Here is a 461373-nt window from a genome sequence, read left to right on the forward strand (position 1 = left end):
GCAACCGCTTTGCTGTGCATACTGCTCGGCGTTCTCGATGCGACCCCCGGATCGGAGCCGCGGTCATGCATTCGGATACCGGATAACCGCGACGTGCTGATCCACGCGAGCCGCTACGCGATCGCCATCACGGCGGCCGGGACAGCCGGCCTGTTCCTGGGTGTCGACCACGCCAACTGGGCGATGGCCGCCGCTGCCGGTCCGCTTGCCGCCGCCGACACCAGCGGGCGCATCCGGCGCGGTATCCATCGCCTCGGCGGAACCTTTGTCGGCCTCGTTGTGGCCGCGGTCGTGCTCATCCCGCAACCCAGCGAGTACGTGCTGGCGATCTGCCTGATGGCGCTGCTGTTTCCCACCGAGCTGTTCATGGCGCACCACCACGCGGTTGCGCTGGGATTCTTTACCCCGCTGATCATGCTGATGACCGATCTCGCCCAACCCGCCGAACCACTCGCGCTGCTCACCGATCGTGGTATCGACACCATCATCGGCGTCGTGGCCGCGATTGTGGTCGCGCTGATCATCAAGGAGCCGACGCCGGAGCAGCCCATGGCGACATGACCGCTACCCGTCAGTTGTCGACAGCATCGGAGTCCGTCAGGCCAGGAGTCAATCTCAGCGCGTAAGCGGCGGTAGCCAGTTGGGCGACGCCTGGTGGATCCATCAGTGAACGACCGGTGAGTTCGTGTAACCGGCGTAGCCGGTACCGAACGGTATTCGGATGACAGTGCAGAAGTTTCGCGGCCGATTCGGCCGATCCGTCGTTCTCGATGTAGGTGATGAGCGTGTCGAGTAGCACGCCGCCATCGTCATGCGACAGCTCCAGCACCGGCCCGAGAACCAGGCGCACGAGGCGTCGCGCCTCGTCGGGTGTGCGCGCGAGGAGAGCCTCCAACGGATTCGCGGTGAAAACGCGTACATCGCGCGTGCCCGGTGCGAGCATGGCCAACGCCGACCTCGCCAACTGCAGTGAACGTGGCGTATCGGCCAACGACCGGTATTCGGGGCTCACGCCGGTTCGCGCAGTCGCGGACCGGCGCATCACGGTGATCGCCTCAGCGTGCTGGTCCGCCCGTAGGGCAACCACACCGAGTTGTAGCGCCGGGGTCAGACGCCAGGCCGAGGCGACACCGTGCTCGGCGAGACGACGTTCGATACCGGGAAGGCTCTCCTCGGCGAGGCCCTTGGTGTCCGCGGCGACGACGACAAACGTTGCGTCGGGCGGCAGGTCGAGGAGGGTGGCCGCCTCCGCCGGGCCGCCGTCCGGGCTCGGGTGGCCGGTGAACAACGCTTCGACCAGAGCCGACCGGCGCTGCTGGCGTCCCACCAGCAGCTCGGCTGTCGTGGCGCGGTAGGCCTCGGTAAGTGCTACCGCATGTTCGTCGGTCAGCTGCCAGATCGTGCTGGCCGCAGCCAACAGGGCATCGGTGTCTTGCTGGTGCGCAGCACACCGGGCCCGGGCAACCAGCGCTTCCCACAGCGTCGAAAAACTGACGCGGTACGCGCGTAGGACCTCCGGTAACGGAACACCTTGCTGCGCCCGGCGACGACCCGTTGCGGCCGGGACGGTGAGATCGACATCCGTGTCTGGGTGCGCCACCGCACTGAGGACGAAGTGCAGGTTTTGCGTGATGGACTCGCGAAGCTCCCTCGAAGAGACGAGATCTCCCGTGCGGTACAGCGGAATGCGTTCGATTGTGGCGACATAGGCCTGATCGACGAGATCGGCAAGACGGCTCTGGGCCCACGATGCCAGTTCCGCGATCCTCGCCTCGTTCACTTGACCTCACTCACAGGTCGGCCAGGACGCCGGCCTCGCTGATGGCGCTGCGCCGGCGCGGCCAGCAGGATCAACCGTACCGAGTCGCTGACCGATCGCCGATACAGCGGCAAATTCAATGGTGCGGGCCTCGGCGTGTCGTGACCCTTGAGGCTCAAGGCGCTGCGCGCCAATACCGGAACAGGACCCGGGCCGTCACGACAGCCTCGCCGTACTTACGGGAGTCGTCGGCGACTAGGGGGTTGTCACCCTCGATCCACCACCCGCCGCAGTACGGCCGGATGGCCCGTTTGACCACGAGCAGATCAGGCCGGCTGTTGAACCGCGCGATCACCACGTCACCAGGTCGTACCCGCCGCACCCGGTAGACCACGAGCGCGTCGCCGTCGCGCAACGTCGGCGCCATCGACGGACCGGAAACTCCGACGGTGAACACCCGCGACCGCACCCAGCCGATACCCGCTGTGGCGACGAGCGTCGCAATCACCTTCACGCTCCGCGGCCAGGTCACGACCGAACCGTACGCGACCAGGTCCGGATTGCCGCAAGGCACGTTTGCCACTTCGCCAGCCTGGTCAGCAGGTGCAGGAGTAATGTCGCAGCAAGGAGTCGACGCAGCGACGGTCGATCCGCTCTGTGCGTGGGCTACCTACCCGCACAGCAGTTTTCATGTTGGTACAGGAGAGAGTCATATGCGACTGCCGTTCTTCCTCGCCCCTCGCGTCATTGCCAGTGCACACTGCGATCTGCCTTGCGGTGTGTACGACCCGGCCCAGGCGCGGATCGAGGCCGAATCAATCAAGGCCATCGCGGAGAAGTACCAGGCCAATGAGGACCCCGAGTTCCGCACCCGCTCGCTGATCATCAAGGAACAGCGTTCGGAACTGGTCAAGCACCACCTCTGGGTGCTGTGGACCGACTATTTCAAGCCGCCCCACTTCGAGAAGTACCCCCAGCTGCATCAGCTGGTGAACGAGGCGACCAAGCTTGCCGGCGCGTCCGGTACCAAGGGCTCGGCCGACCCCGAGGTGGCACAACAGCTCCTCGACAAGATCGATGAGATCGCCAAGATCTTCTGGGAGACCAAGAAGTCCTGATCCGATCTGTCGTCACGCACAATCGGGTTTGAGTTCAAGCACAGACCTCGCCGGTTGATCCGTCTGCAGCCTCGCCTGCGCAATAGGCTGCAGACGGGTCAACCGGATCGGGGACACAGCATGGGTGACGTGACGATCAGCGCGAAGACGATCGGAAATCCTTCAGGGGGCATGGCCGACGATCCCTGGCTGGCCGGCCACCCGGCCGAAGGAGAACGTGTCGCCATCTTCGCGTACACCGTGACGAGCGTTGACGGGGTGTCCGAGGATATCCGCACCTATCACGTGGCACCGGTGGACACCGCGCGAGAGGGAGCGCTCACCCAGTCGTCACCGCAACCGCAAGGCGTCACAGTGCAATGGACGGGGTGCGGCACCGGCACAGTGGTCCGACCGGCAGCAGTCGTACTCGGCCACGAGCGGCTGACCGACGATCCCGACCGCGCCGACGCGATGGTGCAATGCGAAGTCCAGCCCGACGACCCGCGAATCGTCCAGGCTTAGAACCAGACCGGAGGCCATCTCGGCTGGATGAGCGCTCCTCCGCCACGCGAAGCACACTGGCCCGTCGGTGCGATCTTCACCGTCGGGCATTCGACATTACCGATCGAGGCCTTTGTCGACCTGCTGAAGAGCTACGGCATCGAGCGACTCGCGGACATCCGCACGATTCCGCGTTCGCGCCATAACCCGCAGTTCAACGACAGCGAGCTATCCGGCAGCTTGAGGGCCCACGGCATCGAATACATGCCGCTGCCGGCGTTGGGTGGCCTGCGGCACACCCGAAAGGATTCACCCAATACGGGGTGGAAGAACAAGAGCTTTCGCGGCTACGCCGATTACATGCAGACCGAGGCGTTCCAGCACGCGATCGAAGCGCTGATCGTGCTCGGCCACGAAAAGCCCACGTGCATCATGTGCGCCGAAGCAGTGCCGTGGCGCTGCCACCGCTCGTTGGTCGCCGATGCGCTCTACGCGCACGGTGTTCCCGTCGTGGAGATCTTGTCCGCCACCGACTATCGGATGCACAAGCTCACCCGTTTCGCGCAGGTCCACGGCACGTCGGTGTCCTATCCGCCTGAGCAACAGACGCTTCTCTGATGTGCCGCAAACGTTCCCGTCATTTGTCGGCGACGTCGCCCCGCAACCAACGCCACCCTGCAACGACGAGCGCTGGACCGACCGAAACGACTTCCTGCCACATCGACGGTAACTCCGGATGGGTACGCCAACGATCCGGCTCTGCGGGCTGCGTCGGCTCAACCATGAGTACCTCCTCGTCGAATACGATCCGCGCTGGTGGAGGTTCCAGTCTGTTGCGATGGACCCGACGGCGTCCAAGACGTGATTTCGAATGATCGATAGGCGATACCGATCAGTGCTCAAGCTTCGTCAGCGCCGAGCCCTTGTGCATCGCGATGTGGTCGGTCTTGTCGCTCTTGATTTCATACTGAGGCTCGTCCGGGCTCGCGTGGTGGGTGTAGCCCTTGTAGTCCACGTCCTGAGTGTGGACCTCGATGACCGTGCCGCTGACCCGCCCGGCTTCGGAATTCCAGGCGACATGATCACCGACACTGAAACGGTGGCTAACGGAGGCGACGCTCTTCCTCCTTCTCCAGACGTTCGCGTTCTGCCTCGCGACGCTCTTCCTCCTTTTCGATCGCTTCCTCACGTTCATTCTTATTGGTCATGAATCCGAGCGTACTTCGCTGCGCCGAGTATCCGGTCTCGGATTGTGATGGCTAACAACCACTTTTGTCTGCGCCGACAGCACATTGGACGGGCTGGGCACCATCGTCGGGCCGTGCGTATCGTCGGGTCAGGCCCTCGGCGCGCGAATGAGGAGACGACAGATGGCGACACCGGAGCGCAGCGGCGCGGTGCAACCGCAACCCGTACTGATGCCGGTGACCCCCGCCGCGGCCTTTCTGGTGGCGACCATCGACGTGGGCGGCGAGGCCGCCGTGCATGACGCGCTCGGCAATCTGTCCGGGTTGGTCCGGTCTGTGGGATTCCGCGACCCGGCCAAGCATCTGTCGATGGTCACCTCGATCGGCTCTGCCGCCTGGGATCGGCTGTTCGGCGGGCCGCGCCCTGCTGAGTTGCACCCTTTCATCGAACTCGACGGACCGCGGCACCGCGCCCCGGCCACGCCGGGTGACCTGCTCTTCCACATCCGTGGGGAAAGCATGGATGTCTGCTTCGCGCTGGCGGGCCATGTCCACAATGCGATGTCCGGCGCGATCACGGTGGTCGACGAGGTGCACGGCTTCCGGTTCTTCGACAACCGGGATCTGCTCGGATTCGTCGACGGCACCGAAAACCCCGGCGGTGCACTGGCAGTCAGTTCGACCGCCATCGGGGACGAGGACCCCGACTTTCGCGGCGGCAGCTACGTGCACGTGCAGAAGTACCTGCACGACATGACGGACTGGGATGCGCTGTCGGTGACAGAACAGGAACGTGCGTTCGGGCGCACCAAACTCGAGGACATCGAATTCCCCGACGCCGACAAGCCGCGCAATTCCCACCTGGCACTCAACGTCATCACCGACGACGACGGCACCGAACTCAAGATCGTCCGGCACAACATGCCATTTGGTGAGGTGGGGCGAAAGGAATCCGGTACCTATTACATTGCGTACGCTCGCACTCCGAAGGTCACCGAACGCATGCTGCGCAACATGTTTCTGGGCGATCCACCCGGCAACACGGACCGCATCCTGGATTTCTCCACCGCCGTCACCGGCGGTCTGTTCTTCACGCCCACAGTCGATTTCCTCGACGATCCACCGCCACTGCCACGGGGTGCCACACCGGACAGCGAATTGTCGATCGGAAGCTTGAAGGGAACCACGCAGTGAACAACCTGTGCCGAAAACCGCGTCGACACCGGTAGGTCAGCTGCGGAACCGGTCCGCGATGGCCGAGCGGGGCAGCTCACGCGGACTGGGATGCGTGACGATGATCCGCTCCGAGTCCGGGCCGCACGCGTCCACAAAGGTCAGCCCCGTCGCGGCGTCGGTATGGACGTAGGTCGCCGGGTCGTACGCCTGTAGGCGTTGCGTGATCTGTTGCAGGTCAGACTCACTGTCGGTGGACCACACCAGGTGGTGCACGCCGAGCACCCCGTTGCCGCGCACCACGAAGGGCTCCTTGGCGTGCAGATAGATCTGGAAACCCTTGGAGGTCAACAGCAATGCCATGTCTTCGGAGTGCACAGCAACCTGGCACGAGAAGATATCGCGGTAGAACGCCACTGACTGGTCCAGGTCGGTCACCCGCACGACGCAGGACGTGACCGTCACGTTGATCTCGTTGTCCATGCGTTCAGTCTGACCGCCGGGAAATGTAAATGTAAGTGTCCAAGGGAAGTTTCAGCACGGTGATAGGTGACGCTTATCAGGCGTGGTCAAATGGTTCATGCTCTTTCGCCAGCTCGAATACTTCGTGGCGCTCGCTCGGGAGAAGCACTTTGCCCGAGCGGCCGCGGCGTGTTATGTATCGCAGCCGGCACTGTCCGAGGCCATCCGCAAGCTCGAGAACGAGCTGAAGGTTCCGTTGGTGCGGCGCGGAAAGAGCTTTGACGGGCTCACCCCGGAAGGTGAGCGGCTCGTGCTGTGGGCGCGGCGGATCCTGGCCGACCACGATGCGCTCATCCAAGAAGTCGCCGCACTGCAGACGGGTCTGACCGGCGAACTGCGTCTCGGCGTCATCCCGGCCGCGTCCAGCACGGTGGCCTTGCTCACCGACCCGTTCTGCCTCGAACATCCTTTGGTACGAGTGCAATTGGAGAGCAGCCTGCGCTCGGCGGAGATCGTCGAGCGCATCTGCCGGTTCGAACTCGACGCGGGCATCATCTATCCGGACGGTCAGAACACCGCCGGCCTGCTCGTCACACCGCTGTACCAGGAGCGACAGGTGCTCATCGCCAGCAGCGAGTTGCTGACGAGCCAACCAAATCCGGCGACCTGGGCCGATGCCTCGGAACTGCCGCTGTGCCTGCTGAACACGGGCATGAGGGGACGTCAGCTCCTCGACGATGCCTTGACTGCCCACGGCCTCACGCTCACACCACGGCTCGAGGCGGATTCGGTCGTCTCACTGCTGGCGCACGTCAACACCGGCCGGTGGGCCAGCATCGTGCCACAAACCTGGCTGCGTACCTTGCGCCCGCCCGCCGAAGTGCGAGTGGTGCCGCTGGAAAACCCGGCGGTGACGGCCACGGTCGCGTTGGTCACCAGCGCCGCCGAACCAGGATCGGTACTGGCTCGCGCCGTCGTCAAGACCGCGCAGAACGCCCGGATCACCGTCGAACCCGGTTAACCGGTCAGATCGACCGACAGCAGCGCACGCACGGCCTGCGCCAGGTCCTCCTCCAGCCAGACCGGTAACTCGGCATCATCGGCGTGCCGGCGCACTACGGCATAGGGCAGGTCGACGACCGCCCGCGCAATGGCGTCCATGGTGCGGGTGTCGTCGCTGCCGAACACCCCGCGAGCCAGCTCTCGCAACCGTCCGATCAGCGGAGCGTTCATGGTGGCGAGCCGAGTCTCGAAGTTCACATCCGGCTCGCCGTCGAGCAGGTCACTGGGCCGAATGGTCAGCAGCAGCCGGGCGTCCTCGGGTGTGGCCCGGGCGAACCGGACCGCCGCGACCCCCATCGCCACCGCCGAATCCACGGACGTATCCCCCGCTGCCGCCATCGCCCGCGACTGGAACCGCTCCAGAGCCCGTAGCCACGCCGCGGTCAGGATGCCGTCGCGGTTGCCGAATCGGTGATACAGCGTGCCCGCAGGCGCGCCGCTGGCCCTGGCGATCGCGGCAACGCTGGCCGCCCGCGGCCCGTCGGTCAGGACGAGCGCGCGCGTCGCGTCCAGGATTGCATCGGTTTCATGCTTCCGCGGAGGTGCCACGATCTAGTATGGTCCTTCTATATGGAACGTTTACCTTACATCGATGAGCATGCCACAACCATCGACGCCGATGCGGCGACAACGTGGGCCGCGGTTCTACGCGTCCTGTGCGGCAGCCCGACCGACCCACGCGCACCGCTCGGATTCCGGATCGCCGAGCGCCGCCCGCCCGAGCGCCTCGTTCTCGCCGGGCGCCACCCGTTCTCGATCTACGAATGGGTCTTCGAACTGGATGTGCTGGCGCCGAACCGGACTCGGGTGCGATCGCAGACCTGGGCAGCGTTCCCCCGACTCCACGGGAAGATCTACCGCGCCCTCGTCATCGGGTCCGGCGGCCACCGGGTCATCGTGCGGTGGATGCTCAATCGCATTGCCGATCAGGCGCGCCCCCGAGGAGTGGACATCCGACGATCCTGAATTGGCAGATTCCCTCGGTTCAGCCGAGGGTGACCAGGCCCACCGCCCCGGCGGCCATCGCCAGCCCGAACGCCTGCCCCGGGTGGATGCGCTCGCGCAACACCACCACCGCCAGCAGGACGGTGAACGCGGGGTAGAACGAGGACAACACCGACGAGATCGCGAGCAGGCCGGACTGCGTGGCGAGCTGGAACAGCATGGTGGCGACCGCAGTGGCCACGCCGACCGCCAACGCTGTCACGGCGTACCGGTCCCGCGGCAGCCAGCTTTGACGCAATATGCTGGCCAGCACCGCGATGACCACCACCGATACCCCCAGGCTGAGTGCGGCCGGGAACAGCCCGGAGCCCTCGGGCACCTGCCCCAGCGCCACAAACAGGAACCCGAAGCTGATGCCGGCCACGATCCCGTCGAGCACGCCGGTTCCGCGCCGGGCGACGTGCCCGCCCCCGATATTTTCGTCGCCCTCGCCGGAGGCGATCAGCCAGATGGCCGGCAGGGCGCAGACGATGCCGACCCAAGCCAAAACGCTAGGTCGCTCCCCTGTGACGACACCCACCAGGACCGGCAGGGCGGCCGCGCCCACCGCCGACAACGGCGCCACCACGCTCATCCGCCCATTGGCAAGTCCGCGGTACAGGAACCCGGTGCCAACCCCGGAACCGACGCCGGACAGAGCACCCCACGCCAGTGCCGCGCCGCTGGGCGCACCACCGAAGACCAGTGCCACCAGCGTCAGGACGACCGTACTGCTGAGCTGGACCGCGAACGCCACCCGCCAGACCGAGGTCCGCCGGGACAGCACACCACCTAGGAAGTCGGAGAGCCCGTACATGCTCGCCGCGCCCAGCGCAAGAAGGATACCCACGGCAGGCGACGCTACCGGACCGACTCGACGCCAGTAGCTTCCGGCTGCATTCTGCACTCCGGTCGCGGATCTCAGTTCAAGTCAACGCGATTCAAGCACACACTCGCAGTTACGAGATGGTCGGATCAATGGGCCGCGTCGGAGCGGCCAGGATGGGAGTGCACAAGTTTGCCGCTAGTTGGCGGAGGCCAGCTCGCGCGGCGGGGTCGACCGGCGCGGCATCAAGCTCATGAAGGCCTTGCTGTACTAGCGAGTTGATGCGCTCTTCGACAGCGGCGCGTGCACCCAGGGTCTCGATTAATGCGGCGCAGTCAGCCACCTCCGCTTCGCTGAGATTGGAACCGAGGATGCCTCGCAAGTGATTGGCAGCTTTTGGGACTGAACTATCGGCACGCGCAATTGCTTCCGCTAGCAAGACCGTACGCTTGCCGCACCGCAGATCTTGACCGCGAGCCTTGCCCGTCAGCGCCGGATCACCGAAAAGATCGAGAATATCGTCGTGTAGCTGAAAGGCGATGCCGAAGGCCATGCCGATGGAGTGAAAGACTTTTTGACAGTCCGGTCTATCCGCCGCCGCGGCCGCACCAAGCTGTAGCGGACGCGCAACGGTATACGCTGCCGTTTTGTACATGTTTACCTTCATGGCTGCAACGATCGATTCGTTGTTGCTGCATTCAGCAACGATGTCGAGGAACTGGCCACCAAGGATCTCAGTTCTCAATTTCGACCACACGTTTTGAACCCTCTGATGGGCGTCGCGCGATATTGGCGCCGAAGCGACGATGTCGTCAGCCCATGTCAGCGACAGGTCTCCCATGAGGATCGCGGCGGAGAGACCGAACTGTTCTGCTGAACCACTCCACCCGTTAGCGCGGTGCAGGTTCGCAAATGCGATGTGCGCAGTGGCATTACCTCGACGTTGCTCGGATCGATCGATGACGTCGTCGTGCAGCAATGCACAACCCTGCAATAGCTCCAAAGCTGAGAACAACAGCAAAAGGTCCTCCACCTCGGTGGGCGATGGACGGGAGTTCTCCGGCAACACTGCTCGCCATCCCCAGTAGGCAAACATAGGGCGCAATCGCTTGCCGCCGACCAGGACAAATCGCACCAGTGCGACAATGAGCGCTTCGTAGTCGGAACCGAGGTAAACGGCGTCGCGGCGGCGGACATCTAGGTGAGCGCTTAACTGCGAGTCGATCGCCGCGACTAGGTCGCGCGTCGACGGCAATGGATAAGCGGACTGTCGGTGCAACTCCCCGCAGGCGGATGCAGGCATGCAGGTCAGCGCTTTCCCGCGCTCGGCCAATTATTGTGACGAGCTTTTGACTGGTCCGCGAGAACCTGCAACAACGATTCCGTACCAAGTGTGTCGATGGTTATCACTCCGTCGAAGGGGTATCTGCCGGACACTGCCCTGCAGGGTTTTGCAGCGGTAACACCGTCAGCGCCTTATTCGCGTTCGATGGCCCTACTAGATGGCGGATCCGGGGTGGCCGCGGTGGCGCGGCCCGCGGCCACCGGTGGTTAGTCGTGGTTAGTCGGCGAGGTTGGCGGACCAGCGGTGTTCGATGCGTCCAAATTTCCACACCGACACAGCGATCAGCCACGAGACGATGAACAGTCCGACTATCAAATAGCCGGCGTAGTCAAGGTTGATGGCGGCGACTGCGGCCAGTGGACCGGAGTCGATATGCAAGCGGTCGGCGAGCACCCCGATGAGTTCGATGGAGCCGATGATCAACGCCACCGCTACCGAAAGGGAGGTGATGGTGAGGTTGTAGAAGATCTTGCGCACTGGTTTGGCGAAAGCCCACCCGTAGGCGTAGTTCATGAAGGCGCCGTCGGTGGTGTCCATCAGGCACATGCCGGCGGCGAACAGGACCGGAAGGACGAGGATCGCATAGAACGGCAGACTGAATGCGGCGGCGCCACCAGCGATCACCAGCAGCCCGACTTCGGTGGCGGTATCGAACCCGAGACCGAAGAGAACCCCGATTGGGTAGATGTGCCACGGCTTGGTCACCGATTTGGTCAGGCCACCCAAGAATCGGTTCATCAAGCCTCGGGATTCGAGTTGGCGTTCCAGGGCGGTCTCGTCGTAGCGGCCTTGGCGCAGTTCCCGAAACACCTTGATGATGCCGATCAATGCGATCAGGTTGATGATTCCGATGATCCACAGGAACACTCCCGACACTGAAGGGCCGATTACGCCGGTGATGGTGTGCAGTGGCGAGTCTTCGTCCTCCACCGGGCCGACCAGCGCCCGCACCCCCAGCGCCAGCAGGAAGGTCAGGGTGAACACAATCGTGGAGTGGCCCAGGGAGAACCAGAACCCGACTGACAGGGGCTTGCGCTCAATGCCGTTGTCGATGTTCTCGGCGAGCAGTTTGCGGGTGGTGTTGTCGACGGCGGCGATGTGATCGGCGTCGAAGGCATGGCGAAGTCCCAAGGTGTAGGCCAAAATTCCCACCCCCAGGGTGAAAACAGGATGATCGCCACCCAGCTGGTAATGCCGCGGAAGGACGAAGGCGAACAGCACCCCGAACCCCACCAGGTGCAGCGCTACGATAAACCCGTACATCCCCACCAGTGAGCGACGGTCAGCACCCGAGAGGCTGCGTCGGAACTGTGCGAAGCTGTGGACTGACACTCCGTCGTGGACGGTCATGCTTTCTCCCCTTGTATTGCCGTCACCGAAGACAGCTTGGTCGCTGCACACTGTTGCGACAGTCTCGACTTTGGCCAGAAACTCAGTGCCGACCAGTCGGACTCCGTCGCCGGCAGTGGGCCTCCATATGATTCGACGCAGTGCTGGCGGTTGCTGCGATAGGTCATCTCACGCCTCCTTCACAACGAACCCGGTTTTGGCGCATGCTGGTCACACGAGTCCTCCGCTCGGTTCGATACTGGTCGGACTGTTGGTTACCTCGTTCTGTCGGGCGACTATCCGCTCACCCGCTCCCCGCATCCCAGGCTGGACTCCTTGACGCATTCCGAGCGCGGCGCTTCGATTGATGCGCCGCGCTCGGTTGGCTTCGAAGAAGTGGAAATGCGGACCCAATTCCGCGTGCCGCTGGCGGCTGGTTCGGTAGGTCATCTCACGCTTTCTTGTCAACGAAGCCGGTTTTGTGCCTACCGGTAACGCCCCCTCCGCCGGCCCGGGCTACTGGCCGGCCCCTTCGTTACCTCGTCCTGTCGGATGACAACCCTGTTCGCCCGCGTACTACGTCGACGAAATATCGTTCGCCTCGACGGATCGAACACATAGGCACTGATCAGACAATCTTCAGTGGGACGACCAGTGAACCCGGACGGCGCGAACTATTTGGAGGCTCGTGAGCCCAAATGGCCATTGGCGACAAGGGTTCCGAGCACATCCATGATGGCTCTACAGCCCAGCTGCGCGGTGGAGTCACTGGTGTCGTATGGCGGAGCAATTTCGACTACCTCCATACCGCAGATCCCTTCTTGCGCGACCCTGCTCAATGCCCTGAGCGCTTCGCGTGGAAGCAATCCACCCGGCTCTGGCGAGCCTGTGCCGGGCGCCATTCCGCCGTCGACCACATCGATATCAAACGAGAGATATACCTTCTCGACACCCTTCCAGGCGATCTCCAGGGCGGCATCGACAGCCTTATCGATACCTAGATTTTCAATGTCTCCCATTGTCATAACGGTGGTCTCGCGATCCTTTGCGACCTTGAGCCCCGGTCGAGAGCCGTACCATCCTCCGATTCCTATCTGCACCAGGTTCTTAGCCGGAACGTTAGGAAGATTTGTCGCATGGAAGAAGTGAGTCGTATGCATCCGCTCGTCCATGTCAGACTCTTGGATGTCAATATGCCGATCAAAGTGGATAATTCCGATATTGCCCTCCGTCTGCCGGGCGATGGCTCGTATGTTGGGGTAGGCGATCGAGTGATCGCCACCAACCATTACTGGGAAAACCCCTTCATTGATGATGTAAGAGACAGCACGGTCCATCTGGTCGAACGACTTTTCGATATTTGAGGGAATGACGAAGACATCCCCCGCGTCGCAGATGGATAATTCCTGCGCCAAATCGACTGCCATATCCAAGTTATAGGAGTCATACAGTGCGGAAATCCTCCTCACTGCCTGGGGCCCAAATCGACAGCCCGATCGATACGTTGTACCCATGTCGAACGGCTCGCCCAAGATGGCAACCTCATAATTTCCGACATCATGAATATCTTCGCAGTACGGAGCCTTAAGGAAAGTGTTAATTCCCGCAAACGCTGGTTGCGCACCCCTGCTGAACGTCGAGATTCTTCTGTCGCTTATCGACTCTGCCGCCTCCAAACCGAGCGCGATACCACGGGCCACCGCCTCTTCTTCAACGTTTGTGGGAATCGCCGCCAAGAGATCGAGATTCTTAACTCCCTGCAGTTGCGTACGATCAAAGCCTTCGATTGACGGGCGTTCTTCCTTACTCATTACCTGTTCTCCTATCGGTTCAGAAAGGGTTGGTGGTGCTTCGTCTAACTGATGTACGGCTGATCGGCGAGTCCATCACCGTTGGCCGCTGAAAGGCCGGGCCGACCCGGCCTTAAGAAGACCCCGTAGCCGGGCTCGCAATAACGGGTGTCATCGTCAAATCTGCAGCCCGGTTCTACCGGGGGACTAAGGGGTCACGCGCGAAATATGACGGCGAAATCCATTGGGCTGGCGATCACCGCAAATCCATGGCTTCCTTTAGTGCCCGGCCTCACCCGCCCGGGCCAGGTTTCGCTGTTTCTTATCCGCCTCGACTTCTAGGACTTCCAGCGGGACGCCGGCCATGGTGGCACTGTCCGTTGTGAACATACGATCGGGGCGCGCCTTTAAGAAGTAAATGAGTCCGATGAGACCAAATGCGACGAACCCTACCTCCACAGCCCAGTTCTGCCACCACGGGAGAGCGGAGTTCCGCGGCCAGGCTATATTGATCAGTTCGAATACAAGCCAGGCGGCGGCCAGGATATTTATTGCGACTCCCACTTTCCCAAAACTCCACCTTCCTTCCGAGCTCCACCGCCCTTTCATGCGTACGTAGAGAACGCCCGCGACTGGCGCCAAGAACGACACATAGTACGCGGCGGTAGCGAATGAAACGAGAACGGATAACGCATTCGCATAAATGAAGGCAAGCGAAGCCAGCGCTCCTATCAGCAAGGTTGCATAGACTGGCGAGTGGTTGCGCTTAGAGACTCGACTCCAAATGGTTGAGAAAGGCACCATGCGGTCTCGCGCGAATGAGAAGAGGACGCGAACTGTGCTCGCCTGAACCGCGATTCCACACGCTGTGAACGATACGATAACAACGGCAAGGAACGGCTTAGCGGCCCAAGCACCGAGCGAACTTTCCACCGCGGTCGAGACTGGATCGGGCACTTCTCCGCTAATTATGGCGCCAAGGTCGGGCGACGCAAGCATCAGCGCAGCGGCCCCGAGTAAATCCACCAAGCCAACTGTGAAGAGCGAAATCAAGATTGCCCGCGGCACATCTCTCTTGGGATCCTGAGTCTCCTCCGCTAGGCTGCCGCAGGCATCGAAGCCAAGAATAATCCACCCAGAAATCGCGATCGCCGCGATGAATGCAGGCCACCATGCCGTGCCGTCCGGTCGTAGACTAGTGTCCCACAGCACACTAAAGGGGTGCTCGCGAAAGAAAGTGATCAAGGCGAGGCTTATGCCCAGGGTGGCTATGACCTCAGCGGCGATTCCAATGTTCAGTGTCCACTTGAGGAGATCAAGTCCGATAGCATTAACAAAGGTGAAAATGGCCATCAAAATTAATGCGAAAACAACTCTCTCGGTCAGTGATGGGTTATCAATTCCGAAGAATCCGGCCAAGAATAGTCCACCGCTGTACGCGACAGTAGACAAAGTGATTGTCAACGCCCAAATGTAGACCCAACCGGCCCACCAACCGTATCGGGCTCCAATAAGTCTACGCGACCACTGGTAGATGCCGCCAGATATCGGCCAACGCTCGGCCAGTTGAGTGTAAACAAGTGCCACCAATAACTGACAACCAATGACAACGGGCATAGCCATGACCCACGCTGGCCCTGCGGTCTGCGTCCCAAGAACAACGACGGTATACAAACCCACAACGGGCGAAATAAAGGCGAACCCGATGGCGAAGTTTGTCCACAGTTTCAATACGCGCGGAAGTTCCTGCGCATACCCAAAAGCCTCTACGGAATCACCGTCACCACCCGAGTCATCCGGCATGGTCCGATCCAAATGCGTCATGCTATCGCTCCTCGCGACCTCAGCGCCCCTGTGGCGTGGTGATCCATGGGCCGTCCTTCCGGGGTTCATAATATTCGGATGTGAAACTTTGTTTCGCGATATTTATGAAACAACGTGGACGCGCCTGTGTCAAGGGTCACATGGCGAGACTCGGAGGCCGCTGAAAACCTGCCCTAGGGGAGGTGGTGTCCGACACTCGGTAAGACCGACCGGCACTGGCGACCACGCGCGCTCACGGGTCGCCTCGCGAGCGATCGCCCTCTTTGCCCCACCAGGAAGTACTCGGGATCCGTTATGCGGCTGGTTAATTCGACGGCGATGAGTGACGCAATGATCGATAGAGACATAGGGGCGCTCCCGGTCACGCCTAGCTGTGCCGCCACATCGACCGCTCGTACCCCCGAGCCCTTCCGCCGCCAGGACGCTGGTATCCGGACTGCCTGCTCGAAACTATTGAAACTAAACGGTTTCGCGCATGACCGCTGTGGACCATGCCCGCTAGTGGGTGGACAGACATTCACATAGACATGCCGTGGCCGTGGCCGCGCCGCCTGGAACATCCACTACGCCCGAAGTCAGACCGACAACCCCGATTTCGACGCCGAACAACTCGCGAGCGCGATTTTTGCCGCACTGCTGGCGGCGAACGAAACCGTATTGCCGCCTGTCCTGTTTGTCGACACTTTCACCTGCTGACGTTGAAATAGGCTGTACGGCAGTTTATCTCGTCCGGTCTGCTATGAGAGCGGTGGATCACTTGGCACGTCAAGTTGATTGATCGTCGGGTATCGGTTGGGCTGCTTTTCAGTCTTATGGTCATCTAATGTTCTTGCAGGGTAACGTCATTCAACTGGATCAGTGGATGAGTGATCCGCTGACACAGCGGGCCAGCAAAGGTCGGGGATCCGCTTCCATCAGAGCCCGATGCGAGCGCTCTGCGGCGACATCATCTCACGCCTCAGTAGGAGATCGGTGAATTGCACAGTGTACGTATACATTTCGTAGTCATCCGGTTTGGTCGGACTGTGAGTGGAGTAGAGTTGGACTGCCTCGCTGTGGCGTGTCGTTTGTCGAGGACATCGACCGCGCCATCCCGTTGCCGGAGATCAGGGACCCGCGCGGCGCACCGGCGTTTCAGAGTGTCGAGCAGTGCCGTGCCCGATACCAGCGTTGTCGAGCGCAGGTGTAATGCCCTGCGAATCAAGCCTATTCGTGCCGGCTCACGGCCCTGCAGATTGGCCCGGTGCGTTGCAGTGCGGGCAGTTTTGCCATGGCGCCCTTAGGCAGGCGGTGGATTGCCACCTGGCTCCTGGACCTGGTCGCGATGTCAGCCAGGCAGGTCCACACAGTGCTCGGGTATTTCCCAATCAGGGCGCACACGGCTCCATGACAAGCAGGTATCGAGTGCTCTCCTGTTTCAGAGCGCTCTGGTCTGGTGTGCTGCTTTTAGTAGCTGTCTGCGCGGTCGACCCTCAGGGGGCTGCGGGGCGACCGTTGTTGCCCAGGAGTACCTCGAACCGGGCATCGACGAGCAGTTCGGTTTCGCGGCCCCCATGGGCCATGGCCGCTTCTTGCGCGCGATACTCGTCGCCGGCTGCGATCGCTTCGACGATTTCGGCGTGGGCGTTGACCGCTTCGGAGGTGTCAACGAGGTCGTCGCATGGTGCCCACAGCAGTGGTGCCATCTCGCCCTGCACCTGTACGAGCGCGGTGGTCAGTCGGCGTGATTGGGCGGCAATGGCCAGTCCGATGTGAAAGCGGCTGTCGGCACGCCGAAGGTCTAGGACGTTGTCGGCTTCCTTGAATTGTCGCGCCAGCAACAGTAAGCGGTCATGTTCCGGCTCTTCGGCCCGTGCGGCGGCGAACCGCGCTGCCGAGCCAGCCAGCGATGCGGCCAAATCGCCCAGGTCGCGTAGTTCTTCGGTACTGCGTTCCCGCAGCCTACGATCGACTTCGCTGCGACTGACCGCCGAGGTATCACACACCACGCTTCCGCCGCCGCGGCCCCGCCGAGTCTCGATCAGCCCACGTTTTCGCAGCGTTGCCAGCGATTGGCGGATCTGCAGCATGGTCGCCCCCAACTGGGTGGCGAGTTGTCGCTCCGGCGGCAGTCGCTCACCAGCGCCTATTAGCCCGACGGCGATGGCGGTTTCGATCTGATGGGTGACCTGATCGGGTCGGCTGGCCCCCTCGAACTCACTCGTCCGCAGTAAGCCAACCAGTGCAAATGGAGCCCGATTATCGAGAAACTCGAGACCCGTCATCGATCCAGAATAGGATGAATAGAGCGTCAAACACGCCACCCCCTCCGGGCGGTGAGCTGTGCCGGGACGAGTGGGGCCACCTTGGCATCGGCAAGTATGTACTGGGTGGAGCCGATCATGGAGTCGCCAACGCAACGAGGCGCCACGTGAGCTGCTCATCGCGGGCAGAGTGCACCGCGGCGGTGTGGTGAATCGTGGTCTGCGGCTGTAGCCGCGACCCGCTGACATAGCGCCCGCTGTTGGACACGATCACCCGGCCGTTGCCGACCAGCGCAACGGGAGGCTGTCGGAAGCCCAGTTGGTCGAGCACGTAGCTCTCCAGACCCGCGATGCACAAGTCGCCGCCGGCCACAATCCTGCCGCCGGTGGCCAGCGGCGCCGGAATGGTCAAAGTCACGGTGTATTTGTCGACTCCACCGGAATCCACATAGGGGCCGATAGCGCGAGGATGGTCGTCGGCCAGCGGGTGCACGAACCACTCCCGCGACTGGTAGTCGTAGAACCCAACTGCTTGGGGGTCCAGGACGTGGGCCATGAAATGGCTCTCTTCGGCATTGTCTCGCCACCACCACTCCAGCCAGCGGGGTGCGTCCGACAGCGAGTTCTGGTCGACGGCGACGCCGATGCCTTCCAGGAGTGGCTCGTCACGGCGGAGGATATCTTGCAACAGAGGCCGAATGGTGGCCAATACGGTTCGGTCGAAGGGCTTGCGGCGCTCAGCCGCGCGGCCGGCTAGGTCGGTGACCCGGACGCGTACAAGGTCGACCAGATCGAACAACTCGTCGAGTCGCTGACCGAGGTGCAGTGCGGTGGTTTCAAGCAGGTTGTGCAGCTGGGCGTCATTCACGTGTTGCTCCTGATTGGCTGTCGGCGTGACTCCCTTGCGCGGTTCACCCTGCCGCGGGCATGGTCGTCGACACCGACGAGGCGACGGGGTGCGGCTACCCTAAGACTCGGTCTACTACCCGCAGCACCCGGGGCTTCTCCGCACGGCGGTGGACGCCATGGCGGTGGTTGATCCCTGAGCGGGGTGGGGATATTCCGGCTTAGTGCACGCGCGTGCGCGGGTGCACTAAGCCATGGAGCCATCGCGTCGATAGTCGGCACCGTCTGCCTGGCAGGAGTGTTGAATCCGTGGACCTGGTAGCGAAACCTGTCACGCTGGCGGGGATCCGTTGCTCCCCAGACCCCGCAGTCGTCGAGTGTCAACGGCGCACGCTCGGCGCGGGCGATCCCTATCGGACACTTCGTACAAACGCCCGTGGCGGTGTGCTCGATGCGACGTTGGTCCGCGTCGCGTCGGTCATCGTGGAAGAACAGGTCGATGGGATGGCCGCGCCGCAACGTCAGTTCATACCAAAGCCAGGATCGGCGCGTCGTGTTTGCGGTGGTCCTCGGATGCCGGGTTATCCTGCGGTGCAACAGAATTGTTGATGTCGCAGGAGCTGCGCCAGGGGTCGCAAGATCGGCGACTCCACAGGTAGGCGCAACCAATGCCGTCGCCGCCATTGGGGCCGTCATGACCCCTCGTTCGAGATCGCATCGCCGAACTGCGCTGACCGAGATGGACTGCGATAGCGCACGGGAACCAGTTGCAGGGACCCCGTGCCCGCGGTGGTGCCGGTGCGGCCGGCGATCGGTTCCTCCTGTTCCGGAGGCACGACACTGAGCGGCGGGTGGTCAGTGATGTGCAGGTAGTAGGCGTGGGCTTGTGCTCGCTGCAGCAGCGCCCGGTCATCACTGCCCATCACTTGCCTCAACAGAGTCTGCATGGCAATGATCTCGATGAAACGAGCCTTCAAATCTACTGTGCTCATACCGAATTCGGGAAACGTCTCGTCATCAGTTGGCCCGTCGTAGGGCGCCCAGGCCAGGATGAACTCGATGATCTTGCGGTCGAACCAGTCGAAGTGCATCGCACCGGGGTGCTGGCGGTTGCCGGACGATGAGTTGGATTCCCCACAGCGATCATCACTGGCCACGTTTGCCCCACTGGTCGTAGTTCACGGTTCCGCTGCCGATGGTGGTGCCACAAGGCAGGATGCCCTGCTTCCCGGAGATTAAATCCAGGAAGGCGAAGTCGGAGTAGGAGCCTCCGAAAATCCCAGGCCCGCACCGCGAGGTCGGCGGACGGAACCCAGCTCTGCTGCGGATGGTCACGGTTCCGGCCTTCGGGTCAGCGGGGCAAATCCATCGATTATGATGTTTCAGAATCGAATCTTTACATTGTGGTGTGGCTCACGTCAAGGCATGCAGCAGGCGGCAGGGACATCACCGACCACCTGAGCGACGGTGGCGGGGCTATACCCGAGGAGTTAGATCAGCGGCGCAAGCCGACGCGAACACTTCGTCACGGGCGGATCCCAACTTTCCGGCCCGCTTCCTCGCTCCCGAACGCCGCGCCACCTGCGACCATGCGTGCCCGAGCAACCACGGAATATAGCGCCGGCGACGTCGATCCCGCGATCCCCGTGGACGGTAACATTCCGCTCAACGCGTCGATGAATCGACTGGCGCGAGGTGCGTTGGGATTGCCGCTACCAAGGTGGTCGTGGGCCGCTCAGCGACGGAACATTGCATCTTGACACTGACAAGATAAACGTTCATCGTTGAACTAGTCACTGACAAGTTCAACGGAGGCGTCATGTCTGTCATGCAGCAACCCACCCGCGCCGGCGATCCTGAACGCGAGAAGACCGTGAACGACCTCGGACAGGCTCTCGCGCAGGGCTACCTGACCATGACCGAATACGAAGATCGATTACAGCGCGCTATCTGCGCCCACACCACCGGCGAGTTACATCAACTCGTCGCCGATCTGCCCGTCATCCAACTGCGGCACAACGATCCTCGGCATCGCGCCGCACAGGCCAGGGCAGCCCGGTTGAGCGTCGTCATCCACCTCGGTGCCTATCTGGCAGGCTCACTGTTGATGGTCGGCATCTGGCTGGCGGTAGGGCTGGGCGGCGGTGGATGGTACTTCTGGCCCGTCTGGCCGATCATGGGTTGGGGTATCGGCGTTGCGTCCCATGCCATCCCGATCTGGGCTCACGGCTCGATGAGGCCCGCCCGGATCGCATAGCGGGTGAGCGCCAACCTATCCCGCAGCCCGAGCTTGGCCAGGATGTTGGTGCGGTGCCGGTCAACGGTTTTGGCGCTGATGGTCAGCGTCGCCGCGATCTCGCGGGTCGAATAACCCTCGGCGATGAGCTTGAGCACCTCCTCTTCCCGCGGCGTGACGATGGCGTCCGGCAGTTCCCCGCCCTGCCGAGCCCGGTGCAGATAGTCGCGGATCAACGCGGTGACCGCGCCCGCATAGAGAAAGGGCTCACCACGCAGCGTCGCCCGGCACGCCTCCAGCAGATCACGGTCGGCCACAGACTTCAGCACATAACCCGATGCCCCGGCCTTGAGCGCCTCGAAGAAATACTGCTCGTTGTCATACATCGACAGGATCAGAATCCGGACGTGTGGATATGTGCGGTTGATTTCCCGTGCGGCCTGCAAGCCAGTCATCCTCGGCATCGCGATGTCGAGAATGGCCAAATCAGCCGGGGTCCCACCGAGAACAGTCAGCGCCTCATACCCGTCAGCTGCCTCGGCCACTACCTGCAGGTCCGGCTCGGCGTCGATGATCATGCGTAATCCACTGCGCACCAGCGCATGATCATCGGCCAATAGGATTCGTGCGGTCATCAGAGCGGGATCACCAGCCTCACCTCGGTACCGCCGTCCTGTGGCGAGGTGATGGTCAGGTCGGCGTTCACCAACAGTGCCCGCTCGCGCATGCCGTTGATGCCCGCCCCCTCGCAATCCACTCCACCACTCCCGTCGTCGGCAATTCGCAACGTTAAATCCGTTGCGCTGGTATGCATATCGAGCCACACCTTACGGGCACCGGAGTGCCGGGCCACATTCGTCAGACTCTCCTGCGCAATCCGGTAACACACCAGCTCGACATCCGGACGCAACCGATGCGATTGCGGTGCAATGTGTTTGACCACAGCGATACCCGAAGCCTGACCGAAGTCGGTGCACAACGCGTTGAGGGCGCTGTGCAGCCCGAGATCCTCCAGCACGTCGGGGCGCAGCCGTCGGGCGATTTCTCGAACCTCGTCAAGGCTGGACCGCACGATCTCCTGGGCATCGGCGAGTTCGTCGGCGATCGGCGCCGGAGCACGGTCGACGGCCCGTTTGAGCCTTAACAGTGCAACCGTCAGCGTCTGGCCGATCTCGTCGTGTAACTCCCGGGCGATGCGTTGACGCTCGTTCTCCTGCGCAGCCAGTGCCAATGCGCTCGTCGTTGTGCGCTCGGTCTCCAACCGGTCGAGCATGGCGTTGAACGACACGATGAGCTGCTGCAGATCGTGGTTGCTGCCATGATCCACCCGGTCGGTGCGCTTGGGCGGATCGACTCGTCGCATAGACGCGGCGAGCCGATCCAGCGGGGCAAGACTCGATCTCAGCAGCAGTGCGTTGGCGGTCAGGATCACCGCCAAACCGACCACCAACACTGGGATTTCGGTGACCTTGATGCGGGAAGACACCGATGCCGGCGACACCGCAAGGATCAACGTGCCCAGGGTGAAGATCAGGCCGTTGATCAGAAACACTCGTCGGAACAGCGCTGTCGCCGGAGTGCGCGCCGGTTTCACCCCTCCAGCGTGGCTTGAGACGTCGAGGTTTGTCCATACAGGCGACATCCCCCACAGAATGGGTATCAGACCCGATGGTCATTCACCGGATCGCCGCACAAACTGGGCCGATCGATGCCAGGCGACTCGGAGAACGAGGACCATGACCGTAGCGACCCACTGGAACGAAGACATGCAAGCACATGAAATCGCTGTCCACCCACCAACGGTCCGGATCGACGACCCGGTGTCCAAGGCGGTTCAGCTGATGGTAGTCAATCGACTGCCCGGGCTGGTGGTGGTCGACGATTCAGAACGGCCCGTTGCCGTGCTACCCGGAACCCAGGTGCTGCGGCTGGCCATACCCGAGTCCTACCAGGACGATCCGGCGCTGGTCCGCACGGTCGACGAGATTCACGCCGACCTGTTCTGGCACGGTCCCGGCAAGTTGACGGTCGGCGACTGCCTCCCGACGCCTGTGGCCAAACCGGCCACCGTGTCACCGGATGCGACGCTGCTGGAGATCGCGACGGTGATGGCGAACAAGCGCAGTCCGCTCATCGCAGTCGTCGACCACACCGGCCGGCTCACCGGCGCGGTGACCCTCGAACGGCTGCTGACCAGTCTGGCGGTAGCCGGACCAGGCGACTGATACCCCGGTGCTCGCCGCCGACCTATCCCCCGTCGCTTCGCTCGCCCCGATACTGGCGCTGGGGATCTTCGTCGTCGCATTCTGGTTCATCGCCACAGAGCGGGCCGACAAGGTCAAGACGGTCCTGGTCGCGGCCGGGCTGATGGCGTTGCTCGGGCTCATCCCCGGTGAGCGGGTCTTCTATTCCGAGCACGAAGGCATCGATTGGAACGTCATCTTCCTGCTACTCGGGATGATGGTCATAGTCGGGGTCGTCAAACAGACCGGGCTTTTCGACTTCCTCGCCATCTGGGCGGCGAAACGCTCCCGCGGCAAGCCATTCCGGCTCATGGTCATGCTGATGTTGATCACCGCGATCGCTTCGCCGGTGCTCGACAACGTCACGATCATCCTGCTGGTCGCGCCGGTCACGCTGGTGGTCTGCGATCGGCTACGGATCTCGCCACAGCCCTATCTCATCGCCGAGGTGCTCGCGTCCAACATCGGCGGCGCCGCGACCTTGATCGGCGACCCACCCAACATCATCATCGGCAGTCGGGCGGGCTTGACGTTCAACGACTTTCTGATCCACATGGCGCCCGCGGTGGCGATCATCTTCGCGCTGTTCGTGGTGTTCACCCGGGTGTTGTTCCGTAAAGACCTGCGCGCCGACAAGATCTACATCGCCGAGATCATGGCACTACAAGAGCACCGGGCCATCAAAGACAGCCGCCTGCTCGTCCGCTCCCTGGTGGTACTGAACCTCGTCATCCTCGGCTTCGCGCTGCATTCGGTGCTGCCGGTGGCCCCGTCGATCGTGGCCCTCCTCGGGGCCGGGCTGATGCTTCTGGTCACCGACATCGACGTGGCCGAGATCCTGCCCGAGGTGGAATGGCCGACGCTGGTGTTCTTCATGGGCTTGTTCGTCATGGTGGCCGGACTGGTGCACACCGGGGTGATCGGCGCGCTCGGTTCAGTGGCCGAATCCGCGTTCGCCGACAACTGGTTCGGCGCGGCGACCGCACTGTTGTTCGGTTCGGCGGTCGTCGGTGCATTCGTCGACAACATCCCGTACACCGCGACGATGACGCCCGTCGTCGAATCCATGGTGGCCCAGACCCCTGACGCCGGCACGGGCCAGGCACTGTGGTGGGCGTTCGCGCTGGGCGCATGTTTTTCGGGCAACGGCACCGCGATCGCGGCGAGCGCCAATGTGGTCGCGATCGGCATCGCCCAACGCGCCGGGCACGCGATCAGCTTCTGGCGGTTCACCCGCTACGGCATCGTCGTGACGTTGCTGAGCACGACACTCGCGTGGGTGTACGTGTGGTTGCGGTACTTCTGACGTGTGGTGCCGTGTCGGTGGCCGCTGACACCATGCCCGCATGAAAGGCGCATTCATCGGAAGCGAAGCGTTGGAACAGGGTCTGGTGACGCGCAACGACCTACGACACCACTACCGGCGTCTGTTCCCGGATGTGTACGCGGGTGCAGAGCCGACGCTGCGTGATCGCACCGCAGGTGCCTGGCTGTGGTCGGGCCGACGCGCGGTCATCGCAGGTGTCGCCGCGTCAGCACTACACGGTGCCGCGTGGGTCGATGCCGACATTCCGATCGAATTGATCTGGCGCAGTAGCCGACCCGCTGCGGGCCTCATCGTGCGCAATGAGATCTTGGCCGACGACGAAATCACCCGGGTCGCAGGCCTAACCGTGACCACACCGGCACGCACGGCATTCGACCTGGGCCGCCACCTTCCTCGCGACGAGGCGGTGGCACGACTCGACGCCCTGGCATGGACTCGGCGCGTCACCACCGGCGACGTGCTGCCACTGCTCGCCCGGTATCCGTCGGTCCGTGGTATTCGCCGCCTTAAAGATGCGCTGTCGCTGATGGACGCCGGTGCCGACTCACCACCCGAAACACGGCTGCGCCTCCAGCTGACCGATGCCGGCATGCCCCCGGACGAAACTCAGATCACCGTCGTCGCGGGACGCTCCCGGCGACTGGCGATCTTGGACATGGGTTGGCGACGGTTCAGGGTGGCCGTCAACTACGACGGCGCCTACCACCAGACCGACCGCAGACGCTATGTCCGCGACCACAAGATTCTGCGCAGGTTGCAAGAGCTGGGGTGGATCGTCATCTGCGTCATCGCCGAGGACGACATCGCCGATGTCCTGGTCCGCGTCGAGCGAGCGTTACTCAGCCGGGGCTGGCACCCACATCCACCTCAGGGACAAATCTCGGCCTGATTTTGTCCCTGAGGTGAATCTCGGTGAAAGCCGAGTGGTCGGCCCGGCGCCAACCACCGGAACCTCACGGGTTCGCACAGGAAATGATGCCAGCGACACCGGCCCACGTAGAATGGTCCAAACCCGACGCCACGTGTGCCCGTTGATTCCGCGTCAGCGCTCATCGGTGTCCGACACCCCGACCCCAACCAGATCGGAGTGCCATGCTCACCGTATTGGTCGCTCACGCGGTAGCCACCGCGCTTGCGCCTCCGCTGGTCGCCAGATGGGGCCGGGCAGCGTTCTATCCGTTGGCGCTGGTGCCACTCGGTTCGCTGGTGTGGGTGGCGTTGAACTGGCCAAGCCACGACCGGATACCCACCCTGAACATCCCGTGGGTCCCCGAACTGTCGATGGACATCTCGCTGCGCTTCGATTCGCTGGCCGCGATCATGAGCGTGCTGGTGCTGGCGATAGGTGCGCTCGTCCTTTTCTATTGCGGCGAGTACTTCCACCACCACGACGGGCACAAGGAGAACCGCCTCCCGAGCTTCGCCGCCGAGCTGGTCGCGTTCTCCGGAGCCATGTTCGGCCTGGTGGTCAGCGACAACATGCTGGTGCTCTACATCTTCTGGGAAACCACAACGGTGCTGTCATTCCTGCTGGTCGGCCACTACGCCGAGCGTGCGACCAGCCGCCGCGCGGCAACCCAAGCATTACTCGTGACGACATTCGGCGGACTGGCCATGCTGGTCGGCATCGTGGTGCTCGGCCACCTGGCCGGCACCTATCTGCTGTCGGAGCTGATCGCGTCCCCACCCGGCGGCACGGCAGCCGCGATCGGCGTGGCACTGATCCTCGTCGGCGCGCTGTCCAAGTCGGCCATCGTCCCGCTGCACTTCTGGCTCCCCGGTGCGATGGCCGCGCCGACACCGGTCAGTGCCTATCTGCATGCCGCGGCGATGGTGAAGGCCGGCGTGTACCTCGTAGCGCGGATGACGCCCGGCTTCGCGGACACCACGCTGTGGCGGCCTATGGTGATCGGCCTCGGGCTGCTCACCATGCTGTTGGCCGGCTGGCGGGCGGTACGCGAATACGACCTCAAGTTGATCCTGGCCTTCGGCACCGTCAGCCAGCTGGGCCTGATCAGTGTCATGGTCGGGGCCGGCGGCAGCGACATGATGCTGGCCGGACTCGCCATGCTGTGCGCGCACGCGATGTTCAAGGCGACGCTGTTCATGGTGGTCGGCATCATCGACCACGCCACCGGCACCCGGGACATCCGTCGGCTGGCCGGACTGGGACGGCACAGCCGCCCCCTGTTCGTCATCGCCGTCGGCGCGACCGCGAGCATGGCCGCGTTGCCGCCGTTCTTCGGGTTCGTCGCCAAGGAGGCCGACCTGGAGACCGTGCTGCACAGCCCGACGCTGGGCGCCGCGGCCCCGTGGGTACTCACCGGCATCGTGGTCGGCTCGGTGTTCACGACGATCTACAGCCTGAGGTTCCTCTGGGGTGCGTTCGCTGCCAAAGGTCTACCGCAGCCCAGCGCCCGGGTCGCCGAAATGCACCGGCCCTCGATCACGTTCCTGGCCGCGCCGGCCATCCTGGCCGCCGCGGGTCTGGCGTTCGGACTATGGCCCGCCGGCCTGGACGCGGTACTCGACGACTATGCCAACACCATGCCCGGCGGGTCGGGCTATCACCTGGCGCTGTGGCACGGGCTTGGCCTGCCGCTGCTGCTCTCCGTCATCGTGCTCGCCGTCGGTACCGCCGCGTTCTTCGTCCGGAACCGCTCGCCGCACACCGGCTCCGGATTCCTTCCGCTGGGCAACGCTGACCGCATGTACGACGCGGCGATCCGCGGACTCGACATCTTGTCGATCCGGATGACCGCCGCGACACAACGCGGCTCGCTGCCCGCCACCCAGTCGGTGATCCTGTCGACGCTCGTGCTGCTGCCGATCGTGATGCTGGCGCTGGGCGCCCGCGACCACCCGAATTTCGCACTGTGGGATTCCCCGCTGCAGGTGGTGATCGGCGTGCTGATGCTGGCCGCCGCGCTCGGTGCCGTGGTGATGCGCAACCGGCTGGCCGCGGTGCTGCTGATCGGCGTGACCGGCTACGGCTGCGGCGCGATCTTCGCGTTCCACGGAGCACCGGACCTGGCACTGACCCAATTCCTGGTCGAGACACTGGTTTTGGTGATCTTCCTGTTGGTGTTGCGCACCTTGCCCGCCGAGGCCGACCACGCCAACATCAAGCGCCACCGGCTCCCGCGCGCGTTGCTGGCGGTCGCTGTCGGCACCGCGGTGACCATCCTGGCGGTCTACGCGATGGCCGCGCGCACGGGTGTCGGCATCGCCGAGTTGCTGCCGGACGCGGCCTACTACCGCGGGCACGGGTCCAACACCGTCAACGTGCTGCTGGTCGACATCCGGGCCTGGGACACCATGGGCGAGATCATGGTGCTGCTGGTGGCGGCGACGGGCGTGGCGTCCCTGGTGTTCCGGCACCGTAGGTTCGGCGCCGCACCTCGCGTCAGCCAAGCCGTGGGTCAGCCCGAGATCGGGCCCATCGCCGCGTACAGCCCGGCCGCCGGTGACATCACCTGGCTGCGCGGCAGCGAATTGCGCGATCCCCGGCACCGATCGCTCGTGCTGGAGGTCGCGACCCGCGTCATCTTCCCGCTCATCATGGTGTTGTCGGCGTACTTCTTCTTCGCCGGGCACAACCACCCGGGCGGTGGTTTCGCCGGTGGGCTGACCGCTGGCCTGGCCCTGGTCCTGCGGTATCTGGCCGGCGGCCGCTACGAACTCGGCGAGACACTGCCGCTGGATGCCGGCAAGATCCTGGGCACCGGGCTGGCCCTGTCCGCGACCACGGCGATCACCTCAGTGGCTTTGGGCGCACCCGCCTTGTCGTCGGCCGTGATTCAGCTCGACCTCCCGGTGTTCGGCCACGTCAAGCTGGTCACCGCACTGTTCTTCGACCTCGGGGTATATCTCATCGTCGTCGGCCTGGTGCTCGATGTCCTGCGCAGCCTCGGCGCGCGGGTGGACAACGAGATGGCAGAGGCGGCTGGGCTGTCCAAGGCGGTGACGCGATGACGACGTTCCTGGTTCCTCTGCTGCTCATCGGCGGCCTCACCAGCGCCGGGGTCTATCTGCTGCTCGAGCGCAACCTGACCCGGATGCTCTTAGGCCTGTTGCTGATCGGCAACGCCGTCAATCTGCTGATTCTGACCGTCGGTGGGGCGTCGGGAAATCCGCCGATCCGCGGCAGCACCAGCGCCGGCGCCACCACGACTGCCGACCCGCTCGCGCAGGGCATGATCCTGACCGCCATCGTCATCAGCATGGGCATCGCGGCCTTCGTGCTGGCTCTGGCCTACCGGTCCTACCGGCTGACCACTGTCGAAGAGGTCAGCAACGATCCAGAGGACACCCGGGTGTCGCAGCAAGCAGGCACGGACGGCCGTTCGGAAGAGGAAAGAGCGGAAGACATCCCCCAGCCAACGGCCACCGGCGATACCGATGCTCCCCACGCGCTGGACGCACTGCCCGGTTTCGAGGGGTCCAAGTGAACGCCCAGGCGTTGATCCCCCTGCCGGTGCTGATCCCGGCTCTCGGTGCGGCCGCCACGCTGGTGGCCGGTCGTCGTCCGTGGTTGCAGCGGATCATCACCCAGGTGGCGTTGGCGACGGTGGTCGCGGTGTGCGCGGCACTGGTCTACCTTTCCGACCGCGACGGCACACTGGTGCTGCATGTCGGCGGCTGGGCTCAGAGCGTGCCGGGTATGGGTCCGCTGGGCATCACGCTGGTGGTCGACCGGCTCTCGGCGCTGATGCTGGTGGTGTCGTCGATCGTGCTGCTTGCCGTGGTGGTCTACGCCATCGGACAGGGTATTCGCGACGGCGATGAACGCCAGCCGGTCTCGATCTTCATGCCCACTTACCTGGTGCTGTCGGCCGGGGTGTGCACGGCGTTCCTGGCCGGTGACCTGTTCAACCTGTTCGTGGGGTTCGAGGTCCTGCTGGCTGCGAGCTTCGTGTTGCTGACCATCGGCGGCAGCCCCGATCGGGTTCGTGCCGGCATCTCGTACGTGATGGTTTCCATGGTGTCGTCGCTGATCTTCCTGATCGGCATCGCGCTGGTCTACGCCGCCACCGGCACCCTCAACCTGGCCGAGCTGGCGCTGCGCCTCGATGGAATATCGTCGGGCACGCGCGATGCTCTGTTCGCAGTCCTGCTCGTGGCGTTCGGCATCAAGGCTGCGGTGTTCCCGTTGTCGACATGGCTACCGGACTCCTACCCGACTGCACCCGCGCCCGTCACGGCCGTGTTCGCCGGGTTGCTGACGAAAGTCGGTGTGTACGCCATCATCCGGGCACACTCGCTGCTCTTCCCCGGTGGCGGACTGGATTCGGTGCTGTTGGTGGCCGGACTGTTGACGATGGTGATCGGCATTCTCGGCGCCATCGCGCAGAGCGACATCAAGCGGCTCCTGTCCTTCACCCTGGTCAGCCACATCGGCTACATGGTGTTCGGGGTGGCGCTGGGCAACGAGTTGGGCATGTCCGGGGCGATCTACTACGTCGCCCACCACATCGTCGTGCAGACAACCTTGTTCCTCGTGGTCGGTCTCATCGAGCGGCAGGCCGGCGCGTCGACGCTGCAACGGCTGGGTGGTTTGGCCGCGGCCAGCCCAGTGCTGGCCTTCGTATTCGTCGTACCAGCCCTCAATCTCGGTGGCATCCCGCCTTTCTCGGGCTTCATCGGCAAGGTCGCCCTGTTGGAGGCTGGTGCGCAGAACGGCTCGGCACTGGCCTGGACGCTGGTGGCCGGTGCTGTCATCACGAGCCTGTTGACGCTGTACGTCGTGGCCCGGGTGTGGACGAAAGCGTTCTGGCGCGCCCGGGCCGATGCGCCCGAGGGGCATCTGGCGGCTGCCGCCCCGGCGGTGCTGCTCGACGACATCGAGGACATCGAGTTCGCCGAGCGAGACAGTGTGGGGCGCATGCCGATCGGGATGCTGGCACCGACCGGCGCGCTGATCGCCGTGGGGCTGGTGCTGACGATTGCCGCCGGGCCGATCTTCTCCTACGCCGAGCGGTCGGCCGCCGAGGTGCTCGATCGGGGTCAGTACATCTCGGCGGTGCTGGCAGGAAGTAGTCGCCACCAATGAGCGCTTGCGCGAAGAGGAGACGGTGATGAGACATCCACTGCTGCGGCTCTGGATCCTGTGTTTCCTGATGCTGGTTTGGTGCCTGTTGTGGGGCCAGTTTTCGATCGCCAACATGGCGAGCGGGCTGGTGGTGGCATTGGTGATCACGCTGTTGCTGCCGCTGCCCGCCGTTCCTGTCGAGGGTCGACTGCATCCCCTGTCGCTACTGAAACTCAACGTGCTGGTGGGGTACTACTTGGTGCTGTCCTCGGTGCAGGTGGCGTGGCTGGCGATCCGCCCGGGCCCACCACCGTTGGCCGCCGTGCTTCGCGCGCATCTGACCCTCAAGTCGGATCTGGTCTTGGCGCTGGCCGTCAACATCTTCAACCTCATTCCGGGGTCGATCGTGCTGGAGATCGACCAGGCCCGCCGGATGCTCTATCTCCACGTCATCGACGTCGGTTCGGAACGGTCGGTGCAACGGTTCTATCGACAGGTCGACCAAGTCGAGCGCCTGCTGGTGGCAACCTTCGAGCGGGATGAGGATTGGCGGCCGGCGGCGGAGCAGAGGGCGGATCACGCATGAACGCCGTCTGGATCATTGCTGCGGTGATGCTGTCGGCTGCGGCCGCCACCACCATGTTCCGGTTGTTGGCCGGGCCGAGCACCCTGGACCGCCTGGTGGCGCTCGACACCCTGGTGGCGGTGACGATGTGCGCGATCGGCACGTGGGCCGCGTTCAGCCTCGACACCACGGTGACCTACAGCCTGACGGCGTTGGCGTTGATCAGCTTTGTCGGGTCGGTGAGCGTGGCGCGTTTCCGGGTGCCGGACACCGACAAGCCACGCGACCGGCGGGGGGCATCGTGAACATCTTCGACATCGTCACCGCGGTCCTGATCCTGGGCGGCTCGACACTGGCGCTGACCGCCGCGATCGGTGTGACCCGGTTTCCCGACACACTGTCGCGCATGCACGCCGCCAGCAAGCCGCAGGTGCTGGGACTGCTGTTGGTGCTGGCCGGTGCCGCGGTTCGGCTGCGCGGCCATGCCGACGTCGGCATGCTGATCCTCACCGGCTTGTTCACCTTGATCACGGCGCCGGTGGTGGCCAATCGGGTCGGCCAACTCGCCTACCGCGAGCAGAACATCCGCGACGACCTGCTGACCCGTGACGAGATGCGCGATTCGGCCGACGACTGATCCCGCGCAGCGAGCCGGCGTCGACGCGCGGGCCCAACGATTCCGCTGACGGCAGGGCGCCGTCGGCATTCGTCGAAGGCGTCCTGGCGGAGCGTCCCGAGGGCTGAGCGGCCGGCGTTACTTCGGCGAAGCCTTTACCTCCGGGGCTGCGAACGTGGTCTCCGGCGCGGTGGGCGGCGTGGTCATCGTGACGGTGGCGCCCAACGTCATCGCGACCGGATCGGTGGTTCCTCCCCCCACCGTGGCCGGGCTGCCGTCGATCGCGGTGACCACACCCATGACGGCCATGGCTCCCAAACCGGCAACCGCCGCCAACATCTTCCCGCGGTGGCGCGGCTTGTCTGGCTGGTTCATCGAACTTCTCCTCAGGTGATCTGACTGGCTTCCCGACCGGAGCCCAAATGTTGGCAGGAGTTCGATGAGAGAACGCTGATAAAAAGTCACGGTGAGCTTCTGCTCTCAGCGTCCTGTCAGGATCGGTGGAGATCGTGGACATGTGACAGCGACTCATCACTGGGCCCGGCCCTTCAGCGCAGCGATCGTTTTCCTCGCCGGGTTCCTCGGCTTGGCCCTGACGGCCCACTCAGCTCACTCCGGTACGACACTCGACCATCGGGTTCTCGATTGGTTCGTCGCATACCGGCAGCCATGGTTGACAACCATTGCCATGGTCGTCACCGATGTCGGCAGCCCGGCGGCCATCGTCGTCTTTGCATTCGTCGCCGCCGCGCTGATCTGGTGGCGCCTGCGCGAGACACTGACCGCAGCCGTAGTGCTCGGCACGGTCGGCCTGGCCTCCGTGGTGAGCACCGTCACCAAGATCGTGGTCGGATCGGAACGTCCACCTGCCGCCGGCCAGTTGCTCGCCGAGACCGACCACTCGTTTCCCTCAGGGCACGTCACCGGCACCGTGGCGCTGCTGGGCATCCTCGCGGTTGTGATCGGACAGCGCCGAGGGCGCACACCGCAGTTGCTGGGCCTGGCGGCCGTGGCCGGACTGGTGGTGGCAGCGACCCGGCTCTACCTCGGCGTGCATTGGCTCACCGATGTCGTCGGAGGTGCACTGCTCGGCTCGGCGGCGGTGCTGATCGGCTCGGCGTTCCTGGTCCGGCGGACATCACCCGCGACCCCGACGCACCCTACGACGGCGAGTGGGCTCAGACTGTCGAGATGACGTCACGCGCTGTTCTGCGCGGTCAACGGTTCAGGCCCCGCGGCTGGGGCATCGCGACGCGGTCGGCGATCGTCGCGGCCACCGTCGTGCTCGTGGTGCACGTCATTGCCGGAGCGGCGCTGATCGCGTTGCTGGGCCACTTTCTGATCTCGGAGATCGACGATGCAGCGACGACCCGCCTGCATGACATCGCGAGTGCGCTGCACTCCGAGCCTCCCAGCGAATTCGACAGTGCCCTCTTGGACACCGACCAGCGGGTCGTCGCGGTTCAGGTGGTCTCCGACCACGACACCGTTGTCTACCGTTCGACGGGTACCCCATCCACCCCGCTGGTTCCCATCGACGGCATCGGCAAGACCCCGACCCGAATGTCCGACGCGGCCTCCGACAACGACCTGCGCATCGTCGGGAAACGAGTGAACACACCCGGCGGTAACTACACGGTGCTGGTCGCCGGCAGCAGCGAGGCCGTCGAGAAAACTGTCCGAACTGTGGCGATATTGCTTTGCAGCGCAGCGCCTTTGGTGATCGTCGTGGTGGCCGTGGCCACCTACCTGCTGGTACGGCGGTCATTGTGGTCAGTCGACGCGATCCGCTCGCGGGTCGCCGAGATTAGCACGTCGGATCTGTCTGAGCGGGTTCCGATGCCCGAAAGCCACGACGCGATCGCCGCCCTTGCCGAAACCATGAATGCCATGCTGGCCCGGCTGGAGACGGGCCACAACGCGCAACGCCAGTTCGTCGGGGACGCCTCTCATGAGCTGCGAAGCCCGCTCGCCACGATCATCTCGGCGTTGGACGTCGCGCAGTCCCATCCGGAGCTGCTCGATCAGGACCTCATCGAGTCGACGTTGATTCCCGAAGCGCAACGCATGCAGGTGCTGATCGATGATCTCCTGCTCCTGGCCCGCGCGGACGAGCGGGGACTGAAGTTGGGCGAAGAGGATGTCGATCTCGAGTCGATCGCCCGAGCCGAGGCCGACCGACTGTGCCGCGAAACGAAGCTCTCGATACACCGCGACATCACCGCGGTGCACCTACAGGGTGACTCAAGGGCCCTGCAGCGGTTGTTGCGTAATCTGGCGGACAACGCTGCGCGACATGCCAATTCAAGCATCGACATCACCCTGAGCGAACACGACGGCACCGTGCTGCTCACAGTTGCCGACGACGGCCCGGGAATTCCCGCGAAGGACCGACGCCGGGTGTTCGACCGGTTCGTGCGCCTGGATTCCGACCGAGCCCGCAGCAGCGGCGGAACGGGCCTAGGGCTGTCGATCGTCGCGGAAATCGTTGCGGCACACGATGGCAGCATTGTCGTGGCCGAACGCCCCGGCGGCGGCACCACTGTCCGTGTTCAGCTGCCGTCCGGGGACTCTCCCGACTCAAGTCGGTAACCGACGCCACGGACGGTGCCGATGGTGTTGGTGCCGAAGGGTGCATCGATCTTCCGGCGGACGTACCGGACGTACACTTCGACGACGTTGTGCGGCCCCGCGTAGTGAGCGTCCCACACGTTGCTCAGGATCTCCGATTTGGTCACCACGGTGTCCTTGTTGCGCATAAGGTATTCGAGCAAGCCGAATTCCCTGCGTGTCAACTCAATTGGAACGCCATCACGGAAAACCATTTTCCGGGCCGGGTCAAGCGACAGCGTGCCCGCCGTCATGACGACCGGGCGCTCCGGGGCACACCTGCGCTGCAGGGCCCGCATCCGGGCGGCGAGCACGTTGAATTTGAACGGTTTGGTCAGATAGTCGTCCGCGCCGAGGTCCAGAGCATCCGTCTCGTCGAATTCACCGTCTTTGGCGGTCAGCATCAACACCGGGGTCCACACCCGTTCGGCCCGAATCCGACGCAACACCTCGTACCCGCTCATCCCGGGCAGCATGATGTCGAGCACGATCACGTCGAAATCGTCTTCGACCGCGTGATGCACCCCGTCCACACCGTTGTCGGCTGTGACGACTACCCAGCCTTCTGCCCGCAGCCCCAAGCTCAGTGTCTTGGTGAGCCGCGGCTCGTCGTCGACGATAAGAACCCGCATCTCGGCGTCAATCCTGCTACCCGGATAACTGAAACTCCACCATGGCCGTCACGGCGGCGACGGCTTCGCTCAATGCATCCAGCCTGGCCGCCTCGCTCGGCGCGGACAGCACCGCGTACCGGTCGGCCTGTCCCATCGGCACCCGCGTAGCCAGCGCGTAGAGGGGATTGACCGGGTCGGCCGCCGCGGCGGTGACGATGTCACGACTGTGCACCGGGACGCCCCGGGCCTCGCCGATCAGGTCGAACAGTGCCACCATGCGGTCCTTCACGTCGGCCAGCCGCGATGCATCGGCGACGCCCGGTTCATCGTTCCAGACTTCGATCTCCGCACGCGGATAAGGAGCGTCGTCCAACCAGTGCAGTACCCGAATACGTTCGGCCATAACACATCTGAGCCCGTAGCGGTCGGCGCCGAGATTCTGGCAGTCGACGATCCGGGCAAGCGCGCCCACGTCGCACCGCTGATCGCCACCGCCCACCTCACGCCCCGCCGAGATCAGCACCACACCGAACGCCGGCTCCGTCATGGCCATGCAGTCACTGACCAACGCGACGTAGCGGGGCTCGAAGATGCGCAGCGGCAGTTCCTCACCGGGCAGCAGCGCCGTCTCGAGAGGGAACATCGGAGTCGCAGTCACGGGTCAGCCGGCCTATAGCTCAAGCTCGCCGATCAGCGCGTCCACGACCTCACGCAAGTCGCCCTCACTCTCCTCGGCGACCCGGCGCTGACGCTGATACGACGCCCCGGAATGGTAAATGTCTGCGACCGCGGCCAATTCGCCGCTGCACCGCAAGGATTTAGCCACCGGCTCCAGTCGGTTGAGCAGCTCGTCGAGATCCTCGGTGACCAGCCGCTCATTGCTGTCAGCGTCGAGGATGATCACCGCATCGAGGCCGTACCGCGCTGCGCGCCACTTGTTTTCCTGCACGTGCCACGGCGGCATGGTGGGCAACAGCTCGCCCGCGTCGAGCCTGCGGTCCAGGTCGACGATCAGGCAATGCGTAAGCGCCACCAGGGCACCCAGTTCGCGGATGTTGGACACCCCGTCGAAGATGCGTACCTCCACGGTGCCCAAGTGTGGCGATGGCCTGATGTCCCAACGGATTTCGTTGAGGTGGTCGATGATGCCCGTCTTCTTCTGGTCGTGGACGAAGCCTTCGAACTCGGGCCACGACTGAAACTGGAACGGCAGACCGGCCGTCGGTAACTGCTGGAACATCATCGCCCGGTTGCTGGCGTAGCCGGTGTCCTCGCCCTCCCAGAAGGGCGACGACGCCGACAGCGCCAGCAGATGCGGGTACTGGTTGAGCAGTGACGAGATGATGGGCATCACCTTGTGCGCCGACGAGATACCGACGTGCACATGCACGCCCCAGATCAACATCTGACGTCCCCACCACTGGGTCCGTTTGATCAGCTCGGCGTAGCGCGGTGCGTCGGTGAGCTGCTGCGCCGACCACTTCGCGAACGGGTGCGTCCCCGCGCAGAACAGCTCCATGCCGCGGGATTCGACGATGCGGCGCACAGTGCCCAGCGTGCCGCGCAGATCGTCCATCGCCTCGGCAGTGTCGGTACACACTCCGGTGACGATCTCGACCGTGTTGCGCAGTAGCTCCTTGTGCACGTGTGGGTTCTCGCCGATCTCGGCGATCACCGCGGCAGCCTCGTTGCTCAGCTCCCTGGTGCCGGCGTCGACGAGAGCGAACTCCCACTCGACACCGACCGTCGGCCGGGGCGACCCGGCAAAATCGATGCGGCTGCTAGCCGGTGCCGATAACACCGCAAGCCACGCGCTTGCCGGCGTCGCCAGTTGCCAGGGTGGTCTCGTCTGGCGGCGGGGCGCCGTTGGTCTGCTGGTAGCGCTCCGGCGGGATGTTGGCGAAGTTGTCGGCCTTCTCGTGGATGATGATGGCCGTCTTGGTGCCGGCCAGCAGATCCGCGGCGGTGAAGGCGTCGGTGGTGGTCACGAGCTTGGCCGACCCGTCGTCACGCACCTGCAGTGAGGTCAGGTCACCACTGGCGGGATGCGCGGTGTGCCCGGGTACCTGGAAATGTCCGCCGGCGGAGTTGAAATCGCCCGGGGCACCGCCGGTCGGGGCGACCGAGTTGGCCTCGCACTTACCCACGGAGTGCAGGTGCAGGCCATGGAAGCCGGGCGCCAGGCGCCCGGGTGTGGTGGTCTCGACAGTGACGGTCGCGAAGCCGTCCGCGAACTGGAACTCCGCGGTCGCCACGGACGTACCGTCGGCGGTCTTGAGGTCAGCGGTCAGGGTCTCGCCCGCACTCTGGGCCCCGGTCGCCCCGGTTCCACCGTGCTCACCGGGAGCTGCCGACGGGGCCGGCGACCCGGTCCAGATCGAGGGTGTGGTGCCCGGCGTGTCGGACGGCACCTGGCCGGGTGGGCTGCAGGCGCTCAGCGCGACAACGGGGGCGGCGAAAAGGACGGCGACACTGACGGGCTTCAGCATGGGCCAAAGCCTAGCCGGTGACGAGCACGATCACGCCCGGTGGTTGCTCATTTAGTTCGGCGCGTCGAGGTTCGACGGGAGCCTCCAGCACCTTGCCTACCTCGTCGGCGGCTTCCTTCTCCCCGGGAGTGTCCCCGAAGTACACGGTGGTGCCGTTGACATCGCCGATCGTGAGGTTATCGGTCTGAACGTCGGCAAAGTGTGCGTCCCGTAATCGGTTGGCCGTGGTCTCGGCGGCACCGGCAATATCCGAGACGTTGAAGACCATGACCTTGATCGTCGCGGGATCTGGCGCAGCCATCGGAGTGGGTGTGGCCGTGGTCGTGGTGGTCGTCGTCGTTGAGGACACCGTGGACTCCGCACCCGAAGAGTCGTCGCCCGAGCCGAGCGCCTGGAATCCGACCAACAGGAAAACCACCCCGAGGAACAGCAGCACCATCACCATGGCACGCAGGGGCAGCCCGGAGGATTCTCGCTGATTCATCGGGTCCACTGTATCGAGCGAATCGCCTGACCCGTCACCGGCGGAGGCCTAAGTGAGGTCAAAGCCGAGCCGCCGCGCGGCCCGAGCCTTCTGCCTGCTGGCCCGCAACCGGCGCAGCCGCTTGACCAGCATGGGGTCGGCGGCCAACGCCTCCGGGCGGTCCACCAGCGCGTTGAGCACCTGGTAGTACCGGGTTGCCGACATGGAGAACAGCTCTTTGATCGCGTCTTCCTTGCTGCCCGCGTACTTCCACCATTGGCGTTCAAATGCCAAAACATCGTGCTCGCGGCGAGTGAGCCCGTCGGTCAGATCAGAGTCGTCTCCGGATCGCTCAGTCCGCGCCATGGCGCCGTCCATATCGCTCCCTTGGACCCTTCCGACACTCGAGAAATGACATCGCTGTGGTTCGGCGATCATTCAACCACGGCTTTCTGGCTTGGGGTGACACCTCAGCCCGCGAGTCGGGCGACGAGGATTACCGACTAAGTTTTCCCCGTGGCTGTCGTACCGATTCGCATTGTCGGAGATCCCGTATTGCATACCCCGACCGAGCCGGTACCCGTCGGCCCTGACGGTTCGCTGCCTGCCGATCTCGCCGAACTGATCCAGACGATGTACGACACCATGGATGCCGCGAACGGGGTTGGCTTGGCCGCCAACCAGATCGGCGTCGCCAGGCGGTTGTTCGTCTACGACTGCGCCGACACCCGCGGCCGCACGCAGCGCCGCAGGGGCGTGATCATCAATCCGGTGCTCGAAACCTCCGAGATCCCCGAGACCATGCCGGACCCCGACGATGACGACGAGGGCTGCCTGTCGGTGCCGGGTGAACAATTCCCCACCGGCCGGGCCGACTGGGCCCGCGTCACAGGACTGGATGCCGACGGCAACCCCATCACCGTTGAGGGCACCGATTTGTTTGCCCGCATGCTCCAGCACGAGACCGGCCATCTCGACGGATTCCTCTACATCGACAAGCTGGTGGGCCGGCACGCCCGCGCCGCCAAGCGCGCGGTGAAGCGCAACCACTGGGGAGTGCCGGGCCTGTCGTGGCTGCCCGGCGAGGATGCCGACCCGTTCGGTCACTGATGCCGGCACTGCCGACGCCAGGCACCCGGGTCAGCCTGCGCTATCGCCTACCAGCGGGTTCGGCCAAACCATTGACCGACGTCGTCGGACACGTGGAGCAGGTCGAACCCACGGTGCTGGTGCGCACCAAATCCGGTGAGCTCGTGGACATCTCCCCCGCCGATGTCGTGAGCGTGCGGGAACTGTCCCACACTCCGGTGCGCGCATCGGAGATCCGGGCGCTCGAACAAGCGGCCGCACTGGCGTGGCCGGGTACCGCACACCAGTGGTACCGCGGCTGGTTTCTGCGCGCCGGTGGTGGTGTGACCAGCCGGGCCAATTCGGCCGTGCCGCTGGGGATGTCGGCGCAGATCGCCGACTTGCCCGCGATCGTGGACTGGTACCGCGAACGCAGCCTGCCACCGTGGCTGGCGCTACCCGAGCGGCTGCTGCCGATCCGCACCCCGGGCATCAAGCTCACTCGCGTGATGGTGCGCCCGCTGGCATCGACGCCGTCTGTCACGCCGGAGCACCACGCGACACCGGGTGTCACACTGGCGTCGAAACCGGACGCGGACTGGCTGGCCGGCTACGAGCGTGAGGTACCCGTCGACGTCCTGACCGCTGTGGTCGACGGCGAACTGACATTCGCCTCCGTTCCGGGATGCGCGGTCGGCCGCGGTGCACTGACATCGGCGCCTGACGGCACCCGGTGGTTGGGTATCTCGTCGGTGCGCGTGGCGGAAGACAGCCGCAGCCGGGGTTACGCGCGGGCACTGTGTGACGCCCTGATGAGTTGGGGTGCGACCGCGGGTGCGACGCGTGCTTACGTGCAGGTGCTCGCCGACAACGACGCCGCCATCGGGCTCTATGCCTCCATGGGTTTCCGGTTGCACCACCATGGCCGGTATATCGACGCCAACCAGCTCCTCGGGCCGCACCGGCCGTAGAGGTTTTCGATTACTCCGCACTAACTGTCGATGTGCCAAGATCATTTGCCGAGGCTGTGATACGGTTCGCGCCGAACAGGCCAGAAAAGCAAGTAGTAATCAGTTGAGTTCGCCGTGGTCGGATGCCTTTGTCTCCCGAGTTAGGAATGCGCGTGAAGGTTGCTACTACAATTATCTCGACAATAGCACTGACGGTACTTGTGAGCGCTTGTTCTCAGGGGAATGACACTGGTGCAGCCGACCCGGACAAGCAATCCGTGAGTTCTTCGGAAGTACCAACCACGTCGGTCCAACCGCAACGAGCAACGACGGTCGAGGTGCCGTCTGTGAATGAATTCGTCGGTGTTCGGAATGTGAGCGATTGCACCGGTCAAATGGACCGCCAAAGGGTGTCCACCCACAAGCTCTTCGACCCCGCGACCGGAGCCTTCCTGGACCTGCCGAGCCCCGATGTCGCCTCACCGGATGAATTCATGTCCGGCGGATGTGCTGTAACCGAAAACAAGGCCGGTGAGGTCCGAGTTGTTCACGCTGTCACAGCTAAGACACCGTCGCACGGACTGACGCCGGAATCGATTCACACCGACTTGGCGATGTTCGACACCAAATCCGCTGAACCACTGATCGTCAAGCGGTTGCCCGAGGCGCTCGACCGCGGCGCCTGGGTGCTGAGCCCGTCGACAGCGGGGTTCAACATCATCAGCAGCAGTTCAGACGGCAAGTACATCGAATCCGTACGTTATTTCAGCGCGGATACCCTGGAGCCGACTGCAAGCGCTGCCGATAGCGACAACATCTCGATCAGCGGCGCACTCGCAGACGGATATGCGATCGCAAACTACTCCCGCGACAGCTCTAATGTCGAGTTCTTTTCAACCGACGGGTCCAAGATCGGTGAATTCCCCAGCTTTACCGGCGTGATGCCCACCGACAATGGCTTCCTGGTTGAGCGTAAAGCTGATATTGCGGGATCCCCCGCGGGTGTGTACTACTTCGATATGAAATCGAGGGATACTGCCGGGCCGATTGCGCCATACTTGCCGACGCAGGATATCGCGAATTTTGTCAGCAGACTGTGGGGCGATACGCACTTCTTCCATACCTACAACGGCAACGCCTACGGAAATGTCATCCTGTTGAAAGGAGACAAGTATGAGGCGGAGAAGTATCTGAAAGTGTACGACACCGTGGCGAAGAAAGAGTTGTACAACCTCACCGAAGAGCAACTCAAGAGTTTGGACGTCGACCTCGATTCGACATACGTTGGTGGCGACTATCTTTACGTGAAGAAAGATCCGGACAATCCGGTCATCAATTATCGCACCGGGGATGTCGCTTCGTCCGGCTGGAAGTTGTTGCCGGTTGTCGCACTTCCCGACGGTTGGGTTATGTTGCAGCGAACCGCACCCGGAGAAACCGCGACTGGCGCTTACCTGGCCCGAGGTGCGACGGGGCCGTACAGCGGGCCTTGGTTCTGACGCCTCGGCCCCAAGCTGTCCCGGGCCCGAGGAGGGCAATCACGTCATGCCGCCCCACGTAGGGTAGGTGCCCATGCGCCTGGCCACCTGGAACGTCAACTCCATCCGCACCCGTGTCGACCGCGTGACCGACTGGCTGTCCCGTGCCGACGTCGACGTACTGGCGATGCAGGAAACCAAGTGCACCGACGAGCAGTTCCCCACCATGCCGTTCGCCGCGCTCGGCTACGAGGTCGCCCACGTCGGGTTCAACCAGTGGAACGGGGTCGCCATCGCATCGCGAATCGGTCTGGACGATGTGCAGATCGGCTTCGACGGACAACCAGCCTGGGAGGCCGTCGCGGAGGCCAGGGCGCTCGCGGCGACCTGCGGCGGCGTGCGGGTATGGAGCCTGTATGTGCCCAACGGCCGCACCGTGGACTCCGACCACTACCGCTACAAACTGGAATGGCTTGCCGCACTTCGGGACAACGCACGGAAATGGCTGACCGAGGATCCGCATGCACCCATCGCCCTGGTGGGCGACTGGAACATCGCGCCCACCGACGACGACGTGTGGGACATCGAATTCTTCGCCGGCGCCACCCACGTCACCGCGCCCGAGCGGGCCGCGTTCACCGCGATCGTCGAAGCCCAATTCACCGATGTGGTACGGCCTTTCACTCCCGGCCCGGGTGTGTACACCTATTGGGACTACACCCAGCTGAGGTTCCCCAAGAAGCAGGGCATGCGGATCGACTTCATCCTCGGCTCCCCCGCCCTCGCACAGCGGGTCACCCACGCCGAGATCGTCCGTGAGGAACGCAAGGGCAAGCAGCCCAGCGACCATGCTCCGGTACTGATCGAACTCGGCTGAGCCGCCCACCCGGTTGAACCGGGTAGCGATTCCGCCGGAGTCGGGACCGCGCAGACCGCGACGCTCTTCCTCGGCTATCGCGCCGACGCGCCAATGAGCTCCACGGCTTCTGCCACGCTGTCGGTGCAGTGAATCAGGGCCAGGTCGGATTCAGAGATCTTTCCGCCCGCCAGAACCGTGGTACGAATCCACTCGATCAGGCCCGACCAGTAATCCACGCCGAGCAGGATGATCGGGAACTGCGTGACCTTGTGGGTCTGCACCAGCGTCAGCGCCTCGAACAGCTCATCGAGGGTGCCGAATCCGCCGGGCAAGCACACGAACGCCTGCGCGTACTTCACGAACATGGTCTTGCGGACGAAGAAGTAGCGGAAGTTGATACCGAGGTCCACCCAGTCATTGAGGTGCTGCTCGAAGGGCAGCTCGATGCCGAGACCGACGGAGTAGCCACCGGACTCGCTCGCGCCACGATTGACGGCCTCCATCGCACCGGGTCCACCGCCGGTGATCACCGCATAGCCCGCGTGCGCCAGCGCGGTTCCCAGTTCGCATCCCAACCGATACTCGGGTGAATCGGGTTCGGTCCGGGCCGAGCCGAAAACCGTCACCGCCTTGGGTATTTCGGCGAGCGCATCGAAGCCTTCGACAAACTCCCCCTGGATGCGCAGCACCCGCCACGGATCGGTGTGCATCCACCCGGTGCCGTCGCGCCGGCGCAGCAGGCGCTGGTCAGCGGTTGTCGACGCACACCGTTCGCGCCGCAGCTGCACCGAACCACGGATCTGGATCAGCTCGTCGTCGTTCTCGATCACGTTTGTCAGCGTAGGGGTAGCCCGAACCAATCAGGCCGCATTGTCGGCTCCCGCCTCCGTCCCATAGCGGCCGGCGCTGAACATCGACGCAATCGCACCGATCACCATCATCACCGCGGCGGCGATGAACACCACCACCAGCCCGGAATGGAACGGCTCCGTGATGAGCTGCGGGAAGAACTGCTGCCCGGTCAGCACATCGGCGTTGACTCCCGGCTGCTGCAGGGCATGTGACGGCGTCAGCAGTTCGGCGATCGGGTTGTAGCCGAGGAACGCCGCGAACAGGCTGCCGACCGGCGGCAGCTGAGCGACTTGCTGTGCGACCGAAGCGGAAACCCCCTGTTGCTCAAGGCCGCTCGACATCGCCGTGGGCAAGGTTCCGGCCAGCCCGACGATCATCAGCGAGAAGAAGATACCGATGGACAGTGACGAGCCGGCGTTGAAGAACGTCGCTCGCACGCCCGAGGCCGCGCCGCGCTCGGCGGCCGGCACCGCCGACATCACCGCGGCGGTGTTTGGGGCGGTGAAGATGCCGCCGCCGAGGCCGTTGAGGAAAACGAGTGCCGCGAACAGCCAGTAGTTGAAGTCCACCGGGATCATCACCAGCGCCACGAATGTCGCGGCCATGAGCAGCATGCCGCCGACGGTGAACGGCCGAGCGCCGTAGCGGTCCGACAGCGTCCCGGCGAGTGGACCGGACACCAGGAACCCGAACGTCATCGGCAGCATGTAGATGCCGGCCCACAGCGGGGTGGACTCGAAGCTGTATCCGTGCAGCGGCAGCCAGATGCCCTGCAGCCAGATGATGAGCATGAACTGCAGGCCGCCGCGGCCCACCGAGCTCATCAGGCCGGCAAGGTTGCCCATCCCGAATGCGGTGCTACGGAACAGCCGGATGTTCATCATCGGGTACTCGACCCGCAATTCGATGGCGCAAAACGCGATCAGCATCAGTACCCCGGCGATGATGGCGCCGAGCACCCACGGATTCAGCCATCCGGTGGTCGAATCGCCGTAGGGCTGGATGCCGTACGTGATTCCGGTGAGCAGCACCGTCAACCCGACACCGAAGGTCAGCGTGCCTGCCCAGTCCAGCCGGCCCGGGCTGCGCACACCGAGTTCGCGCAGGGACCGGTAACTCCAGATGGTGCCGAGAATGCCGACGGGCACCCCGACCCAGAAGATGGCCCGCCAGTCCCATTCGGAGAGCACCCCGCCGATCAGCAGGCCCAGGAAAGAGCCGGCGACAGCGGCCACCATGTTGACACCCAACGCCATGCCGCGCTGGTTGGCCGGGAACGCATCGGTGAGGATCGCCGACGACGACGCCATCAGCATCGCACCCCCGACGCCCTGCACGACGCGCCAGCCGATCAGCCACACCGCGCCGCCGCCGAGATGGAACGGGTCCACCGACAGCGCGATCGCCGCGACGGTGAACACCACGAAGCCCAGGTTGTAGATGCGCACCCGGCCGTACATGTCGCCGAGCCGCCCGAACAGCACCACTAGGACCGCCGTCACCACCAGATAGCCCATCAGCATCCACAGCAGGTAACTGACGTTCGCCGGGGCCAGCGGGTTGAGCCCGATCCCGCGGAAGATCGCGGGCAGGGAGATCAGCACGATCGACGCGTTGATGGTCGCCATCAACGTACCCAGCGTCGTGTTGGACAGCGCGATCCACTTGTAGAAGGGATGGTCGTGGTCCATCCGGACCCGCCGGCGGGCTGTCTCGGCTGCCGCCGAGTCAGTGCGGGCGCCGGTCAGCGGGGTAACGCTGCCGGATTCATTTGCAGTCGTCGTCTCAGTCGTCATCGTCTTCTTCGTCGTAGATCGTCGTCAGGTTCCGGACCACCCAGAACGTATATATTAGCTATGTAAATCAACGGACGGCAATCCAAATGCAGTCCCGCCCGTAGCTGGAAATTTCCTGAGAACCGCACCGCTGTTCCCACCCGGTGGTATCTGCGCTAGGTTGGGACCCGCACAATCAAATCCACACGGGAGCGCACGCCGAGTGCGCTGAGAGGACGGGTAGGCCCGTCGACCGTATGAACCTGACCGGGTAATGCCGGCGTAGGGAGATGAGCGTAAATGACGCTGTCCGACGTTTCCGTCGACCTTTCCTCTGTGACCACGGGTCCCATCACGGGAAGCACCAAGGTCTACCGCGAGATCGACGGTGTGCGGGTGCCGTTGCGACGGGTCAATCTCACCAACGGTGAGCATCTAGACCTGTACGACACCTCGGGCCCGTACACCGATAACGATGCGGTGATCGATCTGACCGCGGGTCTTCGGCCGCGACCCAACGTGATCCGCGACCGCGGCACCCAGTTGCAGCGGGCCCGCTCCGGGGAGATCACCGCTGAGATGGCCTATATCGCTGCCCGCGAAGGGGTTTCACCCGAGATGGTGCGGGACGAGGTGACCCGCGGCCGCGCGGTGATACCCGCCAACCACAATCACCCGGAGAGCGAGCCGATGATCATCGGCAAAGCGTTCGGCGTGAAAGTCAATGCCAACATCGGCAATTCGGCCGTGACCTCGTCGATCGGCGAGGAGGTCGACAAGATGGTGTGGGCCACCCGCTGGGGTGCGGACACCATCATGGACCTGTCCACCGGTCGCAACATCCACGAGACCCGCGAGTGGATCCTGCGCAACTCCCCGGTGCCGGTCGGCACCGTGCCGATCTACCAGGCGCTGGAGAAGACCAACGGTGATCCCACCGAGCTGACCTGGGAGTGCTACCGCGACACCGTGATCGAGCAGGCTGAGCAGGGCGTCGACTACATGACGGTGCACGCCGGGGTGCTGCTGCGCTACATCCCGCTGACGGTCAACCGGGTCACCGGCATCGTGTCCCGCGGCGGCTCGATCATGGCGGCGTGGTGTCTGGCGCACCACACAGAGTCGTTCCTGTACACCAACTTCGAGGAGCTCTGCGAGATCCTGGCCCACTACGACGTGACCTTCTCGCTGGGCGACGGGCTGCGGCCCGGCTCGATCGCCGACGCCAACGACGAGGCCCAGTTCGCCGAGCTGCGCACTCTGGGCGAGCTGACCAGAATCGCCAAATCTCATGGGGTGCAGGTGATGATCGAGGGCCCGGGACATGTGCCGATGCACAAGATCGTGGAGAACGTCAGGCTGGAAGAAGAGCTCTGCGAGGAGGCGCCGTTCTACACACTGGGCCCGCTGGCCACCGACATCGCGCCGGCCTATGACCACATCACCTCGGCGATCGGCGCGGCGATCATCGCGCAGGCCGGCACCGCGATGCTGTGCTACGTCACGCCCAAGGAGCATCTGGGTCTGCCGGACCGCAAGGACGTCAAGGACGGCGTGATCGCCTACAAGATCGCCGCCCACGCCGCCGACCTCGCCAAGGGCCATCCCCGCGCACAGGAACGCGACAACGCACTGTCCAAGGCCCGCTTCGAGTTCCGCTGGCACGACCAGTTCGCACTGTCACTGGATCCGGACACCGCACGCGAATTCCATGACGAGACGCTGCCCGCCGAACCGGCCAAGACCGCGCACTTCTGCTCGATGTGCGGTCCGAAGTTCTGTTCGATGCGGATCACCGCCGATTTGAGAGAAGCCATCCGTGACGATATGTCCAACGGCGTGCCCGACGAGATCGCACAAGGAATGGCGGAGAAATCGCAAGAGTTCGCCGACCACGGCAACCGCATCTATCTACCCTTAGCCCCGTGACCGAAGACGTGAATTTCCTGCCACTGACCCCACCGGGCCAGGCCCCGCACCGGGTGATGACGATCGCCGGGTCGGACTCCGGCGGCGGCGCCGGCATCCAGGCCGATCTGCGCACCTTCGCCATGCTGGGCCTACATGGGCTGGTCGCCGTCACCGCGGTGACCGTCCAGAACTCGGTGGGCGTCAAGGGGTTTCACGAGATCCCGCTGGACATCGTGGCAGGCCAGATCAACGCCGTGGCCTCGGACATCGGGCTGCAGGCCGCCAAGACCGGGATGCTGGCCTCGTCGGACATCATCGAGACCGTCGCCGAGACATGGGACCAGCTCAGCCTGGGTGTGCCGTTGGTGGTGGACCCGGTGTGCGCCTCCATGCACGGTGACCCGCTGCTGCACCCCAGTGCCCTGGACGCGCTGCGGACCCGACTGTTCCCGCTGGCCACGCTGGTCACCCCCAACCTCGACGAGGTTCGGCTGCTGACCGGCATCGACGTGGTGGACACGGCCACCCAGAAGGACGCGGCCCGGGCCCTGCACGCGTTGGGGCCACAGTGGGCGCTGGTCAAGGGCGGCCACCTACAGGCCAGCACGCACAGCCCGGACTTGTTGTTCGACGGCACCGAGTTCCACCAGTTCGATGCCGAACGTGTCGATACCGGGAACGACCACGGTGCCGGCGACACCCTGGCCGCGGCGACCGCCTGTGCACTCGCGCACGGCTATTCGGTGCCCGAGGCCGTGGGGTTCGCCAAGCGGTGGGTCACCGAATGCCTGCGGGCGGCTTATCCGCTGGGCCACGGCCACGGCCCGGTGTCGGCGCTCTTCAGATTGACGACTTGAACCTGGACGCGAGCCTCGCTCCGATCGATGGCGTCGCACACGAGCCCGACGGCACGCCGCACGGGGTCGTGGTGCTCACCCATGGGGCCGGTGGCAACCGGGATTCCCCGCTGTTGGTCAAGATCTGCGACGAATGGGCGTCCCGGGGCTGGCTGGCCGTCCGCTACAACCTGCCCTACCGGCGCCGCAGGCCCAAGGGGCCGCCGTCAGGATCTGCCGCAGGCGACCGCGCCGGTATCGCCGAGGCCGTGGAGTTGGCCCGCACGCTGTCCGCCGGCCCGGTGATCGCAGGTGGGCACTCCTACGGCGGCAGGCAGACGTCGATGGCGGTGGCCGGCGAAGATCCCGACGGCGCGGTCGCGGTGGACATGCTGACGTTGTTCTCCTACCCGCTGCACCCACCCGGAAAGCCGGAACGGGCCCGCACCGAACACCTTCCGCGCATCGCGGTGCCGACGGTGTTCGTCCACGGCAGCGCCGACCCGTTCGGCACTCTCGACGAGCTCACCGCCGCGGCGGCACTCGTCGGTGGCCCGACCGAGCTGGTCGCGATCACCGGGGCACGGCACGATCTGGGATCCAAGACGCTGGACGTGCCCGCTCTTGCCGTCGACGCCGCGTTACGGTTGCTGGCGTGACAACCCCGCCCGGGCATTATCCGCCCCCGCCGCCGCAGCCGTATTCGTCGGAGTCCGGCCGGTTTCCGGCCCAGCCGAAGAAGAAGGCCTCGACGCTCACCTGGGTGCTGATCCTGCTGGCGGTGATCGTGGCGGTCGCCGTGGCCGCGACGGCAGTGGTCTACTACATCGTCAACCGCAACTCGACACAGGCCACGCAGATCAAGGCCGGCGACTGCCTCGGCGACATTCCGGACAGCAGCAGGGTGCTCTATGTCCACACCGTGACGTGCGATCAGCCACACAAGGGCGAGGTGTTCTCGGTGCTGACCATGCCCGACGGCGATTTCCCCGGTGACGCCGCGGTGATGAAGTACACCGACCAGTGCAGGCCGGCGTTGACCGATTACGCACCGAATGCCGTCAACGAAGCAGCTATCAAACTGTTCGTTTTGTACCCGACCTCCGATTCCTGGCAACGGGGCGATCGGGCCGTGACATGCATCGCCACCAGCGATAATCCGCGCACGGGTAAATTGAGGTAACGCTTTACTCTAATCCCGCCACCCGTGCCGGGCTGATACTCGACCCATGGTCGAGATTCACGGTCACCAACGGCCACGCGATGCCGGGCCAGTTCTCCCCGGAACGCCCGTCGGGTCGAAACCGTTGGCAGTACCTGCCTTTCGGCGGTGGTCCACGCTCCCTGGTGGGGCATGAACGGACAACATCTGATCTGGCCGCTGCGCGGCGGGCAGCGAGGTCATTCCCCGAGCGCGTTGACCACCGCGGAGAAGACGACGGGTAGCGCCGCGGCCGCCGGCGTGATGCTCGCCCGCACAGGCCGAAAACCACTGCCGTACAACAGCGCTGCTGTCAGGAACCGGTAGCGCCTGGTCAGAGTTCGCCACTGCCGGTCGTAGTCGCCCGGCTGGTCGGCAAGCACACATCCGACCAACAGCTCGGCGGCACCGAACGCCAGGCCTATCCCCTCGCCCGTCAGCGCGTCGATGTAGCCCGCCGCATCCCCGACGAGCAGGATGCGGCCCGCGGTACGGTGACGGACCTTCTGCCGCAACGGCCCCGCGGCACGGTCCGCCCCGTGCGGCAGTCCGTGGATCCGCTCGGCCAATTGCGGAAGCTTCCCGATGTGTTCGTCGAACCGGCCACGGCCCGAGGTCAGGATCGCCACGCCGACGCAGTCGTCGGCGACAGGCGTCACGTAAGCCTCGGTGGCCTCCGCATCCCGGGCCCAGTGCACCTCGACACAGTCCGACCACGGTGCTATCCAGACGTGCCGCCGGATCCCCCACCGCCGCCGCGGCCCGTTGTCACACGACAGCCCGAGCGACCGGCGGATCGGCGAGTGCAAACCGTCGGCCGCGGCCAGGTACCGCGCCTGGAAACCCGCGGCGGTCACCGACGTCGAATCCTGGCTCACCTCACCCACTTCGCCCTGCACCACCTTCACGCCGGCCGCGGTCGCCGCGTCGGACAGCGCGGCATGCAGCACGGTGCGCCGCACGCCTCGTCCCGCACCTCCGGTGAACCGCGCCTCGGCCACCCGGCAGCCATCCAAATAGCGGATACCGCGAAAGGCCCGGCCGTCGGCGTGCGCGCCCAGAGCTTCGAGATGCCGGACCGAATGCGGCATCAACCCCTCACCGCAGGCTTTGTCGATCGGGCCGCACCGGCGCTCGACGACCACCGTCTCAAGCCCGGCTCGGGCCGCGCGAATGGCGGTGGCCAGGCCGGCGGGCCCGCCACCCGCAACGAGCAGATCAATCACGTCAGGCCTTGCAACGCATCGTTTTCCACCCGGATCCGGGTTCGCAGCAGCACCGCATTGGCGACGGTGAAGACCAGCGCCGTGAGCCAGGCGCCACCGACCAGCGGCAGTGCCACGCCCTCGGTCACCACCGCGACGTAGTTCGGGTGCGGCACCACCCGGTACGGACCGCCGGTCACCCGTGTCGCCCCGGGTATCACCACCACCCGAGTGTTCCATTGGCGGCCGAGCGTCGTGATGCACCACCAGCGCAGGCCCTGTGCCGCCAGCACCAGGGTCAGCATCGGCCAACCCAGCCACGGACGGAACGGGCGCCGACGTGCTTCCAGTAGCGCGCCTGCCAGCAGGCCGGTGTGCAGGGCCACCATCACCGGGTAGTGGCCGGCACCGAACTCCTTGCCGCCGTTGGCCTTACTCCACTCAAGGTTGCGCCGAGAGACCACGAGCTCGACCACTCGTTCGGCGGCGACCGCGGCGATCAGAGCGGCCATGCCCTTGCGACCCATCAGCGCCAACGCAGCAGGACGAGTTCGGAGCAGAAGCCCGGCCCCATGGCCATCAGGACACCCGGGCTGCCCGGCGCGGGGCGCTTACAGATGGTGTCCCGCAGCACGTGCAGCACCGACGAAGACGACAGATTGCCTACCTCGGACAGCGATTGCCAAGTCAAATCCAGGGCATCGGAAGGCAGTTCGAGAGTTTTGATGATCGCCTCGATCACCTTCGGGCCGCCCGGGTGACTCACCCAGGACCCTATGTCGTCGACTTTGAGGTCGTGTGCAGCAAGGAAACCGGTTACGTCGTCACCAAGATAGCGCCCTACGAAGCTCGGCACATCCGCGCTCAGCACGATCTCGAACCCGTCACTGCCGATGTCCCAACCCATGGCGTACAGCGAGTCGGGGTACAGATGGCTGCAGGAGTCCAATACGTCGGGCCCGCTCGGGTCGAGCCGTTGCGCGCGCTGCGCCCCGACCGCCACCACCGCCGCGGCGCCGTCGCCGAACAACGCACCCGCGACGAGCGTGGGCATCGACGGATGGTGTTTGTGGGTCAGCGAACACAGCTCCACCGACACCAGTACCGCGACCTTGTCGGGCGCGCCGCGCAGATAGTCGTTGAGTCGGGCAATACCGGCCGCCCCGGCCACACAGCCCAGCCCGAAGATCGGGATGCGCCGCACGTCGGGCCGCAGGCCCAACTTTCCGGCGATCCGCGCATCCAGCGAAGGCACCACTGCGCCGGTGACCGTCGTGGTGACGATCAGATCGACGTCGCGCGGGCGCAGCCCGGCCTCTTCGAGCGCACCCGACAACGCTTGGCAACCCAGCTCCGTCGCATGTTCGATGAACAGGTCGTTCGTATCACCGAAATCGCTGAGCTGCGCATACTCTTCCAGTGGCCTGACCAGGTATCGGCTGTTCACCTTGGCACTCTTGTGCAGAGCCCGCACCACATCGGCGACCTCGTCGTATCCCGGCAGGCCGAGCAGCGCCTCGGTGACCTCGTCCTGGGTATATCGATGCGGCGGGAGAACGCCGTGAACACCGGCGATTGTGCTGTGACTGACGATCTGGCCAAAGTCGATTCCCATACCCCGTACTACGGGACGGCGTGCCGTACGGTTCACAGGAATCTGGCTGTTTTTTGATTCAGCCTTGACGTCGGTTGCGTTTGTCGTGCGACGGCACCCCGTTGACGCCGTCGATCGACACCGCATAGCTGCCGACAGCAAAGGCCACCGCAGGACCCATGATCGACAGTGCGTGGGCATCGACATTGTCGATGGTGTCCCGCCGGGTGTGGTAGTTCGGGTCGAACGGCTGACCCGCCTTACCGCCCCAAAGCCGCGCCTGCACCTCCGTTTTGCGTTGGGATGCTCCCGTGGTGGTGCCGCCGATCGGCACACCCGCAGCGAGGAACGGGCTGTAGTCGGTGGTTGCGCTCAGCGGCATGTCGGCGGGACGTACCCCGGCGAGGTTGAGGTAGCCGGCCAGGGTGCGCTCGATACCCGCCGACCCCTCGGGAACCGGTTTGACGACAGTCGTCGCGGCAGATTGGTCGCCGTCATAGGTGAAGTATCCAGCGTTGGTCGAACCCAGCGTGTCGAAGTTGAGGTACAGCGCCACATCCGCGAGTTGCCCATCGTCGAGTCCGCGCACATACTGCGTCGACCCGTCAGCACCGGTCTCCTGCCCACCCCAGAACGCGAACCGCACCGCGTTGTGCACCTGCGGCGAACTACCGAGTTGCAGTGCGGTTTCCAGCAGTGTGGCCACGCCGGTGCCGTTGTCGTTGATGCCCGGGCCACCGCGGATGCTGTCCAGGTGCGCGCCGGCCATCACCACGTCCGAAGTCGATCCGGTCTTGGTCTGCGCCACCAGGTTCCGCGATTTGATCAGCTCTGATTTGCCGTCCAGGGTGAGCTTGACCGCCGCCGAAGTGCGCAGCAGAGCAGTATCGACGGTCTTCTCGATGATGCCGACGGGCATCGTGAGCTGCCGATAGTAGCCCTGGGTGAACAACCCCGCGGGACTGGGCTTGGCGGTACTGATCACCAGCAGCCCGACCGCACCCTGCGCCACTGCGGTGTTCTGTTTGACCACCACCGAACATCCGGTGTCGTCGACCACGGCGATGGCCCCGGTCATCTTCTTGGTTCCGTAGTCCGCTGCCGTGCAGCCCGGGAGCTTCGTCGGGTGCAGGGTGGGTGCGCTCAGGCCGCCGGGTGGTGTCGTGGTCAGCAGCGACGCTTGAACGACCGGGTACTGCGCACCTTCGACAACCAGAGCGGGATTGCCGCCCTGCATCGGACCGAGCCGCTCGAACTCCGGCGTCTGAACATCGAAGCCCTTGTTCCGCAAGAGATTCGATACGTAGTCGAGGCTGGCGTCGTACCCGGGGGTGTCCTGGGCACGGTTGCCGCCGTTGGCCTCGGCGATCTCGGCGAACTTGTGCAGGTGGGTGTACATCGCGTCCACGGTGATCCGGCCCGCCAGCTCATGCGGGTCGACCTGCGGTGGCGGTGCTGACGAACACCCTGCGACGGCGAAAGCCACCAGCGCCGCAGCACCCCATCCAGCCCTCACGACGGGTCGATCTCGTGTCGGGTGCGGTCGGACCGGATCGGAATCCCGTTGCGGCCACCGAGATCCTGTGCGTACAGCCCGACAGCGTAGGCGACACCCTCACCGTGAATCTGCAACGCAGTCTGATCCACATGGTCCAGCGTGTCGGTGGGCTGGTGGTAATTCGGATCGAAGGGCTGATCGGCATTGCCCTTCCACAGCTTTGCCTCCTCCTGCGTCATCTTGTCCTCGGCACCTGAGAACAGTCCACCTGCCGGGATGCCGGCCTGGGTGAATCCGTCGTAGTCGGAGCGCCCGTCAAAGCTGGTGTCGCGCGGCGTCTTTCCGGCGTTCTGTAGGTAGGTGGCAAGCGTGCGCTCGATACCCGCCGAGCCCTCCGGGACCCGCGGCGGACCGGTGGGGTCGGGCGGCGCGGACTGGTCGCCGTCGTAGGTGAAGTAGCCCGGGTTGGGCGAGCCGAGCATGTCGAAGTTGAGGTACATCGCGATGTCCTTGAGCGCCTCGAGATCCAGCGACTGTACGTAGTTGTGCGAGCCGCGCAGGCCCTCCTCCTCGGCACCCCAGAACCCGAACCGCACCGCATTCTTGACATCGGGTGAATTACCCAGTTGCAGAGCGGTTTCCAGTACGGCGGCAACCCCGGAGCCGTTGTCGTTGATGCCAGGCCCCTCCGGAACACTGTCGAGGTGCGCGCCAAGCATGACGACGTCGGATGTCGAACCGGTCTTCGTCTGGGCGATCACGTTCCGGGTGTGTTCGGTGCGGACACCGGCGTTGAGCCTTATCGTGGTGGCGCCAGGAGTGGCCCGAAGTCGTGCGCCGTCGGCCTTGCTCACGCTGACCACCGGAATCTTGACCTCGGTGCGCTCCCCGAGAGTGCCACCCATCTGGTCGCCGTCTTGATTGTTCGCCACGATCAGGGCGACGGCCCCGCGCTCAGCAGCAACGGCCTGTTTGGCACTGAACGCGCAGTGCCCGCGGTCGACCAACACCACGGCGCCGGACACCGGCAACCCGTCATAGTCCTTGGCCTCACACCCAGGGGAATCCCCGGCACGGGCCGCCACCAACGGTCCGGACACCCCCGCGGGCCCGGTGCCGATCGTGTACAGCAGCGGCTTGGCGGCCACCTGTTGTCCGCCGACGGTGACCGCAGGATCTTCGGAGAACGGCAGGCGGACCTCAAACTCAGGGGTTTGCACATCAAAACCCTTGTCGCGCAAAGTGTTCACCACATAGTCGACGCTGGCGTCATAGCCGGGCGTGCCGAGTGCGCGGGTGTTGCCGTTGGCGTCGGCGATCTCCTGCAGCTTCTTGAGGTGGTCCATCATGGCATCCACCGACACCTGGTGACGCAACTGTTCGGCGAATTCTCGGGCTGCGGGCGGGGCCGCCGGCGTATCGGCATCGAGTTCCGTCTTGCTGTCACAGCCGGCCAAAACCACGGTCAGCGCCACCGCACTAAGGACCGCCCCCGTCAAATTGCGTCGCATTGGACCCACCGTAGTGGGTGTCCGAGCCCTGGGCGGCGTTGACAACGACCAGTGGAGAGCAAAAGAAAATCGCCCAAGCCATCATTTGCGACTCTTCGAGCTGGGTCCTGATAGCCGGTGAGGCCGGTGTAGGCAAGACGAGGCTCGCTCGCGCGTGCGTGGTCGTCGTGCAACGCCGGAGCCGATCCAGGGCCCCGATCAGGCGTCGCGCTTGTTCAACACCACAACGGACGCGACGAACGCGACCGCAACCAGAGCCACGAAGTAGAGCAGCGAACCCGTTTCACCCCACGGGACGACATAGGTCGGGAACAGCCATTCCACGTCGAGGAAGCGGAACATGTTGGCGAACGGCAACCACGGGCCGAGCTGCACACCCGTGGATGGCAGGTTGCCCAGTAGCGGCTCGGCGACCAGCGGCCACAACAACAGCACCGCAACGGCACCGGCCGTGAAGCGCACCAGTGCGCCGACGGCGACCCCGAGCACCGCGGCGAGCGCGGCGTAGAGCGCAAAGCCTCCGGCCACCGACCAGGTCGCCGAATTGGCCGGCGACAGTTGTGAGCCCGCAACCGGTTCGGCGAACAATCGGGCCACCAGGATCGACGCCAGCACCATCACCAGCGCGCACACTGACGAAAATGACGCCGCGACAATCGCCTTCGCGATCAATATCCAGGTCCGGTTGGGTGTCGCCAGCAGCGTGGTGCGGATCAGCCCGGTGCGGTACTCACCCGTCACCGTCATCGACGCTAAGATCATCAGCACCGGCACACCGAACACCGCCACCCCCAGCGCGGCCTTACCCGGCGCCAACGGCGCGTAACCATACGAAGTCCAACCCTGCAGGGCGGCCACACCAAGACTCAGTGCGGCCACCCCCAGTATCGACCACAATGGCGAGCGCGTGGTGGACAGTTTGATGCGTTCGGCGTCGAGCACCGCCAACGCGCTCACGGATTGCCCGCCCGGTAGTCGACGGCATCATCGGTGAGTTTCAAATACGCCTCCTCCAGAGAAGCCGCCTGCGTGCTCAATTCGTGCAACACGATCGAATTGCGGGCCGCCAGTTCCCCGATCACCTCGATGGCCGCACCGCACACCGTGAGCGCGTCGGCGTCCACGTCCGTCTGCAACCCGGCGTCGACGAGTACCTCGGCCAGGGTGTCCAACTGCGGACTGCGGACCCGAACGGTGTTGCCCGACCCGCTGACAAATTCCGCGACCGTCGTCGACGCGATCAGCTTGCCCTGGCCGATCACCACCAACCGGTCTGCGGTGTGGGACATTTCGGCCAGCATATGGCTGGACACGAACACCGTGCGACCCTCGGCGGCCAGGCTACGCATCAGGCAGCGCACCCAGTGGATGCCTTCGGGATCCAGGCCGTTGACGGGCTCGTCGAACAACAGCACCGGCGGATCCCCAAGCAATGCCCCGGCAATGCCGAGCCGCTGACTCATGCCCATCGACAGCGTCCCCGCGGCCCGCTCGCCCACCGCTTCCAGCCCGACGGCTTCGAGCACCTCGTCGACGCGGGTCGCCGGGATCCGGTTGGCGGCGGCAATCCAGCGCAGGTGGTTGCGGGCGCTGCGGTTGGGGTGGACCTGACGCGCGTCGAGCAATGCACCGACAGTCCGCAGCGGATCGCGCAGCTCGCGGTATGGCTTGCCGCCGATGACGGCCGTGCCGGCGGTCGGACGGTCGAGGCCGAGGATCAGCCGCATGGTGGTGGTCTTGCCTGCGCCGTTGGGCCCGAGGAACCCCGTGACCACCCCCGCTTCGACGGTGAACGTCAGGTCGTCGACGGCACGTTGGGTTCCGTAGAGTTTGGTCAGCCCGGCGAGTTCGATCATCGCCGTCCAGTATCCCTACCGCCCTGTGCCGCGGTCATCAGCCACACCTTCGCGAATGTGAGGCGAACCGATTACAGCGAAGGACTCGACGCCTGCGCCCAGAAGCGTTTCGGGATGCGACCGGCCTGCCGAGCCAGGTAGCCGGCGGTGACGGCCGCCGACATGGCCGCGGCCATGGTCGGCGGATCGGATGCCCGGGTGACGGCGGTGGCCAGTAAGACTGCGTCGCAACCCAACTCCATGGCCAGGGCAGCATCGCTCGCGGTCCCGATGCCGGCATCCAAGACAACCGGTACCCCGGCCTGCGCGACGATCATCTCGATGTTGTGCGGGTTGGAGATTCCCAGCCCGGTGCCGATGGGTGCGCCCAGCGGCATCACCGCGGCGCAGCCGGTGTCCTCCAACCGGCGCGCCAGCACCGGGTCGTCGTTGGTGTAGGGCATCACGATGAACCCGTCGTCGACCAATTGCTCAGCGGCCTTGACCAATTCGATGGCATCGGGCAGCAGCGTGCGGTCGTCGGCGATGACCTCGAGCTTGACCAGGTCGGTGCCCAGTGCCTCGCGGGCCAGCTGCGCGGTCAGTACCGCTTCGGCCGCGCCGCGACAGCCGGCGGTGTTGGGCAGTGCCGCAATACCGAGCCGGTTGAGCAGATCCAGCACACCGGTTCCGCCCGAAGCGTCGATCCGACGCATCGCCACCGTGGTCAGCTCGGTGCCGGAGGCCACCAGGGCCTCTTCCAGCACGGCAAGGTTGGGTGCCCCGCCGGTGCCCATGATCAGCCGGGAGCCAAATTCCCGACCACCGATTTTGAGCGTCGAATCAGCCACCTTGCACCGCCGTGACCACCTCGACGCGGGCGCCGTCGGCCAGCGCGCGGTCCCACTCCGAGCGCGGTATCACCGACCAGTCGAGTGCCACCGCGATGCCTTTGTCCGGAAAGCCTCGGGTCTGAAGCAACCCTGCGACGGTGGTCTTTTCGGCCACCTCGATGGTTTCGTCGTTGACCGTTATGGTGATCATTTCGCTCCCACGCTCACCTCGAGCTCAGCCGCGATCCGCTCAGCGGTCCACGGTGCCAACAGAAATCCATTGCGGCCATGCCCCGCCGCCACCAGCGTGCGATCGTCGAGCCGTTCGACGACGGGCAATCCGTCGGGGGTCATCGGCCGCAGCCCGGCCGCGGTCTCGGCCAGCTCGTATTCACCGAGCGCCGGCAGCACCGCGCAGGCGTCGTCGAGCAGGTCGCGCACCCCGGTGACCACGGGTGCGGTGTCACGGCCGTGCTCGTACTGGGTGGCACCCACGACGACACCGTCGGCGCGTGGCACCAGATACACCGGACGGCCGTGCACACGGGCCCGGACCACCTGGCGCGGCACCGGCATGCAGCCGTTGCGCCACCTCAGCCGCAGCACCTCGCCCTTGACAGGCCGCACCGGCAGTCCCGGCCACAGCCGCGGCGCGTCGATGCCGTTGGCGATGACGCGCTGCTCGGCGGCGACCTCGTCGAGCGAGTCCACCGCAGGCGCCCACTGCACGCCCAGCCGCCGGCAGTGCGCGGTCAAGCCCTCGACCACCGCGCGGTTGTCCACCGCCAGCTCGGTCGTCGCCAGGAAACCGTGCCGGATGCCCTGGGCCAGCAACGGTTCCACGTCGCGGGCGGCCGTGGTCAGCTCTACCGGGTGCCCTTGGGCGGCCAACCATTCGGCGACGGTACGCAAATCGGCGACGTCGGCGCGGTCGACGGCGACCACCAGCGATTGCCGTGCCGTGACCACCTCGGGCGGCAAACCATCCAGGAAGCTCGAATGCCACAACCGCAGCGATTCCAGGCCGATCTGCAGCAGCCGCTCCTCGCCGGGCCAGCCCTCGCTGTGCGGTGCAATCATGCCGCCGGCCACCCAGGATGCGCCACGCTCGGTGCTGGCATGCAGCGTCACCGACCAGCCGTCGAGGGCCGCCCGGCGGGCGACGGACAGCCCGATGACGCCGCCGCCGACGACAGCTAGTGCTGGACCCATTTCTCCTCCCTACGCCGGCATGACCCGGATCAGGTGTGACGGTAAGGGCTGGTACGTATGCCCACTCTCAGCCCCGTTCCCGGGACTCCCGTGTTGCCAGTTCACCTTACTCGGCACGCAGGCACTACCGTCGCGGTGTGCAAGAACCTACGGACCGCCTCGCCAACGCCGCGCTGTACCTGTGCACCGACGCCCGCCGCGAGCGCGGTGATCTCGCCGAATTCGCCGACGCCGCGCTGGCCGGCGGAGTGGATCTGATCCAGCTGCGCGACAAGGGCTCCGCCGGGGAACGACAGTTCGGCCCGTTGGAGGCGCGCCAGGAGCTCGACGCATTGGAGGTGCTGGCCGACGCGGCCCGCCGGCACGGCGCGCTGCTCGCCGTCAATGATCGCGCCGACATCGCGCTCGCGGCCGGGGCCGATGTGCTGCACCTGGGCCAGGACGATCTACCGCTGCCGATCGCACGCGGCATCATCGGGTCGCGTCCGGTGATCGGCCGTTCCACGCACGACGCCGACCAGGTGGCCGCGGCCATCGACGAACCCGTCGACTACTTCTGTGTCGGACCGTGCTGGCCGACCCCCACCAAGCCCGGACGTCCGGCCCCCGGGCTCGAGTTGGTACGGAAAGCGGCAGCCCTGAACCCGGCCAAACCGTGGTTCGCGATCGGCGGCATCGACATCCAGCGGCTGCCCGAGGTGCTGGCGGCAGGCGCCCGCCGGGTCGTGGTGGTCCGGGCCATCACCGCGGCCGACGACCCACGGGCCGCCGCGGCGGAGCTGAAGTCCGCTCTTACTGAGAGTCGATGATCAGCAGCGGGATGGTCGCGGTGACCTCTCGCAGCCGCTGCCAACTGGCCGCGAAACCGGGGTGCAACGGCAGCTCTGCCACCTGAGCCTCGGCCACCCAGCGCAGCTCGGAACTCTCCCGGTTCGGGATGGTTTCCAACGGTTCGGACGCGTCGGCGATCACGGTGGTGTAGGTCCAGCTGGTGCCGCCGGTGCCGGCCACCTCGGCCGTCACGACGGTGGTGCGAACGATCAATTGGGCGCCGGACAGGCCGGTTTCCTCGTGCGCCTCGCGCACCGCAGCCTGCTCGGCGGTCTCATGACTGTCCCGGGCGCCGCCGGGCAGCGCCCACGTCCCACCCTGGTGACTCCACGGGGCGCGGTGCTGCAGCAACACCGCGGCGGAACCGTCCGGCCAGGGTGCGCGCAGCAGCAGGCCGGCCGCGCCGTGACGGCCCCAGAACCGGGTGCCGCCGTCGGACACCACCCAGCCGTCCCCGTCGCCTCGCACCCGTACAGGATAGGTAACGTGGCCGGCTTCGGCGGTTGTCGATTCCGGGCGAGCCATCCCCCGAACTCTTAGAATTCTTTTATAGAGTTGGCACAGCCGTACGACAGCCGGAAAGGTCCTCGCGCAGGTGACTGTGGAGTTGGCACATCCGTCGACCGAGCCGCTCGCGTCCCGGTCGCCGACGACGCCTGCCCATCCGCGCTGGTGGTTCCTGTGGACGACCCCGGGACGCATCCTGACCATCGGGCTGGTGTTGGCGGCTCTGGTCATCGCGAGCGCCTTCGCCACCTCGACGACCATCAACCATCGCCAGCAGGCGCTGACCATGGTGCTCGACCACACCGAACCACTGGCGTTCGCCGCCGGACAGCTTTACACGACGCTGTCGGTGGCCGACGCCGCCGCGGCCACCGCGTTCATCTCCGGCGCCGAGCCGCGTGACGTGCGGCAGCGCTACGAACAAGCGATCACCGACGCATCCGTCGCGGTCACCCGGGCCTCGAGCGGCCTCACCGATGAACCGCTGGTCCAGCTGCTGGGCCGCATCAACGCCCGGCTCGCCGTGTACACCGGACTGGTGGAAACCGCCCGTACGAACAACCGGGCGGGCAATCCGGTCGGGTCGTCGTACCTGTCCGAGGCCTCGTCGCTGATGCAGTCGCAGATCCTGCCCGACGCCCAGCGGCTCTACGAGCAGACCTCGGCCCGGGTCGACGCCGAGACCACGGCCTCGACCCGGATCCCGGCGCCGGTGGTGCTGGTGGTGCTGGCGACGTTGATGTTCGGGGCGTTCGCCAACCGCTGGCTGGCGCGACGTACGCGGCGCCGGGTAAATGTCGGGTTCGTCGCGGGCGGGATGGCCGTACTGATCATGCTGATCTGGGTGATGACGGCGCTGGTGATCTCCACGTCGGACAGCCGCAGCGCAAAGGACACCGCCGCCGATTCACTCAAGACCGTGACCAACCTCGCCATCACCGCTCAGCAGGCCCGCGCCGACGAAACCCTGGCGCTGATCCGCCGCGGCGACGAGAGCGTGCGTAAGCAGTCCTACTACCAGCGCATCGACACGATGCAACAGCAACTGGCGGCCTACCTGGGCCGCGATACCGGCATGGACAAAACCGATCTGGCCGACGCCGACCAGCTGCTGACCCGGTGGCGCGCCGCCGACGATCGGATCAACGCCTACATCGCCGTCGGCAATTACCAGGCCGCCACCCAGGTGGCGCTCGGCACCAGCGAGGACGATTCGACCCCGGCTTTCGACAAGCTCGACGAGGCGTTGTCGAAGGGCATCCAGCAGAGCCGCAACCAGTTGCGCAACGACATCGTCAACGCCCGCCGCGTGCTCTCCGGCGCGACCGTCGGCGCCGCCGTGTTGAGCGTGGCTGCCGCGGTGGCGGTGGCGTTGGGCCTGTGGCCACGACTCAGTGAGTATCGGTAAGCGCCAATGAGGAAAGTTCTGATCCTGCTCGCGACGGTGTTGATGGTGGCCGGCTGCAGCCAGACCGCGCCCGCTCTGACCGTCCCGGCGCTCACCTTGTCGCCGCCCACGCCGGCCGGCATGGAGGAACTCACGCCGCAGCCGGTGCAGGTACCTGCCCCTGACGCTGACGAGTGTGACCGCACCGCGAGCCTGCGCCCGTTCAACAACAAGGCCGACGCCGACGCCGCGGTTGCCGACATCCGTAACCGGGGCCGCCTCGTCGTCGGGCTCGACATCGGCAGCAACCTGTTCTCTTTCCGTGACCCGATCACCGGTGAGATCACCGGATTCGACGTCGACATCGCCGGCGAGGTGTCTCGCGACATCTTCGGCACCCCGGCACAGGTCGAGTATCGGATCCTGTCATCGGCCGACCGCATCGCCGCACTGCAGAACAAGAAGGTCGACATCGTCGTCAAGACCATGACCATCACCTGCGAGCGCCGCAAGCAGGTCAACTTCTCGACGGTGTATCTGATGGCCAATCAACGCATCCTGGCTCCGCGCGACTCGACCATCTCGCAAGCCTCGGACCTGTCCGGTAAGCGCGTGTGCGTGGTCGACGGCACGACGTCGCTCAAACGCATCCAGCAGATCAGCCCGGCGCCGATCATCGTCTCGGTGGTGACGTGGGCCGACTGCCTGGTGGCGTTGCAGCAGCGCCAGGCCGACGCGGTCAGTACCGACGACTCGATCCTGGCCGGCTTGGTGGCTCAGGACCCCTATCTGCACATCGTCGGCCCCAGCATGAACGAGGAGCCCTACGGAATCGGGGTAAACCTGGACAACACCGGCCTGGTGCGGTTCGTCAACGGCACGCTGGAACGTATCCGGCGCGACGGCACATGGAACACGTTGTACCGCAAGTGGTTGACGGTGCTGGGCCCGGCGCCCTCCCCTCCCGTCGCGAGGTACATCGACTGATGACACAGCCACCCGAAGTCCCAGAGGAGCCCGACGAGGAGCCCGGTACCCAGCCGGCCACTCTCGAAGACCTCGACATAGATTCGCGGTCAACGGTGCGGCCCATGGCCACCCAAGCGGTGTTCCGGCCGGACTTCGACGACGACGAGGAGCGCGGCAAGTCTTCCGTTTTCGGCGACACCGAGGCATACGACCACGGGACCATGACGACACGCATCGTTTCGCCGATCCGTCGGTTGGGTGGCGGTCTGGTGGAAATGCCGCGGGTGCCCGAGCGAGATCCGTTGAGCGCGTTGATGACCAACCCGGTGGTGGCGGAATCGAAGCGGTTCTGCTGGAACTGCGGTAAGCCTGTCGGCCGATCCTCGTCCGACGGCCGGGCCCTGTCGGAGGGGTGGTGCCCGAACTGCGGCAGCGCGTATTCCTTTCTGCCGCAACTGTCCCCCGACGACATAGTCGCCGACCAGTACGAGATCAAGGGGTGCATTGCCCACGGCGGCCTGGGCTGGGTGTATCTGGCGTTCGACCACAACGTCAACGAGCGGCCGGTCGTGTTGAAGGGCCTGGTGCATTCCGGCGACGCCGAGGCGCAGGCCATCGCGATGGCCGAGCGCCAGTTCCTGGCCGAGGTGACGCATCCGGGGATCGTCAAGATCTACAACTTCGTCGAACACGATGACAAGCACGGCAATCCCGTCGGCTACATCGTCATGGAATACGTGGGAGGGACATCGCTCAAGCAGGCCAAGGGCACCAGGCTGCCGGTCGCCGAGGCGATCGGCTACATGATGGAGATCCTGCCCGCACTGGGCTACCTGCACTCCATCGGATTGGCCTACAACGACCTCAAGCCCGAGAACATCATGATCACCGAGGAACAGCTCAAGCTGATCGACCTCGGTGCGGTGTCGCGGCTCAATTCCTACGGATACCTGTACGGCACACCGGGTTACCAGGCCCCCGAGATCGTGCGCACCGGGCCGACCGTGGCCACCGACATCTACACGGTGGGCCGGACCCTGGCCGCCCTGACCCTGAAGTTGCGCACCCGCAAGGGCCGCTATGTCGACGGGCTGCCGTCCGATGATCCGGTGCTCACCAAGTACGACTCGTTCGGGCGACTGCTGCGCCGGGCCATCGATCCCGATCCCAGGCGGCGCTTCGCCACGGCCGAGGAGATGTCGTCACAGCTGCTCGGTGTCCTGCGCGAAGTGGTGGCCACCGACAGCGGGATGCCGCGCCCGGGCCTGTCGACGGTGTTCAGCCCGTCACGATCGACCTTCGGGGTGGATCTGCTCGTCGCACACACCGACGTGTACGTCGACGGCCAGGTGCACTCGGAAAAGCTGACCGCACAAGAGATCGTCCGGGCGCTGCCGGTGCCGCTGGTCGACCGCACCGATGTGGGTGCGCCGGTGCTGGTGGCCAGTGTGCTGAGTCAGCCGGTGCACACCCTCGATCAGCTGCGCGCCGCACGTCACGGCGCGCTCGACGCCGAGGGCATCGACCTGTCCGAATCGGTCGAGTTGCCGTTGATGGAGGCTCGCGCGCTGCTCGATCTGGGGGACGTGGCCAAGGCCACCCGCAAACTCGACGATCTGGCTACCCGGGTCGGCTGGAACTGGCGTCTGATCTGGTTCCGCGCGGTCGCCGAGATGTTGTCTGCCGACTATGATTCGGCGACAAAGCATTTCACCGAGGTGCTGGACACCCTGCCCGGTGAGCTGGCACCCAAGCTAGCACTGGCCGCGACGGCCGAGCTGGCCGGTACGGCTGACGAGCTGACCTTCTACAAGACGGTGTGGGGCACCGACAACGGCGTCCTCTCCGCGGGCTTCGGGTTGGCCCGGGCCCAGTCGGTCAGCGGGGATCGCGATGGAGCGGTGCGGACACTCGACGAAGTCCCGCCCACCTCACGGCATTTCACCGCGGCCCGGCTCACGAGCGCGGTCACGCTGCTGTCCGGGCGATCAACCAGTGAGATCACCGAGCAGAACATCCGCGACGCGGCTCGACGGGTGGAGGCACTGCCCGACACCGAGCCTCGCGTGCTGCAGATCCGAGCGCTGGTGCTGGGTACCGCGATGGACTGGCTGGCCGACAACGCCGCCAGCAGCAACCACATCCTGGGCTTCCCGTTCACCGAGCACGGACTCAAGCTCGGCGTCGAGGCATCGCTTCGGGCGCTCGCACGGATAGCCCCGACTCAGTCCCATCGTTATGCCCTGGTGGATCTGGCCAACAGTGTCCGGCCGATGAGCACGTTCTGAACTGACGCGACGCCCGTGGTCGGAGCCGGCCGGCGCCCGCTGGGATTTTGTAACCACCTGCCACATCAGTCACTGTTCGCAAACCATGGACGTTGCGCCCGGCTGTTAGCGACAAAGTCGCGGAAATCGCCTCAGCTGCAACGCTGTTCACTGCGGCACCGCGGTGCGAATCTCACCGGAACCGGCAGTCACGGCAGCCACATCAACACCGAAATATGCTGTGCCCGACTGTTATCGACTTTGTCGCTCGCAGCGCGGGCACGTAACCAGTGAGGCTGAGTCGTTCTTATGGTGCCTGTGTGGAGCGCGAGATTGACTCACGCGATACGCACGATACCAGCGATATTGATGTGGCGATTTCCGCGACTTTGTCGCTAACAGGCGGGCAACTCGAGTCCCCTTTCCAGAGCCGGGACGGATGTGACTGATGTGACTCCGTCGAGAATCGTCCACCGCTAGGCGGATCGGACCACCTGCGCACAGGCGCGGGCGATGGCCAGTTCCTCGTCGGTCGGAATCACCAGCACGGTGACCGGTGACGATGGCGTCGAGATGCGCCGGGCATCCCGCGACGGGCTCTCGTTCAGTTCCGGATCGAGTTCGATACCCAGCGTTGCCAATCCGCTCAACGCGTCCCGCCGCACGGCCGCGTCGTTCTCCCCCACGCCTGCGGTGAAGCTGATGATGTCGGTGGTTCCCAGCACCGCCAGGTATGCCCCGACATACTTTCGCAACCGGTGGATGTACACGTCGTACGCCAATTGCGCTGCGTTGTCGCCGGTTTCGATCAGCTGGTGCAGCTTACGGAAGTCGTTCTGACCGCTGAGGCCCAGGAGCCCGGACCGGCGGTTGAGCATGGTGTCGATATCCTCGATGCTCATATCCGCCGTCCGGCACAGGTAACCGACGATACCCGGATCGATGTCGCCGCTGCGGGTGCCCATCACGAGCCCCTCCAGCGGCGTGAGCCCCATGGAGGTGTCGACGGCGCGGCCACCGCTGACCGCCGACGCCGACGCGCCGTTACCAAGGTGCAGCACAATCTGGTTCACCGAATCGTAGGGCCGTCCCATGAACTCGGCGGCCTGTCGGCTCACGTATTCATGCGAAGTGCCGTGGAACCCGTAGCGCCGGATGTGCCACCGCTCGGCAACCTCACGCTCGATAGCGTAGGTCGCCGCAGCGGCAGGAAGATCGTGGAAGAACGCGGTGTCGAACACCGCGATGTGCGGTACGTCGGGCAGGATGCGCCGGGCTACCTCGATACCGACCACTGCGGGCGGATTGTGCAGCGGGGCAAGGGGAGCCAGTTCCTCGAGCTTGGACATCATCGCGTCATCGATCACAGCGGGTCGGTAGAACGTCTTGCCGCCGTGCACCACCCGATGCCCGACCGCCACCAGCGCGAGATCGTCGAGGCGCAACCCCGCCTCGGCAGACAGCTCGAACGCCAGCCGCAACGCCGCCTCATGATCGGCGATCCGACCTTCACGACGCAATGTGCGGTCGCCGACCTTCAACGTGGCCGTCGACGAATCCTCACCGATACGCTCCACGATTCCGTCCGCAAGCTGCTGCCCTGAATCAGGTTGGATGAGTTGGTATTTCACTGACGACGAGCCGGAGTTGATCACCAATACGGTGTCCGTCATCATGACACCCCTTGCGCCTGGATCGCCGTGATCGCGACCGTGTTGACAATGTCCTCGACCAGCGCACCCCGCGAGAGGTCGTTGACGGGCTTGTTCAGGCCCTGCAGCACCGGGCCGATCGCGATGGCACCTGCCGATCTTTGCACCGCCTTGTAGGTGTTGTTGCCGGTATTGAGGTCCGGGAAGATCAGCACCGTGGCCCGTCCGGCCACCGGGGAGTCCGGCATCTTCGTGATCGCCACCGACGGCTCCACGGCCGCGTCGTACTGGATCGGCCCCTCGACCAGCAGATCCGGTTCGCGTTGGCGCACCAATTCCGTTGCCACCCTGACCTTATCGACATCAGCACCGGTACCCGAGGTCCCCGTCGAATACGACAGCATGGCCACGCGCGGCTCGATGCCGAACTGCGCGGCGGTGCGGGCCGACGATATCGCGATGTCGGCCAGCTGCTCGGAGGTGGGATCCGGCACGATCGCGCAGTCACCGTAGGCCAGCACCTTGTCGGCCAGGCACATGAGGAAGATGCTGGATACCGTCGAAATGCCGGGGGCCGTTCGGATGATCTCGAACGCCGGCCGCACGGTGTGCGCGGTGGTGTGCGCCGCTCCCGACACCATGCCGTCCACCATGTTGTTGTGCACCAGCATGGTGCCGAAATACGAGACGTCGTGGATGGTTTCGCGGGCCTGTTCGAAGGTGATGCCCTTCTTGCGGCGCAGTTCGGCGTACTGCTCGGCGAAGCGATCACACAGCTCGCTGGTGCGCGGATCGAGGACGACGGCCGCGTCGATGTCCACCCCGAGTTCGGCTGCCCGGGAACGGATCTGACTTTCCTCGCCGAGGATGGTCAGGTGGGCTACGCTGCGCCGCAGCAGCCGGCCCGCAGCCTTGAGGATGCGGTCGTCGGTGCCCTCGGGCAGCACGATGCGCTTGCGGTCGGAGCGAGCCCGGTCGAGGAGCTGGTAGGTGAACATCTGCGGCGTGGTCACCGCCGGAATCGGGATGGTCAGCTGCGCCAGCAGATCGCCGACGTCGACGTAGCGGTCCATCAGGGCCAGCGCGGTGTCGATCTTGCGCTGCGACTTCGCGGTCACGCGACCGCGCGCGCCGGCCACGCGGCTGGCGGTCTCGAACGTGCCGTACTTGGTGGTCACGATCGGCAGCCGCAGCCCCAGTCCCTCCACCAACGAGGCGATGGCCGGATGCAGATCGAGTCCGCCGTTGAGGATGATGCACGACAGCGACGGAAACCCTTCGGCGGCATGGGCACTCACCACGGCCAAGACCACGTCGGACCGATCGCCCGGTGTCACCACCGCGACACCCTCGGTCAGCCGCTCCAGCACGTGCTCGGCCGTCATACCCGCAACGAGCACGCCCATCACCTCACGGGACAGCAGCTGCGGGTCGCCGGCGATCACCGTACCGTCCACCGCTACCTGCAGTTCAGCCACCGACGGTGCGACGAGCAGAGGCTCCTCTGGCAATACATAGGCGGGAGTGCCGAGCGGTTTGAGGGCCTCGGCCACCGCGGTCATCTGCGCCGGGTCGCACCGGTTGGCGACCACCGCCGCGGCGTGAGCATGTTGATGGCTCAACTCGGCCAGGCACACCTCGACGACGTGCGCGACCTCCTCGGGTGTGCGGTCGGCGGCCTTGACGGCGAGCACCACCGGTGCACCCAGGTTCACCGCAATGCGCGCGTTCATGCTGAGCTCGCTGGGCGTGGCGATGTCGGTGTAGTCGCTGCCGACTATCAGGACCGCGTCGCACCGGTTGGCGACGCGGTGGAAACGGTCGACGATGTCGGTGATCGCTGCGTCGGGGTCCTCGTGCACATGCTGGTAGTCGACCCCGACACAGTCTTCGTACGGCAATCCGGCCGTGGTGCCGGCCAGCAGCAGTTCGAGGATGTAGTCACGGTCCTCGCCCAACCGAGCGATGGGCCGGAACACTCCGACCCGGGGCACGGTCGCGGCCAGCCGGTGCAGGATCCCCAGCGCAATGGTCGACTTACCGGTATCCCCTTCAGGCGATGCTACGTAGATCGCGGTCGCGATGTTCCCATCCGGCACCGCTCCAGCATTCCCTAGACCAAGACACTTCCGCCAGCGCAACGGTGACCGTCAGCCGAGCTTGCGCAGGCGCGGCTCCAGGTCGGTCTTGAACAGCTCGAGGAAGCGCCGCTGGTCATGCCCGGGGGCGTGGAACACCAGGTGATTGAGGCCGTAGCCCACATACTCAGCGACCTTGGCCACGGCCTCGTCAGGATCGGACGCCACGATCCAGCGCTTGGCGACCTGTTCGATGGGCAGCGCGTCGGCGGCCTTCTCCATCTCGATCGGATCGCCGATGGAATGCTTCTGCTCGGCCGTCAGCGACAGCGGGGCCCAGAACCGGGTGTTCTCCAACGCCAGCTTCGGGTCCGGATCGTAGGAGATCTTGATCTCGATCATCCGATCGATCGCCGCGACATCGCGGCCCGCGGCCGCTGCACCTTCTGCGACAGCGGGGATGAGCTTGTCCTTGTACAGCTCCTCCCCCTTGCCCGAAGTGCAGATGAAGCCGTCGCCCGCACGTCCGGCGTACTTGGCGACCACGGGACCACCGGCCGCGATGTACACCGGGACACCACCCTCTGGCACGTCGTAGATCGAGGCGCCTTTGAGCCGGTAGTACTCGCCGTCGAAATCGACGCGGTCGCCCTGCCACAACTTACGCATCAGCTTGACCGCCTCGCGCAGCCGCGCGAAACGTTCCTTGAACTCCGGCCATTCGCCGGCGTAGCCGGTCGCGATCTCGTTGAGCGCCTCACCCGTACCCACGCCGAGGAAGATCCGCTCCGGGTACAGACACGCCATCGTCGCGAAAGCCTGCGCGATCACCGCGGGGTTGTAGCGGAAGGTCGGGGTCAGCACCGACGTGCCCAGCACCAAACGCTGGGTACGTTCGCCCACGGCCGTCATCCAGGCCAGCGAGAACGGCGCATGCCCGCCCTCATGGCGCCACGGCTGAAAATGATCGCTAACCGTCGCGCTGTCCATCCCCGACGCTTCCGCGAGCACCCCCAGCTCGACCAGTTCCCGGGGCGCGAATTGCTCTGCAGAAGCCTTATAACCAAGTTTGAGTTCAGCCACGATTTGTTTCTACTCCAGTCCATAGACTCGCGGCATGGCAGCAGCTCTGAGCGCGATCACCGAGCATGTGCACGTCGCACAAACCGACCTGGTCAACTGGACTTTGGTGACCGACGGTGACGGTGTGCTGCTGATCGACGCCGGCTATCCGGGCCAGCGCGACGACGTGCTGGACTCGGTGCGGCAGCTCGGCTTCGGCACCGACGACATCACCGCGATCGTGCTGACCCACGCCCACATCGACCATTTCGGGTCGGCCATCTGGTTCGCGAAAACCCTTGGCACACCGGTGTTCTGCCACGCCGAAGAGGTAGGCCACACCAAACGTGACTATCTTGAGCAGGCCTCGCCGACCGACGTCGCCAAGCACATCTGGCAGCCGCGTTGGCTCAAATGGACGGCGGCACTGATCGCCAACGGCGGGTTGGATCATTCGGGCATACCCACCGCAGCGGCCCTCACGCCGGAGGTGGCATCCGGACTGCCCGGCACGCCGGTGGCCGTCCCGACGCCGGGACACACCGGTGGACACTGCTCGTTCATCGTCGACGGCGTCCTGGTCGGCGGGGACGCTCTGGTTACCGGGCACCCGCTGATAACGCGGCCCGGTCCGCAGCTGCTGCCCGCGCTGTTCAATCACGACGAGGCGGCCTGCCTGCGCAGCCTGAAGGTATTGGGCCGGCTCGACACCGACGTGCTGGTGCCGGGACACGGCCCGGTGTGGCGCGGACCGATCGCCGAGGCGGTGCGGGAAGCCATCACCCGACATGGTTGATCAGTGGATCACGGGCGTCGACATCGGCCGCCGAGGACAACCGCCGGCCCTTCCACTCAAAACTTGACACATGTAAAGTTCGCCGCCATGGACAACATCAGGGGCAAGACCATCGCGATCACAGGCGCTGCCCGCGGTATCGGTTATGCCACCGCCGCGGCACTGCTGGCCCGCGGTGCTCGCGTCGTGATCGGTGATCGGGACGTGGCGCTGCAGGAGTCGGCGGTCGTCGAGTTGACCAAGCTCGGCGAGGTCTCGGGCTATCCGCTCGACGTCACCGACCGGGAGTCCTTCGCCGCCTTCCTCGACAAGGCTCGCACCGACGGCGGCGGCCACATCGACGTCCTGATCAACAACGCCGGCGTCATGCCGATCGGCCCGTTCCTCGACCAGAGCGAGCAGTCGATCCGGTCGTCCATCGAGGTCAACGTGTACGGCGTGCTCACCGGATGCCGCCTCGCACTGCCGGACATGGTGAAGCGTCGCAGCGGCCACGTCATCAACATCGCCTCGCTGTCGGGCCTCATCCCGCTGCCGGGCCAGGTGGTCTACGTCGGCGCCAAATACGCGGTCGTCGGCCTGTCCACCGCGCTCGCCGACGAGATGGCCCCACACGGGGTCAACGTGTCGGTGGTCATGCCGCCGTTCACCAACACCGACCTGATCACCGGCACCAAATCCAGCGGGCCCATCAAGCCGGTCGAGCCCGAGGACATCGCCGCGGCGATCATCAAGACGCTCAACAAACCCAAAACCCACGTGTCTGTGCCGCCGCCGCTGCGTTTCATCGCCCAGGCCGCCCAGCTGCTGCCTCCCCGCGGGCGCCGCCGGCTCAACAAGGCGCTGGGCCTCGACACGGTGTTCCTGGATTACGACGCCGCCAAACGCAAGAGCTATGAGGACCGGGCCCAGGCCGCCCGGGGCATCATCGAGGGCTAAGTTCACTGGCGAGGTTCACTGGCGAGCAGGCACTGAGGTCCCCGAAACGCGGCGTGTCGGGGACCGCCGCGTCTGCTCGCGCTAGAAGGTGAACTCCGGGACCAGGTCACCGGCGCGATAGGTCTCGATGGCGTCGAGGTGCTCGACGAACTCGTCGTGACCGAACTCGTAGCTGTCGGTGCGGCCAACGAACACCACCCTGACGATCGCGCCGTCCTCGGCCGCGTCGAGCCACAACGACGTGACGGGCAGGCCGTCGTCCACCTCGGCACCGGACGGTTCGTAGAACCACGCCGCTACGTCGTCGTTGGAGGTTTCCTCGTCAAAAACCCAGCCGCGCTCAGTGATTCGCTCATCGAACTCGACCAGGTCCGCCACGATGGCTTCTTGGCCGACTTCCTGGATCGCCGACAACTGCTCGACGACCTCGTGCGGGACCCAGCGCGACTCCTGGGTGGTCTGCCGCTTCTTGCGGCGGGCCTTCTTGGCGTCGGATGCGCGGGACACGCTCAGCTCAGGGCCTGGTCGAGGTCGGCGATCAGATCTTCGGTGCCTTCCAGGCCGACAGAGATGCGCACCACGCCGTCGCCCAGGCCGATCGCCGCGCGTCCCTCGGGCCCCATGGCGCGGTGGGTCGTGGTGGCGGGGTGCGTGACGAGCGTCTTCGCGTCGCCCAGGTTGTTGGAGATGTCGATGATGCGCAGCTTGTCGAGCATCTCGAAGGCCCGTTCCTTGCCGCCCTCAAGCTCGAAAGTCAGAACGGTGCCACCGCCCCGCATCTGCCGCTTGGCCAGATCGTATTGCGGATGTGATTGCAGGAACGGGTATTTCACCCAGTTCACCCCGGCTTTGCCTTCCAGGAACTCTGCGACTGTCTGCGCCGAACGGTTGGAATAATCCACCCGGACCGCAAGAGTCTCAAGGCCTTTGAGCAGTATCCAGGCGTTGAACGCGCTGATCGCCGGGCCGGTGTGGCGCATCAGCTTCTGCACCGGGCCGTCGATGTAGTCCTTGTCGCCGAGGATCGCACCGCCCAGCACCCGGCCCTGACCGTCAATGTGCTTGGTGCCCGAATACACCACGACGTCGGCGCCCAACGGCATGCCCTGCTGCAGCAGAGGGGTGGCAAAAACGTTGTCCAGCACTACTTTTGCCCCGGCAGCGTGCGCGAGTTCACACACCGCGGCGATGTCGACCAGGGATTGCATCGGGTTGGACGGCGTCTCGAAGAACACCGCCTGGGTCGGCACCGAGAGCGCTTCCTCCCACTGGGAGAGGTCTTCGCCGTCGACGAACACTGTCTCCACACCCCACCGGGGCAGGATCTCGTTACAGACCACGAAGCAGGAACCGAACAGGCTGCGGGCCGCAACCAGGCGGTCACCTGCACCCAATAGCGCACCGAGCGAGGTGAACACCGCGGCCATGCCGGTGGCGGTGGCGAAGCACGCCGGAGCATCCTCGATGAGTCGCAACCGCTCCTCGAACATCGCGATGGTCGGGTTGCCGTACCGCGAGTAGACGAACCGGTCGATCTCGCCGGTGAACGCCTTCTCGGCTGCCTCCGCGCTCTCGTAGACGTATCCCGACGTGAGGAACAGCCCCTCCGCGGTCTCCTCGAACTCCGACCGCAGCACGCCGCCGCGCACGCCGATGGTGGCCTGACTCAGGCCATCCGGCAACTGTGCGGGAATCCGCACGGAATGCACCTCCGGTGAGCTCACGATTGCCTCCATGGCAGGCCGACGGCCTTCCAACCGGTGCCGCCACGGTGGCGGTTCTCGTCGAGGTTGCCCTCGAAGCCGTCGAGCATGTTGTAGGACGGGGCATAGCCCGCGGCGGTCGCAGCTTCGGCGGCACCGATCGAGCGATTGCCGGAGCGACACAGGAAAACCACAGGGCGCGCACCGGATTCGGCGCCGATTTTCTCCTGGAGATCCGCCATGAACGCATCGTTGTGGCTGCCGTCGGTCCGGTTCCACTCGATGTAGACCACATCACGGCCCAGCTGGGTCAGATCCGCCACGCCGACGAACCGCCACTCGGCGTCGGTGCGGCAGTCCACCAGCACGGCGCGGGGGTCCTCGCTCAGCAGTTTCCAAGCCTGCTGCGGCGTGATATCTCCGGCATAACTCACGGCCGTGAGTCTTTCACACCCGAGCAGACGCGCCATGCGCCGTCCTCGCGCACGAACGTGGTCTCGGCATCAACCTTCGTATCAGGCGCCTTGTCGAAGTGGTAGACGACGGTGCCCGTGGCCCGGTCACCGTCGATCCGCACGCCTTTCACGTCGTCGACAAACCGGGCGCCGTGCTTGGCCACCGAATCACGTTGCCGGGCAAGAAAATCAGCCTCGTTACCCCGCTGATCGCGACAGGTGTAGTCGGTGAACGAGCCCCAGTTCTCGCGTTGCATGGCATCGTTCTGCCCCACCGCGGCCCGGCCCACCCGCTGTTCCTCGGACAGTCCGTCACCACCGCCGGGCAGGTTGGCCACCACAATGCCAATCACGACGAGTGCAAAGATCGCCAACGCCCCCAGAAACGGCGCCATGGTCGGCCGGTCGACCGGCTCGTCGGCCGTCACGAGAAAAGCTTGCGCAGGGCAGTGCCCACCCGACGGGCCCGGTCGCGAGCAACGATCGCATCCGGCGCGGTGGCCAGGGCCACCCCGAGCCGATGCCGGCCGTCGGATTCGTCACCGGGGCCGAACAGCCGCACGTCGCTTTCCGAGGTCGCCAACGCGTCGGCGAGCACCGCGGTGACATTGTCCGCCGCGGCGTCGGAATCACCGACGCCATAGCTGACCTCGGCGGCTGCGGGCGAAATCATGATGGTGTCGACGGACAGGCCGAGGATCGCCCTGGCGTGCAGCTCGAACTGCGAGAGCCGCTGCGAACGCACGGTGACCAGCCCGCTGTCCTCGAGCCGGACCTGGACATCGGCGAAGTACACGTCGTCACCCTGCACCAGCAGCTCGACCGCGAACACGCCGCGCCCGCCCAGGGAGTTGACGATGCGCGCGGCGATGGACTTCGCGCCGTCCATGGCTGCCGGTGTGAGTCGCTGCGGCTGCCACGCTTCCAACACGTCATCGTCGCCCTCGCGATGACCGATCGGCTCACAGAAGTGCATGCCTGGGCCTGCGGGCCCGGTAGTGCGGATAACCAGCAGGGTGATCTGGTGCTCCACCTCGACCACAGACTCGGCCAGCACCCGTTGAACGCCGCCCGAGGAGGTAGCGCGCTCCCAGGCCGGCTCGATATCGTCGGGGCGCAGGAGCACCGATTGTCCGGTACGACACGGTCCTGCCACCGGCTTGACCAGCAACGGGTAACCGGCGTGCTCGGCGACGGCCTCGAGCTCATCGACCGACCCGGCGAACCAGAACGGCACCGTCGGCAAACCCAGTTCTTCGGAAGCCAGGCGCCGCAGGCCTTCCCGGTCCTGGCTGAGTCGGATACCGCGCGGCGTCGGCAGCACCTCGCTGTCACCCGTCTCGGCGACCGCGATCAACGCGTCCGCGGCGACTGCCCCCGATTCGGTCACCACATAGTGCGGACGTTCCCGCTTGATCAGCGCGGTGAGTTCTTCGGTGTCGTCCCCCCGGTCCACGGCAACGACGGCCACGCCCAGCCGCTCGAACGCAAGCGCGAGCTCGCGGCCGGACTCACCTGCGCCCAGCATGAGCACCGTAGGCCGACGCGCCACGGGTGGCGCGGGCTCTTGGGGCTCGGGCTCGGCTTCTGCCGTCGTCTCTGCCGCCGGCGGGGTGTCGGGATCCACCACCTCCGGCTCCGGCTGCTCTACCGCCTCCCGAACAGCGGAGGTTTCCTGCTCCGATTCGGCTTCTTCCAGGGCTGCGTCAATCGAGTCACTCATCGCGTCCCCCAGCCTGCCAGATCGTCATCCGACACGATGGTCGATATAGCACCAACGCCAGCTCTCGCCGGGTTCGGCCGAGCGCATGACGGCGTGACCGCTCTGCTTGAAGTGCGCGGTGGCGTGTTGGTGCGGGCTGGAATCGCAGCAGCCGACGTGCCCGCACGTGATGCACATCCGCAGGTGAGCCCAGTTGTTCTCACCGTCCTCCGCGCATTCCTGACACCGCCCAGGAGTTGTCGGTTCGGGTTCGTCCACGGCAGCGGCAAGGTGCTCACACGTCTCGGGCACCGCGTTCGGCTCCTGCCGGCGTGATCTCCTCAACATGTTGATCAAGGATAGGAGCCGGACGCGAAGGAGGATCGACGACGTGGGTGTCTCACTCTTGGCAGCCTTGGTGGTCTCTGTGCTGCTGGCCGCCCTGGCTCGCCGCTGCGACATTTCGGCGCCGCTGGCACTGGTGGTGGCAGGGCTGGCCGCGAGCGCGATCCCGGTTCTCCACGACGTCCACCTCGATCCCCAGCTGGTGCTGTACGTCATCCTGCCCCCGCTGCTGTGGTCGGCCGGGCTGGAGAGCAGCTACCTGGCAATGCGCAAGAACATCAGAACCATCGGCCTGCTGGCGATCGGACTGCCGCTGGCCACCACGCTGGTCGTCGGGGTCGTGGCGTTCCACACCGTGCCCGAGCTCACCATCCCCGCAGCACTCACGCTCGGTGCGATCGTGGCCCCTCCCGACGCCGTGTCGGCGACGGCGATCGGCCGCCGCCTGGGCCTGCCGCGCCGCATCATGACGCTGCTCGGCGGGGAGAGCCTGCTCAACGACGCCACCGCGCTGACCGCCTACAAGGTGGCGCTCGCCGTTGCGGTGGGCGGCGAGATCGGGTCGTCCTCGGTTTGGCAGCGCGGCCTGAGCACCTTCGCCCTGGCCGCGGTCGGCGGCATCGTGACCGGCATCACGCTGGGCATGGTCGTGCACTACATCCGTACCCGGCTCGACGATCCGCTCGCGGAAAGCGCCATCGGCCTGGTGGCACCGTTCACGATCTACCTCGTGGCCGAGGAAGTGCACGGCTCCGGGGTGATCGCGGTGGTCGTGGCGGCCCTGCTGCTCGGGCAGCGCGAGACCGAGGCCGGCTACGCGACCCGGCTGCAGGACAACGCGGTGTGGAAAGCGTTGCAGCTGGTGCTCGAGTCATTCGCGTTCTTCCTGATCGGGCTGCAGCTGCCCAAAGTGATCGGCGAACTCACCGGAATCTCGGCGGCCACGCTGGCGATCTCGTCGGCGGCGGTGCTCTTGGCGGTGATCATGGTGCGGATCGTCTGGGTGTACTGCTTCGCGTACCTTCCGCGGCTGCTGTCCGAGAAACTGCGGGCCCGCGAGCCCGCGCCTACTCCCGGCCAGGTGTTCATCCTCGCCTGGGCCGGCATGCGCGGCGTGGTGTCACTGGCCGCGGCGTTCGCGGTCCCGGCCACGACGCTGTCCGGCGCCCCGTTCCCCGGCCGCCCGCAGCTGGTGTTCCTCACCTTCGTCGTGGTGGTCGGAACCCTGCTCCTGCACGGCCTGACCCTGCCGTGGTTCATCAAAGTGCTCGGGGTGCAAGGCAATGAGGCCCACGCCGATGCGATCGCCACCGCGGCCGCCCAGGACCGGGCGGCCAGAGCCGCCGCCGACCGGCTCGACGAGCTGTTGGCCGAAACGCCTCCCGGCGCCGACGTGCCGGAACGGGCCGGTGAGATCCTGCGAGCCTGGAACACCAGGCGCCGCAACGCCGCCTGGGAACAACTGGGCCGCGACGACGCCGATATCGGAGAGAGCCCCACCTCGGCGTTCCGCCGGTTACGGTTGGAAATGCTTGCCGCCGAACGAAAGACATTCGTCGCCGAGCGCGACGCCGGTCACATCGACGACGAGGTGCTCCGCACCGTGCTGCGCGGGCTCGACCTGGAAGAGGCGACGCTGAACCGGGATTGAGGAGACTGTCCTGGTTCGCGGTGCTGAGCCGGCAGCAGCCATCGCGTCATTTTCGGAGAAGTTGTTCTTGGTCTCCACCGATCACCCCGGCCCGCACGAGCAATAACAAGCTGACCACCAGCACCCAGGCCGGGAACACCAGACCCAGCCACAGCGAAACGTCAGCGGCGATCAACAGTGCCGCCGCCATCGCATAGGTGCTCCAAACCAGCCAGCGCGGCATCAATCCCGTCTTGAGCCAGATAGTGGCTAGCGAGATCATGAAAACCGCACCCATCCGGACGGCATAGGTCTTGCTGAACGCAACCAGCAGCATGGTCGCGAAAGCCACCACCTCGGTGCGGGCCGACTGATCGGACACGTGTGTGCTGCTGTGCGCCAACGCCATTCCCACCGACATCGAGGCGAACACCATGGCCAGGAACAGCAGGCCGCTACCGAGGAACACCGACGCGAAGAATTTGTCCTCGTAGTGTCCGAAGCCGTCGCGCACCACACCGATGAACCACAGGAAAGCGATACCGGCGAACGGCATGAGTGCCGAGGCCAACCGGATGTGCACGCTGCCGGTGACGGTCCATTGGGTACCGGGCGCATCGCCCTCCGGCAGCGCCGACCAGATCATCACGACGGCGGTGCCGAACAGCAGCGCGAACAACACGCCGGCCAAGGCGGCCGCGCGCGGCGTCGACAATCGGTGCAGATGCTGCTGGATCACCGCGTCATACTGGCACGGCTCAGGGTTGGCCGGGCAGCAATCTGACCATCAGGCCGTTGGCCTCGGCGAGCAGATTGCCATCGGGGTCACGTAATTCGGCGTTGACGAATGCCTTGCGCCCCTCGGCCTCCCGGACCCAGCCGCGGGCGGTCAGGACCGTGTCGATCGGTGTCACCTTGCGGTAGTCGACATGCAGGAACGCGGTGCGGCTGATCGGTCGTCCGGCCGCGTGGATCACCATGCCGAACACCGAGTCGAACAACAGTGGCAGCACCCCGCCGTGCACGGCGTAGTTGCCGCCTACGTAGTAGCGGCCGAATTCGACCTGCAATTCGACGCCCTCGGGGTCGAACTTGCGGACCGTCCACGGCGGCATCAGCAGGCTGCCCGCACCTAGCAGCGACGGCACTCGATTGGCCGGGCCGACTCCCTCGGCCGCCTCATACGGCGCGAGCAACTTGACGAGTTCCTCGACCCGGTCGGCGGCCTCGTCCCAGACGTCACCGTCCGGGTTGGCCGACACCGCGAGATCCTGCGCGCGGCGCATCGCGGCTACGAACCGACCGAAGCCCGGTCCGGGGTCGGCGGGCGTGAATACCGGGAAACCGCCATGCTGTTCGACGTAGGGATTCGGCCCCGTCACTTCGCAGCCAGGATGTCGCGTCGCACGATCGTCTGGTCGCGGCCTGGGCCCACGCCGATGCACGAAACATGCGCGCCGGCAAGCTCTTCGAGCCGCAGCACGTAGTCCCGCGCCTTGGCGGGCAGGTCGGAGAACTCACGCGCGGTCGAGATGTCCTCCCACCAACCGGGCAACTCCTCGTAGATCGGCTCGGCGCGGTGAATGTCGCTCTGCGTCATCGGCATCTCGTCGGTGCGCTTGCCGTCGACCCTGTAGCCGACACACACCGGCACGGTCTCCAGGCTCGAGAGCACGTCGAGTTTGGTCAGGAAGTAGTCGGTGATGCCGTTGACCCGAGTGGCGTAGCGGGCGATGACGGCGTCGAACCAGCCGCAGCGCCGGGCCCGGCCGGTGGTGACCCCGACTTCACCGCCGGTCTTGGCGAGGTAGGCGCCGTGGTCGTCGAACAACTCGGTCGGGAACGGACCCGACCCGACGCGCGTCGTGTACGCCTTGAGGATTCCCAGCACGGTGGTGATGCGGGTGGGGCCGATGCCGGAGCCCACCGCGGCACCGCCGGAAGTCGGGTTCGACGACGTCACGAACGGATAGGTGCCGTGGTCCACGTCGAGCAAGGTGCCCTGCGAACCCTCCAGCAGCACGGTCTCACCACGCTCCAAGGCCTGGTTGAGCAGCAGGCGGGCATCGGCGACACGGTGCTTGAAACCTTCGGCCTGGGTAAGCAGGTTCTCGACCACCTCGGCCGGCTCGAGCGCCTTGCGATTGTAGATCTTGACCAGCACCTGGTTCTTGAATTCCAGTGCGGCCTCGATCTTTTCGGCCAGCAGTTTCTCGTCGAGCACGTCGGCGACCCGGATGCCGATGCGGGCGATCTTGTCCTGGTAGCAGGGACCGATCCCGCGGCCCGTGGTGCCGATCTTCTTGCTGCCCGCATACCGCTCGACGACCTTGTCGATCTCGACGTGATACGGCATCAGCAGGTGCGCGTCAGCCGAGATCAACAGCCCCGAAGTGTCCACCCCGCGGTCCTCAAGACCGGAGAGCTCGGCGAGCAGTACCCGTGGATCCACCACCACACCGTTGCCGATGACGTTGGTGACACCGGGTGTGAGGATGCCCGAGGGGATGAGGTGCAGGGCGAAGTTCTCCCCGGTGGGCAACACCACGGTGTGTCCCGCGTTGTTGCCGCCCTGGTATCGAACGACCCATTGCACGCGACCACCGAGTAGATCGGTGGCTTTACCTTTGCCCTCGTCGCCCCACTGGGCGCCGATAAGGACGATTGCCGGCATGGCGTAATCTCCCGCTATCTCCGCGTCTTAAGTGGCGCAGCCGGTAGGTCACCTTATCCCAGCACACGCGAGGAGCCCACATTTTGCCCAACCGGACGCGCGATATACCCGATGTCGCCGTCTTCGGCCGCACCGCGCTCCCTCCACTTCGCGGCCTGCCGACCATCGAACTCGACGCCGTGGCAGCCCAGCGCCGGATCATCGTCACAGGTACGAAAGCCGAGCTAGCGGCCGTGTTGACCGCGTTACTGCGGTCCGACCGGCTGGACGTCGAGGTCGCGTACACCACCGGTTACTGGTCGGCGCGACGCGCACTGCGCGCCCCGGCACGGCGGGTACCGCTGATCCGCGATGAGACCGGCTCGGTGATCGTGGCGGCGGCCCAATGGTGCGGCATCGACGGCCACGCGCTGCACGGCGAGGCCGTGGTGGACGATCATCTGCTGTTCGACGGCGAGGTCCCGGGGGTGCGCGTGGAACCTACCCTGACCATGCCGGGACTGCGCGCGGCCGTGCTCACCGAACGCGGGCGTCCGCAGACCTGGGTGACCGGGCGGGCCGCGCAGCTGGGCACCATGGGCGCGCAACTCACCCGCGACGGCGTGGTGGCGCCGCGCAAGGTCCGGCGTTCCACGTTCTACCGGCATACCGAGGGCTGGCTGAAGGTCGGCTGACCGGCACAGCAACCGGTAGCGTCGAATCGTGAACATCCGTCCGCTGCATCAGTCGGTGCGACCGAGCCCGGTTTTCCTGGCCGTCGTGGCCATCACCGTGGCAGGCGGGGTGATCGCCTGGCTCGCCGGCGACATCGTGCGGCCACTGTCTTACGCGGGCGTGTTCGTGCTGGTGGTGGCCGGCTGGCTGGTGTCGCTGTGCCTGCATGAATTCGGGCACGCCTTCACCGCGTGGCGGTTCGGCGACCACGACGTCGCGGTGCGCGGCTACCTGACCCTCAATCCGCTCAAGTATTCGCATCCCATGCTTTCGCTGGGGCTGCCGGTGCTGTTCATCGCGCTCGGCGGGATCGGGTTTCCCGGCGGGGCGGTCTACGTGCGGACGTCGTGGATGACGGCCCGCCAACGAACCTTGGTCAGCCTGGCCGGCCCGGCGGCCAACCTGGCGCTCGCGGTGCTGCTGCTCGGAGCCACCCGGTTGTTCTACGCCCCTGCCCACGGCGTGTTCTGGTCCGGGCTGGCGTTCCTGGGTTTTCTGCAGGTCACCGCACTCGTGCTGAATCTGCTGCCGATCCCGGGGCTCGACGGCTACAACGCCCTGGAACCCCACCTGAGCCCAGACACGCAACGCGCGCTGGAACCGGCCAAGCAGTGGAGTTTCTTCATCCTGCTGATCCTGCTCATCACACCGACGCTCAACCGGTGGTTCTTCGGCCTCGTCTTCTGGGCCTGCGAATTGTCCGGGGTGCCGAGATCCCTGATGCAGATCGGCGGGCAGCTAACCCGGTTCTGGTCGGCCTGGATGTAACGGACGACCGGCCTAGAGGTCTGCCAGGACACTGCGCAGCGCGATGGTGAGATCGTCGCGGTTCTCAGAATAAAACGGGCCGATACCGTCGCCCAGCAGCATGCGCAGCCGGGCAACACCGTGGGCGCGGACCGGCCGTGGCCCCTCCAAGCGCTGTCGCACTTCGTTGATCAGGTCGACGGCCGATATGACGCTGCTGCGGTGCATCGGTATCCGGGACGCGAAGAACACCGGCTCTGCGTGCACTTCCTTCAGCACACGGCGCAGCGTGGCCGCCAGCGCGCGACGGTGACCCTCGGAGGTCAGCCGCACGATGTGCATCGCCAGCGGACTGCCGGGTTCAACAGACACGCCGTCGATCAATTGCTGGTCGTAGCACCAGGCAAACAGGCGGGCGGTCAGGCGGACGATCACCGACCCGCCGAAGGCGTTGGCATAAGTCATAGCGACGAGGACAACGAGCCGCTGCCACCCACAATTCCGGAAACGCGGCAAAGGTGACTGACTCGCCACCCCTCGACGGACGTGACACTTGCGACATATGCGATTATGCGCATATATTGCTTTTATGGGAGCCGGTCACGATCACAGCCACTCACCGGACACCAAGATCAGCCGAATGGCCGCCGCCGCTGCTATCTTGTCGATCTTCTTCGTCGTCGAACTCGCCACCGCACTGACCATCAACTCCATTGCGCTGCTGGCAGACGCCGGACACATGCTGACCGACCTGGTCGCCATGTTCATGGGCCTGACGGCGGTATTGCTCGCCCGGAAGGGCAGCGCTTCGCCGGCCCGGACATACGGCTGGCACCGCGCCGAAGTGTTCACCGCCGTCGCCAACGCCGCACTACTGCTCGGCGTCGCGGGGTTCATTCTCTACGAAGCGTTCGAGCGGCTCGGTCACGCGCCCGAGGTTCCCGGCGTGCCGATGATCGTCGTCGCACTCGTCGGCCTGGTGGCCAACGCCGTCGTGGTGTTCATGCTCCGCTCGCACTCCAAGGACAGCCTCGCCGTCAAGGGCGCCTACATGGAGGTGGTGGCTGACACGGTTGGCAGCATCGGGGTACTGATCGCCGGGATTGTCACGGTCACCACCGGGTGGCCGTACGCCGACGTGGTGGTCGCAGTGCTGGTGGCGCTGTGGGTGCTGCCCCGGGCGATCTCGCTGGCCCGCGCGGCCTTGCGCATCCTGAGCGAGTCCTCTCCCCGCCACATCGACGTCGAAGAGCTGCGTCGCGCACTGGGCGGGGTCAACGGCGTCACCGGCGTGCACGACCTGCACGTGTGGACGCTGGTACCGGGCAAGGACATGGTCACCGCGCACCTGACCAGCACCGTCGATGCCGCAACGGTGCTCGACAAGGCGCGCGCAGTGTTGACCGCACGCGGTCTGGAACACGCCACGGTGCAGGTGGAAACACCGGACAGCGCCGGGGACTGCCCCTGCGAATCGACCTGGTGACGGCCTAGGCCAAACCGAGTTCGGCGCGGGCCGACGGATCGCAGTCGTCGAGCAAGTCCAGGCACCGCTGGAACTCGTCGGTCTCGCCGATATCGTCGGCAGCCCGCGCCAGCGCCGCGACACAGCGCAGAAACCCCTGGTTCTGCTCATGGCCGAACGGCACCGGGCCGAAACCCTTCCAGCCGTTGCGACGCAGCTGATCGAGCCCACGGTGATAACCGGTACGGGCATAGGCATAGGCGGTGACCGCCTTGTCGTCCTCGAGCGCGCCCTCGGCCAGTACGGCCCACGCGATGGACGCCGACGGATGCGCGGCTGCCACCACGGCGGGCTTCTCCCCCGCGGCGAGTTCGTCCTCGGCCTCCGGGTCGCCCGGGAGCAACACCGGTTCCGGTCCTAGCAGATCACCCATCCGCGTCATGGCCCTATTGTGCACCGCCGTTCCGCGCGCCGACCGATAAGCTCCACCGGTAGCGACGTACGGGAGGACCTCAGCAGGGATGTCGAATCCATCGGAGCCGGACGACGTCGGTACGCCGGGGCGCGCCGACGACCAGACCGAGCAGATGAGGGTGGACCCCGAATCCGAGCCGGCCACCGAGATCATCGGCTCGGCGACCGCCATGACAGAAGCAGTACAGCAACACGAAGAACGGCGGTTCACCGCACCGTCGGGCTTCGACGGCTCGACGCAGAAGATCGACACTCCGCCGGACCCCGAGACCGAGGTGTTCGCCCCGCCGACCGCAAAAGCCGCGGCGCCCCAGATGATTCCGCCACGCGAAGGAGCACCCCAGCCGACCTCAGCGCAGGCGCCGTCGCGGCGCAGCTGGGGCTGGGTGATCGCGGTGCTGCTGGTGATCGCCGCACTGGTGGCCATCGCGATCCTGGGCACCGTGCTGCTCACCCATAATTCCGCGTCGGCGCAAAACGACGAGGTACACACCTCCATCGAAAACGTCGACGCCGCCGGGTAGCCGGCTCCTGCCCAATTGCCGGCTCAGCCGGCGGTCACACTGCGGCCCGCGCTGTGCAGGTCGTTACAGGCGTCGATCACGCGGTCGGTCATGGAGGCCTCGGCCTTTTTGAGGTAGTTGCGCGGGTCGTAGGCCTTCTTGTTACCGACCTCACCATCGACTTTGAGAACACCGTCGTAATTGGTGAACATGTGCGCGGCGATCGGGCGGGTAAAGGCGTATTGCGTATCGGTGTCGACGTTCATCTTGACCACGCCGTACTTCAGCGAATCCTCGATCTCGGACTTGAGCGACCCCGAGCCACCGTGAAAGACGAAGTCGAAAGGCTTCGAGCCGATAGGCAACCCGAGCATTTCCGCGGCCACCCGCTGCCCCTCGGCCAGTACCTCCGGCTTGAGCACCACGTTGCCAGGCTTGTATACGCCGTGCACGTTGCCGAACGTCGCGGCCAGCAGGTACCTGCCCCGCTCACCAGCACCCAGCGCATCGATGGTCTTTTCGAAGTCCTCCGGGGTGGTGTACAGCTTGTCGTTGATCTCGGCTTCGACGCCGTCCTCCTCGCCGCCGACCACGCCGATCTCCACCTCGAGGATGATCTTGGCGGCCGCCGACAGTTTCAGCAGATCCTGCGCGATGGCCAGGTTCTCGTCGATCGGCACTGCCGAGCCGTCCCACATGTGCGACTGGAACAGCGGATTGAGCCCGGCGCCCACCCGCTCGGCCGAGATCGCCAGCAGCGGCCGCACATAGGTGTCCAGCTTGTCCTTCGGACAGTGATCGGTGTGCAACGCGACGGTGATCGGATACCTGTCGGCGATCACGTGGGCGAATTCGGCCAGCGCAACCGCGCCGGTGACCATGTCCTTGATGCCGAGGCCTGAGGCGAACTCGGCGCCACCGGTGGAGAACTGGATGATGCCGTCACTGCCCGCGTCCGCGAAACCCTTGATGGCCGCGTTGACGCTCTCCGACCCGACACAGTTGATCGCCGGGAACGCGAACGAGTGCTCCTTGGCCCGGCTCAGCATCTCTGCGTAGACCTCGGGAGTGGCGATGGGCATGGCGGTCCTTTCCAGTCCCATTGCTGTTGTTTACGGCGCGGGTTCTCGCAGGTGCGGGCCGGTAGCAGGACACAGGTACCCTTGGGACTCGTGATCGACACCGCCATCCCAGAGGTTACGACCAATCTGGCGCTGATGCCGAGCTTTATGGATCCGGTCAACCTCATCGGATTCTTCGGCACATGGGCGCTGGTGGGCATCCTGGTCGTGGTGTTCGTCGAGTCGGGCGTGCTGTTCCCGGTCCTGCCCGGCGACTCACTGTTGTTCGTCGCGGGCATGCTCGCGGCGGGTACGGCGGCCCGCGGAACCGACGTCGACGCCAACTTCCAGCTGTGGCAGCTGCTGGTGTTCATCCCGCTGGCGGCGATCCTCGGCGGCCAGGTCGGGTACTTCATCGGGCGCACCATCGGGACGTCGATGTTCAAGCCCAACGCCCGGGTACTCAAGCAGAAATACCTGGACGAGGCACACGCTTTCTTCGAGCAGCGTGGGCCATTCGCCATCGTGATCGCGCGTTTTGTGCCGATCGTGCGGACACTGGCCCCGATCACCGCCGGCGCGGCCAAGATGCGCTATTCGGTGTTCACGACGTTCAACGTTCTGGGTGCGGTGGTGTGGGGAATCGGCCTCGTCCTACTGGGCTACTGGTTGGGCCAGTTCCAGATCATCCAGAAGCTGCTGGAACCGATCTTCATCGTCATCGTGCTGGCCTCGGTCGCGCCGATGTTCTTCGAGTGGCTCAAGCGCCGCCGGGCGGCGCAGAACGCCACCGAGACCCCTTAAGTCCAACACGTGCGCGGACAGTGAGTCCCTACTCGTCCGCGTTGTCCGCGGCGTCCGCCAAGGTGTACGCGGCCTCCATCAGCATCCAGCCCGACACCTGCACCGACATGTCCCGCTCGGGAATCGCGGAGGCATTGACCGCACCTTCGACGAGCTCGGCTTCCTGACCCGCAGCCGTCGGGACTTCGGCGCTGCGGTCCCAGAACGGTCCGAACAACGGCAGACCGTCGACCGTCTGGCGGTAATCCCATGCCGATTCGGCAGATTTCAGAACCACTGACCGAGCGGTGTCGCGCGCAGCTGCATCATCGGCGGTCTCCCCCGGCAGCGTCGTCGCCACGAGCGCGAGATAACGCGCCAGGATGCCGTTGAACAGCCCACCGTCCCCGCCACCGGCGCCTTTGATGACACCGTCCTCGGTCATCTCTTTGGCGACCGCCGCGACCAGCCGGCGCACGCGCTCGGCGTGCCGGGTGTCTTGGGTGCGGGCCGCGAGCTCGACTTCAAGCCCGAGCACGACGCCCTGGCAGTAGGTGTACTGGGCCCGCACCAGCGAACCGGCCTTGATCCCGTCGAACACCAGATGGGTTTCCGGGTCGATCAGGGTGTCGTCAATCCAGTCCGCCATCTGTTGGGCCCGGCGCAACCGATCGTCGTAGCGGGCCAGGAAGATGCCGGCCGGGCCGTTGGCCGGGGCATTGAAGAACTGGTCCTGCTTGCGCCACGGGATCCCGCCGCCGTCCTCAGGCACCCACGCATTGACGAACTGCTCACATAGCTTCTTGAGCGCACCGGGTTGCTCGACCCCGGCCAGCCGTCCCGCTCGTTCCAAAGCCAGTGCCAGCCAAGCCATGTCGTCGTAGTAGTCGTTGGTCCACCCGGTGTTGCGCAGACGGTGCGACCGGATCTGCCGCTCGATCCTGACCTTGCGATCCGGCTGCGGATCGCGCACCTGAGCATCGACCAGGCAGTCCAGCAGATGGGCCTGCCACCAGTAATGCCAGATACCGAAATTCCGGTACTTCGGCGTCGACGGCCAGGCCACCACACCGAGTTGAGTCCCCGGCAGATACCACAGTTTGCTCAGATGCCGTTGGATGATCGCAGCTTCGGCGCTGCCCGCGCGGTTGGCCCATAGCTGATCCATGACCCAGATCCTGCCTTACCAGGCCGCCGACATGTCGGCGTGTCGAGTGATCCAGGCGTGCATGGCGATTCCGGCGGCGACCCCGGCATTGATGCTGCGGGTCGATCCGAACTGCGCGATGGACACCGTCAACGCCGCGCCGCCCTGCGCCTCCGGCGTGATGCCGGGGCCCTCCTGTCCGAACACAAGCAGGCAGTTGCGCGGTAGCTCGGTCTGTTCGAGCCGGGTCGCGCCCGGCACGTTGTCCACGGCAACGACGGTCAACCCCGCCTCGGCGGCGTAGGCGAGCAACTCCGCGGTGGTGTCGTGGTGACGCAACCGTTGATAGCGGTCGGTGACCATGGCGCCGCGCCGGTTCCACCGCCGCCGGCCGACGATGTGGACGGTGTCCACCGCGAACGCATTGGCGGTGCGCACCACCGCGCCGATGTTCGCGTCGTTGCCGAAGTTCTCGATCGCGATGTGCAGCGCATGCCTGCGGTTGTCGATGTCGGCGATGATGGCGTCGCGGGTCCAATACCGGTAGGCGTCAACAACATTGCGGGTGTCGCCGTCGCGCAGCAGTTCGGGGTCGTAGCGCGCGGCTTCATCTTCGGAGGGGGCCGGGCCCGGCCAGGGTCCGACCCCGGGTGTCTGCCCCCACTCGGTGGGGCCCAATGGCTCAGTCATGTTTCGTCCACAGCGCGGCGTGCGTACCGATGAGAACGACGGCCGGCACCGCCGCGATCAATGCCCGCACCGTGTCCCGGGTTGTGCCTCAGGTTCTGCCACGGCCGTTGCCTACCGCCTTTGTGATGACGCGCACCAGGTTTCGCGGAATCATTCGGCTGCCCGTGGTGAGCGCCTTGTAGAGCAGACCGGGCACGATGACGACCTTGCCCTTGGCGACGTCGGCCAGGCATTCGCGCACCACGTCCTCGACCTCCAGCCACATGAACGACGGCGTATTGGCCATGTCGATACCGGCTCTGGCATGGAACTCGGTACGGATGAAACCCGGGCACAGCGCGTGCACGCCCACCCCGGTTCCGGCAAGTCCGTTGGCCAGCCCTTCGCTGAAGGAGACCACCCACGCCTTGGACGCCGAATACGTCGACCCGCGGCCCGAGACTAGGCCGGCCACACTGGCCACGTTGATCACGGTCCCGCTGCCCGCCGCCACCATCGCCGGCAGGGCCGCATGCGTCAGCTGCATCACCGCGGTGACATTGACGTCCAATTGGGCCTGCAACCGGGAGAACTCGCTGGTCCAGAACTCACCGGAGGTGGCGAACCCGGCGTTGTTGACCAATACCTCTACGCCGGACCGGAGCCTGTCGGCGACCTTGGCACGGTCGGCAGCCACTGCCAGGTCGGCGGGCAGCACCTCGACTTCAGCACCCACGTCGTCGTGGAGTTCGGCGGCCAGCTGTTCGAGGCGTGCGGTGTCACGCGCGACGAGCACCAGGTCGTAGCCGTCACGCGCATACCTGCGGGCGAATCCCGATCCGAGCCCCGAAGTAGGTCCGGTGATCAAAGCAACGGGGCGGGCCATGTCCTAGAGAGTAGTCAACCGCCTGAGGTCAGTTACTCAGCGCTGGTAGTGCGGTGCGTATCGCCCGTTGCGCGCCGGAGGCGGTGTCCTGCGGATCGTATCCGAGCGGCTCGTCTCCGGACGCTGCTGCGTGTACTGGCTCACGTCGCCGTGTCCGGGCGGTGCGTCGGCCCGGCCCGGCGGCAGCTCACGCCGGCCTGCGGCGGTGGGCTGCAACGGGCGACTTGGCGCCCCGGCCCGGTGCACCAGTGCGGCCTGACTGGCCGGTGCGGCGGAGCCATTCTGTGGAACGGGTGGAAGCACCCGCAGCAGATCATTGAACTGCCGAACGGTGCGCAGCCCTTCGTCCCACTGGGCACGGGTGCTCGTGACCGGCATGCTCACCAGCGTCCAGTGCTGCTCGTTCCACATGATCTCGGCGCAGTCCGGGGCAGTGTGGGCGAACGTCACCATCCGGCGGTCACAGGCACGACGGGCGGCGTCGAGGTTGGTGGAATACACCATCCGCGGGCCGATCGCGCCGAGCAGCCAGATATCGCTCTCCCGGGGCTCCTTGATGCCTTTGAGTCGCAGGTCGACGACGACATTGGTGCCGACCTTGCGGTGCAGCGCGATCACCGTGGCGACTTCGTCGATGTCGAAGATGAATACCGCCTCGCCACGAATCTGGCCGAGCACGACATTCTTGGCCGTGACGTCGCCGACAGTCGACATCACCCCGCGCTTCCAGCGCTTGAGGATCTCGTCGGACTCGTGCTCGTAGTCGAAGCCATGCGACTTCGCCCACGACTTGCGGCGTCGCCCCAACCCACGTCGACGGTCGATGTCGACGTACAGCAGCACCGCCGCACCCACGAAACAAAGTGCAGACAGCGTGAACCAGAGCGGGACCATCGGGCATAGCCTACTTGTTGCGATGCCAGTTGCTCGAACGAAGTGAGGTCACAACCCGGTTACGTGCGGGTTTGTACACGCCGAGTGGCCACTTATCGCACATGCCTATCGATAAAGCGTGCGATAAGTGGCCACTCAAGCGCTCATCCCAGGACGAGGCTTTCGCCGTCCTCGCTGACGTTCACCGGCACCACGTCGCCGTCGTGCACCTCCCCGGCCAGCAGCTTCTTGGCGAGCTGATCGCCGATGGCCTGCTGCACCAGCCGGCGCAGCGGACGCGCGCCGTAGAGCGGGTCGAAACCACGGTCCCCCAGCCACTTCTTGGCATCCAACGACACATCGAGAGACAGCCGGCGCTGCGCCAGCCGCTTGTCGAGCTGCTGGAGCTGGATGTCGACGATCGAGACCAACTCTTCGGGCTTGAGCGGGTCGAAGATCAGCACGTCGTCGAGCCGGTTGATGAACTCCGGTTTGAACGCCGCCCGCACCGCCGCCATCACCTGCTCCGGGGTGCCACCGGCACCCAAGTTGGACGTCAGGATCAGGATCGTGTTGCGGAAGTCGACGGTGCGGCCCTGACCATCGGTCAACCGGCCCTCATCGAGCACCTGCAACAGCACGTCGAACACGTCCGGGTGGGCCTTCTCGATCTCGTCGAACAGCACCACCGTGTACGGACGTCTACGCACCGCCTCGGTCAGCTGACCGCCGGCGTCGTAGCCGACGTAGCCGGGAGGGGCGCCGACCAGCCGAGCCACCGAGTGCTTCTCGCCGTACTCGCTCATGTCGATACGGACCATGGCCCGCTCGTCGTCGAACAGGAACTCGGCCAGCGCCTTGGCCAGCTCGGTCTTACCCACACCGGTCGGGCCCAGGAACATGAACGAGCCCGTCGGCCGGTTGGGATCGGCCACTCCGGCGCGGCTGCGCCGCACCGCATCCGACACCGCGACCACCGCCTCGGCCTGTCCGATGACGCGTTTGCCCAGCTCCTGCTCCATGCGCAGCAGCTTGGCGGTCTCGCCCTCGAGCATCCGGCCGGCCGGAATACCGGTCCATGCCTCGACCACCTCGGCGATGTCGTCGGGGCCGACCTCTTCCTTGAGCATGACATTCTCGCGGGCTTCCGCGACCGGCAGCGCCGCGTCGAGCTTCTTCTCGACCTCGGGGATGCGGCCGTAGCGCAGCTCGGCAGCCTTGGCCAGGTCGCCGTCACGCTCGGCCCGGTCGGCCGCGCCACGCAGCGTGTCCAGCTGTTCCTTGAGTTCACGGACGACGTCGATGGCGCCCTTCTCGTTCTGCCAGCGGGTGGTCAGCTCGGACAACTTCTCCTTGTAGTCCGCCAGCTCGGAACGCAGCTTTTCCAGGCGCTCCTTGGAGGCGTCGTCCTCCTCCTTGGACAGCGCCATCTCCTCGATCTCGAGACGACGGACCAGTCGCTCGACCTCGTCGATCTCGACGGGCCGGGAGTCGATCTCCATACGCAACCGGGATGCGGCCTCGTCGACCAGGTCGATGGCCTTGTCAGGCAAGAACCGGCTGGTGATGTAGCGGTCGGACAGCGTCGCGGCCGCGACCAACGCGGAGTCGGTGATGCGCACACCGTGGTGCACCTCGTAGCGATCCTTGAGACCGCGCAGGATGCCGACGGTGTCCTCCACTGACGGCTCGCCGACCAGCACCTGCTGGAACCGGCGCTCCAGGGCCGCGTCCTTCTCGATGTACTTGCGGTACTCGTCGAGCGTGGTGGCTCCGACCAGCCGCAGCTCACCACGGGCCAGCATGGGCTTGATCATGTTGCCCGCGTCCATCGCGGATTCGCCGGTGGCACCGGCGCCGACGATGGTGTGCAGCTCGTCGATGAACGTGATGATCTGCCCGGCCGAGTTCTTGATGTCGTCGAGGACGGCCTTGAGGCGCTCCTCGAATTCACCGCGGTACTTGGCACCGGCCACCATGGACCCGAGATCCAGGCTGATGACGGTCTTGTCCCGCAGGCTCTCGGGCACGTCGCCTTCGACAATGCGCTGGGCCAGACCCTCGACGATCGCCGTCTTGCCTACGCCGGGTTCGCCGATGAGCACCGGGTTGTTCTTGGTACGCCGGCTCAACACCTGAACGACGCGGCGAATCTCGTTATCGCGCCCGATGACCGGGTCGAGCTTGCCTTCGCGGGCCCGCGCAGTCAGGTCGGTCGAGTACTTCTCCAGCGCCTGGTAACTGCCCTCGGGGTCGGGGCTGGTGACCCGCGCGCTGCCGCGGACCTTGGTGAACGCCTCCCGCAGGGCTTGCGGCGACGCGCCGTTGTTGGTGAGCAGCTTGGCGACCTCGGAATCACCCGTGGCCAGGCCGACCATCAGATGTTCGGTGGAGACGTATTCGTCGTCCATCTCGGTCGCGAGCTGCTGGGCCGTGGTGATCGCAGCGAGCGATTCACGGCTCAGCTGCGGTTGCGAGCTCGCGCCACTGGCGCTGGGCAGCTGATCGAGCAGCCGTTGCGCTCCGTCGCGAATCGTCGCGGGATCGACACCGACGGCCTCCAATAGAGGAGCGGCAATGCCATCGTTCTGGGTGAGCAGTGCCATCAATAAGTGGGCGGGCCGGATCTCCGGGTTGCCTGCGGAGCTGGCCGCCTGCAACGCTGAGGTCAGCGCCGCCTGAGTCTTGGTCGTCGGATTGAACGAGTCCACGACACCTCCCTTTTCTGTTAGAGAAAATGCTTGTCGTCTTGTCCAACGCAGTCAAGGTTGAGTCTGTTCCGCTCAAGTCTGAAAAATTTTTCGCGGGACCGCTTTCACGTGTTCACGGAAGGCCCACGACCCCGATTCTCGGTGACGGTCCTCACGACCCGAGGTAGAACGCGGCCGCGTTGTTCCAGAACACGTCGCCGACTCGCTCGGACGGCAGGACCTGCGCGATGTACTCGAAATCCTCGTCCTGGAACGGGCGGCGAGCGCGGGTGGAGGGCAGGTCTGTGCCCACCATGAGCGCAGTCGAATCGACGTCCATGATCGCCCGGATCACGGCTGCGGGATCGAGATCGACGCGTCCGAAGCCGGTGGCCTTGACCTTCACGCCCTGCTCGACGAGGCGCAGCAGATTCGGCAATCCGTCCTCGTGCATGCCGAGGTGATCGATGCTGACCGCTGGAAGCCCCGCGATCCGGCGCGAGAGCTCGTCGTCGATGGTCCGGGCGTCGATGTAGAGCTCGGCGTGCCACCCGGCGACGTCGTACACACGGCGAGCGAGTCGATCCATGTCCTCCAAATCGGCCGATCCGCCGCGGGCAACGTTGAACCGCACCGCACGCACGCCCGACTCGTGCAACTCGCGGATGCGGTCGTCACTGGTGTCGACGGGGATCTGTGTGACCCCGACGTAGCCCGGGCCGAGAGCCTTGAGCGCGTCGATCAGATAGCCCTGGTCGAAAGCCTGGAACGACCCGGAGACGACCGCGCCACCGGCGATTCCCAGCCCATCGATCCGTGCCCGGTAGTCGGCGACAGTGAACGGCTCGGGCATGTACCCGTTGTTCTCGACGAGCGGGTGGGCGGGGTCGACGATGTGCAGGTGTGTGTCGAAGATCGGCTGTATCACGGGCGGATTCCTTCTGTCTGACGGGCGAGTGGGGTTTCGAAATTCCGCAGTCCCGGTCTGAGGGTGTTCTTCACGAGTTCGCCTGGCGGGCCAGCGGCAGAGCCGATGCGGCGGCGATCATCGCCTCGACACTCCTGCGGACGTCCACGATCGCCGTCGTGTCGCCGGTGGTGATCACGCGCGCATTCGCGCCGTCGATCAGGAACATCAGCGTCGAGCCCCACCACTGGGGGTCGGGCAGACCGTCGGACGCGGCAAGATCCGCGAGCATCCCGCGCAGCCAGGTCTTGTAGGCGGCGATCACCACACGCGCCGGATGCTCCGGGTCCGGCAACTCCGCGGCCGCATTGGTGAACGGGCAGCCGCGGAAGCCGGGCTTCGCGTGCCCGACGGCGAACCAGTCGAACAGCGCCAGCACACGGCTCTCCGTCTCTGGCGGCAGTTGGTCGAGGTGGTTCGCGATCGTGCGTTCACGGTCCTCGCGACGACGGTCGAGCACCGCCGCGATCAGGCCTGCCTTCGACCCGAACTGCGCGTACAGCGTCGGCTTGGACACCCCGGACTCCTCGACCACGCGGTCGACCCCGATCGCTCCGATGCCTTCGGCGTAGAAGAGACGCGCCGCGACCGCGAGGATGCGCTCACCGCCAACTGTGTACTCCATTGCTACTTAACTTACAGGTCTGTTAAGTCCCCGGTAAACGACGCGATGATGAGCTTTCGAGCGGTCACCACATGGCGCGACCGGGCGGTGGCAAATCCGCGCTGTCCCCGCGCCGCCAAGCTAACGTCTACCCATGTCCGAATACGGTTTCGGCGACTTCGAATATGAGCGAAAGTTCTTCGTCCGCGAATTGCCGGCCGTTGCCGCGTCGGATCCCTCACCCGCCCTCATCGTGCAGGCATACGTGTTCGCCGCCGACGGCTACGCGGTCCGGATCCGGGTGCAGGGTCCCGCGCCGACCGAACTGGACACCACGCCCGGCGAGCTCGTACAGGCCTTGGGCGACGAGGCGATCGGAACCATGACGGCCAAAGGCCCCGCCGTGGGAGGCACCCGCTACGAGGCCGAGCGCGATCTCGATCCGCTGGTCGCAGGGCAGATCGTGCGGCGGGCCGAGCATGTGCTCGCGAAGGTGCGGTACTCGGTCTGGCTGGGTGAAGACGGCTGGATCATCGACCGGTTCCTCGGCGCGAACGCCCCCCTGATGCTCTCCGAGGTGGAACGTGGCGGGCCCGTGGTGGACCTCGCGATACCCGCGTTCTGCGTGACCGAAGTGTCCGAGGACGACCGGTTCCGCAACGAATACCTGGCGCACCAGCCGTTCGGCGGCTGGGCCGACACGTACCGACGCGAACTCGACGTCTCAGGCCCGAGATTCGTCGACACCCTGGGCCGCAACCAGTTCGAAGGCGCCTGAGGGTCACTCAAGCCATATCGTTGCCAACGTCTCCGACGAATCCTGCGAACGGGAGAGCACGCCATGTCCGAAAGCTGGGGATCGGTGCTCACCGAACTCATCCCGCTGGCACTCGTGGTGGCGCTGTCGCCACTGTCGATCATCCCGGCCGTGCTGGTACTGCACACGCCCCGCCCACGGCCCACCGGACTGGCGTTCCTAGGCGGCTGGCTCGTCGGACTCTTTGTGCTGACAGCAGTGTTCGTCGAAGTGTCCAGTCTGCTCGGCGGACTCGACAAGGCACCGAGATGGGCGTCGTGGCTGCGCATCGTGCTCGGCGTCGCCCTCATCGTGTTCGGCGTCTACCGCTGGCTCACCCGGGCCAAATCCGAACACACCCCGGGCTGGCTGAACAGCATGAGCAAGCTGAGCCCAGTGCGCGCGGCCGCCGCGGGTGCGGCGCTGACGGCGATCAACCCCAAGGTGCTGTTCATCTGTGCCGCAGCGGGTTTGACGATCGGCAGCGCCGGACTCGGCCAACACCGGGCGTGGCCCGCGGTCATCTACTATGCGATGATCGCCAGCTCGACAGTGGCACTGCCCATCCTGGCGTACGCGATATCGGGTGATCGCCTGGATCCGCTGCTGGCCCGTGTCAAGGAGTGGATGGAGCGCCAGCATGCGGTACTCATGGCGGGGATCCTCATTGTGATCGGACTTCTGGTGCTGTACAAGGGTATTCACGCGCTCTAGGGACAAGCGGGCCAGGCTGAGTTCGTTTCCAGTCGACCCTCAAGCCGTCGTGAATTTGGTGCGTCGAGGCCTACCGACGCGCTGTTAGCCTCATTTGCGACGAGAGGGGGCGTTGCCACATGGCACCGAGATTTCCACACAATCCGGGCGGGCACCAGCCGCGTCACCCCCGCCGGCACCACCCGGAATCTGGCGCCGCCGGCGGTCACCACGGCAGCGACATCTTCAGCAAGATCTCGGATGTCAAAGACATCACCGACACCGTGTCCGACATCGTCAGCGACGTAAAGGACATCCTCAGCGGAACATTCGGCGGCCTGGGCCACCTGATCGACATCGGCCGACAGTTCTTCTCCAACGCACCGGAGACGCCGATCATCGACGCGGGCCTCAAGGTCATCAACGGCATGACCGAGATGTGCGGCGACGGCAGCCCTGACACGGGTGAGGGCTTCACGCATGGCGCCGACGAGTTCTCCGATGTCGGCGAGTCGCTCCGCTCTGCAGCTCCCGACGACAGCTGGACGGGTGGCGGCGCGAGCGCCTACGCCAAGCAGAACGACAAGCAACAGAGTCGGATGCAAAGCGTCGCCGAGACCGACAGCAGCATTGCGCAGGTCCTGGCACAGGAAGCCGACCAGCTCGGTGTGACGGTGCAGCAACTCAACAGTGCCGCAACGACTCTCCAACTCGCCATCCTGCCCGCCTCGATCGCGATGGCCGACCCGCTCGGCGGCGAAGCAGCCTCGGTCGCCATCCAGATCGCCGCGGTGGCCAGCGGCATGGCGATCGCCACTCCGACGATGGCCGACATGGTCAGCAACTCCATGCAGAACGCCCAGGCGATCCAACAGGCCGCCAATTCCTACCGCAAGGTCGCGTCGGATGCGAAACTCGATGGCGCACCGTTCTTCTCGCCTTCCTGGGGCGGTAGTCAACCACGACCACAGGAGCAGGATTCGCCGGTCAACGGCAAGCCCGAGCCCGGTTCGCCACTCTGGACGCCCAACCACACTCCGTCGGGTGCCAACGCGACCCCAAGCACCGGCGGCGGTACGACCTCGGGTGGTAGCGGGGGCAACCCCGGCGCAGGCGCAGGAAGTTCCCGCACCGGCGGCGCCCCGGTCAACTCCGAATCCCGCACCGTGACCCCGGCCAGCATGCCGACGGGATCACCCGGCGGACTGCCGACCGGGCTGCCCGGCGGCGGCGCGTCGGGCGTTGGGCAGTCCAGCGGACTGCTCGGCGGCCTGGGCAGCGCGCTGGGTTCGCTGATCGGCCAGGCCGCCCAGCAGGGTGCGCAAGCCGCCCAGAACGCGCAGAACCAGAAGGCCCAGGATCCCGATGCCGTCGGCGAGGACGAATCTCACGACACACACGGTAGGGACCTGGAGAAAGAGGACGACGCCAACAAGGACGATCAGCCGGACCCCAAGCCCGAGGACGCTGAACTTGCAGGCGCACAGACCGGGCCGGGCGCTACGGGCGAACGCGCACCGATTCACTTCGAGTTCGACTTGGACCGCGAGCAGGTACCCGGGCCGGTCACCGTGACGTTGGATCCGGATCATCCGACGGCCGCACCCACCGTCTCCCATCACCCATCCAGCAGACCTGACCAGAAGGGATACCCATGGGAAATTTGAACGTCACCACCGCACACCTACGCGAGTTGGCGAGTCGACAGACAGAAGCAGCCGGCGCCATCACCGAAGCCGCCGCCGCGACAGAGGGCACCGCAACGAACATGTGGAGCTCGCACGGCATGGTCTGCTCCGCCACGAACATGGCGGTGATGGCTGCCGACGGCGCCCGCCGCTCCGCGTGCGCCGCTGTTGCGAAGGTCTCGTCGACATTGTCGGAGATGCTCGACACGGCCGCCTCTCAATACGATCAGACCGACTCCACACAGGCCTCCGCGCTCGGCACCACGATCTACACCTGATGGTGCGACAGCACTCACGCTGCGGCACTGTCCCTTCCGCGCCTCCAGGGGGTTGAGCAATGGCTGATCACGACCGGTTCGACGACGGGCTGAGCGCGTTCGACTTCTCCGGCCCGCAACCACCGGCCGACGACGAGTACGACTTGGACAGCGACCTTGCCGCCTTCCACGAACCAGCTCAGGCGGCAGGCGACGACGACGACGACGACGACGACGAACAAGAAACCATGTTCTCGCTGTTCGTCGTCACCAATCCGCCAGGCACGGTCAGTGTCAGCGCGGCGATCAGCGGTCAGCTGCAACAGATTCAGCTCTCGTCCCGGGCCAGCCGGATGACTGAGTCCGAGCTCGGTTACGAGATCCTGCGGACCGCGGCGATCGCCCTCAAGAAATCGCAGGCGGGCCTGAACTACTTCGTGTACAGCATGCTGGTCAAACAGGGCATGGACCACTCATCCGCCCGCAATTTCGTGGAATTCGGCATGTCCCTGCCGAGCATTCAACAGGCCAAGGAGGCCGAGGCCGATTTCGTCGCCCAATATCGGCGGCAGTGAGTTCAGCCCGCGCATCGGCACGTTTAGAATGCGACCGCGTGGGCCTCGATGACCGTGATGCGTTGCAGGTACTCCGCGATGCCGTCGACCCTGAACACGGTTCCGGCACCCTGATCCGTGATTTCTACACCCACTGGTTCGTCACCGACCTGACCACACGGGATCTTTTTCCGCCGGACATGGAGCGGCAACGCACAGTCTTCGCCCAGGCGATGACCTGGCTGTTCTCCGAACTCATCGCCCAACGCGCCGAAGAGCCGGTGGCATTCCTGGCCCAGTTGGGCCGAGACCACCGTAAATACGGTGTGACACAACAACATTACGATTCAATGCAGGACGCCCTACTCACCACGATGCGCACGCATCTAGGTGCCGGCTTCACCGACCGGATCGCCGAGGCCGCACACGACGCGGTCGGGCTGTTCATCGGGGTGATGCGCGGGGCAGCTGATGCCGAGCAGTCCCCGGCCTACTGCGACGGCACCGTCATCGAGCACCTTCGCGTCACGCGCGACGTCTCGGTGATCCGACTCCACCTCGACCAGCCGCTGTTCTACCACCCCGGCCAGTACGTGACAGTCCAGGTGCCGCAGTGGCCGCGGCGGTGGCGTTACCTCAGTCCCTCCATTCCCACAGACCGGTCAGGCGTCATCGAGTTCCACGTCCGCTCGGTCACCGGTGGCATGGTGAGCACCGCGATCGTCGCCGAAACCCACACCGGGGATCGGTGGCGGATATCCAGCCCACACGGCGCCATGCACGTCGACCGGGCCGGCGAGGATGTGCTCATGGTCGCGGGCAGCACCGGGCTAGCGCCGCTGCGGACTCTTCTCATGGACATGACCCAGCACGGGGTGAACCCGCGCGTGCACCTGTTCTTCGGAGGGCGCTACCCGTGCGACCTCTATGACCTGAACACGCTCTGGCAGATCGCATCGATGAACCCGTGGTTGTCGGTGACACCGGTCTCCGAATACAGCACCGATCCGCCTTGGGCCACAGACTATCCCGATGTTCAGCCGCCCCGCGGCCTGCATGTCCGCCAGACCGGACGCCTTCCCGACGTGGTGACGCGCTACGGCGGCTGGGGTGACCGGCAGATCCTGATCTGCGGCGGTCCCGGCATGGTGGAGGCGACGAAAGCCGCGTTGATCGCCCGCGGTGCGCCACCGGAACGCATCCAGCATGACCCGCTGACAGACTGACTGGTACCCGTGTGGCATCCCGGACCACGTGACAGACTGGCGCCATGGCCGACTTTCAGCCCGTTATCCTGCGCGACCCGTCGTCAGCTCTGACCGCCACCTATGTACCGGTCGCCGGCATGGTGTGCACATCGCTGGCCGATGACGGCGTCGAGTTTCTCGGCCAGCGACGCGGCTTGGAGGCCTACATCACCACCGGCAAGACGATGGGCATCCCGATCCTCTACCCGTGGGCAAATCGGTTGAGCGCCAGCAAATACGCCATCAACGGCGCGGTCGTGACGCTCACACCCGGCGTGGCCGGGGTCCGCAGCGACCAACATGGTGTGCCCATCCATGGTGTACTGGCCGCCGACCCCGGTTGGTTGGTGATCGAACAAACCGACAACAAGCTGGTCGCGATCCTCGACTGGGGTGGTAAGCCGCGGCTACTGACGACCTTCCCATTCCCGCACATCCTGACGATGACGGTGACGCTGGCCGACCGCACGCTCACCGTGGCCACCACGGTGATGCCGTCGACCGCGGCGTCGGTACCTCTGTGTTACGGCTATCACCCGTATCTCAAGCTCCCCGACGTGCCCCGTGAGGAGTGGCAACTGCAGACGCCGACCATGCGGCATCTGCCGGTGGACAACTGGGGCATCCCAACCGGCGACACCGAGGAATGGGCTGGCGGCACCGAGCCGCTCAAGGACACCGAACTCGACCATGGGTTCGACCAGGTTCACGATGGTTCGGTATTCGCGATCTCGGGCGGCGGACGGCGCGTCGAGGTGACGTTCGTGCGCGGCTATCCGGCCGCGCAGCTCTTCGCGCCAAGCAACGACGATGTCATCGGGATCGAGCCGATGGCCGCGCCCACCGACGCGCTGCGCCGCGGAGACTACGCGATGGCCGTTCCGGGACAGCCCGAAACCAGTACGTTTTCGATCAAGGTCAGCTAAATGTCGAATGGCCGGTTATGACACGGTTTTTCGAAATTCGCGTGCGATAACTGGCCGCTCGGCAGCTAGCGGACGCCCCGTCGGGGCTGCCAGACAACCACGGCCTTGGAGGTCATCCCGACATCGTGGCGGGAGCCTGCGCTGAGCTGCTCCACCTGCTGGGTCAGCTCGGAGACCCTGGCGCGCAGGGCATCGACCTGATTGGTGAGTTCGATGATGCGCTTGATGCCGGCGAGGTTGACGCCTTCGTCCTGGGACAGGCGCTGCACCTCGCGCAGCAGATCGACGTCACGCTCCGAATACCGCCGTCCCCCACCGGAACTGCGTTGCGGGGTGACCAGGCCGAGCCGGTCGTATGTGCGCAGGGTCTGCGCGTGCATACCGGCCAGCTCGGCTGCCACCGAGATCAGAAACGTGCGTGCTTCCTCTTTACGCTTACTCATAGCAGTCGATTCCTCACCGTCTGCTCTTCGCGCACGCGCTCATCGCCGCGCCAGCGAGTCGTCATACGTTCCCCGCCCATCCGGCCCGCGGATCAAATCCACTGGCCCGCTCGGCTTTCGCGTATGCCTCCAGCGCCTCTGCCGCTTCGCCCTCGAGCTTCGGCGGTACCGCCACCTTCACGGTGACCAGCAGGTCGCCGTGACCACCGGACCGCTTGGGCACTCCGCGTCCACGAACCCGCAGGATCCGGCCGTCGGAGGTGCCCTTGGGCACCCGGACGCCGACCTTGCCGTCCAGCGTCGGCACGGAAAGTGTTGTGCCGAGCGCCAATTCGTGGAAACTCACCGGGACTGCGACGGTCAGGTCATCGCCGTCACGGCCGAACACCTTGTCCGGGCGCACATGCACGGTGACATAGAGGTCACCGGATGGTGCACCGCGCAATCCGGCCTCACCCTGTCCGGCCAGCCGGATGCGCTGACCGTCCTCGACGCCCGGAGGGATCCGGACGTTGATGGTGCGGGTCCGGGTGGTGACCCCGGTGCCTTTGCACTCATCACACGGGTGCTCGATGATCGAGCCGCTGCCCCGGCATTCGGTGCACGGCTCGGAGAACCCGAACGCGCCCTGGTTGCGGTTGACCACGCCAGAACCGTTGCAGTTCGGGCACACCTTCGGGCTGGTCCCCGGACGCGCACCGCTGCCGTGGCAGTTGGTGCACGGCGCCGGGCTGGTCAGCCGCAGCGGCATGGCCACGCCTTTGGTGGCTTCCAGGAACGACAGCTCGGTCTCGGTTTCCAGGTCATTGCCCCGCCGCGGCCGGCTCGGGCGCGGCTGCGCACCGCGCCCGAACAGTCCGCCGAAGAGATCACCGATGTTCGCGCCGCCGCTCTCTCCGGCCGCATCGAACAGGTCGCCGAGATTGAATTCAGCTCCGTCGGAACCGTATCCACCACCGAAGCCGCCGCCCCCACCGCTGCCGGTGTTGAACCGGCGGCCGAAGCCGCCGTCGGCGAACAGCCGCCGGGTTTCGTCATACTCCTTGCGCTTCGCGGGGTCCGACAGAACGCTGTTGGCTTCGGATACCGCCTTGAACCGCTCCGCGGCTCCCGCGTCGGGGTTCCGGTCGGGATGCAGCTCGGAGGCCAGTTTCCGGTAGGCCTTCTTGATCTGGTCGGCGCTGGCGTCAGAGGAGACGCCAAGCTCCTTGTAGAAGTCCTTCTCGACCCATTCACGCTGGGCCATACTGCGCCACCTCCTTACCTCGTCTCTTTAGTCGGTTTGTCTAGTTGTTTGATTTTGGGGCCTGGACAGCCGCGGCGTCCGGATTATCGGCACCGCCGGCGTCGGGCACGGTGTCGACGACACCGACCATGGCATGCCGCACCACCTGGTCACCGACCTTGTAACCGCGACGCATCACCATTCCGATCACCGGATGGGTTCCGTCGCCCTCGTGCTGCACGGCCTCGTGCAGCGACGGGTCGAATTCGTCGCCCTCTTGACCGAATGCGGAAAGGCCAAGCCCCTCAAGCGCGCCGACCAGCTTGTCGGCAACGGACTTGAGCGGTCCGGATTCCAGGTCACCGTGGCTGCGGGCCCGCTCGAGATCATCGAGCACGCCCAACAACTGGGTGACGACGGCGCCCTTGCTCCGCTCGGCGATGAGCTGCTGATCCCGCAGGGCGCGCTTGCGGTAGTTGTCGTACTCCGCCTTGACCCGCTGCAGGGTGGCCTTCAATTCGGCGATCTCATCGTTGGATGCGCCTGCGTCGGCGGCCGAACCCGAGGCGTCGGGCGCGGCGGACGCCGGCCCGCTGGGGGCCGACGCCTGCTCACGTACCTCGCCGGTGCTGGGATCGATGCGCCGTTTGTCGGTGATGGTCACCGGCTCGTGCGAATCGTTCTCACTCACTTGGTCTCCCTGTCATCGTCGACGACCTCGGCGTCAACCACGTCGTCATCGGAACTGGTGGAGCCTGAAGCACCGGCGGCCTGCTCGGCCTGAGTGGCCTCGTAGATGGCCTGACCCAGACCCTGGCTCTCCTCGCCCAGCTTCTCCATCGCGGACTTGATCGCGGCGATGTCGGTGCCTTCCAGCGCCTTCTTCGCGTCGGAGATCGCGGCGTCGACCTTGCTCAAGGTCTCCTCGGGCACCTTCGATCCGCCCTCGGCCTCGCGCTGCTCCTTGACGAACTTCTCCGTCTGGTAGACGAGCGACTCGGCCTGGTTGCGGACGTCGGCCTCTTCGCGACGCTTGCGGTCCTCGTCGGCGTGCGCCTCGGCGTCCTTGATCATCCGGTCGATCTCTTCCTTGGACAGGCCGGAGCCTTCCTGGATCTTGATCGTGTTTTCCTTGCCGGTGCCCTTGTCCTTGGCGGTGACGTGCACGATGCCGTTGGCGTCGATGTCGAAGGTGACCTCGATCTGCGGCACGCCGCGGGGGGCCGGCGGGATACCAGTCAGCTCGAAGGACCCGAGCAGCTTGTTGTGCGAAGCGATTTCACGCTCACCCTGGAAGACCTGGATCTGCACCGACGGCTGGTTGTCGTCAGCGGTGGTGAAGGTCTCCGACCGCTTGGTCGGGATGGTGGTGTTGCGCTCGATGAGCTTCGTCATCACGCCACCCTTGGTTTCGATACCCAGGGACAGCGGGGTGACGTCAAGCAGCAGAACGTCTTTCACCTCACCCTTGAGCACACCGGCCTGCAACGCGGCGCCCACGGCGACAACCTCGTCGGGGTTCACGCCCTTGTTGGGCTCCTTGCCGCCGGTCATCTCCTTGACCAGTTCGGTGACCGCGGGCATACGGGTGGAACCACCCACCAGCACCACGTGGTCGATGTCGCCCACGGCGATGCCGGCATCCTTGATCACCTGCTGGAACGGCTTGCGAGTGCGGTCCAGCAGATCTTGCGTGATGCGCTGGAACTCGGCACGGGTCAGCTGCTCGTCGAGGAACAGCGGGTTCTTGTCGGCGTCGACGGTGATGTAGGGCAGGTTGATCGAGGTGCTCTGCGAGCTCGAGAGTTCGATCTTGGCCTTCTCGGCGGCCTCACGCAGCCGTTGCATGGCCATCTTGTCCTTGGTCAGGTCGATGCCCGACGTGCCTTTGAACTTGTCGACCAGCCATTCCACGATGCGGTCGTCCCAGTCGTCGCCACCGAGGTGGTTGTCACCGGAAGTCGCGCGGACCTCGACGACGCCGTCGCCGATTTCCAGCAGCGAGACGTCGAAGGTGCCGCCACCGAGGTCGAAGACCAGGATGGTCTGTTCCTTCTCGCCCTTGTCCAAGCCGTAGGCCAAGGCGGCCGCGGTCGGCTCGTTGACGATGCGCAGCACGTTGAGGCCGGCGATCTGGCCGGCTTCCTTGGTGGCCTGACGCTGGGCGTCGTTGAAGTACGCGGGCACGGTGATGACGGCGTCTGCGATGTCCTCACCGAGGTAGGCCTCGGCGTCCCGCTTGAGTTTCATGAGCACACGCGCGCTGATCTCCTGCGCGGTGTAGTGCTTGCCGTCGATCTCCACGGACCAATCGGTGCCCATGTGGCGCTTGACCGAACGAATGGTCCGGTCGACGTTGGTCACCGCCTGGTTCTTGGCGGGCTGACCGACCAACACCTCGCCGTTGCGCGCGAACGCGACGACCGACGGGGTGGTGCGGGAGCCCTCGGAGTTGGCGACGACGACGGGGTCGCCACCTTCCAGAACCGCGACGACGGAGTTGGTGGTCCCGAGGTCGATACCGACCGCACGAGCCATAGTGTTGCCTCCTGTTAGACATGTAGGGGTCTGAGCGGACTGCGCTCAAGTCTGCTCCAACCGACTATCGATTGTCAACCCAGACTTGAGTCTGTTTCACTCAACTTGTTGTCGAACTGGTCAACGTGGGCTTCCCTGGATTTGTTCCCAACCTCGTAACTGTCGGAATCCGTCTGCCTTGTCGGACCGTCATCAAAGCTGTCGGATGCGTGTCGGAACGTCGGTAGCGCCGGCACGGGTAGTGCGGAGGTTTCCCGTCCGTGTTCCGGTGTCGCGGGCAGGGTGCGCGGTTAGGACGGCCCGCAGATGACGAGCTGGTTCCGTTTGTTCTGGTGGTGATAGCTTCTCGTCCCATGGCCGCTGCCCCGATCTCCGCTGTCGACTATCACACCGGTGGTGAGCCTTTCCGCATCGTGGCGGACGTCCCGGAGTTGGCCGGCGGTACGGTCGCGGCCAAGCGCGTCACCGCCATCACCGACCCGGCGGTGGACGGTCTACGGCAGCTGCTGTGTTTTGAGCCGCGCGGTCACGCCGACATGTACGGCGGGTTCCTGGTCCCGCCCGACGACGACGGCGCCGACCTCGGCGTGCTCTTCTGGCACAAGGACGGCTTCTCCACGGCGTGCGGGCACGGCACCATCGCACTGGGCGCATGGGCGCTGCACACCGGGAAAGTGGCCGAGGATCCTTCCGGTGTCACCGACGTCGTGATCGACGTTCCGTCCGGCCGAGTCACCGCGCGGGTGCACTCGGAAGGTGGCCGAGTGACCGGCGTCGAGTTCGTGAATGTGCCGAGCTACGTGCTCCATCGCGACGTCTCGGTGGAAACCTCACGCGGCACGATCAAGGCCGACGTGACGTTCGGCGGCGCGATCTACGCGCAGGTCGACGTCGCTGACGTGGGACTGGACGTCGCGCCCGCGGACCTCCCCGAACTGATTGCCCTCGGGCGCGAGGTGAAGGCCGCATTGTCGGGCACCGAGTACGCACGGCATCCCGAAGATGATCGCCTCAGCGGGATCTACGGCACCATCTTCTTCGCCGACGACGGAACCGACCAGCAAGGCAACCCGCGCCAGCGCAACGTCACCATCTTCGCCGACGGTCAAGTGGATCGCTCACCCTGCGGTTCGGGTACCAGCGCTCGCGTTGCGACGCTGGCCGCGCGCGGGCTTCTCGACGCCGAGCACGAACTGATCCACGGTTCCATCGTCGGGTCCGAGTTCCGCGCCCGCATCCGCGACACCGCAATCACCCTCGGGTACCCGAGCGTCGTTCCCGTGGTCACCGGGACGGCGTTCCGCACCGGCGAGCACCTCTTCAGCGTCGACCCCGACGACACCCTCATTCCAGGATTCGTCCTGCGTTAGCCAGATGGCCTCCAGTGCCATTGCACCGCTGCTCGCTGCGGTGTCGCTACCTCCGAATAGCTCTACCGCGGACTTCTGACTCAGCAATTTGCTACCGGCTGGTAAGCCCATTCCCCGGCTATGTGCGGGCCCACACTGTGTCGCACCGGTTCGACCGCGAGCGAAAAGAGACCACATGACCGCTGCGTCCGAGAGTCCCGCCGCATCCGATGCCGGCCAGGTTTTTCACGATCCGCGCAAGAGTGCCTACCTGAACCCCGACGGCGCGGACAAGCCGCTGATCAGCACCATCGGCGACGACGTCCTCGACCGCGCCCGGCGCTATCGGCTGGGACGCATCCGCGATCAAATCACCCAGCACGGTTACGCCGGGATGCTGCTCTACGACCCGGTCAACATCCGCTACGCGCTGGATTCGTCGAACATGGCGATCTGGACTATGCACGATCCGGTTCGTTATGCACTCATCGTCGCCGACGGTCCGGTGATCATGTTCGAAAGCGACGGCGCGCTGCACGTCAGCGAAGGCCTACCGACGGTCGACGACGTGCGGCTTGCGACGACGTGGATGTTCTTGACCGCCGGAAACGCCGCCAAGCGCAACGTCGAGACCTGGGCCGTAGAGATCCGCGAAGCCCTCGGCACCGGGCGCTGCACGCTAGCCGTCGATCGGCTCGAGCATCCGGGCGTGCAAGCACTCGCAAACCTGGGCGTCGGCGTCGTGGACGCGGGACCGCTCACCGAGCGCGCCCGCGCGATCAAAAGTGCGGACGAGCTCGAGCTGATGCGCTGGACCATCCGGGTCTGCGAGGCCGGGATGGCACGGGTTTACGAGGTGTCTGAACCGGGCCGCACCGAGCAGGAGATCTGGGCCGAACTGCACTACGAGAACGCCCGCTCGGGCGGCGAGTACATCGAGACGAAGCTGCTCACGGCCGGTCCCAACACCAATCCCTGGTTCAAGGAGTGCTCGTCGCGCAAGGTGCAGCGCGGGGAGATCATCGCGTTCGACACCGACATGGTCGGTCCGTACGGCTATCTCGCCGACCTCTCACGATCCTGGACCTGCGGACACGTGCCCATGACGCCGAAGCAACGTGAGCTCTACGCCGACGCACGCGAGCAGATCGACCACAACATGGCGCTGCTGCGGCCGGGCCTGGAGTTCACCGAGTTCAACGCACGCTCGTGGCAGATCCCGGAGAAGTACATTCCCTATCGGTACACCTGCGCCGTTCACGGTTCCGGTATGGCCGACGAGTGGCCCTTCATCGGCCTGCACCCTGACTTCGATCCCTCCTACGGCGGATGCTTCGAGGAGAACATGGTGATCAACGTGGAAAGCCTGATCGCCGAAAAGGGCAGCGAATCGATCAAGCTCGAAACCCAAGTCCTGCTCACCGCAAACGGAGCCGAGCGCCTGGACACGTTCCCGTGGGAGGACTGACGCCGTGACCGAGGGCTCGACTGACGTCTTCCACGATCCGCGCAAGCTGGCCTATCTCAATCCGGACGGTGCCGACAAACCTCTGATCAGCACGATCAGCGACGACGTCCTGGACCGCGCCCGCAGGTACCGACTGAGCCGGCTCCGCGGACAGCTGGCCCTGCACGACTGCGCGGCCATCCTGCTGTACGACCCGGTCAATATCCGGTACACGCTCGACTCGTCGAACATGATGATCTGGACCATGCACGACCCGTGCCGTTACGCGCTGATCGTCGCCGACGGGCCGGCGATCATGTTCGAGTTCGAGGGTGCGCTGCACGTCAACGACGGGCTCCCCGGAATCGACGAGGTGCGGTTGGCGACGTCGTGGATGTACCTCACCAAAGGCGATGCCACGGACCGCAACGTTGCATCGTGGGCCGCGGAGATCCGGGGGGCGCTCGGCGGCGGGCACTGCCGAATCGCCGTCGACCGGATTGATCCGCTCGGCGTCGACGCCCTCGCCAAACTCGGGGTGGACGTGATCGACGGCGGTCGGCTCACCGAACAGGCCCGCGCCATCAAGAGCCCCGACGAACTGGAGTTGATGCGCTGGACCATTCGGGTCTGCGAGGCCGGGATGGCTCGGGTCTACGAAGCCTCCGAGCCCGGCCGCACCGAGAACGAGATGTGGGCCGAACTGCACCATGAGAACGCCCGCTCGGGCGGCCAATATATCGAGACCAAGCTCCTGCTGTCCGGCCCGCGCACCAACCCTTGGTACTCGGAGTGCTCGGACCGGCGGGTGCAGCGCGGCGAAATCATCGCCTTCGATACCGATATGGTCGGTCCGTACAGCTATCTCGCGGACCTCTCCCGCTCCTGGACCTGCGGACATGTGCCCATGACGCCAAAACAACGCGAGCTCTACGCCGCCGCCCGCGAGCAGATCGACCACAACATGGCGCTACTGCGCCCCGGACTGTCCTTCGCAGAGTTCAACGCGAAGTCATGGCGGATTCCGGAGAAATACCAGCCCTACCGCTATACCTGCGCCGTTCACGGCAGTGGCATGGCCGACGAGTGGCCCTTCCTCCCGCTACACCCGGACTTCGATCCGGACTACAGCGGCGGCGGCTTCGAAGAGAACATGGTGATCAACGTGGAAAGCCTCATCGCGGAGCAGGGCAGCGAGTCGATCAAGCTCGAAACCCAGGTACTGGTCACCGCGAACGGCCCCGAGCGCCTGGACACGTTCCCATGGGAGGACTAGGCGGTTCAGCGCGCACGGAATCCGCCGTCAACGACTAGTTCCGCACCGGTCATAAACCGCGAGTCCTCCGAGGCGAGAAAAGCAACCGCCGCGGCGAGTTCAACCGGGTCAGCCCGACGACCCAGTGGCGTTTCCGGGACCACGCCGGTGCCCGGTTCGTTCGCGTTGAGCGGCGTCGACACCCCGCCCGGGACCAACGCGTTGACGCGGATTCCCTCCGCCGCCCATTCCAACGCGGTGGTACGGGTCAAACCGAGCATCCCCGCCTTACTCGTCAGAGCACAGAAGGCGGTGAAGGCCGTCTCGTCGCCGACCGGGAGCGCACCGCCGAGGTCGTCGAACAGCGCGTCGACCCACGGATGCGACGGGAAAACGACTGTGACGCAGTCGCGTTCACGCACCTCCTGTAGCGGCATGGCCCGGATGATCGGCGCCTGGGTCCCCAGCATGTCGCGCAGCTGTTCCGCACCGATCGAGACCATCACATTCACGACGACCTTGTCGGGCGGAATGCTCACGTCTGCGAGGGCGTTAGCGCACTGTTCGGTGCGCAGCGCGATGAACACCAGCTCGGAGCCGTCGACAACGTCATGATTGCTCGCACAGACCGCCACCGTGCCGAATCGTTCGGCGAGTTCGGCGGAAACTGCCGCGCTGCGCGGGGACAGCAGCACCTCGGGAGGATCGTCAGAGGCGCAGAGCCCTTCGACGATTGCGCGAGTGATACTGCCGACGCCGATGAATCCAATTCGCATTCAGTCGATTTCGCTAGGGATGCTCAATCTGCAAGTCCGACTTCGGGGTCGAGCAGCAGATCAGGATCTTGCCCTCGCGGATCTCCCGCGGACGGATGCCGCCGTTGTGGTTCATGTCGACGTCGCCGCACAGCAGCGACGACTTGCAGGTGCCGCACATGCCTTCGCCACATGCCGAGGCCACCCGAACACCAGCCTTGAGCGCGGCGTCCAGGATGGTCTGGTCCGGCGCGCACACCACGGTCTGACCGGACTTGGTGAATTCGATCGTGAACCCGACAGCCGGCTCACCGTTCGCGCCGCCGGCAGCACCGTCATCGGCGGGTTCGGAAGCGGTCGGCGCGGCCGGGAAGACGAAGCTCTCCTCGTGGTAGTTGGCCATGTCGTAGCCGAGGCCGGTCAGGATCTCCCGGACCGCCGCCATGTACGGGCCCGGGCCGCAGGTGAAGACGGTGCGCTCGCGGAAGTCCGGAACCAGCGCCGCGAGCAGTTCCGGGGTGAGACGGCCGCGCGGGCCCGTCCACACTTCGGACACGTGGTCGTCCTCGCACACGTGGCTGACCGTCAGCCCGGGAAGCAGGGCGGCGTGCGCGGCGAGTTCGTGCCGGAAGACGATGTCGGCCGGAGTGCGCGCGCTGTGCACGAAGGCCACGTCGGCGTCGGCCCCGAGGTCGGCGAGCGTGCGCGTCATCGACATGAGCGGCGTGATCCCGCTGCCCGCGGAAAGGAAGAGGTATTTCCCTTCCGCGGGGGGCGTGAGGGTAAAGGCCCCGCCGGGCGCGGCCACGGTCAGTTCGGTGCCGGGAACCATATTGTCGTGGAGCCAGTTGGACACCGGTCCTCCCGGCACGCGCTTGACCGTGATGGACATCCGATGGGGCCGGGTGGGCGGCGACGAAATGGTGTAGCACCGACTGATCGGCATGCCGTCGATCTCGAGCAACAGGGTGATGAACTGGCCCGGCTCGAAGTGGAAGATCCCCGCCCGCTGCCCCGGGGCGACGACCGGCTCGAAAACGAACGACCTGATGTCATGCGTCACCCGCAGCGCCGCGACGCACCGCAGCGTCGCGCGGTCGGTGATCTCCCAGACTTCCGGCGCCCCCGGACCGGCGTGCAGAGCTGGGGCGTCGTCGATGTCCGCGGGTTCGAGCACCGAGGTCACTTCGCCAGCTCGGCGCCGAGGCGCTTGATGTACCAGGTGACAAAGGCGTCGACATCGTCCTCGACCACACCGTAGGGGCCGGGCAGGTAGCCGGGATCGGTGACACCGCGCTGGGTGCGCTCGACCAGGCTGCAGTCCTCGGCGTTGGTCCGTTCCCAGACGAAGGTCAGCTTGTCGGTGTCGTAGTCCGTGCCCTCGACCGCATCCGGGTGGACCAGCCAGGTGGTGCGCACCAGAGTCTTGTCCGGGGCGACCGGAAGCGCCGAGAACACGACGGCGCAGTCGCCGAGCATGTGAAACCAGCCGTTGGGCTGCGTGTGGATGTGGAAGTCGCCGAAGACCGGGTCGACGATGGCGCCCATCAGCTTGGTGGAGAGCTGTGCACCATCGTCGCCGTAGGACGCGCCATCACCCTGCAGCGGCATGTGGTCGACCATGAACGCGGTCACCCGGGTGTCCAGTTCACGGATGTGCTTGGACGGGAAGCCGATGGCATCACGAGCGGCGGCGAGCGCCGCGTTGGCCGCCTGGTAGCGCTCGAAGACCGGCTTCTGCCGCGCGGGGATTCTCGACTCGTCGAAGCGATGGAACGGGAAGTAGGCGCCGAGCAGCTCCGGGTGGTTGGCTTCGCAGTGGTGGCACTCGCGATTGTTCTCCATCGTGAGCTTCCAGTTGCCGTCCTCAATGATCGAGGTCTGGTGGGCGACCTTCGCGCCGCGCAGGTCGAACGGCGTCAGGTATGGCTCGACCGCGGCGGCAAAGTCTTCGATGTCGGCCGGAGCGTCTTCGGCCAGGCAGATGAAGACCAGGCCGGCGATCGCCCGCACGTGCACGGGGCGCAGCCCGAACTTCGCCTTGTCGAAGCATTCGCTCTGGTTCTCGGCGAATCGCAGCGCGCCGTCGGTGCCATAGGTCCACTGGTGGTAGGGGCAGACGATGTTGCCCACCGCGCCGCAGCGGCCGTCGAGCAGACGCGCGCCGCGGTGCCGGCAGACGTTGCGGAAGGCGTTCACATTCATGTCGTCGTCCCGCACGATGATGACCGACTCGTCGCCGATATCGACGGTCACGTAGTCACCCTCCTCCGGAATTTCGGCCTCGGCGGCGACGAAAATCCAGTGCCGCCCGAAGATCAGCTCGACGTCCAGGTCGAAGATCTCCTGACTGGCATAGAAGGGCGTTTCCAGGGTGTATCCCGCTACTCGCCTGGCGACGAGTTCGGCTGCGCGTTCACGGGCAGTCTGAGGTGCGACGGGGGCATCGAGGATATCGGTCATGGACGTCGGCTCCGCTTCGTGGGCTGTTTCGTAGTACGGAACTACACCGTTATACGAAACAGTGTCCGGCGACGACCAGACCGGTGTCAATCGTTACCGACGAGTAGCTTGTAGCAGGTCAGCCCGGAAGCGGATAACCGTTGCGCGCAGAGATCGCAGCCGCCGCCGCGAGTACACGATCGGCCAGTTCCGGCGCCGTGTCCCGATTGACCCGGAACGACGGCCCGGAGATGGCCACCACCGCTTCGACGTCGCCACGCAGCGACCGGATCGGCGCACCCAACGCGGCGAGGCCGATCTCGAGTTCGTCGCCGGTATAAGCCCAGCCCGCCTCGCGCACCCGCTCCACTTCCGCGCGCAGCAGCGCCGGGTCGACGATGGTGTGCTCGGTGAACGCGGGCAGCTTGCGGGTCAGGTAGCGGTCCAGTTCGGCTTCGCTCATCGCGGCGAGGAAGACCTTGCCACCCGCAGTCACGTGCAACGGCTGACGCTGCCCGGTCCAGTTGACTGTGGTGATCGCCGACGCGCCCACCACCTGGTCGAGGGTGAGCAGTTCGTCGCCTTCGAGAATCGAAATGTTGACCGTCTCCCCCGCCTCGGCCGCCAGCTGCTGGCAGACGGTGCGGCTGAGCACGGAGATGTCGTGTCGCTGGGTGACTCCGGCGGCGAGCTGCACCACGCCGTCGCCGAGCCGATACTCACCGCGGCTGGCGTTCTGCTCCACCATCCCGCGCGCCTCCAGGGTTGCGAGCAGCCGAAAGACCGTGGATTTGGAGATGCCCAGTTCCTCGGCGATACGGCTCACGCCGGTCGGACCGGTGCGCACGAGCACCTGGAGAATCGAGAGCGCCCGATGGACCGATCGGACGCCCGAATCCCCGTTGGTGCTCACCCAGCGAGGTTAGCCCGAGGCCGGTTCACCTCCGCGACTTCCCATACCCGGATACAGCGAACCGCCCCAGCGAACTGGTTTCGACTGCTGCCGAAAAGCGGCAACCGAACTCCTGCTCCGCATCGAAGCCGAACCTGGGCGGTGGCCGTAGCGTCGGCGCCGTGGACCCTGCCGACTTCCGCCCCGCCCCGGCGCGGGACTACACCCGCGGCACCGCCGCGCGCACCTTGCTCGACAACGAACTGACCGCCCTGCGCAGTGCCTCCTTCGACATCCCGGTGGTCGTCGGTGATCGGGAGATCCGGACCGGCCGGACCCGCGAAATCCGCCTCCCCCACGATCATTCGGTCAGCCTCGGCGTCTTCCACGAAGCCGGACCCGCCGAGGTTGCCGCCGCCATCGACGCCGCCGACGTGGCGGGGCGTTCGTGGGGCACCACTACGACGGCGGAGCGCATAGCGACCTTCCTGCGCGCAGCCGACCTGATCGACCACAGCCCGTGGCGCGAGCGCTTGGTCGCCGCAACCATTCTGGAACTGTCCAAGACCCCGAGCCAGGCCGACGGCGACGTCGCCGAAGCCGCCGACTTCCTGCGGGCGAATGCGGCCAACCTCGCGGCGATCGAAGCCAACCAGCCGTTCTCTCCGCTCGGGGTGGCCAATCATGTCGAGTACCGGCCGCTCGAGGGCTTCGTGTTCGCGGTCTCGCCGTTCAACTTCACATCGATGAACAATCTGGCGTTCGGCCCGGCGCTGCTGGGCAACACGGTTCTGTGGAAGCCCGCGGAGGCCGCGACGCTGGTGGCGCATCTGTCGCTGCAACTGCTGCGCGAAGCCGGGTTGCCCGATGGCGTGATCTCGTTCCTGCCGGGAGACGGCCGCGAGATCGGTGCCGTGGCGCTGACCGACCGCCGGCTGTCCGCGGTGCACTTCACCGGTTCGAGCGCCACACTGCGGCACATCTGGCGCACCGTCGGCGAGAACATCGAACGTTATCGGGACTATCCGCGGATCATCGGCGAGGCCGGCGGCAAGGACTACATCCTGGCGCACCCGTCCGCTGACCTCGACGCCCTCACCGTGGCCTGCGTGCGCGGTGCATTCGACTATCAGGGCCAGAAGTGCGCCGCCGCCTCCCGCCTGTATGTCCCGCGCGCCATGTGGCCCGAGCTTCGTTCCCGCATCGTGGCCGCCATGGAGCAGATCGTCGTCGGCGATCCGGCCCGGCCGGGTACCCACCTGGGCGCCGTCATCAACGGGACGCAGTTCGCCAAGCACGCCGCCACGCTGGTTCGTGCCCGCGACGCGGACCTGGTCATCGCCGGCGGTCAGGTCGACGACGCGGTCGGCTGGTTCGTTCAGCCCACTCTGCTGGAAGTCGCCGATCCGGACTCGGAATTTCTGGTCGACGAGTTCTTCGCACCGATCCTCGCGACTCACGTCTACGACGATTGGGCCACTGCCCTGCTCCTCGCCGAAGGATCCAGCGAGTACGGCCTGACCGGCGCGGTCTTTGCCGACGACGAGACGGTCCTGGCCGAGGCCTCACAGACGCTGCGCTACTCAGCCGGCAACTTCTACCTGAACGACCGGCCGACCGGCGCCATAGTGGGGCAGCAGCCGTTCGGCGGCGCACGAGCCTCCGGCACCAACGACAAAGCGGGCACCGAGTGGAACCTGATTCGTTTCCTGAGCCCGCGGTCGATCAAACGGACCTACGATCCCGAACGTGACCCGCGGTTCCCCACGCTCGACTAGCGCAGCGGTTCAGGCCATGGTCGACCGGCTGGCGCAGGAACTCGGCCAGTCGGTTCTGATCGAGAACGCGCAGCAGAAGCCGGTCTGGTGGAGCACCGTCGGACCGGTCGACCGCACTCGCCTGCGTACCGTCCTGCACCGCAGCGTCGACCCGGAAGCAGCCGAGGTCGTCGGAAGGTTCGATCTCGCCGCCGCGAGGGAGCCGCGGCACCTTCCGGCGATTCCGGAAGCCGGAATGTGGGCCCGGTGGTGTGTGCCGGTCCGGCAGGGCGAGAACCGACTCGGCCTGCTCTGGATTCTCGACCCTGACGGCGCCATCGACTCCGCCCGGCTGGGCCCGGCCGTGGCCTGCGCGCAAGAAGCCGCGTCGGCACTCCTCGATCTGCAGCAGACCGAAGCCGAGCAGACCCGCACGCGGGATGCGCTCCTCGCTCAGTTGCTCGAGCGAGGAGACCCGACGATCGCCGAGGACCTCATCCGGCACGAAGGGTTGCCCGCCGACGCCGTGGTGACTGTGCAGTGCCCCGGCGAAGGCGGCTGGCCGCTGCCGGGCGGATCCAGTGCGCACGTGAGCGCTCCCGAGTCGGCTCGGCCGGCCACCAGTGGCGACCCGCTGCCGCTGGCCGATCTCGCCGAAGCCGTTCGTCGCGCCGTCGCCACCCGTCGCGTCGTGGACGCCGGTGCCCGGCTGCCCGCCGATCGCTGGTCGGCGCTCGGCGCGTGGCTCCTGGTGGTGCATGCACCGGAGTGGATCAGCCCGGCCGATCTGCATCCCGGAGCCGCGGTGCTGCTCGACCCCGCTCACGAGCGACTCGCCGAGACGGCGCGCGCCGTCCTGGAACTCGGCGGCGATGTCGCGGCCGCGGCCGAGGCACAGGGCCTCCATCGCACCACGCTGTATTACCGGCTCGGCCGGATCACCGAGCTGACCGGTGTCGATCTACGCACCGATGCCGACCGCAGCGCCCTTCAGTTCGCACTGCGACTGGCGGCCTACCGGGCCACGCCTGACCCCGGTACCAGCTGATTTCGACAGCAGTCGGAAGCGACTGCCAGCACTTCTGTTTCGCGCGCAAGGGCCTCTCGTAAACCGGTCGTACCGTGCGGACCATGCGGACCAACATCGCCATCCTCGGCGGCGGCGCCATGGGCCTCGCGACTGCCTATTTCCTCAAACACACTGATCCAGGTCTCGACGTGACCGTCGTCGAGCGCGACCCCACCTATGAGCTGGCGTCTACACCGAGAGCCTCGGGCGGCATCCGCCGGCAGTTCTCGCTGCCGGAGAACATCGAACTGTCGAACTTCTCGATCCCGTTCTTCGACGACTTCGCCGAGACCATGTCGGTCGACGGTGAGCGAGCCGAGATGGGCCTCCGCAAGAACGGCTACATCTTCATCGTCCCGCCCGCAGACCGAGGGGTGCTCGCCGCGAACTATCGCGCCCAGATCGACCACGGCTGCCACGTGATCTGGCTGGAGCCGGACGAGATCAAGGCACGTTTCCCCTCGATGCGGGTCGACGATCTGGGCGCGGCGGTTCTCTCCCCCGATGACGGCTGGCTCGATCCGCACAGCATGCTGAGCGGGTTCCGGCGTAAGGCCGCATCACTCGACGTGCGGCTGATCACGGACGAGGTGACCGGGTTCGAGCGCACTTCCGCCGTTGTTCGGTCTGCCCAACTCGCTTCGGGGACCACGCTGCAGGCCGACCACTACGTCAACGCCGCGGGCGCCTGGGCCAAGGACCTCTGCGAGATGCTCGGATTCCGCGTTCCGATCGAGCCCCTGCGCCGCTACGAGCACTATTTCGAGTCTCAGGACCCGATCGAGCCGCTGCCCTACCTCAAGGATCCGCAGCGGCTGGCCTTCCGCCCGGAGGGCGCGGGTTACTCAGGCGGCGTGCCCACCCTCGAAGAGCCGCGCGGCTACAACTTCGCCGCCGACCTCAAGTACTTCGAGAAGTCGGTGTGGCCGTTGCTCGCGCACCGCTTCCCGCAGTTCGAACGGACCCGCTGCCTGTCCACCCTGCCCGGCCTGTACGACCAGAACGAACTCGACGGCAACGCCATCATCGGCCCCGGCGCGGACGGACTCGGCAACTTCCACATGCTCGCCGGCTTCTCCGGCCACGGTTTGATGCATGCTCCCGGCTGTGGGCGCGCGATCGCCGAACTGATCAGCACCGGCAGTTACCAGACCATCGACCTGACTCGGTTCGGGTGGCAGCGCGTCGTCGACGGTGCGCCGCTCCCGGAGCAGGGCATCATCTGAAAGGCCGGACGTGAATACGACCTACGACTACATCGTCGTCGGCGCTGGATCAGCCGGCTGCATCCTCGCCACTCGCCTCTCCGAAGACGCGCAAGTCAATGTCCTGCTGATCGAGGCGGGCGGTTCTGACCGAAATCTGTTCATCGCCATGCCGGGCGGCCTGCCGTTCGTCTACCAGGACAAGAAGATCGGCTGGGGCTACCAGTCCGGACCCGAACCGACGCTGGACGGCAAGACCATCGACGAGAAGGCCGGCAAGGTGGTCGGCGGCGGATCGTCGATCAACGCGATGATCTACAACCGCGGAAACCCGCTGGACTACGACGGCTGGGCCGACGACGGCCTGACGGACTGGAGCTACGCGCACTGCCTGCCGTACTTCCGCAAGATGGAGACCTTCGCCGACGGCGCCGACGACTGGCGTGGCGACAGCGGCCCGCTGCACATCACCCGCGCTGCCGCCAAACACCGCCTGTACGAGCGCTTTCTGACCAGCGGCACGGCGGCTGGATTCGAACTCACTCCCGATCACAACGGCTACCGGCAGGAAGGTCTGCACATCGCGCAGTCGTTCATCGACGACGGCGTTCGCTGGAGCGCACCCCGAGCGTACTTGCGCGGCGCGCTGCGGCGGCCGAACCTGCACCTGCTCACCAAGTCCGAGGTTGCGCGCATCGTCGTCGAAAACGACGCAGCAGTCGGCGTCGAGCTACGCGGGCCCGAGCGGACCGAGATCCACTGCCGGCGCGAAGTGATCCTTGCCGCCGGCGCGATGAACACGCCGCGCTTGCTGCTGCTCTCCGGAATCGGCCCGGCGGACGAGCTTCGCGACCTCGGGGTGCCGGTGCTCGCCGACGTCCCAGGGGTCGGCCGGAACCTTCAGAACCACCCAGGCGTAGACCTTCAGTTCGCTACCGACGACGCTGATTCGCTCACCTCGCAGCTCGGGTTGGTCGGCCGCGCCAAGCTCAGTGCCGAGTGGCTTCTGCGTCGAAAAGGGTTGGGCGCCAACAACTTCTTCGAAGCCGGGGCGTTCCTGGCGACTCGCGACGACGTGGCCTTTCCCAATATGCAGTGGGAGTTCTTGCCGCTCACCCGAAAACTGCAGGGCCACAAGCTGATTCCGATTCCCGGCTTCCAGTTCTGGATGGACCTGTCTCGGCCGGAAAGCCGCGGCAGTGTCACGTTGAAGTCCGCCGACCCGTCGGTGCCGCCGAGCATCGTGTTCAACCACTACTCGTCGCGGCAGGACCTCCGGGACATGGTCGACGGTATCCGGCTGACGAGGCGGATCGTGGCCCAGTCGGGTCTCGGCGACGTCGTGCGCGGCGAGCTCACTCCGGGACCGGACCTGACCTCCGATCGCGACCTCGAGGTATTCGTGCGAAAAGCCACCAACACCTCCTACCACCCGTCCGGCACCTGCCGGATGGGCTCGGACGCCGATGCCGTCGTCGACGGCGACGGGCGGGTCCAAGCGCTGGCCAGTCTGCGCGTCGTGGACGCGTCGATCATGCCGAAGGTGGTGACGGCCAACCTCAATGCGCCGGTGATGATGATGGCGGAGAAGATCGCTGACAAGGTTCGCGGCCGCACGCCGCTGCCACCGTCGACGGCGGACTACTACGTGTCGCGCTGACCGGCCGGCGCAGGCAAAGGATTCAGCGATGCGGAGTCGCCATTCCGCTGCGACAGACGCCTCTTTGAACGCATCGCCGCCGAAATGCACGCCTGAAAGACTGGCTCTTACCTGTCTCGCTCTTGCCGGCTCTGTTTTGTGGGCCTGGTTGCGGGCGACCCGGTCTTCCTCGAGTTCGCCCCCGGTTGGCCGCGTTTGACCAGTTCGGCACCGGAGTTCATGTGCGCGACGCGTCCCATGCGACGCTGCACGTCGGCGACCTCTTTGATCGTCTGTTCGATCGTGCTGCGGTCTATCCCCGAGAGTTCGTCGAGGTTGATGATGTCGTCGGGGTGCTGGCCCGCCTCGATCTGGCGCAACTGGTGTTCCAGCCGGAGTAGTTGGAGCGCGTCGAACGCTTCGATCAATCGGCTGGCGGAGCGGTCGGTGAGCACCTCCGACCCCGCCGCAACCCGCAGCCGCTCGGTGGTGTGCAGCTCCGGCGAACCGACGCTGAGCGAGGCCCACCGGGCGATGTTGACGATCGGCAGCAGTCCGCGGCCTTTGATGTCGAACCTGTCGTCGCGCCCGATGATCCGGTCGCGCACCGAGAGCAGCCGCGCGCGGCGCGAGAGCGAATCCTGCAGCAGCAGTTCGACCGTCGCCGGATGCCGGTTGAAATCGCGAAAGACGCGCGCGGGTTCCGGCAGCGCCGGGTCGCCGAAGATCGGCCGAGCGTCCACCAGGAGTGAGGCCATGATGGTGCCCTGGTTCTGCTGGGGCTTGGTCAGCCAGCCTTGTGCCGCCTCCCGCCACTGCGAGTCGGTTCGAGAGAACCCCGGGTGCGACGGGAATGCGTGGTGAGTGTCGACACCGATGCCGCAGAGCTGGAGCACGTCCCCCACGACGCTGAATGCTTCGCGGTAGTGCGGGATCTGGTCCTCGTACGAATCCGCGAAGGTCACCGCGGCATCGACGTCGGACGAGGGAACCGCTTCCCGACGACCGGTGCTGCCGAGCGAGAGCCAGGTGAAGGCATCGATTGATAGGTCGTCAAACTCCTCGTGATCAAAGACCAAGAAGATCGCGCGCCGGGTGATCGAGGCGATCAGCGCCGAATAGACCGCAATCACCCGATCCGCCGTCAGGCCGCGCGCCAGAATGTCGGCCAGCATCGCCGGAACCCGACCCGCGTAGGTGGCCAGATCATCGATACTGCGCGCCTGCCTGATCCGTACGTTCAAGCTGACACCGGCAGTGGTTGGCGCGAGCATGAAGTCACGCTCACCTACCGCGCCTTTGAGACGCCCGTCATCGCCGGTCACGAGTAAGAAAGAGACGCCGTAGTCGAGCAGCGTGATCAGGGCGTCAGCCGATGACGTGCTCGCCGAAGCGGTGATCGCGGGGTAGTCCATCACCGCACTCGCGGGGGATTCCCGGGGCAGGCCTTCCCCGATTACCTTCCGGCGCAAGGCTTCATCGGTCACCAGGCCGAACTGGCCGTCGCCGGTGTGGACGGCGGCGTACGGGAGGCCCAGCTCGGTCATGCGCTGCGCCAGCGCAGTCACCGATTCGTCGGCACGCACGACGAGCGGCTCTCGGTAGACCAAGTCGGACAGCAGCGTGTACCGGGGTGTCGACGCAGTCAGTCCGCGCACGTGCGAGATATGGTCGGCCAGATAACGCGCACCGCTGCGTGACGCGAACGCCGGGACGACGCTCTCGGCCGGCAAGCGAGCGATGGTCGCCTTCGTCTTCGCAACGATCCGCGGGCCCACCGGTCGCCCAGACAGCACCGCCGTGAACCCGAGCGGCGCTCCTCGGGTGAACTTGTCGGCCGGACCCTCATCGATCCGTTCCGGATCGAACCAGAGGTTGACCTCCCCCGATATCACCACACAGATTTCGGTCGGCGTCGTCGCGAAGGCGTCCAGAATCAGGTCGCCCGGCTCGTACTCCGCGATCTTGGCCGCGGCCACCGCGCCGGCGAGATCGGCTGGGCTCAGCGAATCGAACGGCTGGCATTGCGCCAGCAGTTCGGCAAGTTCGGCCGCACTCTCAGTGGGCATGCGCGGTCCTCTCAGGGGGTCGCTCATGCGAGCGTGGGTCGGGAGTCGGTCGTGACGACGAAGGCGCCCCACCTAGGGGTCGCTTCGGCGAGGTGTCCGGGGTCGATGCCGATCAGACGACCGCCGGCCAGGCGGGTTTCCTCGTGATGAAGCTCAGGATCGTAGGTTGTCGTTGGATGGTCGCACTCGCCGTGCGAGCCACTGTGCCCGTGCACCTGACTGAATGGGAGCGTCGTGCCTTCCCACCCAGGAACCAGCTCGTCATTACGGCTGGCCCAGATCGGGCCCACCATCGGATTCGGCGCGCCGAGCATGGCACCGCCGCCGTAGAGCGTCTCGCATCCGGTGCGGGCAAGGCTGTTGATTCGGCGCGCGGCCTCCGACGCGGTACGGGGAGCATGGAGGTGCTCGCGCCAAAACTTCTCGGTGACACCGGCGTGCGTCACCAAGAACTCCTCGTCGTCGGTCTCGACGGCAACCGCCGCATGAAGCTTCTCCTCACGCCACCACTTCTTCAGGATGCGCTGCTCCAGGTAGCCGATCCGGTCCCACCACACAAAGGTATTCGGCCGCAGGTAGTAGACCTCGTGGTTACCGAGGAGCTGGATCCACTGGTCCGGGTAGGTGTTCAGGTAATAGTCGACGAGGCGGATGACACCGTCGGAGTCGGGACCGCGGTGCACGAGGTCGCCCACCTGAATCACGACGAGGTCGTCGGGAAGCACGCCGGTAGCCGACGTGCCCAGCGAACGCAGCTCCCGACGCAACTCCTCAACGTGCCCACCGACGTCACCGATCACGGCCACCCGGATGGTCATGAACTTCAGTGTCTCCTTTGCCGTCTTCCAACCCAAACCGAAGACGGCGTTCGCTTCACTCGTTGTGCCGTACCGCCCGGCGCTCAGTGGCTGATATCACCAGCCAATTCACTCAGCGACTTACCGCTGGTCTCCGGGGCCAGGATCTGCGACACGATCGCACCGACGAAGGCGACAACGCCCGCGAAGACCATCGTCCACGTGAAACCAAAGTGCTCCATCGAGAGCGGGATCAGGAACAGACCAGCAGCCGCACCGAGGCGGCTGACCGCCGCCGCGAACCCGGTGCCGATCGCCCGGACCTCGGTCGGGAAGATCTCCGCCGGGTAGATCGTCGTCATCACGTTGTACATCGCGTTGACGAACGAGTACGCCAGGAAGAGGATCAGCATGATCATCGACAAGACGCCGACCTGGTCCACGGGAAGCACGAAGCTACCCATGATCGCGATGAGGACCAGTAGCGCACCAGCGAGCCATTGCGTCGGAACCGTCATGGTGCGCCGCTTCCACCGGTCGATCATCAACATCGTGAAGATGACGCCAAACCAGGCGAACACCGCCAGGATCACACCGCGCATCAGGCCCTCCATGCCGATATCGCCCAGCAGGCCGTCGGCGAAGGTCGCGATAGCGAAGTACGGGGTGACCGCACAGGCCCAGAAGATCGACATGAAGACCGTCGCCCGCCACACGGCCGGCGAGAACAGCATCTTGAAGCTGCCCTTCGGACCGCCGCTGGCGGCCTTCATCATGTCCGTCTGGTATTCGGTGTCGAGGTACTCGAAGACGAGCCCGTGTGCCTCCTCTGTTCTGCCCTGAGACCACAACCATCGGGGCGACTCGGGCAATCCGATGCGGCCGAGGAGCAGCCCGCCTGCGATGAACGTGCTGGTGCCCAGCGTGATCCGCCAGTCGATGCCGGCCTGGTCCATGAAGTAGCCGATGATGAACGCGATCATGAAGCCGCCGTACCAGGCGACCAGCGTCAGGCTCATCAGCTTGCCGCGCAGCCGGTTCGGCACGAACTCCGCGAGCATTGGCCAGCCGACCGCGTATTCGATACCGACGGCCAGACCCATCAACAGACGGACGATGAACAGTTGCGCCGGTCCGTCGACGAAGAACTGCATTGCCGAGAAGACGGTGAACATCGCGAGGTCCCAGAACAGAATCGGCTTGCGACCCACCTTGTCGGCCAGCCAGCCGCCGAGCGGGGAGCCGACGAGGATGCCGATCATCGCCGAGGCCGCCTCGAGGCCAATCCAGGCGGTGGTGAACCGGGCGTCTTGCTCAATGGTGTGAGCGACCGGGCCGATGATGCCGAGGATGTAGCCGTCGATGAACATACCGCCGACCAGCACGATGACCATCCGCTGCATGAACCGTCGCTTACGCGCCAGAACCGCCGGGTCGTCGGAGAATTCCGTAAGGGCGTCGTCGTTCACAGACATGGGACGTGCTCCTCGGGAATCGGTGTGTAGGACATCACTGCTCCTTTTGATTGATTGATTGACGGGTTCTGCTTCGGGGAAGTCGTCGGGCTAGATCGCGCTGCACAGCCTCAGTGAGTCGAAAATCGCGGCGGGAATGTTGCGGCTGGCTACGGCGTCGCCCACCCGGTACAGCGCGTACTTACCGTTGGGATTGGCGTCCGCAGGCTGCGAGTTGCGCGCGAGCAACTCCGGGATGGAGATCAGCCCGAGATTCACGGAGTTGTCTCGCAGCGCTGCGTACAACTCAGGGTCGGGCTCGGTTCCGTGCTCGATGATCACCGTGTCCACCACACGTTCGTGCAGCGTCTTGGCATCGTCGGTTTCGAGCCGAACCACCAGACGGCCGTCCCGACGCTCGATATCGACCAATCGCTGCAGCACCGTGGTCGACACATCGTGGTCGGCCATCATGGCGAAGTAGCCGACCGCGGGTGACGCGCCCACGTCCGGCGAGGCGCTGCGTTCCGGTGTCACGTACTGCACCGATCCCGCGGTGCGGGTGAGCGCGTCGATGGCGTCCAGCGCTTGGTGCCCGCCGTGGTCGTCGTACACCAGCACATCGCCGCCTACCTTGCGGCCGCCGGCGATCACGTCCCAGCTGTCGATCGCGTATTCGTCGCCCGGCACTCCGACGCGTCCGGAGGGAGTTCCACCGTTGGCGAGGATCACGACGTGGGCGCCGTCAAAGGTGGAACCGAGATCGTCGGCGTCGACGTAATGGTTGCGCACCAGCTTCACGCCGAGTCGTTTGCATTCGGCTACTCGCCAATCGATGATCCCGATCAGATCGCGGCGGCGTTCGCTGATCGCTGCGAGCGCCACCTGCCCGCCGAACCGGTCGCTCGCCTCGTAGAGGGTCACGTCGTGCCCGCGCTCGGCGAGGACGCGGGCGGCCTCGAGTCCGGCGGGCCCACCGCCGACGACGATGCACTTCTTGCGGTCGGCAGCCGGCGAGATCCGCTGCGGCAGTTGCTCTTCCCGCCCGGTGGCCGGGTTGTGGACGCAGTTCGCCTGTCCGGAGGTGTAGATCGAGTCGATGCACAGGCTTGCCCCGACGCACGGGCGGATCTCGTCCGCGCGGCCGGATTGCGCTTTGATCGGAAGGTCCGGGTCGGCCATCAGGGGGCGGACCATGCCGACCATGTCGAGCAGACCCTCGGCGATGGCGAAGCGCGCGGTCGCCACGTCGGTGATCCGGCCGGCGTGCATCACCGGTTTGGTGAGCTGCTTTTTCACCCAGCCGGCGAACTCCAGATGGGGCGCCGACGGCGTGTACATCGGGGGGATCATCTTGGTCAGTGCGGCATCGGTATCGACGTTGCCGCGAACGACCGAGAAGAAGTCGATGCCGGCGATCTCGAAGGCCTTGCACATCTCGATTCCCTCTTCGGGAACGATGCCCTGGCGTCCTTTGCGCAGTTCGTCCAGCGACATGCGAATGCCGACGATGAAGTCGTCCCCCACCGCCGCACGAATCGCGGCGAGTACCTCGAGCGGGAAGCGGAGGCGATTCTCCAGGCTCCCGCCGTACTCGTCGTCGCGGGTGTTGTGGAACGGCGAGAGAAACTCGTCGAGCAGGTGGCTGCTGTACGCGGCGATTTCGATCCCGTCCAGACCGGCCGCCTGGCAGCGCTGTGCGGTCTCGGCGAATTCGCGCGCGATGCGGCGCAGGTCGCCTTCCTCGGCGATGCGGGAGAACGCCCGGTGCATAGGTTCGCGGGTACCGGAGGAGGACACCGCGGGGATCCACTCGCCGGTGTAGTCCAGAATTCGGTGCCCCATGTGAGTCAACTGGGTCATCACCGCGGCGCCTTGCTCGTGGACGTCGTCGGCAAGTGCTTGCAGGAGCGGGACCGCCTCGTCGCGGTACAGCTCGAGGTTCCCGAAGGGGGGCGCACAGTCCGGGCTGACCAGCGCACTCCCGCCGATCATGGTCAGCGCGACCCCGCCGCGGGCTTTCTCCCGGTGGTACGCGCGGTAGCGATCCTTGGGGAGCCCGTCCTCGCTATATGCCGGTTCATGCGAGGTGCTCACAATGCGATTACGCAGGGTGAGGTTCTTCAGCGTGAACGGCGAAAACAGCGGGTCGCCCATCCTGTCCTCCTAACTCCTCCTCGAAGTGGTGTAGACAGGGTGACGCGTTGCGTGACACACATCACCCTTTTCTCGGACGCCGCTTACACTGAGTCAAAAGAAGGTGTGGGGTGACAGACGGGAAGTAAATGGTTGAGGGGCTTCGAACACTCACCCCCGCTGAGCGCGACGCCCTAACCCGCACCGCGACCTCGCGGAGCGAGGCGCACGGTCTGGTTACCCGCGCCCAGATCGTTCTCGACTGCGCATCGGGCGGCGTCGCCGAAGCCGCTCGTCGCAGTTCGGTCAGTCCGACGACCGCCACGAAATGGTGGCGCCGCTTCACCGAGCACGGGCTCGCGGGGTTGCACGACGCCCCGCGCACCGGTCGCCCATCGAGCGACGAAATCGACACGGTGCTGGAATATGCACTCTTTTCGCCACCGGAAGGCAGCAAACGGTGGTCCACGCGTGCCATCGCCCAGGACGCCGGATTGAGCCAGGCGACGGTCAGCCGCATCCGGCGCCGCGTATTCGAACATCCAGACGCCGGCCATCAACTCGTGGTCAGCAACGCGGCGGGAATCCTGAGCTATGTCGAGGTAGGCCCACGTGGATGTGTTCTCGGCTTCTCCCATGGAACCGGAACTCGGCCCACCTCCGCCCCCAGTGCGGCCTTGGTAGATGCCGTCGAAACCATTTTCTGCGCCGCGCTACTGACGCACCCGTTCGTCGGCCATCCGCCGCAACCGTCTGCGGCACAAGCTCCAGCGCGGCAAGGACTTTCGATGAGCCTCTCGGCCCTGCTGGAAAGGGCCGCGGGGGCACTGTTCACCGGGGTGTCGCCAACATTGTTGGTTGACACCGAGTTGGATTCGGGTGCGGGGCGCTGGCTGCGCCGCCATCCTGAGTTCACCGTGCGCGTCCTCACCGGGGACGCATGGTTCGCCGCGGTTCATCGGATTGCCGATGAACTCGATCCCCGGCAAACCGCCGAACTGCAGGTCGTCCAGCAGCGAATACGCGCGGCACGCGCGAAGGACGCCGACAGCTTCAGCTGGGTCCGATCCGCAGACCACGGACCCAGCACGAGTGCCGTACCCATCCCGACCGCGCCCGCGGACCCGGTATCCGGCGACCTGGGACTCGCCATGGTCGCACTGTGCACTGCGATAAGCGGGGGCGAGTTGCGTCCCGGGGACGAGATTCCTCCGCGCACCATCTCGCGTCGCACCGGGCTTACGCCGACCCGGGTCAGCGAGACGCTCAGCTGGTTCGCTTCCGAGGCGCAGCTCGACCGCCGCAACGGCCGGTACTGGATTCCCATGCCGAGCGCACGCGACATCATCGAGACCTATACCGCGCGCGGCCTTCTCGGCACCGCAATCGCACGGCGTCTCGCTGACCCCGCGACCGTCTTGCCCCCAGCGCTCGACGCCTACCTGGATCGTCTGCGGGTCTGCCACGAAATGCACCTGACGCACGACGCCTACATGATCGACTTGGATTTCCAGAACGAACTGGCACGCTGCGCGAATATGCCCCGGATCGGTTCGATGTTCGTCCAGCTCTCACTTCAGCTCCGACTGTTTGTCACCATCATCGGATTGGACTACCAGTACCCCACCGACGAGATCGTCACCGACGGTCGCCGCTTGGTACTCGCATGCCAGAAAAACGATGCCGAGGCGGCGGTCGCCGCGTGGCGGCAGAAGACCGACAACTGCGTGCGCCACATGCTCCGCTTCCTCGACGCGATGGCCAGCCGGACCAAATAGGCGGCCGCTACCCCATCACGGTGCCGGTCGAATCCGGGTTCAACGGGCGCTTCCTGGAGAATGCGCCGAGATCGATGTCAAGGCCGGTGTGCTCGCCGACATGATGGACCGGGTCGTTGTCGTGATCGGTGCCGTTCTCGACCGCGGCGATGAGTGTCGTCATCAAGCGCCCAACCAGCGGAGCGTTCTTGAACTGATTGCCGCTGGTGGCCATCGCGACGTAGAAGCCCGGCTGATCGGTCTTGTCGTAGATCGGCGCCCAGTCGGAGGAGACGTCGTAGACACCGGCGATCCCACGGGGCTGACTGGGAACAGTGAGTTCGGGCAGGCGACGCGCGGCCCGGGTGACATGGCGTTCGAACTGCGCTGCCGTCCGGTTGAGGTTTGCCGAATCGGGATCGTCGATCCATTCGAGCGGGTCACACTCGGGTTCGGTACCGCCCACGAGGAGACCACCACCAGGCTCGGGCCGCATATAGACCCCGAGATCGAGGTCGCCGATCGCCGATCCGAGACCGCCTTCCGGGTTGTATCCAGGAGGCGCACTGACGTGCGCTACCTCCTGGCGCAGCGGCTTCACCGTCACGGTGAAGTCACCGCCGATACCCGCCAGTTCATTGAACGCACCAGACCACGGGCCGGCCGCGTTCACGACGATCGGCGTCTCGATGGTCTCGCCGCGGTCGGTCTCGATCTTCCACACGTCACCGCCGCGCGTAGCTGCGACAACCTCTGTCCGGTACGAGAACCGCGCTCCGAACGCGACAGCAGCGTCGGCCATGTTTGCCGCCGCGAGGCGTGGGTCGTCGACAAAACCGCCGTCCGGGGTGAACAGCGCACCGACCGAACCCTGAGCGTCGTCGAAGAAATGCTCGTCTTCGATGGCCTTCGGCGGGTAATACTGGCCGACATCCATCGTGGGCATGCGAGCGGCGAGTGCCTCGGCGTCGAGGTACTCGTACGGCACTCCACACGCGTCGAAGAGCTTCATCGACCTTTCCGCTGGCGCCATCTCGGTGTCGAGGAAGGTCCACCCACACCGGTAGAAGCGGGCGAGCGGCTCGTCCACCTTTCCGCCCAGGTGATCGGACCATTCCCGCCAGCACTGCGCCGCCTCCCATGCGGTGGCCACGCCGGTCTCCGTCGAATAGTTGAATCGAACGATTGCACTCGAGGCGCTGGTCGAGCCGTGTCCCGCGCCCGGGCCTTTGTCGAGGACACGTACCGAGTACCCGGCGCGAGCCAGTTCCAGTGCGATCGAACTCCCGATCACACCTGCACCGACGATGAGGGCATCATTGCTGCTGGTCATGGGCAGTCCCTTCGTTGATGTGACGATCACCCATCAGGGACGTCATGCGTGTGCAATGTTGTCATTCTCCGAGGTGCTCCCGGATGCGCTGGATGTACCAGTTGACGAACGCGTCGACCTGATACTCAGACGGCGCATACGGGCCGGGCACGTACGCGGGACTCAGGATCCCCTGGTGTGCGCGCGTGACGAAGGTGCCGTCCTGCTGGTTGGTGGCGCTCCAGGCCCAGGTCAGTTCATCGAGGTGGTAATCGACACCCTCGACGGCATCCGGATGGACAAGCCAGGTGGTGCGCAGGAGGGTCTGGTCCGGCGCTATCGGGACCACCGAGAAGGTGATCGCGTGGTCGGCCATGAAGTGGCACCAAAAATTCGGCTGCACGTGCATCGAGTTCCGCCCCAGCCGCGCGACCGGGAAGTCGGCCATCAGCTTGCTGACTGCCGCAGTACCGTCCGGGGTGAAGGATTCGCCGGCCTTCTCCAGCGGCTCACGCATGATGCGGAATCCGGTGGGCCGGGTGTCGAGTTCCTCGATCTCCGCAAAGGGCAGCGACAACTCGTTACAGGTGTCCTCAAGATCCTTGATCGCGGCGAGATACCGGTCGCGCGCCGGGATGAGGCGAGCGGGGATGTCGTCGAGGTCGAATCCGTAGACGGGGAAGTACGACTCCAACAGTTCCGGGTGGCCGCCGGCGCAGTGGTAGCACTCCCGGTTGTTCTCCATGGTGAGCTTCCAGTTGCCGTGCTCGATCAGGTCCATCTGCTTGGCGACCTTGGCCTCACCGAGCCGATGAGGGGCAAGGTACGGCTCGACGATCCCGACGACCTCGTCGAAATCAGCGGGCGTCTCGTCGCTGACACAGATGAAGATCAACCCGGCGACAGAGCGAACGTTGACCGTCCGCAGCCCGAAGCAACTCGGATCGAAGTCGTCGGCCTGCGAGTCCGCGAAGACCAGAGAGCCATCCATGTCGTACGTCCACTGGTGGTAGCCGCACACGATCCGGCCGATCGAACCGCACGCGTCGTTGAGGATGCGGGCGCCCCGATGGCGGCAGACATTGTGGTAGGCCACCACGTTCTCATCGTCATCACGCGCGACGATGATGGAGTATCGGCCCATGTCGATGACCACGTAATCGCCCGCCTCTGGAATCTCGGCTTCGTTCGCCACGAAGATCCACGACTTGGCGAAGATCGCATCGATGTCAAGGTCGAACCATGTCTGCGAGATGTAGAACGGCGCCTCCAGGCTCATTCCCGGCACTCGTCGGGAAGCAAGCACACGCGGGTCGACTGCCGCTTCGGCATGGGCGGTGTCGGGGTTGAAAGCGGGCATCTGCGCGGGAGCATTCATGGTCGTCTTCTTGGTCTGGGGATGGCGCGTTGAACTGCTCGAGGCAGCGGTCGCTGTGGCTGGATATCTCGGATCAAGACCGGCAGAATTCTCCCTGAGATGTTCCGCATCGTGGTACTTAACCGCAATACGGATCAATGATTATCTGACGTCGGTGCGGTGTCAAGCACGTTCTCGAAACCATCCGCTCTACGTCGCACCGCACACGGTGGGTGTCGCCCTTCGTAGGATGCGATCCATGACTAGCCCCGATGGCGGCCGCAGCGGCGTCGTGCAGTCGGTTGATCGCGCAATCTCGATCCTCGAGGTCATTGCACGCACGCGATCGATCGGCGTGACGGCAATCGCGACCGAACTCGGACTGAGCAAGACCACCGTGTCCCGACTCCTCGCGACTCTCGAAGGCCGCGGCCTCGTCGAACAGAACGAAACACGCGGCGAGTACACGCTCGGCTACACCGCTTGGATGCTCTCGAGCAGCCCCAAACGCAGGCCTGACCTCGTCGCCACGTGCCGCCCGTTCGCTGTCGACCTCGCTCGCCGCATCGGCGAGACCGTCAATATCGCCGTGCTAGACAACGGCGAGGTGATGACCGTCGACCAGATCGCCGGCGATTCGGCTATCGGCAGCATCGACTGGGTGGGCCGCCGCACGCCGATCCACGCCACAGCCGCGGGCAAGATCCTCCTCGCCTGCCTGCCTGTAGACGAACGCGCCAACTTGGTGCCCGATCCCCTGCCTCGCTTCACTGAGCACACCATCACCGAACGCGCTCGCCTCGACCGCGAACTCGACGAGGCCACAGCGACCGGCGTCGCATACACCTACGAAGAGAACGAGATCGGCGAAGTCGCAGTCGGCGCGCCGATCCGAGACTTCGACGGTCGGGCCTTTGCTTCGGTGACCCTCGCCGGACCGGCGTTCCGTGTCACCGATAGGTTGCCGGCGATGAGTCGCGAGGTTGCGAAGACGGCCGCCGAGATCTCCTGGCGATTCGGCTGGCAGAAGTCGAGCTGAGATCAGTTTCAGCCGAGCAGTGCCCGTACGGACGGTGCAGACGCCGGTCCCGCATGGCACCTCGCCTTCGTCAGCGGGTCGCCCAGCGGCCGCGCGTCTGGCTGATGTGCTCCCGCATCAAACGGTCGACGAGAGCGGGGTCGCGGGCTTCGAGAGCGTTGACGATCACGTGGTGTTCACGCGCCGAGTCGGCCAGCAAACCGAGTTCCACGAGGGTGGCCAGGCCGTAGAGGCGAGTATTCGCGCGCAGGTCGGAGATGATCGTCGTCGCGCGGCTGTTGCCGCTGTAGCCGAGGATCTTCAGATGGAAGGCGCGGTCGGCCTCGGTGTAAGAGACCAGATCGCCCTCGGCGGCGCAGGAGACGATGTCATCGGCCAGTGACCGCAGTTCGGCGAAGTCCTCCGTCGGGATCAGCTCGGCCGCCTGGGCGGTGAGCGCCGGTTCGATCAGCATGCGCAGTTCGGTGATGTCATCGAGGTCGGCGTCGTCGAGCACCGTGACCCGGTAGCCTTTGTTCGGCACCGTCTCGACCAGGTTCTCCCGAATCAAGTCGAGCATGGCCTCCCGGACCGGGGTGGCCGAGACGCCGAAGCGCTCGCCGAGCGCCGGGGCCGAATACACCTCGTCCGCCACGAGTTCGCCGGAGATGATCGCGGCGCGCAGGGCCCGGGTCACCTGCTCGCGCAGGCTCATCTTGTCGAACTGCCGCAGGTTGGTGATGTTCACCCGAACCTCCTCCCGCATGCTCGTCACGGCTGCGCCCGATCGTATTCGTCGGCCAACTCACCCAGTGTGATCGGCGCGGCGATGGTGCGCTTGGCGCCTGCGACAAGGTCGGCGACGTTGGGCACTCCGGATGGGGCGGTCAGGCAGGCGGTGGCGAAACCGCACACCCTGCCCTGGCACCAGCCCATGCCTGGTCGGGCGACCAGTTTTGCGGTGCGCGCGTCTTCGGCACCCAGCTCGTCGCGCGCGCGGGACAGCTCCGCGTAGCTGACCTCTTCGCAACGGCAAACAGTGGTGTCGGGCTGCAGCCAGTCCGCCCAGCGCGCCGGCACCGGATGCGCCTGATGCATCGCGCTCGCAAAACGGCGTCCCCGGGTGATCACCCCGATGAGCTTGCTGCGCCGCCGCGTGAGCGACGCCATCGCTCCCAGGTCCTGGGCTGCCGTCAACCCGGCCAGTTCACCTTCGGCCAGCGCGAGAACCGCGCCACCAACACCGGTCGCTTCTCCCGCGATGTAGACGCCGGGCACGTCTGAGCGCTGCGCGTCGTCTACCACGGCAACCAATGAGCCGTCGACGTCGACCCGGGTCTGTGCGCCGGTCGCGGTGACCAACTCGAGCGACGGGGTGAAACCCCAACCGAAGGCGACCAGATCCGCCTCGTGGCGCTGCTGGGTTTCGGGCCGAATGCGTCCGTCACGATCGAGGCGCGCGGTGGTGACGCCGGTGACGCAATCGGCGCCCTCGATCGCGGTGACGACGGTGCGGGTGCGATAGCGAATCCGGTGTCGCGCCATCGCATACGCGTATTCGGCACCCTCGATTGCCTTGCTCGGGACCGATGCGGCGGCAATCGGATGACGACCCCAGCCGCGGACGAGTTGGCTTGCCTCGCACAAAGCCACCACGTGGGCACCCGCTTCCGCGAGGCCGGTCGCGACCGGAAGCAGGAACGGGCCGGTGCCTGCAACCACCGCCTTCTTCCCGGCCACGCTGCGGTTGGCCTTCAGAAGTGCCTGCACGCCACCGGCTGACATGACGCCGGGGAGATCCCAGCCGGGTACCGGTAGCTGACGGTCGTAGCCGCCCGGGCACAGGATGAGCGTGCGTGCATCGATCCGGTTGGTTTCCGGCGGCGGGCCGGCGAGTGCGGTGAGGTGCAGCGCATAGCGCGGTTCGCCGCCGGCGTCCTCGATGGGTTCGAGGAACCACACCTGTCGCGAGAAGTGGAGCACGATCCGGCCGGGCGCTGCGGCCGCCGAGGTGTGCTCGTGCAGCCGCGAGCGCAGATCGGTGAAACGCCGCCACAGGTGCTGCCCGCGGCCTTCGTCTGGAGCGTCGAATCGTTCGTCGGGGTGGCGCCAGAACTGTCCGCCGGGTTGCGCAGCCGAATCCACCAGCGCCACCGACAGATTCGACTCGGCCGCGGCCACCGCAGCCGCCAGCCCCGCCGGACCGGCGCCGACAACTGCGACGTCATACCGTGCCTGCACCTGCCCTTCTGAATCAGCCACGCGAGTCCACCCCCGTAACTCCGCCGCTCCCGCATGCCAGTCCGTCACGCACCGGGACCAGGCAGGCGCGTTGATTCGGGCGTCCGTCGATGGTCAAGAGGCAGTCGAAGCACACCCCGATCCCGCAGAACAGCCCGCGTAGGCGATGGTCGAAACGTGTGGTGCGCCAGCTCTTGATACCGGCGTCGGTGAGCGCCCCGCCGACCGTTTGTCCGGCGCGCGCGGGAATCGCCTCGCCGTCGAAGGTGAAAAGCACCTCGGTGCTCTCGGGCTGGTTCTCAGGCAACGGTGACCTCCTGCAGGCTGGGCCTATCCGGTGCGAACGGCGTCAGCTCCAAGTCAGTCGTCTGCCCGGTCATGGCCTGCACCAACAGTTTCGCGGTTCCCACCGACAAGCCGATGCCGGCGCCCTCGTGCCCGGCCGCGTGCCACAGGCCGGGCGCGCGCGGATCGGTGCCGATCACCGGCAGATGGTCGGTGCAGTACGGGCGGAAGCCCAGGTAGGACCGCATCACCGAAACGTCGCGCAGGCAAGGGTAGAGCCGCAGCGCTCTGGCGGCGATCTCCCGGATCGCGGCCAGCGACGGCGTTGCGTCGAAGCCGACCCGCTCGCGGGAGGAGCCGATCAGCACGGTGCCGCCGCGGGTTCCCTCGATCACCGTCGAGGTCTGCAGGCCGCTATCCGAGCTTTGTGTGCTCGCGACGTACTCCCCGGCGTACACCTTGTGGAAGACCGTCGGCGGCAGCGGCTCGGTGACCAGCACGAAACCACGGCGCGGCAGCACCGGCATGGAGATGCCCAGCAGCGCTGCCACGTCACCGGACCAGGCGCCCGCGGCGTTGACAACCATCGGCGCGGAGATGTTCCCGGCGCTGGTCCGCACCCCGGTCACCCGTCCCGCCTCGGTGAGAAACCCGGTGACGGTGGTGTCGGTGTACACCACCGCGCCGCCCTCACGCGCCATCCGCAGCAGATGCGCCGCCAGCAGCACGGGCTGCACCTGGCAGTCCTGCGGGTAGTACGCAGCTCCGGTGATGTCCGGGGTGAGGTGCGGCTCAAGCGCGGGCACCTCGTCGAGTGGTACGTCGTCGACGTGAACGCCGGCCGCACGCTGGCGTTCCATCAGTTCCACCAGGCCGGCGTATCCGGCGGCGGTGGAGGCCACCACCAACCCGCCCTTGAAGTCGAACTCCCAGAGGTCGGCGTATTGGACGAGTTCGCCTGCCCATACATCGTGCGAGTAGAGCGCGAGGTCGAGTTCGGGTCCGGCTTCCTTGTCGGAGACCAGCAGGTTGCCCTCGCACGCGCTGCTGCTGCCGGACACGATGCTCCCGCGCTCGACCACGGCGACCGTCAGGCCGGCACGCGTGGCGTACCAACTGATCGCCGAGCCGACGGCCCCAGCGCCGATGACGACGACGTCACAAGACTTGATCACAGCTCGAATCCGATGGGGAACGGATCATCGGGGTCGATCATGTACTGCGCGGTGCCGGTGATCCAGGCGCGTCCGGTGATGGTGGGAATCACCGCCTCGATCCCGCCGACGGTAGTGGTGTCGACCAGGCGCCCGGTGAACTGGCTGCCGATGAACGATTCGTTGAGGAAGTCGGTGTGCAGCGGAAGTTCGCCCCGGGCGTGCAGCTGCGCCATCCGCGCGCTGGTCCCGGTGCCGCACGGCGAACGGTCGAACCAGCCCGGGTGGATCGCCATCGCGTGCCGCGAATGCTGTGCGGTCGAGCCGGGCGCCTTGAGGTACACGTGGTGGCAGCCGGCGATGTCCGGGCGCTCCGGGTGCACCGGACGGTTCTGCTCGTTGATGGCGTCCATGATCACCAGGCCGGCGTCCAGCAGCTGCTGCTTGGCCTTGCGGTCGAACGGCAACCCCAGGTCCTCGAGTTCGACGATGGCGTAGAAATTGCCGCCGAAGGCGATGTCGTAGCGCACCCGACCGAATCCGGGCACTTCCACGGTTTGATCGAGCCCGTAGCTGAAGGACGGCACGTTACGAATGGTGACGGACTTGGCCTGACCGTCGGAGACGGCGACCTCGGCGATGACCAAGCCCGCCGGGGTGTCCAGCCGCAGGGTGGTGACCGGCTCGGTCACCGCAACCATGCCGGTTTCCACCAGCACCGTGGCGGTACCGATGGTGCCGTGACCGCACATCGGCAGCAGCCCCGAGACCTCGATGAACAGGACGCCGAAGTCGGCGTCGGGGCGCGTCGGCGGCTGCAGAATCGAGCCGCTCATCGACGCGTGCCCGCGCGGCTCGCGCATGAGCAGCTTGCGCAGATCGTCGTTGTTCTCCATGAACCATTGACGCCGCTCCGCCATGGTGTCGCCCGGGAAGACGGGCACTCCGCCCACGATCACGCGGGTGGGCATGCCTTCGGTGTGTGAGTCGACCGCGTGATAGACGTGGGTGGTCTTCACCGGTTGTCTCCGATCTCCAGAACGCCGTCGACGCGGCGGGGTGCGGGCACGGTTTGGTCGTCGCGGAGTTCACCGGGCAGCAACCCCTGCGGGAAACCCTGCCACGCGACCGGCCGGACGAAACGGTTCAGCGCCGCGGTGCCCACCGACGTGGTGCCGGAGGCGGTACTCGCCGGGTAGGGGCCGCCGTGCTGCTGCGCGTAGGTCACCGAGACTCCGGTCGGCCACTGATTCCACAGAATGCGGCCGGCCTTGCGGGTCAGGATGTTCGCGAGCGGCCCGACGATCGCGTCGTCCTCCTCGGCGGCCAGCGTGGCGGTCAGTTGACCGTCCAGCGCCCGCGCGACGTTGAGCAGGTCATCGTCGCTGGTGTAGGTCACCACCATGGCGGTGGGTCCGAAGCACTCGACGAAGATCTCGTCGAACTTCGCCAGCAGGGTGGCCGCGTCCGTGGCCAACAGCGTGGCCGCGGGCGGGTCGACCTCTCCCCCTCCGCCGGCAAGCAGCTCCACGTCGTCGCGGGCTTGCAGACCCTCGCGGGTTTCGTGGTGCCCGGCCGCGATGCCGGTGTTGAGCAGCTTGTGACCGTCGGGCAGCGGGGCCGCGCCGAGCAGTTCGGTCAGCCCCGAGTCGGCCGGGACCATCAGCAGGCCGGGTTTGGTGCAGAACTGGCCCTGGCCCATCGTGAACGAGCCGACGAAGCCGTCGACGATCTCTTGGCCGCGCTTGGCGGCGGCGGCCGCCGTGACGAAGACCGGGTTGACGCTGCCGAGTTCGCCGTAGAACGGGATCGGCTCGGGGCGCGACTGGGCCAGGTCGAACAGGGCACGACCGCCGGGGATACCGCCGGTGAAGGCGCCCGCCTTGACGTCCGGGTGGCTCAGTGCGGCGCGGCCCTCGTCCTGGGTGTGAATAACGCTGAACAGGCCGTCCGGTGCACCCGCTTCCCTGAGCGCGCTGATGACGATCGCGGCGGTCGCATCGGAAAGTTTCGGGTGGCCGCGGTGCGCCTTGTAGATCACCGGGCAACCGGCCGCGAGCGCTGCGGCGGTGTCGCCGCCCGCGACGCTGAACGCGAACGGGAAGTTCGAGGCGCCCCACACGACCACCGGGCCGAGCGGCACCGAGGTACGACGAAGGTCTGGACGCGGAGCACCCATCGGCCAGTCGGCGTCGGCGTGGTCGACGCGGACATCGAGGTGCTCTCCCGCGGCGGCGACGTCGGCCAGGATGCGCAGCTGAAAGGTGGTGCGCTTGAGCTCGCCGCGCAGCCGCGCCTCGGGCAGGTTGGTTTCGGCCTGGGCGATCGGGACAAGGCGGTCGGCGTCGGCGTCCAGCGCATCGGCCACGGCGTACAAGATCTTGGCGCGCTCCGCTGCATCCGTCGCGGCCCAGGTGTCACCGGCCGCGACGGCCGCGGCCACCAGTTCGTCGACGTGCGGGGAAGTTTCAGTCATGTCCGGCTCCTTGGCGTGGGCTTGGCGTTGGTCTATCAGGTTCGGGTGTGCGACTTGCGGTACTTCTCGTAGATGGCGGCGGCGACCACGAGGTCTTCCCATGCCATCCCCACCCCGGAGAAGACAGCAGGAACGCCCGCGCGGCGACTGAACCGTCCAGTCACGAGGTCGGCCAGGTTGGCAATCGGATGGTCGGCCCACTCTGCCACGGTGCGGGCGCCAAGCAGGTTTCCGGCTTCGCGCATTGCCGAAGCCCGGCCCTCCACCACGACGTCGGCGCGACGGATGAGTTCAGGGGGAAGCTCGGCGTTCTGCGGACCGTGTGCGCCCATCGCCGCGACCACAGTGTCGGGTGCGACAAGAGCGTCGTCCAACACCGGGGTCGAGGAGCTGGTGGCGGTCAGCACCACCGCCGCCGAAGGCACGTCGTCGGCGGTCCCCGGCCGCACCCGCAGCCCGGCCGAGCTACCTTGCTCCACCAGGCGTGCCACCGCTTCCGGGCGCCGCCCGATCACCGCGGCGTCGATCGGACCGACCACGTCGTCGAGCACTTCCATGTGACGTAAGGCCTGCGGGCCGGTGCCGTAGACGACGACTTTCAGTGGTCCTTCCGGGCGCCGTGACCCCAGCCGGAGCAACTCACGGATCGCGAGAATGCTCACCGCGGGGGTCCGGAGCAGGGTGAGCTCCGGACCGTCCATCAGTACGCGGGGAGTGAGGTCGTCGCTCCCCACCAAGACGTACACACCCTGGATCTTGGGCTTGCCGCGGCGCGGGTTCTCCGGCGCCACGGTGATCACTTTGACGCCCGAGTATTCGGTCCCGCAACCCGGCATGAGGAGGAACTCACCGCCGGGTGCGGGAGAGAACAGTCGTGGGGCGTCGGATTCGGGGTCGACGACGCCGGACTTCAAAGCGTCGTAGAGGAAGTCGACCGCTTCCGCCTCGTTTGCGAGAGCTTTCAGCTCGTCCGCAGGGAGAAAGTCCAGCGTGGCCATGACTCAGTTGTATCTAGTTGTATCCGCGGGAGATGGCGTACTCGGTCGCCTTGGTCACCCGCGCTGCCATCTCGGGCGAAAGCGGGGTGCGCGGCGGGCGGCAGATTCCGCCCTTACGGCCGACCATGTCCATCGACAGCTTGATGGCCTGGACGAACTCGGTCTTGGAGTCCCAGCGCAGCAGCGGGTGCAGATCGCGGTAGAGCTTCAGGCCCTCTGCCAGATCGGCAACATTGCCGGAGGTGGCGAGGTCGTAGAGCTTCTTGCAGGCGTTCGGGAAGGCGTTGGTGTAGCCGGAGACCCAGCCCACCGCGCCGGCCACACCGACCTCGAGCAGGACATCGTCGGTTCCAATCAGCACGTCGAGGTCGGGCGCGAGCTCCTCGATCTCGTAGATCCGGCGGACGTCACCGGTGAACTCCTTGACGCCCTTGATGTAGCCCAGGCCGTGCAGTTCGGCGAGCAGGTCGGGCTTCATGTCGACCTTGGTGTCCAGCGGGTTGTTGTAGGCGACGATCGGCAGGCCGACGGCGGCGACGCGGCGGTAGTGGTCGATGACGGCCTCACGCTCGGCGCGGTAGGTGTTGGGCGGCAGCAGCATGATGGACTGCGCGCCCGCCTCGGCGGCCTGCTCGGCGGCGCGGACGGACTCGAGCGCGCCGTAGGCGCCGCAGCCGGCCATCACGCGGAAGCCCTCGGGAGCGACCTCGGCGGCGATGGAGACGACCTTGTAGCGCTCCTCCGGGGTCAGCGTCTGGTACTCACCCAGCGAGCCGTTCGGGGTGACGCCGTCCATGCCGTTCGCGGCGAGCCAGGTCACCTCGTCGGCCCAGGCGTCCCAGTCGATGGAGAGGTCGTCGTTGAAGGGAAGGGCGGTTGCGACGTGGATTCCGCGCCAGGGCTTGTCGGTCATCGAGCTGGTCTCCTCAGGTATCTAGCGACTCTGCGTTGATCACCATGTGACATTTCACATGATTTGAGCTGGCTTTTCTTACTCAACACGAAGGACAGTATCAGTGCCATTGCACTGGTACAAGGGGGCCGGACTTTGTTCTTCGCGGTTGGTTATTCTGAGTCAGAATTCCATGGCGAGGAGCCTGTTGAGCGAGAAGCTCGCCGGCGCAACTTCGACGCCAGCTCGCCAACGTCCGCAGCCGCGGCTACGCCGTCTGTCGCCAAGAACGCGAGGTGGGACTGTGCTCACTGGCGGTGCCGCGGCGCACGAAATCGAACTCCGCATCGGCGGTACCCGGCCACGAGGGGACACAACATGACGCACCCGCCCGACATCGCTACCCGGGGCGCCGCGGGGGGCCGGATCAGACTCGTCGTGACTGACGTCGACGGCACCCTCCTCGACAACAACCACCGGGTCCCGGCCGAGAACGTCGCCGCCATCGCGCACGCACAGCAGGCGGGCCTGAAGGTCATGCTCGCCACCTCTCGGGGGCCGGGCGCCCTCACGTCGGTGCTCGCTGCGCTGCCAGCCCTCGCCGATGCGGTCTTCATCTGCTCCCAAGGCGCACTTACCGCGCGCGTCGGTGACGACGGCACGCTGGACGTCGTCACCGAATGGAACATGCGGGTGGACGCCGCGCACCGCACGGTCGCGGTGGCGCGCGAACGCGGCATCGCGGTGGGCTGGTACTACCGGGAGCACTGGTACGTATCCGATCTCGACCACACGATCACCGATGAAGCCGCCATCACGGAGACCGCCCCTACCGTCTGTGACCTGGACGAACTCACCGAGGGACCGGATAAACTCATGCTCATCGCACCGGATGGACGGCCGGAGACCCTGGACCCGGTGATTGCCGCGATGCCCGAGGGACTACGGGCGCAGATCTCCAACCCGACCTACCTGGAGATCACCCGGGCCGACGTCGACAAAGCCCACGCGCTCGCGGAGTACTGTCGGGCCGCGGGCATCGATCCGGGCGAAGTGCTCGCCGTAGGCGACGGTCCCAACGATCTCGGTATGCTCCGCTTCGCGGGGGTCGGTGTCGCACCGGCGAACGCGCGCCCGGCAGTTCTCGACGCCGCGGACTACTCCACCAGCGCTAACTGCGACGCCGGAGTCGGCCACGTGCTGCGCTCGATCCTTGAGGTTCTGGCCTGCTGAGTAGACGGTCTGGGTTGCTCACGGGCTCACGGCCCAACTGACGGCCTCGTGCTACCCGCGCACTTCCCGCTCGTTGGCGTCTGACATACGGGAATTGCGCGAGTTGGTCACGCTCTCCGCGAACTGGTCCATGGTCCGCATGTTGGCGATGTCCGAGAGTGTTTCCCTCTCGTGGTGGTGGCGCTTGTTCTTGTTCCGGTAGCGCGAGTACTGGTACATGAAGAACGCCGGACCGGTGAGGAGGAAGAGGAAGGGAATCCACTCGCCGCTACCCGACGAGGACGATGACGACGCGAGAAGGTGACTCGACGCAACAACGACGTCGACCGCCGCCGACAACATCGTGATGTCCACGTTCGCCCCCTACCGCCAGAACACCAGGGCAGACAGGATTGTCGCTGCGAGCCCGCACAATTCGGCCACACCCGATGCGACCCACAGGCGCGTCGTGTTGATTGGCACCGAGCCCATCGTCTCGCCTGTGCGGCCGTTCACCGCGATGTAGTGCAGCAGTTCTTTCCCGCCGCTCTTGCGCTCGTAGTAGCTGTACAACCACACGGGCAGATACGCAGACACCCACCGCTCTCCGTGGACGTCGATGCGCTGCTGGTCCCAACGCACGCCGCGATCGTAGAACTCCAAGGTCTCGGCGGCGCGATACCGGCCGATGTCCTGGGCTTGCAGGCGCGCGGGGTCGAACATGGCGTCGACGTCGAGATCGCGCCGCTGCGAGGTGAATCCCGAGAGATAGTTGGGGTCGTAGCGCACGACGTTCTTGGTGTCGAACGGCGTGATCGAGTTGATGATGTTGTTGGTGTTGCGATCGGTGTGGAAGTCGCGTTTGTCGGCAGCCGATTCGATCGTGAGGTCATCGATGTAGAGATCGAATTTACGAGCCACCCGATACGCATCGAAGTCATACCGAGTCTCGGAATTGTCGTCGTCGATGCGCACGGTGTAACTACGGGTGGTGTGCTCACCGATGCCCACGAACTCGACCGAGCTGTTGAAGTCGATGATCAAGTAGGGCAGGTAGACACCCATGACGTTCTCGGGCGCAAACTCCGCGGTGAACCGCCGGCTCGCGAAAAACTTACGCGCCAAGACGAATTCGGAGATGCGCGCGACGGCCTCGGCTTTGGGTAGCGAGAACGGCAGCACGACGTCGGGGACCGCACCGTTTTGGATTTGCTCGTTGACCGAGAGCTTGTTACGGCACCAGTGACAGCGCCTGTACGGCATGGGCAGTGTCGATCGACACCTCGGCACCACACGCGCTGCATTTGAAGCTCACGACCTGGTTGACCCCGGGCACGAGATTTCCTGAACCCGAACAGATCCGACGTCCGCGCAGTTGGCTGATCGGCGAGTTGAGGTCGAACACCTCGGCGGCGTTCTTCTCACTCCACGCGAATCGGCAATAGTGGCAGACCAATTGGCCGCCCTTGATATCGAAGCCGATGTCGGTGGCTCCGCAGCGCGGACACTTGTTGAGCCCGTCGGATCGGTCGGTTGACGTCTGGATGACCTGCGGCCCGTCGTGCTGGTCGTAAGTCACCACGGGTGCTTCGCCGGGGCCGTAGCCCGCGTTGCGTTCGGCCTCACGCGCACGGTTCACGTCGTCCCACGTGGCATTGCTGAACTGGCCGGGCGGCGTCACCTCGACGGCCTGGTCGCGCGGGATCGCACCGTCCGGCTGCGCGGATCCATATGGCTGCGGCGGGGGTTGGCCGCGGTCTGGCGGATATCCGCCAGACCGGTTACCCCGGCTGTAGGGGTCAGTCATGGCCTAGAGTCCGAGCGCCTTGGCCTTGGCAGCGTCGTAGTCGGCCTGGGTGATAAGGCCCTGGTCAAGCATGCTCTTGAACTGGGCGAGTTTTGCTACCGGGTCATCGCCGGCGGGTGCCTGCTGATACGCCGCCGGGCCCGGAGGTTGTTGCAGGCCACCCATCGCGCCGCCCGCGGCATTCATACCCATGCCCATCATCGCGATTCCGGCAGCTCCCCCACCATTCTCGCCCGCGGCCTGCATCCCGCGCGCGACCGACTGCTGGAGGAATGAGTTGCCACGCGAGCCGCTCAGGGCATCCGCCTTCTTGACGTCCGAGAGCAACCGTCGGGTGTCCTCGTCGTACTCGATCGATGCGATCGCGACGTTGACGATCGTGATGCCGCGCCCCGTGCTCCAGCGGTAGGCACTGTCGACCGCGGCCGAGAGCGACTGAGCGAAACCGATGGAGTCGCCTTGGATGCGCGCCATCCGATTGCCCTTGCTCGGGTCGTTCGTATAGTGCGAGAACGCCGGTGCGAGCGACGACACCACCTCGTTGAAGAGTTGAGTGGCCGCGTCATTGTCGAAGTCAGTGAAATCGAACACCTGGCCGCCGGCCTGCAAGTACGTCAACGGCACGAACTGGGTGGCGAACAGGACCGGGTCAATGATGCGTATGGTGTACGTACCGCGCGTGATCGCACCCACCTGAGCGCCGAGATACGCGTCATCCCAATAGATCTCCGACTGCGTACCGAACCGGTTATTGGGTAGCTCACGGAGGTTCACATAGAACACGAGCTGCTGGCTGCCGGGCTGACCGCCGAACTTGAAGCGCTCAAACGATTGTTTGACGACCGAGCTCACTCTGGAGTCGTCGGCGAAGATCGACTGCGAGTAAGAGTCATCGGAATGCCAGATGTAGCCGCCCGGCTGGGCAATGAAGCCCGTGATCTTGCCATCCTGAAACGTCATCAGGCCGGTGCCCTCGGGAACGAGGATCTTTGAGCCGTTGCTGATGATGTTCTGCGAGGCACGGGTGTTGGAACCGCGGCCCGCGTTCTGTCCGACCGGAACGCCCGGGAAGATCACTGCGGTCGGGGCGACCTGCGGCGGAACGACAAAGTCTTTCCACTGGTCAGCGAGGGTGCCGCCGAACGCGCCTGCGAAAGCCTGGTTGGCAGCCACAGCGTACCCGTGCGAACCCTTCGAGCACGGCGGCCTATGGGGCAAACCCTTTGCCCTACAGGGCATATTCTTCGGGGATTTCTTACCGCGTTGGCCATCCAGGAGGAGGCCAACCGGCTGGATTTCACGACACCTCCGCTACGGCCAGGGCCTGCTTCGCGATGGCAGACAATCCATGCAGCCGTTCGAATTCCATCGCCGATATTCGAATGTCTAACGTCGCCGCGACGCGTGAAGCGAGCTCGACCGACGACAACGAATCGAGACCGAACTCCGCCAGGGGGGTGTGATGATCGATGGTGTCGGTGGGAATGCCAAGGACGGCAGCGACCTGTTCTGCCAGCATCGCGGTGAGCACTTCGAGCCGTTGGTCAACAGGCAGAGCGAACAGTTCGGCACGGAAGTTAAGGGCGCCATCGCCCAGGGCCGCGGCAAAGTCGGCAAACCTCGTGGAGGACTTCAATGCCGGCTGGCCCGACAGCAGCGTCTGCCAATCTATGTTGGCGATTACGACATTGGACAATGTGTCGGAGAAAGCCAGCATCGTTGCCAACAGCGCGGGGAGGTGGCCCACCAGAATGTCCCGCTGCCCGAGCACCTCGAGATAGCGGCGCACCTCTGGAGAGGAGTCCGCCATACCGCCCCCGCGCAGCGCTCCCCAGTTCACCGATAGTCCTGCCTTACCGCGTGCCTGGCGGAGTTGAGCCAACGCATCTAGGCCGGCGTTTGCGGCGGCATAGGCAATCTGCAGCGGTATGCCAATCATCGCCGACGTCGACGAGAACAGCACAAAGGCCTCCAGGTCGATCCCGGCGGATTCCGTCGCATGGTGCAGGTTCCATGCACCGTCGAGCTTGGGCGCGATCACTCGGCGCAGGGATTCGGGTGTGGCCCTTCCGTATGCGCTGTCCTCTGCCACACCGGCGGCATGAAATACGCCGCGCAGCAGAGGCATCTGCTCGGCGACTCGGGCTATCAGGCGCGAGACGGCGAGTGCATCGCCGACGTCGACGGCTTCCTCCCGGATGTCCGCGCCGGTAGCGCGCCACGCCTGGAGTCGCCGTTTGGCTCGTCCGCCACGGGGGCCGCTCCTGCTGACGACGACTAGGTGCCGTGCTCCCTGAGAGACCAGCCAATCGACCATTGCCAGGCCGACGGCACCGAAGGCGCCGGTCACCAGGTAAGTCCCGTCGGCGCGGACGGGGAATGAAGGGATCGCGGGCCGAATCGGCGGGTTACCGCGCAGATTCACCACGACGCGGCCCTGCTGGGCGCCTCGCGCGACAACACTGAAGGCCTCCGTCAACGCATCGGCGTCATACGTCGTCGCGGGCAGCGGGGTGTAGGTTCCGTCGTTCAGCCGCCCGATGACCTCGGCGGCGAGCTGGTCTGTGAAAGCACGCCGGTGGTTGAACATCCGGTCGACATCGACGGCGAAATATTGCAGGTTGCGGTCGAACGGCCCGAGCTCGATGGCCCCGTTGCTGTAGATGTCGGCTTTGCCGATGTCGACGATGCGGCCGAATTCCGCTGCGGCCTTGAGATTTTGCCGAAGCGCCTCGCCGGGTAGCGAGGTATATATCACGTCCGCGCCGTGACCGTCGGTGAGCCGCATGACGTCGTCAACGAAGTTGGCCGTGCGGGAGTTCACGGTGTGATGCGCGCCGGCGGCGCGCGCAAAGGCTCGCCGTTCCTCGTTGCCGGCGCTGCCGATCACGCGGGCACCGAGATGACGTGCGACGTGAACCGCCGCTAACCCGGTGCCGCCAGCCGCCCCGTGCACGAGGATGGTCTCGTCCGCGCCTAGCCTCGCCGCATATACCAGGCCATAATGTGCGGTCAAATATGGAATGAAACTCGCTGCCAGGCCGGGTGTCACATCGCGAGTGAGACGTTTGACCACGGCATCGGCCGGATCAAGCGTGAGATACCGGCTGAACATATTCGGAACTGACACCAGAACGACGTCGCCGATTCCGAAGTGGCTCAGGGGACCTGTGCGAGTGACGACACCAATACCCTCCATACCCACCGCTGTCCCGAAGCACGTTCCGCGCAGATTCTGCGGTGTCAGCACGCCAAGAAGCTTCATTGCATCCTTGTAGTTCAGCCCGATCGCGTCGATACATACCTCAATTTGGCCGGCTACCGGCGTAATTCGTGGTACCGCGCGCAGAGCGAGATCCTCGAGCAGCCGTGTTTTCGGCGGCTCGAGGACGAACGATGCCTCCGGATCGACATGCGGAGTCACTTCCGAATACCCATCGAGTCGATCGGCAAGGCCGCGGCGATAGTAGGGCGCGAGCGGAAGTCCATCGCGTAGTGCCATCTCATCGACAAGCTGTTCGCCATTGTGGATCTCGGTCAACATCGCCGTGTCCAGACCGCGGTGATCATCACCGGGCTGCAGATCGATATGCCGCCAGCGCACTGACAGTTGTTCGTTCTGTAACACCCGACGTGCCCCTGCTAGCGCTGCGTGCAGCACATTCGGCTCATGGTGGTCCCCCGGCAAGCGGAAAGCCCCCATGGTCAACAGAACCGCGTCGATCCGAACGTCGGGGGCGGACTCAATCACCGAATCGAATTGCTGTGCCACTTCAACGAGTTCAGCAGTCAGGCTGATCTGGTCGTCGTCACCGGCGACGACCAGAACCGTCACGTTAGCTCCACCAAGCTGACGGATGGTCTGTGCCAGACACATCGGTCGGATCGGTACATCGGTGCCACAGTCCCGGTGATCTACCCATCGCCGCAATGGGTTACCCAGGCCGACCGTAATCACCGGCTGCTCGGCACGACCATCGATGGCAGCCGGATCTACCGGGCGCCAGTCGATCTCGTAAAGCAGTGGTCTCAATTCGGCGATCGGCGACGGTGCAGGGGCCAATTCGGCGAATCGCACCCCGAGAAGCTCGAAGAACGCGGTGCCATCGGGACCACACATCGCGATGTCGACGTATATATCGGGTCCGCTGGCGCGGCGTATCACCGCCGTCACGGGAGCCGTCGGCGTCGGCCCGTGCCTACGCACAGTTTCGACAGCAACCGGCACCATCGTTCCCAGCGCCAGATCGTCGAATGCGGCAACGCCCTGCAGCGCGGCATCGATCAGGGCCGGGTGCGCGAGATGCCTTGTGTCGGCCGATACCGGATCAATTGTCGTGACAATGACATCGGAGCCGACCCTTGCCTCGACGACCCGTCGGAACGCTGGACCGTATTGGAAACCACGGCTTTGCAGCAGCTCATAGAACTCTTCATGGCTCAAGGTGTCACCGTCGATGCACGGCACCTCCACCTGCGGTGCTTCTACTGCCGCGTCGACTATTCGTGCTGTGCTGTGGACAATCCGATTGTCGGTGTCGTCGTATGAGGAAAAGCTCAACCGCATCGTTGCGGGTTCCGCGGCGACGGTGACAGTCGGCACCGCGTGGTCTTCTATGACGAGTAGGCGGGAGAACCGCACGGATTCGACTGTGAGACTTACATGTTTTGTGCATTCGGCGGCTGCACACAAGAATGCGTCGAGGTACGCGGCACCCGGTAATACCACCATCCCGTCGACGACGTGGTCTGGCAGCCAAGGTACTCGGGTAACCGACAGCTCAGTCGACCATGCCATAGGGTGTCGGGTAGCTCGGGTGCCGAGCAGTGGACGGTCATCGTCACCACCGTTCCGCTCCAACTCCGCCTGACGGGATTCAGCGAACAGCACCTTGTGTTGCCAGGGATAACTGGGGAGATCCGCGTGTGGTGCGAGCGTGGACTGACCCGGCACAGTTCGGCCGAGGCAGCCCGCGCGGTAGAGCTCCGCGACGGCACCGAGCAGACGGTCGTGGTCACTCTCGTTGCGCTTGAGCGTGGCGATGGCAGCACCTGACGCCGCCTTGTCGGCCAATATCGCTCGAATGTTGCCCGACAGCACGGGATGCGGCCCCACCTCGAGGAACACCCGGTGGCCCGCATCGATCAGGGCTTCGATGCTGTCGCCGAATCGCACAGGCCGGCGGACGTTGGCACACCAGTACTCGGCACCCAATTCCGGCAGGGTGACCTGCTGGGCGGTGACCGTCGAATACAGATGCCGTTGTGGCCGGAGTGGCTGGATGTCGGCAAGCACCGTTGCTAGATCGTCGAGGATCGGATCCATCAGCGGGCTGTGGTAGGGCACCGTCACCTGTAGGCGGCGGACGAAGACGTCCGCGGACAGGTCACGGTACAGATGTTCGACCGCAGCGAGCGGACCGGCCAGCGTCACAGAATCGGGGCTATTGACCGCCGCGATGACCACGTCGACACCGCCTGCTTCGGAAAGTCGCTGCGTCACCTTGCTTTCCGACAAACCGACCGCCAGCATCCCCCCGGTGCCTTCTGTACTGGCCTGCAGACGAGCCCGGTGATAGCTCACCAAGAGCGCGTCGCGAAGGGTGAGTGCACCGCTGACAAACGCCGCGCTTACCTCGCCGACGCTGTGCCCGACAATCGCAGCGGGCTCGACACCCAGCGCCGCGAGTTCGGCGACGAGCCCAACCTGTACAAGAAAGTTGGCCGGCTGAGCGTATTCGGTGCGCTGAATGCGGCTTTCAGATTCCGGTTTGAGCAGTTCGTCAAGAATCGACCAGCCAGCGATCTCAACGAACAACGAATCGATCTCGGCCGCTGTGCGCGCGAAAGGCCCGTCCATGGCGAGAAGTTCGCGTCCCATGCCCCACCATTGAGGTCCTATGCCACTGAAGACGAACACCGGTTTGGTCCCAGTCGGCACGGTAGCGCGGCTGATCGTCCCTGTTCCAGCAGCGACAGCGTCGAGATGTCGCACCAGTTCGTCTTTGTCGGAACAGGGCAGTACGGTCCGGAACGAGTGATGCGCTCGGCGGCTCCATGCGGCTGAACAGAGATCGTCGATCGACGACGCGCAACCCACGGTGCTGCGGACGGCGGCGGCGACAGCACGGACAGAATCCTTGCTGGCGGCGGAGATTGGGAAGAGCGCGATCGAAGGCCGTTCTGTGGCGGGCGTGGGCATGCCCGGGGCCTGGGCCAGGATGACATGGCCATTGGTCCCGCCGTAGCCGAAGCCGTTGACGGCGGCAAAGGCTCGACCTGACGGAGTGGGGAACGCTTTCGCCTGGGTGACAACCTCGATGTTGAGATCGCTGAACGGAATCGCCGGGTTGAGGTTTTCCAACCATGCTTGCGGCGGAATAGTGCGGTGCCGTATCGCCAGCGCGGCCTTGATCACACCCGCAACCCCGGCTGCGGCCTCCAGATGCCCGATCGATGGCTTCACCGAGCCCACAAGCAACGGACCGGTCCGCAGCTCGGCCAGGCCATATGCCTCGCCTAACGCGGTGACCTCGATGGGGTCTCCGACCGGTGTGCCTGTTCCGTGGGCTTCGACATACCCGATCTCGTGCGGGGCGAGATTCGCCTTTTCGCAGACAGCTAGTGCGAGATCACGTTGCGCGGCCCCGTTGGGGACGGTGATCCCCATGGTGTGACCATCCTGGTTCGCCCCGCTACCGGCGATTACGGCGTAGATGCGGTCCCGGTCGCGCAATGCTGCGTCAATGCTCTTCAGTACAAGCATGCCCGCGCCCTCACCGCGGCCGTATCCGTCCGCGGCGGCGTCAAACGATTTGCTCCGCCCGTCGCGGGCAAGAAACTTGCCCTTGCACATCGATACGAACAACTCCGGATGGATCATGACGTTCACTCCGCCCGCGAGGGCGATTTCGCACTCGCCGCGGGAGATAGCCTGCGTCGCCTCGTGAATCGCGACCATAGACGACGAGCACGCCGTGTCGATGGTCATGCTCGGCCCACGCAGATCCAACGCATGAGAGAGGCGGTTGGACAGCATGGCCTGCGATGCGCCGGTGGCGGTGAAGTGGCTGATGGCGCGGCGCGCGGAGGACATGCACCGGCGAATCTGGTTGTCGCTCATGAACCCGCCGATATAGACACCGGCGTCGCTTCCGGGAGCCACGCCCGCCAATCCCGCGTCGTCCAGCGCCTCCCACGCAACCTCGAGCACCCAGCGCTGCTGAGGATCCATCACCTCGGCTTCTCGTGGGGAAATACCGAAGAACTCAGCGTCGAAATCCCACGGCGAGCGGGTCACGAATCCGCCGTGGCGTGTATAGGCTCGGCCGGGCGCAGCCGGGTCAGGGTCGTAGTAGAGGTCGGTGTTCCATCGCTCCCCGGGCACCTCGACAATGCCGTCCCCGCGCCGCATCATGAAGTCCCAATACTGGTCCGGCGTGAATACGCCGCCCGGGAACCAACACCCGATCCCCACGATCGCAACGCCTTGGCCAATGTCCATGCGCGTTATCACCTTTCGATCGACGATTACGCCCTGTTCACGGCCCTCACTTGAGCCACAGCCCGAGGAGCTGTGGCCACCGCATCGATCGAGATCCGCTATCGGAATCGTCGCTCGCCTTCGGCGGGACGATTTCAGTAGTGCGCCACTGCAAATCGTCCCGAGAGTCGGCGCGGCAGTACTTAGCCTCGATCCGCGGATAGCGACTAAGTAGTGCCGCCCCAAAACTGGGCGAGACTGCAGTGGTGCGCTACTGCGCTTGACCCGCTCACTGCGAGCGACGATTTCCCTCGTCTGGGTGAGGGGTTTGTCCAGTCGCATCGATCGTCAATCTCACACCGCGTCAACGAGGGACGCGGCGTAAGAAAGGTTCATGGTCATGAGCGCGTACATCACGGCCACGGGCAGCTTTTTGCCGGGCAACCCAGTGCCCAACGATGAAATCGAAGACTACCTGGGGACTGTGGGCCACGCGACAAGTGATGTGCGGGATCTGACCCTGGAGAACTGCGGTATCAAGACCCGCTATTACGCCATAGACAAGGATCAGCAAACCGTCATTTCAAATGCGGCGATGGCCGCAAATGCGGTGCGCAAGGCCGCCGCGCGCGCCGGCCTCGGCCCGAACGACGTCGAGCTGCTGACCGCGGCGACGACGGGGCCGGATATGTTGGCGCCCGGGCATGCAAGCATGGTGCACGGAGAATTGGGCTACGGGCCCATGGAGATTTCTACTGCCGTCGGAGTCTGCAGTTCCGGAATGATGGCACTGAAGAACGCCTACCTGCAAGTGGCGATCGGTGAGAAGCGCAACGCGATCAGCGTCGCCAGCGAGTTGGCCTCCCGCATTTTCAAAAGCACCAGGTACGACGAGATGGGTCTGCTCGCCCAAGACGGATCGCTGCCGCTAGAAGCCGCGTTCCTGCGTTACATGCTCTCTGACGGCGCTGGTGCGGCGGTCATCGAGAATGCACCCGCGGCATCGGGAATCAGCCTTCGCATCGACTGGATTTCGTTGACGTCCTTCGCCAATACCGAGAAGACATGCATGTACGGCGGCAGCAACTCCAACGCGGCCGCGAAGACCTGGATGGACTATCCGACCTCCGCAGCAGCTGAAGCCGACGGTGCACTCGTGCTGCGCCAGGACCTCTCGCTGCTGCCGCACCTGGTCAGCGTCGGAGCCGACGAGTGGGAACGACTGCGCAAATTGGGCAAGTTCGACCCGGACACGCTCACCTGGATCCCCGCGCACTACTCGAGCGAGCGGATGAAGCAGATCGTCTTCAAAGAGTTCGCCCGACGCGGGATTAACGCCGGCCGAACAGAGAAGTGGTACAGCAACCTGACATCCGTCGGCAACATAGGCTGCGCAGCCATTTTCGTCATCCTCGACGAGATGATGACCGAGGGCCTGATCAAACAGGGCGACACGTTACTGTGCATGGTCCCGGAGTCCGGCCGGTTCGTGATCTCTTTCATGCATCTGACAGCGGTGTCGGGAGCCGCGCCGGATCCTCGGCCATGAACCGCCGGGCGGTCGTGTACCTCTACACCCAGACCGGACAGCTGCGTGAAGTCGCCGAGGCGTTCGTCGCACCACTGGAAGCCGATGGGTGGCGCATTCGCTGGGTCGACGTCCAACCGCGCGTCGCGTTCCCGTTTCCGTGGTCGATCCGCCAGTTCTTCGGAGTTTTCCCTCGTGCGGTGGACCCCGACGCATTGGTGCAACTCGTCGAGCCGCCAGGCGGCTTCGGGACAGGCCAGGACGAGGAAGAAGTTGTCCTGCTGGCGTACCAGGTGTGGTATCTGTCGCCGTCGCTGCCCATCCGGTCACTGGTGGCCGGGCATCCCGAGGCCTTCCGGAACCGCAGGGTCATCTCGCTGATCGCCTGCCGCAACATGTGGTACTCCGCTGCGATCGAGGTTGCCGGTCTGCTGCGAAACGCAGGCGCGCGGCGCGTCGAGGTGGTCGCCGCGACCGACACCCGGCACCAGGCGACCTCCCTGGTGACCACGCTGCACTGGCTGCTGACCGGCAAGCGCGAACCGTTCCTGTGGTTCGGGCGGTCCGGAGTCGGCGACGCCGAACTGGCGCGAGTGACTACCGTCGGGCGCAGCGTTGCCGAGCAGGGGAACTGCCCGGCCGACGCGGCGCCTGTCGTGCCGACTCTGGCAGTGGCGGATCTCTTTGCCGGGCAACTGTTCCGGAAATGGGGCGTGACGGTGCGGTGGGCCGCACGATTCGGCGCAGCAGCGCATGCCGCGAGCCTGGTGATATTCGTGGTGGGCTTGGCGATCGGTATCGTGGCCGGTCTCCCGCTGATCGGAGGTGCGGCACTGGCCGGCGGCGCGCGGTTCGAGATATGGATCAGCGGTGTCGTACATCGCGGGATCTCGTTCGGCGAGTTGGCGATTCCCGAAGCCGCGAAGCGTGATCGAGCGCTCCGATGAGCGCTCTCGCGCCGGGACACGACGAACTTATCGATTGGCTGACCGTGAAGGTCGCCGGCTACCTCGGCCTACGGCCGGACGAGATCGACACAGACATCCCGTTGGCCGACTGTGGGATCGACTCCATCTCCGGCATGGCGTTGTGCGCAGACTTGAATTACGAGAAAGGATTCGACGTCGAGACCACCATAGTGTGGGACTGCGCGACCATCGATGAGATTGCCGCCTACCTCACCGGGCAGCGAGGGACATCGTGATACCGATCGCGGTGATCGGTATCGATTGCCGCTTCGCCGGGGCACCAGACAAAGACGCATTCTGGCGGCTGATGATGGACGCAGTAGTCACTGACACCGAAGTGCCCACTCAGCGTTGGGATGTCGACGACTTCTACCGGCCCGACGGCGCACCCGGGTCGATGAACACCCGGCGCGGCCACTTCATCGACAACGTGGATGCCTTCGACAACGACTTCTTCGGTATAGCGCCCGTCGAGGCGGCGGCACTCGACCCTCAGCAGCGGCTGCTGTTGCAGTCGTCGTGGCGCGCGCTCGAAGATGCCGGGATCGACCCGCGCTCGCTGGCGGGAACGCCGACCGGGGTTTTCGTCGGCGTGATGTCCAGCGAATGGAGTAGCCTTCAACTTCTCGATTTTGCCGGCGCCGGAGCCTTCCTCGGCACCGGCAGCGGCTACTTCATGACGGCAAATCGTGTCTCCTACCACCTCGGCCTCACGGGACCGAGTGTGGCGATCGATTCGGCCTGCTCGTCGTCACTGACCGCGATACATCAGGGGTGCGCCGCGCTGCGCTCCGGTGAAGCCGACACCGTAATCGCTGCGGGTGTGAATCTCATTCTGACTCCGGCACTTTCGATCTTCTACACGCAGGCTGGGCTATCCGCTCCCGACGGGCGCTGCAAACCGTTCCGGCGAGACGCCAACGGCATCGGCAGGGGTGAGGGCATCGCGGCAGTCGTGTTGCGCCGACTCGACGACGCGCTAGCCGATCGACAGCCGATCTATGCCGTCGTGAGAAGTTCCGTCACCAACCACGATGGGCGCAGCAACGGGATCACCGCTCCGAATCGACGCTCGCAGGTGGCGCTGATGCGTCGGGCGCTTGGCCTCGCCGAGGTTGACGCCCGCCAGATCGCTTTCGTCGAAGCCCACGGCACCGGCACGGTGCTGGGAGACATGATCGAGGCCAGCGCCCTCGGCGATGTGCATAAGACCCGAAGCTGCGCACCATGTTTACTCGGCTCGGTCAAGGGAAACATCGGGCACACCGAGGGCAGCGCGGGCATCGCGGCGTTCATCAAGACCTGCCTGGCCCTGCACCTGGGCGTCCTACCGCCGACGGTGATCGGCGACGGGCCCAACCCTGGCCTGCGGCTCGACGAGAACGGGCTGAAGCTGGCCGCTGCTGCGCAAGTGCTGCCGACGCACGGTGTGCTGGGCGCGGTGAGTTCGTTCGGGCTTGGCGGCGGTAACGCACACGCCATCTTGGAATCCGCGCCTGCCGCTGCGTCGCCCAGCCCGTGCCGACGGGGAGTCGTGATGATCTCGGCGCCATCCACGCATGCTTTGAGGAGCAACGCTGCGGCAATGGGCCGCGCGCTGCGAGCCGTCGACGTTGACCGGGTCGGCGCGTGGTGTCGGTCGACGAATATCGTCAAGCGATCCCATCGGCACCGCGTTGTGCTCGAAGGTGACCGCGACGCTCTGGCTGACGGCCTCGAGCAGGTCGCCGCCGGCGCACGCCCCGACCTCACCTCCGCCGGGCGCCCCCATCGGCTGCCGGCGACCGTCGGATTGCTGTTTTCGGGTCAGGGTACGCAGTATTCGGGCATGACGCGCCCGCTTTACCGCGCGAACCCCGTTTACCGAAAGGCCCTCGATACCGTCTGTGCCGCGTTGCGCCCTCACCTGGGCGCGGACCTGCTGACGACGATACTTGGTGACGATACCGGGCTCGATCACACCAGCTTGACGCAGCCGGCGTTGTTCGCCGTGTCGTATGCGTTGGGAAAGACATTGTTGCAGAGCGGTATCCGGGCGAGATTCGGCATCGGCCACAGCCTCGGGGAGATCAGCGCGGCCTGCCTCTCGAGCGTCCTCACGGTCGGGGACGCCGCCCGGCTCGTCGTGGCCAGAGGGCGGTTGATGGGTTCGTTGCCGCCCAATGGGGCAATGATCGCGATCGACCTGAGCGTGGAACAGGCAGAGGAGCTTGTCGCCGACGTGCCCGGCTGCGTTGTCGCGGCCGTCAACGGCCCACGTTCACTGACGATTTCCGGGACAACTGACGCGGTGGCACGGCTACAGACAGTCGTCCAGCAACATGGCGGCAGGGCGACGGGCCTGGCGGTGTCACATGCCTTTCACTCGCCGCTGATGGAGCCGATCGTGACGGACTTCCGCGACGAGTTGGACGGGCTCGAGCCGCATCCCGCCGAGTTCCCGTTGTTCTCAACGGTGCTCGGCAGACAAATCGACGGCAGCGAGATGACCGCCGCCTACTGGGCCCAGCAGATATGCGCGCCGGTGCAGTTCTATGGCGCCGTTCGAGCCGCCGTGAAGGCAGTTGGCGCTGACTATCTTGCCGAGGCCGGTCCGAGATCTGGGCTGCTCATGCTTGCCAGGCAGGCGGGACTGCCGGCGCGGACACCTTCGCTTGTCCTATGTAGCGGTCCGGATTCCGACGGAAGTGAACTGCTCAGTGTTGCAGCGACTTTGCTGCGTGACGGTTATTCACCGGACCTCACCCCGCTGTACGGCGAGCCAGCCGGCCCGTTGCAGCGACTTCCGGCCTACGTCTTCGACGACACCAGCCGGTTCTGGTTTGACGGTCCTATCGCCTACCCGCACCAACAGGTGCGACTCGACCAGACCGAGACGACAGCACCCGCCGTCGAGGACGCCGACACGGAGCAGGTGCACGACCGCACCGAGGATGAGGTTCTGGCACTGATCGCCGATGTGGGCAACTATTCGGTCACCGAACTGACGCGATCCAAGCGGTTGGCGGACGACTTGGGATATGACTCGCTGCTTCAGCTTCGGCTGCTGGATCGACTGCGCAAGGAATATCCGCAGCTGCAACACGTCAGCGTTGCCGATTTACTACCGCGAATCCACAACGTCGGCGACCTCGTCGACTTCGTGGTTTTTCAAGGGAGCGGAATCCGTTGAGCGTCTTCACCCGCGAGCTTCTCGCCACTGCGGCATCGTCACCACGGCACTTGACCGGAGGCACCTTCGCTGATCCGGTACGGCTCAGCTGGCAGGATGTCCACGAGCAGGCGAAGCAGATAGGTGGTGGCCTGGCCGCGAGGGGAGTCGGTCGTGGTGGCTCCGTCGCCGTGCTGGCCACCGATGCCGCCGATGTCGCGCCGCTGGCGCAGGCGGCGTGGCTGCGGGGTGCCGCACTGACAATGCTGCAGCAACCGACACCGCGCACTGATCCGGCTGTCTGGCTGGCTGACACAGTGCGAGCAATCGGGTTGATCAAAGCTGACGTGGTTGTCGTCGGCGGTCAGTTCCTGGCTGCACTGGATCATCTCTCCGCGCAGCAACTTTCCGTCTGCCCTGTCGAGTCGTTGCGTACCGCCGAACCAGCCGAGTTCGATGCCGAAACCGACGACACGGATATCGCGTTGCGGCAGTTGACATCGGGATCAACCGGCGCACCCAAGGCCGTCGAGATCAGCCACGGCAATCTCGCGGCGAGCGCCATCGCGCTGCGCGATGGACTGGACCTGGATATCAGCACTGACGTCTTCGCCAGCTGGCTGCCGCTCTCCCATGACATGGGCATGATCGCCTTTTTGTGCCTGCCAATGCAATTGGGTCTTGAAGTCGCCGTCATCCCTCCCGACGAGTTTCTCAGGCGTCCGATCATCTGGGCAGAGTTGATCAGCCGGCACCGCGGAACCGTCACGGCAGGACCCAACTTCGCTTACTCGGTGCTTGCCCGGATGTTGCACTGTCGCACCGATCCCGGCAATATCGACCTGTCGTCGCTTCGGGTGGCGGTCAACGGAGCCGAACCGATCGATCACCGCGATATCGCCGAATTTACCACCGTCGGCACGCGTTTTGGTATGAAGGCAACCGCCGCGATGCCCGGCTATGGGCTCGCCGAAGCCACCTTGGTCGTGTCGTTGGGCGCGCCACACCACGCTGCGGTGATCGACACGGTCTCGCGCCAGGCCGTCGTGGAGGCGCACCGCGCGCTGCCCATCTGTGACGCCTCTGAGCACCCGCAGCACGTCGTGTGCGTCGGGGTGCCCGTGACGGGCATGGAGGTGCGCATCGGTCGGGGTGGACAAGTATTGGCGCACAGAGAAATTGGCGCGATCGAATTGCGCGGTCCTACTGTCGCCGAGAACTATCTCACGTCGGCCGGTGTCGTGCCGTTGGCCCGGGATGACGGTTGGTTCGACACCGGGGATCTGGGATATCTCGACGAGCACGGGCGACTTTACGTCTGTGGCCGCCGCAAGGATCTCATCGTGGTCGCTGGCATGAACCTGTACCCACACGATATCGAGCGAGCCGCCGAGACTGTGGACGGTGTGCGAAAAGGCTGTGTGATCGCCGTGCGCGTTGACGGCGATCCGGAGGGCTTCGCAGTGCTCGCCGAAGTGCACAACGCAGACGACGAGGACGTGCGGCGGCGGATCAGCCGGGCCATCACCACTCGGGTCAGCCGTCACATCGGACACCTTCCGCGCCATGTTCTGTTGTTGCCCGCGGGCAGCCTGCCCAAGACCGCGTCCGGCAAGCTGCGCCGTAGTAGCGCGCGCGAACTGCTGCCGTCATCGACAGCGATATCCGATGTGTGGCAGGTGAGTTGACACGGGGATTCTCGCCGCGCGACGGGTTACCGCGGCAACCCGCGACAAACCCCTCATGCGGGCGGGGCTCGGCTAGATGGCTTCGGCCTCCACGAGGCTCAAAGGCGAAGCGGTAGGCACCACACGCGTCACCCGGAACCCGGCGCGCGCGAGCAGAGCTCGGTACTCCGCAGCCGTGCGGTCGCGGCCGGCCTGGGTCACCAGCATTTCCAGATCGGTCCAGTGCCCAATGTATTCACGCTTGTGAACCGGGATCACAAACTCGATCAGCAGTAGTACTGTGCCGACTTTGGCCGCCGCGTGCACATTTCGCAGAATCTCGACGGCCTGATCGTCGGGCCAGTCATGAATCACGTTCTTCAGAACGTAAATGTCGGCGCCGCCGGGCACACTGTCGAAGAATGATCCCTCCACCACCCTGACACGCTCCGCGATTCCATGCTGGCGCAACAGCTGTTGAGCTGCGACGACGGCATGGGGCAGGTCGTAAAGGATCCCCCGCGCAGTCGGCGTAGCCGCCAAGATTGCTGCTAACAATTGGCCTACCCCACCGCCGACATCTGCAACGGTTGGGTACGGGTCGAATGAATAGGCGGCCATCAGCGAGGCCACCGCCATCTCAGTGGTTTCGGCCATGGCCCTGTTGAAGGCTTCGGCGAGTTCGGGCTCCCGACTGAGGTAATCGAAGGCGTCTGTACCGTTCACGGCCGGGATGACCGCCGCACCGGTTCGTATTGCGTCGGCGAGATAGCTCCAATGCTCGCGGTGCTGGTGTGAGCCGACCATCCTGGCCAGTCCCGCAGCCGACAACGGCGCGCTGAACCGTAATGTGTTCGCGAGTGGGTTCACCTCGTAACGACCGTCACGGCGTTGACGGAACACGCCGCGGCCGATCAATGCCCGCAGCAGTCGGCGCAGCGCGTCGGGGTCCGCGTTGACCCGCGACGCCAGCTCTTCCACTCGCATCGGCCCATGGGCGAGGGCGTCGGCGATGCCGAGGTCTACTGCTGCGGTAATCGCCTGTGCCGTCCACGCATTCATAATCATCTCCATCATCGCCGCGTGGGGCGGGACGGTTCGCTGATGAACTCGTAAGAGATAATGACGCACGCGCTCAACGAGTCTCACCAACTTCGGGGGTGGAACCGTAGCGGACCTCATCACTGATACCTTCGCTGCAAGCACACCTGCGCCGGCATTACGGCGTTTCATCGACATGGTGCCCATCGGTCTGCTGTGTCCTTTCGGTCGGCGACATGTGTCGTCACTGTCGTGGCGAATGACCACCAACTGGTCTTCCACGGCTGATGTCTGCCAGCACGGCGCCGACGTACAACTCTTCGGGCAGCACGTCCGCTTCTGCGGTGAAGTGGGCAGGCGGCGAAGGCAGGTACAGGGCCACGTCGGTGCCGTTGGGATCGCGCACCCAGAGCGCTATTGCGCCCGGCTCGCGGGTGGCTCGCTGAGGGACAGAGCCCAATCGCGCCAACCGGTCCAGTACTCGTTGCACCACGGGTATGTCGCCGAGGACCAACTTGACGGCAGTGACACCGCTGGCTTCGGGCTGATAGGCGAGGGCGATCTGCGAACGTTCGATCACCACCCGCAGCGAATCACCAGTGATTGCGGTCATCCGGGAGTTCAGCGATTGCGGTCGGCCGCCGAGCAGTGCGGCCCACCACGCCACCATTTCTTTTGGACGGTAGCTAAGTAGCCGCAATTCGACGCTCGGCGCCGCAATATCATTCATGCGCTAGACCTTCGCAGCGGATTGGTGCGCCGACGACCGCCTGTGCTCGCCGCAACGCTGCGACGCCGTCTCGTTCGGAGTGCAGTGCAGCGACGACGTGGCCGTCTGGGCGCACGACGAGGGCGTCGGGATCGGTCCCCGCGATTCCGGTGTGGAACACGCCGAGCTCACCGTGACCGAGCTGAGCGACCGACATCGAAACTTCCTCGGCGGCATGAGACCACGCGGTGTGTCCCTCGGCTGATACCAGAAGCGTGAGTCGATCGCGACTGACCAGGTCCAGCGTGGACACCCGTCCCTCGCGGGACTCGACCCAGCTGTGGGGCAGCCGGCCTCCCGCACGCACGTGCGGCGAGTAAAACTGCGGGTCATTGCTTGGTGGAGGCAGCCCGTCGTCCATCACGGCACCGCACCGGTAACGCACCCCCAGGTCGCGCCCCCAGCTGCGGTAGTGCGGGCCCTGTCCGGCGATGGCCGCTGCGGCACGGCGTCGGACTCGCCGGCCCACTCTGCCCGATGACTTGGCCAGACGAAGCCGCTGATACGCCAGCGTGGTGAGCCCGCGGATGAGCACGCGTACTGGGCGCCGCGGTAGCCATTCCGGGACGGCGGCGACGGCTCGAGGCAGCAGACGTACAGCTCGGCGCGGGATACCCAGTGCGGCAGCGACTTCGAACAGCCCCTCGAAGTTCGCCACTGAATCGGCGGTCGCGGCGACGGCGACCGGACGGCGTTCCCGCTCATACGTGTCCAGCAGAGCCTCGCCGGCGCGGCCGAAGACGACCCAGGCCAGTTTCCAGGCCAGATTGTGGACATCGGCGACTCCTGTGTTGAGTCCGAGTCCGCCAGTGGGCGGGAACCGATGCGCGGCGTCGCCGGCCAGGAAGACTCGGCCCACGCGAAAGCTGCCGGCCACCTGGGCGTGCATCGTCCACGACTGAATCGACTTGATCTCAATGTCGACGTCAGCGTCACCGACGGCGTCGAGGATGTGCCTGCGGCACACTGCGGCTGGGAAGTCGTCCAACGACTCGAATGGCGGGAAATAGGGGATCTGAAATACCAAGTCCCGTGGTGGCCGGTGCACGATGACGGCGCCCAGCCCCTTGGCGGTGTGGGTCCAGATCACCGGGCCCCGGCGATGGTGGCGAAAACGCTCAAGATCCGCGGAAAAATGCACGCTGATCATGTGCTGGAGGACCGGGCCGGCCATCGTTACCCGTAGTGCTCGCCGAACGGTGCTGGCCGAGCCATCCGCGGCGATGACATAGCGGGCGGCCAGTTTTCGGGACGCCCCGGTAGTGACGTCGGTGATGGTTACTGAAACGCCGTCTGCGCCGTCGGTGTGCGAGCCGTACTGCCATCCAGTGCGGAGGTCGATGCGCGCATTGTCGCGCAGGGTCTGCCACAACAACGGTTCGAAGGCATTCTGCGGCAGGTGCGCACTGCGGGTAGGGCTGACCGATTCGATGGCATCGATCTGCGCGTGAGGTAAGTCGGCGAGCGGCACCCGTCCGAGTTCGGGACCCGCCAAGCTGGTGCAGTACAAGACGCTCCGCAACTCGTACAGCGGCGCGCTGAGCCGGCGAATGTCGCGTTCTAGACCGATCTCACGCCAAATCTCCATCGACCGTGTCGAGAGCACGTGCGCAGCGGGGTGGCTCTGTGGCCCTCGGCGTGCCTCGACCACAATGCATTTGAGGCCGTAGTCGGCGAGAAGCAATGCGGCCGTGGCGCCCACCGGACCGGCTCCTACGACTATGACATCGCACGCGTCGCCCATCATGAGAGCCCGATCTTGCCCATGTTCTGCTCTCCGTTCTGGACCGGCCCTTCCGCGATAAGGCCGCGAAACGGCGGTCGCCGAATCCGGTGTCCCGCTCTGTAAGTGGAATCGTCGCGCCGACGCGGTGTGACGAACGCAGTAGTGCACCACTGCAACCCCACGCGGGCCCCGGCACGGTACTACTTAGATCGCGCTCGCTCTTCGCCATGACGGCTCCGGTCCCCCGCGGACGGACTCGACGCCGTCATGTGTAGTTCAGTTCCGCGGCCGAACGCGGGCCGGGACCGGGGCGCCGGCGACCATGGTGAATGGCACGGCCACGGGAAAGTTGTCGTTGAGAGACCGAATTTCGGTGTGCCGGATGACGGCCGCCAGACCGAGGGTCGCTTCGAGCATCGCAAAGTGATCGCCGATGCACGACCGCGGTCCGCCGCCAAACGGCAGGTACTGCCAGCGATCCCGGTCCTTGGATTTGGACCGGCTGAATCGATCGGGGTCGAACTTCAACGGAAGGTCCCATAAGGCCGGGTCGCGATGGATGGCGTAGATCCCCACTACCAGCCAGCTGCCCGCTTCGACCCGGTAGCCGTCGACGTCGAAATCCTTCGTCGCCGTTCTGGTCACCGCGGCCCCCGGCGGGCACAAGCGCAGCGCCTCGTGCAGCACCTGAACGGTGTAGCCCAGCCGGGGGACGTCGTCGGCCGTCAATGACCGGTCGCCCACCGCGGCAACCTCCGCGGCAACCCGGTCCTGCACCTCGGGATGGCGGCCCAATGCCCATAACGCGTACGTCAGGGTGGTCGCCGTCGTGTCCTGTCCAGCCCCCAGGAAGGAGACCAGTTCGTAGCGGATGTCCTTGTCGGACAGCGGCCGTCCCGTCTCCGGGTCAGCGACGTCGATCAGCGCGCGAACCAGTGGCGCGTCGCGAGACGGGTCAGCCCGGCAGGCCTGGAGAATGTCATCGGCGAGTCTGTGAAACGTCGCACTGGCACCGCGTGCGCGCTGGCGGGCGGGGGTCGGCAGCCACCACGGAGCGCGGACGGGCCTTACGGCGCGATCGGTGATGTAGGTCGCGGCGGTTCGAAGCGGCACTCCCAGCAGCTCATCGGCCCGTGCGTCGAGATCCAGACCGAGCACCGATCGAGCCAACACCTGCAGCGTCAGTCGACGGCACTCGTAATCGAGGTCGAGTTCCGCACCGTCGCCCCACCCACGGGAAAGCTTCTCGGCGCCCTCGGTCATGTGCCCGGCGAACTGCGTCACCTGCTGCTTGGCGAACAGTGGCTGCAGTGCGCGGCGGCGGGGCAACCACGCGTCGTGTTTCAAGTTGAACAGCGAGCCACCCACAAGTCGCCGGTGTTCGTCGAAGACAGGCTGCGTCCTTTCGACGAATGGGTAGCTACGGCTGAGAACGTCTCGGGCACCCACCGGTGACGTGGTGACCACGACGGGCGGCAGCATCGATGTGAGGGCCAAACGTGTCACCGGTCCTCCCGCGTCGCGCAGTGCTTCACAACCGGTGTGAAAAGCCCTGATAGCCCGTATCTGTTGCAATCGGGGCAGCGGATTCTTCGGTGCTAACGGCAACGCCGCCACGTCGACCGTCTCGACCATGGTGATACCTCTCCGGCATGAAGCGCGGTTTTGATGACATTGAGCCAGGCAACGTGTGAGTTGGACCGCTCAGCCCTCGATGTTCAATCACCAGGCCAGAATGGTGATGTCATGCATGTCTCCCGTCGCCGAACCTGCGCAATTCAGCGTCACACCCCCGGAGCACGGCGGTGTGCGTAGTGGACTACTGAAGTTTTTCGCGGATTCCGCACCGGCCACCTAAGTTTCGGCTCCCGGGATCATTTCGCCGTAAGCAGCAGACCTCGGCGCAGTCGCTTACATGTGAGGGTGGTCGACGTTGAGCTGGCCGAGCATGTACCGCACGCAGTTGTCCACCTTGGTCCGCCAGGCCTCCACGGCCCGCGCAGGGTCCTCGCTCCGGATCTCGTCGATGATCCGCTGATCGTCGGCGATGATTTCCGCGGTCGGATACCGGTAGTCCAGCCCCAGGATCGCGATGAACAATCGCACCTGCGCGGTGAGCTGCACGAACATCCAGCTGATCCGCGGCATCCCGGCGGCCAGTGCCAGCTGGTCCTGCAGATCCATGTCCAGGGCGTATGTCTCGGCGTCGAGATGGTGCTTGGCGCATACCGAGATCCGGGCCAGCGTGGTGTCCACGTAGGCCGGTGGCGAGATCCGCTGGGCGGCCATGGTCCGCACCAGCACCGTGCCCAGCACTCCGCGCGCCGTGTACGTCTCGATCACGTCGCGCGGAGTGGGGGCGGGTAGCCGCAGGTGACCCGCCCGGCGATCGAGGATCGCCTGTTCGGCCAGGTAGTTCAGCACCTCAGTGGTGCGCGGGCGGGACAGTCCCGAGAGTCCAGAGATCAGACGCACCGAGATCGCCTCGCCGGTGCTCAGCCCGCAGTCGGCGATCGCCGAGCACAGCGCGGCCACGGTATCCGAGATGTCCTGGACCGAGGCCTGTGCGGCCGGCACCGGCTCGGGCGGCGGAGCGGTGCGGGGCAGGCCCCGGCTCCAAGTGAACGTCCACGGGCGGTCGGCGCTCGCCATGGCGGCCGCGGCGCGGATCCGGTCCTGCAGCGCCCGCAGCTCCCGCAGCTGGGTGGGTGCGATGCGCGCGGCGAGCCGGTGCAGCTGTGCCGGCCATTCGGGCCCGGGGCGGGCGAGCACCGTCACCGTCGGATGCCGGGTGAGCCAGCGCCGGGCAGGCGAATCCAGTGGCACATCCACCACGAGCGTCACCGGAGCCTCGGGGAGCCATTCGCGTTCGGCGCGCCGGAGCAGGGCCAGTGCGTCGCCGCCGAGTGCGCTCTCGGCGGGCGGACGACGCAACAGCGCGGCGCACAGCACCGTCTCGACGGCATCGGTCAGTGCCGCCGAAGGTGCCGCGCCCGTCGACTCGCCCGCCTCGCGTTCGAAGCCGAGTGCGCAACCTGCGGCGCCGACGTCGACATAGCTCAGGATCAGCGTCTTCTCGCCCACATCGAGGTCCGTCGAGGGAGGGAAGTGTTGGCGCCGGATCCGGCTCACTGTCGCCTGACTGACCCCGGTCGCCTCGGCCACGGAGCGAGTGGTCCACCGATCCCGACCGTCCGGTGGCGCGGTGAGCGAACAACCGAGCACCGCGCGCATCATCTCTTCGGTCACCGTCGGGCGGCCCTGCGGCGAGGTTACGGCCAGCAGCGCCTCCACACCGCCGTGCCGATAGGTGCGCCACCACCGACTCACCGAAGTGGTGCTGACCGATGCGCGCCGCGCGGCCTCGGCGACCCCCATCTCCGCGCAGTCGAGCACCACCCGAGCCCGCACCCCCTGACCATGGGAAACCTGGCGTGATCGGGTGATTCGCAGTAGTTCCGCCCGGTCTTCTACGGGAAGGCGATTCGCGTCGTCCGCCATGCTGGAACCGCAACTTTCCTGTGAATCAATCTGGATTGGATCCCTCACACAGACTAGTCCGAGGTGATTTGCATCACGCATCGTACTTCCAAGTGGTTCCGCGAGTACCGCGGCGAAGGGAGTCCGAAATATATGAGTGACCCGCTGTTCACTCCGTTCACGCTGAAGAATCTGGTGCTACGCAACCGGATCGTGAGCACGTCGCACGAACCGGCCTACAGCGAGGACGGTCTTCCGAAAGAGCGCTACCGGGTCTACCACCGGGAGAAGGCCCGCGGCGGCGTGGCGCTGACCATGATCGGCGGCAGCGCACTGGTCAGCCCCGACTCGATGCCGCCGTTCGGCAACCTGCAGCTGTGGCGCGACGAGGCCGTGCCGCTGCTGCGGGCGCTCGCCGACGATGTGCACGAGCAGGGCGCCGCAGTGATGACCCAGCTCACCCACATGGGCCACCGCACCGACAACTACACGCACGACTGGATTCCGGCGCTGTCCGCGTCAGGCACCCGGGAGCCGGCACACCGGGCGTTCTCCCGCATCGCCGATGTCCGCGACCTGGAGCGCATCGCCCGCGATTTCGCCGACACCGCGGCCCGGTGCCAGGCGGGTGGCCTGGACGGCGTGGAGATCTCCGCATACTCGGGTCACCTGCTCGACAGCTTCCTCTCCCCCCGGCACAACCACCGCACCGACGAGTACGGCGGCTCACTGGAAAACCGGATGCGGTTCCCGCTGCAGGTCATCAACGCGGTGCGCGAAGCGGTCGGCGACGACTACATCGTCGGTGTGCGCATGTCATTCGACGAATTGCTCCCCGACGACTCCGGCATCGTCCCAGAGGACGCCGTGCGGATCGCGATCGCGATGCAGGACGCCGGAGTCGACTTCTTCAGCGTCAACCGCGGCAACGCCGACACCGACTGGGAACTGGCCAAGGTGATTCCACCGATGTTCACCCCGGCCAACCCGCACCTGGAATTCGTCGGCTGGGTCAAGAAGCAGCTGGCGGTCCCGGTCATGCACTCCGCCCGGATCGCGGACGTCGCCACGGCCCGCTACGCGATCAGCGAGGGACTGCTCGACATGGTCGGCATGGTCCGTGCGCTGATGGCCGACCCGGATCTGCCCAACAAGACACAGGAGGGCCACGCCGATCGGATCCGGCCCTGCGTCGGCGCGAGCGTATGCATCGACGGCATCTACACCCACGGCTCCGCGATGTGTATCCACAACCCGGCCACCGGACGGGAAACCCAACTGCCGCAACGCATCACCCCGGCCCCGGGCGAGCAGCGCAAGCGGTGCGTGGTGATCGGCGGCGGTCCCGCCGGGCTGGAGGCGGCGCGCGTGCTCGCCGAGCGCGGCCATTCCGTGACGGTGTACGAGGCGGGCGACCGCTTCGGCGGGCAGGTGGCGCTGGCCGCGGTCTCCGAGCGCCGGCGCGACCTGATCGGCATCGTCGATTGGCGGTACGACGAGTGCAAGCGGCTCGGCGTCGAACTCAAACGCAACCACTACGTCGACCCGGCGGAGCTCGAGTCCTTCACCGAGTCCGTGGACGTGGTCATCCTGGCCACCGGCGGCCTCCCGAACCCCGACCTCGGTATTCCCGGCGCTGAGCTGGCCGTCGACACCTGGGACATCATCTCCGGGGCCCGCAAGGTGGGAGGCGACGTGCTGGTGTACGACGACCTCGGCGGCCACCAGGCGATGGACGCGGTGGAGGCGCTGATCCGTACCGCCGGCACCGTCGAATACGTCACCCCGGAGCGGAGCGTCGCCGTCGACGTCGGAGCATCCCCGGCCGGCCAGTACTTCGCGCTGTTCGCCGATCACGATGTGACCACCGGCGTGCTGCATCGGCTGGTGTCGATCGAGAAGCACGAGGGTCGGCTGCTGGCCCGGCTGCAGGTCGAGGGCGCCAAGGCGGCCATTGAGCGGATCGTCGACGCCGTCGTGGTCGAACACGGCACCCAGCCCGACAACGACCTCTACGACGCCCTCCTGCCGGGATCGGTCAACCTCGGCCAGATCGCGATCCGAGAACTACTGGCCCGCTCGCCGCAGCCCACGACGGCGAACCCCGACGGCCGATACGCCCTGTACCGAGTCGGTGACGCCGTCGCCAGCCGCAACATCCACGCGGCGATCCTCGATTCCTACCGCCTCTGCCTGGCCATCTGAGCATCCACCACTAACCCTCACCAGCCCACCCACACGAGGAGTACAGCCCATGTCTTCGCTAGAGAGCACCGCCGGCAAGGACGCCGCCAGTGCATCCGTCAGCACTTCAGAGTTCAGACGCCGGTTCCTGATCCGGCTCACCGCAGTACTGGTCGGCGGGATGTTCCTCGACGGCTACATCCTGGGGATCATCGGCCCCGTCACCGGCCTGATCCAGGACGACCTGCAGGTCAACGACCTCATGCTCGGCCTGATCGCGGCGGGCACGCTGTTCGGCATCTTCGTCGGCGCGCCTGTCGGTGGCTGGATGACCGACAAATTCGGTCGCAAACCCATGTTCCTGCTCGACATGGGCCTGTTCGTACTCGCGTCCTTCCTGCAGTTCTTCGTCGCGCTCGGCCAGTTCTTCATCACCTCGGCGATCCAGCTGCTGATCATCCGTTTTCTGATGGGCATCGCGATCGGCGGCGAATACTCGATCGGAATGCCTCTGATGACCGAGTTCTCGCCAGCACGGCTGCGTGGCCGCCTGCTCGGCGCCGCCCTGGTGGCCTGGTACGTCGGCTTCATGGTCGCGTTCATCGTGGCGCACGCGCTGATGGACGCGGGAGTGAACTGGCGGATCATCATCGGCTCCAGCACGGTGATCGCGGCGGGGTTGTTCCTGGCCCGGCTGGGCCTTCCCGAATCGCCACGCTGGCTGATCCTGAAGGGGAGACGCGAAGAAGCACTGTCTATCGCGAACAAGTACATGGACGTGTTGGAAGCCGCCTCCGTGACCCGCGAGAGCGAAGGATGCGACGAGAAGCCCGCCGCCAGCGGCAATTTCCGCATGCTGTTCAACCGGGACAACTGGCGGGCCACACTGTTCACCTCCGGCTTCTGGTTCTGCGCTGTGACCCCGTACTTCGCCATTGCCACGTTCGCCGACAAGGTACTCAAGCAGTACGGCATGGGCGAGGGCCTGGCGAGCGGTGTCGGGTTGTCGGCACTGGCCTGCCTCGGTGTCATCGGCACGGCGCTGCTGCTCGACAAGCTCGGCCGGCGCGTGCTGTCGGTCCCCACGCAGTGGTTGTGCACCGTGCTGCTGGCCGTGATCGCGCTGTGGGCCGGCGCACCCGCGATCGCGGTGCTGACGATGTTCCTGGCGTTCTCGTTCTTCAACGCCGGCTACACGACGCTTACCCAGGTGTATCCGGGCGAAGTGTTCCCGACCGAAGTCCGCGGCATCGGCACCGGCTTCGCCGCGGCGTTCAGCCGGATCGGCGCGGGTTTGGGTACGTTCCTGCTGCCCTGGTCCATCGCACACCTGGGGATGTCCGTCAGCATGCTGGTCGCGGCCGGGGTCGCCCTCGTGGGAGCCGCGCTGTCGCAGTGGCTGGCTCCGGAAACAAAGGGCAAGAGCCTGTCCGAGACCGCGACGACGTACGCACACTGATTCACCGTCGCCGCTCTCTCCCAACTATGTCCAACGCGTCGCTGCTCGACGGTTTTACGCTCGCCGTAGCGGTCGTTTTCATGGTTGGGTGAGGCGGTGACCGACAACACGACATGCGCCATCGTGGGTGGCGGCCCGGCCGGAATGATGCTCGGCCTGATCCTGGCCCGCTGCGGTGTGGACGTGACAGTCCTGGAGAAGCACGCCGACTTCCTGCGGGACTTCCGAGGGGACACCGTTCACCCCAGCACCATGCGCTTGCTGGACGAACTGGGCCTGTTGGCGACGTTCGACCAAATCCCTTACAGCAAAGTCGAAAAGGGAGACTTCACAGTCGACGGAAAACCCATCACCATGGTCGACTTCCGGCGGCTGCGGCAACCACACCCCTTCGTCGCGATGGTGCCGCAATGGGATTTCCTCGACCTGATCGCCGACGCAGGCAAGTCCGAGCCCCATTTCAGGCTGCGGATGCAGTCCGAGGTCACCGGACTATTGCGCGACGGGGATCGGGTCGCCGGCGTCCGCTATGAGAGCCCGGACGGATCGGGTGAGCTGCGCGCGGACCTCACCGTCGGTTGTGACGGACGTTGGTCGATCGCCCGCCGGGAATCCGGCCTGGCCGTGCGCGATTACCCGGTGCCCTTCGATGTCTGGTGGCTGCGGGTGCCCCGCGCCGACGACGGCGACTATTCACTCATTCCGCGCACCGCGCCCGGCAAGGCGCTGATCATGATCCCGCGCCTGGGCTACTTCCAGATCGCCTATCTGATCCCGAAAGGCAGCGACGCCAGCCTGCGGGCCCGCGGCCTGGACCGGTTCAAGAGCGAACTCGCCGAGCTGATCCCCGAGTCCGACGTCGATTCGCTCAACTCCTGGGACGACGTCAAGTTCCTCGATGTCCGGCTCAACCGGCTGCACACCTGGCATCGCGACGGTCTGCTGTGTATCGGCGATGCGGCACACGCCATGTCCCCTGCCGGCGGCGTCGGCATCAACGTCGCGATCCAGGACGCCGCGGCGGCGGCCCGCTTGCTGTACCAACCGCTGCGCGAACACCGCATCGCCGAGTCGGACCTGGCCGCGGTCCAACGGCAACGCACCCTGCCCACCATCGTCACCCAGGGGTTCCAGCGGATCGTGCACCGGCAGGTGCTGGCACCCGCCATGGCCGGCGGGGAGATCACCCCGTCGAAGGCGCTCCAGCGGCTACTGCACTGGCTACCCAGATTGTCGACTGTGCCCGGCTACATCATCGGCACAGGAGTGCGTCCCGAACATGTTCCCGCTGCCGCCCGGCGGCATCAGGGAGCGTGAGGGTCTCACCGCTCACCACCGAGACGGTTCACCGCTGCGGATCCGGCCGATCTCCGAGCGAGCGAACTGCACGGCCGGGGTCTCGGCGCCGCGAGACCGGGCCAGTTCCTGGGCCAGGTCACGGCCGGCCTGCAGGATCTGGCGGGCTTTGCGCCGAGCTGCCCTGGGTCGCAAGGATTTCCGATAGCGCCGTCGGGTTTTGCGGTTGCCGGCAATGGCGTCGAGCTCGACCTCGGCAAGCACGCCCGACGCCACCTCTGGAGCCAGCACGCCGCGCAGCAGGGCGCGTTCCTGTGGCACGGTGAGCACATACACCCGAAAGAAGATGATCAGCGTCACCACCAGGATGCCCGCCCAAAGCCCGACGAGCAGCAGCCCGCGGCCGCCGACCAGGGCCCCGGCCGAGTCCCAGAGCCCGTGTAGCACCGGCGCCGTCACCATGAGCAACAGCCCCCGGCCGACCCTACGAGGTTCCGCCGGGCGGCCCAGCAGATAGATGAGCCCGGCGCAGAAGATGGCCGTGTAGGCGAAGTGACCGCCGACCCCGGTCAGCATGCGCAGCACCATGACGAGCGCCATGCCCTGCTCGTTGCGCAACGCGTACAGCATGTCTTCCAGCAACTGGAAACCGAGGCCGATGACCAATCCGATGATGAATCCGTCGAATGCGGTCCGGACGATGCGGGGTGCCAGCACGATGATCAGGACCAGCCCGGCACCCTTGGCGAGCTCCTCGGTGATGGGCGCCGACAGTCCGGCCGCCCAGTCCAATGACCAGCGCTGGCCGAACTGTTTGGCATAGATGTCTCCGATCGCGGTGTTGGCGACGGCAGCCATCGCCCAGGTTGCGGCGAAGGCACCCCACACCAGCGCAGTGATCAGCAGTTTGACCGGCAGATCGGTATACCGGTCGGCCCGCTGCGCCAACCACCAGATGACGGCACCGTAGATCGCGAACACGGTGGCCGCGGTCAGCACCGAGTACGAGTGGAAGCGCCCCACCGAATCGACGAACTGGCCGAGCCCGACGAGGACCAGCAGCACATACACCCAGAAGGCGAGGTTGCGCGGCTGGATGAACACGAAGCGACGCCCCCACCCCGAGGCGTCGATCGCCGATACCCGCGCGGCGACAAGAGAATCCATCTGGACCCTGTCCGGCGCGGTCATCGGCCCGCCTGCGCGTCCCGCCGGATGCTGTTGATCATCCGGTTGGCTATGTCGCGGTCACTGCTGGTGGCCAACAGCGGTTCGACCGCGACGGCTTTTACCGCGAACCCGTCGATGACGAACGCAGCCAACACCTTGTGCGCCGTCGCATCCGTGACATCGACGGTCCGGCCCTGCACGCCCTGATCTGTGGTCAGCGGAGCCCGGGGGCTCGTCGTCGGGTCAGTTCCGTCGGGCTCGGTCCGCCGCACGCGCTCCTCGAGCTGGTTCAGCGCAGCGTCGGCATCACCGCTGAACGCCACCACCCCGACGGATAGTGACGCGTCTCCGTTGACCACAGTTGCGGTGGTCGGGTAGCCGCCCGCCGGTTCGTTGCCGCGGCGCACGCCGTCGGTGATGCCCCAGCCCGGCTCGGGCACGAACGTGACACCGTCGGCTAATTCCATGACATCGCCGGGCGCCACCTGTTCGGTGTAGGCGAACGACGAATTCACCGCCGGCGCAACCACAGTCATCACAATCGCAAGGCAGAGGACAGCCAGGGCCGGAGGAATGGTCCGGCGGTCGAGGCCGCACCAGCGCCGATCGGCGGGCACCCACCGCGCGTCGGGCTCGTAAACGGGCTCCATGTGCGCAGATTACCGGCGCCTTTCCCTGCCGGGCTAATCCACTTTCTCATGTGGCGCAGATCACTTGACGCCCGCGGAATCGCGGCTCAGGTATCCCACTTGTAGCAGTTAGTTGCCACTCCGACACCGAAGCCGTGGCAAACGGAACGAGATGGGAGTGGCATCCGTGATCACCAGAATGGCGCGATCCACGATGTACACAGTGCTCGCCTTGGCGGCGATCGTCGTCGGCTCGCTGGCCGGCCCGATCGCTTCGGCCAACGCCGCGGACGACCAGTGTGCCAACGTCGAAGTCGTTTTTGCTCGCGGGACGTTCGAGGCACCCGGCATCGGGGGCACTGGGCAGGCATTCGTCGATGCGCTCACCGCCCGGCTGCCCGGCAAGTCCGTCGACGTGTACGCGGTGAACTACCCGGCATCGCTGGACTTCGGACAGGCCGTCGACGGAATTGCCGACGCCAGCAACAAGATTCAGTCGATCGCGGCGAGCTGCCCGGCAACCCGGATCGTGCTCGGCGGCTACTCGCAGGGCGCCGCGGTGGCGGCTTACACCACCTCGGCTTCCGTTCCAGCCGGTTTCGTCCTGCCTGCGAGCATCTCCGGCCCGATGCCGCCCGCGGTCGCCTCACACGTCGCCGCCGTCGCACTGTTCGGCACACCGGACAGCTGGTTCCTGAACCTCGCAGATAACGACGCACCTCCGATCGCCATCGGCCCGCTGTACTCGGCCAAGACCATTCAGTTGTGCGCGACGGGCGATCCGGTGTGCGACCCCGGCGGTATGAACCGGTCGGCCCACAGCTCCTACAAGGACAACGGGATGGCCATCCAAGCGGCCGATTTCGCAGCCCGCCAGTTGGGTGTCTCGACTCCGGCAGCAACGGTGGTGCAGACCGCGGGCGACGCCGGAAACTGATCGGGCACCCGTCCCGGCGTTGACAGCCGTGATCGCCGACAGGCACGCTGGCTTCATGAATCTGCCCGATAGCTGGACAGATCGTCCCGCGGCCGTCGTGCGCCGCAACGCCGCGGAAACGGTGTTCGACGATCTGCGCTCGGCCATCGAGAACGGTGACTTGCCGCTCGGCGTGAAACTGCCTCCCGAGGCCGCGCTGGCCGAGCGTTACGGCGTCAGCCGCTCGGTCATCCGGGAGGCGCTGCGGTCCTGCCAGACGCTCGGGCTCACCGAAACACGGACCGGTTCGGGCACCACAGTGATCTCGACCCACTCCGCCGCACCGCGCTACGGCCAGTTCGCCGCCCGCGACCTCGTGGAGGCCAGGCCCTATATCGAGGTACCGGCCGCCGGGTGGGCGGCACGACGCCGCACCGAAGCCGAATTGGCCAGGTTGACAGCGATTGTCGATGCGATGAGCGCCGAAACGGATCCGGCCCGCTGGGTCAAGATGGACACCGATTTTCATCTCTGCATCGCCCGCGCGTCAGGCAACGAGGTGTTCTCCACCGTGGTCGGCGCGATCCGCGGTGCCTTGTCGACCCAGTCCCGGTTACTCAACGCCGGTATCCACGAACGGCGCACGGCGTCCGACCGCGAACACCGTAAGATCCTCGACGCCATCACCGCAGGGGATTTCGCCGACGCTTCCGAGCGTATGCGTCAGCACCTCGACCGCGTGGAGGACGCCGTGAACAAACTGACCCCCATGACGCCCTGAAACCCTGCACCGAAGTTCACGTCCTTGACGGAAAAACGTGACCGGTGTCACACTCGTTCAATCAGGCTGTCCGACAGCTGCACAGCCGAGATTGGACTCCGATGACCGCGCAGTCTCCGCAAGCCCAACCCGCTGCCGTCCCGTCGCCCAACCTGACGAAGGAAGACGCGGGCTACCACAAGGGCCTCAAGCCTCGGCAGCTGCAGATGATCGCGATCGGCGGCGCCATCGGCACCGGTCTCTTCCTCGGTGCCGGCGGTCGGCTCGCCTCGGCGGGGCCGGGCCTGTTCCTGGTGTATGCCGTCTGCGGCGTCTTCGTGTTCCTGATCCTTCGGGCGCTCGGCGAACTCGTGTTGCACCGGCCGTCGTCGGGATCGTTCGTGTCCTACGCCCGCGAGTTCTACGGGGAGAAAGCGGCGTTCGCGGTCGGCTGGCTGTACTTTCTGAACTGGGCGATGACGGCGATCGTCGACACCACGGCCATCGCCACCTACTTCCACTACTGGAAGACGTTCGACGTCGTCCCCCAGTGGCTGTTGGCTTTGCTGGCGTTGGCGATTGTGCTTGGAGTGAACCTGATCTCGGTCAAGGTGTTCGGGGAGATGGAGTTCTGGGCCGCGCTGATCAAAGTACTCGCGCTCATGACATTCCTCGTCGTCGGCACCATCTTCCTGGCCGGCCGTTATCCGGTCGCCGGCCAGAGCACCGGCCTGAGCATCATCGCGCAACACGGCGGCTTGTTCCCGACGGGCGTACTGCCGCTGCTGATCGTCACCTCCGGTGTCGTGTTCGCCTATGCCGCAGTCGAATTGGTCGGTACCGCGGCCGGCGAGACGGCGGATCCGGAGAAGATCATGCCGCGCGCCATCAACTCCGTAGTAGCCCGCATCGCGATCTTCTACGTCGGATCGGTGGTGCTGCTCGCGCTGCTGCTGCCGTACACCGCCTACGACAAGCACGAAAGCCCGTTCGTCACGTTCTTTTCCAAGATCGGTTTCAGTGGCGCAGGCGATCTGATGAACGTCGTCGTGCTCACCGCCGCATTCTCCAGTCTCAACGCCGGCTTGTACTCCACCGGCCGGATCCTTCGCTCGATGGCGATGAACGGCAGCGCACCCAGGTTCACGGCGCGGATGTCGCGCAGCGGCGTGCCGTACGGCGGGATCGTATTGACGTGTGTGATCTGCCTGTTCGGTGTGGTGCTCAACGCTTTTGAGCCGGGTGAGGCCTTCGAGATCGTGCTCAACATGGCCGCGCTCGGCATCATCGCCTCGTGGGGCACGATCGTGCTGTGTCAGTTGCGCCTGGTGAAGATGGCCGACGCGGGCATCATGAAGCGGCCCAGCTTCCGGATGCCGCTCACCCCGTATACCGGATATGCGACGCTGCTGTTCCTGTTCGCGGTCCTGGTGTTGATGGCCTTCGACGCTCCGATCGGCACCTGGACGATCGGGACACTGGTGATTCTCATCCCGATGCTCATCGGCGGTTGGTACCTGGTTCGCGGCCGGGTGATGGCGGCCGCGCAAGAGCGCATGGGCTATACGGGTGAATTCCCGGTGGTGGCTAATCGTCCGGTGGATCCTGAAGAGTGAGACCCACAGGCTTGCGATGACGAGGTGAACCGATGACCCGTAACCGTTACGCCGCCCGGCCACCGCTGTACGGGATGGTGATGGTGTTCGTCGCGATGGCGATCGTAGCGATCACCGCGTACTACCACATGGGCTGGTGGTCGATCATCGGCTACGCCGTCGCCGCGGTCACGGCGATCGGCGGCTTCGCGCTCGCATTCCGCGACTTGTCCTGACGGAGAACGGCGATGAGATCCGAATCTCCACTTGTGTGCCCGGCATCACCGACCACGGCTTCACCTTCAACCAGTTCCTGCTGACCGGCGACGAACCGTTCCTTTTCCACACCGGACAATACCCGGCCCTCACCGAATCCGATTGCGTGACACCGGCATTGGAAGCAGATGGGCTATTCCGCAACTGGCCGAGCTGAACCCGCCGACGCTGGCGATCCTGCACGGCTCGTCGTATACCGGCGACGGCGCTGCTCAGCTACGCGCTCTTGCCGGCGGCTACGCAGCGATGTCCGGCGCGTCATAGCCCGATCCGCGCAGCTCAGTGCATAGCCTTGTCGCGTGATGACTCGGCGAATGCTGGGTGCCTTGCTGGCAGCTGGCGCCGTGCTCACAGCGTGCCATTCCAGCATCGAGGGCACCCCCGTCACCAGCGCACCCCAACTGGGCGAACCCAGCTTCCCGACGCCCCGTCCGAGCCGGTCCAGCCCGGCGCCTTCACCCAGCACCACCACAGCGCCGAGTACACCTCAGGGGCCGGCCGGCGCCACACAGCTCGAACCAAAGAACGGCTACGTCTTCATCCAAACCAAGTCCGGTAAGACGCGCTGCCAGATCTCCAGCGAAGAAGTCGGCTGCGAATCCGAGTTCACCAATTCACCGGTCATCGACGGCTCGCCCGCCAACGGGGTTCGCGTCGGAGCTGACGGCCAAATCCGTTGGTTGGTAGGTAATCTCGGCGATATCCCGGCGGTGACCCTGGACTACCGCAGCTACCGGGCACTGGGTTGGACCATCGATGCCGACAGCGACGGCACCCGGTTCACCAACGACGCCAGCGGTCACGGCATGGTTGTCGCGGTGCAGGGTGTACAGACGTTTTAGAGTTGCGGTATGAGTTCCAGCGAGGAGCCGAAGGCGGATCGCGCATGACTTCCAGCGAGGAGCCGAAGGCGGATCGCGCATGACCACAGCAGCCAAGCGTGAGCGCGCGGCGCTCGTCGAAACCATGCGATCCGCAGGCCCGGATGCCCCTACGTTGTGCGAGGGCTGGAAAACCCGTGATCTGGCCGCCCACCTGGTGGTGCGGGAGCACAGGCTCGATGCGGCACCTGGCATTCTCCTGCCACAGCTGGCCGGCTACACGGCCAGAGTTCAGGACCAAATAACGGTCGCCACCGGCTGGGACGAGCTGGTCGACAAGATCGCCGCGGGCCCGCCCTTGTACTCACCGTTCTTCCTGCTCGACCCGCTGGTCAACGTCGCCGAGATGTTCATCCACAACGAGGATGTGCGACGTGCCCAACCCGGCTGGAAGCCAAGGGAACTCGACGAATCCACCGTGAGCACACTGGCCCGCATGGTGTCCGGCATGGCCAGGATGACGATGTCGAGATCACCGGCACGGGTCACGTTGAACACCCCCGACGGCAAGACGCTGGTCACGGTCGGACACGGCCCAGCGGTCACCGTTACCGGTGCACCCAGTGAGCTGCTGATGTTCGCCGCGGGCCGCGAACAGGCCGAGGTGACGTTCTCCGGCGACGACGACGCCGTCGCCGCGCTGCGGGCCGCCCGCCGCGGCCTCTAGGGATCGTCGGGCCCGTGGCGGTTGCTGGGCTCGTCGGACTTCCGGCTGGGCTTCTCAGACTCCGCGTCGCGCATCAAGGCGTCGGTGGCGTCCGCGCCGCAGCCATCGCTGAGCGGCTCTTCGTTCGGGTGGGAGAGGTCTTCGGGGTGCCAGTAGTGGTTGAGGCGGTCTTGGCCGGTGTCGAGCAGTAGGGGTGGGATCCATTCGACGCGGCCGTCGGTGCGGATGTGGGTGGTCCAGCCGTGCTTGTTGACGAGGCGATTGTCTGCGGGGCAGGCCAGGGCCAGGTCGGTGATGTCGGTCCGGCCGCCTTGGGCGTAGTCCCGTTGGCCGTGATGGCCCTGGCAGCGGTCCGGTGGGTTCGCGCAGCCCGGTTTGGTGCAGCCACGATCGCGGGCGTGCAGCACGAGGCGTTGCCCGGGCGAGGCGATGCGTTTACTGCGGCCCAGATACAGGGGTATTTCTTTGTGGTTGGCGAACACCGCCAGGTAGTGCCGGGCGTGGGCGGCCATGGCGATGACCTGCGGGATGGATAGTCGGGTGCCGCTGCTGGTGGTGGCGACCCCGGAAAGGGATTCCAGTTCCCCCACCGTGGTGCAGATGACCACCGATACCGGTAATCCGTTGTGTTGTCCTAGTGTCCCTGAGGCCAGCAGTGCGCGGCCCATCGCCAGGAAGGCGTCGTGGGTGCGTTGCGCAGTACTGCGGGTGTCGGTGGCGATGGCCTGCGTGCTGGGGGTGCCGTCGACACACGGAGTGTCATCGGCACGGTTGCACATACCGGGGGCACCCAACTTGGCCAGGATCGCTGCGAAGGTGGCCGCGGTTTCGGCGTCGAGATACCCGTGCATCTTGCTCAACCCGTCGAGTCCTTGTGGGGAGATCTGGATGCCGCGGCGACGTTCCTGGACGGATTCGGGGGGTTCGGGGCCGTCCTGGTGGAGCAGAAACGTGATGCGTTGGGTACAGCGTTTCAGGATTTCCGGGGAGTTACCGCAGGCGATGGCGGCCAAGTCATCGTCGATCTGGGCGTGGGTTGGTGCGTCCAGCGGCACCGGGCATGTGTCGAAAAACGTGGTGATGACCGCGACGTGGCCGGTGTTGATCTGGCCGGTGGCCTGGGCTGCGGCGGTGGCCGGCAGGACCGGTGGCAACGGTTCACCGGTGGTGGCGGTGCGTGGTCCGAGGAGGGCGGCATCGGCGATGCGGCGTGTGGCGTCGGTGCGGCTGATCCGCAACCGGATCGCCAACACCTCGGCCCAGTTTTTGGCGCCGATCTCGCGGGCGGTGGTCCGGGTTTGGGCTTCGGCGAGTAGCCGATGATCCACGGCGGGGGCGCGGCGGGCGTGGATCTCGCGGCGGGATTGCAGCTCCAGCAGTTCGGGCAGGGTCATCGCCGCGAAGGTCAACGCGGCCAGTTTCTCGCAGACCGTGTCGTACTCGTCGAACACCGCCAGCACCGTTTCCCGGTCCACGACGGCATTCGCAAGCATGTTCGAATTCTACCGCCGCACCCCGACCCGCAAACCAGTTATCCACAACCCCTAGTCCATCCACAGGACATGTACGACAACAGAATTCACCAACCTCCGGTTGTCGATCACCAAAGGGCACCCAAGGTGGAGCACGCACACCGTTCGGAGCCCTAGGGTGGAGGTCGTGGATTTCCGTGTGTTCGTCGAACCCCAGCAAGGCGCTACGTACTCCGATCAGCTGGCTGTTGCCCGCGCGGCCGAACAGTTGGCGTATTCCGCTTTCTTCCGGTCCGACCACTACCTCGCGATGAGCGGTGACGGCCTGCCCGGGCCTACGGACTCCTGGGTCACGCTGGCCGGCATCGCCAGAGAGACTTCGACCATCCGGCTGGGCACGATGGTCAGCTCGGCGACCTTCCGCTACCCCGGACCACTGGCCATCTCCGTCGCTCAGGTCGACGAGATGAGCGGTGGCCGTGTGGAATTGGGCATCGGCGCGGGCTGGTTCGAGGCCGAGCACCAAGCATATGCCATCCCGTTCCCGCCGCTGGGTGAACGGTTCGACCGGCTGACCGAACAACTCCGGATCATCACCGGCATGTGGGACACCCCAGTCGGGGAGAAGTTCGACTTCTCCGGCAAGCACTACACCGTCGTCGACTCACCGGCCCTGCCCAAGCCGACCCAGTCGCATCCGCCGATCATCATCGGTGGTGGCGGCCCCAAGCGCACTCCGGCGCTGGCCGCGGAATTCGCCGCCGAGTTCAACATCGCGTTCGTGCCGTTGGACACCATCAAGGCGCAGTTCGCACGGGTCGCCGACGCGGTCAACTCCGCGGGTCGGGCGGCGGACTCACTGACCTACTCCGCGGCGTTCGTCCTGTGTGCGGGTCGCACCGAGACCGAGATCGCCGACCGGGCGGCGGCCATCGGCCGTGAGGTCGATGAGTTGCGCAGCAATTCACCGCTGGTCGGGACGCCCGCCGAGATCGTCGACAAGCTCGGTCCGTTCCTCGAATCCGGAGTGCAGCGCGTCTACCTCCAGGTGCTCGACATGGCCGATCTCGACCACCTCGAGCTGTTCTCGAACGAAGTCGTCGCCCAGTTGAGCTGAGCGGAGCAGGGCCAGGTAACGCGATTATCATCGGAGCCCGTGACTGCCAAGGACGACGACCAGGCTCCCGAGCCGCCCTGGCACCATTCGACACCAGTGGTCGCCGGTGCGAGCGCCGTGACACTGGGCGTGATCGCCTTGCTGGTGTGGGGTGTGGTGAGCCTGACGAGCAGCGCCAACAGCCCGCAGGAAGCACCGACTCAGTTCGTCGACCCGACATTCGCATCGTCAACACCGACCAGTTCCATGACAACCACGACCGCCACCATCACGACCACGGGGCCGGTGAGCACTACAGATTTCGGGCCGCCGACGGATGCTGCCACGACGTCCGGGTCGGACACCGCGACGCCAACCGACACCGCGACGCCGACCGACACCTCGTCGTCGGGGCCGTCGACGAGGAGCGATCTACCCACCACGCGCACCCACGCCGGTGAAACCAGCACCAGTCTCCCCCGGCCCCGCCAGAACGTGACACGCACGCTCTATCCGATTCCCGGTAACTGACGCCGCTACCATCGGTTCACGTGTCGAACTACTACTCCGACGACAACGAACCGACTCAATACGCCCAGAGCTACGGTGCTTACGGCGCACAGCCCGAGCCACCCGCACCCGAACCTGTCCCCTGGTACCGCAAACCAGCCGCTCTCCTCGGGCTCGGGGCCCTCGGCGCGATCATCGTGGCGCTGGTCGTCTATGCGATCGTGCAGCTGTTCTCGTCGGGAGGCGACACCAAGCCCGCGGGTGTCACGACGACATCGTCGACCACGCCGTCGGTGACGACGACAGCGACGACCACTCCGGCCCAGGAGGCTCCCGGGGTCGCTCCGCCGGCCACGCAGACCGTCACCGAGACCGAGGCGCCGGATACTCCGACGGCCACTGACACGGAGACGACGACCGCAACCACGACAACCGAAGAGCCGGCCACGACGACAACCACGACCGAGCCGTCGGTGACAGTCAGCACGAGCACGACCGTGGTCACCGATACCGTGACCGTCCCGGAGTTCCCCCGCCGCCACGGCAACTAGCAGCGATTACGGCGTAGGCACCGCAGACGTCGTCGGCTCCGTCGGGTCGGACGGCTGCGGCGCCGAGCTGGGTTGAGGTGCAGGCTCAGGTGCTTGTCTGTGCACGTGGGTCGGCTCCGGAGCCGGCGTGTGCGTCGGCGGCCGAGGTGGCATGGACGCGGGAAAAGTCGGGATCGGCAACTGCGGAACCGGCAGCTGCGGTAGCGGCAATGCCGGGATGGGAAACTGCGGGATAGGTGGCAGCTCGAGAGCCGGGGGTGCTGCAGCCGGCACCGGGATGTCCGCGGCTGCGGGCGGCGGGCCCGGGTCGGGAGCGGCCTGCGGCGCCGGAGCCGACGCCACCTGCTGGCGCTGCACCGCATAGGGCGCCGACGACGGTGCCACTACGGGGGCGGGCGCTGGAGCTACAGCCTGAGCAGGGGCGTCCTGCACGACGACGGTACGCGTGGGCGGCGCCGCCCCGACCTGCGCCAACGGAGCTTCGGCGGGTGCCAACCCGGGTGCGGCGGGCGAGCTTGCAGGTGCGGCGTCCATCTTGTCGGCGTGGGCCGACAGCAGCAGGCCGACGGTGCCGACGACCGCGAGCAGCACCGCGGCGCACACCAGGATGCCGCGATACCACCGGGTGCGGCCCGCCGTAGCGGGCTCGACCTCGGGTTCGGCGAACGTGAATGCGGGTCGTGCGGAATCCTCGGACACCGATTCGGGGATGTAGTCCATGACCTCGGCGGCCTGGTCGCTCACCGACCAGGCCAGCGGGGCCGGCGCCAGCGCCGATGCGGCCACGGTACCGGTCCTGGAAGACGGAGCCATCACCGCGCGCCGTGTCGCCGCGGTCTCGGCCTCCCCGCGGCGCGCAAGCAGACCCGCGCCAACCGCGGTCACCACCTGAGCCTGCGCGACGGTAGTCACCGGCATCCGGAACGCTTCGGAAAGTCGTTGTGTCACAAGAGGAATCCGCGCGGTACCGCCGACCGTCACAAGCGCCGCCAGCTGCGCCGGGTGCACGCCGTTACGCCGCAGTAGATCGTGCAGCGCCTCGATCACGCCGCGCAGCGGCGCGTCCACCACCGCCTCGAGCTCGGCACGGGTGAGCCTCAGCATGCTGCCCGGCTCCGGGCCGGACAGTCCGGTGGAAGCCTGGTAGCTCAATCGTTCCTTGGCCGCCCGGGACTCCTCACGCAGCTGGGACAGGGCAGCCACTGCCGCGGTACCTGAGTCTTCGGCATCGAGGCTGCTCAGCACGTGCCGCAGCAGCCCCTGGTCGACGAGGTCACCAGAGAAATCGTCGTAACGCGCGGTCTGTCCGATCGGTGCGAAACGCGCGACGGAATCGGCGAGCGTGAGGCTGGTTCCGGTGGCGCCGAAATCGGCCAGGGCGACGACGCCGCGAGCCGGCAGCCCGGGATGCTTCTGTATCGCCGTCAACGCCGCAACGGCATCGGGTACCACCCGGACGCCGGGCAGTGCGGCGCGTGCCGCATCGAATGCCGTCGAACTCCAGTACGCGGGCACCGCCACCACGGTGCTCTCAGGCCGCTGTGCCGGACTGACCGTGCGCGTGAGCGATTCGACCGCGGCGGCCAGCAACTGCTCGCCACGGTGGGCCGAGCCGTCGGCCGCGAGCAGCGGGATGGGATCACCGACCCGCTCCACGAAGCCGGTGATGACAAGTCCGTCCCCATTCACCGCGCCGACCTCGGGCCTGTGGTCCTCGAACAGGGTCAGCAGGCTGCGCCGCACGATCGGCGCCTGGTCAGCGACCGCTACCAGGTTGGTCGCACCAACCGACAACCCCAGGCAACCACGCATACCCTCTATGTCGGCCGAAGAGCCCGATTCGTTGCACCCGCCGATGCGCGATCCGCCTCCGGCTCCTCGCTGGGCTCAGCGGTTGTGGGCTGAATACTCGGCAACCAACGCCTCGGCACTACGCACCGCGGCCCGGCAGGCGCGAGTGGTGAACGGGTCGTTGAGCGGGTGCTCGGCCCGCCGCCGCCAGCGCTGCGCGGCCGCGAATGCCGCGCGTGGGCCATCGTAGGGAGTGTCGGGTTGCAGACCGAGACGGCTCGCGGCGTCGGTGCCCGAACCGCCGATGATGCGACGCAGCGAGACCATCTCGTCCTCGTTGAACGTCGTCGGGCGTCCCCGGAGCTGGCTCAGCAGCCGCAGTTCCTCGAACGCGTGCGTGTCGGCCAGGAGCGGATCGATGTCGGCCAGGATGTAGGGCGTCGCGTAGATCGGGTTGTGCTGCACGAACTGCCGCAGCGACAGCAGGGCGGTATGTGCCTTGAGCAGATCGGACCGCTGCGCGAACTGCTGGTCGATGACGTCGCGCAGTGCGATCAGGCCGCTGCGTTCGAGCAGTTCGTCGGCCAGCGCCACGGAATCGGAGATGCCCGCACGCAGCACCGCGATGGAGATCCGGATGCCGAACATGCCGAACCGCTCGAGCAGCGCCGCCCGGGTCGCCGCATCCACCGGCAGCGAACTATCCTCGCGCACAAAGCGATCCACCGACAGCATGGCCTTGTTGATCTCGGTGGCGTCGACTCCGGCGAGCTTCTGCAGCGCGACGAACTCGCTCTGGCGCAGCGTGCGGGCGGTCAGCGCGAGCAGCCCCGACACCGGCACCACGGCTTGGCAGATCCCGGTCTTGTCCATCTCGGCGGTGAACCGCTTGGCGACGTCCTTGGCCGACATCATGGCGTCGATCCGGCCGGCACCGATCTCGTCGGCGCGCGATGCCACGCCGATCACGCCGAGCGCGCCCGACGAGCCTCCAACCAGCTCACCGATCTGTTTGAGCAATGCGATGTCGGCGGCGTTGAGCGTCCGCAGCAGGAACACGACCGCGTCGACCCGCGGCACTCCGTCCTCGGGCACCAGCAGCCGGTGCGTGCGTTCGGAGACGTCGCGCGAGAGCGACGACGTGCCGGGGGTGTCGATGATCGTGGTGTCGACGAGTTCGGCGGCGGGCCATTCCACGTCGAGGTCGATGACATCGGCAGGGTCCAGCCCCGAGAAACTGAATGTCAGGCTGCGGTCGTGCGGGTCGCGCGCGATCGGCACGTTGGTTCGCCGGCCACCGCGGTGGTTGGCGGTCACCTTCGGGGTCGGTCCGTGCCGGAACCAGGTGACGATGCGCGTCGCCTCGGTGGCGTCGGTGGGTGCGATGTCCTCCCCCACCAGAGCATTCACCAGCGTCGACTTGCCCGCCTTGAGGGTGCCGGCCAGCGCGATACGGATCGGTTGGTTGAGCCGACGCCCGATCCGGTCGAGCTCATTGTGCACGTCGGGCCGGTCACGGTACGCCGGGTCACCCCGATACGCCTGGATGGTGCCGCCCAGAATCGAGCGCACCCGATCGCTCGTGCTCACGCTGCGAAATCCGAACCTTTCACTTAACCCCGCGAGCCTAGCGGGGCAGCCTGGGCAAGGTTCCCAGCGTGCTCAACCACCTGCTTGAGGATGTTGAGCTGACGCTCCAGTTCGGCGACACGGGTGTTGCGCTCATTCTCCTCGACTTTGGCCGCCGAGAGGGTGGCCTGCAGTGACTCGTTGAGGGTGCGGTTCGTCTGGTTGGCCACGTCGCGGTAGTGGTCGCGCAGCTGACGTTGGATGGCCTTGAGCCGGTCGCGGGATTCCTTGCCCACCACGAACGCCACGTCGTCGACGAACTTACGTACGTTGACTTTGGCTTCGCCGCGCACCCGCAGCATCCGGTTCTCCATGTCCTCTTTGTAAGCCTTGCGGCCCAACAGAAGTCCCGCGCCCAGCGACAGCGGGTTGAACATGCCGAGACCGGCGAAGGAAGTCAGCATGCCGAACATGAGCACGCCGCCGTAAGAGCCGCGCATCCCGGTGACGACCTTGTGGCCCGCCCTGATCGGCCCGGCCTCCAACTTCTGTACCGAGCTGAACTCACCGAAACCCGCGCCCATGCCACGCGCATCGATCTGCGGCAGCGCAACCGCGTCGAGGCCGGCCTTGGTGAAGGTGTCGGCCACCTCGGCCGCCAGCGCCTCGGCACGCTGATAGGCCCACACGAAGTTGTCGCCGACGGCGGTGGCCACTGCGTCCTCGAGCTCGGCACCGATCTCGGCCCAGTGTGCCGTGGGATCGACCGTGTCGAGCATCTTCTCGGTGTGCGTGCTGATGGTCCGGAACCGTTGCCGCAGATCGTGATCCACGTCGGCGGTGAGATCGGCGATACCGTCGTTGAGCACCTGCTGCCACAGTGCGCTCTGCGCCAGGGCATCCTGCGCCTCCTGCTTGCGCCGCTCCAACTCGTCGGTCAACTGCGCGCGAACATCCGGATCGTTGATCGCCGCCAGCTCGCTCTCCACAGCCAGCATCAAATGTTCTGCGGCGGAACGAATATCATCGACCACCTGATCGCGGATCCGGTCGTTCTCCCGGGTCAGCACGCGCTCGGAGAGAAACTTGACGATGGCCGGGAAGTTGGACTCCTCGTTGAGTTCCTTGTCGTTGAGTTGGATGGCGTGGCTGCGCAGCATGGAAGACACCGGAGTCACCGGGACCGCCAGTCCGGCGCGCTGCAGGTGAGCGGTATTGGCGGCGACGATGTCACGCCAGTGCGGGTAGAGATCGGTCTTGGTCGCGACAATCGTTGCCACCGGGCATATTTCGAGTGCCTGCCGAATGAACCTCAGCTCGGGCTCGGTGAATTCCTGGCTGGTGTCGCTGACCATCAACATCGCGTCGGCGTCGGGCAGCAGGCCCAGCGTCGCCGACAGGTGCGGCTGCCCGTGGCCACCCACGCCCGGGGTGTCGATGAACGCCAACCCGCCCTGCAACAGGGGGCTGGGCGCGGTCACCTCGACCCGCAACACCTGCCGTCCACCGGCCTGCGGGGCGCGACGCAGATCGTTGCGCAACTCGCCCGGCGGAATGTCGACGAGTTCGGGTTCGGCGCCGTCGGGCCGGGCCACCACGAGCCGCGCCGAGGGCTGTTCGCCGTAGGACACCACAGTGGCCAGCACCGTGCTCTCGTCGTCACCGACCCGGGCTACGGGCATATTCAGCAGCGAGTTGAGCAGTTGACTCTTACCTTGCTTGAGCTGCCCGGCGATGACCACCCGGATGTGCGGGTCGGTGATGCGCTCCTTGGCACGGGCCAGACTCTCCACCAGGTCACCACGATCTCTGGCGCCGGCGATCCTGCTGGTGTGGTCGATCAGCTCGACGATCACCGCTGTTTTGCGCGGGTCATTCGATTGCGTCATACGGGAACCCTCCGGCCTCTAACGGTAAACGGCGAACTGGCGGGGACCCTTGGGGTCCCCGCCAGCAGCGGTGCTGTGCCGATCAGAAGCCGTGGAACCCGGCGTGCGGGTCGACGGTGTTGTGGCTGGCCACGTCGTTGGTGGTCGACACGTTGGTGTGCAGACCACCAACCTGGTGCACCGAGTCGTCGGTCACCGAACTGTGCACGGAGCTGTCGCTGTGCAGCGTGCTGGTGTTGCCCACCGAACTGTCGTGCACCGACTGATCGGACAGCGAGGTGTTGGTCGACGACGCGGTGTGCACCGACGAGTCGATCGAGCTGGTGTTGCCGCTGCCCAGATCGTGCCCCGCGGTGGTCTGGTCGCCGCCAACCGCGTGGCTGTCCTTGCTGGTGACGATGATCGAGCCGGCGTTGCCGCCGTCACCGGCATTGGCGTGGCCGCCGCTGCCGCCGATGTTGAGCAGACCACCACCGCTGCCGCTGGCGCTCGCGCCGCCGCCGTGGCCGCCACTCAAATCGTTGTCGCTGATGACCGGGCCTTCGTTGCCGGAGATGATCTGCCCGCCGGCGTGCTGCGAGCTGTCCGAGATCTCGTTGCCCTGGCCGACGGCGACGTGCGAGCCGGAGCCGGCCCAGACGTCGCCGTTGTTGACGGTGTTGCCGTGGCCGAGCACCGCACCGTCACCGGTGACGATGGGACCGCTGGAGTGACCCGTGTTCACCACGGCACCGTCGGTGGCGGTGTTGGTGGTGGTTTGTTTGTTCCCCAGGGTGATGTCTCCGAAGCCCAGGTTGAACGCACCCTGCTGGGCATTGGCGCCGGCGTCCTGATTGGGGCTCATGACCGGCACGTTGTTGTGGCTGGCCAGATCCGTCGAGTTACCGCTGAGCAGGTCGGTGTTGGTCTGCGGCGCGAAGGTCGGCTGCGAGGTGAACGCGGTCTGCGGGGAGAACGGGGAGGCGATGCTGTGATAGTCGGCCACAGCGCGCTGCAGCCCGTAGACCGGGTCGCCGTTGCCGAGTGCGATGCCGGCGGGTGCGGCCGAAGCAGCCACCGACGCCAGTTGCGCGGCGGAAACGTTCGGCAGGCCGGCATCGCGCAGTGCGCCCTCAGGGTCGGCCACGTAGGCCGCGGCTGCGGCGGGGCTGCGGAACAGGTCCATGATGAAGTCGATCAAGGTGATCATCTCGGTACTGCCTTTCGTCGTGTCGTGTCTGGAGTTCTGGTTCTCGTTCCGGGGTGTCCCGGCGAACTGGTGACAACGTTATGGATCCGTCGAGCCGCCAGAAACGGGGCGCGATCCCCTCCCTCCAACCCGCCCGCCCGGGGTGCCTCATGGGGATCCGTTAGGGGATTAGGGGATCGCTAGGGGTCTCTGTGGCAAAGGTGCTCAACGCCTGGGAAATCGCTATCTATGCACGTCAACATCAAAAAAGCGCACAACCAAGGTGGTTGTGCGCTAATCCGTGACCGTCAGATGACGCTGCGTTCAGCTGAACATATCGAAGGCGGCCCCACCATCGTCGTGGTGGTGGTCGTCGACCGCGGGGGCGGTCCAATCCGTACCCAAGTCGGTGTGGATAGGCGGGGCGTCGTCGATGACGCTGTCGCTGAGCTGCAACGACGAATCGTCCAGCGGCGGCGCGGTAAGCCCGGGATCGGTGAAGAAGCCGTCGACCGCGGCGGGCTCGACATGGTCGGGCTCGATGATCACCTGGTCGACGGTGTGCCCGGTGTCGGCAACGAAAGGTGTGTGGTCGCCGAAAGCGTCGAACGCGGCCGTGGCCGCACCACTTGCCCAGACGTTTCCCGCAGGTTCGTCACCGAAGCCGTCGCCACCGGTCGGTGATGTCAGCGATTCGGACACCACCGGAATGAGATTATTGACGTCGACGCTGGTCACGCCGATCAGATGGGCGTCGGAGATAGCTTGCGACGGGTCTGCGGCGTAACGCGCTGCGGCATCGGGATCGCGCACGAGTGCCATGACGAAGTCGAGCAGCGAATTTGCCATAGCACCTTCCTTACTGTCTTGTGACCATCTCGGGCCTGTCTCGTGACGGCTGTCATCGATGCTATCCACCAGTGACGCCACAGGGATCGGTGTCCAACCCACCCTCTCGGCGCCCTGATTAGGGGCTCGATCATTAGGGGATTCCCGCCACTAGGGGATCAATGCTCAATGCCGGGGGTGGGAGCCGCTATCGTGGGGACCGCCCAGACAACACAGGAGTGACGCCTGATGACCGACGCACTGGGGTTGTCGATCGGGACAACCAATCTGGTGGCCGCCCGCGTGGGCCGTCCGCCGGTGCTACGCCGCTCGATTCTCACCCTGTTCGCCGACCGCGCCCCCGAGGTCGGCGAATACGCCGGCCAGGGCCTGCCACTGACCGGCTTCGTCGAGCGGACCGGTGATCCGGTGCCGATCGTGGCCGCCGACGGTTCACAGCATCGCGGCGAGCTTGCCCTGGCTGAAGCCCTGGATGTGATCGCCCGTGCGGCCGGTGGAGGTTCACCGGTCACCGTGGCGGTCCCGGCGTACTGGGGCCCGGCTGCCGTCGGCGCGCTGCGCGGCGCTTTGCGTGGGAAGCCCGCTTTGGCACCCGCTGGTGTTCCAGCGGAGCTGGTCCCGGATTCCGTGGCCGCGCTGGCGGCGTTACGCGCCAACCCCGGCTTGCCCGGCGAAGGTGTCGTGGTGCTGTGCGATCTCGGTGGCAGCGGCACCAGCCTGACGCTGGCCGACGCCGGCGCGGGCCTGGCCACCATCGGCCAGACCGTGCGCTATCCGGACTTCTCGGGCGATCAGGTGGATCAGGCCCTGCTCAACCACGTTCTCAACGGTGTCGCGGCGGCCGGCAATGCCGATCCTGCCGGGACGGCGGCAGTCGGATCGCTGGCCCGGCTCCGCTCCGAATGCCGTCAGGCCAAGGAACGGTTGTCCGCCGACACTGTCGCCGTCATCCCGACCGAGCTGCCCGGGTTCAGCTCGGATGTCCGGGTGACCCGCTCCGAGCTTGAGCAGCTCATCGCCGAGCCACTGGCAGGCCTGCTCAATACCATCCAAGATATGTTGCAGCGCAACAACATTGCACTATCCAGCGTGGCAGCGGTGGCGACGGTCGGCGGCACCGCTGCCATACCGCTGGTGACTCAGCGCCTGTCGGAGCAACTGCGCGTGCCCGTGGTCACCACGCCACAGCCGCAGCTCGCAGCCGCTGTCGGCGCCGCCCTGCTCGCCGACACCATCGCCGATGCGGGCGCTGCCACCGGCATGGCCCCCGGGATCGTCGCACCCGACGCGCCGACCGGCCTGGCGCCCGGGATCAACCCCGCAGACGCCCCGACCGGTATGGCTCCCGGCGCGTGGGCTGCCGGCGAATCCGTTTCCGACGGTGCCGCATCCGCGACATTTCGCTCGCTCGCGTGGTCGCAGGACGACGACGCTCCCGGCAACGAACCGGTGCCCTACGCCGGGGGCGAATACAACCACACCTACGAGAGCGGCGCGGCGGGTCCGACGTCAGCCCGCCCACAGATGGCGTTCGCCCACGAAGAGTCGTTCGACGCCGAGCCAGGGCCGCTGCCCTGGTACAAGCGGCCGGTGATTCTGTTCGGGGCCGCCGCGGCCGCGGTCCTGCTGGCAGCAGGAGGTCTCGCGGTGACACTGACCGGCACCAGCAGCGATTCGACGCCGGTGACCGAGACCAGCACGACAGTCTCGATGCTGCCACCGGTCACGACGGTCACCGCCGGCCCGGACGGTCAAGACACCACCACCGTCATCACCCCGACAACCGTGATCACGCAGACGCATACGTATACGCCGACGGACACCCCCACATCGGACACCACGACGAGCGATCAGCCGACCACCACAGAACCGACCACAACCACGACGACGAGCACCACCACAACCACCACGACGACGACCAGCCCGACCACCACCGCGACAACTGCAACGACCACGTCGGCGCCACCGACCACCACTGAAACGCCGACCACCACTCACAGCCGCCCAACCTGGACTTTCCCGACAAGGCCGACCGTCCCGGCACCGGGAGGAGACGGCGGCGGCGCGGGCGACGGCGGCGCTTAGCCAGTCATGTCCCTCCCGGCGCCGGACACCGGCATGGACCTGCCGCCGGCTGCCCGCGACGCCGTAGCGGCAGTGGTCTCCGCGCCGACCCGACCGGCAAAGCTGTTGGTAACCGGTGGGATCGGGACAGGTAAGACCTCGGTGCTCACCGCGGTGCGCAGCGCACTACGTGACGCCGGCCGGCTGGTACTGACCCGGCCGCCCCGCCCCGGCGATGCTGTCGACGCCGCATACGTGGTCGACGATGCGCAGCTGCTCGGCGACGAGGAACTCGCCGAGTTCTCCGAGCACATCACCGATCCAGCGGCGACGGTGGTCGTGGCGACCGCACCGCTGGTGCACCGGCCGGCACTGCGCGCCCTGGCCACCGCACTGCAGCGGGAAAGTCCGGCGGTGTTCCTGGGCTCGCTCCCGGTCGCCGAGGTCAATCGCATCCTCACCAACGCGCTCGGCGTGCCCGCGTCGGCCGAAACCGTCAGATCGGTCCTGACTGCGACGGCCGGTCTGCCGTTTCTGGTGACCACGGCCGCGCAGTCGACGATCCCGCCGGATCAGTCTGCGCAGTTCACCCTGATAGACCGGTTATGCCGCATCGACGAACACACCCGCGACACCCTGCTCATCACGTCGTTGAGTCAGGGGCTTGGCCCCGATGATGTGGCCGCGGCGTTGCACTGCAGCGGCGAAGAGGCCGTGGACCTGGTCGACCGGGCCCGCGCGAGTGGCCTGGTTGAGCCGTCGTATGACCGCCGGTTCGTGCGGCTGGTGCACGAGTGCCTGGCCCAGATCGCCGGCGCCGCACGTCATCACGAGATCGAGACGTCCCTGCTGAACTCGCAACTGGAGATGTCGACGCTGTCTGCCGATCTTGCCGTGCAACTGGCCGAGCACGGTTTGCGCGACGACCGGTTGGCCGATGCGCTGATCGAGCGCGCGGTCCGCGTGCACGGCCGCCCAGCTCGCGCGGCGGCGCTGTACCGGGCTGCCGCAAAGGCCGGATCCATCTCCGGCAACACCCGGCTCGCGGACGCACTGGCGCTTACGGGTGACTGTTCCACGGCTGGCCGGATGGCCGATGAACTGCTGGAGTCCGACGACGCCCCGCAGCGCGCCGCAGCCGTTCGGATCGCCGCCAGCATCGCCGCCCACGACGGCAACGCCGCCGCGGCGGCCGACCTGTTTCGATGGCTGGGACCGTATCCGGATGCCGCGGTGAGCGCGGCTGGTGTCATCGTCGGGGTCGCCGCGGGTGATCTCACCGCAGCGCGCGAAGCACTGATCATCGAGCGCACCGGCCCGCCCACCGCCGCAGCCCGCGCAGCCCACAGCCTGGCAGATGGGGTGTTGTCGTCGCTGGATCAGCCGTTTCCGGCCACGGTCGCCCGGCTCGGACAGGCCCTCGCGAGCGAACACCACGCCGGTGCCGTCGCTCCGGACACCCCGTCGGCGCTGGTCACACTGGTAGCTCTGCACGGCGGCGATCCCGTGCGGGCCCGCAGCGTGATCGGCCGGGCAGTCCGCACGGAGGGCACCGACGAAGTGTCCTTCACGGTCCATCGGCATCGGCTGCTGCAGGGCTGGGTGCGGATGCAGGACGGCCAGCTCGGGGCGGCCACCGCCGATGCGGCCGCCGCAGACCACGGGCTGCACCGACGGGATGCCCTGTGGGCCGCCGCGCTGCGCACCGCCGTCGCGCGCCGCGCCGGGGACAGCGGCGCCGTCCAACAGCACTGGTATGCAGCCATGGAGGTGCTGGCCGAGTACTCCGTCGACCTGTTCTCCCTGCTCCCGCTCGGCGAACTGTGGGTGGCCGGCGCCAGGATGCGTCAGGTCGACCGAATGCAGCACGCCCTCTCACAAGCCTTCGACCTGCTGGAATCGTTGGGCAATCCGGTGCTGTGGTCAGTACCGCTGCACTGGGCCGGCGTGCACGCCGGGATCCTGGCCGGCTCTCCGGCCGCGGTGGCCCCGCATGGGCAGGCGCTGACCGCGGCGGCCGGCCAGAGCACGTTCGCCCGGGCCCTGGCTCATGCGGGCCGCACCTGGCTTCGTGTGCTGGCCAACCAGGTCGACACCGACGAGGTCACCGTGGCCGCACGCGCATTGGCGCAATATGGCCTGACCTGGGACGGCACCCGGCTGGCGAGCCAGGCCGCGCTGCACACACCCGACGCCCGGGTATCGCAAGCGATGCTGCAGCTGGCCCGCGATCTCAAACAGGGCAGCGCGGTCGATGAGACACCACTACCGGAATTGGCGGCCGCCACGAGCGCTGCGTCGCCGGCGGCCCAGCGCGGGCCGAGCGCTGCCGCGCGGTTATCCGATCGGGAACGCGAAGTCGCCGAGTTGCTCCTGCTCGGCATGCCGTACCGCGACATCGGCAGTCAATTGTTCATTTCGGCAAAGACCGTCGAGCATCACGTGGCACGGATCCGGCGGCGACTCGGCGCCGAATCACGCTCGGAGATGCTGTCGATGTTGCGAGCAATGCTGGCCGTGCAGAACTGACAACTCCGGCCGATATCTCAAAACACAGCCGATATTCGGTCCCAGCGAGGAAAAATCACGACGGATATCACGGCACCTGTGACGAGCGTCGCAGTCGGCTACCAGGGAATCACAAGTATTTCCACAGCCGGAACCCAAGAGGTCGCGAAAGGGAGTTAGGACAGCCTTGGTAGCGGTGATTCCGTAATAGATGTCACTATAAGCAGGCACTGAGCTTAAGTTACCGGTCGGTAACATGGATTAGTTACCGACCAGTAACCATGGACCTGGGAGGCACCCGTTGGAAAACAGCCTGGAGCACATACTCACGACGGGCCGGTTGATCGTTGGATTGGTGGCGACTGCCATCGTCTTGGTATTTGCTGTCAAGCGCATCATGTGGCTGACCAAGCTGATCAGCTCCGGGCAGAAGGTCGGTGACGAACGCGGCCGCAAGGACCATCTGGTTCAGCGCTTCCTGAACCAGAACAAGGAAGTCTTCGCCCAGTCGAAGCTCCTGAAATGGTCGATCCCCGGCATCGCGCACTTCTTCACGATGTGGGGCTTCTTCGTCCTCGCTACGGTGTACCTCGAGGCCTTCGGGGTGCTGGTCGACCCCGAGTTCCACATCCCGATCATCGGCCGCTGGCCCGTGCTGGGCTTCCTGCAGGACTTCTTCGCCGTCGCAGTGCTGGCCGGCATCATCGTCTTCGCGATCATCCGTATCAACAAGAACCCCGAGAAGGTGGGTCGCGGATCCCGGTTCTACGGCTCGCACAACGGCGGCGCCTGGACCATCCTGTACATGATCTTCCTGGTCATCCTGACCTATGCGGTGTTCCGAGGCGCCGCGGTGAACGTGCTCAACTACGAGGGGCGCGCCGCCTTCCCGTATCAGTCCGGTGCGTTCTTCTCCGACGCGATGGCTGCTCTGCTGGCCCCGCTGGGACACACCGCCAACGTGTGGCTGGAGACCCTGGCACTGATGGCCCACATCGGCGTCATGCTGGCCTTCCTGCTGATCGTGCTGCACTCCAAGCACCTGCACATCGGCCTGGCCCCCATCAACGTCACGTTCAAGCGCCTGCCCAACGGCCTCGGCCCGCTGCTGCCGATGGAGTACAAGGGCGAGAAGATCGACTTCGACGATCCCGCCGAGGACGCGGTGTTCGGCAAGGGCCGCATCGAGGACTTCACCTGGAAGGGCAACCTCGACATGGCGACCTGCACCGAGTGCGGTCGGTGCCAGTCGCAGTGCCCGGCCTGGAACACCGGCAAGCCGCTGTCGCCCAAGCTCCTGATCATGAACCTGCGCGATCACCTGTTCGCCAAGGCCCCGTACATCATCGAGGGCAAGCCGATGCCCGAGGAAGGCTCGGTCGACTTCGCCACGCTGGACCACAGCGCGCTTCGGCACGGTGTGCCCGAGGACGGCTTCGAACGTGTCATGGGATCCGGTCCCGAGCAGGCGCTGCGCCCGTTGGTCGGCACCCTTGAGCAGGGCGGTGTGATCGACCCCGACGTGCTGTGGTCCTGCACCAACTGCGGCGCCTGCGTCGAGCAGTGCCCGGTGGATATCGAGCACATCGACCACATCGTCGACATGCGCCGCTACCAGGTCATGGTCGAGTCGGAGTTCCCCGGTGAGCTCGGCGTGCTGTTCAAGAACCTGGAGAACAAGGGCAACCCCTGGGGCCAGAACGCCAAGGACCGCACCAACTGGATCGACGAACTCGATTTCGACGTCCCGGTCTACGGTCAGGACGTCGACAGCTTCGACGGATTCGAGTACCTGTTCTGGGTCGGCTGCGCCGGCGCTTATGAGGACCGCGCGAAGAAGACCACCAAGGCCGTCGCCGAGCTGCTCGCCGCCGCGGGCGTCAAGTTCGTGGTGCTGGGCACCGGCGAGACCTGTACCGGTGACTCCGCCCGACGGGCCGGCAATGAGTTCCTGTTCCAACAGCTGGCCGGGCAGAACGTGGAGACCATCAACGAGCTGTTCGAGGGTGTCGAGACGGTCGACCGCAAGATCGTGGTGACCTGTCCGCACTGCTTCAACACAATCGGCCGCGAGTACCCGCAGCTCGGCGCCAACTACACCGTGCTGCATCACACGCAGCTGCTCAACCGCCTGGTCCGGGACAGGAAGCTGGTTCCGGTGTCGCCGGTGGGTCAGGACGTCACCTACCACGATCCGTGCTTCCTGGGCCGGCACAACAAGGAGTACGCCGCGCCTCGTGAGCTGATCGGAGCGGCCGGGGCCAAACTCACCGAGATGCCGCGTCACGCCGACCGTGGCCTGTGCTGTGGTGCCGGTGGTGCGCGGATGTGGATGGAAGAGCACATCGGCAAGCGCGTCAACCAGGAGCGCACCGAGGAGGCACTCGACACAGGCGCCTCTGCGATCGCCACCGGATGCCCGTTCTGCCGCGTGATGCTCACCGACGGTGTCGATGAGGTAGCCGCCAACGCCGATCTGCCGAAGGCCGAGGTGCTCGACGTGGCCCAGCTGTTGCTGGCCTCGCTCGACAAGTCCGTCATCACCCTGCCCGAGAAGGGCACGGCGGCCAAGGAATCCGAGGCACGCGCGGCTGTTCGCGCCGAGGCCGAGGCCAAGGCAGAAGCTGCTGCGGCCGCGGCAGCACCGGTCGTCGAGGAAGTCGCAGTCGCCGCGGCACCTGCTGCGGCCACCGCCGCGGAAGTCAAGCCCGTGACCGGCTTGGGCATGGGGGGCGCTGCCAAGCGTCCCGGCGCCAAGAAGGCCGCGCCTGCCGCGCAGGCATCGGCGGCACCGGCTGCCGCTGCCCCCGTTAAGGGTCTGGGCCTGGCCGGAGGCGCCAAGCGTCCGGGAGCCAAGAAGACCGCTGCTCCGGCGGCACCGGCAGCGCCCGCCGCTCCGGTGAAGGGTCTGGGCTTGGCTACGGGCGCCAAGCGTCCGGGAGCCAAGAAGACTGCTGCTCCGGCAGCCGCCGCTCCGGCACCTGTGGCCGCGGCACCGGCGGAGCCCGCCAAACCGGAACCGCCCGTGGTGGGTCTGGGCATCGCCACAGGCGCACGCCGTCCCGGCGCCAAGAAGGCCGCGCCGAGCAACAACAACGCCGCTCCTGCTGCCCCGGCACCTGTGGCTGTAGCCGCGCCGGCGGAGCCGGCCAAGCCCGAACCGCCCGTGGTGGGGCTGGGCATCAAGCCGGGTACACGGCGCCCCGGTAAGCGCTAGATCGACACCGCCGATGGCCAGTTATGGCACATGTTCACCCTGAACTGTGTGCCTTGACTGGCCATCGGCGTTTCTGTCGCCTGTACCGCAAATTGCAAAACAATTGGACGACGGTGAGACCATGGTGGACGTGACTACCCATCAGCTGCCGTGGCAAGGTACCGGGCACCACCCGAAGCCACGTGTATTCGCCCAATCGACGAAGCTGCAGGATGTCCTGTACGAGATTCGCGGGCCGGTACACCAGCACGCCTCGCGGCTGGAAGCTGAAGGCCATCGCATCCTCAAGCTGAACATCGGCAATCCGGCGCCGTTCGGCTTCGAGGCTCCCGATGTGATCATGCGCGACGTGATCCAGGCGCTGCCGCATGCGCAGGGCTACTCCGACTCCAAGGGCATTCTCAGCGCCCGCCGTGCGGTGTTCACCCGTTACGAGCTGGTCGAGGGATTCCCCCGGTTCGACGTGGACGACGTGTATCTCGGCAATGGTGTGTCCGAGTTGATCACCATGACGCTGCAGGCGCTGCTGGACAACGGTGATCAGGTGCTGATTCCGACGCCGGACTATCCACTGTGGACCGCGTCGACCTCGCTGGCCGGTGGAACCCCGGTGCACTATCTGTGCGACGAGACGCAGGACTGGAACCCCGACATCGCCGATCTGGAGTCCAAGATCACCGAGCGCACCAAGGCGATCGTCGTGATCAACCCGAACAACCCGACGGGCGCGGTGTACAGCCGCGAAACCCTCACCCAGATCGCGGACCTGGCGCGCAAGCATCAGCTGATGCTGCTGGCCGACGAGATCTACGACAAGATCCTCTACGACGGCGCCAAACACATCTCGATGGCGTCGGTGGCGCCGGACGTGCTGTGTCTGACTTTTAACGGGCTGTCCAAGGCCTACCGCGTTGCGGGCTACCGATCGGGCTGGTTAGTTATCACCGGACCCAAGGAACACGCGAGCAGCTTCATCGAGGGCATCAGCCTGCTGGCCAACATGCGGTTGTGTCCGAATGTGCCTGCGCAGCATGCCATTCAGGTAGCCCTCGGCGGCTATCAGAGCATCGATGATCTGGTTCTGCCCGGCGGGCGGCTGCTGGAACAGCGCGACACTGCGTGGACCAAGCTCAACGAAATCCCCGGCGTGTCCTGTGTGAAGCCCTCGGGTGCGCTCTATGCATTCCCGCGGCTGGATCCCGAGGTCCACGACATCCAGGACGACGAGCAGCTCGTGCTCGACCTGTTGTTGCAGGAGAAGATCTTGCTCACCCAGGGCACTGGGTTCAATTGGCCCACACCGGATCACCTGCGCATCGTCACCCTGCCATGGTCACGTGATCTGTCCGCGGCGATCGAGCGGCTGGGCAACTTCCTGGCCAGCTACCGGCAGTAGTCGCGGCGCAGTACCCGAACAGCTCGACGCTCTACCCTGTGCGAGTGGCGCATTCGCATTCCCACTCACACTCACACTCACTGAGCGGCGGTCCTGCCCCGTTCGGCCCGCTGGCCGCCAAGATCGTCGTCGGCATGCTGGTCGCCATCGGTATCGCGGTACTGGCCGGATTGGTCCTGCTGTGGCCGAGCCAGCAGAAAGTCGCCATCCCACTGCCATTCCAGAACTCCGCGGGCGGCGCGGTCACCACCGAGGCCGGGCACGTGTTGTCCGGCCGTATGGCCGACTGCGGCAGTCCGTCGACCGGCGCGGTGCTCACCGCCAATCCAATGCCGGCCCCGCCCGGCGGTGGCCAATGCGTGCAGAACCTGGTCTCGATCGACTCGGGACCCAACAAAGGCGCGAATACTCTGCTGGAGTTCACCAACGGCCCCGGACAACCCCATCTGGCTCCCGGGGACAACGTCCGGTTGAGCCGACAGGTCGACGATGCGGGAACGACGACGTACGCGTTCTTCGACTTCGAACGCACCTGGCCGCTGGCTGCGCTGGCGGCGACGTTCGCGGTGGTCATCGTGGCAGTGGCGCGCTGGCGCGGGCTGCGCGCCCTGATCGGTATCGCGGTTGCGTTCGTGGTGCTGGTGGTGTTCCTGCTGCCTGCGCTGCGCGACGGTGCCGCGGCCGTCCCCGTATCGCTGGTCGCCTCGGCGGCGATCCTCTACGCCGTCATCTACCTGGCCCACGGGGTGAGCCTGCGGACCAGTGCCGCCCTGCTCGGTACGCTCGCCGCACTGCTGCTCGCCGCGTTGTTGTCCTGGGGGGCAATCGAAATGGCTCATCTGACGGGTCTGTCCGAGGATCAGAACAATGAGGTTGCGGCGTATCTGGGCAATGTGTCGATCACGGGCCTGCTCTTGGCCGGATTCATCATTGGTTCACTCGGTGTGCTCAACGATGTGACGGTGACGCAGGCGTCGACGGTGTTCGAACTGGCTGAGCACGGCGGCACTCGGCGGTCGGTCTTCGTCGGGGCCATGCGAGTGGGTCGCGATCACATCGCCAGCACCGTCTACACCCTCGTGCTGGCCTACGCCGGCAGCGCCCTGCCACTGCTACTGCTGTTCAGCGTCGCCAACCGCTCCCTGGGCGATGTGCTGACGGGTGAGAGCGTGGCCATCGAGATCACGCGGTCCGCGGTCGGCGGTATCGCACTGGCCCTGTCGGTTCCGTTGACGACGGGTATCGCGGCAGTGCTGGCCACGCCCGAGCACTCACACCACTAGCGTTGCCGCCTCAAACAAGATCACTCTCGGTCAGGTCCGTCGCCGCCAGCGCCGCGGCCAGGTCAGGGTGATGAAAAACCGAGGTGACGTGGTCATGGACAACCCGGAACGCCGAAGCCGAAGTGCTGGCGTCGCCGTCGGAGTCCAGGATGGTCTGCTCGACGACCACCACTCCGTCGTGCACGAACATCTGGCCGGCCGTCACGGTCTCGCCCAGCTCTCGCGCCCATTGCCGCAGGGCGGCGCGGCCCTGTGCCGCGCCACGGGAGTCACCGAATTCGATGTCATCGCTGCACAGCTGGTCCAGGGTCCCGAAGTCCTGCGCGTTGAGCGCATCGTGCCAGGCCAGAACCGTCGCGATCTCGGATGTGGTCATGAACGAAACGTACGCTACTCAGAACGGGGTGTGCTCGAGCCACCGGTCCCACACGCCGATGTCGCCGAACGTCTCCAGCCCGAGATCGGCCGCCGTGGCCCGCCGCGTGACCGCGAGCAACAGATTCGTGGCGCTGCCGCGCACCCCGACGCTGCCTTTGCCGTGGTCGTGCGACCACCAGATCTCGCCGTCGTCGTTACGCACCATCCATTCACCGGTCGGACCCAGGCCGGCATCGGTGGCGTGCAGATGCACGGTACGCCCGGGCTCCAGAGGCGTCTGGTGCGCTACGGTCGCCTCCACGCACGTCCGGTCGAGCCATTCGCTGACCGCGTCGGCGGCGAGTTCGGGCGCCAAGTCGAAATCGGCCCCGAGAGCCAGCGCGGCGTCGGCGCGGTGAACGGCGACCTCATGCACGCGACGGCGGATCCACCAGCCCACGGGCTTGGGTCCCATGAAGGTCCACACGCGGGCGCTGTTGCCAACGTGGTCCGCGGCATCGAGGACCAGCTCGGCACCGTCGTTGAGCCAGGCGATCGCCGCATCGGTGTCATCGGGCGGGCGACCGTCGCGTACCTCGCGCGGGTCCAGTGCCCGCGTCCTTCGCTCTGCGATTATCTGTGCTGCCCAACGGTTTCCGCGGCCCACGTGGCGGAAGAGCTGTTTGAGCGTCCAGTCCGGACAGGTCGGAATGCGCGTCTCGGGATCGCCGGTCGCGATCAACTCTCCGAAGGCTCGAGTCTGATCGAGCAGAGCAGCTCGGAAGTCCACATTACGAATTTACCGCCGCACGCGCGGTGCCGAGCGTGATCGGTAGAGTCGACCAACCGCGCAAAACGCGCGTGTCGCGCCGTACGCCACCGCCTGCCAGCCGGGCGTCGGGATACCGGTCGAAGAACGCGCGCAGGCCGACCTCTCCCTCGGCGCGGGCCAGCGCCGCACCCAGGCAGAAATGCCGGCCACCGGAGAACGACAGGTGCCGGCCGGCGTTCTCGCGTTCGATGTCGAACCGGTGCGGGTCGGCGAACACCCGCGGGTCGCGGTTGGCTCCGGCCAGATGGATGATGATCAGCTCGCCGGCTTGCACGGCGGTGCCGGCGACGTCGGTGTCGCGGGCCGCCATTCGCGCGCTCATCTGCACCGGCGCATCGAGGCGCAGGATCTCTTCGACTGTGTTGGGCCATAATTCGGGCTGTGCGGCCAGCGTCTCCAGGTGCTCGGGGTGGTCCAGCAACATCCGGATGCCGTTGCCCAGCAGGTTGACCGTGGTCTCGAAACCGGCCGCCAGCACCAGCCCGGCGAGGGCCTTCAACTCATGCTCGGTGAGCGGTTCGCCGGCCGCCCCACCGTCGGACGCGGAGATGATCTGGCTCATCAGATCCTCGCCCGGGTTGCTCCGCAGGTACCGCAGATGGCCGGTCAACCAGCGGTCGAACCCTGCGATGCCCTCGTTGACCCGCTGGCACTGCGGCCACGACAAACCGATGTCGAGGCTGGGCGCGGCGAGTTCACCGAAGTGCAGGATGTTGGGTCGGTCGGACTCGGGCACGCCGAGGATGTCGCCGATCACCGCGACGGGCAGTTTGGCACAGTAGCGGTCGACCACGTCTATGGAGCCGGTGAGGTCTTTTGTCGTCTCAAGTCCGTCAAGCAGCTCGACAGCGGTTTCTTCGACGCGTTCCCGCAACCGGGCCACCGCGCGGGTGGTGAACACCGAGGACACCAGTTTGCGCATCCGGGTGTGGTCCGGCGGTTCGATCGATAGGAGCGACGGGGGCTCGATCGGGTGCAGCAGGCCCGTGTTCGTCTTGTCGACGATCCACCGCAGTGGTTTCGGCAGGCCGCCGCCCAGCTTGTTGACCCGGAAATCGTCGGACCGGAGCAGCTCGTAGCCGACGGTGTGATCGAAGGTCAGAAGCACTGCCCGGCAACGGATCACCGGGCCGCGGTCGCGCAGCTCGTCGGCGAAGGATGCCGGGTCCGCACGTACCTGTGGGTCGACAATCAGCCTGGCCTGTGGGTCTCCCTGACGCATTCCGACCGCGGACAGGCCGCGAATGACGCCGTGCAGAGCGAGCCAACGGATCCGTTCCCGCATGATCCGAGGTTACGACTGCGGGAATTGTTCGACAACTGTCAAACAGCCGCCGCCGCGCGCCCCAATGCATACATGCCCCATCCGGCCTGTCGCCACCGCTGCACGTTCAGGCAATTGCGGCCGTCGACAACGACTTTCGCGCGCACCGTATCGGCCAACGAGTCGGGATCCAGGTCCAGGAACTCCTGCCATTCGGTCAGCACCAGCACCGCGTCGGCCCGCTCGCACGCCTCGACGACAGACGTCGAGTAGTTCAGCGTCGGAAAGACCCGCTGTGAGTTCTCCATTGCCTTCGGGTCGTATACGTTCACCGTGGCCCCGTTGAGCTGCAGCATGCCCGCCACGTTGAGCGCGGGCGAGTCACGCACGTCGTCGGATTCGGGCTTGAACGCCGCACCCAGCACCGCGATGTTAGCGCCCAGCAGAGATCCCCCGCACGCCCGGGCAGTCAGTTCCACCATCGCGGTGCGGCGCCGCATGTTGATGCTGTCGACTTCGCGCAGGAAGGTCAGCGCATGGTTGGCGCCGAGCTCACCGGCGCGGGCCATGAATGCACGAATGTCCTTGGGCAGGCAGCCTCCACCAAAGCCAAGGCCTGCGTTGAGGAAGCGCCGCCCGATGCGCGGGTCGTGGCCGAGCGCGTCAGCCAGGAGCGTGACGTCGGCGCCGACAGCCTCACACACCTCGGAGATCGCGTTGATGAACGAGATCTTGGTGGCCAGAAACGCATTGGCAGACACCTTGACCAGCTCGGCGGTCTGCAGGTCGGTCACCAGGAACGGCACGCCGTCCTGAAGCAACGGCGCGTACAGCTCCCGTACCGCAGCCTCGGCGCGTGATTCTTTTGCCCTCCTCGGGTGCGGGCCGGAATCAGGTTGCACGCCAACGACAATGCGGTCGGGGTGCAGCGTGTCGTGCACGGCGAAGCCCTCGCGCAGGAACTCGGGATTCCAGGCCACCTCGACGTCGACGCCGTCAGGAGCGAGGCCGATGGCCCGCTTGGACAGGTCCGCGGCGGTGCCCACCGGAACGGTCGACTTGCCGATGATCACCGCCGGGCGACGCAACCGCGGCACCAGGCCGTCGATGACGGCGTGCACATGGCGCAGGTCGGCGCCGTAGTCGCCCTTCTTCTGCGGTGTGCCCACCCCGAGGAAATGCACGTCGGCGAAGTCGGCGGCTTCCTCGTAGTCGGTGGTGAACCGGAGCCGGCCCGCGGACAGGTTGTCGTTCAACACCTTCCGCAATCCCGGCTCATAGAACGGGATATCGCCGGAGGCGAGCTTGGCCACCTTGCCCGGGTCGATGTCCACCCCGATGACCTCGTGGCCGAGCTCTGCCATCCCGGCGGCGTGCGTGGCTCCGAGATAACCGGTTCCGAATACGGTGCATCGCATACTGCCTGAATAGGCCGTGCGAGTGAGCGCGCCGCTACGTCACATCAAGCGGCAAACCAACGTCAGGTAACGGTTGGTAGCGGTCAGTGGCCGCCGAACGGCCACGGCCAGATCGAATCACCGCCGCGACCGCCGCCATCGCCGCCGCGACCGCCCGAACCCCCTGGGTTCCAGGTGTTGTCACCACCACGGCGACCGTCGGAACCGGAACCGGGGCCCCAGTCTCCGGAGCCGTCTGATCCTGAGCCGGGATACGGATACTGCGAACCCGGGCTCTGCCGCGACGGCGGCTGCCAGGGGTAATCGGGCTCATCGGCCGACTGACGCTGCCGGGGCGGCTGCCACGGGGAACGCCGTGGCTGCTCGATCACCGGCGGACTCAGGATCGGCGGGAGCATCACCACCGGCGGCTGGATGTAGCCCGGCGGGTTGTAGATCGGTGCGGGGGCCGGCAGAACAGGGGCGGGCGCCACGGGCACCGGTGCCGGCGGAGGAGCCTCGGGCACGGGAGCTGCCGGAGGCGGGGCTTGCGGGGCGGCCGCGGGCTGCTGATCGACGACGACCGTACGCGGCTGCGGGGCCTCCTGCACCACCGGGATCGGAGCCTTGATGGTTTCCGGCGGCGGTGCGGGCGGAGGCGCCTGCGGAGCGGGCTGCGCTTCGGGCACCGGTACCGGCGCGGGCGCAGGCGCCGCGGGCTTGACCGGAGCCGCCGGGATCACCGCGCCCTCAGCGGGTGCGGGCCGTTGGTCTACGGTCGGCCGGATGCTGACCGCCAGCGAAATGACCAGTGCGACGACACCAATGACGAATACCGAGGTCAATGCACTGCCGACCAGCAGGAACGGTTTGCGCCCTTCCTCGACCAGCGGCTCGTCGCCAAACGCCGACTCGAAGCCGTCGAGCTCGGTGCCGACGGCGGCCATCTCGGTGGGCAGCGCGGCCAACCCGGCGTAGGCACTACCCGCAGTGGTGCCTTCGGGGTCCTGGGAATACGCCAGACCAACGGTGGACGCCTCGAACGCCGGTGCGCTCGCCGCCGCCAGTGCGGCGCCGCGGGCCAGTGCGAGTTCGGGTTCGTCCGGAGCGCTGACCGGAAGCGAAACCAGGTTCTCCAGGTGGGCCTTGACCGAGCTGACGTCGACGCCCGCACCGACCACGAACATGCCTTGCGGTGCCGAATCCTGGGCCGCGACGGCAGCCGCCATCTCAGTGAGCACCGCCATCGCGTCGCTGCTGTGCAGGCTGCGGCCCAGCACCTTGACCACAGAGCCGTCGTCGGTCTTGACCACCGACAGCGTCGCCGCGTCGCGATCGATGAACAGGAGTGCCGTGGTGCCGTAGCCGACGGCGTGACCGACGGCCTCGGCCAGTGCCGCGGCAGCGTGGCCCTCTGACACCAGCATCACGTCGTCGATCCCGTGTGCGGTCAGCGCGTCACGCAATGCAGACGCATCCGAATGGTCGGACCACGTGACACCGGTGGCCTTCAATTGGTGTCCGCCCGCGGCGGCGCTCTCCTGGGTTCCGAGCACCGCCGCGATTACTTGGTCCGCCGCGCTCAAGGTTGCCGAGCCGTCCCCGCCCGTGACGTCGAAGACGTCGTGATCGACGGTGACGCCGTCGGCTTTTTCCCCCTCGACCAGCACCATGCGGACCGTCGTAGGTGTCATCGACACACCTAGTACGATGTCCACCGAGCCCCTCCAAAGTGTTTGCTGCGTTGTGCGATTCGCCATTGTGCACACATCCCGCACGCGCCCGACCACTAGAACTTTCATCGACGCAAGCAGCTCGATCGTTACACCGGAACGCATTAGCTGATAGCGCTTGTTCTGGTCGGGCCGCGACGGCACGGTGCCCGCCGACGCCGGTTAGTTAGACCCTACTCGGTATTCCTGTAAACGGCGCCACAGATCGATGCCGCTTTCCCAGGACTTTCCCCAGACTTTCCCCGCGACCGTGCGCGTCTGCTGCTCAAACCGCCGTGTTTCAGCAGCAATATGCGCACGCTCGTGGCGCCTAGGACTTGATGAAGTTCAAGTGTGACCGCGACGGGGTCGGCCCCCGCTGGCCCTGGTACTTCGAACCGACCTTGGCGCTGCCGTACGGATGCTCAGCCGGGCTGGTGAGCCTCAGTAGACACAGCTGGCCGATCTTCATGCCGGGCCACAGCGTGATCGGCAAGTTGGCGACGTTCGACAGCTCCAGGGTGATGTGACCGGAGAAGCCCGGGTCGATGAAGCCGGCCGTCGAATGTGTCAGAAGGCCCAGCCGGCCCAGGGAGCTCTTGCCTTCCAGGCGGCCCGCCAGGTCGGCTGGCAGCGTGCACAGTTCCAAGGTGGAGCCGAGCACGAACTCCCCCGGGTGCAGCACGAACGGCTCACCGGCATCTGGTTCGACCAGGCTGGTCAGCTCGTCCTGCTGGATCGACGGGTCGATGTGGGTGTAACGGGTGTTGTTGAACACCCGGAACAAGCTGTCCAGCCGCACGTCGACGCTGGACGGCTGCACCAGCGTGTCGTCGAACGGCTCGATGGCCAGGCGTTTCGCGGCGATCTCGGCTCGGATATCGCGATCGGAGAGCAGCACCCGACGAGCGTATAGGCTGCGGATGCTAACCTTCCTAGCCACACACCGCCGATGTAGTTCAATGGCAGAACATCAGCTTCCCAAGCTGAATACGCGGGTTCGATTCCCGTCATCGGCTCTACGGTTTTTGCAGGTCAGCGGCCTATGTGACACTCCCAATCACCCACCAAGAGCGATCTTGACCGTCGTTTGACCTTAGGTCTGCGAAGCGGGGCATCCGAAACCGTTTGCTGGTGTTTACCTGCGACTACGATCCTGGCGGGCAGCGCCCACCCGACACCGCCACCGGGACCGCCACGCAGACCGTGACCTCGCATGCCCCCGAACGCGACCACCACGAGCAGCAGTCCGGAAACCATCGCTGATCCGGCGCTGCGCCTCGGCGAGATGTGTACTGCCGCAAAAGATCCGCGGGGACGGCCGAGATCCGGCCATCCCCGCGGACGGGTCCCCTCACGACGCGGGAGTGTTGCTCTGCTTCAGCAGAGTTCAGTCATCGCTGCCGGAGGAGTCGTTGCCGCGGTCGGACTTCGAAGCGCCACCGGCGGAGGGACTGCCGGCCTTGCCGTCCTTGCTGCTCGAAGCGATATTGCCGGACCGATGGCTGAAGTTGCCCCGCCGAGAGTCGTTACGACCCGCAGCGTCGCTCGACCCTGCGCCGTCACGCGAAGACGTGGTGTTGTCGCTCGATCCACTGTTGGCCGCCCCGCCGCGTTCCCGGTCGGTCCGTAGTGACTTGTCGATCGAACCGCGGGTATTCGCACCGATGCGCGCCAGGGTTCCGCGGGGGGAGTTGGTCGCCTTCGGCTTCTTGACGATCGACTTGCTTTCGCTGGAGGCGCCCTCGGCGGAAGACCCGTCAGTCGAGGGTGCCGGTGTCGATGTAGTGTCGTTGGCTTCAGCGGTCGCCGCATCTGTACCGGTCACCGCGTCGGCCTCGGCGGGCGCCGAGGTGCCGACCTTCTCATCGTCTCGAAGCGTGGTGAGCCCCCCGGCGGAAGCGGCTGCTTCAGTCGATCCGGGGGTCTGCTTGAGCCCAGGTGCCGATGCAGTGTCGCCGTCCGAGATCGGCGAGTCCACCTTGAGCGTGACGGTGTTGGTGCCGAGCGGGATGTCGGTCAACGACCCGGACGTCAACATGGTCCGCGACTCAGGGCGGGCGGTGTCCGTGGCCTGCTGTGGATCCGGTTGCGGACGAGGCCCGATCTCCAACGACTTGATGACCTCCCGGACTGCCTGGTTGAAGAAGAAGTCAAAGGTGCCACCGACTGAGGTGCTGCCGTTGGCCCGAGTGGTCAGCGGGGTGAAGATGCCCGGGAATGCCTGCGCCGGGTACGGCTGACCGGTGGTGGGATCGATTGCGCCCTCACCCGTTTCGGGGTCGATGAAGGACGGTATGTATCCGTTGAGGAAGGCGTTGGTGATCCTGGCCGGTGCGTTCACCAACCCACTGATCGCCGTTTCGTAGTCGCCGTTCTTCAGCGCCAATACGGTGGCATCGAGAATCTCCATGGTCTGGATGCTCGCGGTGATCGTCGGTGCCATCACCGCGCGGGCGGCATTGCCCAGAACTGCGCGAGACAGCAGACCCGCCCCGTATCCGGATCGCGGGTTGCCTGCCGCGTCGAGGGGATCCATCCAGGTGGTCCCCAGGATCCGGGCGATCGGGCCGAAACCGGCCTCCTCGAGGAAGTCGCCGGGAACACGGAAGGCGTCGAGAAGTTCTCCTCGACCGTCACCCAGCACGTCCACCAGTACCCAGACGTTGATCTCGCTGAATGCGTCGAGGAATTCGCCCGCCGCGACATCACCGGCCATCCGCTGCAGGATGGCCGGTAGACCGGTGATGGCGTTCTGCAAGGTCTCGCCGGCTCCGGAACCGCCGGCGGCCAGACGCTCGAGATACTCGGCATTGGTCAGTGCGCCCAACAGACGCTGCGGATCTGCGTTGGTGAACATGCCGGTGAGTTCGGCTTGGATGTCCGGGTCGCTCAGGGTGTCCGACAAGTCTGATGACGCACCCGAGATCGCTTCGCCGAGATCGCCCACATTGGTGGTCAGATTGGTGAATGTGTTCAGCCATACGGTCAAAGGATTGTCGAACGCAGAAAGCCCGATGGCGGCCTCTGATATCTGGCGGACCTCCGGCATGGTCGGCGTCACGACCACCGGCGTCATGGCCAGGGCGCCGGCCCCGACCATCGCGACACTCCCAATTGCGAACTTGGTCCGGCGAGACAGCGGTCGTGCGGGGCGGGTTTCGTAGTCGCATTCCCACGACTGGGTACGACGTAGTGCCTGCATGGCCTCTCCTTGTGCATTCAATGTGAATTTCCTGTGCAAGTCCTGGAGATTAGGTGGGAGATATCTGAGAAACAACGGGGCAACCTAACTATCGCCCTGAACAGCACTTTTATTGTCACCGTTGGGGTCTCCGCAAACCTCACCGGCGCCAGGAGGCGAGCTGAGGGCGCTTCACGGCAGCCAAAGTGGGCCCGATTCAGGCGCCGGAGGCGCTACCGATCGCTACCGATCGCTACCGATGGGCAGCGTGTTCAGGTATGCGGCGTGAGCCGCCCAGGTTCTGAGAAGCACTGCAACTGATCGCAGATCGGACCCGCCGGGCCAGATCCGACGAAAGTAATGGTGCCGCTGAGCATCGTCACGCGCGCACAAGGCACGCTATAGCGTGTTGTTCTGCGTGACAGCGTCGCGCACGGTACCGGAATGCGGCAGTACGACGGTCATTTCCAACTCTGTTTCGACGGCGCGTGAAATACGCTCCAATGGTGCCAGCGCATCCTTGAGCGCGATGATCTCCGCCACCGTGAGTTCGGTCAATATCGCGTCGAGAAGCCCGTTGACGGCCTCACGCTGCAACGTTGAGCCCGCGTCGGTGATCTCGATCCACGAAACGCGTTGGTCGGATGGGTCCCGGAAGCGTCTGACCAGGCCGAGGCGCTCGAGCCGGCTCACTGCCTGCGTTACTGTGGGTGCGGAAACTTTGCTCAATTCCGCGATGTCAGCTGTGCGTAACGGCCCCTTCTTCCGCAGGGTGTAGAGCAGCGAACACTGCGTCAGGGTCAATCCTCCCGCCGAGACCTGCTCGTGGTCCCGACGCCGGAAGGCAGAGGTCAGATGGAACAGCCACCAGTGGAGCTTCTCTGCGGCATCGGCGGGGTCGTCTGCTGTGCTAGGCGATTCGACCTCACGCCTGGCCACGGCAACCCCGGGCACGGAAAAACGCGGTCGATTCCTCATCAAGGCTCTCCCACTCGCACGACGCGGTTGCTGGCGGTACGGTCGCGGAATCAAGGGTGGTCCTCGAAAGCCGCAGTGTTCCAGGGCGAACCGCCACGGATTGCGGGTAAGAGTAGCCGGTTCCGCATCTGTGCGGGTCCCCACGTCCTGCGGTGGCCGTCTGACCCGCCGGGCAGACGCAGAGCCGTCTTTTTCGCCGGAAACTGGACAGCCTTGTGTTTGCTCGCGTTGCGAGATGACGCGCTGTCGCTGAGCTCTACGGCTGATCAGCTTCCCGATGTCGCGATCGCGGTCATGAGGTGGGGCGTTGCGGCCCACACGAACCGATCGGCCAGAAACCCCGGCGCTTTCCGTTCGTAGTGCTGTGCGACCAAACCATCGGGATGCAGCAAGCCAGACAAGATCTGTTCGCAATGGTGGCCCAATACTGCGCTTGAACTGCGCATTAGCGACCACCATAGCCAGCTATTGCGACCCGTTCTAGAAGCGCTGATTTCGTTGTAGCAAATTCCCAAGCCGAATACGCGGGTTTCGAATCCCGTCGTCGGCGCCACGAAGATCAGTCATCAGTACGGTTCACAGATATGGAATCCGACGCAATCTGGCGCACCATCGACGAGCAGCGCAATGCACTTGCCGACCTGCTCGACACGTTCACCCCGGAACAGTGGTCGACGCAGTCCCTCTGCGAGGGCTGGACCGTGCGGGATGTTGCGGTCCACATCACGCAGTCGCAACTCGGCCGCAAGGACCTCGCGTTGGCGGCATTGAAGTCAGGCTTCCGTTTCGACGCCATGGTCCGCCGGTCGGCACTGACGGACCCGGCCACTCCACAGGACATCACCGCACGACTGCGGGCCATGGCCGGCTCGCGACGACGCTCACCGATGACCACCGAAGTCGACCCGCTGATGGACATCCTGGTGCACACCCAAGATATCTGTGCGCCACTGGGAATCGACCGACCCATGCCCACCAAGGCAGCGGTTGCCGTCGCAGAACGGTTGTGGCACATGAAGTTTCCATTCAACCCACGGCGCGACCTGCCAGGCTACCGGTTCGTGGCCACCGATGCGGGTTTTGCGGTGGGCCCGCAATGGGGAACCGTCAGAGAGGAACCCATCCGCGACATCGTGATGACCTTCGCGCGGCGCCGCCCTTGAGATCTCATCCGACAGCAGTATTCCAGCCTGCCGCTGCGATGAAACCATGTCGAGGCCGATCACCAAACATGTGCGCCCACGCGCGTGTCCGCGGATCCTCCAGACGAGTCGGCCGCACGAGCATCTGGCAGAAGTAGCAGTGTCAGACGGTAGTTCGGGACCTGTTGTTGGAGTCAGGAGTGCTGGCCCGAGCTGTCACCGGTCGTGCGAACGGATAGCAGCACAGCCCGATCAGGAGCGCCGACAGGTGCCCGATCGCGGTGAAATTGATGTTGCCGACCAGGGCGGCCCCGAAATAGATGAACGCTGTGCCGAGATACACCCAACGCCACGGCCGCACGATGCGGTAGGCCAGCACGGCGCCCACCCCGACAAGGAAGTAGCTGACCCCGACGTCGCGTACCTGAACGAGTCGCGCGGGTGCGACGTGGTCGTGGATCGCCAGGTACAGCAGGCCTTCGCTGATGTAGGTGGCCAGTATGTGTGCGATCAAACCCACACTGAGCCAACGGATTTGGCCGAGCCAGCGTTCGGCGGGCGCGAGGATGAGGCTGAACAGCACCAAGTACGGAGCCCAGTACTGACCGTCGATCCAGAACAGACTGGTCGTCAGCACGTAGAGGGGATCGGTCTCCAGGTGGTGGATGTTGGTCGAACTCTGGACCAACAGGTCGTGCAACTCCCGGCCATGCGTTTGATGCTGAACAATCGTGGTGGCCAGCAGGACAGCTAGCCACGCATAGGTCAGCGGGGCGCTGCGGACATATCGCCCCGCCGCCGTCAGCCACGATTTCACCTGCACAGCACCAGTATGTGCATGTTAGCTGCCGCAGACGCTCGATTCCCGTGCGCAGCATGCTGTGAAGTAGCTGGGACGAACGCCTAAGCGGCCGACGACTCAGCGCAGATAGACCTCACCACCGTTGGGGTAACCGCCGCCCGTGGTGGTGAGGTGTACGTGGTCGTAATGGCCGTAGCCGCTGCTCTGCGGACCGCTAGGCGTGTAGTAGGTGCCACGCCAGATCGCGTCCTGCAGCCCGAATCGGTCCGCATTCTTGAGCGCGTACGCCACGATGGCGTTGCCCAGCGCGATGCCATCGGCACTGCCGGGGTTGGGGATCATCACGTCGAGCGCCAAACCGTCGGGATGCCACCGCAGCGCGTCAGGGCGGACCCCGCCGATCTCGTGGATCTCGGGGAACGCGGCGCTGACGGCGCGGGCCGTGAGGATCGTGCGGACCTGCAGGCCCCGTTCGGGCGCGACCCCGACCGGCAGGAATCGGGGGACGACAGCGACGGGGACGACGCGGTAACGCGACCGCGACGCCCCTTGCAGGGAGACGACGGCCATGCCCGATTCCTCGTCGGACGGGGCTGACGAGAACTTGCTCAGCACCGGTGTCACCACCCGCAGACCATCCGCCATGCCGCCCTCGGCGACAGACCAAGCGGGCTGCGCGGCGGTGAACTCAGCGGCGCTGCCACCCGCCGCAAAGCACACCGCGACCGAGGCGAGCAGAGCAGCCCCGACGGCCGGTGATACCCGCCGTCTGCTGGCTAATGCATGCCGCGCCACAGAGAGCACCATACGAGCGCTCAAACATGGGCGCAGCAACCCCCCTGGTGATCTTGGAGTTTCCTCAGAGCCCCGCCAGATAACGCACAATTGTCTTCTTCAGCGTGCTGCGATACGTAATGCGAGCGGACACTCAGCCTTGGAAGACGCGGATCCAGTCGATCAGCATCTCGGCCGGGTAGCTGCCCCCACTGGGGTCGCGACCGCCTGAGCCGCCGATCGCGATGTTGAACACCGGCACCAGTGTGTAGCCGGGATCGTTGAATGGCCAGTCGTCCAGGGAGAACGCCGGCACCTGGAAGTACGGCTCCATGCCGGGGGCGTAGTCCTTCCAGAAGTACATGCCCTGCGGCGTCCACGACATGCGCCAGGTGTGCCAGCCACCATCGATCGGGTGGGGATCGGTGGCGAATGACTCGCCATCGAGACGGGCGTGCACCGTAGTTCCCGAAGGCCAGTCACGGTTGCCATACCACTCGACCAGATCGACCTCGCCACCGCGGACGGGATCGTCGTTGAGAAGCCAGAAAGCGGGCCAGGCCCCGTCGGTGAGGCAGTTGAGCTTGATGCGTGCCTCCCACGTGGTGCCGATGCCGCCGTGCCAGTTCCCGACGACCTTGGCGCTGGCGTATTTCTCCTGGATGGTGGTGCCCGGCCCACGCGTCGCGCGGATCACCAGGTTGCCCTTGCCGTCCTGGAACACATGATCCGTGTCGGTCACGTACCGCCCCATGTTGAACGGCTTGTCCCACTCGACCGGGTTCTTGATGCTCTCCCGCTCCGGTACCAGGTACCACCACACCGGATCCGGTGGAGACCCAGCCGGTCCGTTGAATTCGTCTTGGAAGATGAACGTGGGTGGTGCAACAGCCGCCGGTGTCGGCGTCCCGGGCGCGGGCGCGATAGGTCCGGGCGGGTCAGCGCCGACGACCGGGTCGGCGTTGGCTACCCCAGCAGGCAGCGCAACGGCTGCCACCCCCAGACCCATCATGAACATCACACTGCGACGATCCATATCAGGCACAGGCACACAATAGATGGGCTAAGCACGTTCTCGAGTACATAGGTGCTGTGAACATGTTCGCGACCCACCCGCGCTTACCGGTGCAATGGCGTAAACATGCAGATCACCCCCGTTGAGCTCGATCGCGCGTATCGCGACGGGTAGCCCCCGGGCTCTACCCGCTAAGGCTGATACGGGTACTGCGGCTGATACGGACTCTCCTGCTGGTACGGGTACTGCTGCTGGTAGGGGTTCTGCTCGTACGGGTACTGCTGCTGTTGCGTGGCGGGACCCGTGTTGGGCACCTGTATCGGGATCGGTACCGGGACGAACGGCACCGTGATGTAGGTCGTGGTCATCGGGTTGGTCGTCGTAGTTGGCGTCGTCGTGGTGGTCGTCGTGGTCGTGGTCGGCGCCGGTGTCGTCGTAGTGGTCGTGGTGGTCGTCGTATGCGTGGGCGGCGGGGTCGACGTCACGGTCACCACGCGGGTCTCCGTTTCCGGCGGAGGGGGTGGCGGCGGCGCCTCCTTCACCGGCTCCGGAGGCGGCGGAGCAACCTGGGTTACCGGCTCGGGTGGCGGCGGCACCGCGGACGGGGGCGGAGGCTCGACAGGAGCCGCTTGCCGCTGAGTTACAGGTTGCGGTGCGGGTGTAGGTGTCTCCGAAGTTGTCACACTTCCTGTGGCACCGGTCAGCGCATAGGTCACCCCGCCGATGGCGACGAGCACCAACGCCGCGGCGACCCCGAAAACCGCCACGGGAAGTTTCTGCCATGCCGACCGCGGCGCCTCGATCGGCCCGGTCGGCGGCACATACTGCACAGTGGGCCTAGCGGCTGTGCGAGTGGAGTCCATCAGGTCCGGCCCCGTGTAGGGCACCACGTCGTCGTCGGCGTCATCCTGCGACCAGGCCAGCGCCCGGAATGTCGACGAATCCGGTTGCTGGGCAGTCATTTCCGGCATCGGGGTGGCCGCCACACCGACGGTCGGCGCGACCCCGGTCTGGGCGTCGGCATCGGCTGCGTACGTCGCCGACAGCGCAACACCGATCGCGGCGTCCAGTGCGGGTTGCGGTGTCGTGACCACCTGCACCTGCGAATGCTCCGAAAGTCGTTGGGTGACGAGCGGGATGCTGGCGCCGCCACCGATGGTGACCACGGCGGCTACCGCGGGCCAGCCGATCCCGTTGCCTTCCATCACAGTTTCCAGCGCGGCCAGTGCTCCGGAGAGAGGCTGTTGGATCAACGCCTCGAGCTCAGCGCGGGTAATCCGGACCGTGGCCGAGTACCCGGGCAGTTCGACCATCAGATCGGTCGCAGTCTCCGCCGATAACCGTTCCTTGGCCTGCCGGCACTCCTCGCGCAGCCGCGCCAGGGAGCCGACCGACGTGGTTCCTGCCGGGTCGATACCGCCGGCCTGCGCAGCATCGTCGAGTACGTATGTCATGAGTGCCTGGTCGATCTGATCACCCGAGAAGTCCAGATAGCGGGTGGTTTCGTCGATCGGCTCGAACGCCGCTGCCGCGTCCGCCAGCGTGATGCTGGTACCACCGCCACCGAAGTCGAGCAGTGCCACCACACCGCTGAGCGGCAGGCCCGGGTTTGCCCGCATCGCCGTCAACGACGCCAGGGCGTCGGACACCAAGCGGGCCGGCATTCCGTCGTGGCACAGGTTCGGGTTGGTGCGCATGGCGCTGCGCAACGCTCGCAGGGTAGGCGCACCCCAATGTGCGGGAACGGCGATGGCGAGTTGTGACGACGAGCCGCCGGCCGCGTCGACCATCGCGTCAAGCGCCTCGACCAGGAGGGCATCGGCGGTGTACGAGGCCCCATCGGGAGCCACCAGCGGCACCGGGTCACCGACCCGTTCGACGAATCCGCCCAGCGTCACCCCGTGCCCGTCTGCAGGCATGCCGACCTGCGGCGTGCGGTCTGCCGTCAAGGTCAATACCGATCGCCGTATGACAGGGTGATTGCCGACACGCGCCGCAACCAGGTTGGTGGTCCCGATCGACAACCCAAGCGGGTCGCTCATAACGGAGATCACAGTAGTCGGTCCGGCAGACGCACAGTCCCCTGACACACTTTCGTAATCGAATCGAACATGTTCCGCCATCGCAGTTTTGGACTCCACATGCGTTCACAGTGACCTCTATGCCGGCACACACATGCCACATAGGCTCTGCTGTTGTGGTGCCATCCCGAAATCACCGGCCTGCTACCACGACACTTGTCGTCGCGTCAGCAATGGCTGGATGATCAGCGGTACCGGATGCGACCGCGCCTACGATGCCACAATGTCGGCCGAGGGCTTGAACTTCAAGCTCAAACCCGGTACGGCCCTATACATTTGACGTCTACTTAGCCACCGCGATCAACGCGCCGGGCCGTAACCACTGCATGATCTGCACGAGTTTTCCGTCGTCGATCGCCACGCACCCTGCGGTCGGTCCGCCGTCGGTGGTGTGTACGAAGAACGCACCACCATTGCCCGGGACCCTCTCCTTGTTGACTCCCATCACCACGGCGTGCTTGTACGCGGAGATGTTCAGGTTCTCGGTGCCGCTGGCCGGGTCGGTGTTGAACGGGCACTGGGCTTTCTGACACACCTGCATGGTGTTGTAGGTCGGGCTGTTGACGTCGCCGTCCCACCAGTGATTGTTGTCGGTGATCTGGACATATTGAAGACCGCCGCCGGGATTCGGCGCGGTGCCGAACGCGAAGTCGAGGGTGAATATGCCCATCGGGGTAGCCATGTTGCCGTCGTGGGTTTCCGCGGCCATACCGTTGGCACCGATGCTGGCGGGGATTCCTGCGGCCACGGCCTGCCAGCCGTTGGGTCCGCGTTGGTACACGTCCATCATCGCCTTCGAACCGCCAACGCCGACAACGGAAATCACCTGGGTGGCATCACCCACCGAGTTGGCGAACCACGGGTCGATGGCATTGGCCACCGGCGCACCCGCCAGAGCCAACACTGCGGCGCATAGTAAGGCTCCCAGTCGTCGCACCCAACTATCGTTACTGCAAACCGCATCGTCGGGGTAAAGGTTTGGACACGATCAGGTCGCGGACACTCGGTACCGTGGTCTGATGGACGCGCGGAAGATCGCCAAAGACCTGGGCACGTTGGATCGCGAGGTCTTCGAAGCCGTTGCCGAATCCCCCAGCCCGCTGCTGGACACCGCCATGCCGCGGCTGACCAACGCCGCCGACCACTCGAAGCTGTGGCTGGCCATCGCCGCGGCACTCGGGGCATTGGGCGGCCCCGCGGTGCGGCGCGGCAGCGCCCGCGGGGTGGCCAGCCTGGCTGTCACCAGCCTGGTGACCAACCAGGTCGCCAAACGGCTGTGGCACCGACCCCGGCCCGACACCACCCTGATCCCCCTGGCGCGCCGGTCCCGACGCCTTCCGACCTCGCATTCGTTGCCGTCGGGTCACTCCGCCAGCGCCGCGGCGTTCGCGGTGGGGGTCGGCCTGGAGAGTCCGCCCGTCGGCCTGGGACTGGCCGTGCTCGCGGGCCTGGTCGGACTGTCCCGGGTGGCCACCGGAGCGCACTATCCGGGGGACGTGTTCGCCGGGTTCGGTATCGGCGCGGCCATCGCCATCATCGGCGCCAGAGTGGTGCCCACAATTCCCACTGCCAGCCTGCCCACCTCCGACCCGCTGCGGTATGACACCGACCCTCGGCCGGACGGCGAAGGAGTGGTCCTGGTGATCAACCCGGACTCCGGTGAGGGCACCGGCGGCCGCGTCATCGATGAGATCCGAAAGACGTTGCCGCGCACCGATATCGTCGAGCTGGGCGCCGACGACGACGTCGTGGAGGTGATGCGAGCTGCCGCTGCCCGCGCCGCGGTGCTCGCCGTCGGCGGCGGCGACGGCACGGTCGCCTGCGCGGCCGGGGTGGCGTTCGACGCGGGACTGCCGCTGGCCGTGTTCCCCGGCGGGACGTTCAACCACTTCGCCAAGGACATCGGGTGTGACTCCGTGGCACAGACCGTCGACGCCATCCGGGATGGCAGCGCGGCCTACGTGGATCTGGTGTGCCTCAACGAGAAGACCACCGTGGTGAACACCGCGAGCATCGGTGCCTACCCAGGCTATGTCCGGGCGCGGGAGAAGCTCGAGGGCAAGATCGGCAAGAGATTGGCGGGGGCCTACGCGGCGTATCTGACCCTGCGCCGCGACCAGTCGGTCCGCATCACCTATGACGACAAGACTTTGCAGACTTCGCTGTTCTTCCTGGGCAATTCGACATACTTGCCGTCAGGGTTCGCGCCGTCGGTGCGTCCGCGTATGGACGACGGGCTGCTCGACGTGCGGATATTGGAGAGCGGCCGGCGGTTCAGCGGGCTGCGGATCGCGGTTGCCATCGCGCTGGGACGACTTGTTCGCAGCCCGCTCTATCACGAACTGCAGGTCCCTGAGTTCCGGTTTTCCACGGTGGACGGTCCGACCGAGGTGGCCCACGACGGCGAGGTCGGGGAAACCTGCACCGAAGCCCACTTCAGCGTGCGATATCGGGCGCTACCCGTGTTCCGTCCACTTCCGTGACCGTCGGGTAGGGCCGCACCACCAACCAGCAGATGACGAAGTAGGCGTATCCGAGCGCCCAGCCTGCCACCACGTCGGATGGGTGATGAACGTTGAGCACCACCCGACCCACGCCGATCGCGACGACGACGACCGCCCCTACAACGGCCAACCACGTGCGCAGCGGTGCCCGCAGCAGCGGCCAGGCCACCGTCAGCAGCGCCAGCACGCTGACCATCGCCCCCAACGCGTGCCCGGACGGGAACGACGTCGACGGCGCGTGCGTCAGCGCGGTGACCGGACGGGGCCGGTCGGCGAGATTCTTGGCCAACACGGTGACGAGAGCGCTCAGTTCGATCGCGAGCAGTAGGAACAGCGCGACCCGGAGCTGCTGACGCACGAGCGCCACGACGATAGCCACCAGGGCCACGATCCGGAAGGCCACCGGGCTCAGCACCATGCAGAACAAGTCCCACCCCGCCACCCAATCCGGATGTGCCGCGTCATAGCGGTATGTCCGGGTGAGCCCGGCGCTGTCGAACTCCGCCAGCCAGGTCCAGTCGAGTCCATAGCCGATCCACATCAATGCGTACACCGCGACGGCAAGGACCGCCGACGCGACGAGCCATCCGGTTCGCGTGCTCACCGCTCCATTCAAGCGCGCCGCCCGATCACGGGCGCACCCGCGATGTACAGCACTCCGCTCGTGTCGGCCATGCCGAACCATCCGACCGCCTACCCGGTGCTCGCATCACCGCACCTCCGCGACCACGAATACGCGCCGGAACGGGAAGAACGTGATGCCGTCGGCTCGCCGCGGATACGCCTCGGCCAGCAGCGGGATGATCTGTTCCCGGTACTGCTGCCACTCCTCCTCGGTGAGCCGGTCCTTGACCTGGGTCAGTGCGGTCCCCGTGATCCAATCCAATACCGGTGTGTCACTGGTCAATTGATGCGTATAGGTGGTTTCCCAGGCATCGACCACACAGCCCGCATCCGTCAGTAGACCCGCGTACCGCTCGGGCGCGTCCACCACGTCGATCTCCCGAAACGGCATGTCCCGCAAGGCATCGGCAAATTGTGGGCGGCGCGCCACCTCGCGCACCGCCTGATGTGACGGCGAGTCGAAGTTGCCGGGTACCTGAAACGCGATCCACGAGCCGGTCGCCAACTGCGCGGCCCACCGCAGCAGCAGCTCACGGTGTGTCGACACCCACTGCAGCGCGGCATTGGAGACCACCACATCGGTGTCGGGCTGAGGTGACCACTGCTCGATGCTTCCCACCCGCGCGTCGAGGCCCCGCTCCCGCGCCGCGGCCACCATCTGCGGGGAACTATCCCAGGCCTCCACCACCGCATTCGGCCAGCGCTGCGCGAGCGTGACGGTCAGGTTGCCCGGCCCGCAGCCCAGGTCGACGACACGGCGCGGAGCGTCCGCGGCCACGCGTCCGACGAGGTCGAAGAACGGTCGGCCGCGGTGATCGGCGAAGGCCAGGTAGGTGTCGGGGTTCCACACTGTTACAAGGATCCTCCCCGCGTGCGGGGCACTATATGGTGCCCTGCAGTCCGGCTTCCTGGGGGACGTCGTGTTCGAGTAACGGCCCCTCGAACAGCACGTCGAGCGCGTCCACCGGGGTGCCGTCCAACCCCACCACGGACAGCGGGCTCAGCGCCTGCAGCGCGAGGCCGTGCTGTCCCTGCTCGGGGGTGAGGCCGGGTACGGGGGCCTTGGCGCCGGGACGCTCATCGGTGTGGACCGCGCATCCGACGACGAGTTGCGGCTGCGACGGCTCCCCGATGAACTCCAGCACGGTCCAGAGCTCCCGCGCCGACAGACCACGCACCGCGGCCAGGGTGTCGGCCAGGGTGTCGGTGACCGCAACGCGGTAGGCCGCGGTGAATCCGGAGTCATCCTTCACACCGCGCCAGGTCTCCTTGGCCGAGTCGGGCAGCGGGGCATCCACACCGTCGACGATCGTGACGGTCCAGCCCTCCTCGCGCAGATGATCGGCGAGCCGACGAGCCATGACTTCAGCGGTGTCGCGCAAAGGAATCCGCGGTGACCGGGCCTGCAGTGCGGCGAGATTGTCGGTAGCGGCCACCGTCAGGCTGATCCAGCTGCGCCGGGTGCCGTCGACGTCGCGGTGGGTGAGCCGCACCTTGTCACACCGGATGCCGTAGCGGTTCAGGTAGCTGACCACGATCGGCAGTTGCGCTTCGGTGGCCGGGTCGACCCGCAGCACGACCGTCTCGATGTTCGGATCAACAGCCTTGTCTCCCTTGCCCTTCGAGAAGTTACGCCCCCACATCCCGAACAGACGGCCGATCCTGGTGGTCAGGAACATCCCGCCCCACCAGGCAATCAGCACGAGCACTGCGGCGACGGAGACGCCGAGCACCCAGCGTTCCACCGGGCTCTGCCAGGGCCTGGCCAACACCGCCGCCACGACGAACAGGGACGCCAACGCGAGGCGGGCGGTCATGTGGTGTTGTCCTTTCGTCGGTGCGCGATCAGCGCTGCAAGAGCCACGAGCGCAAGTGCTGCGGTACCGGCGAACGCGATGATGCGCGGAGTATTGTCCCGTGGAGCTGGTTCTGCCGGCGCGGCAATGGGTTTGGCGGCCGGTGTCGTCGGCCCGTCGGCTGGGACGTCGGCGACGTCCCAGGTGAGCGCAGCGACCGGGTCGACACCTCCGGCACCGGTCAGATTGGACGGTGACCGGGCGGCGCCCTGGGCGGTCGCGGTCAGCCGGTGCACGACCTGCCGAGCGGTCAGCCCGGGGTACCTACCGCGCACCAGCGCTGCAACGCCGGACACGTAGGCAGTGGCATAGCTGGTGCCGCTCAACGGAGTCAGCTTGTCCTGTTCGGTGTGCGCGGCATTGGCCAGTCCACCGCCCGGAGCGTTGCTCACCGAAACGACGTTCTCACCCGGTGCCGCGATCCCCACCCACGGCCCGGCCATGGTGAAGCCGGACGGCTGCCCGCCGGCGGTGAGCGAACCGACCGACAGCACATACGGCTGCCACCACGACGGTATCGACACCGATGTCACGGCACCCCAGTTCCGGGGATCGCCGGTGCCCGCGATCGACAGCGGATTGGATTCACAGGCCGAACCGGTGCTCACGCCGCCGCGGTTGTTGCCCGCGGCGGCGACGATCACGGCATCCTTCTCGACAGCGGCATACCGCAGTGCTGCACCGAGATTGGTCTGGTCGATGGGTTTGTCGGCGGGCAGGCACGTCACCACCGATATGTTGATGACGCGGGCACCCAGATCGGCGGCCCGGACCACGGCACGCGCGAGGCTGGCGACGTCAGAAGACGCGCGGTCTACGGCATCGGTGCCCGGAGTGCGCGGTGCGAATCGCGGTGAGTTCTGCCGGATGGAGATCAACCGCGCCTCAGGTGCCACCCCGGAAAAGCCATCGGCCCCCGGCTGTCCGGCGATCAGGCCGGCGATAGCGGTGCCATGTCCATCGCAGTCGGTGAGACCGTCTGTCGACTCGATGTAGTCGCCGCCGGGTTCGACGTTGGGCAGGCGCGGTCCCGGCTGCACGCCGGTGTCGATCACCGCCACCGTTTGTCCTTCGCCGCGGCTGTACTGCCAAGCCCCGGAGAGGTTGAGCGCCAGCTGGTTCGGGCTGACCGCAGCGGGATTGCTGCCGGGCAAAACCGTGGTCGTGGTGCAGGCGGTGCGCTGCATCATCGGTTGCAGCGCACCGGCGCTACCCGGTGGCGGGCTCACCTGCGAGTCGACCACCGGCGGGCTGACGGCGCCCGCGGAAGGGCAGCCGATCAGCGCCACCAGTGCCGCCGTCGCCGTGAGGCCAAGGTTTTTGCGGATCACCGTGTCACCTGTCGAGAACGAGGCTGAACAGCCCGACCAGATATGCCATCACCGGGATCAGCGACGCGTCGAGACCGGTGGCAAGGAACCCGACCAGCCGGCGCATCGGCAGTGAGTAGGTGTCCGGCGAGACGACGCGCGGGCTGACCGCGGCCACCACCCAGGCCAGCACGAGCACAGCAAGGACGGCCAACGCCCACCACGCCGCCTGATGACGACCCTCGACGGCGAACGCCACCAGCAGCGCCACGGTCAGCAGGTAGGAGTGCCCCAGCAGCCACGCCTTGCACGGCGCCGAGTCCCAGATGCGGGCCCGCAGTGCGGCCCCAAGAGCGGCCGCAACCACGACGTACCACGCCCACGGAGACGCGGACGACGCCGCCACCAGCGCCAGCGATCCGGTCACGCCGAGCAGCACCCCTGCAGCGATCACGCCAGTCTGGTGCGACTGGCTCACCCGTACCCGCCGCGGCAGATCAGCCAGTACCGAATCCGGCAGCGAGGAGGGGGCCGGGTCGCCGGGCGCAGGAATCACGGGCAGCGGGAACCGGGCCCACATCGCCGATAATTGCGGCGCCTGCACGGTGACCAAAAGACCGGCGAGTACGAAGGCGCAGCCGAGAACGACGGTCGAAAGATCCCACAGCGACGCGGCGCCCGCAGCCAGCAGCACAGCCACCCCGGCGACCGCGACGGCCGTGAATACTGCAATGCCGCGGTCATCGCGAGATCCGGCCATACTGATCAACGCCCACGCGGTGACGCCGGCGGCGGCAAGCACCACGCTGGGCGCACCGAACCCACCTGGCACGGCCAGCACAAGCGTCGCGGCGACAGGGATCAGCGCGGTAGCCGACAGCGCTGTCGACAGCACGGGTGCGTGGCCGCGGGTGGCTAGGGCGGCCAGCACGGTGGCCACGGCGATGCCCGCAACGACAGCCAGACCGAGCCATTGCCCGGTGCCGACCCGCTGGGCCACAGCCAAACCCGTTCCCACGACAATCAGCCCGATCACAGCCAACAGCGCCCCACGAGCGATATGCACAGGGCCCCACGGTCGTTGGCGCGCGTCCGAGAAGATGACCGCAGCGTCGGCGATATCCTCGACGATGCGCGGAGCAGGCGGTCCTACCGGAACAGACTGCAGTGCAAGGAGATCACCATCGACGACGCCGACGGTGTCCAAGGTGGCATCGAGACTGAACGGTGCGCCGCCGACCGGGGCCAGGCTCAAGCGCACCGGGTTCGGCGCCGCTGGATCCTCACCCGCGGGAAGAACGATCCGTTGGACCGCGGGCAGGATCTCACGCAGCGGTAGCTCGGACGGTAGCGCCATCTCGGTCAGCCGACTACCGTCGTCTCCAGAGGCCAGCACGGCCACCCGGACAATCGGCATCACAGTGTTGTCGAGCATTCGTTCTCTCTGGGTCTTTCTCGATAGGTTGCTGAGTTTTCGGGCAGAGCGGACTCGTGGAAGTCGCGGGTGAGCGGATGTTCTGGGAACCAGCGTCCGCCGGGCAGGGTTGCGGTGAGCCGTTCGACCGCCACGGCGATCGCGTCGGCACTACCCGAGGTGAAGGTCGAAACCCATTCCCCGTCAAACGCTTTGGTTGGAGCAACCAGGATACGTCCGGCGGTGGTGTCGATGATGCTGACCCCCACCTCGGTCGTCACCCGGTGACCGTCGCGGTGTTCGCCCGCGACGATTTCGACGTAGGTGCGTCGGCCGTCGAACACCGACTCCACCACCGCGTGCGCCGAGCGCGGGATCCCGAGGAACCCAAGCACTTCGGCCAGCGGCGTACCGGAGCGGAGCTGTTCGTCGGCGCGGGCACCGGCCGGGGCCGGCATCGCGAACTCCTCGAAACTGGCCGGCTTTCGGTTCGACAGCCCGGCGGTCAGCACCGGCACCAACGCATGCGGGTGGCTGATGTCCAACTCGGTGAAGGTGACCAACTGCGCGTTGCGCAACACCACGACGATACGGCCGTCACCACAGTGTCCATCGGCTCCTCGCGCAAGCGCTCGTCGGTGTTCATCGGCTCCTCGCGCAAGCGCTCGTCGGTGTCTCGCCACGATGCCGCGCAACAGGTCCCCCGCTCCCGACACGAACCGTAAGTCCAGCCACTGGTCCGGTCGGCAGGCCAGCCGAACCCACTTCGCGACTTCGGTTCTGATCTCACCGTCGGGACCGACAACGCCCAGCCGGGTCAGCTCCGCGACCTGCTCGGCGGCGAAGGACGCATGCTGCGCCGGGTCGCTGTAGGGCTGCGTGATAGCCAAAACCCATGGGAACGCTCCGGCGCCCAACGCATCAGCGAGGTACCAGGCCTGCTCGGTCGTCAGCTCGACGGCGTTAACGACCACTGCACCGGCGGCCGTAGGTCAGCCCCACTTGGCGCCCTCGGCCTGGTCCCGTGCGCTCATCGACATGGTGTTCATCTCATGGGTGCTGGCCATCGAGCGGTAGGCGTGGACCAACTCCTCCATGGCCTGGTTCCACTGGGCCTGCCAGGCCTGATAGGTCATCCCGGTGTCACCCTGCCAGGCACTGGCCAGAGCGGCCTGCTCGCTGGCGATGTCCGCGCCGACGGCGTGCAGTGCGCCCGAGTAGCCGGTCATCTCGCTCGCATGGGCGAGCATGGCCGGGTAGTTGTACATGATCTGCGACATGAAAACTCCTGTGTCTCTACGGCTCGGGTGATCAGACGGAGGTGTAGGTGCTCGCGGCCGCGGCGTCCTGTGCCACGTAGGTGCTCGCGGCGTCGCCCAAGTTGAGCTGTGCAATGTCCAGCAGCGCGTTGACCTTGGCCGAGACCTCGACGAATCGGGCATGCGCAGCCTGGAAAGCAGCCGATGCCTCGCCCATGTGGAATGCCTGGGCAGACATGGCGGCCTGCTCGGCCTGCGAGATGGTGGTGCGCATCAGCGCCGCCTTGGCGCCGAAGGCCGCCTCGGAGGCAACCAGCTGAGGAATGTGAGCGTCCAACAGACTCATGGACTTTCCTTTCGGATCGGTGGTGCGTGGTGGGCGTGGTGGGCGTGGTGGGCCGGAGAGTGCTGGTGTGATGTGGTCAGCGGCGCGGACCCCCGTCCGGATCGGCCGGGTTATCTCGTGGCTCCCAGCTGCCGGGCAGCATCGGCGCGGCCGGACCCTCGTCGAGCCCGGAGCCGTCGGCCGACGTGGTCAACCCCGCCGCGACAGCGTCGGATTTCGTTGCGGTACCGGTGAATCCCATCTGTCCGGCACCCTGTGCGGAAGCACTCACCGTGGGTTCCCGCCGCGGCGTCGGTTCCGGATCGGGTTCTTCGTAGTCCATGTAGGCGTCGGCGTAGCCGTAGTCCTGGAGGTCGGCGGTACGCTTGCGCCGCCGCTTACGCCGTGCCGCCACCGAAGCCGCGACTCCTGCGGCGGCGGCCGGGATGCCCGACGCAGGTGCCTGTGCACTGGTCTTGTCACGCAGCGTCGGAGTGAATCCCTCCCCCGGATAGCCTCCCGCCACCGCATACAGCGCCATCGGTGCGGCGGGTGCCGCTGGAACCGCTGGGGCTCCTGCCGCGGGCGCTGTGCCAGCCGGCGCACCTGCGGCAGTTGCACCGGCCCCGGACGGCACGCCCGCAAGGGCGTATGCACTGGGTTGTTGGGATCTGGGCTGTGCGACGTCCTGCGGCTGCTCCGGTGCGGCCTCCGGCGACGGCTGCTCGGCCTGGTCGGCCAACTGCGCCATCCCGGTGATGCCGAGCACTATCAACAACGGGATCAGAAAAGGAGCGGACAGGATCATGGCCCAGGTCGGCCAGCCCACCAGGTTGAAGAAAACCTCGTAGGCCACGAGGAACAGCAACGGCCCCCAGACGACGAGGGCGGCCGACGGATCGGTCTGGAAGTCGGTGATCAGATTCTGCAGACTCCCGATGGGATCTTTGAGGAAGTCGATGAGGTCCTGAATGATGGGAATATTCTTGAGCAGATCGGACAGCGAGTCGGAAAGATTCAGAGACGACCCGGAATCGGCCGCCTGGGCCTGCGTTGCCATCTGTTGCGCCGTCGCAGCGGAATTGCCGGCCTCACCGACACCGGGGACGAGCAGCATCGGTGCCGGCGTACTGGTCGGCACGGCGGCCACCGTCGCACCCGACACTGCCTGGTAGGTGCTCATCGTGGTGGCCGCCTGGACCCACATCCTGGCGTAGTCGGCTTCGTTGACCGCGATGGGAATCATGTTGATACCGAAAAAGTTTGTCGCGAGCAGCACCCCGTGGACGGTGTGGTTGAGTGCCAGCTCCGGCAGCGTGGGCATGGCCGCCAGAGCCGTGGTGTACGCCGCGGCCGCGGTCTCGTGCTGCACCGCGACAGCAGCACTGTTGGCGCTCTGCTGCGCCAGCCACGCCAGATAGGGTGCGTGTGCGGCGACATACTGCTCAGAACTCGGCCCTTCCCATGAGCCGGCCTGCACTGTACCCATGATGCTGGTGAGTTCAGCTGCAGCAGACGCATATTCGGTACTAAGTGACTGCCAGGCCCCCGCGGCGGCGAACAGCGGCCCCGGGCCCGGGCCGCTGGACAGCAGCGCCGAATGTGCCTCGGGTGGCAGCGCCATCCACACGGGGGCCGTCATCTCAGATACCGCCTGCGATCAGGTACGACGCCGCCGCCATCGCATCACCGGTGGCATAGCTCGCTCCGGACTCGCCGATACCGACACCCGATCGACCGAGTTCCTCAACGCCCTGGGCTGCGGCCGCGTTGTGCTCAGCCCCGTGAGCACTGAAACCCGTTGCTGTCTGCAAGGAGACCGGATCGGCGGCGGGTGGAACCACCGCGGATATCACCGGTGCGGCCGCGGCGTGGGCCGCGGCCAGCCGAGCGGTCAGCGCCTCGACGGCCGAACTCGCCGCGGTCAACCCTTCCGGGACTACCAGCAATGTCATCGGTATTCCTTTCCTGTGGTGTTGATTCCGTTGTTCGCCGACAGCGCGGTCCCGGCACCGAACGGGTTGACCAGCTGTACGAATTCGGGTGTGTCAGCGTCACCGAGCAACATGCCGCGGCCCGCGGGGAACCGGGCGAACCGGTGGCCGCGGATCTTGCCGCTGTCAGCCGGATTGCCCGACAGCATCAGTGTGGTCGCCTGTAGGTCGTTGAGCCGGCGCAGCAGCGGCGCGGTCATCACCGCGTGGGCTGACCCGGTGGCCCGGGCCGTGACGATGACGCGTAGTCCGAGGTCCGACGCCTCGGACAGCAGACCGACGACGTTGGTCCACGGTCGCTGCCCGGCGAACGGACCGCTGACCGACGGGCCGTCGGGAATCTGGTCGACGTCGTCGACGATCAGATAGTGCGTGTGGCCCCCCGGATTAGCCCGGTAGCTCCATCCGCTGAGCTCCTGTGGATTCAAACCGGTAGGCGGACGGCGCTTTTCGATAAGTGCGGAGAGCCCCAGCATCGCGGGCAGCACCCGGTCGATGTTGGCCGTGTACTCGTTGTCCGGGAACAGTGGTTCGTCGACCATGTGCAGCCTGCGGTCGATGACCGTGAACGCGACTTCATCCGGAAGCGAGTTCTCCCGGATGGTCCGGATGATGTGCCGCAGCAGTGTTGTCTTGCCGGATTTGGAGTCGCCGAACACGGTCAGCAGCGGGTTGTTCGCGAAATCGATGGCTACCGGAGCCAGATCCTCTTCGCGTTGCCCGATGACCACCGTCTCGGGCGCCGGGTACAGCGGGGCAACCGCGGCGGGTGCCAGCTCGGCGGGCAGCAGTCGCACCGGTGGCGCACTGACACCGGGGTGCCGGGCGTTGATGACGGCGATGTCGCGCTCCATCGATTCCCCGGTCGCTCCGCTCTTCCCCGCCGGTGCCGGTTGGGCGAACAGCAAATGCTCGGCCGCCATGGTCAGACCACGACCCGGTTGGTCGGCAGGCACCGACTCGGCCGGACGGCGCAGTGCCCCCACCACCCGCACGATGCTGTCGTGTGCGTCGTGCAGTTTCAGTTCGAGCCGCAGTCCCAGGCCGTCACGCATCGCCAGCGGCACCTCAAGCCAGTTCGGCGTCGTGATGACGACGTGGATGCCGTAGGCCAGGCCGATGTTGACCAGTTCGGTCACCTTGGCCAGCAATGGGTTACGGGTGTTGAAGGTATCGGTGTTGTCGCGGCTGAACGCGTACAGGTTGTCGATGACCAGAAACACGTTGCCGTAGCCGTCTTCAAAATTTCCGGCGGAGCCGCCCCCGCGATTCACAGAACCCTGCTTCTGCCGCGCCCGCAGCAGCTGCTCCAACTCGCCGAAGGTGCGGCGGATCCGCTCGGGTTCCAGCGGGGTGGCAATACTTCCGACATGGGCCAGGTGCTGCAACCCGGTCAGCTGACCACCGCCGTAGTCCAGGCAGTAGAACGTCACCTCGCGCGGCGTGTGCAGCGCAGCCGCAGACAGGATGAACGTTTGCAGCGCAGTCGATTTGCCTGATCGCGGTCCGCCATGGATCAGCACGTTGGCAGCCGACGAGTTGGCGTCGAAGACCAGCGCGTCGCGGCGCATCTCGAACGGCTTGTCGATCTCACCGAGCGGCCAGCGCAACTGGCCGGCGTCGATCCCGGTGCGGGCCAGCAGATCGTCGAGTGGGATGGCCTCATCGAGCGGCGGCAACCACAGCTCGGGTGCGTGCGGACCGTACTGTGCCAGCTGGTCACCGATCGTGGTGATCAGTTTGCGTGGCGGGGGTGCGATCAAGTCGTCCTGGTCGTCACCCGTGGCAACGATCGTGTCTGGTTCCGGCTCCACGCGGCTTGCCGTGAACAACTGCGGCGCTGGAAGTGCCCGCACCACAATCGACTTCTCCACTTTCGGCGGATCGTAGATGCCGTCGACGTAGGTGCCGCGGAACTTGATCGGCACCGCACCCGGCGCGGGCACCAGGAAGCCTTCGCCCTTGTGGTCGCGGCCGGATTCGATGTGGTAGGCGTCCTCGACTCCGATGATCTGTCGCGAAATGCTCGGGCTGGCGACCTTGAGACCGATCCGGTACGAGGTGTTCTTGTCGATGTCCTTGATCCGTCCGACATCCAGCGTCTGGGATGCGAACAAGATGTGGATCCGGAACGAACGACCCTTGCGCGCGACGTAGTCGAATAGCTCGGCGTATTCAGGATGGTCGGCGAGCATGAGCGTGAACTCGTCGGCCACCACGAACAGTGTCGGTATGGGCGGCAGGTCATGTCCGGCAGCGATCGCCGCTTCGTACTCGGTCACCGAGTTGAAGGCGCTGCCCTGCACCCGGCGGCCGGTTTCCTTGAGCAGCTGTTCCCGGCGGGCCACCTCGCCGCGCAATGTGTCGGCGAACCGGTCGGCCAGCGACCGCTTCTCGGCCATGTTCGAGATCACCGCGACGACCTGCGGGAAGTTGCGGAAGATGTCGGCGCCGGCCTCACCCTTGAAGTCGGCGTAGATCACGATCAGCCGATCGGCGGAATGGGTTGTCAACAGTGACAACAGGATCGACATCAGGGTCTGCGATTTGCCGGAACCCGTCATACCGATCATCAGACCGTGCGGGCCCATACCGCCCTCGGCCTCGTCCTTGAGGTCGAAGTACAGCGGCTCGCCGGTGGCGGTGACGCCGATGGGAACCCGCAGTTCCTCGTCGCGGGGTCGCGGTGCCCACAGGGCCGCCACATCCAACGCCGAAGCGTCGGGTATGTCGAGCAACGTGGTGAAGGTCGCGCCGCCGGTCGACGTGGACCGCACATGACCCGGGTTGGAGTCCCAGCGCGACAGTCTGCGGGCGATGTGGTCGGCTTCGGCGGCAGGCATCTCGTCGGCGCGGTCGACGTAGGACTGCCACCCGCCGCTCTGCCAGCGCTCGATACGGCCGTCGCCGATCCGCAGGATGGGCCGCTCGGGATCGGGATACTGCTCGCGGTTGGGCAGGGTCGTCGAACGGTGGATCACCGTCACACCGGCCAGGCCGGGTCGCCGGGCGATGTCGTCGGGGTCCGCCTCGGGGTCGTCGATGATCACCAGCAGATGCTTTGCGGCCAGGTCGGTGTCCCCCGGGAATGGTGGCCGGTCGGCGAGCGCCGGTTGCAGCAGCGCATGCAACTCGGTCACGTTCGCAGCTAGGTAACGGGCCGGGCCTACACCGTCGGCTTGACCCGAGATATCAACGTGTGGAAGCCATTTCAGCCACGACCAGTCTTCTGAATCGACGCCGGGCGAGGCCAAAGCGATACCGAGCATGGTGGGGTCGTGCCAGGTCACGGCCTGGGCAATCCAGGCCCGTACGACGGCGCGCACCTCGTCTTCATCGCCGAGAACGGTGATGCGGGCCAGCTTGGCGACGTCGATACCGGTGGGCGCATCGCGGACAGTGCGCTGTACGTCGAGCAGCCCACGAAGGGTGCTGTGCGACACCGGTTCCAGATCGATCTCGTCGACGGTGTCCTTGACGCGCATCGCGGCATCCAGTGGGACATCGTGCAATCCGGTGCGCAGCACCAGAAAATCACGGTCGCTCGGGTCCCGCTCCCACTGCCTGCGGGTGCCGGGAATGGTGGCCAGCACCTCGGGCACCGGGTGCGACCACTCCAGGGCCGCGCGCTGTTCGGCGGCGTGGGCTCGGACGTTGTCGCGCACCACCGACAGGTAGCGCAGGTAGTCGGCGCGCTCGGCGTCGACCTCCTCGGTACGCATCTTGTCACCGCCGCCGCGGTACAGCGCGGTGGCAGCCAGCAGCATCACGAACGGGAAGAACAGGATGGTCGGCGAGATCAGCCGCATACCGGTGGCCACCAACGCCACAATGATGCCGACGATCAGGATGACGATGAGATACGGCAACACCCGACGCAAGAGCGACGGCGGAACCACTCGCGGCAATTCCGGTGGCGGTTCGATGGTGATGGTGCCCTTGCGGGTGGTCGGCGGCGCGACGCGACGCTGGTGTTCGAAGATCAACCTGCTCATGAACGAGTCTCCAACCGGGCCGGGCTCGAATCGGCCGACAGGGCGTCGTGCGCCACCAGTGCGTCGCCGCGGGACAGGGTGGGGCCGGCCGCGAACTGCGCCAGCACCGACCACGGAATGGGTAGGGCAGGGTTGCTGAGGCCAAGTGCGCCAACGACTTTGTCGTCACCGGCAGTTTCGATGCCGTACCGCACGCCGGTGTCGCTCACCCAGAACAGCGAGCCCGCTGTCGGCGAGCCGGGTTCGGCACCGACGGTCTGCACGAAGTATCCGGTGCCCGGCGTCAGGGCGACGCGGTCGGCCGTTCCGTTGCTGCCCGCGCCGACCAGGTCGACGGTGTGCAGGCCGTTCGGCACCGGCAACGTCGCTCCCGACAACAGCATCAGCGAACTCTCAACCGCGCCATCGGGTTTCGTCCATCGGGCACACGTGACCGGGTCTGCCGAAGCCTGCACCAGGGTGATCGGCTGTTGGGGAAAGGCCGCAGTATCGATACGTCGCGAGACGGGTGCTCCCGCGACCGCGTCGGGACCCAGCCGTGGCGGCTGCTCGAGACCGTAGGAGTTGGTGTTGCGCAGGATCGCGGCCAGTACCGGGGACACCGGCTGCAGGCCATCGGCCAGCACTGCGTAGTACCGCAGGCTGTTGTCCGCGGCATATGCGGTCACCACGGCGCCGACGGGTACCTGGATCGGCAGTTCGAAACGCGGCGGCGCACCCGCCTCTGCGATGGCGGGTGCGGCCAGCGCGGGCGCCTCGGGGATCGCGTTGAACAACCCGGCCGCGATCGGGCGGGGTGCCGGGATGTCGGCGCCGAGGCCTAGCGCGTCGGTGACCGCACGGTTGCCCACATCGATCGGGCTGCGCTTGCCGTCCCACAGCAGCCAGTCACCCGGGTTGGGGCCGGAGTCGTTGTGCACCAGCACCCCCTGATCGGAGGGCAGCGATACCGCGCGCTCACCGTCGGAGCTGGGCGCGCCGGCCAGCACCGTGACGCCGGTGACAGCGCCTGAAACCGCGTCACACACCGTCCAATCCGCGTCGCGGGAGGTGCTCTGCACCATGCGCTCGGGAGCGCCGGGGATGCCCAGCAGGTTGCCGCGCGGGTATTTGTCGATCTCGCTGGTCTTGACGGTGGTGGGATTGTCCGCGGCACCGGCGATCAGCCGTGCCGAGGTCAGGTTGAGCACCGGGTGCAACTGCTCCCCGACCAGCACGTAGAGCGCCGCGGTGGACCGGTCGGCAAGTATCTTGTCCTGGCCCGCGACCCCGCCGGGGCGGATCAGCGAGAAGACGAAACAGCCGATCAAGCCGGTGACGACGATGAGCGCGCCGGTCACTACGGCGCGGCTCTGGCCGCGCAGAGGGTCGACCAGCATGCGGGTGTCGTGCAGCGCCACGCCAGACGCGATGCGGCGCATGACAAACCGCCAACCGGTCACTTGATGGCGCGTGACGAAGCCACGGCGGTACTGCACCCGATCGGGGTTCTCGTTGACCGGGGTGCGCGAACTGAACGAACGCCGATCGGTCACGATGTCTCCTCGCGCGAGCGCTCGTAGGCACGCCCTGGTCCCGGCGCGGTCATTCGGGCACCGTCAAACCGAGGCCGCGCAGCAGCGGAGCAGCGGAATTACGGACGTCACCGGCCGTGATCGTCATCATCTCCTCGTCGGTGAAGTCGTCCTGTTCAGAGTGGTCCAGCCGGTATTCGCGTTCCTCCTCGGAACGCTCCACCAGGTTGCGGACGAACCGGCCGTTGCCGGCGATGTCGAGGCTGCGCCGCGACACCCCGTTGGCGTCGGGTGTGGTGGCCTCGGCGAGGTGAGCGAACAGCTTCTCCATGTCGTCGTGTGCTTCGGTCTCGAACACGCTGTCGCGTTTCTCGGCCATCCGCACGGCGATCTCCACCAGCTCCGACGAGTTGTACGACGGAAAGTCGATGCTGCGGGTGAAACGCGACCGCAGCCCCTCGTTGGTGTCCAAGAAGTTGTCCAGATCCTTGCGGTAGCCGGCGACGATGACCACCAGACGGTCGCGGTCGTTCTCCATCCGGGCGAGCAGGGTGTCGATCGCGACCAAACCGAAGTCGTTTTTGGCGCCCGTGGAGACCAGCGCGTAGGCCTCGTCGAGGAACAGCACGCCATCAAGGGCGCTGTCGATGATCGCGTTGGTCTTCGCCTCGGTCTCACCGATGTGCTGGCCGATCAGGTCGGCACGGTGCACCTCGCGAACCGTCTCCTTCTTCAAAAGGCCTAGGCCGCAATAGATCTTGGCAACGACGCGGGCGATGGTGGTCTTACCGGTCCCGGGCGGTCCGGCGAACACCAGGTGGTTGGTCCGCTGAGCGACGGTCAGGCCGCGTTCCTGGCGCCGGATGGCCATCGCCACCGAACTCTTGAGCCGGGCCACCTGAAACTTCACTTCTTCCAGGCCGATGAACTCGGCGAGCTCGGACTCGGCCTCGATCAGCAGATGCGCCTTGCGCTCCTTGGCGCCGGGGTCGATGAACTCGTCCTCGGTCGGCTCAGTCGCCGGATCCCACGGATTGCTCCTGGCGTCGATGCGCGCCGAGGTGGTGGTGACCAGTCCGAACGTCGGGTCCGACAACGCCTCTTCGACCTGGGCGTTCTCCGGATGGGCTGCGAACAGATCCTGCAGCACTTCGTTGGCGTCCTCGTCCTCAGCCTGGCCGCGCAGGGTCAGGGCCTTGGCCAGCGCACCATCGACGGCAGCCACCACGATCGGTCCTGATGGCTCCTCCAGGTAAGAGAGGGCGGGCGCGTACATGCCCAACCGGGCCAATGCGATACCCAGGGTGGTCTTGGCCGCATGCGCGGTCACGTCGTCGAGGGACTTGTCGGTCACCACCGGCGTCAGCAGGCGCACCACATCCGACCAGCGCTGCGCGCGGTGATTGATCGCCACCCGCAGCCAGCGCGCGTTGAACCAGCCCGGTCGCCGCGTCGCAACCTCGTCGGCCAGTGCGTCAGCCTCGGCCAACTCACCCGCGGCGCACCGCCGTGCGGCATACGCGAGCTGGAAATCGTCCGGTCCAGTGGCCCGGAACGCCAGGTATAGCCCGGTGTCGTAGCTGAATCCGAGGTCGCCGGCCGCGAGGTCGATCTCGCGTTGCAGTACCCCTGCGCTCGCTACCGTGCGCCACACCGAGTCGATGACCGGTCCGGACACGTCGCCCGCGGCGGCGAACCCGATCCAGGCGTCGCAGTGATCGTGTGCGATATGGGTCAGCCCGGCAAACCCGGACCTGGCCGCGGCCAGATCGGCAGGGCGCTGCCGGTCATTGACCGTCAGACCGAGCGCACGACAACATGTGGCAAACCGGCTGACCACATCGCGGTCGAGCCGGGGTGCTCTTTGAGCTGGAGCGGCGAGCGTATTACTACCCATATGTGTGCGCGGGAGCGATTGACGCACCCGTTTTCTCCCTTATGTATGCCTAAGCTAACTTTCGGCTGAAGTTAGCATTGCATAACTTAAGTGTCGAGACGCACGGTATCGGTCAGAGACGTGATCCGGCTCACTTCTTGTGGGCGGTGACCAGATTGTTCGAGTCGATCATCTGCCGAGCATCAGTGCCAGGATCAGGCAGTTCTCGGCCCAGCCGGTGGATATAGTCCGAAAGGCCAGTAGTGGTCGCGGTCCAGCCACGCTCGGAGAACCACTGTTCAGCGGGGGCGTGCCGCTCGTTGTAGACCAGCGAGAAGAATTCGGTGTCCTGCCCGGAGACCCGGCCTTCGGCGCGCTTGGCCTCGAACACCTCACGGTCCATCGGTACCGCCTCCTCGACCGCGACGAAGCTGCCGGGGGCCGCCAAGGTGTCGATACCCGCGAACAACTGCTCCTGCGCGGCTGCCGGCAAATAGATCAGCAGGCCCTCGGCAATCCACGCCGACGGCTTCGACGGGTCGAAACCGCGGCCGCGCAGTGCCTGTGGCCAGTCGTCGCGCAAATCAACGGCGATCTCGCGACGCTCGGCCGTCGGCGCGTCACCGTGGCTACTCATCGTCTCCCGTTTGAACTGCAGCACACGGGGCTGGTCGAGTTCGTAGACGACGGTGCCCGCGGGCCAGGACAACCGGTAGGCCCGGGAATCCAGGCCCGCCGCCAGCAGCACGATCTGCTGCACACCGGCCTGCGCGACGCGCTGAAAGTAGTCATCGAAGTACCGGGTGCGGGCCCCTTGGAAATTGACGAAATGTCCGCCCCACTCGGTGCGTAGCGGGAAGTCCGCGTCGGCGTCGTCGAGGACAGCGGCCGCGGCGCCGCCGATTGCGCGACAGAACACCTCGGCATACGGGTCGACGGCCAGCGGGTCAGGCTTCTGCGCTTCCAAAGCCCTTGCCGCGGCGACGAATAACGCGGTCTGGCCGACGCTGGTGGAGATGTCCCAAGTGTCTTTATCGGTACGGCTGCTCACGGCCGCGAGGGTACGCGCCGAAGCTGACAAGCCTGCTGCACCAGCCGCCGATGCACGGGAACTCCCGCACGCGGCAGCCTGGTACAGGCACGCCGCCAAGACGGCCCGTCAACCGGCCCCGCATGATGGCGCTATGAGTTCTCGACAGGGCGTGGCCGACACCGGATTGCTGGTGGCCGCCATCCGAGCCAAGGAAACCCAACGCGAAGACCGGCTGTTCACCGATCCATTCGCCGACAGGCTGGCCGGCGAATCCGGCCGACAACTGCTCGAGGAGGCCGTCGCCACCGCCGGCGACAAGACCACCTTGCAGATCGTGGTCCGCACCCGGTTCTGGGACGAGGCATTGCTGCGCGCGGTCGCGACGGTCGACCAGGTGGTGATCCTGGCAGCCGGGATGGACGCGCGGGCATACCGGCTGCCGTGGCCCGACGGTACTACGCTCTACGAGCTCGACCAGCCCGCGGTGATCGCCGCCAAGGCCGAGGCGCTCGCCGGTGAGGAGCCGCGTTGCCGGCGAGTGGCAATCGGCGTCGACCTCGCCGACGACTGGACAGGTCCGCTTCGTGCGGCAGGGTTCGACCCGCAACGCCCAACGGTCTGGCTGATCGAAGGACTACTCCAGTACCTTGACGCATCCGCGGTGCACACTTTGTTCGAGCGCGTCGACGCAACCTCGGCATCCGGTTCGGTGCTGCTCTACGACGTGGTCGGCAAAACCTTGCTGGACAACGTGATGCTGGCGGCGGTCCGTGAACACATGGCCCGCAACAGTGCGCCGTGGCTGTTCGGCACCGATGAGCCCGGAGAGCTGAGCGAGCGGCTGGGCTGGTCGGCCGTCGTCACCGACGTGGCCGAACCGGGCAACCGCTGGAACCGGTGGTTCGCCCCCGCGGTGCCGCTGGATGTGCCGAACGTCCCGCGCGGCTATTTCGTCGAGGCGGTCAAAGGCGCCTGAGCCCTCCCCACTGCGGAGCCCTCCCCGTTGTCACGCTGCCCCCTTGCGTCGCTGCCCCGCCACCGTCCCCCGTTGTCACGCTGGAGTGGCACTCAGCACCGACAGCCACTCTGCCGTGACAAAGCCCGTGGTTGCCACGGTCGACGGGCGCCCGCGCCGTCCCCCGCTGCCCCGCCACCGTCCCCCGTTGTCACGCTGGAGTGGCTGTCGGCGGCGACAGCCACTCCAGCGTGACAAAGCCGGTGCGACAAGACCCCGTGCGGTGCGCCAAGACCCAGTGCTCGGCCGACACCATCGCCCGACGGATCGCGAACCGGTGGCGGTGAAGCCGTTTCGGTTTCAGGCCTCGGCGGTCGAGTCACCCGCAGCTTCCGGCGGGGACGCCGGTTTCCCCGATTCGCCATTCCCCGAGCCGCGCACCGTGAGCGCGTGTCCGACGCCGATGCCGAGGGCGACCGGCCACGGGATCAATTCGGTGACTCCGAGGACGCCGAGCACGCTGTAGAACGCCATGTGCTTCGGCGGCGGTACCGAGACCTTGCCTACCACCGGCAATGTGACCGAGAACTTCTCCGCCGCGTGGACGGCCTTGGAGACATCGTTGTGCGAGGTCACGAAATCGCGAACAGAATTCAACATTAGTTAGGCAACCCTTCCTTATCGCGCGACACGGGATTAGGCTCACTCGTGTGGACGACGTCATGCGAAAGCTCGGCACCGACACCCTGCTGGATTCCGGTGTCCGCCTCCTGACCCCCGCCGTCGAGCATGTCTACACCCTCCTGGTGCGCGTCGGCGTCCTCGCCATCGATGACTGAGAGCCTCTCGGCGACCCGATCGATCACACCGGGCAGGAGGGTGGCCACGCCACCGGCGAGCAGGGCCGAGACAACCGCTTGACCCCAGCCAATCGGACCGACGGGCGTGCACCCGAACAACTGACTCAGCCCCGGTGTGCTGATGATCCCCGCCATCACCGTCACGGTTCCCACATTCGTGGCGATCACCAACGGCCCATGCGAATCCGAGAGTGTCTGCATCATCTGTGACAGCACCAGCCCGATCAGGGCCACCGTGGCCGCGCGCTGTCGCGACCCCGTCGGGAGCGCCATTGCCCAGGCCAGCGTCGCCCCCAGCGTGGTGAACACCCCGCGTACCGCGACCGCCCGCCAGATCGACGCCTCGTCGTGATGTGCGACGCCATCGCGGGGCACCTGGGTGCTGACGGCGACCGCCGCCGCGGGCAGCGCATCGGTGAGCATGTTGACCAGCAGCATCTGGCGCGCCGACAGCGCGGGCCGGCCCGTCAGCAACGACGTGATCACTCCGAATGTGACCTCACCGACGTTGTGTCCCAACAACATTGACACCGCGGATTGCACCCGTCGCCACAGCTGCTCGCCCTCGTCGAGGGCTGACACCAGTGCGCCGATCTGACCGTCGAGCAGCATGACGTCGGCTGCCATGCGGGCAGGGTCGCTGCCCGCCGACACCACACCCACCCCGACGGACGCGGCTCGGATGGCCGCGGCGTCGTTGGCCCCGTCACCGACCATCGCGGTCACCACACCCACCGACTCGAGCGCCTGCACCACTTCGACCTTGTGCTCGGGCGACATTCGCGCGAACACGCGATAGTGCTGCGCGGCCCGGCTGCGCTCCGGGACCGTCATCGCATCCCACTCGGCACTGGTGAGCACCTCGTCGGTGGTCACCGGAAGACCGAGCTGTCCGGCGATCACGGCAGCGGTGAGCGGGTGGTCGCCGGTGATGAGTTTGACGCCGATCCCGCGTGATTGCAGTTCCTCCAACAGCTCACGAGCGCCCTGCCGCGGAGTGTCTGCCAGCCCGAGCAATCCGAGCGGACACAGCTGGGTCCGGCACAGTGCCTCGAAAGCAGCGGGATCCGCCGCGGCCTCCCGCGCTTGCGTTGCGGTCACGTCACGGTAGGCAACGGCCAGCACCCGCAGCCCGTCTGCGGCCATCGCATCCAACGCTGTCTCCATCGAGCTGTCGGGAACAGCGAAGGCACGCACCAGAACGTCGGGAGCGCCCTTGAGCACGATGCGGGTGCCGACGAGCGCGGCGGCGAAGGGCCGGTCGGACTGGAACGGCAGCAGCACGTCGAATCCGTCGATCGGGATGCCGCGTTCGTCGGCTGCGTCGTGCACAGCCTGGTCGGTGGCGTGCTCGAGTCGGACGCCGTCGCCGATCACCATCGTCGCTGCCGCGGCTGCGAGCACGTCATGCTCGACGAACCCGTCGAGGGGCCGCACGGCGGTGACCCTGAGTCGGTTCTCCGACAAGGTGCCCGTCTTGTCGAAGCACACCGCGTCCAACCGGGCGAAGGCCTCGATCGCGCGCGGATTGCGGATCAGCACCGAGGATCCCGTCAGCTGACGGGCTGATGCCGACTGGGCCAGCGTCACCACCAGTGGCAGCCCCTCGGGCACCGCGGCCACCGCGATCGACACCGTTCCCGAGGCTGTGTCGCGAATCGGCGTGCGCCGCAACAGCGACAACAATCCGACCAGCCCGCCGCCGGCCAGGCTCCACGGGAGGGCCTTCTTGGTGATCACACCCAGCTGCGCCGCGAGTCCGACCTCCCCGATACGCACCGGCGACATCGCCAACGCCCGGCGAATCTGAGAGGACGGCCCGACGCCGACGACGATGCCGACAGCCCGGCCGGCCACCATTGTGGTGCCGGCGTGAAGCATGCCGCTGCGTTCGGCCAGCGGTGCGCCAGGTGTCGGCTCGGTGTCCTTGGCCACGGGCAGGGATTCACCGGTCAAGGCGGACTCGTCGACCTCGACCCCGTCGGCCTCCAGCAGTCGCAGATCGGCCGGCACGACCTCGCCAGAGCGGACCTCGACCAGGTCGCCGGGATGCAGAGCCGCAGAAGGTAGTTCGCGGAAGCCGCCCTCGCAGGCCAAGAGTCGCGCAGGTGGTTCCTGAACTGCCAGCAGCCGGTCCAGCAGGTGTTCTGCGTGCACGGTCTGCTGCGCGGAGATTGCGGCGTTGCCGAGGAGCACCGCACCGACCATCAATGCGTCCAACGGAGAGCCGAGCAGTGCGCTGGCCACCGCCCCGGTCGCCAGAACCGGGGTCATCGGATCGGACAGATCCGCGCGCATCGTCGCGACATAGTCGCGCGCCGAACGCCATATTCCGACGACGGGCCCGGGAGACGACGCAGTCGACTCGGTGCGGGTCGGATCGGTCGGACGCGGCAGCAACCGGGCGATTTCCTCGACGGGCAGGGCATACCAGTCGTGCCCCGATTCCGGATTGGGCAGCGGTTCACCAAACACCTTGCGGCCCAGGCCGAATCCTGACCACAGACCCAAGGTCGCGGTCATGTCCACCGATGCGGGGCCACTGCCCGGCACGCTGGGAATGAGCATGAGTGTGCCCAGCACTGAGCTGCCCGCCGACATCGACACGCCCTTGTCGGCAGCGACGCGTGCTGCGGGCAGGGTCCGCAGCACGCGCCAGGCGGCGGCGAGATCGGGCACCAGGATGTCGGCACCCCATGGCGGCGTTCCACCGTCACGCATCACTCCGACCGACAGGTCGGCATCCAGGGCGGCCCGATCACCCGATGCCGAGAGCAGCGTCACCTTCGCCCCGTCGGCCTGCAGCGCGGCAACCACCTCGGCCAACGTGTCGTCCAGCGACGCACCGCAGGGCACGAGTTCGTCGAAACCCTGTTTGAGCGAACGCAATCCGTCGTCGGCGACCGTGATGACCCGGGTGCCGGCCGTGCGTGCCTCGGTGACCAGGGCCGCGGCCAGTGGGTCGCGGATGGCACTGACCAGCGCCTCACCGACCTCACCGGCACCGGGGATGTTCGACAACGCGTTCCAGCCCGGGGAAAGCTCCCCGGCCTCCAGGGCGTCATTGGCGGCGGCCCAAGCCTGCGCGCGCAGCGAGGTGTCGGGCAGACCGCGCACGCGGCTGACGGTGTAGGAATCGGTGTAGAGGATGCGCGGATCGATCACCACGGTGTCCAGATCGGCCAGCCAGCGCAGTGCCTGCGGCTGCAGCACCAGGGCGCCGTGGTTGTTCTGCAGGCCGCGGCTGACCGCACAGCAGAATGATTCACGAACGGAACGAATAGGTTTCGGGGTGGCAACCGCAGCAGCCGCACCCGCGATGTCCGGGTCGGTGAACACGCCGAGCAGCATCGCGCCGACGATGCCCGCACCGATGGAACCCTCGGCATACCTGGCACCGGTCTTGGGATGCCAGCCGCCGCGGCGCGCGACTGCTATGTCGCCGGACTTGGTGGCCAACTCAGTCAAGCATGGTTCCATCCGCTCCCATGCCCGCCGCCCGTTGACGGCCTCCATGGTCTGCATAGCCCGGGTCAGGGTGCCCGACAACAGGGACGCCGGAGCGGCTCCCAACGCACCGGTCACAGCGCCGACGCACGCGAACGCCAGGTCGGCCCCCTCGACACCGAGCCTGCGCTCGACGATCCGGCGTACTTTCGGATGATGGTCGGCCATCGCGACCGGTGCGGCCACCAAGCGTGGGATACCGCGAATCGGCAACAGGCTGCCCAGCGCCGCGGCACCGAGGCCCACGGCCGACACCGTTGTGGCGACCATTCTGGTGGCGACCAGTGCGTCGTCACCCGGTAGCGACGACGGCGACGAGGATCCCGTTACACCGCAGGACTCTTCGGCCGCGGCGATGACGCGGGCCAACTGCTGCGCCGTGGGTCCGGTGCCGGTGACGGTGACGACGACGCGTGCGGTGGGCCCGTTCAGGTGAACCGCGGTGACGCCGGGGGTTGCCCGTAACGCGGCACCGACGGCCTCTGCGACGCCGTCAGTGCCAAGCCCCCGTACCTCGATCCAGCGGGTGATCTCGGTGGAGGTGAATCGCCGGGCCGGGCCGACACCGGCCGCCTCGCCGAGCACGGCCGCCGCCGACTGCGTCGCCGCCAGGGTGTCGGCGGCCAGACCCGCCGCAACGGCGGTCACGGCCGAGCCCACCAATTCGGCACTCGTCATCGACGTCGCGACCAACGTGCGGGCGATCGCAAAAGGTGCTGCCAGTAACGACATTAACTCCCTCTCCTAGGTGCGTACCGCGCGGACTTCGCGGATCTCCGGAAACTCCGCCCGCACAGTGTCGGCAACCAACCTCGTCAATGTGCGGCTACGTAGAGCGCAACGGCCGCACGCGCCTTCCAGTGCCACTTCGACAACGTCCTCGTGGACCGACACTACGTGCAGGACACCGCCGTGGGAGGAGACCAAAGTCCCCACTTCCCGGGCCAGAAGTGCCGCGATCCGCGTCGGCAGATCCCGCGGAACGGTCCGGGAAAGCGCCTCGAACAACACGGTTCTCACCCTGGGCCCGTCGGCCGCCCACGAGTGCCCCGGGGCAAGCCGGGTGCGGATCTCGCCGGGGCCGATATCGACGGCAGCCAGGGCGTCGTCGCGCAACAGCGCCGCCACGGCGTCCTCGGGCAACACCGCGTCGGTCACCCACCGCATCGTCGTCGGATCGGCGGTCGCCTCCGGATGCAGCTGCATCACGTCACCCACAGCGTGATGTAGCGCGCCGCAACCCCGCCGACCCACGCCAGCGCGAACATGTACAACCACGCGATCACCGGCCAGCGCCAGGAGTTGGTCTCGCGCCGGATCGTGGCCACCGTCGACATGCACAGCAGAGCGAACGCGAAGAAGACCAGAAGTGCGGCCACCGTCGGCGGAGAAAAGAGCAGTTCGCCCTGGTGTGGCCCCGAGGTCCACACCGCGGTGCGCACCGCTTCGATCGGGCTCTCCGGGTCGCCCGCGGCGAAGATCTGACCCATGGTCGCGACGAACACCTCGCGGGCGGCCATGGCGCCGATCAACCCGACGCAGATCCGCCAGTCGAAGCCGAGCGGGTCGAAGACGGGCTGGATGAACTTACCGATCGCTGCCGCGAACGAGTTGTCCACCACGTAGGCGCCCGCGACGACGGGATCCATTCCGGCGATCTCATCGGTGCGCGCCGGTAGATTCAGCAGGAGCCACAGGATGACCGAGGTGGCAAGGATGATGGTTCCGGCCTTGCGCAGGAACGCTTTTGCCGAGTCCCACATGCTCAGCAGCACCGACTTGGCCGACGGGAATCGGTACGGCGGTAGCTCCATGTAGAACGGCAGCATGTCGCCGCCCAGCACTACCCGCTTGAACAGCCACGCGGTCGTCATCGCCGCGACGCCACCGAGGATGTAAAGCCCGAACATGACCAGGCCCTGCATTCCGACCGGACCCCAGCGGGCAGCCGGGTCGACGAGCAACGCGATGAACAAGATGTATACGGGCAAGCGCGCCGAGCACGTCATGAGCGGCGCAGCCATGGTGGTGGCGATGCGATCCCGCGACGACGGCAACGTGCGGGTGGCCATGATGCCCGGCACCGCGCAGGCCACCGAGGACAGCATGGCCACGAACGCGCGTCCCTCCAATCCGGTGGTGGCCATGATCCGGTCGACCAGGAACGCGGCGCGCGCCATATAGCCGATGTTCTCCAGCAGAGAGATCAGCAGGAACATCAGCATGATCTGCGGGATGAACACCAGTACTGCACCGACACCGCCGATGACGCCGTTACCCAGCAGGCCGGCGATCGTCTCGTTGGGCACGGTCGTGGCGACCGTCTCGGCCAACCACACGAACAACTGCTCGATCAAACCCTGGATCGGGGCAGCCACGGTGAAAATCACCTGGAAGAACAGGAACATCACCGCAATGAAGATCAGCGACCCCCATACCGGGTGCAGCAACAATCGGTCGACGCGGGCACTGCGCCCGTCGGCCTCGGGCGCACGGTATTTCGACGCGGCGAGCACAGAGGAGATCCAGGCGTTGAACTCGGCATCATCGCGTGGCGGGGGGATCGGGACGCGAGGCCAGTTATCGGGCGCCGCCAACAGTTCGCGCAATGGCGCGAACCCCTTACCGCGGCTGCCCACCACCCCGACCACCGGGATCCCCAACGCCGTCGCGAGTTGTTCGGTATCCACATGGCCGCCCCGGTTGGTGAGCTCGTCGACCATGGTCAGGATCACCATCGTCGGGAGGTCCAGCCGTAGCACCTGGGCCAACAGCGACAACGACCGTTCCAGCACCGTGACGTCCACCACGACGGCAATGGCGTCCGGGGCGGTGATCCCGGGCAACTCTCCGTGCAGCAGGTCGGCGACCACCTGTTCGTCCGGGCTGACCGGATGCAGGCTGTAACTGCCCGGCAGATCCTCGACGGTGAACTTCACCGTCCCGCAGTGCGCACAGGTGTGCTTGCCGGTGCCGACGCTGCGCGCCACCGTGACACCCGGATAATTGCCGGTGCGGGCCCGCAGACCGGTCAGGTGGTTGAAGACGCTGGTCTTTCCCGCGTTGGGGCTGCCGACCAGCGCGATGCGTTGCTGCCCCTCGGGCGCATCGACCGCACCGTTCGAATGGCAGGCTGGGGCGCTCATGCGGTCACCACGACCTGGATGTGGCGTGCCTCGTGGCACCTCAGGCACATTTCGTAGCCGAGTATGCGGTAGGCGACCGGATCGCCGAGCGGGGCGACCCGGATCGTGTCGACTATGTTTCCTGCGCGAAACCCCAAGTGTCGCAACCTCAGCGCAATGTGCCGGGGCGCGTCTTCGGCGATTGCGACGATGGTTGAGCGGGCGCCGACGGGGACGTCGGAAAGCTGCTGAGGCAGGAGTGAGGCGGTCATAGCTGGCTACCTTCGTCGGAGAATTGACACTCGATTTAGGTGAGGCTAACCACGGTATGACGTCATGACTAAGGTCTTTAGTCCTCAGTAATGGACCTCGGGTCAATCGGTAGGTCGACACCGAGCATTACTCCACCGCCAGCAACGAGCTGGCCGATACCATCGCACGATGGATCGCGAATCGGTGGCCGTGACCCCCGGCCCGGTCCGGGTACTCGCGCATTTCATCCCCGGCGACCGGGTGCTGGATTTCCTTGCCCCACACAAAGACTGGCTCGACGTACGATTCTGCGCCGCCGAAGACGACGCGACCTTCTACCGTGAGCTGCCTGAAACAGAGGTGCTCTGGCACGTTCTGCGGCCGATATCGGGCGACGACCTGCAGCGCGCTTTGCGGCTGCGGCTCGTGCACAAGATGGGCGCCGGGGTGAACACCATCGACGTCGAGACCGCCACGCAACTGGGCATCCTGGTGGCCAACATGCCCGGGGCGAATGCGGCCTCGGTCGCCGAGGGCACGGTGCTGCTGATGTTGGCCGCGCTGCGCCGACTGATCGAGCTGGACCAGTACACGCGTGCCGGCGAGGGCTGGCCCGCGGATGTCACTCTCGGTGAGACGGTGCGCGACATCGGCGGCTGCACAGTCGGATTGATCGGCTACGGCAACGTCGCGCGTCGGGTCGAACGGATCGTCACGGCGATGGACGCCAGCGTGCTGCATACCACCACCCACAACACCGGCCATCCCCGCTGGCGCAGTCTCGCAGAGCTGCTGGCGACCAGCGACATCGTGTCACTGCACGCCCCGTTGACCGACGCCACCCGCGGGCTCCTGGACCGGACCGCGCTGGCCACGATGAAGCCGGGATCAGTGATCGTCAACACCGCCCGCGGGCCGATCATCGACGAAGCCGCCCTACTCGAAGCGCTCGGCACCGGGCGGATCGCGGCGGCAGGACTGGACGTGTTCGAGGCGGAACCCATTCCCGCCGGACACCCTCTGCTGGATCTAGAGAACGTGGTGCTCACGCCCCATGTGTCCTGGTACACGGTCGACACCATGCGGCGTTATCTGCAGGCGGCCGTGGACAACTGTCGTCGCATCCACGACGGTCAGCCCCTCGCGAACGTGGTGAACGAAGTGAGCTAGGACGCCACGATGGCGGCGAGCAGCCGGGCGTACGCTCGAACCCAACCCACCGGTTAATAGGGAAATGCCGCCAACGGAGGAACCGCATGCCCATTGCCATCACGTCCGAGCACACCGCTCTCGCCGATTCGGTCCGATCGTTCGTGGCCCGCGTCGCACCGTCGGAGGTGCTGCACGAGGCGTTGGACGCCGATTGGGAAAGCCCCATCCCCAACCCCCCACTGTTTTGGAAGGCCGCGGCCGAGCAGGGCCTGCAAGGCGTGCACCTGTCGGAATCGGTTGGCGGACAAGGCTTCGGCATCCTGGAGCTGGCGATAGTGCTGGCCGAGTTCGGTTACGGTGCGGTTCCGGGGCCGTTCGTGCCGTCGGCGATCGCCAGCGCGCTGATCGCCGCGCACGATCCCGACGCGAAAGTGTTGGCCGGGCTGGCCTCCGGCGAGGTGATCGCGGCCTACGCCATCGATTCCGGTCTGACCGCTACCCGGCACGGGGGCGGGCTGGTGATCCGCGGCGACGTGCACGCGGTGCCCGCGGCTGCTCAGGCCTCGGTCCTGGTGCTTCCGGTCGCGATCGATTCCGGCGAGGAATGGGTGGTCATCGACGCCGACTCCCTGGAGATCGAGCCCGTCAAGAGTGTCGACCCCCTGCGCCCGCTCGCCGACGTGCGCGCCAACGCGGTCGAGGTGAGCTCCGACGACGAAGCAGCCCGGGTGCTCTCCAACCTCAGCCGGCCGTTGGCCCACGCGCTGATATCCACGCTGCTCTCAGCCGAGGCCGTCGGCGTGGCCCGCTGGGCCACCGACACCGCTACTGCCTACGCCAAGATCCGCGAGCAGTTCGGCAGACCCATCGGCCAGTTCCAGGCCATCAAGCACAAGTGCGCAGGCATGATCGCCGAGACCGAACGGGCCGCCGGTGCGGTCTGGGATGCTGCTCGAGCCATTGACGATCTACGCGAGAACGATTCGGCTGAAGCCCATTTCGAGTTCGCCACAGCCGTCGCGGGCACTTTGGCGCCGGCCGCCGCGCAGCACTGCACCCAGGACTGCATCCAGGTACACGGCGGCATCGGCTTCACCTGGGAACACGACGCCAACATCTATTACCGCCGGGCCCTGGTGCTGGCCGCCGGTTTTGGCCGGACCGCCGACTACCCGCAGCGGGTGGTCGATACCGCCACGACGACCGGTATGCGTCCGGTCGACGTCGACCTGGATTCCGACACCGAGAAGCTGCGGGCGGATATTCGCGCGGAAGTCTCTGCGCTCAAAGCGATTCCGCGCAATGAACGTAATGTCGCCATCGCCGAGGGCGGTTGGGTGCAACCCCACCTGCCCAAGCCGTGGGGCCGCGGGGCCGAACCGATCGAGCAGATCGTCATCGCGCAGGAGTTCTCCGCGGGCCGGGTGAGGCGTCCGCAGATGGGCATCGCCACGTGGATCATTCCGTCCATCGTGGCCTTCGGCACCGACGAGCAGAAGCAGCGGTTCCTACCGCCCACCTTCCGCGGTGAAATGATCTGGTGCCAGCTGTTTTCCGAGCCCGGTGCGGGCTCGGACCTGGCCGGCCTGACAACCAAGGCCACCAAGGTCGACGGTGGCTGGCGGATCACCGGGCAGAAGATCTGGACCACCGGTGCCCAGTTTTCGGCCTGGGGCGCGCTGCTGGCGCGCACCGACCCGAGTGCTCCGAAACACAACGGCATCACGTACTTCCTGCTCGACATGTTGTCGCCGGGCATCGAGATCAAGCCACTGCGGGAGCTGACCGGTAACGCGATATTCAACACCGTGTTCATCGACGACGTGTTCGTCCCCGACGGCATGGTGCTCGGCGAGGTGAACCGCGGCTGGGAGGTCAGCCGCAACACCCTGACCAATGAGCGCGTGTCGATCGGCAGCAGCGAGCCACCGTTCCTGGCCAACCTGGACCAGTTCGTGGAATTCCTGCGCGCCGGGCACTTCGACCAGATCGAGCAGAACCGGGCCGGCCAGCTGATCGCCGAGGGCCACGCCGCCAGGGTGCTCAACCTGCGCTCGACCCTGCTCACCCTGGCCGGCGGCGACGCCATGCCCGCGGCCGCCATTTCCAAGCTGCTGTCGATGAAAACGGGTCAGGGCTATGCCGAGTTCGCCGTGGCGTCGTTCGGCACCGCCGCGGCGATCGGGGACAACACCCGGGAACCGGGCCGGTGGGCCGACTACCTGCTGGCCAGCCGGGCCACCACGATCTACGGCGGCACGTCGGAGATGCAGCTCAACATCATCGCCGAACGGCTGTTGGGGCTGCCGCGCGATCCGTAACTTCCCTGCGCGAGAACTTCCCTGCGCGAGCAGACGCTAAGGTCCCGGAAAACGCGGGTTTTGGGGACCTTAGCGTCTGCTCGCCGGAGATATCCGGTGCTACCGTCGAAATAGGCGGACATCCCAAACGGTTGGTACTGGTGATGAAGACGTTCAGGCAAGGTGTACTGCGCCCTGTATGGGTGGGTGCGGCTGCGTTGTCGGTTGTCATCGCTCCGACAGCGGTAATTCAGCAGCTCTCGCCGGGGCCCACGGAAACCCGCGCCGACCCATGTGTAAACGGCGTCATTCCGTGGAACCCCTACGTTGTGAACTGCAACCTACAGCCCAGAAGGCCGTACATCCGCGGCGCAGCTCCCGACGCCGGAGCCATCATTGCCTGCCGGGGTAGGCCAGGATGTCTGGCGTGGTACGTGAACGGCGGCCCGTGATGATGACCAACGACGTCGAAAAGCGTTGGCACGACCCACAGATGTTCCGGTCGGCGGTGGTTTACGTCGTATGTGTCGTGGCGGTGGCCGGTCTGGCTCTGGCGTCCTACGCGTTTGTCGGCGACCACTCGCTGCTGTCCGCCATCCTGGTGCCGACCGTGCTGTTCGTCGGAGGCGTCGGCGGATTCGTGCGCACCTATCAGGTGTGGAAAGCCGGTGGTACCTGGCCTATCTGGCACGGCGCAGGCTGGTTCCTGCTTGCGCTGTCACTGGTCTGCCTGGCCGTGCCGGGTTCAGCGCTGCTCTCCTGAGACCCCTAAGTCAGGATCGCGTCGGCGTAACCGCCGCCGACGCGCAGCGCTCAGCCCGTGTGTCTCGTCGGATTACTCCACCGGTCTGTCGCGGAGTTCGCGCTTGAGGATCTTGCCTGTCGGGTTACGGGGCAGCTCATCGAGAAAGATCACTTCCCGCGGCACCTTGTACCGTGCCAGATGGTCCTTCACATAGGCCTTGATGGCGTCCTCGTCGACGCTGGCGCCCTCGGCCTTGACCACGAATGCCCGCAGCCGCGCACCCCACTCCTTGTCCTCGACTCCGAGTGCCGTTGCCTCGATCACCTCGGGATGCCCGCTGATGAGATCCTCGACCTCCGCCGGGAACACGTTCTCACCGCCCGAGACGATCATCTCGTCGTCGCGGCCGCTCACGTAGAGCAGGCCGTGTTCGTCGAAGTACCCGACGTCGCCCGAGGACAGCATGCCGTCGATGATCTGCTTGCCGCCTCCGCCGGTGTAGCCCTCGAACGGGAAGGTGTTACCGACGAAGATGCGGCCGACCTGCCCCTGGGGCACCTCGTTGCCGTTGTCGTCGACGATCTTCACCCGCACGCCCTTGACCACCGGACCCACCGTGGCCGGGTTGATCGAGAGATCCTTGGGCCGCGCGATGGTCGCGAACGCGATCTCGGTGGAGCCGTACAGGTTGTAGACGACCGGGCCGAGATCCTTGAGCGCGCGCGTGGCCAGCTCGGCACCGAGCTGCGAACCTGAGACGAAGACTATGCGCAGCGAGGACAGGTTCGGCTTGGGCGAAGTCTGGTCGAGCTGATCCAGGATGCGCGACAGCATGACGGGCACCACCACCATGGCCGTCACCTTGTGCTTTTCGATGTCAGCCAGCACGGTGGCGGGTTTGAACCGGCGGCGCAGCACCAGCGTGGTGCCGAGCATCATCGCTATGGTGCCGTGCAGAAAGCCCAGCGCGTGAAACATCGGCGCGGGCAAGGACGTGACCTCACCGGCTTTGAACGGCACATGCGACAGCACCCCACCGATCGGCGCGAGCGACGGCGGGGTGCTGCGGTTGGCGCCCTTCGGCGTGCCGGTGGTTCCGCTGGTCAGAATGATGATCGACGAGTGTTTGGTGACCTTGGGGGCTGGGCTATGGCTGCTGCGGGCGATGAGCTCCGCCAGCGTCTCGTCGGTGCTGCCCGACGGTTGTTCTTTGTCCGGGTTCTTGCCCAGCGCACGTAGCTTGCCCAGCATCGGTTCGGCCTGTGCGACGGCCTCGGTGTACTCGTCGTCATAGACGATCACCTTGGCGTCTTCGCGCTCGGCGACCTCCTTGATCTGTGGCCCGGAGAACTCGCTGTTGAGCAGGATGATCCGGGCTCCCGTGCGGGCGGCACCGTACAACGCGATGAGGAACCACCGGTGGTTGCGGGCGAGGATGGCAACGCCGTCGCCGCCCCCGACGCCCATGGTCAGCAGGCCGTTGGCGACCGCATGAGCCGCGGCGTCGAGTTCACCGAAGGTCAGCTCGCCGTCGTCGTCGATGACCGCGATGCGGTTGGGGTGACGACGCGCGTTGAGCGCGGGAATCATGCCGAACTCACCCCAGCGCACGATGTCGGCCAGCATCGCGGCCATGTTCTGCGGCTGCTCCAGGCGCAGCGCGCCCGCCTCGAACATCTTGCGTGCGTAGTGCAACTCGGCGGCGCCGCGGTCTAGGTATCGCTGGGCTTTCCCCGCCACCTGCGCGGACAGGTCAGAAAGACTTGGCATGGGGCCCACAATATGTGACGCCGGTCGCAGTCGGGAGAGATAGCTACCATGAGCTGATGGCCGGTGGTGTGACACTGGAGGTCGACGGTCTGCAGGTGTCGATCAGCAACCCGGACAAGGTGATTTTCCCCGGCCTGGGCGGACACTCGGGCGTCACCAAACGGGACCTGGTCGACTACTACCTCGCGGTAGCCGACGGTGCGCTGCGCGGAGTCGCAGGCCGCCCGATGATCCTCAAACGGTTCGTCAAAGGCATCACGGCCGAGGCCATCTTCCAAAAGCGTGCACCCGAGAAACGCCCGGAATACATCGAGGTCGCCGAGCTCAAATACCGGTCCGGCACATCGGCCAAGGAGGCCGTCGTCGACAACACCGCCGGATTGGTGTGGGCGGTGAATCTCGGCTGTGTCGACCTCAATCCGCATCCTGTCCTGGCCACCGACCTCGACCATCCCGACGAGCTGCGCGTCGACCTGGATCCGATGCCGGGCGTGAACTGGCGCCAGATCGTCGAGGTGGCGCTCGTGGCGCGCGAGGTGCTCGAGGATCACGGCCTGACCGCGTGGCCCAAGACATCGGGCTCGCGCGGGTTTCACATCTACGCCCGCATCCACCCACGCTGGCCGTTCAGGCAAGTCCGGCTGGCTGCCCAGACCATCGCCCGGGAGGTGGAACGGCGCGCCCCGGAACTCGCGACAGCACACTGGTGGAAAGAGGAGCGCGAGGGGGTGTTCGTCGACTTCAACCAGAACGCCAAGGATCGCACGGTCGCCTCGGCCTACTCGGTGCGCGCGACGCCCGATGCGCGGGTGTCCACCCCGCTGCGGTGGGACGAGGTGCCGGACTGCCGCCCTGAGAGGTTCACCATTGCCACTGTGCCCCTGCGGTTCGCCGACGTCGGTGATCCGTGGGAAGGCATGAACGACGCACCCGGCAACCTGGACGCGCTGCTCGAGCTCGCCGAGAAACTCGGCCCTGCGGAGAAAGCCCCTAAGGGTGCTTCGCGCGACGGCAGACGGGTTTCTTCGATGCCGCTCATCGAGATCGCCCGCACCAAGACCCGCGACGAGGCGTTGGCAGCGCTGGACTTCTGGCGCGAGCGCTACCCGAAGGCCGCTGAAAGGCTTGCGCCCGCAGATGTTCTGGTCGACGGCATGCGCGGTCCGAGTTCGATCTGGTATCGCATCCGGATCAATCTGCAGCATGTTCCGGAGGCCGAACGCCCGCCACAGGAGGGCCTGATCTCCGATTACAGTCCGTGGGAGAACTACTCCGGAAAGCAGTGGCGGCAGGGCTGAGTCCTACTCGAAAAGTTCCGGAAGCGGGCGCCTGGCATGACCCTGTGGACCTACGCGTTCACAGCCGCACCCACGACGCCGGAGGTAGCGTGAGGCGTCATGCGAATCGCCCTGTTCGCGACCTGCCTGGCTGACGCCCTCTTCCCGCCTGCAGCCATCGCCACCGTAGCGGTACTCGAGCGCCTCGGGCACCAGGTCGTGTTTCCAACAAACCAAACCTGTTGTGGCCAAATGCATATCAACACCGGATACCTCAAGGAAGCCACCGCCGTGGTGCGCAACCACGTGCAGGTGTTCGAATCCGCGAACTGTGATGCCGTCGTCGCGCCGTCGGGGTCGTGTGTGGGGTCCGTGCGTCACCAGCACGCCATGGTCGCGCGCCGCGCCGGTGACGAGGATCTGGCCGTCCGAGCCGAGGCGGTCACGGCCCGCACCTATGAGCTCTCGGAATTCCTCGTCGACGTGCTCGGGGTCGAAGACGTCGGCGCCTACTACCCGCACCGGGTCACCTACCACCCGACGTGCCATTCGTTGCGCATGCTGGGGGTCGGCGACAAGCCGCTGCGGCTGCTGCGCCATGTCCGTGGCCTGACCCTGTTGGAGCTGCCCGCCGCCGAATCCTGTTGTGGTTTCGGCGGAACGTTCGCCATCAAGAATTCCGACACCTCCACGGCCATGTTGACCGACAAGATGACGAACATCCTCGACACCGGGGCCGAGGTGTGCAGCGCCGGCGATTCGTCGTGCCTGATGCACATCGGCGGCGGGCTCAGCCGGTTGCGTAGTGGGGTGCGCACCGTGCACCTGGCGGAGATCCTGGCAGCCGGCGCATGAGTATCTTCCTCGGTACCCCGGGCATGGGTAATCTGCGTGGCGACGAATCGTTCCCTGCCGCCGCCCGCACCGCACTGGCCGATTCCCAACTCCGCCGCAACATCGGCCACGCCACCCACACCATTCGAACCAAGCGCCTCAACGCAATCCGCGAATGCGCCGACTGGGAGGAATTACGCGCCGCGGGCAGCGCCCTCAAGCAGGATGTCATGGCGCGCCTGCCCGAGCTGCTCGAAGAACTGGAACGCAACGTCATCGCGCGGGGCGGCGTGGTGCACTGGGCCCGTGACGCCGACGAGGCCAATCGGATCGTCGCCGACCTGATCCACGCCACGGGTTCCGACGAAGTCGTCAAGGTCAAGTCGATGGCCACCCAGGAGATCGGGCTCAACGAGTACCTCGAGACGCAGGGCATCGCTGCGTTCGAAACCGACTTGGCCGAACTGATCGTGCAACTCGGCCACGACAAACCCAGCCACATCCTGGTACCCGCGATCCACCGCAACCGTGCCGAGATCCGCGAGATCTTCACCCGGGAGATGCCCGGCGTCGGTGAGCTCAGCGACGAACCACGGGTGTTGGCGATGGCCGCCCGGGCGCATCTACGACGCAAGTTCCTCACCGCGAAAGTGGCGATCAGCGGCGCGAATTTCGGCGTCGCCGAGACGGGAACCCTGGCTGTGGTGGAATCCGAGGGCAACGGGCGGATGTGTCTGACGCTGCCGCAGACCCTCATCACTGTGATGGGTATCGAGAAGATCGTGCCGAGGTTCTCCGACCTCGAGGTGTTCATGCAACTGCTCCCCCGTTCGTCGACCGCCGAGCGTATGAACCCGTACACCTCGATGTGGACCGGAGTCCATCCGGGTGATGGGCCGCAGCAGTTCCACCTCGTACTGCTGGACAACGGCCGCACCCGGGTGCTCGCCGACGAGGTGGGACGCGCTGCACTGCACTGCATTCGGTGCAGCGCGTGTCTCAACGTGTGCCCGGTATACGAGCGCACCGGCGGGCACGCCTACGGGTCCGTGTACCCCGGACCGATCGGGGCGATCCTGAGCCCGCAGCTGACCGGTATCACGGGCCACGACGATCCCAACGCCAGCCTGCCCTACGCATCGTCACTATGCGGAGCGTGTTTCGACGCCTGCCCGGTGCGCATCGACATCCCGTCGATTCTCGTGCATTTGCGCGCGAAGCACGTGGATCAGGAGAGAGGGGTACGCGGTGGCCTTCCGTCTGGCCAGGATCTGGCAATGCGGGCCGCCGGTTGGGCGATGTCATCGGCAGGCCGTTTCTCGCTGGCCGAGAAGGCCCTGGCCGCCGGACGGTTGATCGCGGGACGCGATCACCGCATCTCGACGCTACCGTGGCCGGCCTCGAAATGGACCACGAGCCGCGATCTGCCCGAGCCACCGAAGGAGACGTTCCGCCAGTGGTGGATTCGCACCCATGGAGGAGGCGACCAGTGAGCGCAGCACGCACAGCGGTACTGGGCCGGATCCGTACCGCCCTGGCTGCAGCACCGACGAAAGCCGTTGTGGTACCCCGGGATTACGACCACCGGCCACTGACCGGACCCGGGGATGTGGAGCGGTTCGCCGAAACGGTGGCCGAGTACCGGGCCCGGGTGCACCGCATCGCGGCCGCCGACATCGCCGCCACGGTACGCGAACTGGTGGGCGCCCAGGCGAGCGTGGTGATTCCCGCCGATGTTCCGGACGAGTGGGTGGCGGGGATGCGTACCGTCGTCGATGATCCAGTGCTCGGGATCGACGCTCTCGACGGTGCTGACGCCGTGTTGACGGGGTGCGCCGTCGGTATCGCCGCGACGGGCACCATCGTGCTCGACGCAGGCGCCACCCAGGGCCGTCGCGCCCTCACCCTGGTCCCCGACCATCACATCTGCGTGATTCGGACCGATCAGATCGTCGACACCGTGCCGCAGGGTTTCGCAGCATTGACGGCGACCCGGCCACTGACCTTCATCTCTGGCCCCAGCGCCACCAGCGACATCGAACTGGAACGGGTGGAAGGGGTACACGGTCCGCGCACGTTGGACGTGCTGATCCTCCTGCCTCGAACGTGAACAAGATGGCGAGATTCCCTCCTCGAAAACTCGCCATCTTGTTCACATCGGCGGTTCGCGAGCTCCGCAAGGTCACAGGCCCCTCGCAGCCCGCCTCTCCCTACCGGCCAGTACGAATTGAGGTTCTTAGCAAAGTATTAACGGCAGCACCCCGCCGCCTTAGATTGCCCACTTAGCGTTGTGGTCAGGTTGAAGCGACGACGCACAGCCGACAAACACAGGAACCACCGAAGGGAGGCTGATCATGACTATCACGACCAACACCCCGGCTTCGGACGGCAATCTCCGGTACGTGAGCCAGGCACTCGTCTGCGACGGCGCCTCGATGCGATCACAATGCCGGCAGCTGGCCACGGTGGTGACGATCAAAGGTGACGTCAACACTTCCAACATCGACACCATCACCGCATACGTGTGCCGCTTCACTCTTCCCGAGAAGCCACTCGTCGTAGATATGAGCGGTGTGAACGGTTTTGCCCCGCAGTCGATCTCACTGTTCTACGAGATCGACGAACGCTGCGGCGCACTCGGCGTCGACTGGGCCGTGGTCGCGAGTGACGCGGTCATCAGAGAGCTCGACAACATCGGCGTCCCCGTCGCCGCCTCGGTGGCCGAAGGGCTGCACCACTTCGCTGAAGGCAACCAGGCCCGCCGCCGGCTGCTGCCCCTGCTTACCAAGAGCGCCTGACAGAAAGGGCCACCAATCATGTTGATCGACGTCCGATGGCTGACGATGCTTCTGGGCCGGCGGCGCCGGGCTACCCATCGGCATCTGCTCGCCCACTGAGCACCGCCGGGTAAATCCCGGTAACTCACGACCGTTGAAACCGGCGGCGTGCAGCAGAGATCCTCTGTTGCACGCCGCCGGTTTCCGTTTTGGCACGATCGGTGGGCTACGCATGAACCGCGCAGATTTCGGGTATTCGCGGGGCTGGGGAGTTACCGTCGAGTAAGGCCCAACGTATGGAGGCCGGCGATGACCGTCAGCGATGAAGTCAACGAACGCCAAGCCAGGCAGGTCGCCGAGCAGGCGCGTGAGGCGCAATGGCACCAGCCCAGTTTTGGCAAAGAGTTGTTCCTGGGCAGACTGCGGTTGGACCTCGTGTATCCGCATCCTCGTGGCCCAGCAGAGACGACGCAGCGCGGCGAGGCATTCTTGACCACGTTGCGCGAGTTCTGTGAAACACAGATCGATGCCGCGGTGATCGAACGCGACGCGCAGATCCCAGACAGTGTGATCCGAGGTTTGAAGGAACTCGGCGCGTTCGGCATGAAGATCGGTACCGAGTACGGCGGGCTCGGGCTGTCACAGGTGTACTACAACAAGGCACTCGCCCTCGTCGGCTCGGTCCATCCTTCATTGGGCGCACTGCTTTCGGCGCACCAGTCGATCGGCGTGCCGCAGCCGGTCGCTATGTTCGGCACCGAAGAGCAGAAACGCGCGTGGCTGCCGCGATGCACGCGGGAGATCAGCGCATTCCTACTCACCGAACCCGATGTGGGAAGCGACCCGGCCCGGCTGCACGCCACCGCCACTCCCGACGGCGACGATTACGTGCTCAACGGCGTCAAACTGTGGACCACCAACGGTGTCATCGCCGATCTGCTGGTGGTGATGGCCCAGGCGCCCAGGAGCGAGGGACATCCCGGCGGTATCACGGCATTCGTCGTCGAAGCCGATACGCCCGGGATCGTGGTGGCGAACCGCAACAAGTTCATGGGATTACGCGGAATCGAGAACGGTCTGACTCGGCTGACCGACGTCCGGGTGCCTGCCGCCAACCGCATCGGACGCGAAGGGGAAGGGCTGCGGATCGCGTTGTCCACGCTCAACATCGGGCGCCTGTCGTTGCCTGCCGTATGTACCGGAACGGCGAAATGGTGTCTGAAGATCGCGCGGGAATGGTCGAAGGAACGCGTGCAGTGGGGTCGGCCGGTCGGTGAGCACGATGCGGTGGCCGGCAAAATCGCATTCATCGCGGCCACAGCCTACGGAATGGAGGCCATGGTTGAACTCGCCAGCGAACTGGCCGACGCAGGCCGCACCGACATTCGGATCGAGGCCGCGCTGGCCAAGCTCTATAGCTCGGAGATGACGTGGCTGATCGCTGACGAATTGGTGCAGATCCGGGGTGGACGCGGGTTCGAGACGGCCGAGTCGCTGGCCGCCCGCGGTGAGCGCGGCGTACCCGCCGAGCAGATCTTGCGCGACATGCGGATCAACCGGATCTTCGAAGGATCGACCGAGATCATGCATCTGATGCTCGCCCGTGAGGCCGTCGATGCCCACCTGTCGGTGGCCGGCGACATCATCGACCCGGAGGCCGATCTGCGGGACAAGGCACGGGCGGCCGCGCAGGCCGGAAAATTCTATGCCCGCTGGCTACCTACCCTCGTGACCGGCAAGGGCCAGTTGCCCGCGTCGTATCCCGAATTCGGGCCACTGGCCGAACATCTGCGCTATGTCGAACGGGCCAGCCGAAAATTGGCGCGCAGTACCTTCTACGCGATGTCGCGATGGCAGGGCAGGCTTGAGCACAAGCAACGGTTCCTGGGCCGGATCGTCGACATCGGCGCGGAATTGTTCGCGATCACCGCGGCCTGTGTCCGGGCCCAGAGCAACGAGGCGGAGGACGGTGCTGCCGACCTTGCCGACGCGTTCAGCCGCCAGGCCCGGATCCGAGCCGAGCGGCTGTTCGACCAGCTGTGGGACAACAGCGACGACTCCGACCGGTCGCTGGCCCGAGATGTGCTCGCCGGCCGATACACCTGGCTCGAGCGCGGGATCATCGACCCGTCCATCGAGGGACCGTGGATCGCTCAGGAAGGCGGTGCAGTGGGAGAAGACGTGCACCGGAACGTCCGCTGAACGAACTGCCCGAAGATGCTCTACAAGGCCATGCCCGCAGGGCTAAACTTGGCAAATTATGGCGTCGGCGAACGCGCATGGCGGTGAATGGGGATATCGGCCCCATCCGGCGCATATGCGGGATCGTGCTCTGAGCCGCCGCCAAGCACGACTGATGAGTCGGCGATTCTCCGATGTCGGTGTCGGCATCGCTGCGGCTCGCCTGCGTGAGATCGCCACCGGCGCACCGGTCTCCGACGCTGAACTGACCGACGTCGAGTTCGCCGCTTACGCAAGCGAGTTCAAACACGACGAACTACTGGCGAAATACGGACGCGCCAAGCGTGAGTGCATCAGAGCACTCCTGGTCGTCGCGATAACCCTCGTCGTCCTGGGGTTCCTGCTAGCTGCGGCCGTCTGCGTGTTGAGCGTGACATTGCACACCACGCCTTTCAACACCGGTCAGATGTGGCAGCCGGTCATCCCTCCCTTATTTGAACCGCCTTTTGAATCGCCCGGCGAACTCCCGTTGTCATAGGACGAAACGCGCCACTCAGTCGAACGCCACGCTGAAGTACTGCGTCTCCTGGAACTCGTGCAGGCCCTCGCGGGCACCTTCGCGTCCCAGCCCGCTCTGCTTCGTCCCGCCGAACGGCGCCGACGGATCCGACACGATGCCCCGGTTGATACCGACCATGCCCGCGTCGATGGACTCGGCCAGTCGCAGGGCCTCCTGCAGGCGGCCCGCGTAAACATAGGCGGCCAAACCGTATTCGGTGTCGTTCACCCAGCGCAGCAGCTCGTCCCGATCCTCCCACACCACCACGGGCGCGACGGGGCCGAAGATCTCGTCGGTCAGGATCTCGGCATCGGGGGCGACCCCGGTCAGCAGGGTCGGCGCGACGTACCAGCCGTCGGCCGGAGCCTGTGCCTGCGCGGCGATCGTTGCGCCTTCGCTGACTGCGGCCTCGATCGCGGCACTCACCCGCGCGGCAGCTCGGGCGTTCACCAGCGGGCCGACCTGCGAGCTCGGGTCCGCGGCCGGGCCGACCCGCAGCGCGGCGATCTCGGCGCCGAAACGGGCGACGAACTCGTCCACCACAGCGGCGTGCACATAGAACCGGTTGGCCGCGGTGCAGGCCTGCCCGCCACCGCGGAACTTCGCGATCATCGCACCCTGCACGGCAGCCTCGATGTCAGCGTCGGCGGTCACCACGAATGCAGCGTTACCGCCGAGTTCCATGCTGGCGTTGACAATTCGATCCGCCGCCTGCTTGAGCAGCAAGCGGCCGACACCGGTGGAGCCGGTGAACGAGATCTTGCGGACCCGCGCATCGGCCATCCAGTCCGCTACCACGGACCCGGAGGCGGTGCTGGGCACCACGTTGACGACGCCATCGGGAACGCCCGCATCGGACAGGATCCTCGCGATTGCCAAGGCGGTCAGCGGAGTTTCCGAGGCCGGCTTGAGCACCACGGTGCAACCTGCGGCCAGCGCCGGAGCGATCTTGCGGGTCGCCATTGCGGCCGGAAAGTTCCACGGCGTCACCAGTGCAGCCACCCCGACCGGCTTGTGCGTCACCAGGGTGCGCGCACCACCGGCGGGGCTGACCCCGTAAGCACCGTCGGCCCGCACCGCCTCCTCGCTGAACCAGCGGAAGAATTCGGCGGCGTACAAAACCTCCGCCCGGGCGTCTGACTGCGGCTTGCCGTTCTCGGCACAGATCAGCGCGACCAGGCGGTCGGTATCGGCGACCATCAGATCGTATGCGCAGCGCAGTATTTCACTGCGCTTGCGCGGTCCCAGAGCAGCCCAAGCGCCGAACGCCCGGTGGGCGGCGTCGACTGCTGCCTGCGCGTCGGCCACCGTGCCGTTGGAAACGTCGGCAATGACGGATCCGGTGGCCGGGTCGTACACCTCGAAGGTCGTCGCCGCACCCTGCCCCCGGCCGTCGATAAGAATGCCATGCTTGGCGTCGAGTTCGGCAATGGCTTTCTGGTAGTTCACGATTGGCCCCCTAAGGGTAGAGCCCACGCACCTACGCGACCGGTCACACGCTCCTCCTTGAAAGGCCACCGAGCAGTACTTCTGACACAGGCTAGGGAGACCTCGGTCACAGCGGCACGTCCAGACAGCACAATTTCAAATCCTCCGCTTGTGCAAAACTGTCATCATGGTCACCGTTGGCGAGGTCCTGCAGTCCGAGGCGCTTGGACTGCACGCGATCCATGTCCCACGGGCCGATGCCGACGTCCGCTGGGTGGCGACCAGCGAACTCGCCGATCCGGCTCCCTTTCTGGAAGGTGGGGAGATCCTGCTCACCACGGGCCTGGAAACTAGCCGCTGGCGCACCGAATGGGATGGCTACGTGCAGCGACTGGTGGAGGCCCGGATCGCGGCTATCGGCATGGCGGCCGGGTTGACCTACACCAAGACACCGGCCAGGCTGATCAACGCCTGCCGCACCCACGGGGTGAACCTGTTCGAAGTGCCGCGACGCACGGCGTTCGTCGCGATCAGCCGGCACATCGCGCAGCTGCTCGAAGAGCAGGAGTCCACAGCCGCGCGCGAAGCCCTAGCGGCCCAGCAACAGCTGATCTCCGCTGCGGCCAAACCCGACCCGACGACTGCGGTCGTCACGGCCCTGGCCCAAGCTGTCAACGGCGCGGTGTGCCTGATGGCTCCAGACGGCCGGGTGGTGACGGGTCCGGTGGGGCCGCGACGCGACGACTTTCCGCTCGACGAGGTTGAGGAGGACGTCCGTCGGCTCCAAACGCATGGCAGGCATTCGGCGGCGGTTCAGTCCGGGCCCGGTCAGTCAGTGTCGATCTACCCCATCGGGTTGCGCGGCAGGCCGTCGACGTATCTGGCCGCCATGGGTCCGATGCGGCTGTCCGACGGTCAACGCCACGCGGTCACCACTGCGGTGGCGGTCCTGGGCCTCGTCGACGAACAGGACCGCAGCCGCGCCAGGACCCGGCACCACCTGCGCAGCCGGGCCGTCGAGCTTGTCGTCGGAAATGACTCCAGGACAGCACAATTGGTTCTCGAGGTGGACTGGTCAGCGTCTGTGCTGCCGGAGCGGGTCAGGATCTTGCGCGCGACGGGTCCGGAGCACGAGACGGACGACGCGATATCAGCGCTGGAACGACGCGGCATTCTGGTCGGCATGGTCGCCGGCGAGCTCTGCGCAGTACTGGCCCCCAAACAAGACCGGACCGCCGCCGACCGCTTAGCCCAAACCGGGCATCTCGTCGGCATCGGGCACGAGGCGCCGCTGGGCGACGCCGCGGCCGGATACCGCACGGCGGGTATGGCTCTGGCGCAGGCCACCCCGACCGCGCGGCTGGTGAACTGGGACCGGATCATCAGCGACGGTCCGCTCGGTTTGATCGATCCCGTGCGCGCCGCAGCGTTCGCCGAATCATGGTTGAGCGACCTGGATTCCGAACAGGCCGAAACACTGCGTTGCTTCCTTCGCCACCACGGGTCCCGGCTCAAGGTCGCCGAGGAGCTCGGCCTGCATCGCAATACCGTACGTAACCGACTCGAAGCCATCGAGGCAGCGCTACCGGGAAAGCTCGACGATCCGCAGACCCGGGTCAGCGCCTGGATCGCGTTACAGGTCAGCCCTTGAGACAGTCGAGCTGACCTGCTGGCGCGACTACGCCTGGGCGGGCAACGACACCGTGTCGTCGTCCCTGCCGTGAGTCTCCGAAGCACGCGGCTGATATTTGTGGTTGTGGTAGTCACCGCGGGGATAGACCACCTGCGGCCACCAGAACCACCGGCCCAGCAGCGTTGCGATCGACGGCATCAACAGTGAGCGCACCACCAACGTATCGAGCAGCAGGCCAATCGCGATGGTCGACCCCATCTGGGCCAACACCACCAGCTGACTGCCCATCATCGCCGCCATCGTTGCGGCGAACACGAGACCTGCCGACGTCACCACACCGCCGGTGCCGGCCATGGAACGAATGATGCCGGTCTTGAGGCCGGCGTGGATCTCGTCCTTGAACCTGGACACCAGCAGCAGGTTGTAGTCCGACCCCACCGCCAGCAGGATGATCACCGACATCAGCATGACCAACCAGTGCACGTGGATACCGAAAAGGTCCTGCCACAACAACACTGAGATACCGAACGACGCCGCGATCGAGCTGGCCGCTGTGCCGACGATCGTCAACGCGGCCACCGCGCTGCGCGTCAGGATCAGCATGATCATGAAGATCAGGGTCAGCGCAGACACCACCGCGATCATCAGGTCGTAGCGGGCGCCGTCGCTCATGTCCTTATAGGTGGCTGCCACACCGCCCAGATAGATCTTGGCGTCGGACAGCGAGGACATCTTCAGACCCTCCTGCGCGGCGGTCCGCTCCGCGTCGACCCGCGCAATGCCCTCCGGCGTCGCGGGATCGCTCTGGTGGGTGATGAACATCCGGGCAGACTTGCCGTCCGGGGACAGGAACATCTTGAGACCGCGCTCGAAGTCGGGGTTCGTGAATGCCTCGGGCGGCAGGTAGAACAGGTCGTCGTTCTTGGCGTCATCGAAGCTCTGCCCCATCGCCAGGGCGGTGTCGTTCATCGCCTGCATCTGGTCGAGCAGCGCCTTCTGCGAGTTGTACGACGCCAGCGACATGTCCCTGCTGGCCTTCATCGTCGCAATCGTCTGCGGAAGCAGTTCTGTCAGTTTCGGTGCGAGGCCGGCAAGTTCGTCGGTATTGACTTGCACCGATGCCGTCTTGTCGGTCAGTTCGTCGAGCCCGTCGAGGGAGTCGAAGATCGACCTCGCCGCGGCGCACATGGGGATGTCGAAGCAGTGCGGTTCCCAGTAGAAGTAGTTGCGCAGCGGCCGGAACTGGTCATCGAAGTTCGCGATGTTGTCGCGCAGTTTTTCGGTGACAGCGAGTAGATCCCGCGACTTGGCCGCCGAGTCCTGCGTGAGCTTGGTTTGTTCCAGCGAGAGTTGGTACTGCTTCTCCATGATGGCGATCGAGTCGTTGGTCGCGTCGATCATCCTGAGTTGGTCGGCCAACTGCTGGCGCTGGAATGGCAGGTTCAGATTCTGCGTCTGACCCTGGATCGCGGTCTGGAACGGAATCGAGCTGTGCTGGATGGGAATACCCAGCGGCCGAGTGATGCTCTGCACCATCGCGATCCCGTGGGTGCGCAACACGTTCTTGGCCACGCGGTCGAGCACCAGCATGTCGGCCGGATTGCGCATGTCGTGGTCGGCCTCGACCATCAGGATGTCGGGGTTCATCCGGGCCTGGGTGAAATGCCGGTCGGCCGCAGCGAATCCGACGTTGACCGGGGCGTCGGTGGGCAGATACCAACGGTCGTTGTAGGCCGGCTTGTAGCCGGGAACGGCGACCAGACCGATCAGCACGACGAACGCACTGGCCACCAGGATGGGAGCGGGCCACCGAACCACAGCGGTCCCCACCTTGCGCCAGAACCGGCCTTTGGGAGGCTTTTTCGCTTCGTACAGCCCGACCAGGGTGCCCAGGAACAGCACCGCCGGCCCCATGGTGACGGCCGACGCCACCACGACGACCATGCCGATCGCGACGGGCTCACCCATGGTGGCGAAGTACGGCAATCGCGCGAAGCTGAGGCAGTACGTCGCTCCGGCGATCGTCAGGCCGGAACCGATGATGACGGGTGACACCGATTTGAACGTCGTGTAGTAAGCGTCTTCGCGTTCTTCACCGGCACTGCGGGCCTCGCGGTAGCGGCCGAACAGGAAGATGCCGTAGTCGGTCGCCGCCGCAATCGCGAGCATCGTCAGGATGTTGCCGGCGAAGGTGGTCAACCCGAACACGTCGTGCGTGGCGAGCACCGACACCACGCCACGGGCTGTCAGCAAGCCGACGCCGGTCAGCAGCAGCTGCACGAGGGTGGTGCGGATCGACCGGTAGACGATGAGCAGCATTCCCGCGATCGCCACGAGTGTGTACAGGGTGATCTGACCGAGGCTGGCGTTACCGATGACATGGAGATCGTCGGTCAGGGCCGCCGGCCCGGCGACGTAGGCCTGCACCCCCGGCGGGGCCGGAGTGTCTTTGATGACCTCCCGGACCAGGTCCACGCCCTGGTTGGCCAGAGTCTGGCCCTGCTCACCGGCCAGGTTGAGCATCACATACGAGGCCTTGCCGTCGGCGCTCTGCGCTCCGGCAGCCGTCAGCGTGTCACCCCAGAAGTCCTGGATGTGCTGGATGTGGTCGGGATGCTCCCGAAGCTTGCGGATGATGTCGTCGTAATACCGATGCGCCTCGGGACCGAGTGGGCCCTGCCCCTCCACGACGATCATCACCGTGCTGTTGGAGTTGAACTCCTGGAAGTTCGCGCCCATGCGTTTCATCGCGATCATCGACGGCGCATCGGCCGGCGCCATGGGCGCCGAGTGCTCCTCGCCGACGACTTCCAGTTGCGGCGCGATCACATTGACCACGACCGCGAACGCGACCCAGAACAGGATGATCGGCACCGCTAGGACGCGCATGGCGTGGGCGAAGTAGGGCCGGTGACCGCGGGCGTTCTTGGCGTGCGCGGGCTGAGCGGGTTCGGCGGGCACTGTGTCTGTATCTGTCATGCGGACTTCACCAGGCAATAGGTCTGGGCATTGATGCCATCGGCAGACTGCTCTTCACGAACGGTTCCGTTCACGGTGACGCGACAGCCGATCTGGTCGCTGTCGCTGCGGGCCATGAGGTTGGCACTGACCGTCGGAAGAGTCGTCGAGAGTGTGACCGACCACGGCAGGGGCGTGTTGACCTGATGGATGTTCGCGTCCGGGTCGAAATAGCTGATCTGTGCCGTGGTGCCCGGTGGGCCGTACACGTCGTACACCAAAATCTTCGGGTTGAACTGAACGATCTCGATGCCCGCGCCGGCATTGGCGTTGAGGTCTTCGGAGCCGAACATGCGGTGCAGACGGGACACCACCAGACCTGAGATCGCCAATACGACGATCAGAACCAGAGGTATCCACAGCACCTTGAATGCTCGTGCGATTCGTCTCGCCATCACCCATACCTCCCGACATCACCCGAACTGTGCGAATGCTTAGCGAATTAGTTCGAATAACTATGTACAGCGGGGAGAAACCTTACACCCAACTTCCGTCGTCCGCCCCATCAAACCCTCCCGATTCCGGCGGGACACCGCCGTCCGCCGGCGGTGTACCATTATGCATAGAACGTCTATGCATCCCGGAGGCGACGTGCCAAATTGCGATGTAGCGTCGGCGAGTAGGCCGACATTCGATGACGCGGGGACTGCCGCCCGGTTCGCCGCCGAAGCACTACCGCACCTCGACCAGATACGCCGCGGCGCATACCGTTTGACTGCGAGCAAGTACGACGCCGAGGATCTGGTCCAGGAGACACTGCTCAAGGCCTACAGCGGTTTTCACACCTATCAGCCGGACACCAACATGCGCGCCTGGCTTTTCCGCATCATGCAGAACACGTGGACATCCGCTTATTACGCCCGCCAGCGACGCCCCAATGAGCTGCTGTGCGAGGGATTGTCCGATTGGCAGCTACTCGACGAACGCATCTTCACACCGGTCGGGCTGCGCGCGGCCGAGATCGAGGCAATGACCATGTCGTACGACGACGAGATCATTCGTGCACTCAAGGCCATACCGTTGCAGAATCGGATGGCGGTGTACTTCGCCGATATCGAGGGATACCAGTACCGCGAAATCGCCGCCATGATGGGTACGCCTATCGGCACCGTCATGTCACGCCTGGCCCGTGGCCGCAGCCGCCTACGTGCCCTCCTCAGTGAGTGCCGACGGCGCACGCAAAGCGGTGAAACAGAACAGCCCGCCTAGGCTGCCATACCGCGGTCGGGGGTTCGGTAGTCGTCGCAATGCTGAGCGCGTTGCGGCCGCCGACCCTAGGGTCATCAGCTATGAATCGACTGGATCGCTTCTTCGAAGTCTCGGCGCGTGGCTCCACCATCCCAGCCGAGATACGTGGTGGCGTCGTCACGTTCATCGCGATGGCCTACATCATCGTGTTGAACCCGGTCATCCTGTCGAGCGCTCAGGACGTGGCAGGCAACAAGCTGACGTTCGCGCAAGTATCGGCGACGACATCGCTGGCCGCTGGTGTCATGACGATCCTGTTCGGCGTCATCGCGCGGATGCCGTTCGCGTTCGCAGCAGGGCTCGGCATCAACTCCTTCCTGGCGACCACCGTCGTCGGGTCGGTCACCTGGCCAGAGGCGATGGGTCTCGTCGTCATCAACGGTCTCGTGATCGTGCTCTTAGCGGCCACCGGTCTGCGCCGCCTGGTGTTCGACGCCGTGCCGATGCAGCTCAAACTGGCGATCACTGCGGGCATCGGGTTATTCATCCTGTTCATCGGTCTCGTCGACGCCGGCTTCGTGGGTTCCACGGGCCGGCCGTCACCGCCGGTCGGTCTGGGTATCGGCGGCACCGGTTCGATCAACACCGTGCCGACCGTGGTCTTCGTGTTCACCCTGCTGGTCACCGGCATCCTGGTGGCCCGCCGGGTACGCGGCGGCATCCTCATCGGTCTTGCCACGGGCACCGTGGTCGCGATCATCGTCGAAGCGATCTGGCATCTCGGCTCGGCGACCGAGCATCCCGGCGGCTGGGGCCTGTCGGTGCCTTCGCTGTCCGGTTCCCCGTTCGCATTGCCCGACATGTCCCTGGTCGGTGCGTTCAGCCTCGGCAGCTTCGGCCGGATCGGCGCGCTGGCCGCCATCATGCTGGTGTTCACGCTGGTGTTCGCCAACTTCTTCGACGCCATGGGCACCATGACCGGCCTGTCCCGGGAGGCCGGCCTGTCCGACGCGCAGGGCACCTTCCCGCGGCTGCGGTCCGCGTTGATCGTCGAGGGGGCGGGCGCCGTCGTCGGTGGCGCCTCCTCGGCCTCGTCGAACACCGTGTTCATCGAATCCGGTGCAGGTATCGAGGAGGGAGCCCGCACCGGGCTGGCCAACCTCGTCACGGGCACCCTGTTCCTGGCCGCCATGTTCGTCTCACCGCTGGCCTCGATCGTGCCCACGGAAGTCGCCGCCGCGGCGCTGGTGATCGTGGGCGCGATGATGGTGTCGCACCTACGCCACATCGACATTTCAGAGTTCTCGATCGCGCTGCCCGTCGTACTCACGGTGGCGACCATGGCGTTCAGCTACTCGATCGCCAATGGCATCGGCGTCGGTTTCGTCGCGTGGGCGGTGCTGCGGTCGGCCGCGGGCAAGGCCCGTGAGATCAGCCCGCTGTTGTGGATCGTCGCGGCCGGCTTCGTCCTGTACTTCGCGCGGGGCTGGATCGAATCGCTCATCGGCATGCACTGACAGGTAATCTTCAGGGTCATGGGGATGCGCCGATGAGCCGCTTGCGCGAAGAGCGAAAACCGTGAGCGCCGGCCTATTCGGTTTGCTCGACGACATTGCGGCGCTGGCGCGTCTCGCCGCGGCTTCGATCGACGACGTCGGTGCCGCGACCGGCAAGGCGACCGCCAAGGCCGCCGGTGTGGTGATCGACGACACCGCGGTGACGCCACAGTACGTGCACGGCATCACTGCCGACCGCGAACTACCGGTCATCAAGCGCATCGCGATCGGCTCTTTGCGCAACAAGATCGTGTTCATCCTGCCCGTGGCACTGCTGCTGAGCCAGTTTGCACCGTGGTTGCTGACACCGATCCTGATGCTGGGTGCGACCTACCTCTGCTTCGAGGGTGCCGAAAAGGTCTGGGGCTACGCCACAAAGCACGGGGCCGATGGGCACCACGACACGCCGGCCGGGGCCGTCGGTGGGGACGCCGAACGCTACATGGTGACCGGTGCGATACGCACCGATCTCATCCTGTCCGCCGAGATCATGGTCATCGCGCTCAACGAGGTGGCCCACCAACCGTTTTTCCCCCGGCTGATCATCCTGATCATCGTCGCGCTGGTGATCACCGCCGCGGTGTACGGCGTGGTCGCCGGCATCGTGAAGATGGATGACATCGGACTGATTCTGACACAACGTAATTCGCGTTTCGCCAAGTGGATGGGCCGCGGCCTGGTTGCCGGGATGCCCAAACTGCTCACCGCCCTGTCTGCCATCGGCACGATCGCGATGCTGTGGGTCGGTGGTCACATCCTGCTCGCCGGAACCAATACCCTTGGCTGGCACGGCCCTTACGGTCTGGTGCACCATGCCGAGGAATTCGTGCGTCATGCCCTGTCGAATGCGGCAGGCTTGGGCGGTCTGGCAGCCTGGCTGGTCAATACCACCGTATCGGCCGTCATCGGCTTGGTGGTCGGCGCGATCGTGGTCGCGATCGTTCACGTGCTGCCCTTCGGCAAGAAGAACAGCCACGCCTGACGCAAAATCGACTGTCGAACTGGCAATCTCACGCACCTCGACGACACCGAACGTGTTCAACCCGCAGCAGCCACACCCGTCACAGCAGCATCGCGAAGTCTTTGGCAAGTGCCCCACGAGACGCGTCAGCTAAAGTGGTACCCGTCACGTTGGGCAAATCGGCGCTCTCGGTAGGGTCCGAAATCGACGGTGGCGTCTGAAGCGTTTATCCGAAGGGAGCGGCATGGACGAGATCCTGGCCCGTGCCGGCATCTTCCGGGGTCTACAGCCCGGCGCCGTGGCGGCACTGAAACATCAGCTCGAGCCTGTGTCGTTCCCGCGCGGCCGCACGATCTTCGTCGAAGGCGAGCCCGGCGACACGCTGTACATCATCATCTCGGGCAAAGTGAAGATCGGCCGCAGGACCGCGGACGGCCGCGAAAACCTGATCACGTTGATGGGCCCGTCGGATATGTTCGGTGAGCTCGCCATCTTCGACCCGGGTCCACGCACCTCCACCGTCACCGCCCTCACCGAAGTGTCGACCGTGTCGATGAACCACTCGGCACTCCGGCCGTGGATCACCGAAGAGCCCGAGATCGCCGAACAGCTGCTGCGGGTACTGGCCCGCCGACTGCGTCGCACCAACGACAATCTGTGCGACCTCATCTTCACCGACGTGCCGGGTCGGGTTGCCAAGCAGTTGCTCTATCTCGCACAGCGGTTCGGAAGCCGCGAAGGTAACTCGCTGCGGGTCAACCACGAACTGACCCAGGAAGAAATCGCCCAGCTCGTCGGCTCGTCCCGTGAGACGGTCAACAAGGCGCTCGCCGATTTCACCCAACGCGGCTGGATTCGCGTGCAGAGCAAAAGCATTCTGATCGACAACCCCGAGCGGCTGGCGTTACGCGCCAAGTAGGTCGCGTCAGCGCCGACGACCGGTTCACCGGGCCGCCGGTCAGGCTGATCGTGCTACCGCTACCGGCGCGCGCGTAAGCTCGCCGCAGCCGAACGGACGGTGTCGGTGATGGTCGAGACCATCACGCTGTCCAGCTTCCAGCACTGCCAGTACAGCGGAACGTCGAGGTACTGGGGAGCGATCGGGACCCAGGAATCCTCGACGAGCTCCTCGGGGTACATGCCCCACCCCAACCCGGCGCGCACGGCCGCGCCGAATCCCTCTGCGGTAGGGATGAAGTGGGTAGGGCGGGCGATGTCTTTGCGGAACACCTTGCGTACCAAGCTGTCTTGCAACGCGTCGTCGCGGTTCCACGCCAGTGACGGCGCCTGCGCGGCGGCCGCCGCGGTGAATCCGTCGGGCAGGTACCGGTCAACGTAACCGGCAGTGGACACGGGCACGTACCGCATGGCACCGAGCGGGTACACGCGGCAGCCCGGCACCGGCCGGCGCTCGGTGGTCACCACGCCCATCACGACGCCTTCACGCAACAGTTGGGCCGAGTGGTCCTGGTCCCCGATGCGGATGTCGAACAGCACGCCGGGCAGTCGCGCCAGCACTGCGGTGAACCAGGTCGCCATCGAATCGGCATTGACCGCCAGCGCAATCCGGGTCCACGGGGCGGCATCACCACCCATCTCCGCCAGTGCCTCGGACTCCAGTAGCGCTGTCTGTGCAGCGAGCCTCAGGAGGGGAACTCCGGCCGTCGTTGCGACGCAAGGCTTGTCCCGGACCACCAGAACCTGCCCCACCCGTTGCTCCAGGGCTTTGATCCGTTGGCTCACGGCTGACGGAGTGACATGCAGCCTGGCCGCGGCGGCGTCGAAACTGCCCGACTCGATCACGGCGGCCAGTGCGGCGAGTTGCTGGCCGTCGATACGCATGTTCGAAGCTAACCACGGGCGCCACCGCCTTGGGCTCGGTGGCGGGCGGTCACCTGTTCGAGAAAGTGACGTACGAGATATTGATAGTGCCCTAACTATTAGGGTACTTTTCAATCATGCCCGCACAGACCTCGGTGGAAGTCGATCCACTCGCCCTCGAACGGCAGGTCTGTTTCGCACTGGCCATCAGCAACCGGGCCGTGCAGGCCGTCTACCGCCCGCTGCTGGAACCGCTGGGCATCACCCACCCGCAGTACCTGGTGATGCTGGCACTGTGGGATCACCACCGGTCGGCTGTCGGCGGCCTGCCACCGCTGTCCGTCAAGCAGATCGCCGCGGCGTTACAGCTCGAATCCGCGACACTGTCACCGATGCTCAAGCGGCTCGAGACGCTGGGCTTGATCACCCGTACCCGCAGCACGGGTGACGAACGCTCGACCGACATCGGTCTGACCGACGCTGGGATCGCCCTGCGCGACCGGGCTTTGGAGATCCCGCCGGCCGTCGTCGCTCGATTGGGCGTCGACATGGCCGAGCTGGAGGAGCTGCACCGGGTACTCACCCGGATCAACGCCGCGGCACTGGCTGCCAACGCACTTACCATCTGACCCGAGGAGTCGTCATGGCGAAAGATCGCCCCAATCCGATCCAGTACCTGACCTACGCGTACGGCCGGCGCCTACCCGATTCGATGCGCGAGTGGGTGGCGCACGACTTGGCCGACTACGGCGCGGTACGTCGTCACCTGATCCGGATGGCGATCCCGCCGCTGTTGGTCTTGGCGCCCCTGTGGCTGCTGCCGGCATCGCTGTACGTCCACACCGAGATGACGGTGCCGATCTACATCTGGTCACTGTTGATGGCGCTGGCGCTGAACAAGGTGTGGCGCCGCCACCGGCTGGCTCAGCACAATCTTGATCCCAACCTGGTCGACGAGATCAAGTACAAGAAGGAAGCCCACATTCACGAGGACTACATCCGGCGCTTCGGACCTCGGCCGGAATCGGCCAAGTTCCAGGCGAACAGCAGCCCGTTCTGAATCGACGCCAGCAAAAACAGGTACCGCACTACTCAGGCCTCCCATGCGGCCGAGCCGTGAGCATGAATCCATCGCGCACCCATGCTCGATCTCGCAGCCAGGCAGCGTTCCGGGGAGGATCTGTGGCCATCGATGATTTGGGTTGGCTTGCGGACGTCCTGCGGGCCGACGGGCTGACCGTGACCGAGATCGACGGATGGCGCCGACGTGGCCACGGATACATCGACGACGTATGGGGCGTGGTGTGCCACCACACGGGGGACGACACCGTCGCCCCCGGCGCAGTTGCCGACGGTACCGCCGACCTACCAGGACCGTTGTCGCACATACTCGTTGGCCGCGACGGCTCCGTCACTGTCATCGCCGCCGGCATCTCCTACCACGCGGGCCACGGGTCGTACCCGGACCTTCCGGACAACAAGGCCAACGCACGCACCATCGGTGTCCACGCTGTCAGCGAAGGCAAGAAGCCCTATCCGCTGGAGCAGTACCTGGCTTATGTGCAGTGCTGCGCGGCGATCGTCGGCAGGATCGGGCAGCCCGCGTCGCATGTGATCGGACACAAGGAATGGGACCCGACCAAACACGACCCGTCGCTGAGCATGGACCAGCTCAGGGCCGATATCGCAGACCGGCTGCCCGACCGCACCCGGGACCGCGATCGGTACGGATGCCGGTGACAACTGCGCATCCGGCCGGCATCGTAGGCAGTTGAGTCAGGCGGTCTTCAGCAGCCGGCCAAGCTCGGATCGGCCGGCGTCGTCGAGCGGCAGCAGTGGCAGCCGTGGCACCCCCACACCCCGGCCCAGCAGGTCGAGACCACCCTTGACGGTGGTCGGCAGACCGCCCGCCACGATGAACTCCAGGAACGACTTGAGTTCGGTGTAGATGGCCTCGGCCTTCGTCCAGTCACCGGCCTGCGCCGCGGCATACAGGTCCAGGCACGGCTGCGGCAGCAGATTGGGTGCGGCCGTGCACCAGCCCCTGGCGCCCACCTTGAAAGCCTTGAGGATCATGGGGTTACTGCCGTTGTAGAACGGCAACCGGCCGTCGGTGAGTTCGGCCATGCGCTCCATGCGGGTGATGTCGCCGGTGGATTCCTTGACCATCGCGACGTTGTCGATCTCGTTGAACATCCGCACGAGCAATTCGGGGCTCATGTCGATGCCACTGGTCGCGGGGTTGTTGTAAACCATGATCGGGATGTCGATCGCGGCGCCGACGTTGGCGTAGTGCTGGACGATCTCGCGTTCGGAGAGCTTCCAATAGGAGATCGGCAGGATCATCACGGCGTCGGCCCCGGCCTCCTGAGCGTACTGCGCGCGGCGAATTGTGTTGGCCGTGGTGAGATCGGACGCGCCGATGATGACCGGCACCTGGCCGGCAACCACATCGATCGTAATGTCGACGACTGTGTCGAACTCAGACTCGGTGAGATACGCGGATTCACCCGTGCTGCCGAGCGGGACGATGCCGTGCGCGCCGGTGTCCACCAATCGATCGACCAGTGCGGCGAGCCTGCCGGTGTCAACCTCGTCGTCGGCGGTGAACGGCGTGACCGGATACGCCAGGATTCCATGAATATCTTTGTCTTTTACCATGTTTCAGATTCCTCAGTGGTGATTGGACGGATCAGCTGGTCAGGGCGTCGGGATGACGCACCAGGGCACGTCGCGCGTAGTAAGCGAAGTTGGCCTGGCTGCGCTTGGGCCGCAGAGTCCAGTCGTGGGCCTCACGGGCCAGCCTCGGGGGCAATTCGGCGATGGTGCCCGCCGCCATCGCGGCCAGTTGCAGTTTGGCCGCGCGTTCGATCAGCATCGCCAGCGAGCACGCCTCTTCGACGCTGGCGCCGGCGACCACGTGGCCGTGGTGTGCGAGCAGGATGGCCTTCTTGTCACCCAGTGCGGCACTGATGATCTCGCCCTCCTCGTTGCCCACAGGAACGCCGGGCCAGTCGGGCAGAAACGCGCAGTCGTCGTACAGCGGCGCCATGTCCATCTGCGAAACCTGCAGCGGCACTTCGAGCATCGACAGCGCCGCGACGTGGAACGGATGGGTGTGCACGATGCACTCGACGTCCGGGCGGGCCCGATAAATCCATGAGTGGAATCGATTGGCGGGGTTGGCCATACCTTGTCCGTCCAGGACGTTGAGGTCCTCGTCCACGAGCAGCAGGTTGGCATCGGTGATTTCGTCGAATCCGAGTCCGAGCTGTTGGGTGTAGTAGGTTCCCGGCTTCTCGGCCCGTGCCGTGATCTGTCCGGCCAGGCCCGAGTCATGGCCGGCGTCGAACAGCGCCCGGCAGGTCAACGCCAGCTTCTGGCGCGTTGTCAGCGGGGAATCCTGCACGTGGCTCGACAGTGCGTCCAGCGCACGCTGCATCAACACCTGTTTCGAATCACCAAAGGTTGTAGTGACAGTCATCTCCCATGCCTTTCCGAGGACTATTTGACACAATTAGGACGATAGGACACTTTGTGTCCTATCGTCAATAGTGTGTTGCGTAGCCCGGCGGCCGGTCAGCTCTGTCGGGAGCGGCCGAAGTCGGCCTGGGCGACCACGAACACCTCACTACGCGCCGAACCTCGCTGACGGAGCTGGTGCGGGTGCGCGGCGTCGAAGTATGCGCAGTCGCCGGTATCCAGCATGATGACCTGGTCGGCGTAGCGCAGCTCCACCGATCCCGCGTGGACGAACACCATCTCCTGGCCGACATGAGCCGGGTGCGGATGCTCACTGAACTCACGGGTGGGATGAACAATGAAGGGCGACATCGCCTTTCCGAGCATGCCGGCTGCGACAGCGTGGTAGCGGCCGGCTGGACGGTCCACCGCCCGGTCCACCGACAACGTCCCCACCTCGGGATCTTCGGAAAACAATTGCGCCACGTCGACGTCGAGGACACGGGCCACCTTGATCGCCACGGCAATCGACGGCGTGGAACGCTGTCGTTCGATCTTCGACAGGTAGCTCTTGGTCAGCCCGGTCGCCTCAGCCAGTTCCTCAAGCGTCATGCCCCGTTGCTGACGCACTGAGCGCAGCAGAGCACTCATCGCACCTCCTGCATTCCTGTCACCGCCAGCCGAGTTTACCGAATCGCCGATCAGACACCAGGTGTCGTCGACGAAGCGGAAGTTTTCACGGGGAACTCAGTCGGCACGCTCCGACGCGATGCTCCAGGGCGGGAACGGATCAGCGAACCGTAGCCACGATTTTGGGCCTCCCTGGAACTCCTCGTCGGTCAGCATCGCATCGTCCAGTGCGGCACATAGGCCGTCAACGTCCAGATCCAGTCCGATGAACGCCAATTCCTGCCCGATCGCCAGCATCTCTTCGTCAACACCGAGGGTCCCGTCGACTGCAAGGGGAGCCAGCACGACCATGCGGCCGACGTGATCCCACTGCGCGACAACGTTGGGCCGGCTCGCAAGTCGGCAGAATCCCACTGAGCGGATCACCTTCCCGAAGCAGCCTGATTCGATGGTGTAGAGCAGTCGCTCCATTCGGAACGGGTGCAGGGGACGCAAGTGCTCATAGCGCAGCGCGCTCACTCGCGTGTCGGTCATACGGGGATCGAAGTCGCCGTTGACGAGACGCACCCACCCCGGGCGGTCTTGGCCTGAGGTGTAGGGGGAGCTTGTCGGCGGAAACGTGAGATCGTCACCGTGCAGGCTCAGGTGCGCCTGCGGGCCGAGGTGACTGATAAGCGCCATCAAAGCCGATAGTTGCCCGGTGGGAAGCGATGTCCAGTTGACAAGCACCACGGCAGACGCGTATTCGATCTGCCGGGCGATCAGTAGAGCAGCGGCGGTTACGTTGTGTCTGTTCACTGGTGACGTCACCACGTAGTCATCCCGATCAAGGTCATCGAGTAAGTGAACGGCGTCTACGACACAGACGATGGCCACCAGACGAATGGGAACGTCACCTGCTGCGACCGCGCCAATCAGCCCCAGGACATCGGTATCGGCGGGGAACTCCACCACCGTGCCAGCGGCGCACTGGCGCCACCTGAGCAGGTCGATCGCCTCGCTGATCGGATCAGAATCGCCAAGATCGGGGACGGTGAGGAAACTCCGATTGGACATGACGGCCAATCCCTTGGCGTGACGCAGGCGCTCCGGTCCGCATGCCCCGACCACTGCGACCATGTCCACGACGTCCACCAGTGCCTGTCCTCCCCCGCTGTTTTCGCAGCCCGCTTGGGTTTCGTATTATGATAATGATAATCGTTATCAATAGGGAGGTCAGTGTGAAGGTCAGAGCGTCCATCAAGTCGCTGAAGAACCAGCCTGGGTCACAGGTGGTAAAGCGCAAGGGCAGGGTCTACGTGATCAACAAGCTCAACCCCCGTTTCAAAGGGCGCCAAGGCTGACTTGGCCGATTCTCGATGAGGCACTATGGCCGTCGCGTCCGCGATGACTGCCGCACCACTAGCCACTGACACGAACGCCGGCAGCGACGAATGGTGCGGCACCTCTTGAAGATCCGGAGCCGACGAGCAGCAATGTCACGTCTGGAATGCAGCGCGTCCGGCGACGGCCGCCACGGTGCTGTTCATCCGGCACTGGTTCACGGCGCCAGACCGCGAGCGGCGTCTCCTTTTGCTCTTTCCGTATCAGCCATCCGTCATGCAATCGAGGCTTGGTAGATGGACTCGATTGACGCGTTGAGTGTTTCGTTGAACTCACCGTCGCTTTGATGCGCGGTGAGTCCGTCGAGTAGCACCCGGCTGAAGCTGGCAATCAATCCGGGGTTTCGACGCAATCGGTCGTTGGCGTCATCGCGACTGTATCCGCCCGAAAGCGCCACTACCCGTGCAACATTCGGGTGAGAAATGAGATCGTCGTAGAAGCCGTCAACCGTCGGGATGGTCACTTTGATACCGACCTTCGCGCTGCCCAACGACGAAAGCTTCGCTAGGAGTTCGGACTTCAACAATTCTTCAGCCGACGCCTTGTTGGGCGTGTGGATATCGACCTCCGGTTCCAGGATCGGTACCAGGTCGGCGGCAAGCACGCGTTCGCCCAGCTCGAACTGCTGCGCAACAACCGACGCTATGCCTTCGGGATCGGCAGCGTGGATCACGGATCGCTCCTTGGTGCCGAACACACCCTGGTTACGTGCCCGGACCAGCAGATCGTCAAGGCCCGGAATCGCCTTCATCAACTGGACGCCGGATCGCTCTGCCTCCAGCCCCTTGTCGATCTTGAGGAACGGGACGATGCCCTTGACCTCCCCCAAATAGGCGGCGGGAGCCTTGCCGTCGATCGGGCGGTCGAGCGTGCCTTCGAACAGGATCGCACCGAGTACCCGGTCTCGGTTGAAAGCGGGGCTGGTGATGATGCGGGCGCGGGCCTGGTGGATGAGGTCGAACATCTCCGCCTCCGACGAGTAGCCGGATTCGTCGATACCATAGTCACGCAACGCCTTCGGGCTGCTACCACCACTTTGATCGAGAGCAGCAACGAACCCTTTTCCCTGCTCGAAGCGACGTATCTGCTGCGGATCAGGCATCAAACCTCCTTGGGGACTGTGAGCGCAATTACGCTGCCAGCACCAGCTTACTGATAATGATTTTCAATAAGTGTAGCGGTAGTCGACCCCGCAACGATTGGATTCCATGAAGACCTTCGCGCGCACCCGGTCCACTGTCGGCGCATGACCGTCGGCGTGGCCCGACCCCTGGTCTGTTCACAGCGATCTCGCGGCACGCACTATTCGCACACTTACCTAGGCGACCTACTTTCGGAACTTGTAGCAGGCTCACGCAAGGAAGGAAAGTTGCGCCATGAAGTCAACACTGCCGATGGTGGCACTGGGTGTAGTGGCCGCAGGCATCACGTTCGCCGGAACGCTGGTGCACCCGGCGCCCGCCTCCGCCGCCGGCCCTGCCGCGAATATCGGTAATTGGAGCCAGGATTGGCCCCACCACGGCTGGTATCACCCCGAGTGGGGGGCCGGATGGAACAACGGATACCCCGCGCCCGGCTGGATACCTCCTGCCGGTTGGTATCCGCCAACCGACTGGACCCCACCGGCCGGTTGGTATCCGCCACCCGGTTGGGCACCGCCCCGTGACTGGGTGGGGCCTTGCGCTGGACCACTTTTCGATCTATTCCATCCACTACGCTGCGCGTGATACCGACGCGTACGTCGCGGCGCGGCGCTCATCACCGCGCCGCGGCGTCTCACCGACTGTCATCATCTGGTTGTTAGGTTGAAGGACGGTTGGGCGGCGATCCAGGTTTCGCCCTCGGCTGCCGCACGCCCCAATGCGCCGTATTCGCCCAGATAGTCCGCAACCGCGCCGATCCACGGCACCATGCCGAAGTATCGGAAAACCTTGCGCGGGCGCGGCCGTTTGCCGAGTTCGTCGCCGACAGCATTCAGGATGCCGGCGAGGTGCCAGAGTTTACCGAGCAACGGTACGTCCGGCGATTCGGTCGAAGAGTCATCTGAACCCGTTGCGGTGGAATCGTCGTCGATCTCACGTGAGCACAACACCGACGCCAACAGCCGCACCTGCGTCGACCGGTCGGTGATCCCGTACTCCCGCGCGACGGCACACAGCACCAGAGCCTGGCTGGCGAATCCGAACAGATCCTGAATGGGCAGCCGATCGGCGAAAATCCCGAACGCCCCGGGAAACGCGACCAGAACAGTGTCGATCGCACCGACCCTGCGCACCCACCAGTGAATCCGGGCCGCGCGGTCCTTGCGTTCCCAGGAGCGGGTGCCCGGCACGTCGGCGCAGTCGAGCATCTTGGCGGCGAGATCGAGCACGACGTCAGCGCACCCACTGCCGGCCCCGGCATTTTCGCTCCTCGCGTGCGCACCGAGATCGTGGGTGCGGCGCCGCAATCCGAGCGGATCGGCTTCCGACAGCACGTCGAGGATGACGTCGGCCACGTCCACAGCCCGCCGCAGTGCATCTACGACCTCGGCGTCGGACAACTGCGCTTTGGGCAACACGGAAAGTCCCATACCGCTATTTTTACGGGTCAACCCGCGCCGTGTCTCGCCAGCACACTCCGGTCAAGTCCAGCTCACCGCCATCTCAACCCTGGCTGCCCTGCCGCCGGAACGGCGCAGCGTCACCAAAGCGTTGACCACCGTCGATGACGAACGTCTCCCCGGTCACCCAACCCGCCGAGTCGGACACCAAGAACGCGATGGCCGAAGCGACGTCCTCCGGTTCGCCTATGCGCCCCAACGCGGTGACCAAATTCAGTTGGCCCTCATACTCTTTCCACAACGCCTCGGCTAGCTTGGTACGCACCACACCCGGGGCCACCGCGTTGACCCGCACCGTGGGTGAGAGCTCCAGTGCCAGCTGTTTGGTGAGGTGAATGAGCGCCGCCTTCGATGCGTTGTACAGGCCCAGGTTCGGCTCGAATCCCATACCGCCGATGGACGCGGTGTTGACGACGGAACCACCGTGCTCACCCATCCAGGCCCGGGTGGCCAACGAAGTCCATAGGATCGGCGCCCACAGGTTGACCTCGAAGGTTTTGACGAACCGGGTGTGGTCCTGGTCGATGAGCGGACCGAAAGACGGGTTGGTGCCGGCATTGTTGACCAGAATATCGATGCTGCCGAATCGTTCCAACGTCAGGTCGATGCACCGCGCGGCGGCCTGTTCGTCGACAGCGTGCGCGGCGACACCCAGAGCGTTGCCGTCCACTTTCGCCGCCGCAGCGTCGGCGGAGTCCTGTCTTCTCGAGGTCAGGACCACATTGCCGCCGGCGGCGGCAATCGCTTGTGCCGCAGCCAGACCGATACCACGGGAGCCGCCGGTGATGATCGCGGTGCGGCCGGTGAGATCCAATCCGCTCATGCCGATGCCCCGGACCGGTACTGACGAGCGCGGTCGGAAACATCGAACAGTGACATGAGAACTCCTGAATTCGTCGTCAACCGGCGTCCACGCCAGCGTATGACCTACACGGTGATGACGGGTTCTCCTACCGGGCCGGCTGCGAAACCGAGTCCGGCCAACACGGATCAGGCACAGCATCGCCCACACCTAGACCTTATCGTGACCTTAGTCATCTCTTATTTTTCTTAATCTCGGTGTACGGTTGCCCTATCCGGTTGTCGTGGCGGGCGAGCGCACTCGTACGTTTCAGCCCCCACTATCAGCGAAAGGAACCGAATATGCAGAGCCAACGGATCGCTCTGGTGACCGGTGCATCGCGAGGCATCGGAGCCGAAATCGCACTCCAGCTCGCGCATCCTGACATCCATGTGGTGGTGAACTACCGATCCAATACGGACCGAGCGGACTACGTCGCGGACGCCATCCGCTGCGCCGGTGGGCACGCCTCAACTGCCGCGGCCGACATCTTCGACGAAGCAGCCGTCGCTGCGATGATCGACGACATCGGAAACCGCTTCGGACAACTCGACATGCTGGTGCTCAACGCATCGGGCCGGCTGCAGCACTGCACCGAGCCGGGCACCGCCATGCACCTCAACCGCGACGCGCAGCGACGTCTAGCGCGATTGGCCCTGCCCCTGATCCCCGCTGGAGGCCGCATCGTCTTCGTCACCAACCACCAGGCACACTTCTATCCCCACAAGGCAGTGCCGAAGGGTTACACAACCGTCGCCGCCGGCATGCGGGCCGGAGAGACCACTCTGCACGCGATGCGCAGGGAATTCGACCGACACGGGATCAACTTCACCGTGGTGTCAGGCGAGATCATCTACGGAACCACCATCGACTTCGCCGCAGCAGTCGCCGACGCCGCGACTTCGCCCGGCCACCCCAGCATCGTCTACGTCAACGGATCCGATCACCTCATGCACCAACCCGCCTAGCCAGGTCTCACCGCTCTTCCGCACGACACTCGGAAAGCCCGTACCGGCCGATGTCCGTATCAGTCGGATTCCCCTCGCTCGCGGTGTGGTGATCGGCTCCGCGCAGGTGCTGGCACTGCCACCTGGGATCAGCCGGTCGGGCGTGACGATGGCTGCCGGTCTCCTTCGCGGCTTGTCACACGAGGACGCCACGCGGTTCTCGTTTCTGCTCGCGACACCCGTGATCCTGGCCGCGGGCGTGTTGAAGATCCCCGAACTGTTCGGCCCTCAGGGCGCCGGCATCGGCAGCCTTCCCTGGCTCACAGTGAGATAGCGAGCCGTCGGATCGGCGGGTTTCGCGTCACGGCAAGTCGAGTAGCTCTTCGTAGAATCCACCGTAGCGGCGCTCGCGGTCGACGAGATGCACCTCGAGGATCCAATGACACTGGTTGCCGGCGCGGTCTTTTCGCCGCATCGGACGAGTCGAGCCGGGTGCGATGTAGGACTCGATGTCTTCGCCGTCGATCTTTTCGTGAGGAAACTCGCCAACCAGATGGCCGGCGATGATTCCGCCGAAGTCCCAGCCGACGTCGCGACTCATGGCAACGACGAAGTCGTACAGTTCCTCGCCGGTGACGTCGGGTTTCCCGTGGAAGAAGTCGCGGCCGGCCACCCAGACTTGAGGCAACCGGTCGAGCAATTCCAGCTTGCGAGGATCGCCGCCGAGCACGTACGTTCGGCCGAAATCGGCCTCCCACTCTTCGAATATCGGTCCGAAATCGAGGAAGACCACGTCGTCCTCCGACAAATGACGATCAGGCGGGCTGCCCCGGAAAGTCTCCAATGTGTTGATCCCCGAACGGACAATGCGCTTGTGCCAATGTCGGGTTATGCCGAACATCTCGGCCGCCAAGTCCCGAATCTCGTCGGACAGGGTCCGCTCACCGACACCGGCACGCACCAAACCTCGATCGGTGATCTCATCGAACAGCTTCGCCGCCATCCCCTGAGCCTCAATAAGTTTCTCGGCTCGGTGAGCCTCGTCCATGCTCGGTCGATCCATTGCTCGATGCTATCCCGGCGACCGGCTGCTCAGCTGGGGCCGCAAGGTACACGTGAACGTCAGTTGGTGTTACGTCGCGTCCGCGTCGTCCGGCGCTACTTCGGTGTCAGCTGCGAGACGTTGATGCACTGTGAGCAGCACGTGATCGTAGGTCGACTGGTCGACAGTCTCGCGAGCGATCTCGCGCAGATCGGTACTCAGCTGCTCGGCAAGGATACGTAACTTGACGTTGTGCTCCTGGGACAACCACTTGAGCACATCGAACGCCACATCTTCGCCGACGTTGTAGATGAGCATCAACATGCCCTTGACCTGCTCGATGCGGGCTCTGCTGTTGGCGATCTCCGTTATCCGCGCAGTGACAAGGTCCTGCCGCCGACGTTCGGCTTCGAGCCGCAGATGCTCCGCGGGTGTCACGTCGACATAGAAGCCGTGCGTGCCGATCACCGCGCCGTGGTCGTCGAAGAACTGATCTCCGATCACGACCACCCAGTGCACTCCACCGGCAGTATCGATGATGCGGTGGCGGCTGCTCAGCGCACCGCGGGTGTTGGTGATCGCCTCGATGGCGTGTGCGACCTTGTCGCGGTCCTCAGGATGCTTGTGGGAGAGCACCAGTTCCGTCGTCGGCGTCACCGTCCCAGGCTGGTAGCCGTGCAAGCGCGCAACCTGAGCCGACCACTCCCAGCGCTGTTCATCGAAATAGAAGCGGAACCAGCCCATCGGAGATGGCCCCTGGTCGGCAAGCCCCTCTGTCACCACATCAATCACATCGACATGCGCCCCACCTGCAAGCTCGGAGACGCCAGTCCCGGGAGTGGAAGCGCCGTCACCAGCCACAGCCATGACCACATCCTAATTACGGTGCGTCACCCAAGCCCTGACTTCAGAGCAGAAGCTAGCAAACCAACAGGTTCCGACCGGCATCTCCGGCGCCACAGCGCCGACGACCTCAATCGGATCCGGCGCATCACGACGTGGTAGCCGCCGGAATCAACATCGCCGGCATCCTCGACCTCGAAGATGACAACACGGAGCTGCCCGCCGTCATCGATCGAGTTGATCAGTAGATACTGATAAGCCTAGCCTGATGATATGCGTGCAAGCCGGGAGACCGAGCAGGTGGCACGGGCACTGTTCCTGTGCATGGGCTTGCTGCGCAGGCGGCTACGGCAGAATCCCGTTGCCGACGTGCTGACATTTCCCCAGATGGCCGCGTTGAGCAGACTCGACCGGGGCGGCCCGGCAACAGGAGCCGATCTGGCTCGGCAAGAGCAGATCAGCCCGCAGTCGATGGGCGCCACGATCGGTGAACTGGAAGCTCGAGGGTTCATCACACGGCAGCCCGATCCGACCGATGGAAGGCGAATCCTTCTGTCCATCAGCGCCTCCGGTAGGCGCGAGGTCAACCGCAGACGCGATGCGCGGGTCGAACAGCTCACCGCCGGCTTGGCCGATTTCACCGACGCCGAGGTTGCCCAGCTCGCCGCGGCGGTGCCCCTGATCGAACGACTTGCTCACCGGCTGTAGATGACTGTCGACGAGCAAACTGCCGAAACCCGCGACAATTACCGCTGGGTGGCGTTGACCAACACCACCGCGGCAGTGTTCATGTCCGCGCTCGACGGATCGATCGTGATCATCTCGCTGCCGGCGATTTTCCGCGGCATCCATCTGGATCCGTTGGCGCCCGCCAACATCGCGTACCTGTTGTGGATGATCATGGGCTATCGGTTGGTCCAGTCGGTGCTCGTGGTGACACTGGGCCGGATCGGTGACATGTACGGACGGGTCCGCGTGTACAACCTGGGTTTCACCGTCTTCACCTTCGCGTCGATCTTGCTGTCGTTCGACCCGCTCGACGGCGTCGCAGCCGCGCAGTGGCTCATCGGCTGGCGGCTGCTGCAGGCTGTCGGCGGCTCCATGCTGACGGCCAATTCCGCCGCGATCCTCACCGATGCCTTTCCAGCCGATCGTCGGGGTTTCGCCCTCGGGTTCAACCAGGTGGCGGCATTGGCCGGCCAGTTCATCGGCTTGGTCGCCGGCGGATTGTTGGCAGCCTGGGATTGGCGGGCGGTCTTCTGGATCAACGTGCCGGTCGGAATCTTCGGCACCGTCTGGGCCTATCGCCGGTTGCGTGACAACGGTGAACGCCACCGCGGACGCATCGACTGGTGGGGCAACATCACTTTTGCCGTCGGCCTGTCGGCGGTGCTGATCGCCATCACCGCCGGAATCCAACCGCACGGCGGACACACCACCGGATGGCACAGCCCATTCGTCCTGGGCACCTTGACCGCCGGCGTCTTGCTCCTGATCGCATTCGTCGTCATCGAGTCCCGCGTCGCCGATCCGATGATCAGGTTGAGCCTGTTCAAGATTCGGGCTTTCAGCGCCAGCAACGCAGCCACGCTGGCCTCGGCGCTCGCCCAGGGCGGCCTGCAGTTCATGCTCATCATCTGGCTGCAAGGGATCTGGCTACCGCTACACGGCTACGACTACGCCGACACCCCACTATGGGCGGGCATCTTCATGCTCCCGCTGACAGCCGGGTTTCTCATCGCGGGTCCGACCTCGGGTGCACTGTCGGACCGCCTGGGAGCCCGCGGTATCGCCTCGGCCGGCATGGTGCTGTTCGGGCTGAGCTTCGTCGGACTGCTGTTGTTGCCCATCAATTTCCCGTATTGGGCGTTTGCCGCGCTGATCGCGCTCAACGGTATCGGCAGTGGCATGTTCGCCGCACCGAACACCTCGGCCATTATGGGCAGCGTGCCGCCCGCTGAGCGAGGCGTGGTCTCGGGGATGCGTGCAACGTTCCTCAACAGCGGAACCGCGCTGTCGATCGGAGTGTTCTTCTCGCTCATGGTCGTCGGCCTGGCCGGCAGTCTGCCGGGCGCAATGACGACAGGTCTTCAAGACCGAGGGGTGCCGTCTGCGGTCGCGCAAGAAGTGGCCGCGCTACCACCGGTTTCGACACTGTTCGCCGCAGTGCTGGGCGTCAATCCGCTGGAGCATCTCTTGACACCGAGCGGCGTCCTCACGACACTGCCGCCTGCCGATCGCGACGCCATCACCGGTCGCGAGTTCTTCCCGCATCTGATCAGTGACCCATTCCATCAAGGGCTCACGGTTGTCTTCGGGGTGTCGATCGGTCTTGCGCTCCTGGCCGCCACCGCGTCACTGGCCCGGGGGCGCGTCGGCGACCACGACACGCTGAACTGATGTGAAGAGGCTGGGCTACAACGGCCGTCCGGATCTCGTGTCGAACACGATGCGGAAACGGGCGGCGTTGTTCGCCAGCCGAGTGAGCGCCTCGTTGGCCTGCGACAGGGGCAGCCGCTCGATCACTGGGTGTATGTCGTTGGCGTGTGCGAACCGCATCGTCAACTCGGTGTCGCGCGGGCTGCCGGTGAGGTGTCCGGTGAGCATCTGATGGTTCATGACCATCTGCGCAACTGGCACCTCAACCGAACCTCCGTCGACGCCGATCAGGGTGAGCCTGCCGTGGACGCGTAGTCCCTCAAGGAGTTCGGCAGTCGCAGCGGTCGTCGAGGCCGTGCTGAGGATCAGGTCGGCTCCGCCCAGCGCTGCCAGCGCCGCACCCGCAGCGACGCGGGAGCTGTCGATGTACTCGTGCGCCCCGAGTTGATGAGCGACCGCCTCACGCTCGGCGCCCCGCGCAATCGCGATGGTCCGAAAACCCATCTTCGCGGCGAACTGCACGGCAAGATGGCCCAATCCCCCGAGGCCGAACACTGCAACGGTGCCGCCGGCAGTCAACTCCGCCGCCCGGATGGCGTTGAATGTCGTCACACCGGCACATCCCATGGGCGCGGCATCGAAGAAGTCCATGCCGTCGGGGATTCGGCAGAGCGCGTCGGCTGGAACGGCCACCGATTGTGCCCACCCGCCCGGATACGACCGCCCGGTGATTTTCCGTTGTGCGCAGTGCACAACGTCGCCGTCGCGACAGAAGTCGCAAGAGCCGCAGCTACCGCCGAACCAGCCGACCGACACCCGGTCTCCCGCTTGCCATCCCCTGGTTCCCTCGCCGACTTCCGCCACTATGCCCGCGATCTCGTGCCCTGGCGTCACGGGGAAGGCGACACCCGCGCCTCGTGCTGCCGCGGTATCGAGATCGGCGCGGCACACACCGCTGGCGACGACATCGAGGCGCACCCATCCGCGGTCGGGCTGCTGCAGGGCCGCCTCCGTGGGTTCCATAGGTCCCTCTGGCTGGTTTACCGTCATCGCTGTTGAACCGCCCACCACGTGTTCCACCTCGACCCCCTCGCGCATCTGAATTTTGCTGACCCCGCGGATGCCGTCGTTCACTCGGCGAGGTCGTTGCTATGTGCCTGATGTGCGCGCAAATCCATTGAGAAAGCTGCCCAGTCGCCGTGCTTCGCTGTCCGCAGCAATGAGTGGTGCTCGGACATGACACGGTCGGGATCCCGGTTGACGATGGGACTGCGCAGAATCGACACATACTGACGGTCTTGCAGCCGATCGTAGATCGACAACATGACGGAGTTTCCCGCCAACTCGACGAACGCACGGTGAAACTGCATCGCCAGAGTCGCGAAGCCGGGAAAGTCTCCGTCGTCCAGCGCCTGCTGCTGTTGTTGCAGATTTGCCGCGAGTCGGTGGCCGAGGACCTCGCGGGCGCCGGCGTCTGCCAGTTGCACACCTGCCGATTCGAACGCGTGTCGCACCTGCGCCGATTCGCGAACTTCGTCAGCACTGAGTTCGCGTACCAGTGCGCCACGTTTCGGATAGATGGTGACGAACCCCTCCTGCTGCAGGCGTCCTAGCGCCGCGCGGACGGGAGTTCGGCTCATCGACATCGACGTCGCCAACGTCGACTCGCTGAGCATGGAGCCTGGCGCGTACTCGCCGCGAATGATGGCAGCACGAATGTCGGCATAAGCACGCCCCGCGGCGTTGACCGCCGTCTCGTCGCCCATCACGCCCCCTGCCGCCCGCCCAAACCGACTCCGACTTGCGCCTACCTAGAATACAACTAGGATACTAGATGCTGTCACCGACCTCGAGGCACAGCCGCCCGCCACGATCCCCGAGACGACAGGGCCCCCGACCAACCGAGAAGGGTAACGTCATGTCACAAGCGGATCGTGTGCCGCTCAACAACATCGAGCCTCTCGGCCAAGAGCGAGTCGAGAAGAGCCGCTGGAGCGACGACGACGTCCGGCGAGTCCAGAAACGCACTTTCGGTGTGGTGATCATCAGCCAGATCCTCGGCGGCGCTGGTCTCGCCGCAGGAGTGTCGGTGGGCGCACTGCTGGCTCGGGACATGCTCGGAGCGGAGAATGTGTCGGGCGTGCCTGCCGCACTGTTCACGCTCGGGTCGGCGTCAGCGGCGTTTCTGATCGGCCGTCTCACGCAGAGGTGGGGCCGTCGGATGGGGCTCGGTCTGGGATTCACGGCGGGCGGTCTCGGCGCTCTTGGTGTGGTGGTCGCCGCCGCCAGCGCAAACGTCGCACTGCTGTTCGGGGCACTATTCGTCTACGGGGCCGGTACCGCGACCAACCTGCAAGCCCGCTACGCCGGCACCGACCTGGCCGAACCAGCCAGACGCGGGACGGCGATCAGCGTGGCGTTGACGGCGACAACGGTGGGCGCTGTCGCTGGGCCAAACCTGATCGCTCCCATGGGAAAAGTCGCTCTCAGCATCGGAATTCCGGTATTGGCCGGTCCGTTCCTGCTCGCTGCCGTTACCTACACCGCCGCGGGACTGGTCCTCATCGCGATGCTGCGCCCTGACCCGTACTTCGTCGCCCGTGACCTCTCAGAGGCGCCGGCGCGAGCAGTCGAGCGTCCGTCGACCACTGCGGATCTGCACCCGAAAACCGGCGCCTACGTGGGCGCCATGGTGATGGTCGTGTCCCAAATGGCGATGACGGCGGTCATGACTATGACGCCGATACACATGCAAAGCCACCACCACGATCTGTCGGCTGTGGGCATGGTGATCGGATTCCACATCGCCGCAATGTACTTGCCGTCGCTGGTGACCGGCGTTCTGGTCGACAAGGTCGGACGATCGGCGATGGCGGCAGTCTCGGGTGTCACCCTGCTCGCGGCGGGCCTGGTCGCCGCACTTGCCCCCGGGTCGTCACTGCCGTGGATGATCACCGCACTGATCCTGCTCGGCATGGGCTGGAACTTCGGTCTGATCGCGGGCACCGCCTTCGTGGTCGACGCGACCGACCCGACCAACAGACCGCGAATCCAAGGGACCATCGACGTTGCCATCGCGGTCGCCGGAGCCGCCGGTGCTGCGTTATCAGGCGTGATGATGGCGAGCAGCGGCTACGCGGCACTCTCACTCACCGCCGGACTCGTCAGTCTCATCCTGGTTCCTACGCTGCTCTGGCACCGTCGAGTCGGCTGATGGACTTTCCTTCTTTCACATCGCTCGCGGGGTGTCGACGAATCCGGCGGTTAGTTTCCGTGCGGGCGAGCCGCTTTCGCACCCAACGGCCCGAAGCAGGCCGACCCGGCCGTAACTCCAAAACGGTGGGCGACACCTCACCCCCAGTGACCGGCATCCTCGTGCGCTGGCGGTTGAAGTGCCCTCGTTGACCGGGCCCCACCCCGTGGGGACCTGCCACCGGCGGTGGAACGCTTGGCCGTAACCGCGCAACTCGTCGCGAGCGACCGCGATGGCCACGTGAATCTCGTTGTTGCCGTTGCAGTATATGCATCTCATGCCCAGCGGTATAGATTGGGCCATCCGTCGGCGTCGATCTGCCGCCGCGGGTACTGTCCTTGAAGACGGACGGGAAGCTATCGCGTTCGGCTTGATGGAGCCCTCCGAGAAAACGGGGAAGTCTGGAGGACGCAGACGATGAGTTCGGGCTCGGCACGCCGCGGCGACTTCCACGTCTCGACTATGAACTGCGTACCGGTGACATATGTACGGTGAGAGATTCGTCAGCGCCATGCCTGGCCTGGAATTCTCTGATGACGATCATGAACACTGCAATTCACTCTCTCCGCCATAAGACATATGGGCTTCAGACGATGTCGATGACGAGCGCTGACGGACTCGTGCCCAACTCGACGGCCAACCGGGCGAGAACGGTCACCGTGCACCCACGGCATCCGTTCTCCAACTGGTTGAGGACTGAACGGTGAATGTCAGCGCGTTCAGCCAGGGCTCGCTGGCTCAGCCCCACCTTTTCGCGGCGTAGTCGAATGTTGGCCCCAATCCGGGCTTGGACTGTCAGTTCGTCAAACTGTTCGGCCTCGTGCATCATCGTCCTCTGATCAGCATTACATGTGTGTTGCCCGTAGTCTCCAAACTTAGAGAGCAGCATCGCCTTGGAACTGAGTATCACCAATCGCGTACTTCCAGTACGTCTCGAGATTTGGTCGTTGTTTGCGCGTGCTCCAGATAGATAGGCGATCTGTCACCGTTGAGCGCCAGACCGCGACCAAAGATGCAGCACTCCAACGATTTCCGGATAGTAAATCCCGTCGAGCGGATACAGATCGCCGCACCGGAGACTACCCGTGCAGCTACTTCCCGCGACTGCATCGCCGCCAGATACTCTTCATTTCTCCCGCCGCCATCGCGGGCTTGTTCAGCCGGTCGGACCGCTTCCAGATGCGCTGGGCTTCGCGAGCGTGGTTGTAGTGGCAGACCTCCTTGCTCGGATCTACGGCCCACTGATGCCGCCTCTACTAGCCAGCTCTTGCCCAGGAGGCCGACGCAAAAACGAACCCAGTGCGACCGACAGTGGAATACCCAACTGAAGTATATTGTCGCGCAAGATAATCCATCCTCACTGGGAGCTCCACTGTCTCCGGCCCCACTGGCATGTCATAGCCGCCAGCGGACCAGTCGGGGCGATCGGTCAGCTAGCGACCGAGAAGTGAGTTCCACTTTAGATCTGGATTTCGCTGCGGTCCCCGTTCCAGAAAATGTCGAATCTTTGACCTGGCTCGCTTTGGTGCGGCCATAAGTGTGGGCGCCGAGGAGGTCCCGCCAGCCTTCGGTGAGGCCGACGTGCTCAACATTTCAGGATGCGACGAGCTGGCTTGTCAGCCAGGGCCGGCCGCACCTGCCGCCACACCTCGTACACCGCGTCGTGCACGCGCCACGTGGCCGAGCCAAGGATGCGCACCACGAGAATCCCGCTGCGCACACTGGCGCCTGCATGGATCGTTTCGTCGGCGCTGAGTGCCTGTTCGACCTGCGCGGCCAAGCCATCGTCGGGGTGCCCGTAAACCACGATCGTGCCCAGTACGCAATGCCCGCCCCAAGTCCGTGCGATCTTGGGTATATCGGCCCCCTCGGCAATCAGGTTGTCGAGGTACCGCGGGACACCGTCGATATCTACCTGGAAGCGAGATCGTAACGCGGTAAAGCCAAACAGCTCATCGCGACGGAAATGTACCCGCCCCGCCACCATGACTTCGGCTGCGAACAGCCGCGAGGGCGAGGTCAAGCAGAACCGGGTGTCGCGCACGGCCCGGCACCCTGCATACGGGATCACCTCGTCCGGTACGTACTCCAGCAGGGCGTTGGAGCCCACGTCGAAGCGGTAGGACTCCGCGGAACTGCCGCCACCCTCGCTTCGGTAGAACTTGGTGGCTTCGGTGGTGGTCACCAGCGCCCGGGTGCCCGGCTCCATGGTCAGGTGGAACCGCCCGCTGTCGCCTTCGACGAATCCGCCGCCGGAGTTCTGCACCAGAAGAAACGGTTGGTCATCGTTGTCCTGATAATGGGCACCGTGCCACTGGTAGGGGATTCGCCGAAACGTCGGTTGTAAGCGCGTCTTGCCGCGTTCGACCATGGCGCGCACCACCAGCGACCCGTGTTTGCCTATCTCACCGGACGAGTACGCCGATGCGTCCAAGGTCGCCGTCGTCATCGCGGCAATGCTGCGTCGAGAAACATGAGATCGCGTTCGATCCACGCGATCACGTCGTTCAGGCCCTGCTCCGACATCAGATCGGTGAACAGGAAGGGTCGCTCCCCGCGTTGCTTGAGCGAATCCCTGCGCATCACATCGAGGCTGGCGTGGACCATCTCGGCGAGGTCGATCTTATTGATCACCAGCAGATCTGACTTGGTGACCCCAGGCCCACCCTTGCGCGGGATCTTGTCACCGCCGGAGACATCGATGACGTAGATGTGCGCGTCGACGAGATCGGGGCTGAATGTCGCCGCCAGATTGTCGCCACCGCTTTCGACGAAGATGAGGTCGAGATCTGGATGCCGGCTCACCATGGTGTCGACGGCATGCAGGTTCATCGAGACGTCTTCGCGGATGGCGGTGTGCGGACAGCCGCCGGTCTCCACGCCCATGATTCGATCGGGAGGCAGCGCACCACTGCGGGTGAGGAATTCGGCGTCCTCGCGGGTGAAGATGTCGTTGGTGATGGCCGCGACCGAATGGTTGGCCGACATCTTGCGGGCCAGCCGCTCAATCAGCGCGGTCTTGCCGGAACCGACGGGGCCGCCGACGCCGAGGCGAATCGGTTTACGCATTGGAGCAGTCCTTTCAGGAAATGCAGAGACGCGTGGTCAAGCGCTCGTGGCGCATGCTGGCAATCTCCAGAAGTGGTGTCATAGAACAGATTTCGTCAATAGACATGATGGCGGCTCGCTCCGCACAACGCTGCACCAAACCGCGGCTGTCTGCCAGTAACGCCTGCACGTCGCGCTGACCGAGGGGCAGCAAACGACCCACCACACCCACCAGATTCGAGTACGCGGTGAACAGGTACGCGTTCAGGGCGGTCTCCCGAGGAACGCCGTGTACGTCGGCATACACCCCGAACACGATGGCGGCGTGCCCGGCCGCGGTGCCGGCGCGGACCACGGCCGCGTAGTCCTGCACCTGGGTGCCGAAGGCCTCTTCGACCGTGCGCAGCGTCGCGCGGCCGGTCACCGAACTGGCTTCCAACGGCTCTTTACCGGACTTGATCGCGCTCAAGATGTGGTCCAACGCGAGCAGGTCGTCGAAGCGTCCGAGACGGTGCGCGTCATGCGCCAGCCCGACGATCACCCCCTCAGAGGGCGCCGCACTGAGCTCCATCCATTGATCAGCCCACTCGCGCAACGACTTTCGATCGACGATCAGCGCACTGTCCAACAGGGTCTCGAAGCCCGCAGAATGGGCATAGGTGCCCGAGGGGAATGCCGCACTGGTGACCTGCAACAGATACAGCAGCCCCTGGTCATCAGTCATGCGAATGTCCGCCCACCGCCCTAATGCGTTGCCCGACCAGGGGAGCCGTCGTACGCGTGTAGGCGATCCCTGCCTCGTCCAATGCCTGCCCGGTAGAGTGCTCGTACGGTGTCCGCATGGCATCGTCGCTGAAGCGGACGGGCCGGTGCAGGTTGCCCATCACGAAAGCGGCGGCCCCCCAATCCCTTGCCGTTGCGGGCGACACCACCAGGATGTCCTCGTCGCAGGCCTGGACGACTACGGCCACGTGACCGTCCATCGCCAGCACATCGCCGTCGTCGAGGTCGGAACCGCGATCCAACGAGATACGTACCTCACGGCCGCCTTCCGAACGCACCTTCATATGCCCGCGGGCGCGTTCGTCGGCGGTGAGGATCACCGGATCGATCTCTACGCTGTCGATCGTCTCTATCGACCCGAGTTTTGCGGTCACCACATTGTTGGTGCTCATGGAATCCTCTCTAACGCAGGTAATACAGCTGGCCCAGCGGCAATGTCTTCGCTGCCTTCACGGTGATACGTTTGCCGTCGACGGTGACGGCGTACGTCTCCGGGTCGATGCTGATGTCGGGCATGTAGTTGTTGTGGATCATGTCGCGCTTCGAGATCGACCTGCTCCGCTTGATCGGCCGCAACTCCTGGCAGTCGATACGGTCGGCCAATCCGTTGTCGATCGCGGCCTGGGTGACGAAGGAGTACGCCAACCGGCGGGGGTTGCGCCCGTAATAGCCGTATTGGGGGCGATACTTGAGCGGCTGACCGGTCATCAGCGAGCCGGCGGGATCGCCCATCGCCGACCACGAGATGAACCCGCCCTTGAGAATCAATTCTGGTTTGGCGATGAACATTTCGGGCCGCCAGAACACCAGGTCGGCCATCTTGCCCGGGGTGATCGAGCCGACGTAGGAGTCGATTCCGATGCAGATCGCCGGGTTGATGGTGACCTTGGCGAGATACCTCTTGATCCGGAAGTTGTCGTTGCGGTCACTATCCTGAGGCAACGGGCCGGTGCGCACCTTGCTGACCGCGGCGAGTTGGAAGGCGCGCTGGGCACTTTCGGCCGCCCGGCCCACGCCCTGGCTGTCCGACCCGATCATGGAAATGGCGCCCATGTCATGAAGTACGTCTTCGGCACGCATGGTCTCGGCGCGGGCCCGGCCCTGAATGAAGGCCATATCGGAGGGAACGGCCTTGTTGAGATTGTGACATGTGATGAGCATGTCTATTTCTTCGTCATAAGTGTTGAGCGAGAAGGGGTTTGTCGGGTTGGTGGAGCTGGGCAGAATATTGGCCTCGCCCACGCACCGCATCATGTCTGGCGCGTTCCCGCCCCCGGCGCCTTCACAGTGGTAGATGTGCATGACGCGACCGCCGATGGCCGCCATGGTGTCTTCGTAGAAGCCCGTTTCGTTCAGCGTGTCGGCATGCAGCTGCACCTGGAAGTCATATTCGTCGGCAACCCGCAGGCAGGTCCGGATGGCCGACGGTGAGCTGGACCAGTCCTCGTGGATCTTCATCCCCGTGGCTCCACCGAGCACCTGCTCGATGATCGAGGCCGGGTCGGACGAGTTGCCCTTGCCGAAGTTGCCGAAGTTCAGTGGGAAATCGGCCATGGCCTCCAGCATGCGCTGCAGGTTCCAGGCCCCTGGGCATTCGATGCCCACGGTCTTGGGCCCCGAACCGCCGCCGATCACGGTCGTAAAACCTGCGGACTGGTATTCGTAGAGCTGCTGCACCGAGTCGAAGTGCGGATGAATGTCGATCAGCCCGGCGGTGACGATCTGGCCTTCCACCGACAGGATGTCGGTGTTCGGACCGATGATCAGGCCCGGCGTGATCTCCATGACGTCGGGGTTGCCCGCCTTGCCGATTCCGACGATCTTGCCGTCGAGAATGCCGATGTCACACTTGATCACTCCGAGCACAGGATCGATCACCACGGCGTTGGTGACCACCATGTCCAGCGCGCCATCGGACCGCTTGAAACGGGACACCTGTCCCATGCCGTCCCGGATAGTCTTTCCGCCGCCGAATACCAGTTCGTCTCCGTAGGTGGTGTAATCGCGCTCGATCTCTGCCACCAGACCGGTGTCCGCGAGGCTGATGCGATCACCCGTCGTTGGCCCGTACTGCGTCGCATAGTCCGGACGGTTGATGTCGATGCTCATGAATTCGGCTCTCCGCTCGCTTCCTTGCCTGCCAGCATTTCCAAGGTCTCCCCTTCGAAGCAGTAGCCGCCTTCACGTAGGCGGCGCATCGCCTGCTCCTTGATCAGCTCGCTTCCGGTCGGACCGTTCGTAACGTCATTCATGCCCCTGGCAACTTGAGCTCCGCCCAGCCGGACCAGTTGGCAGCGGCGGCTCTGGCCCGGTTCGAAGCGCACCGATGTGCCGCTGGGAATGTCGAGACGGAAGCCAAACGCCGAGGATCGGTCGAATGCCAACGCGCGGTTGGCTTCAGCGACGTGGTAGTGCGCGCCCACCTGCACCGGCCGGTCCCCGGTATTAACGATATCGAGGACCAGCGTCTCACGGCCGACATTGATGGTGATGGGGGTCGGGGCGAACTCGATATGTCCGACCTTGTCCGGCTCGCCGACTTCGAACGCCTCGTCCGGAACCCTCGACTCGGGAATAGGCGGAGGTGCCCACGACGCCGCAGGGGTCTCGTTGTCGCCGTCGGTGGCCTCCCCCCGGATCGGGTCCATGACCGTCACAAGCTTGGTGCCATCCGGTAGAAGTGCCTCGACCTGAACGATTTTCAGCATCTCGGCGACACCGGTCATCACGTGCTCACGCCGCAGGATGGTGGCACCGTATTCCATGAGATCCGGGAGAATGGGAATGGAGCCCTCTCGAGCACGCTCAAGGACCTCGTCACAAATAAGAGCCACCGCCTCTGGCTGATTCAGCCGGATGCCCTTGGCCAGCCTCCGGCGCGCCATCTCGGCGGCAGTCCATAGCTGCATCCTCTCCTCCTCGCGGACCGTCAGGTGCATCTGCTCTCCGTTTCGAGTATTTGTGGGTTGGCTGCCACGTCTTCAAAGTGATTGCGGGGCAATAATTTCAGGTTATAAGGCCCCGTCTCGGGGACACTATAAGGAAAACTCCGTACCGGCGCCCGGCGCACCATGACCACTACGGGCCCGATCACCGTATCGGGCGAGGAGTGGCGCCGAGCCCACCTTCCGGCTCGGAGTCCTTAGTAGGTTCCGGGCTCAACGCGTCGGAGACCGAGCCGAACAGGTCGGCCACCCGCTGCTGCTCCTCTGAGGGCACTTTGGTGAGCAGTGAGATAGTCAGGTAGATGACTAGATTGGCCCCCAAACCGACGATGCCCGCAGGTACACCGCCCAGCGCGGGAATGGCTCCGCCGTCATCCGCGTGCGGAATGGTCAGCACCACCGCCACGACGAATCCCACGGCAAGGCCCCAGAAGGCTGCCGTGGCACTGCCACGGCGCCAGAACAGCCCAGCGAACAGCGGCACCGCGAGCTGGATGATGACTGCGTAGGCGACCTGTGCCCACGTCAGCAGGTTCCCGTAGCTGAAGGTGAGGTAGGCGAATGCGGCGCCGAGCGCCAAGAAGGCAAGCATGGACAGCTTCGAGACGATGATGCGTTGCTTGTCTGTCAAGGGACGCGCGCTACCGACGATATCGTTGGCCAGCTGGGTTCCGCACACCTGGATCCAAGAGTCGACGAACCCCATGCTGGCGGCGAGTACGATCACCAGGCCAACACCAAGCAACCATTCACCGCCGACGGAGTCCAGCAGGATGAACCAGCCGTGCTGCGGGTCCTCAGCGATGTTGGCGATCGTGGCCGCCGACATGGCCAGGAGACCGAGCGGCACGAAGAACCCGACAGTCATGGGGAAGGTCAAGACCGTTCCCCACTTGACCGACTTGATGCTGTCGGCGGTGTAGATGCGCTGGAAGGACGCGGGCCAGCACAATGAACCGATGGCACCAGACAGCACCAGGCCCAAAAAATAAAGACCGCCCTGCGGGGAGTTGAAGCCTGGGATGACGAATTTGGCGGGGGGCAGTTCGGATAGGGCGACTAAGCCGTGGAACTCGGTGAACAGGAGGACGACGCAAATCACCGCCGTGAGGCCATAGGCAACGATGCCCTGCCACACATCGCTGATGATCAAGCCACGCATACCCATCTGTACCGTCCAGAGCTGCCGGACCGCGATGATGAGCACACCGATGATCAGTGCCGGTACGACTCCGATCTTGCCGAAAGTGGCCCATCGTACGATTTCGCCCATGGCTTGCATGCCAAGGACGATCCACGGGAAGCTAGCTGCCACTCCGATGACGCTGGCGAGCATTTTGAGCCGGCCACTGTCGAAGCGCAGACCGATGAGGTCGGGCTGGGTGAACAGTTTGTACTTCTTGCCCCAACCCCAGGCGCGGGTGGCCATCAGATACATCGCGCAAGCGCCCAGTACGGAGTAGAGCAACAGGTAGAATCCGATGACGCCGGAGCCGGCCAACACGCCGAAGAAGGCGACGAAAGTGGTTCCGGGCCACCACGCATTCATGTACGACATAGCGATGTAGAACCCGGAGAAGGAACGTCCACCTACGGCGTACCCGTCGAAAGTCTTATCCTTCTTATAGCTCATGTAGAGCACGAGCACGACCGAGGCGAAAAATAGAGTGAGCAAGCCGATTGTCACGACCATGGCGTTAGTCCCCGATCTCGTTTCGAACGACTTCGATGTAGTAAGCGGTGACGACCGATAACGTGACCAGGGCCGCCACGGCGAGCATGTAGACGATCCCGATCGGCAAGCCAAGGATCTCCCACTTCTTTCCTGAGATCGATAGGTACAGCGGCGGGAACACTGACATGAGTGCGGCCACCAGATATGGAGCCAGGATCAGAATCCGGACTGTGCGCGGTTGGGCGCGCTCGATCAGAGAACGCATGACGATGACCTTCCAGTAGCTGCCCGAGCATGCGGCACTCAGAGAAAATGGAACGAGGCAGTGAGAGCGCCCATTCAGCGCAATTCCGCGTCGACTACCGAATCTCTCTGAGCACCAATGCATCTGACATGCGATTTATCATTTTCTGGGACACAACCTTCATGGAAATCGTCGATGATGACGACCGATGTTGCGCTCGCAGTGTGCTTGCCGTTACGGCGAACTCAATTCTGCGACGCATGCACGCGGGATTTGCATACGGAGTTCTCCCCATCTTTGCCGCACTGCGGCACACCACTTCGCGTCGCACGGTGCTGATCACCGCAAGGAGGGCGATGCCGGCGTCGCCAGCGGCCACTTATATCGCGGTGGCGATGCCGAACAGTAGATTCGGCCACAGCGTTGCGTGCCAAGCCCCGCCACTGAGCAGTCTCAGCCCAGTCTTCCAGCGGTCACTCTCCAATCATCGAAGGGCCCGCACCTTTCGACAACAGCTACCTTGCTCGATTTTCGACCGAAACCGGCAGGATGCTGGCCTGCACTGGCTTAACATAACCACCTGATGGCGCGATGACCGCTGCCGACCACAAGGTGAAGGCCTCGACCACAAGGTGAAGTCTGGAGTAGAAATGGATCTTCGAACGTCGATGACGTCCGCAGACATCGTGAACGTCCTTGATATCAACTCCGCCGTTGCCACGATGCCAAGCGGCGGGAATACCGCTGCGACTGCGGATTCCGTTCTGGAGCAGATTCACTCGTCGATCCCCTATGTGGCAGCCAGCTTGCAGGTGTGGGACCCCATCAACGGATGTCATCGGACGATCGCCAATCGGGGGTACTCAGAGACAGAGATCGCCCACCTGGACACCTGGTTCGTCGCGCAGGACGAGGCGTTCCGATATATGCGTGATGTGGACAGGGATCCCCTGCGGTGGGCTGATATGCCATTCGACTATCGGTCGTTCTACTCGGCGCAGACCCACTGGCTGCCTGCAGGGTACCGGGAAGGAGTGACGACCTGTCTGTTCGCAGCAGACGGCCGCTACACCGGAAACCTGCACCTGAACACCGATTCAGTCAAGTATCCCAGCGACAGTAATCGCGGCGCGCTGACCGCACTGCAGCCGATTCTGGCCATCCTCACCGACGTGCTGCGGGAACCCGCCCACATCGCGAGCATCATCGAGCCCGACGCACACTGCACGATCGTGAGCGGCGAAAGCGAATGCCACGACGTCCCGGGACGATTCAGTGGACCCTGGCTGGCGACCGGAACCGTTCTGGTGCAGGCCGTCACGGCTGGCGCTTCAGTGCACTCCCGGCACTGGCGAGGTTTGTGGCAGGACCAGGACGGCGGATGGCACCGCGTTTCGCGTACTCCGTTGCCTTCTGGTTTCCTTGTCACCGAGCGTTCGACATCGGTTCCTCACCGATTGACCGTTCGCGAACTGGAGGTCCTCACGCTGCTCGAACGCAGTCGGACCACCACCCAAATCGCTACCGAGCTCACCATCTCTGCCAAAACTGCCGGCAAGCACATCGAGAACGTCATGGCCAAGCTTGGATGCTCATCGCGCACTGGCGCAGCCGTCGTCGCACTCGACGAAGGTTTGTTACTCCTCGGTTGCGCCCGCTGAGGCGAGGCATCCCCGAACCACCGCGCTGCGGTGACAGGCTGCCCCTGCGTGAGTGAGACTACCTGTTCGTGGCCGAGTGCTCATGCTTATCGAGTCTGACAGCAGGGCGAACGCATCGAATCATCAGGATATCGAATACTGTTGTGCGCGTTTGGATATCGAATACCGTAAAGCGGCGTCTATGTCAGCCCGAAAAAGGCGATGTGCCAGAGTTTGAGCGGACGCTTGAGCTCGGGCATCGCGGGCGTTAAACGCACTTATGGAAATGGCCATTTCATACTCCCGGCTGGATGATTTCGGCGATGGCTCGAGCTTGTTCGATGCCGCTCTCCAGGGCGCCGTCGATGAAGCTACCCCAGCCGCGGGCATATATGGATCCGGCGAAGTACACGCGCCCGTGGGGTCGGCGCAGGTCGGCGAAGTGATGGGTCAGCTGCCCTGGCCGCAGCATCGGCCATGTTTCGCCTGCGAATTCGTCGGCGACCCAGTTGTGACCGAAGCTGTCGACCACGTCAGCGTCGGGGATCCATAGCCGAAGTGCCTGCTCGACAGCGGCGCGATCACATGGGTCGAACGCCTCGGCGTCGGGTCCGAAGCCGACGACGATGGTGTCGCCGTGGACGTGGCCTTCGACTTGCGCTGCAGTCAACGGAAATCGCGGCGGAGCGATCGCCAGAAACGGTTCGTAGTCGCCACGCAGGCGCGCCCACACCTTCGTGCCTCTCGCCATCTGCCCTTCGGTGATCATTGCCCGCTTACCGTCAGACAGTGGCGGCGTGAAGTCGATGCGCTGCAGTGTCGACAGCGGCACCGTCACGATCGCGGCGGCCGCGTTGAGCTGCTCACCGTTATCCAGAGTCACGATGACGCGATTCGCCTGCTGCTCGATTGCGGTCACCTGGGTAGTCAGCCGAATCTCGCCGCGGGCGTCGGCGGCCATGCGGGCCGCGAGCGCGCTGGTGCCCTCGGCGATCTTGAACCCGCCGGTCATGTCGAAGTGTTGGTCCCAGTCGCCATTGGCGAACACCCACCAGCGGAAGGTCTGGCTCATCGCCACCTCGCCGGGTTGGCCGCTAGAGTCGGTCGCTATCAGTGCGTCGACGAGATCACGTTCCACCGCACTCAGTTCGAGCCGATCGAGATACTCAGGTACTGCTAGCTTGTCGACATCCCCGACTCGGATACCGGCAAGGGGCCGATACGGGTGTGGCAGATAGTCACGCGCGGACTGCATCAAGTCGCGGATCCGTTGGGCCGCGAGCTCGTTAAATTCGCCGACAGTGCCACTGTGCAATGCCCCGTCGGCGTACCAGTAGGCGAGCGACGCGTCAGCGGCGCCGGCGACGACGACGCCCAAGCCGTAGCGAGAGAGTTCGGCCCATACGTGCGGCTGGTGCCAGTGCACATAAGCACCGCCCATCTCAAGGCGGATGCCCCACCGTTGTTCGGTATGCGTGCGGCCACCGATGCGGTTTCGCGCTTCAACAGTGGTGACTCGCAAGCCAAGCCAGCCGAGTTCACGGGCGGCAGCCAGGCCTGCGAAGCCAGCGCCTATCACGACAACGTCAATATCGTCTTGTGCCATGCTGGATGTTCCTTCCATTGTCAGTTCCAGATGTGGCGCCGTCGGCGGCGCAGTCGTAGTGGGGCCAGGGTGGACCGATAGATGGATCAGAATTGTTCGGCAACAGTAGTTTTGGATCACCGGCGTCCCCCTGCCGTACCTTGAATTCCTCGTGGGCGGCAGCCGGCGCATTCGGCTCGAGTAGCAGACGGACAAATGTGTCCGCGATCGTCGGGTCGATCGCGACGGGAAACCTCCGAGGGTGTTCAGCACCCAGGCCGGGTAGGCGAGCCCGTCGGGACGGAGCGCAAGTGTGGGACGCGCTAGGTGCCCCGCCAACACCTGGTTTCGTCCGACAGGATTAGGATCGCGTTGAGCAAACGGGGAGCAAACGGTGACTTCTCCGGCTACGTCGGGAGTCGTGTCTGGGGTGCTAACCGACACCGACCACCTAGGATTTTGCCTCAGCACAGCGCGGTGTCTCAGCGGCATGCGCAGAGATCTCGAGAGTGGGCGATCGTCAACCGTGGTCTTTACTTGGCGCAGGTCGGTGCGTGCGGATGTGAACCTTACGGGCAAACAATGAGCGGGCGCGATCCTCCTCAGACATTCCGCCCCATGTTCCGAAGGCTTCCTGAAACACAATCGCGTGGTCCCGGCATTGGTCCGCCACCGGACAGTCCGCACACACCTGCTTGGCACGCTTCTGACGTTCCTGTCGCGCGTGACCTCGCTCACCATCGGGATGGAAGAACAGGCTGGGATCTACCGTCCTGCATTTGGCACGCAATTGCCATTCCCACTCGTCATCCGACCTGCACGCAGGTGAGTGGAAGATAGCAGGCATTACAAATCACCGGCCACGCTCGGCGAGCCGATGCGGCTGGCCGATGTCCTCCACGTTAATGCCGATCATGGCCTCCCCCAGGCCGCACGACACCTTGGCCAGCACATCGAGATCGTCGTAGAACGTGGTGGCTTTCACGATCGTCGCGGCCCGCTGAGCCGGACTATCATGACGGCCACCGCACCGGCGACCTCGGCGATCTTCGCCTGCTCAGGAGTGACGACATCCGTGATGACGCCACCCTTAAGCATCTCAGCCGTACCACGCTTGACTCGCGCGGTACCCACGCCGGCTGGCGCTGAGCCTTCGGAGATCACTAGCTATGCCTCCCTGCAAGATGGCGAGCAATTGGTGTCAGCGGTCGAGCATTACCGTGCCGTATTGCCGAATGTCTCATGCCGCCAATGCATGTGGCATACGAAGCGGCTTAAGCTGAGAGCTAACCGTGATGGGTCGACCGTTGACCGCTGACGTTGTTCTCGCAGCGTGTTTTCCGTGATGGCGAAACCAATTCTGCGATGAGGTCCGCATGAATTGGATACGGAGTTCTCCCCATCTTTGCCGTACTCAGACACGTTGCTCCGTCGAATGGTTACCCTGGTACGGACCCTGTGACAGCTGTTGTCGGACATGACATTCAGGAGGCGGAAGCTGATTCGCATTACGAGGAAAGAAATTGACACACATGTATCACTGATGGTTAAGGACGGACTGAGGAGCAGCTAGATCCGTTGCGCCCCAGCCAAGCCGCCGCACTACGATCAAGTGAGGGGAACCCACTGCGGCACCGGTTTTCGCATTGGGCGTCGACCCGACATCACCGATGCCTCAGGTCGTCCACTCTCGTCCATGCCGGTGCAACCCCCACCGACCAGCGTCCATAGCGGTTGGTAATAACTTGTAGAGCAGCTATCCCCATACGTGGCCCACATGAATGAGTTCCCCACGGCCGGAGGTTATTTCACCTATCACTGAGTCCAGCTTTGCTGTCTCGGCACAATGAATGGTGATCACCGCCTTCTGGCCGTAGTCGACACCATCCACATCGAACCTGCGCCGTCGCAATTCCGCCTCAACCCAACCGGCCTCGGCATGGTCCACCGCGAGGGTGAACACTTGCGACTGGATGCGACGCCGCAGGTTCGTTGATTCGAGCGCAGCGACTACGCCGCCAGAATAGGCCCGCGCCAGACCGCCGGCTCCGAGCTTGATACCCCCGTAGTATCGCGACACCACTGCGACCACATTCACCACGTCTCGGGCCTTCAGCACATGCAGGATCGGAACGCCGGCTGTTCCGCTGGGCTCTCCATCGTCACTGTACCGATCAATGCGACTCTCGACTTCATCACCGATGATGTAGGCGAAGCAGTGATGACCGGCTCCGCGCTCGAGTTCGCGTGCGAGAGCGATGAATCCGTAGGCATCTTCTTCGCAGTCGGCATAGCGAAGTCGGGCAATGAACCGCGACTTCTTGATCGTCTCATCGGAGTGCGGCGTTGCCTCAGGATCGAGCGAGAACGGCATACGGGAATTGTAAGAGTCGAAGTCGCGCACACGAACCTGTTACCAGATCATGCGCTCCGCAATATGTTATGACGCAATACGTTTCACACCGACCACCGTGAGCGGTCTGCGCCGCAAATGCTCGCACCATCAACTTTCAGCCCAGGAGTGTCGTCATTGTTGTCAGGACGCCCCGCCGACCCACCGATCCTCAACCGCCACCCGGACGCACCAAGATCGTCGTTCTTCAGTAGCGTCTAGGATCGCTCTGCCTCACCGACAACGACGTTGGTAAACATCCAGCTCCGGACCAATCAATGCGGCGGCGAGGAAGAGACTTGCCGCGGCCACCGTGAGGGATACCCGAAGATGTCGGTTCTGCCGCCTACCATTCCTCCGGCACGCCCCTACAGGACCCTGCGGTCCCGCACCGGCCCTGATGGAAAGGACCAGCAGTGAGTTACAACGCTGCAGACATCACCGAACTCGACGATGTCCAGCACACCCGTCTACGACCGGCGGTGAATCTGGGCCTGGACGTGCTCAACACCGCGCTGCGTGAGCTGGTGGACAACGCGATCGAAGAGGTCGCCGACCCCAGCCACGGCGGATCCACCGTGACGATCACCCTGCACGCCGATGGATCGGTCAGCGTCGCTGACGACGGCCGCGGCTTACCCGTCGACTCCGACCCGGTCACCGGGAAGAACGGCATCGTCAAGACGCTCGGCACGGCACGGGCCGGTGGCAAGTTCTCCGCCCACTCTGACGCCGCGAGCACGGGCGCCGGTTTGAACGGTATCGGCGCCGCAGCCGCGGTGTTCATCTCCGCCCGTACCGACGTGACGGTGCGTCGGGCGGGAAAGACGTACCTGCAGAGTTTCGGCCGTGGCTACCCGGGTGTGTTCGATGGCACCGGGGGCCGGGGGTTCGATCCGGACGCCGAGTTCACCCGCGCCGACACCCACAAACTCCGCGGCTCGGGCAACCGCAAGCCCGACGCGCACGGCACCACGGTGCGCATCCTGTTCGACCCGGCCGTGGTGCCGGATTCAAACGTGGATATCGGCGAGGTCCTGCTGCGGGCGCACGCCGCAGCCAGAATGTCGCCCGGCGTGCACCTGCACGTCGTCGACGAAGGCTGGCCCGCCGAGGACGTGCCGCCCGCATTGATGGAACCGTTCAACGGCCCGTGGGGCACCGACACTCTGCTCGACCTCATGTGCACGGCCTCCGGCACTCCCCTGCCCGACGTGCGCGCAGCCGTGGAGGGACGCGGTGAATACACGACCGGCCGAGGTCCGACACCGTTCCGCTGGTCGTTGACCGCCGGGCCTGCCGAGCCAGCCACGGTGGCCGCGTTCTGCAACACCGTACGCACCCCGGGCGGCGGGTCTCATCTGACGGCCGCGATGAAAGGGTTGTCCGAAGCCCTGGCCGACCGGGCGTCCCGCATCCGCGACCTGGGCCTGGCCAAAGGTGAGGACGGCCCGGAGCCGCAGGATTTCGCCGCGGTCACCGCGCTGGCGGTGGACACCCGGGCACCCGATGTCGCTTGGGACTCCCAGGCCAAGACCGCGGTGTCGTCACGTTCTTTGAACGTGGCGATGGCGCCGGACGTGGCGCGCAGTGTCACCATCTGGGCGGCCAACCCCGGTAACAGCGATGCGGTATCGCTGTGGACGAAGCTGGCGCTGGAGTCGGCCCGGGCGCGACGCAGCGCCGAGGGCGCGAAGGCCCGCTCCCGCGCGGCGTCGAAAGCCAAAGGGCTGGGGACGAATCTGTCGCTGCCGCCGAAGTTGCTGCCCAGCCGGGAGACCGGCCGCGGTTCGGGTGCGGAATTGTTCCTGTGCGAGGGCGATTCGGCGTTGGGCACTATCAAAGCGGCGCGCGACGCCACGTTCCAGGCGGCCTTCCCGCTGAAAGGGAAGCCGCCCAACGTCTACGGGTTCACCGTGAGCAAAGCACGGGTCAAGGACGAGTTCGACTCCATCGAACGCATCCTAGGCTGCGGATTGCGTGACAACTGCGACCCGGAGCAGTGCCGGTACGACCGGATCCTGTTCGCCTCCGATGCCGATCCCGATGGCGGCAACATCAACTCGAGCCTGATCTCGATGTTCCTGGATTTCTACCGCCCGCTCGTCGAGGCCGGGATGGTCTACGTGACACTGCCGCCGTTGTTCGTGGTCAAGGACGGCACGCAGCGGATCTACTGCCAGGACGAGTCCGAACGCGACGCCGCAGTGGCACAGATGCGCGCCACCTCCAAGCGCAAGGTAGAGGTGCAGCGCAACAAAGGCCTCGGCGAAATGGATGCCGACGACTTCTGGAACACCGTGCTGGATCCGCAGCGGCGCACCGTGATTCGGGTACACCCCGATGACGATGAAAAGAAGTTGCACCACACTCTGTTCGGCGGACCGCCGGAGGGCCGGCGTACGTGGATGGCCGATGTTGCTTCCCGCGTTGACACCTCCGCGCTGGACTTGGACTAGGAGAAGTACTGTGACCGCCACTCTCGATATTCCTGAACAGAACCGGGACCTGGTGCTCGACCAGAGCGCCGACGACTACTGGAACCACTACCAGCTGACCTTCGCTCTCTACAGCGTCAGCGATCGCGCCATCCCTTCGGCATTCGACGGACTCAAGCCCGGTCAACGCCGTCTGCTCTATCAGATGCACGACTCGAAACTGCTGCCGGGCAACAAACCGCAGAAGTCCTCGAAGGTGTGCTCGGCCGTCACCGGCAACCTGCACCCACACGGTGGCGCGTCGATGTACGGGGCCGCGGCGCTGATGGCCGCCGACTTCCAGCGCGTGAAAGTCATTGACGGGCAAGGTGCTTTCCCCCGTATTCAAGGTGATATTCCCGCTGCCGACCGCTACACCGAAATGCGATTGTCGGCACCCGGCGCGGCGCTGACCGCCGAACTCGACGATCACGCGGTGCCTATGGTGGCGACGTTCGACGGCGAGTGGACCGAGCCAACGGTGCTGCCGGCCCGGTGGCCGGTGCTGCTGTGCAACGGCGCGGTCGGCATCGCCGAGGGGTGGGCCACCAAGGTGCCGGCCCACAATCCCCGCGAGGTCATGGCCGCGTGCCGAGCACTGCTGAAAACCCCGAACATGACCGACGACAGGTTGATAAAGCTCATTCCCGGACCCGACTGGGGCTGTGGGTCCACCGTGGTCGGCACAGCCGGGCTGCGGGAGTACATCACCACCGGTCGTGGTGCGTTCACGGTGCGTGGCACGGTGTCTGTCGACGGAAAGAACTGCATCATCACCGAACTGCCGCCCGGTGTGGCGAGTAACACTGTGCAGGACAGGATCCGAGCCCTTGTCGAATCCGGCGAGCTGTCCGGTGTCGCGGACATGTCCGATCTGACCGACCGCCGCAACGGCCTACGCATCGTCGTCACCGCCAAACGCGGCTACAGCGCCGAAACCATCCGCGAGCAGCTGCTCGCGTTGACACCGCTGGAATCGACGTTCGCCGCCAGCCTGGTGGCCCTCGACGAAGACCGGGTGCCACGCTGGTGGTCGGTGCGCGAGTTGATCTCGGCCTTCCTGCACCTGCGCGATTCAGTGGTGGTGCGCCGCAGCGAGTATCGGCTGGAGAAGGTCACCGCACGGCGCCATCTGGTGGCCGGCCTGATGCTAATCCACCTCGATATTGATACTGCCGTCGCGGTTATTCGAAACTCCGACACCGTCGACGAGGCCCGCCAAGGGCTGCAAGAGCGGTTCGGTATCGACGCCGGGCAGGCCGATTACGTTCTGGCGCTGCAGCTGCGGCGCTTGACACGGCTCGACGTGATCGAACTGCAAGCCGAGGCCGAGAAGCTGGACGCCGAGTTCGCCGAGCTGACCGAGCTGGTGTCGAACCCCGACGCGCGGCGAGCGGTCATCGACAACGAGCTCGTGGAGACGGCAAAACTGTTCAAAGGTCCCGAATTCGACCGTCGGACCGTGCTGGACTTTGAAGCTACCCCGACGGCATCGAGCGCCGATGAGGACGGCCCCCGCGAACGCAAGGTCAATGCCGCTTGGCGCCTTGATGACCGGGGTGTGTTCTCCGACAGTCACGGCGAACTGCTCACCTCAGGCCTGGGTTGGGCGGTGTGGACCGACGGACGGATCAAATTCACCAACGGAAACGGCTTGCCGTTCAAGATCCGCGACATCCCGGTCGCCCCCGACATCACCGGACTCCTGCGTTCCGGCGTGCTGACACCGGGGTACCACCTGGGGCTGGTGACGCGACGCGGCAGGATTCTGCGTATCGACCCCGCCGCGGTGAATCCGCAGGGTACGGCAGGAAACGGCGTGGCCGGTGTGAAGCTGACCGCTGATGACCCCGGCGACGAGGTGATCGCCGCTCTGCCGATCACGTGCGAAAACGGAGAAGCGATCCTGTCAACGTCCGAAAAGGGTTGGAAAGTCACCGAAGTCGCTGACATCCCAGTAAAAGGCCGTGGCGGCGCAGGTGTCGGGTTCCACCCGTTCGTGGGCGGCGAGGACGCGCTGCTGTCGGCGTCGGTCTCCCCAACCGGGTTTGTGCGCGGCGGGAAGGCGGTGCGGGCCGAGAAGCGTGCGAAGGCTTCGGCGAAGGGGTCGGGCACTGACGTATCGCCTGCGCCGTAGGGTGGATGGTCAGGAGATGAACGCGTTCACAGGGTTGTTGCAGCTGTGTCTCAGGGCTTTATGCCGTGATGTTGGCACTGTCTCCTGCTGTGGCGGCGAAGCTGGTCCCCGTCACCATCCGTGCTTCATCGGACGCGAGGAACACCGCTAGCGGCGCGACGTCTTCGGGTTCGACCCACGGAACGCCCAGGGGCAGCTTCTTTTTCATGCTGCCTGCCGCGGACTGCTCGTCTTCCTCCAGATTGCCGGAAGGTTCGTTTCCGCCGGTGCGGATGATCTGTGCGTACCGTTCCTCGTGCCGTGTCAGCACAGTATTGACCAATCCGGGGATCAGCGCGTTGACCGTGATCCCGTACTTCCCCAGCTCCAGGCCTGCGGACTTCATCAACCCGATCAGGCCCCACTTCGACGCTGAGTACCCGCTCCCATCCAGGGTGCCGTGCTGCCCCTGTGTCGAGGACGTGATGATGACGCGACCTGCACCACGATCCACCAGCAGCGGAGCGGCAACACGCAGCACGTTGGCGGTACCGGTCAAGTTGATGTCGATCTGGTCATGCCAGAGCTCGTCACTCATCTCCAGCAGCGGAGCAAAGCCCTGAATACCAGCGTTGGCGAACACGACGTCGATGCCCCCGAACCGCTCTACGACTGCCGAGAACCCGTCGCGGACGGCCGATATATCCCGCTGATCGAACACCACGGACATCCACTCGCCGCCAGCCTCCTCGACGAGTGTTCCTGTGCGGGCGAGGTCGTCGCGTGTAGCGGGCTCGTAGTCCATCGCGGAACTGGCAAGCGCCGCAATGTCAGCGCCCGCAACCCGATAACCAGCCCGGGCGAACGCGACCGCACTGGCACGTCCAATCCCGCGGGCCGCGCCTGTCACCACGACTACCCGGCCGTCACTCATCCCTGCACTCCCTCTTGGTGCCCAACCATCGATCAGGTTCCGCCCGAAGCCTTCGCCTCCAGACGTGCGCCATACGGTCTCGTTGCCCGTACCGGTGGCAGCAAGTCCGTGAAGGAAGAATGAACCGACCCTCGTTTAAGGCGCCACGATCTCCGAGATCAAGCGGTCATCCCGAATTCAGTCGGCCGCGGATTCCAACCGGAATCCGACCTTGATAGTGACTTGAAAGTGCTTGACCGCGCCGTCAGCGAGGTGCCCGCGGATCTGCTGCACCTCGAACCAGTCCAGTTCGCGCACGGTTTGCGAAGCGCGTGCGACGGCGTTACGGATCGCCGCGTCGATGCCGTCCGACGAACTTCCCACGACCTCGATGACACGGTAGACGTGCTCGTTCACAGTGGTCCCCTTTCCGGTATCACCCCGACCGCCCAGAGTACTGGCTACATGTGCTGCCGGGGGTCAAACCTCTAGACGTGTCTACTCATCGCTCAGTGCCGAACACCATGCGGCGCAACCATTCCACCGTGGTGTTGTAACCGCCTTCGCGAATTCACCACTGCAGGACCGGGTGTGGCGGTGAGCATCGTCGTCCCGCAGTCACGCGTAGAGGTACCCGGAGCGCTGACTGAACGTATTGTTCGCCTCAGCGCCGTTAGGACCGAGATGGCGCAGTGCCAATGAGACCGCGGGCGGTGTCAGCAACCAGATCAATTGAAACCTTCTACGGACCGGTTGGCTGTCGGCTGCGGTGCGGGCCGAAGTTGCCAGAGATCATGTGGGGCGACGCCGACTGGGCGATAATGGGTGGTCGGCTAGGTGCATGATGCGCGTGGTCAGTGTTCGGCGGTCCGGTCTGGATCCTTGCATCACAGGTCGGGGAAGGCTGAGGAGCAAGGCCGGCAGGGCGGTGGACGGCGGAAAGGAGGCGCGACGGCGATGGCCGAAGTCGATCCGCTGACAACCCAGCCCGATCCGATGGTGCGGATACCCGAGGAATTGCAGGCCGCGGGTTTCGAACAAGTGGTCGAGATTGGGCGAGGCGGATTCGGTGTGGTCTACCGCTGTCTACAACCAGCCCTGGACCGGACGGTGGCGGTCAAGGTACTCCTCGCGGATCTGGGTACAGAGAATGTGGAACGGTTCCTGCGCGAACAACGGGCCATGGGCCGGTTATCGGGCCATCCGCACATCACCAACGTGTTACACGTCGGGACAACAACTTCTGGTCGTCCATTCATCGTTATGCAGTACCACTCGCGGGGCTCGCTGGACACCCGGATCCGCGAGCATGGTCCGCTCGGCTGGCCCGAGGCCCTGTCGCTGGGCGTCAAGCTAGCCGGAGCACTCGAGACTGCACACCAGGCGGGGATCCTGCACCGGGATGTGAAACCGGCGAACATCTTGCTCACCGATTACGGTCAGCCACAGCTGACCGATTTCGGCATCGCCCGGATGGCGGGCGGATATGAGACAGGCACCGGCGTGATCACCGGATCGCCCGCCTTCACTGCCCCGGAGGTCTTGGGGGGCCGGTCACCATCGGCTGCCTCCGATATCTACGGTCTGGGCGCCACGTTGTTTTGCGCGATCACCGGGCATGCCGCGTTCGAGCGGCGCCACGGTGAACAGGTGATCGCCCAGTTTCTGAGGATCACCAGCGAACCGACGCCGATCCTGCGCGGTGGAGATATCCCCGCCGAAGTCTCGGCGGCCATCGCATCGGCGATGGCCGTCGATCCCCCAGACCGGCCGAGTACAGCAGCGGCATTCGGGGAGCAACTGCGGTACGCACAGCGCCTCGGCGGGCTGATCGTCGACGAACTGGCGCTACCCACGGTGTCCGATACACAGCGATCTGAGGCTACGCAGCGATCTGACACGCGCGCCGCGCCAGTTTTGACCGCCCCCCGCTCCATTTCGATCACACCGCCGGTCCCACTGACCCGGTTTCATCCGCCCAGCCCGTCGCGGCCGCTGATCGACCGGGACCGATTGATCGAGACCCTGCGTAGCGGGGCTGGTCGGCAACTGACCCTCATCCATGGCCCGGCCGGGTACGGCAAAACCACGCTGGCCGGACAATGGAGCGCACTGCTCGCGGAGCAAGGGGCGGCGGTGGCCTGGTTGTCGATCGATACCGACGACAACAACGTGGTGTGGTTCCTCACTCACCTCATCGAGGCCATCCGCCAGGTCAGACCCACCCTCGCCGGTGAACTGGGGCGGGTGCTCGAGGAGCATGGCGATCAGGCCGAGCGGTATGTGCTGACCTCGCTGATCAACGAAATCCACCAGAGCGGTGAGACGGTGGCGGTGGTCGTCGACGACTGGCACCTCGTCTCCGATCCGGCGGCCATCGCGGCGATGGAATTCATGCTCGACAGCGGCTGCCATCACCTACAGGTGATCGTGACCAGTCGCACGAAAGCCGGTCTGCCACTGGGGCGTCTGCGTGTGCGAGACGAGCTCATCGAAATCGACGCCGCCGCACTGCGTTTCGACGTCGACGAGGCGCGGGCGTTTCTGGTTGAGCGCGGCGGTCTGTCGTTGGCGGATTCAGCGGTCGCCGGGCTGGCCGAGGCAACCGAGGGCTGGGTTGCCGGTTTACAGCTCGCGTCGCTATCGCTGCGGGAATCGTCAGACCCGGACACCCTCATCGGGCAAATGTCGGGACGCCATCGTGCGGTCGGGGAGTTTTTGGCCGAGAACGTCCTGAACGGCCTCGACCCGAAGATACTCGACTTCTTGTTGGCGACGTCGGTGGCTGAACGGATCTGCGGCTCGCTCGCCTCCGCGCTCATCGGCGCCCGAGGCGGGCAGGCGATGCTGGAACAGGTTGAACAACGCGATTTGTTCCTTCGCCGGCTCGACGAGGAGGGGCAGTGGTTTCAATACCACCATCTGTTCGCGCAGTATCTGCGGCAACGCCTTGACCGCGATCAACCGGGCCGCATCGATGATCTTCACGACACCGCGTCCGCATGGTTCGCGGAGCACGGGATGCTCAGCGAAGCCGTCGATCATGCCTTGGCCGCAGATGATCCGGGACGAGCTGTCGAGCTGGTCGAACGCGACGGTATGGAGTTACTTGAGCAAGGGCGGATGTTCACGTTGCTCGGGCTGGTGGCAAAACTGCCGCCTCGGCGGGTGAGTCAAAGCCCACGACTGCAGCTCACCCTCGCCTGGGCCAACAACGCGGCGGTCTCCCCAGTGCCCGCGCAGGCCGCCGTGACTGGCGCGCGCGCCCTGCTCACGGCGCAACCGGGTGACGACGCCGGACTCGCCGATCTGCGGGTAGAGGCCGACATCATTCAGGCCGATATCCATGTCATCAGCGATCGGATCGACGGTGTCGAACAGCTTGTCGCCGAGTGCTTGTCGCGCCCAGATACGTTGCCTGCCTGGGTGGTCTCCTGTGCGGCCGACGACGCAGTGTTCGCCAGTCTGTTCCGGTTCGATTTCGACGCCGCACGTCGCCGCCACCAATGGGCTCTGCCCTATCACGCACGCACCCGCGGGCCACTGTCGGTGGTGTACGGCTATCGCTTTGCCGGGCTCGCCGCCTCCGAGCAACTCGACATGACCGCCGCCGAAGACCTCTTCCGTGAGGGTCTTCGGTTGGCCATAACCGCCGGAGATCAGCACTCCTACACCGCCCGCATCGCCTCCGCTCTACTGGGGGATCTGCTATATGAGCGCGGCGAGATCGCCGAGGCCGAGCGACTTCTCGACCTGAGCCAAGAACTTGGCGCCGAGAACGGCACTGTTGACTTCATGATCGCGCGTTATACGACCGGCGCTCGGATCAAGGCTCTGCGCGGTGACCTCGTTGCCGCGGCACAGTATCTCAATGAGGGGGCGCAGGTCGCCGAGTCCCTGTCGGTGCGACGCCTGCGCGCTGCTGTCGAGCACGAACGTGTCCGCTTACACCTGCCCGCCGCTGCCGGACTGGCCGCTTCGCCGCGGATCGATCACGCCGCTCGCCGCGATCCCGTCGACGGCATCGACGAGGTCACCCTGCAGCTGGAGGAGGCCACCGCTATCCGGCTGCTGCTCAACGAGACTCAACCCGAGCGTCTCGACCTGGCCATCACCTGGGCGCGGGAATGGGTGGACAAGTTGGAGGGACGCGGACGGGACAGGGCGCTGCTGCAAGCCAAGCGACTCCTGGTGACCTGCCTGGCGGTGGCCGGTCAGGACACAGAGGCGCTGCAGCTGCTGTCAGCGACGGCGGCCGTATGCGCCGAGCACCGGATGGTCCGGTTCCTCCTCGATGAGGGGCCACCGGTCCGTGCATTGCTCGCGACGTTACGCCGCGAGTTGCAGGCGAACCGGTGGAAACCCGACTGGGCGCCGGTCCCGTCGTCTTTCCTGGACGACAGTCTCGGCTCGGATCTGTGACGTGATACTGCGCAGTTGAAGTACCCGTGAGGAACGCGCGAGACTACCCCGACAGTTAGCGCATGAAACACAACTGCCCGAAACCCTTGCACGACAAGGGCATTGACCGGGATGATATTGCGCGCAGACCTAAAGGCCGATACCAGCGGTTATGTGATGCTTCGGTCGTAGACGACTGCGTGCTCAGGTTCCGGGCCGAACTTGAACCGGCGACCAGTGATCTCCGAGGCGTCCACCCGCACATAGTGAAGCTTTTGCGTCGGGGTCCACGGCCGGAGGTGCGCCTGCTCAGCTTCGCCGATTTCGGCGCTGGTCGACAACACGTGCGCCCGGCCTTTGACGACGACACTCCAGCCGTAGGTGAGTGCGGCATCGTGGTAGTCGGCTTCGAAAGCCACGATAGAGTCGGTCGCTGCGCCGAAGAGCTTGGTGCCCTCGGCAGTTCGGAACAGCACCGTAGGACGTTGGGTGGCGAAGTTGACTGGGAAGATTTCAGGCTGCCCGTCCAGGCAGGTGACGAACCGGCCTAACGACAAGCTCGACAGAAGGCTCCAGCACTCGTCTTCGCCGAGCACAGTCACTGGTGGTCCCGCAGTATACATAGAGCAAGCCTATCGTCTCGGCGTGCAAAACGTCTCAATGGTGCACAGCTTGCGCGTCGTGTCCGGGTAGCCGATGGATCTGAAACATCGGCTGCAAGTGTCGGCTTGTCGTGCCACCGGCGAGCTCAGGTGTCACGTGACGGAGGCAACGAACTCGTGACCGACCCCCAGATCGTCGACAGAGGTCTTCGCCTCAATTCCGTTGCGCGACAAAGCCACTTTGCTTGGGGTGCTCAACTTGAGTCCATGAGCAGCCGTTTCATGCCGCGTGTGCGGCCCTGAGAGAAGCAGCGGCCTCACGTGGCGGTGCGTTCGACTACCTCGAACGCGAGACACAGTTCGGCGAGTTCGCGCGGCACGGTCAGGGAGCGGCCCGTGCGCTCCTCTATGCGCCGCAACCGGTTTCGCACAGTGTTGGGATGACAGAGCATGGCATCCGCGGTCTCCGAGATTGAGCCGCCATGATCGAGCCAGGTCGCGAAGGTCTCACTCAGGGTGAGTCGTTCGTCGCTGGACAACGAACTGAAGGGGCCCAAGATTATCTCGGAGAGCTTGTGGGTCACTTCCGGCGCGCTGACCGCAGCGATACCCAGCGCTGAATCGTCGAAAAGACGCACCCTGCCATCCCGCCTGGTCGGCGCGTCGAGCGCCAACCGGGCATAGCGCAGCGAGGTCGCCGTGTCTGCAAGATCGTTGAAAATCGGGCTGACGCCGATATCGGTGGTCGTCACCCGTTCCAGCAGCTCGATGATGCCGGGGAGCAATGCGCTGGAGGGCAGGTAGGCGATACCCATTTGGAGATCGGGAAGCAGACGCCACGCGGAGTGCACGTCCAAGTTACGCAACATGCCCGCGGCGCTGCGAAGTGCGTGCTGGCCGATGTTCGGCAATCTCGCGGCGACCACAATATAGGGGCCGCGGGCGGGCAGCCCCAGCAGCGCCGCAACATCCCACAGGCTGTACTCCCCCAGGGACCGACCTTGGAGCAACGCCTCGGTCAGGGCCGCCCGCTCGACCGCATCGTCAATGGCGAGCTGTGTTGCGGTGTCATGATACGCAGCGGTCATCGCCTGGGTGTAGCAGTCTTGTGCTTCCCAGAACCGTGCGGTGGCCGTCAGCATGGTCGCGCGGCTGATCGCCGGGTTGTCGACGCAGAACTCCATCGTCTGGTCCCAGACTGCGTGGGCAGCAACCCGATACGCGTCCATCACCGCGGGTCTGGGCACACCCGCTCGAGCCCTGAGTCTGCCAACCTCGGCAGCCGGTGACGTATCGAAGGACGTGCGGTTCGCCAACGCGAGAAACACAAACCGCATGTTGTCGATCGCCGCTTGCAGCAGTTGCGCGTCGGAAACCACGTCGTTGTCGCGGTAGAAGGCAACGTCCGCACGGATCCGGTCCACGATGTGGTGGCCCAGCTCCTCGACACGGGATTCCAGTAGAGCGCCGAGTTCTTCGATCGCGTCGTCGGGTTCGGGGTCGGTCATGCGGCTGAGTGTAGGGCGCGCAGTGCGGCGTTGTAGTGGCACACAATCAGAACATTCCCGCGGTGTTCCCGTATCCAATTTTGTTGGACCCCACGTTAATTTTGACCATTTTGTTGCTCGATGAACTAACTTGCGGAGTACGGTTCCAAGAAAGGACTAATGCAAATGACCGCATCTGAATCGCCGCCCGTGACAATCGGCACGGTGGCCGCGATTCTCTGGCGGGCCGCCATCGTATGGGGCGTGCTTGCCGTAATCCTCGGCACATTGATGTTGCTATGGCCGAAGATCACCGTCCTGGCCGCCGCCATCCTGTTCGGCGCCTATCTGCTGGCGGCGGGGGTCGCGCAGGTGATCTCCGCCTTTGGCCTCGACGTTTCGGCGGGAAGTCGAATCCTGCTCTTCGTCAGCGGCGTGCTGTCGGTGATCCTGGCGATCATGGCCTTCCGGCACTTTAGCGAGGGCCTGGGTATCTGGCTGCTGGCCATCTGGATCGGCGTCGGTTTCATCTTCCAGGGCGTCTCGGAGGTCGTTCTGGCAGTCAGCTACCGGGACTTGCCGGGCAAAGGCTGGCCGATCTTTTCTGGTGTGGTTTCGGTGGCGGCCGGTGTCACCCTGCTGGCTTGGCCGATCAACTCGATTGTCACACTGGCCATGGTCACCGGCGCTTTCCTCATTGTGATCGGCCTCATGCAGGTCGTGAAAGCCTTCCAGTTCCGCGGCGGTGCCAAGGCGGTGGCCCGCCATCTGAGCAACGAACCGGCCTCCGTACATCGATAAACACCGCCTGATCGGCGGAAAGAACGAACGAAAGAAAGGTGCTGCCAGCATGGCACGTTATGACAACGCTCTCCGGGTGGGGTTCCTCCTAGGCGGCGCGGCTTTGATTGCTCTGGGCCTGCGGAAAGTGGGCGAGAAGACACTGCTCGCCAAGGCCACGACCGCAGAGATCGAGGGCGCGATCGCAGCGTTGGATCCAGCGACGCGCGCGGCTGTCATCGCGCGGCTGACCGCCGATGCTGCAGAGCAGGTCAAGGAACGCTTCAGTAGCTGAATCGCCGCGACGATTCCGGCTCACCACATATCTGAGGTGAGTTGGAAAGTGAAAAGTTCACCGATGAAATTCAACAATGAAAAAGGAGATGCCAAGTGGCACTTTCTGATCAACTCGCCAAGCTGAGCAAGCAATCAAAGTCGCTGGAGGATTCCGCGGCCGCGGTCTCGTCCAAGAACCGGGAATGGGTGGCCAAGCGGGAAGACGAAGTCCGCGCTTCGCTGGACCAGACGCAGGCCGCGACCAAGGCCGCGGTCCAGGAAACCAAGGACGACGTCAGCGCGGACTGGCACGACCTGCAGCAGTCGGTGTCCGACGGTGTGGCCTCGATCAAGGCCAAAGCAGACAAGCATCGTGCCGACCACAAGGCCAAGCGGGCGGATAAGGCCGCCGACAATGCCGAGATCGACGCCGAGAACGCGATTGCGTTCGCTATATACGCGCTCCAGGAAGCCGAGTACTACGTTCTGGCGGCCGCGCAGGCACGCATCGACGCGGATGCGGCGGAGTTCAATGCTGCGGTAACGCCGGCCGAGTAGTTCATTTCGTCTACTTCCACCTGCCGCGGTGATCGGTGTGCCCGCGGCAGGTGGAAGTTGGCGTCCAGTCACGTCCATGCCGCGTGCACGATCGGAGGACTCCTGAACACGCAGATTCGCACCGTAGCCGTCCTTGGAGCCGGAGTCCTGGGTGCCCAGATCGCCTTCCAGTCAGCGTTCAAAGGCTTCACCGTTGTCGCCTACGACATCAACGACCAGGCGTTGGCCACCGCGCGCGAGCGTCTCGACGGTTTGGTGCAGACCTACAACAATGAGGTTCCGGACGCCAAAGATGGTGCGGCACAGGCAGCCCTGGCTCGCCTGACCCTTACCAGCAACCTGAGTCGCGCCGTCGCCGATGCCGACCTGGTCATCGAGGCTGTTCCGGAGGTGCTATCACTCAAGCAGGAGACCTACCGCAAGCTCAGTGAACTGGCACCTGCGAGAACCATCTTCGCCACCAACTCATCGACGCTGCTGCCCAGCGATCTCAAGGACTTCACCGGTCGGCCGGACCGTTTTCTGGCACTGCACTTCGCCAATCGGGTGTGGCAGTTCAACACCGCTGAGGTGATGGGCACCGATCAAACCGATCCGACGGTCTACCGGCAAGTCGTCGAGTTCGCCCGGGCTATCGGGATGGTGCCGATCGAACTACACAAGGAGAAGGCGGGTTACGTGCTCAACTCGCTGCTGGTGCCGTTCCTCAACGCCGCCCTGGAACTGGCTGCCGGCGGCTACGCCGACCCGACCGACGTCGACACCACTTGGCGGATCGCCACCGGTGCACCGGTCGGACCCTTCCAGATCTACGACATCATCGGCATGAACACGCCATACAACATCATGGCCCATGGCAGTCCGGAGGACCAGAAGCTCGCGGCGTGGCTCAAAGCGAACTACATCGACAAGGGCAAACTCGGAGTCGTCTCCGGCGAAGGCTTCTACAAATACTCCTGAAACCCGTTGAAAGGCACCATGTACTACAGCAGTGGCAATTACGAAGCATTTGCGCGCCCGCGCAAACCGGCAGATGTCGATGACAAGAGTGCCTGGCTTGTCGGTGCCGGCCTTGCCTCAATGTCGGCCGCCGCGTTCATGATCCGGGACGGGCAGATGCGTGGGGACCGGATCACCATCCTGGAGCGCCTCAAACTGCCCGGCGGAGCACTCGACGGTATCAAGGAACCGGAGAAGGGGTTCGTCATCCGCGGCGGTCGTGAGATGGAAGACCACTTCGAATGCCTGTGGGATCTGTTCCGTTCGATACCCTCGATCGAGATCGACGGTGCCAGCGTCCTCGACGAATTCTATTGGCTCAACAAGGACGACCCGAACTTCAGCCTGCAGCGCGCCACCGTCAACCGCGGACAGGATGCCCACACAGACGGCAAGTTCGCGCTGAGCCACACGGCGCAGCAGGACATTCTCAAAGTCTTCCTCGCCACCCGCGCGGAGATGGAGAACAAGCGGATCGACGAGGTGTTCGGCAAGGACTTCCTGGGCAGCAACTTCTGGCTGTACTGGCGGACCATGTTCGCCTTCGAGGAATGGCACAGCGCGCTGGAGATGAAGCTGTACTTGCACCGCTTCATTCACCACATCCACGGACTGCCCGACCTGTCGACGCTGAAGTTCACCAAATACAACCAGTACGAGTCCCTGGTGCTGCCGCTGTACACATGGCTGCTGGATCAGGGCGTGACGTTCAGGTTCGACACCGAGGTCACCGACGTCGACTTCGAGATCACCGCAGATCGCAAGCAGGCCACCCGGATTCATTGGATCAGCGACGGTATCGACGGCGGCGTCGACCTCGGGCCGGATGACTTGGTGCTTGCCACTATCGGCTCGCTGACGGAGAACTCCGACAACGGCGATCATCACACCCCGGCCAAACTCAACACCGGACCGGCGCCCGCCTGGGATTTGTGGCGCAGGATCGCGGCCAAGGATCCGTCATTCGGGCACCCCGACGTGTTCGGTGGCGACATTCCCAAGACCAAATGGGAGTCGGCCACCGTCACCACCTTGGATCACCGCATCCCGGAATACATTCAGAAGATCTGCAAGCGAGACCCGTTCAGCGGCAAAGTGGTTACCGGTGGCATCGTCACGGTGCGCGACTCGAAGTGGTTGATGAGCTGGACGGTCAACCGTCAGCCACACTTCAAGCAGCAGCCCAAAGACCAGATCGTGGTGTGGGTGTACTCGTTGTTCGTCGATGTGCCCGGCGACTACGTCAAGAAACCGATGCAGGAGTGCACCGGTGAGGAGATCACCCAGGAGTGGCTCTACCACCTCGGGGTGCCCGAAGCGGACATTGCCGACCTGGCCGCCAACGCGGCCAAAGCGGTGCCGGTGATGATGCCGTACGTCACTTCGTTCTTCATGCCGCGCCAGGCCGGTGACCGGCCCGATGTGGTGCCCGAGAAGGCGGTGAACTTCGCGTTCATCGGACAGTTCGCCGAGACCAGTCGAGACTGCATCTTCACCACCGAGTATTCGGTGCGCACCGGCATGGAGGCCGCCTACCGGTTGCTGAACATCGAACGGGGCGTACCCGAGCCCTTCGGATCCACCTACGACGTACGCAAGCTCATCGAAGCATCACTGCATCTGCGCGACGGGGAGGAGATGCACCTTCCGGTGCCCGAGATTCTGCGTAAGCGGATGATGGCCAAAGTGACCGACAACGAAGTCGGCACACTGCTGGTTCAGCACGGACTACTCGCGGAGTAGCGGTCGCCGAGAACTCGCACCCCGATCCATTTCGATGATCGGAGCACGCGTGTTCTCACCGGCCGCACCGGTGGAAGCGTTGATCACCCTAACCGGACGACGTGCCGGTTAGGGTGCCGCCGGAGCGGCGGATAGCGGTGCTACGAATTGCGCGTTCTGGTCTCGTATCGGTGCAGCTGAGGCGTTCGCGTTAGGCGTTAGCGCCCTGGCGCAGCTCCGCCTCGGCTCGATGCCAATTCTCCTCATCTGTCCCACGTATTTCCGAAAGTGAGATGTGGTAGGCGCGTTCAGCAATCATCTCGTGGGTGAAGTCCGGCAAGTTGGCGCTCATCGTCGCCCTACTCGCGGTCGGCTTCTTCGTCCTCGCCGGCTTGCTGTCCTGCGCCGCGGCCCTCTTCGCAGGTGCGCGGCGAGCGGGCGGCTTTGCGGTCCCCGCGTCCGTCAAGGTCCTTTTCGCTGCCATAACGGCACTCCTTTCATATGTAACCAAGCCGAGGCGTCGATGCATTCTCTCGGCGGGAGTCATTCTTCCTCGGCAGCCGGTGTTCATCGGTCACTGCGCGTGCGTGTCGCGGTGGGATGTCATCCCAGTCGGTCGAAACCCAGGCGCCGACCGGGCTGGTACGCCTGGTACACGTCCAGGCGTACCAGGTTGAACTCAATCGATGTCGACCACAGATGGAATCGACCGCTGTCGGACGACTACGCGTTGGATGCTGCCGGCGGCGGGTGCCGGGCCGTTGAACGGTCCGACCCGCCGTCTGGGGAGTGGGTCACCAGCGTATAGAGCGTGTCTTGTGGGACCAGCGCGTCGCGGAGGGGGGATCATCGGGTGTGTGGTGAGGCGGTGGTCAGATGAGGGCGACCACCTCGCCGGGGTAGATGTCGAAATCGGCACCACCGAGGGCACGGGCGTTGCCGAAACTTCGTGAGAGCCCGCGAGCTTCCAGGATCGGTGTACGGATGGGCGCAATGGTTTGTCCCATGAGATCTCTTCTGTGCGTTGGAAGTTCGTCCGGGGCGCATTGACGTCAAGACAGTCGCAGTCCGGCATCGGGGTCATCGGGTACTTCGACGACCAAGTCAGCACGGTGGCGAGTCTCTTCAGTGACCGCGGCGTTCTGCAGATCGACCTGCTCGGTCCAGGACCGGGCCTCCGCAATCGATTTGCCGAAGTGGAAGTGCCGCTTGATCAATCGGTCTTTGCGGATCTCTTCGGGCAAATCGAGGTACCACAGAACCCGCCGTAGCAAGGACACGTAGCCGGCGACATCAAAGGTGTCGGGAGCGCCTTTGCGATCCCTCCGCTGCAACCGCAGCAGCTCCTTGTTGGACAGATGAAACGCGTCCATGCCGACCAAAACTGCGCGCGGGCCGAGCGCGCGGACCAGTGCGGCGCACAACCGCATGCCGCGGAGTTGGCGTACCTAGGCTTTGGCGACTTCCCGCTAGCCGACATCATCACCCCAACCGTCACTGTCATCGACCAGAACCCCACAGAACTTGGTCATCAAGCCACCCAGCGGATCCTCGACCGCATCCAGCACCCTGACCGTCGTTACCGCCGCCGCAACGTATTGTCCGTCGACCTGGTCGAACGACAGTCCTCCCTTGCCCCGACTCGGCGTCGCGACAACTAGTGGGGCCACACGGATTTGGATTCCGCGACAGGTAACGACTCCGTCTGAGCCTCGGTGTGTGCAACCGTGGCGGGTGAGCTTCTGACACCTTGTCCATTGCCTCCGCCAGGTGATCGGGGTGTGGTCGTGGTCTCCTCCACCGATCGGTAGCGTGCTCTTGTCCGAGGTCGTTGTGGAGGAGGGCACATGACCATGAACGATGTTTCTCGTCGCGACCTGCTCAAGGCAACAGCCGCCGGTGCCGCGGCCGTTGCACTAGGCGCCCCGGGCATCGCCCGATCAGACCCCGGCGCGAACTTGCCGAACGCGGAGCTGACCGGCACTGTCGTCCGTCCTTCCGACCCCAACTACGCAGACGCGAGCCTGGGCTGGAATCAGAACTTCATCCACTACCCGTCGGCCGTCGTTTTCGCCCAGAACACCCAGGACGTGATCAACGCCCCCACCTGGGAACAGCAGAACAATGTCCCGTTTCGCGTGCGGGGCGGCCGGCACCAGACCCTGGGCTGGAACGCCGTCGACAACGGCCTGGTCATCGACGTCAGTCAGCTCAAGTCGAGTCGGATCGACGCCGCCACCCTCACTGCAGACATCGGCGCCGGCTTCACCCAGGTGGAAGGGGTGACGGCCCTGGCGCAGCGTTCGCGTATCGGGACGCGATGTTCTTCGGCCAGTGCGCCGTCGGCTGGGGACCGCAGCGCGGTCCAGCACCCTTCACGTTCGAGAGGGCGGCTGCCAACAACAACGAGCGGCTCCGCACCGCGGGCCAGGACTGGACCGCGCAGTTCAGCCAGGCGCTGCAGCAGACCGTCGGCCAGGAACTCGGCGCCTACGTCAACGTGCCCGACGCCGGACTACCGAATTGGGAGACCGCCTATTGGGGCCCCAATGTCGGCCGGTTGCGCCAGATCAAGGCGAAATACGACCCCAACAACGTCTTCCGGTTCGAGCAGAGCATTCCGCCGGCCGTCTAGGGGAACGCTGACACCCAATGGAGCCTCCACGTGCCCTCGGCTTGCTTAAATGAATGCGTGGGGGCGCTAGACCATGGATGACACGGTGATCGACGACGGCGACGCCACTCAAGAACCAGGACCGGCTGGAGAGTTCGGCCGCTACGAACTGCTGTCCCTGCTGGGCGCGGGCGGCATGGGCCAGGTGTGGCGAGCGCGTGACTCGCAGACCAACCGAGTGGTGGCGCTGAAAGTGCTGCCCGAGAATTCCGCCGATGACAAGGAGCCGCGCGAACGGTTCCGGCGCGAATGCCAGGCGGTGGCACAGCTGACCGAGCCGCACGTGATTCCGATCCACGATTTCGGCGACATCAACGGTCGGCTCTATCTGAACATGCGCCTGGTCGACGGCATCGACCTCCGCACACTGATCAAACAAGAAGGCGCCATGCTGCCGCGGCGCGCGGTTGCGATCATCGCTCAGGTCGCCGGCGCACTTCAGGCAGCCCACGACGTCGGGCTGGTGCACCGCGACGTCAAACCCTCCAATGTTTTGGTGTCCGCCAACGACTTCGCGTACTTGATCGACTTCGGGATCGCCCACGCCTCTGAAGACCTCACGCTAACCAAGGCCGGCCAGACCATCGGTACCGCGGCCTACATGGCCCCGGAGGCCATCGGCGCTGCGATCAAAACCCATTCCCGCGTTGATGTGTACGCGCTGACTTGCGTGCTGTACGAATGCCTGACCGGTCAGCCGCCGTTCAGCAGTGACATGGGTGTGCAGGGCATGATCGCCCACCACCTCCACACCCCACCGCCGAAACCCAGCGTGACCAAGCCCGGCGTGCCGGCCGCGTTCGATGCCGTCATCGCCAGGGGAATGGCCAAGAACCCAGACGATCGCTACCAGACCGTCCAAGACCTGGCCGCGGCCGCTCGCGCCGCAGTGGACGATCAGGTGGTCTCCACCCCCGGAGCAGCGGAGTCAACACAGCAACGAAAGCGATTGCCCGGTACTGCAATCAAGTGGATCGCCGCGGCGATCGCCGCTGCTGTTGCCATCACGGCGGCGCTGATCATCAACGGCCGGCTGTCGTCCGACAAGGGTGGCACGTCCAACGCGCCGACCACGCAGGGCTTCTCGGCGCAGACCCCGCTGGGATTCGTCGACATGCGTCTCGCCACCGGTGTCGCAGTCGGTGGGACCGGCGATGTCTACGTCACCGACATCGGTACCGACCGAGTGCTACGGCTGGTGGCCGGCAGGGCCACAGCGGACACGCTGCCCTTCAGCGGCTTGAAGAACCCGCGGGATGTGGCGGTCAATTCGGCGGGCGACGTCTTCGTCGCCGACTCGGGTAACGACCGGGTGCTGCGACTGACGGCAGGAGCGCCGGCCGCGACGCCCTTGCCCTTCATCGGGCTCAACGATCCGCGCGGTGTGGCGGTGAATGCCGCAGGCGATGTGTTTGTCACCGATCGGGGCAACGATCGGGTGTTGCGGCTGGACAAGGGTTCGGCTACTCCGACGGTGCTGCCGTTCACAGGTCTCAACGATCCTCGCGGCGTTGCCGTCGACGCAGTGGGTGATGTCGTCGTTACCGACACCGGCAACAACCGCGTGCTGCAGCTGGCAGAGGACGCGGCCGCGCCGACCGTGCTGCCGTTCACAGGTCTCAACGATCCCCAGGGCATAGCGATCGACGCCCGCCACAACGTCTACATCACCGATCGCGGGAACGCCGGAGTGCTTCAGCTGCGGCCGGACGCGCCGGGTGCGATACCGCTGCCCTTCACCGGCCTCAACGATCCCCAGGGTGTGGCAGTCGACGGGATAGGCGACGTCTACGTGACCGATGCGGGAGCTACCCCCGTGGTGAAACTCCCGGTCAGCTAGTCAGAATGACGTCTGTGGTCCTATCGGGTCTAGATTTTGGCGTCCTCGGTCCGCTGCAGGTGAGCGTGAACCGCGAGCCGGTGCCGTTGGGTACGCCCAAGCAGAGTGCTGTGCTGGCGCTACTGCTGATGAGTCGCAATCGGCCCGTGTCGCGGGACTCGATCATCGACACGATCTGGGACGACTCGCCACAAGCCGACGCGATCCACAATCTGCACGTCTACATCGCAAACCTGCGCAAGATCCTCGGCTCATCCGGGAGCGACCCGAAGACCATATTGGCCAGTGCGCGGCCGGGCTACCAGCTCAACGTGCCCGACGCCGCCTGCGACCTGGGCCGGTTCAACACCGAGAAGGCCGCTGGAGTGCAAGCCGCCGCCGCAGGTCGGTTCCCACTAGCCAGCGACCGCCTGTCGGCGGCGTTGGCCCAATGGCGGGGCCCAGTCCTGGACGATCTACGTGTGTTCAGGTTCGTCGAACCGTTCGCCGCTGCCCTTGTCGAGGACAAGATGGCCGCCCACGTGCTGCGCGCGGAAGCCGAAATCGCTTGTGGGCGAGCAGGTTCAGTGATCAGCGAACTCGAGGAATTGGTCACCGCGGACCCCTACCGGGAACCGCTGTGGGCCCAGCTGATCACCGCCTACTACCTGACCGAACGACAAACCGACGCCCTCGACGCATACCGGCGACTTCGATCCACGTTGTCAGAGGATCTGGGCATCGAACCCGGACCCACCGTGCGTGCGCTGCATCAGCGGATCCTCCAACAGGAGCGATTGGACGTCCAACAGATCGCGCAAAACGACGCGTCCGAAGTCGCCACCATGCTCGAGCTCCGCACCTCGACGGTGAACGCGGCGCCCTCATCGAACCGTGCGCAGCTGCGCGACGGCGGCGGACGCTGCTATCCGCTGGAAACGGTGGTCACCGGGATCGGCCGGCGCGCCGACAACAACGTCGTGATCGACGACCCGAAGGTGAGCCGCTACCACGCGACGATCATCGACACCGGAGCCAGCTTTGTGATCAACGACCTGCGGTCGGGCAACGGCGTCGTGGTGGGAGACCAGCGCGTCCGCGGCAGTGCGACGCTGGCCGATGGCGACGTCATCCGCATAGCCGGCCACACATTCACCTTCGAAATCGCGCCTGCCGAGCGGGCCTGACCTCGCAATTTCGGCATTGAGGATCCGTTGAGGATCCCGTCCGATCCTTTTTCTCGACCAGCCCAGCGGCTTCGAGAAAAGGACTTCACATGGCAGGCGACAACTTCGGGTACAAACCCGAACTCAAAAGATCTCTCGGCTCTTTCCAAGTGTTCGCGATCTCGTTCGCGTCGGTTTCCGTCATCATCGGCGTCTTCTCGACGTTCGGTGACGTCCTACAGAGCTCCGGCCCGGTAGGAATCTGGCTGTTTCCGCTCGTCGCCGTCGGCCAGATCCTGGTTGCTCTGGTGTACGCACAGTTCGCCGCCCGCATCCCGCTCACCGGCTCGTCCTACCAGTGGGCATCGAGGCTGGCCAATCCGAAGATCGGCTGGATGTTCGGCTGGGTTACGACATGCAATGTCGCGATCAGCGCACCTGCGGTCGACAACGTGTTGGCAAGCCAATGTCTGATGCCGTTGTTCAACATGGCCCCTAGTGCGCACACCGCGAAGGTCATCACGATCGTGTTGCTCGTCGTTCAAGCCGTCATCGTGATCATGTCGATGAGAATCGTGGGCTGGATGAACTCGCTTTCGGTGGGCATCGAATTGATCATCGTGGTGGTTCTTGGCGTCGCATTGGTCATCGCCGTCGTGCTCACCGGCCACGGCTCCACGGAGAATCTCGTGTCGCAGGGCATTGCTGCTGGCGCACCGAACTACTACGCGATCGGCGGTGGGCTGATGGCCGCGATGATCATGGGTCTGTCGACGCTCCTCGGCTTCGATGCCGCGGCGAACATGGCAGAGGAAGCCAAGGATCCGTTCCACAGCATTCCCCGGGCGATCGTCGGATCCGTCGTCGCCGCAGCGATCTTGGGAACACTGTTCATCGTCGCGCTGACCGTCTCGATCAAGGACATGAGTGCGGTATCGCACAGCGCTTCGCCCGTCGCCGAGATCATGCATCAGCAGTTCGGTCCCGGACTGGAGCGGCCCTTCCTGGTCGTGATCGCCATCGCGTTCTTCGGCGGCGCAGTCCTGGCCATGGCAGGGACTTCTCGGATGATCTTCGCGATGGCACGCGACGACCGCTTTCCCGCTCACCGGGTCTTCAAGCGGGTGAATCCCCGTACGGGCACGCCGATTCCGGCGACCCTCCTTCAACTCGGGCTCGGCATCGCGCTGATCACAGGGATGAGCGACGGCGTCATGATGCAGCTGATCCTCGCTGGCGCGATCATCGTCAACATTCCCTACGGCATGACTGTCGGCCTGTACTTGGCGGTGCGAGGCAAGCTCGCGCGCACTGAGGGAGCCTTCAACCTCGGCCGCTTCGAACTGCCTGTCGCAGTCACCGCGCTTCTCTGGCTCATGTTCGCCGCATTCGTGTCGATCGTGACCTCGCCGTCCATCGTCCCGATCCTGATCGTCGTCGGGATGCTGCTCGTCGGCGGCGTGTACCTCGCCTACCTCCTGGTTTTCCAGCGACATGTGCTCGAGCACGAGCCCGGCCAAGCACAGAGTGCCGCCCTCACCGAGGACGAGCAGGAAACACCGTCGAAGGAGAAGGAACTGGTCTGCTGCTAGCTGGTCCGTCCGGACAGGAATTGCCCGAACCCTCGCTGAGGGTTCGGGCTTTTTCTTGGGGAAATGCACTGCGCCACAGTGATAACCAGTGGACCGTCCGCATCGGCGAAGGTTCGTCGAGCCTCATCCCGGCGTGCGAGCGGGTCGATGGCAACATGGCTGCGCTGTAACTCTTTCGGCCACGTATTGAATCTGACCTACTTCAGTGCCTAATTGTCGGACGGCGGGGATTCCGGTTGGAAGGGTTGGTACCACCACCAGTTGGCGTGTTCGCCGGTGGGGCCGGGGCAGGGTGGGACGTCGGGTGGGGGTGTGGTTGGTGGGCGGGCCAGCGATCCCGCGGTGAGTGGTTCGCCGTCACTGTCGGTGACGGTGAGGTGGTCGGCGGGTCCGCTGATGGTGATGTCGCCGCGGTGGTGTGCCCGGTGGTGGTGCGGGCAGAGCAGGACGAGATTGTGTAGTTCGGTGGGGCCGCCGTCCTCCCAGTAGGCGTCGGCGGCGGGCGTAGTGTCTGAGCTTGTCGCTCAGGCTATTTCCCGCCGCCGCGCCCCCGAACCGGACGTGCGACTCTCATCGCATCCGGCTCTCCGTAGGTCAAGCTGGGACGACGATAGGTGTTGCCCAGGGTGTCGGGATCTTCGAGCCCCGGTAGCGATAGCGCTGGATGCTCATCGTGGTGGGGTTGTAGAGCCGAACACCGTTGTACTGCGGCCAGCGGCGCACGTGGTACTGGGCCCAGAGGGCCCGTTTGCCGGTGCGGGGATGTTTGTGCAGCAGCCAGCTCCACACCCGCCACCACATGTAGTTGGCGATGTGGGAGTAGGCCCGGCTGGCTGAACTGTGCCGGAAGTACTGGGCCCAACCGCGGACCATCCGGCTCAGTTGCCCGAACAGCTGATCGGCGGGTTGGTGGGTAATCCGTTTGGTCACCGTCTTGAGCTTGCGTCGCATCGTCTGCAGCGAGGTGCGCGACGGGTAGCTGTAGACGTATGCCCGGTTGCTTCCCCGCTGGATATGCCGCTGGATGCGGAATCCCAGAAAGTCGAAGCCCTCGTCGATATGCACGACCTGCGTCTTGGCCGGGGCCAACCGCAGCCCCATCGGTGCCAGCAGATCGGTCATGTCCTCCCACAGTTGTTCGGCGTGCCCGCGTTGGCCAAAGACCAGAACCACGAAGTCATCGGCGTATCGCACGAGGTGATACGTCGCTCCGCCGTGCTGGCGATGGGTCCTGCGGGCCGATCCGTGCCGGTGGGCCGCCCAGCGATTGTCGAAGTGGTCATCGATAACCGACAGAGCGATGTTGGCCAGCAGCGGCGAGAGGATGCCGCCCTGGGGAGTTCCGGTGTAGGTGTCATAGGTGGTGCCGTCGGTGCCGAGCACTCCGGCCTTCAGGAATGCCTTCACCAACCCCAGGATGCGTTTATCGCCGATCCGACCACGTATCCGGTGCAGCAGGGCAGTGTGGTCGATTTCGTCGAAACACGCTGCGATGTCGGCTTCGAACACCCACTCATAACCACGGTGAGCGAACATCCGAATGTCCTCGATCGCGTCCTGAGCCCGTCGCTGCGGCCGGAACCCGTAACTCGAATCGGAGAAATCCGTTTCGAATATCGGTTCCAGCACCAGCTTCAGCGACGCCTGTACCACCCGATCGGCCACGGTCGGGATACCCAACTTGCGGACCTTGCCGCTGGCTTTGGGTATCTCGACTCGCCGCACCGGTACCGGTCGAAACATGCCGGAGCGCAATGCGTCCCGCAACTGTTCGAGGAACCCGACGACACCATCGGCACTAGCCTCAATGCCGCGGGCGGTGCGTTTATCGATCCCCGCACTGCGGGCACCGGTGTTCTCCCGGACCCGTGCCCACGCTACCGCGAGGAAACACGGGTCCGCCACGAGGTTGAACAGATCGTCGAACCGACGACCACGATCGGCCATCGCCCAACAGTGCAGTTTGGTCTGCATCCTCAGTACCCGCTGGGCCGCCACGGACGGCAACTCCAGCGCGGCACCGATATTCATCGGTGCATCTTCTGACATGGCAATCTCCGTATTCTGCGTGTCCTACTGCCGCCCTTCCCGATGTGACCGGCTTTCCCGGCCTCGCAGTACTACGGCGGCTCCGCCCCATCCCAGTGCCCTCGGTGGGCATCGACACCTNCCCGCCGCACCCCTGGCCGGGACGCGGGAAGGGAAGCACCCGAATGGTTCCCGTGTTCACATGTATCCGATTGGTGAGGCCGGCACCCAGCTTTACCCCGATGGCCCCGGTAGGTACGCCACAGACAATTCCCCACCGGCTGCTGCCCACCCCTGGCCGGGACAGGCAACGGACGCGTCCGATACACCACTTCCGCGTGCACCACAACACCGGTCCGATATCCGCCAGATTTGCAGACCGGTTCCACCTAACGAGGATTCCGACACTGGTTCCTCACGTATGCCCTCTCACCTTGCTCACCACGCGCCATGTCATCTGGCAGTACTGACCCGCCGTGGTTTTGTCAGGGCCGCTTGCCACCGAATCCCTCTCGATCCCTACGAGATTCAGCTGCCCTCAGCTTTCATCCGACCGCTGTGACGGCCGAACATCGGAGGTCTCTCACCTCCGATCGGAATACACGCGCCTCACGGCGCACATGCTGCAGGTGATGAGCGTGCAGACCGCGGGTCGCACCGCAGCCGGGCACTGCGCACGTGGCGTCGCGGTGTTCAAGTGCGCGGCGCAGCCGCCGGTTGATGGTGCGGGTGGTGCGGCCCGCACCGATGGGTTGACCGTCGCGTTCAAACCAGACCTCACAGGTGGCGTCACAGGTCAGGTACTGCCGTTCGGCCTGCGTGAGAAGAGGGCCCAGATGTAGTTCCCCGGTGCGTTTTTCGACGTCGAGGTGTACGACCACGGCAGTGCGTTGGCCGTGGGGGCGGCGCGCGACTTCGGTGTCCCAGCCGGCCTCGACCAGGCGCATGAACGCATCGGTGGTGTTCGGGAAAGGTGGGCCGCTGTCTGTGGCGTCGTTGTCGTGGTCGCGTTTGTATTCGACGACCAGGGCATCGAGATGCGACTGTAGTGCGGCGTCGAAGGTGGCTGCTTCGTCGTGAGGAAGGGTGATCCTCCAGGTAGTCGTGTCATCACCCGAGGTTTTGGTGATCTTGCGCTGCGGTTCTGGCCGGGGAGCGTGGTCGGGGCGGGGTTCGAGTTTGATCGCTTTGCGCAGCTGGCTGACCGTCGCAACGGCGGCCAGCTGTGCGTAGTGTTCGTCGGAGCCGTCGGCGGCGCGTTCGGCGATGACACCGACCTGATCCAGCGACAACCGCCCCTCCCGCAACGCTTGTGTGCAGCGAGGAAACTCCGCGACCCGGTGAGCGATGGTGGCGATAGTGGCGGCATTCGTCGAGGAGACACCGAGTTTCCACGCCACCACAGCCGCCACCGACCGCGCCCCGGTCATACCGCAGAGGTTGCCGTGGACCAGCTCGCCGACAAGCTCCACGAGGCGCCCATCAATCGCGTTGCGCTGACCGGCCAACTCCGCCAGCTCCTCGAACAACGCCTCGAGATGCTTTTTAGGGCTGACTACCGGCTCAGAGGTTGCCGTCACGGACATAACAACATCATTGCAGTGGGGTACGACAAGTCTCGGCCGCGCGAGTTCTGATGCTACGAGTGCAATGAGGCCCCGGGTACGACGAGTTCGACGCGGCGAGCGGCCTCGTGGTCGCCGGCGATTTCCGCGGTGACGCTACGCACTTGCTCGTACCCGGTGAGCGCCAAGAAGGTTGGTGCGCGCCCGTAGGACTTCATGCCGACCACGTACATGCCAGGCTCGTCCGGATGTGAGAGTTCCGCGACGCCATGCGGCGGCACGCTTCCGCAGGTATGCACGTTCGGGTCGATCTGCGAAGCCAGTGCGACCGGCGCCTGCAACACCGGGTCGAGCGCCAAACGCAGTTCGGACAGGATCGACAGGTTCGGTCGAAAGCCGGTGAGTGCCACGACCACATCGGCCGCAGGAAGGGAACGTCCGTCTTCCCCGACAAGAACCACCTGCGTGCCGTCGACGTCGACGCGGTCGGTGCGAAACCCTGTCACCACGCTCAACAGCCCTTCGTCGACCGCAGCGTGAACCCGGGTGCGCAACGCATCTCGCTGGGGGAGCATCGAATTGGCGGGTCCGCCCGACGCACCGCGGCGAAGCGCCCATGTCACCCGTGTCGTCGGCTCGCGGCGCACCGTCTCGACAAGCCCAATAAGCGCAGTCATCGCAGAATGCCCACTTCCGACCACGACGATGTGGCGGCCAACCCATGACTCGGCCTGCTCGGGTGTCGGCGGACGATAGTCAATCAAACCCGCTGCAGTGGCGGTACGTTCGCCCATGGCCGGAAGCCCATCCGAGCCAACAGGATTGGGCTGATACCAGGTGCCGGACGCATCGATGACGGCGCGGGCGAGCAGTCGCGATTCTTCGCCGCCGACGCCCATGACATGAACGATGAACGGCGCGTGCTGGCGGCCCGGCGTCAGCACCCGGTCGTGTCCCTGACGCGAGACACCGGTCACTCGCTGGCCATACCGCACGCGTTTGCCCAGCGCATCGCCCAGCGGCACCAGATATCCGTCGTGCCATTCGCCGCCGGTCGGATACCCAGATGCCGGTGGTACCCAACCCGTGGGAGCCAGCAGTCGTACCGCCGCCTCGTCCACCAATTCGGGCCACGGCGAGAACATGCGTACGTGACCCCACTGCGCTACTGCGGCCCCGGGGCCGTCGCCAGCTTCGACGACCACGGGCTCCAATCCCTGTTCCAGCAGATGAGCTGCAGCCGCGAGCCCCTGTGGTCCCGCTCCAATCACAACGACGGACAAATCGGTCATCGCGCATTCCTTCGGTTGGGCGTCAACGGTTTTGACGGTCGCCTCGATGCTTGTGGCTGGTCCTCAACGGAACCTCAATGGAAGCTCGGCGCAAGCGCGGTCTGTTCGCCGTCTGAGCTGCTTAAATGGACGCGTGGGGGCCCTGAACCATGGATGACGATGGCACCGTGATCGACGACGGCGACGTCGTTCCAGATCCGGTGGGGGAATTCGGCCGCTATGAGCTGCTGTCTCTGCTCGGAGCGGGCGGCATGGGGCAGGTATGGCGGGCGCGTGACTCGCGGACCAACCGGGTGGTGGCCCTGAAGGTACTGCCCGAACATTCCGCCGATGACAAAGATCTGCGCGAACGGTTCCGGCGGGAGTGCCGGGCGGTGGCGCAACTGACTGATCCCCACGTGATTCCGATCCACGATTTCGGCGATATCGATGGTCGGCTTTATCTGAATATGCGCTTGGTCGACGGCACAGACCTGCGGACACTGATCAAGCGGGAGGGACCGTTGTCGCCTCGCCGGGCCGTGGCGATCATCGGTCAGGTGGCCGGCGCATTGCAGGCGGCTCATGACGCGGGGCTGGTGCACCGCGATGTCAAACCGTCGAACATCGTGGTGTGCGCCAACGACTTCGTCTACCTGATCGACTTCGGGGTCACTCATGCGGCCGAGGACCAAACGCTGACCAGGGTCGGCGAAACCATCGGAACTGCGGCGTACATGGCCCCCGCGGCGGTGGGTGCCGCGGTCAAAACCCATTCCGGGGTCGATGTCTATGCACTGGCTTGCGTACTCTACGAGTGCTTGACCGGGCGGCAACCGTTCACGAGTGACATGGGCGTGCAGGGTGTGATCGCCCATCACCTACACACACCACCGCCGCCACCCAGCACCGATAATCCTGATATACCAACAGGATTCGATGCGGTGATCGCGAAGGGGATGGCGAAGAATCCCGAAGATCGCTATCAGACCGTTCGGGAGCTGGCGGCGGCAGCCCGAGCGGCACTGGAAGATTCAGTGGTGCCACAGCCGAGGCAGCGGTTCCTGTTGTCGCCCAAGACAATCAAGATTGCGCTTGCGGCGGCCGTCGTGGTGGTGGTTGCGGCGGGAGTAGTCATCGTCGCCGGTCGGTTCTCTGTGGATGGGGGCGGTGGTTCCGACGCACCGGTCCCCCAGGCTCCGGCGCAGACCGCACTGCCGTTCAACGATGTGCGCCTGGCGACGGGGATCGCGGTCGACGCCGCGGGTGATACCTACGTCGCGGATATCGGAACCGACCGAGTGCTACGTCTGGCGGCCGGAGCGCCTGCGGCGGTCCCTCTGCCCCTCAGTGGGCTCAGCGATCCACGCGGCTTAGCGGTTGACGCGGCGGGCGACGTATACGTCAGCGACTCGGGTAACAACCGAGTGCTGCAGTTGCCGGCCGGCGCGACGGCAGCCGTCCCGCTGCCCTTCAGCGACATCAGAGCACCCCAGGCTGTCGCCGTCGACGCCCAAGGCAACGTCTATATCACCGATATCGGCAGCGTTCCGGTGATCAAACTCGCAGGCAACTAGCCCGGCATTCGCCATTGAGGATCCGTTGAGGGTCCCGCTCGATTCTTTTTCTCAACCAGCCACACCAGGTGGCTTACGAGAAAAGGAACTCCAATGATCAAGACCCGCATCACCAGCACCACAGCAATTTTCACGTTCGGGCTCGCGGCCCTCGGCGGGGCCGTAGTTACCGTTGCCGCACCGGCCTGTGCCGCACCCCAGACAACCGTGACCGTGGATGGAACGGCCATGAAGGGGACCTCCGGACCTTCTGTCGAAGATGCCGGGAGGGTGGCTAACGAGTTGGAGAGCGCGACCCGGGGCCCGAACGTCACCGGCGTGCCCGCACCGGGCAGCGCCGCGACCAAGGCCCACGTCCTGTTTCCGCACGAGCCCGCGCCGCACAGTGACCACAATGGTCAGGGACATAAGGGCGGCAACGAGATCCGGCCGGAGCCTGGACAGCCTCAGTCATCCATCGGACACACGGACACGGTGCACGGACGACGCTAGACGTTCGTGCCTATGGCCGAATGCTGTTGCCGTGGCGCCCTGGCCTCAGTCTCGTGCGAGTGCGCCGGCGGTGCGCCCGCTCCGTTCGAGTGTTAAGGCAACAGCTATTGCGGGAAGGCGTGTGAGATGCGGATTTTCCAAGCACCGTCGGGTTGGCGTTGGAAGATGTCGACCCCGTCCTCGCGGGTGGTTTCCAGCGTCTTGCCGGTGGTATCGGTGACGGTGAGCGGCCAGATCAGGCGGACGGCGGCCAGGTCCCCGTCGACGAGAATCTCGGAAATCTCAGGTTCGGCATAGGTGTAGTGCCTGGCGGGATCGGCAAACAGGTTCTGCATCTGGTCGCAGAATGCGCGGTGGTCGCGGTCGCGGCTTTGCGGGTAGGCCAGCACGACATCGTCGGCGAAGAGCCCGCACACCGCCGACAGGTGGCGGTCGTTGAAGTCGTGCGGCCATTGCCGTAGTGCGGCTTCGATGGCCGCCCGATCGGCGGCCGGATCATGCCGGGGCGCGGCCCGGTTGTCGCAGGCTGTCACCATGGCGACCAGCATGACCACTGAGACGAGCGCTGTGCGCATCCCCATAGGCTAGTACGCGCTCAGAAGGATAGTTGGTGGTTGTGCTCCTCGGCGCAGGTTGGTCGCGTTGAGGCGACGCTCGCAGCTGATGCGGGCGTGTTATCGATCACTAGGATAAAAAGTGCTCCAACGGATTTGGTGCTACATCGGCGGATCGTGGGCGACTGTCGCACGTGGCGGTGCGGCCCGGGATCGCGGACAACGCTACCGACGGGCCGGATATCACGCCAAGTCGTTGACGAACATGGGCTGCAGGATGTCCTGCAGGCGCACGTAGTTCGCGAAGAGCCGATCGTAGGTCTGCGCATTGGCCGGGTCGGGCTTGAACTCACGGTCGAACTGCAGTGTTCGGCAGGCTATTTCGGCATGTGACTCCCACATGCCAATGGCGACGCCGGCCAGGATCGCCGCACCCCGACACCCCGCGCTCTCGGCCCCCTTAAGCGTTCGCACCGGAAGCTGGGTCGCGTCGGCCTTGATCTGACACCACGCATCGCTCTTCGACCCGCCGCTCAACGAGATGACCTCACTGACCTCAGCACCCAGCTGCTTGGTCGAATCGATCATGCGACGCAGGACCATGGTGACCCCCTCCATGATGGCCCGCGACAAGTGCTGCTTCGTGTGCGCGAGCGTCAAGCCGAAGACCATCCCCTTGGCGTACGGATCGTAGTCGGGCGGGGCCGGAACCCTGCAGGTGAGGCAGCACGACGAGCCCATCACAACCTGCGGCAACGCTCTGCACCTCGCGGTGGATGAGGTAGTAGGCGTTGATATCGCACAGGTCCTCGATCTGGCGTTCGGCGCCGCAGAACTGGTCGCGGTACCAGCGCATCACCATGCCGCCGGTGGAGAAGTTGTGCAGCAGGTATTTCCCCGGGACGGCCGCGGCAAAGCACGGGACCTGCGCCGCCGGGTCGAGCGTCAACTCATCCACAACGGTCACGCTGGCCAGTGCCGACCCGGTGCCCTCCGAGAAGGTGCCCGGTTCGACGTTGCCCACCCCCGAGAGCTCCGCAAGCCTGGTCTAGTGCACCGACGGACACCGGAATCCCCTGTGGCACGCCCAGTTCTGATGCTGAAGCTGCACATAGCGTGCCGACAATCTCGCCCTGAACGGCGATATCGGGCATCTGGTCGGTGGTGATCCCGAGATAGTCGAGCATCTCGGGCCAGTACTCACGGGTGTTGATGTCCCAGAACATCGTCGTACACAGCAGCGAGTCCTCACTGACCAGGCGCCCCGTCAGTTGATAGACGATGTAGTCCTTGAGAAGCACGAATTTCGCTGTCTTCACGAAGGTCTCGGGTTCGTTCCGCTTCAGCCACAACACCTTGGACGCCGGCCAGATGGCATCGAACGACGGTTGCCCGGTCGTCGAATGCACCTTGGCACGGCCGAAGTGCCGCTCGAGCTCTTCGGCTTCGGCCGCGGCGCGGTTGTCCATCCAGACGATGACCTGCCGTAGAGGCTCATTGTTCGGGTCCAGGCACACAGGTCTGGGTAGTCTGCGAGCATGCGGCGCTCGCGGATGTGCTTTAGACCTCGGCGCACTGCGTCATGGAGAACCTCGGCACCGACGCCTGCACCGAATTTTACAGTCGCTTCAAGCGTCAACTCGGCGACCATTCGAGGCAGTTCAGCCGCGTAACCCGAACCGGTGTCTAATGGTTCAAGCGACTGCCCCCTCACCTTTGAGGAATACGCGGCGAAGGCAATGTCGAACGCACTCCAAGTTTTGCTTGGCCACTCCTTTTTGTACGAGTGAAGGGCTGATCGGATCGAAAAAAGCAGGGTGACTGGATCGAGGTTGCCGGCTGAGTCATTTAATTCCCATCGCGCAGTCACGATCGTTCGTTTGGGGGATGGCGGGATTCCCCAGTGCTCTTGAAACGACCCGGCGCCGTCTGCGTCCCGCGTCGCCGACCCATCTCGGAGCTGACTCCCGGCCGCTCAGACGGCCTCACCATCTGTTGCCGGGCCGGGCGGCGAAGTGAGCTGCCGCACAAGACGAGTGGCCACAATGCGGAGTGGAACATTTGTGTTCTGACTTTCACGACGCAACCGCGCGAAGGCCTCATCGGCATCGATTGCGTGCATGGCCATCAACATTCCCTTGGCCTGTTCGATGGGCGCGCGTGTCTCTAAGGCTCGCTGTAGTCCGGTCGCCACATCAGAGGCCGAACGGAAGCGCGCGAAATCGCCAATCGCACGAGATACCGCTTCGGTCAACAGATCCAGGATTTCGACGTCGAAGCTATCGAATGCCGAAGGAGACCGGCCATACAGGTTGAGTGATCCGAGTGTCTGGTCCCTGGTGATCAGTGGCGCGGCGAGAAAACTGCGAATGCCTTCGGCTTGCGCGGCGGCCGCGAACCTCGGCCATGTAGCTACGGCTTGACCGAAGTCCACGAGCACGATCTGGCCGGTGCGGGCGGCGTGCAGGCAAGGGCCTTCGCCACAGTCGTACTGTTCGGTGTCGACCCGCAGAGTGCGCTGGTCGGTGTGCACAGCCGTGTAGGTTCGCCTGGCCAGATCGATGGTCACGCCGGTGCTGTCGGCGCCGGGAACAGTCTGCTGGGCAATCTGAGCGAGATTCTGCAGCAGGCTGAGCAGTTCGTCCTCATCGGCGACGGTGCGGCTTACTGCGAGCAATCTCCGGCCGAGCTCGGTGGCGCTGACGTGCCGGGCCCCCGCAGCTGCAGCGACGACTAGGTCGGCCGCTTCGCTGGCATCCTGATCCGCAGTCTTTGCAGGCAGCGAGTCGTCGGTACGCGGATCCGAGGGCGTCACTCGATGAGTGTGACATAACTGACGCACGAGAAACTACGTGACGAGCGTTGCCCCCTGCTGCCCACCGGGGCTCTCAGCATCGACACCGCCAACGCCGGCTTGTCGCCACTGTGAAGAAAGGGTCGACCTACCGTGACCGCTTCGGATCCCAGACCGGCCCCAAAGTCATGGCACAGCACATGCGAAGACCCCCAGTGGTGTCCGGATGCTCTGGGACAGAACGTGATTCGGGCTGCTGTCGGCAGCGGCTCCACCTGGTCGCGGTTGCTCGAAAAGACCAGGAGCCGGTGCGGGATCTGGAGGAAAACGAAGACTTCACGGTGGTTGCCGCACAGGCCAAGATGTGGGTACGCAGTGCGGTGAGAGCTCACGGTAGTCGGCGCTGTCCGTATCCCGCACGCAGGGTCTTTTGTGTACTACCTTGTGTTGAACGCGCCGGGAAGGCACATCTGCGCGCGGTAGCTGGTGGATCATTGGAGGGTCTCATGGACGACTACTTATGGGTACTCAAAAAGGGCGAGCTGGATCTCATCCGCGAACTGGAGCCAGAAAGGATCCAGACGCTAAATGAAGAACAACTGCTCGATCTACATCGTCGGGTACGGCGTGCGCGCAACAAACATGTGAAGAACTATCGACGCAAGGCCGCACTCAACGTTGAGGAACTCGCCAGTCGGGGCAATGCAGGCCCGAAGGCCGGCAAAGCACGGTGGCGCGCCGCCGCATTCGAGGAAGCTGTGGCGATTGTCAGTGAACGGCTTAGCCAGGTCGCTCATGCCCAGGCCGAAGCACTCAAGGATGACCGGCTGGCCCACGCAATGCGCGGGAGATCGCCCGGCCCGGACCCCGACGCACCAGTGGAATCCGGTCAGGTGGCCAATGGCAGGGCTCGTGCCCACGAAAAGACCACGGGCGGCCTGAAGCGGGATGCTTCCAGTCGCGCTCAAGGCGCGCGACGACAGGCCAAGCGGGACAATCGTTAGGGATGTGTACCAACAGCGGAATGCAAGAGCATTTCGCTGAGAAGGCTCTTCAGTGGGTGCTACAGGCGTAGGACGAACCGAACTGTCTCGACCAGATCTCCATCATCATCGAGGCCGATCAGCGTCTCAATCACCCACATCAAGGCCTGGCCGTCACGTTTCGGGCCGACACCGCAAATTCTTTGTTCCCCTGCAAGGACATCCGCGAGTCGTTCAGAGAAGACATGCAATCCGCCATCCAGAATTGCAACCGACATCCGCCGCAACGCGCCGCTGGTTGTGGATCGCGACGAACATAAGAGTATCTAATGCAAAGTAAAGATTATTAGCTTCACTGAATCACGGGAGAGTCTTACTGTCTACCGCATGGCCTCCCCTGTCCTGCTCGGCTTTCTGACCGCGATGACGCTCATCGCCGCCATCGGCGCACAGAATGCGTTCGTGCTGCGTCAGGGCATCCGCGGAGAGCACGTAATCCCGGTGATCGCGTTGTGCACGGTCTCGGATCTGATCCTGATCGCCGCCGGTATCGCCGGCGTCGGGGCCTTGATCACCGCCCATCCCGACGCGGTGATGGTCGCCAAGTTCGGCGGGGCGGCATTCCTCATCGGATATGCCGTACTGGCAGCCAAACGTGCCTACCAACCGTCGACCCTCAACCCATCGGAGAAGACGCCGGCCCGCCTGGTCGAGGTGCTCCTCACGTGCGCAGCACTGACCTGGCTCAACCCGCACGTGTACCTCGACACGGTGGTCCTGCTCGGCTCGCTGGCCAACGAACAACACGAGCAGCGTTGGCTTTTCGGTGCGGGCGCGGTCACGGCCAGTGCCGTATGGTTCGTCGGTCTCGGGCTGGGTGCCCGCCGACTCGCCGGGCTGTTCGCCACCCCGCTGACCTGGCGCGTGCTCGATGGCATCATCGCCGTCACGATGGCAGCGCTAGGCGTGTGGATGTGGGTGTCCTGACACATCCGCGGGGTCGCCGCCGCGCCGAGCCGCTGCTTAGGCAAGCTGGATACCAACCGAAACCCGAGGAGGGGCACCCGTGGACTTCACGACGATCCGGCACCAGCTCGATGACGGCATCCTCACTGTTGTTCTCGACCGCCCGGAAAACCTCAACGCCTTCACCGTCGAGATGGCCGACGAGTTGGAACAGACCTTCGTGGCGGTCAACGATGACGATGCGGTCCGCGCGGTCATCGTCACCGGCGAGGGCCGGGCGTTCTGCGCGGGCATGGACTTGTCGAGTGAAGACAATGTGTTCGGCCTCGACGAGTCGACGTCGCCGTCCCTGGCTGACCTGGCCGATCTCGACGCCCCCGAGTTGCGGCGGGTCCGCGATACCGGTGGTCGCGTGACCCTGGCGATCTACGCCTGCCGCAAGCCTGTGATCGCCGCCATCAACGGGGCCGCGGTGGGCATCGGCGCGACGATGACGCTTGCGATGGACGCCCGGCTGATGTCGACCAACGCCCGGTTCGGCCTGGTCTTCGGAAAACTCGGTATCACCCCTGAGGCATGTTCGACGTGGTTCCTGCCCCGGATCGTCGGTATGCCAACGGCTTTGGACCTGGTATACCGCTCCGACATTCTCACCGCAGACGCTGCCCGCGAGATCGGGTTGGCGCAGGCGGTTCACGAACCTGACGCACTTCTCACCGAGGCGCGGGCACTGGCCGATGCGTGGACGCGCGACCGCTCACCAGTGTCGGTCGCGCTCATGCGTCAGATGCTGTACCGGAACTCGGCCGAACCACACCCGGTCGACGCACACCGAGTGGACTCGCTGGCCATGTTCTACACCAGCATCGGCGACGGCAACGACGGTGTGCGAGCCTTCCTCGAGAAGCGGGCCCCGCGGTTCTCCGCCCGCGCCTCCGAAATGCCACCGTTCTACGGGGAGTGGGTCCGCGGCGAGTAGTAGCAACCGGCTTCCTTTCGGGGACACCTCAATTGATTGCTTGTCGCCGGCGGAGATTCTTTGACGATAAGTAGAGCAGACCTCCCCCCGGCCGACCGGTGCAAGGAGGATTGCGTTCCACTGGCTACTCACCGATCGCACTGATACCGATGACTGGCACGTCTGCTGCCAGAAGCGCTTTCGACGTGAGCTTCGTCGTCGTGAAGGCGCCAATCGAGTTCATCCATGTACGGGTAGTGCGGGCAGGCCGCCGGCGACTCGCAGCCGTCGCCGCAACGGCGATCGACAACTCTTCAGTGACGAGACCACTGCAAAGCAGTTACTCTGGCTAAGTGCCGACAATCGTGTCCCGGCGGGGGTTTCTGGCTATCACCGCGGGCATGGCGCTCGTGGCCGCATGCAGTCCGGAAAAACCTGGCAAGGTGGCCAAGGACGGTTCAGTTACCATCCGGCACGTCTTCGGCGAGACAAAAGTCCCGGCCGCGCCGCAACGGGTGGTCAGTGCCGGCTTCACCGGCCAGGACGACCTCCTCGCGGTCGGCGTCGTACCGATCGCGGTCACCGAATGGTTCGGCGATGAACCATTCGCGGTATGGCCGTGGGCCCAGCCCGAACTCGCGGGCGCCCAACCCACCGTGCTGAGCCTGACCGACGGTATCCAAGTCGACCAGATCACGAAGCTCAAGCCGGACCTCATCATCGCCACCAACGCCGGGCTGGACGCCGACACCTACTCGAAACTGTCCGAGATCGCCCCGACCATCGCACAATCGGGCGCCGATGCCTTCTTCGAGCCCTGGAAGGACCAGGCCACCGTCATCGGCCAGGCGGTGTTCAAGAACGACCAGATGACGGGCCTGATCAACGGCATCGACGAGAAGTTCAAGACCGCCGCCGCCAACAACCCGCAGTTCAACGGCAAGAAAGCGCTGTTGCTGGAGGGCACGCTGTTCCGCGACAGCATCCAGGCCATCACCCCCGGCTGGCGCACCGACTTCCTGACGCAACTCGGCTTCACCATCCCACCGGTCGAGGAGCTGATCCCCCGCGACAAGATGGCCGCCGTCCTCGACAGCGCCGACGTGCTGATTTGGACCACCGAGAGCGATCAGGACCGCGACGCGCTGCTCGCCGACCCCACCATCGCCGGTCTGCAGGCCACCGCCCGCAACCGCCACGTGTTCACCACCAAGGACCTGGCCGGAGCGATCGCCTTCGCCTCCCCGCTGTCCTACCCACTGGTGGCCGATCAACTGCCGCCACTGCTGGCCCGCGCGCTGGCCTGACAAGATGGCCCGGTGACAAGCACCCAAGAACAGGAGCACCACGGCACGGCGGCCATCGGCTCCGCCTACTATCCGGTACTCGTCGCGGTATTCACGGCGCTGGTGATCATCTCCAACGTCACGGCCACCAAGGGTGTCGCGTTCGGCCCCATCATCACCGACGGCGGGTTCATCGTCTTTCCGCTCACCTACATCATCGGCGACGTGCTCTCGGAGGTGTACGGGTTCAAGGCCGCCCGCCGCGCGATCTTCCTCGGCTTCGCGATGAACGTCCTGGCGGCATTCATCTTCTGGGTGACCATCTACCTGCCGGCTGCGGACTTCTACACCAACGAAGAACACTTCGAGAATGTCGTGCACGCCTACACGCAGTTGATCGTCGCCGGGCTGGCCGGCTTCATCGTCGGGCAGACCATCAATGCGTGGGTTGTCGTCGCCATCAAGGAACGGACCAAGGAGAAGCACCTGTGGGCCCGCCTGGTCGGATCCACCTTCGCCGGACAGCTGGGCGACACCCTGGTGTTCTGCAGCATCGCCGCCAGTGCCATCGGCATCTCGACCTTCAAAGACTTCGCCACCTACACCGCGCTGGGCTGGTTCTACAAGACTGCCGTCGAGGTGGTCATGCTGCCGGTCACCTACCGCGTGATCGCTTTCATCAAGCGTCGAGAGCCCACATATCAGCTTGCGGTGTGAGGCTTCAGTAAGGCAGTTCTGGCAAGGCTCGTAGAGCCGCCACTTTCATACCTACTCGCAGGTAAGTTCGGATTATGAGTGTGACATCAGATGTGGTGGACGCGCTGGTCTTGCCAGCAGTTCACGAATACGGGGATCACGGGCTGCTGTTCGAGTTCGACAGTACCGCCGAGGTTTTGGCGTGGACCGCCAAACTGCAGGAGACCGATCTGCTCGGCGTCGTCGACATCGTCCCAGCATCTCGCACCATCCTGGTCAAGCTCGCCAGCCCGCGCTACCAGCCCGGTGCCCGGCAGCGGCTGAGCAAGCTCCGGCTGGCGCCGGAGTCGATCGTGCCCCAGCCCGCGAGCGGCAAGGTCGACCTGACGATCGATGTGGTCTACGACGGCGCCGACCTGCAGGAAGTAGCCACTCTGACCGGGCTGACCCCTGCGGCGGTGATTGCGGCCCACATCGGCACCCCGTGGCGGGTCGGATTCGGCGGTTTTGTACCAGGTTTCGCATACCTGGTGGATGGCGACCCGCGACTACAGGTCCCCCGCCGCGCCGAGCCGCGCACCAGCGTGCCGCCCGGGTCCGTCGCGCTGGCCGGCGAGTTCAGCGGTATCTATCCGCGGCAGTCACCGGGCGGCTGGCAGTTGATCGGGCACACCGACGCCGTGCTGTTCGATGCCGATCGCGACAAACCGGCGCTGCTGACACCCGGCATGTGGGTGCAGTTCCGGGCAATCGGCTGACCGGCCACAGACGTAGGAGAAGTCGACATGACCACGACATTGGAAGTTCTGCGCACCGGCCCCCTAGCACTGCTCGAAGACCTGGGCCGGCCCGGCCTGGCGCACCTGGGCGTCACTCGCTCGGGTGCCGCCGACCGACGCTCCCACACGCTGGCCAACCGGCTGGTGGCCAATCCGGGTGAGCACGCCACCGTCGAGGTGACCTTCGGCGGGTTCTCGGCGCGGGTGCGCGGCGGCGACGTCGCCATCGCCGTCACCGGTGCCGACACCGATCCGGCGGTGAACGGAGTCCCGTTCGGCACCAACAGCATCCACTACGTGCATGACGGTCAGGTGATCTCGCTGGGCGCACCGCACTCCGGTCTGCGCAGCTATCTCGCGGTGCGCGGCGGCATCAACGTCGAGCCGGTACTCGGCTCACGCAGCTACGACGTGATGTCGGCGATCGGCCCGACCCCCCTGCGGCCCGGGGACATCCTCCCCATCGGGGAGCACACCGACGAGTTCCCCGAGTTGGATCAGGCACCGGTGGCCGCGATCAGCGACGAGGTGGTCGAGCTGCGGGTGGTGCCCGGGCCACGCGACGACTGGTTCGTCGACCCCGACGTGCTCACCCATACCAACTGGCTGGTGACCAACCGCAGCGACCGGGTCGGCATGCGCCTGGTAGGGATGCCGTTGGACTACCGCTGGCCGGACCGCCAGCTCCCCAGCGAAGGCGCTACCCGCGGAGCAATCCAGGTACCGCCCAACGGTTTTCCGGTGATCCTCGGACCGGACCATCCGGTCACCGGCGGCTATCCGGTGATCGGTGTGGTGACCGACGAGGATATCGACAAGTTGGGCCAGGTGCGGCCCGGTCAGACCGTCCGACTGCACTGGGCACACCCGAGGCACCCGTTCGAATGAGCCGCACCGGCCATTGACCGGTACCGACCCGAGACACCCGCGCGCGTCGCTGGTAGAAACAGGGTGTGCTTACCGGGGATTCTGGTGCTCCTCACGCCCGCGGAGATTCTGGCGCTCCTCACGTCCGCGGAGATTCTGGCGCTCGTGTCAGGGACATCCACACCGCACGCCTGGTCCATACCTCCGACCTTGACCACGAGACCCGCGAGGACGCCCGCCGCATGGTCATTGAGGCGTTCGGTGGAGACTTCACCGACGCCGACTGGGAGCACACCCTCGGCGGTATGCATGCGCTGATCTGCCGTCATGGTGCGCTGATCGCGCACGGCGCGGTCGTCCAGCGGCGGCTGCTCTATCGCGACACCGCGCTGCGCTGCGGTTACCTGGAAGGTGTCGCGGTGCGCGAGGACTGGCGCGGTCAGAGGCTGGCCACCGCAGTCATGGACGCCCTGGAGCAGGTGCTGCGCGGCGCCTACCAGATCGGTGCGCTGAGCGCATCCGAAGAAGGCCGGCCGATGTACACGGCGCGCGGCTGGCTGGCCTGGCAAGGTCCGACCTCGGTGCTGCAGCCGGCGGGCGTGGCGCGCACGCCCAGCGACGACCGGTCGTTGTTCGTACTGCCCATCGATTTACCGGACGGCCTTGAACTGGACACCACCGCCGAATTGACGTGCGACTGGCGCGACGGCGACGTCTGGTAACCGTCTCGCACGGTCCACCGCGACAGGCGTCACAATGGTCCCGACAGACCGACACGCCCCGGCAATGGCCGAGATAATGACTGGAAATGCGGCGTCACATGACTGGAAACATGACCGAGCCCGGCTGGGCACCGCTTACCGGCTTCCGTGTGGCGGTGACCTCCGCCCGACGTGCCGATGAGCTGAGCACGTTGCTGAGGCGGCGCGGCGCGACGGTGACCAGCGCAGCCGCCATCACAATGGTTCCCCTACCCGACGACGATGAGCTACGCACCAACACCGAGACACTGATCGCAAATCCGCCCGACATCGTGGTCGCCACCACCGGGATCGGCTTTCGTGGCTGGATCGCCGCGGCGAGTGGCTGGGGCTTGGACTCTGAGCTGACCCACGCCCTGAGCCAGGCCCGCGTCGTGTCCCGCGGGCCGAAGGCCACCGGCGCACTACGGGCCGCTGGTCTGCCAGAGGAATGGTCACCAGATTCGGAATCCTCCCGCGAGGTGCTGCGCTACCTCGTCGAGCAGGGAATCGCGGGCCGTCGCATCGCCGTCCAGTTGCACGGTGCAACCGACGAATGGGATCCATTCCCCGAATTCCTCGACGAATTACGAAGTGCCGGTGCGGAAGTGGTGCCGATCAAGGTGTACCGCTGGCATCCCGCGCCACGCGACGGCGAATTCGACCAATTGGTGACGGGTATCGCCGAACAACGTTTCGACGCCGTGAGTTTCACGTCGGCACCGGCCGTGGCCTCGGTGTTGATGCGGGCCGCGGAGATGGGGATCGCCGATCAGGTGGTGTCGGCACTGCGCACGGACGTGCATGCGATGTGCGTCGGTCCGGTCACCGCTCAGCCGCTCGTCCAGCTCGGGGTGCCCGCCTCGGCACCCGAACGCATGCGGTTGGGCGCGCTGGCACGTCACATCACCGACGAATTGCCGATACTGCAGGCCCGCACCGTCCAAGCGGCCGGTCACACACTGGAGATCCGGGGTACCTGCGTGCTGATCGACGGTGTGGCCAAGCCGCTGTCCCCGGCTTCGATGGCGACCCTCCGCGCGCTGTCGCACCGACCTGGCGCGACGGTGTCCGAATTCGACCTGCTTGCCGTCTTGCCCGGCAGCGAAACCGACACTCACGCCGTGAAAACAGCAGTGCTACAACTACGAAATGCTTTGGGAGACAAGAATATCGTTTCGACGGTGGCGAGACGTGGCTACCGGCTGACTGTCGACGAACCACACTCTCCGGTGGACGCAGACCCCTCCGGCGCGCGATGAGCCTGGCACTGTAGTCAGCCGTTACCGGCCGATCGCATAGAACTGACCCATGCCGCCACCAGCGCGCAGCGCCAGCGCAGCGGCCGCCGCATTGCGCTGGCGTCCTAGCTGCTTGTCGACGGGCTCTTCCAGGATCGGTTGCGTTACGCCGGTGGGGATATCGTCGGCGAGCCGCTGAGCTTGTACCCCGGGATGGTTCGGCTGATCGCCAACCGGTTCGGCAGAGCGGGCGTATTGGGCCCGCCGGCCGCGGTGTGAGGCCTGTGCGCCGACCACCAACGGCCCAGCCAGCACAGCCAGCAATAGCACTGCGCCGCCTCCACCGACCGACAGTGCCGCCGTCCGGCGCTCGGTGATCAAACCCTCGCACTGTTCGGCGTAGTCACTTATCGCGTACGCCGGCCCCGCCAAAGTGTGCTGGTCCAGGTTGAGCAGATCCTGCTTGGCTGCGACGTTGTAGGACGGGTGCATACCGGTGCCGCACGGTATCGGCGCGCCGGTGCGGTCGACCACGTCAAGACCAAGCGGCAACGTCAGCGCGATCGCCGCGCCGAGCACAGCGGCCGCACCGAGCAAACCCACCATCTTCGCCATGGAACCCGCAAACGTCATCCTGGTCAGCCCCTTTGTGAAGCACTCCGCTACGCGATAGTAGCGGTCCACAGCGAACTTCTCTAGTTAGCCATAACCGCTGCACCAGGAGTCGTCGACACTTTGTTCAACTGCTGTTCATCTCGACGATCTGCGACATAAAGGCCATGTGTACGCCGAGATTTTCCCACGTCGCCACACAGATCACCGTTCAGGCCGGTCACAGTGATTCAGTAATCAAGACCTGTACTCAGCTATCGCCTGTCCAATGTTCGGCCGATACGCCGCGCAACGGCTCCGATAGCGCCGAGTTCGCCGCAGCCACCGCGGCCCCGCTGCGGACGAACTCAACGGCAGCCTCGACCTCGCGGGACAGGAAGCGGTCTTGGCCCGGGCCGGGTACCTGTTCGCGCAGCGCGGCAACGACAGCGCCGGTCGCCGGCCCCGGCTGCAGCGGTGCGCGCAGATCGATGGCCCGCGCCGCGGTCAGCAATTCGATGGCGAGCACCCGGGTCAGCCCGTCAATCGCCAACCGGAGTTTGCGGCCCGCAGACCATCCCATCGAGACATGATCCTCCTGCATCGCGCTCGACGGGATCGAGTCGACGCTGGCGGGCACGGCCAGCCGCTTGAGCTCGGACACGATCGCCGCCTGGGTGTACTGCGCGATCATGTGACCGGAGTCGACGCCCGCGTCATGGGCCAGGAACGGCGGCAGATTGCGCGACCGTGCCACGTCGAGCATCCGGTCGGTACGCCGTTCACTCATCGACGCCACATCGGCGACTGCAATGGCCAGGAAGTCCAGCACGTAGGCGACCGGCGCACCGTGGAAGTTGCCGTTGGACTCCACTCGACCGTCGATCGTGACGACCGGGTTGTCGATCGCCGAGGCCAGTTCGTAGCCGGCGATGGTGCGGGCGTGGGCAAGGGTGTCACGCGCGGCACCGGCGACCTGAGGTGCGCACCGCATCGAGTATGCGTCCTGGACGTAGGTACAGTCTGGACCCACGTGGCTCGCCACGATCGGGGAATTCGCCAGCAGCGCACGCATATTCGCGGCCGCCACGGCCTGGCCCGGCTGGGGTCGTAAGGCCTGCAGATCGGCCGCGAACACGCGGTCGGTACCGAGCATCGCCTCGACGCTCATCGACGCCGTCAGATCGGCGCAACGCAGCAGCATGTCGAAGTCATGGCAGGCCAGCAGCAGCATGCCGAGCATGCCGTCGGTGCCATTGATCAGCGCCAGTCCGTCCTTTTCCGCAGGCTCGATCGGCTCAATGCCGACCTCACGCATCGCATCTGCGGACGCCCGCAGGTTGCCTGCGGCGTCGCGCACGTCACCCTCACCGAGAAGCGCGAGCGCGCAGTGTGCCAGCGGCGCCAGATCACCCGAACAGCCCAGCGAACCGTACTCCCGCACGACGGGCGTGATCCCCGCATTGAGCAGGGCAGCCATGGTGGTGGCGATTTCCGCCTGCACCCCGGTGCATCCTGTGGCCAGCGTCGAAAGCCGCAGCAGCATGAGCGCGCGGACCACCTCACGCTCTACCTCGGGCCCTGATCCGGCCGCATGCGACCGGATCAGGGAGCGCTGCAACTGCACCCGCTGGTCGAGCGGGATGTGCACACTGGCCAGCGCACCGAAACCGGTCGACACCCCGTAGTGCGGTCTCACATCGAGGGCCAGTGCATCGATGATGGCGCGCGCCTCTGCGATCGCAGCAAGCGCGTCGCTACCGAGTTCCACGCCCACGCCGTGCCGGGCGACGGCAACGACGTCAGCCTCCGAAACCGGCCCCTGACCGACGATGACCCGGGGCAGCGTGCTGTTCATCTGATTCTCCCTACCGAATGGGTGTGAGGCCTCACGGAACCACGATGGACCGGCACCGGAGAGTTGCGGGCGATTTTGATGGTGGTCGAGCCGATCGCGGGTACCGCGACGTCCCGCTACAGCTCGATGAATGCACACATTCAGTATCGACTTCCAGGTTAGTGTGACTATTCAGTAGATATCGGCCAGGGATCTTGAACAGGTCTTCATTCACAGTGCACATTCGGCTAACACCGTCGAATCGAGGGACGATGCCGACAGGGCGGACACCAGCAGCTGCGGCCAACGTTCGACGCTGGTTCAACATGCTGATCGAAGGCCGGCAACTGGCCAACTCCGGCTAGAGGAGTTCGACCAGCGCGCCGCAGACCGCAATCCGTTTCTCGATTAGCCGCTCTACCAACGAGGTTCAAGGGAGAGATCACATGGAAGGCGCCCGTCCAGTACGTGCCCCCCGCGGTACTACCCGAACTGCTCGCAGCTGGTACACAGAGGCCCCGCTGCGCATGCTGATGAACAACCTGGATCCGGAAAACGCCGAACGGCCGGACGACCTCGTCGTCTACGGCGGCACCGGACGAGCCGCCCGCAACTGGGCCAGCTTCGACGCCATGGTGCGCACCCTGGAGACCCTGGCTCCTGACGAGACCATGCTGGTGCAGTCCGGCAAGCCGGTCGGCGTGTTTCAGACCCATGAATGGGCCCCACGGGTGCTGATCGCCAATTCGAACCTGGTCGGCGATTGGGCCACGTGGCCCGAGTTCCGGCGGTTGGAGCACCTCGGCCTGACCATGTACGGACAGATGACCGCCGGTTCGTGGATCTACATCGGCACCCAGGGGATCGTGCAGGGTACCTACGAAACCTTCGCTGCCGCAGCGGAAAAGCGTTTCGGCGGCACCCTGGCCGGAACCCTGACGCTGACCGGTGGCTGCGGCGGTATGGGCGGCGCGCAGCCACTGGCGGTGACCCTCAACGGAGGTGCCTGCCTGATTGTCGACGTCGACGAATCCCGGCTGCGTCGTCGCGTCGAACACCGCTACCTGGACGAGGTCGCCGACGACCTCGAGGACGCGATCAAGAAGGCTGTCGACGCCCGGACCAACAAGCAAGCCCGGTCGATCGGCCTCGTCGGCAACGCCGCCACGATCTTCCCCGAGTTGCTGCGCCGTGGCGTGCCGATCGATCTGGTCACCGACCAGACCAGCGCACACGATCCACTGTCGTACCTGCCGGAGGGCATCGACCTCGAGGATTGGCACGACTATGCGGAAAAGAAACCCGACGAATTCACCGACCGGGCCCGCGAATCCATGGCCAATCAGGTCAAGGCCATGGTCGAGTTTCAGGACGGTGGCGCCGAGGTGTTCGACTACGGCAACTCGATCCGTGATGAGGCCCGACTCGGCGGCTACAACCGGGCTTTCGAATTCCCCGGTTTCGTTCCCGCCTACATCCGCCCGCTGTTCTGCGAGGGAAAGGGCCCGTTCCGCTGGGTCGCGCTGTCAGGTGACCCCGAGGACATCTACACCACGGACAACGCCATCATGGACCTGTTCCCGGACGACGACCGCCTGCACAAGTGGATGCGCGGCGCCCGTGAACGCATCGCGTTCCAAGGCTTGCCCGCCCGCATCTGCTGGTTGGGTTATGGCGAACGCGACAAGGCCGGCGTGCTGTTCAACGACCTGGTGGCCAGTGGCAAGGTGTCGGCACCGATCGTCATCGGCCGTGACCACCTGGACTGCGGCTCGGTGGCCAGCCCCTACCGAGAGACGGAGTCGATGCTCGACGGATCCGACGCGATCGCCGACTGGCCGCTACTCAACGCCCTGACCGCCACGTCGTCCGGTGCGGCGTGGGTGTCGATCCACCACGGCGGCGGCGTGGGCATCGGCCGGTCCATCCACGCCGGGCAGGTCGGTGTTGCCGACGGGACTGAGCTTGCAGCACAGAAACTTTCCCGACTGCTGACCAACGATCCGGGCATGGGCATCATCCGCCACGTCGATGCGGGTTACGAGCGGGCCGAGGAGGTCGCGAAGGAACGCGGCGTCCGGATCCCGATGAAGGAGGGCTAGTGCCCGTACACGAGGAGGACAAAATGAGTCAGCGCAATCTCTCGGAGCGATTCGTATCGCTGTGGGCATCGCTCACACCGATCGGCCGCGACCCGGGCACCGGTGGTTACCGCCGATTCGCCTGGAACACCGCCGATCACGAGGTGCGCGCATGGTTCGTCGAGCAGGCCAACCAGCGCGGCCTGTCCTACCAGGAAGACCGCAACGGTAACCAGTGGGCATGGTGGGGCGAGCCGGGACCGGATGCCGTGGTGACCGGAAGCCACCTCGACAGCGTGCCCGACGGCGGCGCCTACGACGGTCCGCTGGGCGTTGTCTCGGCTTTCCTGGCAGTCGACGAGCTTCGCGCGCAAGGGGTTGAGCCTGCACGTCCGTTCGCGGTGACCAATTTCGCCGACGAGGAGGGCGCCCGGTTCGGCGTCGCCTGCATGGGCAGCCGGCTGCTGACCGGCGTGATCGAACCCGACCGGGCCCGCGAACTGAAGGACGCCGACGGCGTGACGCTGGGCGACGCGATGCGCGCTGCCGGTGTGAATCCCGACGAGCTGGGCCGCGATGAGCAGGCACTCGAGCGCATCGGGGTGTTCGTCGAACTTCACGTCGAACAGGGCCGGGCGCTGGTCGACATGGACGCCGCGGTAGGAGTTGCGACCGCCATCTGGCCGCACGGTCGGTGGCGGTTCGAATTCCTCGGCGAGGCGAACCATGCCGGCACGACACGCGTGGACGACCGCGTCGACCCCATGTTGCCGTTCGCGAGCAGCGTGCTCGCCGCCCGAGACACGGCTGCGCGCATTGGCGCCCTGGCCACCTTCGGCAAGGTTCTCGTCATTCCCAACGGCGTCAACGCGATTCCCTCAGCAGTCCACGGCTGGCTGGACGCCCGTGCGGCCGACGACATGGTGCTGGAGAAGTTGGTTTCGGAGGTCACCGCGGCGGGCGAGGCAGCAGCCGCCGAACACGGTGCGACGTGCACCGTGACGCGCGAGTCGTATTCGCCCGTCGTCGGATTCGATAACGGGCTACGAGACCGAATCAGCGCGTGGCTCGACGGTGCCCCCCAGTTACCGACGGGGGCCGGCCACGACGCCGGGATCCTTTCGGCGCACGTGTCAACGGCAATGCTGTTCGTACGCAACCCAACTGGCGTGAGCCACAGCCCGGCCGAGCACGCCTCCGACGAGGACTGCGTCGCCGGAGTAGTGGCGCTGACCAAGGTGTTGCGGGAATTGGTGAATGGGTGAGTCGGTGAGTCGATATTTCGCCGATTACGCCTGGCTCGGTGGCGACCAGGTCAGCGATCGGGTGCTCATCGAGGTTGACGGCGAGAGGATCACCTCGGTGTCGGCTGGGCAGGACCGTCCAGCCGACACGATCCACCTGCCGGGTGTCACGCTGCCCGGCCTGGCCAACGCGCACAGCCACGCGTTTCACCGCGCCCTGCGCGGACGCACCCACCGTGGCGGTGGGACGTTCTGGACCTGGCGCGAAGACATGTACACCGTGGCCGGCCGGCTGGACCCGGACTCGTACCATGCACTGGCCCGCGCGGTGTACGCCGAGATGGCCCTGGCCGGAATCACCTGTGTCGGCGAATTCCACTACGTACACCACAGCCCGGACGGGACACCCTACCCAGAAGCGAACGCCTTGGGCGAGGCGCTCATCGCCGCGGCCGCCGACGCCGGAATCCGGATCACATTGCTCGACACCTGTTATCTGACAGGCGGTTTCGGTGTCGATCTGCATGGCCCGCAGGTGCGGTTCACCGATGGCACCGCCGCCGCATGGGCCGACCGCGTCGAGCGGTTGGCTCCCACCCGCCACGCCCGCATCGGCGCCGCAATCCATTCAGTGCGTGCAGTTCCGGCCGATCAACTCGGCACCGTCGCCGAATGGGCCCACGACCACGGTGCTCCGCTGCATTTCCACATGTCCGAACAGCGCGCGGAGAACGAGGCTTGTATCGCGGCACACGGCTGCACCCCGACCCAGCTGTTGAGTGAACACGGTGCCCTGGGGTCGCTATCCACCGCGGTGCATGCCACCCACCTCACCGACGACGACATTGCCTCGCTGGCCGGTTCGCACACCTACGTGTGTATGGCGCCGACCACCGAGCGGGATCTCGCCGACGGTATCGGCCGGGCACGCGATCTGTCCGATGCCGGTGGGCTTCTGACCCTCGGCAGTGACAGTAACGCCATCGTGGACCTCTTCGAGGAGGCGAGGGCCATGGAACTCGACGAGCGGCTGCGCACCGAGTGCCGCGGGCACTGGCCGGCGGCCGAGCTGATGCATGCTGCGACGTCCGACGGGCACGCGTCGCTGGGCTGGCCCGAGGCGGGCCGGATCCAAGCGGGTGCGCTCGCCGACTTCGTCACCGTCACGCTCGACTCCGTGCGGATGGCCGGCGCGGACGCCGCCACGCTGCTGGAGTCGGTGGTGTTCGCCGCGTCCGCAGCCGATGTGACCGATGTGGTGGTCGGCGGACGCCGCGTGGTCGAGCAGCGACGACACACCCAAGTCACGGATATTACTGCGGCGCTGCATGATTCGATCAGAGCGGTGGTCTGTTGAGTAGTCTTCTGATCGACAACATCGGCACCTTGGTGACCAACGACCCGACACAGCAGGCCGGCCTGGTCGGGTTGATCGAGGAGGCCGCCCTGGTTTTCGACGACGGCGTGGTGGCATGGGTCGGCCCGCGCGGCGCGGCACCGGATACCGACGACCGGGTCGACGCCGACGGCCGGGCCGTCATACCCGGGTTCGTGGACAGCCACAGCCACCTGGTCTTCAGCGGTGACCGCTCGGCCGAGTTCGCCGCACGCATGGCCGGAACGCCCTACAGCGCCGGCGGAATCAACACCACTGTCAACGCCACGCGCGCGGCGAGCACCACCGAGCTGCGCGCCAACGTGGGGCGCCTGGTCGCGGAGTCGCGGCGCTCCGGAACCACCACCAACGAGTGCAAGTCGGGCTACGGACTCACCGTCGAGACCGAGATGCAGAGTCTGCAGCTCGCCGCCGAGTTCACCGACGAGGTCACCTTCCTCGGGGCCCATCTGGTGCCGCCCGAATACGCCGACCGTCCCGACGACTACGTGGAGTTGGTGTGCACGGCCATGGTCGACGCCTGTGCGCCCGCCGCGAAATGGATCGACGTGTTCTGCGAGCGTGGCGCGTTCGACGGTGACCAGACCCGGAAGATCCTCACGGCCGGAGTCGAGCGGGGCCTCATCCCCCGCGTGCACGCCAACCAGCTCGGCCCGGGCCCGGGTGTGCAAATCGCCGTGGAGTTCGGCGCCGCCTCAGCCGATCACGCCACCTTCCTCGATGACGACGACATCGCCGCACTTGCCTCAGGCAACACCGTGGCCACGCTGTTGCCTGCCACCGAATTCGCCACCCGTCAGCCCTATCCGGATGCCCGGCGGCTCCTCGACGCAGGTGTCACCGTGGCGTTGGCCAGCAACTGCAATCCGGGTTCGGGTTTCACCACCAATATTCCGTTCTGCATCGCGGTGGCAGTGCGGGACATGAAGATGACGCCTGACGAAGCACTGTGGTCGGCGACCATGGGTGGAGCACGCGCGCTGCGCCGCACCGACGTCGGACATCTGGCCGTCGGCGCTCGCGCGGATGCCGTACTGCTGGACGCGAATTCGCATGTACACCTGGCCTACCGGCCAGGCGTGCCATTGATCGAGGCGGTGTGGCGGGGCGGCGAGCAGGTCGTCGGCAGCGTCGGGAACCGGCACGGCCGGACTGGCAGCGCGTAATCAGGCTCGGGTGACTTCGCTGACGACGAACAACCACCGGGAACATGAGCGTGGTTCACTCAAGTTGCCGGACGTCCGGTTGGCACCGACTGGATCAAGGACTTCAGCCCGGCCGCCGAGGTCGGTAAGGAAGGCGACGACGCGATCACCGCGTCCTACGACGCCGGAGTGCTGACCGTCCGGGTGGCCGGGGCCTACACCGGCACCGAGCCACGGTGCATCGAGATCTCGAGCAACTAGGAAGACAGCAAAGCCGGTGGAACTCAAGCAGTTCCACCGGCCTTCGCTATCGGCGGCTCAGATCCCCGCGTTCACAGACAGGGAAGGTTCAGCGCCAGCGGACCAGGATCTCGTTCGCAGTCCCGGTCAGCGCCCGCTGCAGGAACGGTCCAAAGCTGATTCGGCCCACCCCGAGCGGGCCGAATGACGCCGGATCGTCGGACTCCGGTATCGCGATCGCATTGACGGGCAGCGGCAGCTCAGATGTCAACTGTCGCATGGTTTCCGGATCATGACGCCCCACAGGGTATAGGCAGTCGGCACCGGCCTCGGCGGCCAGCTTGAGCCGCGCCACCGCACGTTCTACGCGATCAGCCTCCGAACCGTCCTGGCGCAAGAACAGATCGGTGCGGGCGTTGATCACGACATGCACCCCGGCCGCGTCGGCGGCGTTGCGCAGTTCACCGACCAGCGCGGCATGCTCCTCGGGCCCGCGCAGCCGCTTGCCCTCCTTGTGCACGGTGTCCTCGATGTTCAGCCCGACCGCACCCGCGTCCAGCAGACCGTCGATGAGCCGCCGCGGCGTCTCGCCGTATCCAGACTCGATATCGACCGAGACCGGCACGTCGATCGCACCGCTGATCTGGGCAACCCGCGTGGTCAGATCATCGAACGACATGCCCTCACCGTCGGCTTTCCCGACCGAATCGGCCACCGGGTGGCTGCCCAGCGTCAACGCCGCGAAGCCCGCATCAACGGCGGTTTTCGCAGACCAGGCGTCCCAGACTGTCGGCAAAACCACCGGATTGCCCGGCCGATGCAACGCCAGCAGAGCCCTCGCGCGATCCTGCAGAACCTGTTGGGACAGAACTTGTCGGGACATGCTCAAACCTCCACTCAACGTGACCCGCGTCACTCTCAACTCATGATGCAGCTAGCACAGTTGTCGTAATGTGATTCATGACACCTTCAGCCCAAGGAGGTCACATGCCCAACTCCGAATTCGCCGAACTGCACAACCTCATAGACGAGATGCGTCGTTGTGTCACAACACTGGCGGCCAAGTATGGCGACTCACCGGCCACGCGTCGCGTAGTCAATGATGCCGAACGCATCCTGCTCGACATCGACCGACTCGACATCGATGCCGAAGAACTCGAGATGCGCCACGGTGTCACCCGGCTGCGGCAGGACCCCGAGAAGATCGCGATCCCCGACACCCAATACGACAGCGAATTCTGGGGAGACATCAGCGACGGCGGCGTCAGCGGCTAGTGGCGACGCCGCGGGCAGTTGACGCCTCACCCAACAACTGAACCTGACGAAAGGGAACCGTGAGCGCACACACCGCTGACCGTCGTGCGACCGGGGTCTTCTCCCCCACGCGCGCCCAGATTTCGCAGCGCACACTGCGGACCGACCGGTGGTGGCAGGCGCCGCTGCTGACAGATCTCGGACTGGCGACGTTCGTCATTTACGCCACCATCCGCGCGTTCTGGGGCAGCGCTTACTGGGTTCCGCAGTACCACTACCTGACGCCGTTCTACTCGCCGTGCGTGAGCACCGCGTGCGCTCCAGGAGCGAGCCATTTCGGGCACTGGGTCGGCGCCCTGCCCTGGTTCATCCCGATGGCCTTCATCTCTCTGCCGTTCCTGTTGGCGTTCCGGCTGACCTGCTACTACTACCGCAAGGCCTACTACCGGTCGGTCTGGCAGTCACCGACCGCCTGTGCGGTAGCCGAGCCACACGCGAAATACACCGGGGAGACCCGTCTTCCGCTGATCGTGCAGAACGCCCACCGGTACTTCTTCTACGTCGCAGTGCTGATCTCGCTGGTGAACACCTACGACGCAATCGTGGCGTTCCACTCCGAGGCAACCCCCAGCGGTTTCGGATTCGGTCTGGGCAACCTGATCCTGGTCATCAACGTCACCCTCCTGTGGGTGTACACCGTCTCCTGCCACTCCTGCCGGCACGTTACCGGCGGGCGCCTCAAGCACTTTTCGAAACATCCGGTCCGGTATTGGATCTGGACCCAGATCTCCAAGCTCAACACTCGGCACATGCAGTTCGCGTGGATCACGCTGGGCACCCTGATGCTCACCGACTTCTACATCATGCTGGTCGCCAGTGGGACCATCTCTGACTTGAGATTTGTTGGCTGACAATGCAATTCAGAATGAACAAAGTAGTGGGGATATAGATGGCTGAACTGGAACGGCATCAATACGACGTTGTCGTGATCGGTGCCGGCGGCGCGGGACTGCGCGCGGTGATCGAGGCCCGCGAGCGGGGTCTGCGAGTTGCAGTGGTGACCAAATCGCTGTTCGGCAAGGCACATACGGTGATGGCCGAGGGCGGCTGCGCCGCGGCGATGCGCAACGTCAACACCAAGGACTCCTGGCAGGTGCACTTCGGTGACACCATGCGCGGCGGCAAGTTCCTCAACAACTGGCGGATGGCCGAACTGCATGCGCAGGAAGCCCCGGACCGGGTCTGGGAACTGGAGACCTACGGAGCGCTGTTCGACCGCACCAAGGACGGCAAGATCAGCCAGCGCAACTTCGGTGGCCACACTTACCCGAGGCTTGCGCACGTCGGCGATCGCACCGGCCTGGAGATCATCCGCACCCTGCAGCAGAAGATCGTCTCACTACAGCAGGAGGACAAGCGCGAACTCGGCGACTACGAGGCGCGCATCAAGGTGTTCCACGAAACCGCGATCACCGAACTGATGTTGGACAATGCCGGGCCAGAGAAAAGAGTGGCCGGGGCGTTCGGCTATTACCGCGAGAGCGGCAATTTCGTGCTGTTCGAGGCCCCCGCGATCGTGCTGGCCACCGGCGGCATCGGCAAGTCGTTCAAGGTGTCGTCGAATTCGTGGGAGTACACGGGCGACGGGCATGCGCTGGCGCTGCGCGCTGGCTCGACCCTGATCAACATGGAGTTCATCCAGTTCCACCCCACCGGCATGGTATGGCCGCTGTCGGTGAAGGGCATCCTGGTCACCGAGGGGGTTCGCGGCGACGGCGGGGTGCTCAAGAACTCCGAGGGCAAGCGGTTCATGTTCGACTACATCCCCGCGGTGTTCAAAGGCCAGTACGCCGAGACCGAGGAAGAAGCCGACCAGTGGCTCAAAGACAACGACTCGGCCCGGCGCACCCCTGACCTGCTCCCCCGCGACGAGGTGGCTCGCGCAATCAACTCCGAGGTGAAGGCGGGTCGCGGCTCACCACACGGCGGGGTGTATCTGGACATCGCATCCCGCATGCCGACCGAGGAGATCAAACGGCGGCTGCCGTCGATGTACCACCAGTTCATGGAGCTCGCCGAGGTCGACATCACCAAGGACGAGATGGAGGTCGGGCCGACCTGCCACTACGTGATGGGCGGGATCGAGGTCGACCCGGACACCGGTGGCGCCATCACCCCCGGCCTGTTCGCAGCTGGTGAGTGTTCGGGCGGAATGCACGGCTCGAACCGGCTGGGCGGGAACTCACTGTCGGACCTGCTGGTGTTCGGCCGCCGCGCCGGGCTCGGTGCCGCCGACTACGTGCGGGCGTTGCCGGAGCGGCCGAAGGTCTCCGACGCCTCGATCGGAGAAGCCGTCGCAACCGCGTTGGCGCCATTCGAGGAACACGAGCGGCCCGAGAACCCGTACGCATTGCACGCCGAGTTACAGCAGTCGATGAACGACCTCGTCGGCATCATCCGCAGGGAAGCCGAGATCGAAGAAGCGCTCGACAAGCTCGCCGAGCTCCGCCGCCGTGTGCACAACGTCAGTGTCCAGGGCGGACGGGTCTTCAATCCCGGCTGGCACCTGGCAATCGACCTGCGCAACATGCTCCTGGTCAGTGAATGCGTCGCGAAGGCCGCGTTGGCGCGCACCGAAAGCCGGGGCGGACACACCCGCGACGACTACCCGAGCATGGACGCCAATTGGCGCAACACGCTGCTGGTATGCCGGACCGTCGACGATGAGGCCGGTGATGCGCTGGTCCCGGACGTCTTGGTGACACCGGAATCGCAAGCCCCGATGCGGGCCGACCTGCTGGCCACCTTCGAGCTGTCGGAACTGGAGAAGTACTACACCCAGCAGGAACTGGCCGAGCACCCCGATTGGAAGGGCTGAGATGGCTAAATACGACGCGAGTCTGCGGGTCTGGCGCGGCGACGACACAGGCGGCGGCTTGCAGGACTACACCGTCGAGGTCAACGACGGCGAGGTGGTGCTCGACATCATCCACCGGCTGCAAGCCACCCAAACGCCCGATCTGGCGGTGCGGTGGAACTGCAAGGCGGGCAAGTGCGGGTCTTGTTCGGCCGAGATCAACGGCCGCCCACGGTTGATGTGCATGACGCGGATGTCGACGTTCGACCCGGCCGAGACCGTGACCGTGACGCCGCTGCGCACCTTCCCGATCATGCGCGACCTGGTCACCGATGTGTCGTTCAACTACCAGAAGGCCCGCGAGATCCCGTCGTTCACGCCGCCCAAGGATCTGCAGCCCGGTGAATACCGCATGCAGCAGGAGGACGTCAACCGCAGCCAGGAATTCCGTAAGTGCATCGAGTGCTTCCTGTGTCAGAACGTCTGCCATGTGATCCGTGACCACGATGAGAACAAGAAGTCCTTCGCCGGTCCGCGTTTCCACATGCGGATTGCCGAACTGGACATGCACCCGCTGGATACCGTCGACCGCCGGGACATGGCTCAGGACGAGTTCGGGCTGGGCTACTGCAACATCACCAAGTGCTGCACCGAGGTCTGCCCGGAAAACATCAAGATCACCGACAACGCGCTGATCCCGATGAAAGAACGTGTGGTGGACCGCAAGTACGACCCGATCGTGTGGCTGGGCAACAAGCTCTTCAAGCGCTAGGACAACAACAGCCAGTGTTCGATGCCGAGGCGGCGTAGGCTCGTCGAGAGCAGCCAATCAAAGTCGAAAGGCAGCCGATGAGCATGCGACAGACTTACAGCGTCAACGACATCCGTACGGCGATCCGCCAACTTTCGGCCCGCGCGGATCTGGCCCGCAAGGAAGGCCGGCCGGAAGACGCCGCCGAGATCGAACAACGAATCACCGGCTATCGCGAGGAACTCTCCGAACGCCCCTGAGCCACCTAGTCAGTCCTCACCCAGCCGACGAAATGCACTGCGATGGAACACGATCGGTGCGATGTCGGAGTGTACGGTGATCTCGCTGACCCGCAGTAGCACAATGGTGTGATCGCCGGCGGGCACCAACTGTTCGATGGCGCTCTCCAACCACACGCTGGTGCCGTGGATGAACACCGCACCCGATTCGCGTGATTCGGTCTCCAGCCCCGCGAAGCGGTCGCCGGTCTTGGCCGCCAACGTGCGCACGGCAGCGTCATGGCACTCGCCAAGCACACTGATGCCAAGGGCCGGCAACCCCTTGAGCTTCGGCCACGTGTTGGAACTGTTCTGCACACAGAAGGACACCAGCGGCGGGTCCAGAGATACCGGGACGAAAGTGCTAGCAGCCAGACCGATCAGCGCGCCATCCACCTTGGCGGCGATCGCGATGACACCGGTTGGGAAATGACCGAACGCCTCACGCAGCGACGTCGGGCTCAAATCTGTAGCACTCATATCACCTCCATCTTCACATGCAGCGTCACACACCGGCCACCGTCAAGTTCGCCGTGAACCGAACTTGGCCGCCCCGCCGCCGAGCGGTTTGAGTAGCCTGACGCCATGCCCAACGTGTCGATTCCTTCCATGCTGTGTGAACGTTTTCGTCTGGACGGGTAGCCGGGCGACCGCTGAATCAACATGTGGATCACGCCGTTGCTGGTGATGGCCGCTGCGGTCAGCCTGGAGCCGTTTCGGATCGGTATGACGGTCCTGATGCTCAACCGACCCCGACCGCTGCTGCAACTCCTCACGTTCCTCGCCGGCGGTTTCACGATGGGCACCGTGGTGGGTATGACAGTGCTGTTCGTCCTGCGACCAGCCTTGGGGTTCGCTCATTTCACGTTGCCCAGAATGCAGATGGTGGTGGGTGCGCTGGTGCTGGTGGTCGCGGCGGCTGTGGCCGCGGGCCTGGTCGGGCCGAAAGCCGACCGCGAACCGGGACAGCTCGCGATGCGCACCCGGCAACTGCTCAACGGACATTCACTGTGGACGGCCGGCGTCGCCGGCCTCGGCATTGCACTGCCGTCGGTGGACTATCTTGCCGCGCTGATGCTCATCGTCGCGTCGGGCACGGCGGCCGCCACGCAGGTCGGCGCGTTACTTCTGTTCAACGTAGTGGCGTTCGGGCTCGTCGAGATCCCGCTGATCTGTTACCTGGTGGCTCCGGACCGCACCCGGGCCACGCTTTCGACACTGCACGATTGGCTGCGGGCGAGGCACCGCCGTGAAGCCGCCGCCCTGTTGGCCACGGTCGGCTGTGTGCTGTTCGTCGTCGGATTCGTCGGTCTGTGACTGCGCGAGCCGTCGACTACGAGGCGTCCAACCGAGTGAATTCGTCCTGCTGGTACTGCTCTGCGCAGGCGGCGCGCCGGATCTTGCCGCTCGTCGTCGTGGGGATCGACCCGGGAGGCACGAGCACGAGATCCCCGACATTCAACCCGTGTGCATTAGAGATCGCGGAGGTGACGTCGCTCTTGACCGCGCTGAACCAGTGCACGGCCTCGACTGTGGACTCCGTCCGCTTCTTGACCTCGATGACGGTGACCAGCTTCTCGGTGCTGTTCACCGGAACCGAGATCGCCGCGACCCGGCCACCGGTGATCTGCTGGACCGTCGCCTCGATGTCCTCGGGGTAGTGATTGCGCCCGCGGATGATCAGCAGATCCTTGATGCGCCCGACGATGAACAGCTCACCGCCGGAGACAAAGCCCAGATCGCCGGTTTTCAACCAGAGCCCGGCAACCGTACCGGGCGTTGGATCGGCGAGGGTGGCACCGAAACACTGCTGCTCCTCTGGCGACCGGCGCCAGTACCCGGCCGCGACGTTGTCGCCGTGCACCCAGATCTCGCCCACCACGTCCTGCGCGCATTCCTGGCCTGTGTCGACGTCGACGATGCGCACCACCGGTGATTGCGGCAACTTGTACTTGACGAGCGCTGAGCCCTTCCCGGCCGAGCACTGCTTGACGCGACCGACCGACAATTCATCGGTATCGAAGGCGACAGCCCCCGACGAGTCACTCCAAGTGCCACTCGCCACGTAGACGGTCGCCTCCGCCAGACCATACGAGGGCCGCAGCATATGGTCGCGGAAATTGAAGTGGGCAAACCGATCTGCAAAGCGTTCCAGGGTGGCCGGGTCGACCCGCTCCGCGCCGTTGATGATGCCCAGCACCCCGCCGAGGTCGAGTCCCGCGAGATCGGCGTCCTTGGTCTTACGGGCGGCCAGGTCGAACGCGAAGTTCGGCGCGGCGGAAAAGGCACCGGGATTCTCGGCGAGTGCCCGTACCCATCTGGATGGTTTCTCCAAGAAGGCAACCGGACTCGTCAGGGCCGCGCGGTAACCCCCCAGGATGGGTGCGCAGACACCCAGCACCAATCCCATGTCGTGGTAGAAGGGCAACCACGACACAATCGTCCTGTCGGTTACGGATGCCACACTCGCATCCGCGAACAAGCCGCGCATCAGCTGCTCGAAATTCACGTGAAGGTTGCGGTGCGAGATCATCACCCCGGTGGGCAACCGCGTCGAACCGGAGCTGTACTGCAGATACGCCGTGCTGGGGAACTCAGCCGTCTCGGTGCTCGGTTCGCCTTCGGCATCCAGATTCAGCGCATCGATTGCCACGATCTTCGGTGCGGTGTCCATGTCTGACTGATCGACGTAGTCGCCGACATCCTGCGCGACAGCGGACGTCGTGAGAACAACCACCGGCGTCGTATCCGCAACAACCGCACTCACGCGATCATGGCTCGCGCCGCGATGGGGCAGCGGTAGCGGAACGGCGATAAGCCCCGCCTGCATGACTCCCAGGAAGGCCAGGATGTATTCCAGGCCCTGCGGCGCCAGGATCAGTGCCCGATCACCCACCTCCCCATGAGGCCGGATCTCACGTGCCACGTTCATGGTCCGGCGGGACAGCTGCGCCCACGTAAGACTCTTCGCAACGCCCGCCGGGTCGTATTCGTAGTCGGTGAACGTGAAGGCCACATCGTCGGGACGCAGGCTGGCACGCCCGTGCAGCATCGAGAGAATAGATGATTGGGTAGACATCACATCACGTCCGTAACTAGTCGAATCCGTCGGCTCGGTGTCGTAATCAGCCTGCACCCTTGGGGTTCAGCACGGACATCGCGGCCTTGACGATCTCCGACATGGGATCGGCGCCGCCGCCGAACGTCGCCTCGTTTGCCGGTGCGGTGACTTCCGCCGGGTCGAAACCGTGCACCGGGTCCACCGTGACCGGAGCGGTCGCCGGATCGTCGTTTCGCGAATAACCCGCATTGACCATGGGCAGCAGCACCGCATCCAGCTGATTGAGCGTGTTCTGGTCATATCCCAGGTACTTGAAGGGCAACACCAGCGGCAGGTGCTCCTCGGGGACCAGGTACGTCGTCGTCGTCGCACCCTTCGAATTGACCGTCGTCCGGATGTTCTGCGGCGGAACATTGCTCGGATTGGTGAACGCAATCGCGGTGTGACCGGTAGCGAGCCCCGCGATCGCGTTGATGACGCTCATCCAGTTGTCGGGCCGGTCGGGCCAGTCGGCGATGCTGTCGTAGGCCGAGACGAATTGGTCGGTGTGGTACTGACTCTCCACAGGAGCCGGGATGCGGTAGTCCATGAACGGTACGACGCTGCCGACGGGAAAGTTCTGGGTCAGGAAACTCTCACCGAAGGGGCTCTTGGCGATCGGGTCGCCGAACGTCGCAAAGGTCAGTTGGTCTGGCGGCGGAGCCGTCGGATCATTGGCCAGTCGCGCCTTCACGGCATTGAGCACGAGCGCTCCCTCGGACAGCCCCATCGCCGTGCCTTTGCCGCCTTTGCGGATGGCGGCATCGAGGTTTCCCTCTCCCTGGTCGACCGACTCGCCGATGCTGGGACCGTCCAGCCCCAGACCGGGATAGATCTGCTCACCGATCGGGCCGATACCGGGGAAGAGACGTTCCAGGGTGTGGCCCTGAACCTGTCCTGCCGGGTAGTCGACCTTCACCCGCTTCAGGCCCGGGAACCACTGCTCACCCGTCATCCGGATGTACTCGTCATAGGGAATACCGAGAACGTGAGCCCCGCCCAAGGCGTATGCGGTTCCACGGTCCGGATTCCCGGGGGCCGGCGGTCTGGGCGACAGCGAGTCATCGGCCCACGCGCTCCCGACGATGCCGAAAGATCCTGTGACGCTGGCGGTCACCAGCAGTGCAAGTCCAGCTAGGAGTTTCTTCATCTCCACTCCTATCGCCCCGCTTCGGTTCGTAGTTTCACATACATCACGTGTGCGCGCCCGGCCCGCGACGGCCAGAAATTCGCCTGCCCTACCAATGTTGCAATGGCAGGCACCGTAATGGTGCGCACCACGAAGGTGTCCAGCAGGATCCCCACACCAATCACGAAGCCGCCTTGAACCACGACGCCGATGCTGGAGAACAGCAGACCCGCCATAGAGGCCGCGAAGATGAGGCCCGCGGCGGTGATCACGCCACCCGTCGAGCCCAAGGTGCGAATAACGCCGTACCGCACGCTGCGCAGAGACTCGTCGCGCAATCGCGACACCAGCAGCATGTTGTAGTCGGCGCCCACCGCGACCAGCACCACGAACGCCAATGGCGGCACACTCCAGTGCAATGGCTGGTGGAGTAGGTATTGGAATACCAGGACACTGATTCCCATCGCCGCGAAATACGAGATCACCACAGAACCGACGAGGTAAAGCGGCGCCACGATCGACCGCAACAGCAACATCAGGGTCAGCAGCACGACGATGAGCGTCGCGACGATGATGTAGCGGATGTCCTGCTGGTAATAGTCGCGGGTGTCGCGCAATGCGGCGGGGAACCCGCCCATCGATATTGTCGCGTCGGCCAGCGCGGTGTTCGGCTGGGCGCCCCGAGCGACGTCCTGGATCTGATTGACCTGGTCCATCGCTTCAGAGCTGAACGGATTGAGCTTGGTTTGCACCAGATACCGCGCCGAGCGACCATCCGGCGAGACGTACGCCGCGGAAGCCTTCTTGAAGTCCGGCAGACCCAGCACTTCGGCCGGGATGTTGAACCCGGCCTGTGACGGGTCGGCAGCATTGGTTCGCATCGACATCAGGAACGCCGAAGCCTGATTGAGTCCGTCAGCGATCACCTTGACCTGCTTGACGAGTTCGTCAACCCCGCCTGCCACTTCCCGACTTCCGCCGGCCAGCCGGTCGGCACCTTGCTGCAGTTGCCTCACACCCGCCTGCGGACCGCCGGGTTTGTCCAACCCCAGGGTCTTGACTGCCTTGGAGACGTTCACCAGGGCAGCGTTCAGCTTGTTCACCGTCGAGGTGAGAGTCTGCTTGTCGTCGACCCCCTGGAGTTGGTGCGCGAGATCGTTGATCTGGTCGAGGTTTCCGTCGCCCCGCGAATCGCTCAGTTTCTGGAACTGGGCGCGGGTCTCGGCGCACGACGGGTTGGCGTCGCAGACCGCGTTACCGTTCAGCGCCTGCAGAACCGGGTCAATCCATCCGAAGATGTTCTTGACGGCCGAGAGGTTGTACCCCATGGAGTTGGCGAGCGTGTTGATGCTCTGCACGAGCTTAGCCGCGGTTTCAACGTCCTTCACGAGCTTGTCGCCACCGTATTCGGTGCGCACCGAGGTCATTGTGTCGACCAGGCTCTGGATACTGGGCGCTATCTGCGTGATCTGCGCGCGCACGTCGGCGAGGCTGTCCGCCAGAGTGTTGGCCCCGTTCGTCAGCCGGTTGAGGTCGCCGGTGCGCTGGTCGATCTGATCGGAACCGTTTGCCAGCCGGTCACCTACCAAGCCAGCCTGGTAGGTGGCCCGGAACTCGGGGGGCACGTCACCGAGAGGTCGGGTGATTCCGCTGACCATGCCGACATCCGGCAACTGCGCGACCCGTGAAGCCATCTGTTCCAGGTCCGCCAGCGCACGCGGGGTACGCAGGTCGTGCGGCGACTGCACGAGGATGTATTCGGGAATGGACTGGGCTATGGGGAAATGGCGTTCGACCGCGGCGTACCCGATGGAACTGGGCGCCGACGCCGCCACCACCTTGCGATCGTCGTAGTTGTATCGCGCGAAGATCGCGCAGCCGGCCAGGAGGGCCAACACCAGCAGGCTGGCAGCCACATGCGCCACGGGCCTGCGCACGATCCGGATCCCGGAGCGCCGCCAGAATCGGGCCGTCAGTTCACGCCGTGGCTTCACCCAACCACGTGGCCCGGCGAGCACCAGGATCGCGGGCAACAGCGTCAGCCCGGCGAGGAAGGCCACACCGATACCGATCGCCGACGACACCCCGACCGTTCTGAACACTCCCATCTTGGAGAAGCTCAGGAGAAGAAAGGTCATGCCCACCGTGGTGGCGGATGCGGTGATCACCTTGCCGATCGAGATCATCGCCTTCTCGACGGCCTGATCGGAATCCGCGCCCGATCGCAAATAGTCGTGGTAGCGGCTGATGAGAAAGACCGCATAATCCGTTCCGGCGCCGGCCATGATCGCGCTCAAAAAGACGATGGACTGGTTGGAAACACCCGAACCTGTGAGTTGGGAATAGCCCGCGACCAGGGCTTGGGCGATCACCAGTGAAGTTCCGATAGTCACCAGCGGCAGCAGCATGGTGACCGCACTGCGGTAGACCACCAACAGCACCGCGAGGACCAGGACGGCGATCGCGATCTCGATCGGCAGGCGATCGCGTTGACCCGCGACGGTGAGGTCGGCGGCGGTGGCCGCGGGGCCGGTGACATGCACCTGCGTCGTGCTGCCGGCGGTGCTGCGAGCGACGATGTCGGAGACCCGGTTGAACGACTCGAACGCCCGCGGCGTGCCCAACTCCCCCGCAAGACCCACGGGCAACACCCAGGTCGTCTTGTCCTCACTGGTCATGAACTTCCGCAGCTGCGGGGTGGCGATGAAGTCCTGCACGCTCACGACGTCGGCCTGATCGTCGTGCAGGGCGTCGACCAGCTTGCGGTAGGTCGCCTCGTCGGCGGGCCCGAGCCCTTTCTCGTTGATCAGCGCCACCAACAGGAGGTCGTCGTTGCCCGGTTCGTGAAACGCCTCGGTCATCTTCTGTGCAGTGACGCTCGACGGCGCATCGTTGGGCAGGATGGCCAGCGGATGCTTCTCCGCCATCGCGCTCAGCGACGGGAGGGCCAGCGGTAGGGCAATGAGCAGCGCCACCCAGACCCCGATCACCGCCCAGGGCCAGCGCACCACGAGATCGGCTAACCGTCGCATGTTGCCCTCACCTGGCCACCACCATCCGTGCTCCTCGCGTCCGCAGCGTTATCTGTGCTCCTCACGTCCGCAGGTTTTGCTCTCCGCTAGGCGACCCGGCCCCAGTGTCCGCTGTCAGCAACCCGTCCGGATACCGACCTCATCGCCTCCAGGTAGCGAGTCACCGATTTCTTGGCGACCGGATTGTCGGGATGCATGATCGCCATGACCGTGCCTTCCCCGTACCGGAATATGTAGATCGTCAATTGGTAGGAAAACCGATTGTCCGGATACATTCCGATATTGTTCGCAAGGCCCAAGTCGCCCGCCGCGAGGATGGCGTTGAGTGGCGCCGCGCCACCATGCAAGAAGTTCGACACCGGGAAGTTCGGACGGGGCCAGTTCAACCACGGCGCCAACTCCAGTACGCGGTAATACGGAACTCTCGCCATGTCAAGGCTCGAATCGAAAGAAGCCTGCGCTGCCCATGCGGCATCGCCGAAAGAGGTTGCCGCGACCGGCACGGTGATGGGAATCAAACCTGTGAACCAGCCCTGTGTCATGAAATTGTCGCTGGCGGTTCGGGAATCCCTCGGAGTAAGGCCGTAGTAGGTGAGCGCACCGGTGAACTCATGCTCCACCAGAGCCAGACAGGCAAACAATCCGCCGACGAAGCGCGCTCCGGCCGCCGAGCAGGCCGATTCGAAACGTTCCGTCTGCGCCGGGGACATCAGGACCTCCGAGCTCCAGGCACTGCTGGTCGACTCGTCCGGGTTACCCAGCGGCAGCGGGAATTCGGGGAAACCGTCACTGTTGTTCGCAGCGAAGTCGATCCATGCGCGCACCCCCGGCGAATCGACCGTCAGCGTCGACGTGTACTCACCCTCACGCACGCAGAAGTCATCGAAGCTACCGGCATCGGGCAGCGCAAGGGCCTGACCGCTGCCACTCATCGCCGAATACATGCCGTTGGCTTCCATCATCGTCGTGCCGATCAACGTCGCGTCCCCGTGAACGTGATCCATGGCGGCGAAGAAGGTGAAGTGACTTTCGTTCTGAACGATCCCGAAAGTGAAGCAGCCCCATTCCAACGGATTCGGTATGTCGACGACATGGGCACGTATTTCGTCCGCCGTCATGTGGCCCTGATCGACCGGTACGAATTCGATGTCGGCCGGATCGTCGAGGGCATGGCGGATGAAGTCACCTTCACCGGCCCGTTCGAACCAACTGCGGAATGTGTCGTGCCGACGCAGGTAGGTGTTGACGGCGTGATCCATAGCCGAGATATCGCACTGACCGGGTACCTCACAACTGGCGATGATCTGCCGGGAGAAGTTCAACCCCGCAGCAGTGCGTTCGCTGTAGTTACGAAGATGCTGGCGCTGCATGTAGCTAACCGGAACCGGGCTGACAGGCGCACGCTTCGCCTTTTCCTGAGCCGCGGGCGTGGGGTGCCAGGACGTGACTGAGCCTGAACTCAACGACCATTCCTCAAGTGCGCCAACCGTTATCTTCCCGATGCGCAAAAGCTCGTCCCCTCTCAGGACTCCCGGTTAAAGCCGGACCCGGGGTCGGCATGACCCGTCGCGGCAACAACATACCCTCGGTTCTACCGGAGCCGTCCAGTACAGGTTCCTGCCAGGACAGCGAACTGCGCACCCCCCGGGTACGCACGCCTATAGTGTGCGTCGAGTTGGTCTTCAGGCGCTGTGGGGGAGCGCGGAGTCTCATTCTGACCGCGATGCAAGGGAGGACAACGCCATGGAATCCGTCGAGCGTCCAATCGAGCCGCCACCCCGTTTTGCCGTGGTCGGGTACGCGGCGCGGTTTCCAGGAGCGCCGGATGCCGAGACGTTCTGGGACGTGCTGCGAGAGGGCCGCGACGCGATCTCGGAGGTACCCGGGGACCGCTGGGACGTCGACGAATTCTTCGACCCGGAACCCGGTACGCCAGGCAAGGTGGTAACCCGTCGGGCCGGTTTCGTCGACGACGTGACGGGGTTCGACGCGCCGTTCTTCGGCATGTCGACCCGCGAGGTCAGGTTGATGGACCCGCAGCATCGGCTCCTGCTGGAGACCGCGTGGCGCGCGGTGGAGCACTCGGGGATCGCCCCGACGGCTCTGGCCGAGACCAACACCGGGGTCTTCGTGGGTTTGGCCACTCATGACTATCTGGGAATGGCCTCCGACGAGCTGACCTATCCCGAAATCGAGGCCTATATGGCCATCGGGACGTCGAACGCCGCAGCCGCGGGGCGGATCAGCTACCGGCTGGGGCTGCAGGGCCCCGCAGTCGCGGTCGACACCGCGTGCAGCTCGTCCTTGGTGGCCATCCACCAGGCCTGCCAGGCGCTGCGCTTGGGCGAATGCGACCTCGCGCTGGCCGGCGGAGCGAACGTCCTGCTCACGCCGGCAACCATGATCACGTTCTCCAACGCGCACATGCTTGCGCCCGACGGTCGGTGCAAGACCTTCGATGCAGCCGCGGACGGCTATGTGCGCGGCGAGGGCTGTGGCGTCATCGTCATCAAACGTCTTGAGGACGCTATCCGCGACGGTGACCGGATCCGTGCCGTGATCCGCGGCAGCGCGATCAACCAGGACGGCGCATCGGGCGGACTGACGGTGCCCAACGGCGTCGCTCAGCAGCGCGTCATCGCCGATGCGCTCAAGCGCGCGAACCTCGAACCCAGCGATGTCGGATACCTGGAAGCGCACGGCACCGGTACTTCGCTGGGCGACCCGATCGAAGCCCAGGCCGCGGGGGCGGTGCTCGGCACCGGACGCGAACCCGACCGGCCGTTGTTGATCGGCTCGGCGAAGACCAACATCGGGCACCTGGAAGCCGCTGCGGGTATCGCGGGCGTTATCAAGGTCATCCTGTCGCTCGAGCATGAGACATTGCCCAAGCATCTCCACTTCGAGAACCCGTCGCCGCACATTCCGTGGGACCGCCTTGCAGTGGAGGTGGTGAAGGAGACCAGGCCCTGGGAGCGTAATGGGCAGCCGCGTATCGCCGGCGTCAGCTCGTTCGGGTTCGCCGGCACCAACGCGCACGTCATCCTCGAAGAAGCCCCGGAGTCGGCAGCGGCACCACAACCGGTCGAGCGAGGCGGGTTCAGCATCCTCCCGCTGTCCGCGCGGACACCGGCCGCGCTGGTCCAGCTCGCCGACCAATATCGCAGCTGGTTGATCTCACACCCGGAGGCCACCTTGGCCGACGTGTGCTTCACCGCCGGCGCGGGACGAGCACACCTGGAACAGCGGGCCGCCTTGGTGGTCAATTCGAGAGAATCCGCCATCGAGCTACTCGGCGCGCTCGCGGATGACCGCCCCGCGCCTGGTCTGGTTCGCGGAGAATCGCACGAGGCGCCGAAGACAGCGTGGCTGTTCACGGGACAGGGCAGCCAGTACCCGGGGATGGCCCGCGACTTGTTCGGCACCGAGCCGGTGTTCGCCGAGACGCTGAATCGCTGCGCGGCCGCGGTCGCGGATGTTCTCGAAAAGCCGTTGCTGGACGTGATTTTCGATGCCGAAGCGAGCGAAGAGACTCTGCGGCAGACCTCATATGCCCAGCCGGCGTTGTTCGCGCTGGAGATGGGGCTGGCCCGCCTTTGGCAATCGTGGGGCTTCGAGCCGGACGTGGTGCTGGGCCACAGCGTCGGCCAGTATTCGGCGGCCTGCGTCGCGGGCGTGTTCAGCCTCGAGGACGGCGCGCGGCTGATAGCCGAACGGGGTCGCCTGTTCGGAAGTCTGCCCGCGGGTGGCCGCATGGTGGCGGTGTCCACCGGTGCCGAGCGGGTCGAGAGTCTCACCGACGAATTCCCGACACTCTCGGTCGCTGCCTACAACGGCACCAACACCGTATTGTCCGGGCCCACAGAGGATCTGGAGAAGGCGGTTGCCCGGTTGACGGCCGACGGCATTCGGTGCGACTGGCTGGAAACCAGCCACGCCTTCCACTCGGCGCTGCTGGATCCGATCCTCGATGAGTTCGAGTCGTACGCGAATCAGTTCACTTTCAAAGCACCACAACGGATTCTGATCGACAACCGCACCGGCACGGCACTCGGTCGGAGCGTCAAGCTCGATGGCGCCTACTGGCGCCGGCACGCGCGCCAACCGGTGGAATTCGCCAAGAGCGTACGGACGCTGGCTGATCTGAACTGCAAGGTGTTGCTCGAGATCGGCCCACGACCGGTGCTCACGGCCGCAGCGTTGGGCGCGTGGCCCGATCCGGCCACCGCACCCCGGGTGATCGCCTCACTGCGGCGAAACATCGCCGACAACCGGCAGCTCACCGAAGCCGTCGCAGACGCCTACGTGTTGGGCCATCTGCCCGACTTCGCCGCCTTCCGGCAGCCGCATGCGCGCAAGCTCGATCTGCCCACATATCCGTTCGAGCACCGCCAGTACTGGTATCGCGACAACAGAGATCAGGCTGGGCATCTGCCACAACAACACGTTGCCGCGCGCACCCAGACCGTCCGGCTCCTCGAGGACGGCCGGATCGAGGAGCTCGCCGCCCTGCTCGACGGCGCGGGTAGCGACCAGCAGACCATGAGCGTCCTGACCAAGCTTGCGGCACAACACAATCAGCAACGCTCGACCCAGTCGATCGCCGACGACCGCTACGAGTTCCGCTGGGAGAAAACGGTTACCCCGCTCTCCGGCGCGGAAGCCGGGTCGAGTTCCTGGATTCTCATCGGAGACGACTCCGATGCCGTCAAGCCTCTGGTCGACACACTCACCGCGCGTGGGCAACAGCATCGTTTCCTCGCTCTGCCGGCCTCCGACGCCGACGAGGCGCAGCTCGCAGATGCGTTGCGCGCCGCGGTAACCGACGATTCGACGCTGCGCATCGTGCATGTCGCCGCCCTCAACTCAACCGGTGCACCCTCGATGCGGTCACTGCTGCGGATGCAACACCAGGTCATGACCGGGACGCGGCGGCTCTTCCGCGCTGCGGTCGACTCCGGCCTGAGAGCACCCATCTGGCTCGTCACCCGCGGCGCACAGCACGTCACCGACCTGGACGCCGTGGCTCCGGAACAGAGCGCTCTGTGGGGATTCGGCCGCGCTGCGGCACTGGAACTACCGCAACTGTGGGGCGGGCTGGCCGACTTGTCGGCGGGCAACGCTGACGAATGGTCCGGGTTGCTCAGCCGGATCACCGCGGGACCCGACTCGTCCGCCAGGGAAGACCAAGTCGCGCTGCGTGATCAAGCGGTCTACGTGCCCCGGTTGGTGCGCCGGCAGGAATTGCCGAGCGGCAATCCGCTGGAACTACGTTCCGACGCAACGTATCTGGTGACGGGCGGGCTCGGATCCATAGGACTGGAGATCGCGGGCTACCTGGCGTCGCACGGCGCCACGCATCTGGTGTTGACCAGCAGGCGCGAGCCCAGCGACACCGCCGCGCAGCGCATCGAGGGACTGCGTGCCCAGCACGGCTGCGACGTCCGGGTGGTCACAGCCGATGTCGCCGACGCGCACGACGTCGCGCGTCTGCTGGCCGGTGTGCGGACCGAGCTGCCTCCGTTGGTGGGCATCATCCACGCAGCCGGCGAGATCGGCACCACTGCGCTGAGCGAGCTCGATTCCGAATCCCAGCAGGCCGAACTGGATCGCGTCTTCGCTGGGAAGGTTTGGGGTGCATGGTATTTGAGTGAGGCTGTGGCTGACGAGAAGCTCGACTTCTTCATCAGCACCTCCTCGATCGCCTCGGTCTGGGGCGGATTCGGTCAGACCGCCTACAGCGCGGCGAACGCATTCCTCGACGGGCTGGCCTGGCGCCTGCGCGAGCAGGGCGTCGCCGGCGTCAGCGTCAACTTCGGCCCCTGGTCGGCAGGAATGGCCGATGCGGAATCTCGGAAGCGCCTGGAGCAGCGCGGGATCCGGACACTGTCGCCTGCCGATGCACTGGCAGGCCTGGCCGACGTGGTGGCGTCCCCATCAGCACAAGGCGTCGTCGCCCGCATCGACTGGGCCCGCTTCCTGCCGCTCTACCAGCAAGCGGGCCGGCGGGCAGTCCTGGCGGAGTTGGAGCGCGAGGTGCCCACCCAGGTGTCCGTCGCGCAGTCCGGCACTGCCTCTGGAAGAACCCAGTTGGTCGAACGGCTCGCAAGTGCCCCGGTTCAGCAGCGCAAGAAACTGCTCACCGATTACCTGCGTGACGCCGTGGCAGAGGTGACGCGCGTGGACTCCTCGGAGATCCGTGAGGACGCAGGCTTCTTCGACCTCGGCATGGATTCGCTGATGGCGGTCGAACTGCGCCGCCGCATCGAACAAGGCGTCGGTGCGGAGATCCCGATCACCCTGGTGATGGATTACCCCAGGCTCTCCGATGTGGCCGACTACCTGCTCGGCGACGTGCTCGGGCTCAGCGAGCAGACCAAATCGGCTCCTCAACCGGCCTCGGTGACCACGAGCACCGACGAACCGATCGCGATCGTCGCGGTGTCGTGCCGTTTCCCCGGCGCGCCGGACCCGGAGGCCTTCTGGGACCTGCTGTCCGGTGGTGTCGATGCCATCCGGGAAATCCCGGAGGACCGCTTCGACATCGACGAGTTCTACGACCCGGATCCGGAGACCGCGGGTAAGACCTACACGCGCTTCGGCGGATTCCTCGACGGAATCGACGGATTCGATCCCGAGTTCTTCGGTATCTCTCCGCGTGAGGCGCTCTGGATCGAGCCCCAGCAGCGGCTGATGCTGGAAACGGTGTGGGAGGGCTTGGAAAGAGCGGGCTATTCGCCGGCGGCGTTGCGCGGCAGCCGAACCGGCATCTTCGCGGGTGTCGCTGCCAATGAGTACGCCCATCTGCTGTCGTCGGAGTCGATCGACAAGATCGAGCCGTACTTCATCACCGGCAATGCGCTCAACGCCATCTCCGGTCGGGTTGCCTTCGCGCTGGGATTCGAAGGCCCGGCAATGGCTGTCGACACCGCGTGCAGCTCGGCGCTGGTCGCTGTCCATCAGGCCTGCCAGGCATTGCATTCCGGGGACTGCGACTTGGCGTTGGCCGGCGGAGTCAACGTCCTGCTTTCTCCGGTGACCGTTGTCGCCGCCTCCCGCGCCCGGATGCTGTCCCCCGTCGGGCGATGCAAGACCTTCGACGCCTCCGCCGACGGCTACGTCCGCAGTGAAGGCTGCGGCATTCTCGTGCTCAAGAGGCTCAGCGATGCACAGCGTGACGGCGACCGGATCTGCGCGGTCATTCCCAGCAGCGCGGTGAACCAGGACGGTGCGTCCAGCGGCTTGACCGTGCCCAATGGTGGTGCACAGCAACGGCTCATCGGAACAGCGCTCGCGCGCGCCGGGTGGGCCGGCGGGGACGTCGACTATCTCGAGGCGCACGGCACGGGCACCCCGCTGGGCGATCCGATCGAGGTCCAGGCGGCCGCCGCGGCCTACGGCGCCTCGCGGGACGCGGACCGGCCGCTGCTGATGGGCTCGGTGAAGACCAACATCGGTCACACCGAATCCGCTTCGGGCGCAGCAGGCCTGATCAAGGTCGTGTTGTCGCTGCAGAACGACGTGCTCCCACAGAGCCTGCACTTCGAGAACCCGTCACCGCACATCCCATGGAATTCGCTCTCGGTGCGGGTGGTGGACAAGGCGATTCCGTGGCAGGCCAACGGCAGGCCCCGGCGTGCCGGCGTGAGTTCGTTCGGATTCACCGGCACGAACGCGCACGTGCTGATCGAGGAAGCGCCGACCCCAGCTGAATTGGCGCCGGAGACTCCGGCCGAGAGCCCCGGTGTCAACGTGCTGGCACTGTCCGCGCGGTCACCGGAAGCCCTGGTGGCGTTGGCACAGCGCTATGGGGCGTGGTTGGACGCCCACCCGGACGCCGATCTCGCCGACGTCTGCGTCACCGCGGGCGCGGGTCGTTCGCACTTCGAACACCGCGCCGCGCTGGTTGTGGATTCGGTCGCCGACACGCGCATGGGACTTACGGACCTTGCCGAAAACCGCACCCGCCCTGGCGTGCTCCGTGGTGAGCACACCAATCGTCCGACGACGGCCTGGTTGTTCACCGGGCAGGGCAGCCAGTACCCGGGAATGGCCCGCGAGTTGTTCGACGCCGAACCGGTTTTCGCCGAGACCGTGAAGCGCTGCGCGGAGGCGGTCGATGATGTGCTGCCGCGTCCGTTGCTGGAGGTCATGTTCGCTACGGATGGTGACGCCGGAGAACGGCTGCGGCACACCTCGTTTGCTCAGCCGGCACTTTTCGCCGTCGAGATGGGCTTGGCCCGGCTGTGGCAGTCATGGGGTGTCGAGCCCGACGTGGTTCTGGGTCACAGCGTGGGCCAGTATGCAGCGGCATGCGTGGCGGGAGTGTTCAGCCTCGAAGACGGTGCACGTCTGATCGCCCACCGCGGCCGGCTGTTCGGCAGTCTCCCCGCGGGTGGGCGAATGGTGGCGGTGTTCGCCGATCCCAAACACGTCGAGCAGATCGCGAGCGAATTCCCGCGCGTGTCGGTCGGCGCATACAACGGTCCCAACACCGTACTTTCTGGCCCTGGCGAGGATCTGCAACAAGCGGTCAACCGATTCGAGGAAGACGGCATCCGCTGCACCTGGCTGGAGACCAGCCACGCCTTCCACTCGGAACTGCTGGATCCGGTGCTCGACGAGTTCGAGTCATTTGCGGCGCAGGTGCAATTCGCTGCCCCGACGTTGCCGCTGGTCTGCAACCGTGCCGGTGCGGTGCTCACGGCCCAGACGCCGGTCGACGCCCAGTACTGGCGGCGGCATTCCCGCCAGCCGGTGCAGTTCGCCGAGAGCGTGCGCACGGTGGCGGCGCTGGGCTGCTCGATATTGATGGAGATCGGTCCGCAGCCCGTGCTCACCGGAGCTGCGGTGCAGGTCTGGCCGGCGCACTTGGCCGCGCCACGGGCGATCGTCTCGCTGCGCAAGGGCGTTGGCGACCGCCGCCAGATGGCCGACGCGGTGGCCGCGGCCTACGTCGGTGGCCATCGGCCGAATTTCACTGCGCTGCATGGTCAGCCACATCGCAAGGTTGAGCTGCCCACCTACCCGTTCCAGCATCGTCGCTTCTGGCCCAAGACAGGTGGGCTCGCCATAGACGGCGCGGTCGGCTCCGTGGGATCCGGAATCCTGGGCAGCGCCAAAGATCTCGCTTCCGGCGACTCGGTCTACACGAGCAGGCTGTCAGTCAAGTCGCAGCCCTGGCTGTCCGACCACGTCATCTACGGCACCGTCGTCGTCCCCGGCGCGACGTACGCCGCGATGGCACTGGCCGCGGTGGGCACCCCGGCGCACGCCAAGGACGTCTTCTTCTACGAGCCGATCATCCTGCCCAAGAAGAGTTCCCGCGAGGTGCAGTTGACATTGCACCCGGCCAACGGCGGCGGCGAATGGAAGTTCCAGGTGCACAGCCGTCCGTTCGGTGTCAGTGACGCCGAATGGGCGTTGAATGCCGAGGGCACTGTGCTGAGCGGCGTCGGCGACGACACCGGTGAACCGGCGGCCGAGGACGATCCGGTCGACGAGGCCATCGAGCGCATGAACCGCATGCGTCCGCAGGAGCTGTTCGAGACCTTCTCCGACCTGGAACTGGCATGGGGACCGAACTGGTCCGGTTCCCTGAAGTCGCTGTGGCTCGGCGAGGGCGAGGCGATCGGCGACATCCTCGTCGGCGAGGAACTCGCCGAACAACTCGGAACCGAGCCGATGCACCCCGTGCTGATGGACTTGTGCACCGGCGTCGCCTTCCCCGCGTTCCCAGCGCTGCTCGCGGCCCAACAGGGCGTCAACGACCTGTTCCTGCCCTTGCGGTACGGGCAGGTGACGCTCAAGGAGAAGATGCCGCGACGGTTCTACTGCCGTGCAAGGTGGCATGAGAGCGCCCTCGACAGCGAAACCCAGGTGTTCGATCTGGAATACCTCGATCGAGATGGCCGTCATCTCGGCGGAATTCGCGAGTTCACGGTCAAACGCGCACCTCGCGAAGCACTGCTGCGCGGCCTCGGCGGCGACGCCACCCGGCTGCTGTACACCCTTGGGTGGCACGAGGTTCCGCTGCCGCCGTCCGGCGATGAGGCCGCAAAGGTCAGCGGCACCTGGCTGATCGCCGGGTTCGACGAACTGGCCGCCAAGGTGCCCGGCTGCGTCCGGTTCGACCGGAACACCGATCCGGAACTCCTGGGGCAGCTGCTGGTTCAGGCCCACGAACGCGGTATGGGGTTCTCGGGCGTCGTGTGGCGTAGCAGCGGACCGGGCGCAGGCGCGTCGGCGGACGCCGAAGCGCGGCTCGAAGCCGAGATCGCCAACCTGCTCAGCGCCGTACACACGGTGCAGGGGGGTCAGGTCAGGCTGCCCGGCGGTCTTTGGATCGTCACCGAACGGGCCGTCGCCACCGAGTCCGGTGAGCCGGTCGATCCGGTGCAGGCCGCGCTGTGGGGCTTCGGTCGCACGACGATCAACGAGGAACCTGCGCTGCATGCCAAACTCGTCGACTGCGACGGGTCGGACGAGGCCGTACGGGCCCTGGCCAACCTTTTGGCGGCGCCGGTGGATGAACCGGAATTGGCTCTGCGGCAAGGAAAGCTGCTGGCCTCCCGGTTGTTGCCGTGGGCGCGCAGCGGGCATCTCACGGTGCCGCGCGGCGGCGACTACGTCCTGGCGCCCACCGAACGCGGCGCGATCGACAACCTGCGGCTGATCGAGAAGGACGTGCCGGCGCCCGACGAGGGCTACGTGCAGGTGCGGGTGGAGGCCGCAGGTCTCAACTTCCGCGACGTGCTCAATGTCCTCGGGCTCTACCCGGGCGACCCGGGGCCGATCGGTGGCGACTTCGCCGGCGTCGTCACGCAATTGGGCGAGGGTGTAACCGGGCTTGAGGTGGGCCAGCGTGTCTACGGCTCCATGCAGGGCGCGTTCTCCAGCCGGTTCAACGTGCCTGCCCAGTTCCTGGCGCCGATCCCCGCTGGGGTGAGCGCGGTGGAAGCCGCGACGATTCCCGCCGCGGCGCTGACGGTGCGGCTCGCGTTCGACTGGGCGCAGCTGAAGCCCGGTGACAAGGTGCTGATCCACGCGGCCAGCGGTGGCGTCGGGTTGGCGGCGATCCAGATGGCGCAGCAGTGCGGCGCCGAGGTGTTCGCCACGGCCAGCACCTTCAAGCGTGCGACACTGCGCAGGCTGGGTGTGAAGTACGTCTACGACTCGCGCACAACGCATTTCGCCGATGAGATCCTGGCTGACACCGACGGTGCGGGCGTGGATGTGGTGCTCAACAGCCTGACCAGCGAAGGGTTCATCGAGGCGACGCTAAAGGCCACTGCCCGCAACGGCCGCTTCGCCGAGATCGCCAAGCGTGACATCTGGTCACCCGAGCGGATGGCCGAGGCCCGACCCGACATCGCCTACGAGATCGTGGCGTTGGACACGGTGATGTTCACCGAACCCGATCGCATTCGCGACTTGCTGACCGAGGTGTCGCAAGGGCTGGGCAGCGAGTGGACGCCGCTGCCCGCCGAGATCTACCCGCTGACCGAGGCCCGGGCCGCGTTCCGCCGCATGCAGCAGGCACGGCACATCGGGAAGATCGTCGTGCAGATACCGAACCCACTGCAGCCGCAGCCCGATCGGAGTTATCTGATCACCGGCGGACTCGGGGCGATCGGTCTGCACACGGCGTCGTACCTGGCCCAGCTCGGAGCCGGTGACATCGTGTTGACCAGCCGGCGGGCACCCGATGCCGACGCGCAACGGGCAATCGAGGAGATCACCGAGCGCTACAAGACCCGAATCCACGTCTTCACGGCCGATGTCGGCGACGAGTCGGAGGTAGCGAAGCTGCTGGAACGGATCAGGGCGGAATTGCCGCCGCTCGCCGGTGTGACACATCTGGCCGGCGTGCTCGACGATGCACTGTTGGGCCAGCAGAGCGTCGAACGGTTCCGGACCACGTTGGCGCCCAAGGCATTCGGTGCGTGCTACTTGGACCGCCTGACGAAAGACGACGATCTCGACTTCTTCATCGTGTCGTCGTCGGTGTCGAGCCTGTTCGGTTCGCCCGGTCAGGCCAACTACGCGACCGCCAATGCCCTGCTCGACGGTCTGGTCGCGCAGCGGAGGGCGCAAGGCCTGCCTGCCACGGGTGTCAACTTCGGTCCCTGGGCCCAGGGTGGCATGGCCTCGTCGGAAGCCGCGACCGCCAACATCAGTGCCCAGGGCCTGATTCCACTGGAACCGTCGGCAGCGCTCGCGGCACTCGCCGAGGTCGTCGCCAACGGCACCGGCCAAGCCACCGTCATCAAGGCCAACTGGCAGCGGGCCGCCAAGGTGCTGGGCAGCTCGCGGCCACCCATCCTCGACCTCGTGTTGCCGAGTGCCGCCGGAGAGGTGACCGGTGACAGTGAGCTGCTCAAGCAGCTCATGGAAATCCCGGTGCCGCAGCGCGCCGGCTTCGTGACCGAATTCCTTCAGCGTGAGGTGCAGAACTTCCTGCGGCTGGCGCAACCGCCAGCCGCAACCAGCCGGTTCCTGGACCTGGGCACGGATTCGCTGATGGCAATCGAGCTCCGCAACCGGTTGCACAGTCAGTTCGGCGGCAAGTTCACGATCAACGCCACCGCGGTGTTCGATTATCCGACCATCGGTGGGCTGGCCGAGTACCTCGTGGGTCAGCTGCCCGACGCGGAGTCGGCTGAGGCACCGGACACACCCGAATCGCCGGAGATTGCGGAATCGGTGGGGCCGGACGCGCCGCGCGAAGCGCAGCAGGAGGACTGACCCCCGGGTGACGGTTCTCCAGGACCCGCGAACAGACACGGGGGTACCGGACACGCCGGTTTTCGGGTGCCGGAGTGTCTGCTCGGCGGGAAACAGCCAAGGCCCAACGAGCGGTTCCGTGACAAGCTTCACATTTCGATAGAGGTGCAGGCCAGGAGGCCGCGATCGGTCGATAGTCAAGATCGATCAACCGCTGGGTTGATTAGCCGACGGAAATTGCTCGTGGTGGCTTTGCGTTGAAGTTACTGAACGGTATAGTTGATCTCAGTTACTGGTGGGTAACTTATCTGCGGTACCCAACCACAAGTGGCATTCTCATCGAGGAGGAACTGTGAGCCACTACAAGAGCAACGTCCGTGACCAGGTATTCAACCTGTTCGACGTCTTAGGTTTGGACAAGGCTCTCGGAGCAGGCGACTACACCGATCTGGACGCCGATACTGCCCGCGAGATGCTCAACGAGATGGCGCGCCTGGCCGAGGGCCCCATCGCCGATTCGTTCGCCGACGGTGACCGCAACCCGCCGGTGTTCGATACCAAGACCCACTCCGTGACACTGCCGGAGTCCTTCAAGAAATCAGTTCGCGCAGCGATCGACGGCGGCTGGGACAAGGTCGGCCTCGATCAGAAGTTGGGCGGCGTGCCCGCCCCCAAGGCGCTGCTGTGGGCCCTCAACGAGCACATCCTGGGCGCCAACCCGGCTGTGTGGATGTACGCCGGCGGTGCCGCTTTCGCGCAGATCTTCTACAACAACGCCACCGAAGAGCAGAAAAAGTGGGCCGTCCTCGCTTCAGAGCGGGGTTGGGGAGCCACCATGGTGCTCACCGAGCCTGATGCCGGTTCGGACGTGGGCGCCGGCCGCACGAAGGCCATCAAGCAGGACGACGGCTCGTGGCACATCGACGGTGTTAAGCGATTCATCACCTCGGCCGACTCCGACGACCTGTTCGAGAACATCTTCCACCTGGTGCTGGCCCGCCCGGAGGGCGCTGGCCCCGGCACCAAGGGTCTTTCGTTGTTCTTCGTGCCGAAGTTCCTTTTCGACTTCGAGACCGGCGAGCTGGGCGAGCGCAACGGCGTCTACGTCACCAACGTCGAGCACAAGATGGGCCTGAAGGTTTCGGCCACCTGTGAGCTGACCTTCGGCCAGCACGGCAAGCCTGCCAAGGGCTGGCTGGTCGGCGAGGTGCACAACGGCATCGCCCAGATGTTCGACGTCATCGAGCAGGCCCGCATGATGGTAGGCACCAAGGCCATCGCGACCCTGTCGACCGGTTACCTCAACGCGTTGGCATACGCCAAGGAGCGCGTGCAGGGCGCCGACCTCACCCAGATGATGGATAAGACCGCGCCGCGCGTCACCATCACGCACCACCCCGACGTCCGTCGCAGCCTGATGACCCAGAAGTCCTACGCCGAGGGCATGCGCGCGCTGTACCTGTACACCGCGACCTTCCAGGACAAGGACGTCGCCAAGGCATTGCACGGTATCGACGGCGAGCTGGCACACAAGGTCAACGACCTGCTGCTGCCGGTGGTCAAGGGCTTCGGTTCCGAGCAGGCCTACGCCAAGCTGACCGAGAGCCTGCAGACCCTGGGCGGCTCCGGCTTCCTGCAGGACTACCCGATCGAGCAGTACATCCGCGACGCCAAGATCGACTCGCTGTACGAGGGCACCACCGCCATCCAGGCGCAAGACTTCTTCTTCCGCAAGATCGTCCGAGACAAGGGCCAGGCGCTCGCATTTGTGGCCGGCGAGATCGAGCAGTTCATCAAGAACGAGTCGGGCAACGGCCGGCTGAAGACCGAGCGGGCTCTGCTGGCCACCGCGCTTGCCGACGTGCAGGGTATGGCCGCCAGTCTGACCGGCTACCTGATGGCCGCGCAGGAAGACCCCAAGAGCATCTACAAGGTGGGCCTCGGTTCGGTGCGCTTCCTGCTCTCGGTCGGCGACCTGCTGCTGGGCTGGCTGCTGCTGCGCCAGGCCGCAGTGGCTATCGAGAAGCTCGATGCCGGCGCCGGCCAGTCGATGGGGGCTGACGACCGACTCTTCTACGAAGGCAAGATCGCCACCGGGTCGTTCTTCGCGAAGAACATGCTGCCGCTGCTCACCAGCACCCGCCAGGTTATCGAGACCCTCGACAACGACGTGATGGAGCTGGACGAGGCGGCCTTCTAAAGGCGCATTTAGTCGCAGACGCCCCGGACCCGGCAAACTGGTCCGGTGACCGAAGCCCGTGGCATCCTGCTGGTCGTCTCGTTGATGGCGACGACCGCGCTGACTCTCGCCCTGGGGATCACCGACCCTGCCGCCCCACTGTCCTACCCCACCAAATTCCTGGTGTGGAACTTGATTCTGGCGTGGATCCCGATGATCTTCGCCGTCGCCTTCGACCTGGTGGAGCGACGGCTCTGGCTACTACCGCTGGGCCTCGGCTGGTTGGCATTCCTGCCGAACTCGCCCTATCTGGTCACCGATCTGGTGCACCTCGGCGAGGGCTACGAACTGTGGCGGCATGTGCTGCAGTACGGGTTCGCGGCCTGGACCGGCATCCTACTCGGTGTGGTGTCAATGCTGTTGGTGCACAAGCGAATCGAGCGTACTTTCGGCGGCGTCTGGGGCTGGTTGGTGGCGGTCCTTTCAGTGGGCCTGTGCGCGGTCGGCGTGGTGATCGGGCGGTTCCAGCGGTGGAACTCCTGGGACCTGGTGAGGCGGCCCGACGCGGTCGTTGCGGCAACGTTCGAGTGGGTGCGCTCACCGCTGTCCTACGTTCAGTCGACCGGGGTGGCAACGGCCGTCGCGGCGTTCTTCGGGCTGGCCTATCTGACCATTTGGGCGCTGAACGGTTTACAGTCCCGCGGTTGAGCGCGGTGCCGCCCGCCTAATGCGAGGTCGTCGTGCGATTCGGCTCGACGACGCATGCCTTAATGGCGCCCTGCCGATGAGCCCGACCGGCTAAATGCCATCCTCATAGGAGCGGGGCGGCGACCGAGTGTGGTCTCACCGACCCCAACGACACGGAAGGCCCGCAATGACTGACGACGATCGGCATGGACTCCGAACCCGCAGCGTGCACGCCGGCGACGTCCGCGATTCCCAGGGTGCTCTGCACTCACCGCTGTATGGGCATTCGACGTTCGGGTTCGACACGACCGCCGACCTGCTCGACGTCGTGGAAGGACGTCGCCCCGGCAATCTCTATACCCGCTATGGGCTCAACCCGACCGTACGGGCATTAGAGGCCAAACTTGCCAACCTCGAACACGCTGAGCAAGCCTTAGCGTTCTCCTCCGGGATGGCCGCAGAATCGGCGACGTTCCTCGCACATGTTGGTGCTGGCGAACACATCGTGTGCCTCGGTGATGTCTACGGCGGCACCTACGAGCTGCTCCAGACCAACCTTCCCCACCTCGGAATCGCCACAACGTTCCTGCGGGCTGACCAACGCGACCAACTCGCCGCGGCCATCACCGACAGCACCCGCATGGTGTACTTCGAGACCCCGACCAACCCACGGCTGCACGTGTTCGACATCGCCGCGGTCGCCGCGACCGCCAAGGCCGCCGGGGTGCTTACGGTCGTCGACAACACCTTCGCCACGCCGGTCAATCAGAATCCACTGCTGCTCGGCGCCGATCTGGTGGTTCACTCGGCCACCAAGTACTTGGGCGGGCATTCGGATCTGGTCGCCGGGACCGTCATGGGAGCTGCCGATCTCCTGGCTCCGATCAACCTGTGGCGCAAGAACCTCGGCCAAATGATCGCCCCCGAGGTCGCCTCGCTGCTAGCACGTTCACTGCGCAGTCTGCCCGTGCGGGTGCGGGCCCAAAATGAAACCGCCGCACAGATCGCAGCGCATCTCGTCGGGCACCCGCGAGTCGCCGAGGTCCGCTATCCCGGACTCGCGGACGCCGAGCAGGCCGCGATCGTCGCCAAGCAGATGAGCGGCCGCGGCGGCATGCTGAGCGTCATCCTTGACGCCGACGTCCAGCAGACCGCTTCCGTGGTCGACAAGCTACGACTGTTCTCGATCGCCCCGAGCCTGGGCGGGGTGGAAAGCCTGGTGACCCAACCGATCACCACGAGCCATCGCGACCTGACTCCCGAGGAACGCGCCGTAAGAGGCATCACCGACGGCATGATCCGCATGTCCATTGGCCTGGAAGACCCCGCCGACCTGATCGCCGACATAGACGACGCCCTCGCGACGTTGTAGGGCCCACGGAGACAAAAAAATAGGGCGGGTCCGGGAGGACATTTGGGGGCGTCTCAATCGGTCTCGCGCCGCCGGTCTTTCACCCCTTTGACCGACTCTTCGGATCAGTCACTCCCGAACCCGTCGTACGGTCGAGCCTACGCCTCAAGTACCCCTCAGACCAGAGGAAAATCGACCGGAATTCACACGCAGCTTTGAAGGTGGCCCCGTGTTGCCGTCGGGTCGGGGGGTCAGACGGCAACACGGAGCTACCCGTGTATCGATGCCCTCGCACAGGCCGTTACACACTTGCGAAAACAAACTTTTCGAATGTTCTTCGCCGAGCCCATCGAACCTGGTCAGGGGATGTCAGGCCTCCAGAATGGCCGCAACACCCTGGCCGCCGGCGGCACAAATCGAGATCAGACCGCGCACGGGCTGCCCGGTCTGCTGCTTCTTTTCAGCCAGCTGCTTGGCAAGTTGGGCGACGATACGCCCGCCGGTGGCGGCGAACGGGTGCCCGGCAGCCAGCGACGAACCGTTGACGTTGAGCTTGGACCGGTCGATGGTGCCCAGCGCGGTATCCAGGCCGAGGCGGCCCTTGCAATACTCGTCGGAATCCCAGGCCGCCAGGGTGGCCAGTACGACGGACGCGAACGCCTCGTGGATCTCGTAGAAATCGAAATCCTGCAGTGCCAGGCCGTTACGGGCCAGCAGGCGCGGCACAGCATAGGTGGGCGCCATCAGCAGGCCGTCGGGTCCGTTGACGTAGTCGACAGCCGCCATCTCACCGTCGACGAAGTAGGCCAGCGGCTCGTGGCCGTGAGCCTGTGCCCAATCATCGCTGGCCAGCAGCGCCACCGAGGCCCCGTCGGTGAGCGGGGTCGAGTTACCCGCGGTCATCGTGGCGTCGCCCAGCTTCACCCCGAACACCGGCTTGAGCTTGGCCAGCTTCTCCGGAGTCGAATCGGCACGCAGGTTGTTATCGCGGTACAGGCCGAGGAACGGCGTGACCAGGTCGTCGAAGAACCCGCTGTCGTAGGCGGCGGCCATGTTGCGGTGGCTGGCGGCGGCCAGTTCATCCTGGTCGACGCGCTTGATGCCCATTTCCTTGGCGGTCACCGCGGCGTGCTCACCCATCGATTTGCCGGTGCGCGGCTCGCTGTTGGCGGGAATCTCGACGCCGACAGCGGCCGGCAACTTGCCGACCAGTTTGAGCCGGTCGACGTTCGACTTGGCACGGCGCAGTCCGAGCAGAACCCGGCGCAGGTCGTCACCGAACGCGATCGGGGCGTCGGACGCGGTGTCCACGCCGCCGGTGGCCGCCGAATCGTACTGCCCCAGCGCGATGCTGTTGGCCGCGGCGATGGTCGCCTGCAGGCCCGTACCGCAGGCTTGCTGCACGTCGAACGCCGGCGTGTACGGCGACAGCGCGCTGCCCAGCACGCATTCGCGCATCAGGTTGAAGTCACGGCTGTGCTTGAGCACAGCCCCGCCGATCACCGCGCCGAGTCGCTCGCCGGCCAGGTCGAAACGGTCGATCAGCCCATCCAGGGCCGCGGTGAACATGTCCTGGTTGGAGGCGTTCGCGTAGGCACCGTCGGACCGCGCGAACGGGATCCTGTTGCCACCCAATACGGCAACGCGTCGCCGGGTCGTGTTGTTGGCCATCTGTTTGCCCTCCACTTTCGGGTTGTCCGGGGCCAATATTACCCACTGTTCTTACTCAGGAGTAAGTTCGTGTGTATGGCTACCGACCTGCTCTCTCAACTGGTGAACTCCGGGCCGGGATCCTTCCTGGCCAAGCAGCTGGGTGTACCCCAGCCCGAGGCCTTGCGCCGCTATCGGGCCGGGGATCCGCCGCTGGCCGGACCGCTGCTGATCGGCGGCTCCGCCGGCGGTGGCTCCGCCGGCGGTGGCCGCGTGGTTGAGCCCCTGCGCGCCGCCCTGGCCGAGGACTACGACATCGTCTCCAACAACATCGGCGGCCGCTGGGCCGACTCTTTCGGTGGCGTCGTTCTCGACGCCACCGGCATCACCGACGCCGCGGGCCTCAAAGAGCTATACAAGTTCTTCACCCCGGTGCTGCGCAACCTCGGCCTGTGCGCACGCATCGTCGTCGTCGGCACCACGCCGGAACAGGCCGCCAGCGTCCACGAGCACATCGCTCAGCGGGCACTGGAAGGCTTCACGCGGTCGCTGGGCAAGGAACTGCGCCGTGGCGCCACGATCGCTCTGGTGTACCTGGCAGCTGACGCCAGCCCCGCCGCGAGCGGTCTGGAGTCCACGATGCGGTTCATCCTGTCGGCGAAGTCCACCTACGTCGACGGGCAGGTGTTCCGGGTGGGCGCCGCCGATTCGACCGCGCCGGCCGACTGGGACAAGCCGTTGGACGGCAAGGTCGCCGTCGTGACGGGTGCGGCCCGGGGTATCGGCGCGACCATCGCCGAGGTGTTCGCACGCGACGGCGCTGCCGTGGTGGCGCTGGACGTACAGAGTGCCGCCGAGGATCTGGCGAAGGTCGCCGAAAAGGTCGGCGGGACGGCGCTGACCCTGGACGTCACCGCCGACGACGCCGTGGACAAGATCACCGCGCACGTCGCCGAACACCATGGCGGCAAGGTCGATGTGCTGGTCAACAACGCCGGCATCACCCGCGACAAGCTCCTGGCCAACATGGACGAGGACCGCTGGGATTCCGTTATCGCCGTGAACCTACTTGCCCCGCAACGGCTCACCGAAGGTCTGGTGGCAGCAGGGGTGCTGGGAGAAGGCGGCCGAGTGATCGGCCTGTCATCGATGGCCGGCATCGCCGGTAACCGCGGACAGACCAACTACGCGACCACCAAGGCCGGCATGATCGGGCTCACCGACGCACTGGCACCGGTGCTGGCCGAGAAGGGCATCACCATCAACGCGGTGGCCCCCGGATTCATCGAGACCAAGATGACCGAGGCGATTCCGCTCGCGACCCGCGAAGTGGGCCGGCGCCTCAACTCACTGTTCCAGGGCGGCCAGCCCGTCGACGTCGCCGAGCTGATCGCCTACTTCGCCAACCCGGCGTCGAATGCCGTGACCGGCAACACGATCCGGGTGTGCGGCCAGGCCATGCTGGGGGCGTGACCGCGTGAACAACATGCTCAGGGCCGTGGTGGGGGCGCTGCCGTTCGTCCCCCGCTCCGACACGCTGCCCACCCGCGCGATCACCGTCGACGACCTGGCCATCGACCCGGCCAACGTCGCGGAGTACGCGCAGGTGACCGGGCTGCGGTTCGGCGACACCCTGCCACTGACCTACCCGTTCACGCTGACCTTTCCTACCGTGATGTCACTGGTCACCGGATTCGATTTCCCGTTCTCCGCAATGGGTTCGGTGCACACCGAGAATCACATCACGCAGTACCGGCCAATCGCCGTCACCGACACCGTCAGTGCCACGGTCCACGCGGAGAACCTGCGCGAGCACCGGCGCGGATTGCTTGTCGATATCGTCACCGATCTCAAGGTCGGCAACGACCTGGCCTGGCATCAGGTGACGACGTTCCTGCACCAGCAGCGCACCAGCCTGTCCGACGAACCCAAGCCGCCGCCGCAGAAGCAGCCCAAGCTCGGGCCGCCGAACGCGGTCCTGCGCATCACCCCGGGACAGATCCGCCACTACGCCGCCGTCAGCGGGGATCACAACCCGATCCACACCAACCCGATCGCGGCCAAGTTGTTCGGTTTCCCCACCGTGATCGCCCACGGAATGTTCAGTGCCGCGGCAGTTCTGGCGAATATCGAGGGACAGCTGCCCGACGCGGTGAAGTATTCGGTGCGATTCGCCAAGCCGGTGATCCTGCCGGCCAACGCCGGGCTCTACGTGTCACGCGATGCCGATGGCTGGGAGCTGGTGCTACGCAACCTGTCGAAGGGCTACCCGCACCTCACGGGGACGGTGTCGGCCCTCTGAGTTCGTGACGCGGCAGTTTTTGTCTACAGTCTGGCGGTGACTTCCGCCAAAGTGCCCCCGGTAGGGCTGGTCCGCGCCGTCGACCGCATTCGTCATCATCTGCGCCTGTTGCATAGGCGGTCGGCGCCGCCACCGACTGTCCTGTTGGAGCTGATCCTCAACGCCTGGGTGGCCCAAGGCATCACCGCAGCTGTCCAGCTCGGTGTGGCCGACGCACTGGCCGGCGGCCCACTGCGGCCCGAGGAGCTGGCCCGCCGGGTCGGCGCCAACCCCGACACCCTCAACCGGCTGATGCGCGCGCTGGTCGGCGAGGGCATCTTTCGTCGCACCCGCGACGGACGTTACGCGCTCAACGCACTGGCCAACCCGCTGCGGACCGATGCCCCGGTGTCGATCGCCGGAATGGCACGGTTCGTCGGCGCTCCGGAACACCGCGAACACTGGAGCCGCCTCGGCGAGGCCGTACGCACCGGCGAAGCTGTCATCCCCAAGATGCGTGGCATGCAGGCGTTCGAGTACCTCAACTCCGAGCCCGAACTCGGGGTGATCTTCAACGACGCCATGACCAGCATCTCAGAGCTCGCGATCGCTCCTGTGGTGGCAGCTTTCGACTTCACCCCGTTCGCCACCATCGCCGATGTCGGCGGCGGCCACGGCCGGCTGCTCTCGGCCATCCTGCAGGCAACGCCGGCGGCCCGCGGCATCCTGTACGACCTCCCAGAAGTGGTCACGGGTGCGCCAAAGTTGTTGGCGAAGTATGGAACTGAGGACCGGGTGGAGATCATCCCCGGGTCGTTCTTCGAGAGCGCACCCTCGGGCGCGGACCTCTACATCCTGAAGAACATCATTCACGACTGGCCCGACGAGCAGGCCGTGTCGATTCTGCGCAACATCCGCGCCGCCGCCGGCCCCGACACCACCCTGCTGCTGGTGGAAGCTGTTATCCCCGAACATGATCGGGAATTCCTCGGCAAATGGATCGACATGGAGATGCTGATCGGAATCGCGGCCCGGGAGCGCACCGCGGCGGAGTACCGAAAGCTCTACCAGGAGGCCGGTTTCCGTCTCACGAACGTGGTGCCGACAGCGTCACCGTTCAGCCTGGTGCAGGGCCTCGTGGTCTGAGGCCTCGGACGGCTTGCCCTTGAGGCCGCGCCAGAACAGGTTGATCATCAGCTCGGCGGCCTCGTCCACATCGGCATCGCCCGAGCTGACGCGCGTGGCGATGGCCTCGCCGGCACCCACCAACGCCACCGCCATCATCTCGAAGTCGCTGTCCGGCGCAGGGTTACGCGTTCCCGTGCTGAGCAGCCTGGCCACCAGATCGATGATGCGTTCGCGGCCCTCCCGTACGGTGTGGGCGAACGCCTGCGAGCTGGTGGCCTGCGTGTAGAGCACCATCCACGACGCCCGATTGGCATCGATGTAGGTCAAGAATGCCAATACCGCACTGCGCAGCAGGTCCTTGGGGCTCTGGGTGAAATCGATCTGCCCGCGCACCACGTCGACGAACCGGGTCAGCTCCCGGTTCAAGCAGGCTCCGAACAGCTCCTCTTTGGACCCGTAGTAGAGGTACAGCATCGGCTTGGAAATCGCGGCCTGCGCGGCGATCGCGTCCATGGACGTCTCGTGATAGCCGTTGACCGAGAAGATCTGCACCGCGGCGTCGAGCATCTGCTGTTCTCGGACGGCACGCGGCAGCCGTTTGGTTCCACCTGCCATCCGATCAGGGTAACTGTCAGGCCATACGCTCTGTGCGCCGTTGCTCCATCCCACGGCACAGCCGCGGCCTCCGACGCGATCCCCGACTCGCCGAGCAGGCGGTGTACCGCGTCGGCGGCAACGTTCTGGAGATCGGTGGGGCTCAGCCCCCGCAGCGCACCGGGCCTTTGACCGCGGCGTTGCGCTGCAGCGATGCATTGATACTGTCCATCGACAGTTCGCCTGCCGCCACAGCCTTTTCGAGGCCATCCAACACCGAGGGCACTTCCTTGGTGGTGATCCACAGTGCGTTGTCGGCACCGGCCTGCAATGCCTTGAGCACCGCCGCGGACACGCCGTAGCGTTCGTTGATCGCGGCCATGCTGGACAGGTCATCGGTGTAGACCAGCCCGTTGAACGGCGGGCCACCGTAATTGCCGGACCGCAGCAGCTCGTAGGCCGGCGCGCTGAGGCTGGCCGGATCGGTTCCGGTCAGTCCCGGAACCTCCAGGTGCCCGACCATGACGGCAACCGGGGCCTCGGTGGTCAGCGTGCGATAGGGCACCAGATCGTTTTGCTGCAGGTCGGCCAGCGGAGGTGTCGTCACCGAATTGGTATGCGAGTCACCGGATCCGTGGCCGTGACCGGGAAAGTGCTTGAGTACCGGCAGAATTCCGGCATCGCGCAGGCCGCGGGCGTAGGCCCCGGCGTATTCGGTGACCTTGGCCGGGTCGTCACTGAAGGACCGGTCACCGATGACCGTGTCGTCCGGGGCGTCGGTGACGTCGACGACGGGGGCGAAGTCCACGGTGATACCCAGATCGTGCATCTTCTTGCCGCGCTCCAGCGCGATGCCGTACACCTCGTCGGAGGTCTGAGTCTGGGCCAGCACCCGCGGCGACGGCTGCTTGCCGATGATCGACGCGAGGCGCGACACCCGGCCGCCTTCCTCGTCGACGCTGACGGCGAGCGGCAACGGACCGGCCGCGGCTGCGATGTCTTTCAACGAACCGTCGGAAAGCATGGACAGGTCGGTCCAGCTGCCGATCATGATGCCGCCGACATGCTGTTCGGTCACGACTTGGCGGGCATCGTCGCCGTCGGTCACCCCGACGGTCAGCAACTGGGCCAGTTTGTCGCGGGTGGGCAGTGCCGTCAGATCGCAGCTCTGCGCGACCGGCGCTTTGGGCAGCGGCTTGCTGCTGCTCGCATGTTGGTGATCCGCTGGCGCCTGGGTCGATGGCGAACACGCCAGCAACAGTCCGGACAGCGCGACGAGCACACTCAGAACGCGGGGCATGTGTCCTGAGGGTAGTCACAACGGCCGCCTCGAACCGACCTCGGGCTCGACACCGCCGGTATGCACAGGCCCGGCGCACCACCGAAGAGGACGACCGGGCCGATACGAAGCTGTCCTACCTGGTGTGAGGGGCCGTGCTAGGTTGGCCGGGTGAACCGGTTCGTCGTCCCTTCCGCCGCCAGCATTGTGGTCGGCCTGTTGTTGGGCGCGGCCGCCGTGTTCGGTGTGACGCTGATGGTGCAACAGGACACGAAGCCTCCGCTGCAGGCGGGTGATCCGGCGTCGTCGGTGCTCAACCGGGTCGAGTACGGCGACCGTACTTAAAGCTCGGTCGTTCCGCTCCTGCACGCCGAACGTAGTCCCGCCGCGCCGCTGTCCCGGCGCTGGTTATGGCTGGTCGCCGCGGTCGCTCTCGTCCTGACTTTCGCGCAGTCGCCCGGGCAGATCTCCCCCGACACCAAGCTCGACCTGACCGCCAACCCGCTGCGGTTCTTGGCCCGCGCGTTCAACCTGTGGAACAGCGACCTGCCGTTCGGGCAGGCGCAGAACCAGGCTTACGGCTATCTGTTCCCGCACGGCACCTTCTTTCTCATCGGCCATGAGCTCGGGATCCCGGGCTGGATCACCCAGCGGTTGTGGTGGGCGCTGCTGCTGGTCGTCGGGTTCTGGGGCCTGCTGCGGGTCGCCGAGGCCCTGGGTATCGGCAGCACCAGCTCGCGGGTGCTCGGCGCGATCGCGTTCGCGTTGTGCCCGCGGGTGCTGACCACGCTGGGCGCGATCTCGTCGGAGACGCTGCCGATGATGCTGGCTCCGTGGGTCCTGCTGCCGGTGATCCTGGCCTTGGGCGGGACCGGAGGGGCGGGAGTAGGCCAGCGGGGACCGCACAATATCCGGTTGATGGCGGCCCGCTCAGCCGGGGCGGTCGCTCTGATGGGCGCGGTCAACGCCGTCGCGACCCTCACCGGATGCCTGGCCGCACTGATCTGGTGGGCCTGTCACCGGCCGAACAAGCTATGGCTGCGGTTCACCGCGTGGTGGTTCGGCTGCACGGCTCTGGCCATCACCTGGTGGGTGATCGCGCTAGTGATGTTGGGCCGGATCAGCCCGCCGTTCCTCGACTTCATCGAATCCTCCGGCGTCACCACGCAGTGGACCTCGCTGACCGAGATGCTGCGTGGCACCGACAGTTGGACGCCGTTCGTCGCACCCAGCGCCACCGCCGCAGCGTCGCTCGTAACCAGCACGGTCGCGGTGCTGGCCACCACGCTGGTGGCCGCGGCGGGCCTGGCCGGGCTGGCGCTGCGTTCGATGCCCGCCCGCGGCCGGCTGATCACCATGCTGCTGATCGGCATCGTGCTGCTGGGGCTGGGCTACTCCGGCGGCTTGGGCTCACCCATCGCGCATCAGGTGCAGGCCTTCCTCGACGGCTCCGGCACCCCGCTGCGCAACCTGCACAAACTCGAACCGGTGATCCGGTTGCCGCTGGCCCTTGGCCTGGCCCACCTGCTGGGCCGGATTCCGCTGCCAGGCACCGTCCCGCGCCCGGTGTGGGTGAGCGCGTACGCCCATCCGGAGCGGGACCGGCGGGTCGCGGTGAGCATCGTGGTGCTGGCCGCGCTCGCGGCGGGCACCGCGATCGCCTGGACCGGCCGCATCGCACCGCCGGGTACATTCAGCGCGATCCCGCAGTACTGGCACGACGCCGCCAACTGGCTCGACGAACACAACACCGAGCGCGGCCGCGTGCTGGTGGCGCCGGGTGCCCCGTTCGCCACCCAGGTTTGGGGCACCAGCCACGACGAACCGCTGCAGGTGCTGGGCAGCAGCCCGTGGGGTGTGCGTGACTCGATCCCACTGACCCCGCCGGAGACCATCAGGGCGCTCGATTCGGTGCAGCGTTTGTTCGCCGCCGGCCGACCCTCCGCGGGACTCGCCGATACCCTTGCCCGGCAAGGTATTTCATATGTCGTGGTGCGCAACGACCTGGATCCGGATACGTCGCGGTCGGCCCGCCCGGTGCTGGTGCACCGTTCTGTGGAAGGGTCCCGTGGGCTCACCAAAGTGGCCGAGTTCGGCGATCCGGTCGGACCTGGCACCCTGGAAGGGTTCATCGCCGACAGCGGGTTGCGGCCGCGTTACCCCGCGGTGCAGATCTACCGGGTCGACGGCGCCGCGGCGGCGGGCAAACCGTATCTGGTCAACCCCGACACCATGGCCCGCGTGGACGGCGCACCCGAGGCGCTGCTGCGTCTCGATGAACGCCGCCGCCTGTCCGGCCTGCCGCCACTCGGACCGATGCTCCTGACGGCCGACGCGCAGCGTGCCGGACTGCCCATCACCGTCGGCGGCCACGGCGTAGTCGTCACCGATACCCCGCAGGCCCGCGAGATCGACTACGGCCGGGTCGACGACCATGCCTCTGCAATCCGCACGCCCGACGATCAACGGCACACCTACAACCGGGTGCCGGACTACCCGTCCCGCGGGACCGACCCGGTGTACGGCCACTGGGACGGCGGGCGCGTGACGGTGTCGAGTTCGGCGGCGGATTCGACGGCCCTGCCCAACGTCGCTCCCGCGACGGGACCGGCCGCGGCGATCGATGCCGACCCGTCGACCGCGTGGGTGTCCAACGCCCTGCAGGCCGCCGTCGGCCAGTGGCTGCAGATCGATTTCGACCATCCGATCACCAACGCGACCCTGACCATCACCCCGAGTGCCACCGCCGTAGGCGCACAGGTCCGCCGCATCGAGGTGGCCACCGCGACCGGCACCAGCACGCTGCGGTTCGACACCGCGGGTAAGCCGCTGACCATACCGCTGCCGGTCGGGGAATCCCCGTGGGTGCGGGTCACCGCGGTGGCCACCGACGACGGCTCTCCGGGCGTGCAGTTCGGCATCACCGATCTGGCCGTCACTCAGTACGACGCATCCGGCTACGCCCACCCCATCAACCTGCGGCACACCGTGGAGGTACCCGCGCCGCCGCCGGGTTCGACTGTGGCGCAATGGGATCTGGGTACCGAGCTGCTGGGCCGGCCCGGATGCGCGGAAAGCCCCGTCGGGGTGCGATGCGCTGCGGCGATGGCGCTGGCCTCCGAGGAGCCGGTGAACCTCAGCCGCACGCTGACCGTTCCGGAGCCCACCAAGGTACGCCCGACGGTGTGGGTGCGGGCCCGCCAAGGCCCCAAGCTGGCCGATCTGGCCGCTCAACCGGGCACCACCCGAGCGTTTGGGGACGCCGATCCGATCGACGTGCTCGGCTCGTCATTCGCGGCCACCGACGGCGATCCCCGCACGTCGTGGACGGCTCCGCAGCGGGTGGTTCAGTTCAATGCGCCACCCACGCTGACGCTCAAGCTCCCTGCCGCGGCCGAAGTGGGTGCGCTGCGCATCGATCCGGGCGCGGCTGAGCCGCCGGCTCATCCGAAGCTGGTGTCGATCGACCTTGGCGACGGTCCGCAGGTGCACAAGCTGCCGGGGACCGGTGAACCGCAGACGCTCAAGCTCAAACCGCGGGTGACGGACACCATCACGGTCTCACTGCTGAGCTGGAACGACATCATCGACCGCACCTCACTCGGTTTCGATCAGCTCAAACCGCCTGGGCTGGCCGAGATTTCGGTGCTCGATACTCATGGCCAGCCGATCGGTGCCGCCGACGCCGCCACCAACCGTGCCCGCGTCGTCTCACTGCCGTGCGGGCAGGGTCCGATCATCGGTGTGGCAGGGCAGTTCATTCAGACCTCGGTCCGCACCACTGTCGCGGCGCTGCTCGACGGCGACCCGATCCCGGCCCAGCCGTGCCGCACTGATCCGATATCGCTGCCGGCCGGCCAGCAGGAGCTGCTCGTCAGCCCGGGGGCCGCATTCGTCGTCGACGGCATCGCGCTGTCCACGCTCAATGACCAACTACCCACGGCGACAACAACTCTCGCTGAGACACCGGAGTGGGGACCGGACCGTCGAGAGGTGCGGGTGGCGCCCACGTCGACCTCGCGGATCCTGGTGGTGCCCGAGAGCATCAACCCCGGCTGGATTGCCCGCGACGCGGCGGGGACCCGGCTCGAACCGGTAACCGTCAACGGATGGCAACAGGGCTGGGTGGTTCCGGCCGGAACCTCAGGCACGGTGACCTTGTCGTTCGACTCCAACCGGCCTTACCGGGCCGGTTTGATCGGCGGGCTGGCACTGCTGCCGCTGCTGGCACTGTTGGCGCTGCTGCCGGTGCGGCGCCGGTCCCCGGAACTGCCTGCGGCCCGGCCGTGGCAGCCCGGTCCGGTGCTCACGAGCCTGGGCGTGCTCGCGGTGGGCGCGGCGATTTCCGGGGTGCCGGGACTGCTCGTCGTCGCGGCCGCCCTAGGTGTGCGCTACTGGCTGCGCGACCATGAATCCTGGTGTGACCGAATCACACTCGGCTTGTCGGCGGGCGGGCTGATTCTCGCCGGGGCCGCCTTGTCGCAGAATCCGTGGCGCTCGGTCGACGGGTATGTGGGGCACTCACCGTGGGTGCAGTTGCTCGCGTTGATCTCGGTGGCATCCGTCGCGGCGTCGACGGTGGTGTTCCGGCCGCGCGGGTCAGGCGCTCAGGAGACTCAGGTCGATGCGAGCGCCGCGGCATCCTCGTCGGCGAAGGTGTCCTCCAATACCAGCGGTGAATAGTCGAGGTCGATCTCCTCGAGCGGGCGGCCGCGCGCACTGCTGATCGTGCCGAACCGGCGCATGCCCTTGTCTGCGGAGTACTGCATGAACTCGTCCTGGACCAGGCCGAAGGGAATGTCGGGGGCATAGAGGGCGAAGCCCTCCTCGGTGAGTCGCAATGCGAGCGGGATCAATTCATTCATCCGGGCTTCGAACACCGCCCAGTTGGCGTCGTCGGCGGCGACGTGTCTGCGGCACGTGAACGTGCCCCACGCCATGTGGCGCCGCTCGTCGTCACCTATCCTGCCGACCAGCTCCTGCATGCCCGGCAGGATGCCGCGATCAACGCAAATCTTGTGCCACGCATAGTATCCCGTGAGGGCCAACATGCCTTCGACGATGTGGTTGTAGGTCACCGATGCCCGCACCTGGGCGGCCGGTGACGGGTCGGTGTAGAGAGCGTCGAGGGAGGCCGGAAGCTCCTCGTAGAACATCTGTCGATATGCCGGCAGGTCATCGAAGTAGTTGTGCAGATCGTCGGTGATACCGACCGCGTCGAGCCACATTCGGAACACCTGCGTGTGCTTGGCCTCCTCGAAGGCGAACTGGGTCAGATACATCTCATCGCCAAGCCGTCCCTCGGCCCGCATCGCGCTCATGAACGGCTGGATGTCCTTGGTGACCGCCTCCTCGCCGGCGATGAACTCAGCGCACAGCCGAGTGGCGTATTCCCGTTCGCGATCAGTCAACGCCTCCCAGTCCGCCCGGTCGCGGGAGAAGTCGATGTCCGCTGGATTCCAGAACTTCGCATTCCCTCCGGCGAACAACCGCAACGGCACGCTGTCCCAGTTGAGACCGCCGCGGCTCAGTGAGCCGAAATGTGTGTGTGACATCTGGACCTCCTCAGATCCAGGCGGGATGACCAGTGGTCATATTACTGTGATGTGGCTCACAGTCAAAGGCCCGTCACCGTGATGCGGTCCTACCGAATTCAGATCGCGCGAGACAGCGCCGGCATGTCGGCGTCGCTGCGGCATAGTGAAGACCATGGCTGACGTTCGCAACATTTCGGAAAGGCACCAGTACGAGATCACCGTCGACGGCGAGCATGCCGGCCTCGAGGCCTACGTCGACGTCGGCGATCAGCGCGTCTTCTACCACACCGAGATCGACGAGAAGTTCGGCGGCCGCGGCCTGGCGGGCGAACTGGTTTCTGCGGCGCTGACCGACACCCGCGCGGCGGGCAAGCGCATCGTCGCCGTCTGCCCGTACGTCGTCAAGTACGTCACACAACATCACGACTTCGACGACATCCTCGACCCGGTCACCCCCGAGGCCATGGCCGCCGTCGAAGCCGCCGACTAGGCCTGCTACTGAACGGGCGTCAGCGCAGCGCCGGCTCCGGCTCCGGTTCTGGTTCATCGGTGATCGAGCTGTCCAGCGGCGGGACGGGACGCTGGCTTCGATACTCCCAACGCCGAAATGCCTCCCGGCACGGAAACTCCACCAGGGCGTAGCTGACGGCCGCGAGCGCGAAGCCGAAGGCCAACGTCAGCACCAGCACAGCAGGCATGCCGCCGTTGAACAGGAACTCGCCGATCATCGGAAACACCATCGCCAAAGCAGCCAGGTGCCACACGAACAACCCGTAGGACCAGCGGCCCAGCGTCACCATCACCCGGCTGCCGAGGATCCGGTGCGGTGTATCGGGCCGGTCCAACACCAGCGGGGCCAGTACCGCAGCAGCGACCACGGCGCCCATCGCCGTCTTCAACATCACCTGTTCGACCGATCCCGGTCGCAATCCCTCCAGCCCGGCCAGCGGCGATGCGGCGATCCCGAATGCCACCGCCGCGATCAGCGTCATGAGCACAGGACGCCGGCCCAGCCGGTGCGCCCAGCCGAACGGCGTGACGGTCAGCTCGGCCAGGACCATTCCCGCGGTGAACCACGAGAAGAACGCCGGCGGCCAGTTCCACGGGTTGAGCCCGGTGCTGCCGTCGAACGGGATCCACACCCAGGCCAGGCTGAGCAGGCCCATCGCGATGATGACCCCGATCCGGGCCCGCACCGGAACGCGCCGGGCCAACAACGCCAGCAGCGGCAGCACCAGATAGAAGGTGACCTCCACCGACAGGCTCCACATCTGGGTCAGCCCGGCCGTCAAGGTCAGCGGAACGTAGATCTGCGTCAGGCTCAGATTGGCCAGCCACACCGTGAAGTCGGCCTTGGCCTCTGGGAGCAGCAGCAGGATCACCACGACCGCCACCACGTATCCAGGCATGATCCGGACCAGCCGCGACCGCAGGTAATGACCCGTGCGGGGCCGCGGGCGCAATCCGCGGGCGGCGGCCGCATGACCGCGCCACAACAGGAAGCCCGACAGCGCGAAGAAAACCGCCACAGCCAGGTCGAACCGGCCGAAGATGCGCCCCATCACCCCGGTGGTGTGCCCCGTCTGGAATGCCACATGGGTCAGCACCACACCCATGGCGGCGCAGGCACGCATGCCCTCGACTGCCGGCAGGAAGCTCCTCGTCCCGCCGACCTCGAGGTTCGGGTCCGGATGCCGGTCCGATTGCCGGGTTGCCACGACGACCAGTGTGCCGGGACGGCGCAGGCACGCCAAACCCGAGGTGGACTGCCGCCACGAGATGTCCTTGTCGTAAGTGATGGCCTTAAATAGTGCTGTTAGGGTCGAACGGGTTTGCCTGGAGGACGAGTTGGCCCACACCAAAGGAGGCCCGGTTTGAACCGCGCTGTGGCGCTGCGTATCGCGGCGTGCGGACTCATGGGGCTGGGTGCAGCCCTGTTGATCGCCGCTCTGCTGCTGACGACCTACACCAAGGGCAAGATCGCCAAGATCCCGCTCAATCTGGACACCACTCTGGTCAGCGAAGGCACCGGGACCGCGTTCGACCCAGCCTCGTTGACGGCCGAGAAGTTCTCCGTGGATCGCAACGTGCCGGTGGCGATGCAACAGCAGATGAGCGTCGAAGCCCCGGCGAACGCCGATGTGGTGACCCTGCAAGTGGGCACGTCCCTGCGGCGGACCGACCGCCAGCAGGACACCGGCCTGCTGCTGGCGATGGTCGACACCGTCACCATGAACCGCAGCACAGCGTTGGCGGTGTCCTCGGACACCAACCCCGGCGGCTCCATCCAAAGGCCGCGCTCCATGGACGACCAAAAGCCGCCCACCACCGTCGCGCTGCCGCACGAGGGGCTGACCTACCGGTTCCCGTTCGACACCGCGAAGAAGACCTACCAGATGTTCGACCCGATCGCGCAGAAGGCGTTCGACGCGAACTATGACGGCGAAGAAGACGTCAACGGGCTGACCACCTATCGGTTCACCCAAAACGTCGGCTACGACGCCGACGGCAAGCTGGTCGAGCCGGTGAAGTACGCCTCGCTGTACGAAGACGACGTGGACAGCACCGTCAAGGCTCGCGCCTCGGTGTGGGGTGTGCCGGGCGAGCCGGACGAAGAGATCACGATGAATCGCTACTACGCCGCGCAGCGCACCTTCTGGGTGGATCCGGTGTCGGGCACCATCGTCAAGGCCACCGACCACGGCTACCAGTACTACGCCCGCGACGCCCTCAAGCCCGAGGTCACCTACGTCGACTACAAAGTCACCTCCAACGAGAGCACCATCGAGTCGCAGGTCGCGTCCGCCCGCGACGAACGCGACCGGGTTGCGCTGTGGTCCCGAGTCCTACCCATCACGTTCACCGCGCTGGGCCTGGTCATGATGATCGGCGGAGCGCTGCTGGCCTGGTTCGTGCTGCGCGCCGAGTCGACGCTGATCGACCCGGGCCTGGACAACGCCGACCACGGGTTCTTCGACACCCAGGGCATCCAAGTGCCCGGCGCCGAGGCCAAGACCGAAAAGCTGCCCGCACAGCGGCCCTCTGACCTGCCACCGGACCGACCAGCCTGATTTCGTCCCGGTTCTGGCTGCCGGCCTATTCGCTGGCGCTGTCGTTGTTGGTGACGGCGCCGGTGCTGGGGCCCGGCTATCTGCTGTTGCGTGACGCGGTGTCGACACCGCGCTCGTATCTGACCGATGCTGCACTGGGCCTGTCCGAGTCGGCCCCCCGCGCGGTTCCTCAGGACTTCTTCGTCGCGGTGATGTCGGCTGTGCTCAACGGCGGCGTAGTGGTCAAGGCATTGCTAGTGGCGGGCCTCTGGCTGGCGTCGTGGGGGGCCGCCCGGCTGGCCGCCGACGTCCTTCCCGACGCAGGCCGGGCCGGGCAATTCGTCGCCGCAACGCTGGCCGGGTGGAATCCGTACGTCGCTGAGCGACTACTGCAGGGCCACTGGAGTCTGCTGGTCGGCTACGGCTGCCTGCCGTGGGTCGCGGCCGCGGCGATACGGTTGCGCACCGGGTCCCGCACGCAAGGACGACAAAACAACTCCCGCACGCGAGGAGCGGCGTTCGCACTGGCGTTCTGGACCGCCGTGGCCGGGCTGACACCGACGGGTCTGATGCTGGCCATGGCGGTAGCGCTGACCTGCGTCGCGGTACCCGGTGACGGCTGGGGACGGGCCCGGCTCGCGGGATTGAGCGTGGTGGCCGCGGTGCTAGCCGCGACACCCTGGTTGACTGCGGCACTGGTGGGGGGTGCGGTGAACTCGTCGGCGTTGGCGGCGGAATCCTCGGCCGGGATCCACGCATTCGCCGCGCGTGCCGAACCCGGGCTGGGCACACTGGGCAGCCTGGCCGGGCTCGGCGGTATCTGGAACAGTGCAGCCACCCCTGCGTCGCGAGCCTCGTTGTTCGCATTGCCCGCCACGCTGGTACTGCTAGGGGTGGTGGCTGCGGGCCTGCCGGTCGTATTACGCAATCCCGCCAGACGTATGACGCTGCCACTACTGGTCTTGGCCGCTGTCGCTGTCGTCGGCCCGGCATTGACGGCGACTGGGCCCGGGATGGCATTCGTCGAGGCTGTGGTGCGAACGGTTCCCGGGCTGGGTGTGCTGCGCGACGGGCAGAAGTGGGTCGCCCTGGCCATGCCCGGGTATACGTTGGCGGCCGCGGCAGCTCCGATGACGATGCGCCGCCGGCTTTCCACGACCGCGACGGCTGCGGTGTGTTGTGCGGCATTGATCGCCGTGCTGCCCGACCTGGCGTGGGGCGTGGGCGGCCAGATGCGCGCCGTGCGCTATCCGGCCAGCTGGGCTACCGCCGCCACCCAGATCAATGCCGATCCTCGGCCGGTGGCCGTGCTCCCGCCCGACATCATGCGGCAATTCTCCTGGGCCGGGCCGGCACCGGTGCTCGACCCGCTGCCCCGTTGGCTGCGCGCCGAAGTCTTCAGCACCGGTGATCTGTCGATCGGCGGATACATCGTGCCGGGTGAGGGCGCCCGGGCACGCGCCGTGCAGGAGTTGCTGCTGTCCGGAGCGTCACCGCGGCAACTGGCCGACGCCGGTGTCGGCTGGGTGGTTCGTGAGACCGGCGGCGATGTCGCGGTGCAGCGGATCGGCGGGTCGGCGCCCGCGGCGGCGCATCGCGGCATCCTGATCGCTGCACACCTGGTCTGGCTGGGGTTGCTGATGGCTGCCGGGATCGGGTTGGCAGTGCAGACCGTGCGCAAGTCGTTTCGGCGCGGCTAGCGCATCCGGTGCAGTCACACCCACCACATCAGTCCCGGCTCGGAGAGCACAGGCGTTGCGCCCGACTGTTATCGACAAAGTCGCGGAAATCGCCTCAGCTGCAACGCTGTTCACTGCGGCACCGCGTGACAAACCTCACTGGACGCGCTAACAACGCCAGTCGCACCAGCAACAGAATATTCTGCGCCCGACTGTTATCGACTGTGTCGCTCGCAGCGCGGGCGCGTAACCAGTGAGACGAAAAGGGTCCTGTGATGCCAAATTGGCGCATGGGATTGGCTGGCGCGAAATGACTGATGCCTGTGGTGCCTATGTGACGATTTCGGCGACTTTGTCGCTAACAGGCGGGCTCACCCACTATGGTTTCCGCCCGGTGACAGATGTGACTGTTGTGAAACTTAGACCAGGCCGCTGATGTAACGCCCGTCGCGCACAGACTCCAGCACGGTGCGCATCGCCTCGGCACTCTGCGCCCAGGAGAATTCATCACTACGGGTCTGCGCCTTGCTGCCCAGCTGGACCCTCAGCACGCCATCGGCCAGCAGCCGGCCGAGTCCTTCGACGAGGCCGTCGCGGTCTTCGACCAGTAGCCCGGTCACTCCGTCGACGATCGAATCGGTCAGCCCGCCCGAGGCGCGGTAGCCGATGGTCGGCACGCCGTGCTGGGCGGCCTCGGTCACCGCCAGCCCCCAACCTTCCTTGCGGGACGGCAGTACATGCACCCAACTCTGTTGCAGCACATGATGTTTGGTCACATCGTCGACGTGGCCGTGGAACGTCACCGCGTCGCTGATGCCGAGTAACTCGGCGTGGTCGACCAGGCGCTGCCGCCACCAACCGTCGCCGAGGATGTCCAGGTGCAGGTCCGGGGTGCTGGCCCGCAGCGTCGCAACCGCTTCCAGCGCGTCCTCGATCTGCTTGTGCGGCACCAGCCGTGACAGCACCACCACCCGCGGTGTGTGCGAGCGCGGGAGTACGAGGCTTTGGGCCGGGGCTTCGTCAAGACCGTTGCGTACCACGGCGATTCGACCGGAATCCACACCGAGCTCGTTGAGGTCGCGGGCCGAGGGCAAAGACACCGTGACGTACTGGTTGTATCGGTGCAGTCGCGGCGACAACCGCGACTCGACGAACCATCCGACCCGGCCCATCACCGGACCCGCCACGGGCCACAACTCACGGTGGCAGTGGTGGACCAGCACCGCCACCCGCCGGCCGAACGCCAGCCGGGCCAGAAATGGCAGACCATTCTGGGTGTCGACGACGACATCAGGCCTCACGCGCCGCAGCGGCCCCAGACCGATGCGGGCCAGAACCATCGCCAGACCGGCCCAGATGTAGACCGTGTGGCGGCCGCCGGCACGGCTGATCCGCACGCCGTCGACGACTTCATCGCGGGCCGCACCCGGATACCGGGCCGTGCGCAGGGTGACATCGACTCCACGACCGGCCAGATACGCGCCAATACGTTGCACATAGGCCTCGCTGCCGCCGCCCTGCGGGTGGCCGGTATCGCGCCAGCACAGCAGCAGGACAGAACGGACAGGGCGGTCGGACATCGTGTCGAGGGTACCGGTGAGTAGTTTGGGCGGGTGCAGCCCACCGCACTCTTCGCCCGCCGGGCCGGCCTGCGGCGCTCGGTGCGCCTGCTGAGCGAGTTCCGCTTCGAGCAGACCGAACCGGCCCGGTTCTACGGCGCGCTGGCCGAGGACACGGTTGCCATGGTCACCGATCTGTGGACCGGCTGCACCGGTGAACTCGCGACAAGACGCACCGTTGTCGACGTGGGCGGCGGGCCAGGCTACTTCGCCTCCGTATTCGAGGCCGCTGGGATGCATTACATCGGTGTCGAACCCGATCCGCGCGAAATGCATGCGGGTCCCGGGGGTGACGCCACTGGCGGCGGGTTCGTGCGGGCATCCGGGATGGCGCTGCCGTTCGCCGACGACAGCGTGGACGTCTGCCTGTCGTCCAATGTGGCCGAGCATGTGCCGCAACCGTGGCTGCTGGGTAACGAGATGCTGCGGATCACCCGGCCGGGCGGGTTGGTGGTGCTGTCCTACACGGTGTGGCTGGGCCCGTTCGGCGGTCACGAGATGGGGCTGACGCACTATCTCGGCGGGGCGCGCGCCGCTGAGATGTACACCCGAAAACACGGCCATCGGCCGAAGAACGACTACGGATCATCGCTGTTCGCAGTGTCAGCTGCCGACGGCCTGCAGTGGGCGGCCGGCACTGGAGCGTTGGTCGCCGCGTTTCCCCGCTACCACCCGCGATGGGCCTGGTGGATGACATCGGTCCCACGGTTGCGGGAGTTTCTGGTGAGCAACCTGGTACTGGTCCTCCAGCCCTGAGAATCCGCCGGGTCAGACAAACCGTTAGACCCCGAAGAACGGCAACCCTGCCAGGAAATTGGCAGGCAATGGTCAGGTTGCTTAGCTACGGTGGCGCCCATTCGACCACCCGTAGCAAACGACTCTAGGGAGAAGCCCGATGGCAGTCTCGGTTGATCTGGCCAAATCGCTCAACAAGGCCTACGAGGAGAAGACCCTCAAAGACATCCTGGATGCGTCGCCTGCGGCGCTGGCCGGCGTCACCGACGCCGACGCTAAGCATCTCGAGGAAGCGTTCAACATCAAAACCGTGCGCCAGCTGGGCGCCAACAAGTTCTTCACCGTCGCCGCGGCCCTGGTGGCGCTGGAGAACGCCGGCTGATTTCCCTCGCGAGCAGCGGCGGGCGAAAAAAGAGGGCCTTCGTGCCGTCGGCCGGGCTATATCGACGATGTCGACATAGCCCGGCCGACAAACACCTGTCTGACGGTGGATCGAGGCTAGGGTGTGCCGCGTCCTTGAATCTCTGCGGTTGAATCAGACTCTGCGCCAGTAGCGGGTGCGTGCACGGTGAGTGCATCGTCCGATTTGCCCTTACCGGACCTCAACTCGTACTGCGTATACAGCCAGATCGGTATGAATACCGCCAGCACGACGAAGCCCAGCAAGGTTGAGGTCCAACCGATTTCGAGGCTGTTGAGGTAGACCACACCGATCACACACAGCGGCACATTGAACAGGCCGAAGCCCAGGGCCACCCACTTCCAGCCCATGGGTGCCTTGAAAGGTCGTTCCAGGTTGGCGAACGCTGGATTCGTCTTGGCTTTGAAGTAGGCGAACAGGCCGATGCCGTTGGCGCAGGTATAGCCGATGGCTGAAGCCGCCAGGATCGCCGGGATGGATCCGATGAAGAGCAGCGCCAGGTTGAATGCCGCGGCGGCAAACATGGCAACGAACGGGGTTCCCCGCCGATTCGTGTGGCCGAGTACTCGGGGCAGGTTTCCTTCCTCTGCCATGGAGTGCAGGGCGCGGGCGGAACCCAGATAAGCGGTTTGGATGATCAGGATCATCGCCGCGATCAGCATGATGATGGTGACCGTGGTACCGGCATCGCCGAAGACGGCGTGGGCGACGGGGACGAGCGGTGAGATGGGTTCGGCCTGCACACCATCGACACCGAGGACACCGATGACTACGGCCTGCACCAGGACGAACGAGAAGAAGCAGATGACACCGCAGGTATACAGCGCTTTGGGGACGTCCTTGCCGGGATTCTTGTATTCGGGGGCGTAGATGGCGGCCGTTTCCCAGCCTCCGGTACTCCACAGTGCGATGGCAAAGAGGCCGAAGAGGATCAGGATGTGATGTGAGTTCCAGGACCAGTCGGACGGCATCCAGTTGGCGGTGATGTTGGCCATGTCAACATGGCCGGTGGCAAAGGGTGCGATGGTCAGGACGGCCAGGGGGATCAGTGACACGGCTGCGAGGATGTAACCGAGGATGGCGCCGTCCTTGAGTCCGAACCAGTTCACCACGGACAAGAGGGTGAAGATGACCACGCCCGAGATCAGGCCAAGCTGGTATTCGCTGAAGTGTGCGGCCAGCCCCGGAAACAGCCCCTCCAGGTAACCGCCGACCAGGATGGAGAAGATCGACAGCACCGAGCTCCAGGCGAGGGCGTAGAACCACGCACAGGAGCCGCCGAGCAGTTTGCCCTTGTCGTATTTGCCTTTGTAGTTTTCGGTGCGGAACACCTGCTGCACGAAACCGGGCAGGCCAGAGGCTTCGGGGAAGGTGGTGGCCAATTCGGCGTAGGCGGTGTTCTGGAAGAAGGTCTGAACGATTGACAGTCCCCAGACAAGGATCGCGGCGGCCGCCACGTAGCTGGGCAAGTAGCCCAAGGATGGCAGGATCAGCAAGGGCACACCCAGCGCGATGGCCAGCCCTTGCTTCCAGTCGATCGACCGTTTCAGGTGATCGGCTCCATCCAAAGTTTCTTGACTCATGAGATTTTCCTTTGGTTACGGCGAAAAACTATAAATAGTCCTACTGACAATTAGAGAGGGCGTTACCTGCCGTCGTCCGGCAGGAACAGCAAGAGCAATCGGGCCGACAGCTCTAAGGTGGATGCCCTCGGCGGCACCGATCACCGCCAAGTAAAAAACGCACGAGACCGAGGCGTACGCGGATATTGGGCAGGCCGTACGTTTGTTGTCTGCGAGCGGCCGGGTAGGGGCATGAATTTCAGATTTCGAAGTAGCGGAAGGAGTGGGATTCCAAACCGTCCGGGTTGGGTCCGTAAGCGGTGAGCATCCGCGCGTAGACGGGCGCCCAGTATCGGCCCAAGCGTCCGGCATTCACGCGAGCGGAGTCTCCCGGTCGCAGAACGACAGTCTCGCCATCGCACTCGATGTGAAGTTCACCTTCCACAACGAAAGCCGTTTCGGCATGGGGATGGAAGTCCTCCCAACCACAGCGATCCATCTCCCACTCGGAGAGTATGAAATCATCCCAAGCGCCCACGGGATCAGCGTTTACGAACCTGCAGCGCATCCTGGGCCATTCGTCACCAAAGGTCTGCATGGGCTTCGCGGGCCAGGAATCGATCGCTTTCCCCGTCGTCACTGTCGAAGACGGGTTGGTGGGTTTCGTCATTTGCTTTCCGTTTCTCAGAGCAATCCGTATTACGGAAAGCTCGGGTTTCAATAATTCAGGAAAAGGAAGTCAGGACGATCCCGATGGGCAACAGCCCTCAGAGAAATCGGGGGACCCTGTCAACCTTTCTGACACAGCGTTTCCGGCAACTACGCCAATGAAACACCCTAGGCCCCTCCGTCACTGACCAGGTCTCTCGCCACGGCCAGCGTAGAGTCCAGATCGGCTGTTGAGTTGATGCCGTGACGGCCCACGGGTTTAAACACCGGCCTTGATCAGAAGTGCATCAACCATTGTGAAGAACATGGCGCGGAAATCGATCGCCGTCGGGTCGGTCATATATTGAATGGCCGCTCCATCGTAGATCATCAGAAATGACCGTACGAGCGTAGTGATGTCCATGACACACTTGTCACCGTTGTTTTCGGCTGCGGCGGAGAAGATATTTCCCAGCTCCACGACGTAGGCAGGATAAATCTTCGCGGCCAGCGGGCTTACGGAAGCATTACGCGTTGCCCACAGGATGAGTTCGATCTCGGCGAGGAGGCTTGCGGGCTCTTCCGTCAACATGCGCCAGTACTCTTCGGCCACTTGTTCCACGGCCTTACGGAGTCCCAGGTGAACCACAATGCTGCGAGAAAATTGGTTCAAGTTCTTCAACCAAGCTTCGGCGGCCGCGTCCATGAGCTCGCTCTTATCCTCGAAGCAATAGTGTGCGGTCGCCAAGGGTGCCTTGGCCTCCTTGGCGATGGCCCGCATGGTCACTGACTGAACACCTTTACGCCGCATTAGTTCCAGAGTCGCTGAAATCAGCTGCCCTCTTCGCTCGTCTGCGGATACCCGCATAGCCACCCCTCCAGTCACCTGATTTCGGTCCGTCTGAGACTCTTCCCCAAGACTATTGCTTGAACTACAGAGTTTCCCATCTTGCGAAAAGCAGGTGACTGGAGCATCGGCTCAGGTATGAGCTGTCCGCGGCCGGGACTCAAGCACTTCGGTGTGGTGCACCAGGGATGGTCCTGCGCCGACACCGTCTTGCCCGTCCTTGCCGCCGCGATGCCTATCGGTGAGACCGGCAGGCGCACGGATGTCGTCCTGCGAGGGACCGTTGAGGTACCGCTCCATCGTGTCGTCCAGGGCGTTGATCCAGCGGGTGTGATGCTTTTCCGATACGGTGCCGGTGATCGCGGACGTATGCACCGCATCGCGGTAGCCGAGGATGTCGGTGTGCTTGTTGTGCATCCAGTCCTTGAACAACTGGCAAACAGCGTCCAGGTCAAAGGACGGATAGTCGGTGGCGTCGATGAGTTCGCGCACGTAGTCCGTCTGGAATTCCGCCTCCGCATCATGATCCGGCAGCGTGGCTTGACGCTCGAGCCACCGCTCGATATCCGCGTCGCGCTCCTCCAGTGAAGGTAGCTCGATCACTCCGGTCATGACGTCGCGAGCAAACCACGCCTGCGCGTCGAACATGTTGAACGTGTAGTACTGGTCCTGCGCACCGAGGTAGAACAGGTTGGGATTCTGCTGCCAGACCACGCCCTTGTAGAGGTTGGCCGGGTACAGCACGTTCGGCGAGGACAGCGAGAGCTCACTGGGCAGGAACGGATACTTGTGCTGGTATCCGGTGCACAGCACGACGGCGTCGAAATCATCCTGGGTGCCATCACTGAAATATGCGGTGTTGCCCTCGAAGTGAGTGACGAGCGGGCGCTCCACGGTGTTCCAGGGCCAGTGATAACCCATTGGGTTCGTGCGGAAACTCATGGTGATGGATGCCGCACCCATCTTGTGCGACTGCATACCGATGTCCTCGGCGGAATAGCTGCTGCCGATCATCAGCAACCGCTTGCCGTAAAAGCGCTCCGCTCCGCGGAAATCGTGAGCGTGCATGACCTCACCCGGGAACGTCTTGATGCCCTCGAACTCGGGGACCGCAGGAACGTGGAAGTGACCAGTGGCAACCACGAGCTTGTCGAACACATAGGTTTCCGTCTGGTTGGTCTTGAGATCCTCAACCGTGACAGTGAATTCCTGCGTGTCCTCGTTGTAGCTGGTATGGCGTGCGACGGTGTTGAACTTGACATACTTACGGACGTCGGACTTCTCGACACGGCCCTTGATGTAATCGAAGAGAACCTCGCGCGGCGGGAAGGAAGAAATGGGACGGCCGAAATGCTCGTCAAAGGAGTAGTCCGAGAACTCCAGGCACTCCTTGGGACCGTTGGACCACAGGTGGCGGTACATGCTGGAGTGCACCGGCTCGCCGTAACTGTCCAGGCCGATGCGCCAGGTGCTGTTCCACTGGCCGCCCCACTCGCTTTGCTTCTCGAAGCACGTGATCTCGGGGATCTCAGCCCCTTTTTGGCGCGCTGATTCGAACGCCCGCAGCTGCGCCAAGCCGCTGGGACCGGCACCGATAATTCCGACTCGTAATGCCATATTACTTTCCTGTTCCTAAATTTTCGTGGGTTGTTGGTGTCCAACGTCGCGAGTTGATTTGCGCATCAAGGCAGCAGCCAAGGAATCCCGATTTCCGGGAACGGGTGATGCCTTTTACACCGGGATATTTCCCGGGAGTCAGACAGAAATTCCAAGCACTACTGACAAGTGAAAAATGTCAGAGATAACCAGGACAGCTGTTGCGCATTCCCGACATGTCAATGCCGCTACGCCAATGCGCAGAAAACAGCAGGATCTGCGTTCGTCACACGAGAGGGCTGTCTACCCATCCGGCGAACGCAGTGAACGGACCTACGGCGCGAAGGTGCGATCGCCGACGAAGAATCCGAGCGCGTACTCAGGAGTCTCGAACTTCACGGTGGTTCCCTTGGGGAAGAACAGCACGTCGCGCTCCTTGGCGTGCGTGACCTCGCCAGTGTCCTGGTCGGTCAGGATGAACTCACCCTTAACCACAAGCTTCATCTCGTCGTAGGTGTAGGTGTACACCAACGGCTCCGACTTCTTCAGCTCGAAGAACCCGGAACACATGACCGTACCCTCCGGGTTGTGCAAGGAGTCGGCGATGGCGGCGACGACACCGGCCTCGTTCATGCTCGGCAACCCCTCGTAACCCTTCTCCACCTTGTGGATAGCGCCGGCCTTGCTCAGGGTTCCAACGGTCGTGATTTCGCTCATGGTTACTCCAATTCGTGTGGTGTGGAAAATTACTGCTCAGTCGAGCTGTACGGCTCAGGTAAAACTGTTGGCCTTTGGTGCATATATCTGGATATGGGCTTTGCCGATTCCTAGCGGGCCAACCGAATTCTGCTCCTCACTCGCCTGGTGTGATGCCGATCACGTGCACTCACTCAATGAGAGTGACATGGACGGTTGTTCATGTCAACCGTTCAAGAAAGTTTTTTTGAGCACCGCCGGTGTCGAGGCCGAGCAGGGCCAGGTTGTGCCCTGCCCTTTATAGCCACTGACCAGGTGCGGAGTCGCGGACCAACATGTCCGCGACGAACGCCGTAGCGCCAGGCCGATGCCCACGATGCGGCGGGTTCGGCTTTCCCGAGGTTCGCTTTGGCGAGCTAGGCCCTCGTCCAACGGGCACACACGAAATCACCGTTGACCGCAGAGGATTCCAACACCCACTCCGAACGCAGCGGCAGCACCGGCGAGCCCGCGCCGAGCGTGCACGGCGCGTAGCTGACCACCAATTCGTCCACCAGCCCTGCCGCCACGAACTGCGCCGCGACGTCACCACCGCCGATCACCCAGACGTCCTTCCCCGCTGCCGCCGCCACAAGTGTCGGGTGCAACGCGGCGACCTCACCGTCGAAAGCCTGCACCGAATGCCCGGCACTCACCGCGGTGACGATGTCAGGCCGGTGGGTCAATACCCAGGCCGGTTGTTCGTACGACCACTCACCGCTGTTCCTCACGATCCACTCGTAGGTGTCCGCACCCATCGCGAGTGCCCCGACGGTTTTGATGAAGTCGTCGTAGCCGAAGGGCCCGTCGGGGTCGATCGTCCGGGAGATCAGCCAGTCCAGGCTGCCCTCCGCGTCCACGAGGTAACCATCCAGGCTTGAGCCGGTGTAGTAGACCGTTTTCACTGCTCACTCTCCCCTCATCGATGCCATGCAGCTGAAAGGATTCCGGTGGCTCACACAACGCGTCGATCACGGCGTCAGCTGTCGAGCACGTCGTCGATCCTCGCTTCGAGGTCGACGTGGTCCCCAAGGTCGCCCAGATCGATGCCGAACCGGCTGGTGAGTTCGTCGAGCACCTGGACGGCCGTGTCGAAGCGCACCCGCTCGGTGGTTCTCCCCTTGTGGATAGCCAGGTTCCGGCCCCGCAGGTTATAGCGGGCGTCGTCGGTGACCAGCGCCGCGGTCAGACCGGTGACGAAGATTCCACCGGGATACGTTGAGACATACCAACTTCCCACCTCGAGGTCAATCCGCTGCTGCGGCACCGTGGTGAAGGTATACAGCGGCAACCACTCGTCACGGATCTGCGTTTGCAGGACGTATCCGCCTTCATGCTCCAGCAGCCGGTACGGCTCGTGACGGGTCTGCTGCACGGGTCCGGTGACGAGCCGTACTGGCGAGGACGGCGTCTGTCCACCGAATCCGACGTCGACCAGATAGCGCTCGTCCGCACCCGGTGCCGTCACAGCCAGGACGTTATGGGTCTGTGCCGGCAGTGGCGCGGCGGGCTGACGCATCCACAGCACCCGGCAGGACAGCCGCTCAACCCCAAAACCCAACCCGTCGAGCACGTAGCCGAGCAAGCCGTTGTGTTCGTAGCAGTACCCGCCGCGGCGCCGGGTCACCAGCTTGTCGGCCAGAGCCTCGGCGCTCAAGTCGACCACCGGGATACCCAGCAACGGGTCGAGGTTCTCGAACGGGATGGACCGGTTGTGTGCGGCGACGATGTCGCGCAGCGTGTCCAGGTCGGCATGCGCCGGGCCCTGATAACCGATCCTGCCGAAGTATCCGTCGAGGTCGATTGCCGATGTGCCCACAATCGCCAATGATGCTTCCTCAACAGCGGTTCAGGTCAAGCGAGGGCAGACTTGTGTCATGGCCGCGCACCTCACCGAGCCACTCCGGGAAGATCTGCTCGTCCGATGGTCGGAGTCCCACCGCAAGCACCACAACGTCGAGCATCTGCACGAGCTCCTGGACGCGGTCCAGTCGCTCGCCGATGATGGCCTGAGTTTCGACCGCGAGGCCGTCGAGTTGGCGGCGTGGTTCCATGACGCGATCTACGAGATCGGCCGAGACGACAACGAAAACCGCTCCGCAGACTTGGCGCGCGAACTCCTGGCGTCGTCCCCGGTGCGCGACGAGGTGGCCCGGCTGGTGCTGGTCACCAAGGCTCACGACGTCACCGGCGACGACGTCAATGCCGCGGTGCTCAGCGATGCCGACTTGTCGGTGCTCGGCGCAACCCCCGCCCGCTACCAGCGGTATGCCGCCGCAGTGCGCGAAGAGCACCGCGCGGTTGCCGACGACGTGTTCAAGCCGGCGCGGGCAAGGATGCTCGCCGAGTTGCTGGACGGGACGATCTTCCACACGGCGCCCGGCCGGGACCGCTGGGAGGCGCAGGCCAGGCGCAATGTCACGGCAGAAATTACCGCGCTGATCAGCTGACGCCGTGGTCAGACGGCGCGGGTGTGCGCGGTACGACCCGCCGGCCCGCCAAACAGCGCGAGATTGCAACCGGCAAGGTCGTTTTGGCCAGACGAGACCACCCGCACCCTACAGTTGTTGGGTGTCCCCGCATGTCGACGCCGCCGCTGCGCGACGAGGAGCCACCGCCATGACGGCAATCGATTCCCTGACCGCCGTGCTGCCGGTCGGCGCGGTGCTGCGCGACCCCGACATCATCGAGCGATACCGGCGCGATTCCGCCGCTGACCCCGGCGCCGGCAGGCCGCTGGCAGTGGTGCGCGCCACCTCCACCGAAGACGTACAGGAGGTGCTGCGCTGGGCATCGGCACACCATGTCCCGGTGGTGCCGCGCGGCGCCGGATCGGGGTTGTCCGGTGGTGCGGATGCGGTCGACGACGCCATCGTGCTCAGTACCGAACGGATGCGCGACATTCGGATCGACGTAGCCACCCGCACCGCAGTGGTGCAGCCCGGCCTGACCAACGCCGAGGTCAAACACGCTGCCGCCGAACATGGCCTGTGGTATCCGCCGGATCCGGCCTCGGTCGACATCTCATCGATCGGCGGCAACGCCGCCACCAATGCCGGCGGACTGTGTTGCGTCAAGTACGGCGTCACCGGTGACTACGTGCTGGGCACGCAGGTGGTATTGGCCGACGGTACTGCCGTGCGATTGGGCGGACCGCGCCTCAAAGACGTTGCCGGGCTCCCGTTGACGAAACTGTTCATCGGTTCGGAAGGCATCCTGGGGGTCATCACCGAGCTCACCCTGCGACTCATCCCGGCCCAGCCACCGGCATCGACCGTAGTGGCTCTGTTCGGCTCGGTACAGAGCGCCGCGAACGCGGTCGTGGCGATCACCAGGGTGGTACGTCCGGCGATGTTGGAATTCATGGACCACACCAGCATCAACGCGGTCGAGGACCATCTGAAGATGGGGCTGGACCGGTCGGCGCGGGCCATGCTGCTGGTCCAGTCCGACGCACCCGGTGCAGCGGCCGACGAGGTAACCATCATCGTCGCCGAATGCGAGAAGTGCGGGGCAACAGAGGTATTCGCCACCGACGATCCCGCCGAGGGGGCGGCGTTCACCGCGGCGCGTCGGGCGATGTTCCCCGCGGTCGAGAAACTGGGCAGCCTGCTCTTGGAGGATGTGGCGGTTCCGATACCTCAATTGCCCGCCATGGTCACCGGGGTCGAGGACATCGCCGACGACTGCGATGTGCTGATCTGCACTGTCGCGCACGCCGGCGACGGCAACACCCACCCGGTCATCGTGTTCGATCCCACTGATGCTGACGCGGTCGAACGCGCGCACCGCGCGTTCGCTCGGATCATGGAGCTGGCGATCGGACTTGGCGGCACCATCACCGGTGAGCACGGGGTCGGGCGACTCAAACGTGACTGGCTGCCCGCCCAGCTCGGCGATGACGTGATGGGCCTGACCCGTCGCGTCAAAGACGCCCTCGACCCGCTTGGGATCCTCAATCCCGGTGCCGTGTTGCGCTAAGCGATCCACTCAGCCGCGGTAGACGGACTCGCCCGGCCCGGCCCGGCCCAGCCCGGCCCGGCGAGCGTGCGGGTCTGCTGCCCGACACGCTGGGTTTTACCGACAGTGCACGCACGCTCACGCCGCCTACGCTCACGACATGGCGGTCAGTCGAACTCGTCGTGCGCGGGCGGCCCGCAAGCGTAAGCGTCGTCTCGACAATGTCGTCAACGACCTGACCGACGAGCAGTGGGCAGCGATCATGGCCGCGTGGAACGGCTGCGCATACTGCGGCGCGACCGGCCGGGCACTGCAGCGTGATTGCGTCATGGCAATCTCGCGTGGCGGGCGGTACACCATCGACAACGTGGTGCCGGCATGCGCGTCGTGTAATGCAAGCAAATGCAATGATGAGGTAACCGGCTGGATGCGGCGCAAGCGGCTCGACGAACGTCTCTTCCTGACGAGGTACGTGGAGATCCGTGCTGCGCTGACCGATACTGCACGCTGACGGCGCCACGAGCGTGCGCGAAATGCTGCTGATTCACGGTGTGCCGGGCAGCAGACCCGCACGCTCGCGGTGCTTGGGTTAGCGCACGGCGGCGCGGCCCCGGATCCGGCCGAGCACCACCAGGGCCAGCAGGGTGACCAACAACAGGATGGTGGTGCACGCCGCGGCCTGGAACGCCTGGCCACGGTCGGTGAGTCCGAAGATGGTGACCGGCAACGTCTTCCACGTCGCGGGGTACACCATCACGGTGGCTCCCAGCTCACCCATCGACAACGCCACGGCTAGCCCCGCCGCTGCCCCGAGCGCAGGCATCAGCAGCGGTAGCGTCACCCTCACCAGCACCCGAACCGGGCTCGCACCAAGGGATTCCGCAGCCTGCCGGTAAGCCGGATCGATCCGGTCCAGCGCCGCCGACACCGCACTGAACGCGAACGCCAGCACCAGCACGGTGTGGGCCAGGATCACGATCCATCGTGTGCCGCCGAGCAGCAGCGGGCGCGAGTTGAACGCGATGAGCAACCCGAGGCCGATGGCCACCGAAGGCACCGCGATGGGCAGGTGGAACACGGCATCGGTGATACGGCGCAACCACGTCGGGGATTCCACGACAGCCAGCGCCGCCCAGGTGCCCAGCACCAGCGCGATAGCGCCGGCCAGGAACGCCGTCTGCAGGCTCACCGACAAGCTGTCCAGGTTCTCCCCCGCCAACGCGTTGTGAAAATGGCCGAATCCGAGATGGGAGGGCAGCGCCGAGGTCCACGTCCCGGCCAGCCCGGCCAACACCACTGTGGCCAGCGGCGCAACGAACACCACCAACACCACCGTCGCGAACAGTGCGAGCGCAACGATCCTAGTTCGCCGGTTCCACAGCAGCATCGGCCGAACCCTTTCCAGTTGTCATGCGGGCAAACACTATTCGGTACACCGCGTACAGACTGAGCGACAGCGCGACCTGGACGGTCGCGATCACCGCGGCGCCCGGCAGGTCGAAGGTGACGATGCCGCGGGTGTAGATCAGCACCGGAAGCGTGATGACGCCCTTGGCCCCCGTGAACAACACGATGCCGAACTCGTTGAGCGTCAACAGCAAAACCAGGCTGCCGCCGGCCATCAGCGCCGGCCATACTTCCGGCATGATCACCGACCGCAGCACCCGCAGCGGCGAGGCACCGAGACTGGCCGCCACGTCGAGTTGCGCGCGCGGTAGCAGCGCGAACGCCGCCAGCAGCGGACGCACCACAAACGGAGTGAAGAAGGTGATCTCGGCGGCGATCACACCGGCGGGCGTGTAGAGGAAGTTCAGCACCGGTTCGTGCCCGCCGGTGAGGCTCAGGATCGCGGCGTTGACCGCGCCCGCGGTCCCGTACAGGAACGTAAACGCCAGGGTGATGAGAAACGACGGCAGGGACAGCACGGTGTCGATCAGCCGGCCCACCAGCTGCGAGCCTGGAAACGGCACGAACGCCAGCACAATCGCGAGGAAGCTGCCGAGGATCAGACACCCGACGGTAGCGGTGACGGCGATGGCGACCGTGCGCCACAACGCATCCCGGAACACTGCCGAGCCCAGCACCTCCGCCCAGCTGCCGGTGTCGGCGGCCTCGCCGAGCACGCGCAGCAGCGGGTAGAGCGCGATCAGCAGCACCACCAGCAGCGGCGGCACAACCCACAGCGCGGCACGTGACCGCGGCGGCACAACCCACAGCGCGGCACGTGACCGCGGCGGCGCGGGCCGGTCCACGGCCGTCACAACCGGTTCGTCGAGAACGGTCATCCGGCCACCTGCACGAGCACCCCGGCCGGCTCGGGGATCCGGACACCGACTTCACTGGCCACCTCGAACTGCGCGTGGCCGGGTACGTCGAGCTCGACGAGGCAGTCGGCAAGACCGTTGACGGACAACACAAGACGTGTCGTCGCGCCGCGCCACACCGCGGACTTGACCTCGGCCCGCATCGCCTCCCGGTCACCCAGTGACACGACTTGCAGCGCGTGCGGGCGGATACACAGCAGCGCCGCGGATCCCGGTGCCCAGTCAGCCTTGCCGACAGCGGGCTGCGGCGCCTCCGCGCTGACCGTCCGGCCGGCGATCGTCACCAGCGCCGAGGTTCCGATGACCCGGCCCACCGTGCACGGAATCAGGTTGGCCCCGCCGAGAAATGCCGCCGTAAAACTGGTCGGGGGTCGTTTCCACAGATTCTCTGCGGTGTCGACGTCCATCAGCCGGGCGTTGTTCATCACCACGATCCGGTCGGCCAGGGCCAGTGCTTCGGACTGATCGTGCGTGACGTAGAGCATCGCCGTGTCGGGCAACGACTCCTTGAGCTGCTGCAGTTCGGCCAGCATCGATTGGCGCAGCTGCGCGTCGAGCGCCGCGAGCGGCTCGTCGAGCAGCAGTACCCTGGGCCGGATCGCGAGGGCCCGGGCGATCGCGATGCGCTGCTGCTGACCACCGGAAAGCTCACGGGGCAAACGCTTTCCGTAGGACGCCATGCCGACCATGTCCAGCGCTTCGGCCACCCGTGGACCGATCTCCGCGCGCGGGACCCGCTGAGCCTTGAGGCCGAACGCCACATTCTCGGCTACCCGCATGTGCGGGAACAGCGCGTAGGACTGCAGCACCACGCCGATGCCGCGTTTGGCCGGCGGCAGGTCGGTGATGTCTCGCCCGTCCAGCCGCACCGTCCCCGACGTGGGTCGCGAGAAGCCGGCGAGCGCGCCCAGCGCTGTCGACTTCCCCGACCCGCTCGGCCCCAGCAGCGCCACCGTCTCTCCGGTGGCCACGCGCAGGTTGAAATCGATCAGGGCCTGCGTCACGCGCTTGCCCCGCCCGTAGCGCACACCCACCCGATCGAATGTGATTGCCGGGATGAGAGATTCCTGCTTCTCGGCTTGCTCGTGTGCAGCGTTGGTCTTCGTCCCACTCACTCGGATCTCGGTCATGTCAGTTCCCGGTGGCTTTCTGGTACGCCGCGACGTCGGCGTCGAGCCCGCTGAGCACCTCGTTCCAGTCCGGCACCCACACTTCCACGCCGTCGAGCACCCCGGCTGGTGTATTCGGCTGCGGTGCAATGCCACTGACGATGCTGTCCCGCACCGGAAGGCCCAGCGCACCGGAGGCGACGGTCTTCTGCACGTCGTCGGAGAGCAGGAAGGTCAGCAACTTCTTGGCGTTGTCGGCGTGCGGCGCACCTTTCGTGACACCGGCGACGTAGGGCAGCGACACCGTAGTGCGCTTACCGTCATGAGCGGGGATGAAGATACTGAAGGTCGATCCGTCGTCCTTGATGGAACCTAGGTTCATCTGCACGTCGCCGTTGGCCACCAGCAGTTCGCCGTTGCTGACCTTGGGTTGCAGCTTGCCCGTGGACGAGGACGGCCCAACGTTGTTGGCTTGCAGCTTGCTCAGGTAATCGAGCGCGCCGTCACGCCCGCGCAGGTGCTGCAGCAGCACGAGCACCGCGGTACCGTCACCGGCCTGTCCCGGTGTCGAGTACTGCAACTTACCCTTGAACCGCGGGTCCAGCAGATCGTCCCAACCGGCCGGAGCCGGCTGCACCGACGGGTTGGCGATGAAGCTCAGCGCGTTGTTCACGATCGGTACGTACCTGCCGTCCGGCCCGACCTGGCCGGGCGCGATACCGGTGGTGTCAACCGCACTGGGCACCAAAAGCCCGGATTTATCTGCCTTCTGGATGAACGGCGGCAGGGTCACCAGCAGGTCGGCCTGCGAATTGGACTGTTCCTTCTCGACCCGGGATACCACTTCGCCGGAGCCCGCCTCGACCAGGTTCACCGCGATACCGGTGTCCTTGGTGAACGTATCGAACGTCGACTTGTACCAGGCGCCAAGGCCATCGGCGCTGTAGACCGTGACGGCGCCCGCGGCACCTGAGCCGCTTGACCCGGTGCCACCGCAGGCCGTGCTCACCATGCCGGTGAGCACGGCCGCAGCGATTGCCGTCGCGCGCAGGAGATGTCGTGTCTTCATGAGTTCCTTCTCTGATCAGCCAAGCAACAACAGGTCGGCGAAGTCGGTGACGGATCCGACCACATGGGTGGCTCCGGCGGCCCGCAGTTGTTCTTCGGAATGCGCGCCGGTGAGGGTGCCGGCGGCCACCGCGACACCTGCGCGAAGGGCACTTTCGATGTCGTTGGCGGTGTCGCCGAGGGCAGCGACATTATCGACGCCGTCGACCTCCAATCGGAGCAACGCTGTCAGGATCAGGTCCGGGTGCGGTCGGCCACGTACTCCTGGGCCCGGCGCGAGGACGAGATCGGCCAAGTCCTGCCAGCCGAGCGCGGCCAGCAGCTTGCCCTGCGTGACGGCGCTGAATCCGGTGGTCAGAGCGACCTTGATGCCGGCCTCGCGCAACTCGGTGATCGCCTCTGCCGCACCGTCGATGGGCTCGGCGCGCCCGCCGGCGATCAGCTCGGCGTAGGCCTGTTCGAATTCGGCGTTGGCATGCTGGGCGATGTCCTCGGCGCCAAACAGTGCCCGGAATACCTCGATTTTGGACTGCCCCATGGTGTCGAGCACGTACTTGCGAGCGCGGTCGCGTTCCGGGCCTTCGACGGGAAGCCCGACAGCGTTGCCTGCAGCGTCGAAAGCGCTGACCACCAAGCCGCCGTCGGACACCGTGGTGCCGGCCATATCTATCACCGCGAGTTGTATGTCATCGAGTGGTATCTCATTGCTGGACATGCGTTTTCCCTTACTCAAAATTTCGATCAGATCGACGGTCCACTCGGCGGCGGCCCGCGTGAGCGTCATACCTCGTTCGCGCCGGCCCAGCGACGCACCGCTTCGACGGCATGCGCGGTGCCGAGAATCCCTCCAGCGACAATCGCCACGCGCATGGTTGATGACCATCGCCGCTGATCACGTCCGCCCGCAGTCCTGTGGGTGTTGTGGCGCCGAACACCAGGTTAAAAACTGGTATAGAGCTCCGCCACGTGCTGGACCCGCTGCCGCGGGGACCGGATCGCGTTCGAGACCGTGCTGACGTGAGCGATGCGCATGACGTGTGACACCTGCCGGTGTTGATGGGCAAACCTGCCGTGACACATGCCTTTTGGAGTCAGCCTGTGCGTTTCGCGCGCGTCGGGTGCCAGATGACCGCCATCGCTGCGCATCCACCGGCCAGCACCACGAATGCCATCGGGAACGAGCCCGACGTGGCGAGTGCACCGGCCACCAGAGCGCCCATTCCGGTTCCGCTGTCGAAGCCGACATTCCAAGCCGCGCTCACTGTGCCGCGGGACTGTCCGCCCGTAGCGGCGAACGCCTGCACCAGGGTGAGGTTCTGCAGCCCGCCGTACGCCAGCCCGAGGAGCAGAGCGCCGATAACAATCAGCGCAGGGCTGTGGCTGATTCCCGCGGCGATCACGGCCAGTCCGGCGGCACCGAGATAAAGCATCGGGGCAATGAATCGGGTTGCCCCGAACCGATCGGCGAAACCGCCGATCAACCAGCGCGCGAGCGTCGCCGGTCCGGTCAGTGCCAGCAGTGCCGCGAAGGACGTTGCCGCATTGCCGAATTGGGACGCAAACGTGAGGACGGCGCCACCCCCGGCGGTGATCACGACAAGTGCGCCGACCGGGCGCAGCAGGCCCCGGCTCGCCGCGCGAAATTCACCGCGCTGCGCCGGAGGTCGGGGCACCGGATGAATGACCGTCAGCGCCAGCGGTACGGCCAGCAGCGGCGCGGAGCCGAGTACGAATACCGGGGTGTATCCGACATGGTGGACCAGCCACGTCGACATCGGAGTGAGGACGAATTGCGTTGCAGCGATGGCAAGTCCGTATGCGCCGGCCGCCCGCCCGCGTTGCTCCTGAGCGAACAAGCCTGCAATACCGTCGACGCCATACACCGTGAGAATGCCGAATCCCAACCCGCGCAACGCGGCGAGCAGCAGCACCGCCGGCAGGTCGTGGGCGACGAGATGCGCGATTGCGGGGGCGCCGAGCAGTGTCAGCCCGATCGCCAAGGTAGCCGGCCACCCCAGACGGCGCAGCACCAGCCCGACCGACAGTTGTGCCAGCACAGTGCATGCCATCAGGACGGCGTTGACCAGTCCGGCGCCGAAATCGTCGGCACCGTTGTGCACCGCCCACATCGGCGCCACCGGCAGCAACAGGGCGAAACCGACGAAGCCCAGCACGGCGGCGCCCAACAACGCCGGCATGCCGGGCGCCCTCCACACCGTTACGGGCATCATCGGTGGAACACTACGGCCCCACCGATCAAGGTGGCGTGCGCTACCGCGTCAGGGCAGCCTCATCGTCGGCGACGTGTTCGGCGGTCCCAGCGGAACGGAACGGCGCACGCAGCGTGGCGCCCACATAGCGCCAGTTCACCACGAAGCCGACCAGCGCCAGCGCCGCGTACACCCCACACAACACCAGCCGCCCGTCCGTCGAGGTGATCGGGAATTGCACCACGAACAACGCGAGCAGGGCCAGCGCGGTGTAGCGGTGGAACCGCAGCGCCAGGATCAGCGCGATACCCATCATGGTCTGGGTGGCGGTCAGCAGGACCTCTTCGATCTGCCGGCCGTCGAGCACCAGCGCGGTGCCGCCACCGCCCGCGACGTAGGCGATAGGTAGCGAGCCTATGAGCAGCGTCCACTGGTTCACCTTCGACGAGATCAGCGTGGCGATCGCGGCGGTGCCGTTGCCGCGGCTGGCGAAGATGATGGCGATGATGAACTCGGGTGCCTCTGAAGCCAGCGGCGCGAGCCACTGCACCAGCAGGAACTGGTCGATACCGAGCTGCGTGCCCGCTCCGATCAGGCTCTCGGCGAACGGCTTCGCGCACATCAGGATGACGGCGCCGGCCACCGCGAACAGCGCCACCACCACCGACCGCCGAGCCGCGGTCGGCAGCGCACCGACCGCGGCAGCGGTGCCGAGCAGGTCCGGCTCCTCGACCTCACCACGACTCATCTTGTAGAGGTAGAACCCGAACCAGGCAAGCAGCGCGATGCCGAGCACGAGGTGAATCTGCCCGGTCGCCGGAATCACGAAGGCGATCACGCCTGCGATCAACAGGAACCCCAGCTCGATGCGGTTTCCGGGCTCCAGCAACATCGACCCGGTCTTCTGCCCGGACATCCTGCGGGCCACCCACAGGCCCACCAGGACGACGACCGGCCAGCCGACACCCATCAGCAGCCGGTTGGAGCCGGTCATATTGGCGGCGGCAAACTGCACGTAGTCCGGGTTGTGGCCTGCCGTATAGGCGTAATAGAGGTCGACGGCGTATTCGGGTAGCACCGCGATCAGCGCCAGTACCGCGATGGCCAGGCCACCCGAGACGTCGATCTGCGCGGATTCAGCGGCCCAGGCCAGCAGGAAGCTGGCGGAAACCACGGCGGCGCCGTAGATCACCATGGCGACGACGGGGTCGGGATGCATGCCGCCGAACCTGATGATCACGGCAGGCAGGATGAAGAGCGACGTAGTGATCAGCGACCGGGCGAGTGTTCGTCCGTGCGTGCGGGTCACGTGAAGTCCTTGTCTTTCGCGGCGTCTTCTGGCGGTCCGTGACCTCATCGACGGCGCAACGAAACCTCGGACCGATCGCTGCCGGGAAGGCTACGCTATGCCCCACCGCCCAGCAACGTAGCGAGTCTGTGAATATCTGGATTCTGGCCGCGGAAATTTGCTGGTGAGAGTCGGAAATAATAGTTTTCGGGGAGCCGCAATATTTATTGTGGCAACCCTTCCTCTAGTTCACCGGCCACCGTGAGTTGACCGCGACGTCACCAGGGTGCGCGAAATGCCGACGCGTTGCGGCGCGTCTACCAGCAGACCCGCACGGTCGCGGTGTCAGGCCTCTTCGGCGAGGCGGTGCTTGAGCGCGTCGAACTCGTCCTTGATACCGGTCGGCAGCTTCTCGCCGACGAACTCGAACCACTCCTCGATCAGCGGCAGCTCGGCCCGCCACTCGTCGGCGTTGACGGCCAGGGCCTCATCGACGTCGGCCGCGTCGACATCCAGGCCGGACAGGTCCAGGTCGGCGGCCGTCGGGACGACACCGATCGGGGTGGTCGTGCCGTCGGCCCGGTGCTCGATACGCTCGATCACCCATTTGAGCACCCGGCTGTTCTCACCGAAACCAGGCCACAGGAAGCGGCCGTCTTCGCCGCGGCGGAACCAGTTGACGAAGAACACCGCGGGCATCTTCGACTCGTCCGCGTTTTTGCCGATGTCGATCCAGTGCTGGAAGTAGTCGCCGACGTTGTAGCCCATGAACGGCAGCATGGCCATCGGGTCGCGGCGCACCGTCCCGACCTTGCCCTCGGCGGCGGCGGTCTGCTCGGAGCCCAGGGTGGCGCCGATGAACACACCGTGCTGCCAGTCCCGGGCCTGCGTGATCAGCGGGACTGTGGTCTTACGGCGACCGCCGAACAGGATGGCCGAGATCGGCACGCCCTGGGGGTCGTCCCATTCCGGCGCCAGCGTCGGGCACTGCGAGATCGGAGTGCAGTAACGCGAGTTCGGGTGTGCCGCCTTCTCCTCCGACCCGCGGTACCAGTCGTGGCCCTTCCAGTCGATCAGGTGTTCGGGATCGCCTTCCAGGCCCTCCCACCAGGCCTCGTTGTCGTCGGTCTTGGCGACGTTGGTGAAGACGGTGTTGCCCGCTGCGATGGTCTTCATCGCGTTCGGGTTGGACGACCAGTTGGTGCCGGGCGCAACCCCGAAGAAACCGAACTCGGGGTTGACGGCGTACAGCCGGCCGTCCTTACCGAAGCGCATCCACGCGATGTCGTCACCCACGGTCTCGGCCCGCCAGCCCGGGATGGTGGGCTGCAGCATCGCGAGGTTGGTCTTGCCGCAGGCCGACGGGAACGCCGCGGCGATGAAATAGGCCTTGTTCTCCGGCGAGATCAGCTTGAGGATCAGCATGTGCTCGGCGAGCCAGCCCTCGTCGCGGGCCATCGCCGAGGCGATGCGCAACGAGTAACACTTCTTGCCCAGCAGCGCGTTGCCGCCGTAGCCGGAACCGTAACTCCAGATCTCGCGGGTCTCCGGGAAGTGGGTGATGTATTTGGTGTCGTTGCACGGCCACGGCACGTCTTCTTTTCGGAAGCCTGCCCTGTCTACCAGCGGAGCGCCGATCGAGTGCAGCGCCTTGACAAAGAAACCGTCGTTGCCGAGCTTGTCCAGCGCGCCCCGCCCCATGCGCGTCATGGTGCGCATCGAGACGACGACGTACTCCGAGTCGGTGATCTCCACGCCCAACTTGGGATCCTCGGCGCCCAGCGGGCCCATGCAGAAGGGCACCACCCACATGGTGCGTCCACGCATCGAGCCGCGGTACAACTCGGTCATGATGCCGCGCATCTCGGCCGGGTCCATCCAATTGTTGGTCGGCCCCGCATCGATCTCACGTTCTGAGCAGATGAAGGTCCGGGATTCCACCCGGGCTACGTCGGACGGGTCGGAGAGGGCGAGGTAGGAGTTCGGCAGCTTTTCTTCATTGAGCTTCTGGAAGGTGCCGGCCTCGACCAGGCGGGCGGCGAGGCGGCTGAACTCCTCCTCGGAGCCGTCGGCGAACACCACCCTGTCGGGCTGCGTCAGTTCGGCCACCTCACGCACCCAGGCCAGCAGGCCCTTGTGGTTCGTCGGTGCGGTGTCCAGACCCGGAATGGTCGCTGAGGTCATCGAAATCTCCTGCGTGAGTTTTCTCCCGGAGCGCGTACCGCGTAACAGCGCGGTCACGGTGATTCCTGAGTACGAGGTTAACGCGGGTAAGAGACCTGTTGTGGCCAGTGCGATGTCCGATCAGTCACAGGAACGATTCAGTTGCCGGTTACTGCTCGGCAGACGCCGACCCGCCATGAAGATCTGCCCGAACAGCGTCGAGGGCGCACTGCAGCGCAGGTATCCGGAGGTCTCGCTGAGCGGCCGCCCGGGCCGTCGCGATGGCATGTTCGCGCAGTTCCGCGTCGATGGCGGCGACCTGTTTTGCCGCGGCGTCGGTCTCCGTGTCCTCGATCGCGGCCAGTCCGGTGGTCAAGGCCGTCTCCGCGGCGAGCACTCGGGTCGCGACGAGCTCCTCGACCATCGACCGCAACGACGCGATGGTGTCGACGACCCAGCGGTCGAGCACCGCGCGATCCCGCAGCAGCCCGCGGACGCTGACCACCCAGATGGTCAGCAGCAAACCCGTCACGGCCCCGACCGCGAGGCCGGCGACGGCCAAGTGCGGCGCCGCCCCTGCCAGCATCCGGCTCACCGCGAACGCCACACCCAGGCCGAAACCCACGCCGAGCACCGTCATCAGCCGGGTCTCCAGCGCTCGTGACCGCAGCGACGGCACCTCGACGGACGGCTCCGGTCGCAGCGCCGGAGCCGAGGGGGCCGCCAGCCCGAATTCGGCCGCCACGTCGCCGAGGTGGTCGGTGACGCCTTCGTCGACCTCCTCGACCACGTCGTCTGCCCGCCGCTGTACGTACGCCTCGAACGTGTCCATGCGTCGCCGCCCGAGTTCGGCGATGTCCTCCTGCAGTTCGGTGCGCACCGAACTGCACCGATTGCGGGCGAAGTAGCCCAGCTGCACGCGGGCCTGCTGAAGTTGGCTGCGCAGCGCGATACTGCGTTCGGTCCTTGCCAGCCTGCGCGTACGGGTGATCTCGTCCCGACGCTCGCGCAGCAGCTCCACCCGGGCCTTGCGGTCCGCGCCCGCGCCGTCGGCCTCATACCGGTCGATTACCGCGCCCAACCGCGCTTCCCAGGCCTGCAACCGGTTGCGGCGGTGCACTTCGGGATCGGCCAGCCGCACTGTCAGCAGGTCGACCAGCTCGTCGAGCCGAGGCTCACCCAGATCCGGCGCCGCAGCCACACCGACCCACGGCATGTGCGCGTACCGGGCGGCCCGCTCGGCCAGGATCGCCGCATCGCCGTCCCGGGTTTCGCGCCAACCGCGGTGCGCGTCGATCTTCGACACCACCCCGATCACCAGATCGGTGTGGGCGGACGCCGAATCGACCAGGGCGCAATCGGATTCGGTCAGTGGCGCAGCAGCCGAGACCACGAAGACAACAGCTGCCGGGGCCTCGCCGGCCGCCAGTTCGGCGGATTCCGCGAAAGCCTGCTGCGGCATCCGGTCCCGCAGTGCCGCCAGCACACTGGTCGTACCGGCCAGCCACGGCCCGGTGACGAGGACGACGTTGCGGGCCTCCACACCCGGCGACGTCAGCCCGGGATCGATCTTCGCGACGACGGCGTCGGCCGTAGCGACCGGATCCTGATCGGGGTCGGCTTCGGTCATCGGGTGCCCAACAGCCGCAGCGAGCCACGGACGATATCCGCGCTACAGCTGCGGTGCAGTGCGTTGACCGGACCCCGACCGTAGTTCCGCCAGTATCTGGCCCGCCGCAGATGCGCTTGGGGCTCGGCACCCGTGTCAACGGCCAGACCGTGCGCCTGCATCACGTCGACCGCCGCGGCCATCACCGAGATCACGGTGTCGTCAGCCCCCAGAAAACGTCCGACCTCGTCGCTCTCATCCCCACCCAACGTCCGCAGCTCGGCCAGCGCGCGACGCATGCGCTGGTAACGCACCGGCGCGGCCAGCCCGTGCAGGGCCGCGAGGACAGCGTCGACACCGCTGAGCCGGCGGAGCAAGCCCGGCAACTCGTCGACATCCGCTCCACGGGTCAAGGCCAGGCTCACGTGAGCGACACCAAACCGGTCGAGAGTGGCCAGCAACCGCGCCCGAAGCGTCTGCGACACCGGGTGCGCTGCGGAGACGAACGCGTCGGCCGATGTCAGATCCGCCGGCTGAACCGCCAGGATCCGCATCGCCGCGACAAGATCGGCAGAAAGTGTCACGGCGGCCAACAACGCCACCATCGGAACCACGGGCAATCCGGTGAGTGCGTGCACTTCGTCCACCCGGCGACGCGCGGTGGCCATCGGGCCGCCCGGACCCGAACCGGCCAGGTCGGCCTTGTTGAACACGATCAGCGCCGGGACCTCGGCACGGCGGAGCTCGGCGAGCGCCGCCCGATCTTCGGGCTTGCACACCTCGGCGATCACCAGGACGACGACGTCGCCCGCGTCGGACACCACCACACCGGCTCGGCCCAGCGCGTCCGCCACCGTACCGGCGCCGACGCCTGGCCGGCCCCGCACGGCAATACCCACCGGAGCCGATGCTCGGGCACTGATCTGTGCCAACCGTGAGCCACCGACACGTCCGGCAAAGCACGCGAGCTCATCTGCGAAAATGTGACGGCCTTCCCTGCAACATCCAGCCACGATTCGGTCCCACTGGAAATCGTGGCACGTCCCAGGCAGGCTCACGAACGGCCATTTGGCCCTGCCGGGTCAAGGCAACTGTTGGGTATCAATCTCTACCACGATGCGGGGACTTCGGCGCCGATGAGACACCATGGACAAATGCACGTGCCCTGGCTGGATGTCGCCGGCGGGCCGACTCCGGAACCGCATGAGGCCGGAACCATCGACGGGCCACACCGCCTGCCCCGGGTGACCAGCTTCCGCACCCGGCGTTCGACCCTGTCCGGTGGCCAACAGGCGACCTGGGATCGGCGTTGGCCCGACCTCGGCATCCAGGCCCGCAGCGACGACGACAAACCCGTCGTGAACCTGGACACCGCCGCCTGGTTCGGCCGGACCGCCCCACTGGTCCTGGAAATCGGCTCGGGCACCGGAACCTCGACGCTCGCGATGGCGCTGGCCGAACCCGATATCGACGTGATCGCCGTCGAGGTCTACCGCAAAGGCCTGGCGCAGCTGCTCAGCGGCATCGACCGGGCCGGTATCAACAACATCCGGCTGGTCCGTGGGGATGGCGTCGACGTGCTCGAGCACATGTTCGCCCACGAGACGCTCACCGGGGTCCGCGTCTTCTTCCCCGACCCGTGGCCCAAGTCCCGCCATCACAAACGGCGGCTGTTGCAGCCGGCGACGGTTGCCCTGATCGCCGACCGGCTGCGCCCCGGGGGTGTGCTGCACGCCGCCACCGACCACGCCGGTTACGCCCAGTACATAGCCGAGGTCGGTGAGGCCGAGCCTCTGCTGCGCCGGGTCGAGGAAGGTGTCGAGGCACTGCCCATCTCGGTGCAGCGACCCGCCACCAAATACGAACAAAAGGCTCTCGCCGGTCCCGACATCACAGAATTGATCTGGAAGAAACGGCCATGAGTGTGATTCCTGAGCTTCAGGACAGCGTGCAAGAGCACAGCGAGCAAGACGGTGTGCAAGAGCACAACGAGCATGACGCGTCACAGAACGAATCCACCACAGCCGCCCGGCGGGTTCTGCTGGTATGGGACGCGCCGAATCTCGACATGGGGCTCGGCTCCATCCTGGGCGGTCGCCCCACCGCCGCACACCGGCCCCGCTTCGACGCGCTGGGCCGGTGGCTGCTGAGCTACACCGCAGAGCTCTCCGCCACCGGGCCGGGCATATCGCTGGAGCCCGAAGCCACCGTCTTCACCAACATCGCCCCAGGTAGCGCCGACGTCGTTCGCCCGTGGGTGGAGGCGTTGCGTAACGTCGGGTTCGCCGTCTTCGCAAAACCGAAAGTCGACGACGACAGCGACGTCGACGTCGATATGCTCGACCACATTGCGCTGCGCCGCCGCGAGGGGCTGGCAGCGGTGTTGGTCGCATCCGCCGACGGGCAGGCTTTCAGACAACCGCTGGAGGATATTGCTCGCGAGGGCACCCCGGTGCAGGTGCTCGGATTTCGCGAACATGCAAGCTGGGCGCTAGCGTCGGATACCTTGGAGTTCGTCGATCTAGAGGACATTCCTGGTGTTTTCCGGGAGCCGCTGCCACGGATCGGCCTGGACTCGCTGCCCGAGCAGGGAGCATGGCTGCAGCCGTTCCGGCCGCTGTCATCGCTACTTACCTCGCGTGTGTAACAACTGCAACGTGTGTAACAACTGCAAAAGGCCTGGGAAGTTGCCGAGAAATTCGATGCGCGGGTCTCCACGGATCTAGTTAGGAGCGTAAGTGTTCGCCTGGTGGGGTCGAACGGTGTACCGGTTCAGGTACATCGTCATCGGTGTCATGGTGGCGCTTTGTCTCGGTGGCGGCATCTATGGGGCCGACCTGGGAAAGCACGTCACGCAAAGCGGCTTCTACGACGAGGGCAGCCAGTCCGTGGCGGCATCGTTGATCGGCGACGAGGTGTACGGCCGTGACCGGACCAGCCACGTCGTGGCCATCCTCACGCCTCCCGATGACAAGAAAGTCACCGACAAGGACTGGCAGCATAAGGTCAGCGGCGAACTCGACAAGGTGGCCAAGGATCACCCGGACCAGATCGTCGGCTGGGTGGGCTGGCTGAAGGCCCCCGACACCACCGACCCGACCGTCAGCCAGATGAAGACGGAGGATCTGCGCCACACCTTCATCAGCGTTCCGCTCAAAGGCGATGACGACGACGCAATCCTGAAGAACTACCAGGTCATCGCACCCGACCTGCAGAAGGTCAATGGCGGCGACATCAAACTGGCCGGCCTCAACCCACTGGCCAGTGAGCTGACGGGAACCATCGGCACAGACCAGAAACGCGCAGAGTTGGCCATCGTGCCGCTCGTGGCCGTGGTGCTGTTCTTCGTGTTCGGCGGTGCCGTCGCAGCAGCCCTCCCGGCGATCATCGGTGGCCTGACCATCGCAGGCGCGTTGGGCATTCTGCGGTTCACCGCAGAATTCGGCCCCGTGCACTTCTTTGCCCAACCAGTCGTGACGATGATGGGCTTCGGTATCGCGATCGACTACGGCCTGTTCATCGTGAGCCGGTTCCGAGAAGAACTCGCCGAGGGCTACGACACCGAGGCAGCGGTACGACGCTCGGTGATGACCTCGGGTCGCACGGTGGCGTTTTCCGCCGTGATCATCGTGGCCTCGTCGCTGCCGCTGCTACTCATCCCGCTCGGCTTCCTCAAATCGATCACCTACGCGATCATCGCTTCGGTCATGCTCGCGGCGTTCCTGTCGATCACGGTCCTTCCCGCGGCCCTGGGCATCCTCGGGCCCAACGTCGACGCGCTCGGCGTGCGCACCTTGCTACGGGTGCCGTTCCTGGCGAACTGGCCGTTCTCGCGCCGGATCATCGACTGGTTCGCCGAGAAGACGCAGAAGACCAAGACCCGTGAAGAGGTCGAAAAGGGCTTCTGGGGCCGGCTGGTCAACGTGGTGATGAAGCGACCCATCGCATTCGCCGCGCCGATCCTGATCCTGATGACGCTGCTCGTCCTGCCGATCGGTCACCTCGCACTCGCCGGCATCAGTGAGAAGTACCTGCCGCCTGACAACTCGGTACGTCAGTCGCAGGAAGAGTTCGACAAGCTCTTCCCCGGCTTCCGCACCGAGCCGCTCACCATCGTGATGAAGCGTGACGACGGCCAGCCGATCACCGACAACCAGATCGCCGATATGCGGGCCAAGGCGCTGACCGTGTCCGGCTTCACCGACCCGGGCAACGATCCGGAGGCGATGTGGAAGGAACGCCCGGCCAATGACAGCGGGTCAAAAGACCCCTCGGTCCGGGTGATCCAGAACGGCCTGGTCAATCGCGGTGATGCTGCCACGAAGGTCGGTGAGCTGCGCGCCCTGCAGCCCCCACGCGGCATCACGGTCTACGTGGGTGGCACACCGGCCCTCGAACAGGATTCGATCCACAGCTTGTTCTCCAGGCTGCCACTCATGGTGGTCATCCTGGTCAGCACGACCACGGTGTTGATGTTCCTGGCGTTCGGGTCGGTGGTGCTGCCGATCAAGGCCGCGTTGATGAGCGCGCTCACTCTCGGTTCGACCATGGGCATTCTGACCTGGATGTTCATCGAGGGCCATGGGTCGGGCCTGCTGAACTACACGCCGCAACCACTGATGGCACCAATGATCGGCCTGATCATCGCGGTGATCTGGGGCCTGTCGACCGACTACGAAGTATTCCTGGTGTCACGCATGGTGGAGGCACGCGAGCGCGGCATGTCGACCGCCGAGGCGATCCGGATCGGTACCGCCACGACTGGCCGGTTGATCACCGGTGCGGCACTGGTGCTTGCCGTCGTGGCCGGCGCATTCGCGTTCTCCGACCTGGTGATGATGAAGTACCTGGCTTTCGGCCTGCTCATCGCGCTGCTGTTGGACGCCACCGTGGTCCGGATGTTCCTGGTGCCGGCCATCATGAAGTTGCTAGGCGACGATTGCTGGTGGGCGCCGCTCTGGATGAAGCGGCTTCAGCAGCGCATCGGCCTCGGCGAGACCGAACTGCCCGACGAGCGCAAGCGTCCCACCGTGCGCGAGCCCGCGGACGACGAACGCGCCCTCGTGGGTGCAGGTGCCCCGCCGGCGACCTCCACCCATCCGCACGATCCGACCCATCCGAGCGCCGATCCGCGGCCGATACCGCCCCGCACCAACGCCCCATCGGCGGCGGGCACCACACGAATGGCTCCTTCAGAGCCGACGCAGCAACTGCCATCGGCTTATCCCCCTGGCGCCCCGGTCGTGCAGCAGCAGGCCGAAGAGCCGGCGACGACCCGGCTGGCGATGGCCCGTAACGCCGTGCGCAATGCGGTGACCAATGCGGTCAACACCGCGACGGGTCATGGCAACGCCCCGACCCAACACACCCCGCCGCCGCCGGAGCACACGCCGGCTGCTGCGCCACAGCGCGAGGAGCGGGAGATCGAATCCTGGCTGGGCACGCTGCGCGGTGGGCCGTCGGCCAAGACGGCCCCTCCTCCCCCGCCGATGCGGCCGTCCGCGGACTCCACCCGTGCGATGCCGCAGTCACGTAACGACGACGCGGCGCCGACGACGGCGTTCAGTGCGCAAAGGCCCACCGCCGACAACGGCAGCTCGGATGCCACGACAGCGATGCCGGCGCTGCGTCAGCATGATCAGGAACCGTCCACCGAGAAACTCAACACCGGGGACGACGAGCCGAAGCGGCGCGGCGGCGGGATGAGCGCGCAGGACCTGCTACGGCGCGAGGGCCGGCTTTAGGATCTTCAGACTTCGGCTGGAGGCGTGTCGGGCGTGGCCTCGATCATCACGCCGTCCTCGGCCTCCTGGCGGGCCTCCTCGGCCGCCGGATCGGGTGCCATCAACACCCGGATCGCGCTGTTGAGCACCGCGACGGCGGGCACGGCCAGCAGCGCGCCGACGATCCCGGCGAGCACCCCACCACCGGCAATGGCCAACACCACCGCCAACGGATGGATCGACACCGCGCGGCCCATCACGAGCGGCTGCAACACGTGGCCTTCGAGCTGCTGAACCGCGATGATCAGCCCGAGGGTGATCAGGGCATAGATGAAGCCCTTCGCCAGCAGCGCCACCACCACCGCGAGGAATCCCGCGATGACAGCACCGACCAGCGGGATGAAGGCGCCCATGAACACCAGTGAGGCCAGCGGCAAGGCCAGCGGTATCCCCATGATCGCCAGACCCGTACCGATGCCCACGGCGTCGACCAGGGCAACCAGGAACGTCGCACGGACATAACCCATCAGTGAGTGAAAGCCCGCGCGACCGGCGTCGCGCACCCGCTCACGCACATTGACGGGAAACACCTTGGTCATGAACCCAAAGATGTTGCGCCCGCCCTGCAGCAGAAAGATCAGCGTGAACAACATCAGCAACGCCCCGGTGAGCAGCTCGGTCAGCGTGCCTGCGGTAGAAAGCGCACCGGAGGTGAGCTTCTCCTGGTTGTCGCGCAGGGCGTTGATCGCGGTGTTGCCGGCCTGATCGATCTGTTCCTTGCTCAGGTGCGGCGGCCCGTCGGTCAGCCACCGCCGCAATCCGTCGATGCTGCGGGTCATTTGCTCGACCAGGGCGGGTGCGCCCTCGACAAACTGGCTGACGACGAAGGTGAGAATGCCGCCGACCACGGCGATGCCCGTCAGCAATACCAGGGCCACCGCGATACCCCGCGGCACACCGCGGGCGTCCATGAAGTCCACGGCGGGCAGCAGCAACGCGGTCACCATGGCGGCCAGGGCCACCGGGACGACGAGCACTTCGAGTCGTTTGACCAGCCACAGCACCGCGACGACGGCAGCGAGGATGATCAGCAATCGCCAACACCAGGCCGCGGCCTTACGGACCAATGGTGTCACGGCATCGTCAGCAACCGAATCCGATGGCATGCCGGTAGCGTAGCTGCGCCACGCCAGGACCAGTGCTTATGACGGCGCGACCTGCGCGGTTACCCTGTAGTGCGTGTCATACGACGCGCCGGCGCGCAGTGTCCGGAGCCGGGCGCGATCCACGCCGGGCAAGTACCGGTGGCTGCGGTGGCTGGTCCTGGCCGTCGCGGTCACCGTGCTGGCCGTCGAATTGACGCTGGTGTGGGATCAGCTCGCCAAAGCGTGGAAGAGCCTGCTGACGGCGAACGCATGGTGGGTGCTCGCCGCGGTGCTGGCCGCGATGGCGTCGATGCACAGCTTCGCCCAGATTCAGCGCACGCTGCTGCGCTCAGCCGGGGTTCCGGTACAGCAGTGGCGCTCGGAGGCGACGTTCTACGCCGGCAATGCACTGTCCACCACGATGCCGGGCGGACCGGTGCTCTCGGCCACCTTCGTCTACCGTCAGCAGCGCATCTGGGGCGCCTCGCCGCTGGTCGCGTCCTGGCAGCTGGTGATGTCGGGCGTCCTGCAGGTGGTCGGCCTGGCTCTGCTCGGCCTCGGCGGCGCATTCATGCTCGGCGCAAGCAAGAACCCACTGTCACTGATCTTTTCGCTCGGCGGTTTCCTGGCCATCATTCTGCTGGCCCAAGCGGTGGCGTCCCGGCCCGAACTGATCGAAGGAATCGGGGTCAGGGTCCTGACCTGGGTGAACTCCCTGCGCGGCAAACCCGACGAGACCGGCATCGGGAAATGGCGCGAGATCCTGTGCCAGCTGGAGTCGGTCAGCCTGGGCCGACGCGACCTGAGCGTCGCCTTCAGCTGGTCGCTGTTCAACTGGGTAGCCGACGTGGCGTGCCTGGCGTTCGCCGCCTACGCGGCGGGCGGGCGCCCATCACTGGTCGGCGTGGTCGTCGCCTACGCGGCCGCCCGCGCCGTGGGGTCGATCCCGCTGATGCCGGGCGGCCTGCTGGTCGTCGAGGCCGTGCTGGTGCCCGGCCTGGTGTCCAGCGGGATGACGCTGGCCTCGGCGATCTCCGCGATGCTGATCTACCGGCTGGTGAGCTGGATCTTCATCTCCGCGATCGGCTGGGTGGTTTTCTTCGTCATGTTCCGCACCGAGAACGACATCGACCCCGACACCACTGCGCCGGCCCCCGCACGCCGCGACACGAAACCGGCCGAGCCGGCACCCGCCGACCCGGAACTCGAACGCTAGGAGCACTCATGCGGTACTCGGTCGTGGCCCTTGCACTGGTCCCTGCGCTCGCCAGCGCGCTGACCGCATGCTCGTCGGCCCAGTCCCCGCAGAGCGGCACAACCACTGCCACCACACCACCCGCTGCCGCCACCCCGGTGATCGCGTCGGTGATCGCCGACCCCGTCCCCGTGCCGACGACCGACGGCCGTACCCACCTGGCCTACGAGCTCATGCTCACCAACACCATGCCGGCCGACGTCACCTTGACCTCGCTCACCGCGTCGGCCGGCGACCGTAAACTGCTCACCCTGTCCGGCGAGAACCTCAAGTACTGGACCAGGCTGGTCGCCTACCCGGCCGTCGGAATCAACGTGCTCGGGCCGGGGCAGAGCGCCTATGTCTGGCTCGATGTGATCGCCAACGATTCGGCGCAGGTGCCGGCCGAGCTCACCCACACCATTGATGTCGAAGTGTCCAAACCGATGCCGCCGCTGATACCTCCGAAGCTCACGGAGACGATCCCGCCCGTCTCAGTGCAAACCCGCAAACCGGCATCCGTCGCACCGCCGCTGACCGGCGAGGGCTGGGCCGCCGTCAACGGCTGCTGCGATATGACGCCACACCGCATGGCTCTCAATCCGGTCAACGGAAAGCCTTGGGCCGCTCAACGATTCGCGATCGACTATGTACAACTGGACGCGCAGCGGCGAATCTTCACCGGGGACAAGGCGAAGGTGGACAGTTACCCCTACTTCGGCGCCGACGTCCACGCCGTGGCCGACGGCAAGGTGGTCGCGGTGCTCGACGGACAGCCCGAACAGATCCCGGGGGTGACGCCGAGAGGACTGACGCTGGAACAGTACGGCGGCAACCACATCGTGCAGGACATCGGCGATGGCAACTACGCCTTCTATGCGCATCTCAAGCCGGACAGCTTGAAGGTCAAGCCGGGTGATCAACTCAAGACCGGGCAAGTCATCGCCGCACTGGGTAATTCGGGCAACTCCGACGCGCCGCATCTGCACTTCCATGTGATGGACGGGCCTGATCCACTGGCGTCCAACGGGTTACCATTCGTGTTCAAATCGTTCCGGCTGGACTCTCGGCTGGCATCGCAGGATGCGCTCCAACCGCTGCTCGACGGCAAGCCTGCCGCGTTGCAGCCCGGCTTCGCCACCCGCGACCAAACCGAGGTCAGCCCACTGGTATTGGATGTGATGACGTATGCGACGGGCTAGCGCTTCAGCCGAATGTCGCCGCCGGTGCGGCTCCGAAGCCGAAAGTCGCCGCCGAGGCGGCTCCGAAGCCGAAAGTCGCCGCCGGGGCGGCTCCGCAGCCCTGCTGACCGACCTGATCGCCGTCGTGGTGTTCTGCACCATCGGCCGGCGCAGCCATGCCGAAGGCATCACGGTGACCGGGGTCGCCGAGACTGCGTGGCCATTCCTGGTCGGAACGCTGACAGGCTGGCTGGTGTCGCGCGGCTGGCAGCGGCCGACATCGTTGGCGCCCACCGGAATTACGGTCTGGATAGCGACCGTGGTGGTCGGCATGCTGTTGCGCAAGCTGACCTCGGCCGGAGTAGCGGGCAGTTTCATCGTGGTCGCTTCCCTGGTGACCGCGGTGCTCCTGCTGGGCTGGCGCGCCGCGCTGGCCGGCTTGCGCCGCAGCCGCGTTCAGTCCAGCTGATCGCAATATCCCACGGGGTCAGGCGAAGTCGGCGACATTTCCTGTCGCAGCGCTTGCCCCCGACACCGTCAGGGTGGCTCGCAGCCCGCCCAAAGGGCTGTCGGACAAGCGGATCGACCCACCGTGCAACTCGGCCTGTTGCACCACCAACGCCAGCCCGAGACCGGATCCGCCCGCACCCGCGGTGCTGCCCCTGCGGAACCGGCCCAGCACCGTCTCGTGTTCCTCGGTGGGCAGGCCACGGCCGTTGTCATCGACGATGATCGTCAGCATCGGCTCACGCCGCTGCGCGGTCAGCACGATCCGGCTGGCCTCGCCGTGGGTGACGGCGTTGCGTACCAGGTTGTCCACTGCGAGCCGCAATCCCGCCGGCCAGCCGAGCACCGATCCGACATCGGCCGCCGCGTGGACCTCGACCTTGACCGATCCGCCACGCATGTTCTCCCGGGCCACCCGATAGAGCATCTCGGTGACGTCGATCAACTCGCGGTCCTCGTGACGGGCGAGCTGGCCGGACGCGAGCTGGCCGAGAGCGGTGATGATGGCCTCCACCCTGCGCTGGGCGCGGGACAGGTCGGCCACCACCTCGTCGCGCTCGTCCTCGGGCAGATCGTGGATCCGCAGGGTGTCCAGGTCGGCCCGCATCGCGGTGAGGGGAGTGCGCAGCTCGTGTGCGGCGTTGGCGGCGAAGTCCTGGGCTGCCTGCAGCGAATTGGTCGTGGCTTGCTGCGCGGCGGCCAGCCGGGTCAGCATGCCTGTCATCGCCTCGGACAGATCCTCGGCCTCCCGCACTCCCCGAACCTCGGGCATGGTCGCGGTGTCGCGTCCGAGTTTGCTGGTGTGTTCAGTCAGTTTGCGCAGCGGCCGGATGGCCGGGCCGGCCAGCAACCAACCCAACCCGCCGGCGATCAGCACCGTCACCACGCCGACCACGATGTAGAGCGGTATCCGCTTGGCGCTGAGCAGGATGCTGTCGGCACGGATGCCGATCGACATCAGCAGACCGCCGTCCTGGTCCAGCACGATGGTGCGGACCCGGTATTCGGCGCCGTTGACCTCGACGGTCGCTGTCCCTGGCGGCAGCGGGGGCAGCTGCGGCCCGCGCTGGAATACCAGCTCGCCAGTAGTCTTGGCGCGGCCGGTGGTCAGCACACCGCGGCGCGGATCCTGGAACTGATCGGGGTTGAAGCTGGCGTCGATGATCGAATCCAGCCGCCGGTCGAGCTGCGCAGCGTCATTGTTGACCAGCACCACCGAGGTCAGGATGGTGAACACGGCCACCACCGCAGACGCCGCCACGGCGGCGGCGATCGCCACCCTTGTGCGCAGCGAGGTCGACCGGACCAGGCTAGACAGCCGCACCTAGCCCCCGGCCCCTCACGACTCGTCCCGCAGCACGTACCCGATTCCGCGCACGGTGTGGATCACCCTGGGCAGGTCGTCTCGTTCCAGCTTGCGGCGCAGATAGGAGATGAACACGTCGGCCACGTTGGTGTCGACGTCGAAGTCGTAGCCCCATACCAGTTCCAGCAGCCGCTGCCGGGACAACACCACACCGGCATTCTCAGCCAGCACCGCCAGCAGGTCGAATTCCCGTTTGGTCAGCTCCACCCGCTCGCCGCCGACGAACACCAGCCGACGCGCGGTGTCGATGGTCAACGGACCGACGGTCATGCTGGCCGACTGCCGGTCGGTGTGGCCGGACCGGCGCAGCAGCGCGTTCAACCGGGCCACCAGCTCGCCCAGGTCGAACGGTTTGGTCAGGTAGTCGTCGGCCCCGGCCTCCAGACCGGCGATGCGGTCGTTGACAGTATCCCGCGCGGACAGCACGCAGATCGGGATGTCGTTGCCCAGCGCCCGCAGCGCGGTTACCACCGCCACACCGTCGAGTTCGGGCATCTGGACGTCGAGTACCAGCGCATCGTGCGAATCGCTGGACAGCAGTCGCAGTGCTTCCTTGCCGCTCGCCGCGACCCGGACGTCGAACCCGGAGTGCCGCAGGCCGCGCGCCACCGAAGTACGAACGTCCGGGTCGTCGTCGACCATCAGGACCGTGTAACTCGCACCTTCCGGCACAACCGGTCCTTCGCCGCTCGCGGGGGTTGGTCCCACCCGCACGCGGTTACGGGGCTGGAGGCGGGGTGCCGCCGCAGCGATTCTTCAGGTCGACCAGAGGCTGACGGATCCCCATCAGTTCAGCCTTGGTCTGCGGGTTCTGCTCCAAATAGTCGTGCACCTTGGGGTGCACCTGATCCCGGGGCAGGCCCTTGAGGCCGGTGAAGAACGCGTTCACGTCCGGGTGGGTGAACAGGTAGGCGGACGTCGAGGCGGACACGCCCGCCGACACACCGGCGAGGTCAGCCGCAGTGCAGTTGGGCGGTTCGTCGGCCATCGCCGACGGAATCGCGCCGAACAGCATCGCGCCGGCTACAGCGCCGGCGCCGGCCACGCCGGCTACGACGCGCCGCGCGTTGAGGGCCGAGAGCAACATGGTCAAGCTCCTTTATCGGATAGGCAGGCCGTAACCCCGGGTGGGTCTGGCATTGCAAGCTAAGCAGAATCCCGTGAGAGTTTCCGCTCTTGGGCCGAATGAAATTGTCGGCACCGTACACCAGAGGTCAGATGCACAACCGGCTCCTGAGCCTAACGGGTGGCGGCAGGACCGGGTAGCGGACCGGTGCCGGCACTCATCGCCGACGCGGGCGATGCCTGCCCGGGCAGGGCAGCGCCAGGTAGGCCGACGTTCTGCGCGGCAGACAAACCGCCGGGTGCGCTCTGCTGGGCGCCCTGCAGCAGGCCCATCAACTGCGGCAGGCTGACCGGCAACCGACACCGGGTACCGAGGTTGATCAGAGGTGACTGCAGTTGCTGCATGTCCTTTGCCACCTGGGGGTTGGCGTCGAAGTAAGCCTTGAGTGTGCCCATTGTCTGCGGGCCGGCCTGCTGCTGGCTGATGGTGGTCAGCGCCTGGTTGGTCTGCGGGTGGGCGTCGAGGTAGTTGCCGGTGTTGGAGGCGACGGCGCCGACCGTGCGGGCGACCTCGCTGGCCGCGCACGGATCAGTCCCCGCGGTCGCCGTCGGTCCCAGGAACAGCGTCGCTGCCACACCACCTGCTGCGGATATCGCAAACGCCCCGGCAAGGCCGCGACGCAATCCGGCAGAAATCGGCTTCAAGACAAACTCCTCACGATCGGCGACATGCGGAGCCCCCGACGCAAGCACAGCGGGGGCATCTTGCCGTCTATGTCGCCGGGTCAGCCAATCGCGTTAGCCGGATGGAAGGTAATGCAGCCCACATCACGGTGCGGTCTCAGTGCCGACCGACGAGCGGGTGAGCCTACCGCAGTCCGAGGTACGCTTCCGTACGCAACGCCGGGGGAGAAAGAGGGGACGTCGCATCCAGCAGTTCATGATGCGCTTGAGCAGCAATCTGCGCAGATTCCGCTGGGCCGTGTTCGCCGCGTGGTTGCTGCTTCTGGTGCCCTCCATCTACCTCGCGATAAACCACTCGTCCAATTTGACCGGCGGCGGGTTCGAAGTCGAGGGTTCGCAGTCGCTGTACGTGCAGCGCCAGCTCGAAGCTCATTTCCCCGATCAGGGCGCCTCCCCGCTGGCCCTGGTCGCCGCGCCGCGCGCCGACGCGTCGTTCAATGACATGAACGCCGCGGTGGTGCGGCTGGAGCAGATCGCCAAGCAGGTCCCCAGCGTCAAGATAATGCCCAATCCGCAGCAGCCCGCGCCGCAGCCGGACCGGCCCTATGTCCTCACCCTGCAACTGGACTTCAACAACACCGGCGCGGTCGACGTCGCCAAGCAGCTGCGGCAGAAGGTCGGCATCCACGGCGACCAACCCGGCGAGAGCAGCAACGGCAAGGTCAAGTTCTACGTCATCGGCCAGGGTGCTCTCGGCGCCGCCGCCACGCAGGCCACCAAACACGACATCGCCGCGGCCGAGAAGTGGAATCTGCCGATCGTCCTGATCGTCCTGCTGGCGGTGTTCGGGTCGCTGGCCGCCGCGGCACTGCCGCTGGTGCTGGGCATCTGCACGGTCGTGGTGACCATGGGCCTGGTCTATCTGCTGTCGATGTTCACGACCATGAGCGTGTTCGTGACGTCGACGGTGTCCATGTTCGGCATCGCGCTGGCCATCGACTATTCGCTGTTCATCCTAATGCGATTCCGCGAGGAACTGCGGGCCGGCCGCGACCCCACCGAGGCCGTCGACGCCGCGATGGCGACGTCCGGGCTGGCGGTGGTGCTGTCAGGCCTGACCGTGATCGCCTCGATGACGGCCATCTACCTGATCAAGACGCCGGTGCTGATGTCGATGGCCACCGGTGCGATCCTCGCGGTCGCGGTGGCGGTGCTGACGTCGACGACGCTGACGCCGGCGGTGCTCGCCACGTTCGGCCATGCGGCGGCCAAACGCTCGTCATACCTGCACTGGTCACGCCGGGTCGAGGCCAGCCAGTCCAAGTTCTGGACCCGGTGGACCGGCGCGGTGATGCTGCGACCATGGGCGTCGGCGCTGGCGGCCGTGTTACTGCTGCTGATACTGGCCGCGCCGGCCTTCTCGATGGTGCTCGGCAACAGCATGCAGCGCCAGTTCCCACCGACGCACGAGATCCGTGGCGGGGTCAACGCCGCAGCCGACGCGCTGGGCCCCGGTGCGCTCGGCCCGATCCGGGTGCTGGTGACCGTCCCTGACGGCACGGTGGCCGCCGAATCGGCGGTGATCGACGCCGTGCGCCAGCAGATGAGCCAGGCGCCCAGCGTGATCATGGTCCAGCCGCCGGTGTTCTCCGACAACGGCAACAGCGCGCTGCTCTCGGCGGTGCTTTCGGTGGATCCCGAGGACTTGGCGGCCCGCAAGGCCATCGACTGGATGCGAGAGAAGCTGCCCTCGGCGGCCGGGCCCGGCGTCCGCGTCGACGTCGGCGGCCCCACCGCCCTGATCAAGGACTTCGACGATCGGGTTTCGGCCACGCAACCCTGGGTGTTCGTGTTCGTCGCCCTGATCGCGTTCGTGATGCTGCTGGTGTCGATCCGGTCGCTGTTCCTGGCCCTCAAGGGCGTGCTGATGACCGTGCTGTCGGTGGCCGCGGCCTACGGCAGCCTGGTGGTGGTCTTCCAGTGGGGCTGGTTCGAAGGGCTGGGCTTCGAGAAACTCAGCTCGCTGGACAGCACCATCCCGCCACTGGTGCTGGCCATGACCTTCGGCCTGTCGATGGATTACGAGATCTTCCTGCTGACCCGCATCCGCGAGCGGTTCCTGCAGACCAACAACACGCGCGACGCCGTCGCCTACGGGGTGAGCACCAGCGCGCGCACCATCACCAGCGCGGCGTTGATCATGATCGCGGTCTTCATCGGGTTTGCCTTTGCCGGCATGCCGCTCGTCGCACAGCTCGGGGTGGCGTGCGCGGTGGCCATCGCGGTGGACGCGACGGTGGTCCGGCTGGTGCTGGTGCCCGCGCTGATGGCGATGTTCGACGAGTGGAACTGGTGGCTGCCGCGTTGGCTCGACCGCATCCTGCCCGAGGTGGATTTCGAGAAGCCGCTGCCGAAGATCGAAGTGACCGATCTGGTCATCATCCCCGACAACATCGCCGCGACCGGCCCCACCGGCGCGGATCTACGCATGATGGTCCGTTCCGCAGCTCGGATGAAAAGCCTTGCCCCACAGACTATTACCGTAACCGACCCGCTGGCGTTCAGCGGCTGCCGACAGTTGACCACCAGGTTGGCCGAGCAACGTCCGGGCCGGACGAAACCGTGCGCCGTGCATCCCGTGACGATGTGGCGGGGCCGGTTGTCGGTCGCCGTCGACGCGCTGGAGACCGAGGCCGACGCCAAACGCGCCCCCGTCGCGCGGCGCGGCCCGATGGAGACCACCAATGTTCAGCTGCCGACCGGCGACCGCCTGCAGATTCCGACCGGCGCAGAGACCTTGCGGTTGAAGTGCTACCTGATCATGTGCCGCAACAGCATCAAGGACTACTCCGAGTTTGCTGACTTGGTCGAATCAATGGAGACACACACAGCTGCCCTGGTGTTGTCGGGTATGGACCGGTATTACTGTGGTCAGCAACCCAGAAATCGGTGGGTGGCGACCCAATTGGTACGCCGCTTGGCCGATCCGCGGCCGTCAGACGAACACGATGTCAGAATGTCTGAACCTGAAGCTGCGGAAGAATGGGCGAAAGTCAGGCAGCGCTGCCTGTCGGTGGCAGTGGCAATGCTGGAGGAGGCGAAGTGACGTCGGCCCCGGAGGTGCGGGACACTCGCGAACCACACCGCGAGAACGTCGCCCCGCGCGGGCGGTCTCGCTCTTCTCGAGCTGCCTCGTCCCAGCGCACTCCCGCGTTCGACGACCGGCCCGTCGAGTATTGGCCCACCGCCGCGATCCGCGCCGCACTGGAGACCGACGACATGTCGGTATGGCAGCGGATCGTGGCCGCGGTGAAGCGAGACCCCTACGGCCGCACGGCGCGTCAGGTCGAGGAAGTCCTGGAGACCGCGCGGCCGTACGGAGTGTCGAAGGCCCTGTCCGAGGTTCTGGTGCGCACCCGCGAGCATCTCGAGGCCAACGAGCGGGCCGAGGTGGCTCGCGGCATCCAAGGTTTACTGCGCCGGTCCGGTCTCGCCCCGCAGGAATTCGCCTCCCGCACGGGGGTGTCCAACGAGGACTTCGCCCATTACCTGGAAGGCAAGGTGAGCCCGCCCGCCTCGCTGCTGCTGCGCATGCAGCGGTTGTCGGATCGGTTCGCCAAGCTCGCCGCCCAGCGCTCGGCGCAATAACAGCCGCTGTCCCCTACCGCGAGTGCAGCGGCACCACGTTGTCGACCACCCAGCGGTTGTCGGACTTGGTCAGCGTGACACGCAGGGCGAGCACGGCGTCGTCGGCAGGCTTGCCGGGCACGCTCTGGGTTCCGCGCAGCACCACCGCGACGCTGGCCGCCGCGGGGCCGAGCGCTTCGACGCCCGCCGAGATCGTGCTGGCGGTCGCCGAGACGTTCTTGCTCGTCAGGTCCTTGGCGACACCGGAGAATTCCTTCTTGAACGCCTCGGCGCGCTCAGGTGTCATCATGGCCGCGGCGCGGTCGATCGACGTGGTCGGGCTCTGCGGCGCGAAGGTCGCGGTGGCCTCCGCGACACTGCTGGCGATCCGCACCACCTGGTCGCGGTCCCGGTTGAAGATGTTGTCGGGCTGCGTCCAGCGCAGGTAGCCGACGAGCACCGCGGCCACCAACGCCACGGTCGCGACCCCGACGACGGCCAGCCGTAGCCCGGGCCCGTCGTCGTCGGTGCCGAGAGTGACGCCGTCGCGGCGGGCCAGCATCATGTTGACGAGTACGCCCTGCACGATCAGCAGGCACAGTATTGAGCACAGCGAAACCCACCACAGTGGCCAGGCCAGCGCCAAGCCGATGAACACCAGCGCCAGGATCGCCCCCGCCGGCGCGGCGACGTCGAACGCCGCGACCCGCAACCGGTTCCTCATCGGATCGGCTGCAGCCGCGAGATCATCAGTTTCCCGTCGACATCGGAAACGTCGAGCCGCAGTGTCCAGCGCACGGTCTGTGGTTTGTCGGAGCCGACGTTCTGGCTCACCGACGTGGCCACGACCAGGACATGGTCGATGCGCGAAACCAGACCGGTCAGTGCAGGCTGGGGTGCGTCGTCAGAGCCCGGAGCCGGCCCGCCGGCGATATCAGACCGGGGCGGCGGGTGGTAGATCGATTCGATGGAGACCGAGTCGATCTGCCCGGTCGAGTCGGACTGCAGCCGCTTCACCAGATCCCGGAACGGCTGGACGACAGTGTCGAAGTCGCTGTTGAGCTGGCCCACGGTGCCTTCGTGCAGCTTCTGCACCCCGGATTCGACGGTGTCCTTGTTCAGGTTGATCAGCACGTTGGTCCAGTCGGCCGCGGTTTGCAGCACGCGCGTCTGGTAGGCGCGCTCGGCGGCCTCGCTGCGGTGTCCGGTCCAGATCAGTGTGCCAAGAGCGACCGCGGCCAGCGCGATCACCGCCAGCACCGCCGACGCGACGCCGTAACCGGTGAAAATCCCCTCGGCGGTGTCCGGACGACTGTCGTCGGGGCCGTCCTCGGCAGGAGCTTCGGGCATGCGCGTGAGGGTACCGGTGCGCCGCAAGGTCCAGGGCACCGCCGAGGGGTCTGGAAGAATGTCGGGGTGACGGAGCAAGCTATCAAGTCCGGTATAGACCTGAGCCATGTCGACGCCCAGGCCCGCCCCCAGGATGATCTATTCGGCCACGTCAACGGTCGCTGGCTGACTGAGTACGAGATTCCCGCAGACCGGGCCACCGACGGCGCGTTCCGATCCCTCTACGACCGGGCCGAGGAACAGATCCGCGACCTGATCACCGAGGCCAGTAAAAAGGATGCCGCGAGCGGCACCGACGAGCAGCGTATCGGCGATCTGTACGCGAGCTTTATGGACGAGCAGACCATCGCCGCGCGCGGGCTGACCCCGCTGCTCGACGAGCTCGCCACCATCGATGCGGCCACCACGGCCGATGAGTTGGCCGCGGTGCTCGGTGCACTGCAGCGCACCGGCGTGGGTGGCGGCGCCGGCGTCTACATCGACACCGATTCCAAGGATTCGACGCGCTACCTACTGCACGTCAGCCAGTCCGGCCTCGGGCTGCCCGACGAGTCGTACTACCGCGACGAGCAGCACGCCAAGATCCTGGCGGCCTATCCGGAGCACATCGCGCGGATGTTCCGCCTGGTCTATGGAGACGCTGTCGGTGATTCCGCCGAAATCGCCGCCCGCATCGTGGCGCTGGAGTCCAAACTGGCCGCCGCGCACTGGGATGTGGTGAAGCGTCGCGACGCCGACCTGACCTACAACTTGCGCACGTTCGCGGAGCTGCCCGCCGACTCACCCGGCTTCGACTGGTCCGGCTGGGTTCGCGCGCTGGGAACGACGCCGGAGACGGTGGCTGAGCTGGTCGTGCGCCAGCCCGACTATCTGACAACGTTCGCCGCCCTGTGGTCCAGTGAGGATCTCGAAGACTGGAAGGCGTGGGCCCGCTGGCGGGTCATCCACGGCCGCGCGGGGTTGCTCACCGACGACCTGGTGGCCGAGGATTTCGCGTTCTACGGCCGCACGTTGAGCGGCACCGAGCAGATCCGCGACCGGTGGAAGCGCGCGGTGTCGGTGGTGGAGAACCTGATGGGCGACTCGCTGGGCAAACTCTATGTGCAGCGTTACTTTCCGCCGGAGGCCAAAGCCCGGATGGACGAGCTGGTGGCGAACCTGCGGGAGGCCTACCGCGTCAGCATCACCAATCTGGCCTGGATGACGCCCGAGACCAGAGCCAAGGCGCTGGACAAGCTCGATAAGTTCACGCCCAAGATCGGCTATCCCGCACGCTGGCGGGACTATTCGGCGCTGGTGATCGGGCGTGACGATCTGTACGGCAACTACCGGCGGGGCAACCTGGTGAACTCCGACCGGGAACTTGCCAAGCTCGGTCAGCCGGTGGATCGCGACGAATGGTTCATGACGCCGCAGACGGTCAACGCCTACTACAACCCCGGCATGAACGAAATCGTGTTCCCCGCAGCCATTTTGCAGCCGCCGTTCTTCGATGCCGACGCCGACGACGCCGCCAACTACGGTGGGATCGGCGCCGTCATCGGCCACGAGATCGGCCACGGTTTCGACGACCAGGGCGCCAAGTACGACGGTGACGGCAACCTGGTGGATTGGTGGACCGATGCCGACCGGACCGAATTCGGGCTCCGGACAAAGGCTTTGATCGAGCAGTATGAAAAGTTCACCCCACGCGGGCTGGATGCCGGCCACCATGTGAACGGCGCCTTCACCGTCGGTGAGAACATCGGAGATCTTGGCGGGCTGTCTATCGCGCTGCTGGCCTATGGGCTGTCGCTCAAGGGCGAGGAAGCACCTGTGCTCGACGGGCTGACTGGTGTGCAACGGGTTTTCTACGGCTGGGCGCAGGTGTGGCGCACCAAATCCCGTGACGCCGAAGCGATCCGGCGGTTGGCAGTCGATCCGCATTCACCGCCGGAGTTCCGCTGCAACGGCGTCATCCGCAACATCGATTCGTTCTACGATGCGTTCGAGGTCTCTGAGACCGACGCGCTATACCTCGATCCCGGGCAGCGCGTGCACATCTGGAACTGACTCCCCGCGGGCAGACACAGAGCCGCACTTCTTCAGCCGAGGAAGTGCGGCTCTGTGTCTTGAATGACGCAGTCGCGTCCCGAATTACGGGCGTTGCCGCAGGGCGGCGGAGCCGATGTCAGATCACGTTAGAGATGTCAGCCTTGATCGGGATGTTGCAGCGATTGCGCAAGTCCACCGCAGGCTTACGAATGGCGTCCATCTCGGCGTGCACCTGCGGATTCTTGTTGAGATAGTCCTTTGTCTGCTGAGCCGCCGCCGACTTGGACTGTCCCTGAAGTCCGGTGAAGAAAGCGTTGACGTCTGGGTGGGTGAACAGGTATGCGGCCATGTCCGTCGAGACACCTGACATCACCGCGACCACGTCAGCGGTCGTGCAGTTCGGCGGCGGCGGCTCGGCGGATGCGGTTGCCGATGCGCCTAGGATCACCGCGCCACCACTCACTGCCACCACGGTCGTGCGGCATAGCCAACGCGTTACAGGATTCATGGGACTCCTCAATCGATCGTATCCAGCTCACGAACAGTGTGGCTTATGTTTGGCCGTAACCTTAACGTGCGCGACAATAGAAGTGCACGGGTTCGCCGTAAACCCGCGGGTGCACGGTTGCTGTGGCTATGATTCGCACCTAAACGAAAGGAATCCACGCAAATGCCCCAGGTTCGCAAGATCTTCATTGGGAGTGCCGCAGCGGTCGGCGCGGCGGTTGCACTGTTGGGCGCGCCGGTCGCTGGTGCCGATCCCTCACTGCTGCCGCAATGCGAGGTGACGGGTGGCAGCTCGATAGCGGGTGGACAGACCACCGACTGCGCGTCCGAGGGCAATTCCCAAATCGACGCAACACCCAGCGTGTATCCCGGCGAAGAGGAATTCTACGGCTTCCCCGGGTTCGGCTTCATCTGATCCCAGACTCCAACCGGCCAACCTTGTTGTACGCCAGCGTGTTTGCGGATAGCCACGATCGTGCGTGAGTCAGTTCGTCGGTAAAAGGCCCGTTCGCCCTTTCGAATCACATCCGACCCTCAGTGGACCATAAGCCGGCTGGTGACGCGTCACCAGCCGGCTTAGCTCTTAGAAGATCTGCCAGTCAGACGCACCGTCGGGCTGGTTGTACAGGCCCGTGGAGTTCTTGACCACGACCGGATCGCCGCTGCCGAAGTTGTCGTAGAACCACTGCGCGTTCTCCGGGCTCAAGTTGATGCAGCCGTGGCTCACGTTGCGCTTGCCTTGGTCGGCCACCGACCACGGGGCGCTGTGCACGAACGCACCGCTGTTGTCGATGCGGACCGCGTCCTGCACCGTCAGTTTGTAACCCTCCGGCGACGTGTTCGGCACGCCGTAGGTCGACGAGTCCATGACGATGCTGGGGAACTTCTCCAGCACGTAGTAGGTACCGTTCTTGGTCTCGTGTTTGCCGTCGGGCTTGCCCATCGACACCGGGAACGTCTTCTCCAGCTTCCCGTTGCGCATAATCTCCATCTGATGGGTCTTGTCGTCGACCGTGGCCACCAGGTAGTCACCGACGCGGAAGCTGGACTTGGTGCCCGCCGCGTCGATGTTCACCACAGTGTTGGCCGGCCAGAAATCCTGGGGCCGCCAGCGCACCTGAGTGTCGTTGACCCAGTAGAACCGGCCCGGAACCGGCGGGTTCGACGAGATGTGAATCGCGTCCTCGGCCATCTTGCGGTCGGCGATGGGCCGCTGGAACTGGATGTAGATCGGCTTGGCCACTCCCACCATCGATCCGTTGACCGGGTTGAAGGTGGGCGGCAGGAACACCGGGTCGCCGGTGTACGGCGTCGGGTTCTGGCCGGCCGGGGTATCGCCGGAGATGACCGCAGGGGCTCCGTAGTGGGTGACCGCCGGTGCAACGGCCCCCGGTTGTGCGCCCGGCGCAAGCGGGTCGGCCGCCGCATTCGCGTCAGGCGCAGGCAGCACACCCGGGGGTGGCGGCGGGAAAGCTGGGTCGACGGGCACCGGTGACGAGTCGGGCTCCGCCAGTGCGGACGGGCTCAACACAAGCCCGCCGACCAATCCCGCGGCCATGAAAACCGTGATCAGTCCGCGTTTTGCCGATTTCGGCATAGGTTACCTCCAGACAGCAGAACTCGTTCCAGTGTCGCACAGCGCAGAGACCAGCTACTGCCTAGAGAGGCCGTCACGCCCCGGCTCCGGCCGCATCACGGCGCTGAACTGCACTGTCAGTCGTCGCACACGTGTCAGGCGTTACTTCCCGTCGGTCACGCAGGAAACCCTGAAGAGGCCGCGGGTGGCCAGCACTCCGACCATCGCGACGATGATCAGCGCGGCGGCGGCAGCGATCATGACGGGCAGGCCGGCGTTGTCGTAGATCACGCCTCCGGCCAGCGAACCGGCCATGATGCCGACCTGGAATGCGGCCACGTAGCGCCCGGACGCCCCGTCCGGATCCTCGGGCGACGTGCGCATCGCCGACGCCTGAAGCATGGGCGGCAATGCCGTCGACGCGGCACCCCACACCACTACGGCAGCCACCCCGACCAGCACCATCGACAGGTCGGCGCTTCCACCGAACGCCAGCGTCGTCAATGCCGTCAGGGCGGCGGCCAACGCAGCCAAGCACGCGACCACCGAAGCCTTGGGCCAGTGGTCCAGGGGCCGGGCCATAGCGGCCATCGCGACGAGACCGGCGACGCCGTAACCGGCCAGCAGCCACGCGAGCTGCGGACCGTGCACGCCGACCACGTCCCGGATGATCACCACGATGAACGTGTAGGCGATGAAGTGCCCGGTGACCCCGATGAACGTCAACGCCGACAGCGTCATCAACCGGGTGTTGCGGTGATGCACCGGCCTGGCCCGCACGTCGTCGCGGGCTACCGGCATCGGCGGCAACGTCACCAACGCCGCGAGCGTCACCACCGCCGCGGCGGCTGCCAGCACGGCAACGGCCGACCGCCAACCCCACAGTTCGCTCATCGCCGCGGTCAGCGGATTGCCCGCGACCAGGGCCAGACCCGTACCGACGTAGACCGCCGCGGTGGCCCGGCCGGCATGGCTGGGCGGCACCAGCCGCGCACCGATCGGCGCGATGACCGACCACATCAGACCGTGCGTGAGCGCGCACAGCATCCGGCCGCCGGCCAGCACCGCGAAGCTCGGCGCGACAGCTGAAACCGCTTGGGACACAGTCAGACACACCAGCGTCGCAAGCAATGTGCGGCGCCGCGGCCAGTACGCGGTCAGCCGCACCAACCCCACCGTGGTGGCCGCCGCGACCAATGCATAGCAGGCCATCAGGCTGCCGACCAGACCTTCGCTGACCCGCAGATCCGCGGCGATCACCGGCAGCGCGCCGACCGGCAGAATCTCGGCGGTGACGTAGATGAACGCCGATGCCGCCAGCACCGTGAGCGATACGGCGACGCGCACGGTCCACGGGCGGGTGGGTGTCGACGACAACTCGACGGTCATGGTGGGATGCCACGGTAACGGCTTGGCGTTGCAGTTTCGGACAACCGAACCGAAAGGATGCGTAATGGTTGCTGTACCGCAGGGGTTTGAAGACCTGCTCGATCGGCCGTTGTTCGGTCATCTGGCTACCACCCGGCCGGACGGCACGCCTCAGGTGAATCCGATGTGGTACGACTGGGACGGTTCGCGGCTGCGCTTCACCCACACCACCAAGCGGCAGAAATATCGCAACGTGACGGCGCACCCCGAGGTCGCGATGTCGATCCACGATCCCGACAATCCGTACCGCTACCTGGAGGTTCGGGGTGTGGTCGAGGAGATCGTCCCGGATCCGAAGGCGGAGTTCTTCCTCAAGCTCAACGACCGCTACAGCGGCTCGCTGACCGAGGTGCCGCCGGATGTCGCCGACCGCGTGGTCCTGGTGGTACGCCCGACTCTGTACAGCAAGCACTAGGAGCGCGACATGATTGTCGCCTTCAGTGTCAGCCCCACGGGCGGTGATGAGTCCGGCGGAGTAGGCGCCGCCGTGGCCGAGGCCGTACGGGTGGTCCGCGAATCAGGCCTGCCCAACGAGACCAACGCGATGTTCACCAACATCGAGGGTGAGTGGGACGAGGTCATGGCGGTCGTCAAGCGCGCCGTCGAGGCTGTGGCAGCGGTGTCCCCGCGCGTCAGCGTGGTGCTCAAGGCCGACATTCGCCCGGGCTACACCGGCCAGCTCACCGCGAAAGTGCAGCGCATCGAGCGCGAACTCGGCAGTTAGGACCGCACCAGGCGCGCGATCGCGGCGGACGCCTCGGCGAGTTTGGCCTCGGCCTCGTCCCCACCCTCGGCGACAGCCCGCGTGACACAGTGGCCGAGGTGCTCGTCGAGGAGCCCCAGCGCCACCGACTGCAGCGCGCTGTTGACGGCGCTGATCTGGGTGAGGACGTCGATGCAGTACTTGTCCTCGTCGATCATTTTCGCGATGCCGCGGACCTGGCCCTCGATCCGGCGCAGCCGTTTGGCGTAGTTCTCCTTCTGGGCCGAGTAACCATGAGCTTGGGGCGGCGAGCCACCGTTTGCCCCAGAGCCCTCAGTCCCATCCATCAGACCAGCATACCGGTACCCCTCCGGGGTATGAATACTGGTTTGGCCGGGAGAAACGGCACGGGCATACTGCATGCATGCCCTCAGACTCAAACCCGGATTCTGGTCTTCGTGCAAGCGGCTCATCGTCGAATTCTGGTCTTCGCGCAAGCGGCTCATCCCCGGACATCAAGCCGCGCAGCCGCGACGTCACCGACGGCCTGGAGAAGGCCGCGGCCCGGGGAATGCTCCGCGCGGTAGGAATGGGCGACGACGACTGGGGCAAGCCGCAGATCGGCGTTGGATCGTCGTGGAACGAGATCACCCCGTGCAACATGTCGCTGCAGCGGCTCGCCCAGTCCGTCAAGGACGGCGTGCACGAGGCCGGGGGTTACCCGCTCGAGTTCGGCACAATCTCGGTGTCCGACGGCATCTCGATGGGTCATGAAGGCATGCACTTCTCACTCGTGAGCCGCGAGGTGATCGCCGACAGCGTCGAGACCGTGGTGCAGGCCGAACGCCTGGACGGCACCGTGCTGCTGGCCGGCTGCGACAAGTCGATCCCCGGCATGCTCATGGCGGCGGCCCGGCTCGACCTGGCAAGTGTCTTCTTCTACAACGGCTCGATCATGCCCGGCGTCGCCAAGCTGACCGACGGCACCGAGAAGGAAGTCACGATCATCGACGCCTTCGAGGCGGTCGGCGCGTGCGCGCGTGGGTTGATGTCGCGCGAGGACGTCGACATCATCGAACGCGCGATCTGTCCGGGTGAGGGTGCGTGTGGTGGCATGTACACCGCCAACACCATGGCATCGGCGGCAGAGGCCCTCGGGATGTCGCTGCCCGGCAGCGCCTCACCGGTGGCCGTGGACAAGCGGCGCGAGGAGTTCGCCCGCAAGTCCGGCCACGCCGTCGTCGAACTGCTGCGGCGCGGGATCACCGCCCGCGACATCTTGACCAAAGACGCTTTCGAGAACGCCATCGCGGTGGTCATGGCCTTCGGCGGGTCCACCAATGCGGTGCTGCACCTGCTGGCCATCGCCCGCGAGGCCGAGGTTGATCTGACCCTGGCCGATTTCACCCGCATCGGCAACAAGGTGCCGCACCTGGCCGACGTGAAACCGTTCGGCAGCCACGTCATGAAGGACGTCGACGAGATCGGCGGTGTGCCCGTGGTGATGCGCGCGCTGCTGGATGCCGGTCTGCTGCACGGTGATTGCCTGACCGTCACCGGCCAGACGATGGCCGAGAACCTCGCGCACATCGCCCCGCCGGATCCGGACGGCAAGGTGTTACGCGCTCTTGACAACCCGATCCACCCGACCGGCGGCATCACCATCCTGCACGGCTCGCTGGCCCCCGAGGGCGCCGTGGTGAAGTCAGCGGGCTTCGACTCCGATGTGTTCGAGGGCACCGCAAGGGTTTTCGAGCGCGAGCGGGCTGCCCTGGACGCGCTGGAGGACGGCACCATCACCCATGGCGACGTCGTCGTCATCCGCTACGAGGGCCCCAAGGGCGGACCGGGCATGCGCGAGATGCTGGCCATCACCGGCGCGATCAAGGGCGCCGGGCTGGGCAAGGATGTGCTGCTGATGACCGACGGCCGGTTCTCCGGCGGGACGACGGGCTTGTGCGTCGGGCACATCGCCCCCGAGGCCGTGGACGGCGGACCCATCGCGTTCGTGCGCGACGGTGACCGGATCCGCCTCGACGTGGCCAACGGCACGCTCGACGTGTTGGTCGACGAGGCCGAATTCGAAGCCCGGAAAGCTGGTTTCGAGCCACTACCCCCGCGGTACAAGACCGGCGTGCTGGCCAAGTACACCAAGCTGGTGCAGTCCGCCGCCGTCGGCGCAGTCTGCACGTAGAGGATCCCCCCTGCACCGCGAGCGTGCGCGTCTGTTGGCCAACACACCGCAAGACGCCAGCATTCCGCGCACGCTCGCAAGCCGGTGGGGTGACGTCGGGCGCGCCATATCGCCGGGCCTGGCTCAGGCGTGCCGCGCGTCTGAATTGCGCACGCGCATACCGAGGTACGTCGCGTACAGGCCGAGCACAAACACCACTGCACCGCTGAGCACGTGCGACCAGATCATGCCCGCGGTCGGCCCGCTGACATAGATCCACGGTGAAATGACCAGCCACACACCGAAGAACGGCAGTGTCCAGGTCATGCCGTGGCTGCGGTCGAGCGCGCAACCGCAGCACAGGGCCAGAACCCCGACGGTGCCGCCGACGAACAAGTCGTTGGCCGACAGCCGGGTGAAGCCCTGGTACCCGATGATCCACGGCGACAAGGCGACGTAGAGCGCTGCCATCAACGTCAGGCCGAAGGTCGCCTGCGCAGCCATCGACTCGGCGACGCGGTCATAACGGGCCCGTAGCGCCAGGATGTCGGGGTGTTGATCGATTGACGAATGGACCGTGGCCATCTTCTACCCCTTCCGTTACGCGACAAGGGTTTTCCGCCCTGTCGCACCCATCCATCACTGACCAGATTACGCGCGTTCGCAAAGGTCGGAGCAGGCAAGATCGCCGCCGTGAACGTCAGCCGCGACTACCCGCGAGAGCCGCCCCGCACGATCGCGGCGAGTTCCTCGCGTGAGCTCGCCCCTACCCGTTGGCACGCACGGTACAGGTGGCCTTCCACGCTGCGCACCGACATCACAAGCCGCTCAGCGATCTCCCGGTTCGACAGGCCGGCGACAACGAATTCGATAATCTCCCGCTGCCGCTGGGTCAGCGGTTGGCCTGCCGGATGACGCAGGGCCGGCGTGCATATGCCGCCGCAGTCGGTCGCGAGTTGGCGAGCCACCGCAGCGGCGTAGAGGCCGCGCTTGCCTTGTCCGGAACCACTGAAAGCAACCGCGGCCTGGGCTGCGGCATCCGCGGCGGTCACACGGTCGCCGATCGCCTGATACCGCGCCGACGCGTCCAGCAGGCCGGGCCCGTCGCCGGCAGCCAGCGCCGTGGCGTGGCGTGCAACCGCATCGGCCAGCGGGAGTGCCAACTCGGCCGCCAGTTCGGCGGCCCGGGCAGCACCCGAGCCGTCACCCCACTGTGTCGCGGCCTGCAGGCAGGCGAGTTCATGGGTGGGCTGACAGCGTTCGCGGGCCTGGACAGCGGCAGTGCGGACGACTCCGACGGCCTCGGTCAACGAGCCGCCCGCGGCCAGGGCCCAGCCGGTCGCCAGGGAGAGATTGGTCTGCATGTAGACGTAGTCGTCAGGTACCCACTGCTTGGCCTGCGCCAACGCCTCGGCCGCCTGGTCGGCCTGCCCCAACTTGCCGTGCGCCTCGGCCAGGCCGAAACAGCTGGCCGGTCGCAATCCCGTTGATCCACCGTGTGTTTCGACTCCGGCGAGCGCCTCGTGGAGCAACCCGACCGCCTCGGCTATCGCGCCGCGGGCCAACTCGGCATGACCGAGCAGGAACGCCAGGTTGGCCTGCGCCAGGCCGGGGAGATCCCGCGCGGAATCAGCCAATTGCCGGGTGTTGCTTACACATTCGTCGATGCGCCCAGTCAGCCGGCAGGCCCGTGCGTACACCCCGCCGAACCAGAATCGTGCCGGCGACGACTCGAAAGATGTGGTCGCCCGGTCGATCGCGTCGGTGGCCACCGCGGTGAGATCGTCGACCTCGCCCAGCGCACCCAGCGCCATCGTCAGTGCGACTGCCGCGACCATCGCGTGGTAGTCCGTGAGCAGTCCCGAGGCGATCGCGGCGCGGGCTTCGTCTCGCGCGGCTTCGCAATGCCCGAGCACTGCGTCGACCGCAGCTTGGATCGCCGTGCGGGCCATCCGCTCACTGTCCGACTCCGGGCCGGCGGCCAACTGCTCGAGGATGGCCGCCGCATCGCGGGGGCGGCCAAGCATGAAGGTCAGGTTGGCGGCGCGCAGCGTCGCCCAGTGATGGGCGTCGGGCCGTCCATCCGAACCGATCTGAGCCAGCACTGTTTCCGCCTGGGCACCTCGGCCGAGCAGCAGCAACGACATCGCACGCATCGGCGCGGCCTCGTAGGCGCCACACTCGTCGGCCGCGGCGGCGAACCGGTCCGCGGAATGCGGATCCAGCAGCGTCATCGCAGCCCGGGCGGCGTCCAGGTAAAGCTGCGGATCGGGCTTGAGGTCCGAGCTGAGCATCAGCAGTGCGCGCCGCACCGTGGCGTGCAGATCCCCGTCGGGTTGCGACGAAAGACGTTCGACGAGCCGACCCCGCAGCCCGGACAGGTACATCTCACCGGCGGTGGAACGACGCAGTTCGCCGTAGAGCGGGTGGGCCAGCCGGGCCTGTAACCGCGACCCGTTGCGTTCGACGGTGACCACCCGCAGCGTCTCGGCAGCCTCCAGATCCCCGCGACCGACGAGATCGCACAGCACGTCGACGTCGAGAGGCTCGCATTGCGACAACAGGTCGACGACCATGGCCGGGCCGGACGGCAACCGGTCCAGGTGGCTGCCAACCATGTCGGTGATGCTCTGCGAGACGGCCAGGTCGCCGTCCCACATCCACACCCCGGCCACCCGGCGCAGACGTTTGCCGTCGATCTGGTCTTTGAGCACCTGCTGCAGATACAGCGCGTTGCCGCCGGTGAGCTTCCAGAACCGTCGCGCGCTGCGGCTGTCGACGGGCCCGTCGAGCGTCGACTCGATGAACGCGCGCGTGGCCTCGACCGAGAGTGGCTCCAAGTCCAGCCGGGCCAGCAGGCCGTCCTTCCACAGGGCGATGACGGCATCGGGAGCGGTACCGCCGGTCCGGGCGGTGACCACCAATCGCACCCCGCGAGTCTGGGCCAGCTGATGCAGCACGTGGGCGGACAGCTCGTCGAGCAGGTGGGCGTCATCGACACCGATGATGCTGCGCCGTTGGTGTTGTTGGGCGACAAAGGAATCGATCAGCCTACGAACGCTGGGCAGCGGGTCGCACATGTCCTGGCTGATGGCCCCCGTGAAGGCACCCAGAGGCAGCGAGCGGGCGGATTCGGTGCCGACGAACCAGCTGGTCCGGTCGCCGGTGGTGGCGGCCTGGCTGAGCACCTGGCGGGCCAGGGCGGTCTTGCCCACACCTGCGGGGCCGACGATCATCACCCCGCAATGCTTGCTGCCGTGCAGCACTCGACGGATGGCGCCGAGCTCATCGCTGCGTCCCGTCAGCCTCATACCGCCCCTCGCAAACCGGGTTTCCCGAGGTCAGGATAGGGCGCAAAACGCTCACAGGGACCGTTATCGACCCACCACTCGATACCGCCGAGCATCTGCGGCGATGACGCCTGGCGTCGCCAACGGCTCGCCGCCGGTCACCGGGATGGAGCGAGCTCCCGGCGATCGTCGCCTCCGTGTTGCGTGGCCAGCAACCGCTGCGTGCAATCCAGGAGCACCTGCTGCAGGTCGGCGTCACCGACGTCGCTGAGCTTGGGATCGGTTGCACTGCCGTAGATCCCGGATGCCAGCAGGGAGACGACGATCCGGGTGGTGATGTCGGGGTCATCGCCGAGCAGCATCACGGTGAGCTGCTCGATGATCTCGCCCAGGTCGGCCCGGCTGTTGACCAAATTATCGATGGCCGGGTCACCGTGGAACACGGCGGTCACCCTGCGGTGGCGTACTGCGAGTTCGACCATGCCGTTGATCGCGACCTCACGTCGCGCATCGGGTGTCGACATTGTCTCGGCGAGCCTGACCAGCCGGAACAAGTCGTCGAACACCGGCTGCACAACGGCCAGGACGATCTCGTCCTTGGAGTGGAATTGGTAGTAGACGGCTGCCTTGCTGACGCCGAGTTGGTCCGCGATCATCTGCAGGGACGTGCCGTTGACTCCGTGTTCTGCGAACAAAGCGAGCGCAGCTTCCAGCACCCGTTCACGCGCGAACCCGCGCGGTGCCACGGCTTTCGCCACACTCGTCCCTTCGTCGTCAGGAGCCTACCCAAGGGCGTCTCGCGTCACACCACCAATAACCCAACCGACTTGATTGAAGTTAGCCGACTGTATAGGTTTCACTTGTCGTACGGCAAGGACAGCTGGCCTCGCACCCGAAAGGCTGAGCGAACATGAAGCTCTTGAGACGGTTCTGGATTCCGGTGCTCATCGTGGTGGTGGTGGCGATCGGGACGTTCACCGTGATGCGGGTCCGTACCTTCTTCGGAGCCGGTGACGGCTCAGGGATCGCCAGCGCGAAAGTCGACGACACCAAGCCGTTCGACCCCAAGGTCGTGGTCTACGAGATCACCGGGGAACCCGGCGCCACCGCCGACGTCAACTACCTCGACCTCGACGCCCAACCACAACGCATCGACGGGGTGTCCCTGCCCTGGACACTGCGCCTGCAGAGCACCGCACCATCGGTGTTTCCCAACATCGTGGCCCAAGGCAACGGTGACATGATCAGCTGCCGGATCACCGTCGACGACGAACTCAAAGATCAACGCACCTCCACCGGCGTCAACGCCCAAACTTTCTGCTTGGTGAAATCTGCATGAGCACCCCCACCCACGACACTCCGACAGAGACCGTGCCGGCAGGGTCGCCATCCGACCGCAGCGGTATCGCCAAGTGGATCCGGCGCCTGGCACTGCCGATCATCCTCGGCTGGATCGCCGTCATCGTGGTACTCAACGTGATCGTCCCCCAGCTCGAAGAGGTGGGGAAAATGCGCTCGGTGTCGATGACCCCCGACGACGCCCCATCGATGATCGCGATGAAACGCGTCGGCCAGGTCTTCGACGAATTCAAGTCGAACAGCTCGGTCATGATCGTGCTGGAAAGCGACCATGCCCTCGACCAGGCCGCGCACGACTATTACGACCAGATCGTGGCCAAGCTGCGCGCGGACACCAAGCACATCGAACACGTCCAGGACTTCTGGGGCGACCCGCTGACCGCGTCGGGCGCGCAGAGCTCCGACGGCAAAGCCTCCTACGTGCAGGTCTACACCGCCGGCAACCAGGGCGAAGCACTGGCCAACGAATCGGTCCAAGCCGCCGAAAACATCGTCAAAAGCGTGCAAGCACCACCGGGCGTGCACGCGTATGTGACCGGCCCCGCGGCGATGTCGGCTGATCAGGAGCTCGCCGGTAACCGCAGCATGCAGATGATCGAAGCGATCACCTTCACGGTCATCATCACCATGCTGCTCCTGGTATACCGCTCGATCGTCACCGTGATCTTGACCTTGTTGATGGTCGTGATGTCACTGTCGGCCGCGCGCGGGATGATCGCGTTCCTGGGCTACTACAACATCATCGGGCTTTCGACATTCGCCACCAACCTGCTGGTGACCCTGGCGATCGCGGCGTCGACGGACTATGCGATCTTCCTCATCGGCCGATATCAAGAGGCCCGCAGCGTCGGCGAAGACCGAGAATCGGCCTACTACACCATGTTCCATGGCACCGCGCATGTGGTGCTGGGTTCGGGCCTGACCATCGCGGGTGCCACCTTCTGCCTGCACTTCACCCGATTGCCCTATTTCCAGACGCTGGGTATCCCGCTGGCCATCGGCATGGTCACGGTGGTCGTCGTCGCGCTCACGATGGGCCCGGCGATCATCACGGTGGCCACCAAATTCGGCAAAACCTTGGAACCCAAGCGCGCCATGCGCATCCGCGGCTGGCGCAAGATCGGCGCCGCGGTGGTGCGCTGGCCCGGGCCGATCCTGATCGCCACCATCGCACTCTCCCTCATCGGACTGCTGACCCTGCCGGGGTACCGCACGAACTACAACGACCGCAAATACATGCCCACAGATCTGCCGGCCAACACCGGGTATACGGTCGCCGACCGGCACTTCTCCCAGGCCCGGATGAACCCCGAGCTGCTGCTCATCGAGAGCGACCACGATCTGCGCAACCCGGCGGACTTCCTGGTGATCGAGCGGATCGCCAAACGTGTGGTGCAGGTGCCGGGCATATCGCGGGTTCAGGCGATCACCCGGCCACAGGGCTCGCCGATCGAGCACACCTCGATCCCGTTCAGCATCAGCATGCAGGGCACCACGCAGACCATGAACCAGAAGTACATGCAGGACCGCATGAAGGACATGGGTGTCCAGGCCGAGCAGATGCAGACCATGATCGACACGATGACTCGGATGATCGCTCTGATGACCGATATGTCGAAGACCATGAACAGCATGGTCGGCAAGATGCACGGCATGGTCGCCGACATCGAGGAATTGCGGGATCACATCGCGGATTTCGACGATTTCTTCCGGCCCATCCGCAACTACCTGTACTGGGAACCGCACTGCTACGACATCCCGATGTGTCAGGCCATGCGGTCGGTATTCGATGCGCTCGATGGCATCGACACCATGACCGACGACTTCAAGGACATCGTCCCCGACATGGATCACCTCAACGCGATGCTGCCGCAGATGCTCGCGTTGATGCCGCCCATGATCGCGACGATGACGTCGATGAAGACCATGATGGAGACCATGCAGGCCACCCAGGGTGGTTTGCAGGATCAGATGGCCGCCATGCAGGACAATTCCACCGCCATGGGTCAGGCGTTCGACAAAGCCAAGAACGACGATTCGTTCTATCTGCCCCCGGAAGCCTTCGACAACCCCGACTTCAAACGCGGCATGAAAATGTTCCTGTCCCCGGACGGGCATGCGGTGCGGTTCATCATCAGCCACGAAGGCGATCCGATGAGTCCCGAAGGCATCTCGCACGTCCAGCCGATCAAGCAGGCCGCCAAGGAAGCCATTAAAGGCACGCCGCTGGAGGGCTCGAAGATCTACCTCGGCGGCACCGCGGCCATGTTCAGCGACATGCAGGAGGGCGCCAACTACGACCTGCTGATCGCCGGCATCGCCTCACTGTGCCTGATCTTCATCATCATGCTCATCATCACCCGCAGCGTCGTCGCCGCCGCCGTCATCGTCGGCACCGTCGTCATCTCACTGGGCGCATCCTTCGGCCTCTCAGTACTCATCTGGCAACACCTCATCGGCCTGGAACTGCACTGGATGGTCCTGGCCATGTCCGTGATCATCCTGCTGGCCGTCGGCGCCGACTACAACCTGCTCCTGGTCTCCCGATTCAAAGAAGAAATCCACGCCGGCCTCAACACCGGCATCATCCGCGCCATGGGCGGCACCGGCTCAGTAGTCACCTCCGCCGGCCTCGTCTTCGCCTTCACCATGATGTCCATGGCCGTCAGCGAACTCGCCGTCATCGGCCAAGTCGGCACCACCATCGGCCTCGGCCTGCTCTTCGACACCCTCGTCATCCGATCCTTCATGACCCCATCCATCGCCGCCCTACTCGGAAAATGGTTCTGGTGGCCACAATTGGTACGTCAGCGACCGGTTCCGGCGCCATGGCCCAAGCCCGCGGAGAAGGAACCAGCGAACGCCCCCGCCTAGGCTCCGCGAGCGTGCGCGTCTGCTGCCCGGCACACCGCGAATCAGCAGCAGTTCACGCACGCTCGCGCCGGTCCAGCGCTCAACTGACACGAGCGCTCAACTGATGACGGCGACGGCGAACCCGTCCCACCCCTTGGCGCCGACGGTCTGAATCGCCGCCGTGTCCAACCGGGGATGATTGCCCATCATCTCCAGCATGTCGCGTACCGCGCGGGCCTGATGGTCGTCGGCGGCCGGGGCCAGCACGCGGCCGAACCGAGTTACGTTGTCCACCACGATGATCGACCCGGGATGGCCCAGCTTGACGGCCCATTCGACGTAGGCGACGTTGTTCTCCTTGTCGGCGTCGATGAAGATGAAGTCGAAGGTCTGCGTGGAGCCCCAGCCCCGCTCGGCCAACCGAGGCAGAGTGTCCAACGCGGCCCCGACGACCACGTCGACCCGCTCGGCTACCCCGGCGCGCTGCAGGTTGGTCCGGGCCACTTCGGCATGCCGGGGGTCATATTCGAGGGTGACGACGCTGCCCTCCTCGCCGACAGCACGGGCCAGGTTGATGGTGCTGTAGCCCGCCAGCGTGCCGATCTCCAGTACCCGGCGCGCCCCTGACACTCTGGCCAACAGCGACAACAACTTTCCGTGCTGAGCAGACACCTCGATCGCGGGCATGCCGGCGGTCGTCGCAGATTCTCTCGCGGCGATCAGCGCGTCGTCCTCAGTGTGCAGCAGCTGGGTGAACATGGCGTCGACGTCTGCGGGCTCGGTCATGTTCGCCACGCTAGATCAACGCACGCCTTCTTTGGCATAGACCATCCGCAGGACCAGGCCGACCTCCGGTCCCATGATGGTCTCGCACAGTTCGCAGTAGGTGGCGACGAAGGCCGGCCCGTGCGGCGGCGGTACGGGGCTCAGGTGGTGGGCCAACTCGTGCAACACCACGAGTTCACGCAGCGCCCACGTCGAATTCCGTTCAGGTACCGCGATGACGGCCGCACCGTCGACGAGCTCGTAATGTGCGGCCGCGGCGCCGCGGCGGGGTCGAACGCTCACCGGCGGGGCACCGATACGGACGAGCACGTCGTCGACATAGCGCTGCACTGACTCGACCGAGCCGAACTTTGCCTCCGGCGGCAGCGTCAGCGAGGTACCGAAGAAGTCGATGGCGCGTGAACTATGTTGTGCGGCACGGTCGAACATGGTGCGCACGAACTGTTCCGCGGCATACACCTTGGCCCGCTGGGTGTCCCTGGCCGTCACTGCTCCAATGCGCCGCGTGCGCCCGACAACTCTGGATTCGGCCCCAGTCGGGCGCGCTGTCCGGCCCGGTCGCCGGCCCGGCGCGCTGCCGAAGAATAGCCCGCCGACGCGCTGGTCGCCCGCCACGTTCCGCGCGCCTGCGAGGCTTGCCGGTAGAAGCTCTTCAATTCGATGTCCTTGTCTCGCAAGGCGAGAGCCGTACCGGGCCGGTCGTTGCGGTCGGCCTCCTGCTTGGCCTCCTCTCGGGCGTGCGTCAGCCGCTGCCCGATGCGGGAACCGAAGGCCAGCTGGAAGTTCAGCCGGGCGGTGATGGTGGGGGTGGGCCGGTGCGCTCCGGAGGCGATGTAGGACTCCGACGCCTTGACCATCTGCAGCACCAGGCTGGTGTAGAGCGCATGGGTGGCGTCGATGTCCTCGGCGAATCCGTAGGCGTAGACGAACGTCGAGTTGGACGCGACATCGCATTTCACGTCGTTGGCCAGCCCGATCATCACGAACAGCTGCACATAGGTGCGCAGACCCTTGGCGCCGGCCTGCCCGATGGTCACCGTGCGCTGCACCGGCTGCTGGGCCTTGGTGCGCTGGGTTGAATGCGACCGGGCCAACGCCAAGTCGATCGCGGTGGCCGTGGCCAGCCGCTGCGCCGCGGCCATGAACGCCTCGGCCTCATGCTGGTTGTCGGTGCCCTCCGCCTGACGCAACAGCGCGGCGATGCGCCCCAGCATCTTGTCGTCACTCATCGCGCGATCCGCTTCGCTACTCGCTTGCCGCTCACGGCACGATCCTAGAAAACACCTCTGACATCACTTACCGGAGAAGTCCTTCAGCGCGTCCCGCACCTGCTGCGACAGCGATCCGGGCTTGCCGTAGTTCGCGATGCTGTCGGTCGGGTCGTCGCGCAGGATGTGGTTGACGCCCTTGAGCTCGACGACCTTGAGCGCGGTGTGGTGCAGCGCGTCGATCAGCGGGCGTTCGGCGTCACAGCTGGCCTGGGCGTCGGAATCTGAGCACGTCAGCAGGACCGGCATCCCGTCGGGCAGCGCCGCCGCCAGCGCCACCGGGTCGATCTTGTCGGCCTCCATGATGGCGTTCAGATTGCCCTTGTTGACGATCGCACTCAGGCCCTCGGGCAGATTGTCCGGAACCGTGCCCTTGGTGCGAATCTGGTCGACGGCGCCCAGCCAGGCGTTGAGCACCTCCGGCGTCGACCCTGAGCGCACCCGGTTGGTGATGATGTCCAGATACCGGCCCGCCAGCGGCTGCAACAGCCCCAGCGAGTGCACTTTCGGATCGCCGCGGCCGGCCAGCGTCATGGCATGAACGGCGCCCTCGCCGACCGCGTAGATCGACAATCGATCCTTGTCGGTGTGGGACTGGCCGCCCAGAAACTTCAGTGCGGCGGCCGCGCCGGTGGTGTAGACGGCACTGACCACCTCCGTCGGCTTCTGCTGATACGGGCCCAGCTTGGTCTTGCCGGTACCGATCTTGTCGTAGCGCAGCGTGGCCACACCGTCGTCCGACAGCGCCTCGGCGATCTGGCGCATGTTGCCGATGGGGCCGACGACCTTGTTGTCGCCGTTGCGGTCGGTCGGCCCGCTCTCGGAGATCAGCAGCGCGGCCGGACCGGACCTGCCGTTGGTGCGGTAAGTGCCGAAGATGGTCAGGCCGTCGGAGTCGAAGCTGACATCCTGGTCCACCCATTTGGCCGGCTGCCCGGATCCGCAACCGGCGAGCGTCAGCACCGTCAGCAGTGCCGCGGCGATTCGTCTCACAGATGCGCCTCGATCCACGACGTGACGTCGTCGAGCACCAGCGCCTGCTCGGGCTCGTTGAACACCTCGTGGTACAGGCCCGGGTACACCTTGAGGTGGACGTCTTCGGCGGCCACACACTCGACGAGACGGTGGCTGCCTTCGACTGGCACCAGCCGGTCTTTTTCACCGTGCACCACCAGCAGGGGCGCGGCCAGTGCGGAGGCCCGCTGCGGCATCGTCTCGCCCACGAGGATCAGCGCCCGGGCGATCCCCGCAGGCACCTTGCCGTGCCATACCAGCGGGTCGGCGTTGTACGCGGCGACCACGGCCGGATCTCGGGAGATCGCCGTCACGTCGAGTTCTTCGACAGGTAAGCCCGGGGCGATCTTGCCCAGCAACTTGGCCACCACGACCAGCATCGGCGAGAGAGAGGCCTGCGCTGCGACCGCAGGCCCCGAGAGCACCATCGCGGTGTACTCGTCGGGGTATTCGACGCCGTAGCTGAACACGATGCCGCCACCCATACTGTGGCCGAGCACGATGCGGGTGAGGTCGGGATGCTCAGCGGCGGCGACGCCGACCAGCGTGTGGAAGTCGCCGACGTACTCCGACATCTCCCGCAGGTACACCCGCTTGCCACCGGAACGCCCGTGGCCACGATGGTCGAGGGCGTAGACGATCAAGCCGGCCTCGCCGAAGCGCTGAGCCACATGGTGGTAGCGGCCTGCGTACTCCCCCAGCCCGTGCGACAGCACGATGACTCCGCGCGGCGCGGTCTCCGGGCTCCACACGTCGTAGACAATGCGCACCCCACCGACGCCATCGAAGGTCCGTTCGGCACGGGTACTGGTCATCAGGCGAGCGTAGCGGGGTGGCGATCAGCGGTTAATGCAGCACCGCCATGCCGAGGACGAACACACCGACCATCGCCGCGGCGGCAACGAACGGCCACACGATGACGATCTTTTCGCGGGTCAGGCCATAGAACATCACCGCTCCGGTCGCCACGAGCACGACGACCAGCCCGACACCGACCGTGAGGATCGCGGCATTTTCGTGATAGCCGGCGTCGCAGGCAGCGTCGTGGCAGCCGTCGGTGGCCATTCCGAAGCCGAGCGCACCCATCATGAACTCGATGAAGGCCGCCGGAATCAGCAGGATATACAGCACGAATGCCACGATGTTCCAGCGTTCGACCCCCCGGCGCGCCATTTTTCGATCGTAGTTGTCGGTGGGCGTGCGTAGGCTCGACGACGTGACTGTGCTCGCACCTTCACCCGACGCCACCGCACGCAAGAACGCAAGTTCGGCTGACGCCTTCCTCGCCGATGCCCAGCGCTACCGCCGAGAACTGCTCGCACACTGCTACCGGATGACCGGTTCTCTACACGACGCCGAGGATCTGGTGCAGGAGACGTATCTGCGCGCGTGGAAGTCCTACGAGGGCTTCGAAGGCAAATCCTCGGTGCGAACCTGGCTGTACCGGATCGCCACCAACACGTGCCTGACAGCCCTGGAGAGCCGCCAGCGCCGGCCCCTGCCGTCAGGCCTGGGCACTTCGAGTTCAGCCGGCGCCGACGCGATCACCGAGCATCCCGAGGTGCCCTGGTTGGAGCCGCTGCCCGATGAGTCTTCCGACCCGGTGAACATCGTCGGCGACCGCGAGTCGGTGCGGCTGGCATTCGTGGCAGCGCTGCAGCACCTGTCCCCCCGCCAGCGTGCGGTGTTGGTGATGCGCGAGGTGCTGCAGTGGAAGGCCTCGGAAGTCGCCGGCGCAATAGGGTCTTCGACGGCCGCCGTCAACAGCCTGCTGCAGCGGGCACGGGCGCAGCTCGAAGCCGCGAACCCCCAGCGGGACGGCCCGATCGTCGCACCCGAATCGCCCGCGGCACAGCACATGCTGAGCCGCTACATCGCCGCGTTCGAGGCTTACGACATCGACAAACTCGTCGAGCTGTTCACGGCCGAGGCCATCTGGGAGATGCCGCCGTTCGACAGTTGGTATCGCGGTCCGCAGGCCATCGGTGACCTGTCTCGGCACAAGTGCCCAGCCGAGAAGGCCGGCGACATGCGGTTCATCCGCACGACCGCCAACGATCAGCCGGCCGCCGCGCTGTACATGCGCAATGCGGAGACGGGCGTGCACGAGGCGTTCCAGTTGCACGTTTTGGCCATCGGCGCTGACGGCATTTCCCATGTTGTGGCGTTCATGGAGCCGTCGTTGTTCGAGAAGTTCGGGCTCCCGGCTTCTCTTTAGCCCCTTTAGCCGCCGAGTGGCCAGTTACGCCACGCGATCACCCAAAACCCGTGCAATAACTGGCCATTCGGCGCCGGCAGCCCGCAACGCGGCACAGACGCGGGCGACGAGAACCCATGGTCTGCGGTGCAGCAGGTCAGCCCCGACTCGGACGATCGACCAGCCCAGCGCGGCCAATTCTGCATAGCGGTCGATATCGTTGGCACGGACCCGCGGATCTGTCCAATGCTGTGCGCCCTCATACTCGACACCTACCTTGAACTCCTTGTAGCCCATGTCAATTCGTGCATGACTTCTGCCGCCGAAGTCTCCCGGCACCACGATCTGCGTGTCCGGCTTGGGCAGTCCAGTATTGACGAGAACCAGCCGGGTGCGGGTTTCCTGTGGGGATTCGGCGCCGCCGTCCATCAGGGCCAGCACGTCACGCAGTTGGACCAGCCCACGGACGCCGGGATGGCGCTGCACCAGAGGGCTGACGTCAGCGGCCGTCACAAACGTCGCCTGTGCGAGCGCATCCAACCGCATGACCGCCTCGTCCACGCCGCGGCGCCGGCCCAGGTCGAACGCCGTACGCGCCGGCGTCGTCACCGGGATCCCGGCGAACAGTCGAGTCTCGTCGTCCAGCAGTTCGTCGCGGTGGACCAGAATCCCGGCGACGGGCTTGCCATTGCGGCGATACAGCTCGGCAGGCTCGGCCGGGTCGATCCAACGCGTGCCGTACACCGCGGCCGCCGACAAGCCCGCCAATGTCGCCTGTCGTCCGGAGAACAGCCAGGCCGCCTCGGCTCGATACGCAGCTGTCAACTCCATACCCTTGGCCAAATAGACGTTGCGGTAGATCGCGTCATACCGGCTCGCCAGGGCTCGTCGGGTCATCGCCCGCGCGGCAAGCGCCTCGGACCCGAGAATCGGTCTCACCATGTGCCCACGGTGTCGGCGAGAGCCGACGAGATGGCCGACCGAGCCGCCCGTGGTGCCCGGACCTGTGGATGAACCTCGGTCTGGGGACAACCCGACCGCCTCCAGTGGCCAGTTACGCCACGCAAAACTGTCGATCGCGCGCATTAACTGGCCGCTCGCCAGCGGCGGCAAAGTTACTTGGGTGGCATCCGGATACCGCCGTCGACGCGAACCACCTCAGCGTTCATGTAGGAGTTGGTGATCAGCTCGATGACCATCGAGGCCAGCTCCTCGGGCTTGCCCAGGCGGTGCGGGAACAGCACGGACTCGCCGAGCTTGGCTTTGAAGGCTTCGGATGCTTCTCCTTCCCCGTAGATCGGGGTGTCGATGAGGCCCGGCGCCACGGTGTTGACGCGGACACCCACCGCGGCCAGGTCGCGCGCGACCGGCAGGGTCAGGCCGACGACGCCGCCTTTCGACGACGAGTACGCGGCCTGGCCGATCTGGCCGTCGAACGCCGCGACGCTGGTCATGTTCACGATCGCGCCGCGCTCGCCGCTCTCGGTGGGGTCCAACCGGCTCATCGCGGTCGCGGCCAGGCGGATGGCGTCGAAGGTGCCGACAAGGTTGATCGCGAGCACCTTCTTGTAGACGTCCAGACTGTGCGCCGACGCGAACTCGCCGTCCTTACCGATGGTGCGCTGGGCCCAACCGATGCCTGCCGAGTTGACCAAGACGCGCAGCGGGCCCAGTTCGGTGGCCCTGTTGACCGCGGCCTCGATCTGCGCGGTGTCGGTGACGTCGACGCTGACGAACACACCGCCGAGTTCTTTGGCGAGCGCCTCGCCCTTCTCAGCCTGCAGGTCGGCGATGACGACCTTGGCTCCCTTGGCGGCCAACTGGCGGGCAGTTGCCGCCCCGATACCTGATGCACCGCCGGTGACGATGGCGCTAACTCCGTTGATATCCACGCCGACAGAGTAAGCCGATCCACCGGTCGGTTGGCAGTAGGCTTGGCGCATGCCCCCGATCGTCGACATCCGGCGCGCCGACGACCGTGGTCTCACCACGACCGACTGGCTGCAGTCGCGGCATTCGTTCTCGTTCGGCGACTACTACGATCCGGCCAACACCCACCATGGGTTGCTGCTGGTCAACAACGACGACATCGTCGCCCCTGCCTCCGGCTTTGACACCCACCCGCACCGGGACATGGAGATCGTCACCTGGGTGCTGGAAGGCGAACTGGCCCACAAGGATTCGATGGGCAACTCCGGGGTGATCTATCCCGGTCTGGCACAACGCATGTCGGCAGGCAGCGGGGTGCAGCACTCCGAGCAGAACGGATCCGATGACGCGCCTGTGCATTTCGTGCAGATGTGGGTGCTGCCCGACGAGGCCAGCGTGACGCCGGGCTATCAACAGCAGGAGATCCAGCTCGGCAACGCCCTGACACCCATCGCTTCCGGCGCCACCGACGCGGCCGTCACCCTGCACAACCGCAACGCCACGCTGCACGGCGCCCGGCTGCAATTCGGCGAGGCACTGGACCTGCCGCAGGCACCGTACGTGCACCTGTTCGTCGCGCGGGGTGCGGTGACACTCGAGGATGCCGGCGAGCTGACGACGGGCGACGCGGCCCGGCTGACCGCGTGCGGTGGCCGGCGGGTGACGGCGACAGCCGGCGCCGAGATCCTGGTGTGGGAGATGCATGCGGGCCTGGGCGGCGCGTAGCGCCATCGCGGCGGTCGTGGTCGCGACAGCGGCCTGCAGCTCCACGTCGACACCAGCACCAGCACCAACCCCTCCGACCGTGCCTGCTGGCCTGTCCACGGTCACCGTCGAAGTGCCCGACGCCCTCGCGCAAGCCCCGTTCGACCGGCCCCGCCACGCTCAAGTGCCCGCCGGCTGGACGCTGACGGTCGTCGCGCGCGTACCGAGGGCCCGGATGGCCGCCTGGAGCCCGGACGGCAGGCTGCTCGTCTCGACACCGGGCACCGGCCGGGTTCTGCAGGTGCTGCCCAGCCGCCAAGTTCTACTCGACGGACTGGACCAGCCGCACGGCCTGACCTTCGTGGGCTCCACGCTGTATGTCGCCGAGAGTGACCAGATCGATGCCTACGACTATGCCGACGGCCGGGCCACCAATCCTCGTACCGTTGCCGGTGGCCTCCCCGACGCCAAGAGCCCGGACCTGCACGGTGCCTACGCCCACGCCCTCAAGAGCGTGGTCGTGGGACGTGATGGCGCGGTGTACTTCTCGATCGGTTCGACGGGCAACATCTCCGCCGAGGACCGCACCGCCACCCCGCCACGGGCCACCATCATGCGCGTGCCGCCGGGCGGCGGGCCGGCCCAACCGTTCGCGACCGGCGTACGCAACGGCACCGGGCTGGCCTTGGCCCCCGACGGCTCGCTGTGGACGGCGGTGAACAATCGCGACAATGTCGCCAATCCCGAGGGCAAGGTGGACCAGGCCTACGTAGACAACCATCCGCCCGAGTCGGTCGCGAAGCTCACGCAGGGACGCGAATTGGGTTGGCCCTACTGCAATCCCGACGGCACCGCACCTGCGGGGTTCATCCGCGACATGCAGACCAACGCCGACGGCACCAAGCTGGACTGTGCGGCACTGCCGCCGGTGGAGCAGACCATGCCCGCGCACTCGGCTCCGCTGGGCATGAGCTTCGCCGACCTGCCACAGTTCGGTGCCGGCGCGCTGGTGGGTGTGCACGGATCGTGGAACCGGGCGCACCCGCAGGCACCCGAGGTGTCGTTCTTCGGTTGGCGCGACGGCACATTGGGCCCCCAGCAGACGCTGGTCGGCGGCTTCCAGGCCGATGACGGTTCACGGTGGGGCCGACCGGTGTCCGCAGTCATGGGACCTGACGGCGCGGTGTACATCACCGACGACGATGCCGGGGCGGTGTATCGGCTGTCGCCGAGCTGACGGCAGGGACAACACAGCTAACTGCAGTTTCTGAATCCCCGGCCGCGGGCATCGTCGGGCATCCACCCGGAGGAGTACCTCGGTCACGGGTGAAGTCGCACGTCCGGTACCCAATCGAGACTCCAATGTTACCAATGTTGACAGAGTTTCCTGTGTGGTTATTGTGTACATCGTGCCTGCGCTGGCAAAACTGAAACAACGTGTGGTAGCAGGTGCGACCACGTTCGTCTTGTGCGCCGTGTTGGGTGTCGGCAGCATGCCGACCGCGCAGGCCGAGGACGCCAAGGCGCTGCTGCTCGGCGCGATCGCCAACACCAAGGGCTCGTACCTCGTCTACAACTTCGGCGGCCAGTTCGCCGCACCGTTCACCTCGGCCTCGGGCAACCAGTACACGCTGAACAACGGCGGGCACTTGATGACCATCAAGAACGCATCCTCGCGGCTCAGCCCGCGGCTGCTCGTCGACAGCCATCAGGGCTATCAGTCCCGGTGTGAACGCAACCCGGGTGCGCGTACCGGCGAAGGTCTCTGGCAGGCATCGGAAACCTATGCGCCACTGCAGGCTTGGCAGGCCCTCGGGCAACCGACCATCGCCATCAACGCCAACTTCTTCGACGTGCGCGGGCAGAAGGGCGGCTCGTGGCGCGACACCGGCTGCAGCTCACCGCTGGGCGCATACGTCGACAACACCCGCGGGCAGGGCCGGGCCAACACGGCCGTGACCGGCACATTGGCCTACGCCGGCAAGCAGGGCCTCTCGGGCGGTGACGAACGCTGGACGGCGCTGGCCACGATGATCCTCCCGACCGGCGGTGCCCCGTACGTCGTGATGCCCAAGGGACGCGACGACTACGACTCGGCCACCCCGGTGATCCAGCGGCTGTTCGACCAGAACGCCCGGTTCGTCGCGGTCTCCGGCATCGGCCTGCTGGCCCCGGGCGACACCGATCAGCTCAACGACAACGGCCCCAGCGCAGCTCGCACGGCGCTGGGCTACAACCGGGCCGCCGATCAGTTCTACGTGTTCCAGGGCGGCAGCTACACGCCGGACAACATGCAGGATCTGTTCCGCGGGCTGGGTGCTGACAACGCGCTGCTGCTCGACGGCGGTGGCTCATCGGCCATCGTGCTGCGCCGCGACACCGGCGGCATGTGGAGCGGCGCGGGCTCACCGCGCGGCAACTGCGACACCCGCGCCGTGCTGTGCGATTCGCGCGAACGCTCCCTGCCGAGCTGGCTCGGATTCAACTAGCTGCGCATCAGGTTTGCTGACC

General features: G+C 65.5%; 405 protein-coding genes, 1 tRNA gene, 9 pseudogenes and 2 riboswitches (1 of these 417 running past the window's edge). Of the genes and pseudogenes, 183 read left to right on the forward strand and 232 right to left on the reverse strand.

Annotated features, from left to right (window positions below):
• Window positions 1-561, forward strand: partial view of an FUSC family protein gene (locus B133_RS22850; protein WP_018602286.1) — the 3' portion only. The gene continues 456 nt to the left of window position 1, outside the view; the window shows 561 of its 1017 coding nt (coding positions 457-1017); its start codon lies off the left edge, out of view; its stop codon occupies window positions 559-561.
• 10 nt (window positions 562-571) lie between these two features.
• On the opposite strand, the gene B133_RS0115175 is transcribed toward B133_RS22850, so the two are convergent.
• Together B133_RS0115175 and B133_RS22855 are read right to left on the reverse strand one after the other, a co-directional pair.
• On the reverse strand, window positions 572-1780 hold the full coding sequence (locus B133_RS0115175; RefSeq protein ID WP_018602288.1) for a CdaR family transcriptional regulator: 1209 nt from the start codon (window positions 1778-1780) through the stop codon (window positions 572-574).
• Window positions 1781-1934: 154 nt separating this feature from the next.
• Window positions 1935-2291 carry a S26 family signal peptidase gene (locus B133_RS22855; protein ID WP_232423306.1) on the reverse strand — a complete coding sequence of 119 codons (357 nt, stop codon included), beginning with the start codon at window positions 2289-2291 and terminating at the stop codon, window positions 1935-1937.
• A gap of 181 nt (window positions 2292-2472) precedes the next feature.
• On the opposite strand from B133_RS22855, the gene sodN reads away from it, so the two are divergent.
• The 3 genes from sodN (at window position 2473) to B133_RS0115195 (ending at window position 3978) form a co-directional block, all read left to right on the forward strand.
• Window positions 2473-2877, forward strand: a complete 405-nt coding sequence (gene sodN / locus B133_RS0115185; RefSeq protein WP_018602292.1) for a superoxide dismutase, Ni — start codon at window positions 2473-2475, stop codon at window positions 2875-2877.
• A 120-nt stretch (window positions 2878-2997) separates the two neighbouring features.
• Window positions 2998-3381, forward strand: a complete 384-nt coding sequence (locus B133_RS0115190) for a hypothetical protein (RefSeq protein WP_018602294.1) — start codon at window positions 2998-3000, stop codon at window positions 3379-3381.
• Window positions 3382-3408: 27 nt separating this feature from the next.
• On the forward strand, window positions 3409-3978 hold the full coding sequence (locus tag B133_RS0115195; protein WP_018602295.1) for a DUF488 family protein: 570 nt from the start codon (window positions 3409-3411) through the stop codon (window positions 3976-3978).
• Window positions 3979-3997: 19 nt separating this feature from the next.
• On the opposite strand, the gene B133_RS24460 is transcribed toward B133_RS0115195, so the two are convergent.
• Both B133_RS24460 and B133_RS22860 read right to left on the reverse strand, forming a co-directional pair.
• Window positions 3998-4144: a hypothetical protein gene (locus tag B133_RS24460; RefSeq protein ID WP_157625883.1), complete on the reverse strand. Its 147-nt coding sequence runs from the start codon at window positions 4142-4144 to the stop codon at window positions 3998-4000.
• A gap of 108 nt (window positions 4145-4252) precedes the next feature.
• Window positions 4253-4456 (reverse strand): annotated as a pseudogene (locus B133_RS22860) (DUF2945 domain-containing protein); the annotation flags it as partial.
• A gap of 274 nt (window positions 4457-4730) precedes the next feature.
• Between B133_RS22860 and B133_RS0115210 the strand changes: the two are divergent.
• Window positions 4731-5741: a Dyp-type peroxidase gene (locus B133_RS0115210; protein WP_018602298.1), complete on the forward strand. Its 1011-nt coding sequence runs from the start codon at window positions 4731-4733 to the stop codon at window positions 5739-5741.
• Window positions 5742-5777: 36 nt separating this feature from the next.
• On the opposite strand, the gene B133_RS0115215 is transcribed toward B133_RS0115210, so the two are convergent.
• Complete coding sequence (locus tag B133_RS0115215; protein WP_018602299.1) at window positions 5778-6203, reverse strand: VOC family protein; 426 nt, start codon at window positions 6201-6203, stop codon at window positions 5778-5780.
• A gap of 97 nt (window positions 6204-6300) precedes the next feature.
• Here B133_RS0115215 and B133_RS0115220 point away from each other — a divergent pair, with 97 nt between their 5' ends.
• Entirely contained in the window at window positions 6301-7203 is a 903-nt protein-coding gene (locus tag B133_RS0115220; protein ID WP_026256475.1) for a LysR family transcriptional regulator, read from the forward strand.
• Here the strand turns inward: B133_RS0115220 and B133_RS0115225 are convergent.
• Complete coding sequence (locus tag B133_RS0115225) at window positions 7200-7793, reverse strand: TetR/AcrR family transcriptional regulator (protein ID WP_018602302.1); 594 nt, start codon at window positions 7791-7793, stop codon at window positions 7200-7202. The two genes, B133_RS0115220 and B133_RS0115225, sit on opposite strands and share 4 nt — an antisense overlap.
• Window positions 7794-7814: 21 nt before the next feature.
• On the opposite strand from B133_RS0115225, the gene B133_RS22865 reads away from it, so the two are divergent.
• Entirely contained in the window at window positions 7815-8210 is a 396-nt protein-coding gene (locus B133_RS22865) for a hypothetical protein (protein ID WP_018602305.1), read from the forward strand.
• A gap of 19 nt (window positions 8211-8229) precedes the next feature.
• On the opposite strand, the gene B133_RS0115235 is transcribed toward B133_RS22865, so the two are convergent.
• From B133_RS0115235 to B133_RS0115280, 11 genes are all read right to left on the reverse strand, one after another.
• A complete protein-coding gene (locus B133_RS0115235; RefSeq protein WP_018602307.1) occupies window positions 8230-9078 on the reverse strand; it encodes a DMT family transporter in 849 nt (282 codons plus the stop codon).
• A 109-nt stretch (window positions 9079-9187) separates the two neighbouring features.
• Window positions 9188-10357, reverse strand: a complete 1170-nt coding sequence (locus B133_RS0115240) for a polyprenyl synthetase family protein (protein ID WP_051088057.1) — start codon at window positions 10355-10357, stop codon at window positions 9188-9190.
• A gap of 258 nt (window positions 10358-10615) precedes the next feature.
• Window positions 10616-11749 carry a HoxN/HupN/NixA family nickel/cobalt transporter gene (locus B133_RS0115245; protein ID WP_018602311.1) on the reverse strand — a complete coding sequence of 378 codons (1134 nt, stop codon included), beginning with the start codon at window positions 11747-11749 and terminating at the stop codon, window positions 10616-10618.
• A 210-nt stretch (window positions 11750-11959) separates the two neighbouring features.
• Complete coding sequence (locus tag B133_RS24465) at window positions 11960-12178, reverse strand: urease subunit beta (RefSeq protein ID WP_157625885.1); 219 nt, start codon at window positions 12176-12178, stop codon at window positions 11960-11962.
• A gap of 224 nt (window positions 12179-12402) precedes the next feature.
• Window positions 12403-13539 carry an agmatinase family protein gene (locus B133_RS0115250; protein WP_018602313.1) on the reverse strand — a complete coding sequence of 379 codons (1137 nt, stop codon included), beginning with the start codon at window positions 13537-13539 and terminating at the stop codon, window positions 12403-12405.
• Window positions 13540-13797: 258 nt separating this feature from the next.
• A complete protein-coding gene (locus tag B133_RS22870) occupies window positions 13798-15342 on the reverse strand; it encodes an APC family permease (RefSeq protein ID WP_018602315.1) in 1545 nt (514 codons plus the stop codon).
• 1472 nt (window positions 15343-16814) lie between these two features.
• A complete protein-coding gene (locus B133_RS0115265) occupies window positions 16815-17606 on the reverse strand; it encodes a FadR/GntR family transcriptional regulator (protein ID WP_018602316.1) in 792 nt (263 codons plus the stop codon).
• A gap of 115 nt (window positions 17607-17721) precedes the next feature.
• Window positions 17722-18453: a cache domain-containing protein gene (locus tag B133_RS23365; RefSeq protein ID WP_018602318.1), complete on the reverse strand. Its 732-nt coding sequence runs from the start codon at window positions 18451-18453 to the stop codon at window positions 17722-17724.
• Complete coding sequence (locus B133_RS25365; protein WP_081618232.1) at window positions 18450-19127, reverse strand: WhiB family transcriptional regulator; 678 nt, start codon at window positions 19125-19127, stop codon at window positions 18450-18452. The genes B133_RS23365 and B133_RS25365 overlap by 4 nt, the downstream gene beginning before the upstream one ends.
• A complete protein-coding gene (locus tag B133_RS23370) occupies window positions 19124-19522 on the reverse strand; it encodes a hypothetical protein (RefSeq protein WP_157625889.1) in 399 nt (132 codons plus the stop codon). Before B133_RS23370 ends, B133_RS25365 begins: the two co-directional genes overlap by 4 nt.
• A gap of 55 nt (window positions 19523-19577) precedes the next feature.
• Window positions 19578-19766, reverse strand: coding sequence for a hypothetical protein (locus B133_RS0115280; protein ID WP_018602322.1), 189 nt, complete (start codon window positions 19764-19766; stop codon window positions 19578-19580).
• 484 nt (window positions 19767-20250) lie between these two features.
• Between B133_RS0115280 and B133_RS0115285 the strand changes: the two genes are divergently transcribed.
• Window positions 20251-20688 carry a DUF1707 domain-containing protein gene (locus B133_RS0115285; RefSeq protein WP_018602324.1) on the forward strand — a complete coding sequence of 146 codons (438 nt, stop codon included), beginning with the start codon at window positions 20251-20253 and terminating at the stop codon, window positions 20686-20688.
• Here B133_RS0115285 and B133_RS0115290 read toward each other — a convergent pair.
• Window positions 20655-21302 carry a response regulator transcription factor gene (locus tag B133_RS0115290; RefSeq protein WP_018602326.1) on the reverse strand — a complete coding sequence of 216 codons (648 nt, stop codon included), beginning with the start codon at window positions 21300-21302 and terminating at the stop codon, window positions 20655-20657. The genes B133_RS0115285 and B133_RS0115290 overlap by 34 nt on opposite strands.
• Window positions 21302-22261 (reverse strand): histidine kinase, encoded by a 960-nt coding sequence (locus B133_RS0115295; RefSeq protein WP_026256479.1) that lies wholly within the window; start codon window positions 22259-22261, stop codon window positions 21302-21304. The genes B133_RS0115290 and B133_RS0115295 overlap by 1 nt, the downstream gene beginning before the upstream one ends.
• Before the next feature lie 142 nt (window positions 22262-22403).
• Between B133_RS0115295 and B133_RS0115300 the strand changes: the two genes are divergently transcribed.
• The 9 genes from B133_RS0115300 (at window position 22404) to mnhG (ending at window position 31470) form a co-directional block, all read left to right on the forward strand.
• Window positions 22404-22892, forward strand: a complete 489-nt coding sequence (locus tag B133_RS0115300; protein WP_018602329.1) for a CBS domain-containing protein — start codon at window positions 22404-22406, stop codon at window positions 22890-22892.
• 7 nt (window positions 22893-22899) lie between these two features.
• Window positions 22900-24216 (forward strand): SLC13 family permease, encoded by a 1317-nt coding sequence (locus tag B133_RS0115305; RefSeq protein ID WP_018602331.1) that lies wholly within the window; start codon window positions 22900-22902, stop codon window positions 24214-24216.
• A 40-nt stretch (window positions 24217-24256) separates the two neighbouring features.
• Complete coding sequence (locus B133_RS0115310; RefSeq protein WP_018602332.1) at window positions 24257-25126, forward strand: hypothetical protein; 870 nt, start codon at window positions 24257-24259, stop codon at window positions 25124-25126.
• Window positions 25127-25329: 203 nt separating this feature from the next.
• Window positions 25330-28212, forward strand: coding sequence for a Na+/H+ antiporter subunit A (locus tag B133_RS0115315; RefSeq protein ID WP_018602333.1), 2883 nt, complete (start codon window positions 25330-25332; stop codon window positions 28210-28212).
• A complete protein-coding gene (locus B133_RS0115320; protein WP_018602334.1) occupies window positions 28209-28688 on the forward strand; it encodes a Na(+)/H(+) antiporter subunit C in 480 nt (159 codons plus the stop codon). The genes B133_RS0115315 and B133_RS0115320 overlap by 4 nt, the downstream gene beginning before the upstream one ends.
• Window positions 28685-30289 (forward strand): Na+/H+ antiporter subunit D, encoded by a 1605-nt coding sequence (locus tag B133_RS0115325; RefSeq protein WP_018602335.1) that lies wholly within the window; start codon window positions 28685-28687, stop codon window positions 30287-30289. The genes B133_RS0115320 and B133_RS0115325 overlap by 4 nt, the downstream gene beginning before the upstream one ends.
• Window positions 30290-30314: 25 nt before the next feature.
• Window positions 30315-30854: a Na+/H+ antiporter subunit E gene (locus B133_RS0115330; protein WP_018602336.1), complete on the forward strand. Its 540-nt coding sequence runs from the start codon at window positions 30315-30317 to the stop codon at window positions 30852-30854.
• Window positions 30851-31138 (forward strand): monovalent cation/H+ antiporter complex subunit F, encoded by a 288-nt coding sequence (locus tag B133_RS0115335; protein WP_018602337.1) that lies wholly within the window; start codon window positions 30851-30853, stop codon window positions 31136-31138. Before B133_RS0115330 ends, B133_RS0115335 begins: the two co-directional genes overlap by 4 nt.
• Window positions 31135-31470: a monovalent cation/H(+) antiporter subunit G gene (mnhG, locus tag B133_RS0115340; protein ID WP_018602338.1), complete on the forward strand. Its 336-nt coding sequence runs from the start codon at window positions 31135-31137 to the stop codon at window positions 31468-31470. Before B133_RS0115335 ends, mnhG begins: the two co-directional genes overlap by 4 nt.
• A gap of 117 nt (window positions 31471-31587) precedes the next feature.
• On the opposite strand, the gene B133_RS0115345 is transcribed toward mnhG, so the two are convergent.
• Complete coding sequence (locus tag B133_RS0115345) at window positions 31588-31824, reverse strand: hypothetical protein (RefSeq protein ID WP_232423307.1); 237 nt, start codon at window positions 31822-31824, stop codon at window positions 31588-31590.
• 142 nt (window positions 31825-31966) lie between these two features.
• Between B133_RS0115345 and B133_RS23375 the strand changes: the two genes are divergently transcribed.
• Together B133_RS23375 and B133_RS0115355 are read left to right on the forward strand one after the other, a co-directional pair.
• Window positions 31967-32644 (forward strand): phosphatase PAP2 family protein, encoded by a 678-nt coding sequence (locus B133_RS23375; RefSeq protein ID WP_018602340.1) that lies wholly within the window; start codon window positions 31967-31969, stop codon window positions 32642-32644.
• On the forward strand, window positions 32641-34041 hold the full coding sequence (locus B133_RS0115355; protein ID WP_018602341.1) for a cell wall metabolism sensor histidine kinase WalK: 1401 nt from the start codon (window positions 32641-32643) through the stop codon (window positions 34039-34041). Before B133_RS23375 ends, B133_RS0115355 begins: the two co-directional genes overlap by 4 nt.
• Here B133_RS0115355 and B133_RS0115360 read toward each other — a convergent pair.
• Genes B133_RS0115360 through B133_RS0115385 form a run of 6 tightly spaced genes read right to left on the reverse strand, consistent with a single transcriptional unit; the run spans window position 34002 to window position 38003 of the window.
• A complete protein-coding gene (locus B133_RS0115360; RefSeq protein ID WP_018602342.1) occupies window positions 34002-34691 on the reverse strand; it encodes a response regulator transcription factor in 690 nt (229 codons plus the stop codon). The two genes, B133_RS0115355 and B133_RS0115360, sit on opposite strands and share 40 nt — an antisense overlap.
• 16 nt (window positions 34692-34707) lie before the next feature.
• Window positions 34708-35316, reverse strand: coding sequence for an LON peptidase substrate-binding domain-containing protein (locus B133_RS0115365; protein ID WP_018602343.1), 609 nt, complete (start codon window positions 35314-35316; stop codon window positions 34708-34710).
• Between the two features lie 27 nt (window positions 35317-35343).
• A complete protein-coding gene (locus tag B133_RS0115370) occupies window positions 35344-36474 on the reverse strand; it encodes a glutamate--cysteine ligase (RefSeq protein ID WP_018602344.1) in 1131 nt (376 codons plus the stop codon).
• Entirely contained in the window at window positions 36455-37162 is a 708-nt protein-coding gene (locus B133_RS0115375) for a superoxide dismutase family protein (RefSeq protein WP_018602345.1), read from the reverse strand. Before B133_RS0115375 ends, B133_RS0115370 begins: the two co-directional genes overlap by 20 nt.
• Window positions 37163-37172: 10 nt before the next feature.
• Entirely contained in the window at window positions 37173-37646 is a 474-nt protein-coding gene (locus tag B133_RS0115380) for a LytR C-terminal domain-containing protein (RefSeq protein ID WP_026256481.1), read from the reverse strand.
• A 48-nt stretch (window positions 37647-37694) separates the two neighbouring features.
• Window positions 37695-38003: a DUF3263 domain-containing protein gene (locus B133_RS0115385; RefSeq protein WP_018602347.1), complete on the reverse strand. Its 309-nt coding sequence runs from the start codon at window positions 38001-38003 to the stop codon at window positions 37695-37697.
• 138 nt (window positions 38004-38141) lie between these two features.
• On the opposite strand from B133_RS0115385, the gene B133_RS0115390 reads away from it, so the two are divergent.
• The 4 genes from B133_RS0115390 to B133_RS0115405 all read left to right on the forward strand — a co-directional run bounded on the left by B133_RS0115390 (window position 38142) and on the right by B133_RS0115405 (window position 41998).
• On the forward strand, window positions 38142-38735 hold the full coding sequence (locus tag B133_RS0115390) for a peptide deformylase (RefSeq protein WP_018602348.1): 594 nt from the start codon (window positions 38142-38144) through the stop codon (window positions 38733-38735).
• Entirely contained in the window at window positions 38735-39664 is a 930-nt protein-coding gene (locus B133_RS0115395; RefSeq protein WP_018602349.1) for a GNAT family N-acetyltransferase, read from the forward strand. The genes B133_RS0115390 and B133_RS0115395 overlap by 1 nt, the downstream gene beginning before the upstream one ends.
• Before the next feature lie 326 nt (window positions 39665-39990).
• A complete protein-coding gene (locus B133_RS0115400) occupies window positions 39991-41142 on the forward strand; it encodes a hypothetical protein (RefSeq protein ID WP_157625891.1) in 1152 nt (383 codons plus the stop codon).
• A 73-nt stretch (window positions 41143-41215) separates the two neighbouring features.
• Entirely contained in the window at window positions 41216-41998 is a 783-nt protein-coding gene (locus B133_RS0115405; protein WP_018602351.1) for an exodeoxyribonuclease III, read from the forward strand.
• Window positions 41999-42072: 74 nt separating this feature from the next.
• On the opposite strand, the gene B133_RS0115410 is transcribed toward B133_RS0115405, so the two are convergent.
• Window positions 42073-42810, reverse strand: a complete 738-nt coding sequence (locus B133_RS0115410) for a TIGR00730 family Rossman fold protein (protein WP_018602352.1) — start codon at window positions 42808-42810, stop codon at window positions 42073-42075.
• 30 nt (window positions 42811-42840) lie between these two features.
• Entirely contained in the window at window positions 42841-44523 is a 1683-nt protein-coding gene (locus tag B133_RS0115415) for an MFS transporter (protein WP_051088126.1), read from the reverse strand.
• A 280-nt stretch (window positions 44524-44803) separates the two neighbouring features.
• Window positions 44804-44913: riboswitch (TPP riboswitch) on the forward strand.
• Between B133_RS0115415 and thiC the strand changes: the two genes are divergently transcribed.
• From thiC to B133_RS0115435, 4 genes are all read left to right on the forward strand, one after another.
• Window positions 44908-46536: a phosphomethylpyrimidine synthase ThiC gene (thiC, locus tag B133_RS0115420; protein ID WP_018602354.1), complete on the forward strand. Its 1629-nt coding sequence runs from the start codon at window positions 44908-44910 to the stop codon at window positions 46534-46536. Its footprint overlaps the riboswitch before it by 6 nt.
• A gap of 56 nt (window positions 46537-46592) precedes the next feature.
• On the forward strand, window positions 46593-47375 hold the full coding sequence (thiD, locus tag B133_RS0115425; protein WP_369751494.1) for a bifunctional hydroxymethylpyrimidine kinase/phosphomethylpyrimidine kinase: 783 nt from the start codon (window positions 46593-46595) through the stop codon (window positions 47373-47375).
• Window positions 47372-48013 (forward strand): alpha/beta family hydrolase, encoded by a 642-nt coding sequence (locus tag B133_RS0115430; RefSeq protein WP_018602356.1) that lies wholly within the window; start codon window positions 47372-47374, stop codon window positions 48011-48013. The genes thiD and B133_RS0115430 overlap by 4 nt, the downstream gene beginning before the upstream one ends.
• Window positions 48010-48537, forward strand: a complete 528-nt coding sequence (locus B133_RS0115435; protein ID WP_018602357.1) for a septum formation family protein — start codon at window positions 48010-48012, stop codon at window positions 48535-48537. Before B133_RS0115430 ends, B133_RS0115435 begins: the two co-directional genes overlap by 4 nt.
• Before the next feature lie 218 nt (window positions 48538-48755).
• Here the strand turns inward: B133_RS0115435 and B133_RS0115440 are convergent, their stop codons facing one another.
• From B133_RS0115440 to thiO, 10 genes are all read right to left on the reverse strand, one after another.
• Window positions 48756-49781, reverse strand: a complete 1026-nt coding sequence (locus tag B133_RS0115440; RefSeq protein WP_018602358.1) for an NAD(P)/FAD-dependent oxidoreductase — start codon at window positions 49779-49781, stop codon at window positions 48756-48758.
• Window positions 49778-50287 carry an isoprenylcysteine carboxyl methyltransferase family protein gene (locus B133_RS0115445; protein ID WP_018602359.1) on the reverse strand — a complete coding sequence of 170 codons (510 nt, stop codon included), beginning with the start codon at window positions 50285-50287 and terminating at the stop codon, window positions 49778-49780. Before B133_RS0115445 ends, B133_RS0115440 begins: the two co-directional genes overlap by 4 nt.
• On the reverse strand, window positions 50287-51375 hold the full coding sequence (locus B133_RS0115450; RefSeq protein ID WP_018602360.1) for a type III polyketide synthase: 1089 nt from the start codon (window positions 51373-51375) through the stop codon (window positions 50287-50289). Before B133_RS0115450 ends, B133_RS0115445 begins: the two co-directional genes overlap by 1 nt.
• 58 nt (window positions 51376-51433) lie before the next feature.
• On the reverse strand, window positions 51434-52870 hold the full coding sequence (locus B133_RS0115455) for a M28 family peptidase (protein WP_018602361.1): 1437 nt from the start codon (window positions 52868-52870) through the stop codon (window positions 51434-51436).
• Complete coding sequence (locus B133_RS0115460; protein ID WP_026256485.1) at window positions 52867-54363, reverse strand: M28 family metallopeptidase; 1497 nt, start codon at window positions 54361-54363, stop codon at window positions 52867-52869. Before B133_RS0115460 ends, B133_RS0115455 begins: the two co-directional genes overlap by 4 nt.
• A 198-nt stretch (window positions 54364-54561) precedes the next feature.
• A complete protein-coding gene (locus B133_RS0115465) occupies window positions 54562-55320 on the reverse strand; it encodes an ABC transporter permease (protein WP_018602363.1) in 759 nt (252 codons plus the stop codon).
• Complete coding sequence (locus tag B133_RS0115470) at window positions 55317-56219, reverse strand: ATP-binding cassette domain-containing protein (protein WP_018602364.1); 903 nt, start codon at window positions 56217-56219, stop codon at window positions 55317-55319. The genes B133_RS0115465 and B133_RS0115470 overlap by 4 nt, the downstream gene beginning before the upstream one ends.
• 71 nt (window positions 56220-56290) lie before the next feature.
• Entirely contained in the window at window positions 56291-57049 is a 759-nt protein-coding gene (locus B133_RS0115475; RefSeq protein WP_018602365.1) for a thiazole synthase, read from the reverse strand.
• Window positions 57042-57242: a sulfur carrier protein ThiS gene (gene thiS / locus B133_RS0115480; RefSeq protein WP_018602366.1), complete on the reverse strand. Its 201-nt coding sequence runs from the start codon at window positions 57240-57242 to the stop codon at window positions 57042-57044. Before thiS ends, B133_RS0115475 begins: the two co-directional genes overlap by 8 nt.
• Window positions 57239-58243 carry a glycine oxidase ThiO gene (thiO, locus tag B133_RS0115485; protein ID WP_018602367.1) on the reverse strand — a complete coding sequence of 335 codons (1005 nt, stop codon included), beginning with the start codon at window positions 58241-58243 and terminating at the stop codon, window positions 57239-57241. Before thiO ends, thiS begins: the two co-directional genes overlap by 4 nt.
• A riboswitch (TPP riboswitch) is annotated at window positions 58233-58345 on the reverse strand. Its footprint overlaps the gene before it by 11 nt.
• Window positions 58346-58380: 35 nt before the next feature.
• Between thiO and thiE the strand changes: the two genes are divergently transcribed.
• Window positions 58381-59052, forward strand: a complete 672-nt coding sequence (thiE, locus tag B133_RS0115490; RefSeq protein WP_018602368.1) for a thiamine phosphate synthase — start codon at window positions 58381-58383, stop codon at window positions 59050-59052.
• Here the strand turns inward: thiE and B133_RS0115495 are convergent.
• The gene (locus B133_RS0115495; RefSeq protein ID WP_018602369.1) at window positions 59036-59542 is read right to left on the reverse strand and encodes an NUDIX hydrolase; all 507 of its coding nucleotides are present in this window, start codon (window positions 59540-59542) and stop codon (window positions 59036-59038) included. The two genes, thiE and B133_RS0115495, sit on opposite strands and share 17 nt — an antisense overlap.
• A gap of 127 nt (window positions 59543-59669) precedes the next feature.
• Between B133_RS0115495 and glnX the strand changes: the two genes are divergently transcribed.
• Genes glnX through B133_RS0115510 form a run of 3 tightly spaced genes read left to right on the forward strand, consistent with a single transcriptional unit; the run spans window position 59670 to window position 64225 of the window.
• Entirely contained in the window at window positions 59670-60989 is a 1320-nt protein-coding gene (gene glnX / locus B133_RS0115500) for a protein kinase G-activating protein GlnX (RefSeq protein WP_018602370.1), read from the forward strand.
• Window positions 60990-60995: 6 nt separating this feature from the next.
• Entirely contained in the window at window positions 60996-61955 is a 960-nt protein-coding gene (locus tag B133_RS0115505) for a glutamate ABC transporter substrate-binding protein (RefSeq protein ID WP_018602371.1), read from the forward strand.
• Window positions 61955-64225, forward strand: coding sequence for a serine/threonine-protein kinase PknG (locus B133_RS0115510; RefSeq protein ID WP_018602372.1), 2271 nt, complete (start codon window positions 61955-61957; stop codon window positions 64223-64225). The genes B133_RS0115505 and B133_RS0115510 overlap by 1 nt, the downstream gene beginning before the upstream one ends.
• A 455-nt stretch (window positions 64226-64680) precedes the next feature.
• Here the strand turns inward: B133_RS0115510 and B133_RS0115515 are convergent, their stop codons facing one another.
• The 3 genes from B133_RS0115515 to fgd are packed head-to-tail and all read right to left on the reverse strand — an operon-like array spanning window position 64681 to window position 69017.
• Window positions 64681-65877, reverse strand: coding sequence for an acetate kinase (locus tag B133_RS0115515; protein ID WP_018602373.1), 1197 nt, complete (start codon window positions 65875-65877; stop codon window positions 64681-64683).
• Window positions 65877-67955, reverse strand: a complete 2079-nt coding sequence (gene pta, locus B133_RS0115520) for a phosphate acetyltransferase (RefSeq protein WP_018602374.1) — start codon at window positions 67953-67955, stop codon at window positions 65877-65879. The genes B133_RS0115515 and pta overlap by 1 nt, the downstream gene beginning before the upstream one ends.
• A 51-nt stretch (window positions 67956-68006) precedes the next feature.
• On the reverse strand, window positions 68007-69017 hold the full coding sequence (fgd, locus tag B133_RS0115525; RefSeq protein ID WP_018602375.1) for a glucose-6-phosphate dehydrogenase (coenzyme-F420): 1011 nt from the start codon (window positions 69015-69017) through the stop codon (window positions 68007-68009).
• Between the two features lie 34 nt (window positions 69018-69051).
• Here fgd and B133_RS0115530 point away from each other — a divergent pair, with 34 nt between their 5' ends.
• On the forward strand, window positions 69052-69792 hold the full coding sequence (locus tag B133_RS0115530) for an MBL fold metallo-hydrolase (protein WP_018602376.1): 741 nt from the start codon (window positions 69052-69054) through the stop codon (window positions 69790-69792).
• Window positions 69793-69879: 87 nt separating this feature from the next.
• The gene (locus tag B133_RS0115535; protein ID WP_018602377.1) at window positions 69880-70731 is read left to right on the forward strand and encodes an SDR family oxidoreductase; all 852 of its coding nucleotides are present in this window, start codon (window positions 69880-69882) and stop codon (window positions 70729-70731) included.
• Window positions 70732-70812: 81 nt separating this feature from the next.
• Here B133_RS0115535 and B133_RS0115540 read toward each other — a convergent pair whose 3' ends face one another.
• From B133_RS0115540 to B133_RS23785, 6 genes are read right to left on the reverse strand one after another with little or no spacing between them, the layout of a single operon-like run.
• Entirely contained in the window at window positions 70813-71238 is a 426-nt protein-coding gene (locus B133_RS0115540; protein WP_018602378.1) for a hypothetical protein, read from the reverse strand.
• A 2-nt stretch (window positions 71239-71240) separates the two neighbouring features.
• On the reverse strand, window positions 71241-72467 hold the full coding sequence (locus tag B133_RS0115545; RefSeq protein WP_018602379.1) for an O-succinylhomoserine sulfhydrylase: 1227 nt from the start codon (window positions 72465-72467) through the stop codon (window positions 71241-71243).
• Entirely contained in the window at window positions 72452-72868 is a 417-nt protein-coding gene (locus B133_RS0115550; protein WP_018602380.1) for a rhodanese-like domain-containing protein, read from the reverse strand. The genes B133_RS0115545 and B133_RS0115550 overlap by 16 nt, the downstream gene beginning before the upstream one ends.
• Complete coding sequence (locus tag B133_RS0115555) at window positions 72865-73284, reverse strand: hypothetical protein (protein WP_051088128.1); 420 nt, start codon at window positions 73282-73284, stop codon at window positions 72865-72867. The genes B133_RS0115550 and B133_RS0115555 overlap by 4 nt, the downstream gene beginning before the upstream one ends.
• A 29-nt stretch (window positions 73285-73313) precedes the next feature.
• Window positions 73314-74612 (reverse strand): formate-dependent phosphoribosylglycinamide formyltransferase, encoded by a 1299-nt coding sequence (purT, locus tag B133_RS0115560; protein ID WP_018602382.1) that lies wholly within the window; start codon window positions 74610-74612, stop codon window positions 73314-73316.
• Between the two features lie 24 nt (window positions 74613-74636).
• Window positions 74637-74939 carry a UBP-type zinc finger domain-containing protein gene (locus B133_RS23785; protein WP_081618291.1) on the reverse strand — a complete coding sequence of 101 codons (303 nt, stop codon included), beginning with the start codon at window positions 74937-74939 and terminating at the stop codon, window positions 74637-74639.
• 43 nt (window positions 74940-74982) lie between these two features.
• Here B133_RS23785 and B133_RS0115565 point away from each other — a divergent pair, with 43 nt between their 5' ends.
• Window positions 74983-76587, forward strand: a complete 1605-nt coding sequence (locus B133_RS0115565; RefSeq protein ID WP_018602383.1) for a Na+/H+ antiporter — start codon at window positions 74983-74985, stop codon at window positions 76585-76587.
• A 46-nt stretch (window positions 76588-76633) separates the two neighbouring features.
• On the opposite strand, the gene B133_RS0115570 is transcribed toward B133_RS0115565, so the two are convergent.
• From B133_RS0115570 to B133_RS0115580, 3 genes are read right to left on the reverse strand one after another with little or no spacing between them, the layout of a single operon-like run.
• Window positions 76634-77305 (reverse strand): hypothetical protein, encoded by a 672-nt coding sequence (locus tag B133_RS0115570; protein WP_018602384.1) that lies wholly within the window; start codon window positions 77303-77305, stop codon window positions 76634-76636.
• A 19-nt stretch (window positions 77306-77324) separates the two neighbouring features.
• Window positions 77325-77948 carry a PaaI family thioesterase gene (locus B133_RS0115575; RefSeq protein WP_018602385.1) on the reverse strand — a complete coding sequence of 208 codons (624 nt, stop codon included), beginning with the start codon at window positions 77946-77948 and terminating at the stop codon, window positions 77325-77327.
• Window positions 77945-79240: an adenylosuccinate synthase gene (locus B133_RS0115580; RefSeq protein WP_018602386.1), complete on the reverse strand. Its 1296-nt coding sequence runs from the start codon at window positions 79238-79240 to the stop codon at window positions 77945-77947. Before B133_RS0115580 ends, B133_RS0115575 begins: the two co-directional genes overlap by 4 nt.
• A gap of 83 nt (window positions 79241-79323) precedes the next feature.
• On the opposite strand from B133_RS0115580, the gene B133_RS0115585 reads away from it, so the two are divergent.
• The gene (locus B133_RS0115585; RefSeq protein ID WP_018602387.1) at window positions 79324-79914 is read left to right on the forward strand and encodes a hypothetical protein; all 591 of its coding nucleotides are present in this window, start codon (window positions 79324-79326) and stop codon (window positions 79912-79914) included.
• A gap of 28 nt (window positions 79915-79942) precedes the next feature.
• The gene (locus B133_RS0115590) at window positions 79943-80722 is read left to right on the forward strand and encodes a site-2 protease family protein (protein ID WP_018602388.1); all 780 of its coding nucleotides are present in this window, start codon (window positions 79943-79945) and stop codon (window positions 80720-80722) included.
• A 12-nt stretch (window positions 80723-80734) separates the two neighbouring features.
• Here the strand turns inward: B133_RS0115590 and B133_RS0115595 are convergent, their stop codons facing one another.
• On the reverse strand, window positions 80735-81136 hold the full coding sequence (locus B133_RS0115595) for a hypothetical protein (protein ID WP_232423308.1): 402 nt from the start codon (window positions 81134-81136) through the stop codon (window positions 80735-80737).
• A gap of 154 nt (window positions 81137-81290) precedes the next feature.
• Between B133_RS0115595 and B133_RS0115600 the strand changes: the two genes are divergently transcribed.
• The gene (locus B133_RS0115600; RefSeq protein ID WP_018602390.1) at window positions 81291-82187 is read left to right on the forward strand and encodes a cation diffusion facilitator family transporter; all 897 of its coding nucleotides are present in this window, start codon (window positions 81291-81293) and stop codon (window positions 82185-82187) included.
• Window positions 82188-82191: 4 nt separating this feature from the next.
• Here B133_RS0115600 and B133_RS0115605 read toward each other — a convergent pair whose 3' ends face one another.
• Window positions 82192-82608: a DUF3151 domain-containing protein gene (locus B133_RS0115605; protein ID WP_018602391.1), complete on the reverse strand. Its 417-nt coding sequence runs from the start codon at window positions 82606-82608 to the stop codon at window positions 82192-82194.
• A gap of 79 nt (window positions 82609-82687) precedes the next feature.
• Here B133_RS0115605 and B133_RS0115610 point away from each other — a divergent pair, with 79 nt between their 5' ends.
• Window positions 82688-83164, forward strand: a complete 477-nt coding sequence (locus tag B133_RS0115610) for a hypothetical protein (RefSeq protein ID WP_018602392.1) — start codon at window positions 82688-82690, stop codon at window positions 83162-83164.
• 23 nt (window positions 83165-83187) lie between these two features.
• On the opposite strand, the gene fbaA is transcribed toward B133_RS0115610, so the two are convergent.
• Window positions 83188-84225, reverse strand: coding sequence for a class II fructose-bisphosphate aldolase (gene fbaA, locus B133_RS0115615; protein WP_018602393.1), 1038 nt, complete (start codon window positions 84223-84225; stop codon window positions 83188-83190).
• A 135-nt stretch (window positions 84226-84360) separates the two neighbouring features.
• Here fbaA and B133_RS0115620 point away from each other — a divergent pair, with 135 nt between their 5' ends.
• Complete coding sequence (locus B133_RS0115620; RefSeq protein ID WP_198291075.1) at window positions 84361-85008, forward strand: DedA family protein; 648 nt, start codon at window positions 84361-84363, stop codon at window positions 85006-85008.
• Window positions 85009-85036: 28 nt separating this feature from the next.
• On the opposite strand, the gene B133_RS0115625 is transcribed toward B133_RS0115620, so the two are convergent.
• The 7 genes from B133_RS0115625 to B133_RS0115655 form a co-directional block, all read right to left on the reverse strand.
• The gene (locus tag B133_RS0115625; protein ID WP_018602395.1) at window positions 85037-86155 is read right to left on the reverse strand and encodes a glycoside hydrolase family 76 protein; all 1119 of its coding nucleotides are present in this window, start codon (window positions 86153-86155) and stop codon (window positions 85037-85039) included.
• 15 nt (window positions 86156-86170) lie between these two features.
• The gene (locus B133_RS0115630) at window positions 86171-86824 is read right to left on the reverse strand and encodes a TrmH family RNA methyltransferase (RefSeq protein WP_018602396.1); all 654 of its coding nucleotides are present in this window, start codon (window positions 86822-86824) and stop codon (window positions 86171-86173) included.
• Between the two features lie 88 nt (window positions 86825-86912).
• Window positions 86913-87689 carry an SDR family oxidoreductase gene (locus B133_RS0115635; protein WP_018602397.1) on the reverse strand — a complete coding sequence of 259 codons (777 nt, stop codon included), beginning with the start codon at window positions 87687-87689 and terminating at the stop codon, window positions 86913-86915.
• A gap of 36 nt (window positions 87690-87725) precedes the next feature.
• A complete protein-coding gene (ttfA, locus tag B133_RS0115640; protein ID WP_018602398.1) occupies window positions 87726-88583 on the reverse strand; it encodes a trehalose monomycolate transport factor TtfA in 858 nt (285 codons plus the stop codon).
• A 143-nt stretch (window positions 88584-88726) separates the two neighbouring features.
• Window positions 88727-91273 carry an ATP-dependent chaperone ClpB gene (clpB, locus tag B133_RS0115645; protein ID WP_018602399.1) on the reverse strand — a complete coding sequence of 849 codons (2547 nt, stop codon included), beginning with the start codon at window positions 91271-91273 and terminating at the stop codon, window positions 88727-88729.
• A gap of 151 nt (window positions 91274-91424) precedes the next feature.
• On the reverse strand, window positions 91425-92177 hold the full coding sequence (locus B133_RS0115650; protein ID WP_198291076.1) for an amidohydrolase: 753 nt from the start codon (window positions 92175-92177) through the stop codon (window positions 91425-91427).
• A 73-nt stretch (window positions 92178-92250) separates the two neighbouring features.
• Window positions 92251-92844 (reverse strand): TetR/AcrR family transcriptional regulator, encoded by a 594-nt coding sequence (locus B133_RS0115655; RefSeq protein WP_018602401.1) that lies wholly within the window; start codon window positions 92842-92844, stop codon window positions 92251-92253.
• 133 nt (window positions 92845-92977) lie between these two features.
• On the opposite strand from B133_RS0115655, the gene B133_RS0115660 reads away from it, so the two are divergent.
• The 7 genes from B133_RS0115660 (at window position 92978) to B133_RS0115690 (ending at window position 98984) form a co-directional block, all read left to right on the forward strand.
• Window positions 92978-93601: an adenylate cyclase gene (locus B133_RS0115660; RefSeq protein ID WP_018602402.1), complete on the forward strand. Its 624-nt coding sequence runs from the start codon at window positions 92978-92980 to the stop codon at window positions 93599-93601.
• 63 nt (window positions 93602-93664) lie between these two features.
• Window positions 93665-94333: a GAP family protein gene (locus B133_RS0115665; protein ID WP_018602403.1), complete on the forward strand. Its 669-nt coding sequence runs from the start codon at window positions 93665-93667 to the stop codon at window positions 94331-94333.
• A gap of 119 nt (window positions 94334-94452) precedes the next feature.
• Window positions 94453-95979, forward strand: coding sequence for an EspA/EspE family type VII secretion system effector (locus B133_RS23380; RefSeq protein ID WP_018602404.1), 1527 nt, complete (start codon window positions 94453-94455; stop codon window positions 95977-95979).
• Window positions 95967-96278 (forward strand): ESX-1 secretion-associated protein, encoded by a 312-nt coding sequence (locus B133_RS0115675; protein ID WP_036418659.1) that lies wholly within the window; start codon window positions 95967-95969, stop codon window positions 96276-96278. The genes B133_RS23380 and B133_RS0115675 overlap by 13 nt, the downstream gene beginning before the upstream one ends.
• Window positions 96279-96337: 59 nt before the next feature.
• Window positions 96338-96832 carry a hypothetical protein gene (locus B133_RS0115680; RefSeq protein WP_018602406.1) on the forward strand — a complete coding sequence of 165 codons (495 nt, stop codon included), beginning with the start codon at window positions 96338-96340 and terminating at the stop codon, window positions 96830-96832.
• A 38-nt stretch (window positions 96833-96870) separates the two neighbouring features.
• Window positions 96871-98037 carry an FAD-binding oxidoreductase gene (locus B133_RS0115685; RefSeq protein ID WP_018602407.1) on the forward strand — a complete coding sequence of 389 codons (1167 nt, stop codon included), beginning with the start codon at window positions 96871-96873 and terminating at the stop codon, window positions 98035-98037.
• Between the two features lie 44 nt (window positions 98038-98081).
• Window positions 98082-98984: an aldose 1-epimerase gene (locus tag B133_RS0115690; protein WP_018602408.1), complete on the forward strand. Its 903-nt coding sequence runs from the start codon at window positions 98082-98084 to the stop codon at window positions 98982-98984.
• 65 nt (window positions 98985-99049) lie between these two features.
• Here the strand turns inward: B133_RS0115690 and B133_RS0115695 are convergent, their stop codons facing one another.
• The 4 genes from B133_RS0115695 to dnaK all read right to left on the reverse strand — a co-directional run bounded on the left by B133_RS0115695 (window position 99050) and on the right by dnaK (window position 103190).
• Window positions 99050-99427, reverse strand: a complete 378-nt coding sequence (locus B133_RS0115695) for a heat shock protein transcriptional repressor HspR (protein ID WP_018602409.1) — start codon at window positions 99425-99427, stop codon at window positions 99050-99052.
• Window positions 99428-99488: 61 nt separating this feature from the next.
• Window positions 99489-100673, reverse strand: coding sequence for a molecular chaperone DnaJ (gene dnaJ, locus B133_RS0115700; RefSeq protein WP_018602410.1), 1185 nt, complete (start codon window positions 100671-100673; stop codon window positions 99489-99491).
• A 40-nt stretch (window positions 100674-100713) separates the two neighbouring features.
• The gene (grpE, locus tag B133_RS0115705; protein ID WP_018602411.1) at window positions 100714-101343 is read right to left on the reverse strand and encodes a nucleotide exchange factor GrpE; all 630 of its coding nucleotides are present in this window, start codon (window positions 101341-101343) and stop codon (window positions 100714-100716) included.
• Entirely contained in the window at window positions 101340-103190 is a 1851-nt protein-coding gene (dnaK, locus tag B133_RS0115710; protein ID WP_018602412.1) for a molecular chaperone DnaK, read from the reverse strand. The genes grpE and dnaK overlap by 4 nt, the downstream gene beginning before the upstream one ends.
• A gap of 353 nt (window positions 103191-103543) precedes the next feature.
• Between dnaK and B133_RS0115715 the strand changes: the two genes are divergently transcribed.
• The 3 genes from B133_RS0115715 (at window position 103544) to B133_RS0115725 (ending at window position 107262) form a co-directional block, all read left to right on the forward strand.
• The gene (locus B133_RS0115715; protein WP_018602413.1) at window positions 103544-104560 is read left to right on the forward strand and encodes a proline racemase family protein; all 1017 of its coding nucleotides are present in this window, start codon (window positions 103544-103546) and stop codon (window positions 104558-104560) included.
• 175 nt (window positions 104561-104735) lie between these two features.
• The gene (locus tag B133_RS0115720; RefSeq protein WP_018602414.1) at window positions 104736-106007 is read left to right on the forward strand and encodes a Xaa-Pro peptidase family protein; all 1272 of its coding nucleotides are present in this window, start codon (window positions 104736-104738) and stop codon (window positions 106005-106007) included.
• Window positions 106008-106011: 4 nt separating this feature from the next.
• Window positions 106012-107262: a Xaa-Pro peptidase family protein gene (locus B133_RS0115725; protein ID WP_018602415.1), complete on the forward strand. Its 1251-nt coding sequence runs from the start codon at window positions 106012-106014 to the stop codon at window positions 107260-107262.
• Window positions 107263-107267: 5 nt separating this feature from the next.
• On the opposite strand, the gene B133_RS23385 is transcribed toward B133_RS0115725, so the two are convergent.
• The 4 genes from B133_RS23385 to B133_RS0115745 all read right to left on the reverse strand — a co-directional run bounded on the left by B133_RS23385 (window position 107268) and on the right by B133_RS0115745 (window position 111351).
• Window positions 107268-108017 (reverse strand): SDR family oxidoreductase, encoded by a 750-nt coding sequence (locus B133_RS23385; protein ID WP_018602416.1) that lies wholly within the window; start codon window positions 108015-108017, stop codon window positions 107268-107270.
• Between the two features lie 13 nt (window positions 108018-108030).
• Complete coding sequence (locus B133_RS0115735) at window positions 108031-109182, reverse strand: hybrid-cluster NAD(P)-dependent oxidoreductase (protein ID WP_018602417.1); 1152 nt, start codon at window positions 109180-109182, stop codon at window positions 108031-108033.
• Window positions 109179-110459, reverse strand: a complete 1281-nt coding sequence (locus B133_RS0115740; protein WP_018602418.1) for an aromatic ring-hydroxylating dioxygenase subunit alpha — start codon at window positions 110457-110459, stop codon at window positions 109179-109181. Before B133_RS0115740 ends, B133_RS0115735 begins: the two co-directional genes overlap by 4 nt.
• Before the next feature lie 118 nt (window positions 110460-110577).
• Window positions 110578-111351 (reverse strand): IclR family transcriptional regulator, encoded by a 774-nt coding sequence (locus B133_RS0115745; RefSeq protein WP_018602419.1) that lies wholly within the window; start codon window positions 111349-111351, stop codon window positions 110578-110580.
• A gap of 161 nt (window positions 111352-111512) precedes the next feature.
• On the opposite strand from B133_RS0115745, the gene B133_RS0115750 reads away from it, so the two are divergent.
• The 4 genes from B133_RS0115750 to B133_RS0115765 all read left to right on the forward strand — a co-directional run bounded on the left by B133_RS0115750 (window position 111513) and on the right by B133_RS0115765 (window position 117021).
• Window positions 111513-113108 (forward strand): aldehyde dehydrogenase family protein, encoded by a 1596-nt coding sequence (locus tag B133_RS0115750; RefSeq protein WP_018602420.1) that lies wholly within the window; start codon window positions 111513-111515, stop codon window positions 113106-113108.
• Entirely contained in the window at window positions 113080-114135 is a 1056-nt protein-coding gene (locus B133_RS0115755) for a CdaR family transcriptional regulator (protein ID WP_157625893.1), read from the forward strand. The genes B133_RS0115750 and B133_RS0115755 overlap by 29 nt, the downstream gene beginning before the upstream one ends.
• A gap of 83 nt (window positions 114136-114218) precedes the next feature.
• Window positions 114219-115382, forward strand: coding sequence for an FAD-binding oxidoreductase (locus B133_RS0115760; RefSeq protein ID WP_018602423.1), 1164 nt, complete (start codon window positions 114219-114221; stop codon window positions 115380-115382).
• A 10-nt stretch (window positions 115383-115392) separates the two neighbouring features.
• Complete coding sequence (locus tag B133_RS0115765) at window positions 115393-117021, forward strand: choline dehydrogenase (RefSeq protein WP_018602425.1); 1629 nt, start codon at window positions 115393-115395, stop codon at window positions 117019-117021.
• A 107-nt stretch (window positions 117022-117128) separates the two neighbouring features.
• Here the strand turns inward: B133_RS0115765 and B133_RS0115770 are convergent, their stop codons facing one another.
• The 4 genes from B133_RS0115770 to B133_RS0115785 form a co-directional block, all read right to left on the reverse strand.
• Window positions 117129-119069 carry a putative nucleotidyltransferase substrate binding domain-containing protein gene (locus tag B133_RS0115770; protein ID WP_018602426.1) on the reverse strand — a complete coding sequence of 647 codons (1941 nt, stop codon included), beginning with the start codon at window positions 119067-119069 and terminating at the stop codon, window positions 117129-117131.
• A 23-nt stretch (window positions 119070-119092) separates the two neighbouring features.
• Window positions 119093-119887 (reverse strand): metallophosphoesterase, encoded by a 795-nt coding sequence (locus tag B133_RS0115775; RefSeq protein WP_018602427.1) that lies wholly within the window; start codon window positions 119885-119887, stop codon window positions 119093-119095.
• Window positions 119888-119970: 83 nt separating this feature from the next.
• On the reverse strand, window positions 119971-121341 hold the full coding sequence (locus B133_RS0115780; RefSeq protein WP_018602429.1) for an MFS transporter: 1371 nt from the start codon (window positions 121339-121341) through the stop codon (window positions 119971-119973).
• Window positions 121342-121431: 90 nt separating this feature from the next.
• Window positions 121432-123477 carry an NADH:flavin oxidoreductase gene (locus tag B133_RS0115785; protein ID WP_018602430.1) on the reverse strand — a complete coding sequence of 682 codons (2046 nt, stop codon included), beginning with the start codon at window positions 123475-123477 and terminating at the stop codon, window positions 121432-121434.
• Between the two features lie 128 nt (window positions 123478-123605).
• On the opposite strand from B133_RS0115785, the gene B133_RS0115790 reads away from it, so the two are divergent.
• Window positions 123606-125234 carry a helix-turn-helix domain-containing protein gene (locus B133_RS0115790; protein ID WP_018602431.1) on the forward strand — a complete coding sequence of 543 codons (1629 nt, stop codon included), beginning with the start codon at window positions 123606-123608 and terminating at the stop codon, window positions 125232-125234.
• A 7-nt stretch (window positions 125235-125241) separates the two neighbouring features.
• Here the strand turns inward: B133_RS0115790 and B133_RS0115795 are convergent, their stop codons facing one another.
• Both B133_RS0115795 and B133_RS0115800 read right to left on the reverse strand, forming a co-directional pair.
• Window positions 125242-126546 (reverse strand): FAD-binding oxidoreductase, encoded by a 1305-nt coding sequence (locus B133_RS0115795; RefSeq protein WP_018602432.1) that lies wholly within the window; start codon window positions 126544-126546, stop codon window positions 125242-125244.
• A 61-nt stretch (window positions 126547-126607) separates the two neighbouring features.
• A complete protein-coding gene (locus tag B133_RS0115800; protein ID WP_018602433.1) occupies window positions 126608-127903 on the reverse strand; it encodes an SRPBCC family protein in 1296 nt (431 codons plus the stop codon).
• A 238-nt stretch (window positions 127904-128141) separates the two neighbouring features.
• Here B133_RS0115800 and B133_RS0115805 point away from each other — a divergent pair, with 238 nt between their 5' ends.
• Complete coding sequence (locus tag B133_RS0115805) at window positions 128142-128921, forward strand: IclR family transcriptional regulator (RefSeq protein ID WP_018602434.1); 780 nt, start codon at window positions 128142-128144, stop codon at window positions 128919-128921.
• 70 nt (window positions 128922-128991) lie between these two features.
• On the opposite strand, the gene B133_RS0115810 is transcribed toward B133_RS0115805, so the two are convergent.
• The 8 genes from B133_RS0115810 to B133_RS0115845 are packed head-to-tail and all read right to left on the reverse strand — an operon-like array spanning window position 128992 to window position 136967.
• Window positions 128992-129648 carry a GntR family transcriptional regulator gene (locus B133_RS0115810; protein WP_026256490.1) on the reverse strand — a complete coding sequence of 219 codons (657 nt, stop codon included), beginning with the start codon at window positions 129646-129648 and terminating at the stop codon, window positions 128992-128994.
• Between the two features lie 23 nt (window positions 129649-129671).
• Window positions 129672-131162: an FAD/NAD(P)-binding oxidoreductase gene (locus B133_RS0115815; protein ID WP_157625897.1), complete on the reverse strand. Its 1491-nt coding sequence runs from the start codon at window positions 131160-131162 to the stop codon at window positions 129672-129674.
• Window positions 131155-131448: a (2Fe-2S)-binding protein gene (locus tag B133_RS0115820; RefSeq protein WP_018602437.1), complete on the reverse strand. Its 294-nt coding sequence runs from the start codon at window positions 131446-131448 to the stop codon at window positions 131155-131157. Before B133_RS0115820 ends, B133_RS0115815 begins: the two co-directional genes overlap by 8 nt.
• Complete coding sequence (locus tag B133_RS0115825) at window positions 131441-132601, reverse strand: FAD-binding oxidoreductase (RefSeq protein WP_018602438.1); 1161 nt, start codon at window positions 132599-132601, stop codon at window positions 131441-131443. The genes B133_RS0115820 and B133_RS0115825 overlap by 8 nt, the downstream gene beginning before the upstream one ends.
• A complete protein-coding gene (locus B133_RS0115830) occupies window positions 132598-133599 on the reverse strand; it encodes a proline racemase family protein (protein ID WP_018602439.1) in 1002 nt (333 codons plus the stop codon). Before B133_RS0115830 ends, B133_RS0115825 begins: the two co-directional genes overlap by 4 nt.
• Entirely contained in the window at window positions 133596-135056 is a 1461-nt protein-coding gene (locus B133_RS0115835; RefSeq protein WP_018602440.1) for an aldehyde dehydrogenase (NADP(+)), read from the reverse strand. Before B133_RS0115835 ends, B133_RS0115830 begins: the two co-directional genes overlap by 4 nt.
• 35 nt (window positions 135057-135091) lie before the next feature.
• Window positions 135092-136054: an ornithine cyclodeaminase family protein gene (locus B133_RS0115840; RefSeq protein WP_018602441.1), complete on the reverse strand. Its 963-nt coding sequence runs from the start codon at window positions 136052-136054 to the stop codon at window positions 135092-135094.
• 13 nt (window positions 136055-136067) lie between these two features.
• The gene (locus tag B133_RS0115845) at window positions 136068-136967 is read right to left on the reverse strand and encodes a dihydrodipicolinate synthase family protein (protein WP_018602442.1); all 900 of its coding nucleotides are present in this window, start codon (window positions 136965-136967) and stop codon (window positions 136068-136070) included.
• Between the two features lie 212 nt (window positions 136968-137179).
• Here B133_RS0115845 and B133_RS25370 point away from each other — a divergent pair.
• Both B133_RS25370 and B133_RS0115850 read left to right on the forward strand, forming a co-directional pair.
• Window positions 137180-137392, forward strand: a pseudogene (locus B133_RS25370) (IclR family transcriptional regulator C-terminal domain-containing protein); the annotation flags it as partial.
• Window positions 137325-138179 (forward strand): Cof-type HAD-IIB family hydrolase, encoded by an 855-nt coding sequence (locus B133_RS0115850; RefSeq protein ID WP_018602443.1) that lies wholly within the window; start codon window positions 137325-137327, stop codon window positions 138177-138179. The pseudogene B133_RS25370 and the gene B133_RS0115850, both read left to right, overlap by 68 nt.
• Window positions 138180-138230: 51 nt before the next feature.
• Here the strand turns inward: B133_RS0115850 and B133_RS0115855 are convergent, their stop codons facing one another.
• The 5 genes from B133_RS0115855 to B133_RS0115870 all read right to left on the reverse strand — a co-directional run bounded on the left by B133_RS0115855 (window position 138231) and on the right by B133_RS0115870 (window position 147469).
• A complete protein-coding gene (locus B133_RS0115855) occupies window positions 138231-138533 on the reverse strand; it encodes a hypothetical protein (protein ID WP_018602444.1) in 303 nt (100 codons plus the stop codon).
• Window positions 138534-138542: 9 nt separating this feature from the next.
• Window positions 138543-139421 (reverse strand): hypothetical protein, encoded by an 879-nt coding sequence (locus tag B133_RS22900; RefSeq protein ID WP_018602445.1) that lies wholly within the window; start codon window positions 139419-139421, stop codon window positions 138543-138545.
• Entirely contained in the window at window positions 139390-139965 is a 576-nt protein-coding gene (locus tag B133_RS24655) for a hypothetical protein (protein ID WP_198291007.1), read from the reverse strand. Before B133_RS24655 ends, B133_RS22900 begins: the two co-directional genes overlap by 32 nt.
• 3 nt (window positions 139966-139968) lie before the next feature.
• Window positions 139969-141138, reverse strand: coding sequence for an SPFH domain-containing protein (locus B133_RS0115865; protein WP_018602446.1), 1170 nt, complete (start codon window positions 141136-141138; stop codon window positions 139969-139971).
• A gap of 124 nt (window positions 141139-141262) precedes the next feature.
• Entirely contained in the window at window positions 141263-147469 is a 6207-nt protein-coding gene (locus B133_RS0115870) for a type I polyketide synthase (protein WP_018602447.1), read from the reverse strand.
• A 379-nt stretch (window positions 147470-147848) separates the two neighbouring features.
• On the opposite strand from B133_RS0115870, the gene B133_RS0115875 reads away from it, so the two are divergent.
• Genes B133_RS0115875 through B133_RS0115895 form a run of 5 tightly spaced genes read left to right on the forward strand, consistent with a single transcriptional unit; the run spans window position 147849 to window position 154783 of the window.
• A complete protein-coding gene (locus B133_RS0115875) occupies window positions 147849-148997 on the forward strand; it encodes a 3-oxoacyl-ACP synthase (RefSeq protein ID WP_157625899.1) in 1149 nt (382 codons plus the stop codon).
• Complete coding sequence (locus B133_RS0115880; RefSeq protein WP_018602449.1) at window positions 148994-149923, forward strand: hypothetical protein; 930 nt, start codon at window positions 148994-148996, stop codon at window positions 149921-149923. Before B133_RS0115875 ends, B133_RS0115880 begins: the two co-directional genes overlap by 4 nt.
• Window positions 149920-150180 (forward strand): acyl carrier protein, encoded by a 261-nt coding sequence (locus B133_RS0115885; protein WP_018602450.1) that lies wholly within the window; start codon window positions 149920-149922, stop codon window positions 150178-150180. The genes B133_RS0115880 and B133_RS0115885 overlap by 4 nt, the downstream gene beginning before the upstream one ends.
• Window positions 150177-153116, forward strand: a complete 2940-nt coding sequence (locus B133_RS0115890; RefSeq protein ID WP_018602451.1) for a type I polyketide synthase — start codon at window positions 150177-150179, stop codon at window positions 153114-153116. The genes B133_RS0115885 and B133_RS0115890 overlap by 4 nt, the downstream gene beginning before the upstream one ends.
• Window positions 153113-154783, forward strand: a complete 1671-nt coding sequence (locus B133_RS0115895; protein ID WP_018602452.1) for a fatty acyl-AMP ligase — start codon at window positions 153113-153115, stop codon at window positions 154781-154783. Before B133_RS0115890 ends, B133_RS0115895 begins: the two co-directional genes overlap by 4 nt.
• Before the next feature lie 72 nt (window positions 154784-154855).
• On the opposite strand, the gene B133_RS0115900 is transcribed toward B133_RS0115895, so the two are convergent.
• The 5 genes from B133_RS0115900 to B133_RS0115920 form a co-directional block, all read right to left on the reverse strand.
• Entirely contained in the window at window positions 154856-155944 is a 1089-nt protein-coding gene (locus B133_RS0115900; RefSeq protein ID WP_026256493.1) for a methyltransferase, read from the reverse strand.
• Between the two features lie 103 nt (window positions 155945-156047).
• Window positions 156048-156533, reverse strand: a complete 486-nt coding sequence (locus B133_RS0115905; RefSeq protein WP_157625901.1) for a VOC family protein — start codon at window positions 156531-156533, stop codon at window positions 156048-156050.
• Window positions 156526-158319 carry an FAD-dependent monooxygenase gene (locus B133_RS0115910; RefSeq protein ID WP_081618237.1) on the reverse strand — a complete coding sequence of 598 codons (1794 nt, stop codon included), beginning with the start codon at window positions 158317-158319 and terminating at the stop codon, window positions 156526-156528. The genes B133_RS0115905 and B133_RS0115910 overlap by 8 nt, the downstream gene beginning before the upstream one ends.
• 255 nt (window positions 158320-158574) lie before the next feature.
• Window positions 158575-159933: a cytochrome P450 gene (locus B133_RS0115915; protein WP_018602459.1), complete on the reverse strand. Its 1359-nt coding sequence runs from the start codon at window positions 159931-159933 to the stop codon at window positions 158575-158577.
• Window positions 159934-160209: 276 nt separating this feature from the next.
• The gene (locus B133_RS0115920) at window positions 160210-161709 is read right to left on the reverse strand and encodes an FCD domain-containing protein (RefSeq protein ID WP_232423309.1); all 1500 of its coding nucleotides are present in this window, start codon (window positions 161707-161709) and stop codon (window positions 160210-160212) included.
• A 222-nt stretch (window positions 161710-161931) separates the two neighbouring features.
• On the opposite strand from B133_RS0115920, the gene B133_RS0115925 reads away from it, so the two are divergent.
• The 3 genes from B133_RS0115925 to B133_RS0115935 all read left to right on the forward strand — a co-directional run bounded on the left by B133_RS0115925 (window position 161932) and on the right by B133_RS0115935 (window position 166738).
• On the forward strand, window positions 161932-163983 hold the full coding sequence (locus tag B133_RS0115925; RefSeq protein ID WP_018602461.1) for an NADH:flavin oxidoreductase: 2052 nt from the start codon (window positions 161932-161934) through the stop codon (window positions 163981-163983).
• A 49-nt stretch (window positions 163984-164032) separates the two neighbouring features.
• Window positions 164033-165421, forward strand: coding sequence for an MFS transporter (locus tag B133_RS0115930; protein ID WP_018602462.1), 1389 nt, complete (start codon window positions 164033-164035; stop codon window positions 165419-165421).
• 96 nt (window positions 165422-165517) lie between these two features.
• A complete protein-coding gene (locus B133_RS0115935; protein ID WP_018602463.1) occupies window positions 165518-166738 on the forward strand; it encodes an FAD-dependent oxidoreductase in 1221 nt (406 codons plus the stop codon).
• 12 nt (window positions 166739-166750) lie between these two features.
• Here the strand turns inward: B133_RS0115935 and B133_RS0115940 are convergent, their stop codons facing one another.
• On the reverse strand, window positions 166751-167908 hold the full coding sequence (locus tag B133_RS0115940) for a PrsW family intramembrane metalloprotease (RefSeq protein WP_018602464.1): 1158 nt from the start codon (window positions 167906-167908) through the stop codon (window positions 166751-166753).
• The gene (locus tag B133_RS0115945) at window positions 167905-168537 is read right to left on the reverse strand and encodes a hypothetical protein (RefSeq protein ID WP_018602466.1); all 633 of its coding nucleotides are present in this window, start codon (window positions 168535-168537) and stop codon (window positions 167905-167907) included. The genes B133_RS0115940 and B133_RS0115945 overlap by 4 nt, the downstream gene beginning before the upstream one ends.
• Before the next feature lie 151 nt (window positions 168538-168688).
• Here B133_RS0115945 and B133_RS0115950 point away from each other — a divergent pair, with 151 nt between their 5' ends.
• From B133_RS0115950 to B133_RS0115980, 7 genes are all read left to right on the forward strand, one after another.
• Window positions 168689-169453, forward strand: coding sequence for a cutinase family protein (locus tag B133_RS0115950; RefSeq protein WP_018602467.1), 765 nt, complete (start codon window positions 168689-168691; stop codon window positions 169451-169453).
• Window positions 169454-169508: 55 nt separating this feature from the next.
• A complete protein-coding gene (locus tag B133_RS0115955; protein ID WP_369751455.1) occupies window positions 169509-170213 on the forward strand; it encodes a FadR/GntR family transcriptional regulator in 705 nt (234 codons plus the stop codon).
• 101 nt (window positions 170214-170314) lie between these two features.
• The gene (locus tag B133_RS0115960) at window positions 170315-171808 is read left to right on the forward strand and encodes an amino acid permease (protein WP_018602471.1); all 1494 of its coding nucleotides are present in this window, start codon (window positions 170315-170317) and stop codon (window positions 171806-171808) included.
• A gap of 32 nt (window positions 171809-171840) precedes the next feature.
• Window positions 171841-172023 (forward strand): hypothetical protein, encoded by a 183-nt coding sequence (locus B133_RS0115965; RefSeq protein ID WP_018602473.1) that lies wholly within the window; start codon window positions 171841-171843, stop codon window positions 172021-172023.
• A 35-nt stretch (window positions 172024-172058) separates the two neighbouring features.
• On the forward strand, window positions 172059-172220 hold the full coding sequence (locus B133_RS24970) for a hypothetical protein (protein ID WP_018602476.1): 162 nt from the start codon (window positions 172059-172061) through the stop codon (window positions 172218-172220).
• Between the two features lie 145 nt (window positions 172221-172365).
• On the forward strand, window positions 172366-172905 hold the full coding sequence (locus tag B133_RS0115975) for a hypothetical protein (protein WP_036418667.1): 540 nt from the start codon (window positions 172366-172368) through the stop codon (window positions 172903-172905).
• A 79-nt stretch (window positions 172906-172984) separates the two neighbouring features.
• Window positions 172985-173611, forward strand: a complete 627-nt coding sequence (locus B133_RS0115980) for a TIGR03085 family metal-binding protein (RefSeq protein ID WP_018602478.1) — start codon at window positions 172985-172987, stop codon at window positions 173609-173611.
• Here B133_RS0115980 and B133_RS0115985 read toward each other — a convergent pair.
• Complete coding sequence (locus B133_RS0115985; protein WP_018602479.1) at window positions 173608-175104, reverse strand: HNH endonuclease signature motif containing protein; 1497 nt, start codon at window positions 175102-175104, stop codon at window positions 173608-173610. The genes B133_RS0115980 and B133_RS0115985 overlap by 4 nt on opposite strands.
• Before the next feature lie 166 nt (window positions 175105-175270).
• On the opposite strand from B133_RS0115985, the gene B133_RS0115990 reads away from it, so the two are divergent.
• From B133_RS0115990 to B133_RS0116000, 3 genes are read left to right on the forward strand one after another with little or no spacing between them, the layout of a single operon-like run.
• Window positions 175271-176200, forward strand: a complete 930-nt coding sequence (locus B133_RS0115990) for an LLM class F420-dependent oxidoreductase (RefSeq protein WP_026256498.1) — start codon at window positions 175271-175273, stop codon at window positions 176198-176200.
• Window positions 176201-176239: 39 nt separating this feature from the next.
• The gene (locus B133_RS24660) at window positions 176240-176710 is read left to right on the forward strand and encodes a hypothetical protein (RefSeq protein ID WP_198291008.1); all 471 of its coding nucleotides are present in this window, start codon (window positions 176240-176242) and stop codon (window positions 176708-176710) included.
• 20 nt (window positions 176711-176730) lie between these two features.
• Window positions 176731-177240, forward strand: a complete 510-nt coding sequence (locus B133_RS0116000; protein ID WP_018602482.1) for a hypothetical protein — start codon at window positions 176731-176733, stop codon at window positions 177238-177240.
• A gap of 6 nt (window positions 177241-177246) precedes the next feature.
• On the opposite strand, the gene B133_RS0116005 is transcribed toward B133_RS0116000, so the two are convergent.
• The 5 genes from B133_RS0116005 to B133_RS0116030 form a co-directional block, all read right to left on the reverse strand.
• Window positions 177247-179052, reverse strand: a complete 1806-nt coding sequence (locus B133_RS0116005) for an Hsp70 family protein (RefSeq protein WP_018602483.1) — start codon at window positions 179050-179052, stop codon at window positions 177247-177249.
• Window positions 179053-179127: 75 nt separating this feature from the next.
• Window positions 179128-180621 carry a dynamin-like GTPase family protein gene (locus B133_RS0116010; protein WP_018602484.1) on the reverse strand — a complete coding sequence of 498 codons (1494 nt, stop codon included), beginning with the start codon at window positions 180619-180621 and terminating at the stop codon, window positions 179128-179130.
• A gap of 23 nt (window positions 180622-180644) precedes the next feature.
• A complete protein-coding gene (iniA, locus tag B133_RS0116015) occupies window positions 180645-182489 on the reverse strand; it encodes an isoniazid-induced dynamin-like GTPase IniA (RefSeq protein WP_018602485.1) in 1845 nt (614 codons plus the stop codon).
• 82 nt (window positions 182490-182571) lie between these two features.
• The gene (locus tag B133_RS0116020) at window positions 182572-183678 is read right to left on the reverse strand and encodes an IniB N-terminal domain-containing protein (protein WP_026256499.1); all 1107 of its coding nucleotides are present in this window, start codon (window positions 183676-183678) and stop codon (window positions 182572-182574) included.
• Between the two features lie 303 nt (window positions 183679-183981).
• The gene (locus B133_RS0116030; RefSeq protein WP_018602488.1) at window positions 183982-184506 is read right to left on the reverse strand and encodes an IniB N-terminal domain-containing protein; all 525 of its coding nucleotides are present in this window, start codon (window positions 184504-184506) and stop codon (window positions 183982-183984) included.
• Between the two features lie 228 nt (window positions 184507-184734).
• Between B133_RS0116030 and B133_RS0116035 the strand changes: the two genes are divergently transcribed.
• From B133_RS0116035 to B133_RS0116055, 5 genes are all read left to right on the forward strand, one after another.
• Entirely contained in the window at window positions 184735-186591 is a 1857-nt protein-coding gene (locus B133_RS0116035) for an Hsp70 family protein (RefSeq protein ID WP_018602489.1), read from the forward strand.
• A gap of 6 nt (window positions 186592-186597) precedes the next feature.
• A complete protein-coding gene (gene iniR / locus B133_RS0116040) occupies window positions 186598-189099 on the forward strand; it encodes an isoniazid response ATPase/transcriptional regulator IniR (RefSeq protein WP_018602490.1) in 2502 nt (833 codons plus the stop codon).
• Between the two features lie 280 nt (window positions 189100-189379).
• A complete protein-coding gene (locus B133_RS0116045) occupies window positions 189380-192295 on the forward strand; it encodes a (Fe-S)-binding protein (protein WP_018602492.1) in 2916 nt (971 codons plus the stop codon).
• Between the two features lie 121 nt (window positions 192296-192416).
• Window positions 192417-193691, forward strand: a complete 1275-nt coding sequence (locus B133_RS0116050; protein ID WP_369751456.1) for a pyridoxal phosphate-dependent aminotransferase — start codon at window positions 192417-192419, stop codon at window positions 193689-193691.
• Between the two features lie 38 nt (window positions 193692-193729).
• Window positions 193730-194974, forward strand: coding sequence for a YibE/F family protein (locus B133_RS0116055; RefSeq protein ID WP_026256501.1), 1245 nt, complete (start codon window positions 193730-193732; stop codon window positions 194972-194974).
• Between the two features lie 10 nt (window positions 194975-194984).
• Here the strand turns inward: B133_RS0116055 and B133_RS0116060 are convergent, their stop codons facing one another.
• From B133_RS0116060 to dcd, 6 genes are all read right to left on the reverse strand, one after another.
• Window positions 194985-195350 carry a nuclear transport factor 2 family protein gene (locus B133_RS0116060; protein ID WP_018602495.1) on the reverse strand — a complete coding sequence of 122 codons (366 nt, stop codon included), beginning with the start codon at window positions 195348-195350 and terminating at the stop codon, window positions 194985-194987.
• Between the two features lie 18 nt (window positions 195351-195368).
• Window positions 195369-196121, reverse strand: coding sequence for a maleylpyruvate isomerase family mycothiol-dependent enzyme (locus B133_RS0116065; RefSeq protein WP_018602496.1), 753 nt, complete (start codon window positions 196119-196121; stop codon window positions 195369-195371).
• A gap of 1 nt (window position 196122) precedes the next feature.
• Window positions 196123-197448: a cytochrome P450 gene (locus tag B133_RS0116070; protein ID WP_018602497.1), complete on the reverse strand. Its 1326-nt coding sequence runs from the start codon at window positions 197446-197448 to the stop codon at window positions 196123-196125.
• 38 nt (window positions 197449-197486) lie between these two features.
• Entirely contained in the window at window positions 197487-198845 is a 1359-nt protein-coding gene (locus B133_RS0116075; RefSeq protein ID WP_018602499.1) for a UDP-glucose/GDP-mannose dehydrogenase family protein, read from the reverse strand.
• 83 nt (window positions 198846-198928) lie between these two features.
• Window positions 198929-200542, reverse strand: coding sequence for a hypothetical protein (locus B133_RS0116080; RefSeq protein ID WP_026256502.1), 1614 nt, complete (start codon window positions 200540-200542; stop codon window positions 198929-198931).
• 325 nt (window positions 200543-200867) lie between these two features.
• On the reverse strand, window positions 200868-201437 hold the full coding sequence (gene dcd, locus B133_RS0116085) for a dCTP deaminase (RefSeq protein WP_018602502.1): 570 nt from the start codon (window positions 201435-201437) through the stop codon (window positions 200868-200870).
• Window positions 201438-201484: 47 nt separating this feature from the next.
• Between dcd and B133_RS0116090 the strand changes: the two genes are divergently transcribed.
• A tRNA-Gly gene (locus B133_RS0116090) sits at window positions 201485-201555 on the forward strand.
• 115 nt (window positions 201556-201670) lie between these two features.
• Complete coding sequence (locus B133_RS25200; RefSeq protein WP_255349246.1) at window positions 201671-201802, forward strand: hypothetical protein; 132 nt, start codon at window positions 201671-201673, stop codon at window positions 201800-201802.
• Between the two features lie 124 nt (window positions 201803-201926).
• On the opposite strand, the gene B133_RS22905 is transcribed toward B133_RS25200, so the two are convergent.
• Together B133_RS22905 and B133_RS24475 are read right to left on the reverse strand one after the other, a co-directional pair.
• On the reverse strand, window positions 201927-203741 hold the full coding sequence (locus tag B133_RS22905) for a hypothetical protein (protein ID WP_018602504.1): 1815 nt from the start codon (window positions 203739-203741) through the stop codon (window positions 201927-201929).
• 378 nt (window positions 203742-204119) lie between these two features.
• On the reverse strand, window positions 204120-204698 hold the full coding sequence (locus B133_RS24475; protein WP_157625905.1) for a MarR family winged helix-turn-helix transcriptional regulator: 579 nt from the start codon (window positions 204696-204698) through the stop codon (window positions 204120-204122).
• A gap of 584 nt (window positions 204699-205282) precedes the next feature.
• Between B133_RS24475 and B133_RS0116110 the strand changes: the two genes are divergently transcribed.
• Entirely contained in the window at window positions 205283-205861 is a 579-nt protein-coding gene (locus B133_RS0116110) for a maleylpyruvate isomerase family mycothiol-dependent enzyme (RefSeq protein ID WP_018602507.1), read from the forward strand.
• Window positions 205862-206003: 142 nt separating this feature from the next.
• Here the strand turns inward: B133_RS0116110 and B133_RS22915 are convergent, their stop codons facing one another.
• From B133_RS22915 to B133_RS0116130, 4 genes are all read right to left on the reverse strand, one after another.
• A complete protein-coding gene (locus B133_RS22915) occupies window positions 206004-206663 on the reverse strand; it encodes a rhomboid-like protein (RefSeq protein ID WP_018602508.1) in 660 nt (219 codons plus the stop codon).
• Window positions 206664-206759: 96 nt separating this feature from the next.
• Complete coding sequence (locus B133_RS0116120) at window positions 206760-207437, reverse strand: hypothetical protein (protein ID WP_026256503.1); 678 nt, start codon at window positions 207435-207437, stop codon at window positions 206760-206762.
• A gap of 133 nt (window positions 207438-207570) precedes the next feature.
• A complete protein-coding gene (locus tag B133_RS0116125) occupies window positions 207571-208452 on the reverse strand; it encodes a family 16 glycosylhydrolase (RefSeq protein ID WP_026256504.1) in 882 nt (293 codons plus the stop codon).
• Window positions 208453-208622: 170 nt separating this feature from the next.
• Window positions 208623-210473 (reverse strand): Hsp70 family protein, encoded by a 1851-nt coding sequence (locus tag B133_RS0116130; RefSeq protein WP_018602513.1) that lies wholly within the window; start codon window positions 210471-210473, stop codon window positions 208623-208625.
• Window positions 210474-210651: 178 nt separating this feature from the next.
• Between B133_RS0116130 and B133_RS24975 the strand changes: the two are divergent.
• Window positions 210652-210792 (forward strand): annotated as a pseudogene (locus B133_RS24975) (nuclear transport factor 2 family protein); the annotation flags it as partial.
• Between the two features lie 3 nt (window positions 210793-210795).
• Here the strand turns inward: B133_RS24975 and B133_RS0116140 are convergent.
• Window positions 210796-211449 carry a L,D-transpeptidase gene (locus B133_RS0116140; RefSeq protein WP_026256505.1) on the reverse strand — a complete coding sequence of 218 codons (654 nt, stop codon included), beginning with the start codon at window positions 211447-211449 and terminating at the stop codon, window positions 210796-210798.
• 82 nt (window positions 211450-211531) lie between these two features.
• On the opposite strand from B133_RS0116140, the gene B133_RS0116145 reads away from it, so the two are divergent.
• A complete protein-coding gene (locus B133_RS0116145; RefSeq protein WP_018602517.1) occupies window positions 211532-212995 on the forward strand; it encodes a bifunctional phosphatase PAP2/diacylglycerol kinase family protein in 1464 nt (487 codons plus the stop codon).
• On the opposite strand, the gene B133_RS0116150 is transcribed toward B133_RS0116145, so the two are convergent.
• The 14 genes from B133_RS0116150 to B133_RS0116215 all read right to left on the reverse strand — a co-directional run bounded on the left by B133_RS0116150 (window position 212949) and on the right by B133_RS0116215 (window position 230234).
• On the reverse strand, window positions 212949-213620 hold the full coding sequence (locus B133_RS0116150; RefSeq protein WP_018602518.1) for a phosphatase PAP2 family protein: 672 nt from the start codon (window positions 213618-213620) through the stop codon (window positions 212949-212951). The two genes, B133_RS0116145 and B133_RS0116150, sit on opposite strands and share 47 nt — an antisense overlap.
• 105 nt (window positions 213621-213725) lie before the next feature.
• Window positions 213726-214490, reverse strand: coding sequence for a trans-aconitate 2-methyltransferase (locus B133_RS0116155; protein WP_018602519.1), 765 nt, complete (start codon window positions 214488-214490; stop codon window positions 213726-213728).
• 31 nt (window positions 214491-214521) lie between these two features.
• A complete protein-coding gene (gene eccE / locus B133_RS0116160; protein ID WP_018602520.1) occupies window positions 214522-215457 on the reverse strand; it encodes a type VII secretion protein EccE in 936 nt (311 codons plus the stop codon).
• Window positions 215454-216827 carry a type VII secretion-associated serine protease mycosin gene (gene mycP, locus B133_RS0116165; protein WP_018602521.1) on the reverse strand — a complete coding sequence of 458 codons (1374 nt, stop codon included), beginning with the start codon at window positions 216825-216827 and terminating at the stop codon, window positions 215454-215456. The genes eccE and mycP overlap by 4 nt, the downstream gene beginning before the upstream one ends.
• Before the next feature lie 4 nt (window positions 216828-216831).
• The gene (gene eccD / locus B133_RS0116170; RefSeq protein ID WP_018602522.1) at window positions 216832-218241 is read right to left on the reverse strand and encodes a type VII secretion integral membrane protein EccD; all 1410 of its coding nucleotides are present in this window, start codon (window positions 218239-218241) and stop codon (window positions 216832-216834) included.
• Complete coding sequence (locus B133_RS0116175) at window positions 218223-219194, reverse strand: ESX secretion-associated protein EspG (protein ID WP_018602523.1); 972 nt, start codon at window positions 219192-219194, stop codon at window positions 218223-218225. Before B133_RS0116175 ends, eccD begins: the two co-directional genes overlap by 19 nt.
• An 18-nt stretch (window positions 219195-219212) precedes the next feature.
• Complete coding sequence (locus B133_RS0116180; protein WP_018602524.1) at window positions 219213-219500, reverse strand: WXG100 family type VII secretion target; 288 nt, start codon at window positions 219498-219500, stop codon at window positions 219213-219215.
• A 31-nt stretch (window positions 219501-219531) separates the two neighbouring features.
• Window positions 219532-219825 (reverse strand): type VII secretion system protein EsxG, encoded by a 294-nt coding sequence (esxG, locus tag B133_RS0116185; protein WP_018602525.1) that lies wholly within the window; start codon window positions 219823-219825, stop codon window positions 219532-219534.
• Between the two features lie 76 nt (window positions 219826-219901).
• Entirely contained in the window at window positions 219902-221446 is a 1545-nt protein-coding gene (locus B133_RS0116190; RefSeq protein WP_018602526.1) for a PPE family protein, read from the reverse strand.
• 1 nt (window position 221447) lies between these two features.
• Window positions 221448-221759 carry a PE family protein gene (locus B133_RS0116195; RefSeq protein ID WP_018602527.1) on the reverse strand — a complete coding sequence of 104 codons (312 nt, stop codon included), beginning with the start codon at window positions 221757-221759 and terminating at the stop codon, window positions 221448-221450.
• Window positions 221756-225793: a type VII secretion protein EccC gene (locus B133_RS0116200; RefSeq protein WP_018602528.1), complete on the reverse strand. Its 4038-nt coding sequence runs from the start codon at window positions 225791-225793 to the stop codon at window positions 221756-221758. Before B133_RS0116200 ends, B133_RS0116195 begins: the two co-directional genes overlap by 4 nt.
• Window positions 225790-227328, reverse strand: a complete 1539-nt coding sequence (gene eccB / locus B133_RS0116205; RefSeq protein ID WP_018602529.1) for a type VII secretion protein EccB — start codon at window positions 227326-227328, stop codon at window positions 225790-225792. Before eccB ends, B133_RS0116200 begins: the two co-directional genes overlap by 4 nt.
• Before the next feature lie 49 nt (window positions 227329-227377).
• The gene (gene eccA, locus B133_RS0116210; RefSeq protein ID WP_018602530.1) at window positions 227378-229147 is read right to left on the reverse strand and encodes a type VII secretion AAA-ATPase EccA; all 1770 of its coding nucleotides are present in this window, start codon (window positions 229145-229147) and stop codon (window positions 227378-227380) included.
• 187 nt (window positions 229148-229334) lie between these two features.
• The gene (locus B133_RS0116215) at window positions 229335-230234 is read right to left on the reverse strand and encodes a class I SAM-dependent methyltransferase (RefSeq protein ID WP_018602531.1); all 900 of its coding nucleotides are present in this window, start codon (window positions 230232-230234) and stop codon (window positions 229335-229337) included.
• Window positions 230235-230367: 133 nt separating this feature from the next.
• Here B133_RS0116215 and B133_RS0116220 point away from each other — a divergent pair, with 133 nt between their 5' ends.
• The gene (locus B133_RS0116220) at window positions 230368-231192 is read left to right on the forward strand and encodes an SAM-dependent methyltransferase (protein ID WP_026256507.1); all 825 of its coding nucleotides are present in this window, start codon (window positions 230368-230370) and stop codon (window positions 231190-231192) included.
• A gap of 339 nt (window positions 231193-231531) precedes the next feature.
• On the opposite strand, the gene B133_RS0116225 is transcribed toward B133_RS0116220, so the two are convergent.
• The 5 genes from B133_RS0116225 to B133_RS0116245 are packed head-to-tail and all read right to left on the reverse strand — an operon-like array spanning window position 231532 to window position 238935.
• On the reverse strand, window positions 231532-231831 hold the full coding sequence (locus B133_RS0116225; RefSeq protein ID WP_018602533.1) for a hypothetical protein: 300 nt from the start codon (window positions 231829-231831) through the stop codon (window positions 231532-231534).
• Window positions 231831-236270, reverse strand: coding sequence for a cation-translocating P-type ATPase (locus B133_RS0116230; protein ID WP_018602534.1), 4440 nt, complete (start codon window positions 236268-236270; stop codon window positions 231831-231833). Before B133_RS0116230 ends, B133_RS0116225 begins: the two co-directional genes overlap by 1 nt.
• Before the next feature lie 12 nt (window positions 236271-236282).
• Window positions 236283-236744 (reverse strand): NifU family protein, encoded by a 462-nt coding sequence (locus B133_RS0116235; RefSeq protein ID WP_232423369.1) that lies wholly within the window; start codon window positions 236742-236744, stop codon window positions 236283-236285.
• Entirely contained in the window at window positions 236744-238684 is a 1941-nt protein-coding gene (feoB, locus tag B133_RS0116240) for a ferrous iron transport protein B (RefSeq protein ID WP_018602536.1), read from the reverse strand. The genes B133_RS0116235 and feoB overlap by 1 nt, the downstream gene beginning before the upstream one ends.
• On the reverse strand, window positions 238681-238935 hold the full coding sequence (locus tag B133_RS0116245) for a FeoA family protein (protein WP_018602537.1): 255 nt from the start codon (window positions 238933-238935) through the stop codon (window positions 238681-238683). The genes feoB and B133_RS0116245 overlap by 4 nt, the downstream gene beginning before the upstream one ends.
• Window positions 238936-239104: 169 nt before the next feature.
• On the opposite strand from B133_RS0116245, the gene B133_RS0116250 reads away from it, so the two are divergent.
• From B133_RS0116250 to B133_RS0116260, 3 genes are all read left to right on the forward strand, one after another.
• Window positions 239105-240085, forward strand: a complete 981-nt coding sequence (locus B133_RS0116250; RefSeq protein ID WP_018602538.1) for a 2-hydroxyacid dehydrogenase — start codon at window positions 239105-239107, stop codon at window positions 240083-240085.
• A gap of 86 nt (window positions 240086-240171) precedes the next feature.
• The gene (locus B133_RS0116255; protein ID WP_018602539.1) at window positions 240172-242388 is read left to right on the forward strand and encodes an acyl-CoA dehydrogenase; all 2217 of its coding nucleotides are present in this window, start codon (window positions 240172-240174) and stop codon (window positions 242386-242388) included.
• 433 nt (window positions 242389-242821) lie between these two features.
• Complete coding sequence (locus B133_RS0116260; RefSeq protein ID WP_026256509.1) at window positions 242822-243130, forward strand: hypothetical protein; 309 nt, start codon at window positions 242822-242824, stop codon at window positions 243128-243130.
• Between the two features lie 72 nt (window positions 243131-243202).
• Here B133_RS0116260 and fadD2 read toward each other — a convergent pair whose 3' ends face one another.
• Entirely contained in the window at window positions 243203-244882 is a 1680-nt protein-coding gene (fadD2, locus tag B133_RS0116265) for a long-chain-fatty-acid--CoA ligase FadD2 (RefSeq protein WP_026256510.1), read from the reverse strand.
• Between the two features lie 56 nt (window positions 244883-244938).
• Here fadD2 and B133_RS0116270 point away from each other — a divergent pair, with 56 nt between their 5' ends.
• The 7 genes from B133_RS0116270 to B133_RS22920 all read left to right on the forward strand — a co-directional run bounded on the left by B133_RS0116270 (window position 244939) and on the right by B133_RS22920 (window position 252489).
• Entirely contained in the window at window positions 244939-246180 is a 1242-nt protein-coding gene (locus B133_RS0116270; protein WP_018602542.1) for a DNA polymerase domain-containing protein, read from the forward strand.
• Between the two features lie 99 nt (window positions 246181-246279).
• The gene (locus B133_RS0116275; RefSeq protein ID WP_018602543.1) at window positions 246280-247014 is read left to right on the forward strand and encodes a (Fe-S)-binding protein; all 735 of its coding nucleotides are present in this window, start codon (window positions 246280-246282) and stop codon (window positions 247012-247014) included.
• Window positions 247011-248486 carry a LutB/LldF family L-lactate oxidation iron-sulfur protein gene (locus tag B133_RS0116280; protein ID WP_018602544.1) on the forward strand — a complete coding sequence of 492 codons (1476 nt, stop codon included), beginning with the start codon at window positions 247011-247013 and terminating at the stop codon, window positions 248484-248486. The genes B133_RS0116275 and B133_RS0116280 overlap by 4 nt, the downstream gene beginning before the upstream one ends.
• The gene (locus B133_RS0116285; RefSeq protein ID WP_018602545.1) at window positions 248483-249103 is read left to right on the forward strand and encodes an LUD domain-containing protein; all 621 of its coding nucleotides are present in this window, start codon (window positions 248483-248485) and stop codon (window positions 249101-249103) included. Before B133_RS0116280 ends, B133_RS0116285 begins: the two co-directional genes overlap by 4 nt.
• A 244-nt stretch (window positions 249104-249347) precedes the next feature.
• A complete protein-coding gene (locus B133_RS0116290; RefSeq protein WP_018602546.1) occupies window positions 249348-249791 on the forward strand; it encodes an STAS domain-containing protein in 444 nt (147 codons plus the stop codon).
• Window positions 249792-250079: 288 nt separating this feature from the next.
• Complete coding sequence (locus B133_RS0116295; RefSeq protein ID WP_018602547.1) at window positions 250080-251972, forward strand: acyl-CoA dehydrogenase family protein; 1893 nt, start codon at window positions 250080-250082, stop codon at window positions 251970-251972.
• A gap of 154 nt (window positions 251973-252126) precedes the next feature.
• Window positions 252127-252489, forward strand: coding sequence for a hypothetical protein (locus tag B133_RS22920; RefSeq protein WP_232423310.1), 363 nt, complete (start codon window positions 252127-252129; stop codon window positions 252487-252489).
• Between the two features lie 15 nt (window positions 252490-252504).
• Here B133_RS22920 and B133_RS0116305 read toward each other — a convergent pair whose 3' ends face one another.
• Entirely contained in the window at window positions 252505-253959 is a 1455-nt protein-coding gene (locus tag B133_RS0116305) for an NAD-dependent succinate-semialdehyde dehydrogenase (protein ID WP_018602549.1), read from the reverse strand.
• Between the two features lie 166 nt (window positions 253960-254125).
• On the opposite strand from B133_RS0116305, the gene B133_RS0116310 reads away from it, so the two are divergent.
• Window positions 254126-255589, forward strand: coding sequence for a PucR family transcriptional regulator (locus B133_RS0116310; protein ID WP_018602550.1), 1464 nt, complete (start codon window positions 254126-254128; stop codon window positions 255587-255589).
• Between the two features lie 27 nt (window positions 255590-255616).
• Here B133_RS0116310 and B133_RS0116315 read toward each other — a convergent pair whose 3' ends face one another.
• Window positions 255617-258550: an RND family transporter gene (locus tag B133_RS0116315; RefSeq protein ID WP_026256511.1), complete on the reverse strand. Its 2934-nt coding sequence runs from the start codon at window positions 258548-258550 to the stop codon at window positions 255617-255619.
• Window positions 258547-258984 (reverse strand): MmpS family transport accessory protein, encoded by a 438-nt coding sequence (locus tag B133_RS0116320; protein WP_018602552.1) that lies wholly within the window; start codon window positions 258982-258984, stop codon window positions 258547-258549. Before B133_RS0116320 ends, B133_RS0116315 begins: the two co-directional genes overlap by 4 nt.
• Window positions 258985-259162: 178 nt before the next feature.
• Between B133_RS0116320 and B133_RS0116325 the strand changes: the two genes are divergently transcribed.
• From B133_RS0116325 to B133_RS0116340, 4 genes are all read left to right on the forward strand, one after another.
• Window positions 259163-259798, forward strand: a complete 636-nt coding sequence (locus tag B133_RS0116325; protein WP_018602553.1) for a sigma-70 family RNA polymerase sigma factor — start codon at window positions 259163-259165, stop codon at window positions 259796-259798.
• Window positions 259799-259878: 80 nt separating this feature from the next.
• The gene (locus tag B133_RS0116330) at window positions 259879-261294 is read left to right on the forward strand and encodes an NCS2 family permease (RefSeq protein ID WP_018602555.1); all 1416 of its coding nucleotides are present in this window, start codon (window positions 259879-259881) and stop codon (window positions 261292-261294) included.
• Window positions 261295-261355: 61 nt separating this feature from the next.
• Complete coding sequence (locus B133_RS0116335; RefSeq protein WP_018602557.1) at window positions 261356-262315, forward strand: DUF808 domain-containing protein; 960 nt, start codon at window positions 261356-261358, stop codon at window positions 262313-262315.
• Window positions 262316-262538: 223 nt separating this feature from the next.
• Window positions 262539-263213: a Crp/Fnr family transcriptional regulator gene (locus B133_RS0116340; RefSeq protein ID WP_018602559.1), complete on the forward strand. Its 675-nt coding sequence runs from the start codon at window positions 262539-262541 to the stop codon at window positions 263211-263213.
• A gap of 59 nt (window positions 263214-263272) precedes the next feature.
• Here B133_RS0116340 and B133_RS0116345 read toward each other — a convergent pair whose 3' ends face one another.
• A complete protein-coding gene (locus B133_RS0116345) occupies window positions 263273-264136 on the reverse strand; it encodes a LysR family transcriptional regulator ArgP (RefSeq protein ID WP_018602561.1) in 864 nt (287 codons plus the stop codon).
• A 116-nt stretch (window positions 264137-264252) separates the two neighbouring features.
• Between B133_RS0116345 and B133_RS0116350 the strand changes: the two genes are divergently transcribed.
• The 3 genes from B133_RS0116350 to B133_RS22925 all read left to right on the forward strand — a co-directional run bounded on the left by B133_RS0116350 (window position 264253) and on the right by B133_RS22925 (window position 265855).
• Window positions 264253-264744 carry a MarR family winged helix-turn-helix transcriptional regulator gene (locus tag B133_RS0116350; protein ID WP_018602563.1) on the forward strand — a complete coding sequence of 164 codons (492 nt, stop codon included), beginning with the start codon at window positions 264253-264255 and terminating at the stop codon, window positions 264742-264744.
• Between the two features lie 14 nt (window positions 264745-264758).
• Window positions 264759-265175 (forward strand): DUF5313 domain-containing protein, encoded by a 417-nt coding sequence (locus B133_RS0116355; protein WP_018602565.1) that lies wholly within the window; start codon window positions 264759-264761, stop codon window positions 265173-265175.
• A 122-nt stretch (window positions 265176-265297) separates the two neighbouring features.
• Complete coding sequence (locus tag B133_RS22925) at window positions 265298-265855, forward strand: peptidoglycan recognition family protein (protein WP_232423312.1); 558 nt, start codon at window positions 265298-265300, stop codon at window positions 265853-265855.
• A gap of 36 nt (window positions 265856-265891) precedes the next feature.
• Here the strand turns inward: B133_RS22925 and B133_RS0116365 are convergent, their stop codons facing one another.
• From B133_RS0116365 to B133_RS0116380, 4 genes are all read right to left on the reverse strand, one after another.
• Window positions 265892-266776 carry a dihydrodipicolinate synthase family protein gene (locus B133_RS0116365; protein ID WP_018602567.1) on the reverse strand — a complete coding sequence of 295 codons (885 nt, stop codon included), beginning with the start codon at window positions 266774-266776 and terminating at the stop codon, window positions 265892-265894.
• Between the two features lie 31 nt (window positions 266777-266807).
• Window positions 266808-267599, reverse strand: a complete 792-nt coding sequence (locus B133_RS0116370; RefSeq protein WP_081618241.1) for an aldolase — start codon at window positions 267597-267599, stop codon at window positions 266808-266810.
• 95 nt (window positions 267600-267694) lie between these two features.
• Window positions 267695-268228: a helix-turn-helix domain-containing protein gene (locus B133_RS0116375; RefSeq protein ID WP_018602569.1), complete on the reverse strand. Its 534-nt coding sequence runs from the start codon at window positions 268226-268228 to the stop codon at window positions 267695-267697.
• A 96-nt stretch (window positions 268229-268324) separates the two neighbouring features.
• A complete protein-coding gene (locus tag B133_RS0116380; protein WP_018602570.1) occupies window positions 268325-269341 on the reverse strand; it encodes a GTP-binding protein in 1017 nt (338 codons plus the stop codon).
• Between the two features lie 86 nt (window positions 269342-269427).
• On the opposite strand from B133_RS0116380, the gene ykgO reads away from it, so the two are divergent.
• Window positions 269428-269550, forward strand: a complete 123-nt coding sequence (gene ykgO, locus B133_RS0116385) for a type B 50S ribosomal protein L36 (RefSeq protein WP_026256513.1) — start codon at window positions 269428-269430, stop codon at window positions 269548-269550.
• A gap of 254 nt (window positions 269551-269804) precedes the next feature.
• On the opposite strand, the gene B133_RS0116390 is transcribed toward ykgO, so the two are convergent.
• From B133_RS0116390 to B133_RS0116400, 3 genes are all read right to left on the reverse strand, one after another.
• On the reverse strand, window positions 269805-270692 hold the full coding sequence (locus B133_RS0116390) for a fructose bisphosphate aldolase (protein WP_018602572.1): 888 nt from the start codon (window positions 270690-270692) through the stop codon (window positions 269805-269807).
• 687 nt (window positions 270693-271379) lie between these two features.
• Window positions 271380-272162 (reverse strand): hypothetical protein, encoded by a 783-nt coding sequence (locus B133_RS0116395; RefSeq protein WP_018602573.1) that lies wholly within the window; start codon window positions 272160-272162, stop codon window positions 271380-271382.
• Between the two features lie 73 nt (window positions 272163-272235).
• Window positions 272236-273015, reverse strand: a complete 780-nt coding sequence (locus B133_RS0116400) for an SDR family oxidoreductase (protein ID WP_018602574.1) — start codon at window positions 273013-273015, stop codon at window positions 272236-272238.
• A 320-nt stretch (window positions 273016-273335) separates the two neighbouring features.
• Here B133_RS0116400 and B133_RS0116405 point away from each other — a divergent pair, with 320 nt between their 5' ends.
• Window positions 273336-274001, forward strand: a complete 666-nt coding sequence (locus tag B133_RS0116405; protein WP_018602575.1) for an SDR family oxidoreductase — start codon at window positions 273336-273338, stop codon at window positions 273999-274001.
• A 13-nt stretch (window positions 274002-274014) separates the two neighbouring features.
• Window positions 274015-274287 (forward strand): annotated as a pseudogene (locus tag B133_RS0116410) (undecaprenyl-diphosphate phosphatase); the annotation flags it as partial.
• 54 nt (window positions 274288-274341) lie between these two features.
• On the opposite strand, the gene B133_RS0116415 reads toward B133_RS0116410, so the two are convergent.
• Together B133_RS0116415 and B133_RS0116420 are read right to left on the reverse strand one after the other, a co-directional pair.
• Window positions 274342-275043 (reverse strand): M24 family metallopeptidase, encoded by a 702-nt coding sequence (locus B133_RS0116415; RefSeq protein WP_051088059.1) that lies wholly within the window; start codon window positions 275041-275043, stop codon window positions 274342-274344.
• Window positions 275044-275112: 69 nt separating this feature from the next.
• Window positions 275113-275766, reverse strand: a complete 654-nt coding sequence (locus B133_RS0116420) for a PAS and ANTAR domain-containing protein (protein WP_018602578.1) — start codon at window positions 275764-275766, stop codon at window positions 275113-275115.
• A gap of 372 nt (window positions 275767-276138) precedes the next feature.
• Here B133_RS0116420 and B133_RS0116430 point away from each other — a divergent pair, with 372 nt between their 5' ends.
• Window positions 276139-276573, forward strand: a complete 435-nt coding sequence (locus tag B133_RS0116430) for a MarR family winged helix-turn-helix transcriptional regulator (RefSeq protein ID WP_018602580.1) — start codon at window positions 276139-276141, stop codon at window positions 276571-276573.
• A complete protein-coding gene (locus B133_RS0116435) occupies window positions 276574-278265 on the forward strand; it encodes an MFS transporter (RefSeq protein WP_018602581.1) in 1692 nt (563 codons plus the stop codon).
• Between the two features lie 15 nt (window positions 278266-278280).
• On the opposite strand, the gene B133_RS0116440 is transcribed toward B133_RS0116435, so the two are convergent.
• Entirely contained in the window at window positions 278281-279267 is a 987-nt protein-coding gene (locus tag B133_RS0116440) for an alcohol dehydrogenase catalytic domain-containing protein (protein WP_232423313.1), read from the reverse strand.
• 107 nt (window positions 279268-279374) lie between these two features.
• Window positions 279375-280010, reverse strand: coding sequence for a GntR family transcriptional regulator (locus tag B133_RS0116445; protein WP_018602583.1), 636 nt, complete (start codon window positions 280008-280010; stop codon window positions 279375-279377).
• A 152-nt stretch (window positions 280011-280162) separates the two neighbouring features.
• Between B133_RS0116445 and B133_RS0116450 the strand changes: the two genes are divergently transcribed.
• Window positions 280163-281458, forward strand: a complete 1296-nt coding sequence (locus B133_RS0116450) for an MFS transporter (RefSeq protein WP_018602585.1) — start codon at window positions 280163-280165, stop codon at window positions 281456-281458.
• Window positions 281459-282083: 625 nt separating this feature from the next.
• Here the strand turns inward: B133_RS0116450 and B133_RS0116455 are convergent.
• The 9 genes from B133_RS0116455 to B133_RS0116495 form a co-directional block, all read right to left on the reverse strand.
• Window positions 282084-282326 carry a helix-turn-helix domain-containing protein gene (locus B133_RS0116455; protein ID WP_232423314.1) on the reverse strand — a complete coding sequence of 81 codons (243 nt, stop codon included), beginning with the start codon at window positions 282324-282326 and terminating at the stop codon, window positions 282084-282086.
• 756 nt (window positions 282327-283082) lie between these two features.
• Complete coding sequence (locus B133_RS0116460; RefSeq protein ID WP_018602589.1) at window positions 283083-283946, reverse strand: urease accessory protein UreD; 864 nt, start codon at window positions 283944-283946, stop codon at window positions 283083-283085.
• On the reverse strand, window positions 283943-284566 hold the full coding sequence (gene ureG / locus B133_RS0116465) for an urease accessory protein UreG (RefSeq protein WP_018602591.1): 624 nt from the start codon (window positions 284564-284566) through the stop codon (window positions 283943-283945). Before ureG ends, B133_RS0116460 begins: the two co-directional genes overlap by 4 nt.
• 13 nt (window positions 284567-284579) lie before the next feature.
• Window positions 284580-285269, reverse strand: a complete 690-nt coding sequence (locus tag B133_RS0116470; RefSeq protein ID WP_018602595.1) for an urease accessory protein UreF — start codon at window positions 285267-285269, stop codon at window positions 284580-284582.
• The gene (locus B133_RS0116475; RefSeq protein ID WP_018602596.1) at window positions 285262-285720 is read right to left on the reverse strand and encodes an urease accessory protein UreE; all 459 of its coding nucleotides are present in this window, start codon (window positions 285718-285720) and stop codon (window positions 285262-285264) included. Before B133_RS0116475 ends, B133_RS0116470 begins: the two co-directional genes overlap by 8 nt.
• Window positions 285721-285730: 10 nt before the next feature.
• On the reverse strand, window positions 285731-287437 hold the full coding sequence (gene ureC / locus B133_RS0116480) for an urease subunit alpha (protein ID WP_018602597.1): 1707 nt from the start codon (window positions 287435-287437) through the stop codon (window positions 285731-285733).
• Complete coding sequence (locus B133_RS0116485) at window positions 287434-288267, reverse strand: urease subunit gamma (RefSeq protein ID WP_018602598.1); 834 nt, start codon at window positions 288265-288267, stop codon at window positions 287434-287436. The genes ureC and B133_RS0116485 overlap by 4 nt, the downstream gene beginning before the upstream one ends.
• A 151-nt stretch (window positions 288268-288418) precedes the next feature.
• Window positions 288419-289966 carry a sodium:solute symporter gene (locus tag B133_RS0116490; RefSeq protein ID WP_018602599.1) on the reverse strand — a complete coding sequence of 516 codons (1548 nt, stop codon included), beginning with the start codon at window positions 289964-289966 and terminating at the stop codon, window positions 288419-288421.
• A 4-nt stretch (window positions 289967-289970) separates the two neighbouring features.
• Window positions 289971-290213, reverse strand: coding sequence for a hypothetical protein (locus tag B133_RS0116495; RefSeq protein WP_018602600.1), 243 nt, complete (start codon window positions 290211-290213; stop codon window positions 289971-289973).
• 629 nt (window positions 290214-290842) lie between these two features.
• On the opposite strand from B133_RS0116495, the gene B133_RS0116500 reads away from it, so the two are divergent.
• Window positions 290843-291853 carry a response regulator transcription factor gene (locus B133_RS0116500; protein ID WP_232423315.1) on the forward strand — a complete coding sequence of 337 codons (1011 nt, stop codon included), beginning with the start codon at window positions 290843-290845 and terminating at the stop codon, window positions 291851-291853.
• Window positions 291854-292127: 274 nt separating this feature from the next.
• On the opposite strand, the gene B133_RS0116505 is transcribed toward B133_RS0116500, so the two are convergent.
• The 5 genes and pseudogenes from B133_RS0116505 to B133_RS0116520 form a co-directional block, all read right to left on the reverse strand.
• Window positions 292128-293438, reverse strand: coding sequence for an NAD(P)/FAD-dependent oxidoreductase (locus B133_RS0116505; RefSeq protein ID WP_018602602.1), 1311 nt, complete (start codon window positions 293436-293438; stop codon window positions 292128-292130).
• A 499-nt stretch (window positions 293439-293937) separates the two neighbouring features.
• Window positions 293938-294264: a WhiB family transcriptional regulator gene (locus B133_RS23815; protein ID WP_081618242.1), complete on the reverse strand. Its 327-nt coding sequence runs from the start codon at window positions 294262-294264 to the stop codon at window positions 293938-293940.
• 6 nt (window positions 294265-294270) lie between these two features.
• A pseudogene (locus tag B133_RS23820) lies at window positions 294271-294429 on the reverse strand (pyridoxal 5'-phosphate synthase lyase subunit PdxS); the annotation flags it as partial.
• Window positions 294430-294431: 2 nt separating this feature from the next.
• Window positions 294432-294578: pseudogene (locus B133_RS25375) on the reverse strand (pyridoxal 5'-phosphate synthase lyase subunit PdxS); the annotation flags it as partial.
• A 595-nt stretch (window positions 294579-295173) separates the two neighbouring features.
• Window positions 295174-295791 carry a YigZ family protein gene (locus B133_RS0116520; protein ID WP_018602605.1) on the reverse strand — a complete coding sequence of 206 codons (618 nt, stop codon included), beginning with the start codon at window positions 295789-295791 and terminating at the stop codon, window positions 295174-295176.
• Between the two features lie 434 nt (window positions 295792-296225).
• On the opposite strand from B133_RS0116520, the gene B133_RS0116525 reads away from it, so the two are divergent.
• Both B133_RS0116525 and B133_RS0116530 read left to right on the forward strand, forming a co-directional pair.
• On the forward strand, window positions 296226-298268 hold the full coding sequence (locus B133_RS0116525) for a toprim domain-containing protein (RefSeq protein ID WP_018602606.1): 2043 nt from the start codon (window positions 296226-296228) through the stop codon (window positions 298266-298268).
• A gap of 10 nt (window positions 298269-298278) precedes the next feature.
• Complete coding sequence (locus B133_RS0116530; RefSeq protein WP_018602607.1) at window positions 298279-300423, forward strand: DNA gyrase subunit A; 2145 nt, start codon at window positions 298279-298281, stop codon at window positions 300421-300423.
• Between the two features lie 58 nt (window positions 300424-300481).
• On the opposite strand, the gene B133_RS0116535 is transcribed toward B133_RS0116530, so the two are convergent.
• Complete coding sequence (locus tag B133_RS0116535) at window positions 300482-301336, reverse strand: SDR family NAD(P)-dependent oxidoreductase (RefSeq protein WP_018602608.1); 855 nt, start codon at window positions 301334-301336, stop codon at window positions 300482-300484.
• A gap of 177 nt (window positions 301337-301513) precedes the next feature.
• On the reverse strand, window positions 301514-301732 hold the full coding sequence (locus tag B133_RS0116540; RefSeq protein WP_018602609.1) for a dodecin: 219 nt from the start codon (window positions 301730-301732) through the stop codon (window positions 301514-301516).
• A 540-nt stretch (window positions 301733-302272) separates the two neighbouring features.
• On the opposite strand from B133_RS0116540, the gene B133_RS0116545 reads away from it, so the two are divergent.
• Window positions 302273-305737 carry a serine/threonine-protein kinase gene (locus tag B133_RS0116545; RefSeq protein ID WP_018602610.1) on the forward strand — a complete coding sequence of 1155 codons (3465 nt, stop codon included), beginning with the start codon at window positions 302273-302275 and terminating at the stop codon, window positions 305735-305737.
• Window positions 305738-305886: 149 nt separating this feature from the next.
• Here the strand turns inward: B133_RS0116545 and B133_RS0116550 are convergent, their stop codons facing one another.
• The gene (locus B133_RS0116550) at window positions 305887-306339 is read right to left on the reverse strand and encodes a pyridoxamine 5'-phosphate oxidase family protein (RefSeq protein ID WP_026256516.1); all 453 of its coding nucleotides are present in this window, start codon (window positions 306337-306339) and stop codon (window positions 305887-305889) included.
• A 296-nt stretch (window positions 306340-306635) separates the two neighbouring features.
• Window positions 306636-307826: a CdaR family transcriptional regulator gene (locus B133_RS0116555; protein WP_018602612.1), complete on the reverse strand. Its 1191-nt coding sequence runs from the start codon at window positions 307824-307826 to the stop codon at window positions 306636-306638.
• A 165-nt stretch (window positions 307827-307991) separates the two neighbouring features.
• Between B133_RS0116555 and B133_RS22935 the strand changes: the two genes are divergently transcribed.
• The 5 genes from B133_RS22935 (at window position 307992) to B133_RS0116580 (ending at window position 312161) form a co-directional block, all read left to right on the forward strand.
• Window positions 307992-308606, forward strand: coding sequence for a DUF308 domain-containing protein (locus B133_RS22935; protein ID WP_018602613.1), 615 nt, complete (start codon window positions 307992-307994; stop codon window positions 308604-308606).
• Window positions 308607-308655: 49 nt separating this feature from the next.
• Window positions 308656-308880: a hypothetical protein gene (locus B133_RS0116565; protein ID WP_018602614.1), complete on the forward strand. Its 225-nt coding sequence runs from the start codon at window positions 308656-308658 to the stop codon at window positions 308878-308880.
• Window positions 308881-308975: 95 nt separating this feature from the next.
• Window positions 308976-309419 (forward strand): hypothetical protein, encoded by a 444-nt coding sequence (locus B133_RS0116570; RefSeq protein ID WP_018602616.1) that lies wholly within the window; start codon window positions 308976-308978, stop codon window positions 309417-309419.
• Window positions 309420-309521: 102 nt separating this feature from the next.
• Entirely contained in the window at window positions 309522-310379 is an 858-nt protein-coding gene (locus B133_RS0116575; RefSeq protein WP_026256518.1) for a 3-hydroxyacyl-CoA dehydrogenase, read from the forward strand.
• Window positions 310380-310397: 18 nt separating this feature from the next.
• Window positions 310398-312161 carry an oleate hydratase gene (locus B133_RS0116580; protein WP_018602618.1) on the forward strand — a complete coding sequence of 588 codons (1764 nt, stop codon included), beginning with the start codon at window positions 310398-310400 and terminating at the stop codon, window positions 312159-312161.
• 190 nt (window positions 312162-312351) lie between these two features.
• On the opposite strand, the gene B133_RS24990 is transcribed toward B133_RS0116580, so the two are convergent.
• The 3 genes from B133_RS24990 to B133_RS0116595 form a co-directional block, all read right to left on the reverse strand.
• Complete coding sequence (locus B133_RS24990; RefSeq protein WP_232423316.1) at window positions 312352-312492, reverse strand: DUF2934 domain-containing protein; 141 nt, start codon at window positions 312490-312492, stop codon at window positions 312352-312354.
• A gap of 520 nt (window positions 312493-313012) precedes the next feature.
• The gene (locus tag B133_RS25205; RefSeq protein WP_018602620.1) at window positions 313013-313147 is read right to left on the reverse strand and encodes a hypothetical protein; all 135 of its coding nucleotides are present in this window, start codon (window positions 313145-313147) and stop codon (window positions 313013-313015) included.
• Between the two features lie 45 nt (window positions 313148-313192).
• Complete coding sequence (locus B133_RS0116595) at window positions 313193-313570, reverse strand: hypothetical protein (RefSeq protein WP_018602621.1); 378 nt, start codon at window positions 313568-313570, stop codon at window positions 313193-313195.
• Here B133_RS0116595 and B133_RS25380 point away from each other — a divergent pair.
• The 6 genes and pseudogenes from B133_RS25380 to B133_RS0116620 all read left to right on the forward strand — a co-directional run bounded on the left by B133_RS25380 (window position 313499) and on the right by B133_RS0116620 (window position 319391).
• Entirely contained in the window at window positions 313499-313801 is a 303-nt protein-coding gene (locus tag B133_RS25380; RefSeq protein WP_081618244.1) for a substrate-binding domain-containing protein, read from the forward strand. The genes B133_RS0116595 and B133_RS25380 overlap by 72 nt on opposite strands.
• 192 nt (window positions 313802-313993) lie before the next feature.
• Window positions 313994-314386, forward strand: a pseudogene (locus B133_RS25000) (FAD-binding protein); the annotation flags it as partial.
• Between the two features lie 74 nt (window positions 314387-314460).
• On the forward strand, window positions 314461-314775 hold the full coding sequence (locus B133_RS25005; RefSeq protein ID WP_018602623.1) for a BBE domain-containing protein: 315 nt from the start codon (window positions 314461-314463) through the stop codon (window positions 314773-314775).
• A 73-nt stretch (window positions 314776-314848) separates the two neighbouring features.
• Complete coding sequence (locus tag B133_RS0116610) at window positions 314849-316654, forward strand: serine/threonine-protein kinase PknD (RefSeq protein ID WP_018602624.1); 1806 nt, start codon at window positions 314849-314851, stop codon at window positions 316652-316654.
• Between the two features lie 5 nt (window positions 316655-316659).
• Window positions 316660-317820, forward strand: a complete 1161-nt coding sequence (locus B133_RS0116615) for a BTAD domain-containing putative transcriptional regulator (protein WP_026256520.1) — start codon at window positions 316660-316662, stop codon at window positions 317818-317820.
• 89 nt (window positions 317821-317909) lie between these two features.
• A complete protein-coding gene (locus B133_RS0116620; protein WP_018602626.1) occupies window positions 317910-319391 on the forward strand; it encodes an APC family permease in 1482 nt (493 codons plus the stop codon).
• A gap of 209 nt (window positions 319392-319600) precedes the next feature.
• Here the strand turns inward: B133_RS0116620 and B133_RS25010 are convergent.
• The 4 genes and pseudogenes from B133_RS25010 to B133_RS0116640 form a co-directional block, all read right to left on the reverse strand.
• Window positions 319601-319879 (reverse strand): annotated as a pseudogene (locus B133_RS25010) (HNH endonuclease signature motif containing protein); the annotation flags it as partial.
• A 106-nt stretch (window positions 319880-319985) separates the two neighbouring features.
• Window positions 319986-321422, reverse strand: a complete 1437-nt coding sequence (ltrA, locus tag B133_RS0116630) for a group II intron reverse transcriptase/maturase (protein ID WP_018601686.1) — start codon at window positions 321420-321422, stop codon at window positions 319986-319988.
• Window positions 321423-321964: 542 nt separating this feature from the next.
• Window positions 321965-323005, reverse strand: a complete 1041-nt coding sequence (locus B133_RS22940; RefSeq protein ID WP_018602628.1) for a 13E12 repeat family protein — start codon at window positions 323003-323005, stop codon at window positions 321965-321967.
• A 53-nt stretch (window positions 323006-323058) separates the two neighbouring features.
• Complete coding sequence (locus B133_RS0116640; protein WP_018602629.1) at window positions 323059-324276, reverse strand: FAD-dependent oxidoreductase; 1218 nt, start codon at window positions 324274-324276, stop codon at window positions 323059-323061.
• Window positions 324277-324425: 149 nt separating this feature from the next.
• Between B133_RS0116640 and B133_RS22945 the strand changes: the two genes are divergently transcribed.
• Window positions 324426-325832, forward strand: coding sequence for a serine/threonine-protein kinase (locus tag B133_RS22945; protein WP_018602630.1), 1407 nt, complete (start codon window positions 324426-324428; stop codon window positions 325830-325832).
• A 93-nt stretch (window positions 325833-325925) separates the two neighbouring features.
• Window positions 325926-326324 (forward strand): hypothetical protein, encoded by a 399-nt coding sequence (locus B133_RS0116650; protein WP_018602633.1) that lies wholly within the window; start codon window positions 325926-325928, stop codon window positions 326322-326324.
• 104 nt (window positions 326325-326428) lie between these two features.
• Here the strand turns inward: B133_RS0116650 and B133_RS0116655 are convergent, their stop codons facing one another.
• From B133_RS0116655 to B133_RS0116675, 5 genes are all read right to left on the reverse strand, one after another.
• A complete protein-coding gene (locus B133_RS0116655; RefSeq protein WP_018602634.1) occupies window positions 326429-326899 on the reverse strand; it encodes an SgcJ/EcaC family oxidoreductase in 471 nt (156 codons plus the stop codon).
• Window positions 326900-327121: 222 nt separating this feature from the next.
• Window positions 327122-327550 (reverse strand): FGGY-family carbohydrate kinase, encoded by a 429-nt coding sequence (locus tag B133_RS0116660; protein WP_018602637.1) that lies wholly within the window; start codon window positions 327548-327550, stop codon window positions 327122-327124.
• Window positions 327435-327836, reverse strand: a complete 402-nt coding sequence (locus tag B133_RS25015) for a hypothetical protein (RefSeq protein WP_232423382.1) — start codon at window positions 327834-327836, stop codon at window positions 327435-327437. The genes B133_RS0116660 and B133_RS25015 overlap by 116 nt, the downstream gene beginning before the upstream one ends.
• Entirely contained in the window at window positions 327829-328395 is a 567-nt protein-coding gene (locus B133_RS0116665) for an FGGY family carbohydrate kinase (protein ID WP_081618245.1), read from the reverse strand. Before B133_RS0116665 ends, B133_RS25015 begins: the two co-directional genes overlap by 8 nt.
• A 458-nt stretch (window positions 328396-328853) precedes the next feature.
• Window positions 328854-329693, reverse strand: a complete 840-nt coding sequence (locus tag B133_RS0116675; RefSeq protein ID WP_018602643.1) for a GAF and ANTAR domain-containing protein — start codon at window positions 329691-329693, stop codon at window positions 328854-328856.
• Between the two features lie 485 nt (window positions 329694-330178).
• Here B133_RS0116675 and B133_RS0116680 point away from each other — a divergent pair, with 485 nt between their 5' ends.
• From B133_RS0116680 to B133_RS0116730, 9 genes are all read left to right on the forward strand, one after another.
• Entirely contained in the window at window positions 330179-330676 is a 498-nt protein-coding gene (locus tag B133_RS0116680; RefSeq protein WP_018602645.1) for a hypothetical protein, read from the forward strand.
• 366 nt (window positions 330677-331042) lie between these two features.
• Window positions 331043-331642 carry an L-lysine exporter gene (gene lysE / locus B133_RS0116690; protein ID WP_018602646.1) on the forward strand — a complete coding sequence of 200 codons (600 nt, stop codon included), beginning with the start codon at window positions 331043-331045 and terminating at the stop codon, window positions 331640-331642.
• Between the two features lie 79 nt (window positions 331643-331721).
• The gene (locus B133_RS0116695) at window positions 331722-332600 is read left to right on the forward strand and encodes a crotonase/enoyl-CoA hydratase family protein (RefSeq protein ID WP_018602648.1); all 879 of its coding nucleotides are present in this window, start codon (window positions 331722-331724) and stop codon (window positions 332598-332600) included.
• Between the two features lie 332 nt (window positions 332601-332932).
• A complete protein-coding gene (locus B133_RS0116705; protein ID WP_018602653.1) occupies window positions 332933-333886 on the forward strand; it encodes an ABC transporter substrate-binding protein in 954 nt (317 codons plus the stop codon).
• Window positions 333887-333898: 12 nt separating this feature from the next.
• The gene (locus B133_RS0116710) at window positions 333899-334582 is read left to right on the forward strand and encodes a queuosine precursor transporter (RefSeq protein WP_018602654.1); all 684 of its coding nucleotides are present in this window, start codon (window positions 333899-333901) and stop codon (window positions 334580-334582) included.
• 74 nt (window positions 334583-334656) lie between these two features.
• A complete protein-coding gene (locus tag B133_RS0116715; RefSeq protein ID WP_026256522.1) occupies window positions 334657-335319 on the forward strand; it encodes an allophanate hydrolase subunit 1 in 663 nt (220 codons plus the stop codon).
• A gap of 27 nt (window positions 335320-335346) precedes the next feature.
• The gene (locus tag B133_RS0116720) at window positions 335347-336228 is read left to right on the forward strand and encodes a 5-oxoprolinase/urea amidolyase family protein (protein WP_018602656.1); all 882 of its coding nucleotides are present in this window, start codon (window positions 335347-335349) and stop codon (window positions 336226-336228) included.
• Between the two features lie 155 nt (window positions 336229-336383).
• A complete protein-coding gene (locus B133_RS0116725) occupies window positions 336384-336929 on the forward strand; it encodes a GNAT family N-acetyltransferase (protein ID WP_026256523.1) in 546 nt (181 codons plus the stop codon).
• 110 nt (window positions 336930-337039) lie between these two features.
• Window positions 337040-338209: a uroporphyrinogen-III synthase gene (locus B133_RS0116730; RefSeq protein ID WP_036419348.1), complete on the forward strand. Its 1170-nt coding sequence runs from the start codon at window positions 337040-337042 to the stop codon at window positions 338207-338209.
• A 21-nt stretch (window positions 338210-338230) separates the two neighbouring features.
• On the opposite strand, the gene B133_RS25385 is transcribed toward B133_RS0116730, so the two are convergent.
• Together B133_RS25385 and hutH are read right to left on the reverse strand one after the other, a co-directional pair.
• Complete coding sequence (locus B133_RS25385) at window positions 338231-338821, reverse strand: hypothetical protein (RefSeq protein ID WP_018602659.1); 591 nt, start codon at window positions 338819-338821, stop codon at window positions 338231-338233.
• 229 nt (window positions 338822-339050) lie between these two features.
• Window positions 339051-340637, reverse strand: coding sequence for a histidine ammonia-lyase (hutH, locus tag B133_RS0116740; RefSeq protein ID WP_018602660.1), 1587 nt, complete (start codon window positions 340635-340637; stop codon window positions 339051-339053).
• Between the two features lie 425 nt (window positions 340638-341062).
• On the opposite strand from hutH, the gene hutU reads away from it, so the two are divergent.
• From hutU to B133_RS25390, 5 genes and pseudogenes are all read left to right on the forward strand, one after another.
• The gene (hutU, locus tag B133_RS0116745) at window positions 341063-342718 is read left to right on the forward strand and encodes a urocanate hydratase (protein ID WP_026256524.1); all 1656 of its coding nucleotides are present in this window, start codon (window positions 341063-341065) and stop codon (window positions 342716-342718) included.
• Window positions 342719-342741: 23 nt separating this feature from the next.
• Window positions 342742-343962, forward strand: a complete 1221-nt coding sequence (locus tag B133_RS0116750) for an allantoate amidohydrolase (RefSeq protein WP_036419351.1) — start codon at window positions 342742-342744, stop codon at window positions 343960-343962.
• The gene (locus tag B133_RS0116755; protein ID WP_018602663.1) at window positions 343955-345298 is read left to right on the forward strand and encodes a formimidoylglutamate deiminase; all 1344 of its coding nucleotides are present in this window, start codon (window positions 343955-343957) and stop codon (window positions 345296-345298) included. The genes B133_RS0116750 and B133_RS0116755 overlap by 8 nt, the downstream gene beginning before the upstream one ends.
• Window positions 345295-346503, forward strand: a complete 1209-nt coding sequence (gene hutI / locus B133_RS0116760; RefSeq protein ID WP_018602664.1) for an imidazolonepropionase — start codon at window positions 345295-345297, stop codon at window positions 346501-346503. Before B133_RS0116755 ends, hutI begins: the two co-directional genes overlap by 4 nt.
• A 123-nt stretch (window positions 346504-346626) precedes the next feature.
• A pseudogene (locus B133_RS25390) lies at window positions 346627-346743 on the forward strand (Hsp20/alpha crystallin family protein); the annotation flags it as partial.
• An 88-nt stretch (window positions 346744-346831) separates the two neighbouring features.
• Here the strand turns inward: B133_RS25390 and B133_RS0116765 are convergent.
• On the reverse strand, window positions 346832-347605 hold the full coding sequence (locus B133_RS0116765; RefSeq protein ID WP_018602665.1) for an isocitrate lyase/phosphoenolpyruvate mutase family protein: 774 nt from the start codon (window positions 347603-347605) through the stop codon (window positions 346832-346834).
• Between the two features lie 104 nt (window positions 347606-347709).
• On the opposite strand from B133_RS0116765, the gene B133_RS0116770 reads away from it, so the two are divergent.
• From B133_RS0116770 to B133_RS24110, 5 genes are all read left to right on the forward strand, one after another.
• Complete coding sequence (locus B133_RS0116770; RefSeq protein WP_018602666.1) at window positions 347710-347997, forward strand: hypothetical protein; 288 nt, start codon at window positions 347710-347712, stop codon at window positions 347995-347997.
• Between the two features lie 59 nt (window positions 347998-348056).
• The gene (locus tag B133_RS0116775; protein WP_018602667.1) at window positions 348057-348887 is read left to right on the forward strand and encodes a hypothetical protein; all 831 of its coding nucleotides are present in this window, start codon (window positions 348057-348059) and stop codon (window positions 348885-348887) included.
• Between the two features lie 38 nt (window positions 348888-348925).
• Window positions 348926-350854, forward strand: coding sequence for a fumarate reductase/succinate dehydrogenase flavoprotein subunit (locus B133_RS0116780; protein ID WP_018602668.1), 1929 nt, complete (start codon window positions 348926-348928; stop codon window positions 350852-350854).
• A 1-nt stretch (window position 350855) separates the two neighbouring features.
• Window positions 350856-351605 carry a succinate dehydrogenase/fumarate reductase iron-sulfur subunit gene (locus B133_RS0116785; protein ID WP_018602669.1) on the forward strand — a complete coding sequence of 250 codons (750 nt, stop codon included), beginning with the start codon at window positions 350856-350858 and terminating at the stop codon, window positions 351603-351605.
• A gap of 77 nt (window positions 351606-351682) precedes the next feature.
• Window positions 351683-351844 carry a hypothetical protein gene (locus B133_RS24110; protein ID WP_018602670.1) on the forward strand — a complete coding sequence of 54 codons (162 nt, stop codon included), beginning with the start codon at window positions 351683-351685 and terminating at the stop codon, window positions 351842-351844.
• Between the two features lie 9 nt (window positions 351845-351853).
• On the opposite strand, the gene B133_RS0116795 is transcribed toward B133_RS24110, so the two are convergent.
• A complete protein-coding gene (locus tag B133_RS0116795; RefSeq protein WP_018602673.1) occupies window positions 351854-352342 on the reverse strand; it encodes a flavin reductase family protein in 489 nt (162 codons plus the stop codon).
• 183 nt (window positions 352343-352525) lie between these two features.
• On the opposite strand from B133_RS0116795, the gene B133_RS0116800 reads away from it, so the two are divergent.
• Entirely contained in the window at window positions 352526-353179 is a 654-nt protein-coding gene (locus B133_RS0116800) for a GAP family protein (RefSeq protein WP_018602675.1), read from the forward strand.
• Window positions 353180-353195: 16 nt separating this feature from the next.
• Here the strand turns inward: B133_RS0116800 and B133_RS0116805 are convergent, their stop codons facing one another.
• The 4 genes from B133_RS0116805 to B133_RS0116820 all read right to left on the reverse strand — a co-directional run bounded on the left by B133_RS0116805 (window position 353196) and on the right by B133_RS0116820 (window position 360631).
• Window positions 353196-354941: an AMP-binding protein gene (locus B133_RS0116805; protein WP_081618294.1), complete on the reverse strand. Its 1746-nt coding sequence runs from the start codon at window positions 354939-354941 to the stop codon at window positions 353196-353198.
• 46 nt (window positions 354942-354987) lie between these two features.
• Entirely contained in the window at window positions 354988-356112 is a 1125-nt protein-coding gene (gene pe / locus B133_RS0116810; protein WP_018602679.1) for an acyltransferase PE, read from the reverse strand.
• A gap of 8 nt (window positions 356113-356120) precedes the next feature.
• Window positions 356121-359123, reverse strand: a complete 3003-nt coding sequence (locus B133_RS22950) for an RND family transporter (protein ID WP_051088061.1) — start codon at window positions 359121-359123, stop codon at window positions 356121-356123.
• Between the two features lie 86 nt (window positions 359124-359209).
• A complete protein-coding gene (locus B133_RS0116820) occupies window positions 359210-360631 on the reverse strand; it encodes a condensation domain-containing protein (protein ID WP_026256528.1) in 1422 nt (473 codons plus the stop codon).
• Between the two features lie 235 nt (window positions 360632-360866).
• Between B133_RS0116820 and B133_RS22955 the strand changes: the two genes are divergently transcribed.
• The 4 genes from B133_RS22955 (at window position 360867) to B133_RS0116840 (ending at window position 376087) form a co-directional block, all read left to right on the forward strand.
• Complete coding sequence (locus tag B133_RS22955; RefSeq protein ID WP_018602684.1) at window positions 360867-371870, forward strand: type I polyketide synthase; 11004 nt, start codon at window positions 360867-360869, stop codon at window positions 371868-371870.
• Window positions 371871-372201: 331 nt separating this feature from the next.
• The gene (locus B133_RS0116830) at window positions 372202-374049 is read left to right on the forward strand and encodes an acyl-CoA dehydrogenase (protein ID WP_018602686.1); all 1848 of its coding nucleotides are present in this window, start codon (window positions 372202-372204) and stop codon (window positions 374047-374049) included.
• A 45-nt stretch (window positions 374050-374094) separates the two neighbouring features.
• Window positions 374095-374736, forward strand: a complete 642-nt coding sequence (locus B133_RS0116835; protein ID WP_018602687.1) for a DUF1361 domain-containing protein — start codon at window positions 374095-374097, stop codon at window positions 374734-374736.
• Window positions 374737-374902: 166 nt separating this feature from the next.
• Entirely contained in the window at window positions 374903-376087 is a 1185-nt protein-coding gene (locus B133_RS0116840; RefSeq protein WP_018602689.1) for a PLP-dependent aspartate aminotransferase family protein, read from the forward strand.
• 348 nt (window positions 376088-376435) lie between these two features.
• Here the strand turns inward: B133_RS0116840 and B133_RS0116845 are convergent, their stop codons facing one another.
• On the reverse strand, window positions 376436-377737 hold the full coding sequence (locus tag B133_RS0116845; protein ID WP_026256529.1) for an acetyl-CoA C-acetyltransferase: 1302 nt from the start codon (window positions 377735-377737) through the stop codon (window positions 376436-376438).
• A 75-nt stretch (window positions 377738-377812) separates the two neighbouring features.
• Here B133_RS0116845 and B133_RS0116850 point away from each other — a divergent pair, with 75 nt between their 5' ends.
• The 3 genes from B133_RS0116850 to B133_RS0116860 are packed head-to-tail and all read left to right on the forward strand — an operon-like array spanning window position 377813 to window position 381143.
• The gene (locus B133_RS0116850) at window positions 377813-379189 is read left to right on the forward strand and encodes a 3-oxoacyl-ACP reductase (RefSeq protein ID WP_018602692.1); all 1377 of its coding nucleotides are present in this window, start codon (window positions 377813-377815) and stop codon (window positions 379187-379189) included.
• Window positions 379190-379202: 13 nt separating this feature from the next.
• Window positions 379203-380018: a MaoC/PaaZ C-terminal domain-containing protein gene (locus B133_RS0116855; RefSeq protein ID WP_051088134.1), complete on the forward strand. Its 816-nt coding sequence runs from the start codon at window positions 379203-379205 to the stop codon at window positions 380016-380018.
• Window positions 380019-380054: 36 nt separating this feature from the next.
• Window positions 380055-381143 carry a methyltransferase gene (locus B133_RS0116860; protein WP_026256530.1) on the forward strand — a complete coding sequence of 363 codons (1089 nt, stop codon included), beginning with the start codon at window positions 380055-380057 and terminating at the stop codon, window positions 381141-381143.
• On the opposite strand, the gene B133_RS0116865 is transcribed toward B133_RS0116860, so the two are convergent.
• Together B133_RS0116865 and B133_RS0116870 are read right to left on the reverse strand one after the other, a co-directional pair.
• Window positions 381108-381740 (reverse strand): TetR/AcrR family transcriptional regulator, encoded by a 633-nt coding sequence (locus B133_RS0116865; protein WP_018602698.1) that lies wholly within the window; start codon window positions 381738-381740, stop codon window positions 381108-381110. The genes B133_RS0116860 and B133_RS0116865 overlap by 36 nt on opposite strands.
• A 142-nt stretch (window positions 381741-381882) precedes the next feature.
• Window positions 381883-383019: a glycoside hydrolase family 3 N-terminal domain-containing protein gene (locus tag B133_RS0116870; protein WP_018602700.1), complete on the reverse strand. Its 1137-nt coding sequence runs from the start codon at window positions 383017-383019 to the stop codon at window positions 381883-381885.
• Window positions 383020-383169: 150 nt separating this feature from the next.
• Here B133_RS0116870 and B133_RS23840 point away from each other — a divergent pair, with 150 nt between their 5' ends.
• Window positions 383170-383343, forward strand: coding sequence for a DUF2613 domain-containing protein (locus B133_RS23840; RefSeq protein WP_018602702.1), 174 nt, complete (start codon window positions 383170-383172; stop codon window positions 383341-383343).
• A gap of 18 nt (window positions 383344-383361) precedes the next feature.
• Window positions 383362-387681 (forward strand): alpha-(1->3)-arabinofuranosyltransferase, encoded by a 4320-nt coding sequence (locus B133_RS22960; RefSeq protein ID WP_232423370.1) that lies wholly within the window; start codon window positions 383362-383364, stop codon window positions 387679-387681.
• On the opposite strand, the gene B133_RS0116885 is transcribed toward B133_RS22960, so the two are convergent.
• The gene (locus B133_RS0116885; RefSeq protein ID WP_018602705.1) at window positions 387615-388553 is read right to left on the reverse strand and encodes a R2-like ligand-binding oxidase; all 939 of its coding nucleotides are present in this window, start codon (window positions 388551-388553) and stop codon (window positions 387615-387617) included. The two genes, B133_RS22960 and B133_RS0116885, sit on opposite strands and share 67 nt — an antisense overlap.
• A gap of 154 nt (window positions 388554-388707) precedes the next feature.
• On the opposite strand from B133_RS0116885, the gene B133_RS0116890 reads away from it, so the two are divergent.
• The gene (locus B133_RS0116890; protein ID WP_026256531.1) at window positions 388708-389025 is read left to right on the forward strand and encodes a GNAT family N-acetyltransferase; all 318 of its coding nucleotides are present in this window, start codon (window positions 388708-388710) and stop codon (window positions 389023-389025) included.
• A gap of 19 nt (window positions 389026-389044) precedes the next feature.
• Here the strand turns inward: B133_RS0116890 and B133_RS0116895 are convergent, their stop codons facing one another.
• Complete coding sequence (locus B133_RS0116895) at window positions 389045-390169, reverse strand: acyltransferase (protein WP_051088135.1); 1125 nt, start codon at window positions 390167-390169, stop codon at window positions 389045-389047.
• 240 nt (window positions 390170-390409) lie between these two features.
• Between B133_RS0116895 and B133_RS0116900 the strand changes: the two genes are divergently transcribed.
• Both B133_RS0116900 and B133_RS0116905 read left to right on the forward strand, forming a co-directional pair.
• A complete protein-coding gene (locus tag B133_RS0116900; protein WP_026256532.1) occupies window positions 390410-391606 on the forward strand; it encodes a DUF3068 domain-containing protein in 1197 nt (398 codons plus the stop codon).
• A gap of 17 nt (window positions 391607-391623) precedes the next feature.
• The gene (locus tag B133_RS0116905) at window positions 391624-393285 is read left to right on the forward strand and encodes a hypothetical protein (protein ID WP_198291081.1); all 1662 of its coding nucleotides are present in this window, start codon (window positions 391624-391626) and stop codon (window positions 393283-393285) included.
• Between the two features lie 398 nt (window positions 393286-393683).
• Here the strand turns inward: B133_RS0116905 and B133_RS0116910 are convergent, their stop codons facing one another.
• Window positions 393684-394844 carry a glycosyltransferase family 4 protein gene (locus B133_RS0116910; RefSeq protein WP_018602713.1) on the reverse strand — a complete coding sequence of 387 codons (1161 nt, stop codon included), beginning with the start codon at window positions 394842-394844 and terminating at the stop codon, window positions 393684-393686.
• 33 nt (window positions 394845-394877) lie between these two features.
• On the opposite strand from B133_RS0116910, the gene B133_RS0116915 reads away from it, so the two are divergent.
• Both B133_RS0116915 and B133_RS0116920 read left to right on the forward strand, forming a co-directional pair.
• Complete coding sequence (locus tag B133_RS0116915) at window positions 394878-395639, forward strand: class I SAM-dependent methyltransferase (RefSeq protein ID WP_018602714.1); 762 nt, start codon at window positions 394878-394880, stop codon at window positions 395637-395639.
• A 139-nt stretch (window positions 395640-395778) separates the two neighbouring features.
• On the forward strand, window positions 395779-396000 hold the full coding sequence (locus tag B133_RS0116920) for a hypothetical protein (RefSeq protein WP_018602715.1): 222 nt from the start codon (window positions 395779-395781) through the stop codon (window positions 395998-396000).
• Between the two features lie 116 nt (window positions 396001-396116).
• On the opposite strand, the gene B133_RS0116925 is transcribed toward B133_RS0116920, so the two are convergent.
• The 7 genes from B133_RS0116925 to B133_RS0116955 all read right to left on the reverse strand — a co-directional run bounded on the left by B133_RS0116925 (window position 396117) and on the right by B133_RS0116955 (window position 403246).
• Window positions 396117-397622 carry an APC family permease gene (locus B133_RS0116925; protein WP_018602716.1) on the reverse strand — a complete coding sequence of 502 codons (1506 nt, stop codon included), beginning with the start codon at window positions 397620-397622 and terminating at the stop codon, window positions 396117-396119.
• Between the two features lie 238 nt (window positions 397623-397860).
• Window positions 397861-398271, reverse strand: a complete 411-nt coding sequence (locus B133_RS0116930; protein WP_232423317.1) for a cupin domain-containing protein — start codon at window positions 398269-398271, stop codon at window positions 397861-397863.
• Window positions 398272-398529: 258 nt separating this feature from the next.
• Window positions 398530-399117 carry a TetR/AcrR family transcriptional regulator gene (locus B133_RS0116935; RefSeq protein ID WP_081618246.1) on the reverse strand — a complete coding sequence of 196 codons (588 nt, stop codon included), beginning with the start codon at window positions 399115-399117 and terminating at the stop codon, window positions 398530-398532.
• Window positions 399118-399228: 111 nt separating this feature from the next.
• Window positions 399229-400713, reverse strand: coding sequence for an NAD(P)-binding domain-containing protein (locus tag B133_RS0116940; RefSeq protein WP_081618247.1), 1485 nt, complete (start codon window positions 400711-400713; stop codon window positions 399229-399231).
• 312 nt (window positions 400714-401025) lie between these two features.
• Window positions 401026-401409, reverse strand: a complete 384-nt coding sequence (locus B133_RS0116945; RefSeq protein WP_018602720.1) for a cupin domain-containing protein — start codon at window positions 401407-401409, stop codon at window positions 401026-401028.
• Between the two features lie 395 nt (window positions 401410-401804).
• Window positions 401805-402332, reverse strand: coding sequence for a dihydrofolate reductase family protein (locus B133_RS0116950; RefSeq protein ID WP_018602721.1), 528 nt, complete (start codon window positions 402330-402332; stop codon window positions 401805-401807).
• 74 nt (window positions 402333-402406) lie between these two features.
• Entirely contained in the window at window positions 402407-403246 is an 840-nt protein-coding gene (locus B133_RS0116955) for an arylamine N-acetyltransferase (protein WP_018602722.1), read from the reverse strand.
• A 58-nt stretch (window positions 403247-403304) separates the two neighbouring features.
• Here B133_RS0116955 and B133_RS0116960 point away from each other — a divergent pair, with 58 nt between their 5' ends.
• The 3 genes from B133_RS0116960 (at window position 403305) to B133_RS0116970 (ending at window position 405898) form a co-directional block, all read left to right on the forward strand.
• Window positions 403305-403877, forward strand: a complete 573-nt coding sequence (locus B133_RS0116960; protein ID WP_018602723.1) for a hypothetical protein — start codon at window positions 403305-403307, stop codon at window positions 403875-403877.
• A 169-nt stretch (window positions 403878-404046) separates the two neighbouring features.
• Window positions 404047-405408 (forward strand): FAD-binding oxidoreductase, encoded by a 1362-nt coding sequence (locus B133_RS0116965; protein WP_018602724.1) that lies wholly within the window; start codon window positions 404047-404049, stop codon window positions 405406-405408.
• Between the two features lie 139 nt (window positions 405409-405547).
• Window positions 405548-405898 (forward strand): HNH endonuclease, encoded by a 351-nt coding sequence (locus tag B133_RS0116970; protein ID WP_018602725.1) that lies wholly within the window; start codon window positions 405548-405550, stop codon window positions 405896-405898.
• Window positions 405899-405976: 78 nt separating this feature from the next.
• On the opposite strand, the gene B133_RS0116975 is transcribed toward B133_RS0116970, so the two are convergent.
• The 10 genes from B133_RS0116975 to B133_RS0117020 all read right to left on the reverse strand — a co-directional run bounded on the left by B133_RS0116975 (window position 405977) and on the right by B133_RS0117020 (window position 418090).
• Window positions 405977-406774, reverse strand: coding sequence for an ABC transporter permease (locus tag B133_RS0116975; RefSeq protein WP_018602726.1), 798 nt, complete (start codon window positions 406772-406774; stop codon window positions 405977-405979).
• A complete protein-coding gene (locus B133_RS0116980) occupies window positions 406749-407672 on the reverse strand; it encodes a 2-aminoethylphosphonate ABC transporter permease subunit (RefSeq protein WP_018602727.1) in 924 nt (307 codons plus the stop codon). The genes B133_RS0116975 and B133_RS0116980 overlap by 26 nt, the downstream gene beginning before the upstream one ends.
• Complete coding sequence (locus B133_RS0116985; RefSeq protein ID WP_018602728.1) at window positions 407669-408841, reverse strand: ABC transporter ATP-binding protein; 1173 nt, start codon at window positions 408839-408841, stop codon at window positions 407669-407671. Before B133_RS0116985 ends, B133_RS0116980 begins: the two co-directional genes overlap by 4 nt.
• Before the next feature lies 1 nt (window position 408842).
• Window positions 408843-409889 carry a 2-aminoethylphosphonate ABC transporter substrate-binding protein gene (locus B133_RS0116990; protein ID WP_018602729.1) on the reverse strand — a complete coding sequence of 349 codons (1047 nt, stop codon included), beginning with the start codon at window positions 409887-409889 and terminating at the stop codon, window positions 408843-408845.
• A 15-nt stretch (window positions 409890-409904) separates the two neighbouring features.
• Entirely contained in the window at window positions 409905-410603 is a 699-nt protein-coding gene (locus B133_RS0116995; RefSeq protein ID WP_026256533.1) for a phosphonatase-like hydrolase, read from the reverse strand.
• Between the two features lie 376 nt (window positions 410604-410979).
• The gene (locus B133_RS0117000; protein WP_018602731.1) at window positions 410980-412086 is read right to left on the reverse strand and encodes an MFS transporter; all 1107 of its coding nucleotides are present in this window, start codon (window positions 412084-412086) and stop codon (window positions 410980-410982) included.
• Between the two features lie 73 nt (window positions 412087-412159).
• On the reverse strand, window positions 412160-413407 hold the full coding sequence (locus B133_RS0117005) for a hypothetical protein (RefSeq protein WP_018602732.1): 1248 nt from the start codon (window positions 413405-413407) through the stop codon (window positions 412160-412162).
• Window positions 413408-413731: 324 nt separating this feature from the next.
• Entirely contained in the window at window positions 413732-415570 is a 1839-nt protein-coding gene (locus tag B133_RS0117010) for a phosphoenolpyruvate carboxykinase (GTP) (protein WP_018602733.1), read from the reverse strand.
• A 148-nt stretch (window positions 415571-415718) separates the two neighbouring features.
• On the reverse strand, window positions 415719-417179 hold the full coding sequence (locus tag B133_RS0117015; RefSeq protein WP_018602734.1) for a hypothetical protein: 1461 nt from the start codon (window positions 417177-417179) through the stop codon (window positions 415719-415721).
• The gene (locus B133_RS0117020; RefSeq protein ID WP_026256534.1) at window positions 417176-418090 is read right to left on the reverse strand and encodes a hypothetical protein; all 915 of its coding nucleotides are present in this window, start codon (window positions 418088-418090) and stop codon (window positions 417176-417178) included. Before B133_RS0117020 ends, B133_RS0117015 begins: the two co-directional genes overlap by 4 nt.
• Before the next feature lie 204 nt (window positions 418091-418294).
• On the opposite strand from B133_RS0117020, the gene trmB reads away from it, so the two are divergent.
• From trmB to B133_RS0117035, 3 genes are all read left to right on the forward strand, one after another.
• A complete protein-coding gene (trmB, locus tag B133_RS0117025; RefSeq protein WP_026256535.1) occupies window positions 418295-419080 on the forward strand; it encodes a tRNA (guanosine(46)-N7)-methyltransferase TrmB in 786 nt (261 codons plus the stop codon).
• On the forward strand, window positions 419077-419805 hold the full coding sequence (locus B133_RS0117030; RefSeq protein WP_018602737.1) for an NYN domain-containing protein: 729 nt from the start codon (window positions 419077-419079) through the stop codon (window positions 419803-419805). The genes trmB and B133_RS0117030 overlap by 4 nt, the downstream gene beginning before the upstream one ends.
• Window positions 419806-419896: 91 nt before the next feature.
• Window positions 419897-422902, forward strand: a complete 3006-nt coding sequence (locus B133_RS0117035) for an MMPL family transporter (protein WP_018602738.1) — start codon at window positions 419897-419899, stop codon at window positions 422900-422902.
• A gap of 5 nt (window positions 422903-422907) precedes the next feature.
• On the opposite strand, the gene B133_RS0117040 is transcribed toward B133_RS0117035, so the two are convergent.
• The gene (locus B133_RS0117040; RefSeq protein WP_018602739.1) at window positions 422908-424047 is read right to left on the reverse strand and encodes an AI-2E family transporter; all 1140 of its coding nucleotides are present in this window, start codon (window positions 424045-424047) and stop codon (window positions 422908-422910) included.
• A gap of 73 nt (window positions 424048-424120) precedes the next feature.
• Between B133_RS0117040 and B133_RS0117045 the strand changes: the two genes are divergently transcribed.
• From B133_RS0117045 to B133_RS0117055, 3 genes are read left to right on the forward strand one after another with little or no spacing between them, the layout of a single operon-like run.
• Window positions 424121-425242 carry a YbhN family protein gene (locus B133_RS0117045; protein WP_018602741.1) on the forward strand — a complete coding sequence of 374 codons (1122 nt, stop codon included), beginning with the start codon at window positions 424121-424123 and terminating at the stop codon, window positions 425240-425242.
• A gap of 8 nt (window positions 425243-425250) precedes the next feature.
• The gene (locus tag B133_RS0117050; protein ID WP_018602743.1) at window positions 425251-426462 is read left to right on the forward strand and encodes a M23 family metallopeptidase; all 1212 of its coding nucleotides are present in this window, start codon (window positions 425251-425253) and stop codon (window positions 426460-426462) included.
• On the forward strand, window positions 426449-426910 hold the full coding sequence (locus B133_RS0117055; RefSeq protein ID WP_018602745.1) for a DUF3054 domain-containing protein: 462 nt from the start codon (window positions 426449-426451) through the stop codon (window positions 426908-426910). Before B133_RS0117050 ends, B133_RS0117055 begins: the two co-directional genes overlap by 14 nt.
• Before the next feature lie 18 nt (window positions 426911-426928).
• Here the strand turns inward: B133_RS0117055 and B133_RS0117060 are convergent, their stop codons facing one another.
• The 4 genes from B133_RS0117060 to B133_RS0117075 form a co-directional block, all read right to left on the reverse strand.
• The gene (locus B133_RS0117060) at window positions 426929-428227 is read right to left on the reverse strand and encodes a HAMP domain-containing sensor histidine kinase (protein ID WP_018602747.1); all 1299 of its coding nucleotides are present in this window, start codon (window positions 428225-428227) and stop codon (window positions 426929-426931) included.
• A 60-nt stretch (window positions 428228-428287) separates the two neighbouring features.
• Complete coding sequence (locus tag B133_RS0117065; protein WP_018602752.1) at window positions 428288-428986, reverse strand: response regulator transcription factor; 699 nt, start codon at window positions 428984-428986, stop codon at window positions 428288-428290.
• A 46-nt stretch (window positions 428987-429032) separates the two neighbouring features.
• Window positions 429033-429401 (reverse strand): heme-binding protein, encoded by a 369-nt coding sequence (locus tag B133_RS0117070; protein WP_018602753.1) that lies wholly within the window; start codon window positions 429399-429401, stop codon window positions 429033-429035.
• 152 nt (window positions 429402-429553) lie between these two features.
• Window positions 429554-430084 carry a hemophore gene (locus B133_RS0117075; RefSeq protein WP_026256538.1) on the reverse strand — a complete coding sequence of 177 codons (531 nt, stop codon included), beginning with the start codon at window positions 430082-430084 and terminating at the stop codon, window positions 429554-429556.
• Between the two features lie 235 nt (window positions 430085-430319).
• Here B133_RS0117075 and B133_RS0117080 point away from each other — a divergent pair, with 235 nt between their 5' ends.
• Both B133_RS0117080 and B133_RS0117085 read left to right on the forward strand, forming a co-directional pair.
• Window positions 430320-433169, forward strand: a complete 2850-nt coding sequence (locus B133_RS0117080; RefSeq protein ID WP_018602755.1) for an MMPL family transporter — start codon at window positions 430320-430322, stop codon at window positions 433167-433169.
• Window positions 433166-433711, forward strand: coding sequence for a hypothetical protein (locus tag B133_RS0117085; RefSeq protein WP_018602756.1), 546 nt, complete (start codon window positions 433166-433168; stop codon window positions 433709-433711). The genes B133_RS0117080 and B133_RS0117085 overlap by 4 nt, the downstream gene beginning before the upstream one ends.
• Window positions 433712-433724: 13 nt before the next feature.
• Here B133_RS0117085 and B133_RS0117090 read toward each other — a convergent pair whose 3' ends face one another.
• Both B133_RS0117090 and B133_RS0117095 read right to left on the reverse strand, forming a co-directional pair.
• The gene (locus B133_RS0117090; protein WP_018602757.1) at window positions 433725-434414 is read right to left on the reverse strand and encodes a hypothetical protein; all 690 of its coding nucleotides are present in this window, start codon (window positions 434412-434414) and stop codon (window positions 433725-433727) included.
• Window positions 434411-435040, reverse strand: coding sequence for a hypothetical protein (locus B133_RS0117095; RefSeq protein WP_018602758.1), 630 nt, complete (start codon window positions 435038-435040; stop codon window positions 434411-434413). Before B133_RS0117095 ends, B133_RS0117090 begins: the two co-directional genes overlap by 4 nt.
• A 66-nt stretch (window positions 435041-435106) precedes the next feature.
• On the opposite strand from B133_RS0117095, the gene B133_RS0117100 reads away from it, so the two are divergent.
• Window positions 435107-437092 (forward strand): M13 family metallopeptidase, encoded by a 1986-nt coding sequence (locus tag B133_RS0117100; RefSeq protein WP_018602759.1) that lies wholly within the window; start codon window positions 435107-435109, stop codon window positions 437090-437092.
• A 118-nt stretch (window positions 437093-437210) separates the two neighbouring features.
• On the opposite strand, the gene B133_RS0117105 is transcribed toward B133_RS0117100, so the two are convergent.
• The gene (locus B133_RS0117105; RefSeq protein ID WP_026256539.1) at window positions 437211-437582 is read right to left on the reverse strand and encodes a heme-binding protein; all 372 of its coding nucleotides are present in this window, start codon (window positions 437580-437582) and stop codon (window positions 437211-437213) included.
• Window positions 437583-437744: 162 nt separating this feature from the next.
• Here B133_RS0117105 and B133_RS0117110 point away from each other — a divergent pair, with 162 nt between their 5' ends.
• A complete protein-coding gene (locus tag B133_RS0117110; protein ID WP_018602761.1) occupies window positions 437745-437996 on the forward strand; it encodes a hypothetical protein in 252 nt (83 codons plus the stop codon).
• 168 nt (window positions 437997-438164) lie between these two features.
• Here the strand turns inward: B133_RS0117110 and B133_RS0117115 are convergent, their stop codons facing one another.
• Together B133_RS0117115 and B133_RS0117120 are read right to left on the reverse strand one after the other, a co-directional pair.
• Window positions 438165-439178, reverse strand: a complete 1014-nt coding sequence (locus B133_RS0117115; RefSeq protein WP_018602762.1) for a L,D-transpeptidase family protein — start codon at window positions 439176-439178, stop codon at window positions 438165-438167.
• Window positions 439179-439319: 141 nt separating this feature from the next.
• Window positions 439320-440546: an MFS transporter gene (locus B133_RS0117120; protein WP_018602763.1), complete on the reverse strand. Its 1227-nt coding sequence runs from the start codon at window positions 440544-440546 to the stop codon at window positions 439320-439322.
• Between the two features lie 64 nt (window positions 440547-440610).
• Between B133_RS0117120 and B133_RS0117125 the strand changes: the two genes are divergently transcribed.
• On the forward strand, window positions 440611-441000 hold the full coding sequence (locus B133_RS0117125) for a PPOX class F420-dependent oxidoreductase (protein WP_018602764.1): 390 nt from the start codon (window positions 440611-440613) through the stop codon (window positions 440998-441000).
• A gap of 9 nt (window positions 441001-441009) precedes the next feature.
• Entirely contained in the window at window positions 441010-441309 is a 300-nt protein-coding gene (locus B133_RS0117130; RefSeq protein WP_018602765.1) for a thiamine-binding protein, read from the forward strand.
• On the opposite strand, the gene B133_RS0117135 is transcribed toward B133_RS0117130, so the two are convergent.
• Window positions 441306-441635, reverse strand: coding sequence for a metal-sensitive transcriptional regulator (locus B133_RS0117135; protein WP_026256541.1), 330 nt, complete (start codon window positions 441633-441635; stop codon window positions 441306-441308). The two genes, B133_RS0117130 and B133_RS0117135, sit on opposite strands and share 4 nt — an antisense overlap.
• 77 nt (window positions 441636-441712) lie before the next feature.
• On the opposite strand from B133_RS0117135, the gene ilvD reads away from it, so the two are divergent.
• Complete coding sequence (gene ilvD / locus B133_RS0117140) at window positions 441713-443482, forward strand: dihydroxy-acid dehydratase (RefSeq protein ID WP_026256542.1); 1770 nt, start codon at window positions 441713-441715, stop codon at window positions 443480-443482.
• Between the two features lie 123 nt (window positions 443483-443605).
• Here ilvD and B133_RS0117145 read toward each other — a convergent pair whose 3' ends face one another.
• The 3 genes from B133_RS0117145 to B133_RS0117155 all read right to left on the reverse strand — a co-directional run bounded on the left by B133_RS0117145 (window position 443606) and on the right by B133_RS0117155 (window position 447509).
• Window positions 443606-444046, reverse strand: a complete 441-nt coding sequence (locus B133_RS0117145) for an SPW repeat protein (protein ID WP_018602768.1) — start codon at window positions 444044-444046, stop codon at window positions 443606-443608.
• A 125-nt stretch (window positions 444047-444171) separates the two neighbouring features.
• On the reverse strand, window positions 444172-446772 hold the full coding sequence (locus B133_RS0117150) for a LuxR C-terminal-related transcriptional regulator (protein ID WP_051088063.1): 2601 nt from the start codon (window positions 446770-446772) through the stop codon (window positions 444172-444174).
• 137 nt (window positions 446773-446909) lie between these two features.
• The gene (locus B133_RS0117155; protein WP_018602773.1) at window positions 446910-447509 is read right to left on the reverse strand and encodes a TetR/AcrR family transcriptional regulator; all 600 of its coding nucleotides are present in this window, start codon (window positions 447507-447509) and stop codon (window positions 446910-446912) included.
• A gap of 152 nt (window positions 447510-447661) precedes the next feature.
• Here B133_RS0117155 and B133_RS0117160 point away from each other — a divergent pair, with 152 nt between their 5' ends.
• Together B133_RS0117160 and B133_RS0117165 are read left to right on the forward strand one after the other, a co-directional pair.
• Window positions 447662-448090, forward strand: a complete 429-nt coding sequence (locus B133_RS0117160; RefSeq protein WP_018602775.1) for an MmpS family transport accessory protein — start codon at window positions 447662-447664, stop codon at window positions 448088-448090.
• Window positions 448087-450984, forward strand: coding sequence for an RND family transporter (locus B133_RS0117165; protein ID WP_018602777.1), 2898 nt, complete (start codon window positions 448087-448089; stop codon window positions 450982-450984). The genes B133_RS0117160 and B133_RS0117165 overlap by 4 nt, the downstream gene beginning before the upstream one ends.
• 96 nt (window positions 450985-451080) lie before the next feature.
• Here B133_RS0117165 and B133_RS0117170 read toward each other — a convergent pair whose 3' ends face one another.
• The 6 genes from B133_RS0117170 to B133_RS0117195 all read right to left on the reverse strand — a co-directional run bounded on the left by B133_RS0117170 (window position 451081) and on the right by B133_RS0117195 (window position 455204).
• Window positions 451081-451749: an O-methyltransferase gene (locus B133_RS0117170; protein WP_018602778.1), complete on the reverse strand. Its 669-nt coding sequence runs from the start codon at window positions 451747-451749 to the stop codon at window positions 451081-451083.
• A gap of 15 nt (window positions 451750-451764) precedes the next feature.
• Complete coding sequence (locus B133_RS0117175; protein ID WP_018602779.1) at window positions 451765-452238, reverse strand: TIGR04338 family metallohydrolase; 474 nt, start codon at window positions 452236-452238, stop codon at window positions 451765-451767.
• Window positions 452235-452978: a DUF2786 domain-containing protein gene (locus B133_RS0117180; RefSeq protein ID WP_018602780.1), complete on the reverse strand. Its 744-nt coding sequence runs from the start codon at window positions 452976-452978 to the stop codon at window positions 452235-452237. The genes B133_RS0117175 and B133_RS0117180 overlap by 4 nt, the downstream gene beginning before the upstream one ends.
• 63 nt (window positions 452979-453041) lie before the next feature.
• Entirely contained in the window at window positions 453042-454010 is a 969-nt protein-coding gene (locus B133_RS0117185; protein ID WP_018602781.1) for a hypothetical protein, read from the reverse strand.
• Window positions 454007-454846: an alpha/beta hydrolase gene (locus B133_RS0117190; protein WP_018602782.1), complete on the reverse strand. Its 840-nt coding sequence runs from the start codon at window positions 454844-454846 to the stop codon at window positions 454007-454009. Before B133_RS0117190 ends, B133_RS0117185 begins: the two co-directional genes overlap by 4 nt.
• A 31-nt stretch (window positions 454847-454877) precedes the next feature.
• A complete protein-coding gene (locus tag B133_RS0117195) occupies window positions 454878-455204 on the reverse strand; it encodes a hypothetical protein (protein ID WP_018602783.1) in 327 nt (108 codons plus the stop codon).
• Window positions 455205-455217: 13 nt separating this feature from the next.
• On the opposite strand from B133_RS0117195, the gene B133_RS0117200 reads away from it, so the two are divergent.
• Window positions 455218-456249 (forward strand): sigma-70 family RNA polymerase sigma factor, encoded by a 1032-nt coding sequence (locus B133_RS0117200; RefSeq protein WP_026256543.1) that lies wholly within the window; start codon window positions 455218-455220, stop codon window positions 456247-456249.
• A gap of 24 nt (window positions 456250-456273) precedes the next feature.
• On the opposite strand, the gene B133_RS0117205 is transcribed toward B133_RS0117200, so the two are convergent.
• Window positions 456274-457170 (reverse strand): hypothetical protein, encoded by an 897-nt coding sequence (locus tag B133_RS0117205; protein ID WP_026256544.1) that lies wholly within the window; start codon window positions 457168-457170, stop codon window positions 456274-456276.
• Between the two features lie 173 nt (window positions 457171-457343).
• Window positions 457344-458120, reverse strand: coding sequence for an SDR family NAD(P)-dependent oxidoreductase (locus B133_RS0117210; RefSeq protein ID WP_026256545.1), 777 nt, complete (start codon window positions 458118-458120; stop codon window positions 457344-457346).
• 49 nt (window positions 458121-458169) lie between these two features.
• On the opposite strand from B133_RS0117210, the gene B133_RS0117215 reads away from it, so the two are divergent.
• From B133_RS0117215 to B133_RS0117225, 3 genes are all read left to right on the forward strand, one after another.
• Window positions 458170-458883, forward strand: coding sequence for a pirin-like bicupin family protein (locus B133_RS0117215; protein WP_018602788.1), 714 nt, complete (start codon window positions 458170-458172; stop codon window positions 458881-458883).
• Complete coding sequence (locus tag B133_RS0117220) at window positions 458861-460099, forward strand: sorbosone dehydrogenase family protein (RefSeq protein ID WP_018602790.1); 1239 nt, start codon at window positions 458861-458863, stop codon at window positions 460097-460099. Before B133_RS0117215 ends, B133_RS0117220 begins: the two co-directional genes overlap by 23 nt.
• Window positions 460100-460337: 238 nt before the next feature.
• Window positions 460338-461351 (forward strand): phosphodiester glycosidase family protein, encoded by a 1014-nt coding sequence (locus tag B133_RS0117225; protein WP_369751495.1) that lies wholly within the window; start codon window positions 460338-460340, stop codon window positions 461349-461351.
• Window positions 461352-461373: the final 22 nt, after the last annotated feature.

Origin of the sequence: Mycobacterium sp. 155 (genome assembly GCF_000373905.1) — a bacterium.
In the GTDB taxonomy this organism is placed as follows: Bacteria; Actinomycetota; Actinomycetes; order Mycobacteriales; family Mycobacteriaceae; genus Mycobacterium.

What these genes read in the sequence shown, in the direction of transcription:
- B133_RS0115450 (WP_018602360.1), bottom strand. Translation starts at nt 51,375, where the DNA reads ATGGGAATCGACTTTGGCCAGATCGTCAGTCACAGCACAATCGCCGGT.
- B133_RS0116885 (WP_018602705.1), bottom strand. Translation starts at nt 388,553, where the DNA reads ATGTCACACACACATTTCGGCTCACTGAGCCGCGGCGGTCTCAACTGG.
- B133_RS0115960 (WP_018602471.1), top strand. Translation starts at nt 170,315, where the DNA reads ATGACCGCGCAGTCTCCGCAAGCCCAACCCGCTGCCGTCCCGTCGCCC.
- B133_RS0115660 (WP_018602402.1), top strand. Translation starts at nt 92,978, where the DNA reads ATGTCCGAATACGGTTTCGGCGACTTCGAATATGAGCGAAAGTTCTTC.
- B133_RS0115740 (WP_018602418.1), bottom strand. Translation starts at nt 110,459, where the DNA reads ATGACCGATATCCTCGATGCCCCCGTCGCACCTCAGACTGCCCGTGAA.
- B133_RS22940 (WP_018602628.1), bottom strand. Translation starts at nt 323,005, where the DNA reads ATGTCCGTGACGGCAACCTCTGAGCCGGTAGTCAGCCCTAAAAAGCAT.
- B133_RS23370 (WP_157625889.1), bottom strand. Translation starts at nt 19,522, where the DNA reads ATGCACTTCGACTGGTTCGACCGCAAGATCATCGAGTTCATCCTGGCC.
- B133_RS25380 (WP_081618244.1), top strand. Translation starts at nt 313,499, where the DNA reads ATGAAACGCGTCCATGCCGACCAAAACTGCGCGCGGGCCGAGCGCGCG.
- B133_RS0116225 (WP_018602533.1), bottom strand. Translation starts at nt 231,831, where the DNA reads ATGTTGAATTCTGTTCGCGATTTCGTGACCTCGCACAACGATGTCTCC.
- B133_RS0115910 (WP_081618237.1), bottom strand. Translation starts at nt 158,319, where the DNA reads ATGATGGGCGACGCGTGCGATGTCATAGTCGTAGGAGCCGGTCCGGTG.
- B133_RS0117010 (WP_018602733.1), bottom strand. Translation starts at nt 415,570, where the DNA reads ATGACCTCAGCGACCATTCCGGGTCTGGACACCGCACCGACGAACCAC.
- B133_RS0116580 (WP_018602618.1), top strand. Translation starts at nt 310,398, where the DNA reads ATGTACTACAGCAGTGGCAATTACGAAGCATTTGCGCGCCCGCGCAAA.
- B133_RS23380 (WP_018602404.1), top strand. Translation starts at nt 94,453, where the DNA reads ATGGCACCGAGATTTCCACACAATCCGGGCGGGCACCAGCCGCGTCAC.
- B133_RS0116555 (WP_018602612.1), bottom strand. Translation starts at nt 307,826, where the DNA reads ATGACCGACCCCGAACCCGACGACGCGATCGAAGAACTCGGCGCTCTA.
- B133_RS0117215 (WP_018602788.1), top strand. Translation starts at nt 458,170, where the DNA reads ATGCCCCCGATCGTCGACATCCGGCGCGCCGACGACCGTGGTCTCACC.
- B133_RS0115345 (WP_232423307.1), bottom strand. Translation starts at nt 31,824, where the DNA reads ATGAACCAGCCAGACAAGCCGCGCCACCGCGGGAAGATGTTGGCGGCG.
- feoB (WP_018602536.1), bottom strand. Translation starts at nt 238,684, where the DNA reads ATGAGCGCCCCAGCCTGCCATTCGAACGGTGCGGTCGATGCGCCCGAG.
- B133_RS0117115 (WP_018602762.1), bottom strand. Translation starts at nt 439,178, where the DNA reads ATGCCGAAATCGGCAAAACGCGGACTGATCACGGTTTTCATGGCCGCG.
- B133_RS22905 (WP_018602504.1), bottom strand. Translation starts at nt 203,741, where the DNA reads ATGCAGGCACTACGTCGTACCCAGTCGTGGGAATGCGACTACGAAACC.
- B133_RS0116720 (WP_018602656.1), top strand. Translation starts at nt 335,347, where the DNA reads ATGACCACGACATTGGAAGTTCTGCGCACCGGCCCCCTAGCACTGCTC.
- B133_RS24465 (WP_157625885.1), bottom strand. Translation starts at nt 12,178, where the DNA reads ATGACCTACCGAACCAGCCGCCAGCGGCACGCGGAATTGGGTCCGCAT.
- B133_RS0115780 (WP_018602429.1), bottom strand. Translation starts at nt 121,341, where the DNA reads ATGTCTGTGAACGACGACGCCCTTACGGAATTCTCCGACGACCCGGCG.
- B133_RS0117095 (WP_018602758.1), bottom strand. Translation starts at nt 435,040, where the DNA reads ATGCCCGAAGCTCCTGCCGAGGACGGCCCCGACGACAGTCGTCCGGAC.
- B133_RS0115975 (WP_036418667.1), top strand. Translation starts at nt 172,366, where the DNA reads ATGACTCGGCGAATGCTGGGTGCCTTGCTGGCAGCTGGCGCCGTGCTC.
- B133_RS0116440 (WP_232423313.1), bottom strand. Translation starts at nt 279,267, where the DNA reads ATGGAACCCACGGAGGCGGCCCTGCAGCAGCCCGACCGCGGATGGGTG.
- B133_RS0115880 (WP_018602449.1), top strand. Translation starts at nt 148,994, where the DNA reads ATGAACCGCCGGGCGGTCGTGTACCTCTACACCCAGACCGGACAGCTG.
- B133_RS24655 (WP_198291007.1), bottom strand. Translation starts at nt 139,965, where the DNA reads ATGACTGACCCCTACAGCCGGGGTAACCGGTCTGGCGGATATCCGCCA.
- B133_RS0116455 (WP_232423314.1), bottom strand. Translation starts at nt 282,326, where the DNA reads ATGATGCACGAGGCCGAACAGTTTGACGAACTGACAGTCCAAGCCCGG.
- B133_RS0115365 (WP_018602343.1), bottom strand. Translation starts at nt 35,316, where the DNA reads ATGTTCCCTCTCGAGACGGCGCTGCTGCCCGGTGAGGAACTGCCGCTG.
- B133_RS0115555 (WP_051088128.1), bottom strand. Translation starts at nt 73,284, where the DNA reads ATGGCGCCGTTTCTGGGGGCGTTGGCGATCTTTGCACTCGTCGTGATT.
- B133_RS0116595 (WP_018602621.1), bottom strand. Translation starts at nt 313,570, where the DNA reads ATGCGGTTGTGCGCCGCACTGGTCCGCGCGCTCGGCCCGCGCGCAGTT.
- B133_RS0115300 (WP_018602329.1), top strand. Translation starts at nt 22,404, where the DNA reads ATGACCGTAGCGACCCACTGGAACGAAGACATGCAAGCACATGAAATC.
- B133_RS0116390 (WP_018602572.1), bottom strand. Translation starts at nt 270,692, where the DNA reads ATGCCTGATCCGCAGCAGATACGTCGCTTCGAGCAGGGAAAAGGGTTC.
- B133_RS0116550 (WP_026256516.1), bottom strand. Translation starts at nt 306,339, where the DNA reads ATGTATACTGCGGGACCACCAGTGACTGTGCTCGGCGAAGACGAGTGC.
- B133_RS22900 (WP_018602445.1), bottom strand. Translation starts at nt 139,421, where the DNA reads ATGCCGTACAGGCGCTGTCACTGGTGCCGTAACAAGCTCTCGGTCAAC.
- B133_RS0116260 (WP_026256509.1), top strand. Translation starts at nt 242,822, where the DNA reads ATGACCAACGACGTCGAAAAGCGTTGGCACGACCCACAGATGTTCCGG.
- sodN (WP_018602292.1), top strand. Translation starts at nt 2,473, where the DNA reads ATGCGACTGCCGTTCTTCCTCGCCCCTCGCGTCATTGCCAGTGCACAC.
- B133_RS0115980 (WP_018602478.1), top strand. Translation starts at nt 172,985, where the DNA reads ATGACCACAGCAGCCAAGCGTGAGCGCGCGGCGCTCGTCGAAACCATG.
- B133_RS0116535 (WP_018602608.1), bottom strand. Translation starts at nt 301,336, where the DNA reads ATGAGTGACGGCCGGGTAGTCGTGGTGACAGGCGCGGCCCGCGGGATT.
- B133_RS0116865 (WP_018602698.1), bottom strand. Translation starts at nt 381,740, where the DNA reads ATGGCAGGTGGAACCAAACGGCTGCCGCGTGCCGTCCGAGAACAGCAG.
- B133_RS0116450 (WP_018602585.1), top strand. Translation starts at nt 280,163, where the DNA reads ATGTCACAAGCGGATCGTGTGCCGCTCAACAACATCGAGCCTCTCGGC.
- B133_RS0116470 (WP_018602595.1), bottom strand. Translation starts at nt 285,269, where the DNA reads ATGACTGATGACCAGGGGCTGCTGTATCTGTTGCAGGTCACCAGTGCG.
- B133_RS0116920 (WP_018602715.1), top strand. Translation starts at nt 395,779, where the DNA reads ATGGCAGTCTCGGTTGATCTGGCCAAATCGCTCAACAAGGCCTACGAG.
- B133_RS24460 (WP_157625883.1), bottom strand. Translation starts at nt 4,144, where the DNA reads ATGGTTGAGCCGACGCAGCCCGCAGAGCCGGATCGTTGGCGTACCCAT.
- B133_RS0115315 (WP_018602333.1), top strand. Translation starts at nt 25,330, where the DNA reads ATGCTCACCGTATTGGTCGCTCACGCGGTAGCCACCGCGCTTGCGCCT.
- B133_RS0116370 (WP_081618241.1), bottom strand. Translation starts at nt 267,599, where the DNA reads ATGACTGTCACTACAACCTTTGGTGATTCGAAACAGGTGTTGATGCAG.
- B133_RS0116650 (WP_018602633.1), top strand. Translation starts at nt 325,926, where the DNA reads ATGATCAAGACCCGCATCACCAGCACCACAGCAATTTTCACGTTCGGG.
- B133_RS0115320 (WP_018602334.1), top strand. Translation starts at nt 28,209, where the DNA reads ATGACGACGTTCCTGGTTCCTCTGCTGCTCATCGGCGGCCTCACCAGC.
- B133_RS0116365 (WP_018602567.1), bottom strand. Translation starts at nt 266,776, where the DNA reads ATGGTAAAAGACAAAGATATTCATGGAATCCTGGCGTATCCGGTCACG.
- B133_RS22870 (WP_018602315.1), bottom strand. Translation starts at nt 15,342, where the DNA reads ATGACGCATTTGGATCGGACCATGCCGGATGACTCGGGTGGTGACGGT.
- B133_RS0116985 (WP_018602728.1), bottom strand. Translation starts at nt 408,841, where the DNA reads ATGACCGAGATCCGAGTGAGTGGGACGAAGACCAACGCTGCACACGAG.
- B133_RS0116290 (WP_018602546.1), top strand. Translation starts at nt 249,348, where the DNA reads ATGACTATCACGACCAACACCCCGGCTTCGGACGGCAATCTCCGGTAC.
- B133_RS0115770 (WP_018602426.1), bottom strand. Translation starts at nt 119,069, where the DNA reads ATGCCCACTGAGAGTGCGGCCGAACTTGCCGAACTGCTGGCGCAATGC.
- B133_RS0116030 (WP_018602488.1), bottom strand. Translation starts at nt 184,506, where the DNA reads ATGGCAAATTCGCTGCTCGACTTCGTCATGGCACTCGTGCGCGATCCC.
- B133_RS23785 (WP_081618291.1), bottom strand. Translation starts at nt 74,939, where the DNA reads ATGTTGAGGAGATCACGCCGGCAGGAGCCGAACGCGGTGCCCGAGACG.
- B133_RS0116840 (WP_018602689.1), top strand. Translation starts at nt 374,903, where the DNA reads ATGACTGACGACGATCGGCATGGACTCCGAACCCGCAGCGTGCACGCC.
- B133_RS0116945 (WP_018602720.1), bottom strand. Translation starts at nt 401,409, where the DNA reads ATGAGCGAAATCACGACCGTTGGAACCCTGAGCAAGGCCGGCGCTATC.
- B133_RS0115915 (WP_018602459.1), bottom strand. Translation starts at nt 159,933, where the DNA reads ATGGTCGAGACGGTCGACGTGGCGGCGTTGCCGTTAGCACCGAAGAAT.
- B133_RS0115785 (WP_018602430.1), bottom strand. Translation starts at nt 123,477, where the DNA reads ATGGGCGACCCGCTGTTTTCGCCGTTCACGCTGAAGAACCTCACCCTG.
- B133_RS0117170 (WP_018602778.1), bottom strand. Translation starts at nt 451,749, where the DNA reads ATGACCGAGCCCGCAGACGTCGACGCCATGTTCACCCAGCTGCTGCAC.
- B133_RS0117165 (WP_018602777.1), top strand. Translation starts at nt 448,087, where the DNA reads ATGAGCACCCCCACCCACGACACTCCGACAGAGACCGTGCCGGCAGGG.
- B133_RS25205 (WP_018602620.1), bottom strand. Translation starts at nt 313,147, where the DNA reads ATGGGACAAACCATTGCGCCCATCCGTACACCGATCCTGGAAGCTCGC.
- B133_RS0116180 (WP_018602524.1), bottom strand. Translation starts at nt 219,500, where the DNA reads ATGTCGCAGATCATGTACAACTACCCGGCCATGCTCGCCCATGCGAGC.
- B133_RS0116400 (WP_018602574.1), bottom strand. Translation starts at nt 273,015, where the DNA reads ATGAGCGGATTGGATCTCACCGGCCGCACCGCGATCATCACCGGCGGC.
- B133_RS0116505 (WP_018602602.1), bottom strand. Translation starts at nt 293,438, where the DNA reads ATGGCACAAGACGATATTGACGTTGTCGTGATAGGCGCTGGCTTCGCA.
- B133_RS0116940 (WP_081618247.1), bottom strand. Translation starts at nt 400,713, where the DNA reads ATGGCATTACGAGTCGGAATTATCGGTGCCGGTCCCAGCGGCTTGGCG.
- B133_RS0116405 (WP_018602575.1), top strand. Translation starts at nt 273,336, where the DNA reads ATGCAGAGCCAACGGATCGCTCTGGTGACCGGTGCATCGCGAGGCATC.
- B133_RS0116755 (WP_018602663.1), top strand. Translation starts at nt 343,955, where the DNA reads ATGGGTGAGTCGGTGAGTCGATATTTCGCCGATTACGCCTGGCTCGGT.
- B133_RS22935 (WP_018602613.1), top strand. Translation starts at nt 307,992, where the DNA reads ATGACCGCATCTGAATCGCCGCCCGTGACAATCGGCACGGTGGCCGCG.
- B133_RS0116715 (WP_026256522.1), top strand. Translation starts at nt 334,657, where the DNA reads ATGAGTGTGACATCAGATGTGGTGGACGCGCTGGTCTTGCCAGCAGTT.
- B133_RS0116125 (WP_026256504.1), bottom strand. Translation starts at nt 208,452, where the DNA reads ATGGATCGTCGCAGTGTGATGTTCATGATGGGTCTGGGGGTGGCAGCC.
- B133_RS0116730 (WP_036419348.1), top strand. Translation starts at nt 337,040, where the DNA reads ATGACCGAGCCCGGCTGGGCACCGCTTACCGGCTTCCGTGTGGCGGTG.
- B133_RS0115950 (WP_018602467.1), top strand. Translation starts at nt 168,689, where the DNA reads ATGGGAGTGGCATCCGTGATCACCAGAATGGCGCGATCCACGATGTAC.
- B133_RS0116395 (WP_018602573.1), bottom strand. Translation starts at nt 272,162, where the DNA reads ATGGGACTTTCCGTGTTGCCCAAAGCGCAGTTGTCCGACGCCGAGGTC.
- B133_RS0116765 (WP_018602665.1), bottom strand. Translation starts at nt 347,605, where the DNA reads ATGTCCCGACAAGTTCTGTCCCAACAGGTTCTGCAGGATCGCGCGAGG.
- ilvD (WP_026256542.1), top strand. Translation starts at nt 441,713, where the DNA reads ATGCCCTCAGACTCAAACCCGGATTCTGGTCTTCGTGCAAGCGGCTCA.
- B133_RS25005 (WP_018602623.1), top strand. Translation starts at nt 314,461, where the DNA reads ATGTTCTTCGGCCAGTGCGCCGTCGGCTGGGGACCGCAGCGCGGTCCA.
- B133_RS0115870 (WP_018602447.1), bottom strand. Translation starts at nt 147,469, where the DNA reads ATGGACATTGGCCAAGGCGTTGCGATCGTGGGGATCGGGTGTTGGTTC.
- B133_RS0115925 (WP_018602461.1), top strand. Translation starts at nt 161,932, where the DNA reads ATGAGTGACCCGCTGTTCACTCCGTTCACGCTGAAGAATCTGGTGCTA.
- hutH (WP_018602660.1), bottom strand. Translation starts at nt 340,637, where the DNA reads ATGAACAGCACGCTGCCCCGGGTCATCGTCGGTCAGGGGCCGGTTTCG.
- B133_RS0117160 (WP_018602775.1), top strand. Translation starts at nt 447,662, where the DNA reads ATGAAGCTCTTGAGACGGTTCTGGATTCCGGTGCTCATCGTGGTGGTG.
- B133_RS0116995 (WP_026256533.1), bottom strand. Translation starts at nt 410,603, where the DNA reads ATGTCCAGCAATGAGATACCACTCGATGACATACAACTCGCGGTGATA.
- B133_RS0117090 (WP_018602757.1), bottom strand. Translation starts at nt 434,414, where the DNA reads ATGAGGAACCGGTTGCGGGTCGCGGCGTTCGACGTCGCCGCGCCGGCG.
- B133_RS0116435 (WP_018602581.1), top strand. Translation starts at nt 276,574, where the DNA reads ATGACTGTCGACGAGCAAACTGCCGAAACCCGCGACAATTACCGCTGG.
- B133_RS0117105 (WP_026256539.1), bottom strand. Translation starts at nt 437,582, where the DNA reads ATGAATCCTGTAACGCGTTGGCTATGCCGCACGACCGTGGTGGCAGTG.
- B133_RS0116275 (WP_018602543.1), top strand. Translation starts at nt 246,280, where the DNA reads ATGCGAATCGCCCTGTTCGCGACCTGCCTGGCTGACGCCCTCTTCCCG.
- B133_RS0117145 (WP_018602768.1), bottom strand. Translation starts at nt 444,046, where the DNA reads ATGGCCACGGTCCATTCGTCAATCGATCAACACCCCGACATCCTGGCG.
- B133_RS0115445 (WP_018602359.1), bottom strand. Translation starts at nt 50,287, where the DNA reads ATGGGTCGCAAGGGCATGGCCGCTCTGATCGCCGCGGTCGCCGCCGAA.
- B133_RS0115580 (WP_018602386.1), bottom strand. Translation starts at nt 79,240, where the DNA reads ATGCCGGCAATCGTCCTTATCGGCGCCCAGTGGGGCGACGAGGGCAAA.
- B133_RS0115900 (WP_026256493.1), bottom strand. Translation starts at nt 155,944, where the DNA reads ATGAGGTCCGCTACGGTTCCACCCCCGAAGTTGGTGAGACTCGTTGAG.
- B133_RS0116315 (WP_026256511.1), bottom strand. Translation starts at nt 258,550, where the DNA reads ATGACAGATACAGACACAGTGCCCGCCGAACCCGCTCAGCCCGCGCAC.
- B133_RS0117205 (WP_026256544.1), bottom strand. Translation starts at nt 457,170, where the DNA reads ATGGTGAGACCGATTCTCGGGTCCGAGGCGCTTGCCGCGCGGGCGATG.
- B133_RS0115850 (WP_018602443.1), top strand. Translation starts at nt 137,325, where the DNA reads ATGACGCACCCGCCCGACATCGCTACCCGGGGCGCCGCGGGGGGCCGG.
- iniA (WP_018602485.1), bottom strand. Translation starts at nt 182,489, where the DNA reads ATGACGCAATCGAATGACCCGCGCAAAACAGCGGTGATCGTCGAGCTG.
- B133_RS0115805 (WP_018602434.1), top strand. Translation starts at nt 128,142, where the DNA reads ATGACTAGCCCCGATGGCGGCCGCAGCGGCGTCGTGCAGTCGGTTGAT.
- B133_RS0116200 (WP_018602528.1), bottom strand. Translation starts at nt 225,793, where the DNA reads ATGAGCAGGTTGATCTTCGAACACCAGCGTCGCGTCGCGCCGCCGACC.
- B133_RS0117150 (WP_051088063.1), bottom strand. Translation starts at nt 446,772, where the DNA reads ATGAGGCTGACGGGACGCAGCGATGAGCTCGGCGCCATCCGTCGAGTG.
- esxG (WP_018602525.1), bottom strand. Translation starts at nt 219,825, where the DNA reads ATGAGTCTGTTGGACGCTCACATTCCTCAGCTGGTTGCCTCCGAGGCG.
- B133_RS0116250 (WP_018602538.1), top strand. Translation starts at nt 239,105, where the DNA reads ATGGATCGCGAATCGGTGGCCGTGACCCCCGGCCCGGTCCGGGTACTC.
- B133_RS0116485 (WP_018602598.1), bottom strand. Translation starts at nt 288,267, where the DNA reads ATGCACCTGACGGTCCGCGAGGAGGAGAGGATGCAGCTATGGACTGCC.
- hutU (WP_026256524.1), top strand. Translation starts at nt 341,063, where the DNA reads ATGGAAGGCGCCCGTCCAGTACGTGCCCCCCGCGGTACTACCCGAACT.
- B133_RS0115285 (WP_018602324.1), top strand. Translation starts at nt 20,251, where the DNA reads ATGTCTGTCATGCAGCAACCCACCCGCGCCGGCGATCCTGAACGCGAG.
- B133_RS0115360 (WP_018602342.1), bottom strand. Translation starts at nt 34,691, where the DNA reads ATGCGGGTTCTTATCGTCGACGACGAGCCGCGGCTCACCAAGACACTG.
- ureC (WP_018602597.1), bottom strand. Translation starts at nt 287,437, where the DNA reads ATGAGCATCGACATCAACCGTCCGGACTATGCGACGCAGTACGGGCCA.
- B133_RS0115905 (WP_157625901.1), bottom strand. Translation starts at nt 156,533, where the DNA reads ATGAATGATATTGCGGCGCCGAGCGTCGAATTGCGGCTACTTAGCTAC.
- B133_RS0115945 (WP_018602466.1), bottom strand. Translation starts at nt 168,537, where the DNA reads ATGGAGCCCGTTTACGAGCCCGACGCGCGGTGGGTGCCCGCCGATCGG.
- B133_RS0115510 (WP_018602372.1), top strand. Translation starts at nt 61,955, where the DNA reads ATGACACAGCCACCCGAAGTCCCAGAGGAGCCCGACGAGGAGCCCGGT.
- B133_RS0116980 (WP_018602727.1), bottom strand. Translation starts at nt 407,672, where the DNA reads ATGACCGTTCTCGACGAACCGGTTGTGACGGCCGTGGACCGGCCCGCG.
- B133_RS0117080 (WP_018602755.1), top strand. Translation starts at nt 430,320, where the DNA reads ATGATGCGCTTGAGCAGCAATCTGCGCAGATTCCGCTGGGCCGTGTTC.
- B133_RS0117195 (WP_018602783.1), bottom strand. Translation starts at nt 455,204, where the DNA reads ATGGCGCGCCGGGGGGTCGAACGCTGGAACATCGTGGCATTCGTGCTG.
- B133_RS0116460 (WP_018602589.1), bottom strand. Translation starts at nt 283,946, where the DNA reads ATGACGACGGCGACCTTGGACGCATCGGCGTACTCGTCCGGTGAGATA.
- B133_RS0116930 (WP_232423317.1), bottom strand. Translation starts at nt 398,271, where the DNA reads ATGACGAAACCCACCAACCCGTCTTCGACAGTGACGACGGGGAAAGCG.
- B133_RS0116050 (WP_369751456.1), top strand. Translation starts at nt 192,417, where the DNA reads ATGGTGGACGTGACTACCCATCAGCTGCCGTGGCAAGGTACCGGGCAC.
- B133_RS0116110 (WP_018602507.1), top strand. Translation starts at nt 205,283, where the DNA reads ATGGAATCCGACGCAATCTGGCGCACCATCGACGAGCAGCGCAATGCA.
- B133_RS0116795 (WP_018602673.1), bottom strand. Translation starts at nt 352,342, where the DNA reads ATGAGTGCTACAGATTTGAGCCCGACGTCGCTGCGTGAGGCGTTCGGT.
- B133_RS0115600 (WP_018602390.1), top strand. Translation starts at nt 81,291, where the DNA reads ATGGGAGCCGGTCACGATCACAGCCACTCACCGGACACCAAGATCAGC.
- B133_RS0115620 (WP_198291075.1), top strand. Translation starts at nt 84,361, where the DNA reads ATGCCGAGCTTTATGGATCCGGTCAACCTCATCGGATTCTTCGGCACA.
- B133_RS24110 (WP_018602670.1), top strand. Translation starts at nt 351,683, where the DNA reads ATGAGCATGCGACAGACTTACAGCGTCAACGACATCCGTACGGCGATC.
- B133_RS0115965 (WP_018602473.1), top strand. Translation starts at nt 171,841, where the DNA reads ATGACCCGTAACCGTTACGCCGCCCGGCCACCGCTGTACGGGATGGTG.
- ttfA (WP_018602398.1), bottom strand. Translation starts at nt 88,583, where the DNA reads ATGGTCCCGCTCTGGTTCACGCTGTCTGCACTTTGTTTCGTGGGTGCG.
- B133_RS0116340 (WP_018602559.1), top strand. Translation starts at nt 262,539, where the DNA reads ATGGACGAGATCCTGGCCCGTGCCGGCATCTTCCGGGGTCTACAGCCC.
- B133_RS0115625 (WP_018602395.1), bottom strand. Translation starts at nt 86,155, where the DNA reads ATGGATCAGCTATGGGCCAACCGCGCGGGCAGCGCCGAAGCTGCGATC.
- B133_RS0115505 (WP_018602371.1), top strand. Translation starts at nt 60,996, where the DNA reads ATGAGGAAAGTTCTGATCCTGCTCGCGACGGTGTTGATGGTGGCCGGC.
- B133_RS22955 (WP_018602684.1), top strand. Translation starts at nt 360,867, where the DNA reads ATGGAATCCGTCGAGCGTCCAATCGAGCCGCCACCCCGTTTTGCCGTG.
- B133_RS0115535 (WP_018602377.1), top strand. Translation starts at nt 69,880, where the DNA reads ATGGACAACATCAGGGGCAAGACCATCGCGATCACAGGCGCTGCCCGC.
- B133_RS0116800 (WP_018602675.1), top strand. Translation starts at nt 352,526, where the DNA reads ATGTGGATCACGCCGTTGCTGGTGATGGCCGCTGCGGTCAGCCTGGAG.
- B133_RS0116075 (WP_018602499.1), bottom strand. Translation starts at nt 198,845, where the DNA reads ATGCGATGCACCGTATTCGGAACCGGTTATCTCGGAGCCACGCACGCC.
- B133_RS0116415 (WP_051088059.1), bottom strand. Translation starts at nt 275,043, where the DNA reads ATGGATCGACCGAGCATGGACGAGGCTCACCGAGCCGAGAAACTTATT.
- fbaA (WP_018602393.1), bottom strand. Translation starts at nt 84,225, where the DNA reads ATGCCCATCGCCACTCCCGAGGTCTACGCAGAGATGCTGAGCCGGGCC.
- B133_RS0116520 (WP_018602605.1), bottom strand. Translation starts at nt 295,791, where the DNA reads ATGCCGTTCTCGCTCGATCCTGAGGCAACGCCGCACTCCGATGAGACG.
- B133_RS0115795 (WP_018602432.1), bottom strand. Translation starts at nt 126,546, where the DNA reads ATGACCAGCAGCAATGATGCCCTCATCGTCGGTGCAGGTGTGATCGGG.
- B133_RS0116355 (WP_018602565.1), top strand. Translation starts at nt 264,759, where the DNA reads ATGGCGAAAGATCGCCCCAATCCGATCCAGTACCTGACCTACGCGTAC.
- B133_RS0116960 (WP_018602723.1), top strand. Translation starts at nt 403,305, where the DNA reads ATGGCCGCGCACCTCACCGAGCCACTCCGGGAAGATCTGCTCGTCCGA.
- B133_RS23815 (WP_081618242.1), bottom strand. Translation starts at nt 294,264, where the DNA reads ATGCCTGCTATCTTCCACTCACCTGCGTGCAGGTCGGATGACGAGTGG.
- B133_RS0116990 (WP_018602729.1), bottom strand. Translation starts at nt 409,889, where the DNA reads ATGAAGACACGACATCTCCTGCGCGCGACGGCAATCGCTGCGGCCGTG.
- B133_RS0117050 (WP_018602743.1), top strand. Translation starts at nt 425,251, where the DNA reads ATGCGGTACTCGGTCGTGGCCCTTGCACTGGTCCCTGCGCTCGCCAGC.
- B133_RS0115835 (WP_018602440.1), bottom strand. Translation starts at nt 135,056, where the DNA reads ATGACTGAAACTTCCCCGCACGTCGACGAACTGGTGGCCGCGGCCGTC.
- B133_RS0115215 (WP_018602299.1), bottom strand. Translation starts at nt 6,203, where the DNA reads ATGGACAACGAGATCAACGTGACGGTCACGTCCTGCGTCGTGCGGGTG.
- B133_RS0116610 (WP_018602624.1), top strand. Translation starts at nt 314,849, where the DNA reads ATGGATGACACGGTGATCGACGACGGCGACGCCACTCAAGAACCAGGA.
- fadD2 (WP_026256510.1), bottom strand. Translation starts at nt 244,882, where the DNA reads ATGCCAAGTCTTTCTGACCTGTCCGCGCAGGTGGCGGGGAAAGCCCAG.
- B133_RS22920 (WP_232423310.1), top strand. Translation starts at nt 252,127, where the DNA reads ATGAGTCGGCGATTCTCCGATGTCGGTGTCGGCATCGCTGCGGCTCGC.
- B133_RS0117130 (WP_018602765.1), top strand. Translation starts at nt 441,010, where the DNA reads ATGATTGTCGCCTTCAGTGTCAGCCCCACGGGCGGTGATGAGTCCGGC.
- B133_RS0116780 (WP_018602668.1), top strand. Translation starts at nt 348,926, where the DNA reads ATGGCTGAACTGGAACGGCATCAATACGACGTTGTCGTGATCGGTGCC.
- B133_RS0117070 (WP_018602753.1), bottom strand. Translation starts at nt 429,401, where the DNA reads ATGTTGCTCTCGGCCCTCAACGCGCGGCGCGTCGTAGCCGGCGTGGCC.
- B133_RS23385 (WP_018602416.1), bottom strand. Translation starts at nt 108,017, where the DNA reads ATGCGAATTGGATTCATCGGCGTCGGCAGTATCACTCGCGCAATCGTC.
- B133_RS0116190 (WP_018602526.1), bottom strand. Translation starts at nt 221,446, where the DNA reads ATGACGGCCCCCGTGTGGATGGCGCTGCCACCCGAGGCACATTCGGCG.
- B133_RS0115760 (WP_018602423.1), top strand. Translation starts at nt 114,219, where the DNA reads ATGCGGACCAACATCGCCATCCTCGGCGGCGGCGCCATGGGCCTCGCG.
- B133_RS0115530 (WP_018602376.1), top strand. Translation starts at nt 69,052, where the DNA reads ATGGCAGCAGCTCTGAGCGCGATCACCGAGCATGTGCACGTCGCACAA.
- B133_RS0116845 (WP_026256529.1), bottom strand. Translation starts at nt 377,737, where the DNA reads ATGGCCAACAACACGACCCGGCGACGCGTTGCCGTATTGGGTGGCAAC.
- B133_RS0116895 (WP_051088135.1), bottom strand. Translation starts at nt 390,169, where the DNA reads ATGCGTGCCTGCGCCGCCATGGGTGTGGTGCTGACCCATGTGGCATTC.
- B133_RS0117120 (WP_018602763.1), bottom strand. Translation starts at nt 440,546, where the DNA reads ATGACCGTCGAGTTGTCGTCGACACCCACCCGCCCGTGGACCGTGCGC.
- B133_RS0115715 (WP_018602413.1), top strand. Translation starts at nt 103,544, where the DNA reads ATGGCCGCTGCCCCGATCTCCGCTGTCGACTATCACACCGGTGGTGAG.
- B133_RS0115395 (WP_018602349.1), top strand. Translation starts at nt 38,735, where the DNA reads ATGCCGGCACTGCCGACGCCAGGCACCCGGGTCAGCCTGCGCTATCGC.
- B133_RS24990 (WP_232423316.1), bottom strand. Translation starts at nt 312,492, where the DNA reads ATGAGCGCCAACTTGCCGGACTTCACCCACGAGATGATTGCTGAACGC.
- B133_RS0116070 (WP_018602497.1), bottom strand. Translation starts at nt 197,448, where the DNA reads ATGCGGGAACGGATCCGTTGGCTCGCTCTGCACGGCGTCATTCGCGGC.
- B133_RS0115415 (WP_051088126.1), bottom strand. Translation starts at nt 44,523, where the DNA reads ATGGACCACGACCATCCCTTCTACAAGTGGATCGCGCTGTCCAACACG.
- iniR (WP_018602490.1), top strand. Translation starts at nt 186,598, where the DNA reads ATGTCCCTCCCGGCGCCGGACACCGGCATGGACCTGCCGCCGGCTGCC.
- B133_RS0116345 (WP_018602561.1), bottom strand. Translation starts at nt 264,136, where the DNA reads ATGCGTATCGACGGCCAGCAACTCGCCGCACTGGCCGCCGTGATCGAG.
- B133_RS0116660 (WP_018602637.1), bottom strand. Translation starts at nt 327,550, where the DNA reads ATGGTCTTCGGCTTGACGCTCGCGCACACGAAGCAGCACTTGTCGCGG.
- B133_RS0116850 (WP_018602692.1), top strand. Translation starts at nt 377,813, where the DNA reads ATGGCTACCGACCTGCTCTCTCAACTGGTGAACTCCGGGCCGGGATCC.
- B133_RS22865 (WP_018602305.1), top strand. Translation starts at nt 7,815, where the DNA reads ATGGAACGTTTACCTTACATCGATGAGCATGCCACAACCATCGACGCC.
- eccD (WP_018602522.1), bottom strand. Translation starts at nt 218,241, where the DNA reads ATGCTCGACAACACTGTGATGCCGATTGTCCGGGTGGCCGTGCTGGCC.
- B133_RS0115930 (WP_018602462.1), top strand. Translation starts at nt 164,033, where the DNA reads ATGTCTTCGCTAGAGAGCACCGCCGGCAAGGACGCCGCCAGTGCATCC.
- B133_RS0116620 (WP_018602626.1), top strand. Translation starts at nt 317,910, where the DNA reads ATGGCAGGCGACAACTTCGGGTACAAACCCGAACTCAAAAGATCTCTC.
- B133_RS0115875 (WP_157625899.1), top strand. Translation starts at nt 147,849, where the DNA reads ATGAGCGCGTACATCACGGCCACGGGCAGCTTTTTGCCGGGCAACCCA.
- lysE (WP_018602646.1), top strand. Translation starts at nt 331,043, where the DNA reads ATGGCCTCCCCTGTCCTGCTCGGCTTTCTGACCGCGATGACGCTCATC.
- B133_RS0116910 (WP_018602713.1), bottom strand. Translation starts at nt 394,844, where the DNA reads ATGTCCGACCGCCCTGTCCGTTCTGTCCTGCTGCTGTGCTGGCGCGAT.
- B133_RS0115635 (WP_018602397.1), bottom strand. Translation starts at nt 87,689, where the DNA reads ATGGCCCGCCCCGTTGCTTTGATCACCGGACCTACTTCGGGGCTCGGA.
- B133_RS0116295 (WP_018602547.1), top strand. Translation starts at nt 250,080, where the DNA reads ATGACCGTCAGCGATGAAGTCAACGAACGCCAAGCCAGGCAGGTCGCC.
- B133_RS0116565 (WP_018602614.1), top strand. Translation starts at nt 308,656, where the DNA reads ATGGCACGTTATGACAACGCTCTCCGGGTGGGGTTCCTCCTAGGCGGC.
- B133_RS0116770 (WP_018602666.1), top strand. Translation starts at nt 347,710, where the DNA reads ATGCCCAACTCCGAATTCGCCGAACTGCACAACCTCATAGACGAGATG.
- B133_RS0115355 (WP_018602341.1), top strand. Translation starts at nt 32,641, where the DNA reads ATGACGTCACGCGCTGTTCTGCGCGGTCAACGGTTCAGGCCCCGCGGC.
- B133_RS0116350 (WP_018602563.1), top strand. Translation starts at nt 264,253, where the DNA reads ATGCCCGCACAGACCTCGGTGGAAGTCGATCCACTCGCCCTCGAACGG.
- B133_RS0115470 (WP_018602364.1), bottom strand. Translation starts at nt 56,219, where the DNA reads ATGATCGAACTCGCCGGGCTGACCAAACTCTACGGAACCCAACGTGCC.
- B133_RS0116130 (WP_018602513.1), bottom strand. Translation starts at nt 210,473, where the DNA reads ATGAGCGACCCGCTTGGGTTGTCGATCGGGACCACCAACCTGGTTGCG.
- ltrA (WP_018601686.1), bottom strand. Translation starts at nt 321,422, where the DNA reads ATGAATATCGGTGCCGCGCTGGAGTTGCCGTCCGTGGCGGCCCAGCGG.
- B133_RS0115405 (WP_018602351.1), top strand. Translation starts at nt 41,216, where the DNA reads ATGCGCCTGGCCACCTGGAACGTCAACTCCATCCGCACCCGTGTCGAC.
- purT (WP_018602382.1), bottom strand. Translation starts at nt 74,612, where the DNA reads ATGAGTGACTCGATTGACGCAGCCCTGGAAGAAGCCGAATCGGAGCAG.
- B133_RS0117110 (WP_018602761.1), top strand. Translation starts at nt 437,745, where the DNA reads ATGCCCCAGGTTCGCAAGATCTTCATTGGGAGTGCCGCAGCGGTCGGC.
- B133_RS0116965 (WP_018602724.1), top strand. Translation starts at nt 404,047, where the DNA reads ATGACGGCAATCGATTCCCTGACCGCCGTGCTGCCGGTCGGCGCGGTG.
- B133_RS0117190 (WP_018602782.1), bottom strand. Translation starts at nt 454,846, where the DNA reads ATGACCAGTACCCGTGCCGAACGGACCTTCGATGGCGTCGGTGGGGTG.
- B133_RS22945 (WP_018602630.1), top strand. Translation starts at nt 324,426, where the DNA reads ATGGATGACGATGGCACCGTGATCGACGACGGCGACGTCGTTCCAGAT.
- B133_RS0115845 (WP_018602442.1), bottom strand. Translation starts at nt 136,967, where the DNA reads ATGACCGACAAGCCCTGGCGCGGAATCCACGTCGCAACCGCCCTTCCC.
- B133_RS0117040 (WP_018602739.1), bottom strand. Translation starts at nt 424,047, where the DNA reads ATGCCATCGGATTCGGTTGCTGACGATGCCGTGACACCATTGGTCCGT.
- B133_RS0115665 (WP_018602403.1), top strand. Translation starts at nt 93,665, where the DNA reads ATGTCCGAAAGCTGGGGATCGGTGCTCACCGAACTCATCCCGCTGGCA.
- B133_RS0116495 (WP_018602600.1), bottom strand. Translation starts at nt 290,213, where the DNA reads ATGCGTTCTCTGATCGAGCGCGCCCAACCGCGCACAGTCCGGATTCTG.
- B133_RS0116545 (WP_018602610.1), top strand. Translation starts at nt 302,273, where the DNA reads ATGGCCGAAGTCGATCCGCTGACAACCCAGCCCGATCCGATGGTGCGG.
- B133_RS0115840 (WP_018602441.1), bottom strand. Translation starts at nt 136,054, where the DNA reads ATGGCCACGCTGGACTTTCTCCCTGCGGACGAGCTGAAAGCTCTCGCA.
- B133_RS0116375 (WP_018602569.1), bottom strand. Translation starts at nt 268,228, where the DNA reads ATGAGTGCTCTGCTGCGCTCAGTGCGTCAGCAACGGGGCATGACGCTT.
- B133_RS0117030 (WP_018602737.1), top strand. Translation starts at nt 419,077, where the DNA reads ATGAGTGTGATTCCTGAGCTTCAGGACAGCGTGCAAGAGCACAGCGAG.
- B133_RS0115380 (WP_026256481.1), bottom strand. Translation starts at nt 37,646, where the DNA reads ATGAATCAGCGAGAATCCTCCGGGCTGCCCCTGCGTGCCATGGTGATG.
- B133_RS0115375 (WP_018602345.1), bottom strand. Translation starts at nt 37,162, where the DNA reads ATGCTGAAGCCCGTCAGTGTCGCCGTCCTTTTCGCCGCCCCCGTTGTC.
- B133_RS0116035 (WP_018602489.1), top strand. Translation starts at nt 184,735, where the DNA reads ATGACCGACGCACTGGGGTTGTCGATCGGGACAACCAATCTGGTGGCC.
- B133_RS0116925 (WP_018602716.1), bottom strand. Translation starts at nt 397,622, where the DNA reads ATGAGTCAAGAAACTTTGGATGGAGCCGATCACCTGAAACGGTCGATC.
- B133_RS0115695 (WP_018602409.1), bottom strand. Translation starts at nt 99,427, where the DNA reads ATGAGTAAGCGTAAAGAGGAAGCACGCACGTTTCTGATCTCGGTGGCA.
- B133_RS0116280 (WP_018602544.1), top strand. Translation starts at nt 247,011, where the DNA reads ATGAGTATCTTCCTCGGTACCCCGGGCATGGGTAATCTGCGTGGCGAC.
- B133_RS0115385 (WP_018602347.1), bottom strand. Translation starts at nt 38,003, where the DNA reads ATGGACGGCGCCATGGCGCGGACTGAGCGATCCGGAGACGACTCTGAT.
- B133_RS0115240 (WP_051088057.1), bottom strand. Translation starts at nt 10,357, where the DNA reads ATGCCTGCATCCGCCTGCGGGGAGTTGCACCGACAGTCCGCTTATCCA.
- B133_RS0116890 (WP_026256531.1), top strand. Translation starts at nt 388,708, where the DNA reads ATGGCTGACGTTCGCAACATTTCGGAAAGGCACCAGTACGAGATCACC.
- B133_RS0116330 (WP_018602555.1), top strand. Translation starts at nt 259,879, where the DNA reads ATGAATCGACTGGATCGCTTCTTCGAAGTCTCGGCGCGTGGCTCCACC.
- B133_RS0116970 (WP_018602725.1), top strand. Translation starts at nt 405,548, where the DNA reads ATGGCGGTCAGTCGAACTCGTCGTGCGCGGGCGGCCCGCAAGCGTAAG.
- B133_RS0115545 (WP_018602379.1), bottom strand. Translation starts at nt 72,467, where the DNA reads ATGGAGGCAATCGTGAGCTCACCGGAGGTGCATTCCGTGCGGATTCCC.
- dnaJ (WP_018602410.1), bottom strand. Translation starts at nt 100,673, where the DNA reads ATGGCCCAGCGTGAATGGGTCGAGAAGGACTTCTACAAGGAGCTTGGC.
- B133_RS0115985 (WP_018602479.1), bottom strand. Translation starts at nt 175,104, where the DNA reads ATGCTTGCGAATGCCGTCGTGGACCGGGAAACGGTGCTGGCGGTGTTC.
- B133_RS0116270 (WP_018602542.1), top strand. Translation starts at nt 244,939, where the DNA reads ATGGCCGGTGGTGTGACACTGGAGGTCGACGGTCTGCAGGTGTCGATC.
- B133_RS0117055 (WP_018602745.1), top strand. Translation starts at nt 426,449, where the DNA reads ATGCGACGGGCTAGCGCTTCAGCCGAATGTCGCCGCCGGTGCGGCTCC.
- B133_RS22950 (WP_051088061.1), bottom strand. Translation starts at nt 359,123, where the DNA reads ATGCGACGGTTAGCCGATCTCGTGGTGCGCTGGCCCTGGGCGGTGATC.
- B133_RS0115675 (WP_036418659.1), top strand. Translation starts at nt 95,967, where the DNA reads ATGGGAAATTTGAACGTCACCACCGCACACCTACGCGAGTTGGCGAGT.
- B133_RS0116005 (WP_018602483.1), bottom strand. Translation starts at nt 179,052, where the DNA reads ATGCGTGGTTGCCTGGGGTTGTCGGTTGGTGCGACCAACCTGGTAGCG.
- B133_RS0116430 (WP_018602580.1), top strand. Translation starts at nt 276,139, where the DNA reads ATGCGTGCAAGCCGGGAGACCGAGCAGGTGGCACGGGCACTGTTCCTG.
- B133_RS0115720 (WP_018602414.1), top strand. Translation starts at nt 104,736, where the DNA reads ATGACCGCTGCGTCCGAGAGTCCCGCCGCATCCGATGCCGGCCAGGTT.
- B133_RS0115800 (WP_018602433.1), bottom strand. Translation starts at nt 127,903, where the DNA reads ATGAATGCTCCCGCGCAGATGCCCGCTTTCAACCCCGACACCGCCCAT.
- B133_RS0115245 (WP_018602311.1), bottom strand. Translation starts at nt 11,749, where the DNA reads ATGACCGTCCACGACGGAGTGTCAGTCCACAGCTTCGCACAGTTCCGA.
- pe (WP_018602679.1), bottom strand. Translation starts at nt 356,112, where the DNA reads ATGAAGAAACTCCTAGCTGGACTTGCACTGCTGGTGACCGCCAGCGTC.
- B133_RS0117015 (WP_018602734.1), bottom strand. Translation starts at nt 417,179, where the DNA reads ATGACCGAAGCCGACCCCGATCAGGATCCGGTCGCTACGGCCGACGCC.
- B133_RS0116655 (WP_018602634.1), bottom strand. Translation starts at nt 326,899, where the DNA reads ATGCGCACAGCGCTCGTCTCAGTGGTCATGCTGGTCGCCATGGTGACA.
- B133_RS0115775 (WP_018602427.1), bottom strand. Translation starts at nt 119,887, where the DNA reads ATGACCATCCGGGTGGCCGTGATCGGTGACGTCGGTGGGCACGTTGAG.
- B133_RS0117135 (WP_026256541.1), bottom strand. Translation starts at nt 441,635, where the DNA reads ATGGATGGGACTGAGGGCTCTGGGGCAAACGGTGGCTCGCCGCCCCAA.
- B133_RS0115790 (WP_018602431.1), top strand. Translation starts at nt 123,606, where the DNA reads ATGGTTGAGGGGCTTCGAACACTCACCCCCGCTGAGCGCGACGCCCTA.
- B133_RS0116145 (WP_018602517.1), top strand. Translation starts at nt 211,532, where the DNA reads ATGGACGCGCGGAAGATCGCCAAAGACCTGGGCACGTTGGATCGCGAG.
- B133_RS0115195 (WP_018602295.1), top strand. Translation starts at nt 3,409, where the DNA reads ATGAGCGCTCCTCCGCCACGCGAAGCACACTGGCCCGTCGGTGCGATC.
- B133_RS0116870 (WP_018602700.1), bottom strand. Translation starts at nt 383,019, where the DNA reads ATGCCCCGCGTTCTGAGTGTGCTCGTCGCGCTGTCCGGACTGTTGCTG.
- B133_RS0116220 (WP_026256507.1), top strand. Translation starts at nt 230,368, where the DNA reads ATGAGTTCTCGACAGGGCGTGGCCGACACCGGATTGCTGGTGGCCGCC.
- thiS (WP_018602366.1), bottom strand. Translation starts at nt 57,242, where the DNA reads ATGATCACCATAACGGTCAACGACGAAACCATCGAGGTGGCCGAAAAG.
- B133_RS0116490 (WP_018602599.1), bottom strand. Translation starts at nt 289,966, where the DNA reads ATGGTCGTGACAATCGGCTTGCTCACTCTATTTTTCGCCTCGGTCGTG.
- thiC (WP_018602354.1), top strand. Translation starts at nt 44,908, where the DNA reads ATGACGCTGTCCGACGTTTCCGTCGACCTTTCCTCTGTGACCACGGGT.
- B133_RS0115885 (WP_018602450.1), top strand. Translation starts at nt 149,920, where the DNA reads ATGAGCGCTCTCGCGCCGGGACACGACGAACTTATCGATTGGCTGACC.
- B133_RS0116310 (WP_018602550.1), top strand. Translation starts at nt 254,126, where the DNA reads ATGGTCACCGTTGGCGAGGTCCTGCAGTCCGAGGCGCTTGGACTGCAC.
- B133_RS0115220 (WP_026256475.1), top strand. Translation starts at nt 6,301, where the DNA reads ATGCTCTTTCGCCAGCTCGAATACTTCGTGGCGCTCGCTCGGGAGAAG.
- B133_RS0116235 (WP_232423369.1), bottom strand. Translation starts at nt 236,744, where the DNA reads ATGCAGCTGCATCCGGAGGCGACCGCCGATCCGACGACGATGCGGTGG.
- eccE (WP_018602520.1), bottom strand. Translation starts at nt 215,457, where the DNA reads ATGACCGCCCGCCTCGCGTTGGCGTCCCTGTTCGTCGTGGCGGCGGTG.
- B133_RS0115210 (WP_018602298.1), top strand. Translation starts at nt 4,731, where the DNA reads ATGGCGACACCGGAGCGCAGCGGCGCGGTGCAACCGCAACCCGTACTG.
- ureG (WP_018602591.1), bottom strand. Translation starts at nt 284,566, where the DNA reads ATGCGTAAACCGATTCGCCTCGGCGTCGGCGGCCCCGTCGGTTCCGGC.
- B133_RS0115680 (WP_018602406.1), top strand. Translation starts at nt 96,338, where the DNA reads ATGGCTGATCACGACCGGTTCGACGACGGGCTGAGCGCGTTCGACTTC.
- B133_RS0115940 (WP_018602464.1), bottom strand. Translation starts at nt 167,908, where the DNA reads ATGACCGCGCCGGACAGGGTCCAGATGGATTCTCTTGTCGCCGCGCGG.
- B133_RS0115330 (WP_018602336.1), top strand. Translation starts at nt 30,315, where the DNA reads ATGAGACATCCACTGCTGCGGCTCTGGATCCTGTGTTTCCTGATGCTG.
- B133_RS24475 (WP_157625905.1), bottom strand. Translation starts at nt 204,698, where the DNA reads ATGAGGAATCGACCGCGTTTTTCCGTGCCCGGGGTTGCCGTGGCCAGG.
- B133_RS0115310 (WP_018602332.1), top strand. Translation starts at nt 24,257, where the DNA reads ATGAAAGGCGCATTCATCGGAAGCGAAGCGTTGGAACAGGGTCTGGTG.
- B133_RS0116020 (WP_026256499.1), bottom strand. Translation starts at nt 183,678, where the DNA reads ATGATCACCTTGATCGACTTCATCATGGACCTGTTCCGCAGCCCCGCC.
- B133_RS0116475 (WP_018602596.1), bottom strand. Translation starts at nt 285,720, where the DNA reads ATGAGCACCAACAATGTGGTGACCGCAAAACTCGGGTCGATAGAGACG.
- B133_RS0117125 (WP_018602764.1), top strand. Translation starts at nt 440,611, where the DNA reads ATGGTTGCTGTACCGCAGGGGTTTGAAGACCTGCTCGATCGGCCGTTG.
- B133_RS0115190 (WP_018602294.1), top strand. Translation starts at nt 2,998, where the DNA reads ATGGGTGACGTGACGATCAGCGCGAAGACGATCGGAAATCCTTCAGGG.
- B133_RS0115955 (WP_369751455.1), top strand. Translation starts at nt 169,509, where the DNA reads ATGAATCTGCCCGATAGCTGGACAGATCGTCCCGCGGCCGTCGTGCGC.
- B133_RS0116195 (WP_018602527.1), bottom strand. Translation starts at nt 221,759, where the DNA reads ATGACATTGCTGGTAGTCCCGGAAGGGTTGACCGCGGCGAGTTCGGCC.
- B133_RS0116785 (WP_018602669.1), top strand. Translation starts at nt 350,856, where the DNA reads ATGGCTAAATACGACGCGAGTCTGCGGGTCTGGCGCGGCGACGACACA.
- B133_RS0117180 (WP_018602780.1), bottom strand. Translation starts at nt 452,978, where the DNA reads ATGAGTGACGACAAGATGCTGGGGCGCATCGCCGCGCTGTTGCGTCAG.
- B133_RS0115655 (WP_018602401.1), bottom strand. Translation starts at nt 92,844, where the DNA reads ATGGAGTACACAGTTGGCGGTGAGCGCATCCTCGCGGTCGCGGCGCGT.
- B133_RS25365 (WP_081618232.1), bottom strand. Translation starts at nt 19,127, where the DNA reads ATGACGGCCCCAATGGCGGCGACGGCATTGGTTGCGCCTACCTGTGGA.
- B133_RS0116805 (WP_081618294.1), bottom strand. Translation starts at nt 354,941, where the DNA reads ATGTCTACCCAATCATCTATTCTCTCGATGCTGCACGGGCGTGCCAGC.
- B133_RS0115290 (WP_018602326.1), bottom strand. Translation starts at nt 21,302, where the DNA reads ATGACCGCACGAATCCTATTGGCCGATGATCATGCGCTGGTGCGCAGT.
- B133_RS0115630 (WP_018602396.1), bottom strand. Translation starts at nt 86,824, where the DNA reads ATGACTGAGCCATTGGGCCCCACCGAGTGGGGGCAGACACCCGGGGTC.
- B133_RS0116325 (WP_018602553.1), top strand. Translation starts at nt 259,163, where the DNA reads ATGCATCCCGGAGGCGACGTGCCAAATTGCGATGTAGCGTCGGCGAGT.
- B133_RS0115460 (WP_026256485.1), bottom strand. Translation starts at nt 54,363, where the DNA reads ATGCGACGCAATTTGACGGGGGCGGTCCTTAGTGCGGTGGCGCTGACC.
- B133_RS0116975 (WP_018602726.1), bottom strand. Translation starts at nt 406,774, where the DNA reads ATGCTGCTGTGGAACCGGCGAACTAGGATCGTTGCGCTCGCACTGTTC.
- B133_RS0115605 (WP_018602391.1), bottom strand. Translation starts at nt 82,608, where the DNA reads ATGACGCGGATGGGTGATCTGCTAGGACCGGAACCGGTGTTGCTCCCG.
- trmB (WP_026256535.1), top strand. Translation starts at nt 418,295, where the DNA reads ATGAGACACCATGGACAAATGCACGTGCCCTGGCTGGATGTCGCCGGC.
- B133_RS0116245 (WP_018602537.1), bottom strand. Translation starts at nt 238,935, where the DNA reads ATGACCGCCTCACTCCTGCCTCAGCAGCTTTCCGACGTCCCCGTCGGC.
- B133_RS0116420 (WP_018602578.1), bottom strand. Translation starts at nt 275,766, where the DNA reads ATGGGCTGGTTCCGCTTCTATTTCGATGAACAGCGCTGGGAGTGGTCG.
- B133_RS0115515 (WP_018602373.1), bottom strand. Translation starts at nt 65,877, where the DNA reads ATGACGGACACCGTATTGGTGATCAACTCCGGCTCGTCGTCAGTGAAA.
- B133_RS0116230 (WP_018602534.1), bottom strand. Translation starts at nt 236,270, where the DNA reads ATGTCGTTACTGGCAGCACCTTTTGCGATCGCCCGCACGTTGGTCGCG.
- B133_RS0116640 (WP_018602629.1), bottom strand. Translation starts at nt 324,276, where the DNA reads ATGACCGATTTGTCCGTCGTTGTGATTGGAGCGGGACCACAGGGGCTC.
- dnaK (WP_018602412.1), bottom strand. Translation starts at nt 103,190, where the DNA reads ATGGCTCGTGCGGTCGGTATCGACCTCGGGACCACCAACTCCGTCGTC.
- B133_RS0116855 (WP_051088134.1), top strand. Translation starts at nt 379,203, where the DNA reads ATGCTCAGGGCCGTGGTGGGGGCGCTGCCGTTCGTCCCCCGCTCCGAC.
- B133_RS0116255 (WP_018602539.1), top strand. Translation starts at nt 240,172, where the DNA reads ATGCCCATTGCCATCACGTCCGAGCACACCGCTCTCGCCGATTCGGTC.
- thiO (WP_018602367.1), bottom strand. Translation starts at nt 58,243, where the DNA reads ATGGGTCCAGCACTAGCTGTCGTCGGCGGCGGCGTCATCGGGCTGTCC.
- B133_RS0116445 (WP_018602583.1), bottom strand. Translation starts at nt 280,010, where the DNA reads ATGGGCGACGAGACGGCGGTCAACGCCGCGGGGCGTGCTTATGCCGAC.
- B133_RS0115250 (WP_018602313.1), bottom strand. Translation starts at nt 13,539, where the DNA reads ATGAGTAAGGAAGAACGCCCGTCAATCGAAGGCTTTGATCGTACGCAA.
- B133_RS0115610 (WP_018602392.1), top strand. Translation starts at nt 82,688, where the DNA reads ATGTCGAATCCATCGGAGCCGGACGACGTCGGTACGCCGGGGCGCGCC.
- B133_RS0116500 (WP_232423315.1), top strand. Translation starts at nt 290,843, where the DNA reads ATGGATCTTCGAACGTCGATGACGTCCGCAGACATCGTGAACGTCCTT.
- B133_RS0115690 (WP_018602408.1), top strand. Translation starts at nt 98,082, where the DNA reads ATGGCCGACTTTCAGCCCGTTATCCTGCGCGACCCGTCGTCAGCTCTG.
- B133_RS25385 (WP_018602659.1), bottom strand. Translation starts at nt 338,821, where the DNA reads ATGACGTTTGCGGGTTCCATGGCGAAGATGGTGGGTTTGCTCGGTGCG.
- B133_RS0117220 (WP_018602790.1), top strand. Translation starts at nt 458,861, where the DNA reads ATGCGGGCCTGGGCGGCGCGTAGCGCCATCGCGGCGGTCGTGGTCGCG.
- B133_RS0117000 (WP_018602731.1), bottom strand. Translation starts at nt 412,086, where the DNA reads ATGCCGGCGTTGTTGGGCGCCGCCGTGCTGGGCTTCGTCGGTTTCGCC.
- B133_RS0116750 (WP_036419351.1), top strand. Translation starts at nt 342,742, where the DNA reads ATGAGTCAGCGCAATCTCTCGGAGCGATTCGTATCGCTGTGGGCATCG.
- B133_RS0116060 (WP_018602495.1), bottom strand. Translation starts at nt 195,350, where the DNA reads ATGACCACATCCGAGATCGCGACGGTTCTGGCCTGGCACGATGCGCTC.
- B133_RS0115335 (WP_018602337.1), top strand. Translation starts at nt 30,851, where the DNA reads ATGAACGCCGTCTGGATCATTGCTGCGGTGATGCTGTCGGCTGCGGCC.
- B133_RS0116320 (WP_018602552.1), bottom strand. Translation starts at nt 258,984, where the DNA reads ATGGCGAGACGAATCGCACGAGCATTCAAGGTGCTGTGGATACCTCTG.
- B133_RS0116935 (WP_081618246.1), bottom strand. Translation starts at nt 399,117, where the DNA reads ATGCGGGTATCCGCAGACGAGCGAAGAGGGCAGCTGATTTCAGCGACT.
- B133_RS0116680 (WP_018602645.1), top strand. Translation starts at nt 330,179, where the DNA reads ATGGACGACTACTTATGGGTACTCAAAAAGGGCGAGCTGGATCTCATC.
- B133_RS0115265 (WP_018602316.1), bottom strand. Translation starts at nt 17,606, where the DNA reads ATGACGGGTCTCGAGTTTCTCGATAATCGGGCTCCATTTGCACTGGTT.
- thiD (WP_369751494.1), top strand. Translation starts at nt 46,593, where the DNA reads ATGACGATCGCCGGGTCGGACTCCGGCGGCGGCGCCGGCATCCAGGCC.
- B133_RS0116615 (WP_026256520.1), top strand. Translation starts at nt 316,660, where the DNA reads ATGACGTCTGTGGTCCTATCGGGTCTAGATTTTGGCGTCCTCGGTCCG.